This is a genomic window from Aquirufa echingensis, assembly GCF_042714525.1.
Classification (GTDB): domain Bacteria; phylum Bacteroidota; class Bacteroidia; order Cytophagales; family Spirosomataceae; genus Aquirufa; species Aquirufa echingensis.
The window spans coordinates 230,686-597,916 of the sequence record NZ_JBBKYA010000002.1; the positions used below are offsets into that span (position 1 = coordinate 230,686).

312 protein-coding genes, 3 tRNA genes, 2 rRNA genes, 1 pseudogene and 1 riboswitch (2 of these 319 running past the window's edge) are annotated in these 367,231 nt (G+C 41.0%); of the genes and pseudogenes, 130 read left to right on the forward strand and 188 right to left on the reverse strand.

What is annotated here, in order from left to right; all coding sequences use genetic code 11:
* The 9 genes from SKC38_RS03680 to SKC38_RS03720 form a co-directional block, all read right to left on the reverse strand.
* Positions 1-832, reverse strand: partial view of a RagB/SusD family nutrient uptake outer membrane protein gene (locus tag SKC38_RS03680; protein ID WP_377975195.1) — the 5' portion only. It extends 614 nt beyond the left edge of the window; only the first 832 of its 1,446 coding nucleotides appear in the window; its start codon is at positions 830-832; the stop codon falls past the left edge of the window.
* A gap of 18 nt (positions 833-850) precedes the next feature.
* Complete coding sequence (locus SKC38_RS03685) at positions 851-4,000, reverse strand: SusC/RagA family TonB-linked outer membrane protein (RefSeq protein WP_377975197.1); 3,150 nt, start codon at positions 3,998-4,000, stop codon at positions 851-853.
* 161 nt (positions 4,001-4,161) lie between these two features.
* Entirely contained in the window at positions 4,162-5,595 is a 1,434-nt protein-coding gene (locus SKC38_RS03690) for a SusD/RagB family nutrient-binding outer membrane lipoprotein (protein WP_377975198.1), read from the reverse strand.
* 21 nt (positions 5,596-5,616) lie between these two features.
* A complete protein-coding gene (locus SKC38_RS03695) occupies positions 5,617-8,820 on the reverse strand; it encodes a SusC/RagA family TonB-linked outer membrane protein (protein WP_377975200.1) in 3,204 nt (1,067 codons plus the stop codon).
* Positions 8,821-8,958: 138 nt separating this feature from the next.
* Positions 8,959-10,590, reverse strand: coding sequence for a RagB/SusD family nutrient uptake outer membrane protein (locus tag SKC38_RS03700; RefSeq protein WP_377975202.1), 1,632 nt, complete (start codon positions 10,588-10,590; stop codon positions 8,959-8,961).
* 39 nt (positions 10,591-10,629) lie between these two features.
* Positions 10,630-13,791 carry a SusC/RagA family TonB-linked outer membrane protein gene (locus SKC38_RS03705; protein ID WP_377975204.1) on the reverse strand — a complete coding sequence of 1,054 codons (3,162 nt, stop codon included), beginning with the start codon at positions 13,789-13,791 and terminating at the stop codon, positions 10,630-10,632.
* Positions 13,792-14,055: 264 nt separating this feature from the next.
* A complete protein-coding gene (locus SKC38_RS03710) occupies positions 14,056-15,369 on the reverse strand; it encodes a gluconate:H+ symporter (protein WP_377975206.1) in 1,314 nt (437 codons plus the stop codon).
* Between the two features lie 120 nt (positions 15,370-15,489).
* On the reverse strand, positions 15,490-16,359 hold the full coding sequence (locus SKC38_RS03715) for a sugar phosphate nucleotidyltransferase (RefSeq protein ID WP_377975208.1): 870 nt from the start codon (positions 16,357-16,359) through the stop codon (positions 15,490-15,492).
* A 3-nt stretch (positions 16,360-16,362) separates the two neighbouring features.
* On the reverse strand, positions 16,363-17,439 hold the full coding sequence (locus tag SKC38_RS03720; RefSeq protein ID WP_377975210.1) for a mevalonate kinase family protein: 1,077 nt from the start codon (positions 17,437-17,439) through the stop codon (positions 16,363-16,365).
* A 77-nt stretch (positions 17,440-17,516) separates the two neighbouring features.
* On the opposite strand from SKC38_RS03720, the gene SKC38_RS03725 reads away from it, so the two are divergent.
* On the forward strand, positions 17,517-18,602 hold the full coding sequence (locus SKC38_RS03725) for a DUF5009 domain-containing protein (protein WP_377975211.1): 1,086 nt from the start codon (positions 17,517-17,519) through the stop codon (positions 18,600-18,602).
* A 223-nt stretch (positions 18,603-18,825) separates the two neighbouring features.
* On the opposite strand, the gene SKC38_RS03730 is transcribed toward SKC38_RS03725, so the two are convergent.
* From SKC38_RS03730 to SKC38_RS03740, 3 genes are all read right to left on the reverse strand, one after another.
* Positions 18,826-19,203 (reverse strand): group III truncated hemoglobin, encoded by a 378-nt coding sequence (locus SKC38_RS03730; protein WP_377975213.1) that lies wholly within the window; start codon positions 19,201-19,203, stop codon positions 18,826-18,828.
* Positions 19,203-20,522 carry a vanadium-dependent haloperoxidase gene (locus tag SKC38_RS03735; RefSeq protein WP_377975215.1) on the reverse strand — a complete coding sequence of 440 codons (1,320 nt, stop codon included), beginning with the start codon at positions 20,520-20,522 and terminating at the stop codon, positions 19,203-19,205. The genes SKC38_RS03730 and SKC38_RS03735 overlap by 1 nt, the downstream gene beginning before the upstream one ends.
* Positions 20,523-20,584: 62 nt before the next feature.
* The gene (locus tag SKC38_RS03740) at positions 20,585-21,778 is read right to left on the reverse strand and encodes a protoporphyrinogen/coproporphyrinogen oxidase (RefSeq protein WP_377975216.1); all 1,194 of its coding nucleotides are present in this window, start codon (positions 21,776-21,778) and stop codon (positions 20,585-20,587) included.
* Positions 21,779-21,865: 87 nt separating this feature from the next.
* Here SKC38_RS03740 and SKC38_RS03745 point away from each other — a divergent pair, with 87 nt between their 5' ends.
* From SKC38_RS03745 to SKC38_RS03755, 3 genes are read left to right on the forward strand one after another with little or no spacing between them, the layout of a single operon-like run.
* Positions 21,866-22,627: an alpha/beta fold hydrolase gene (locus SKC38_RS03745; protein WP_377975731.1), complete on the forward strand. Its 762-nt coding sequence runs from the start codon at positions 21,866-21,868 to the stop codon at positions 22,625-22,627.
* A gap of 1 nt (position 22,628) precedes the next feature.
* Complete coding sequence (locus SKC38_RS03750) at positions 22,629-23,297, forward strand: hypothetical protein (protein WP_377975218.1); 669 nt, start codon at positions 22,629-22,631, stop codon at positions 23,295-23,297.
* Between the two features lie 3 nt (positions 23,298-23,300).
* Positions 23,301-24,185 carry an NAD kinase gene (locus SKC38_RS03755; RefSeq protein ID WP_377975220.1) on the forward strand — a complete coding sequence of 295 codons (885 nt, stop codon included), beginning with the start codon at positions 23,301-23,303 and terminating at the stop codon, positions 24,183-24,185.
* Between the two features lie 116 nt (positions 24,186-24,301).
* On the opposite strand, the gene mutS is transcribed toward SKC38_RS03755, so the two are convergent.
* Positions 24,302-26,932, reverse strand: a complete 2,631-nt coding sequence (gene mutS, locus SKC38_RS03760; RefSeq protein ID WP_377975733.1) for a DNA mismatch repair protein MutS — start codon at positions 26,930-26,932, stop codon at positions 24,302-24,304.
* Positions 26,933-27,008: 76 nt separating this feature from the next.
* On the opposite strand from mutS, the gene SKC38_RS03765 reads away from it, so the two are divergent.
* The 3 genes from SKC38_RS03765 to pgeF are packed head-to-tail and all read left to right on the forward strand — an operon-like array spanning position 27,009 to position 30,116.
* Positions 27,009-28,766: a GMC family oxidoreductase gene (locus SKC38_RS03765; protein ID WP_377975221.1), complete on the forward strand. Its 1,758-nt coding sequence runs from the start codon at positions 27,009-27,011 to the stop codon at positions 28,764-28,766.
* The gene (locus SKC38_RS03770) at positions 28,766-29,389 is read left to right on the forward strand and encodes a gluconate 2-dehydrogenase subunit 3 family protein (RefSeq protein ID WP_377975223.1); all 624 of its coding nucleotides are present in this window, start codon (positions 28,766-28,768) and stop codon (positions 29,387-29,389) included. Before SKC38_RS03765 ends, SKC38_RS03770 begins: the two co-directional genes overlap by 1 nt.
* Positions 29,379-30,116 (forward strand): peptidoglycan editing factor PgeF, encoded by a 738-nt coding sequence (gene pgeF / locus SKC38_RS03775; RefSeq protein ID WP_377975225.1) that lies wholly within the window; start codon positions 29,379-29,381, stop codon positions 30,114-30,116. The genes SKC38_RS03770 and pgeF overlap by 11 nt, the downstream gene beginning before the upstream one ends.
* A 162-nt stretch (positions 30,117-30,278) precedes the next feature.
* On the opposite strand, the gene SKC38_RS03780 is transcribed toward pgeF, so the two are convergent.
* From SKC38_RS03780 to SKC38_RS03795, 4 genes are read right to left on the reverse strand one after another with little or no spacing between them, the layout of a single operon-like run.
* Positions 30,279-30,992, reverse strand: a complete 714-nt coding sequence (locus SKC38_RS03780) for a peptidase associated/transthyretin-like domain-containing protein (protein ID WP_377975227.1) — start codon at positions 30,990-30,992, stop codon at positions 30,279-30,281.
* 55 nt (positions 30,993-31,047) lie between these two features.
* Positions 31,048-31,881 carry a phosphatidate cytidylyltransferase gene (locus SKC38_RS03785; RefSeq protein ID WP_377975229.1) on the reverse strand — a complete coding sequence of 278 codons (834 nt, stop codon included), beginning with the start codon at positions 31,879-31,881 and terminating at the stop codon, positions 31,048-31,050.
* Between the two features lie 2 nt (positions 31,882-31,883).
* On the reverse strand, positions 31,884-32,078 hold the full coding sequence (locus SKC38_RS03790; protein WP_377975231.1) for a putative signal transducing protein: 195 nt from the start codon (positions 32,076-32,078) through the stop codon (positions 31,884-31,886).
* Positions 32,079-33,029, reverse strand: coding sequence for a CPBP family intramembrane glutamic endopeptidase (locus SKC38_RS03795; protein WP_377975233.1), 951 nt, complete (start codon positions 33,027-33,029; stop codon positions 32,079-32,081).
* Positions 33,030-33,062: 33 nt separating this feature from the next.
* Here SKC38_RS03795 and dusB point away from each other — a divergent pair, with 33 nt between their 5' ends.
* The 3 genes from dusB to SKC38_RS03810 all read left to right on the forward strand — a co-directional run bounded on the left by dusB (position 33,063) and on the right by SKC38_RS03810 (position 36,260).
* Entirely contained in the window at positions 33,063-34,046 is a 984-nt protein-coding gene (dusB, locus tag SKC38_RS03800) for a tRNA dihydrouridine synthase DusB (protein WP_377975235.1), read from the forward strand.
* Positions 34,033-34,914 (forward strand): DMT family transporter, encoded by an 882-nt coding sequence (locus tag SKC38_RS03805; RefSeq protein WP_377975237.1) that lies wholly within the window; start codon positions 34,033-34,035, stop codon positions 34,912-34,914. The genes dusB and SKC38_RS03805 overlap by 14 nt, the downstream gene beginning before the upstream one ends.
* A 77-nt stretch (positions 34,915-34,991) precedes the next feature.
* Complete coding sequence (locus SKC38_RS03810) at positions 34,992-36,260, forward strand: DUF2851 family protein (protein WP_377975239.1); 1,269 nt, start codon at positions 34,992-34,994, stop codon at positions 36,258-36,260.
* Here the strand turns inward: SKC38_RS03810 and SKC38_RS03815 are convergent.
* Complete coding sequence (locus SKC38_RS03815) at positions 36,247-37,989, reverse strand: family 43 glycosylhydrolase (protein WP_377975241.1); 1,743 nt, start codon at positions 37,987-37,989, stop codon at positions 36,247-36,249. The two genes, SKC38_RS03810 and SKC38_RS03815, sit on opposite strands and share 14 nt — an antisense overlap.
* Positions 37,990-38,028: 39 nt before the next feature.
* Between SKC38_RS03815 and SKC38_RS03820 the strand changes: the two genes are divergently transcribed.
* Genes SKC38_RS03820 through frr form a run of 3 tightly spaced genes read left to right on the forward strand, consistent with a single transcriptional unit; the run spans position 38,029 to position 40,057 of the window.
* On the forward strand, positions 38,029-38,727 hold the full coding sequence (locus SKC38_RS03820; protein ID WP_377975243.1) for a fatty acid desaturase: 699 nt from the start codon (positions 38,029-38,031) through the stop codon (positions 38,725-38,727).
* Between the two features lie 52 nt (positions 38,728-38,779).
* Positions 38,780-39,490 (forward strand): UMP kinase, encoded by a 711-nt coding sequence (pyrH, locus tag SKC38_RS03825; protein ID WP_377975245.1) that lies wholly within the window; start codon positions 38,780-38,782, stop codon positions 39,488-39,490.
* A 6-nt stretch (positions 39,491-39,496) separates the two neighbouring features.
* The gene (frr, locus tag SKC38_RS03830) at positions 39,497-40,057 is read left to right on the forward strand and encodes a ribosome recycling factor (RefSeq protein WP_377975247.1); all 561 of its coding nucleotides are present in this window, start codon (positions 39,497-39,499) and stop codon (positions 40,055-40,057) included.
* Positions 40,058-40,085: 28 nt separating this feature from the next.
* On the opposite strand, the gene SKC38_RS03835 is transcribed toward frr, so the two are convergent.
* A complete protein-coding gene (locus tag SKC38_RS03835; RefSeq protein WP_377975249.1) occupies positions 40,086-41,015 on the reverse strand; it encodes a patatin-like phospholipase family protein in 930 nt (309 codons plus the stop codon).
* Between the two features lie 100 nt (positions 41,016-41,115).
* On the opposite strand from SKC38_RS03835, the gene SKC38_RS03840 reads away from it, so the two are divergent.
* The gene (locus SKC38_RS03840; protein WP_377975251.1) at positions 41,116-42,090 is read left to right on the forward strand and encodes a polyprenyl synthetase family protein; all 975 of its coding nucleotides are present in this window, start codon (positions 41,116-41,118) and stop codon (positions 42,088-42,090) included.
* A 53-nt stretch (positions 42,091-42,143) separates the two neighbouring features.
* On the opposite strand, the gene SKC38_RS03845 is transcribed toward SKC38_RS03840, so the two are convergent.
* Entirely contained in the window at positions 42,144-44,747 is a 2,604-nt protein-coding gene (locus SKC38_RS03845) for a TonB-dependent receptor domain-containing protein (protein ID WP_377975253.1), read from the reverse strand.
* Positions 44,748-44,846: 99 nt separating this feature from the next.
* On the opposite strand from SKC38_RS03845, the gene SKC38_RS03850 reads away from it, so the two are divergent.
* The 5 genes from SKC38_RS03850 to argH all read left to right on the forward strand — a co-directional run bounded on the left by SKC38_RS03850 (position 44,847) and on the right by argH (position 49,636).
* Positions 44,847-45,395, forward strand: a complete 549-nt coding sequence (locus SKC38_RS03850; protein ID WP_377975255.1) for a GNAT family N-acetyltransferase — start codon at positions 44,847-44,849, stop codon at positions 45,393-45,395.
* Positions 45,396-45,468: 73 nt separating this feature from the next.
* The gene (locus tag SKC38_RS03855) at positions 45,469-46,443 is read left to right on the forward strand and encodes an N-acetylornithine carbamoyltransferase (protein ID WP_377975257.1); all 975 of its coding nucleotides are present in this window, start codon (positions 45,469-45,471) and stop codon (positions 46,441-46,443) included.
* Positions 46,443-47,222 (forward strand): acetylglutamate kinase, encoded by a 780-nt coding sequence (argB, locus tag SKC38_RS03860; RefSeq protein WP_377975259.1) that lies wholly within the window; start codon positions 46,443-46,445, stop codon positions 47,220-47,222. Before SKC38_RS03855 ends, argB begins: the two co-directional genes overlap by 1 nt.
* 1 nt (position 47,223) lies before the next feature.
* Positions 47,224-48,288 (forward strand): M20/M25/M40 family metallo-hydrolase, encoded by a 1,065-nt coding sequence (locus SKC38_RS03865; RefSeq protein WP_377975260.1) that lies wholly within the window; start codon positions 47,224-47,226, stop codon positions 48,286-48,288.
* Positions 48,289-48,295: 7 nt separating this feature from the next.
* Positions 48,296-49,636, forward strand: a complete 1,341-nt coding sequence (gene argH / locus SKC38_RS03870) for an argininosuccinate lyase (protein WP_377975262.1) — start codon at positions 48,296-48,298, stop codon at positions 49,634-49,636.
* Here the strand turns inward: argH and SKC38_RS03875 are convergent.
* Positions 49,625-50,215, reverse strand: a complete 591-nt coding sequence (locus tag SKC38_RS03875; protein WP_377975264.1) for a riboflavin synthase — start codon at positions 50,213-50,215, stop codon at positions 49,625-49,627. The genes argH and SKC38_RS03875 overlap by 12 nt on opposite strands.
* 46 nt (positions 50,216-50,261) lie before the next feature.
* Between SKC38_RS03875 and SKC38_RS03880 the strand changes: the two genes are divergently transcribed.
* Positions 50,262-50,870 (forward strand): DUF1684 domain-containing protein, encoded by a 609-nt coding sequence (locus SKC38_RS03880; protein ID WP_377975266.1) that lies wholly within the window; start codon positions 50,262-50,264, stop codon positions 50,868-50,870.
* On the opposite strand, the gene SKC38_RS03885 is transcribed toward SKC38_RS03880, so the two are convergent.
* The 3 genes from SKC38_RS03885 to SKC38_RS03895 form a co-directional block, all read right to left on the reverse strand.
* Positions 50,867-51,589 carry a head GIN domain-containing protein gene (locus tag SKC38_RS03885; RefSeq protein WP_377975268.1) on the reverse strand — a complete coding sequence of 241 codons (723 nt, stop codon included), beginning with the start codon at positions 51,587-51,589 and terminating at the stop codon, positions 50,867-50,869. The genes SKC38_RS03880 and SKC38_RS03885 overlap by 4 nt on opposite strands.
* Positions 51,590-51,655: 66 nt before the next feature.
* Positions 51,656-54,109, reverse strand: coding sequence for a PspC domain-containing protein (locus tag SKC38_RS03890; RefSeq protein WP_377975270.1), 2,454 nt, complete (start codon positions 54,107-54,109; stop codon positions 51,656-51,658).
* Positions 54,110-54,119: 10 nt separating this feature from the next.
* Complete coding sequence (locus SKC38_RS03895) at positions 54,120-54,461, reverse strand: PadR family transcriptional regulator (RefSeq protein WP_377975272.1); 342 nt, start codon at positions 54,459-54,461, stop codon at positions 54,120-54,122.
* Between the two features lie 137 nt (positions 54,462-54,598).
* Between SKC38_RS03895 and SKC38_RS03900 the strand changes: the two genes are divergently transcribed.
* The 4 genes from SKC38_RS03900 to porT all read left to right on the forward strand — a co-directional run bounded on the left by SKC38_RS03900 (position 54,599) and on the right by porT (position 58,227).
* Complete coding sequence (locus SKC38_RS03900; protein ID WP_377975274.1) at positions 54,599-55,822, forward strand: sensor histidine kinase; 1,224 nt, start codon at positions 54,599-54,601, stop codon at positions 55,820-55,822.
* On the forward strand, positions 55,819-56,745 hold the full coding sequence (locus tag SKC38_RS03905; protein WP_377975275.1) for an AEC family transporter: 927 nt from the start codon (positions 55,819-55,821) through the stop codon (positions 56,743-56,745). The genes SKC38_RS03900 and SKC38_RS03905 overlap by 4 nt, the downstream gene beginning before the upstream one ends.
* A 76-nt stretch (positions 56,746-56,821) precedes the next feature.
* Positions 56,822-57,547, forward strand: coding sequence for a bifunctional demethylmenaquinone methyltransferase/2-methoxy-6-polyprenyl-1,4-benzoquinol methylase UbiE (gene ubiE, locus SKC38_RS03910; RefSeq protein ID WP_377975277.1), 726 nt, complete (start codon positions 56,822-56,824; stop codon positions 57,545-57,547).
* Positions 57,548-57,549: 2 nt separating this feature from the next.
* Complete coding sequence (porT, locus tag SKC38_RS03915; RefSeq protein ID WP_377975279.1) at positions 57,550-58,227, forward strand: type IX secretion/gliding motility protein PorT/SprT; 678 nt, start codon at positions 57,550-57,552, stop codon at positions 58,225-58,227.
* A 1-nt stretch (position 58,228) separates the two neighbouring features.
* Here the strand turns inward: porT and SKC38_RS03920 are convergent, their stop codons facing one another.
* Together SKC38_RS03920 and SKC38_RS03925 are read right to left on the reverse strand one after the other, a co-directional pair.
* Entirely contained in the window at positions 58,229-59,134 is a 906-nt protein-coding gene (locus SKC38_RS03920) for a DUF4249 domain-containing protein (protein ID WP_377975281.1), read from the reverse strand.
* Between the two features lies 1 nt (position 59,135).
* A complete protein-coding gene (locus tag SKC38_RS03925; RefSeq protein ID WP_377975283.1) occupies positions 59,136-61,511 on the reverse strand; it encodes a TonB-dependent receptor in 2,376 nt (791 codons plus the stop codon).
* A 165-nt stretch (positions 61,512-61,676) separates the two neighbouring features.
* Between SKC38_RS03925 and SKC38_RS03930 the strand changes: the two genes are divergently transcribed.
* Together SKC38_RS03930 and nagB are read left to right on the forward strand one after the other, a co-directional pair.
* Positions 61,677-61,886, forward strand: a complete 210-nt coding sequence (locus SKC38_RS03930) for a helix-turn-helix transcriptional regulator (protein WP_377975285.1) — start codon at positions 61,677-61,679, stop codon at positions 61,884-61,886.
* Positions 61,887-61,897: 11 nt separating this feature from the next.
* Positions 61,898-63,799 carry a glucosamine-6-phosphate deaminase gene (gene nagB, locus SKC38_RS03935; RefSeq protein WP_377975286.1) on the forward strand — a complete coding sequence of 634 codons (1,902 nt, stop codon included), beginning with the start codon at positions 61,898-61,900 and terminating at the stop codon, positions 63,797-63,799.
* Here nagB and SKC38_RS03940 read toward each other — a convergent pair.
* The 4 genes from SKC38_RS03940 to SKC38_RS03955 form a co-directional block, all read right to left on the reverse strand.
* Complete coding sequence (locus SKC38_RS03940; protein ID WP_377975288.1) at positions 63,796-66,705, reverse strand: FAD-binding and (Fe-S)-binding domain-containing protein; 2,910 nt, start codon at positions 66,703-66,705, stop codon at positions 63,796-63,798. The genes nagB and SKC38_RS03940 overlap by 4 nt on opposite strands.
* A 10-nt stretch (positions 66,706-66,715) precedes the next feature.
* Complete coding sequence (locus SKC38_RS03945; protein WP_377975290.1) at positions 66,716-67,348, reverse strand: lysoplasmalogenase; 633 nt, start codon at positions 67,346-67,348, stop codon at positions 66,716-66,718.
* Between the two features lie 7 nt (positions 67,349-67,355).
* Positions 67,356-68,948 carry a glycosyltransferase family 39 protein gene (locus tag SKC38_RS03950; RefSeq protein ID WP_377975292.1) on the reverse strand — a complete coding sequence of 531 codons (1,593 nt, stop codon included), beginning with the start codon at positions 68,946-68,948 and terminating at the stop codon, positions 67,356-67,358.
* Positions 68,949-69,023: 75 nt separating this feature from the next.
* Positions 69,024-71,477, reverse strand: a complete 2,454-nt coding sequence (locus tag SKC38_RS03955) for a ribonucleoside-diphosphate reductase subunit alpha (RefSeq protein ID WP_377975293.1) — start codon at positions 71,475-71,477, stop codon at positions 69,024-69,026.
* 520 nt (positions 71,478-71,997) lie between these two features.
* Here SKC38_RS03955 and SKC38_RS03960 point away from each other — a divergent pair.
* The 5 genes from SKC38_RS03960 (at position 71,998) to SKC38_RS03980 (ending at position 76,397) form a co-directional block, all read left to right on the forward strand.
* Complete coding sequence (locus SKC38_RS03960) at positions 71,998-72,240, forward strand: type B 50S ribosomal protein L31 (protein WP_315576023.1); 243 nt, start codon at positions 71,998-72,000, stop codon at positions 72,238-72,240.
* A 70-nt stretch (positions 72,241-72,310) separates the two neighbouring features.
* A complete protein-coding gene (locus SKC38_RS03965) occupies positions 72,311-73,423 on the forward strand; it encodes a putative sugar nucleotidyl transferase (RefSeq protein ID WP_377975295.1) in 1,113 nt (370 codons plus the stop codon).
* 25 nt (positions 73,424-73,448) lie between these two features.
* Entirely contained in the window at positions 73,449-74,576 is a 1,128-nt protein-coding gene (locus SKC38_RS03970; RefSeq protein WP_377975297.1) for a DNA polymerase III subunit, read from the forward strand.
* Positions 74,563-75,498, forward strand: coding sequence for a hydroxymethylbilane synthase (hemC, locus tag SKC38_RS03975; RefSeq protein ID WP_377975299.1), 936 nt, complete (start codon positions 74,563-74,565; stop codon positions 75,496-75,498). The genes SKC38_RS03970 and hemC overlap by 14 nt, the downstream gene beginning before the upstream one ends.
* Complete coding sequence (locus tag SKC38_RS03980; protein ID WP_377975301.1) at positions 75,495-76,397, forward strand: SDR family oxidoreductase; 903 nt, start codon at positions 75,495-75,497, stop codon at positions 76,395-76,397. The genes hemC and SKC38_RS03980 overlap by 4 nt, the downstream gene beginning before the upstream one ends.
* A gap of 50 nt (positions 76,398-76,447) precedes the next feature.
* On the opposite strand, the gene obgE is transcribed toward SKC38_RS03980, so the two are convergent.
* Positions 76,448-77,530 (reverse strand): GTPase ObgE, encoded by a 1,083-nt coding sequence (gene obgE / locus SKC38_RS03985; RefSeq protein ID WP_377975735.1) that lies wholly within the window; start codon positions 77,528-77,530, stop codon positions 76,448-76,450.
* Positions 77,531-77,656: 126 nt separating this feature from the next.
* The gene (locus tag SKC38_RS03990) at positions 77,657-78,229 is read right to left on the reverse strand and encodes an adenylate kinase (RefSeq protein WP_377975303.1); all 573 of its coding nucleotides are present in this window, start codon (positions 78,227-78,229) and stop codon (positions 77,657-77,659) included.
* A 235-nt stretch (positions 78,230-78,464) separates the two neighbouring features.
* Here SKC38_RS03990 and SKC38_RS03995 point away from each other — a divergent pair, with 235 nt between their 5' ends.
* From SKC38_RS03995 to SKC38_RS04005, 3 genes are all read left to right on the forward strand, one after another.
* Positions 78,465-81,719 (forward strand): SusC/RagA family TonB-linked outer membrane protein, encoded by a 3,255-nt coding sequence (locus tag SKC38_RS03995; RefSeq protein WP_377975304.1) that lies wholly within the window; start codon positions 78,465-78,467, stop codon positions 81,717-81,719.
* A 35-nt stretch (positions 81,720-81,754) separates the two neighbouring features.
* The gene (locus SKC38_RS04000; RefSeq protein ID WP_377975306.1) at positions 81,755-83,554 is read left to right on the forward strand and encodes a RagB/SusD family nutrient uptake outer membrane protein; all 1,800 of its coding nucleotides are present in this window, start codon (positions 81,755-81,757) and stop codon (positions 83,552-83,554) included.
* A 99-nt stretch (positions 83,555-83,653) separates the two neighbouring features.
* Entirely contained in the window at positions 83,654-84,379 is a 726-nt protein-coding gene (locus SKC38_RS04005; RefSeq protein ID WP_377975308.1) for a nitroreductase family protein, read from the forward strand.
* Here the strand turns inward: SKC38_RS04005 and priA are convergent.
* From priA to sucD, 12 genes are all read right to left on the reverse strand, one after another.
* Positions 84,376-86,877 carry a replication restart helicase PriA gene (gene priA, locus SKC38_RS04010; protein WP_377975310.1) on the reverse strand — a complete coding sequence of 834 codons (2,502 nt, stop codon included), beginning with the start codon at positions 86,875-86,877 and terminating at the stop codon, positions 84,376-84,378. The two genes, SKC38_RS04005 and priA, sit on opposite strands and share 4 nt — an antisense overlap.
* 44 nt (positions 86,878-86,921) lie before the next feature.
* A complete protein-coding gene (gene gldD, locus SKC38_RS04015; RefSeq protein WP_377975312.1) occupies positions 86,922-87,527 on the reverse strand; it encodes a gliding motility lipoprotein GldD in 606 nt (201 codons plus the stop codon).
* A gap of 2 nt (positions 87,528-87,529) precedes the next feature.
* Entirely contained in the window at positions 87,530-88,300 is a 771-nt protein-coding gene (locus SKC38_RS04020) for a lysophospholipid acyltransferase family protein (RefSeq protein WP_377975314.1), read from the reverse strand.
* Between the two features lie 16 nt (positions 88,301-88,316).
* Positions 88,317-89,786 carry a pyruvate kinase gene (gene pyk, locus SKC38_RS04025; protein WP_377975316.1) on the reverse strand — a complete coding sequence of 490 codons (1,470 nt, stop codon included), beginning with the start codon at positions 89,784-89,786 and terminating at the stop codon, positions 88,317-88,319.
* A 211-nt stretch (positions 89,787-89,997) separates the two neighbouring features.
* A complete protein-coding gene (gene porN, locus SKC38_RS04030) occupies positions 89,998-90,900 on the reverse strand; it encodes a type IX secretion system ring subunit PorN/GldN (protein WP_377975317.1) in 903 nt (300 codons plus the stop codon).
* A gap of 10 nt (positions 90,901-90,910) precedes the next feature.
* The gene (porM, locus tag SKC38_RS04035) at positions 90,911-92,500 is read right to left on the reverse strand and encodes a type IX secretion system motor protein PorM/GldM (protein WP_377975319.1); all 1,590 of its coding nucleotides are present in this window, start codon (positions 92,498-92,500) and stop codon (positions 90,911-90,913) included.
* Between the two features lie 28 nt (positions 92,501-92,528).
* Positions 92,529-93,287 carry a type IX secretion system motor protein PorL/GldL gene (porL, locus tag SKC38_RS04040; protein WP_377975321.1) on the reverse strand — a complete coding sequence of 253 codons (759 nt, stop codon included), beginning with the start codon at positions 93,285-93,287 and terminating at the stop codon, positions 92,529-92,531.
* Positions 93,288-93,315: 28 nt separating this feature from the next.
* Positions 93,316-94,443 carry a T9SS ring complex lipoprotein PorK/GldK gene (gene porK, locus SKC38_RS04045; RefSeq protein ID WP_377975323.1) on the reverse strand — a complete coding sequence of 376 codons (1,128 nt, stop codon included), beginning with the start codon at positions 94,441-94,443 and terminating at the stop codon, positions 93,316-93,318.
* Positions 94,444-94,607: 164 nt separating this feature from the next.
* Positions 94,608-95,576 carry a PorP/SprF family type IX secretion system membrane protein gene (locus SKC38_RS04050; RefSeq protein ID WP_377975325.1) on the reverse strand — a complete coding sequence of 323 codons (969 nt, stop codon included), beginning with the start codon at positions 95,574-95,576 and terminating at the stop codon, positions 94,608-94,610.
* Positions 95,577-95,670: 94 nt separating this feature from the next.
* Positions 95,671-96,462 (reverse strand): uroporphyrinogen-III synthase, encoded by a 792-nt coding sequence (locus SKC38_RS04055; protein WP_377975326.1) that lies wholly within the window; start codon positions 96,460-96,462, stop codon positions 95,671-95,673.
* Positions 96,463-96,553: 91 nt separating this feature from the next.
* Complete coding sequence (locus SKC38_RS04060) at positions 96,554-97,678, reverse strand: DUF4271 domain-containing protein (protein WP_377975328.1); 1,125 nt, start codon at positions 97,676-97,678, stop codon at positions 96,554-96,556.
* Positions 97,679-97,754: 76 nt separating this feature from the next.
* Positions 97,755-98,633, reverse strand: coding sequence for a succinate--CoA ligase subunit alpha (sucD, locus tag SKC38_RS04065; RefSeq protein ID WP_377975330.1), 879 nt, complete (start codon positions 98,631-98,633; stop codon positions 97,755-97,757).
* A gap of 141 nt (positions 98,634-98,774) precedes the next feature.
* Between sucD and recN the strand changes: the two genes are divergently transcribed.
* From recN to SKC38_RS04085, 4 genes are read left to right on the forward strand one after another with little or no spacing between them, the layout of a single operon-like run.
* On the forward strand, positions 98,775-100,442 hold the full coding sequence (gene recN / locus SKC38_RS04070) for a DNA repair protein RecN (RefSeq protein WP_377975331.1): 1,668 nt from the start codon (positions 98,775-98,777) through the stop codon (positions 100,440-100,442).
* Positions 100,432-100,821, forward strand: coding sequence for a hypothetical protein (locus SKC38_RS04075; protein WP_377975333.1), 390 nt, complete (start codon positions 100,432-100,434; stop codon positions 100,819-100,821). The genes recN and SKC38_RS04075 overlap by 11 nt, the downstream gene beginning before the upstream one ends.
* Positions 100,796-101,425 (forward strand): SCO family protein, encoded by a 630-nt coding sequence (locus tag SKC38_RS04080; protein ID WP_377975335.1) that lies wholly within the window; start codon positions 100,796-100,798, stop codon positions 101,423-101,425. The genes SKC38_RS04075 and SKC38_RS04080 overlap by 26 nt, the downstream gene beginning before the upstream one ends.
* Positions 101,425-101,832 (forward strand): c-type cytochrome, encoded by a 408-nt coding sequence (locus tag SKC38_RS04085; protein WP_377975336.1) that lies wholly within the window; start codon positions 101,425-101,427, stop codon positions 101,830-101,832. The genes SKC38_RS04080 and SKC38_RS04085 overlap by 1 nt, the downstream gene beginning before the upstream one ends.
* On the opposite strand, the gene lptC is transcribed toward SKC38_RS04085, so the two are convergent.
* Entirely contained in the window at positions 101,829-102,362 is a 534-nt protein-coding gene (lptC, locus tag SKC38_RS04090) for an LPS export ABC transporter periplasmic protein LptC (RefSeq protein WP_377975338.1), read from the reverse strand. The genes SKC38_RS04085 and lptC overlap by 4 nt on opposite strands.
* Before the next feature lie 16 nt (positions 102,363-102,378).
* A complete protein-coding gene (locus SKC38_RS04095; RefSeq protein ID WP_377975340.1) occupies positions 102,379-103,752 on the reverse strand; it encodes a hypothetical protein in 1,374 nt (457 codons plus the stop codon).
* Between the two features lie 50 nt (positions 103,753-103,802).
* On the opposite strand from SKC38_RS04095, the gene SKC38_RS04100 reads away from it, so the two are divergent.
* Both SKC38_RS04100 and SKC38_RS04105 read left to right on the forward strand, forming a co-directional pair.
* Complete coding sequence (locus SKC38_RS04100) at positions 103,803-104,876, forward strand: mechanosensitive ion channel family protein (RefSeq protein ID WP_377975342.1); 1,074 nt, start codon at positions 103,803-103,805, stop codon at positions 104,874-104,876.
* On the forward strand, positions 104,873-106,336 hold the full coding sequence (locus tag SKC38_RS04105; RefSeq protein WP_377975343.1) for a hypothetical protein: 1,464 nt from the start codon (positions 104,873-104,875) through the stop codon (positions 106,334-106,336). The genes SKC38_RS04100 and SKC38_RS04105 overlap by 4 nt, the downstream gene beginning before the upstream one ends.
* A 7-nt stretch (positions 106,337-106,343) precedes the next feature.
* Here the strand turns inward: SKC38_RS04105 and SKC38_RS04110 are convergent, their stop codons facing one another.
* The 8 genes from SKC38_RS04110 to lhgO form a co-directional block, all read right to left on the reverse strand.
* On the reverse strand, positions 106,344-107,483 hold the full coding sequence (locus SKC38_RS04110) for a 2-isopropylmalate synthase (protein WP_377975345.1): 1,140 nt from the start codon (positions 107,481-107,483) through the stop codon (positions 106,344-106,346).
* A 213-nt stretch (positions 107,484-107,696) separates the two neighbouring features.
* The gene (ilvA, locus tag SKC38_RS04115; protein ID WP_377975347.1) at positions 107,697-108,695 is read right to left on the reverse strand and encodes a threonine ammonia-lyase IlvA; all 999 of its coding nucleotides are present in this window, start codon (positions 108,693-108,695) and stop codon (positions 107,697-107,699) included.
* An 88-nt stretch (positions 108,696-108,783) separates the two neighbouring features.
* A complete protein-coding gene (ilvC, locus tag SKC38_RS04120) occupies positions 108,784-109,827 on the reverse strand; it encodes a ketol-acid reductoisomerase (RefSeq protein ID WP_377975349.1) in 1,044 nt (347 codons plus the stop codon).
* 37 nt (positions 109,828-109,864) lie between these two features.
* On the reverse strand, positions 109,865-110,395 hold the full coding sequence (gene ilvN / locus SKC38_RS04125; RefSeq protein WP_377975737.1) for an acetolactate synthase small subunit: 531 nt from the start codon (positions 110,393-110,395) through the stop codon (positions 109,865-109,867).
* 4 nt (positions 110,396-110,399) lie between these two features.
* Positions 110,400-112,142: a biosynthetic-type acetolactate synthase large subunit gene (gene ilvB, locus SKC38_RS04130; protein WP_377975351.1), complete on the reverse strand. Its 1,743-nt coding sequence runs from the start codon at positions 112,140-112,142 to the stop codon at positions 110,400-110,402.
* 85 nt (positions 112,143-112,227) lie between these two features.
* On the reverse strand, positions 112,228-113,904 hold the full coding sequence (gene ilvD, locus SKC38_RS04135; RefSeq protein ID WP_377975353.1) for a dihydroxy-acid dehydratase: 1,677 nt from the start codon (positions 113,902-113,904) through the stop codon (positions 112,228-112,230).
* A gap of 100 nt (positions 113,905-114,004) precedes the next feature.
* A complete protein-coding gene (locus SKC38_RS04140; RefSeq protein ID WP_377975355.1) occupies positions 114,005-115,753 on the reverse strand; it encodes an ABC transporter ATP-binding protein in 1,749 nt (582 codons plus the stop codon).
* 130 nt (positions 115,754-115,883) lie between these two features.
* Entirely contained in the window at positions 115,884-117,086 is a 1,203-nt protein-coding gene (lhgO, locus tag SKC38_RS04145; RefSeq protein ID WP_377975357.1) for an L-2-hydroxyglutarate oxidase, read from the reverse strand.
* Positions 117,087-117,165: 79 nt separating this feature from the next.
* Here lhgO and SKC38_RS04150 point away from each other — a divergent pair, with 79 nt between their 5' ends.
* From SKC38_RS04150 to SKC38_RS04160, 3 genes are all read left to right on the forward strand, one after another.
* Positions 117,166-118,455, forward strand: coding sequence for an anhydro-N-acetylmuramic acid kinase (locus SKC38_RS04150; RefSeq protein ID WP_377975359.1), 1,290 nt, complete (start codon positions 117,166-117,168; stop codon positions 118,453-118,455).
* Positions 118,456-118,631: 176 nt separating this feature from the next.
* Positions 118,632-119,348: an RluA family pseudouridine synthase gene (locus SKC38_RS04155; protein WP_377975361.1), complete on the forward strand. Its 717-nt coding sequence runs from the start codon at positions 118,632-118,634 to the stop codon at positions 119,346-119,348.
* 12 nt (positions 119,349-119,360) lie between these two features.
* Positions 119,361-119,432: transfer RNA gene (locus tag SKC38_RS04160), tRNA-Arg, on the forward strand.
* A gap of 106 nt (positions 119,433-119,538) precedes the next feature.
* Here SKC38_RS04160 and SKC38_RS04165 read toward each other — a convergent pair.
* The 7 genes from SKC38_RS04165 to SKC38_RS04195 all read right to left on the reverse strand — a co-directional run bounded on the left by SKC38_RS04165 (position 119,539) and on the right by SKC38_RS04195 (position 125,963).
* Positions 119,539-121,065 carry a tyrosine-type recombinase/integrase gene (locus SKC38_RS04165; RefSeq protein WP_377975362.1) on the reverse strand — a complete coding sequence of 509 codons (1,527 nt, stop codon included), beginning with the start codon at positions 121,063-121,065 and terminating at the stop codon, positions 119,539-119,541.
* Between the two features lie 5 nt (positions 121,066-121,070).
* A complete protein-coding gene (locus SKC38_RS04170) occupies positions 121,071-121,439 on the reverse strand; it encodes a hypothetical protein (protein WP_377975364.1) in 369 nt (122 codons plus the stop codon).
* A gap of 149 nt (positions 121,440-121,588) precedes the next feature.
* Complete coding sequence (locus SKC38_RS04175; protein ID WP_223143239.1) at positions 121,589-121,846, reverse strand: hypothetical protein; 258 nt, start codon at positions 121,844-121,846, stop codon at positions 121,589-121,591.
* A gap of 77 nt (positions 121,847-121,923) precedes the next feature.
* Positions 121,924-122,151 carry a hypothetical protein gene (locus tag SKC38_RS04180; RefSeq protein ID WP_223143238.1) on the reverse strand — a complete coding sequence of 76 codons (228 nt, stop codon included), beginning with the start codon at positions 122,149-122,151 and terminating at the stop codon, positions 121,924-121,926.
* A gap of 63 nt (positions 122,152-122,214) precedes the next feature.
* The gene (locus tag SKC38_RS04185) at positions 122,215-123,738 is read right to left on the reverse strand and encodes a DNA methyltransferase (protein WP_223143237.1); all 1,524 of its coding nucleotides are present in this window, start codon (positions 123,736-123,738) and stop codon (positions 122,215-122,217) included.
* 104 nt (positions 123,739-123,842) lie between these two features.
* On the reverse strand, positions 123,843-124,592 hold the full coding sequence (locus tag SKC38_RS04190) for a hypothetical protein (protein WP_223143236.1): 750 nt from the start codon (positions 124,590-124,592) through the stop codon (positions 123,843-123,845).
* Between the two features lie 102 nt (positions 124,593-124,694).
* Positions 124,695-125,963, reverse strand: coding sequence for a BT4734/BF3469 family protein (locus SKC38_RS04195; RefSeq protein WP_223143235.1), 1,269 nt, complete (start codon positions 125,961-125,963; stop codon positions 124,695-124,697).
* A gap of 376 nt (positions 125,964-126,339) precedes the next feature.
* On the opposite strand from SKC38_RS04195, the gene SKC38_RS04200 reads away from it, so the two are divergent.
* The 3 genes from SKC38_RS04200 to SKC38_RS04210 all read left to right on the forward strand — a co-directional run bounded on the left by SKC38_RS04200 (position 126,340) and on the right by SKC38_RS04210 (position 128,134).
* On the forward strand, positions 126,340-126,555 hold the full coding sequence (locus SKC38_RS04200; protein WP_377975367.1) for a hypothetical protein: 216 nt from the start codon (positions 126,340-126,342) through the stop codon (positions 126,553-126,555).
* 115 nt (positions 126,556-126,670) lie between these two features.
* Positions 126,671-127,288 (forward strand): recombinase family protein, encoded by a 618-nt coding sequence (locus SKC38_RS04205; protein WP_377975369.1) that lies wholly within the window; start codon positions 126,671-126,673, stop codon positions 127,286-127,288.
* A 432-nt stretch (positions 127,289-127,720) separates the two neighbouring features.
* The gene (locus SKC38_RS04210; protein WP_109323737.1) at positions 127,721-128,134 is read left to right on the forward strand and encodes a hypothetical protein; all 414 of its coding nucleotides are present in this window, start codon (positions 127,721-127,723) and stop codon (positions 128,132-128,134) included.
* Positions 128,135-128,152: 18 nt separating this feature from the next.
* Here the strand turns inward: SKC38_RS04210 and SKC38_RS04215 are convergent, their stop codons facing one another.
* The 10 genes from SKC38_RS04215 to SKC38_RS04260 form a co-directional block, all read right to left on the reverse strand.
* On the reverse strand, positions 128,153-130,186 hold the full coding sequence (locus tag SKC38_RS04215; RefSeq protein WP_377975371.1) for a heavy metal translocating P-type ATPase: 2,034 nt from the start codon (positions 130,184-130,186) through the stop codon (positions 128,153-128,155).
* A 311-nt stretch (positions 130,187-130,497) separates the two neighbouring features.
* Positions 130,498-131,739 (reverse strand): efflux RND transporter periplasmic adaptor subunit, encoded by a 1,242-nt coding sequence (locus SKC38_RS04220; protein WP_377975373.1) that lies wholly within the window; start codon positions 131,737-131,739, stop codon positions 130,498-130,500.
* Position 131,740: 1 nt separating this feature from the next.
* Entirely contained in the window at positions 131,741-136,138 is a 4,398-nt protein-coding gene (locus SKC38_RS04225; RefSeq protein WP_109323756.1) for a CusA/CzcA family heavy metal efflux RND transporter, read from the reverse strand.
* Between the two features lie 233 nt (positions 136,139-136,371).
* Complete coding sequence (locus SKC38_RS04230) at positions 136,372-136,689, reverse strand: DUF6660 family protein (protein WP_377975375.1); 318 nt, start codon at positions 136,687-136,689, stop codon at positions 136,372-136,374.
* 112 nt (positions 136,690-136,801) lie between these two features.
* Positions 136,802-137,362, reverse strand: a complete 561-nt coding sequence (locus SKC38_RS04235) for a DUF2911 domain-containing protein (RefSeq protein WP_109323757.1) — start codon at positions 137,360-137,362, stop codon at positions 136,802-136,804.
* Positions 137,363-137,426: 64 nt separating this feature from the next.
* Positions 137,427-139,682 carry a multicopper oxidase domain-containing protein gene (locus SKC38_RS04240; protein ID WP_377975377.1) on the reverse strand — a complete coding sequence of 752 codons (2,256 nt, stop codon included), beginning with the start codon at positions 139,680-139,682 and terminating at the stop codon, positions 137,427-137,429.
* Positions 139,683-139,684: 2 nt separating this feature from the next.
* Positions 139,685-140,398 carry a heavy-metal-associated domain-containing protein gene (locus tag SKC38_RS04245; protein WP_223143229.1) on the reverse strand — a complete coding sequence of 238 codons (714 nt, stop codon included), beginning with the start codon at positions 140,396-140,398 and terminating at the stop codon, positions 139,685-139,687.
* Positions 140,399-140,467: 69 nt separating this feature from the next.
* A complete protein-coding gene (locus SKC38_RS04250) occupies positions 140,468-140,905 on the reverse strand; it encodes a hypothetical protein (protein ID WP_223143228.1) in 438 nt (145 codons plus the stop codon).
* A 109-nt stretch (positions 140,906-141,014) separates the two neighbouring features.
* Positions 141,015-141,578, reverse strand: coding sequence for a helix-turn-helix domain-containing protein (locus tag SKC38_RS04255; RefSeq protein ID WP_127804766.1), 564 nt, complete (start codon positions 141,576-141,578; stop codon positions 141,015-141,017).
* On the reverse strand, positions 141,575-142,174 hold the full coding sequence (locus tag SKC38_RS04260) for a DUF3347 domain-containing protein (protein ID WP_109323765.1): 600 nt from the start codon (positions 142,172-142,174) through the stop codon (positions 141,575-141,577). The genes SKC38_RS04255 and SKC38_RS04260 overlap by 4 nt, the downstream gene beginning before the upstream one ends.
* Positions 142,175-143,199: 1,025 nt before the next feature.
* Here SKC38_RS04260 and SKC38_RS04265 point away from each other — a divergent pair.
* From SKC38_RS04265 to SKC38_RS04275, 3 genes are read left to right on the forward strand one after another with little or no spacing between them, the layout of a single operon-like run.
* The gene (locus tag SKC38_RS04265) at positions 143,200-143,574 is read left to right on the forward strand and encodes an ArsR/SmtB family transcription factor (RefSeq protein ID WP_223143227.1); all 375 of its coding nucleotides are present in this window, start codon (positions 143,200-143,202) and stop codon (positions 143,572-143,574) included.
* Positions 143,571-144,170 (forward strand): mercuric transport protein MerTP, encoded by a 600-nt coding sequence (merTP, locus tag SKC38_RS04270; protein WP_223143226.1) that lies wholly within the window; start codon positions 143,571-143,573, stop codon positions 144,168-144,170. The genes SKC38_RS04265 and merTP overlap by 4 nt, the downstream gene beginning before the upstream one ends.
* Before the next feature lie 2 nt (positions 144,171-144,172).
* Positions 144,173-144,379, forward strand: coding sequence for a GDCCVxC domain-containing (seleno)protein (locus SKC38_RS04275; RefSeq protein WP_262899966.1), 207 nt, complete (start codon positions 144,173-144,175; stop codon positions 144,377-144,379).
* A 562-nt stretch (positions 144,380-144,941) separates the two neighbouring features.
* On the opposite strand, the gene SKC38_RS04280 is transcribed toward SKC38_RS04275, so the two are convergent.
* The 6 genes from SKC38_RS04280 to SKC38_RS04305 form a co-directional block, all read right to left on the reverse strand.
* Positions 144,942-145,547: a response regulator transcription factor gene (locus SKC38_RS04280; protein ID WP_377975381.1), complete on the reverse strand. Its 606-nt coding sequence runs from the start codon at positions 145,545-145,547 to the stop codon at positions 144,942-144,944.
* 2 nt (positions 145,548-145,549) lie between these two features.
* Positions 145,550-147,472, reverse strand: a complete 1,923-nt coding sequence (locus tag SKC38_RS04285; RefSeq protein WP_377975383.1) for a sensor histidine kinase — start codon at positions 147,470-147,472, stop codon at positions 145,550-145,552.
* A gap of 88 nt (positions 147,473-147,560) precedes the next feature.
* Positions 147,561-148,571, reverse strand: coding sequence for a LamG domain-containing protein (locus tag SKC38_RS04290; protein ID WP_377975384.1), 1,011 nt, complete (start codon positions 148,569-148,571; stop codon positions 147,561-147,563).
* A gap of 3 nt (positions 148,572-148,574) precedes the next feature.
* Entirely contained in the window at positions 148,575-149,561 is a 987-nt protein-coding gene (locus SKC38_RS04295) for a hypothetical protein (protein ID WP_377975386.1), read from the reverse strand.
* Positions 149,562-149,572: 11 nt separating this feature from the next.
* A complete protein-coding gene (locus tag SKC38_RS04300; RefSeq protein ID WP_377975387.1) occupies positions 149,573-150,259 on the reverse strand; it encodes a hypothetical protein in 687 nt (228 codons plus the stop codon).
* 87 nt (positions 150,260-150,346) lie between these two features.
* On the reverse strand, positions 150,347-152,191 hold the full coding sequence (locus SKC38_RS04305) for a glycoside hydrolase family 13 protein (protein WP_377975389.1): 1,845 nt from the start codon (positions 152,189-152,191) through the stop codon (positions 150,347-150,349).
* Positions 152,192-152,459: 268 nt separating this feature from the next.
* Here SKC38_RS04305 and glmS point away from each other — a divergent pair, with 268 nt between their 5' ends.
* Entirely contained in the window at positions 152,460-154,295 is a 1,836-nt protein-coding gene (gene glmS / locus SKC38_RS04310; protein WP_377975391.1) for a glutamine--fructose-6-phosphate transaminase (isomerizing), read from the forward strand.
* Position 154,296: 1 nt separating this feature from the next.
* Positions 154,297-156,348 (forward strand): glycosyltransferase family 39 protein, encoded by a 2,052-nt coding sequence (locus SKC38_RS04315; protein WP_377975393.1) that lies wholly within the window; start codon positions 154,297-154,299, stop codon positions 156,346-156,348.
* Between the two features lie 47 nt (positions 156,349-156,395).
* On the opposite strand, the gene SKC38_RS04320 is transcribed toward SKC38_RS04315, so the two are convergent.
* From SKC38_RS04320 to SKC38_RS04505, 38 genes are all read right to left on the reverse strand, one after another.
* On the reverse strand, positions 156,396-157,250 hold the full coding sequence (locus SKC38_RS04320; RefSeq protein WP_377975395.1) for a nucleotidyl transferase AbiEii/AbiGii toxin family protein: 855 nt from the start codon (positions 157,248-157,250) through the stop codon (positions 156,396-156,398).
* On the reverse strand, positions 157,247-157,885 hold the full coding sequence (locus tag SKC38_RS04325; protein ID WP_377975396.1) for a type IV toxin-antitoxin system AbiEi family antitoxin domain-containing protein: 639 nt from the start codon (positions 157,883-157,885) through the stop codon (positions 157,247-157,249). The genes SKC38_RS04320 and SKC38_RS04325 overlap by 4 nt, the downstream gene beginning before the upstream one ends.
* A 259-nt stretch (positions 157,886-158,144) precedes the next feature.
* Complete coding sequence (locus SKC38_RS04330) at positions 158,145-158,456, reverse strand: helix-turn-helix domain-containing protein (RefSeq protein WP_377975398.1); 312 nt, start codon at positions 158,454-158,456, stop codon at positions 158,145-158,147.
* Between the two features lie 142 nt (positions 158,457-158,598).
* Positions 158,599-159,519: a glycosyltransferase family 2 protein gene (locus tag SKC38_RS04335; RefSeq protein WP_377975400.1), complete on the reverse strand. Its 921-nt coding sequence runs from the start codon at positions 159,517-159,519 to the stop codon at positions 158,599-158,601.
* 340 nt (positions 159,520-159,859) lie between these two features.
* Positions 159,860-160,771: a nucleotidyl transferase AbiEii/AbiGii toxin family protein gene (locus SKC38_RS04340; protein WP_377975402.1), complete on the reverse strand. Its 912-nt coding sequence runs from the start codon at positions 160,769-160,771 to the stop codon at positions 159,860-159,862.
* Positions 160,771-161,532 carry a type IV toxin-antitoxin system AbiEi family antitoxin gene (locus SKC38_RS04345; RefSeq protein ID WP_377975404.1) on the reverse strand — a complete coding sequence of 254 codons (762 nt, stop codon included), beginning with the start codon at positions 161,530-161,532 and terminating at the stop codon, positions 160,771-160,773. The genes SKC38_RS04340 and SKC38_RS04345 overlap by 1 nt, the downstream gene beginning before the upstream one ends.
* Positions 161,533-161,865: 333 nt before the next feature.
* Complete coding sequence (locus SKC38_RS04350; RefSeq protein ID WP_377975405.1) at positions 161,866-162,879, reverse strand: nucleotidyl transferase AbiEii/AbiGii toxin family protein; 1,014 nt, start codon at positions 162,877-162,879, stop codon at positions 161,866-161,868.
* Positions 162,876-163,487, reverse strand: a complete 612-nt coding sequence (locus SKC38_RS04355; RefSeq protein ID WP_377975407.1) for a DUF6088 family protein — start codon at positions 163,485-163,487, stop codon at positions 162,876-162,878. Before SKC38_RS04355 ends, SKC38_RS04350 begins: the two co-directional genes overlap by 4 nt.
* Positions 163,488-163,576: 89 nt before the next feature.
* Positions 163,577-164,263: a hypothetical protein gene (locus SKC38_RS04360; protein WP_377975409.1), complete on the reverse strand. Its 687-nt coding sequence runs from the start codon at positions 164,261-164,263 to the stop codon at positions 163,577-163,579.
* Between the two features lie 162 nt (positions 164,264-164,425).
* A complete protein-coding gene (locus tag SKC38_RS04365; RefSeq protein ID WP_377975411.1) occupies positions 164,426-165,322 on the reverse strand; it encodes an NAD-dependent epimerase/dehydratase family protein in 897 nt (298 codons plus the stop codon).
* On the reverse strand, positions 165,322-166,497 hold the full coding sequence (locus SKC38_RS04370; protein ID WP_377975413.1) for a glycosyltransferase: 1,176 nt from the start codon (positions 166,495-166,497) through the stop codon (positions 165,322-165,324). The genes SKC38_RS04365 and SKC38_RS04370 overlap by 1 nt, the downstream gene beginning before the upstream one ends.
* Before the next feature lie 9 nt (positions 166,498-166,506).
* Entirely contained in the window at positions 166,507-167,553 is a 1,047-nt protein-coding gene (locus SKC38_RS04375) for a glycosyltransferase family 4 protein (protein ID WP_377975415.1), read from the reverse strand.
* A gap of 33 nt (positions 167,554-167,586) precedes the next feature.
* Entirely contained in the window at positions 167,587-168,435 is an 849-nt protein-coding gene (locus SKC38_RS04380) for a hypothetical protein (protein ID WP_377975416.1), read from the reverse strand.
* A 440-nt stretch (positions 168,436-168,875) separates the two neighbouring features.
* The gene (locus tag SKC38_RS04385; RefSeq protein WP_377975418.1) at positions 168,876-169,820 is read right to left on the reverse strand and encodes a class I SAM-dependent methyltransferase; all 945 of its coding nucleotides are present in this window, start codon (positions 169,818-169,820) and stop codon (positions 168,876-168,878) included.
* A gap of 41 nt (positions 169,821-169,861) precedes the next feature.
* Positions 169,862-170,743 (reverse strand): glycosyltransferase family 2 protein, encoded by an 882-nt coding sequence (locus tag SKC38_RS04390; protein WP_377975420.1) that lies wholly within the window; start codon positions 170,741-170,743, stop codon positions 169,862-169,864.
* The gene (locus SKC38_RS04395; RefSeq protein ID WP_377975422.1) at positions 170,734-171,189 is read right to left on the reverse strand and encodes a dTDP-4-dehydrorhamnose 3,5-epimerase family protein; all 456 of its coding nucleotides are present in this window, start codon (positions 171,187-171,189) and stop codon (positions 170,734-170,736) included. The genes SKC38_RS04390 and SKC38_RS04395 overlap by 10 nt, the downstream gene beginning before the upstream one ends.
* On the reverse strand, positions 171,182-172,282 hold the full coding sequence (gene rfbG, locus SKC38_RS04400; protein ID WP_377975424.1) for a CDP-glucose 4,6-dehydratase: 1,101 nt from the start codon (positions 172,280-172,282) through the stop codon (positions 171,182-171,184). Before rfbG ends, SKC38_RS04395 begins: the two co-directional genes overlap by 8 nt.
* A gap of 3 nt (positions 172,283-172,285) precedes the next feature.
* Positions 172,286-173,059 (reverse strand): glucose-1-phosphate cytidylyltransferase, encoded by a 774-nt coding sequence (gene rfbF, locus SKC38_RS04405; RefSeq protein WP_377975426.1) that lies wholly within the window; start codon positions 173,057-173,059, stop codon positions 172,286-172,288.
* 1 nt (position 173,060) lies between these two features.
* Complete coding sequence (locus SKC38_RS04410; protein WP_377975428.1) at positions 173,061-174,179, reverse strand: DegT/DnrJ/EryC1/StrS family aminotransferase; 1,119 nt, start codon at positions 174,177-174,179, stop codon at positions 173,061-173,063.
* Positions 174,180-174,185: 6 nt separating this feature from the next.
* Entirely contained in the window at positions 174,186-175,439 is a 1,254-nt protein-coding gene (locus SKC38_RS04415) for a glycosyltransferase (protein WP_377975429.1), read from the reverse strand.
* Between the two features lie 7 nt (positions 175,440-175,446).
* Positions 175,447-176,484: a hypothetical protein gene (locus SKC38_RS04420; protein WP_377975431.1), complete on the reverse strand. Its 1,038-nt coding sequence runs from the start codon at positions 176,482-176,484 to the stop codon at positions 175,447-175,449.
* A 9-nt stretch (positions 176,485-176,493) separates the two neighbouring features.
* Positions 176,494-177,483: a class I SAM-dependent methyltransferase gene (locus SKC38_RS04425; RefSeq protein ID WP_377975433.1), complete on the reverse strand. Its 990-nt coding sequence runs from the start codon at positions 177,481-177,483 to the stop codon at positions 176,494-176,496.
* Between the two features lie 9 nt (positions 177,484-177,492).
* The gene (locus tag SKC38_RS04430; RefSeq protein ID WP_377975435.1) at positions 177,493-178,125 is read right to left on the reverse strand and encodes a cyclase family protein; all 633 of its coding nucleotides are present in this window, start codon (positions 178,123-178,125) and stop codon (positions 177,493-177,495) included.
* The gene (locus SKC38_RS04435; protein ID WP_377975437.1) at positions 178,125-179,216 is read right to left on the reverse strand and encodes an AroB-related putative sugar phosphate phospholyase (cyclizing); all 1,092 of its coding nucleotides are present in this window, start codon (positions 179,214-179,216) and stop codon (positions 178,125-178,127) included. Before SKC38_RS04435 ends, SKC38_RS04430 begins: the two co-directional genes overlap by 1 nt.
* Positions 179,194-179,943 (reverse strand): SDR family NAD(P)-dependent oxidoreductase, encoded by a 750-nt coding sequence (locus SKC38_RS04440; protein WP_377975439.1) that lies wholly within the window; start codon positions 179,941-179,943, stop codon positions 179,194-179,196. Before SKC38_RS04440 ends, SKC38_RS04435 begins: the two co-directional genes overlap by 23 nt.
* A 12-nt stretch (positions 179,944-179,955) precedes the next feature.
* Positions 179,956-180,987: a Gfo/Idh/MocA family protein gene (locus tag SKC38_RS04445; RefSeq protein ID WP_377975441.1), complete on the reverse strand. Its 1,032-nt coding sequence runs from the start codon at positions 180,985-180,987 to the stop codon at positions 179,956-179,958.
* A gap of 36 nt (positions 180,988-181,023) precedes the next feature.
* Entirely contained in the window at positions 181,024-181,947 is a 924-nt protein-coding gene (locus SKC38_RS04450) for a phosphoglycerate dehydrogenase (protein ID WP_377975443.1), read from the reverse strand.
* On the reverse strand, positions 181,944-182,717 hold the full coding sequence (kdsB, locus tag SKC38_RS04455) for a 3-deoxy-manno-octulosonate cytidylyltransferase (protein ID WP_377975444.1): 774 nt from the start codon (positions 182,715-182,717) through the stop codon (positions 181,944-181,946). Before kdsB ends, SKC38_RS04450 begins: the two co-directional genes overlap by 4 nt.
* 4 nt (positions 182,718-182,721) lie before the next feature.
* On the reverse strand, positions 182,722-183,456 hold the full coding sequence (locus SKC38_RS04460; RefSeq protein ID WP_377975446.1) for an HpcH/HpaI aldolase family protein: 735 nt from the start codon (positions 183,454-183,456) through the stop codon (positions 182,722-182,724).
* Positions 183,457-183,458: 2 nt separating this feature from the next.
* A complete protein-coding gene (locus SKC38_RS04465) occupies positions 183,459-183,959 on the reverse strand; it encodes an acyltransferase (protein ID WP_377975448.1) in 501 nt (166 codons plus the stop codon).
* 12 nt (positions 183,960-183,971) lie between these two features.
* The gene (locus tag SKC38_RS04470) at positions 183,972-185,441 is read right to left on the reverse strand and encodes a lipopolysaccharide biosynthesis protein (protein WP_377975449.1); all 1,470 of its coding nucleotides are present in this window, start codon (positions 185,439-185,441) and stop codon (positions 183,972-183,974) included.
* On the reverse strand, positions 185,442-186,545 hold the full coding sequence (locus SKC38_RS04475) for a DegT/DnrJ/EryC1/StrS family aminotransferase (protein WP_377975451.1): 1,104 nt from the start codon (positions 186,543-186,545) through the stop codon (positions 185,442-185,444). It abuts the gene before it with no gap.
* Positions 186,542-187,747: a formyltransferase family protein gene (locus SKC38_RS04480; RefSeq protein ID WP_377975453.1), complete on the reverse strand. Its 1,206-nt coding sequence runs from the start codon at positions 187,745-187,747 to the stop codon at positions 186,542-186,544. The genes SKC38_RS04475 and SKC38_RS04480 overlap by 4 nt, the downstream gene beginning before the upstream one ends.
* The gene (locus tag SKC38_RS04485) at positions 187,737-188,150 is read right to left on the reverse strand and encodes a sugar 3,4-ketoisomerase (protein ID WP_377975455.1); all 414 of its coding nucleotides are present in this window, start codon (positions 188,148-188,150) and stop codon (positions 187,737-187,739) included. Before SKC38_RS04485 ends, SKC38_RS04480 begins: the two co-directional genes overlap by 11 nt.
* On the reverse strand, positions 188,151-188,543 hold the full coding sequence (locus tag SKC38_RS04490) for a sugar 3,4-ketoisomerase (RefSeq protein WP_377975456.1): 393 nt from the start codon (positions 188,541-188,543) through the stop codon (positions 188,151-188,153). It abuts the gene before it with no gap.
* A gap of 2 nt (positions 188,544-188,545) precedes the next feature.
* Positions 188,546-189,172 (reverse strand): SIS domain-containing protein, encoded by a 627-nt coding sequence (locus SKC38_RS04495; RefSeq protein WP_377975458.1) that lies wholly within the window; start codon positions 189,170-189,172, stop codon positions 188,546-188,548.
* Positions 189,173-189,225: 53 nt separating this feature from the next.
* The gene (locus SKC38_RS04500; protein WP_377975460.1) at positions 189,226-189,897 is read right to left on the reverse strand and encodes a hypothetical protein; all 672 of its coding nucleotides are present in this window, start codon (positions 189,895-189,897) and stop codon (positions 189,226-189,228) included.
* A gap of 10 nt (positions 189,898-189,907) precedes the next feature.
* Positions 189,908-191,752 carry a hypothetical protein gene (locus SKC38_RS04505; protein ID WP_377975461.1) on the reverse strand — a complete coding sequence of 615 codons (1,845 nt, stop codon included), beginning with the start codon at positions 191,750-191,752 and terminating at the stop codon, positions 189,908-189,910.
* 96 nt (positions 191,753-191,848) lie between these two features.
* Here SKC38_RS04505 and SKC38_RS04510 point away from each other — a divergent pair, with 96 nt between their 5' ends.
* Genes SKC38_RS04510 through SKC38_RS04520 form a run of 3 tightly spaced genes read left to right on the forward strand, consistent with a single transcriptional unit; the run spans position 191,849 to position 194,249 of the window.
* Positions 191,849-192,766, forward strand: coding sequence for an ABC transporter ATP-binding protein (locus tag SKC38_RS04510; protein ID WP_377975463.1), 918 nt, complete (start codon positions 191,849-191,851; stop codon positions 192,764-192,766).
* The gene (locus SKC38_RS04515) at positions 192,763-193,608 is read left to right on the forward strand and encodes an ABC transporter permease (protein ID WP_377975465.1); all 846 of its coding nucleotides are present in this window, start codon (positions 192,763-192,765) and stop codon (positions 193,606-193,608) included. Before SKC38_RS04510 ends, SKC38_RS04515 begins: the two co-directional genes overlap by 4 nt.
* The gene (locus tag SKC38_RS04520) at positions 193,608-194,249 is read left to right on the forward strand and encodes a hypothetical protein (protein WP_377975467.1); all 642 of its coding nucleotides are present in this window, start codon (positions 193,608-193,610) and stop codon (positions 194,247-194,249) included. Before SKC38_RS04515 ends, SKC38_RS04520 begins: the two co-directional genes overlap by 1 nt.
* A 324-nt stretch (positions 194,250-194,573) precedes the next feature.
* Here the strand turns inward: SKC38_RS04520 and SKC38_RS04525 are convergent, their stop codons facing one another.
* Positions 194,574-195,485, reverse strand: a complete 912-nt coding sequence (locus SKC38_RS04525; protein ID WP_377975468.1) for a sugar phosphate isomerase/epimerase family protein — start codon at positions 195,483-195,485, stop codon at positions 194,574-194,576.
* Between the two features lie 78 nt (positions 195,486-195,563).
* On the opposite strand from SKC38_RS04525, the gene SKC38_RS04530 reads away from it, so the two are divergent.
* The 4 genes from SKC38_RS04530 to SKC38_RS04545 all read left to right on the forward strand — a co-directional run bounded on the left by SKC38_RS04530 (position 195,564) and on the right by SKC38_RS04545 (position 200,951).
* Positions 195,564-195,854, forward strand: a complete 291-nt coding sequence (locus SKC38_RS04530; RefSeq protein WP_377975470.1) for an MmcQ/YjbR family DNA-binding protein — start codon at positions 195,564-195,566, stop codon at positions 195,852-195,854.
* Positions 195,855-196,571: 717 nt separating this feature from the next.
* Positions 196,572-197,990, forward strand: a complete 1,419-nt coding sequence (locus SKC38_RS04535; protein WP_377975472.1) for a glycoside hydrolase family 130 protein — start codon at positions 196,572-196,574, stop codon at positions 197,988-197,990.
* A 433-nt stretch (positions 197,991-198,423) separates the two neighbouring features.
* Positions 198,424-198,807, forward strand: a complete 384-nt coding sequence (gene gloA2, locus SKC38_RS04540; protein WP_377975474.1) for an SMU1112c/YaeR family gloxylase I-like metalloprotein — start codon at positions 198,424-198,426, stop codon at positions 198,805-198,807.
* Complete coding sequence (locus SKC38_RS04545) at positions 198,804-200,951, forward strand: DUF4954 family protein (protein WP_377975476.1); 2,148 nt, start codon at positions 198,804-198,806, stop codon at positions 200,949-200,951. The genes gloA2 and SKC38_RS04545 overlap by 4 nt, the downstream gene beginning before the upstream one ends.
* Positions 200,952-201,303: 352 nt before the next feature.
* Here the strand turns inward: SKC38_RS04545 and SKC38_RS04550 are convergent, their stop codons facing one another.
* Positions 201,304-202,902, reverse strand: a complete 1,599-nt coding sequence (locus SKC38_RS04550) for a M28 family peptidase (protein ID WP_377975478.1) — start codon at positions 202,900-202,902, stop codon at positions 201,304-201,306.
* A 105-nt stretch (positions 202,903-203,007) separates the two neighbouring features.
* Between SKC38_RS04550 and gcvP the strand changes: the two genes are divergently transcribed.
* The 4 genes from gcvP (at position 203,008) to rocD (ending at position 211,017) form a co-directional block, all read left to right on the forward strand.
* A complete protein-coding gene (gene gcvP, locus SKC38_RS04555; RefSeq protein WP_377975480.1) occupies positions 203,008-205,884 on the forward strand; it encodes an aminomethyl-transferring glycine dehydrogenase in 2,877 nt (958 codons plus the stop codon).
* 179 nt (positions 205,885-206,063) lie between these two features.
* Positions 206,064-208,466, forward strand: a complete 2,403-nt coding sequence (locus SKC38_RS04560; RefSeq protein WP_377975482.1) for a 3-hydroxyacyl-CoA dehydrogenase/enoyl-CoA hydratase family protein — start codon at positions 206,064-206,066, stop codon at positions 208,464-208,466.
* Between the two features lie 2 nt (positions 208,467-208,468).
* A complete protein-coding gene (locus SKC38_RS04565; RefSeq protein WP_377975483.1) occupies positions 208,469-209,644 on the forward strand; it encodes an acetyl-CoA C-acyltransferase in 1,176 nt (391 codons plus the stop codon).
* A 155-nt stretch (positions 209,645-209,799) separates the two neighbouring features.
* Positions 209,800-211,017: an ornithine--oxo-acid transaminase gene (gene rocD, locus SKC38_RS04570; protein ID WP_377975485.1), complete on the forward strand. Its 1,218-nt coding sequence runs from the start codon at positions 209,800-209,802 to the stop codon at positions 211,015-211,017.
* Here rocD and ygiD read toward each other — a convergent pair.
* Together ygiD and rho are read right to left on the reverse strand one after the other, a co-directional pair.
* Positions 211,014-211,823: a 4,5-DOPA-extradiol-dioxygenase gene (gene ygiD / locus SKC38_RS04575; RefSeq protein WP_377975487.1), complete on the reverse strand. Its 810-nt coding sequence runs from the start codon at positions 211,821-211,823 to the stop codon at positions 211,014-211,016. The two genes, rocD and ygiD, sit on opposite strands and share 4 nt — an antisense overlap.
* 2 nt (positions 211,824-211,825) lie before the next feature.
* On the reverse strand, positions 211,826-213,349 hold the full coding sequence (rho, locus tag SKC38_RS04580; protein WP_377975489.1) for a transcription termination factor Rho: 1,524 nt from the start codon (positions 213,347-213,349) through the stop codon (positions 211,826-211,828).
* Positions 213,350-213,372: 23 nt separating this feature from the next.
* Between rho and SKC38_RS04585 the strand changes: the two genes are divergently transcribed.
* From SKC38_RS04585 to bioA, 4 genes are read left to right on the forward strand one after another with little or no spacing between them, the layout of a single operon-like run.
* The gene (locus SKC38_RS04585) at positions 213,373-213,576 is read left to right on the forward strand and encodes a hypothetical protein (protein WP_377975491.1); all 204 of its coding nucleotides are present in this window, start codon (positions 213,373-213,375) and stop codon (positions 213,574-213,576) included.
* A 60-nt stretch (positions 213,577-213,636) separates the two neighbouring features.
* A complete protein-coding gene (locus SKC38_RS04590; protein ID WP_377975492.1) occupies positions 213,637-214,791 on the forward strand; it encodes an aminotransferase class I/II-fold pyridoxal phosphate-dependent enzyme in 1,155 nt (384 codons plus the stop codon).
* A complete protein-coding gene (gene bioD / locus SKC38_RS04595) occupies positions 214,784-215,389 on the forward strand; it encodes a dethiobiotin synthase (RefSeq protein ID WP_377975494.1) in 606 nt (201 codons plus the stop codon). The genes SKC38_RS04590 and bioD overlap by 8 nt, the downstream gene beginning before the upstream one ends.
* Positions 215,367-216,662, forward strand: a complete 1,296-nt coding sequence (gene bioA, locus SKC38_RS04600; RefSeq protein ID WP_377975496.1) for an adenosylmethionine--8-amino-7-oxononanoate transaminase — start codon at positions 215,367-215,369, stop codon at positions 216,660-216,662. Before bioD ends, bioA begins: the two co-directional genes overlap by 23 nt.
* Here the strand turns inward: bioA and SKC38_RS04605 are convergent.
* Complete coding sequence (locus SKC38_RS04605) at positions 216,651-217,085, reverse strand: nuclear transport factor 2 family protein (RefSeq protein ID WP_377975498.1); 435 nt, start codon at positions 217,083-217,085, stop codon at positions 216,651-216,653. The two genes, bioA and SKC38_RS04605, sit on opposite strands and share 12 nt — an antisense overlap.
* A gap of 91 nt (positions 217,086-217,176) precedes the next feature.
* On the opposite strand from SKC38_RS04605, the gene SKC38_RS04610 reads away from it, so the two are divergent.
* The gene (locus SKC38_RS04610) at positions 217,177-217,755 is read left to right on the forward strand and encodes a HupE/UreJ family protein (protein WP_377975500.1); all 579 of its coding nucleotides are present in this window, start codon (positions 217,177-217,179) and stop codon (positions 217,753-217,755) included.
* 47 nt (positions 217,756-217,802) lie between these two features.
* Here SKC38_RS04610 and SKC38_RS04615 read toward each other — a convergent pair whose 3' ends face one another.
* Positions 217,803-218,783 (reverse strand): ribonucleoside-diphosphate reductase small subunit, encoded by a 981-nt coding sequence (locus SKC38_RS04615; protein WP_377975502.1) that lies wholly within the window; start codon positions 218,781-218,783, stop codon positions 217,803-217,805.
* Positions 218,784-218,874: 91 nt separating this feature from the next.
* Positions 218,875-219,447, reverse strand: coding sequence for a hypothetical protein (locus tag SKC38_RS04620; protein WP_377975504.1), 573 nt, complete (start codon positions 219,445-219,447; stop codon positions 218,875-218,877).
* A gap of 118 nt (positions 219,448-219,565) precedes the next feature.
* Between SKC38_RS04620 and uvrA the strand changes: the two genes are divergently transcribed.
* From uvrA to SKC38_RS04635, 3 genes are all read left to right on the forward strand, one after another.
* Positions 219,566-222,391, forward strand: a complete 2,826-nt coding sequence (gene uvrA / locus SKC38_RS04625; RefSeq protein WP_377975506.1) for an excinuclease ABC subunit UvrA — start codon at positions 219,566-219,568, stop codon at positions 222,389-222,391.
* A gap of 4 nt (positions 222,392-222,395) precedes the next feature.
* The gene (locus SKC38_RS04630; RefSeq protein ID WP_377975508.1) at positions 222,396-223,871 is read left to right on the forward strand and encodes an NADH-quinone oxidoreductase subunit N; all 1,476 of its coding nucleotides are present in this window, start codon (positions 222,396-222,398) and stop codon (positions 223,869-223,871) included.
* An 83-nt stretch (positions 223,872-223,954) separates the two neighbouring features.
* The gene (locus SKC38_RS04635) at positions 223,955-225,871 is read left to right on the forward strand and encodes an amidophosphoribosyltransferase (protein ID WP_377975510.1); all 1,917 of its coding nucleotides are present in this window, start codon (positions 223,955-223,957) and stop codon (positions 225,869-225,871) included.
* Here the strand turns inward: SKC38_RS04635 and SKC38_RS04640 are convergent.
* Entirely contained in the window at positions 225,868-228,669 is a 2,802-nt protein-coding gene (locus tag SKC38_RS04640; RefSeq protein ID WP_377975511.1) for a T9SS type B sorting domain-containing protein, read from the reverse strand. The genes SKC38_RS04635 and SKC38_RS04640 overlap by 4 nt on opposite strands.
* 86 nt (positions 228,670-228,755) lie before the next feature.
* Here SKC38_RS04640 and SKC38_RS04645 point away from each other — a divergent pair, with 86 nt between their 5' ends.
* From SKC38_RS04645 to SKC38_RS04655, 3 genes are read left to right on the forward strand one after another with little or no spacing between them, the layout of a single operon-like run.
* Positions 228,756-229,811 carry a PorP/SprF family type IX secretion system membrane protein gene (locus SKC38_RS04645; RefSeq protein WP_377975513.1) on the forward strand — a complete coding sequence of 352 codons (1,056 nt, stop codon included), beginning with the start codon at positions 228,756-228,758 and terminating at the stop codon, positions 229,809-229,811.
* A gap of 51 nt (positions 229,812-229,862) precedes the next feature.
* The gene (locus SKC38_RS04650) at positions 229,863-232,364 is read left to right on the forward strand and encodes an SLBB domain-containing protein (protein WP_377975515.1); all 2,502 of its coding nucleotides are present in this window, start codon (positions 229,863-229,865) and stop codon (positions 232,362-232,364) included.
* 5 nt (positions 232,365-232,369) lie between these two features.
* Positions 232,370-233,470, forward strand: coding sequence for a GNVR domain-containing protein (locus SKC38_RS04655; protein WP_377975517.1), 1,101 nt, complete (start codon positions 232,370-232,372; stop codon positions 233,468-233,470).
* 59 nt (positions 233,471-233,529) lie between these two features.
* Here the strand turns inward: SKC38_RS04655 and infB are convergent, their stop codons facing one another.
* Genes infB through SKC38_RS04670 form a run of 3 tightly spaced genes read right to left on the reverse strand, consistent with a single transcriptional unit; the run spans position 233,530 to position 238,133 of the window.
* A complete protein-coding gene (infB, locus tag SKC38_RS04660; protein ID WP_377975519.1) occupies positions 233,530-236,268 on the reverse strand; it encodes a translation initiation factor IF-2 in 2,739 nt (912 codons plus the stop codon).
* Between the two features lie 59 nt (positions 236,269-236,327).
* Positions 236,328-237,575, reverse strand: coding sequence for a transcription termination factor NusA (nusA, locus tag SKC38_RS04665; RefSeq protein WP_377975521.1), 1,248 nt, complete (start codon positions 237,573-237,575; stop codon positions 236,328-236,330).
* An 18-nt stretch (positions 237,576-237,593) separates the two neighbouring features.
* Positions 237,594-238,133 (reverse strand): ribosome maturation factor RimP, encoded by a 540-nt coding sequence (locus SKC38_RS04670; protein ID WP_377975522.1) that lies wholly within the window; start codon positions 238,131-238,133, stop codon positions 237,594-237,596.
* 148 nt (positions 238,134-238,281) lie between these two features.
* Here SKC38_RS04670 and SKC38_RS04675 point away from each other — a divergent pair, with 148 nt between their 5' ends.
* Positions 238,282-238,815, forward strand: a complete 534-nt coding sequence (locus SKC38_RS04675; RefSeq protein ID WP_377975524.1) for a DUF4833 domain-containing protein — start codon at positions 238,282-238,284, stop codon at positions 238,813-238,815.
* 30 nt (positions 238,816-238,845) lie between these two features.
* Here SKC38_RS04675 and SKC38_RS04680 read toward each other — a convergent pair whose 3' ends face one another.
* Positions 238,846-240,786, reverse strand: a complete 1,941-nt coding sequence (locus SKC38_RS04680; protein WP_377975526.1) for a TonB-dependent receptor plug domain-containing protein — start codon at positions 240,784-240,786, stop codon at positions 238,846-238,848.
* A 75-nt stretch (positions 240,787-240,861) separates the two neighbouring features.
* Positions 240,862-241,055, reverse strand: a riboswitch (cobalamin riboswitch).
* Positions 241,056-241,183: 128 nt separating this feature from the next.
* Here SKC38_RS04680 and SKC38_RS04685 point away from each other — a divergent pair.
* The 3 genes from SKC38_RS04685 to SKC38_RS04695 are packed head-to-tail and all read left to right on the forward strand — an operon-like array spanning position 241,184 to position 243,027.
* Entirely contained in the window at positions 241,184-241,747 is a 564-nt protein-coding gene (locus SKC38_RS04685) for a DNA-3-methyladenine glycosylase I (protein WP_377975528.1), read from the forward strand.
* A 3-nt stretch (positions 241,748-241,750) separates the two neighbouring features.
* On the forward strand, positions 241,751-242,485 hold the full coding sequence (locus tag SKC38_RS04690) for a polyprenol monophosphomannose synthase (protein ID WP_377975529.1): 735 nt from the start codon (positions 241,751-241,753) through the stop codon (positions 242,483-242,485).
* Entirely contained in the window at positions 242,485-243,027 is a 543-nt protein-coding gene (locus SKC38_RS04695) for a CopD family protein (RefSeq protein ID WP_377975531.1), read from the forward strand. The genes SKC38_RS04690 and SKC38_RS04695 overlap by 1 nt, the downstream gene beginning before the upstream one ends.
* On the opposite strand, the gene smpB is transcribed toward SKC38_RS04695, so the two are convergent.
* The 4 genes from smpB to SKC38_RS04715 form a co-directional block, all read right to left on the reverse strand.
* The gene (smpB, locus tag SKC38_RS04700; protein ID WP_377975533.1) at positions 243,017-243,478 is read right to left on the reverse strand and encodes an SsrA-binding protein SmpB; all 462 of its coding nucleotides are present in this window, start codon (positions 243,476-243,478) and stop codon (positions 243,017-243,019) included. The two genes, SKC38_RS04695 and smpB, sit on opposite strands and share 11 nt — an antisense overlap.
* Before the next feature lie 58 nt (positions 243,479-243,536).
* Positions 243,537-244,127, reverse strand: a complete 591-nt coding sequence (locus tag SKC38_RS04705) for an OmpH/Skp family outer membrane protein (RefSeq protein ID WP_377975535.1) — start codon at positions 244,125-244,127, stop codon at positions 243,537-243,539.
* A 78-nt stretch (positions 244,128-244,205) separates the two neighbouring features.
* Positions 244,206-244,544 (reverse strand): hypothetical protein, encoded by a 339-nt coding sequence (locus SKC38_RS04710; RefSeq protein ID WP_377975537.1) that lies wholly within the window; start codon positions 244,542-244,544, stop codon positions 244,206-244,208.
* Between the two features lie 5 nt (positions 244,545-244,549).
* Positions 244,550-246,976 carry a penicillin acylase family protein gene (locus tag SKC38_RS04715; protein WP_377975538.1) on the reverse strand — a complete coding sequence of 809 codons (2,427 nt, stop codon included), beginning with the start codon at positions 246,974-246,976 and terminating at the stop codon, positions 244,550-244,552.
* Between the two features lie 129 nt (positions 246,977-247,105).
* Between SKC38_RS04715 and SKC38_RS04720 the strand changes: the two genes are divergently transcribed.
* Positions 247,106-248,035: a N(4)-(beta-N-acetylglucosaminyl)-L-asparaginase gene (locus SKC38_RS04720; protein ID WP_377975540.1), complete on the forward strand. Its 930-nt coding sequence runs from the start codon at positions 247,106-247,108 to the stop codon at positions 248,033-248,035.
* Positions 248,036-248,038: 3 nt separating this feature from the next.
* Entirely contained in the window at positions 248,039-249,850 is a 1,812-nt protein-coding gene (locus SKC38_RS04725) for a glycosyltransferase (RefSeq protein WP_377975542.1), read from the forward strand.
* Between the two features lie 75 nt (positions 249,851-249,925).
* On the opposite strand, the gene SKC38_RS04730 is transcribed toward SKC38_RS04725, so the two are convergent.
* The 3 genes from SKC38_RS04730 to xylA are packed head-to-tail and all read right to left on the reverse strand — an operon-like array spanning position 249,926 to position 254,589.
* Positions 249,926-250,585, reverse strand: a complete 660-nt coding sequence (locus SKC38_RS04730) for a DNA alkylation repair protein (protein WP_377975544.1) — start codon at positions 250,583-250,585, stop codon at positions 249,926-249,928.
* On the reverse strand, positions 250,585-253,242 hold the full coding sequence (locus SKC38_RS04735; protein WP_377975546.1) for a glycosyl hydrolase: 2,658 nt from the start codon (positions 253,240-253,242) through the stop codon (positions 250,585-250,587). Before SKC38_RS04735 ends, SKC38_RS04730 begins: the two co-directional genes overlap by 1 nt.
* A gap of 18 nt (positions 253,243-253,260) precedes the next feature.
* Positions 253,261-254,589: a xylose isomerase gene (gene xylA / locus SKC38_RS04740; protein WP_377975547.1), complete on the reverse strand. Its 1,329-nt coding sequence runs from the start codon at positions 254,587-254,589 to the stop codon at positions 253,261-253,263.
* 173 nt (positions 254,590-254,762) lie between these two features.
* Here xylA and SKC38_RS04745 point away from each other — a divergent pair, with 173 nt between their 5' ends.
* Positions 254,763-257,102: a M1 family metallopeptidase gene (locus SKC38_RS04745; RefSeq protein ID WP_377975549.1), complete on the forward strand. Its 2,340-nt coding sequence runs from the start codon at positions 254,763-254,765 to the stop codon at positions 257,100-257,102.
* A gap of 153 nt (positions 257,103-257,255) precedes the next feature.
* Here the strand turns inward: SKC38_RS04745 and SKC38_RS04750 are convergent, their stop codons facing one another.
* From SKC38_RS04750 to SKC38_RS04770, 5 genes are all read right to left on the reverse strand, one after another.
* Positions 257,256-258,167, reverse strand: a complete 912-nt coding sequence (locus SKC38_RS04750; protein WP_377975551.1) for an ion channel — start codon at positions 258,165-258,167, stop codon at positions 257,256-257,258.
* Positions 258,168-258,887, reverse strand: coding sequence for a sulfite exporter TauE/SafE family protein (locus tag SKC38_RS04755; protein WP_377975553.1), 720 nt, complete (start codon positions 258,885-258,887; stop codon positions 258,168-258,170).
* Complete coding sequence (locus SKC38_RS04760) at positions 258,887-259,693, reverse strand: phytoene/squalene synthase family protein (RefSeq protein ID WP_377975555.1); 807 nt, start codon at positions 259,691-259,693, stop codon at positions 258,887-258,889. Before SKC38_RS04760 ends, SKC38_RS04755 begins: the two co-directional genes overlap by 1 nt.
* A 7-nt stretch (positions 259,694-259,700) precedes the next feature.
* Entirely contained in the window at positions 259,701-261,173 is a 1,473-nt protein-coding gene (locus SKC38_RS04765) for a phytoene desaturase family protein (protein WP_377975557.1), read from the reverse strand.
* Positions 261,174-261,291: 118 nt separating this feature from the next.
* Positions 261,292-261,795 (reverse strand): RNA polymerase sigma factor, encoded by a 504-nt coding sequence (locus tag SKC38_RS04770; protein WP_377975559.1) that lies wholly within the window; start codon positions 261,793-261,795, stop codon positions 261,292-261,294.
* 197 nt (positions 261,796-261,992) lie between these two features.
* Between SKC38_RS04770 and SKC38_RS04775 the strand changes: the two genes are divergently transcribed.
* Positions 261,993-264,329, forward strand: coding sequence for a TonB-dependent receptor (locus SKC38_RS04775; protein WP_377975561.1), 2,337 nt, complete (start codon positions 261,993-261,995; stop codon positions 264,327-264,329).
* Here the strand turns inward: SKC38_RS04775 and SKC38_RS04780 are convergent.
* From SKC38_RS04780 to ileS, 6 genes are read right to left on the reverse strand one after another with little or no spacing between them, the layout of a single operon-like run.
* Entirely contained in the window at positions 264,326-265,738 is a 1,413-nt protein-coding gene (locus SKC38_RS04780; protein WP_377975563.1) for a murein hydrolase activator EnvC family protein, read from the reverse strand. The two genes, SKC38_RS04775 and SKC38_RS04780, sit on opposite strands and share 4 nt — an antisense overlap.
* A complete protein-coding gene (gene lolB1, locus SKC38_RS04785) occupies positions 265,738-266,565 on the reverse strand; it encodes a lipoprotein insertase outer membrane protein LolB1 (RefSeq protein ID WP_377975564.1) in 828 nt (275 codons plus the stop codon). Before lolB1 ends, SKC38_RS04780 begins: the two co-directional genes overlap by 1 nt.
* A gap of 25 nt (positions 266,566-266,590) precedes the next feature.
* Positions 266,591-268,318 (reverse strand): tetratricopeptide repeat protein, encoded by a 1,728-nt coding sequence (locus SKC38_RS04790; protein ID WP_377975566.1) that lies wholly within the window; start codon positions 268,316-268,318, stop codon positions 266,591-266,593.
* A gap of 8 nt (positions 268,319-268,326) precedes the next feature.
* Positions 268,327-269,376, reverse strand: coding sequence for an alginate O-acetyltransferase AlgX-related protein (locus tag SKC38_RS04795; protein WP_377975568.1), 1,050 nt, complete (start codon positions 269,374-269,376; stop codon positions 268,327-268,329).
* Positions 269,376-270,782, reverse strand: coding sequence for an MBOAT family O-acyltransferase (locus SKC38_RS04800; protein WP_377975570.1), 1,407 nt, complete (start codon positions 270,780-270,782; stop codon positions 269,376-269,378). The genes SKC38_RS04795 and SKC38_RS04800 overlap by 1 nt, the downstream gene beginning before the upstream one ends.
* 6 nt (positions 270,783-270,788) lie before the next feature.
* Positions 270,789-274,193, reverse strand: a complete 3,405-nt coding sequence (gene ileS, locus SKC38_RS04805) for an isoleucine--tRNA ligase (protein WP_377975571.1) — start codon at positions 274,191-274,193, stop codon at positions 270,789-270,791.
* An 80-nt stretch (positions 274,194-274,273) separates the two neighbouring features.
* Between ileS and SKC38_RS04810 the strand changes: the two genes are divergently transcribed.
* Genes SKC38_RS04810 through SKC38_RS04825 form a run of 4 tightly spaced genes read left to right on the forward strand, consistent with a single transcriptional unit; the run spans position 274,274 to position 277,183 of the window.
* Positions 274,274-274,885 carry a 5-formyltetrahydrofolate cyclo-ligase gene (locus SKC38_RS04810; protein WP_377975573.1) on the forward strand — a complete coding sequence of 204 codons (612 nt, stop codon included), beginning with the start codon at positions 274,274-274,276 and terminating at the stop codon, positions 274,883-274,885.
* A 35-nt stretch (positions 274,886-274,920) separates the two neighbouring features.
* Entirely contained in the window at positions 274,921-275,427 is a 507-nt protein-coding gene (locus tag SKC38_RS04815) for a hypothetical protein (protein WP_377975575.1), read from the forward strand.
* 11 nt (positions 275,428-275,438) lie between these two features.
* A complete protein-coding gene (locus SKC38_RS04820) occupies positions 275,439-276,431 on the forward strand; it encodes an aspartate-semialdehyde dehydrogenase (RefSeq protein ID WP_377975577.1) in 993 nt (330 codons plus the stop codon).
* Positions 276,432-276,466: 35 nt separating this feature from the next.
* Positions 276,467-277,183, forward strand: coding sequence for a pyridoxine 5'-phosphate synthase (locus SKC38_RS04825; RefSeq protein ID WP_377975579.1), 717 nt, complete (start codon positions 276,467-276,469; stop codon positions 277,181-277,183).
* Between the two features lie 37 nt (positions 277,184-277,220).
* Here SKC38_RS04825 and SKC38_RS04830 read toward each other — a convergent pair whose 3' ends face one another.
* Positions 277,221-277,823, reverse strand: coding sequence for a hypothetical protein (locus tag SKC38_RS04830; RefSeq protein ID WP_377975581.1), 603 nt, complete (start codon positions 277,821-277,823; stop codon positions 277,221-277,223).
* Positions 277,824-278,067: 244 nt separating this feature from the next.
* On the opposite strand from SKC38_RS04830, the gene SKC38_RS04835 reads away from it, so the two are divergent.
* From SKC38_RS04835 to SKC38_RS04865, 7 genes are all read left to right on the forward strand, one after another.
* A complete protein-coding gene (locus tag SKC38_RS04835; RefSeq protein WP_377975582.1) occupies positions 278,068-278,667 on the forward strand; it encodes an RNA polymerase sigma factor in 600 nt (199 codons plus the stop codon).
* Between the two features lie 13 nt (positions 278,668-278,680).
* Positions 278,681-278,854: a hypothetical protein gene (locus tag SKC38_RS04840; protein ID WP_377975584.1), complete on the forward strand. Its 174-nt coding sequence runs from the start codon at positions 278,681-278,683 to the stop codon at positions 278,852-278,854.
* Positions 278,855-278,893: 39 nt separating this feature from the next.
* Positions 278,894-279,541 (forward strand): endonuclease III, encoded by a 648-nt coding sequence (gene nth / locus SKC38_RS04845; RefSeq protein ID WP_377975586.1) that lies wholly within the window; start codon positions 278,894-278,896, stop codon positions 279,539-279,541.
* Positions 279,538-280,086 (forward strand): nicotinamide riboside transporter PnuC, encoded by a 549-nt coding sequence (gene pnuC / locus SKC38_RS04850; protein ID WP_377975588.1) that lies wholly within the window; start codon positions 279,538-279,540, stop codon positions 280,084-280,086. The genes nth and pnuC overlap by 4 nt, the downstream gene beginning before the upstream one ends.
* A 154-nt stretch (positions 280,087-280,240) precedes the next feature.
* Positions 280,241-280,624 carry a TraR/DksA family transcriptional regulator gene (locus tag SKC38_RS04855; protein WP_377975590.1) on the forward strand — a complete coding sequence of 128 codons (384 nt, stop codon included), beginning with the start codon at positions 280,241-280,243 and terminating at the stop codon, positions 280,622-280,624.
* On the forward strand, positions 280,625-280,972 hold the full coding sequence (locus tag SKC38_RS04860) for a phage holin family protein (RefSeq protein ID WP_377975592.1): 348 nt from the start codon (positions 280,625-280,627) through the stop codon (positions 280,970-280,972). It abuts the gene before it with no gap.
* A complete protein-coding gene (locus tag SKC38_RS04865) occupies positions 280,953-281,279 on the forward strand; it encodes a hypothetical protein (RefSeq protein WP_377975593.1) in 327 nt (108 codons plus the stop codon). The genes SKC38_RS04860 and SKC38_RS04865 overlap by 20 nt, the downstream gene beginning before the upstream one ends.
* Before the next feature lie 90 nt (positions 281,280-281,369).
* Here SKC38_RS04865 and prfB read toward each other — a convergent pair.
* Positions 281,370-282,444, reverse strand: a protein-coding gene (prfB, locus tag SKC38_RS04870) for a peptide chain release factor 2 (RefSeq protein WP_377975595.1) whose coding sequence is annotated in 2 segments (ribosomal slippage) — positions 281,370-282,392 and positions 282,394-282,444 — 1,074 coding nt in all. Because the reading frame shifts where the segments join, the coding sequence is not laid out codon by codon here.
* An 81-nt stretch (positions 282,445-282,525) separates the two neighbouring features.
* On the opposite strand from prfB, the gene lpdA reads away from it, so the two are divergent.
* A complete protein-coding gene (gene lpdA, locus SKC38_RS04875; RefSeq protein WP_377975597.1) occupies positions 282,526-283,920 on the forward strand; it encodes a dihydrolipoyl dehydrogenase in 1,395 nt (464 codons plus the stop codon).
* 30 nt (positions 283,921-283,950) lie between these two features.
* Here the strand turns inward: lpdA and SKC38_RS04880 are convergent, their stop codons facing one another.
* From SKC38_RS04880 to SKC38_RS04920, 9 genes are all read right to left on the reverse strand, one after another.
* Entirely contained in the window at positions 283,951-284,223 is a 273-nt protein-coding gene (locus tag SKC38_RS04880; RefSeq protein WP_377975599.1) for a rhodanese-like domain-containing protein, read from the reverse strand.
* A gap of 51 nt (positions 284,224-284,274) precedes the next feature.
* Entirely contained in the window at positions 284,275-284,865 is a 591-nt protein-coding gene (locus SKC38_RS04885; protein WP_377975600.1) for a 3-keto-disaccharide hydrolase, read from the reverse strand.
* Positions 284,866-284,906: 41 nt separating this feature from the next.
* The gene (locus SKC38_RS04890) at positions 284,907-285,242 is read right to left on the reverse strand and encodes a type II toxin-antitoxin system PemK/MazF family toxin (RefSeq protein ID WP_377975602.1); all 336 of its coding nucleotides are present in this window, start codon (positions 285,240-285,242) and stop codon (positions 284,907-284,909) included.
* Positions 285,232-285,462 (reverse strand): hypothetical protein, encoded by a 231-nt coding sequence (locus SKC38_RS04895; RefSeq protein WP_377975604.1) that lies wholly within the window; start codon positions 285,460-285,462, stop codon positions 285,232-285,234. Before SKC38_RS04895 ends, SKC38_RS04890 begins: the two co-directional genes overlap by 11 nt.
* Positions 285,463-285,771: 309 nt before the next feature.
* Positions 285,772-286,515, reverse strand: coding sequence for a glycoside hydrolase family 25 protein (locus SKC38_RS04900; RefSeq protein ID WP_377975605.1), 744 nt, complete (start codon positions 286,513-286,515; stop codon positions 285,772-285,774).
* Position 286,516: 1 nt separating this feature from the next.
* A complete protein-coding gene (locus SKC38_RS04905; protein ID WP_377975607.1) occupies positions 286,517-287,104 on the reverse strand; it encodes a mobile mystery protein B in 588 nt (195 codons plus the stop codon).
* The gene (locus tag SKC38_RS04910) at positions 287,095-287,547 is read right to left on the reverse strand and encodes a helix-turn-helix domain-containing protein (protein ID WP_377975609.1); all 453 of its coding nucleotides are present in this window, start codon (positions 287,545-287,547) and stop codon (positions 287,095-287,097) included. The genes SKC38_RS04905 and SKC38_RS04910 overlap by 10 nt, the downstream gene beginning before the upstream one ends.
* A gap of 220 nt (positions 287,548-287,767) precedes the next feature.
* Positions 287,768-287,855: transfer RNA gene (locus tag SKC38_RS04915), tRNA-Ser, on the reverse strand.
* A 23-nt stretch (positions 287,856-287,878) separates the two neighbouring features.
* Entirely contained in the window at positions 287,879-289,351 is a 1,473-nt protein-coding gene (locus SKC38_RS04920; protein ID WP_377975611.1) for a S10 family peptidase, read from the reverse strand.
* Between the two features lie 116 nt (positions 289,352-289,467).
* On the opposite strand from SKC38_RS04920, the gene SKC38_RS04925 reads away from it, so the two are divergent.
* The 3 genes from SKC38_RS04925 (at position 289,468) to SKC38_RS04935 (ending at position 292,938) form a co-directional block, all read left to right on the forward strand.
* The gene (locus SKC38_RS04925) at positions 289,468-291,552 is read left to right on the forward strand and encodes a nitrite reductase (protein WP_377975612.1); all 2,085 of its coding nucleotides are present in this window, start codon (positions 289,468-289,470) and stop codon (positions 291,550-291,552) included.
* On the forward strand, positions 291,549-292,334 hold the full coding sequence (gene cobA, locus SKC38_RS04930; protein WP_377975614.1) for a uroporphyrinogen-III C-methyltransferase: 786 nt from the start codon (positions 291,549-291,551) through the stop codon (positions 292,332-292,334). Before SKC38_RS04925 ends, cobA begins: the two co-directional genes overlap by 4 nt.
* Positions 292,335-292,551: 217 nt before the next feature.
* Positions 292,552-292,938, forward strand: coding sequence for a RidA family protein (locus SKC38_RS04935; RefSeq protein ID WP_377975616.1), 387 nt, complete (start codon positions 292,552-292,554; stop codon positions 292,936-292,938).
* Positions 292,939-293,145: 207 nt separating this feature from the next.
* Here the strand turns inward: SKC38_RS04935 and tnpA are convergent.
* The 3 genes and pseudogenes from tnpA to moaA all read right to left on the reverse strand — a co-directional run bounded on the left by tnpA (position 293,146) and on the right by moaA (position 295,720).
* Positions 293,146-293,553, reverse strand: a pseudogene (tnpA, locus tag SKC38_RS04940) (IS200/IS605 family transposase).
* Between the two features lie 187 nt (positions 293,554-293,740).
* Positions 293,741-294,721 (reverse strand): bifunctional heptose 7-phosphate kinase/heptose 1-phosphate adenyltransferase, encoded by a 981-nt coding sequence (locus tag SKC38_RS04945; protein ID WP_377975617.1) that lies wholly within the window; start codon positions 294,719-294,721, stop codon positions 293,741-293,743.
* Between the two features lie 3 nt (positions 294,722-294,724).
* Positions 294,725-295,720 carry a GTP 3',8-cyclase MoaA gene (gene moaA / locus SKC38_RS04950; RefSeq protein WP_377975619.1) on the reverse strand — a complete coding sequence of 332 codons (996 nt, stop codon included), beginning with the start codon at positions 295,718-295,720 and terminating at the stop codon, positions 294,725-294,727.
* Positions 295,721-295,743: 23 nt separating this feature from the next.
* On the opposite strand from moaA, the gene SKC38_RS04955 reads away from it, so the two are divergent.
* The 7 genes from SKC38_RS04955 to SKC38_RS04985 all read left to right on the forward strand — a co-directional run bounded on the left by SKC38_RS04955 (position 295,744) and on the right by SKC38_RS04985 (position 304,382).
* The gene (locus SKC38_RS04955; protein WP_377975621.1) at positions 295,744-295,989 is read left to right on the forward strand and encodes a MoaD/ThiS family protein; all 246 of its coding nucleotides are present in this window, start codon (positions 295,744-295,746) and stop codon (positions 295,987-295,989) included.
* 61 nt (positions 295,990-296,050) lie between these two features.
* Entirely contained in the window at positions 296,051-297,910 is a 1,860-nt protein-coding gene (locus SKC38_RS04960) for an NADH-quinone oxidoreductase subunit 5 family protein (protein ID WP_377975623.1), read from the forward strand.
* Positions 297,910-299,568 (forward strand): complex I subunit 4 family protein, encoded by a 1,659-nt coding sequence (locus tag SKC38_RS04965; RefSeq protein WP_377975625.1) that lies wholly within the window; start codon positions 297,910-297,912, stop codon positions 299,566-299,568. Before SKC38_RS04960 ends, SKC38_RS04965 begins: the two co-directional genes overlap by 1 nt.
* Entirely contained in the window at positions 299,568-299,924 is a 357-nt protein-coding gene (locus SKC38_RS04970; protein WP_377975627.1) for a TM2 domain-containing protein, read from the forward strand. Before SKC38_RS04965 ends, SKC38_RS04970 begins: the two co-directional genes overlap by 1 nt.
* A gap of 18 nt (positions 299,925-299,942) precedes the next feature.
* On the forward strand, positions 299,943-300,839 hold the full coding sequence (locus tag SKC38_RS04975) for a hydroxypyruvate isomerase family protein (protein ID WP_377975628.1): 897 nt from the start codon (positions 299,943-299,945) through the stop codon (positions 300,837-300,839).
* A gap of 545 nt (positions 300,840-301,384) precedes the next feature.
* Positions 301,385-304,270, forward strand: a complete 2,886-nt coding sequence (locus SKC38_RS04980) for an Ig-like domain-containing protein (protein ID WP_377975630.1) — start codon at positions 301,385-301,387, stop codon at positions 304,268-304,270.
* 35 nt (positions 304,271-304,305) lie between these two features.
* Positions 304,306-304,382 (forward strand) — tRNA-Pro (locus SKC38_RS04985).
* Positions 304,383-304,415: 33 nt separating this feature from the next.
* Here SKC38_RS04985 and SKC38_RS04990 read toward each other — a convergent pair.
* The 8 genes from SKC38_RS04990 to SKC38_RS05025 form a co-directional block, all read right to left on the reverse strand.
* The gene (locus SKC38_RS04990; RefSeq protein ID WP_377975632.1) at positions 304,416-305,189 is read right to left on the reverse strand and encodes an SDR family NAD(P)-dependent oxidoreductase; all 774 of its coding nucleotides are present in this window, start codon (positions 305,187-305,189) and stop codon (positions 304,416-304,418) included.
* A gap of 50 nt (positions 305,190-305,239) precedes the next feature.
* Positions 305,240-306,940, reverse strand: a complete 1,701-nt coding sequence (locus SKC38_RS04995; protein ID WP_377975633.1) for a tetratricopeptide repeat protein — start codon at positions 306,938-306,940, stop codon at positions 305,240-305,242.
* Between the two features lie 160 nt (positions 306,941-307,100).
* Positions 307,101-308,033: a PstS family phosphate ABC transporter substrate-binding protein gene (locus SKC38_RS05000; RefSeq protein WP_377975635.1), complete on the reverse strand. Its 933-nt coding sequence runs from the start codon at positions 308,031-308,033 to the stop codon at positions 307,101-307,103.
* On the reverse strand, positions 308,023-308,268 hold the full coding sequence (locus SKC38_RS05005) for a hypothetical protein (RefSeq protein WP_377975637.1): 246 nt from the start codon (positions 308,266-308,268) through the stop codon (positions 308,023-308,025). Before SKC38_RS05005 ends, SKC38_RS05000 begins: the two co-directional genes overlap by 11 nt.
* A 69-nt stretch (positions 308,269-308,337) precedes the next feature.
* Complete coding sequence (locus SKC38_RS05010; protein ID WP_377975639.1) at positions 308,338-309,156, reverse strand: energy transducer TonB; 819 nt, start codon at positions 309,154-309,156, stop codon at positions 308,338-308,340.
* 34 nt (positions 309,157-309,190) lie between these two features.
* Entirely contained in the window at positions 309,191-309,706 is a 516-nt protein-coding gene (locus SKC38_RS05015) for an ExbD/TolR family protein (protein ID WP_377975641.1), read from the reverse strand.
* A 26-nt stretch (positions 309,707-309,732) separates the two neighbouring features.
* Entirely contained in the window at positions 309,733-310,332 is a 600-nt protein-coding gene (locus tag SKC38_RS05020) for an ExbD/TolR family protein (RefSeq protein ID WP_315577389.1), read from the reverse strand.
* 68 nt (positions 310,333-310,400) lie between these two features.
* Complete coding sequence (locus tag SKC38_RS05025) at positions 310,401-311,237, reverse strand: MotA/TolQ/ExbB proton channel family protein (protein ID WP_377975643.1); 837 nt, start codon at positions 311,235-311,237, stop codon at positions 310,401-310,403.
* 349 nt (positions 311,238-311,586) lie between these two features.
* On the opposite strand from SKC38_RS05025, the gene SKC38_RS05030 reads away from it, so the two are divergent.
* Complete coding sequence (locus tag SKC38_RS05030; protein ID WP_377975645.1) at positions 311,587-311,916, forward strand: DciA family protein; 330 nt, start codon at positions 311,587-311,589, stop codon at positions 311,914-311,916.
* On the opposite strand, the gene SKC38_RS05035 is transcribed toward SKC38_RS05030, so the two are convergent.
* Genes SKC38_RS05035 through SKC38_RS05045 form a run of 3 tightly spaced genes read right to left on the reverse strand, consistent with a single transcriptional unit; the run spans position 311,913 to position 314,572 of the window.
* Positions 311,913-313,082 carry a glycosyltransferase family 87 protein gene (locus SKC38_RS05035; protein ID WP_377975647.1) on the reverse strand — a complete coding sequence of 390 codons (1,170 nt, stop codon included), beginning with the start codon at positions 313,080-313,082 and terminating at the stop codon, positions 311,913-311,915. The two genes, SKC38_RS05030 and SKC38_RS05035, sit on opposite strands and share 4 nt — an antisense overlap.
* On the reverse strand, positions 313,057-313,839 hold the full coding sequence (locus tag SKC38_RS05040) for a polysaccharide deacetylase family protein (RefSeq protein WP_377975649.1): 783 nt from the start codon (positions 313,837-313,839) through the stop codon (positions 313,057-313,059). The genes SKC38_RS05035 and SKC38_RS05040 overlap by 26 nt, the downstream gene beginning before the upstream one ends.
* A gap of 4 nt (positions 313,840-313,843) precedes the next feature.
* Complete coding sequence (locus tag SKC38_RS05045; protein ID WP_377975651.1) at positions 313,844-314,572, reverse strand: glycosyltransferase family 2 protein; 729 nt, start codon at positions 314,570-314,572, stop codon at positions 313,844-313,846.
* 88 nt (positions 314,573-314,660) lie between these two features.
* On the opposite strand from SKC38_RS05045, the gene SKC38_RS05050 reads away from it, so the two are divergent.
* The 5 genes from SKC38_RS05050 to ftsZ all read left to right on the forward strand — a co-directional run bounded on the left by SKC38_RS05050 (position 314,661) and on the right by ftsZ (position 321,053).
* Entirely contained in the window at positions 314,661-315,563 is a 903-nt protein-coding gene (locus tag SKC38_RS05050; RefSeq protein WP_377975653.1) for a S66 peptidase family protein, read from the forward strand.
* A 44-nt stretch (positions 315,564-315,607) separates the two neighbouring features.
* Positions 315,608-317,137: a YifB family Mg chelatase-like AAA ATPase gene (locus SKC38_RS05055; RefSeq protein ID WP_377975655.1), complete on the forward strand. Its 1,530-nt coding sequence runs from the start codon at positions 315,608-315,610 to the stop codon at positions 317,135-317,137.
* 25 nt (positions 317,138-317,162) lie between these two features.
* The gene (locus SKC38_RS05060) at positions 317,163-318,167 is read left to right on the forward strand and encodes a thioredoxin family protein (RefSeq protein ID WP_377975657.1); all 1,005 of its coding nucleotides are present in this window, start codon (positions 317,163-317,165) and stop codon (positions 318,165-318,167) included.
* Positions 318,168-318,235: 68 nt separating this feature from the next.
* Positions 318,236-319,723 (forward strand): M20/M25/M40 family metallo-hydrolase, encoded by a 1,488-nt coding sequence (locus SKC38_RS05065; protein WP_377975658.1) that lies wholly within the window; start codon positions 318,236-318,238, stop codon positions 319,721-319,723.
* A gap of 52 nt (positions 319,724-319,775) precedes the next feature.
* A complete protein-coding gene (ftsZ, locus tag SKC38_RS05070) occupies positions 319,776-321,053 on the forward strand; it encodes a cell division protein FtsZ (protein WP_377975660.1) in 1,278 nt (425 codons plus the stop codon).
* Here ftsZ and SKC38_RS05075 read toward each other — a convergent pair.
* Positions 321,050-321,805, reverse strand: coding sequence for a copper homeostasis protein CutC (locus SKC38_RS05075; RefSeq protein WP_377975662.1), 756 nt, complete (start codon positions 321,803-321,805; stop codon positions 321,050-321,052). The genes ftsZ and SKC38_RS05075 overlap by 4 nt on opposite strands.
* A 135-nt stretch (positions 321,806-321,940) precedes the next feature.
* Here SKC38_RS05075 and SKC38_RS05080 point away from each other — a divergent pair, with 135 nt between their 5' ends.
* Positions 321,941-322,162 carry a DUF2795 domain-containing protein gene (locus SKC38_RS05080; protein ID WP_130895915.1) on the forward strand — a complete coding sequence of 74 codons (222 nt, stop codon included), beginning with the start codon at positions 321,941-321,943 and terminating at the stop codon, positions 322,160-322,162.
* Here the strand turns inward: SKC38_RS05080 and SKC38_RS05085 are convergent, their stop codons facing one another.
* Positions 322,163-323,707, reverse strand: a complete 1,545-nt coding sequence (locus SKC38_RS05085; RefSeq protein WP_377975664.1) for a glycerol-3-phosphate dehydrogenase/oxidase — start codon at positions 323,705-323,707, stop codon at positions 322,163-322,165.
* Positions 323,708-323,881: 174 nt separating this feature from the next.
* Between SKC38_RS05085 and SKC38_RS05090 the strand changes: the two genes are divergently transcribed.
* The 4 genes from SKC38_RS05090 to serS all read left to right on the forward strand — a co-directional run bounded on the left by SKC38_RS05090 (position 323,882) and on the right by serS (position 327,726).
* Positions 323,882-324,562, forward strand: a complete 681-nt coding sequence (locus tag SKC38_RS05090) for a tetratricopeptide repeat protein (RefSeq protein WP_377975666.1) — start codon at positions 323,882-323,884, stop codon at positions 324,560-324,562.
* Between the two features lie 72 nt (positions 324,563-324,634).
* The gene (gene ribH / locus SKC38_RS05095; protein ID WP_377975668.1) at positions 324,635-325,114 is read left to right on the forward strand and encodes a 6,7-dimethyl-8-ribityllumazine synthase; all 480 of its coding nucleotides are present in this window, start codon (positions 324,635-324,637) and stop codon (positions 325,112-325,114) included.
* A gap of 11 nt (positions 325,115-325,125) precedes the next feature.
* Positions 325,126-326,445, forward strand: coding sequence for an aspartate kinase (locus tag SKC38_RS05100; protein ID WP_377975669.1), 1,320 nt, complete (start codon positions 325,126-325,128; stop codon positions 326,443-326,445).
* A 9-nt stretch (positions 326,446-326,454) separates the two neighbouring features.
* A complete protein-coding gene (serS, locus tag SKC38_RS05105; protein WP_377975671.1) occupies positions 326,455-327,726 on the forward strand; it encodes a serine--tRNA ligase in 1,272 nt (423 codons plus the stop codon).
* Here serS and SKC38_RS05110 read toward each other — a convergent pair.
* Together SKC38_RS05110 and SKC38_RS05115 are read right to left on the reverse strand one after the other, a co-directional pair.
* Entirely contained in the window at positions 327,723-328,418 is a 696-nt protein-coding gene (locus SKC38_RS05110) for a response regulator transcription factor (protein ID WP_377975673.1), read from the reverse strand. The two genes, serS and SKC38_RS05110, sit on opposite strands and share 4 nt — an antisense overlap.
* Positions 328,408-330,171 (reverse strand): sensor histidine kinase, encoded by a 1,764-nt coding sequence (locus tag SKC38_RS05115; protein ID WP_377975675.1) that lies wholly within the window; start codon positions 330,169-330,171, stop codon positions 328,408-328,410. The genes SKC38_RS05110 and SKC38_RS05115 overlap by 11 nt, the downstream gene beginning before the upstream one ends.
* 126 nt (positions 330,172-330,297) lie before the next feature.
* Between SKC38_RS05115 and SKC38_RS05120 the strand changes: the two genes are divergently transcribed.
* On the forward strand, positions 330,298-331,023 hold the full coding sequence (locus SKC38_RS05120; RefSeq protein ID WP_377975677.1) for a T9SS type A sorting domain-containing protein: 726 nt from the start codon (positions 330,298-330,300) through the stop codon (positions 331,021-331,023).
* Positions 331,024-331,089: 66 nt separating this feature from the next.
* Here the strand turns inward: SKC38_RS05120 and SKC38_RS05125 are convergent, their stop codons facing one another.
* Genes SKC38_RS05125 through ruvB form a run of 3 tightly spaced genes read right to left on the reverse strand, consistent with a single transcriptional unit; the run spans position 331,090 to position 335,392 of the window.
* Positions 331,090-333,189: a prolyl oligopeptidase family serine peptidase gene (locus tag SKC38_RS05125; RefSeq protein WP_377975679.1), complete on the reverse strand. Its 2,100-nt coding sequence runs from the start codon at positions 333,187-333,189 to the stop codon at positions 331,090-331,092.
* Between the two features lie 2 nt (positions 333,190-333,191).
* Positions 333,192-334,367, reverse strand: a complete 1,176-nt coding sequence (locus SKC38_RS05130; RefSeq protein ID WP_377975680.1) for an FAD-dependent oxidoreductase — start codon at positions 334,365-334,367, stop codon at positions 333,192-333,194.
* On the reverse strand, positions 334,367-335,392 hold the full coding sequence (ruvB, locus tag SKC38_RS05135; protein WP_377975739.1) for a Holliday junction branch migration DNA helicase RuvB: 1,026 nt from the start codon (positions 335,390-335,392) through the stop codon (positions 334,367-334,369). Before ruvB ends, SKC38_RS05130 begins: the two co-directional genes overlap by 1 nt.
* A 92-nt stretch (positions 335,393-335,484) precedes the next feature.
* Between ruvB and SKC38_RS05140 the strand changes: the two genes are divergently transcribed.
* Positions 335,485-336,186, forward strand: a complete 702-nt coding sequence (locus SKC38_RS05140; protein ID WP_377975682.1) for an MIP/aquaporin family protein — start codon at positions 335,485-335,487, stop codon at positions 336,184-336,186.
* A gap of 7 nt (positions 336,187-336,193) precedes the next feature.
* A complete protein-coding gene (glpK, locus tag SKC38_RS05145; RefSeq protein WP_377975684.1) occupies positions 336,194-337,687 on the forward strand; it encodes a glycerol kinase GlpK in 1,494 nt (497 codons plus the stop codon).
* Here the strand turns inward: glpK and SKC38_RS05150 are convergent.
* On the reverse strand, positions 337,684-337,806 hold the full coding sequence (locus SKC38_RS05150) for a hypothetical protein (RefSeq protein WP_377975686.1): 123 nt from the start codon (positions 337,804-337,806) through the stop codon (positions 337,684-337,686). The genes glpK and SKC38_RS05150 overlap by 4 nt on opposite strands.
* Before the next feature lie 11 nt (positions 337,807-337,817).
* Complete coding sequence (locus SKC38_RS05155) at positions 337,818-339,293, reverse strand: type III PLP-dependent enzyme domain-containing protein (protein WP_377975687.1); 1,476 nt, start codon at positions 339,291-339,293, stop codon at positions 337,818-337,820.
* 103 nt (positions 339,294-339,396) lie between these two features.
* Between SKC38_RS05155 and SKC38_RS05160 the strand changes: the two genes are divergently transcribed.
* Entirely contained in the window at positions 339,397-340,767 is a 1,371-nt protein-coding gene (locus tag SKC38_RS05160) for a UDP-N-acetylmuramate--L-alanine ligase (protein WP_377975689.1), read from the forward strand.
* On the opposite strand, the gene SKC38_RS05165 is transcribed toward SKC38_RS05160, so the two are convergent.
* Positions 340,756-342,030 carry a DUF349 domain-containing protein gene (locus SKC38_RS05165; RefSeq protein WP_377975691.1) on the reverse strand — a complete coding sequence of 425 codons (1,275 nt, stop codon included), beginning with the start codon at positions 342,028-342,030 and terminating at the stop codon, positions 340,756-340,758. The two genes, SKC38_RS05160 and SKC38_RS05165, sit on opposite strands and share 12 nt — an antisense overlap.
* A gap of 192 nt (positions 342,031-342,222) precedes the next feature.
* Here SKC38_RS05165 and ettA point away from each other — a divergent pair, with 192 nt between their 5' ends.
* From ettA to SKC38_RS05185, 4 genes are read left to right on the forward strand one after another with little or no spacing between them, the layout of a single operon-like run.
* Positions 342,223-343,887 carry an energy-dependent translational throttle protein EttA gene (gene ettA / locus SKC38_RS05170; RefSeq protein WP_377975693.1) on the forward strand — a complete coding sequence of 555 codons (1,665 nt, stop codon included), beginning with the start codon at positions 342,223-342,225 and terminating at the stop codon, positions 343,885-343,887.
* A complete protein-coding gene (locus tag SKC38_RS05175; protein WP_377975694.1) occupies positions 343,888-344,259 on the forward strand; it encodes a DMT family protein in 372 nt (123 codons plus the stop codon).
* 1 nt (position 344,260) lies between these two features.
* Positions 344,261-345,220: an AAA family ATPase gene (locus SKC38_RS05180; RefSeq protein ID WP_377975696.1), complete on the forward strand. Its 960-nt coding sequence runs from the start codon at positions 344,261-344,263 to the stop codon at positions 345,218-345,220.
* Positions 345,221-345,272: 52 nt separating this feature from the next.
* Positions 345,273-347,459 (forward strand): glycosyl hydrolase family 28 protein, encoded by a 2,187-nt coding sequence (locus SKC38_RS05185; RefSeq protein WP_377975698.1) that lies wholly within the window; start codon positions 345,273-345,275, stop codon positions 347,457-347,459.
* Positions 347,460-347,535: 76 nt separating this feature from the next.
* Here SKC38_RS05185 and SKC38_RS05190 read toward each other — a convergent pair whose 3' ends face one another.
* Positions 347,536-350,232 carry a glycoside hydrolase family 2 protein gene (locus SKC38_RS05190; RefSeq protein WP_377975700.1) on the reverse strand — a complete coding sequence of 899 codons (2,697 nt, stop codon included), beginning with the start codon at positions 350,230-350,232 and terminating at the stop codon, positions 347,536-347,538.
* A gap of 102 nt (positions 350,233-350,334) precedes the next feature.
* Here SKC38_RS05190 and SKC38_RS05195 point away from each other — a divergent pair, with 102 nt between their 5' ends.
* Positions 350,335-351,360, forward strand: coding sequence for an NAD(P)H-dependent glycerol-3-phosphate dehydrogenase (locus SKC38_RS05195; protein ID WP_315577421.1), 1,026 nt, complete (start codon positions 350,335-350,337; stop codon positions 351,358-351,360).
* Here the strand turns inward: SKC38_RS05195 and SKC38_RS05200 are convergent.
* The 4 genes from SKC38_RS05200 to SKC38_RS05215 all read right to left on the reverse strand — a co-directional run bounded on the left by SKC38_RS05200 (position 351,352) and on the right by SKC38_RS05215 (position 355,969).
* Positions 351,352-351,747 carry an HIT family protein gene (locus SKC38_RS05200; protein ID WP_377975702.1) on the reverse strand — a complete coding sequence of 132 codons (396 nt, stop codon included), beginning with the start codon at positions 351,745-351,747 and terminating at the stop codon, positions 351,352-351,354. The genes SKC38_RS05195 and SKC38_RS05200 overlap by 9 nt on opposite strands.
* A 1-nt stretch (position 351,748) precedes the next feature.
* Positions 351,749-353,722, reverse strand: a complete 1,974-nt coding sequence (locus SKC38_RS05205; RefSeq protein ID WP_377975703.1) for a KUP/HAK/KT family potassium transporter — start codon at positions 353,720-353,722, stop codon at positions 351,749-351,751.
* 190 nt (positions 353,723-353,912) lie between these two features.
* Entirely contained in the window at positions 353,913-355,277 is a 1,365-nt protein-coding gene (locus SKC38_RS05210) for a hypothetical protein (protein WP_377975705.1), read from the reverse strand.
* Positions 355,274-355,969 (reverse strand): AlbA family DNA-binding domain-containing protein, encoded by a 696-nt coding sequence (locus SKC38_RS05215; protein ID WP_377975706.1) that lies wholly within the window; start codon positions 355,967-355,969, stop codon positions 355,274-355,276. Before SKC38_RS05215 ends, SKC38_RS05210 begins: the two co-directional genes overlap by 4 nt.
* A gap of 110 nt (positions 355,970-356,079) precedes the next feature.
* On the opposite strand from SKC38_RS05215, the gene SKC38_RS05220 reads away from it, so the two are divergent.
* From SKC38_RS05220 to SKC38_RS05230, 3 genes are read left to right on the forward strand one after another with little or no spacing between them, the layout of a single operon-like run.
* Entirely contained in the window at positions 356,080-356,772 is a 693-nt protein-coding gene (locus SKC38_RS05220) for a phosphoadenylyl-sulfate reductase (RefSeq protein ID WP_377975708.1), read from the forward strand.
* Positions 356,773-356,781: 9 nt separating this feature from the next.
* Complete coding sequence (gene cysD, locus SKC38_RS05225; RefSeq protein ID WP_377975710.1) at positions 356,782-357,696, forward strand: sulfate adenylyltransferase subunit CysD; 915 nt, start codon at positions 356,782-356,784, stop codon at positions 357,694-357,696.
* A gap of 17 nt (positions 357,697-357,713) precedes the next feature.
* Positions 357,714-358,964, forward strand: a complete 1,251-nt coding sequence (locus SKC38_RS05230; RefSeq protein ID WP_377975712.1) for a sulfate adenylyltransferase subunit 1 — start codon at positions 357,714-357,716, stop codon at positions 358,962-358,964.
* 2 nt (positions 358,965-358,966) lie between these two features.
* Here SKC38_RS05230 and SKC38_RS05235 read toward each other — a convergent pair whose 3' ends face one another.
* Positions 358,967-359,398, reverse strand: a complete 432-nt coding sequence (locus SKC38_RS05235; RefSeq protein ID WP_377975714.1) for a sterol desaturase family protein — start codon at positions 359,396-359,398, stop codon at positions 358,967-358,969.
* Positions 359,399-359,509: 111 nt separating this feature from the next.
* On the opposite strand from SKC38_RS05235, the gene SKC38_RS05240 reads away from it, so the two are divergent.
* The 4 genes from SKC38_RS05240 to SKC38_RS05255 are packed head-to-tail and all read left to right on the forward strand — an operon-like array spanning position 359,510 to position 365,389.
* Positions 359,510-362,134 (forward strand): valine--tRNA ligase, encoded by a 2,625-nt coding sequence (locus SKC38_RS05240; RefSeq protein WP_377975716.1) that lies wholly within the window; start codon positions 359,510-359,512, stop codon positions 362,132-362,134.
* The gene (locus tag SKC38_RS05245; protein ID WP_377975718.1) at positions 362,134-363,144 is read left to right on the forward strand and encodes a gliding motility protein GldB-related protein; all 1,011 of its coding nucleotides are present in this window, start codon (positions 362,134-362,136) and stop codon (positions 363,142-363,144) included. The genes SKC38_RS05240 and SKC38_RS05245 overlap by 1 nt, the downstream gene beginning before the upstream one ends.
* Positions 363,145-363,149: 5 nt before the next feature.
* The gene (locus SKC38_RS05250) at positions 363,150-364,958 is read left to right on the forward strand and encodes an ABC transporter ATP-binding protein (RefSeq protein WP_377975720.1); all 1,809 of its coding nucleotides are present in this window, start codon (positions 363,150-363,152) and stop codon (positions 364,956-364,958) included.
* Between the two features lie 2 nt (positions 364,959-364,960).
* Positions 364,961-365,389 carry a Fur family transcriptional regulator gene (locus SKC38_RS05255; protein ID WP_377975722.1) on the forward strand — a complete coding sequence of 143 codons (429 nt, stop codon included), beginning with the start codon at positions 364,961-364,963 and terminating at the stop codon, positions 365,387-365,389.
* Positions 365,390-365,976: 587 nt separating this feature from the next.
* On the opposite strand, the gene rrf is transcribed toward SKC38_RS05255, so the two are convergent.
* Positions 365,977-366,088, reverse strand: a 5S ribosomal RNA gene (gene rrf, locus SKC38_RS05260).
* Positions 366,089-366,155: 67 nt separating this feature from the next.
* A 23S ribosomal RNA gene (locus tag SKC38_RS12515) occupies positions 366,156-367,231 on the reverse strand; it runs 1,791 nt beyond the window's last position.

Below are 367,231 nucleotides of genomic sequence, written 5' to 3' on the forward strand. Positions count from 1 at the left end.
CAGCAGAAACATCTGATTGCAATGCATGAGCCACACGTGCTGAAGATTTGAATGGAGCCGTAGCAGAAACGATTTTGTTCGCATCAGCAATCACACCTGCATAATCACCCATCGCTAATTTAACACGCGTTTTCAATGCGATTGCCGAATTTTTGTGTGCACGTGTTGTATTCAACAAAGCTGTACCGTATGAATCTGGCAACTCCGTTTCCGCATCATTCAAATCTTGTAAGATCTGCGCATAAACTTGAGCAACCGTACTACGAGGCATGTCATTATCTGCTGAAGATACAGAGCCCTTCAAACGCAATGGCAAACCAGCAGAAGCACCTTTATCCAAGATGTAAGGTTTTGCAAAGTATTGAACTAAAGAGAAATAGGTCAATGCACGCAAGAATTTTGCTTCTCCACGGTAGTTCGCAGCTAATGTAGACGAAACTGCATTGGGATTAGCTGCTAAACCTTCTAAGAATAAATTAGCTCGGTTAATTGTCAAATATCCTTGAATCCAGAAACCTGCCAAATACGAATCTGACGGATCTTGGTTTCCTTGATAAGTTGAATAACCCGTTACCGAGTTCGTTGTACGATTAACCCAATCTTCTCCACGAATATCGTTGTAGATTAAATAACGACCACCAAACAAACTACCATTTTTGGCAGAACCATATAAACCATTTACTTGGGAAAGGACACGAGCAGGCGTATTAAATACCGTTGCATCAGACAAATCCAATTCCGGAACCGCACTAAGGAATTCCTTATTGCAAGAGGAAACAGTCATCGCAAGTGCGATCGACAAGATTCCCATTTTATTTGTGAATAATTTCATTTTCTTTATCTGTTAAAATTACAAACCAATGTTAATACCAAATGTGAATGAACGTCCTTGTGGAATTGAGTTACGCTCAATACCTGAAGCAAGGTTTGAATCACCATTTGACGAGATCTCAGGGTCAACACCCGTATATGCTGTCAATAACCATAAGTTATTCGCTTGTGCATAAACACGGATGTTAGAGATTCCAATCGACGTTAAGTTCGTAGGAATTTTATAACCTAATGTTGCTGTTTGCAAACGCAAGAAATCACCCTTTTGAACATTGGCATCAATTAAGAAAGATGAACCATTTGATACGTTATCACCATAAACAGCTTTTGGAATTTCGGTTACTTGACCCGGAGTCTTCCAAGAGTTCAATACGTCAACCGAGTTATTCCAAACACGTTGGTCACGCAAACCTGCTTGGGAACCATTGTAGATGTAGTTACCTCCTGAGAATGTAAAATTCACTCCTAAATCAAAACCTTTGTAACGGAATGTATTATTAAAACCTCCATAGAAAGTAGGTAATGTATTTCCCAAAATTTGTTGCTCAGAAGAAGGAGACGTTGTAGCCTTACCATCCAATGTCGTCCAAGCTAACGCTCCACCTAAGTGTTGATATTGAACTTTTGTTCCATCACGCTTGATGTAGATACGTCGACCATTTTCTGGGTTAACTCCTGCTGTTTTTACACCGTAAATCTGTGCTGCTGAATAACCTACTTTCGTAATGGAAGTAACTTCTAAACCCGAGGTAGCTGTTAAGATTGGTGTGTTTGCGTCAACTAACGATGTAACCATGTTTTCGTTCGTAGCAAAGTTCAAGTTCGTTGTCCAAACAAATCCATTATTGTTAATAGGAGTTGCAGTAACGGCTAATTCGTATCCTTTGTTATACATGGAACCTACGTTAGCTAGAATTGAGTTACCAGGAATACCTTTAGATGGTGCTTGTGGTACGTTCAAAATCAAGTTGTTGATATCCTTGTAGTAATAGTTCGCTTCCACTTGAATACGATCATTTAAGAAACTAATGTCTAAACCTACGTTGGTTTGTGCCGAAGTCTCCCATTTCAAATCCTTGTTACCTGCTTGGTTAAATGATAAGGTTGGCGCCGCGCCATAAAGTCCTGAAGCAAAAGTTGAATAAGAACCATATGCATTAGGGACGTTACCATTACCCACTTTACCATAACTAGCCTTCAAACGTAGGTTAGTAATTTTATTACCCAAGTTTAAGTTCTTGAAGAATTTTTCTTCGGATACAGTCCATCCCAAAGATGCTCCACCAAAATCACCCCAACGGTTTTCTGAAGATAAAGCCGAGTTACCATCGCGACGGTAGTTGGCACTCAAGAAATACTTACCCGCATAATTATACGAGAAGCTTCCCAAATACGCTTCATAAGCTACTTGGTAGATACCATTACCTGCAGCTAAGTTCGTACCAAAGTTACCTTGGAAGTCTGTGAAGAAGTAATCAGCTAATGTTTGACGTTGCGCTCCCCAGTTCAATACACGTGTTTTTTGCACATCAGAACCTGCAATCACAGAGAAATTATGTTTTTCTGCCAAAGTCAAGTTATACTGTAAGGTATTGATCCAGTTCCAGTTATCCGAACGAGCGGTGTTGTTATAAGCATCACCACCTGCTGACCAACCGTCACCATTGTATGGGTTGAAGAAACGAATGTTCTCCGTGTTACGACGATCCCAAGAATAGCTTGTCTTCGCAGTTAAGCCTTCCATTAAACGGAATTCAGCCCCTAAGTTGGCAATTAAACGTGTGTTTTCAGATGTAATTTTATCCAAATCACGAACAACTGCTGGATTAGGAAATTGAGCCGGCAATAAGTTATTCAAACGACCCAATGTATTGTTCTCTAAGTTATAAGAACCATCTGGCAAGTAAGCTGGCAAGTTGGGAACTTGTGCCACAGCGATACGACCTAAACCAGATGTATTAAATGCACCACCCGAGTTTGAGCCCGACATAGGTGCTTTGTTAAACGTGTTCGAATAGTTAAAATTAGCCGTTAATTTCAACCATTTCGTTGCTTGGTGATCCATATTGAAACGACCAGAACGACGTTGGAAGCTATTGCTACGCAAGAAACCATCTTGATCAGAATAGCCTGCAGAGAAGTAGTAATTCGTCTTATCTGTTCCGCCGTTGATCGTCAAGTTGTGATTCTGTGAAACCGCAGTTTGGTATACTTCTTTGTACCAATCTGTATCGATTAACGAACCATCTGCATTGTAAGCAGGCAAGAAAGATTTATTTTCTGCATTACGTTGTGAAGCGCTAATGGCATTTGGGTTCATTGCCAAAGCATTCGCAATCGCACCGTTTTTGTGGTCCATGTATTGTTGTGCGTTCAGGACATCCGGTAAACGAACTGCCTCAGAGATACCCGCCCAAGAATCAATGGAAACTTTTGCTTTACCTGATTTACCACGTTTCGTCGTAATTAACAAAACCCCTGCACCCGCACGAGAACCGTAAATAGCCGCAGAAGCAGCATCTTTCAATACGTCGATCGACTCAATATCGGAAGGGTTAATATCCGCCAATGGATTATTCGTAGTCGAGTTGGCCGATACGTTATCCGTAGAAATAGGAATACCATCAATTACGACCAAAGGAAATGAGCTTAGCGAAAGTGAGCTCAAACCACGCACACGAATCACTGGAGGGTTGTTCAACAAACCATTGGGTTGCGTGATGTTAACACCGGCAGCTTGACCCGTTAAACCTTGTGAGAAAGATTGAACAGGACGTTCTGCGATGGTAGCGGCTTTTACGGAAGAAGCTGCACCCGTAAATTCTTGGCGCTTCTTGGTACCGTAACCTACGACAACTACCTCTGATAATTGTTGGTTATCCGCTTGTAATTGCACGTCAATCACACTACGTGAACCCACAGCAACTGTTTGAGAATTAAAACCGACAAAAGAGAATACAAGGCTTACACCATCTGCAACCGCAATTTTATAGGTTCCGTCAGCCGCTGTGCTAGTTCCTTTTGCGGAACCTTTCGCGCTGACACTTACGCCTGGCATGCCACTTCCATCTTCCGAGGATGTGACTTTACCAGTAACTTGCCTTGTTTGGGCAAACAATGAGCTGACAACAGCCATCATCAACACCCAGGATAGTACTAGTTTTTTCATGTTGTTTAGTTTAATGAATGAAAACAAAAATAATATTTCTAACCCCAAACTCCTTAAAATGTTTATAAAAATTCGTTATTAATATTATAAATCAATAGAATATTTGGCAAACAAAAAGGGCGACCACGTGGTCGCCCTTTTCAAAATCAATAAAATATTGATTAGTTCTTATCCCAGAACAATTTAGTCGTGTACAAGTCACCACCTACTGCAGATGCAGCAGCTGTGTAGTTTGCACCGTTCAATGTTTGCTCAAATGAAGGATATGAGAAACGTGTTGGGAAGCTAGTCAACTTTGCATTTACTGGGGCAGCAATTTTTGGTTGATCCAAACGACGAATCTCTACCCAACCTTCGTAAGGACGATTGTAAAGAGCGATCCATTTTTGAGTACCAATTTTTTGCTTCCAATCTCCAGCAGCAGTCGAATAAGCTACATCTGGTTGAGCTAAGTAAGCAGCCGCATCAGCAGCTGTTCCACCCCAATACAAGATCGATGCAGTAATTGCATTGTTGTAATGAGTTTCAGCCGTTCCTGCTACTGAGAATCCTCTTTCTTTTGCTTCAGCACGTAAGAATTCAGTTTCTACATAATCAGCAAACACGTAAGGTGCAGCAGCATCGATAACTTTCGCGCCAGCACGAGAGAAATCAACGAAAGTATTTGCTTTACCTACGATACCTCCAGCATAAGCACCTGAGTTATTCTTCGAGAAGAATGCAGATGTGCGAGGGTCATTCCATCCTAACAATTTGTCCATTAAGTCTTTCGCAGCGATGTAATCTTGACGACCACCTGTTACGATATCAACGAATAATGGATTTTGGTTAGGAGATGCTGAAAGGAATGTAAACAATCCATTGTCAGCAGCAGCCGAGATAGCACCAGCATCAGAAGATTCAGCAGCTGTTTTTGCTGTTGAAGCATCTACATCTGCTAATACCATACCTAATTTGAAACGCAATGTGTTTGCAAATTTAACCCACTTAGCAGCAGATCCTTTGTAAACTAAATCCTCACCAGCAGCAAATGAAGATGCTGAAGGATTAATTGCGGTGATATCCTTGTTCAAACGAGCCATCAAATCAGCCGTAACTGTTTTTGCATCATCATACTTTGGAAACAAAATAGATGCATTAATTGACTCAGAATAAGGAATATTACCATATGTATTAACCAAAATACTATACGTGTAAACTTCCATGATATCCAAGATCGCCAATTTGTTTGCTTTCTCAGCAGGCGCTAAAGAAGCATCCGCGTTGATCAAACGAGCTGACTCACGTAAATCCGCGATAACATCACGGTACATTGTTGTCCACCAGCCATTTGGAATCGCACGTGTATTGAAATCATATTGTGCTTCATCTTGGTATACAGCCATCGCCCAATGCGAAACTGTAAAACGGAATACGTTCGTATTCACACTCGCAGATGCCAAAGTACCAGCAAGGGTCTTAACGGCATTCGAAAACAAGGTTGGTGCAGGAACTGCAGCAGGCCTTTTTGTCTCAATGTTCAATTGAGAGATGTCACTTGTACAAGCTGCAAATAAAACCAACAGCGGTACAAAAACGATTAATATTCTTTTCATCATTATATAATTTTAGGATGATTAAAATAACAACTTAACGTTAAATCCGATAGAACGAGTTGTTGGATAAGCACCAGATTGGTATCCTTGAATGTTACCTGAAGATAAGTTTTCTTCTGGATCCGCATAAGGAACAAATTTCTGAATGATCCAAAGGTTTCTACCGAATAACGATAAATCAACTCCTTTAACACCACCTAATTTACGAACGATTGAGCTTGGCACCGAGTAAACGATGTTAGCCTCACGTAATTTAATGTAGCTCGCATCATAAACAAATGCTGCAGCTGGATTGTAAGCGTAACCATAAGTTCCGTATTCGTTTTCTACACGGATATCATTTTTCGAACCATCAGCTTTAACACCTGGCATAATCACACCACCACCATCTGCGATTGAGTTACGAGAAGGATTTCCTTTATCGTTCAATCCAGCAGACTCAGCTAACACACCTGTTGCCGCTCCGTAGTATTGATCTAAAGAGAATACATTACCACCTTGTTTGATATCGATCAAGAAGTTGAACGTCAAGTTTTTGTAACGGAATGAGTTATTTACACCACCAATCCAATCAGGATTCACGTTACCAATGTTATTGGTTGTTGTTGTTGTGATGTCATAACGTCCATTCGTCTTAACCAATTTCTCGCCATTTAAGAATTTCCAAGTTTTTCCTTGGATGATACCGTATGGTTGACCAACAGTCGCATTGAAACTCACACCACCTTGGAAAGTAGCGATTTGCAAGTTTTGGCTACCGTTGTACAAGCTTAATACCAATGAATTGTTTTTCGTGAAGTTCACGTTAACATTCCAAGAGAAATCAGCTGTCTTGATTGGGTTAGCAAACAAGCTTAATTCAACACCTTTGTTCTCAATGTTACCCGCATTTACATACGTAGAAGAGAAACCTGTTGCTGTAGAAACAGATGCTGGCATGATTTGATCCAAGGTATTTGTTTGATAGTATGTCAAATCAAATCCTAAACGGTTTTGCATAAACGCCATTTCCAAACCGATCTCACGTGATTGTGTTTGCTCTGGTTTCAAGAATGGGTTGTTTTGCGTACTTGGAGCAGAGAACAAGATTGTTGAACCAAACGGAGCTGGTTGATCATATACGTTCTTGATTGCACCCCAAGGAGCATCATTACCTACTGTTGCGTAGTTAACACGTAATTTTCCTGAAGTTAACCAAGGTAAATCCTTGAAGTGCTCAGAGAAATTCCAGCTAGCAGCACCTGAATAATACAAGTATGCATTGTTAGCCACTGGCAATGTAGACGACTTGTCTTGACGGATAGTTCCATCTAAAGTCAAGAAGTTCTTGTAAGACAAAGTCAAACCACCAAATAAACCAAATACTTCACGTGGAGTATAAGATTCTGATGGAGCAGCAACTGTACCTTTTGAGTTAGCTACTGAATATAAACCTGGAACGATCAAACCACCGTTTGTCGAAGCAGAGATTGAACGAGAATACGATTTACGTAAGTTCAAACCAGCAAGCGCTTTTACGTTAATGTCTTTCGTTACGTTTTTATCGAAATTAGCTAATAAATCATAGTTAGTTTCGTTAAACGTACGATCATAACGGCTGTAACCAGCTGCTGCTTGAGAACCTACAGCAGTACGCTCCTCTTGGAATTCATTGTATGTATCCAAAGTTACACGACCCATCAAATTCAAGTAATCTGTAGCCTTGTAGTTCAACATTGCGTTTCCGAAAATACGAGAACGAGTATCGTTCTGGTAGTTTTGGTAACGAGTCCAATAGTAGTTATCTGTATAGATTGGTTTCAAACCTGCAGGAGTTGAAGGATCACCCCAGTTCCATGTAACGTTTTGGTTGTTACGGAAATAAGCAGTTTTTTGATCTTGAATATCAACGTTAGTTTGATACCATTGACGGAAGTTTTGGTTCACGTTCAATCCACTGTATCCAGAACCATAACGACCTAAACCATCTACTGTAGAGAAGTTAGCTGTTGCTGATGCTGTTAACTTGTTATTAATATTATACGAACCACCCAAGTTGATAATATTTTTAGAAACTAATGAGTTTGGCAAAGTACCACGCTCTTCGTTACGCGTAAATCCTAATTTGAAAGTACCTTTATCGTTAGCACCGTCTAATTGAATCGCTGTGTTGTTAGAAATAGCTGTTTCATAGAAAGAAACTGGCGTATTTTTAGCAGCTGCCCAAGGGCTAGTCTTCATGTAGTTTGGACCTGCTGGATCAAATGAATCCCAAGTATAAACTGGACGATTATCAAATTTCACACCATAAGAAGCATCTTCTGCCGTAGGAACAACGTAATCTTTTACGCCATCACCATTCGCATCAAAATACAAGAAACCATCTTTTTGGTATGGATCAGAATAACCCGCACCATATTGGTTTTGGTATGTTGGGAATGTAGTCTTATCAATCGTACCTACTGTTAAACCAGCATTGATTGACAATCCTAATCCTTTTTTCGCTTTCTTCGTTTGGATCATGATCACACCATTTGATGCACGTGAACCGTAAAGAGCAGTTGCAGCAGCACCTTTCAATACCGTCATTGACTCGATATCATCTGGGTTAATATCTGAAGCAGCATTACCGTAATCGTAACCACCACGACCAGTTACCTGGTTAGATGAGTTCTTGTTCGAGTTATCGATAGGTACACCATCCACAACGAATAACGCTTGGTTATTACCTGTTAATGATTTGTTACCACGAATAACCACGTTAGTAGAACCACCCACTGCATTACCTTGTGTAATTTGCAAACCTGCTACTTTACCAGAAAGTGCTTGGAATGCATTACCAGTACGCACACGAGTTAATTCATCTCCTTTTACTTGCTGAGCAGCATAAGGTAACGAGTTTTTCGTACGAGTCAAACCTAAGGCAGTTACCACAACTTCATTTAACTCAGATGCATCTGAAGCTAAAACTACGTTGATCGCCGACTGGCTTGCGACTGAAATCGTTTGTTGTTTGTATCCAACAAAAGAGTATACCAAAACGGCTCCATCTCCTACAGAGATTTTGTATGAACCATCGGCACCTGTTGTTGTACCACGAGAGGTACCTTTTAGGCTGACACTAACTCCGGGTAGAGCAGAACCATCCTCTGAAGAAGTAACCTTACCAGTTACTTGCCTTGTTTGAGCTAATAATGAACTGAAAACAGTCATTGTTAAAACCCAAATGAGTAAGAGTTTTTTCATGTTGATTAGTTTAATTAATGAAAAAATAAAACATTTAGTCCGGCAAATTAGGAATTTTCCGTTAAAGCCCAAAGGAAATTCCAAAAAAATAGGGGTTCCCTATTCGGAAACCCCTATAAATCAGCTTTAGACAGAATCTTATTTTGGATTCTTTAAAGGCGCACTGCCTGCTCCTGCTGGATTGTTTGCCAATTCATTGTCTGGTACATCCCAATAATCTAAGTAGCTATACTTGATTGTTGCGTTTTTCGAGATCGAAGATCCGTCTTTCGAAATAACAACAGCTCCTGTACGACCATTTTCCAATACACCCCAACGGCGTGCATCGTAGAATGATAAACCACGGAAAGCTAACGCCACACGACGCTCTTTACGTAATTCTTCTTTTACCGTTGCAGCGTCTGTCGACGTGATTGCCGCGATACCAGCTCCTTGATAAGCACGAACTGCATTGATGCTTGCAGCTGCACCAGCTACATCACCTGTCCACAATTTCGCTTCCGCTTTCATCAATTCGTTTTCTTCGTAGCTACTAGCTAAATAAAGCACACCTGCTCCTGCTGTACGGTTTGAATAAACCATCACACCTGCTAAGCCTGCTCCTTTATCTACAATCGCCCAACGTGTATTGAATGCATTACCACGGTCAGCATTACCAATCCAGATTGGATATTGCTTGAAGTTATTCGCTAAACGTTGGTCACCTGCATTAAAATCTTGAATCAAACGTTCCGAGATTTTGTACGTGTTACCTGATGCGTTCGAACCTACAGCACGTGCTGCCACGTTGTAGTTGGATGGCGAGAAAATATCGCCATTCGCATTTGTTGTTCCAGCAAATACCGGATCAGATGCACCTACACCCGCGTTCGCTAAAGTCAAAATTTGACCCCATTGCGCAGCTGTCATCGTAGCCGTCGTGTTATTTACCAAAATATTACGTGCCTTCAATGTGTTAATGTTTTTAACCCATTGTGCTCCTGAAGGAACAGCACCTTTGTCATTTTGGAAGAAATCAGGAATCAAACCTGTTAATACCGATTGAAAATCCGCATTTGAACCCGAAGCCGTTGCCGCAGCAGCTGCCTTATCAAAGTTTGAATTCGCTTCATCAATGATCTTTTCTTTCGAAACATACGTATTGTTTGTTACAGACGCAGTGTTAACGATCAAACCAGCATAGTACAATGAACCAATACGTGAATAAGCAATTCCTTTCCAGAAATACGCCCAAGCTTTGATCGCATTTTTCTTTGCCGCTGCATCTCCTGTGAAAGTAGTCTTATCTACCGCCTCAAGAATCGTATTACAAGCATTGTTCAATTGATACATCATTGCCCACTCATGAAAACCAGGATTTTGTCCTTGTTGAGCATTTGAGTTTACAGAACGCAACAATACTTTTTGTTGAGCAGGGTTATTAGGATTTGGAACTTGTGCTCCATTGTCTAAGATAACCATGTCAGGTGCCGACAAGTTATTCATGTAGGTATTGGCTGCCTCAGCAGTAACAATATCTCCCATTAATTCATGAATACCCACAACACCGTTGTAGAATGCTCCTACAACACCATCATAATACTTATTACCAGCAGAAGTAAATCCGTTTTTATAAACAGACCCTTGCGCTAACGCCACAATACCTGCTTCTGAAGAAGCCGTAGCTGGGGTTGGTTGGTTTGGATTTTGAATATCCAATTGATCCTTACACGACATCACCGTTCCACCTAAAAGCAGAAAGGAAAGCGCGGTTATTTTTATATTTTTCATGTTCTTCAAATTTAAATAATACCTTTTTCTATTCTGAAATTAGAAACCAATGTTCAACTGTACTTGGTATGAACGTAAGTTTGGCATTGTGTTGTGATCCACACCACGATCCCAAGCCGAGTTACTACCACCAGAAGAAATTTCAGGATCCATACCTGTGTAGTTTGTCAATGTGTACAAATTACGTCCAGAAGCTACTAATTGTAACTTACGGAATCCTTTAACACCTAAAGCTTTTACTAAATCCACACCGATAGAAAGGTTACGCAAACGAGCAAATGAAGCATCTTCGTAGAAGTAGTTCTTCGTACCGTTACGAGATACCTCAGCATATACTCCACGGTAGAATGCAGACCATGCACCCGTTTGTCCGTTGATTGTAATTGGCTCTTGGTAATCAGAGTGAATACCATCACGGTACATCCATTCTTTTGTTTGGTTGTACAAATGAGCTCCTTGAACTAAATCAACTTGTAAGTTGAATGTTACAATTCCTTTGTATGACAACTCATTGATAAACGATGCATTGAATGCAGGGTTTGGATCTCCAAAGCTGAACATTTTCGTAGAGAAATATGGCGCCTTGGTTGATTTGTTAACCACCCAGCCATTACTTGCTACCTCATAAGCTGAGCGCTTATCAGCTGCAATTGCATCTGTTCCATCTGGCAATTTAGCATCTAAGCTATGAACTCCCATGAAACCATACAATTGACCGATTTTCTCACCTGCACGTAAAACATAACCAGATGAACCTGCAGCAGATAATACAACAACCTCTGCATTACCACGAACCGCTGTAATTTCAGAAGTTTGCTTACCAAAGTTTGTTGTAAAATTCCAAGTCCAATCCGCATCCTTGTAGATTTGTGCATTTAAGCTCGCTTGGATACCTGAAGATGCTAATGAAAATGCATTATCTTTTACTGTACCGATACCTGTAGAAGGTGCTGCATCTACGTTAAAGATCGCATTATCAGTAGAACGCTTCCAGTAAGATCCAGAGAAATTCAATGAATTCAACCAAGCAGAAGACTTACCTAAATTCAAACCGATATCTGTACCAATCTCTAATTCTTTCGAAATCTCAACGTTCAAATTAGGGTTTGATTGAGTTAATGGGAAATAGAAAGCATTACCTGAACCAATAACACCCGTGTTCAACGTGATGTAACGGTCAAACGCATTGGGCTGAATACCTGCCTCACCATAAGCTGCACGAATTTTGAAATCTTCTAATGTAGTTGAGATTTTAGAATTCTTGAAGAAGCCTAATTCAGAGATACGTAAGTAAGCATCTCCACGAGGGAATGTTTGTGGCGTAGATGCCGCACCAAACGCAGATGAGAAGTCAGTACGGAAACCACCTGAAATACCTCCCAATGTTCCATAATCGAAACGTTGTGTCGCTAAGTAACCATACGTAATGAATGGCTCACGGTAATCACGCGCTACATACGTTGCAGCTGCTTGCGAAGTATTGAATGGTGTGTAGTTTGGCAAACCGATACCATAAGATACATACTCCTTGTTTTCACGGTTACGGTAGTCAAATGCTACTTGAGTCGTCGTGCGCAATGGAATGTTCAAACCAAAATCATTCTCTAAGTCTGTCTTGATGTAAGCAGAAGCCAAGAAGTTTTGGAAAGATTTCGTGTATTCATATTTATTTAACTCACCTGTTGCATCATTTCCATTCCAATTATAGATCCAATATTGTTGGTCCATAATGTTCTTATTACCTGTTTGATTCAAGTAAGTATAAACACGATTATCTGTTTGGTAGTTGATTCCATATTTCGCATCCAATGTCAAGAACTTGTTTACTTCATAATTCAAGTTCAAGCTTTGATTGATATCAATACGCTTCGAATCTGTCGTAGAATAATTGTTAACCGCATTAGGGTTATAACCGTTCACACCTACTGCATCACCAAAATACGCTGGATAATTTCCATCAGCATCTTTGAAATCGTAGTTTGCAAATGGACGCGAGTTGAATACCGAATAAATGATTGAACGACCCGTTCCATCATTGATTGTATTCTTCGTATATACTAATTGAGTAATTGAACGCAATTTCAAACCTTTCGCTAACTCAAAACCTAAGTTGGCCGTCAAGTTCGTACGATTCAAACCACCCACATTTTTGAATGGACCTGCGTTATCTGCATTTGACAATGTCAAGCTATAATCACTTTTATCAGCACCACCTGAAATAGCCACTGAGTTTGTATAGTTCGTTGTAGGAACAAAGAACATATTGAAGTGATCATAATATTTCAAGTTCTTGTCATATGGCTTGTTGATCAAGACCGTAGGATCCGTACTTGCAAAAATTACGTTTTCTGAATAAGAACCATACGTAGGATCTAATGCCAAAGGATTTCCTGAACCACCAATAACCTCGTTATTAGCATTTGTCTTGAAACCGTGCATCGTTGCTTTATGTAAACCACCCACATTCAAAGGAGTAGAAGTAATGACCGACGAATTAATGTCAATGTTTACTTTACCTGCTTTACCTTTCTTCGAGAACAATTGGATAACCCCATTTGCTCCTTGTGCACCGTAAATCGTTGCAGCCGCAGCTCCTTGGATAACCTCCACACGCTCAATGATGTTTAAGTCGATTGAACCAAAGTCAGTTGAACCTAATTCAACTCCATCCAATAAGATCATCGGCGAAGTTCCACGGTTAATCGTGTTAATACCACGCAAAACGATGTTTACCGGTTGGCCTGGCATACCGTTCGTCGCAGAAATCTGCGCACCGGCGATTTTACCTACCAAAGCTTGGTCAATCGAAGCCGACGGAACCGATGGTAAACTTTTCGCTGTAATTGCCTGTACATCAATCGCCGTCGAACGCTTGTCGATCGCCGTACCTGTACCTGTTACAACTACCTCAGATAATTGGCGTGCATCTGTCGTCAACTTCACGTTGATAACCGATTGACTTCCTACCTGAATACTTTGAGCATTTAATCCTACAAAAGAGAAAACTAATGTAGAACCATTGGGAACTGCAACGGTATATTCTCCGTCTACGTTGGTTTGTGTTCCTCTTCCAGTTCCTTTGATCGAAACTGTTACACCGGGTAAACCTGAGCCGTCCTCAGCCGAGGTCACCTTTCCTGTTACCTTTCTATCCTGCGCTACTAAACTCGTAAGCGAGAAGAAAGCCAACAAAAAAGTCATGAGTAAATTTTTTTTTCATGTACTTGTTTAGTTAGGGTTGAAAAATTTGTTGATAAATAATCAATCTGATTGAAAATTAGAGAAATATTAATAAACTGTCAAATTTTAACCAAATTATTAATGGCAAAATTGACTAATCTCAGAATATTCAAAGGAAAATAGCCCAAAATGCACCCCATTTGATCTATCCTACAAAAAATAGTTTCACTATTCGCAGAAAACAAAAAGAATGCATTTGGGAATAAATTAAATTATTCCAAGAAATCAGAGAATTTGATTTAAAACAAGAACCCCTAAGAGTCCCGTGATCGAAACGATTGTCTCCATCAAAGACCAAGATCGTATGGTTTCTTTGACAGATAAATTAAAATATTCTTTAAACATCCAAAAGCCGGTATCATTCACATGCGAGAACATCAAACTTCCTGCGCCAATACTCAATACCATTAAGTTGGGATTCACACCACCCGCACTCACAATAGGCAAAATCATTCCCGCTGCCGTTAAGCCAGCAATCGTTGCAGAGCCAATACACACGCGAATGATGGCGGCCATCAACCAACCAAGCACTAGAGGAGGAATGGGTAAATTCCCTAAATGACCCGCAATTTCTTTACTTACACCTGATGCTAATAAAACCTCCTTAAATGTCCCCGCTCCAGCAATAATCAATAAAATCATCGCCACATCTTTCACCGCATCCCCATAAATAGACATGACTGATTCCATCGATTTCCCTAGTCGGAGCCCTAAGGTATACGTCGCAAAACAAATTGCAATCAGCATCACCATGGCTGGATCCGCGATTAAATGTAAAATCGGAGACGCTGGCGAATCCTTTCCTAATTGTATATCCAAGGCTGTTGTACATACTAAAAGGAATACGGGCAACAAAGCAGTTAAAAAACTAGATGTCATACTCGGCAATTCATCCGCTGGAATTTCTTGCGTCACAAAAGATTTTGAGGCCTTTGGCTGAATATGACCTAAGGTTTTCGCGAAAAGTGGCCCTGCTAAAATAATCGCAGGAATCGACACCAATATACCATAACTCAAAGTCAAGCCCATATTGGCACCAAATTGTGCCACCAATGCCGCTGGAGATGGATGTGGAGGCAAATACCCATGCGCTACCGATAATGAAGCCATCATAGGAACGCCCGCCATTAAGGGATTTAATTTGTAGCGTTGAACAAGAGCAAATATCAATGGAATCATTAATACGAATCCTACATTATAGAATAGGGGAATTCCAATCACGAAACCGGTGACCATGAGGCCCCAACTAATATGCTTCTCCCCAAAAAATTTAATTAAGGAACCGGAAATTTGCTGGGCCGCACCACTCGATGCCACTAATTTTCCAAGCATCGCTCCCAACACGATGATGGTCACCAAGGAACCTAGGGTATCTCCTAAACCTTTTTGAATCGATTTGGCTAAATCTGGCAAGGGCAAACCTAGCAGTATCCCGCTGAAAATACTGACCAATAAAAAAGCGATAAATGAATTTACCTTTAAATAGGTAATCAAAAAGACCAAGAGTCCTATGGACAGTATTACAAATGCAATCGACATCTTATTAAATAGGTTTTGCACCAAAGTACAAATAATTCCTAGATAACAAAAAAAAGAAACCCCAGGTTAAAACCTGGGGCTAAAAAATAACCCCAGACTTCAGTCTGGGGAATAAATATGTTAAAAATCCCCGTAGGTCTCTTCCAAATATTGTTGCATCACCATGATATCCTCTTTCGAAGTCAAATCAGGCACATTCTCCGCCAAAGGTATCGCGTAAAAACCACGCCCCTCACCTTCGCCAAACATCACAACCGAAGTAGGCAACTCCTTCTCATTACGAACAGGGTGAAATGGCGTCTTCGCTAAATAAGGCAAGAAAGTCGATGCCTCAAACACAAAGACATTCATACTTACTCCTAAACGACCAATCTTAGCCATCAATTCTGCCGCCTGCTCCGCCGTTGGCTTTTCAATGATCTCCAATAAATAACCCGCCTCATCCGTACGTATCAAAGCAAATGCTGAAATACGTTCTGCTGGATACAATAAACTATCTCGATGATACGAAATTAATGCATTGGGTTCAGGAGAATTCCACAATGTTTTTAATGCATTCACGCTATATAAATTATCCGAGTTACATACAATAACGCGTCCTTTTTGCCAGTCGGCATGTTGCATCAAAGCTTGATATACCGCATCCGCTGTACCCGCTGGTTTCTCGCGATCTGCTGCGATTTGTTGGCGCGCAAATACAATCTTCATACCCCAACAAGCATCTTTGGCCATTAATTCCTCACAATATTCTTGCGAAACGGTATCTGTAGGATGCAACAAAAGCATCACTTCCTCAATCCCAGCCAAATGCGCATTGTATAATTGATAATCAATTAAAGTTTTTCCATTTTTCCCTACTTGAATCATTCCCTTCGTCACCGAATTCGCCTGTGCTACCAAAGTAGGATCTAGATCACTCGCTCCTTCAGCCATCGCTTTCTTCATCCGCGATGCCATTCCGCCCGCCAAAATCAATAATCTCTTTTTCATATCTTAATAAAATAAACTTGCTTTTTCTTGTTGGGTCCCCACATCCACTCGGATAATATATGCTTTCCCTCCTTCTTTTTCAATAGCCTTCACGACTGCCTCCGGATTTATTGGCGCATAAGCAAACATACACCCTCCACCCCCAGAACCATTAATTTTAGCTCCTAAAGCACCAGCAGCTAAAGCCGCCGTGATCATGCGATCGATTTTAGGTGTAGAAATTTGCTTATGTTCACGCAGATTTTCCTGATGTTCATTTAACAATTTCCCTAAGCGAACATCATCCCATGCTTCTTCTCCTTCAAACATTTTCTTCGCTGCCAAAAGTATATCCCGATCCGATATATTAGCGGTTAACAATATCCATTCATCTTCGCTTAATTGACTACGATATTGCTCACAAAAAGCTACATTTGTTGTTGCTAAATCAAATGAGGGATCAATCGCCTTAATCTTTTGAATTCCTCCCAAGGTCCCGAATTTAACTCGCGATAAAATCCCCAAAGTATCTTTGGGTTCTCCTGAATCTCCTAAGACAAATGTTCCCAAAGCTTGTTGGTAAGTCGTAATCGATATTTCTGGATGGCTCGCTAAATAAATCACATTCCCCACTGCCGTTGAATATTGATCCATCATACCGCCTGGCTCCGTAAATTCCAGAACCTCCGCTTCGTAAGTAATCTCCCCTACCTCTTTTTGCGAATAACCTAATTGGTACATTTCATTCAACAATTCTACCCATGATACGAGTAATGCCGATGAACTTGAAGTACCTGAATTGATGGGGATATTTCCGCGAACCTCTATCTCCAAACCCTTATCAAACACATGCCCTTTCCGTGCAAGCACATTCAAGACACTTTTGAAATAATCACGCTCTTTGGTATATACAAGCGGAAAATCCAGGCTAAATGTTTCTGATTTTTGAATATCAGGCAATTCAAAATGAACCATCCGATCTGGTCGGAAAGCACCCTTCAATTGAATACGTTTTGATATCGCAGCCGCAATGACAGGCAAACCCAAATAATCTTGATGTTCACCAAACAAGCAAATCCGACCCGGAGTAGATACAATCATAATTTTTTGTTCGTAAACAAAAGTACAAAATTGAATTTAAAAAAATAGTTTACCTTTGAACGTCATAAGCTAAACCCATGATCAAAAAACGCTTCCCCGCCGTTGATTATTTCCGAGGTTTCATTCTCGTTCTCCTTGCCGCCGAAAGTTCAGGCGTGTACAGTAAATTGGAAGATTTATTCCCCCATTCCTTCGTAATCCAACAATTTTTTCATGCTACTTGGGAAGGATTACATTTCTTGGATTTATTCCAACCTGGCTTCATGATGATAGCAGGTTCAGCCTTGTATTTTTCTACCTACAAACGCATGGATGAAGGGGCATCATATGCAGAATTATGGCCCAAAGTACTGAAACGATCATTTCTATTACTTTTCTTCGGGATTGTTTTGATTTGTGTTCACCGGGGCGAAATGGTTTTTGAACTATGGAATGTGTTGTGCCAACTCGCCTTCACGACGATTATCACTTTTGCATTATTGCGATTTTCCATCCCATTACAACTTGCGGCGTCTTTGTTTTTATTGTTATTATCACATTCATTATACGTCTTTACCGACATCCCCGGTTACGATCAGGCATACACACCCGACAAAAATTTTGGCTCCTATATCGACATGATTTTAATGGGTAAATTGAGCCAAGGGCATTGGATAGCCATGAATGCTATTCCTACAGCAGCACATACGATCTGGGGAGCGTTAATCGGCCGATTGATACATCGCACTTCGCCACCCAAAACAGTATTAAGAACATTAATTGGCCTAGGTTTATTAGGCATATTAGTAGGTTATGGTCTCGATTTAGCTGGTTTACCTATTATTAAACGCACGGCAACACTTTCCTTTACGGTGGCTTCCGCAGGTTGGGTTACACTCATGATGGCTTTATTTTATGCCAATTGGATCAACGAAAAACCACGTTTCCAATTACCAAACTATTTGAATTCGATGGGAAATAACTCGATATTCATTTACCTCTTTTTTGAAACCTTAGTTCCGCAATGGCTGACGAAAACGACCTATGTATTTGTAGGATTTATTGCACAAATCAGCCATATCCCGTCGGATTGGGCTCAGGTTATTAATGCGTTTGTAGCATTAGCCATTGTAATCAAATTGGCAAGCTTTCTGGATAGCAAGAAGATTTATTGGAAATTGTAGATTGGACGTTGGACTTTAGACGTTGGACGTCGGAGAATAATGTAGAGACGCGACACCTCGCGTCTTCCCTTACACTAAAATCTGCGACAAAAATCATAACCTCAGGTTTTAACCTGGGGAATCCATTGGCTGAAGCCTATGGCTATAAAACCAATCCTCATCAAATATTAATAACCCCAGGTTTTAACCTGGGGAAATAAAAAAGACGCGAAGTATCGCGTCTCTACTGATTTATCAACTTAAATTTATACGCCCACGTCTGCGCAATGTTCCACGCTTTCGTTTTGGCCTCCTCGGTTTTAGGACCCGCAAAATGTGCATCTAAAGTAGCGGAAAACAATTCGAACCAACGGTCAAAATGTGCCATTGTTAAAGGTTCTTTTTGGTTTACTTCCATGTGAGGACGCATCGGTGCACCTTTGTAATTTGTCCCATCGAGCAACAGCATTTCCCAAAAATCATACATTTTAGGCAAATGATGCGACCAATCTACTTGCATCAAATCAAGGAAAATATGCCCCACCAGATCATCCGATTTCATGCCGCCGTAAAAAGCATCCACAAAAACCTTGATGTCATCCCGAGAGGCTATATCATGCATTATTTGCGTGTTTTAACTTTGGCTAATAAATATTGTCCCACTTTTGAGCCTTGTTTCGCACCTTCATCTAATGCAGGACGGAAGTGAATTCCCCCATATAAGCGACTGATAGATGCCTCATCTGCAGCCTGAATAAATGATGTGAATTTACGTGGTGGCAAACCATATGGAACCTCCGTTGAATCATTAAATGCAACATTATCACCATACACTTTAGTCAATACTTCTGCTGCCGCACGCGAAATCGTACTATGACCAGAGGTATATTCAGGGAATGGAGGCGTCTGTAAAACCGGAATCCAAGATTTATCAATCGAAGCATTAATAATCGTTTCTGGACGGATACGAATCGAACGATATTTTTCATCCCAACAAGAAATAAAGCCATCGAAAATGGCAATCGACGTTAAAGCTAAAGCCTCGGCGGTTTCCGTATATCCTTTCTTGTATTGACGCGAAATTTGCGCAACAATGCCCAACCAGTGACCACCTGGCGACATTTTTTTCGTCGCAAACATCGCATGTCCAGTGATATTCATTTTAAAAGGATTACAATCCCAGAAATTCGCAATATCACGTTGTTCATTTGTCAAATTCTTCACAGTCAAATAGGAATCCATTACTTCCTTGTAATATGGACTCCCTTTCGTTAAATCAAACTTCGAAGGCACTGGAGCACGAAATTGGCTGGCTGTGTCCAACATCGCAGGGCGAACTTTGTTCCAATAGGGCTCCACTGCATCCATATACGCTGGAGGAGTTGGTGTCCATGTTCCTGGCAAATTTGTTACCGTAAAACGGAAACCACGCGTTTGCTTATAATGATCTTTCGCGGCCCATCTCATCACCGAAGCTGCAATGGAATCCCCCAAAGCAACGGAACGTTCATACACATCATCCGGCATACCTGTCTTGCGAAAATCTTCCTCGATTTGCTTATCAAACTCCACGTATAATTCTTGTGCGAAAGTCAATTTCTTGCCTACCGATAAAAATGCACGCGTAGATGCTAAAGGGAAACAATATTCTAAGCCAGGCTCTGGTTTCGCTACTGATTCGAATCCATTTAATTGACCAACCAATGATTTAAATTTAGGATCCCCCAAAATCGCAGCCTCATACCCCGCCACACTTGAGTACATATAAATACGAGATGAAACCGGAGGTGCAAAAATATCATGAATGATACTTTCGGTTAACATGTTCTCCGCACGCTCTAAAAAACGTGGATTGGCAGCTTCTTTTTGATAGTCTGGGTTAGTTTTTTTACACGATGCAGCTACAAAAACAAGTGCCAGAAGGACGAATAGTTTCTTCATAAGGGTCAATTTACGGGACAAATATACGTGAATTATCCCAAAAAATCCCTGATGAAAATCAGTTAAATAAGGCTTTGAACGGCTGCCTTTTGACCGGATACTAAAGCTCCATGCAAAGACGGCATTTCACAATAATCGCCTGCTAATATAATTCCCTTCGCTTGAGCGGCATGTTTAAGTGCTTCAAATGAGTCCATCTTAACTAGTGATCGCGGAATTTCATAAGCTCGTAAAAAGGTATATCCTGTTACATCTTCATATTCAGCTAACAAGTTGAGTACCTCATCTTCATTCAATAATACATCCAAGCTTGTTACCTGCAATAACTCCTTCCCTTCGGGTGCGTAAGTGGGCGCAATTTGCGATAAGAAGCAATAATGCAGCAATTTTGAGTCACCCGGAATAAGATGCAATAGTTTATCTTTTTCCTTTCGCAATGGTACTGAAAAATAGAACGTTTTAGCACCTAAATGCACAGAATCAGGCAAGTCGACATGCAATAATCTTGAAGCTGCATGTGGATCAATTGCCAAAATCAATCGTTCAAATTCGATTTTTTCTCCGCTTTTTAATTCCACAAAATCATCGCCTAAGTGTACTACCTCGGTACCTAAACGAACAGAACCCCTTGGCAAAGAAGCCAACAGTTGGCTCACTAATTCTCCCATTCCTTTCGCAGGTAATGCAGCTTGCCCTTCCAAAAACTGTCGCATGTAAAAGAAAAACAAAGAGGCTGGCTGCTGTAAATGTTGATCTAGTAAAATACCTCGAAAAAAAGGTCGAATAAACTTGGATTGAAACGTATCAGAAAAACCCCAACGATCTAACATAGCTGCGGTGGTTTCACCTGAATCTACATGTTCGTTTGCCGACCATTGCAATTTGAACCACATGCGAATCAGTAGAAATACATCCTTGAACGAAATGAGATGCGGAACTAAATCCAACAGTTTCAAACCCGACCGCAAAGGATTCAAAAATGAAACCCATTGACCTCCATACCACAATTTTGAACCGGAATCGAATACATAAAGATTCAAGGCTGGCAAGTCAAATGATCGCTGAACACTCGGATAATTTGTCTGTAGCACTTGAAACCCGTGATCCAAAATATATCCATCCACATAATCTGAACGGACACGCCCTCCAGCATGATCAGCTTGTTCCAACAATACAAATGGCACCTTCATTTGATGCAAATGGGAGGCGGCCTGCAATCCAGCAATTCCAGCCCCGATAATAACAATTGGCTTCATATCTTGTTTAATATCTAACAAACTAAAAAAAGGATGAAAAGTTTGAATCCTTTTTTATTACTTTGCAAATTAAATAGTCCCTACGGAATGAATTATACGATTAAGGAGGAGAACAATTACCAATACATTGACGAAGGACAAGGAGAAATCCTACTTCTCTTGCATGGTTTGTTTGGTGCGTTGAGTAATTGGCAGGGGGTTATCAATCATTTTTCAAAAAAATACCGCGTCATCATTCCCTTAATGCCTATTCACGACATGCCCATCAAAGAGGCAGGATGTGAAGGCTTAACAACCTTCATTGAAGGCTTTGTAGAATTCAAAAAACTTGACAAATTCAGCGTTATTGGAAACTCATTAGGTGGACATGTCGCTTTAATTTATACCCTTAAACACCCTGAAAAGATTCAGCGACTTATCTTGACTGGGTCATCGGGATTGTTTGAAAACTCCATGGGTGGATCCTATCCGAAACGTGGCAATTACGAATACATCAAAGAACGCGTTGAATACACGTTTTATGACCCCAAAACGGCAAGTAAGGAATTGGTTGACGAGGTATTTGAAATTACCAATAGTATTCCAAAAGTGATGCGCATCATTGCGATTGCAAAATCAGCTCAACGGAACAATATGGCGAAAGATATTGTTCGCATTGACAAGCCGACTTTGTTGATTTGGGGATTAAATGACACCATTACGCCACCGCACGTAGGCCATGAATTCAATGCCCTGATTCCAGGATCTGAATTGCAATTCATTGACCGCTGTTGCCATGCTCCCATGATGGAAAGACCAGAAGAATTCAACGAGATTTTACAGCATTGGCTCGATAAAAACCCCTTATAGGATGTTGGCCCTCACCTACCTTTCCTACGACTACCCGACACTTTCCTTACAGGACTCCATCCAAAAGGGATTAAAAATCTTGCATCAATCCAAGCAAGAAAGTCTAGCCGTACTGGATGGAAAAAAATTAATCGGAAATGTGAGCGAAAGGATGTTGGCACAAGCTCTTCATCCCGATGGCAAAATCGACCAATTACGTGAAAACCTATCCCATTATAACCTAGAGTCTGAAGAAGATTTATTCGCAAGTCTCCCATGGTTTGAGGCAAGTGGATATTCCATCTTGCCGGTAACCGATGAGGAAGGAAAATTTCAGGGATATTTAGAGGCCAAAATGGTGGCAAGCGTCCTCATGAATAATGGCTTTAATGCTACTAATGGTGGTATTATTTACATCCCTTTTCATAGCCAACGGGATTCATTCAGCTTGATTGCCCGCCTCATTGAGGAAAACAATGGCCTGATTACACGCTCGCTCATGATTCAAAATCCGAAGGATCCTATGGGTTTACCTGAATTGATTTTACAGATTCAAACGGAACAATTTTCTGCGATCGTACAAAGTTTGGAACGCCACAACATTCACATCGAAAAAGCCTTCCATTTTGGCAAAAATGAAAAGGTGGATACGGGCCGCTTTGACTTGCTTTTAAAATACTTAAACCCATAATTTGTGCCTTTACGCATCGCCATACATGGAAAATCTTTTTCGGCCGAAAATCGTCCGCTGATGGAAAATCTATGGGATATCTTATGTAAAAAAGACTGCCAAATTGTGTTATCCGCATTTTTTAAGAATCATCTAGCAGAACATAATTTTCAAGTTGGCGACATTGAATCCTACGCAGAACTTAGCGGCACACCCGCAGATGTTCAAATGGCTTGGAGTATCGGTGGCGATGGGACCTTATTGGAAACGCTTACACACATTGGCAACAAAGAATTGCCCATTTTGGGGATTAATACAGGCCGACTGGGCTTTTTGGCGACCTTATCACCACAAGATGTAAGTGTAGCTGTGGACCAATTAATTGCCGGAAATTATCGGATTGAAGATCGGACACTCGTTTCGGTACATTCCGAAATCGACTTGTTTGATGGAAAACAATTCGGCTTAAATGAAGTGGGAATCATGAAGACAGATACGTCATCGATGATTGTCATCAAAGCTTTCGTAGATGGAAATTATTTGAATACATACTGGGCAGATGGACTAATTGTTTCAACGGCTACTGGTTCAACGGGCTATTCGTTGTCGGTAGGCGGCCCTTTAGTCATGCCAAGTTCAGATATTTTGATCATTGCACCCATGAGTCCTCACAACTTAAATGTGCGACCTTTAGTGGTTTCGAGTGATGCCAAATTGAAATTTGAAATAAGCAGTCGGAGCCAAAATTTCCTTATCTCCATCGATTCTCGCTCCCGCGTCATCGATAGCAAATTTAGCATTGAGGTTCAAAAAGCCCCTTTTACAGCCAAAATCGTTAAGATTCCTGGCGATGATTTCTTGCAAACCTTGAGGAATAAATTGAATTGGGGATTGGATGTGCGTAATTAATTCCTGCGAAAAATAAAATGTAGAGACGCGATACTTCGCGTCTTTTTTGTTTTAGACGCGAGGGTATCGCGTCTCTAGAATGACCGTTTGAAAAATAGACGCGAGGTATCGCGTCTCTACAACAACCGCTTCAACTCATTCAATTTCAACAGCGCCTCAATCGGTGAAAGTGTATTCACATCTAACGACCCCAATTGCTCTTCGATTTTCTTCAAGCCCTCCGGAATCTCTGCACCAAATAAATTCAATTGATAGTTGTTTTTCGGCATTTCTTTCAACTTCTCGACATTGTCTTCCAATACATGATCTTTCTCCAAATTCTGTAAAATTTCATGCGCCCTCAAAACTAAAGATGTAGGCATACCGGCCATTTGGGCCACATGAATACCAAAACTATGTGCAGAACCGCCTGGAACCAATTTACGCAAGAAGATAATCTTGTTTCCCACCTCTTTCACAGAAACGTGGAAATTCTTGATGCGCGGAAAATCTTCCGTTAATTCATTCAACTCGTGGTAGTGGGTTGCAAATAAGGTTTTCGCCCGACTCTTCGGATGATTATGCAGATGCTCCGCAATTGCCCAAGCCATGGAAACACCGTCATAGGTTGACGTTCCCCGACCGATTTCATCCAATAAAACCAAGGATTTATTCGACAAATTATTCAAAATCGCAGCCGTTTCGGTCATTTCCACCATAAAGGTCGACTCGCCTTTGGATAAATTATCCGACGCGCCTACACGGGTGAATACTTTATCCACAAGTCCAATTGAAGCTGCAGATGCGGGAACGAAAGACCCCATTTGAGCCATCAGAACAATCAAAGCCGTTTGGCGTAACAATGCCGACTTACCAGCCATGTTGGGCCCTGTAATCATGACGATTTGTTGGGTTTCATTATCCAAATACACATCGTTCGGAACATATAGCTCCCCTAAAGGCAATTGTTGTTCAATAACCGGATGGCGACCCGCTTCAATTTGAATCGAATCCCCCGTATGCAAATCCGGTTGGACATATTGATTGCGTTTCGCTACCTGGGCAAAGCTAGTCAACACATCCAAGGTTGCGATTCCGAGCGCATCCAATTGAATCAGTTCCAAATATTCCAAAGCCTCTCGCACCAATTCTTGAAAAATCCCGAATTCAATTGTCGATATTTTATCCTCCGCACTTAAAATTTTCTCTTCATAACCCTTCAATTCCTCCGTGATGTAGCGTTCCGCATTCACAAGGGTCTGCTTGCGAATCCATTCGGGCGGTACGCGATCCTTATGTGCATTTGTAACCTCTAAATAATAGCCGAAAACTTTATTATAAGCGACTTTTAAGGAAGTAATTCCCGTTCGTTCAATCTCCCGTTTCTGCATGGCAGCCAGGTAATCCTTGCCGTTTGTTGACAAAAGATGAAGCTCATCCAACTCCGGCAAATAACCCGTTTTGATGATACCACCTTGATGAACGAGCATCGGTGCATCGTCGCGCAAAGCTGATTCGATTTTCTGCACCAAATGCAAACATGGGTTCAATTGATCTGCCCATTTCTGTAAAATTGGCGCAGGATGTGTAGCTAGTAATTCCTTAATTGCAGGAACTTGTTGGAGCGCGCGCTTCAGCTGCACCAACTCCCGCGGATTAATTCGCCCAGCCGCTACTTTGGAAATCAAACGTTCCAAATCGCCAATGGGCTTCAAGAGCGAAATGAGCAAATCCATCGTCTCATCTACCTCCAATAAACCCGCAACACCCGCTTGACGTTCTTGAATCGCTGCTAACTCTTTCAGAGGCAAAACCATCCATTTACGTAACAAACGCGCACCCATGGGCGTCATCGTTTGGTCCATCAAATCAATCAAAGGCACCCCACCCTCTTGTACTGAGTAGACTAATTCCAGGTTTCGTATCGTAAAACGATCTAACCAAACGAATTTATCTTCCTCAATTCGCTGAATCGTGGCAATATGCCCCACCTGCTTATGTTCCGTTTCAGCTAAATAATGTAAAATAACCCCCGCTGCTATGATTCCAAGCGGCATCGTTTCAATCCCAAAGCCCTTCAGGTTTTTGGTCTTGAAATGCTCCGTCAAAAGCGGATACGTAAATTCATGTGAAAAAATCCACTCTTCCATGGAGAAAGAATGATATTGATCTCCGAAATTTTCTTGGTAGACAGCTCTGTATTTTTTGGGGAACAAAATTTCAGATGGCATGAAACTTTGAATCAGTTTTTGCACATAGGCCAAAGGCCCTTGTGAACACATGAATTCACCGGTGGATATATCCAAAAATGCCACCCCAAATTGTGCATCTTTTTCTTGATAGCTAATCGATGCTACATAGTTATTCCGCTTATTATCAAGCACTTGATCATTAAACGAAACGCCGGGTGTTACTAATTCCGTTACGCCACGCTTCACAATTCCTTTCGCTTCTGCTGGATTTTCTAATTGATCACAAATCGCAACGCGTTGGCCGGCACGAACCAATTTGGGTAAATAAGTATCCAAGGAATGATGCGGAAATCCCGCCAAATGATCATCAGCATTCCCATTATTGCGGCGCGTTAGGGTAATTCCTAAAATCTTGGATGCTTTCACCGCGTCTTCCCCAAACGTCTCATAAAAGTCACCTACCCGGAATAGCAAAATGGCTCCCGGATACTTGGCTTTAATCTGATTAAACTGTCTGGAAAGTGGGGTCTCCCCTTTTTTCAAGGGCTCTTGCCCATCGGGTGTTTTTTTGGCCAAAATTTTTATCGCTAATGAAGACAAAAATAAGTCAAAATTTATACATTTACCATTCTTTAAACCGATACCTCAAACTATGATTAATTCGTCTATTTACATTCAATCCCAACAAGAAGTTTTCGATGTGGTGATTGTCGGTTCTGGAGCCGGCGGTGGAATGGCTGCGCATACATTAACGAAGGCGGGAGCCAAAGTTTGTGTGCTAGAAGCGGGCCAACCCTTTGATCCGGCAGACCCGAAAGATATGACCCAACTCAAATGGCCCTACGAATCACTTCGCCGCGGTGCAAGCAGTTCATTGCGTAATTTCGGCGATTTCGATGCAGCCTATGGTGGTTGGGACATTGAAGGGGAACCTTACACAAGAAAAGATGGCACAAAATTCGACTGGTTCCGTTCTCGGATGGTCGGCGGACGTACAAACCACTGGGGACGTATTTCCTTGCGTTTTGGTCCAGATGATTTTAAACGAAAAAGTATTGACGGATTAGGTGACGACTGGCCAATCGGCTATGACGATGTCAAACCTTATTACGACAAAGTTGATAAAATGATTGGTGTTTTTGGCACCAATGAAGGCTTGCGAAACAATCCAGATGGATTTTTCTTACCTCCCCCAAAACCCCGTTTACATGAGTTGATGATCAAAAAGGCGAACAAAGCCTTAGGTATCCCAACTTATCCTTCGCGGATGTCGATGTTGACCAAACCGATCAACAACGAACGTGGGCAATGTTTTTATTGCGGACAGTGTAATCGAGGATGTTCAGCTTATGCCGATTTCTCATCATCGTCTGTGTTAATTAAACCTGCAGCAGCGACTGGTAATCTAACAATGTTACCATTTGCGATGGCGCGTGAAGTATTGACAGATCCAGCTACTGGTTTGGCAACGGGTGTGTCGTATATTCACACGGGTACGATGCAGGAATATACTGTAAAAGGAAAGATTGTTGTATTGGCTGCCAGCGCTGGAGAAACAGCACGTTTACTCTTGAATTCTAAAAGCTCCCGCTTCCCGAATGGCTTAGCCAATTCGAGCGGTGTGGTAGGAAAATACTTAAATGACTCCACGGGTGCGTCGCGTTCAGCGATTATCCCTTCCTTGTTCAACCGTAAGCGGTACAATGAAGATGGTGTGGGTGGTATGCACATTTACACCCCATGGTGGTTGGATAACGCAAAATTAGATTTCCCACGCGGATACCACATCGAATACGGTGGAGGTATGGGTATGCCAAACTACGGTTTCGGTTGGGGAATAGAAGGATTGAATGGTCGGGAGAACTTCACGCGCGATGGCTTGAAAAAAGCAGCGGGTGGTTATGGAGCGACCTTGAAAGAAGATTACCGTCGTTTCTATGGATCGTATGTGAGCTTCGCGGGTCGCGGTGAACCTGTTGTTCGCGAGGACAACTACTGCGAAATCGACCCGAATGTGGTAGACAAATATGGCATTCCGGTATTACGCTTCAATTACAAGTGGAGCGATTACGAGGTGAAGCAGGCGAAGCACATGCAGGAGACTTTTGAGGAAATCATTCATGCGATGGGTGGTGAGCCGATGGGTAAGAAGCCAGGCGCGGATAGCAATTATGGTTTGGCAGATCCAGGACGTATTATTCACGAAGTAGGAACAGCACGTATGGGTGACAACAAGAATACTTCGGTGTTAAATTCGAATTGCCAAGCACATGATGTGAAGAATTTATTCGTAGCAGATGCTGCACCATTTGTGTCACAAGGCGATAAAAATGCCACGTGGACGATTTTGGCATTATCACTTCGGACATCTGAGTACATTATTGATCAACGTAAAAAAGGCAACCTATAATGAAAAGAAGAGACTATTTAAAAAATATGGGCTTGAGTTCGTTGGGCTTAGCCGTTTTCAATCCGGATGAAAAGGCGATTGAGAATTTAGAATCCGCGAAAGTTCCTGTCAAAAGACCAAATGGTCGGACGCAAGAAGAGGCTGAAATGGAAGCCCGATTACAAGCGGAGGTATTTTTGAACAAACACGAACTGGATACAATCACAATTTTGTCGGACATCATCATTCCGGCCGATGGAAAATCGGGAAGCGCCTCTCAATCGGGCGTAACTGCATTTATTGAATTTATCGTGAAAGATAAACCGGAATTCAAGACACCGATGCGCGGAGGATTACGTTGGTTGGATTCTGAGTCCAACAAGCGTTTTGGTAAGAAATTTATTGAAATCACGGCAGCTCAACGCATTAATATTGTGGATGACATTGCCTATCCAGGAACTGCGCCTAAGCATTTATCGCAAGGGGTAAGTTTTTTCACCTTGATGCGTAATTTAACGGCAACGGGATTTTTCTCATCCAAGATGGGAATTGCAGATTTAGAGTATAAAGGCAATACACCAAATCAATGGAACGGCGTTCCAGATGATGTATTGAAGCAATATGGATTAAGTTATGACGCATAATCGAGTCATTCGACCCGACATATTTTCAAACATTCCTCAGCTCGTGGCGGGTATTTCTACTCGCCACGGCGGAGTGAGTACTCAAGCCTATCAATCCTTAAATTTAGGGGTACATACCGACGATGATCCATCGGCGATTTCGTCAAATCTAAAACTTTTTTGCGCCGATTTAGGTATTTCGCCGGACGCATTAGCGCGTTCCTATCAGGTGCATGGGTCTGAAATCTGGACTTCGGTTTCGCCGGGTTATGAAAGTGGTTATGATGCGATTATGGCCCCAGAGCCAGGTGTTTTCGCGGGCGTGGGTATAGCGGATTGTTGTCCTATTTTACTCGCCGATCCTAAGCGTGAAGTTGCTGCTGCGATTCATGCCGGTTGGAAGGGAACTGTCGCTCAAATCGTTCATAAAACAGCTTCTTCCATGATTAAAGGCGGCTCAAATCCCGCAAACATCTTAGCTTACATAGGCCCGTGCATCAGCATCGAACATTTTGAAGTTGGCGATGAGGTGGCGGAGAAATTTGAATTCAAGGAAAAGCGCGGTGCGCGCTGGCACGTGGACTTGAAAGCCACCAATGCAGCACAATTGCAAGCTTTAGGTATATCACAAATTGAAATTTCGGATTATTGCACGGTGGCGAATAACGATGCGTTCTATTCACATCGAAAGGAACAAGGGATAACGGGAAGGATGCTGGCGGTGATTGGATTTCAGCGAAGAGGGTAAACGCTGCCGGGGTCTGCGACCCCGGCAGCGTTACCGCTCAAAGCTACAAAAAGGCGAACGGAAACAGTTCCAAAAACCTGATAAAATTCCCCTTAAATCTAGATAAAACGCCAATTCTAGCAAATAAGCTATCAAGAACCTGATAAACTGACTATCCCCTGCTTAGCGACGCAGATCTTGCATAAATTGCTGTGGTGATACCACTTGTTTCGGCTGTAATTTATAAGCCTCCTTCCAATCCTTCCGTTTCAAATCCCCATTCTTAATCGACTTAATGAAACTCATCCAAGCAAATGGATTCGTTAAACTCAGCAAAGGACTCGACACAAAGGATTTATTCGCTTGACCCGAAATCATCATATCCGAAAAATTTCGAAAATTTGAATTGGCCCCCAAACCCGCTTGCAAGGCAAAAACATTCAATTTAGACTGCTCCAAATTCCTTGCTAAAATATCCCGCTGTTTTTCATCCCGCAATCGTAAATTCAAAAATGCCTTCTTGAACTCTTCCTCGCTCGCGTGTGGAAAAACTTTGACCTCCGACAACATCCGCGCATCCTCATTCATCTCAATAATCGCCTGATGCACCTGCCCCGTTGTCCGCGGAATAATGTAATACTGCGGCTTGTAACCCACATAAGTCACCACCACACTATCCCCCGGAAATACATACAAATCCACTGCACCAAAATTATCACTTAACGCTCCCCGACCAGCCTGTGGAATATAAACATAGGCCAAAGGCAGATATTCCGAATTCGTCGCCGAGATAATCCGAGCATTGAATAAAACCGTCTTGTCTTGCCCCTGTGCGAACAGAGATGCACTTGCAAACAAGCACAATAAAATCACAACAAGTAGGCGTTTTTGAAACATGACGCAAGTAAACAAAAAATTGAATGGCTATTTCTTAATATTCGTTAACGTCGAACTAGGGAAATAATTTTACAAAAGGGATAATAAACGGTATCGACAACAACAAGCCATCAAATCGATCCAAAAATCCACCGTGACCCGGAATGGTATCCGCCGAATCTTTAATGTTAATACTACGCTTAAACAATGATTCCACCAAATCTCCATAGGTACCCGCAACCACAATAATTACTCCTATCGCATACCATTGAAAAGCCGAATAATTTGTAAAATACCGCGATATAATCGTAGCAACGACCATCGCGGTTATCATCCCACCAATACTCCCCTCCCAGGATTTCTTCGGCGAAACGCGCTCAAATAATTTGGTCTTCCCAAATTTCGTACCCGCAAAATAGGCTCCCGAATCACTCGCCCACAATAAAAACAAACAACCCAAAACGATATTCGAGTCATAGGTATCATTTTTGATGTAAGCTAAAACGGTCAAAAGCGTAAAAGGCAATGCAACATAAATGATACCTAAAAAGGTGTAAGCAATGTTTTTAAACGGCTTTTCGTCCTTGGATTTATATAATTTGATGAAGAATATCAGCGTCAATAAGGGTGATAAGATGTAATAATTTTGATAAGCCAAATCTCCCTTTTCAATAAAAAAAGTTAACACATGCATCACAGCACCACAAAAAGTACCGTAAAATGTCAAAGGTAAATTGTCACTAATGCTACCAACCAATTTGTAAAACTCCAACTGTGCCAATGCTCCAATCACTAAAAAAAGCACTAAAAAAGTATAATCGCTATATAAAACACAAAACAACAAAAACGGAACGGCAATAATCGCTGCTAAAACGCGCTGCTGCAAATTCGATAAATTTCGTAATCCCATAATTAAGCTTTTAATATGTTGAGCGCCTCCTCCTCATCGTCTTGGTGCACATAGAGTTCCCAATTTCCCAAGTCGTAAGCACTTAATTTCTTATTCATCACCACCGCACGAATCTCAGCCCGCTCCCACAACAATGCCTTCTGCATCTCCAAATCTATGCCAGTCCGCGATTGTCCAATTAATTTCCAACCTTCCATTTAAGATTCAGTCCGAAAGGTATGCAATCTACGAATATAAAAGCCAACTAAAACCACAGACAAGACCGCAGACCACCAGGGTATCTCCTTAACCATGTCCATCGGATCAATGGCTATGTTTTTTTGTTGGTATAAGTAATGCATCAACAACGTCCAGCCATTATTAAAAAAGTGCGCTGCAATAGGTACCCAAATACTCCGGAACCAAACATATAAATAACCGAAAAATGCTCCTAAAAACATTCTTGGGAAAAATCCATAAAATTGAAAATGAATAAAACTAAATATCGCTGCAGCAAGCCAAATCGCGACATGTTTATTCCCAATGTAGCGCTCAAACATGCTTTGCAACACCCCTCTAAAGAAAATCTCTTCTCCCAAAGCTGCCATACCAGCAATCACCATAACGGCTAATGCAAAATCCATATCCGAATGAAAATTCAACAAAAATTTAGTCAACTCCGCCATGCTTTTCTCAGAGGATTGCATCGCTTTTTCTAAAGCCTCATAACCTGCTGGCAGTTGAATATGCTCATTCCATTCGATCAAATATTCCATGGCAGGCATCCCAACCAACACCGTCAATATAGCCCAAGAAAACACCTGAAAACCAGGCGCCTCCGCACGATTCAAATCAATAATCGAACGCTTTTCAATGAACCTTAAATAAGCCCAAGCCCCTAGAACAAAGGTGAATAGTGCCGAAAACCACTGCAATGCCATCATCGCATGAAAGGCCCCTTCGTATTTTTGGGGATGTGCAATAAAATCCAAGATTTGGGTTTGAAAGGCCTCAATATTTTGTGTCGGGAATTCCATCAATGCTACGACGGCCAACAAACCAAAAAACTGACCTAAAAAGCTGCCAACCAAGAAAAATCCCAATAGACTTAGGAGGTTTGAACTTAGACCCAACCAACGAGTTGGCCCCTGATAATAGTTTTCTTCCATAATGCTCGTAAATTTACGCAATTTTTAATCAGAATGGTAAAAATAGGAAACATCGAATTAGGGGACTTCCCTTTGTTATTAGCACCCATGGAGGACGTGTCTGATCCACCCTTTCGTGCAGTTTGCAAAGCGAATGGTGCCGACTTGATGTATACCGAATTTATCTCTTCCGAAGGCTTAATTCGTGATGCGGCGAAAAGCGTACAAAAACTCGATATTTTCGAATACGAACGACCGATTGGCATCCAGCTTTTCGGCAGTTCCATCGAAACAATGGCTTCTTGTACCGAAATCGCAACAAAAGCTGGCCCCGATTTAATTGACATCAATTACGGTTGCCCAGTCAAACAAGTAGCTTGTCGGGGTGCCGGTGCAGCTTTATTGCAAGATATCCCTAAAATGGTGGCCATGACAGAAGCCGTTGTCAAAGCAACGCATCTGCCTGTGACCGTAAAAACCCGATTAGGTTGGGACGATTCCACAAAAAATATTGAGGATGTCGCGGAACGCCTCCAGGATATTGGTATTCAAGGTTTGACCATTCACGGTCGGACGCGCGTGCAGATGTATAAGGGCGAGGCCGACTGGCGTTTAATCTCCAAAGTCAAAGAAAACCCGCGTATTAAAATTCCAATTTTTGGTAATGGCGACATTGATTCGCCACAAAAAGCGTTGGAATACCGCGATAAATACGGTGTTGATGGAATTATGATTGGTCGGGCATCCATCGGATATCCATGGATTTTCAACGAGATCAAACATTATTTGGCAACAGGAAATATTCAAGCACCACCTACGATTGCAGAGCGAATTGCCGTTTGTGAATCTCACCTAGACTTTTCAATCCGTTGGAAAGGGAACCACGGTGGTATCGTTGAAATGCGTCGCCATTATTCCAATTACTTCCGCGGCATGGATCATTTCAAACCCTACCGCATGAAGCTCGTAACGAGTTTTTCACTCGAAGAAATCAAAGAAACCTTAAACGAAATTGCCATCCATTATGCAGGAGAATAAAAAACCGAGTATCATCATTTTCCTTGCCATCTTAGGACTCGCACTCATTTGGGGAAGTTCATTCATCTTAGTTAAAAAAAGCCTAGCGCATTACTCCGCATTGCAAGTTGGGGCACTACGCATCTGCTCTGCTAGCTTATTCTTTTTACCAATATTTCTCAAACGCTTCAAATACATGGAGCGCAAGCACAGCCTTTCTTTTCTGTCAGCAGGACTAACTGGAAATCTAATTCCCGCGATCTTATTTGCGATTGCAGGCCAACACCTTTCTAGTGCATTATCCGGAATGCTAAATGCCTTTACTCCTTTATTTACCTTAATCATTGGCATCCTGTTTTTTGCACAACCTTTTCTTTGGAAACAAATGACAGGGATTCTCGTTGGGCTTCTTGGCTGCCTAGGTCTACTTTTTGCAGGCCAAGGTTTCAACATCGACTTCAATGTTCACGCCTTATGGGTGGTTTTAGCAACCTTTCTCTATGGCATTAACATGCATATTGTCAAAACGAAACTAAGCGATCTACATCCCTTAACTTCCACGGCAGGTATTTTCATGATGATTGGGCCATTGGCACTCGGCCTTTTGTATTCCACAGGCTTTTTCGAAATCCCCTTGGACAACGAACATCTTTGGGCATTTATCTCAGCGATAGCATTAGGGCTTTTTGGCTCAGCGATCGGAATGCTGGCCTTCAACCAAATAATCAAGTGGACAAGTGCGATCGTAGCGAGTTCCGTTACTTACATGATTCCGATCGTAGCTTTGGGTTGGGGATTCGTGGATGGTGAGGCAATCTACTTCTCTCAAGTCCTTTTCATGTTCGTTTTATTAGCCGGCATTTATTTGGTCAATAAATCAAAAGCTTGATAATTTGTAGCGCTTCGTCGTTTTACCAAATTACTTATAGCTGAGCTCCTTACCTTCATTCATCGAACCGAAACAAGATGAATGAACTCAACATGGCCGTTATTTGGAAGAATCGACGCCTCCAGCAAAATCCCCAACTCACATCGGGGGAATCTATTCAAATCATTTCTCCGGGAATTGAGAACAGCCATGCGGGAGCGGATTTCCAGCATGCGCGCATCCGCATCAATGAACTCGAATGGATCGGTGCGGTGGAATTACATGTCAAGTCCTCCGACTGGCTTCTGCACCGACACGATGCAGACAAAAGCTACGAAAATGTCATTTTGCATGTCGTTTGGGAAGATAATCAGATCATCCAATATGAAGCGGGGAAGCCAATCCCCACACTTTGTCTTTCAAAATGGGTAAAAAAAGATGAAGTCGAAATCAGCCCCGCAAGTCAACATCCTTTGGCATGTCATGCAATTTTCGAATCGGTTTCATTGGATATCAAAACGGACATGATTAGCCAAATGATTCAAGCGCGCATGCATGGGAAATACAATGACATGCGTAAAATTTTGATTGAAAATAAAGGCGATTGGGAGGAGGCCTTTTACATTTCGTTAGCCAAAAGTTTTGGATTTTCGCTCAACGCTGAACCCATGCTCCGACTGGCAAGAAGCTTGCCTTTGAAACTCATCTTGCTCTACCGCGATCGACATGTTGGGATTGAAGCAGCGCTGTTTGGAATTGCCGGATTACTGGAAGAACCCATTCAAGATGAATACCAATTCGAACTCAGACGCGAATACATCCATCTAAAGAAAAAACATGCTTGGCCCGAAAGCCACTTGCAAAAATCGGATTGGAAAATGCTAAGGCTCCGACCGGCCAATTTTCCGCAGATTCGTTTGGCGCAATTCGCAGAAATTATTCGAGCAAATTGTGCCCTAATTTCGCTGTTGCTCGAAATGCAGGAATTGAAAACGATCCAACAACTTTTTGAAATCCCATTAGAAGGGTATTGGGGCAACCATGTCCAATTTGGCAAAAAAAGTGCGCCGCATCATACGCGTTTGGGAGCTAGCGCCGTTCAATCCATTTGCATTAATACGCTCATTCCCATGTTAATTTGTTACAGCCGCGAACGAAATCAGCCGCAATACGAGCAAAAGGCTTGGCGCTGGTTGGCAGAACTACATGGCGAAAACAATCAAATAACGCGCTATTTCAGCTCCCTCGGACTTCCCATCAAAACCGCACGCGAATCACAAGCCTGCATTCACTGGTATCGCCATTACTGTGAAAAGAAAAAATGCTTACAATGCACCGTGGGGCAGGCGATTCTTACTCCGACTTAATAACCGGTCCACGAACACCTATGCCATTTTCATTGAAAGCCTCGATTTGAAAATAATAGGTTCGGTCTTTATCCATGGATTTGAAATAATATTCATTCGACCCAAATACCTGCACAGAAGTATATAATTTATCTGGCGAAATACCCGAATAAACCACATAACCTGTGGCATTACTGATATGTCCCCATTTCAACCAAGCACTTCGTTTGTCATGATCCCCTCGCAAAACAATTAAACCCTTCACTACGCCAGGTTTTTCCCCATGCCCTAAACCAAAAACACGCAAACCGCTAATTGCAAATTTCCCCGCAGCCATGTGTTTATTCGTCAACCGAATGAACCGAGCTTCGATGGGTTTGGCTAACTCCACATAGTCGTGCGGAACATCCGTTTTATTTGCTGACTTATCTACGGCAACCGACCAGCGTTTTCCATCCAAACTAGACTCAATGACATATTGATGATAGATACCTGGAATCTTACCTAGAAAGGATGAATCGACATCCTGATCTGCATAATTTACTTGAATCGCACGAACCGTTGAAACCTCTCCTAAATCGGATTCGATAAATTCGCCGGCTTTGGCAGATTTCGCCGACCAATATGTCTTCATTTGTTCGTCTACCGCATAATTAGCACCGTAACCTGGAAGACTCGATGACACACGGACAGGTTTATTGTAATTCAACAACATCCATCCGGTGAATAAATCGCGTGGATTTTCCACTCGGGCCGTTGGCATCCGATGCGGATAATCTCCATAAGCCGTGTTCGTGTACAAAATACCATCGGCATCAAAAGCGGTGGGCCACAAACCCAACCGACGTTCAAAACTATTTTTCACGGCAATGGTAATCGTGGAAACATGCCACCAATTCCCGTATTGACCTTCAAAAGTTGCCCCATGGCCTGCACCGCGGGTAAATCCGCCCGGCTTAAATGAAAATGGATTGTGTGCCTGATAAGTAAATGGTCCAAATGGCTTGTCCGAGGTATAAACCCCATCCCCATAAGAAGAAAATTCCGTCCCAGGAGCTCCATATTGCAAGTAATATTTCCCCTTGTATTTATTCATCCACGCCCCTTCCATGAATGGCTTGAGAAAGGTATTATCTTGGTATTCGCCAAAGCGCTCCCAGCCATGAATATCATCATGCAAACGAATTAATTCATGCCGCTCGCCTATCGGCTGTAAGGTTTTTCGATCGATTTCTTGGCCGTACATCGGAAAAGTATTGCTTGACCCATGATATAAATAAACTCGTTTATCATCATCCTCAAAAAAGGCAGGATCCCATGCCCCAGCCGTAAAGGCATGAACCGCTTCCTTCCAGTTATCTGTTTGCGGATGCTGACTATACCACAAAGTAAAATTCTTTTCATAGGTAGAACCGATGACCAAAAGGCTATCCCCTAGCGTCAAAGTTGCAGGCGCACAAAGTTCATCATACACTTTGTGATAAGGCTGTAAAAATTTACGAGGAATAAACTTCCAATCGACTAGGTCATTACTCACCCAATAGCCCCATTGATTGGTCGAAAACAGGTAATATTGATTTTTAAAAAAGGAGATCACGGGATCTGCCGTCGCTCTATGCCTACCTTGCTCAGAAAAATTAGGAATGGGGGTAAAACCATAATCCAAATTCATGGGATTGCAATAGGTTTTTTGGCCCAACGACATAAATGAAATTCCGCAAAGGAATATCACGACGAAAACATTTTTCATAGTTAATTAGTATTAATTTTGACCATCAGTCAAAAACAGGTGAACAAAGTAAACAATTTTACGGGATTATTTTGGGCATTTGCCCTCCTGACGCTTTGGTCGGCACATTTGACCTATATGCTCTTGCATCCCATGGATTTTCAATCGCCCTGGACTTATGTGCATGTATTGATTCAAACACATTTATATACCGGCTTATTTATTACTTCACATGATGCAATACATGGGGTAGTTTCCCCCGATTATCCGAAATTGAATCACGCGATTGGTTGGGTTTGTGCGACGCTTTTTGCCTTCAATAATTACGCAGTATTGCGCAAGAAGCATCATTGGCACCATGATTATGTCAACACCGAACAAGACCCGGATGTGCACCAGGGAAACTTTTTCATTTGGTGGTTTAAATTCATGTGGCAATATGTCACCTGGCAACAAATTTTAGCCATGGCGATTGCATATAATGTGTTGAAACTTTGGTTACCCATGGAAAACCTGATTGTTTATTGGGAAGTACCTGCGATTTTAAGTACACTCCAATTATTCTTTTTCGGCACCTATTTACCACACCGTGGGGAGCATGCACCTGAAAACAAAACGCAATCAAGAAGTCAAAAGCGCAATCACATCTGGGCCTTTATTTCCTGTTACTTTTTTGGTTATCATTATGAGCATCATGCACATCCCTATTTAGCTTGGTGGAAATTGCCTGAAGCCAAAGATTATAAGCCCTCAAGGTAAACAAGAAGCCAATTTATTTTCTAAATTTGCACCGCATAAATCTCAACAACACATGAAAGAAACCAAATACAAACGTATCCTTTTAAAACTTTCAGGTGAGGCATTATCGACCAAAGACGAGGTAATTGACCCTGTCATTTTAGGCCAATATGCTGCCGAAATCAAAAAAGTACATGATTTAGGTGTTGAGGTTGCTATTGTAATCGGCGGAGGAAATATTTTCCGAGGTGCGAGTGCAGCAAAAGCAGGCATCGACCGCGTGCAAGGTGATTACATGGGAATGCTTGCCACGGTTATCAACGGCATGGCGGTTCAAGCAGCACTAGAAAAACAAGGATTGTACACGCGCATGATGACGGCTTTAAAAGTGGAAGCGGTTTGCGAACCTTTTATTCGTCGGAGAGCCATTCGTCACCTCGAAAAAGGACGTATTGTCATCTTTGGTGCAGGAACGGGTAACCCCTATTTCACAACAGACTCAACTGCCTCGTTGCGGGCGATTGAAGTAGAAGCAGATGTGGTATTAAAAGGAACACGTGTGGATGGTGTTTATACGGCAGATCCGGAAAAAGATCCAACGGCAACACGCTTTACCCAATTGAGCTTTTCAGATGCGATTCAAAAAGGCTTAAAAATCATGGATACAACGGCATTTACCTTATGCCAAGAAAATAATTTACCGATTATCGTTTTTGATATGAACAAAGAAGGCAATTTGGCCGACTTAGTTTCGGGAGAAGATGTAGGAACATTAATTAGCTAATACCCAATGGAAGAAATTGAATTTTATATTGATGCGACCCAAGAAACCATGGAGGGCGCCATTAAACACTTAAATATTGAATTATCAAAGATTCGTGCTGGTAAAGCAAGTACGTCAATGTTGGACGGTTTAATGATTGACTATTATGGCATGGCGACACCGATTTCAGGTGCTGCATCCATCACCACACCCGATGCGCGTACGATTGCCATCAAACCATTCGAAAAAGGAATTTTCGGTGAGATTGAAAAAGCGATTCGTAATTCAAACTTGGGATTAAATCCCATGAACGACGGGGAAATGATTCGTTTGGCGATTCCACCGTTGACGGAAGAGCGTCGCCGTGATTTAGTAAAACGTGTAAAGCAAGAAATTGAAGTTTCGAAAATCAATATTCGCAATGCCCGTCAAGACGGAAACAACAGCATCAAGAAATTAAAAGGCGATGGTGTATCGGAAGATGCGATTAAAGCTGCCGAGGATAAAATCCAAAAAATTACGGACGGTTTCGTTTCCAAAATCGATCAGATATTTGTCGAAAAAGAAAAAGATATCATGGTGGTCTAATCACCCTTCTAAAAGCCTGGTGGAAACATCAGGCTTTTTTTATGCGGCCAACTTCATAGCCAACCTCCAACATGCGTCGGATATCCAATTTGGTAAAATGCTGAATATCAATCGTAATAGGCTGCTCAGGACGAATTGACTCAATCTTAACGCGTTGATAGCCTTGATATGGGCCCTCCTGAACTACTGAACCATCCGCAGGTAATGAATCATTGATCAAAATGGTTTCACGAAGATCTGCATTAAGAATTTCATTGACAGCAATGTCCATTACGCGATCAACCAAGGCAAGTAAATCACCCGAATCGAAATAGCCCCCCTCAATGGCTTCTGGATGACAACTAATACAGATGATGTTTTTCCCGCCGTCGTCTAATGCCCGACGAATCGGCGTAACATCCCGCAATCCTCCATCCAAGTAGCTCCTGCGATCTTCGCCGTTAATCTTTACGACTGGCATCAAAATAGGTACAGCAGAAGAAGCCATTAAATATTCCATGAATTCTGGGGTGCTCGGATCTACATAATGTATACGTCCCTCCATAATATTCACCGCTCCTATTTTTAAACCCACTGGACTTGCGTGTAGATTACGATCCGAAATAACCTCGTACATAAGGTCTCGCAAAGGCTGCGTAGAAACCAAGCCCTTGAATTTTTTCGTTAATGCAGTCCATCCCAATTCAAAAATCGACAAGGGCTTCGATAGGCAGTCGGGACGTGTAATCCGCGTTTCCCAAAAATCCCATAAATCATCCGCAGCTTGCTTGAAGGAAATAGCCTGACCCGCTAATTGCTGTTGGCCTAAGGAATTAACTAAAAAAGCAGCATTTAAACTGCCCGCAGAAATACCATAAATAACATCCGGCTGAAAACCATTTTCTGCCAATGCTTTGATGACACCCGCCTGAAATGCTCCTTTTACGGAACCTCCAGCTAAGACCAACATGTTACTCATAAATTTCGCATTATTTAATTCTCAGGACTAATTTATCCCAAAATGTGATTAAATTTACACAATTTCCAAACGTGCCAAACAAGCACTCAAACTAATTTCTATGTCCATTTCGCTTTCATCCATTCAGGCGCCCATCGAGGAACCCATGAAGGCATTTGAAGGGAAATTCAGGCAGTTCATGAAGACGAAAGTCATGCTGCTGGACACAATCATGAATTACATCGTCCAACGCAAGGGCAAGCAAATGCGCCCCATGTTCGTTTTTCTAACAGCGGGATGCGTAGGCGAAATTACCGAAAAAACATACCGCGGAGCAGCGCTCATCGAATTGCTTCACACGGCAACCTTAGTCCATGATGACGTCGTAGATGAATCGGATTACCGTCGGGGATTTTTCTCCATCAATGCCGTTTGGAAAAATAAAATTGCCGTACTCGTAGGCGATTACCTATTATCCAAAGGACTTCTGCTTTCTGTCGACCACAAGGATTTTGATTTATTAACTTCAGTATCCACTGCCGTTCGTGAAATGGCCGAAGGGGAATTACTTCAAATTGAAAAAGCACGCAAATTAGATATCACTGAAGATGTCTATTTTGATATTATCCGTAAGAAAACAGCCACGCTAATTGCAGCATGCTGCGCAGTGGGTGTGCAATCGACTGATGCCGACGAAAAATATGTTGACATGGCGCATCAATTCGGGGAAAAGGTGGGTATTGCTTTTCAGATCAAAGATGACTTGTTTGATTATGGCGATGCCGAGATTGGAAAACCGCTAGGGATTGATATCAAGGAGAAGAAAATGACCTTACCATTGATCTATGCGCTTCAAAACACAACGCGATCGCTTCGGAAACAGATGATTAAAACCATCAAGAATGATTCAGACAATCCGGTTAAAGTGAAGGAAGTCATCGACTTTGTTAAATCAACCGGAGGAATTGCTTATGCAACACAACGAATGCAGGAATTTGCACAAGAAGCCCGTGAGATACTCTTACAGTTCCCAGATTCTACATACAGAACGTCGCTAGGAAATCTACTCAATTACACAATCGAACGCAATAAATAAAAAAAGGAAGCCTTTACAGCTTCCTTTTTTATTTTGAACTAGAAATCCCCAGTTTATCTTGGGCCACCGAAGCCTCCGCCTCCACCACCCATGCGCATGCCTGGCATACCCATTGGTTGTTGAGGAGCTGCCGGAGCTGCATCGCCTTCACCACCTTTGGTATCATCGTTATTAACCGATTTCTTTTTCTTCGTCGGACCGAAACTCATTTTACCTATTCGATACGACAAATTGATTTTAAAGTTCATGTTGCGCATCGTATTTTCAGATATCTGATTGATCGACGCAGTCTTTGTTTCGTTGCGAATCACGAAGCCATTTGGCGTTAAGAAGTTCTCAGCACCAAAACCAATACTTCCTTTTTTGTTTTTGAAATCCTTTTTGAAACTCAAACTATACATACCAAATCCACCTTGTGAACCTTGCAATTGAACTTGGTTAACACGATAGAAAGAGAATACTTGCGCACCCCAGCCGTTACCAAAGTTATAATTACCAAAAATTCTGAAGTTTGATTGTAAGCCTTGGTTCTTAGCTGAAAGCAATGGATCCGCAACGTTGTTGGCCAAAACCATATAAGCCAAATCACCGCCACCACCAAGCATCAATTTATTAGACACATTCACATTTAAGTTAATGTTCATCCCATAAGCATCTTCATTACCAATGTTCTGAGATGTCGTCTTAACTGTATCCCCTCGCACCTCGCGAATACGATTGATTGCACCCGTCGTATTACGCATGAAAATGGCCGTTGAAATATACGTTTGCTTCACAAACTTGCTGTAAGAAACCTCAAAGTTATTCGTGTATTCAGGTGCCAAATTTGGATTACCTGTCGAGATGTTCAACGGATTTGACGCATTCACATTTGGATTCAAGTTCTCGATACCTGGACGTTGAATACGACGATTGTAACTGAATCTCCAAGTTCCTGATTTAAATGTCTTCGACATATTGAAACTAGGCACTAACACTCCGTAAGGAGGAATGACCGTATTTTGACCTTCTTTTTTCAAGAAACTTGCCGAGATATCCGTATGCTCATAACGCGCACCCGCCTTGATGCTCCACTTGTTTTTAGTGGTTAAAGTATATGATCCATAAGTACTCCAAATGTTCTGGTTATAATCAAATACGTTACTTGGCAAGGTTGCTAAATTCACTTGTGAATAAATACCATCTGCTCCAGCTGTGTATGATTTATAATCAGATGTCACATTACGTGTGATAGCTTTCGCACCAAACTCAACCATCGACATCTTGTTGATCGGCGTTTGATAATCCATTTGAATCGTCGCCTCTTCATTGAAAGCATCATTCGCATTTTTAATCGAACTCATGATTTCACTCATCGTCGATTTCGTATTCATAATCAAGTTGTAGAAATCATTTGTACGATTGTTCCGACTATACATCGATAGAACCGAGAATTCTTTCTGAGCTTTTTCAAATGTTTTCGTGTAATCCACGTTGATGTCCACATTCGCAGATTCATCTAAGGAATTTGTATTACGCAAACTCGTTAATGCTCCATTACGAATTTGCTTCAAACCATCTTGCCAGTTGTTACCGTTTCTTAAACCAAAACGCACGTTGGACGTAACCGAGTTATATTTGTTGATATCCCAATCAAATCCCAACTGATAATTACCAAAAATTCCTTCGCGGCGCGTTTCTGCCGACTGCAAATTGGTCGTTTGCACACCGTTATTCGATGTAATTTGTGTACTTTCAAACTTTCCATTGACGTTGTATTCCGTCCGACCAAAGCCTCCCAAGGAAAGTCCCCAGTTCTTATTACGGAAGTTACCATTCAAGGCTAAGTTAGATCCACGAACACCTGCACTAGTATCAAAATTCAAGGTCAAACCTTGTAAAGTATTTTTCTTCGTAACAATGTTGATGATCCCCGCTGAACCCTCTGCATCATATTTCGCTGATGGCGATGTAATCACCTCAACGGTCTTAATCATATCTGCTGGAATTTGCTTCAAGGCATCTGCAATGCTGGATGCCATAATCGTAGAAGGCTTGTTGTTGATCAACACCTTCACGTTAGAAGATCCACGCAATGATGGATTACCATCTAAATCCACGGATAACATCGGTACTTTTTTCAAAACATCCGTTGCATCCCCACCTTTATTGGTTGCATCTTTTTCCGCATTGTAAACCGTACGGTCCACGCGCTCTTCAATCATAGCACGTTGGCCTTCAACAGTTACTTCTGCCAACATCTTCGTACTCGAAGGCAATTTGATAACACCTAAATCATGGTCATCATTCTTTGCATTGATTGATACAAACAAAGTCTTGCTTTCATAACCGATGAATGAAATCACCAATTTATAATCGCCTTGAGCAACTTTATTCAACACGAATTTACCTACTTGATCAGCAGATGCGCCGTCGACAGGGCGATTTGTAGCTTTGTTAATTAACGCAACTGAGGCAAACTCAACGGGCTTTGTATCCGTAGAGTCCAAGATATATCCGATGATTTTAGCAGAACCTTTAGGTGCAGCTTGAGCTGTTCCTGGAATGACTGCTTCTTTCTTAGGCGCCGCACCGAAACCACCCATTCCACCCGGAATCTGTGACACAGCTGAAAACGAAAGGCTCATCAGTGCGAATAGCGTAATAATTTGTTTCATTGTTTGTTGTTTAAAATCGTATTTAACGGATGCAAAATTGCTTTATAAATACTAAAGGTCTTTTATTTTGCGACCAAAATGGATAATTTGTTGCCCAATATGAAGATTCAAGTTCAAACTCCCCGATTAACCCTGATTCCACTGACGCATAATCAATTGCGAATTTGGAAGCAATTTGGGCGAGAAGAACTTGCGAAATCACTCGAGATAAAACATAACCCCTGGGAAATGGGATTGTTTTATGAACAAGAAATGCTTCAAGCATTAAGCGACTTTTGGATTCCACAAACCGCGAAATTCCCATTAGACTATTATTGGTACACAAATTGGGAAATTATTCTCAAGGATGCGTCCTGCTCTGTAGGGGGAATTGGCTTAGCTGGATTGCCCGACAATGACGGAACAACCGAAATTGGCTACGCTATTGATCAAAAATTCGAAGGACAGGGCATTGCTTCCGAAGCTGTTGAAGCATTATCGAAATGGGTGTTTGAAGACAAGGATATGCAAATTTTGAGAGCGGAAACTCCGATTGAAAACATCGCATCCCAACGCGTTTTGATGAAAAATAATTTCCAGAAAACGGGCGAAAAAACACTGGAGCTTGAAATCCCGATGGAAGTTTTCACCTGGGAACGCCATCGATAAATTTCATTTATCTCGTAAAAATGGTAATTTTACCAAATTGCCAATATCCTAAGGTCTTTGGACCACCACTTTTATGCAGCATTTTACTTCCGTTAAAGACGCGTACAACATCGATAAACTTGTCAATGAAGCTTTGTTGATGAAAAAGATGCCCTATGCCGACAAGCATTTGGGAAAGAATAAAACCATGGGGTTGTTGTTCTTTAATTCCAGTTTACGTACGCGATTATCGACGCAAAAAGCGGCACAAAACTTAGGAATGGATGTAATGGTCATGAATGTGGGTGCGGATTCCTGGCAATTGGAAATGAATGAAGGAGTCATCATGAATGGTGATAAGGCTGAACACGTATCAGAAGCAGCAGCGGTCATTGGCCAATATTGCGATATTGTTGGCGTTAGAAGCTTTCCTGGGCTGGTAGACCGGGAATACGATTATTCGGAATTGGTATTGAAGCAATTCATGAAGTTTACCGGAAAACCCATTGTGAGCTTGGAATCAGCTACGCGTCATCCTTTACAATCCCTAACCGACTTAATTACCATTACAGAATATAAAACCGTTAAACGCCCAAAAGTAGTTTTGACTTGGGCGCCACACGTGAAGGCTTTGCCTCAATGTGTACCGAATTCATTTGCAGAATGGATGAACCAAGCAGATGTAGATTTCACCATCGCGCATCCAAAAGGATATGAATTAGCTCCTGAGTTTTCAGGAAATGCGAAGATATGCTACGATCCGAAAGAAGCCTTTGAGGGGGCTGATTTTATCTATGCCAAAAACTGGTCTTCCTATGAGGATTATGGAAAAATTATTTCCTCTGATCCCGCTTGGACCGTGAGCATGGAAAAAATGAAATTTACGAATAATGCCAAATTCATGCATTGCCTTCCGGTTCGTCGGAATGTAGTTGTGGATGATGCCGTGCTCGATTCGGATCATTCGATTGTAATCCAACAAGCAGGCAACCGGGTTTGGGCGGCACAAACGGTATTAAAAGAAATATTATTAACCCAAATGCGGGTAGAAAGTCCATACTTATTCTAATGACGAAGCAAGCCTTACATATTGTCAAAATTGGCGGGAACATCATCGATGCTCCGGAGGCTTTGGCTTCCTTTTTAGCCAACTTTGCAGCGATTCAAGGACCCAAATTACTTGTGCATGGGGGTGGAAAAATCGCTACATCCATGGCAGCTGATTTAGGGATTGTAAGTCAAATGATTGACGGTCGGCGGGTAACGGATGCCGAAAGCCTACGCATCGTGACCATGGTTTATGCAGGATGGATCAATAAGTCAATTGTGGCATCCTTGCAAGCTTTGAAATGCAATTCGATTGGATTAACGGGACCAGATGGCGCTTTTGTTGTGTCGAAAAAAAGAAACTCTGAGCCCTTTGACTATGGCTTTGTGGGCGACATCGAACACGTCAAGGCAAAGGATTTAGCCGGTTTAATTACTGCGGGATTTAGTCCCGTTTTCGCGCCGATTACGGCGGATGTCACAGGCCAACTCCTTAACACCAATGCTGATACGATGGCACAAGCATTAGCGATTGCCTTGAGTGAATATTTTGAAACGACATTAACATACTGTTTTGAAAAGCAAGGGGTTTTGATGGATCCCAACGATGACAATTCGGTGATTTCACAGATTAATCCCGCGAATTTTGCTCAATTAAAAGCAGATGGCATCGTGTCAGCGGGCATGATCCCTAAACTTGAAAATGCATTAAAGGCAATTTCAAAGGGAGTTCAAGCCGTTCGGCTCTGCCATCCAGATTTTGTTTCACAGCCTGATAAAGGCACTAGGATTCAGGCATAAGATGTATACGGACCAACAATTTCTGGATGCTCAAAACCTACTTGCCCAACTAGTAGCATGCCCGTCGTTGAGTCGGGAAGAGCAAGGAACCGCTGCCATCATTCAGGATTTTTTGGCTGCTAGAAATATTGCGTATCATACGCTTGGAAATAATGTTTGGGCGACCAACAAACTGTTTGATGCCAGCAAGCCAAGCATCTTACTAAACTCACACCACGATACGGTGAAAGCGAATGCCTCTTGGACCTATGAACCCTTTGCGGCGACCATCGAAGATGGTAAAATGATTGGCTTAGGAGTGAATGATGCGGGAGCTAGCTTAGTTGCTCTGATAACGACATTTTGTGCTTTTTACGAGCAAAGCTTACCTTTCAATTTAGTGTTAGCCGCCACATCCGAAGAAGAAATTTCAGGTACTGGTGGTATTGAATCTGTTTTAAAATCATCGGAATTCCCTGAAATTGCTTGGGCGATTGTGGGGGAGCCGACGGATTGCCAATTAGCAATAGCAGAAAAAGGATTAATGGTGGTGGATGCAGAAGTGAAGGGAATTGCAGGACATTCAGCGCGTAATGAAGGAGTCAATGCGATATACTTAGCTTTGGATGACATCAATAAAATCAAGTCCTTTGAGTTTCCAGAAATTTCACCCGTTTTAGGACCAGTGAAATGCACCGTTACGGTAATTAATGCGGGAAAACAACATAATGTCGTTCCTGACCTATGTCACTATACAATAGATTGTCGGGTCAATGAATGTTACACGCTGGAACAAGTGCTCGAAACATTAAAAAGCTTGGTTCAAGCTGAATTGAAACCGCGCAGCATTCGCTTGCAATCGAGTAAAATTCCGGATGGACATCCGGTGTTAGCAGCGGCGGCGTCATTGGGAATTACAACCTTTGGTTCACCTACCCTTTCGGATCAAGCATTAATGCATTTCCCATCGGTTAAGATTGGCCCAGGACATTCTGGAAGAAGTCATACGGCGGATGAATTTATTTATTTAGAAGAACTGAAACAGGGAATCCAAACCTATCAGAATATATTATCACAATTAATCTAATACGATCGTGGCAAAACTTTGGCAAAAAGAAAATCAAGTAACAGACGCAATCATTGAGCAATTCACGATTGGGAACGACCCTGTATATGATTTGCAATTGGCGCGCTACGACGTCATGGGATCCCTCGCGCACATTACGATGCTTGAGCATGTGGGCCTTTTGCCTTCCGAGGAATTAGAGCCACTTTGTGTCGAGTTGAAAAACATCTTGGATACCATCGAAGACGGGACTTTTGTCATCGAAGAAGGTATGGAAGATGTTCATTCCCAAATTGAATATTTGCTAACGAAGAAACTCGGTGATTTAGGTAAAAAAATCCATGCGGGACGTTCTCGGAATGACCAAGTTTTGGTGGATTTGAAACTATTCATGCGCGCTGAAATCATGGAAATCGCGGATGCGGTAGAGGATTTATTTGATCTATTATTAACCAAAAGCGAAGCACATAAAAACGATTTATTGCCAGGTTATACGCATTTGCAAATTGCCATGCCATCATCTTTTGGATTATGGTTCGGCGCTTATGCGGAATGCTTGGTGGAAGATGCGGAATTATTGGAAGCTGCCTTTCGTTTGGCCAATAAAAACCCCTTAGGTTCAGGAGCTGGCTATGGTTCTTCTTTTCCTTTGGACCGTAAATTAACAACAATTTTATTGGGCTTCGAAGCGCCGCACGTGAACGTTGTGAACGCCCAAATGTCCCGTGGAAAAACTGAATTTTATGTATTAAACGCCATCAGTCAAATCGCAACGACCTTGAGTCGCTTGGCCATGGATGTTTGTTTATACAATTCACAAAACTTTGGCTTCATCGAATTACCGAGCGCCTTAACAACCGGCAGTTCGATCATGCCGCATAAAAAGAATCCGGATGTAGCCGAATTATTACGTGGCAAATCGAATAAATTAAAGGCGGTTCCTAACCAAATGCAATTGCTCATGAGCAACTTGCCTTCGGGTTATCACCGGGAATTCCAGCTGACCAAGGAGCTTTTGATGCCTGCCATCGACGAAATCAAAGATTGTCTGGAAATCACGCACTACATGGTTTCTCACATGAAGGTGAAAGCTGATCTCTTGAAAGATGCTAAATATGATTTATTATTCTCTGTAGAAGAGGTGAATAAATTAGTCGTTGGGGGCATGCCTTTCCGGGAAGCCTATGTGCAAGTGGGCAAAATGATTGAAGCGGGTGAATTTAACGGAAGCTCACGCGAAATCAATCACTCACATTTAGGTAGTATCGGCAATTTAGGATTAAGCGAAATTCAAGCCCAAAAAGATACCGTTTGGAGCCGCTTTGGTTTTGAAAAAGTGGAAGACGCCATCGACGATTTATTGAGCTAATTGGCGCGCCAATAATTTCTGCATATACTTACCTAAGATATCAAATTCTAAATTCACGCGATCACCCACCTTCATTTGGTGAAAAATTGTGTGTTCATAGGTATAGGGAATAATCGCAACCGAAAAGGTATCCAATCCCGATTCCACCACGGTCAAACTCGTCCCATTTACACAGATTGAACCTTTCTCCACAGTAACATGTCCGGCAGGATATTGGAAATGGTATTCCCAAGAACCGTCATGCGTTACAATGGAAGTACAAACGCCTGTTAAATCCACGTGCCCTTGTACAATATGCCCATCAAAGCGTCCGTTGGCAGGCATGCAACGCTCGAGATTGACTTTTTGACCAACAGCCAAATCGCCTAAATTCGTCTTTTGCAGAGTCTCTTGAATCGCTGTGACGCGGTATTGCGGGGATTTAATTTCAACGACTGTTAAGCAAACTCCGTTATGGGCTAGTGACTGATCAATTTTCAATTCATCTGTAAAGTTTGAAGAAAACCAAAAATCAACATTCGTTCCATGCGCTTGTTTGCTTTCCAAAACGCCCATTGATTCCACAATACCTGTAAACATGTGATTAATTTTATATTTTTACGAACTCAAATTTACACCCATTCCTATGAAATTCAATCGTTGGATTCTGATTCTACTTGTGATTGTTGGCGGACTGATCTACTTCAGCCTTCCTAAGCAATCCCAAGTACCCTCAAAATCATCCGCAGATTCCCTACAAATCGCAGAAAAACGCGCGGCCAAAGATGTGCAATTCAAAACAGGGGATGAGTCTCCAATACCAGACAAGACAAATTTCAAAGGTTTGACTTATTATCCATATGATGCAACCTGGATAATTCCATTCGAGATTACACGAAGTGCAAAGGTGACGCGCATCAGCCTGCAGATGACAGATGGCTCTGTTGATTCCTTATTGGTATTTGGTAAAGCTCATGCAGATTTGGCAGGTATGCACGTCGACCTGATTGTTTACCAACATGATTCTGGGGATTTTTTCATCCCATTTAAAGACAAAACCGCCCCCACAGAAACCTATGGAGGCGGTCGATATTTGGAGTTACCCCTAACTAAATTAAAAGACAATCAATTAACCATTGACTTCAACGAAGCCTTTTTCCCCTATTGTGCGTATAACAAGACCTTTGCTTGTCCCATACCACCCAAGGAAAATCAGCTAAATATTCGAATTCCTGCTGGAGAAAAAAATCCTTAATCCGCGCGGCGAACCGTAGAAGCACCACTCACATCCTTTGAGAGATTCATCGGATTTCCTTTATATTCAATTTTCGAAGCACCAGAAGCCTCCACTTGTAAAGACTTCTGAATATTTACTTGTGCATGACTTGCTCCACTCGCCTCGATATCAGCATCACGCGCCAATAATGCATCCGCATTCAAGTGACTCGCACCAGAAAGTTCTACATCCAGTTTGGCAATTCGACCGCTTATTTTGGCGTGTGAGGCACCCGATAATTCGAGCACTAATTTATCTGCTTGAACGGATTCTCCATCAAAATGCGATGCGCCGCTAACTGTGATATTCATTTGCTCCTCATCGTTAAATCCGCGCAAATTCACATGACTTGCGCCTGAGAATTCAGCCGATTTAATTCGTGGCAATGTTATCAACAACTTAATTTTTTTATGGTTTTTATTATATCCCATCCAAGACCAAGATGCATCAATATCGAATTTCAAGATATTCCCTTCCACCTGTACATCTAATTTTTCCAAATCATCCGCACGACCGGATGCCGTAATGCTGCAAACATTTCCTTTGATGATTTGAACATCAAAATCGTGTCCAATTTCAAGGCTTTGAAAATTCCCAACTCGGATTTTTTTAGTTTGACTTTCGGGTGCGAATGCAAGAGCTTGCAATGAAATACCCAAAACGAATAGACAAATAATGGAACGTACGATATTTTTCATAAGGTTGATTATAAGATAATGGGAACAAGATGCAATGCCCAACAGCTTCGTTGCATGCCTGCGGAATTATTTATTTTTCGCGAAAGAAACTTGTAGTTTCGGATAGGACTTATAGGTCAAATCCGCGCGTTCAGCTTTCTTTCCTTTGATGCTTTTTTTAACATTCAAATCCATCTTTGCTTGATTACCAACCGAAATACGGGCGATACTCGTTTCCCAATTGCTCGCTAATAATTCTGACGAATCAAATGCCGCTGCCGCCAGTTCATTTGAATGACCCGACAAAGTCAAACTGTGAAAATCACGCAAAATAACATCCAAAGAAGGGACATCAAATCCTTTGATTTCCGTCCGACCATTACCTCCTAAATCGACTTTATTCAACGAAGGTGTTTCAATCGTAACGGTCATTCCATTCGGAATATCATTCAATACCAAAGTACGATTGCTTACAGTTGTCAGTCGACCGAAGTCGGCAGATGCTTCTGCCGACTGGTACGAAATTTTAAATTCTTTACCTTTTACGATATTGATCGATGCAGAACCACTATGCTTTAATTCAATTGCACTGAAAGGTTCAAGCGTTTTGGAGATAGAAAAATTCGATGGAGCCGCTGGAGCTATAGGGGCTTCAGGAGCTGCATCAAACGAATCCTCATCAGAATTTGAAGAATCGAAATTCGAATCATCCGATTGCTTTGGATTACGATTTAGGCAAATCAAGCCTTTTTCCATGGAGAAAGCCCATTTTGAACCGATAAACTGGTCACCGTTATCTTCATTGAAATAGCCGCTGTCAAGCACATTGTCGATGAAATACCCAAATTCACGCGTCATGCTAAACGTTACACCGTAAGGAATCAAGATTTTCACTCGCATACGTTGGTTCCGAAATTTTAGATTTTTTAGACCAAAATGACTATCTAAAACCAATTGATTTCCCTTCACGGCATACTGATATTGAACGGCCTTGGCATTTTGCTCAGCTTCAGCCCGCGTCCGACCATTCGATTTGGCGAATTCAATAATCTGAATGGTTTTCCCATCGTAACCTTCGAGCGTAATTTGCGCACGGGAGAAACCTCCGCGATTAAAATCATGTTGCTCATCCTCATCCAACAATTCGTCTGTGATAACATTATTCCCGAGCAACTTCTCCCAGATTGTTTCATTTGATTCGCGGTTGACGTCCAATACATACGTTGAATCAGCAGTAATTTCTTTCATTTGATTCACCGATGCCGTCCGTTGGAAATTACGCCCCACAAAACTAAAGGCAGCAAACAAGCCGACCCAACCTACAATCGCCATGGTTGTAGAAATGTATTTATAAGTTGAGTTTGTCAATTTACGATTCAATAATAAAGACAATCCACCGATTCCAATTCCAACAATCATCGGAATTACGGCAGCATAAGCCGCCCAAATAGACCATGCCGGTAGATCTTGAGCCAACAAATAAATCGGAATCACCTCACCAAATGCTAGGCCAATCTGACCATGATCAAATCCTGAAATACCAGCCGTAGTGAGTACAACTAAGGAAACGGCAAATGCGATTGCGATAATTAATAAAACGACACCTACGAGGTATTGAACAAACCATTTAACACCCATCAAAACAGGCTTGAGCGCCGTAAAAATAGTTGCTAAAGTCCTGAAAGGGAAAAGCAATAAACGCGTCAAGGGTTTTTCCTCCACTGAATCCGGCTGAAACGTTTCCTTGATATTCTTTTCAATATTCTCCAAAGTAATGGGCTCCCCCGTCATCGCCATTTTATCGGTAACCGATTTGGCCTCAGGCGTGATTGCCATGATAATCAGATAAGCTGCCGCGCCGGTACCGAAAAAGAATAAGGAAATAACGGCTAAGACACGCAATAAGCCTACATCCCAACCGGTATAAGCGGATATTCCGGCCATCACACCGCCAACCACTTTGTTCTCCGGATCGCGATAAAACTTACGATAAGACTTATCCGTTTCCACCGTTACCTCACCTGGGATAGCAATCCAGCATGCTACATAAACCCAGAATACAAGATTAGCCGCATGTAATAAGGGAAAAAGTCCAAAGAACGAAACGATTAAAATCAAACGAACCCAGATAGGATCAATCTCAAAATAGTTAGCCGCACCAGATGCGACACCACCCAATTTCTTGTTGGTCAAATCCCGACGAAAAACCTTCTTAGCACCTGAATCCTGTTTAGCATCCGTTTTATGCTGTTCCGTTTTCCCTTCTTCGGTTTCAATTTCTTTAAAATCTGCTACCGTTCCTAAAGAAGCAATTAACGCATCTACATGAACTTGTGTAATGGCCTCCGTTTTCTCTGACTCTCGAATATTCCAAAACTTCTCTGCAACACTTGCTTCAATGTCATCAATGATTTCTTTCGAGCCTTCAAAGTTTTGGAAATATGCATGGATGGATTTCAAATAAGCATCCAGCGTAGCAAATGCATCTTCCTCAATATGGAAAACGATGCCAGCGATATTAATTGATAAGGTCTTTTTCATAAACGTATAATTATGCTTGGGAAGTTTGAGGATGAATGATTTGAGAAACTGAGCTTTGCAAATCATCCCAGGTTCCATGTAATTCCGATAAAAAGGTCTCCCCTTTTTCGGTTAATACATAATATTTTCTCGGCGGACCTGATGCCGACTCGACCCATTTGTAATCGAGAAATCCGGCATTCTTTAGACGGGTCAACAAAGGATATAAGGTTCCTTCGACAACCATGATTTTCGCTGAGGTTAATTCCGTCAGCATGGTAGAGGCATAAACCTCACCCCTTGAAATAATCTGCAGAATACAGAATTCTAAAATCCCTTTCCGCATCTGCACCTTGGCATTTTCAATATCCATCGGTTTGTGTTTGTTTATTTAATAGGTCAAAGGTATAAAAGGTACTATGTAATACAAAGTACCTTAGAAAAAATATTTTTGATTTATGGATAAACGGTGAGTAATTTGTGAGGAATGGCTTAAATGCATCAGTTCTCATGAAAATATTAACCAAAGAAGTTGCTTTACCGCTTGCTTTCTACAACCGAGACACCTGGTTGAAGGTAGCCTTCTTTGCCGTCTGTGTATTTATGGCGGGGTTTTCCTTGTATTTCACGGATGGTTTGGTGAACAAACTAGAGGAGCGCGAGAAGCAACAGATCGAATTATATGCGGAAACCATTCGCTATGTAATGACGAGTGATGAGAATGCCGACATCAATTTTTTCTTTGAGCGAATCAAAAAGATCAATGAAAACAACACGATTCCGGTAATTTGGAAAGATGGTAGCGGACACTTAAACTCAATAAATATCGCCATGCCAGACGCGATTGACATTGAGCAAAAGCAGGTTTTATTGCAAGCCAAACTCAAGGAAATTATAGCAGAAAACAACAAACCCATTGAAATGGACATGGGTTTTCAAAAGGAATACATCTATTATGGGAATTCCAAGCTTCTAAAACTTTTACGCTACTACCCGCTATCTCAATTACTAGTCGTTTTGATTGTGGGCTTCTTGGGCTATATTTTCTTCTCATATTCAAGACGTGCAGAACAGAATCGCGTCTGGGTAGGTTTGGCCAAAGAAACAGCCCATCAATTGGGTACGCCCCTTTCCTCCTTGACCGCGTGGGTTGAAATCCTACGGAATGAACCAAACATCAATCCGGAAATAGTCGTCGAACTTGGAAAAGATATCCAACGCCTCGAGACGATTACGACTCGTTTCTCGAATATTGGATCGACCCCAATCTTGAAGGAAGAGGATTTAGAGGAGTTGATTTCCAGCTTCATCAATTACCTGAAAATTCGAATTTCGACGAAAGTATACATTGAAATTAAATCGTCATTGGTACCGGGTCAATTAGCGAATGTCAATAAATATTTGTTTGAATGGGTCATTGAAAACATCTGTAAAAATGCAGTAGATGCGATGAGCGGAACGGGCGATATGTTGATTTACCTGCACGAAGGGAAAAACAACATGATTCATATCGACATTTCTGACACCGGGAAAGGAATTATCCCGGCGAATATGTCCAAAATATTCAACCCAGGTTACAGTACCAAAAAACGTGGATGGGGCCTTGGCCTGACACTTGCGAAACGTATCGTGGAAAATTACCATCAAGGCAAACTAACTTTAAAATCAACCGAAATCAATAAAGGAAGTACATTCCGGATTTCACTCCCTAAACCACCGAATAAGGACGCATGAACACGACCAACTTGGTCTTCGGATCCGCATTAATCATCATTGGAATTGGCTATCTGTTGAAAAGCCTCAAATTCATTGAACCCCAAGATGCGAAATCCATTTCCAAATTCTTAATGCACACAACCTTTCCGGCATTGGTCTTTACAACCATGTTGAAGGTCAAACTGTCCGCTGCTTTAGGTTGGCTCCCCTTAATCGCCATGTTATTTGGCTTTCTTTCTTCCTATATAGGATTTCTATTTTTCAAGAAAGAAGCACCCACGCATCGTGGAATTTTAACGATGGGATCAGCCGGTTGGAACCTCGGATTATTCGCCTACCCACTTATTGAAGGCATTTGGGGATGGGAAGGATTGACTTATGCGATCATGTTTGATTTGGGGAATTCTGTTATCAACTTCATGGTGAATTACGGCATGGGCACCTATTTGGCAGGGAATCATGGCACAAAAAACCCTTACAAGCATGTATTAAAAAAGATATTTACGCTCCCGCCGTTTCAAGCGATGCTGATCGGATTAGCTTTCAATATTTTCAAAATACCTGTTCTACCGCTTGCGTCAGATATCATTGACACCATTGCTAAAGGCAACAAACCCATGGTCTTGTTGCTCATGGGTATCTACTTCAGTGTTCGATTGCCTAAAACAGCCTATACCAAAGTTTTCCAGGTCTTAGGTTTACGATATGTTTTAGGACTCAGCATCGGTTTATTACTTTACTATACCGTCCCATTCGAATTTCAATACCGCAACATGTTGCTCATCTGCTTGATCCTTCCCGCAGGCATGACACTCATCACCTATTCAGATGAACTAAATTTCGACACGGGAATCGCGGCAGCCATCGTCAATTTCTCAATGCTAATTAGCTTTGTCATCATGTGGACCCTAGTGGGTATTTTCAGCATGGCGCCCCATTAAACCAAATAAAATTGGTATTTTTGTGTAAACAATTTGCCGAACATCAACGTTAGGACTAGGCAAATCAATCAATGCTATGGTCGTTCCCTACAAAAATCAAAACAAAGGTAAAAAAGAACAAGTCGCTGACATGTTCAATTCCATTTCACATAAATACGACTTCCTAAACCATTTATTAAGTGGGGGGATCGATATTATTTGGAGACGAAAAGCGATCAAATTACTTAAGAACAAAGGCATCAAGAAAGTATTGGATATCGCCACGGGTACCGGCGACTTCGCAATCGAGGCATTAAAAATCAACCCTGAAAAAATAGTAGGAGTCGATATCTCAGAAGGCATGTTGGCCTTTGGAAAAGAGAAAATCAAGAAAATGGGATTGGAAGATAAAATCACCTTGCAATTAGGCGATTCAGAAAAACTTCCATTTTCCGACAATAGTTTCGATGCGATCACCGTTAGTTTTGGTGTACGTAATTATGAAACCTTGGAAAAAGGACTAAAAGACATGTTTCGGGTGTTAAAACCGGGAGGCTATTGCCTCATCTTAGAATTTTCGAATCCGAGACATTTCCCAATGAAGCAACTTTATAATTTCTATTCGAAATATTGTCTACCGCTATTGGGCAAGCTTATTTCCAAAGATCCTGCGGCATATACTTACCTGCCTGAGTCAGTTCAAGCGTTTCCAGACGGCCCTGATTTCATTAAGATTTATGAATCTTGTGGATTTTCAAAAACGCAATGGATTCCCATGACTGGAGGAATTTGTTCCATTTATTTAGGCCAAAAAGCAAAATAATCGTGCGCATCATTCGAAATATAGGAGCATGTTGCTTGTTATTGCTAACCTTCCAATCTTGGGGACAGCATACCAAATACACGCGTATATTTCACGAATATTACGATGAGAAACCGATTCACTTTGGTTTCTTGTTTGGCTTTGCGTCTTCGAATTATTTCATGCAGGCAGACCAAAACATCTTAGGTACAATCGATTCCGTTCGATCCCCACGTAATTTTGGATTTCAAATTGGGGGACTTGTGAATTATGCATTCGACAAACATTGGGAGCTAAAATCGGGCATTAATATCGCACTTTATGAGCGTGAAATCCAATTCAAAAGTGAAGCCAACAACCCGTTGTGGAGAGAATCGACTTGGCTAGAAGTACCCGTATTATTGAAATTGCGGTCGCTAAGAAGGAAAAATCACCGCATGTATGTTATGGGTGGACTCAAGTTAGGTATCGAAGCCAATGTCAAGAAAAAAAGTACGGCTTTAAGCGCGAATACCGTAGACCTATCGCTCGAATATGGATTTGGCCTTGAACAATATTTTCAGTTTTTCAAATTCACCCCTGAGATTCGGTTTTCGCATGGGCTAATGAATCTGTATGTTCCTCCATCCGTAAACGGCCCATACGGTAGATTAAATGATATTCGTTCACATACCGTGACGCTTGTCATCAACTTCGAATAAATTAAGGCAAATTCTTTCTCGCTTTGCTAGGGTCAATACTTGTCTCTAAAGAACTAACTGCAGACACCCCGAACCAACCCGCACCTTGTAAACTCGAGTTGCTATTCGTATTCTTGATGTTGCTTGGAATATTCGCGGCAGGTCGTGAAAATAAACCTGCATTGTTTAATTCCAATCGGGCTTGCGAGTAGAAACTAAATTGGTCCAGTGATATCGAAAATAACTCTACTTTCACTTTATCATTAGCTACATATAGTTCAGGATTAATCGCCGCCCGAATCGGTAGATTGAACATCAATCCATCCGTTCCTGATACTTTCTGCAAGGCAGAATCATAAAACACCACAATGTTGGATGCCGCATTAAACAATTTGCCATTCTTATAAAATTTCAATCGGTAGCAACTGCCCTCTCCTTTAAGATCGTTGGCAAACCAACGCGCCTCAAAACCTTCTTTGGGTTTTCCATCCCCTGACTGACGGGGGTTGGCCGTTGCGGTTTTGTAAGCGATCGAGTCGATCGGTGGAACGGGATTCATGGTTGCGGAAGCAATGAAGGTGTCATTTCCAGATTTCACCGATAATTGATAGGTTCTACCTACTTGGCCGAATTGCGGCGAGGAAGCAGATGGCGCCCAAACATAGACACCTGGATTTTCTGCACTTTCCACAAAGCGAAATGTATTGGAAGCATCATCTTTAACCACAACCTCTGCTCCTTTTATCCCAGGCGCATTACTATTGTCAAAATAATCTTGAGATTGTGTCAAGATGATTTTCTGAGGACCTGGCAAATTTGTCAAGGTAGATTCCACCACCAAATAATGATTGGACTTAGGACTATCCAAGGTAACAACTTCTTCACATGAAAATAAAAAAATCGAAAATATTAGGATGAAATAGCGCATCTTAAAAAGTAAAATTATAAGTGACAGCAGGTACAAAAGATCCAATAATTGACAATTGAACCGCTTCCGTTTTTAATGTATTCGTATCATTTGCTTGCGTGTAGATTGAGAATGGATTCTTCCGATTGTACACATTGTAAACCGAGAATACCCATTCAGAAGACCCTTTACCAAACAAAGCTTTCTTATTTTTCTTCGTTGCCGAAATATCAAGACGATTGTAATCCGGAACACGGATGTTTCCACGAGTTCCTACAGCTGTCTGAGGATAAGCGATTCCCTCATAGATATATTTCTGTGATGGAATCGAATAAGGAACACCAGTGATGTAGGCGAAATTGGCACCCAATGACCATTTGGCCGACAAAGCATATTGGCCTACAACATTCAACGTATGTGTCCGGTCATAACGATTCAAATACCAATCATTGTTGTTCAAACCCTCGATTAATCGTTCAGTTCTGGCAAGTGTATAGCTCAACCAGCCCGTTAATTTTCCTACATTCTTTTTTACAAAAAACTCAACACCGTATGCACGACCTTTTCCGAAAAGCAAATCCTTTTCAAACAATGGGTTCAAAAATAAATTCGCCCGATCTGCATAATCAATTTGATTTTGCATTTCCTTGTAATATACTTCGACCGAAGTCTCATAATCGTTGCCGCTTTCACCCAAGTTTTTAAACAAGCCCAAAGCGACTTGATCTGCAATCTGAGGTTTGATGATGTTGGTAGATGAAGTCCAAACATCTAAAGGTGTAGAAGCAGCCGTATTCGACATCAAATGAACATATTGCGCCAAACGATTGTAAGATGCTTTTAGGGATGTGTTTTCCCCTACTTTTAAGTTGGCCGCAAACCGCGGTTCCCAATTCCCATAATTCGCCACCGATTTCTTAGGTGAAACTTGAACCAATTTCAACGTATAACCTGTTGGGTTTTCAATCGACACAGGCACAGGAACGCGTTCGTAATATTCCCCATTATCACTCTTGTAATCATAATTCGAATACCTTACTCCGTATTGAATGGAAATACGCGGACTAATTTTCCATTCATCACCGATGTAGGCTGAAAGTTCAACGCCGCTCTTGTCTACCTGACCAAACTCTCGTTTGTCACCATTGGAAGAAGCTGATGCTTTACCTGGAGAGAATTGATAACTCAATACTTGCGCACCAAAAGTCAATGTATTATCCGGACTAACATAATAGGTAAAATCTGGCTTAAAACTTAAGTTCTTAATGTTTGATGTCCACCGAAATGCATCCGATGGTCTTTTGTTTTTCAAATCAGAATCCAACAAATAATCGTAATTACTATAGAAAGTCGTGGCGTTCATGAATAACTTATTAGAAAACACGTGATTCCACCGAGCTGAAATCGTGCTATTTCCCCAATTAAACCCAAACCCATTCCCGAAGACATCACGACCAAAATATCCCGACAAGAAAACAGTATTCTTCGTATTGATATTATAATTCACTTTGGCAGTCAAATCATAAAAATTAAATGCGGCATCGGCATTGTTCCCCGTCAAAAATGGCTGAGCTAAAACATCAATATATGACCGACGAGCCGCAACAATAAAAGAAGCCTTATCCTTGATTAATGGAGCTTCTATGGAAAGCCTAGAAAATATTACTCCGATACCTCCATTAACTTCCAGTTTTTTGGCATTCCCCTCCTTCATCTTCACATCCAAAATCGATGAAACACGCCCACCATACTGCGATGGAATACCACCTTTAAATAACTTAACGTCCTTGACCGCATCCGGATTAAAGACCGAAAAGAAGCCAAATAAATGCGAAGAATTGTAAACCGGTGCATCGTCAAGCAAAACTAAGTTTTGATCAACTCCACCACCACGCACATTGAAACCCGATGCTCCTTCTCCCACCGTAGATACGCCTGGCAACAACTGAATCGCTCGAACTAAATCAACCTCACCTAATAAGGCTGGAATTTTTCGTATTGTTTTAATATCAATTTTATTCACCGACATTTCAATACCGCGCACATTTTCATCAACCGCCTTAGCCAAGACTTTCACCTCCGCTAATTCATTCGACTCAGGCTGCATTTCAATGTTTAAGGTCTGACTTTTACCCGAAAATGTCACCTTGCGCTCCTGTTTCGCAAATCCTGATGAGGAAAATACTAAAGTAAATTCACCCGGCTGCACAGACAAACTATAAAAGCCATACGTGTTTGTCACATTTCCTACCTTCAGTTCTTTGATGTAAATACTTGCACCGATCAAACCTTCCCCATTCGAAGCATCCTTCACATAACCACTCAATGTAGCTTTCTGAGCTATTAAACTCAAGGGCAAGAAACTCAAAAAACACAAAACTATTTTTCTAATAATCATATCGCTCAATTCAAAACACAAATATAACTGCCACTAGGCCTAAAAGTTTTACCGACTATCACATTATCACAATTAATTGAATTTAACAAAATCAATGGTAACATATTACCGAAAAAAAAATAAAACAAATACTTTTATTACATTTGCCCTACACGAATCAAAAAAATGGATTTAACAATTTTTGGTCAGATCATTCGCGAAAAAAGAAATGCCCTGCGCTTAAAACAGGAAGACCTTAGTATGCAAAGCGGGGTAGCCGTAAAAACCATTCATTCCATTGAATTAGGAAAAGGCAATCCTGCCATAAAAACTATATTACGCTTATTTGAAACACTAGAACTCGACTTCATTGTCGTATCAGCCAAATCCCTCTAAACGGAACCATTATGGAACAAGCCATCAGTTTTGAACGTATCCCAACGCGTATTTTTGACGATTCAGAAAAAGCCTCAAAAGCCGTTGCACACGAGATCGCAGCACTTATTAGACAAAAAAACAAAGAGGGAAAGCCTACAATTTTAGGCTTAGCGACTGGATCATCCCCTAAAAAAGTGTACCAAGAGCTCATCCGCATGCACAAGGAAGAAGGCCTGAGCTTCAAAAATGTCATCACCTTCAATTTGGACGAATATCATCCGATGGAACCGGATTCAATACAAAGTTATGTTCGATTTATGCGCGAACAACTCTTTGATCACATTGATATACCGGTAACAAATTACCATATTCCGGATGGAACATTAACAATTGAAAAAATCCCAGAATTCTGTCGGGACTACGAAGCCAAAATTGAAAAACTAGGTGGTTTCGACTTTTACTTGCTTGGAATCGGCCGCAATGGACACATTGGTTTCAACGAACCTGGTTCGGTCATCAACTCCAAAACACGTTTGATGACACTTGACATCACAACGAAGATTGATGCAGCTATTGATTTTGGCGGATTAGAAAAAGTACCTAAGCGTGCAATCACACTGGGAATTGATAAAATCATGCAAGCCAAACGCATCGTTTTATTAGCCTGGGGAGAGCACAAAGCACAAAGTGTCGCCAAAGCCGTAGAAGGTCCTATCACATCTGACATCCCTGCCACTTATTTACAGCAACATCCGAACACACTTTTCATTCTCGATGAAACGGCTGCATCCCTATTGACGCGCATCAAAACTCCTTGGTTGGTCGATTCAGTTACTTGGGACCGCAACATGATTAAAAAGGCGGTAACCCACCTTTCCCTTCATTTAGGGAAACCCGTATTAAAGTTGACGAGTAAAGATTACAACGAACATGGTATGTCGGACTTGCTTTCTTTGTACGGACAAGCCTACGACATCAACATTGAAGTATTCAACTACTTACAACATACAATTACAGGCTGGCCAGGCGGAAAACCGAATGCGGATGACACACACAGGCCTGAACGCGCTTTCCCTGCCAAGAAAAAAGTCATCATTTTTAGCCCCCATCCGGATGATGACATCATCTCCATGGGAGGAACTTTCCAGCGTTTGCATGACCAAGGGCACGACGTGCATGTAGTCTATCAAACATCTGGAAACATCGCCGTTGCTGATGATGAAGCTTTACGATTCGCGGAATTTGTCGTCGACTTCAATGAAAAATTCGAAAGCTCGAACGCCAAGGCCAACAAAATCTACAAGGAGGCTGTTAAGTTCTTAAAAAACAAGAAAGATTCTGAATTAGATATTCCAGCCGTTCGCGAAATTAAAGGCCTTATCCGACAAGGCGAAGCAAAAAATACCTGTCGGTTCGTGGGCATCAAAAAGGAGAATGCACACTTCTTGCACATGCCTTTCTATGAAACAGGAACTATTCGCAAGAAACCCATCGGAGAAGAAGATATCCAATTAATTATGGATATCATCGAAGAAATCCAACCGCATCAAATCTATGCAGCAGGCGATTTAGCGGATCCACATGGTACACATAAAGTTTGCCTAGATGCCATTTTTGAGGCAATCCAACGCTTAAAACATCGTGAATACATGAAAAATTGCTGGGTTTGGTTGTACAAAGGCGCATGGGCTGAGTGGGATATCGACCAAATCGAAATGGCAGTTCCCATGTCTCCCGACCAAGTGTTTAAAAAACGTATGGGTATTTTCAAACACCAATCACAAAAAGACGGTGTCGTTTTCCAAGGGGAAGATTCACGTGAATTCTGGCAACGTGCAGAAGAAAGAAACCGAGGCACTGCTCAAATTTACAATGCACTCGGTTTAGCTGAATATGAGGCCATGGAAGCCTTTGTTCGTTGGAAATTCTAAGCCAAAGCCTCAAATAACACCTCGGCGGTATGCTTCGCATGGCGTTGCGTACCGTCGTGGATTTGATGTCGGCAGCTCGTACCCGAAGCCACAATCTCCACTTCGGCAGGCTGAGAACGCACCGTAGGGAACAACACTAATTCCCCAATCTGCATGGATAAATCATAGTGCTCTTTTTCATATCCAAAAGAACCCGCCATCCCACAACATCCTGAAGGAATCAATTGAACCTCAAAATTGGCCGGCAAAGACAAAGCCTTTTTAGCGGCTACCAAAGAACTCATGGATTTTTGTTGGCAATGCCCATGCAACTTCAATAATTTCTTTTCGCTTGAAAAAGCCTTGGCATCAATTCGTTTGGCATCCGCCTCCCGCGCAATAAACTCTTCTAATAACAATACATTTTTACTTAAAGCTTGCGCCTTCTCTAACCACGCATCCGACACTAAATCCGGATATTCATCGCGGAAAGTCAAAATAGCGGAAGGCTCAATCCCTACCAAAGGGGTCTCAGCAGTAGCTAAGCCCGACCATAACTCAACATTTTTCTGAGCTAAATTACGTGCCTCATCCAGCATTCCCTTAGACAAGAATGAACGCCCAGAAATCGGATGCTGCAAGGTACGCACCTCATATCCTAAGGCTTCAAGTAATAACACGGCCTTACGTCCCACTTCAGCATCATTGAAATTCGTGAATTCATCCACAAATAGATAAACAGCTTTGGCAGATTGAATCGATTTACGACCTTTCAACCATGACCATAAAGTTTGTTTAGCCATTAATGGCATCGTACGTTCCGGATGAAATCCGACCATACGGTTAGAAATCCGACGTAAGAAAGGCGTTCCCATCACCAAATTATAGAGGAAAGGTACACGTGATGCATAAGAAGATACGGAAGCAAAATGACCCACAAGCCAACTGCGTAATGGTGTACCATTTTCCTTTTGGTATTGGTACAAGAATTCCATCTTCAATTTAGCCACATCAACATTGGAAGGGCATTCTGCCTTACAACCCTTACAAGCTAAACACAAATCCATCACCTCCTTAATTTCTTTGTGATTAAAGCGATTTGCTTGCGTTGAGCGTGTTAAAAATTCCCGAAGAATATTGGCACGTGCACGTGTTGTTTCTTTTTCATTTCGTGTTGCCATAAACGACGGACACATCGTACCGCCGGAAACAGGCGTTTTCCGACAATCCCCCGAACCATTACATTGCTCGGCATGTTGCAAAACATCTTGATCTTGATAACGGAAGGCAGTCTTAAATTCAGGAGTTTGTTGGCCTGCCTCATAACGCAAAAACGTATCCATCGGAGGCGTATCGACAATCTTATTCGGATTAAAAATCCCCTTCGGATCCCACCAAGATTTCAGCTCCCGCATCAATTGGTAATTGGCCTCTCCTACCATCCAAGGAATAAATTCACCACGTAAACGGCCATCACCATGCTCGCCAGATAAAGACCCTTGGTATTTCTTCACTAAATGAGCAATCTCCTCTGCAATGTGTCGGAATTGCTTATGGCCTTCTGCTGTCTTTAAATTAATAATCGGTCGAAGATGCAATTCCCCAGAACCCGCGTGGGCATAGTGTACACAATACAAATTATTTTCGGAGAGGATCTCATTAAACTCGGCAATAAACGCAGGCAAGTCATTCACGTCGACCGCCGTATCCTCAATTACCGCAACGGCTTTTTCGTCACCTGGCAAATTTGACAAGAGACCAAGACCCGCTTTTCTCAAATCCCAAACCTTTTTCACATCTCCACCCGTCACGAATGGGAAATGATAGCCGAGGTTTTCGGCCAACATCGCTTCTTCCACGGCTTTCGCCTGAATAGCTAAATCATCGGCATTATCAGAACGAAGTTCCACAACCAGAATCGCACCTGGATCGCCATCCACGAAAAAGCGATTTTGACTCTGTTCCGCATTCGCTTTGGTACACTCTAAAATATAATGGTCCATCAACTCGGAAGCAGATGGATTAAATCGCAAGGCAATCAAATTTGCGCGTAAGGCCTCATCAATGTTATTGAAATGCGCACAAACTAATCCCAAATGGGCCGGTGGCAAAGGGTCAACATGAACTTTGATACGTGTCACAAAACACAAAGTTCCTTCTGAACCCGCTAAAAGTGCACAAAAATTGAAAGCTGGCGTATCAGCCACAAAAGCATCTGTATTTAACAACATATCCACCGCATACCCCGTATTTCTACGCTTAATACTTGGCTTCGGAAACTCGTCGTTGATATTTTTTTGATTTTTCGGATTCGAAAGGGCAGCCAATGTCTGCGCATAAATATTATGCAAACGAGAACCCGGCTGCAATGTTTGTACCGTTTGATGCGGATCTTCGGCTTTAAAATGAACGAAAGTTCCGTCCGACAAATAGCCCTCAACTTCCAAGATATGATCGCGCGTAGAGCCGTAAACGACGGAATTCGAACCACAAGAGTTATTCCCAAGCATACCGCCAATCATCGCACGATTTGCCGTTGAAGTTTCAGGACCGAAAAACAATCCATGTTTTTTCAATTCCACATTCAACACATCACGTACAACACCTGGCTCAACCCATGCATAGGATTCTGCGGAATTTACTTCTAGGATTCGATTGAAGTGTTTGGAAACGTCTACGACTAATCCACTTCCCACAACTTGACCGGCTAATGAAGTACCAGCGGTACGCGGGATCAACGGAATTTGATGTTGGTCAGCAAATTGAATCAAGGTCTCAATGTCCTGAATCGTTTCGGGAATCGCAACGCCCAAAGGCATCTCCCGATAGGCGGATGCATCTGTGGCATACAATGTTCGCATCACGTTATCCGTGTGCAAAGCACCTTGTAATTGACTTGCTAATTGATTAAGAACTTGAGCATCCATGTACGTGTAATTATCGCTGAAGATGCAATTTACACAAAGCGCGGATTAGTAGCAATTGAGCTAGAATATAAGTGGACATGACCGCAAAGGAATTCCACGGATATTCAAAATAAAACTTACCAAAAGCTAATAAGCTATCAGAAACTACGAATAAAAAAGCGCCACAACGGAGTTTGATATTAGGAATTTGAAAAGCAAAATACAGCATGGAGCCCAAAGCCAAGGCATAGACAACGACAGGTGGCACCAAGGCTGCAGGAAGATTTGGAAATAAAAAGCCTAAAAATCCGATGACATAAATCAAAACAGGAATCAAAAAATAGGACCAACGTAGTGCACCAAGCTTGACAAACTGTCGAATATAGGCAATTTGCATAACCAAGAAAGATCCTAAGCCTAATTGGAAATATAACGCAGAATCACCCGGAATTAAGAGAAAAACATCCCCTAACCAAGCAAAAAGCAAGGTAAACAGGAGGCCATTGCGTGATGCGGATTTTAAATTATACGCATAGACATAAATACCTAGCAAAATCATCAACAAGGGCTTAGTCGCATAGCGAATAGAAGATGAAATAAGCGGGGAAAGCAATTCCAACGCTCCGATTACAAAATAAGCCATCAATATCTTTTTCTGCTTCATTTTTATACTAATACCTATGAGGATTTTTACTAAAATCAAATAATAAAACGACCTTACCATTTGGCCTTTTTATTAATATCGAATCTTGATTATTTATTTCGATTTTTTGAAGATAGCTCGCATTTTCCGGCAAGTACAAATTAACTAATTGAGCATCAGCTGTATTATAAACTCGTATTAACGTATCATTTTGAGAAAATGCCACACGCTGTACTGATGGATAAATTACCGTATCACCCGGTTGATATAAATCGATAATTTTTGATGCAATCCGAGGATAAGGATTTGAAGCACGATTATTTGAAAACGTATACTTCTGAGGAGAATCGCTATACAATGCCCTAAAAATTTCGACTTGGAAATACATTTGAATAAAGATATAGAGACTCGCTAAAACGCGAATCCAAATTGTTTGATTGAACAAATGTTTTAAATATCCAACTGATACAAAAATTCCTAATGGCAATGCAAAACTAGCATATCGAATAAAAAAGCCTGTAGTTGTTCCCGCGTTTATCGCAGCAGCGATTAACACAATGATTGGTAAAAAAATTTGAATCAAGCAGAAAAGATAGAAATTGACCAATTGTTTTCCCTCAACATTCAACCATCGATAAACACCATAGCTAAAAAGTAGTAGCGCAACACCACCGAAGCGATATCCTTTTTTCAGGTAAATATCATTTGTCCAAAGAAACTGATCACTCACGATTGAGATGGTTCGCTTTGTCAAATTTCCTAGTGTACTTGGTTCGATCCAACCAGCTATAGGACCATTTTCTTGAATATATAGCAAATATTTAGCCGCTGCATCTGCTTGATAACCTAAAAAATGCTTCCCAGGCCCTATCAATATCCACAACAACATGGGTAAAGCAGCGATTATACCCCCAAAAAGCATTGTGAAAAATACTTTTTTTGTTGGGAAACGCATGCATAAATAAAGCCCTTGACCCACGAGTACAAGTGCAGTCAAATAGGTTGAAAACAAAGCGCATGTGGAGGCAAGGATCCACCCTATTACGTATTTTCTGCGATTAGCTGGTCCATTTTGTTTCATCACGAGTACCCAGAAAAAATAGTTGGATAGCGTTGAGAAAAAAATAGAAGTCGTATAATTACGCGCCTGTTGGCTATATATTACAAAAAAGGGCTCGATTACAGCCAGTACTAAGACAAGCAATTGCCAGCGCGATTGGCCGGCAAACATTTTACGATACCAATAAAAAAGCAACCAAACGGTTAGCAGATTAAAAAAAACAGAGACTCCTCTAAACACGGCGTCAGAACGGCCAAATAGATTGGCAAATACTTTAAGCATCATATCATGCACTAAACTATTTCCACTTACATCTCCGCGAGCATCTGCATCCAACCAAGAAGATATACCACGGTCTGCCCAGAAATCACTCGGGGTAAAAGTTTTACCCTCCTTGAGCACATTAGACATTCCACTGATGTTTGTATTTGCAACGCCAATCAATACACTTTGTTTTTCATCACCAAAGAGACTAAATCGGTCGATACTATGCACCCGAATAAAACAGGCTAAAATCATTAACGCGGCAAAGGCAATGAAGATGTATAGTTTGTTCTGCATTATACCAATTAGTTAAAATGAAAAATCACCTAATCCGGGAATTAGGTGATTTTCATTAGCTAGTTAAAAACATTTTTATGATCCACAAGCCTCACATGCTTCGGGATTGTCCAAAGAACATGTCATGTCAGCGCGGTTTTGAGCATCATCTGTTTGGAACGAGGCTGCCGCAGCTGCTTGTGCTGCATGTGCAGCATATTGCAGTTCTGTTTCGTGCACATCATTCGATTGCTCGATTGCCACCTCTGCTTGTTTCTCGATTGTAAACTTAATCGCGTCTGCTGCAGCTTTCGTACGTAAGTAATACATACCAGTCTTCAAACCTAACTTCCAAGCGTGGAAGTGCATCGACGTTAATTTACCAAAGTTCACATCTTGAATGTGGATATTTAAACTTTGAGATTGACAGATATAAGCGCCACGATCTGCGGCCATTTCTAAGATGGTTTTTTGCTTAATCTCCCAAACAGTCTTGTAAAGATCTTTCAAGTTTTGTGGAATCTCTGGGATGTTTTGAACCGATCCGTTGGCAGAGATCAACTTATTTTTCATTGTTTCATTCCACAAGTTCAATTTGATCAAGTCCTTCAACAAGTGCTTATTCACAACAGCGAACTCACCAGACAACACACGACGTGCGTAGATATTCGATGTATATGGCTCAAAACATTCGTTATTACCCAAGATTTGGCTTGTAGAAGCCGTCGGCATTGGAGCAACTAACAAGGAGTTACGTACACCGTGCTCCACAACTTGTTGGCGTAATTTTTCCCAATCCCAGTTTCCTGAAGATGGAGTTACATTCCACATATCAAATTGGAAAATACCTTTCGAGATTGGAGAACCTTCCCATGTTGAGTAAGGACCTTCTACCTTCGCAAGCTCCATCGAAGCTTCCATCGCAGCGAAATAAATCGTCTCAAAAATATCTTTGTTCAATTGTTGTGCTTCTGCCGATTCGAATGGCATACGCAACATAATGAACACATCCGCTAAACCTTGTACTCCTAAACCGATAGGACGGTGACGTAAGTTTGAATTACGCGCTTCAGGAACTGGGTAGTAGTTAACATCAATAATCTTGTTCAAGTTGACCGTTGCAGCCTTCGTTACTTCATACAATTTCGCGTGATCAAACTCAGACACCCCTTGCTCGTTCGTACGAACATACTTAGGCAAGGCCAAAGAAGCAAGATTACATACAGCTACCTCATCTTTCGATGTATACTCCATGATTTCAGTACACAAGTTCGAAGACTTGATTGTACCTAAATTCTTCTGATTTGATTTATTGTTCGCATGGTCTTTGTATAACATGTAAGGTGTACCTGTTTCCGTTTGCGACTCTAGTACTTTAAACCAAAGCTCTTGCGCCTTCACGGTAGCACGTGCTTTGCCTTCTAATTCGTACTTGTGATACAATGCCTCAAATTCCTCACCGTAAGCATCAGAAAGACCTGGACACTCATGTGGACAGAACAATGACCACTCTTCATTGCTTTCTACACGCTTCATGAACAAATCTGGAATCCACAAGGCATAGAATAAGTCACGCGCACGCATTTCTTCTTTTCCGTGGTTTTTCTTCAATTCCAAGAAATCGAACACATCCGCATGCCATGGCTCTAAATAAATCGCAAACGATCCTTTACGCTTTCCACCCCCTTGATCCACATAACGTGCTGTATCATTGAATACACGTAACATAGGAATAATACCATTCGATGTACCATTCGTCCCTTTGATATATGAACCTGTAGCACGCACGTTGTGAATGCTCAAACCGATACCTCCTGCCGACTGTGAAATCTTAGCCGTTTGCTTCAAGGTATCATAGATTCCTTCAATTGAATCATCTTGCATTGCTAGCAAGAAACATGACGACATTTGAGGCTTCGGAGTACCTGCGTTAAACAAGGTTGGCGTTGCGTGTGTGAACCAACGCTCCGACAATAAATTATAAGTATGAATTGCTGCTGCGATGTCAGCTCCGTGAATACCTACAGCCACACGCATCAACATGTGTTGTGGGCGCTCTGCGATCGCTCCATCCAACTTCAATAAATAAGACTTCTCTAATGTTTTGAAACCGAAGTAATCATAACCGAAATCCCGGTCATAGATAATCGCTTCATCTAATTCTACTGCATTCTTCTTAATGATGTCAAAAACCTCCTTAGAAAGCAATGCCGCATTTTGACCCGTCTTCGGATCAATGTATGTGTAAAGGCGCTTCATTGTTGCAGAAAACGACTTTAACGTGTTTTTGTGGAGGTTTGAGATGGCGATACGCGCAGCTAGTGTTGCGTAATCTGGGTGCTTTGTTGTCAAAGAAGCCGCAGTTTCCGCTGCTAAATTATCCAATTCAGTCGTCTTAACCCCATCATATAAACCCGAAATAACCTTTCTTGCCACCTCTAAAGGTTGAACAAAAAATGGATCCAAGCTGTAACACAACTTCTCTATACGAGCTGTGATTTTGTCAAATTTGACAGATTCGCGACGACCGTCTCTTTTAATTACGTACATGTGTTTCTATAAAATATAAATTAGAATAATCAATTTGTTACAAGCTAAACTAAACACAATAATAAGCCACCTAAGAATTTGCTTTTTCTTAATTTTATCAGACCCTTTTATGGCTAAAATTAGTCTGTTGGCGGTTTTGTTTTATTGCTTTTCGTAAGCTGAAAATTGAAGCACTTTCAGCGGCTTGGGCACTATGTAAAATTAGAAAAAAATGAGAGGCCATGCAAACATTTTTCTAAGCTAAAAAGGATGAAAATAAATGCATATTTAAAATACACTATGACATAGCGCCATAGGAAAATCCAATGGCAGTATCCCTCTTAGAAAAGTACCATAAAATATTTTTGAAAAAAAATTTCGAGGCATCAAGGCTTTGATTTTATTGAAAATTATATACGCGCATGATTTGTATTTATGTAGATAATAATTAATTTTGCAACCCGAATAAACGAAGTCCATTCCCAGGGATTTTCCATTAATTTAAAAACAGACGGCAGGGAATCGTCATTATACAAACACAATGAAAAAAGATATCCATCCAGAATACAAAGAAGTAGTATTTCACGATTTATCAGCTGATTACAAATTCTTAACTCGTTCTTGCGTTCAAACAACTGAAACAACTGAATTCGAAGGAGCAACTTACCCAGTTTACAAACTTGAGGTTTCTTCTCAATCACACCCTTTTTACACAGGTAAAAATGTATTGTTAGATACAACAGGTCGTGTTGACAAATTCAACAAGCGTTACGCGAAGAACTAGTATTCTTTACAGTATACAAAAAAAGCCTCCACATGTCTTCATGTTGAGGCTTTTTCCGTTTATTTGCAAGATGTGGAAGACAAGCCAACTCCTTGATGATGTACAAATAAGCATACAAATGCGTCCGCTGACTTATACAAGAAAGTTAAGCGAGCTATGGGTAGGACTTAGTACGATCGAAGCCAAATGGAAATCTTTTGAAAATACCCTTTCGTCAGATACCTATATACTAGGTTCTGTATTGCCGGGCGAAGATCTCATCCAACAAATCCTTCAATTACCCTCGGACTCAGCCCTATATTGGGAAAGTCAATGGATCGCTTTTCGAGCTTCGAGTCCACAAAGCGAACATAAACAACTTATATACCTCAAGGACCGACCCGCATTCATTCAATTCCCGGAAGATTTGCTCGAAAACAATAGTCAAGCATTAGTCAACGAAATCAAACCGAACATATTTGACCTTAACAATTTTGCTGAACGCGGCAATACATGTATCAATTCCAAAAACTGCTACATTGACCCTAGCTCATCCATTACCGGATCAATATTAGATGCAAGCCAAGGACCTATCTACATCGGAAAAAACGTAACATTACAAATAGGAACCTACATCCAAGGACCAGCAGCCATCTTGCAGGATAGCATGACAAATCTAGGTGCTAAAATTCGACCCTTTACAACCATCGGCCTAGGCTGCAAAGTAGGCGGTGAAATCAGTGCAAGTATCTTTTTCCCTTACAGTAATAAATCACACGAAGGTTTTATCGGCAATTCTGTCATCGGCTCATTCTGTAACTTAGGCGCATTGACTACCTGTTCTAATGTGCGCAATGATTTAAAATCAGTTCATCTTTACAATTACGCCACAAACAACCAACGCGACACGGGACGAAAATCCTTTGGCATACTGCTCGGTGATTACGTAACAACAGGCATTCATACCAAATTTAACACCGGAACGGTCGTAGGAAACCATTGCAACATCAGTGGCACGCAATTTTTACCCAAATTCATCCCTTCCTTAACCTGGGGCGAGTATCCAAACTTTACACCCTACCGGACGGATCGTGCAGCAGAAAATGCCACGGCATGGATTCATGCCAAAAAACAAGAAATCCCTGAAAATCTGCACAGCAGCATCGAACAAATTTGGAAAGAGGAAGCAAATGCCCGAAATTAGCTTTTTCATTTTTTAGGGAAACCGCATGCGCTTTCAAGACATCCCCGGATTACAACAAACCAAGAAACAATTGAGCCAATCTGTTCTCAACGAACACATTGCCCATGCCCAATTATTTCATGGTCCTATGGGTGGTGCTCAATTAGCCATGGCAATGGCATTTACGTCCTTTTTATTCTGTACAAACCGACAAGGCGAGGATTCTTGTGGAACTTGCCCAAGTTGTCAAAAAGTACATAAAGGAATTCATCCAGACATTGTTTACCTATTCCCTAGTGTTACAACTAAAAAGATCAAAGAGGCAGAATCCGATGTCTTCCTACCTGAATGGCGTAATTTTATCACAGGAGGTCTCTTTCGCGTATTACCCGAATGGCTAGCAGCCATGGGCGCCGAAGGAAACAAACAAGGCAATATTCCGGTCGAAGAAACCCGAAAACTCTTAGGCAAAATAAGCCTTAAACCTTTCGAGGCTCCTTTCAAAGTGGTCATTATTTGGAACCCTGAATCGCTGAATTTGTCTTCCGGAAACGCTCTACTTAAAACTTTAGAGGAGCCACCCAGTGACACCCTATTTTTATTAGTTTGTTCGGATGCCCAAAAGCTGTTGACTACTATCTTATCTAGAACGCAACGCATTGCGATTCAGGCTGTCGACGAAGCATCTCTGGCTGAATTTTTAGTCAAAGAAACGGGAACGAACCTCGAAAATGCGCAAAATTTAGCGATCAGCTGCGAAGGAAATATCGCCTGGGCTTTGGACAAGGCGAAGTCGGAGAATTTAAGCACTTCTACCTGGTTTGCCGACTGGATGCGTGCCGTATATCAAAAGAATCTAAGTAAGCTAGTTGGCCTCGCCGACCAATTCGATGGCCTCGCAAAAGAGGACCAAAAAAGCTTATTGGAATACGCATTGCACATTTTCAGACAATGTTTATATCAAATTTCGGAAGCCCCAACGTTAATTAAAGCATTGGAAAAAGAGAAGGCTTTTATCGCCAATTTTTCCAAAACGTTGAACCGTCAATCCATTGAAAAAATAAGCGAAAAAGTATCCACAGCACATTATCATTTAGAAAGAAATGGTCGGGCAAAAATGATCCATTTGGATTTATCTTTACAAATAATTCGAATAGCTAATGCCAACAAATAAACTCATCCGAATTGGAACGCGAAATTCAGCACTTGCCATGTGGCAAGCGAGGCATATCGCAAGTTTGTTGGAAAATGCAGGCTACACGGTAGAAATCGTTGATATTGTTACCATCGGAGATAAAATTTTGGATCGTTCGCTTTCCAAAATAGGTGCCAAAGGCGTATTTACCGAGGAATTAGAGACCATGTTGCGAAATGGGGAAATAGATATTGCCCAACATTCCGCAAAAGACCTTCCGTCTACTTTGGCTGCAGATTTGCCATTAATCGCTTTTACAAAACGGGAAGCCGCGCATGATGTGGTTCTTAGTCTAAATCCAGATTTCCGTTTAGCTTCGAATAAAGGAGCTGTTGTTGGAACTTCAAGCACACGCCGACGCGCGATGATGGCGAAAGAATTTCCCCAACATAGCTTGGTGGAAATGCGAGGTAACCTCCAAACAAGATTGGAAAAATTAAAGAGTGGGACTAGCGATGCAATGATTTTGGCTTTTGCCGGCGTACATCGCATGGGAATGGAATCTTATATTGTTGAACATTTACCCATCGAAACATTTACACCTGCTGTAGGACAAGGATCAGTTGCTATTCAAAGCTCTAGCCGATTAGATCCTGCATTATCAGCATCTATACGAAAACTTTGCAATGATGACGCAACGGAAGCCTGTTTGTTGGCTGAACGACATTTATTAGCGCAATTAGACGGAGGTTGTAGTGTTCCGGTATATGGACATGCACAACAACATAAGGACGGACTATATTTACGAGGTGGGGTCCTTGGCTTAAAAGGAGAAGTTGAAATGGTAGCATCTGCCACAGGATCTAACCCAGAACAGCTAGGAAAAGCAGTAGCTCAAAATTTAATTGGACAAGGTGCACAAACTCTTTTACAAGATATCAGGAAACAATTAGCATCATGAAAAAAACCATTCTCATAACGGGATCAAATGGCCTATTGGGGCAAAAATTAGTTGACCTACTTAGCAAAGAGTCGGCCGTTAATTTGATCGCAACAGCACGAGGAGAAAACCGTTTGCCTAATCGAGATGGATATACCTATCATTCACTTGACATCACGGACCCACAAGCCGTAGAGAATGTTTTTGCTACCTTCAAACCTGAAATTGTCATACATACAGCGGCAATGACGAATGTAGACATCTGCGAAAGTGATTTAGTTGGATGCGAAGCACTGAATGTCAAAGCGGTGGAATACATCGTAGCAGCTTGCTCAAAATACGACACATTTCTCTGCCATTTATCAACCGACTTCATTTTCGATGGAGAGGCAGGACCCTATGATGAAGAAGCTGTTCCAAATCCAATCTCTGTTTATGGCGAAAGTAAATTAAGAGCAGAACAAATTGTTCAAGCATCCTCCATCCGATGGGCTATTGCGCGGACCGTATTGGTTTTTGGAATCGTCCCGGATATGAGTCGGACGAATATTATTCTTTGGGTCAAAAAATCCCTAGAAGAAGGCAAGCAAATCAATGTGGTTACCGATCAATTCAGAACCCCTACCCTAGCGGAGGACCTCGCGATTGGCTGTTGGCTAATCGCCCAGAAAGAAGCTGAAGGTATTTTCAATATTTCAGGAGAGGAGCTATTAACACCCTATGAAATGGCGATTAAAACGGCGGAATTCTTTCATTTACCTACGAATTTAATCCAGCAAGCTGATTCGTCGACCTTTTCTCAACCAGCTAAAAGACCTCCAAGAACAGGTTTTATATTAACGAAAGCCAAATCGGTTTTAGGCTATAAACCGAGAACTTTTAGCGAGGGAATTGCCTTGATGGCAACCCAGATACAATAAAAAAAGGTCGTCCAATTGGGCGACCTTTTTTATGCATTATAAAGATTAAACTATTCCAATTCTTCTTCAGTATCATTTTCGATGGGCGCTTGTGGTAGAATTTCGATTGAGCTTTCCACTTGTTTGGCAACCTCTTTATTTTCCTCTTGCAAAGTTTCCCAAAGTAAGTCTTTCAACTCTTGAATTCCAGTATTCGTAACAGATGAAATGAATACCAAAGGAAGGTCTTTTGGAAGACTTTCACGCATCTCCTCTTCCATTTCGGGAATGGATAAATCCATTTTAGAAACAACGAGCACGCGACGTTTATGCAATAATTCGGGGTTATATTTTTCTAACTCTCCCACTAAAATCTTGTATTCATCGCCCCAGTTTTCTGCATCAGAAGGAATTAAAAAGCAGAGGATTGAATTCCGCTCGATGTGACGCAAAAAGCGTAAACCAAGTCCTTTCCCTTCTGCGGCTCCTTCGATAATTCCTGGAATATCGGCAACGACAAATGATTTATAATCACGGTAAGCTACAACGCCTAGGTTGGGAACTAAGGTCGTAAAAGGGTAATCGGCGATTTCTGGCTTAGCAGCTGAGAGAACTGATAAAAGTGTGGATTTCCCAGCATTCGGGAATCCAACTAAACCGACATCGGCTAAGACTTTTAATTCCATAACCACCCAACGCTCCAAACCCGCTTCACCCGGTTGGGCATGACGTGGGGATTGATTGGTAGAAGATTTAAAGTGCGTGTTTCCTAAACCGCCACGACCACCTGGTAATAACAAGACTTTTTGGCCTTCTTCTGTTACTTCAGCTAAAAACTCGTTGGTTTCTGCATCTTTAACAATCGTTCCTAAAGGAACTTCAATGAAAATATCTTCACCTTCCATTCCTGAACGACGACCACCTTCGCCACCTTTGCCATTATCGGCAATGATGTGTTTTTGAAATTTCAAATGCAGTAAAGTCCAGTGTTGACTATTTCCTACAATATAGACATGACCTCCCCGACCACCATCACCTCCATCTGGGCCACCTTTGGGAACGTGCTTTTCTCTTCTAAAGTGAGATGAACCACTTCCACCGCGTCCAGAACGCAAGTTAATTTTAACGTAATCAATGAAATTTGATGTCATAATTTAGTCATTAGTCGCTAGTCACTAGCAAATCTTTTTCGAGTATTGAAGATAAGGGCCGAAATCACTAGTCACTAGTCACTAGTCACTAGCCCACAGTCATATCCAACACCTCTTACCTCTTAATTCTTACTTCTCTTCAATAATGGAAACAATTTGAGCGAAAATTTGCTCAATTTCTCCTACTCCATTGATGCCTGTAAATTTACCTTGGTTGGCATAAAAATCAGTTACAGGGGCTGTTTTCTCGGTATATTCTTGTACGCGCTTACGAATTAAATCTTCGTTTTGGTCATCAGGTCTTCCTGAAGTTTTACCACGCTCCAAAAGACGTTGCGTTAATTCTTCATCCGCTACCTCTAAGGCAATCATTTGAGAAATCCCTACGCCATGTTGGGTTAATAATTCATCCAATGCAGCAGCTTGAGCCACAGTACGCGGAAAGCCGTCAAAGATAAAGCCGGCTGCGGATTTATTTTCGTTCAACTTATTATCGATCATGCCAATAACCACAGCATCCGGAACTAATATCCCTTGATCCATTAATTTTTTGGCTTCTAAGCCCAAGGTCGTGCCTGCAGCAATTTCAGCACGCAACAAATCGCCCGTAGACAAATGAATTAATCCATATTTCTCAATCAATTTCGCCGATTGAGTTCCTTTTCCGGCACCTGGAGGGCCAAACAAAACCAAGTTTAACATAAGCTTTTCTTTATAATATAAACGAAAGACAAAGTTACGCAAAGCATTGAGATTTACCTATGAAGAATATGCTAATTACCTGATTATTAAGAAACCATAACCTTTCCATAAATTTTATAACAATTTCAAAAAATAATTACAAAACAGTATAGCATGGGTTAATTTGTTTTATATATTGCTAGACAACGTCGACGTGATTGGTATTACATCGACTATCACTCAAACCTTATATTTTATGAAAAACAATTTCTACGTAAGCAGAGTGGTCTTTCTAATGGCCTTCATGTTAACCCTATCATGGGTGGCCTTTGGACAAGACCGAAAAGTTACCGGTAGTATCCAAGATGCCAAGGGCGGAGGAATACCAGGTGTTTCTGTTGCTGTCAAAGGTACAACTACCGGAACAACAACAGATGGTAATGGAGCTTTCTCCATTAATGTGAAAAGCGGAAACGCTGAATTAGTCATTACTTCGGTTGGCTATGTTTCCAAAAGTGTTGCCGTTGGCAATCGTACAAGCATCACAGTTAAACTGGATGAAGACGTTAGTCAATTGAGCGAAGTAGTCGTAACAGGTTACTCATCCCAACGTAAAAAAGATATTACGGGAGCGGTAACTGTTGTAGGTACTAAGGAACTTAATGCAGTTCCTGCAGCATCTGTAACGCAAATGTTACAAGGTCGTGCTTCCGGTGTAACTGTTGGTAATGATAATTCACCGGGTGGAGGAACGATGGTTCGTATCCGTGGATTTGGTTCAATCAACAACAACTCTCCTTTGTATGTTATTGATGGTGTTCCTACTCAAGGTACATTGAACCAGATTAACCCAGCAGATATCGAATCGATGCAGGTATTGAAGGATGCATCTGCAGCTTCAATCTATGGTGCACGTGCAGCAAATGGGGTTGTGATTATCACGACAAAACGTGGTTCTGAAGGTGAGCCTAAAATCAATTTTGATATGTATACAGGAACACAAGATGTGGGAAAAACACTTGATTTGTTGAATACAAAAGAATTAGGACAATACTATTATGAGTCTGAAATTGGTGCAGGAAAGCCAGCAGGAACTTCTCCTTCAGCGCAGTATCGTTTCGGCGCAGATGGTTCTCAAACGATTTCAGATTATATCTATCCAAACGTTTTTGGTGAGCTTCCAGCTAACTACACTTACACAAATAATATTGCTGATCCTAACTTAGGAAAAACAGCATTCAATATTTCAAAATCAAACAAAGAAGGTACGGATTGGCAGCATGCGATTTTTGGCCCAGCTAAAATCTCCAACTACCAATTAAGTGCTACAGGTGGCACTAAAGGTGGTAAATATGCTATTTCAGCAAGTTACTTCAATCAGGATGGTATCTTAAAGTATACGGGATATTCTCGTTATTCTGTTCGTGCAAATACAGAATTCAAAAAAGGGAAATTAACTTTTGGTGAAAACTTTACTGTAACATATGATGAGAAAATTGGTGTTCCATCAGGAAACAACAACGAATCCAATCCGATCATGTTTGCGATTCGTATTCAGCCAATCATTCCTGTATTTGATATCACGGGTGGCCCTCGTGGCTTAGGTGGCACAAATACATCTGACTTAAACGGATTTGCGGGTTCTAGAGGTTCTAATTTAGGAAATGCTCCTAACCCATTAGCACGCCAATGGAGAGAGAAAGATAACCCAACAAAAGGTTCTCACATCTTTGGAAACGTTTTTGCTGAAGTTGAAATCATCAAAGATTTGAAAGCTCGTACAAGTTTAGGTTTCGAATATAACAACTCGAATCAATCGGTTTATTTAAACCGTGATATTGAAGCAGCTGAACCACGTTCTTCAAACAGCTTAACGGTTTATAACAACTATGATCGCGCGGTAACTTGGTTTAACACCTTGAATTACAACAAAACTTTAGGGGATCATACAGTGAATGTATTAGTAGGTACGGAATCTGTTTCTACCTATGCATTTGGATTTAATGCAGCACGTTCAAATTTTGCATTTGATGATTTATCCTATCGTTATTTAAATAACGGTTCGGCAGCAGGTTTATCTAATGCTGGATCTGGTGCAACTATTACAGCCTTATTCTCACAATTCGGAAAAGTAAACTATGCTTACAAAGATTTATTGTTAGCCGACTTTACATTGCGTCGTGATGGTTCATCTCGTTTTGCTGCTGATTATCGTTATGGTGTGTTCCCTGCGTTTTCTTTAGGAGCTCGTTTAACAGAATTAGCATTCATGAAGGATTTAACTTTTGTGAACGAATTGAAAGTTCGTGGTGGTTGGGGTAAAACGGGTAATCAGTTGATTCCAAACGTATATAACGCATATACATTATTTACTCCCGATCCTAACAACAATGCATACGATATTTCAGGTTCAGGTAACTCAATTGCTACCGGTTTTGATGTCGCGCAATTTGGAAACACAAACGGCCGTTGGGAGACAAATACATCTACAAACATTGGGGTTGATGCAAGCTTCTGGAATAATAAATTAGACGTAAATTTAGATTGGTACACACGTACAACGTCTGACATGTTAACGCAAGTACCTATTCCAAAAACAGCAGGTTCAGCAACCATTCCATATGTGAATATTGGAGAAGTAAACAACACAGGTATTGACATTAACGTAACTTACCGTGATCAAATTGGAGATTTACGTTACAGTATCTCTGGTCAATTCAGTCAATACAAAAACAAAGTGGTAAAATTGAATGATGACCCGAATGCAACAGTATTTGGATACTCTACGCGTCTTCCAGCTATCTCAGTTACAAAGGCAGGATTACCACTTGCTAGTTTCTATGGCTATATTGTGGATGGTGTAATCAAGGATGATGCAGAAGCAGCAGCAGCTCCTAAGTTTGGAACTTACACGCGTGCCGGTGTTTTCAAATTCCGTGATGTGAATGGCGATGGTGTAATCACAGCTGCAGATAAAACGATTATTGGTAATCCGCATCCAGATTTCACATATGGATTAAACTTAAATCTAGGGTATAAAAACTGGGATTTAACGGTATTTGCTCAAGGTGTTCAAGGAAATGAATTGTTCAACTACTTGAAATATTGGACTGACTTCAACACATTCCAAGGTAACCGTTCAAAAGATATGTTATACAACTCGTGGAAAAAGCAAGGGGATGTAGCACTTCTTCCTCGCTTAAACTCACAAGACGGAACAAGTCAACAAATCTCGACTTATTTTGTAGAGGATGGATCATACATGCGCATCAAGAATATCCAATTAACATATAATGTTCCGAAGGTATTCTTAAGCAAAATCAAATTGAGCTCTTTACAAGTGTATGTTCAAGGTCAAAACTTGTTCACGTTCACGAAATACAAAGGCTTAGATCCAGACATCAACTTGAGAACTTCAGGTAATGACAATCAAGATATTCACATGGGTATTGATGAAGGTGCATTCCCTGTTGCTAAATCATACAATGTTGGTTTAAGAGTAGGATTTTAATTAGATATATCATTTGAAAATAAATCAGATATAAAATGAAAAAGTTAATCATAATCGCTTCATTAGTCGCGACAGTAGGTGTCAACTTTTCTTGTTCAGATAGTTTCTTCGCAATTGAACCACAAGGTGCCGCGTCGTTGACTTCATTGAGTAATAAGAATGGTGTAAACGCCTTATTAATTGGAGCCTACTCCCTTATGGATGGTGTAGGTGCTGGAAATACAGGACGTCAGTCCACAATTTCAAATTACGTTTTTGGCGGTATTACTTCCGGTGATGCTGTAAAAGGAACGGATATTGGTGACCAGCCAGAGCAAGAGTACATCGAGCAATTCAACTGGCTTTCAGATAACACGTACTTCTTAGGTAAATGGCAACATTCATATGATGGTGTTGCTCGTGCAAACGAAGCATTGATGTTGGCCAAAAGTGCTGATGTAAAAGACATGACAGATGCTGAAAAAACACAAGTTGTTGCAGAAGCTCGTTTCTTACGTGGTCACTACCATTTTGAAGCAAAGAAAATGTGGAACATGGTTCCCTACATTGATGAGAATGTATATAAACGCGATGATCCAAACTCAACTAAAATTCCAAATGACAAGGACATTTGGGCGAACATTGAGGCGGACTTCAAATTTGCAGCAGATAACCTTCCAGCTACTCAAGCACAAAAAGGTCGTGCAACAAAGTGGGCAGCTAAGACGTATTTAGCTAAGGCTATGATGTTCCAAGCATCTAAGAATCCTGCAAAATATGCTGAGGCGAAAACATTGTTATTAGATGTCTACAATAATTCTGGTAAAAAATTAATGCCAAATTACCATGACAACTACCGTAACATTACGAACAACAATGCAGAATCTATTTTCGAAGTGGAATTCTCTGTGAATGATGGTTCTACTGGTAATAATGGTAACGCTGGTGATAACTTGAACTGGCCATATTCAGCCAACTCACCAGGTCGTGGATGTTGTGGTTTCTATTTGCCATCACAAAACTTAGTGAATGCATTCAAAACGGATGCAGATGGCTTACCGATGATTGGTTCGAAAGCAGATGGTACAGCTGACAGTTATAATGCTGTTGATTTACCTAACGATCAAGGCTTGAAATCAAACCAAGCTTTCGATTTGAAGAAAGATGTACCGGTAGATCCTCGCTTGGATTGGACAGTAGGTCGTCGTGGTGTAAACTTCCTAGACTGGGGTAAAATGCCAGGCTATGATTGGATCCGTAACCAAAACTATTCAGGTCCTTACATCGGTAAAAAATGGATGTATTATTTAGCAGACGAAGGAAGCTCTACTCACTCAACAAGTAAACGTGCGGTTAACAACAATTACCGCTTGTTGAAAATGTCATCCGTTATTCTTTGGTTAGCGGAATGTGAAGTTGAATTGGGTAATTTAGGTGAAGCTGAAAAATATGTCAACTTGATTCGTAACCGTGCAAAAACGGGATCTGTTCAAGATGCAAGTGTGAATTATGTAGTGAACCCTTATCCTACAGGTACATTCGCTTCAAAAGGCAAAGAGTATGCACAAAATGCCGTTCGCATGGAGAGCCGTTTAGAGTTTGCTATGGAAGGTCACCGCTTCTTCGACTTAGTTCGTTGGGGTATCGCTCAGCCATATCTTCAAAAATACATCGAAGAAGAGTCTAAAAATGGCACGGACTTAACAGGTAGAACCTATAACAAAAGAGGTTATTTAGCAGGTAAAAAAGATAACTTCAAAGTAGGAAGAAATGAATATTTCCCATTGCCAAACGATGAGATTCTAAATTCACAAAAAGCAGGTGCAGCTACCTTGAAGCAAAATCCTGGATATTAATTCGTTTTTTGTTTTGTTTAAAAGTCAGGACTTCGGTCCTGACTTTTTTTATTTAATCTCGACAAGAATTAACCTATATTTGAATAAATTATACCCTCTATGCTAGCTGAACAATTTGAGCAAATCATCCAAAAAAGAAGATCAAATCGCCTCTTTGACGTAAATATCCCTGTAGACGATTCCGTTATTCAGCGCAGTTTAGAACGTGCCATATTATCTCCCAACAGTAGCAATATGCAATTATGGGAATTTCATTGGATTCACAGTCCTGAGAAAAAAGCTGAATTCCATGCCCTATGTTTAGGACAATCAGCGGCTAAAAATCCCGCTCACTTAGTTGTATTCGTCACACGTCAAGATCATTGGAAACAACATGCCCAATGGAATCTTGATCAAATAAAAAATAGCCTTCAAGGCAAAGAACCTGGTAAAAGAGAAAAAAGAGGCTTGCAGTATTATGGCCAATTGATGCCCTTGCTTTACCGACAAGATATCTTCGGAATATTCACGCTCATCCGGAAATCCATGTGTTTCTTCATGGGTATACGTAAACCATTCATGCGTTTTGGGGGAAAAGCAGACCAACGCGTCATGGTGCACAAATCGTGTGCTTTAGCCGCACAAACGTTCATGTTATCGATTGCCGCCGAGGGTTTTGACTCTTGCCCTATGGAAGGGTTTGATGCCGTTCGTGTTAAAAAGGCATTAAATTTGCCTTCAGGAGCAGAAATCAACATGATTATTTCGGTGGGGAAAGGTATGCAAGAAGGTGTTTGGGGAGAACGTTTCCGTTTACCTTACAACGATGTCGTGATTAAATACTAAAGGCAATCCACATCGGGTATCACCTGCACGCCTTTGAAAATAGGTTTGCTTGGTAACTCATCAAGAACTAAGCGAAGATCCACTTTAAATTGGGCTAAGGATACTCCCTTTTCCAATTTGATTAGAATTTCCATGACGAATTGATTCCGTATACGTTCAATTAAGGGACGCTCCGGACCCAAAATCCGTCCATGACCATATTTAGCCTTTAGTATCGCACCTAATTCATGTGCGGCTTTCTCTACCTGATTGGATTCCATGTGGCGAAGCGTCAACTTAATTAAGCGAACAAAGGGCGGATAATGATATCCCTCCCGCTCCACAATCTCATCCGCATACAAGGCAGCATAATCTCCCGATTGAATGAATTGGAACAATCGGTGAGATGGTTGATTCGTTTGAATAAACACCTGGCCTTGCTCATCTCGCCGACCGGCTCGCCCGGCCACCTGCGTGATTAATTGAAACGCGCGCTCATGCGCCCTGAAATCCGGAAAATTGATAATACGATCCGCATCAAAAATGGCTACAGTAGAAAGGCCATCAAAATCAAGCCCTTTAGCCACCATTTGGGTACCTACTAAAATATCGATATTTCCCGACTGAATCTCAGCCAATAAACTATTAAAAGCCGTTTTGGAGCGCGTGGTATCCAAGTCCATCCGACCAATACGCGCATCAGGAATAAGCAATTGAAGCTCTTCTTCTAACTTTTCGGTCCCATAGCCCATCGTTTTTAGATTCGTCCCCCCACATGCCCCACAGCGACGTAATAAACCCTCGCGATAGCCGCAATAATGACAGCGCAATTCTTGATCTTTGGCGTGATATGTCAAACTCACATCACATTGATTGCATTCTGCAATCCAATCACAATCTTGACATTGAATATAAGGGGAATAGCCTCTTCGATTTTGGAATAAAAGGCTTTGTTTTCCTTTCTGAAAATTCTCATCCAACATCGTAACCAAATCCACCGAAAATCCGCCCTTCATCTGCTTCATTTTGGTCGCATATTTGGTATCAATCAAGGTCATTTCGGGCAATGTGGCCTTTCCAAAGCGTTCCGTCAATGTAACCAAACCATATTTCCCCTGCTTTGCTTGGTAATAGGATTCTATGGATGGAGTAGCTGAACCTAAGAGCACTTTGGCTTTTTGTTGGCCCGCTAGCACCATCGCCACATCACGCGCATGGTAACGCGGTGCTGGATCGACTTGTTTAAACGAAGACTCATGTTCCTCATCCACAATGATCAAGCCCAAACGCGAAAATGGTAAAAACACGGATGAACGAACACCCACCACAAATGGATATTTTCCTTCTACAATGGATTTCCAAACCTCCACGCGTTCATTATCCGAGAATTTCGAATGGTAAATCCCCACCTGCTCCCCAAATATTTTTTTCAATCGGGCAACAATTTGAGTAGTTAAAGCAATCTCAGGCAACAGATACAGCACCTGATCGCCATTGGCCAAGGCTTCTTGTATTAATCGGATATATATCTCCGTTTTGCCACTTCCTGTGATACCATGCAATAACACAGTCTCCTTTTCTTGAAACTGTTGGAGTATCGACTGATATGCTTTCTCCTGTGGAGCATTTAAATCAAAACTCGCAGGAATAAAATCATCGGAATCACTCCCAAACCGAGAAACGATGGTCTCAAATGATTCAAAAATCCCATGTTTTATGAGTGTTTGCAAAGCACTTTCCGACAAGCCTGCTTGGGTGAAACTCGATTTCTCGAGTCCACGTTGGTTCGTTTCCGCATCTCGCATGACAGGTATGTACTGCAGATAATGCAAGAGAATACTGATTTGCTTGGTCTTGGATTCTAATTCACCTATCAGCGTCGTAATAGCACCTTTATTCGCATAATTTTGAGCGAGTCGAATACGCCGTTGAACCTTTGGCGTATATCGGTCTTTTAATTCATCAAAAATCAAAATTGCCCCCTTACCCACCATCGCTTTGATGTGATGATAAGGACTTTTTACTTCCGCGACCCGCGCAACCTCATCGTAGGAAAGGGATCCTTTTTCTTGAATCGCTTGAAATATAATCGTTTCCTTTTCCGTTAATTCATGAATTGCTTGAAATTCGGGATGTATTTGTACTTTCGATTGACTCGAAATTTTGAGTCCTGCTGGCAAAGCTACTTGGAATACCTCACCTGGGTAACACATGTAATAATTAGCCACCCATTGAAATAAGGCAATTTGAGATGCCGTAACCAACGGGGATTCATCCAGAATCTCTAAAATGTATTTCGCTTGGTATTGTTTCGGAGGCTGGTGATGAACACTGACAATAACGGCCGTCAACACTTTGGTACTTCCAAAGGGAACTACGATACGGAGGCCCGCCTCAACCCAGGTAGCCCATTGTCGGGGAACGCGATAGGTAAAATAGCGTGGAATAGGCAATGGGAGTAATGCATCAACAAAAACTGTTGATTCTTCCGACTCAAAAAGCACCTTAGATTCCCCCATAATAAGCTACAAATAAACAGAAAGTTCAGGAACCGAACAAGTTACTATTTCCAAGAAAGTGTTTGAATTAAATGAAGCGCATCTTGCTTCAGAAAACGGATTATCGGGGCTAAGGAATCGTTTTGGGTTGCTGTTTTTACATAGATTGCTCCACGTAAAAAATGTTTGGTGCTATCCGTGGTAAAAAACTGCAAGGAAGTCGCTACTTCCCCATTTAATTCAATCAATCCCGCTTTTCTACCATCTGAGGTAGTCATGACATAATCATGAATTCCGGCAGCCTTTCCCTGATGCTTATATGCTAAGGCAAATGCATCATTGATCAGCGCCTTCATTTTTTGTTTATCTCCTCCCAGTGGTTTATAGGTAATTTGAATAAAAGCATCCCAGCTTGGATAGTACAAATAAATCCAATGTGGTTCGGCTTTAAAGACTTCTTTTTTATTCCCGATTGTAACGGTGTCTGGAATCACTTGAGCGAATTTTGAAACCTCAAATTGATAGGGATGGCCTGCTTCTAAAGAAACGTATTGGGCCTTAGGAAGATCAATCCGATTGTAACCTTTGGGACGGGGAACATCACCTACTTGCTCTTGATTACAAGCAAATAAACTAATAACTAGTCCGAGCAAACAAAGGTATTTCGTCATAACTATTGAGGCATATCGACTCCGTGGTAATCCAAAATAGGCTTTTGGATTGCTTGAAAAACCTGCTCACGTAAAACAGGTAAATCTTCTTGTGTCATTCCTTTCGTATCAATGGGCGCATGAATACGCACACGAACAACACCTGGTTTCAGAACGAATTTCGCGTCGTCCAGTAATTGATAATTATTCAAAAAGGAAATCGGCAATACGGGAACCTGTTGCTGAATCGCCATCGCAAATGCCCCATCCTTTAATGGAGTCGACATAAAAGGAAAACTTTTTGACGTAATCCCTCCCTCTGGGAAAATAATAATGCTTCTTTTGGATTGCAGCGCGCGAATAGATTTGGCTAAAGTTGCGGTCCGACTACCCCGATCATTACGATCTACTAGGATATTTAATCTTGCGTATAAATAGCCAAACAAAGGCACTTTTTGGATCGAACTCTTCCCAACAAATGAAAAATAGTTGGGCAAAATCTTCACAAAAGCAGGAATATCTAAATAGGAAAAATGGTTCGCACAGAAAACATAGACTTGTTTGGGATCTAATTTTTGTTCAGATATTACCTCAAAACGCAAAAATCCAAAGGCAAAAAATAAACGTGACCAAACACGAACCAATTTGTGTGCATAGCGCTTGGTATCCTTATGCTGCAAACAGATTACCATGAATGGATAAAGGGCAAGAAACCAGCCAATAAACCAAAAACCGGTCCATACAGAGTATAGACCGATTAGCGGATTTGATAAATAAGGATTTTTTTTCTTCATGGGTAAACCCTGAAATTTATTCTACGATACCTAATTGAACCGTATTGGTTTTCTTTGTCGTATGCGCAGGAATGGAAAGCGTTGTTACAAAAACGTCGCCAACCGATAATAATTGTTCTTTTTTCAAGCGATCAACCATTCCTTGAACAGTTTTCTCAGCGCTTTCAGATGCAGCATCGTAATAGAATACTTTCACACCCCATAACAAGCCCATTGTTGACATCAACTGCTTATTGTTTGTAAATACATACAAATCAGCTTTTGGACGGTGTGCAGATAATTTAAACGCAGTTTGTCCTGAATTTGTAATGCAAAGGATTGCTTTTGCTTTCGAGTCACGCGCCAAACGACATGCTCCCGAGATCAAACGATCTGTTAACGTTACGTTAGGTGTATTTGCCAAAGCGTGATTTTTGAAATAAATCGCAGCCTCGTCTCCACGAACGATTTCGATCGCGTTTTGTTGTTCCTCTACAACTTCATGAATGTGAGCCATTGTCTCAACAGCCTTGATAGGATATGCTCCAGAAGCAGATTCACCTGATAACATCGTTGCCGATGCACCTTGTAATACGGCATTCGCAACGTCAGATGTCTCAGCACGTGTAGGAACTGGGTTTGTAATCATGGACTCCAACATCTGAGTAGCCACAATAACAGGCTTACCAGCTGCCGTACATTTCTCAACCATTACTTTTTGAAGGTAAGGAACAACAGCACCGTCCATTTCAACACCTAGGTCACCACGAGCAACCATGATTGCATCCGTAGCCTCAATAATTTCATCTAAATTATCGATCGCCTCTGGCTTCTCGATTTTAGCAATAACTTTCGCCGTTTTACCGTAAGCTTTGATTTTATCTTTGATATCCCAAATATCAGATGCCTTGCGTACAAATGATAATGCGATCCAATCAACACCATGATCTAAACCAAAATATAAATCGGCCGTATCTTTTTCAGTCAAACATGGCAACGAAACTTTCGTTCCAGGAAGGTTAATACCTTTCTTCGACTTCAAAATTCCGCCATAAATAACTTCGGTTACAACTTCTTTTTTCTCTTTATCAATTGAAAGTACTTTAACTTCTAAGTTACCATCATCCATCAAAATACGCTCACCTACGTTTACGTCTAAATACATGGAAGTGTAAGTCGTTCCAACCTTTTCAGATGTTCCCAAAAGGTTTTCATCCATCGCAAAGATCAATTGCTTTCCTGCCTCTAAAGGCACGCCATTGTTCTCCACTAATTGCGTACGAATTTTTGGACCTTGTAAGTCTTGTAAAACGGTTAGATTCAAACCTAACTCATCGCTGATCGAACGAATAGTCTGTAAACGTGCTAAATGATCTTCATGCGTTCCATGAGAAAAATTTAGACGGAAAATATTCACTCCTGCTTGAGCTAATTGGATTAAAGCTTCTCTTGTTTCAGATGCTGGGCCTACAGTGGCAACAATTTTTGTTTTGCGTTGGTACGACATAGATTAGTTTAGTCAAATTACTTTGCAATTTACATTTAAGTCGGCAAAAAATGGAATTAAATCAAGATAATAAACCCGATTTTTTGTAAAAATTTAAGAATTCAATGCCATATCACTCCTTGCATCTAATTTTTTACTCGTTTTATCCTATGCAACAAGAAGCATAAAAAAAGGAGCTCAATTGAGCTCCTTTCATTTGTAATTCTTACGATTAGTTTTCCCACATGTCATGCTCCATTTCAAGTAACTTATACTCGAGCAATTGAGACATCATCAAACCTTCTTTTTCTCCTCCATAAAGGTCTGTCAAAAACTTGTTCTCGACATTTCCTTTCTTGATGATACGCGCTTGGAACATACGTAAGTCGAAAGCATCTGCCATGTTTTTGTGCTGCGTTTCATTCTCTGAATTGTACCAAATACAATTCGGATTCGAACGGAACAATTTATATAAATCCTTATAACGGAATGACGCAACCGCTTTATCAAAACCCGCTTTCGTTTTTGATGCTGGTATAATCAAGCTGATGGATTGAATATCGAAATATAAACGAGAGCGACGACGATCAATAATCGCATCCTCACGAATTTCTAAAATCGACAATTCCTTAGGGAAATAGTACGATACTGCTGCAACAGCTGGCTTTTGTTCAAAAGCATCTTTAGCTGGTGCTCCTGCAGGTTTTGCAGCTCCACCCCAGCCATCATCAGTTCCTGCAGTCTTTGGCGCAGCACCCTCAGCACCAAAACCTGCCGCTTTTTCAGCATCAGATAATGCAGCCTGCTCCGATTGCTCCTCCATTTTCAAGTTATCTTGAAATTGCTCTGGCGTTAATTTCGTCAACAAAGAATCGTTTGCATAAGGAGTTAAAACACCCGCTTTTACCCAATCCAAAATAAACTTTGAGATCTCATTATTAACCGAGAAAAAAGGTTGGTTAATTTTCTCGTTCAAATCCATGCGACGCCACAAACGCGCTTTGTAATGAATGCTTGATTCATCAATAGGACGAACAGAATTTTGATTTGGTGGCAAAGGCTTTTCTTGTGCTTGAGCGACAAAACCCAAAACAGTCAATACCAATAACAACAAACACTTATTTACTAATTTCATACGATTCATGTTAATTCAAAGGAATGTTTTTCGCCATGGTAAATGGAATGGTTTCAACAGCTCCTTTAAAATTCTTCCGTTGAACTCCTTTAATTTCAATGTAATAGCGGTCACCTGCTTGCGCCTGTGCTGCTAATTTAGCAATCGACCCAGAACCTTGTAAGGTAATGTCATCAATTTTCCGTTGGCCACGTGCTAAAGCTACATACAATTCCGAAACACGGAAATTTGCATCTTCCGGATTCGTCGACTTGAACGATTCATCCGCGATTGCACGCGCATCAATGCTCCTTAATCCCGATGCACTTGCACCACGCTTCTCGTCTAACTCTCCCCCATTTCCAAAAACACGAACTTCAGGTCTTGGCACACGACGCACACGGAATGTTTCTTTACCCAACAAGGTTCCCCCGTTTGCAATATTCAACGTTATTGTTGCAGCAGACGGTACAATTGTTACTTTGCCACGATTTTGACCTCCGATCGCCTCTCCACCTTCCGCAGAGAATGATGGATTCCATAATGCGCCCAAACCAGGACTCGCAACACTTAAACGATTCGCACAGCCTAAATAAAGTGCTGGCAATGTTGCGGTTTCAATGTTATAGGTTGGCTTTAATACGAAATATTCTTTCTGAATTGTTTCTGTCTTAGGCCCTAGTGGACTCATGTAAGAAACTGAAGCCGTATAGGTCTTCTTCGACAAACCATTCGCATCGAATCCACCACCTGAGGTCTTGAATTTGATTTGACCACGGCCGTCAATGACTGGAATGGATGATCCATTGAAGCTCATGCGAGGAGTAAAACCACTCGATGTTGCCGCAATAAACACTTCAGCTTGGTATTCCATCCCCGCTACTACTGTATTGGCATTCGCAGACACTTGCGCAAATACTTTATCAAACTTAATCTCCTTCGCTCCTACTTTCGCAGCTAATTGCGCTAAGACATCACTTTCATAACGACGAACTTCCGCTTGCTTCTGTGAAATCGTTGCCATGGCAGCTGGCACAGGAGTTTGAGCAAAATTTAATTCAGCAAAATCCTTATTCGCTTGATTCGCATCTTTGCTAGCAATAGGATCAGATTTTGCATCATTAGCTAAGGAAGGGAATTTCGTTCCTGGATCTGCTAATTTTTCCAAATCCTGCACATATTTTGAAAACATGGCTTCCAACTTATAGGCCTCTCCCGATTTATTTGCTCCTACCATTAAGGTAAATACTTTCTCCTCTTCTTTTGGGTTTTTGATATTACCCGTTTCAGGATCAATACCGCCACCTGCTTCTAGAATTTGGCTCTTCAAAGCGTCCAAATGATTCACTAATGCATCAGCTAAGCGACGAACTTCATTCGCACGTTTAACCACATCCGCATAAGCACCTGGATTAGGTAAATCTTTGATTCGCTCCTCAATTCCCTGAACCATTCCTTTATTTTTGGATGTTGCCGATTGGTTGGCAATCTCCAAACTGGAATTCAGAATCGTAAATTTTTGTAATAATGCATCTGATACTTGTAAGGCAAGTAATGCCGTCAGTACTAAATACATCATCCCGATCATTTTCTGCCGGGGTGTTTCTTTTAAACTAGCCATATTATCTAAGCTGTAATAAAATCAATAATTATCCTTTCATAGCAGTCAACATGCTGCCATACACTTGATTTAATGCCTGTATGTTGGCATTCAACTTAGCTAATTCTGCTTTGAATTGCTCTGCATCTTTCGAAGTCGAAGCAATTTGCTCAACCGTTGTATTCACGTTTCCGTAATATCCATTAATCGCTTTCAAATGCTTGCTAGACTCTTGGATTTCTGTCTCGTAAATCGCATTCAATGCAGCTAATTGATCTCCTGCCTTCGCGTATTGTTGGGCATATTTCGCAGCTTCTGTCGAAGAAATCGAAATGGACCCCAATGAAGCGTTCGCATCAGAAACTGTTTTGTTCAATGAACCTAATGAAGCAGACGATGCATTTAATGATTGTACAAAATCATTTGCAGCACCTGTTGCTTTTGTAATTTCTTGTAAGCTGTTAGCTGTCTCAGTCAAGCCTTTCAAGCTCTTCGTCAAGTTTTCAACAACATCCGCTCCTAAACCTGTTTGGTTAGCTAAGTTCGCTAAACCATTTCCAGCAGGACGAGGGATAGCTTCGCCACCTACTAATTCTGGGTAAACATTTTCCCAGTTATATTCTTTTTCCGGTTTCGCTTGAATGTATAACACACCAAACAAAATAAAAATAGCAGCTTCCGTGAACATACCCACCATCAACATCTCGTTGGCACCTTCCCAGTGAACAATTTTAAACAAAGCACCAATAATTACTACAGCAGCACCAAAACTCGCCACCACATTGATTGATTTTTCTAATCCTTTCATTTGATTAATCTTTAATATCTTTTATTAATTATTTCTTTAAAGCTGGACGGCCTAGGTAACGCATCATCGATCTAAATCCGATATACGAACGCTTCTTGTTTTGCAACTCATAAGCACGTGTACCTGTTTCCAAATAATAGGCAATATCCTTCCAAGATCCTCCACGAACCACTTTACGTGGCTCATCAGCATCTTTATTCACCGTGTTCAAATCCCAAGTAACCGCAGATGCATTATCTGAATAGGCATCTTCACACCATTCAGCTACGTTCCCCGACATATTATATAAGCCAAAGTCATTCGGATCATAGGCATTTGCTGGTGCCGTATACGCATAACCATCCGCATCGTAGTTACCACGATGTGGTTTGAAGTTGGCCATCAAACAACCTTTTGCGTTCGCCACATAAGGATTTCCCCAAGGGTATTTTGCAGATGCGCGACCACCACGTGCTGCCCATTCCCATTCTGATTCAGAAGGCAACTCAAAACGTGGCAAAATGTACATCCCTTGTTTCTTGCGATATTCGTTCATCATTTTTGAACGCCACAAACAGAAATATTTGGCAGCTTCCCAACTAACCCCTACCACAGGATATTGGTCAAAAGCGGGACTTGAGAAATAATATTCCAACATCGGATCACCGTTGTGGTATGTAAAATCGCTCTTCCAAACCGTTGTATCCGGATAGAATTCAGCCATGATTTTATCCTCTCCTAATACAGAGACAGAGTCTTTCAATAAAGAATTTGTGAATTGACGATACTCGTGATTCGTGATTTCTGTATCATCCATATAAAATGCCGCTACCGTCACACGCTTATTAAAGCTGATTCCGGAACGAGAAACATCTTCATCCGCTTGGCCCATCATATAACTTCCAGAAGGCACAAGCACCATGCCATAAGGCGTAGGCTGACTCCATCCTTTACGGGCTCCTGCGACAATTTCTCCATTTTCGATACCTGGAGCATCTTTAGCAGACTTTCCAAATTTCAATCCACCCTTTTTCGAAGATGAACTTCCTTTTGAACTACTAAGAGTCTTAGAACTACTTGAGCCTCCTTTTGAACCACCACAACCCGCAAGGATTGCTGTCAAGGCAAGGGCTGACAACATGAGTGTCAAAGGCTTTCCAACAAATTTAAAATTCATAAAGACGAATTATTATATCTTTTTTGTAAACGAGATCAATCTCAAAAAATTGTGCTGAACTTATTCAGCGTACACAATTAAATCAAATTCCTCAAAATTAAGGGAATTTCTAATAATTCATTGCAATTCCCCCCCTTTTTTTTGCGACATTTTTCAAGATATGCCTAATTAAATCGAGGGGTCTTGATCGGTACAAAACGAGATGCTGTTTGAAAACTTGGCAAAACAAATCGCAACATCACTTCATGCGATATATTTGACTTTACCGCCGAATTAATCATGGACAAATCCAATGCATATGCCAAATCAAGTCGATTATTCATCAGCGACACCCCTGCCATCGCAGTAGCTGCATCATCCCAACGATACCCCGCACCCACCCAAAACTGTTGATGGTATATAACCTTCACCCCCACCTGAGACGAAACAATTCCATTGTAGTAGTTGACCTGCGCGAAAGGACTCCATTCAAATCGATCGTTTATCGAAAGATTCGCCCGAACATGCGCATTCGCAGCTAATTCATTGGCCAATTTCAGACTAGGATTACCAAAATCATATGCTGATTGATTCAGATGCGAAATACCAATACCTAATTCCAATAAATCTGTTGTGTACATAACCCCTGCATTAAAATCGGGCAATGCTTGAGAAACTTGTTTACCAGACAATTCAACTGCCAGTGGATCATTCGAATCCCGCACACGAAAAACGCGCCCATCAAATGATTTAGTCTGCATACCAAATCCCAAACCCATAGAGAATGCTGCCCCATTCGCCAAAGGCAAATGATAAGCTACTTGTAACCGTACGACTTGTTGGCCCACACCCGACGGTGTTTTATCATTCATCACAATCAAACCCATTCCTAGATGTTGGAAATTCAACGGCAACGACAACCCAACAATACTTGTTCCTAAATTACCATTTCCGTCTAGTGATGTTTCATAAGAAGTCCATTGATTTCGGTATTGCATTTGGACGTAGGCATCGCGACCAGCGCCCGCGGCGGCTGGATTAAAATACAGGGAATTGAGATGATATAGACTTAAGCCCGGGTTTTGTTGTGCGAAGACTCCTGAGCTGATGCAGCAAAGTAGTAATAAGCCCAATACGAATTTAAATCCCTGCATGGTTATGATTTGGCAAAAGCTGAGCTAAAAATAAACAAAATTAGCTTAGTGGGATAGTATCTAACAAAAAAAAGCTCCGAATGGAGCTTTTCAATTATTTATTGGCTTGCTTGATGTAATGTTCCAAAGCACCCGTCATCGAAGGAGCATTGGGCATAGGAGCCTGAATATCTAACAGGAGACCTGCGTCATGCACTGCTTGCGCAGTCGTAGGTCCAAAAGCAGCTAACCGCGTATTATTTTGCTTAAAATCAGGGAAATTTTCAAACAAAGACGTAATTCCAGAAGGACTAAAAAATGCAATAACATCATAAAAGACGTTCTCCAAGTCGGAAAGATCCGCCGAAACTGTTTCATACATCACAGCCTCTGTTAATTGGAAATCATTGGTCCCCATGTAATCAGGTAAATCTTTTTGACGCTTATTTGAGCAAGGAAACATAAACTTCTCCGTCTTATGCTTTTTGATAACCTCTAATAAATCTAAGGCAGTCTTCGTTCCTGTAAAAATCTTACGCTTACGAATAACAATGTATTTATGTAGATAATTAGCTGTTTGCTCCGTAATACAGAAGTATTTCATGTCGGCAGGCACCTCAATCTTCGCCTCTTTACAGATGCGGAAGAAATGGTCAATCGCATTCCGACTAGTAAAAATGATTGCTGTATGCGATAAAATATCGATTTTTTGCTTTCTGAAATCCTTGTATGAAATCCCTTTGACATCGATAAATGAACGAAAATCCACTTTAACGTTGTATTTACGCTCAATCTCTGAATAAGGAGATTTTGCCGCATCTGCTGGCGCAGCTTGGGTAACAAGGATACTTTTTACTTTTTTCAACCGTTTAACATCAGGTTGAGCAACATTAGCAACTACACTCATATTAAAATATTCTAATTAAGCATTCTTGTTTGGCCTTAAACTGAAAATGCCTGCAAATATACGACAAATTTTATCAATTAAGTATCTGCCATTACATGTATTCCGGAAAAATCAATTCTCGTAATCCAAATACCATTACCTGCCCTTCCATCAAGATCAAATAGGCCAATAAGGATAATTGATTCACTGGATAGGTCTTACGAAATACCTGAAAAAAGTATACAGCCCGCAACACAAAATAAGCCGTTATCACGTAAGAGATGTATGTTAAATTAACCGGATACATGGGCCCCATATACACCGAGAATAAACTCAACAAGCTAAACAATACAATAAAAAACTGCAAGTTCGCCTGAACCGATTTAAAAAAATGGGCCTCCGCGATATGTGGTAAACGAAATAGGTTAGTAAATAACTTATACATAAAATACCTACTCACAAATAAAGCCAAGCCAAGCAATGTTCTAGACAAAATAAACCCGATCGCAGGAAGGAATCGTTGCAAATTTTCTTGGGTTTCAAAAAAAGCATCATTGGATTGATTCAGCAAGCCATTATAAAATGAAAAGCAGGCTGTAATTAAACTCAACAATCCGATTACCAATAAATGAGGAAATGCGAAGGTGTTTTTCAACAATACTTCTTCTTTGATCTCCCAATGTATCCAATCGGAGAACCGAAAATAGGCAGCAAAATATCGTGGGAAAGCCGCGTACAAAACCCCTAAGAAAAACAAAATCAAGAGAAAGGCAGAACCAAAAAACTGATTAAATAAATAAGCATTCCGTTGGCGTAAATTCAGCATATCTGAAAACGTCGCATTATCCTCCTCCACTTTTCGTTCCAACAAAACGGTTTGAGGAAGTCCAGCCATTTTGGCCTGGTAAAAACTAAAATACAGCGGATTGGCGTTTGGATATAGTTTTTGCAAGCTGTCTACGGACCAATGGTAATGTTTGCCTTTTGTTAAATGACTATGAAAGGTACCTTGCAGAAACAACACATAATCGTCATCCAAATCCATGCGGAAATAGGTATGCGGAAATTCTTGGAGCGGGATAGCCAGCGATTTCGACTTGAAACTGTAGTGTTTCCCGGAGATATAGGGCAGGAAGGTTTTTAAATTTGGTTGATAGACAAGCCAAGCTTTGTCAAGCGGTTGCACTAGCTGCCATTTAGCTGCAGGCACTTCCGTAGAAAGCAATAATAGTAACAATAAAAAAAATCTGCTAATCTTCCCCAAGGGAAAATGACTAGCAGATTTTGAACTAAAAGGAATCATCCTTATTGAATTATTTTCCAGCTAATGCTTTGATCATCGTTTCGCCGATATCCGCTGGAGAGTAAACTACGTGAATACCACACTCTTGCATGATCTTCATTTTCGCTTCTGCTGTATCATCTGCACCACCAATGATAGCACCAGCATGACCCATACGACGACCTTTCGGTGCTGTTTGGCCTGCGATGAAACCTACAACAGGTTTACGATTTCCGTCTGCTTTGATCCAACGAGCTGCTTCAGCTTCCATGCCGCCACCAATCTCACCGATCATCACGATACCTTCAGTTTCTGGATCGTTCATCAACAATTCAACCGCTTCTTTTGTTGTTGTTCCAATGATTGGATCACCACCAATACCGATTGCAGTTGTTTGACCTAAACCTGCTTTTGTTAATTGATCTACTGCTTCGTAAGTCAAAGTTCCCGACTTAGAAACAATACCCACACGACCTTTTTGGAAGATAAAGCCTGGCATGATACCTACTTTACATTCGTCAGCCGTCATAACACCTGGACAGTTTGGCCCGATTAAACGACAGTCATGGTTAGCAATATATTCCTTCGCTACAATCATATCTTTCGTTGGAATACCTTCCGTGATACAAATAATCACTTTGATGCCAGCATCCGCAGCTTCCATGATCGCATCCGCAGCAAATGCGGGTGGAACAAAAATAATCGATGTATCAGCACCTGTTTTTGCAACAGCCTCAGCAACTGTATTAAAAATAGGGCGTTCTAAGTGAGATCCTCCTCCTTTTCCTGGGGTCACCCCTCCTACCACTTGCGTACCGTATGCAATCATTTGCTCTGCATGAAAGGTACCTTCTGTTCCTGTAAAACCTTGTACTATAATTTTCGAATTCTTGTTAACTAAAACACTCATTTCGTAGGGGTTAAATAAACGTAGGCGTAAAATTTTTCCAAAGGTACAAATTATTGATAATATTCATCAAAAACCTTTAATCGGATGAAATAAAAATTCGAACAGATTTTTTTATGTAAATTCGAATTCCAAAATATTCGCATGCTCAAACAATTACACATACAGAACTATGCCCTCATTGACTCCGTCAATTTGAGCCTTTCTGATGGCTTGAGCGTCATTACCGGAGAAACCGGCGCCGGAAAATCCATCCTATTAGGCGCCATTGCCTTGCTGATGGGTGCCCGTGCCGACGGGAAATCGCTGTACGATCCCGAAAAAAAATGCATCATCGAAGGGACATTTGCTTTGTCAAACTACCCACATATACGCCAACTATTCGAAACGGAGGGTTTGGACTTCGAAGATCCTTGCATCATTCGTCGGGAAATCAATCCTCAAGGAAAATCACGCACCTTCGTAAATGACAGCCCGGTGACCTTGGATTCCTTGCGGAAAATCGGCCAGGAATTAATCGATGTGCATTCACAGCAAGATACGTGGTGGATGGCGCACCCCGACTTTAGCCTCGAAATAGTTGACAGTTTTGCCCAAAACCAATCGCTTAAAAATTCCTATACACTCACATTTCAAGCGTTTATTCAAGCCCAAGAGCACGTTGATAATTTAGTCAAACAAGCTGCTTCCGGCATACAGGGACTTGATTTTATGCAATTCCAATTTCAAGAACTAGACACGGCCCAATTACGCATTGATGAATATGAGGGTTTAGAGGTTGCCGTTGAAAAAGGTGAAAATGCGGAACAAATCCATGAAAAACTAGCTGGATTGGCCAATCTGTTGAGTTTGGATGAAATATCCATGGGCCAACAAATGCGTATGGCACTTCAACATACGCAGGCATTGAGTAAATGGGATCCAACCTATGAGGATTGGAAGGCTCGTTTAGATAGCATCTGGATCGAACTCAAAGATCTAAGTAATGAGGTTGAACGCGAAGCGGAGGATTTCCAATCCGACCCAGCGAGCTTACAACGTCAACAGCAGCGTTTGGATCTACTCAATCGACTTTTGCAAAAATATCAAGTTACTGATATTGCCTCACTAATCGAATTGCGCAATCAATTGGATGACCAAATTGCGAGCTTTGCCAATATGGATGAATCGATCGCAAAGGCAAAAGAAAGTTTAGCAAATGCACAAGCACAGGCTGAAAAAGCGGCAGCGCAATTGAGTAAAAGCAGGAATGAAGTATTAGAAAATATCGTAAGCCAACTAAGGGATTCGCTGTCATCCCTTGGCATTCCTAATGCAACGCTGGCATGGGAAAATACGCAACGCGAGATGCGAGCGAATGGAATCGACAAAATTCAATTGTTGTTTTCAGCCAACAAAGGATTGAGCCCTAAGCCATTTAAGCAGGTCGCTTCTGGAGGTGAATTAAGCCGTTTGATGCTTTCCATTAAACATTTATTAGCCCAGAAACGAGCATTGCCAACCTTAATTTTAGATGAGATCGACACAGGTGTTTCGGGGGAAATTGCCATTAAAATAGGTCAGATGTTGACCCAAATGAGTCAAGGACACCAGCTCATTGCGATCACGCATTTACCTCAAATTGCCGCAGCGGGCAGCTCGCATTGGTATGTTTACAAAGATCATGCGGGGGAGAAGACGGTTTCAAGCCTGCGAGAATTGAAAGGGGAAGAGCGTGTGGATGAGATTGCCAAGATGATTGGTGGCCAACAAGGCTATGTCGAACTGAAAGATAATGTCAGAAAATTAATCCAAGCAAATCATGTTGAATAAGCTAATCATATTTGGAATCTTATTTAGTCTTGTTTCCTGTTCACAGGCTGAAGAAAAAATAAGTGAGGAATTGCAGGGAAAAGTATTGGGCTTACATGACGAATTGATGCCCAAGACAGAGGAAATTGTTTCGTTACAGGCACAATTGGATAGCCTTTCAACGGGCAAGGATTCCGTCCATGTCAATAAGCTGAAACGCGCATTAGCAAAATCCGATCAAGCCATGATGGATTGGATGCATCAATTTTCGATGGATAGCTTGAGTAAGATGGATGTTAAATCTAAAGTCGAATACTTAGGCAAGCAATACACACAATTAAAGGATTTACAAAAACTCACTGATTCTACCTTACATGCAGCTAAAGCCTATCGCCCTTAGTATTTTATTGGCCTTAAGCTTGTTCATAGCAAGTTGCCAAGAAAAGAAAACGTTACCTTTTTTAGGCCCCAAAGACACACATCTTGTTGGTGGAAAAGTGGATACAATCTTTCATCAAATTCCACCGTTCCGGTTTTTGAATCAAGATTCAACTTGGGTTAGCGAAAAGGATATGGCAGGTAAAATTTACATAGCCGATTTCTTTTTTACGTCCTGCCCAACCATTTGCCCAAAAATGAAAACGCAGCTTTTGCGTATTTATGAACGTTATGCCGCAAATGATCATATTCGCATCCTGTCTCATAGCATTGACCCAGCTTTTGATACACCTAGTGTCTTGAAACAATACGCTGAACGATTACAAGTTAAGGCTCCCCGTTGGAATATGTTGACAGGCGATAAAGCAGCTATTTATAAGTTGGGTGAAAAATCATACATGGTAACTGCCCAAGAAGACAAAAATGAAGCAGGAGGTTTTGTGCATAGTGGAGCCTTTATTTTGGTAGACAAAAACCGACATGTTCGCGGTATTTATGACGGCACACAAGAAACAGAAGTCAATCATTTGATTGAAGACATTGAAATCCTTTTACAAGAAAAATAATGAAGCATATTCTATTTATCAGCCTAGTTGCATTGTTCGCATCTTGCCAAAGCAAAGAGGAAATCATGTACCAACAATACGTTGTGGAGGGAAGGTCAATCTATGAAAAAAACTGCGCGAATTGTCACCAAAGCGATGGAAGCGGATTGCGCGATTTATATCCGGCATTAGCCAAAACGGATCTTTGGAAAAGAGTAAATGCACAACAACTCGTTTGCATCATCAAGCAAGGACAAAAGGGCGAAATCAAAGTAAACGGAAAGTCGTATTCAGGTTATATGCCTGCGAACACAAAATTAGAAGCGATCGATATGGCTGAACTTGTTACGTTTATGAAAGACAGCTGGGGAGACAAAAAAATCTATTCTTTTGATGAGGCACGAGCGGCCTTGAAAAATTGCCCTTAATTCGCAGGCAATTCATCCACCGTTAAAATCGAATTACTAACTCGACGTAGCGAATATGTCGAAAAATCCTGTGCTGCATCAAATCCCACACCATGGACGATGTCGGTACGAGTTTTAATCGACACAGGTTTTGTCGTAAAGATCCGTTTTTCATCGGGCAACCAAGTAAACTCATCCGTTTTCATGACCTCCCCTTTCAGCACATTGTTGATGACTACGTGCCCCATCAATTTATATGAATTATCTGTGCGGAAGAAATGCGCGGAATCCCCACGAATTTGAGAGCTTACATTTCCTAATTTATCATAAAACCAGAGTTTCATTTCTTTGGGATAGATTCGATCTTCAGTGGGGGATGTTATTTGTTGGTCCGTAATCATGTGCACCACCGTCCTTCCGGAATCAGAATAAACCATATCAATGCCCAAGAGCTCTGATTTAGGACCGCGATAGACGCGTTTATCCTCAGCTTGTTCTTTTTGACAAGACCAAATCAATAGAGAAATCACTACCAATAGCAGGAATCTCAAACGACTAAGCATGGGATTAATCAATTTTGACTTTACGGAACCAAATATCACCTAAGGTTAAACCAATCACCAAACGTTGATATTGTTCTTCCAACATATTATCAGCAAGTGAACCGCGTTTACCTAATTGGTAAGAAACGTTGATATAATTCAAGAAATTACGCAAAGGCAAGGCAACGCCAAAGGAAACGCTTTGGTCTTTTGCATACTTCCCGTTCCCAACAAAATCATAAGGAGTTGTTGTTTGAGACACCCCTACTCGATAGGTAACACGCTTGAAGAAATTCGAAATCGATTCAAAATCGGGTGTATATTCAGCACCGATTGAAATTTGTTGGCTTACAGGCAAAGTCGTACTTCGACCTAAATTGTTGTCAACTTTCGACCAATCAGTCCGTACATAATCCACGCCCACCATCCAGTGTGCTAAGCGTTCAACACTAAAACCAATTCGGCTTGAAACGGGTAATTGCTGGGTAAAGGATTGTGCTTTCGCCAGTGTATCCGAGTTGATCACATTTAATCCACCTAGATCATACGTAACAAAACGTTTTAAAACTTTAGAATTCAAAGTAGGACTTAAGTCCATCGTAGCACCTAAGTTTAAAACCACATCATCCTTGAGAACCTTACGCCAAGCGGCCCCAGCCTTGAAAGTAATGTCGTTGTATTGGGATTGATTTTCTAATTGAATCTTATAATACTGACCGTCAGACAGGTTTTGAGTTCCTACATTGCGGTTAACTACGCCGAACAAAAAGCCCATTTCTAGACCTACATAAAGTTCTTTTCCGATACGAACACCATTCGAAATGCTGAGCTTACTAACTCCACCATCACCTTTGTAGGTGTATAATAAACTATCTACGCCTAACACATTTAGTCGGCGATATGAACGTGTTTCGTAATTCACTGATGAATAAGGACGAACGCCAAAAGACATCGTCCAGCGGTTTGGAATGACAGGAACGGTAAGATTCACCGACTGGTAATTGCCCCCTAAAACTTGTTGGCGCTGGCGGTAATCTTGCATGTCTTTCAATTCGACATTAACACCTGCTTCGAACATGGTGTAATGGTTACGAACTAATAATGCAGGGTTGATTTGGTTGGAATAAATACCATTGGAATTGGAAACGCCGATTCCTCCCATCATGGAATTCGAAGGCGTTTCAGGCGTATATAATTCACCCATTCCGATGTAAGAAAGCGGGGAATTGACAATAGTTTGTGCGTTTGTACTCGGTAAGCATGTGGCAATTAATATGAGCATAAGCCCTAAAGATGCCAAAACCTTATTATTTAATTGAGTCAATTGATTGTAAATCATGCGGTTAAAATTCCTCCCTTTTATATCTTTCAAGTCTGCAAAGGTCGTAATTTTTTTCATAATCGAGTAAGATATTAGCTATATTTGAAATCATAATTTGAGAATCCCGCATGGAGCGCTTAAGCAATTGGTATTTTTTAGAAAACTCAGCGATTGATTTCATCCTATTCGTTGCAATTATATTAGTAGGTTTAATCTTACGTCGTTTTTTTTCAAATACGTTTTCCAAAATCGTCTTGCGCTTTTTCCCGCATTCGTCCATCAGCATTCAAGATTGTGTGCATTTGTTACGCAAGCCTTTTGAATTGTTGATTTTTTGGATCTTCCTTTATTTAGCGGCACAAAACTTACACATTCCGGACACCTGGCATTGGGTATCCATCGAAAATTTTGGGATTCGATTCTTGATTTCCAAAGCGTTTGAAACCGCATTAATCTTAACGATTACTTGGATTATTATCCGCTTAATGAAAGTGGGGATACTCGTTGCCCAAGTCAAATGGCAAGGTATCGAGCAAAAATCCAAGCAGCAATTCATTCCATTTTTAAACGACCTTTCACTCGTTTTTATTATTGCGGGTGCGGGCTTTGTTTTATTGGGCCGTGTTTTTGAGGTGGATGTGGTGGCTTTAATCACGGGATTGGGACTTGGGGGATTGGCTTTGGCATTAGCTGCCCGGGAAACACTTGAAAATTTATTCGCCTCATTTACGATATTTTTAGACCTTCCATTTGTAGTGGGCGACAGTATTCAGGTAGGTGCCATATCAGGCGATATTGAGAAAATTGGTTTTCGTAGCACCCGATTACGAGGAAATGATGGAAATCTCATCGTTATTCCCAATCGATTGCTGACATCGCAATCTTTGGAAAACCTGACTGAGCGAGATTATCGCAGAGCCAAATTCAACATTACTTGTGACTTAAAAACGACTCCAGCGCAAATCAATGCTGCTATTGAATCGATCACAGCAGGCATCTTGCACGAAAACTTATGTAAGAAAAAAGAACCCAAGGTTGTCTTTGAGGGCTTTGGACCTTATTCGCTAGACATTTCTGTGATATTTTTTGTGGAGACAAAGGATTTGTCGGTGTACCAACAAACCAAGCAGCGAATCAACATGCGCATTTTAGAGATACTCGAACAAGAAAAAATTACTTTAGCGAGTAGTGTGAGCGCATGAAAAACCTACAAAAAGGCTTGATTTGGGCGGCATGTAGCTTCGTCATTTTAGCCCATTTCTACAGACTTTCTACCTATTTAATCAACTTTCCGAATTGGGGGGATGATTTCATGTATTTTCGATATGTTGTCGACTTACCCTTATTATCATGGACGGACATCTGGCATCGAAGCTTTGAATTCCATGGAAACATTCATCGCATACCTTTGTCTAGAATTATTTCTGCTGCTTACTTCTATGTCGGTCATGAATTTAATTTTAAGACATTAACGATTTTAGCAAATGGCTTTATGGTCATTTTGATTTATCCTTTGTATCAATTTATCAAAAAATCTCAACTGGGATACTGGCAATTAATTCCAATAATTGGCCTACTCTTTGCTCCAAATGGAAATTTGGACAACTATGCATTGATCGGCGTTTTAACGCATACAGCATCCATGGCATTCTTATTAGTTGTTTGTTATTGGATTTCACAAGCTCAAACTAGAAATCTAGGGATCTGGATTTCTTTAGCCTATCCACTCGTAATTACGGATGGATTAACATTTTTACTGCTAGTATTACTGCTACTCATCTATCAAAAAGACAGCAAATTTTGGATTTACGGGATTTTTACGGGAATCATATTTACCTTATATTTCCAAGGATACCAATCGGCACACGCATCTGGTATTTCATTCAATCAACTTTTTTTTATTCTCCAAGGAGCTATCATTTTCATAGGGGGAGCAGTTCGGCATCATTACTGGACTAGCCTTTTGTTTGGTTCACTTATGTTGATTCAAACTCTTATCCTCTTATATAAGTACCATGTAAGCAAAGACGGTCATTATCTTTTCATCTCACTAGCAGCTTTTCAAATCATGGCTGTGGGAGCATTGATTACGATTGGAAGAGGGGATGCTGATGCCGGCGATATTGGGGTTTTATTTGCTGAGCGCTTTTTAATCTATGGAACCGTATTCATTGTTTTAATCTATTTGGGCCTATTACAGCTAGGTCAACAATACTTTTCCAAACAAACCGCCTATTTAGCTGTCCCTGCACTTCTATGGATCGTTGTATCTTGGAATGCCGCAATACCTAAGCTTGAAAATTTACATCAAAGATTGATTGTCGATGCGAGCAATGCACTCGTTTTCAACCTGAATACGATGTATGAGTTCAAAGACCGAGAAGTTAATTCGTTAAAACATGCTGGTGCATATCAATTTCCAAACAATCTTTTAAAAATTCAATCAACAGATAAATTGTCAGAAAATGTAGTCTTGACCGCTATGCCAAATTTCGAAAAAGGAATAAAAGAGTTTGAAGTAAATGGGGAGGGTACGCTACTTGTGACTCAAAATAACAAAGCATTTTGCTTTTTGCATATTAACTCGTTGAGCCATAGCGTGAAAATGAAAGAAGATCTTCCGATAAACATCGAAAAATCTTCTTTTTCACTCATTCGCTAAAAATTTTCTAGCCAATTAATTCTTTTAGATCCGCATCATGGATCATTTTTCGCGCATCGGCCATCAAAAGGAAACGCGTGTAAATCTTATCTAATTCCGGTTTCTCAAAATCAAATCCTAATAGACTTAAGCGGTGGCGTAAAGCTGCACGACCTGAACGAGATGTCAAGACGATAGCAGATGAAGGCACACCTACATCTTCCGGATTCATGATTTCATAATTTTGCGCATGCTTCAAGAATCCGTCTTGGTGAATTCCAGAAGAGTGTGCAAAAGCATTTGCTCCTACAACTGCCTTATTAGCCTGCACGGGCATTCCCATTAAATTCGAAACAAGGCAACTTGTTGGGTATAGATACTTTGGATTAATTCCTGTCGAATAACCTAAATCCTTGTGTACATTTAAAATCATAGCAACCTCTTCCAAGGAAGTATTACCCGCACGCTCACCGATACCATTGATGGTAACCTCCACTTGACGAGCTCCTGCCTGAATACCTGCAATGGTATTTGCTGTCGCTAAGCCTAAATCATTGTGATTGTGCATGGAAATCGTAGCCTGATGTATGTTATCAACATGCTCGTATAAATACGAAATGCGATCATACATTTGATTAGGCAATAAGTAACCCGTTGTATCTGGCAAGTTCACAACCGTGGCACCTGCTTTAATCACTTCGGATGTTAATTTAGCTAAGAAGGGTAAATCTGCCCGACCGGCATCTTCTGCAAAGAATTCGACATCCTCCACGAAAGATTTAGCATATTTAACAGCCCAAACGCCTCGTTCAATAATTTCCTCCCGTGTAGAGTTGAATTTATGTTTAATGTGAACATCCGATGCACCGATTCCCGTATGAATACGTGGGTGACGTGCAGGCTTTAAAGCTTCTACAGCCGCATCGATATCTTCTTTTTTAGCACGCGTCAGTGCACAAACCGTCGGTTCTTTAACAGCTTCTGCAATCGCTTTAACAGATGCAAAATCACCTGGAGATGAGATAGGGAAACCCGCTTCGATGATATCGACGCCCAACTTCTCGAGCTCTAATGCTACTTCAACTTTTTCCTCGCGGTTTAATTGACAGCCGGGAACTTGTTCCCCATCACGTAACGTAGTATCAAAGATTTGAATGCGGTTGCTCATATTGTTTTGTTTGCTAAATCGATTACAAAACTAGCTTTAATTATAGTATGAAGCAATATTTTGCAAGCAATTACCTAATCGAAATTAGACTAAAAAACTACAACCAATTGATAGTAACAGATAAATAATATTAATAATCTATAAAATTTCAATATACAAGATAAATAATCCTTTCTATTTCAAAACGAAAGTTTAATATTTTTCTTAAAATAATCAAGATTTTGCCCAATTGGCAATTTCCGGAAAACGTTTCGTATCAAAATTGCCCCCTGAAATAACACACACAACCGTTTTACCTTGAATTTCAGCACGAATTTGTTCGAGCGCGGCGACCGAAAGCGCGCCTGCAGGTTCCACAATCATGCCATAATACTGATACAAATCAAGCATTGTTTGGCAGAGAATATTTTTTTCCACGACGAGCATTCGATCCAAGGATTCCTCACAAATCTCAAAAGTCTTCGCTCCTACTCGCTTCACCGATGCGCCGTCCACAAAAGAATCAATGGATTCTAAGGTGACCACCTGATGGGCTGCGAGACTCTCCGACATCGATGGTGCTAGTGCGGGCTCCACACCGATTAATTTAGTTTGAGGAGAAAGAGCCTTCAAAACCAAACCCGAACCTGCGGCGAGACCGCCTCCACCGATAGCTACAAGCATAAAATCGGCTGGATGAGGAAGTTGATCAACCATTTCTAAAGCAACCGTCGCTTGCCCTGCAATGATATCGTAATCATCAAAAGGGGGAATAAATATGGCCTGATTTAGTTGGCAAAATGTCTGCGCAGCCGCGAAAGCTTCATCATAAGTATTCCCAATTAATTTAATTCTCACTTGCTCCTTGCCATGAAATCGAACCGCTTCCACTTTTTGCAAAGGTGTCGTTTTAGGCATGAAAATATAGGCTTGAATTCCGAGCAAAGCACAAGATAGCGCGACTCCTTGCGCATGATTTCCGGCCGAAGCAGCCACTACTCCACGGGAACGAAGGTCCACAGGAATATTGGCGATTTTATGATATGCGCCACGAATTTTATACGACCGAACCCCTTGAAGGTCCTCTCGTTTCAAGAAAATCTTGGCACCAAAGCTTTCAGACAATCGAGGAGCATACATCAATGGAGATTTCAGGACGACGTCCTGAATCTGATGTGCGGCTTGTTTGATTTGATGAAGGCTTGGAACGTCTGTTAATTTGTTGAATTCCATGCCCTACAAATGTACAAAAAAGTGAATGGGAGGCAATAAAAAAGTCGCCCAGGTTAGACCCAGGCGACTCAATCAAAACTAAAAAAAATTAGTTGTTTTCAGGACGTAAGCTACGTACAGCAGCTCCCGCTCTCCACATTTCTGAATCACGCATTTCTTGCAATTCAGCTTCTAATTTCACACGGTAATCCGGTTGTGAGTTCAAATCAATTGAACGAGCCGCCTCCGCTTGTGTTTTTACTGAGTTATATAATTTCTCGAATACTGGTTTCGAAGCATCACGGAATGGCTTCCACCAATCCAAAGCACCACGTTGCGCTGTTGTAGAGCAGTTGGCATACATCCAATCCATTCCATTCTCAGCAACTAATGGCATCAATGACTGCGTCAATTCTTCTACCGTTTCGTTGAATGCTTCTGAAGGTGAGTGGCCATTCTCACGCAATACTTCGTATTGTGCTGCGAAGATACCTTGGATAGCACCCATCAAAGTTCCACGCTCACCTGTTAAGTCAGATGTAACTTCTTTGTAGAAATCTGTTTCGAACAAATATCCTGAACCTACACCGATTGCCATTGCAATACATTTCTCACGTGCTTTTCCAGTTGCATCTTGGTAGATAGCAAATGAAGAGTTCAAGCCTTTTCCAGCTACGAACAAACGACGTAATGAAGTACCTGAACCTTTTGGAGCAGCTAAGAATACATCCACATCTGCTGGAGGAACGATTCCTGTCTTCTCTTTGTATGTAATTCCGAATCCGTGAGAGAAATACAATGATTTCCCTGGAGTCAAATATTTCTTAACTGTTGGCCACAATTCGATTTGTGCCGCATCCGACAACAAATAGCAAATGATTGTTCCTTTTTCTAAAGCTTCTTCGATTTCGAACAAAGTAACACCTGGAACCCAGCCATCAGCTACTGCCTTATCATACGTTTTACCTTTACGTTGACCTACAATCACATTCAGACCATTGTCTTTCATGTTCAATGCTTGGCCTGGACCTTGCACGCCGTAACCAATTACTGCGATCGTTTGATCTGCCAATACTTGTCTAGCTTTCTCTAATGGAAACTCTTCTCTTGTTACTACGTCCTCTACAACTCCTCCGAAATTAATCTTTGCCATGTTTTGTTGTTGTTTAATTTATTTGCTTACGTTTATATTATACGATTTCCCAATTACCCTCGGGAAGAAATTCAACCAAACCTTTTTCGGTTTTACCTACGGCAATCCGACCGGATTTGATGTACTCTAAAATTTCCCACTTTTTCAAGTAGTTATAAAATTCTCCTAATTCTTCTTCGGTTCCATTTTTCTCAACCACAACATACTCCAAACCCCAATGAACCACTTTTGCATTCCAATCTAAATTGATCGTTTTCACGTCAATCGGCTCGCCACCAAGGGGGGTTGCCAACTTAAACAAGGCCACTTCATTGAAAATAATTTCATCATCCAAATAGCCATATACCGCTAAAACGTCCGTCACCTTACGGATTTGACGCACTAACTTTTCCACGACATCCCTATTTTCGCTACGAATCACAATCGTGAAGCGCGAAACGCCACGACGCTCCGTTTCCGAAACCGTCAAACTCTCAATATTCAAGCGACGACGCGTGAAGATGATTGTGATTCGATTTAACAAACCGACCGTATTGGTAGTAAATACCGAAAGTGTATAATTTATCAACATATTACTCGAGCCTTACGTTGGTTACAGTACTGCCCGCAGGCACCATCGGGAATACATTCCCTTCTTTTTCACAAACAATTTCCAATAAATAAGGGGTCTCTGAATTCAATAAGGTATCCAAAGACTCACTCAATAAATTACGATCAGATACCGTATGGCCTGGAATTCCAAAACCTTTGGCAATCGTAATAAAATCTGGATTTTCTAATTCAACAAATGAATAACGACGCGCATGGAATAGCTCTTGCCACTGGCGAACCATACCTAAGAAGTTATTATTCAAAATGATAATCTTAACAGGAAGTTTACTTTGGGCAATGGTTCCTAATTCCTGTAAAGTCATTTGGAATCCACCATCACCAATCACCGCCACAACTTCACGTTCTGGCACGGCAACTTTCGCACCGAATGCCGCTGGCAAGGCAAAGCCCATGGTTCCTGCGCCACCTGAAGTGACAATCGAATTTCTTTTCTTAAATCGATAATAACGGTTCGTCACCATCTGATGTTGGCCTACATCCGTCACCACAACCGCTTCTCCTTTGGTTTTGTCGGACATCATCGCAATCGCCTCACCCATTTTAATTTGATCTCCTTCATGGAAAACATCTTTCAGGGTAATTTTCTCATGCTCTTCTTTGAAGTAATAATCAAACTCCGCACGCCATTCCAAGTGCTCAGCTGGCTTAATTAAAGGCAACAAAGCTTGTAAAGCTGCTTTGGCATCACCCACAACAGGGGCATCCGCTTTTACGTTTTTATCTACTTCCGCAGGATCAATCTCTATATGAACTACTTTCGCTTGCTTTGCATAAGTCGCTAAATCTCCCGTAATACGGTCATCAAAACGCATTCCAATCGCAATCAATACGTCACAAGAATTCGTCAATACATTGGCACCGTAATTTCCGTGCATGCCTGGCCAGCCTACATACATAGGATGATCAGCATCCATCGCCGACATGCCCAAAAGGGTCGTTGCGACTGGGATACCCGCCTTATCAACTAAGGCATTTAGTTCCGCCTCCGCGCCGGCAATTAACACACCGTGACCCGCTAAAATATACGGTTTCTTGGCTGCATTAATCAATTTGGCAGCGGCCTCCACGTGTTCTTGTTTCGGCTCCACGCGTGGTTTGTACGAAATAATCGATGTACATGGTTTATATTCAAACGGTTCAGTCATTAATTCCGACTGTGCCGTACGCGTAATATCAATTAATACAGGACCTGGTCGGCCAGATTCCGCAATGTAAAATGCTTTTGCAATGATTTCAGGAATCTCATTCGGATCCATCACCTGGTAATTCCATTTGGTTACCGGCATGGAAATACCAATCAAATCACATTCTTGAAAAGCATCCGTTCCTAATAAATTTCCTTTTACTTGGCCTACGATACATACCAAAGGTGTTGAATCCAACATCGCATCGGCAATCGGCGTAATTAAATTGGTTGCACCCGGACCTGAAGTCACCATGCAAACACCCGCCTTATTGAGCATACGAGCATAGCCTTGGGCAGCATGTCCTGCACCTTGTTCATGGCGCACCAAAATATGCTTTAAACGATCTTGATAATCATATAAAGCATCGTAGGTAGGCATAATAGCCCCACCTGGGTATCCGAAAATAGTTGTAACCCCTTGCGCGACCAGCGACTCCATAATAGCCTGTGCCCCGGTCAAGAATTTCTTCTGCTCGGGTTGTTTTGAATCAGCGGGTTGGGTTTGGGTTTGTCCCATGGTCTTTTACTATTTTGTCTCAATTCTAAAACGAATAGCTAATTTAAGCCTTCATGCTTTAGAAAAAAATTGAATTGTTGATTTTTTACAAATCTGTTACACAACCTTGGCTGGCTGAGGCAACATTCTTAATATACTTACGCAAAACTCCTGATGTATGCGGAGAAACACGTGGTTTCCAAGCTTTCCGGCGTTCTGCTAATTCTTCATCGGATACATGCAAGATAATTTTGTTATCAACCGCATCGATAGTAATCTTGTCACCATCTTTTACCAAACCGATATTTCCACCTTCTTGTGCTTCCGGCGTAACGTGGCCTACCACAAATCCATGGGTACCACCAGAGAAACGACCATCTGTGATCATTGCTACTGAATTACCTAATCCAGCTCCCATCAAAGCAGAAGTTGGCTTCAACATTTCTGGCATTCCTGGCCCCCCTTTCGGGCCTTCGTTACGAATAACGACAACATGACCCGCTTTAATTTCTCCTTTTGACAAGAATTCCATCACCTCTTCCTCGCGTTCACAAACTTTGGCAATTCCCTCAAAACGCTCACCCTCTTTTCCTGTAATCTTAGCTACTGCTCCTTCTGTGGCCAAATTGCCATACAAAATTTGCAAGTGGCCCGTTGGCTTCATCGGATTCGAAATCGGGTACACAATTTTTTGTGTCTCAAAATTCAAATCCGGCGCATCAGCTAAATTCTCAGCCATCGTCTTTCCAGTCACCGTCATGCAATCACCATGCAAGAAGCCTTCCTGTAAAAGGTATTTCAAAATGGCTGGCATTCCTCCAATCGCCAACACATCTTCCATGTAGTATTTTCCAGACGGTTTCAAATCTGCCAACAAAGGCGTACGATCTGAAATCGCTTGAATATCATTCAGTGTAAATTCAACACCAGCAGAATGCGCAATCGCTAAATAATGCAAAACAGCATTTGTACTTCCGCCTAAGGCCATCACGACAGTCATCGCATTTTCGAATGATTTGCGCGTCATGATGTCACGTGGGCAAATGTTTTTCTCCAATAACACCTTCATCGCTGCACCAATTGCCAAACACTCGGCTTTTTTTCCTTCGTGCGTCGCTGGATACGTAGATGAATTTGGCAAAACCAAACCCATAGCCTCCATGGAAGAAGCCATCGTATTCGCTGTGTACATACCGCCACAAGCCCCAGGACCTGGAATCGAATTACGAATTACACCTTCGTAATCTTCGTCGGAAATGTTTCCTGCATATTTCTTTCCTAAAGCTTCAAAAGCAGAAACGATGTCTAATTTTTCTCCTTTATAAGAACCGGAACGAATGGTTCCGCCGTAAACCAACATACCTGGTCGGTTCACACGTGCCAAAGCCATCATAGCTCCAGGCATATTTTTGTCACAACCTACAACAGCAATCACGCCATCATACCATTGCGCACCCACAACATTTTCAATGGAATCTGCGATAATATCACGTGAAGGCAGGGAATAACTCATTCCATCGTTCCCGTTTGTCATACCATCCGAAACGCCAATGGTGTGAAAAATCAAGCCCACCATGCCATTCTCTTGAATCCCTTTCTTCACATGAACAGATAAACCATTCAGGTGCATATTACACGGATTACCCTCATAACCTGTACTTGCGATACCGATTTGAGCTTTGTTCATATCCTCTGGAGTCAATCCAATGCCATAAAGCATCGCTTTCGCCGCCGGATTTGTCACTTCTTGTGTAAGTGTTCTTGAGAATTTATTTAATGACATACGAGTAAATTTTTACAAACAACAAATATACGCAATCCTATTTGTTCAAGCCAAAGGATTGCCAAACAATATATGGCCAATCAAGGAATTACAAAATAAATTATTTGTTTTCCCCTACTTGCTGACGCCACATGGCATAGTATAAACCTTTGTCGGCCAGCAAACTATCATGATTCCCCGATTCGACCACCTTACCTTTTTCCAACACATAAATACGTGTTGCATGCATGATGGTAGATAAACGGTGCGCAATCAAGATAGTCAAATGTTCTGATGCTTGCGAAACCGCTCGAATTGTCTCCGAAATCTCTTCTTCCGTTAAGGAATCCAAGGCAGAAGTCGCTTCGTCGAAAACAAGCAAATTGGGATCGCGCAAAAGAGCACGTGCAATACTCAAACGTTGCTTTTCGCCACCCGATACTTTTACCCCTCCTTCACCAATTAATGAATCTAAGCCCTTGTCGGCACGGGCTAATAAACTTTGGCATGCTGCTTTTTCCAACACCTCCATGCATTGCGCATCAGTCGCATTGGGATTGACGAACAATAAATTTTCACGAATAGAGCCTGAAAACAATTGTGTATCCTGGGTTACAAAGCCAATTTTCTTGCGCAATTGATCAAAATCAATCGCATCGCCCGCTTCGCCATTGTAGAAGACCTGTCCTTTTTTAGGTCGGTAAAGGCCTACCAACAATTTCACTAAGGTCGATTTACCTGCACCCGAAGGTCCCACAAAAGCAATCGTCTCTCCACCTTTGACTTGGAAAGAGATATCAGATAATGCTTCTTGGGTCGCGGATTGATGTTGGAAGGACACATGATCAAATGTCAAATCCTGAATGTGTGTAATTGCCTTTGGATTTTCCGGCTTCTTCTCACCAGGAATCGACAAGATGGTTTCAAAATTCTGAAGCGACACCTCAGCTTCGCGGAAGGTATTTACCACATTCCCAATTTCCTGTAAAGGATTGAATAGGAAGAACGAATAGATGTTCAACGAATAAAATTGACCGATGGTGATTTGGCCCTTGTATATTAAATAAATCAAGACAACCACCATGAGCATGCGAAGCAAGTTAACACATGTTCCTTGCACAAAAGCCATGGAGCGCACGTAACGTACTTTTTTCAGCTCCAACTTAAGAATTTTCTCTGTGGTTGCATTCAAATGGGCAATTTCTTGCTCGGCCAAACCAAGTGATTTCACCAATTCGATATTGCGCAAAGATTCAGTTGTAGAACCCGCTAAACCAGTCGATTCCTTAACAATTTCAATTTGAATGACTTTGATTTTCTTACTTAATACAGAAGAAACCCAGGCAATCAAAGGACCTGTCACGAGGAACAAGGGCATCACCATCCAGTGAACAGAAAAGGCATAAACGGAGATAAACACCAAGGCGATAACCGATTGAAAAAGGATGTTGATACCTAAGGTGATCAATTTCTCAACGTCGATACGTACCTTTTGCAATTTCCCTAAAGTTTCACCGGAACGTTGGTCTTCAAAAGTTTCGTAAGGCAATTCCAAGGAATGTCGGATTCCATCTGAATACAGATTCGCACCTACCTTTTGGGTTACGGTATTGATCATGTAATCTTGGAAGTTTTTCGCCACCCGACTCACGAAGGCAACGCCCACGGAAGCTAAGGCTAAAGGCCAAATCGCATCCACGAATTGGGACATCGTATGCGTTTCTGCGTGATAGACGGCCGCTACATCATCAATGATTTTCCGGAAGATGTAGGGATCCATCAAAGAGAAAATCTGATTGGTAGCTGCAAGACCTAAAGCAGCGAAAACGCGCCAGCGGTATTGAGAGAGGTATTTTAGTAATAGTTTCATGATGTAAAATCCCCAGGCTAAAGCCTGGGGTTATAAGTTATTTAAGCCTAGAATACAGTCTAGGAAAACCAAAGAATCATACTTCATAAAAACCGCAGACTTCAGTCTGGGGAAACCCAAGTGGGCGCGTTTATTCAAACCGTCCCAAAGCCATTTCTGCCACCGTTTTGCCTATCGACAAGGACGAAGTAGCCGCAGGACTTGGTGCATTTAATATATTGATCACTTTTTCGTCTTGCACGATGGAGAAATCATCGAGCAAACCGCCATTGCGATCACAAGCTTGAGCACGAACACCTGCACCTCCTTCAACTAAATCGTCGATTTGAATTTCTGGAATTAGCCCTTGAAGTGCTTTGGTAAACGCTTCTTTGGAGAAGCTTCTGTACATTTCTCCGAGGCCAGTTTCCCAATATTTAGCAGCTACTTTTTGGAAGCCAGGCCACGTTAGGGTATCCCAAAGTTCTTTGGCATTGATCCCTAATTTCTTGTATCCTTCTTTTTTAAAGGCCAAAACGGCATTCGGTCCAGCCTCTACCCCACCACGCATCATGCGGGTAAAATGAACGCCCAAGAATGGAAAATTCGGATCAGGTACCGGGTAAATCAAGTTCTTCACCAAGTACTCTTTATCTTTTCTCAATTTGAAATATTCGCCACGAAACGGCACAATGCGAACATCCAAAGGTTCTTTTTGTGTCCATTGAGCCACTTGATCCGAATACAAACCGGCGCAATTGATGATCAATTTTGCCTCGTAAACAGCCTTATCCGTTTCCACGATGGAATAGCTAAGCCCTTTGGTAATATCTGTTACTTTTTCTCCTAGGTGTAGTTCGCAACCTTTCGCTTGAATGCCTTGCGCTAATTTGGCAGCTACCGCACGGTAATCTACGATTCCTGTTTGAGGCACCCACATCCCCTCAACTCCGATGACATGCGGTTCATGCTCGCGCATTTCTTCTAGACTTAACTTTTTCAAGCCATCCAATCCATTTTGTTGGCCTCTTTGAAACAAATTCTCCAATTGAACTCGTTGGTCTTGCGTGCTAGCCACAACAATTTTCCCGGTCAATTCGAAAGGAATTTCTTCTTTTTGGCAATAATCGATTAATTGATGATAACCTTCTATACAATTTTTGGCCTTCAAAGAACCCGGTTTGTAATATAAACCCGAGTGGATAACGCCGGAATTATTTCCAGTTTGATGCATGGAAACCATTGGCTCTTTTTCGAAAAGGGCGATTTTCAATGCGGGATTTGATTCCAATAAGCGGTGTGCTGTCGCGAGGCCCACGATGCCTCCGCCGACGATAATTACATCTAATGCCATAAAGTGGATGAGTGAAATAACTAAGCCTCAAAGATACGAAATCGAGGCGGGGAATTATCAATTAATTATCAGGTACTTGATGAATTTTCGAAATAGCTTGGGTGATTTTTTTGTAGCTTTGTGCTCCCTCTTTTCTAGCTTCGCCAAACCTTCAAGGATTGGCGAAGTTGAGGGGATAAGCACAAAAGCCTTGAATCCACAGATTGAACAATTGTATCGCATGGCGCAAAAGCCATCCCGAATTATTTTGGGATTGATGTCGGGGACCTCCCTCGACGGCTTAGACATGGCTTTATGTCGTTTCAGCGGACAAGGCTTACAGACTCAATGCGAGGTATTGCATTTTGACTCGGTTCCGTTCGAAGAAGATTTCAAAGTGTCCATTCGAGCAGTATTTGCGAAGGAAAACATTCATTTCCCTAGTTTATGCACCTTGAACGCGCAAATCGCGCGGACACATGCAAACATTATTTTGCAAACATTGCAACGCTGGGGAATTCAGCCCTCGGATGTAGATGCTTTGGCCTCACATGGCCAAACCGTGATGCACCGACCGGACCGCTCGGGCCATTTCCCGCATTCAACTTTGCAAATTGGGGATGGGGATCATTTGGCGCATTTGACAGGAATTATAACACTTTCCGATTTTCGCCAAAAACATATTGCGGCGGGAGGCGAAGGAGCTCCTTTGGCAATGTTTGGGGATTATTTTTTATTTACCAAAGCCGGAGAAGATCGGATTTTATTGAACATGGGTGGCATTGGAAACTTCACCTATTTGCCAGCCAATCAAGACTCCAAAGGCATATTAGTAACAGATACAGGTCCAGGAAACACCCTAATTGATGCATGGGTGCGGGCACATTATCCGGGAAAAAGTTTTGATGAAGATGCGCAGATAGCACGATCGGGAAAAGTAAATACGGAATTCTTAAGAGCATTGATGGATTTATCTTTTTTCAAAGAAGCCTTTCCAAAGAGTACGGGGCCAGAATATTTTAATTTAGCACAAGTGAAATCATTGGCGCCGGCAGGTATTTCTTCGGAAGACGTTATGGCGACATTAACTCGGTTTACGGCAGAAAGCATTGCATTGGCCATTCAAACCTATACGAAAATTACGACTGGCAGCATATTTGCAAGTGGTGGTGGGGCAAGAAATCCCTTAATCATGGAACATTTGCGCGCATTATTACCCGGTTTTATTGTACAAGATTCCGCGGCTTTGGGAATTGAATCCGCGGCCAAAGAGGCGGTTTTATTTGCTTTGTTGGCCAATGAAACCTTGCTAGATCCGGGTGTTGCTCGCGACCGACGTTTGGGGGATTCGCCTTGGATGACGATGGGGAAGATTAGTTTACCCAATTGAGTTAAGAGTTAAGAGTTAAGAGTGAAGAGTGAAGTGGTAAAATTATCCTCCGGACTTAGGACTAGCGACTAGTGACTGACGACTGTTTAATAAATTATCCTCAGGACTATAGACTTCGGACTAAAGACTAGCGACTGTTTTCTGACCACTGACAACTGACTACTGACAACTGATATATGAAATACAAATTACAAGATTACATCCTTTTTGAAAACGAGGACTTCATCGTCATCAACAAACCCTCAGGCATTGCGACCTTGGATGAGCGGAAGGATGATTATGCACCGAGTATCCTGCGCATGGCGAAAGTCTATTCAGAAGATGCTCAGGTGGGACACCGCTTGGATAAGGAAACAACAGGCGCTTTGGTCATTGCGAAAAACCCGGAAGCTTACCGACATATTTCCATGCAATTTGAGCATCGTGAAACGGCGAAACGTTATCATGCCGTGGTGGAAGGCATGCATGACTGGGATGGCATGTTGGTAAATTTACCCATCCTCCCACTCAAAGACGGGAAAGTAATTATCGCAAGATCTAACGGCAAGCACGCGGAAACTTGGTTTCGAAGTTTGAAAGTATACAAAGGATACACCTTGGTTGAATGCATGCCCATCACGGGACGTATGCACCAAATCCGAATTCACCTAACTTGTTTACATGCGCCCATCGTGGCGGATGAAATGTATGGAGGGAAAGATGTTTATCTATCGGATTTAAAACGAAATTTTCATTTGAAAAAAGATACGGAAGAACGCCCATTGATGCGTCGCGTGGCCTTGCATGCACATAGTTTGAGCTTCAATTTAATGGATGGGAGCCCGATCACGGTGGAGGCGCCCTATCCAAAAGATTTCAATGTCTTGGTAAGACAATTGGAGAAGTATTCGTAAATTTGCAACCCTGGCTCCGTAGTTCAATGGATAGAATGTAGGTTTCCGGTACCTAAGATGCAGGTTCGATTCCTGCCGGGGCTACAAAATGACCTCAGGTCAACAAAAAAGGACATTTCGCAATGAGATGTCCTTTTGTATTTTAGGTAAAAAGGGAACTTGTGTAGCAGATTTGTGTAGCAAGTGTGAATTATAATTCAAAGCTGTCCTCGAAAACCTTGATTGCCTTATCAGCGAATTTCTGCGGGAATTGCTTCAAATACCCTTGTGTTTGTTGAACCGTTGCATGACCAAGGGCAAAAGAAATCTCCTCAATTGATGCACCACTCTCTAACATGTGGTAAGCAAATGAATGACGACTAACATGACTTGAAAGTTCCTTGATACCCAAATCTCTTCCGATTCTTCGCAATTTTGAGTTATATCGGGAACGACCTCTTGTAAGTAGTTTTATTTGGTCACGGTTCAACCTTTTCTTGTCAAAAATCTTCAAATCCTTAAAATCCTCATATGGGAGATAGTCAAAGACATGTCCCGGTTCTTTCTCCCCCATGATTTCACACATTGAGTAGGCAACCATTGACTCCATTCTACGGATTAAACCATCGATAATCACAACCTCCTCGCTATAATCATCAAACTTGTTTCTTTTAAGATGGTTGTTAAGGTTGACAACGTCCAATACCGTCAAGGAACCGAAATCCTTCTCGGTATGGATATTAAGTAATGTTTCCAATTCTCTAACGCTTAGATTTAACTGACCAATTGGATTTAATTCCAAGGCTCGTTGAAATTCCATTGAATAAAAGTAAGACAGTAGTTTCGCAGATTTGAAGGAGAAAGGAACAGATAACAAATCATCGTTCTTTTGAATAATCAACTCAAGTCTTCCATCTACGAAGTGTTTAAAGTTCATTAGCAGAATATCAGATACACGAAGACCTGAGGTAAAAAATTGAAATAGGAACTGATACTTCCCTTCCATTGTCTTGATTCTCTTTTTACCATCCATCTCCTGATAGTTGATAATCTTATCTATTTCATCCTTCTTCAACATGCGAGACTTTATCTTCTCCAGGTTCTTTTTTGGTACTTGGATAATGTAATGGTCCGTCTTTATCGTCTCAAGGTGCGGATGATGTTGATTAAACTTCCTGACAAGAGTTTGGATTACCACAATGTAGTTGAACCTCGTGTTGTTTTTCTTTGTAGCGGTTGGGTCCTTAATTCGATTGGTTTGCTTTGCAATGAATATTGCATACTCATAGATAAAGTCAAACCGACGCAAAATTTCAATTGGAAGTCTATCTAAGTTGTAGCGGTCCTTGATGAAGAGAACCATAGAATTGACGATGGTGGTGTACTTATTTTGGGTTGCAATAGAATCGTAATCCTTGACCAATATCTCCCTGCAGAACTCAATAAAACATATCTCTTTCTCAGCAACAAACGTAGGTGTTTGGTAGTCAAATTTCTTCTGCGTTTTGGTCTTTTGACTGAATTGGTTTTTTAACATTTGAATCCTACTGTTGATTAGAATGTAATCCACATCTTCGTTCACCTTTACTTTTTCATTGTTTCCATCCCAAAGTTTAACCGGTATTTTATAACCAATTGACTTTCTTGATATAGGAGTTCTATCATCGAATATACTTTCAATGATAGTTCCTGTGTTCTTGTCTTTTTGAGACTTTCTTAATGAAAAAAACTGGTACATGACTCTTACTTAATTATTTTAAATCCTTCACCTATGAACTCCTCGATGAACACTTTACTTCCTTTAACTTGAACGAAGCTGTACTTCAACCTTATGTAGGCAAAGTATCGTTTTACCCCATCTACAATCAGGTTATTTTGATTAACTTCAATTGGTTCTAATACTTCTCCATTTTCAATTTTTTGACAGAAAAAAAGAATGTCATTTAGCTTGCAGTGGTATCCTTTTTTAACGTGTAACTCTTTAATAGAAATTCTTGTAGTACCTTGATTGTAACCATGGTTTGAGTTGAGACCACCTGATTGGATGACCTCCTTCAAATCCACTAAAACTTCATTATTTGTTTTCACTTTATGTCCTTTAATTGGAGGCAATATTTAATACAAAAAGGACATTCAATGCAATGATAAGCCTTTTCTGTATTTTCAACTGCATTGGCTTTTACCAGCTTTTCTTAATTAAAACTCAATAAATAACTATTACATTCCAAGTCCCTTTAATTTCATATTGGTACTTCAAATTGTCATTTAACATTTTTGTGATGTACCATTTTGGGAGATTTTTTGATAACATAGTACAAAGGGTGATTTCTGTATTCAAGTACCATCCTATCATATAATTTCATTTGTTTCTCCCAATCTTCATCACTAAAGAATCGACCTCGTTTCTCCAAAAATCCTCTATTTGTTTCTAAAAAGATTTTTAACTTAAAATCAAATCCTCTCTTCTCAAGTTGTTCTTTGACTAATCGTTTGTCTTTGTTAAAATTTTGTGATTTCATATACTATTTTTTGAAACTTTAATGAGAGATTAAACACCTGTAAATCCCAATTTTTCTCTTTTATCTGCCGTTAATAATTAGTCCACGGAGACATCATACCACATATCAAAAGTCAAATCATTAATAGATTCATGTGCTTTCACTTGAGGCTCAGGAATAAGTTCATCAAATCTTACACCCAAAAGAGACTCCAATTCATCAATTCTCTCAGAGGGGTCAGAAGATTCAAACTCAAAATCATCCGATACATCAACTTGTGTGTAACAAAAAATGGAAAATGAGCACACAGCGGTAACTTTTTTCATAATTTAAAATTTAAATTGTTTAGCGGAGTTTGAAATTTATACACTCCAAGGTTGGCACTATCTTTATGCGGCAATCGATAATTCGATTTTCGCTTGTTCTCTTTCTTCAAGACGCTTTGTAAGACGTTTATTACAAAAATCAATTGACTCATGGTCAACGTCCCAGCCGAACCCATTTCTACCATTTAAAATTGCCGATTCCAGTCCCGAACCACTGCCTACGAATAAATCCCCTACATTTTCACCCGGATTACTATACCCAAGGATGAATTTCTCATAAATGTTAACAGATGTTGGGGCCTGGTGATAAAATTCATCTTCCACATCCGCGTATTCTGACTTTTGAAATACAGACTCAATAAAGACATTAGTAATTGATGACTCAGGAGAAGCCATTGAATAACCTTTACCTCCCGTAGTTCTTGAAGAACCAGGAATCACTTTGAATTCTCCGATTGAAGAGGGTCTTGTAACGTCATTGAATAGCGTTTCATTTGCAGGTTTTAAACCTGCTACGATGATGGTTTCTTTTGAATTCAGAAATCTTGCCACGTGAGGTGTAGCCTTTTGATTTGTCTTCACAAATGTGTTTACATCATGGATATACCACCCATCCTCAGCAAGTGCAGTTTCTAATTTGGTACAAACACCTTGATAACCATCTCTGTAAGTCTCACCAATGATAATCACAATCACTCCATTTGGAAGCAACTTTCTTTTAGCTCCTTGATAAAACTTAACCTCGTTCTTAATGTAATCAGCCAAGGTTTCTTCCTGACCATGGATAAAATAATCAGGTTGATTTCTGTATTCACGAAGCTGAAAATATGGTGGTGATTGGATGAACATTCTCATACTTCCATCAGGGATATTTGATAGGTCAAATGACGAAGTGTTGAACAAATGAAAGCTGACGTCATTTACTTTTCCTTCATAGTCTCTACGTTTTCTCTCCTCGATTTTAGATTCTTTCTTAATCTTATCTTCAAGTAAATCATGTGCTTTTGAGATGGTAAATAGTCCATTTTCCAATCCAGCCATTATTCCTACCTTATTCCCTGGATTCTCATCTTCAAACCATTTGATTTCCATTAACTTTCTTAATGTTGATGCACAAATTGAAAGGTCTAGCAAGTGGCAAACCAACTCCCATCTCCCTTTACCAATAAGTCCATAATGTTCATCCTTGTCGATAAAATCAAAACCCATTAAATCTCTTTTCTTACCTTGAGATTTCCCGATAAGTCCTAACATATGCTCTCCATAATGCATCATCTCACTGTATGACATTTTGGTTCGCTGATTACTGGTTAATCTGATTTTTACCACATCCTCATCAGGAATGTTAATGTGCAGACATTGCAAAGTTTTCAATCCTAAGGATTTCGCAACTTCCAATCTGACGATTCCGTCTGTAACATAAAAGGTATCTCCAACAAGATTACCAAGTAGTGGTGTAAACTGACCCAATCGATTCATGGTGTATTCGATGTGGTCCTTCTTTTTTGGTTTCACAAATTGCTCAAGCAAAGGGTGAATTTTGATATTATCGACTTCGATAACTTCAACATTAATTACATTTTTCATGCGTTAAAATTTAATTGTTAATAAATCTGATTAAAAGTTGGTAAAATATTTTGTCAACCATATTTGGGTCTTAAAAAACGGACTTTCATCCGTCTCGTTTTTTTTTAATTCTTTCCTGTGTTAAGATATGTTTGATAGTAGTTATCCCACAACTCAAACCTTAACGCTGTTTTGATGAACTCGTTCTTGTCACTAAGTTTGAACTCAAAAACCCACGTCTTACCATCAATTGATGCAACATGGTCAGCTCTAACTGCTCTGGCAAACTTTTGTAATTGTTTCCAATCCGTTACTTGTTCAGCTTCAGTCATAAAGTAGTCTTTAAGTACTTTTTTCATGGAAAACTCTAAACCCAATTTTCCTTTCAGGCCAAATGTCTTCGAGACCTTGATGAACTTGTTACCGTCATCATCAATCCAGTTTAGTTTAACCAAGTCATATTCATCACCGTTAGCCTTTTTGGTAATCGTTTGATAGCAATCAGGTTTAAGAACCATTGTTAGTCGTCTTACGCGAATCTTCTTTTCTTCAATTACTTGAAATATTTCTTCCGGTGACATCGAAGACTCAGCATCCTTGAATTCAAGTTTCGATGTGTAAAAATTCAAAACATCTTGAACCAGTCTATCACGTTCAGCAAACACCTTCTTTCTGAACCCATCTAAAATATTAGCGGAGAACTTACCTGACTCGTATGCAGAAATCATTTGAGGTAATGTCATACCTTCAATTTCATCAGCGGGAAATGCCATGAATGACTTCCCATTAATGAAGTCTAATGTTGCCAAATCCTCTGTCAACATCTTAAGGTTTTTATTCTTTAGCTCCTTATTATCCGAATCCTTATTTTTCATTCCCTTGTAATTTTTTACAAATGTATATGAAGTTTTATTTTCATACAAATTATTTTGTCAACTTTTTTCTTCTTGTAATTTAAACGAAGGCCAAATGTGCCACTATTCAATTGAATCGTTGATTTCGTCTATAATTTTTTTTATGTCATGAAGGTCCGTATCCATGTGTTTTATGATAGTTCCCCGGTGAATTCCTGAATATTTGGATATACTTGACTTGGAAATGGGGATACCTTTGGCTTCCATCTCCTCAATTGTGGCCCTAATTTTCAGCTTGCTTTCGTTCTCTTTTAGGATACCTCGAATCTTACCAGAAACCTTACGTTTGTTAAATGTCGCATCGCAATCCTTGTTGTAATGGATACGTTTTAAGACCGGCTTGACCTTTGAGTTTCCAAGGAATGTTGCACCATTAAATACGGTATCAAATAAACCCATCAGTTCACGCAGCTCCATCTTCTTATTACCGGTATATTCCTCATTCACATGATATAGATATGACAAGAGCAAATGTTTATCGGCAACTGGGTTAAGGAATAGTAGCTTGTGAATCATACTGGTAAACGTCTTATGTTTTAAAGTATCTTTAATTAGATATTGAAAACGTATCTCAACGTAATTAACTTCATTATAATCTACTACTGGATTCTTTACATTTACTGGTGTTTCCAGTATCAATTGCTCTAAAACTTCCTTGATTGGAATAGGTATAAATGGTTCTTGAGGTGCACAATGGATACGTATCATTGTAGTTTTAGGTTTTTTTTCTTCCAACCGGCACTTATCTTCCTTATTCCTGCCCTTTTTAAATAATTCCACCGGTATGTCTAATTCATTCTCATAGTTATAGAATAAATCAGGGTCTGAAGATATAAACATAGCACGTGCAATACCGCCAGCATTGGTATCTATCTTCTCATTAACCAATATGTTATCAATTATGTATTGTCGAGCAATAAGGAAGTCATTCTCGTTTTTGAGAATATTGGTCACCTTGAAGAAGATAGAAATCCCACCTCCACTACATGATATACAAATAAGAGAAGCGATATGACCATATTCTTCAATGAACCGGTCTTTAAGTTTTTGAGAATTGGGATAATCATCAATATCAAAGTAGATATATGATGATGGTGCAATTAGATTATAGTCCGATTCTTTTAGATTCCGAATCCTTACCAAACAATTGGGTGTAATGTAAGGTAAATAACTCTTAGGGGTTGAATAATCCATTCCGGTCCTTCTAAGTTCTCGAACCTTTTCGATTTTAAGTTTCTCAGGATTATTCTTTATCAATCTTACCAGTGTAGGTAAGTCGATGTGTCTTTTTGGGTAAATGTTTTTAATACCACCATTGAAATAAGAAAACATGTAAATAAAAATCCCCCATTATTTCACCGGTAGTGGACGGTTACTTTAATGAGGGGGAGTACTCTAAATCTTTATGGTATCAATCAGCTCCACTACAAACTAATTCTTACCGTTTTAATAAATATATCGAAAATGGATAAAAAAGGGAAGGCTTCAATGCTAAGGAATTGCTAAGAAATCTAACCCCACTTCCTGTAATTTAAAGGAGGTTTTTGTCGTACAGGATGTAGGTGTAACTTCTAATAGACAAAAAATATAATACTTGGGATATTTGTATCATCATCCACAATTTTAGTACACTAAAAGAAAGGATTTCACCGTAAATTGGCTAGGTGGGAATTGACCCATGTTCGAAGCTCAATCCATTTTAAAAAAAATGACAAAAAATGACATTTCCTCAGATGAATATTCACCGGCAAAAGGTACAATTACTTCATTATCCCAACTAACCAAAGAGCAGTTTCATGAATTGATGACAAGCAAACATCCATCGGCAAAGAAATACCGGGATTATGCAAAGAAGGAGTTCGATTACATGATGAAGTCTTACCAATCCCTTAACGACTTCTTCAATCATAACTCAAAAACATAATATTAGAGTATACCTTGAAATGTGAAGCTCTCACATGTAGAAATTGAACAAAAAATGCAGCATTCTAGCGTATTAAGGCATAATTTTAGGGTTATAACACCATAAGTCTAATATTATGAAAAAACTAAGTATTCTATATGTTCGTACCAGTTCGATTGACCAAAACTTAGATAGACAACGAGTTCAAGAGGCCAACTACCATAAGGTAATAGAGGACAAAATCTCAGGAGCGGTTGCATTATTTGAAAGACCCGGTGGAAAGGAACTATTCAAACTAATCTCAATGGATTTGGTAGGTTCTGTATCCTTTTGGCAAATCGACCGCTGCGGTCGTGACCTGAAGGGAATTGTTGATTTTCTTCATTTTATGGTCGAGAGGAAAATACCAGTTCATTTTATTGAGCAAGGTCTATCAACTCTTAACCATGATGGAACTGAGAATCCAATTTCAAAGATGTGTATTGCCATGATGTCTGTAATAGCGGAAATGAATCGTAACATGATTAAGTCGGCACAGAAAGAAGGAATTGAATTGGCAAAACTGAAAGGCAACGTATTTTTAGGAAGAAAACATGGTACCAGCGAAGACCCGCTAAAATTCTTATCCAAGTCAAAAAATAGACGTGCAATGGAATTACTTAAGAAGAACTACAAATCTGTTGAAATATCAAAGATTACTGGTCTTCATATCAATACGATTACAAAGGTCAAAAAATTGATGTTGGTAATGTAAATGAAATGAATCATATGTGGTGTGGTTGCCGAGACCCAAAGGATATTTGTACCTATCCTGGTAACATGAACTATAAAAGGGGTGCCCATACGGAGTCCCTGCTGGAGGTCCTGGAGGAAGTCCCTAAACCGGCCCTCCCTTATATATGAAATACCTTCGTTTTTAGACCCCGGTCAATTCCCCGTTTAAAATCCGGCCCAAATTTTAGTGGAAATTGGAAATGTCTACCCGCTAAAACCTTACAAACACCTTTTAAGGTGAAAACCCATTTTAAAAATTTTGGCATTTTTTCCGGTATTTATAGTAAAGAACATTTATGAAAAATACCATCAAGAATAAGACTATTTCGAAGAAAATCATTCTCTCAGAATCCCAATTTGAGCGTTTATCTCAGAACATAATAAACGAATTGAAAGTAAAGAATACACGAAAATGAGATTACAAGGATTTACTCAGATAGAAGACAATTTTGATAGCGAGAATTTGTCAAAATTAAAGGTCTTGAATATAACATTTACTAACCCTGATGCCTCGCATACAATTGGAAACCTTGGACTTCTAAAGGAGGTTAAGTTCTATGAAGCGTTATTCTACAAAGTATTGGAAGAACTAAAACTGGAAGAAAATGACTTGGTAGCAATTACAAGTACCTCGTTGAAAGAACTTATTTTTAATCTATCGATAATTTCAGCAATCCAAAATCAACACATTGAATTTGTTAATGAAAACATGTTCTATACCGGTCCACTCAGAAGGAATATTCATTTAAGTGATGAAGACTTCGAATTCAATCTCGAGGACTACGACTTAGACAATTTGGATGAAAGTCGACACTTGAATAGGTAAATTAATTTGTGCTTTAATTCAGTAAAACTTCATTCTTTGAATTCTAACTGCATTTAGTATTGCCAATAGTGCAACTCCAACATCAGCAAATACTGCCTCCCACATAGTAGCTAAACCACCTGCGCCAAGTGACATTACAATAATTTTTACAGCAAATGCCAATACAATATTCTGAATAACAATACGATGGGTTGCTCTTCCTATTTTTATAGCAGTTACAATTTTTGAAGGCTGATCTGTCTGTATTACTACATTTGCTGTTTCTATTGCTGCATCACTTCCCATTGCCCCCATTGAAATACCAACATCACTTAATGCTAAAACAGGGGCATCATTAATCCCATCACCAACGAAGGCAATTATTTTGGATTTGTCTTGTTTTAATTCTTCTACCTTTTGTACTTTGCTTTCGGGCAATAAATCACCAAAGGCAGACTCTATACCTATGTGCTTTGCTACTTTTTGCGTAATAGAATTTTTGTCGCCACTAAGCATTACAATTTGAGTAATACCATTTTGGTGCAATTGCTTAATGGCTTCCTGTGCATCTTCTTTTACTTCATCGGCAATGAGCACATAACCTGTATATTGATTATTTATGGCGACTACCACTATGCTTTCTATAATTTCATCCAATTTCGTATCGTACCTAATACCGAATTTATTTAACAGCCTGGTATTGCCGGCCAACACATCGTTGCCATTTACTTTTCCTTTTAAACCATGCCCGGGAATTTCTACTACCTCCTCTGCCTGATACATCTTTGTTTGGTTCTTTTCATATTCGGCTATGGCTTTGGCAATAGGGTGTGTTGATTTTGCTTCCAATGCTGCCAATGTTTTGATGAACTCACTTTTGTCCACTCCATTGGTTACAATTTCCTGTACTTTAAAAACACCTGCTGTTAATGTTCCTGTTTTATCCATCACCACGGTATTTAGTTTGGTTATAAGCTCCAGGTAATTTGAGCCTTTGAAAAGAATACCGTTTTTGCTGGCTGCACCAATGCCGCCAAAATAGCCTAAAGGAATGGAAATGACCAAGGCACAAGGACAACTGATAACCAAGAAAATTAATGCCCTGTACAGCCATTGTGCAAATACATAATCGCTTACAACGAAGTAGGGAATTACAACCAACGCAACGGCTAAAAAGAATACAATGGGTGTATAGATTTTTGCAAACTTTCTTATCAATAATTCTGTTTTTGCTTTGCGGGCTGTTGCATTTTGCACCATGTCTAAAATGCGTGCCAGTGAACTGTCGGCAAATTTTTTGGTTACTTTTAGTTCAATTACTTTATCAAGGTTTAGCATACCCGCCAATACCGGGCCTCCTTTGTAAATTGATTTTGGTTTGCTTTCGCCTGTAAGGGCTGCTGTATTGAAGCTACTGCCATCACTTAGCATTTCGCCATCCAGCGGCACTTTTTCACCCGCCTTTATTTGAATAGTTTCGTTTATTTGAACTTCTTCGGGTTTTACATCTTCGTACCTATTATTTCTAAAAACACTGGCAGAGGATGGACGAACATCCAATAAGGCTTTAATGTTATTCTTTGCTTTACTGACTGCTGCACTTTGAAACAATTCTCCTATGGCATAGAATAACATCACGGCTACGCCTTCAGGATATTGCCCTATGGCAAAGGCCCCTGAAGTTGCCAAAACCATTAATGTGAACTCTGTAAAGAACTCCTTTTTAAGAATAGCTTCCCAACCTTCTTTTATTACAGGAAAGCCAACTGGCAGGTAGGCCATTGCATACCATGCAAAGCGAATATATTGTGTAAAAAAAGCAGGCTTAAAATAATTATCTGCGGCAATGCCAATAAGCAGCATACTAAAACTGATGATAGCCGGAAGATATTGTTTGAGTATACTACTTTCAGCTATTTCCGTTTTTTGAACAGGCTTACTGTCATTTGCTTTTATGTCATGTAGCAAATTATCTGCACCAGCTTTACCGTACACTCTATCTTCTAAAGTACAGCAACTAATCTTTCCTTCTGCATCGTAGGTATGAACGTGATTTGGATCTGTATTTATCATTTTTTTCCGTTTAATTTATTATGCGAGGAAATGTAATCCTTAAGTTGTTCCTTCAGGGTTTTAAGGTATTCTTCTAAATATAAGATACAGATTTCATTTTTATTGGTTTCACAAATCTTGAAGGGAGTTTCATCCAAATATTTGTATAGTTCAGGATAATCTGATTCAATCGTTGAAGAGATTGAGATTATTTCTTGCATAAGTTGATTTACATTTTTCATTGATTTTTATTTTTTCATGTTTAAAACTTCATTTTTCGGTATTCTTTGAACATCGGAGAATTGTGTTGTGTTTGTCATAATATACTTTTATTATTCTTCTTCGCCCCCTGCTGCTTTTGATAGAACATAGAAAGCACCTTTGGTAACTATCATCGCATCTTTAGGCATTTCTTCAAGCGGTGTTATTTCTACATAGCCTAATTCTGTTACGCCTGTAATTACTTCAACCTTTTTAAACCGGATACTTTTTTCAGGATTGGCACCGATAGCTTTTTCACTCTTTTCTTTAGGCCCTTTTTCTTCTGTGTTTTCTTCCTCCCCACTTACTATAAAAATGAACGTTTTCCCTTCTGCATTTACGACTGCATCAACAGGAACAGCCTGCACCGTTTGATTGCCTACATTAATCAATGCAGATACATACATACCAGGCAATAACCTGATGCTACCTGTATTGTTTATTTTGGCATGAACAATTACGGATTTGTTTTCATTTTCGAAGGACTGATTGATGCCGAAAATTGTACCAGTGATTTGCTTATTGTTTTGATTGGTAAGAATGAACACCACTTTTTGCCCGCTCTTCACCTTGAACAAATCTTTCTCGTACACCTGCAAATCGCAATGCACCTGCGAATTATCTACAATATCCATCAGGGATGTTTGCATATCTAAATAGCTGCCGGTCTTAATTCGTATATGCCCTATGACACCGCTGATGGGTGCAATAATTGGAATTTGGCTTACAAATTTACCATTGGCTACGGATGCAGGGCTGATATTTAACTGCTGTAATTGTGTTTCCATTCCCTGCATCCTTGCTTTATCTGTTTCGTATTTTGCTGCTGCTTGTTGAAATATCTTGCCCGTTCCTGCACTTTCGGTATTGAGTTCCTTTTGTCGTTGGTACTCCTGGCCGGTATAAACTAATTCCTTTTTGAGCATCAGGTAATCCTGCTGCAGCTTCACTATGTCTGTATTTTCTAAAATCGCTACTGTTTGGCCCTGGTGAACAAAACTGCCTTCTAATACCAGCACTTTTTTAATAATGCCGGAAACCAGTGAATTTACATCGGCTTTGTTTTGAGGGGGAACTTCCAGCTGACCGCTTGATTTTACCACACTGTTGAGGTTTTTCATTTCTATTGTACCTAACTCAATGCCCACGGCCTTCATTTGTTCTGCGGACACTTCTATTGCTGCTGTATTTTCTTCTTTTGCTTTAGGCACTTCTTTTGTTTCCGTTTTATTGCTTTGCTTGCAGGAAGAAAAAATAATTGCACTTGCAAAAAATGTAATTGCAGCGATTGACTTTATATTAATTGACTTCATTTTATTTGTTCCCTTTTAAATAGTTTAACAATATAATGGACTGATTGAACTGGTTTACTGCATCGGTATATTGCAGTTTTGTATTGATAGCGGTTTGCAGATTTTGGATATACTCCATGTAACCAATTTCACCTTTGGTATATGCCGTGTTTGAAATACGGATAATATCATCCGCCTGTTTTAAACCTGTGGTTTCGTAGTATTGTAAACCTTCCTTTGCTTTCAGGTATTCGTTGTACTGAAGAAGATAACTGCTTTGCAGAAATAGCAGTGTTTGCTGCTTCTCTGTTTCAATTAAAGTAGTATTTATTTGAGCAGCCTTAATTTTTGCTTTTTGTGAGCCGAAAAATAAAGGAATACCTATGCCTACCTGTAAACCTGCTATCCTTGTGCCAGGGAAATAATTACGGTTAGTTTTTGCAGGATCAAAACCACTAACAACCATTTGATGGTAGTAGCCTGCATTCAAATCCGGTAACAATTTGCTTTTTTCAACCTTTACCTGTGCTGTATTTACATTCAACTTTTGATTGTAATACTGAATTAATGGGTTTGATTGTATAGATGCAGTATCAGCCATAAAAATATCGGGCAATTTTGCCAACTCATTTTCTTTTGGCATAATTGGCTCGGCTGAGTTCAACCACTTTTGCAAAGCCAACTGATAACTGCTTACAGTAGTATTTGCCTGTTTCAATTGTAAAAGGTTTTCTTTGTATTTGCTTTCGGCTTGCATTTTCTCCAACTGATTAGTTTCACCTGTATTATAACGAAGGGTAGCCCTTTTTAGAAAATTGCTGTATATGCTATCCTGCTGCTGCAAAAGTTTTACTCTTTGCAAGCCATACAACAAATTGTAATAGGCTGTGGTTACTTCTTTGATAATTTCATTTTGCGATAGCAGCTTTGATTTTTGAGCCAGCATAGTTTCCTGTTTCAATAGTTTATTTTGATTGGCATACACTGTTGGAAAAGAAAACGTTTGAGTAATACCAATACTGTTATCAATATTTCCGCCACTGGTAGGGTCCTGGGTGAGTTGTATGTTTGTTTTATCAGGACTAAAGCCGGTCTTTTGCATTACCTGCGATTGCTGAATGTTTAAGTCTGCTACTTTCAGTTGCAGATTATTTTTAAGTGCTATATCAATGCACTCCTGCAACGTTTTTTGATTGCTTTGTGCATAAGTTTTTCCTGCAAATAAACCGATAAATGTAAACAGCACTAACACAACCGTAGTATTGACAGGTGGCTTTGCTTTATTCATTTTATTTGGTTTGAAATTGATTTTAGTGTTGAATAAAATATAAAGTGCCGGAAGCACCAGCAGGGTTAATATGGTAGCGGTAATTAAACCACCGATCACAACGGTTGCTAATGGTTTTTGTACTTCACCACCTGCACCTGTAGAAAGTGCCATTGGCAGAAAACCTAATGATGCTACCATAGCTGTCATTATTACGGGTCTTAATCTTACTGCTGTTCCTTTTCTAACTCTCTCATATATGTCGGTAATGCCTTCGTCTTTTAACTGGTTGAAATAACCTATCAATACAATACCATTTAATACTGCTACACCAAACAAGGCAATGAAACCTACACCTGCCGAAATGCTGAATGGCATACCTCTTAACCATAATGCGATGATGCCTCCAATGGCTGATAACGGTACGGCAGTAAATATGAGAAAGGATTGTTTTAGACTTTTGAAGGTGATGTAAAGCAATATTATAATGAGCAATAACGCTACAGGAACTGCAATTCCTAATCTTGCCTTTGCTTCTTGAAGGTTTTGAAACTGACCGCCATAGGTGTAATAATAACCAGCCGGAAGTTTAAGATTTGCATCTAAAATGGGTTGTATTTCTTCCACCGTGCTTTCCACATCACGACCATGCACATTAAAGCCTACAAAAATTCTGCGTTGGCCATCTTCATGACTAATTTGTGCGGGTGCTGTTTTAAATGAAATATCCGCTACCTGGTTAATAGGCACCTTATTTCCAGATGGTAATGGCACATATAGATTTTCAATGTTACTGAAATCTTTACGCAAATCTTTTTGTAACCGCACCACCATGTCAAACCGTTTATCCCCTTCAAACACCACACCTGCAACATTACCTGCAAAAGCAGTTTTCAGCACCATGTTTACGTCACTGATGGTTAACCCGTATTGGGCAATTTTATCACGGTTGTATACCACCTGTATTTGAGGCAGTCCACTTACTTTTTCTACGAAGGGCTCACTTACTCCTTTTACATTTTTGATAAGCTCTGCCACTTTATTTGCCTGTGCATTCAGGATTTCCAAATCGGAACCATAAATTTTTATTGCCACATCCTGTTTGATGCCTGTAATGAGTTCATTAAACCGCATCTGCATGGGTTGTGTAATTTCAAAACTTACACCGGGTAAAATACTTAGTGCCTCTTCCATTTTTTCCATCATGGCTTCACGGGTATTTGCCGATGTCCATTCTTCTTTCGGCTTCATGGAAAGCATCATATCGCCTCTTTCGATGGGCATAGGGTCGGTAGGTATTTCAGCACTGCCTATTCTTGTTACCGCCTGTCTTATTTCGGGGAATTTATCTTTTAATATTTTTTCTGCCTTGCTGAATGTTTCTACCACCTGTGTTAATGATGTGCCTTGTTCCATCCTTATTTCAACTGTGAGGTCGCCTTCTTCCAGTGTAGGGATAAACTCACCACCTAAGCTGTTGAACAATATTATGCTGCCAGTAAACAATACTGCCATTGTAAACACAACGGTTTTTTTCCAGCGTAAAGCCCAACTCAGTATAGGTTCATAAAGTTTTTGACAAAAGCCAATTATTCTATCGGAAATATTCTTTTTATGCGTAGTTTTTTTACTTAGAAAAAGAGCACTCATCATTGGCACATAGGTTAATGAAAGTATGAAGGCACCCAATATTGCAAAAGCCACAGTTTGAGCCATTGGCTTAAACATTTTCCCCTCGATGCCTACTAACGCAAAAAGCGGCAGGTAAACAATTAAGATGATGATTTCGCCAAATGCTGCACTGCTCCTGATTTTTGACGCAGCTTGAAACACTTCATCATCCATTTGTGATTGTGAAAGTTTATTCAAACCAATATGATGATGCTTGCTCATGTAAATTCTGTGTACAATTGCTTCTACTATGATTACCGCACCATCTACAATAAGCCCGAAGTCAATAGCTCCTAAACTCATCAGGTTGCCGCTTACGCCAAACAGGTTCATCAGTATTATGGCGAAGAGCATCGCTAAAGGAATTACAGAAGCTACAATAAGACCCGCCCTTAAATTACCTAAGAGCAAAACCAATAGGAATATTACAATTAAACCACCTTCAATTAGATTTTTTTCTACTGTACCCATTGCCCTGTTCACTAATTCGGTTCTATCAATGAATGGTTCTATTACTACACCTTCAGGCAATGATTTTTGTATTTGTACCATTCGCTGTTTAACGTTGGCGATTACCTGTGCAAAGTTTTCACCTTTGAGCATGAGTGTAATTCCTGCCACTACTTCGCCCTCACCGTTTCTTGTAACTGCTCCGTAACGGGTGGCAGTACCAAACTGTACTGTTGCTACATCACGGATTAAAACGGGTATTCCGTTTATAGTCTTCACAATAATTTTTTCAATATCACTCAACGATTTTACTAAGCCTAAACCACGAATAAAGTAGGAATTGCTTCGTTGCTCTATATAGCTGCCTCCGGTGTTTTCGTTGTTGCTTTCTAAGGCTTTATAAATTTCAGGAATGGTAATATTCATTGCATTGAGCTTTTCGTTATCCAAAGCAATTTCATACTGCTTTACATAGCCACCCCAGCCGCTCACTTCTGCTAAACCCTCTGTACCAGCTAACTGCCTGCGGACAATCCAATCCTGCATAGTACGCAAATCGGTAGCAGTATATTTGTTTTCATAACCTTTTTTAGCATGAATGATATATTGATAAATCTCGCCTAAACCTGTTGTGATGGGTGCTAAGGTGGGTTCACCCAATCCCTGTGGAATTTGTGCTTCTGCTTCTTTGAGGCGTTCGCTTATCTGCTGTCTTGCCCAATAGATGTCGGCATTGTCTTTAAACACAATAGTGATTACCGAAATACCACTACGACTAATACTCCGCTTTTCAATTACATTGGGAATGTTGGCCATCGCGAGCTCAATAGGAGTAGTTATGAACTGTTCTACTTCCTCTGCGCCTAATGTTGGGGCTTGTGTAATTATCTGTACCTGATTATTTGTGATGTCAGGCACAGCATCAATTGGCAACAGCATAGCGGATATAACGCCCCAAATAATGAGTACCAACGTGAATGCACCAATTATAAGTTTGTTCTTTATTGAAAACTGAATTATATTTTGAAACATTTTTTTCTATTTAGTAATATGACTGTATTTATGCATACTCCTTTTGGCAAAAGCTGCTAAAAAAATGATACAATAAAAGGGTTATAAAATTGTACTTAAATACTCTTAAACCCAACGACCGTTTTGCCTATTGGATTTTTTTCTTTTTGCCATTATATAATGGAAAAAGATTAATTAAAAATGCCATACATGACATTTCTATGGCTATTCTACAATTTCAATAAAAGGAGTAATTAAGCTAATTTAGGCGGTTGCCAAATTGAATAGAAAACCTCTATATGAAAAGAGGAATTGTAAATAGGGTATTTTACCGACTGAAATGATATTATAACCCAATTGAAGTGCTGTATGGGTTGATAAAATGCCGATGACGGGCAGCATGAACAGTTACAAAATGGCGTACATGCCTCTGAATTTTGTTCATTATGGTTATGATTATTTTCCGCACTCACTACCTGAAAACTACTATAAAAAGACAGATTTAACTCGTTGCATGCGAAACATGACAACGTCAATAGATAAAAACTTAATGCTAATGTAGAAATTTTCATTATGGCAATATTAAACTTTTAAATGGAAAAACCAACAATATCATAATAGTTAAGAAAGTATTTTTAATGACGAAAACATTTAAATTTTCGTCATTTTTTTCCATAAATTCAATTACCTATTCTTAAACGGAAACTCAACGCTCAAAAACTCCCAGCTCAATTTTATCTTGCCTTCGTTTGCCATGGTCGGCAATACTTCATACATAAGTGCTTCAACTAACTTATCGCTTTTGATGGGTTTTACCTTAATTCGAATGATGTCATTTTCTTGTTTATAATCATCAGCCAGATGCATATCCCATGCTTTACTCAAAATCAAAGTCCACGTTTCTTTATCAGGAATAGTAAAAAATCCATATTTGCCTTTTGGAATAACTTTACCTTCAACCATTATATCCTGACCAAAATCTATCCATGTAGCTTTGTGTGCTCCCGATGACCACACTTGATTGTAGGCAACTAATCCATTCCAAATATTCCGTCCTCTCACACTCGGTGAACCATATTCTATATGTATGTGATTTGTCCCAATCATAGCCATTGCTGTCATTTTAGGACTTTTGGGTTTTACTGCTGTCATACTGGTATCGACTTTGGGTTGGTGGTTTTCGTGTTGGGCAAAAACACCCGTTGGTAGTGCCCCCAAAAGCGTTAAAACGATGATTTTTTTCATGATTTTGTTTTTCGTTTAATTTAAACTTTCATTTTGAATTCTCTCAACAGACTTTTAATAAATTTTAGTAAGAAAAAGTTATTCCAGCACCAAATCCCATATCGCTATCATAATGAGATGAAATGCCCATGTTTTTGTTTACGATGTAACGAAATCCTGCCATGTATTCCTTATCTGTGTTAAGCATAAAACTCATTCTAAGTCGTTTCGTAATAGGCATATCTTCCCTCATAAGTTGAAAACGAACATTTCCATCTTGATAGATTTCAGCTTGACCAATTATAAGCAATGGCAGAGTGTAATTCACACCGACAGTAAAAAGACTTCTTTGGTCCTTACTATTTGACTGACCAAATAGATTTGTTTCTTGTTCATCAATTCCAAACTTTCTATAACGCCAATCAAAACCAATAAATGGCATTAACCATTGCATTTTACCAATGTATCGACCGATATGTGTTTCTACTTCGTATCCATGAAAATCATGATAGCCTAATCGCCATTCTGACCCAATACTCCAACGAGTACTTTGTAACATTGCCATTCCATCATTCCCACTGGTGGCAACATCATTTTCTACCATAAAATGAAATTTACGGTCGTCTGCGAATAATTTACGTTGGGCAAGTTTAGGATTGGGAATCAAAGGATTTGGCTTTTGATTTTCATAACTTAATACTCTTCCCATTCCGCTCATCATGTGATATAAGATATGACAATGGAAAAACCAATCTCCTTCAACATTGGCATTAAATTCTAATGTATCTGTCTCCATGGGCATTACATCTACGATGTTTTTCAAAGGAGCATTTTCTCCTTGACCATTGAGCAATCTAAAGTCATGACCATGTAGGTGCATTGGATGGCGCATCATTGAGCCATTGTAGAGAATAATTCTAACATTTTCTCCTTTTTTAATTAAGATTTTATCTGCTTCTGAAACGACTTTATTATCTATACTCCAAACATATCGATTCATATTACCTGAGAGTTTGAAGAACAATTCTTTGACTGGAGCTTCCTTGGGTAAAGCTGTGATAATCGGAGACTTCAACATCGCATAATTCAATGTAATAATATCTCCTAGCGCATTAGCATTATAACGATTTGGGTTATTATCATCTTGTTTAGCATCAGCATCACCTGTTATTTCGGGATACATCACCACATTCATATCCATTTGATTTAAACTCATAGCCATACCCATATCATCAAGTTCGCCATTCATCTTCATCATGTCATTCATCATCTTCATACCTTCAAAATATTTTAATCGAGGTAAAGGTGATTTTAATTGTTTTACTCCGTTCCCAATAAAAATAGAAGCAGAATTTGTGCGGTCTTCAGTAGTTGCTAAAAACTCAAAAGCTTTGTTTTCTGAAGGAATATCGACCAAAATGTCATACGTTTCAGAAACTGCAATAATCAATCTGTCGACCTCTACAGGTTCTACATCGTTGCCATCGTTTGCGACAACTGTAATTTTGCCACCGGCATAAGTCAGCCAAAAATAGGATGATGCGCCCCCATTTGAAATCCTTAACCTAACCTTATCTCCTGCTTTTAATTCTTTTCCTGAGATACTTTTAAGTTCAGAACTTGGTTGACCATTCATGAATATTTTTTCATAATAGACGTCACTCACGTCCATCGCTAACATCCGCTTCCATTCATTTTGCAACTTGGTCTTAAAATGTCCAGCGGAGATAGCTTCGCCATAACTTTGAACGGAATTTTTTTTCAATGCAGGATAATCGTTTGCATTATGTAGCATCCTGTGAATGTTCTCGGGTTTGAGATTGGTCCACTCACTCAAAACAATTGGCAGGGTAGGTAAATCGTCTATCCCTTTTCTAAACGTTGGGTCATTCGGTCTTTTTAACATGACAAAATTGCCATACATTCCTATTTGTTCCTGTAATCCTGAATGCGAATGGTACCAATGTGTGCCATTTTGGATAATTGGAAAACGATAGATATGAGTTGTATTAGGCCGAATGGGCATTTGTGTAAGATTGGGAACTCCATCTTCCTTATTTGGTAAAAAAAGCCCGTGCCAGTGCAATGAGGTTTCCTCCTTAAGTAGGTTATGAACGTGTATTTCAGCCGTATCACCTTCGGTAAATGTTAAAGTAGGCATTGGTATTTGACCATTAACTGCAATCGCTCTTTTTTCTTTACCTGCAAAATTGACTAACGTGTCTTTTACGTATAGGTCGTAGCGAACCGTTTTTTGAGAATAAAGATTTAATGAAAATAAAAGTAATATGATAACTATTGAATTCGATTTATAAAAAACGAATAATGGGTTCCATTTCATGTTTAAAATATATTAATAATTATGTAGCCACTCATGACTATCATCAATGCATCCTCGATTATTGTAATTGTACTCATTGGCAGATTAAAAACTGCTCCCAAACAAGCACATTGTATTTTCCTTTTATTAAAAACTGACTGCAAAACTCCAATGATACTTAAACTCATCACAGTAAAGGTGAATATGTTAGTCACTAGCGGATTAAAATTAATTAGATAAGCCATCCCTAAACTAACTTCTATAAAAGCATACAAATAAGCCCAAATTGGTATTCGCTTTGCTAATACATCGTACATCACATAACTTTCTGCGAATCCTTTAAGATTCAAAAATTTAAAGAACGAGAAAACCAAAAAGAAGCCTGCCATGAAATATTGCATAGCCATCATAATATTAAATCGTTCACTATTAATTTGTACCAATACAACAACCAAACTTATATAAAAGAAAATCAACAAAATAGGTTTATAGGTCTCAAACCATGATTTTGCTAGTTCCTCTGTTTCATTAAATTGAATGGCAGAAATCGTATACTTGGGGTCTAATGCTTGCTGTAAATCTGATAATGGAATGTGTTTATTCATCGTAATTGTGGCTGAATTATCAGCCTTAGTAACTACTACCTCAGTCACATTTTCAATCATTTGAAGCGCTGATTTCACTTTAGTTTCACAACTACTACAGGTCATACCTGTTATTTGATATGTGTGTTTCATTATTTAAAAAATTGAAATAAGCGTAACCGAAAATGGTTACGCTCATTTAATAGACATGCATCAAAAAAATTATTTATGCTTATGCTCGGCATCCGAAGGCATACAATGATTTTCATGTAAACAATGTATCGCACACGCGACTTGTTGTTTATAATTATTGTGTAGAAGCATAACTGTTTGCCCATCACTATTTTTTACTTCACACATGCCATTATGAGAAGGCTTGCCGATTGTATACTTTTCGGTTTTATCATTAAAATAATACACAAATGAACTACCTTTAGCCAGTTTGCCAAGCTGTTTTCCATTTGAATCGATAATCTCTCCATTACCATTAACTTTCGTAACAACCTTTCCATTATTATCAAGGCTGCCCTCTTTTGTTAAATTACCAATTTGTTTATTTTGATAATAAATATGCCCCTTGTAATCAACATAAGGCACTTTAGTTTGTGCTAAGGAACAAAACGAAGTAAATAGCATCAAGGCAATTAATAAATTTTTCAACTTTATATTGTTTAAATAGTTTAACTGAATTATTTGTAATGGAAAGTTCTACTTTAAAAACCATTATCGTATTACTTTATTTTAAGGAAAAATTGTAAAATTTTGGATTTCAAATCCTATCTATCCCATTCCGTTTAATTGTTTTTAATCTTTTAAAGTTTGAGGGTGTAAAACCCGTTTCCTTTTTAAATTGATTGCTTAAATATGCGACACTACTGTAATTAAGTTGGTCGGCAATTTGACTTAATGTCATTTCTTCGTACATCAACAATTCTTTCACTTTTTCTATTTTCTGTTTTATAAAAAAATGCTCAATTGTTATTTGCTCAAAAGAAGAAAAAAGACTACTTAATGAATTGTAATCATGCTTTAGATTTTGAGATAGGTAACTTGAAAGATTGATATGTAGGTCATTGTTTTTCTGATGAATCAAATCAATTATTAGGGTCTTAACCCGTTCAATTAATCGACTATTTTTGTCATCAATTAACTCAAAGCCAAATGAATTTAAAACTGCATTTAATTCATTTTTTAGATATTTTATATTGTCTTCTTCCAACTCCACTTCTCCCAAATTTACCGAAAGAGGGTGTAGCCCAAGCTTCTCCAGCTCAGACTTCACCACTATTTCACAGCGTCGACAAACCATATTTTTAATATATAGCTTCATCATTTAATTGTTTCAACCGTTTTACCGCATCCTAACATTTTAGCTCCATAATATGGATTCTTAACTGAGCTTTCCTTACTTAACCAATTTGCACCCTTTCCTTTATTCGCCATTGGGCAAAATTGATAATATACCGGTTCTTCCTGTTTAGTAACCTTTGCTATAGAGTACATGTTTTTAGAGAGACTAATAAAATGGTCCCTTTGATGTCCTGCATCCTTAGTTTCTGAAATATGCTCAGCATCAAATGCTAATTCTTTCATAACCTTTATCCATTCATCATATTCGTTTTTTGCTAATGATTCCTTGTTAATGGAGTTAATAGCTTTTAGCAATGCTTCAGCTTTTAGGGATGCCGTGTTTCCATCGGTTTTAACCAATGCATCTTTTAATTCAAAATAATTGTCAAGAAGGGCTTTGAGTTGTGACACTTCACTTGATTTATCAATTAGCGATGACATCTCCTGATAAACCAATTGCGGAGACCCAACATTGATAAACGAATTAAATTCAGGTAGTCTAACATTTCCTATTTTCGCATAACACGATGTGATAGACAGCAATAATGACATTGCCATCAATAATTTTATTGATTTCATTTTTCAAAAATTTAGATTTTAAAAATACTTTACAATTAAGCAAGGATTGCTTTCGATGGGACATACCTATCCCTACAAAGTATTGAATTATACTATATTGGGAGGAATCCAAATGTAGCCGAAACCCGAAGAACTATAGGTTTCATTGTAATAAGATTTTAATCTATTAATCTCAGAGAATCTGTTTTCTCTATTTAATTCAACCCTATTCTGTAAGGCAAAGAGGCCAATTGAAGTTGGACAACTACATTTTGGATTATTACAGTTTCCGCCACAACTTTTATCTTTACTTTCTCTTGTCATTTTATGACTTTCACAACAATTATTTTTCTTACTATTGTTTGATTTATCCTGAATACAGCAAGATTTATCCGTTTTTTTTGAATTAGTTCCACATGCATACCCATTTTTAGGTGCCATAAGACACACGAAAAATGAAATCATTAGCAATATGTACACTTTACTTGTCATAAAATTAAAAACACTTAAAAGTACGAATTTGTTTAATTATTCAATATTATTTTGATTCAATCGTCAAATTATTACAGATTTGGATTTCCTATTAATTAGTAATATTTATGAAAGAAGAGAAGGATTGTGGTATCCGACTCAGATTTACTCAAACTTAATGATAATTTAATTACGGTTTTGACCACACAATGTCATAGAGTTCTTTGCGGGATAAATTGTTAATTTTCATCGTTGGAAGGGGTCATAAACTTCCTCCAATTTACGGAATTACACAAATTTCAACCCTTCAATTTCCTGATTGTCACATACTCAATCATCGCATTACAGTTGCATCTTTCGTATCTAAGGGGAGCAAACAGAAAAGTCATCAGAAATGGTGACTTATTTTTTTTAAAATCCACCTCTATTTCATCTATTCATCGATTTTTTTGTTTCAAGTCAAGTAGCAGGTTTAGTGATTTGTTTAACCACTTTCAATAAGAATTTTTATTTCAGACCTATTTTTGCTTATTTTAGCAATTACTTAAATAAGAAATGTTCACTATATTCGCATTATGGATAAACCTTCTTGTATAAGACAACAAGCAGACATTAGACAAATTCTTCGCTGTAAAGAACGTGTTTCAGAACTCCAAGGGTCGTTTGATTATTTGTCCAACGGACTTGAATTGGCTGGGAATAGTGTAAGATTTAAAATCTTGTTTCTACTTTATGAAGAAAATCGACTTTGTGTATGTGATTTAAGTGATATTTTAGGGATGACTATTTCGGCAGTTTCTCAACACTTGCGAAAACTCAAAGACAAGAATCTTATTAAAACCGAAAGAGAAGCACAAACGATTTATTACTCAATGACTAAAGAATATGACCTTTTCTTTAAACCATTTTTTAAAATAATCTACGATAACAAAATTTTAGAAACAATATGAAAACCGACAAAAAACTAATTGGTACAGGTCTTTTGACAGCGTTTGCGGCTTCATTATGTTGTATCACCCCTGTATTGGCTCTCATCGCAGGAACTAGCGGACTAGCTTCAACCTTTTCTTGGGTTGAACCATTTAGACCATATTTAATTGGTTTAACAATTTTTGTGTTAGGATTTGCTTGGTATCAAAAACTAAAACCGAAAAAGCAAATTGATTGTAAATGTGAAATAGACGAAAAACAAAATTTTATGCAAACAAAATCATTTTTAGGAATTGTTTCAGTTATTGCAATTCTGCTCTTATCATTTCCAATTTATGCTAGTGTTTTTTTCCCAAAAGTTAATAATAGTTCAATTATTACACAGGAGTATAAAACTCAAAAAGTTGAGTTTACAATTAAAGGGATGACTTGTTCAAGTTGCGAACATCATGTCAAAACAGAGATTAGTAAACTAAAAGGAATTGCTGAAGTTTTGGTTTCCTATGAGAACGGCAACGCAATTGTTAAGTTTGACAATAAACAAACGAGTATAACAGAAATCGAAAAAGCTATCAATTCCACAGGGTATAAATCACTAAAAAGTAAAATTAAATAATAATGGATATTAAATTACAATCAGTAATAACTTGCCCAAACTGTGGACACCAAAAAGAGGAAACAATGCCAACAGATGCATGTCAGTATTTTTATGAATGTGAAAGCTGTAAAACAAAATTAAAACCTTTACAAGGTGATTGTTGTGTTTATTGTAGTTATGGAAGCGTACCATGTCCACCAATACAACAGGACAAAAAATGTTGCTAATCGAATCCAATTAAGAAAAATTAGAAAATGGTTAATTTTTCAAAAAGTGTTATCTTTGTATTGAGACTTAAACGTAACTCATTAGTTTTCTAATGGTTATGAACTTATAAAGTTCCCCGAAGCTGCATCTTTCGTCTGTAAGGGGAGCACAAATCAAAAAGAGGTAATAGTTTACTTCCTTCAATTTAAACGAAGTTTTAAACTTTAATATTTGTGCAGCTCTTGTGCAGCAAAACAAATAAAAACTACCATTTTGCTGCACAAAAAGACCCAAATATGGTCTTTAAACCCAATAAAGACCCATTTTATGATAATGTAGGTTTCCGGTACCTAAGATGCAGGTTCGATTCCTTCCGGGGCTACACAAAGTAGCAAAGCAAAAAAAAGGACATTTCGAAAGAGATGTCCTTTTTTTCTGTTCAAAAATAAAGCCCCCCACTATTCCTAGCAGAGGGCTTCGCATAAATTTAACGTATTAGGGTTAGGTAATCGCGTGTTGTATTAGAACTAGAATCATTTACAATACAAAGGAACATCGTTCCTGCGATTCCCACAATGAGGCCTAGGCCTCATTTTTATACCCAAAATGACTTAAGGCAAATGCCAATAAACTGTTGTTTTCCGTCGACAGATTTAATTTCTTACTAATGTGATAGCGATGATTTTTCACCGTCTTTTCCGATATAAAAAGGATGTCGGCAATCTCCTTGCTCTTTTTATTCTGCGCAATCAATTCGAGAATTTTTAATTCGGATTGTGTGAGGTCCCCCAGCTTTTGGCTTTGTTGGGCTACAGAAAATATTTGATCAAATGCCATTTCCACCGAAACCCGAATTTGGTGATCACTCCACGGCTTTAAGATGTAATTGACGGGATGCGTTTTACCGGCTAATTCCACAATTTTCCGATCACTAAATGCGGTCAAATAGATAATGGCTAGCTGAGGCTTCAACTGCAATGCTTGTTTCACAAAATCAATTCCACTTGGTCCTTCGCCAATATTTATGTCACATATAGCTAATTGGGGGTTAAATGTATCAAGGGCCTGCAAAGCCAAATGAAAGTCATGAAATACTTGACAAGCATAGCCCAATTCTTCCAAAATCTCCTTGATATCCAAGGCCACAATAATCTCGTCCTCCAAGATTATAATTCGCTTTTGATCCATAATTAAATTGTAAAAGTTAATAAATGCTTGATGCCTTGGCTTTGATGCAGGGTATAGGTCGCCCCCATTTGCTCACTCAATATGCGAATGAGCCGCATCCCTAAATTCGAATTTTGATTAATCTCTTCCACCCGTCCCGGACCGTTGTCCTCGATGGATAAAATAACTTGTGTGTCTTTTTGCTCTATTTCAATTGTTAGTACGCCAGCAGAATCCCCCACAAAGGCATATTTAAATGCATTTGACACAATTTCATTGATAATCAAACCCAATGTCCCTATACGCTCAAAGCGTAATCTGATTGAATCTTGCATCTTAAAATCGATCGTGACGGGGTTCAACTCGTCTTGCGCATACATCTGCTGCAAATGCTCCACCAAGGTCCGCACATAACTATCCAAGGCTACATATTCCATTTCATCTGTTTGAAATAGATTATTATGCACCAAAGCAATGGTCTGAATTCGATTTTGAAGCGCTGTAATCAGGTCAATCGATTCTTCGTTTTTAGTCCGACGCTTCTGAAGATTCAACAAACTATAAATCACTTGTAAATTATTCTTCACGCGATGATGCAATTCCTTGAGCAACACAGCATTCCGTTCATGTTCTAAATCCAATTGAATTCGATTTTGCGTCAGCAAACCTTTTTGGCGAAAATTGACATACAACAAAATAGAACCAAATAGGATTGTTCCAAGGATAATGCTCAACAACTTAATTTTAAAGTCCTGCAATTTTGACGCCTCGGAATACACTTCTACCTGATGCAGACTTTTCATCGACTCCGCGCGGTGTTTTACGAGTTCTAATTGGCCCAAAAGCAAAATAGATTTGTTCCGATTAATGTGTGCATTCACCGTGTCTTGATATGCTTGCAAGGCCCGATTGAAATAATAGGCCGAGTCATAGCGATTGAGCGTAGCATAGTAATCCGCATAAGCACCCAGCATCATAAGCTTTACTGGAGGAATCACCTTCTCGGCCATTAATATACGGGCATGATCCATGTAATATTTGGCAGACTCCATGCGACCGATGTGGAGATAGGCCCGAGCCAAGGATATTTCTTTCCCGATTTGATTGTCGGGATTATCGATACTCGCGCGGATATCAAACTGCAGCATAGGGATCACTTGGCTATAATTTCCCATCTCCATGTCGCATTGCGCCATCAGCCCTTTAAATAAGCCCTCCCAATAGCGCAATTCCCGTGGCAGGTAAACCGCCTTCGCAGCCTTACGTACTTCAGCCACTTCATTATACCCTTGCGCATAGGTCTCGCGTGCCTTTTTGTAATTCTTCAAGTCGGTATATATCCAACCCAAGCGCTGCAAATAAAACAAACGACGATAATCTCCCCGGGGAGGAACCGTTTGAAATTGCTTAAAATCTCGTAAGGCATCCTCAAAGAGCCCGCACTCCCGGTAAATTTCCCAAAAGGTCTTGATATAGCCTAGTTTGATCCGTAATCGCCGAATGGGAATAGCCTTTTCAATTTCGTTTTTTCCGCGGTACTCTTCCTCCAATTTAATGAGGATATGCCGCCAATAATACGCGGGTACTTGCTTTTGATGTTTAAATAGAAACTCAAAAAATGGCAAGCCATGGGAAAATTTGGCCTGATTATGATAGACCATCGACAGGGGAATCGCGGCTTTAATCATTAAATCCAAGTTCTGCTGTTGAACAGCACGGGACCATTGTGACTCAAGAATTCGCTCTAAATCCGTGACATTGCTATTTGAAAAAAAACTCCCATCTACACGAAAAATACGATCCCATGTCTTCCACATAAATTGCGGATTTTGATAACGGAGATCGCGTTTAAATTTATCCGAATTATAGGAATCATCAGACCAGCTTCGGAAAGAAACGAGCAGCAATAGACATAATAAGGCCTTATAAAGGCAACTTAATTTCATTCGATTTCAATTAGAACTAGGGCCTTTTCAGGGCTTTCAAGCAAACAAGATAAGGGCTTCTAGTTGAAAATCAAATGCCTGCAAAAAATTATAAGGTATTTAACGCGGAAACTTCAGCGGCACTTAATGCCCGATTGTAAATACGTAATTCGTCGATCGAGCCACTGAAATACTCTCGAATATCATTTGTGGATGCATTAACTACGCGAGCACCAATGGATAAGACAGATGGATTGATAAATAAGGGGCTAGTTAGATGTGGCCACGTATGTATCAATTGACCATTTAAATAGTATCGCTCTGTTCCTCCATCATAGGTTACAACAATGTGCGTCCATAAATTCGCAAATGTACCTGAACTAAAAGTACGGTCAAAACTCCAATGATTATGCATTAATCCTTGATTTGTGAGTGTTTTGACATAATTACAAGCCGCCGGAATATTCGCTGGACCATAGCCCGCAATGACCATATCTCTACTCCAAATACTCGCTTTAAACCACATTGACATCGAATATGCCGCGTTGTTGGAAGGCAGGTTTTTCGGATTCAACAATGTCAAAAACTGATTCGAGCCATTAAAACTATAAGCCGTATTATTCACCCCTCTACGCCCAGCTGTTTTCGTCGCCCCACTGCTTAACGCATTCCCGGAGCTAGAATAATCCCGGGTATCTCCATTCAGTGGATAAAACGCAACCAAGCCATTATTCAATCCTGAATTAGCCAGCGTCGTCATAAATTCGCGCTGATTCCCATAGGTATAAATCCCATTAATCTTCGCATAGGAACGTACAAAGTACTTTTGACCGGGAATCAAATCTGTTAACGTAAAGCTTGCATTATTCGCACTCGCTGGGTAATAAAAATCAGATACAGTGGGGCTATCCAAGAATCCCCAACAAACTCCGCGTTCCTGAACCGCATATTGCGTGGATAAATTTGCAATCGCTATCCCTGTCGTCGCACGGGAATCTTGAATATTACTTAATGCCAATGTTTGAACATCAACAAAATTCCCCTTCCCTTCCGGAATAACAGGATCCTTCTCACATGAAAAAAGTAAACAAATAAAGATGATTAATAAGCCCTGCTTCATGTTTTAAAAGTTTAAACCAAATCCAATCCACAAATCAGAAAAAGCTTTGGAATCTGCCGACTTAAACAGACCTAAATAATTAATTCCACCAGCCACGTGAATCCGCTTGAAAACTAAATTCAAGCCCCCTTCTACCTCTACACCGGATTGGCTTGCAAACGAATTTTGCGCCCAAATCGCCCCTGTTTTTGTACCGGAGAAATTATATTCATCGGCCGACCAATACAATGACCGAGCCCCGTAGCCAACACCCGCGCGTAAGTAAACGTGTTCATTCAGGCCAAACAAAAAGGCAGGAACGACAGATAATCGAGTTGTTTTAACTTCTTTGGTAAATTTATAAATCGAGGTAGTAGCCGTATAATTGGTAATCGCTTCATTCGAGGCGGTATACCCCGTTGATGGCGAACCCGCCAAACCGTAATGAAGCGTCATTGCATAGCCATACCAACCGCGAATGACACCAAACTGCCCCGCTAATGTTAAATTAGATTGCTCGCCCCCTAAGGCTATAGGACTAATCCCAACATTCATGAAACGAAACGATTGATCAATCGGTTGAATGATGGGCTTTTTGATAACTGGCTTTTCGACTACCTTAACTTGCGTGGTATCAGGGACTTTGAATTCCCCTTTTTCGTCTAATTTCGACGGCGTTATTTGAAAAACATATTCAGATGGGGGCAAATTCAAGCCTTTGGCATCTATCTGAAAATAGTAATTAAAGCCCGGTGAAACACTAGATAAATTCAAGCCATGAATCGCAGATGCGTCCACTTGTTTGCGCGCACCATTCGGATATTCTTGCACATACACACGCAGATCATACGTCTTTTGTTGCTTACTATCTAGATCGAAGAATACCTCAAAACGCTTGATTTCGGGCACATAACCAATCTGCACATTGGAAATTTCCTGTGCTTGTCCGGCAAAAACACATCCTAGTATCAAAGATGCGCTTCCTAAAAAATATTGAAGACGCTTGAGCATGGGACCTGAACTTAAGGTTTTGGAACCACAACGCGTTCGGTGCGGATGCGGGATCCCAATACATTCGCTTTCACATTTGCTTCTGTCTTCCAAAATCCACGTTGGTTCGTAATATTATACTTAGGATTAGAAAACACATCAATGTCTGGATTTTGATGAACTAGCTGGTAGTTCATTTCGTGCATTGCGTTAGAGACTGCAATGTTCGGGAAAGCTTGGTTATTGATGGCTCCTGCCAGAGGCAGAGCTAAAACGGAAGCAATTGCCCAATGAACATTGGGACTATTTTTATCTTCGACCGAAATCGTTTGATTTCCATATCCTTGATATGTTATTTTTTTATACCCAAATGTAGGTTCTAAATTTACTCCCATCCAAACGGTCGTACCTAACAAGGATAATATGGGAAGAATCGCTGGCGTCCGAAACATCGACACCCCATTAAAACGAAAGATGAAGCCCGACTTATTTTTGGACTCCTTATTCTTCATATAAGGAATTCCCCAAAATGAATTGCCCACAACTTCCACTTCCTTTAAGCGCTTGATATCATACTCAGACGAATTTCGATTTAACGAAACATCCGAATAACCTCCACTACCTGAAATTACTTGATTGGAACAACTCGAAATAAATAATGAAAAAATAAGCAATGTGGCTAATATTGCCGCATGCAATGCTTTACGAGCGTGTAACATACCTGTCTATTTTTGAGAACTAAGAATTCACCAAAAGTAGACAGGCATATCAGCTTCTAAAAACAAAAATTATTAAGCGGTCAGAAATTATCGTACCTCAAACACCAACGCCGTTTTCGCCGGAACGTCTAAACTCGCTCCTAATACCTGCGTCTTGTCATTCAACACATCCGTCAATTTGGCACCTGGCTTAATTAATTCCGCAAAATTTCCCATGCTGAGTGTCTTCGCCGTGGCGTTCTTATTCATCACGACCATCACCTTGCCTTTTTCCGAATAACGGAAATAAACATAGACCCCATTTTCTGGGCCAAAATGCGTCAATTTCCCAGTATGAATGACTTCAGCATGCTTCCGCCAATTCAACAATTTCTTAAAGAAATCTTGCGTGCTCTTCTCATCTGCCGTAAAGCCGCGTTGGGTTACCGCATCTTTGATATCTCCGGGCCAACCGCCATAAAAATCCCCACGGATTTCACCATGTTCATTGCTTTTGGGATTCGACATCAAGATTTCTGTTCCGTAAAAAATCTGCGGAATGCCCCGTGTTGTCAACAAATATGTCATTCCCATTCGGAATAAAGCTTGGTCATGTTTGACCTGTGAATAGAAACGTGACATGTCATGGTTGTCGCCAAACACCACCAAATTATCCGGATTCGCATAGACCAAATCATTCGAAATCACCGAATAAATCTTGTTCAAGCCCTTGCCCCAATCTTGATCATTCTCATTCATCGCCTCCGAAATGGCGTTTTGCAAAGGAAAATCCATCAAGGCTGGTAAAGATGATTTGAAACCATCGCGGTTGATTTTACCTTTCTGCCAGTAGGACGTAATAATCGGATTTGATGACCACTCCTCGCCTACCATGTTCAAATTTGGATATTCCGCGAGTACCGCGTCCGACCAGCGTGCCTCGAAATGCTTTTCAGAATAGGGGTACGTATCAATGCGAATACCGCCCAAATGCGCATATTCAATCCACCAAATCGTGTTTTGAATCAAATAATTCGCCATAAATGGATTCTTTTGATTCAAATCCGGCATGGCAGGAACGAACCAACCTTCTGTCTGCATTTTGGCATCGTATTGTGATACATGGGGATCTTGAACCGTTTCTCTACGATGGGTTGTCGAAACGAACTTGCCATCAAAATTGATCCAATCTTTAAACGGAAAATCCTTCATCCACCAGTGGCCATCACCACAGTGATTCAACACGACATCCATCACGAGCTTAATGCCCTTTTGGCCTGCCTTCTCCGCCAATTCCTTGTATTGTGCATTCGTCCCAAAACGCGGATCAATCAAATAATGATCCGTGATCGCATAACCGTGGTAACTTTCTTTCGCCTGATCATTTGCCAAAACCGGCATGTTCCAAATCGCCGTAAATCCCATGTCATGGATATAAGGCAAACGGTCAATGATGCCTTTTAGGTCACCCCCATGCCGACCGTACATTTCATTACGTGCAGGATTTGGTTCGCGGTAAGTTGGAGCAGCATCGTTGCTCGGGTCGCCATTCGCAAAACGATCAGGTGTGATTAGGTAGATAACATCCTTGGTAGAATACGACGGACGATTCGCGGAATTAGGTGTGCGGGAATCGAGTTTGTAGTCGATGTGGTGGAGTATTTTGTTATCTTTTTTGATATCAATCGGATATGACCCCGCCAGCGCGTTTTTCGATATTTCACAATCCACGAAGAGGTAATTTGGGCTGTCGGCTGTATGTACTTTCACGATCTTTAAACCCGGTTTTTTAGCGATGACCTCTGCACCTTTTAAGTCCTTTCCATGGATCAGGAGCTGTAATTTGGGGTTTTTCATACCCACCCACCAGTTGAGCGGCTCGATGCGTAATTCTTGTGCTTGTAGCGTTTGCAGGCTAAGGGCTGCTAATAGGAATAATATAAGTTTCTTCATGAATCTAAAGGGTTTTGTTCAGGTTGTCAGGGTCAGGACCCTAACAACCTGCGGATTAAAATTAGCTGAAAAGGCTCAAAAAAGCGCATAAAATGACCTAAAAATGTGAAAATTATCATGTTTTAGGTAGTGAAACTGGCGAAAAAGTGGTTGTTTGCGTAACGCTGCCGGGGTCAGAGACCCCGGCAGCGTTTACCCCCCGGCATCTTGCATTTCAACGTAGATTTCGAGATATTTGTACTAATTAAAGCCCTAAAACAAACATCCTATGTGTGGAATCGTCGCCTACATCGGCTCTCAAGCCGCTTATCCCATCATTTTAAAAGGTCTTAAGCGTTTAGAATACCGCGGCTACGACAGCGCTGGAATTGCACTTTACGGCAAAAACATCACCAATTTCAAGAAAAAAGGACGCGTTGCTGAGCTGGAATCGTGGACAGACGAAATCACCCTGACGGCGTCAGTGGGGATAGGGCATACGCGCTGGGCGACGCACGGCGAACCGTCCGATGTGAATGCACACCCGCACAAATCAAATTCGGGGAAATTGACTTTGGTCCATAACGGAATCATTGAAAACTATGCATCCTTAAAACAAGAGCTAGTTCAAAAGGGCTATACGTTTGAGAGTGCGACGGATACGGAGGTTTTGGTGAATTTTATTGAGGAAATCCAACAGAGCAACAATTATTCTTTGGAAGAGGCGATGCGCATCGCATTAAAGCGCGTGGTGGGCGCTTATGTTATTATTGTAATGGAAGAAGGATTCCCAGACCGACTGATCGCCGCGCGCAAAGGAAGTCCATTGGTGATTGGTGTGGGCGATGGCGAACACTTTTTGGCATCCGATGCCTCGCCGATTATCGAATACACGAAGAAAGTAATTTACGTGAATGACTATGAATTGGCCATTATTTCACAAGATGAAATCATCTTGAAGAATTTGGGAAATGAGCCGATTACCCCATACATCCAGCAATTAGACATGGAATTAGCCCAAATCGAAAAGGGCGGCTATGACCATTTCATGTTAAAGGAAATTTTTGACCAACCGGATTCTTTGACGGATTGTTTGCGCGGCCGTTTGGATAGCGAAAACATGACGTTGACTTTGGCGGGTGTAGAACAACATTTATCTGTTTTTTCTCAGGCCAAAAGAATCGTGATCGTAGCCTGCGGAACGAGTTGGCATGCCGGTTTAGTCGCCGAATACATGATTGAGACCCTTTGCCGCATTCCGGTGGAGGTAGAATATGCCTCGGAATTCCGTTACCGCAATCCGGTGATTGGTCCGGGCGATATCATTATTGCGATTTCCCAAAGTGGAGAAACAGCAGATACCTTGGTCGCCATCGAACGCGCGAAAGAACAAGGAGCCTTTATTTTTGGGGTGGTAAATGCCGTGGGATCTTCCATCGCACGTATTTCACACGCGGGTGCCTATACGCACGCCGGTCCGGAAATTGGCGTAGCAAGTACGAAAGCCTTTACTGCCCAATTGACTGTTCTAGCCATGATGGCGATGAAGATTGGTAAGGCCAAAGGCACCCTAGCCTCAGCCGAATACGATCGTTTGATTGCAGAATTAGCCTTGATTCCTGAAAAGGTCAAAACGACTTTGGCGACACATGAAGCCATTAAAGAAGTTGCCAAACATTACGCAGATGCGCGTGATTTCTTATTCTTAGGTCGTGGATACAACTTCCCGGTTGCTTTGGAAGGCGCCTTAAAATTGAAAGAGATTTCCTACATCCATGCGGAAGGATATCCGGCTGCGGAGATGAAGCATGGTCCGATCGCTTTGGTGGATGAAAACTTACCGGTCTTGTTCATCGCAACCAAAGATGCCTATTACGAGAAGATTGTGAGTAACATTCAGGAAATCAAGGCTCGCAAAGGTATGGTGATTGCGGTGATTTCCGAGGGAGATACGCTGATTCGCGATATGGCTGACCATGTGATGGTTGTGCCGGAGGTGGATGAGTTGTTGGCCCCACTCATTAGCGTCTTGCCTACGCAATTATTGTCTTATTACATTGGGGTATTACGCGGATTGGATGTGGATAAACCACGAAATTTAGCGAAATCTGTAACGGTGGAATAACGTGATCTTATTCATCCTTGGTTTTCTGCTCAGCATTTCCCTTTGGATTCCCAAAGGAAACATCAGCCATTGGACAATCGTTTTCGATGCTTTCATCAAAGCATGCCTAGCTTTCAGTACAGCGGTTTATGTCGGCACCGAAATCCTATCACTGTTTAATGCCCTTAATACCCAAAACCTTTGGATTGCCTATGGGCTAGCTTGCCTATTGATGGGCAGGAGGGCTTGGACGACACACCAACAAACCCAATTTCCTCCACTTCCCAAGCTACCAAAACTGGGTGTAGGCCTGTTGGTTTTGCTAAGTATTCTTCTTGCTGAGGCACTTTATTTCCCGCCCAACAATTACGATTCCATGTCTTACCACATGGCGCGTGTGGCGCATTGGGCCCAAAACGGGAACGTAGACTTTTACCCGACGGGGATCGCGCGCCAACTGTTCTCCTCTCCCCTCGCGGAATACCTTATTTTACACAGCTATCTCTTGCAAGGCAGCGACCTGTGGGCAAACAGTTTCCAATGGGCAGCACTCGTCATCAATTTGCTTTTGATTGTGCGAATCATTGGCCACATGGGTGGACATCGCATCCAACAGGGATTAGGGGTATTGGTTTACCTATTGAATCCGATGGTCATTTTTCAGTCGACGACAACACAGAACGACCTAATCGCTGGCTTTTTTGTCTTGGCGAGTTTTTATTTCCTGCTGGAGCATAAGAACAAAAACAATACGCTTTGGCTCGCTTTGGCAATCAGTTTAGGAGCTTTGGTCAAATTTACTAGCCTGTTATTTGTCCTACCCTTATTGCTTTTTCACCTAAGCTATCTGCGCAAAAATATCGTGCCCAAAGTCCTGATTAGCCTCCCCATTGCCCTGCTGATTTTGGGACCTTTTTTAGGACGCAACCAACAGACCTTCGGACATGTATTAGGGCCCAAACCTGAGAGTCCCATGCACATCGCCGTGACGAATGGGAAATTAAGCCCTGCGATTACTTATTCCAATACGCTGCGCACTTGGGCCACCGACTGGGCTTTACCCTTGGGACCATGGAACCGAGCTGTGAACGATGCCGTACATCAATTACACGCTGTATGGGGTTTGCCAGATAATCCGGTGGAGGGAACCTATGATGCTTATGTTTTCAACTCGATGTTTGGCTATACGGAAGATACGGCGGGTAATATAGTAGGTAGTCTATTGTTCCTACTGGCCATAGCTTACGGAATCAAGCACCGAAAAAGCATTCCTCATGTAGGCTTTTTGCTGGGCATTTCGCTACTGGGTTTTGTGCTATTTTGCAGTTTTATCCGCTATAATCCGATGTTGGCCCGTTTACTCGTAGGACTTTATGGAATTCAAGCCATCAGCATCGGCTATATCCTAGGAAAATTCATTCCTAGCGCCAAAGCGAAATACCTCATCGTCTTATTTATTTTACCTTGGCCCTGGCTGTTCATCAACAAGTCAAAACCGATCTTGGTGGCCGAGAACCTGATTCGCCGTTGGCAGCATGTGCCACAGCAGCAGCTCTCGAAAACTGATTGGCAGAAAATCCAGAATAGCCCATGGTACCCCGAGTTAACTACTTATTATGAAAAGCAGGGAGATCAATACCGGATCAAAGCCGATTTATCCGAGTCGCAGCGTGCTCGGATTGTGGACATCCTGTTAGATTCTGTGCAATTGCAGGCACGTCCGGCGGCTTGGCAATTAACGCGCGAGGCCAATTATTTTCAGAACAAATTAGTGAATCGCGGACCTTATGCGGAAATACGCAAAAGGATTCAGGCCAAAGGCTATACGCGCATCGGGATGGCTTGGGGCTATGACGGCATGGAATATCCTTGGTGGGTGATGATGCCAGGGAAGCATTTGGTTGATGTACATGCAGATCCAAGCTTAGCACATACGCGCAATGCACGAACGGAGTGGGTGGAATGTGTGATTAGTGATTTCCCCATTTTGGGACCTGGCTGGGGAACGTATCAGGTAGAGGCCATTGGGCCGATGTATTTCATTGAGTTTCCGAAAGCGGTGCAGGTGCCTTAGAAACCGGCCAAATCGTACTTGTTTATTATCAAAAAATAGAATAAACATTATTCTTCAAATTCAAGATTTACGATAAGTTTGTTGAAATATTCTTTAGACCAAATCGTTAATTCTTCCGGATTTTGGACAAAACGAATCACATCTTCTTTCACATTTTCAATTTTAGTTGAATCGATTTTCATGACTAACAATTCCAATAATTGGTTCTTATTAATTGATTCCTGAGACCAATCGCCACTTTCAATGGCTCTTTGGCAAAAATGACTTAAGTTCAACTTGACTCCATTTCTGATATACCATTCCATATCATACCAATCTCTTCCCTTAACTCTATTTTTCCATTTACGAAAAAGCATCGCATGCATTTTCCCGGCAAACAAATTTGGCAAGGTAAGACAATTCACATAGAAGGAAAAAGGTTTAGTAAGTAATAGATGCTCTGTGTTAAAATGAAGCGGCGGATTTGTGTCTATCTCAATTTTAATTTTTATGCTAGGCTTTACAGTAAGCTTAATTTGAGGTATCGTACTTTCAAATATTAACTCGCTCCAGCACGTTTCAGACTTTAAAAATGCAGAATCAATATTCGATATATTTAACTTCGTTTTCTGATTTAATGAAACTTGCATACCCATTGCATTAAATTCTTCAAGCACATAGGGGAAAAAAGGCTCAAATTCAAAATCAGGATTCTTTTCCAAAAGAGAAAAATCCAAATCCTCCGAAAATCGATTTAGCCCATGAAATATTCGCAGAGCCGTTCCTCCGTAGAAGGCAGCATGTTTATAAAAACTTGCCCTGTATAGACCAGCAAGTGTGATTTCTTGCATGATTTCTCGCAAAGCTTGTTCTGTTTCTTGAATATTTTTTGGCTTATATGAATCAATCCAATCCTTTATCATAATCCTGCTATTGCTTCAATGATTAATTTAATACTACGACTTTTAGGGCAAACGGGTAACCAGGTTAACATGGTCCTTAAATCGAACTCACGAAGTTGATCCTTTTCAATTCGTAAATCATCCACCAAAAAAGCAAGTGCTTGTTGCTTACTGCGCAAATTGACTCCTGCCGTTGTAATCACTTTATCACAAAGTGCTTTTTCTGGGCCCGCAATTAACACGGTCTGCTTTTCATGTATCGTTAAGGATTTAATTCCCAAAGGGTAATAGGCCAAAGGCAAGTGAGTGAAACTATAAACAACTTGTTGCGACGTATATCGCTTGGAAATTTTTGGAGTCATGCTACAAATCTCAAAAACCCGCTCAGGAATTAATCCCCAATGAAACAAGGCTGAATCAAGTGATACATAGCTTGGGCCATATAAATGATTGGCTATCAGAAAAGGTTCAGGAGTGTTTGTACTGACCAAAGAACTCGTAACATAAAGCCCCCTTCTTAATTGATAAATAACACCTTGCTTAAGCAACTCCATTATCTTGTCATAGGGTCGACTATACCCTTTTAGCAAGCCGAGAAGAACTTGTGTACTTATCGGTTGATCACTATACGAAGACAATTCCCTAATTACATTCATATGTCAAATATATAAACACAATTCGGATATTTTCCGAATTAACTATTAATTTTTTACAAAATTTGTAAAATTTTATCAATCTTTTCGGAAATTATTGGCTTGTAGTTCTTACAAAGAATTACCCCTGAGATCCACTGTAGTAAAAGTGTAAGCACCATTAAGACTGTTTAGAATTGAGGATAAAACCTTTAATTTTCAATTGTCTATGAAAAAGACCCTATTTACAGAAACGTAAATTATTCCATTTGCCCCCTTCATATCATTTTATTTTAGGTGCACGTTTCATCAATTTAATACCCGCATCTTGCAATTTTCGTCCCAGCAAATCATTAGCTGCAACTTCCAATAAATCCTTTTCAAACCCCAAGACAAACAAAACTTGCAAATAGTGCCCCATCGCGACGGTGGCAACTCCATGTTCAATGTTGTATAACGTTTTCCGACTGATGCCCGCGCGTTCTGCCAACTGGCTCGCCGACATTTTGCGACGTAAACGAGCAAATTGAATATTTTCGCCCATCACCTGGATAATTTGTGTAAGTTTCGGCAAAAGCAAAGGTGCATTTTTCATATAATGAGTCATATAATAAACAAATATAATTAAAATTGACATTTATATGACACATTAAAAAGATTCAGTATACAAAAAAAATGTTTCCACAAGTTGGGAAACATCTTTGAAAGAAAAGTAAATAAAACTGATAAAATGCAATTTACACCTCGTCGTAATTCTTCGACGTTTGCAGCATGATTTTTTTGATGGATAGGAGAATCAATCCGAGGATCACGGTGGACACGATCACGAGGAGCGAGATGAACAAGCTGCCGGCGACGCCTGAAGTCCAACCGGAGATGGCGGTAAAAGCGATGTATTTGGAATAGATCACATAACAAGCTACGCCAAAGAGTGCGAAGATAAACAGCACAAACAGCTTCATGAGGGAGTAAAGAATCTCTTCTGAATACTCGATCATGGAATAAAGCCCGTGAAAGACGAGGCTTTGAAAATTCATTTTGGGGTTATTATCGATGCGGGCGGCGCGGTCAAAGGTAAAATAGGAAATACCCATTTTTTGTTTGGTCAAAAAGCTGCCGTAGTGGATAAAGGGTTGGTGAACAATTTTTGCCAAAACGCGATCGCTAATCATGGAGAAATTTCCATGGGAAATGTTGCGACCGGTAATGATCTGAAAAATAATGCGGTAGAAGAAATAACCCACTTTGAAGCGGAAACTTTCTTGTCGGCTCCCCCGATTCACCAGCATGATGTCACTTGTTCCGGCTCCTTGAATGAAGTTCAAAATCGCGGCGGGATCATCTTCGCCGTCTGAATCCATCACAATGTAACCCGCGGCATTTGTTTGCAGACTATGTGCATAATGCAGGCCGTGGCGAATTGCTTCTTGGTGGCCGGAATTGTGGCGCAGTTGGATGATTTGTAATTCGTACAGCGGGGATTGGAATTGAAACGCTTTGGCGATGGCCACGGTGTCGTCGGTGGATCCGTCATCGACAAGGATGATGCGGAAAGCGTAGGAGCTTTGGACGGTTTTGGCTTCGATATCCCTGAGGAGCTGTGCGATGACACCACTTTCATTAAAGCAGGGAAGGATGATGCAAAACGATTTTTCCATGAGCAAGCGACGCGCGACGATTCAATTCGAGCGTAAAGCTATTGATAAATCAAGAAATTGCAAGGAGTGAAATAACAAAATCAGGTGCCAAGTGGGGAAATGTGAATCTCGGATGGGATAAAGCCCCCAATTTACATAGTTACAAATTTGCCGATTATGCATCAAGAGACAATTGCCTCACAACCATTTTATCGAGATTATCTACCCATGAATTATAATTAGCCTATAAATCATCGTAGGCTGGAATCTATACATTTAAGCAAGTTTTGCATTAAATTTCATTCATTAAACAATAAATACAAGTCCAATGCATGATATTTCACACAAAAATTATCATTCATTAAGCTTGTAAGTTGATTCTTGATAAAGCTTCTAATTGCTCATAAAACTTGGACTTATTGTTCTTTTCTAGTTCGACCAAGTTTTTAAGTTTCCAACTAATCCCCGGATAATTGCTCCAATCTCCATATATCCAATCCGGCTTATTCGTGGCTACAGACCTCAAAAAATTTAAGTGCTGCCTATTTAGTGACTTTAATATAGCTTCCAGTAATCTTTTTCTTTGTTGCTCATAAACGCCATAAGTAAAATCCACATCTGTCATTCCATGAAACTGAGTATTCATAGCACTTTGCTGGTCTTTGAACACAGGTGCTAAAATCTCATGCATGGGTTTACTTGATGACAACAAACAAAATAAAAAGCCCTTGATCATTTCTTCATCAAGAGGCTCTTTATCCAAAAGCCTCATTGTATCAAATATATCTCTTGGATGTTGACGATCTAACGCTGCAATAATTTTTCCTCCAAAAAGTTGATTCTTGGGGACCGTTTTCATTTCAAAGAACTGGTCAAACTTTTCCTGTGCCCTAGCACATAAGCTTCGAGTCTCAACATCTCCAATAACCCCACGATTAATTGTATTGACTTCCATTTTAATTTGTACGCCCTTCAAATTACAGAAAAGCTTAAACTCCCCCATCACATGGTTAGGATTAGTCACTTGAATGCCAGGAACTACTCTTATAAGTTCAGAAGCAATTTTTTCCAAATTTGCCTTTATTTCCATCAAATCACTTTCCCGATTTTCAATAGGCAAATAGGTTAGGTCAATATCTACAGATAATCTTGGCATTTCATCATGAAATAGATTGATTGCAGTTCCTCCATGGAGTGCGAAAACGCCCATTTCGTTGATATATGGTAATACTCTGAGCAACAATTCCGTTTGACGTATATAAATTAACTCCATCAGTTTATTCTTTGGGGTACTGTTATCTTATACTTTTCATTGTATGAACCGTCTTTTACAATCGACCGTTTCCCTGAGCCCAAATTGATTTTATCAACATCTAAATAGTTAAACCATGTATGGTTAGAGACTTCTGCAAAATACAAAAACAACCTTTTCACTTTGATAGAAGTACAAGCCTCAAGCAATTTTTGAACTTCACTAGGTTTTAAACTCGTTAGACCCTCCATGATCAAATACACTTCTGCTAAATCAAACTTCTTAGGTGCTATTTCGAGGCATTCCAGTATCGCCCTTGCGGGGGTTGAAATTTTTATTTTAAAATTACCTAGATCATACTCCATTATACCCAACTGCGCAGGCAAAAAGCTTGAACAAAACAATCGATGCGCCTTCCAGTCCCGATTATTTTTAAACCATTTCGGAAATTTATATCCTGGATGAGCGAAAAATGAAAGCGATGTATCATTCATTTCAATATTGTGGGCAAAACCCAACAAGCTCAATGCTGATTTCCCTCCTATGTGAATATTCTTCCCTTTTTGTTGCTGCAAAGCATATAAGGCCCCGAAAACTGCTAGTTCATCATTTTTCCTTTTAAATGCACCACTGCCGATCGTCTCAAGCCAATGGCTCTTTAAATAGCGATGCTGAAGGGAATGCGAATACCCTTGAGACAACAACCAAGAAGACAGAATAACTGTCCCTTTGGGGATATCTTGCAATAATTTGTTTAATTTATTGTCCAAATTTATACTCATAGTACAAATATAAGATTTTATTTAAACCAAAATGCATAAACTAGCTTTAATTTATCCTTTATATCAGTGAATTACGGTATAGTCACACGTGTGCAAATTCAAATTTGATAGTTTATTTTATACCCTAATAATTATACCATTAGTATAATTTTAGGCACAATTTCAAACTTAAATGTATGTGACCTGCTCCCCGTGGACCACACGAATCTAAACCGCAGATTACGCTGATTTTACTGATTTTGAAGGATTTCTAAATAAACTGCGCACCGGAATGTGCACTATATAAGTAGTAATAAATAAACTTTAATGCTCTTTTTATTACCTATCAAAAGGTCATAATTTTTGATTGAAAGAATCCTGAATATTTCTAGCCATAATAATCAAATCATTAAATGAAGGGATATCTCCATACATCATTTCTTTAGCCATTTCTTCATAGTCATTTTTTAATTTCATTAATTTTTCGTCAGAAGGAATGATAGAAATTTGACCTATACATAGGGTACTTTGATCGAAATGTTTTATTGGGGAATATGATTTTCGATGCTTAATAATGTCTTCAATAAATTGAATATCTACCAAAGTATGAGAATAATTTTCATTTAATCGATATAAATCATAATAATGACGAGACATTCTAAATGTCTTCATTTTGCTCTCATCTTCTCGATTGTATTCCTCATGTAATAATAAAATTTTCTCAATCAGTGTTCTACCAGGTTGAATAGTAGTAACCGGGAACGCAAATTCTCCATAAATGTCATTCGGGAAATAATAATTTAATAAAGATTGCATATGACGGCAATCGTTGGGCTCATTATGGGAACGAACACTAAACTCAACTTTTACCTTTTCTGGCAAATATGGATTAGGGTCATACAAGGATTTATAGTTTATATATATTGTTTGAGGATCGGTGTCTGGCATATCAGCTTGAATTTCCTGCACCTCTATGGAATACAACTCCTTACGAATTTGAAGTTTTTCAAAGGATTCTCTTAACTCATTAGCAATTTCATTACTTGTAAATAAACAACCCTTTCTCCTAAGTTGTTCAACAAATGATTTAGATGGATTGTCTTTATAATTTAATCCAAACACTTCAGCATTTAGAGCAATATCAATATCTTCAGAAAATCGATCAATAATTCCCCAACCTTTACTCAATGAGGTCCCTCCTTTGAATGCAAAATACGGTTCATACCTTGATGTGAATAAAATTTTCAAAACAAGTGTTACCCACCAATCTTTTTCAACTGCTTTTGGAGATATTCCCGACTTCAATGATGCTTGATTTAAAGAGATTTTTCGTGAGACATCATCGAGATTTTCAAGCCATCCAATCATACAGTTTGATTTAAATAGTTTTTAACTACAAAATCACTAATTTTTGCAGAAGCGAGTTTCAAATCATGCTTCAATTTTTTCTCATCTTCTTTTTCGAGTAATTTTTTTACTTTTTCTATTTCTGATTTGGACAATTGTTTTAAGTCCAATTCCTCTAAACCTAACAACACTAAGCTAGAAATTGAACCAATCATAGCTAATTTTTTGGCAGTTGTAGGTTGAAATACAATCGATCCTTTACCGATATTAATATTTTTCTTTGTACCATTAGTCAGGTAAACCAACTTCATAGAAACTTGCGTAGAAAGCCCAATTTTATTCAAAGCATATTGTCCTGAAGGCATAATTTTCACGCGCTCTTTTTTTGCTAAAGATGTTGCTATTTCTTCTATGGAAGGAAGCACCTCTCCAAACACCTTATCATGCATAGCTGTCACATAAATTCCTTGACCCATACGAACCAAAACTTTCTGCTCAACCAAACGAGAGAGCGCTTTCCTGATTGCTGTAGAAGTCCCCAAATCCTTAAAATCTGAAGGCAAAAAAATACAACCAGGCTTCGCCCGCTTAACTCTTGCTTCAATTTGACTATTAATAGACTTGCTCATGTCACAAATATACAAATAATTGTGACACGATTACAAAAAATAAATAATGAATTCAACAAGGAAAATAAGGGAATAAACCACAAAATGATCTAAAATATTCGTTTCGAACTATTGAATTGACAAGCATCAATAAACTTCCTTCCAAAAGAAGAATAAACATAATGGAATTTTAAATTTGTCTCATTGGGCACTCTTTTATTAGAGTTTTGATTATCAATAATGTGAAATGTTAATAGTCCTAAAGACAGAAGTGCATGATTGATATTGGATCTTTCATAAATTTCATCGTAAGTAAAGATTAATTTATTTTCGATGAAATCTTTTAAATCATTGAAATATAAAGATTGAATGATGTTAAATGACCTTTGAAAAAATGATTCATCGATTTTCCCTATCATTAAATTCGAAAATAAATTAGCAATGATTTTCATTTTATCTAAATGATCTACGCGATCAATTGCTACTAATAAAGCAGAATAAAATCCTTCCATATCTTCAGGATTCGACAAATATTTAGCTTCAAATTCACGAAACTCGCCCTCATTTATATCGGAAAGACCATTAACAAATTTAAAAATTTTATCAACTAAAAATTTTGTCCTTACTTTGTCAACTACAGTTACAGTTTTGGAAATCCAACCTAAAATTGGAATTTCTTTTAAGATTTCGTTTGAAATTTTTGAATCTAAAATTGCTTCTCCGATATCTATTAATGGGTCTTTTAAACTTATTGAATTGATAATTGATTCCCTTAAATCCGAATTGACATTTTCCATCTATATTACTTCATTAAGTAGTAAATTTAACTTTTAATTATAATACGATTGACCTGTGACCTGCTCCTGGCAGGCATGCAAACAATGAAGTAAAAATGAGTAAATCTAGAAAGTTGAAAGGGGGGCTGGGGCTAAATCGCCTGGGGAGGGGGGAAATAAGATTTACTGAGCTTTCGATTGAAAACTCTGCAAAGTTGACCGTAGTCCTTCTTTTGCCGCGACTGGTAATTCCTTGCCTAAAGCTTGAATTAGCTTGGCGTTAGATACGACATAACTTTCAGTCAACTTTTGAAGGCGTTCCGAATTTAATGGAAGATGAAACAAGTCGCCTAAGTTGGCCACCAGTTTAATTAGGGGTTTGGAAACATGCCAAAGACTTACCCGCTTACCCATCGATTCACCAATCAACTCAATTACTTGATTCGTTGAAAGAGCTTCATCATCTGACATATTGTAAATCCCAGAAGGAATATCTTCACGCTCTAGCAATTCTTTGATAACGAAGCATATGTTTTCGACACTACAAAATGAACGTTTATTTTCAAATGCTGCCAAAGGCCATGGAAGTCCTTTTTTAATGACTTGATATAGCAAATTAAGATTCCCTTTATTACCAGGTCCATGGATCATGCACGGCCTTAAAATATAGACTCGCTTGCCAACAGGAATTTGTTTTGAATTAATATAAAATTCTGCTAGCAATTTACTTTTACCATAATGCGTTTGAGGATTAGGTTCAGCTTGCTCAGTCAAAATTTCGTTAGTACTGTCGGCGACAGCCTTCACAGAACTAATTGTGATGAAGACTTCTGCATCTGATGAAAGGAAGGCATCAAAAAGGCGATTGCTAAAATCTGTATTAACTTGGTAATAGCTACTAGAATCAGCAACAGATTTTAAGTCGTGCGCTAGTCCAGTGAGGTTGATTACGCCTTGGGATCTACTAATTGAGATTTCACTTCGTTTCAGTAAATCGAATCGATTAGGAGTTAAATAATGAATCAAATTTTTACCTAAGAACCCTGAAGAACCTGAAATGGTAATTGATTTCTCTTTCATTAATTCTGTTCGTGGAAACTTTTGTAGTCTTGAAGACTTTCGTTAATAAAATTTTGTCTTGAATACTTAAAGCGATCTTTCAATGCATTATTCTTTAATAGACTATTAAGAGATTTATCATTCACAATAGCTTCAATTTGATTGACAAATTCATTCACTTCCACACTAGGATTATTATCGGGAACTATAAGTTTACCATTATAATCATTTACTACTATTTCATTACTTCCTCTTGTGTCGAAAGTAATTACAGGTACTCCCATGGCTAACGATTCTATTATACAAACAGGAAGACCTTCTTTCTTACTTGGAAACAAGAATAAATCAGTAAGTGCTAAATAATTATGGACATCGGATATAAATCCCACATTTATAATATCAGAACTTGTTTCAAGGAAAACATTCTCATCAGGAGTTAAACCTGTTGAGTGAATTAAATCCTCACCTCCAATTAAAATTAATTTGTATTTTCCGGGGTACTTTAATATTAGCTTTTTGAAAATTCGGATAACTAAATCGAATCCTTTAAATGAAACAAACCTTCCAGTATATGTTATTATTGTATGAGTGTCAGAAATTGAGTGAGCGTTTTGAAAATTCTCAATAAAAGCCTGTCCACTTTTAAATGGGTCAAATTTTTCAATATTGCAACCTACACCTAAACTTTTGAGTTTAACGACCTTCGATTTCAAAAAGCTAAATGAATCCACAAGATTAAAATCAACTGAATTTAATACAAATATTTTATCAGACTTAATGAAACAAAACATTTCAACAATAGAAAAAATCAAGCTTTTCATACCTGCAGTTGAATTCATTCCTAAACCGTGAAATGTTGACCAATAAGTAACTTTGGAAGATTTAAAAAGCAAAGTCGGGAAGGCAGATGTTGTAAAATGAATATGTACTAAATCAGGGTTCACTCTGTTTATAATTTTCCTTATTTTATATGATGCATTAACAAGCTTTATAAAACTAAATCCACGCGGAATATCTACAAAATGAAAAAACACGTTTTGTTTAAATGAATAATTGTTACCCCCTACATTAATTACCTTATCTTTTGAGCAAATCACATGCAACTCATTTTCCGTATTTTCGGAAAATGATAAAGCGAGCTCAATTAGGAAATTATTAAAACTACCTAAATCAGTAATTACAAATAGTAACTTCATGGATTTGCATTATTTCTTCTGATTTAAAATACTTTCAATTGTATTTCTCATTGACTCTTGATAAGACAGCTTATCTGAAAAGCTTTGAAATGCTGATTGGGATAATTTATCATAAAGTACAGGGTCACCAATTGCTAACTTAATTTTAGCGATAAAATCATTAATACCATTTTCTGTACCTTGATGTAAATGGATAGCGGAAATCATATCCTGAGAATAATTGGCAATTTCCCCACAAGGAGTAACCAAGCAAACTAAGCCATTTTGCATGGCTTGTACAACACTCATCGCCATCCCTTCTACTGCGCTTGTTTGAAGATAAAAATTGTAATTTTTCATTAAATCATTAATCTCATTTGGCGCGACTATCCCCTTAAATGAAACATTATTATGTATATCTAATTCATTTATTTTCATTTGCAACTCATCCATATTCATCTCAATCGGACCAAAAATATCAAACGAAACAGAATATCCTTCTTTTTTAAGGCCTGAAATAACTCGAAAAGCTAATTCTAAATTTTTCTGTTTTGCAATTCTGCCAATGTAAATAAATGAAACTTCTTCTAAACTTATTGACTTTGCAGTTTTAGAAAAGCCTCCATTTGAAAGCAGATATGATATGACAAAACTTGGCTTTGAGGAATATTTTACTAAAAAATCCTTTGTAGATTGGGAATCCGCAAAAACATAATCACATTTTACTGAACCAATTTTATTGAAAAAATGATCAAGAAAATGAAAGAATTTGGTATTGTGAACAAAGTGTACCCATGTAATCTTTTCTTTAAAAATCAGCTTGAGTGGCAATCCAACTAGCACCGATAACCAAAGCGAAGTAATCAATATATCAGGAGTTTTTATAAAAATGCTTTTAATTGCATTTAAAACTCCTTTAATTCTGCCAAAGAGTGAATTTTGGGTTTCATAATTAAAAATATAAGCAAGTTTAAAGTCAAAAAAATCATCTAGATAGTTTAATGACGATAATGCAGCCAATTCTACGCCTCCAATCTTGTGTGTAGGTAAAACATGAAGAACTTTAATTTCTTTCAAGCTATATTTTATTAATTATGGTTAAAAATCACTTCAATTAAAGACTTCATTCATTTTGCCTTTGAAAGAGTATTGTGCAAAATCTTCATGGTTATATTTCGATTGTAAACCAATAGCAAAAAAAAGGGTTAAAATATCGCTTATTACCCTGGTAAAAATTGTGTCCAACTTAAAATTTGCAATAAATACAATCAAAAATATACAGCCGATAGTGTATTTTTTAAAAGTAGGCTTTAATCTGTAAGTAGATTTAAAAAAATAATAAAAATACAAGCAAATGGTTATGATTAGATAAATTACACCTCCTCCATATAATGGAATCTGAAAACCATCATCCACATTCAAATTATAATCATTAGTCATGTATTTACCATTTCCTAATAACCATGTTGACGTTTTAAGCGGCAGCATATAACTTTCTATAGATGCATCAGTACTTAACGTGTTGAAAGATTTACTTTCTGAATAATTCAAAAATATTTCAAATGAATGCGTAAAGGTATCTTCCGGGAGCATATTTATGATATAGGTAATTAAACTTATTCCAATGCCAATAAATAGAATAATTCCAGATAGTGCTTTCTTACTTTTAAACCCCCGCATAAAAAAAGTTACAAAAGGGACAATTGCCAACAACAATGCAGTTCTAGACGTAACAATCAAAGAAAGCGTTAAAAAACTAAAAAGAATGACAAACATAAGCCTATTGATTCTCCTATTAAAATAAATTAAACATTGAAGTGCAATAAGACTTAATATACCTGCATGTGGATAACCTGACATTAATCCCGGTTTTCTAAAGGGTGCGTCAACTTCTTCATTAAATGAAGATGGAAGCATAAAGCCCGAAATGCTAAAATAATTATGCCCTACTAATTGCATTGCAATAATTATACAATTAATCAAAGCTGCAATTATAATCACTTTAAAAACATGTTCAACTTTAAGTTGAAGCCTATCTATTATTATTAGTATAAGAGATAATAATACAATTTGCCTACACGGTTTTAAAATAAACTGAAAGTCTATTCTACCGAAAAAGATATATGATGTAAGAGTGAATGTCAATAAGATTAACCAAACAACTAATATAAAGTAATAATTGGGGGGGAAACTGTGAATCTTTCTCGATTTAATCATCGAAAAACAACACAACAAAAATAAAGTTAAAATTGAAAAATCAATTCCACTTATTTTAGGTGCTATTATAGAACAGGCCAAAAATGTATGAAGTAAATTACTACTTCTACTTCGCTGTATTGTCATTTATTCACTTAAATAAAAAACAAAATCAATAATTCTAACAAAAAATAAACACAAAGTCATTGAGCCCCTTTATAATCTTGAAGATACTCCCAAGGCTGCAATTCAATAATATTATCTTGTTTGATACCTATAAAATAACTGCCGCACGCTCCATCAATATTATATTTTTCTGGAATCAATTTCTCAAGCCACCGAATCCAAATAAATATGGCTTTGAAGAATTTCCCAATAAGCACACTTCTAAATAGACCTCTAAAAAAATATTCAATTGACCATAACAGGGAAACTCCAGCGCCACCAATAACTCCTGTTTCAGTCGCTAAGAACTTTTTGAATAAAATTCGATGTCCTAAAACTGAATAACGCGTAAAATCGTATGCTCCTTCATGTACACCTTGTAAAAAGGGGGTTTCTGCATATATAACACCGTCACTTTTTAAAACACGATAACATTCATCAACAACTTCCGTTGGATTAAACACATGTTCCAGAACTGCTTGAATTATTATTAAATCAATCGAATTTGATTTCAATGGGATGGAATGCGCATCTGCTATAAAATCAACATTTATTGAATTATATACATCAAAAGAGATTATTGAGTCTTTATAATTTGAATAAAATTCATCGAGGCCTTCTCCTATTGTACCTCCTCCAATAATCAATATCCTTAAGGTATGATCAAGCTTGACAACTGATAACGCTTTTTGAAAGTTACATTTGGAGATATTGGGAGAACCGTTCAAAACCCTTCTTAGTGCTTTTCTTACAGTATTAGAAGTTTGATTTCTCTGAACAAGTTCTAAATTAACATCTTCAGAAATCGAACTAGATTTCAGAATTGATTTATTAAAATCAACCAAAACAAATTTGTTTTGGAATTTAGAGAAAGGCAATTTATGATGTCGACATGTCTCATTTGAACAAAAGGCATTATCATTATTAATTTTCAAATCATACTTGCAATTTGGACAGGCAAGTAAATTATGTAATTTTTCCATTCTAAATTCTTAGCGAAAGATTGTATACAAATCCAATTTCATTATTTTGAAAAGCTGGCTTTGGAGTAACGAAATATTAATATTAATAACTCAGAAAACGAACCAAATTTCCAAAAATACAAAATAGATACCTTGTTAATTTTCAACCTTTTAATTGAAAAGAGGAAATACAATGAGGACCAAAATCTCAATCCCTCAATAGCTCGTTTATCTGGCAAAAATGACATTAAAATTTCAATTGACTCAGTATAACAAAGGTCTTTTTGGAACGCGGAAAGGTTATTTGCATGGATTCTGTATTTCGAAACGAGACCATCTACTGCAACAGCATTAAATTGATGAGAAATTTTAACAAATAAATCATAATCTTCTGCTTGTCGAAAGAATGAATTAATCCCACCGACTTTCCAATACCGATCAATTCTAACTAGTGCAGAACTGACAGGAATAAAATTATCTTTTGCAAGCTCGCCAAAAATATCCCCATTAGGTAAATTATTCTTTGTCAAAATATGGTAAGTCAAACCATTATCTGAAAAGTTAAGTACTTGCCCATATACCAATGCCAATTTTTCATCTTTGGAATCATTAATTAACTCAACCTGATTTTCAAGTTTGCTACTTATCCAAATATCATCACAATCTAAAAATCCCAGCCAACTGCCTTTCGCATTTATTGCGGCGAGATTCCTCGCCTCACCCAAAGGTGTATGTGAGGGTGCATAAAAATACTTTAGGCGCGCATCCTTATAACTTTTAAATATTGAAGCACTTTCATCTGTTGATTGATTATCCCAAAAGATTAATTCCCAATTAGAGTAGGATTGGTTAATTACAGAATCAATTGCCTCACGAAGAAATTCAGAACTATTATAGCAGTTCATGATTACGCTCACAAATGGAGCTCCGTCTTCTATTTCCACAAATAGTTTATTTTTTTAGTTTCTAATGGCAATACTTCAGACTCATTGGGGTCATGAGGTGTATCAATTATATTTGCCAATAATGCAAAACTTTCTGAAATACACTTGAAGCTGTACCATAATCCAGGCGGAATACTTAAGCGTACATAATTATCAAGTTCATCTAAAATGATTTCATTAAAATGTCCATTAGTTGGAGAGTTTTCACGATTATCAAAAATAACTATTTTTACCGCTCCAACAGGTACGCAAAAATGCTGATGAACAAGGTTATGTTTTTTCCACCCTTTGATAATACCAGGATTAACTTTAGAATAATAGGCTTCTCCAAAGCCTTTAAATGTGGAATCACTTGATTTTAAATAATGAAATACTGCTCCACGTTCATCAACGATTTGCTTTAGTGGAAACTTTTCTAAACCCGAAATCATCATTTCCTTACTCATCAATCGCCCATTTAATCCCTTTCTTTTTAGCTTTCTCTGTATACAGACCAATTTGATTTTGGGTAAATTCAAATATAGCTTTCTCTTCAAAATAAAAATGCGAATACCACTTCATGGTAAAATCAATCGTTTCATTGAAATCCATTACCGGATACCAAGCCAGATGTATATTTGCTTTATCACATGAAAGCTTCAATAAATTGGCCTCTTTTTTTTCATCGCTAATTTGTTTGTTTTGCCAACCAGGTGAATCTGCCCACAAAATTTTCATTTCGTCAATTAACTCACCAACATTTTTATTGACATTTGAATCTGGACCAAAGTTATAGGCTTGATTTTTATGAGTTGAATGCTCTTCATATAATTCTGCACCAACACATAAATAGCCACTTAAAGGCTCCAAAACATGTTGCCAAGGTCTTGTACTATTTGGATTTCGAATCTCAACAGATTTATTATGAGACCATGACCTAACAATATCTGGCACAATTCGATCTTTTGCCCAATCCCCCCCACCTATAACATTTCCTGCTCTAGTTGTACAAACATTGGGATAACCATTGGTGAAAAATGATTTCATATAGGACTTAGCTACCAGCTCAGCAGCTCCTTTTGAGCCACTATATGGGTCCTCACCTCCTAATTTGTCATCTTCACGATATCCATAAACCCATTCTACATTATCATAACATTTATCACTTGTAATAATTACACCTACTTTAATTACGTCATTTAATTGTCGAATAACGTCTAAAACATTTAACGTTCCAAGCATATTTACTTCAAACGTCTCCTTAGGGTTTTCATATGAATACCGAACTAATGGTTGTGCCGCCAAATGAAATATAAATTCGGGTTTAAACTCTTCGCAAACACGAAGTAAGTGTGCATAATCCCGTATATCCCCTAAAAAGTGTTGAATTCTATTTTCTAAACCCAACTCTTCGAAGTGAGATGGTGTAGTTGGGATGCTAATTGAATATCCTGCAACCTCTGCCCCTAAATTCAATAACCAAGTAGTTAGCCATGATCCTTTAAAACCTGTATGACCAGTAACTAAAACCCGTTTATTCTTATAAATATTTTTAAACATATCTTACCATTTTTGCCATGGGGCCTTATTGGTTGCCCATAACTCATTTAAATTATCTCTATCGCGAATCGTATCCATACAATGCCAAAAACCATCATGTTTATAGGCAACAAGTTCATTGTCTTTTGCTAAATTTTCAAGTGGCTCTCTTTCTAAAATAGTTGACTCATCTTTTAAATAATTAAAGACATCGTAATTAAAGACAAAGTACCCTCCATTTATCCACCCCTCTCCTAATTGTGGCTTTTCCTTAAATTCAGAGATAGCACCAGCTTGAGTCATTTCAATTGAACCAAAACGAGCTGGTGGACGAACAGCGGTTAATGTCGCAATTTTTCCATGTGATTTATGAAAAGCAACTAGTTTATTTATATCAATATCAGCTACTCCGTCTCCATATGTCAGCATAAAGGTGTCTCCAGGCTTAAAAAGCCTTTTTAAATTATACAACCTACCGCCAGTTAGACTTGTTAATCCTGTCTCATGTAACGCAACTGTCCAATCTTCAGAGGAATCGTTCTCAAACTTCACATTTCCTGATTTCAAATTCACAATTAAGTCACTTTTATGAAGCTTGTAGTTTAAAAAGAAGTTTTTAATTACATCGCCTTTATAACCTAGAGCAACCACAAAATCAGAAAATCCATGGCTAGAATAAGTCTTCATAATATGCCATAAAATAGGCATTCCTCCAATTTCAACCATAGGTTTAGGCTTAACAACGGTCTCTTCACTGAGTCGTGTCCCAAGTCCACCAGCTAATAATATTGTTTTCATTCTAGTGCAGTAAATTGTTAATAAGTTCACAAATCTTTTCAACTTCTGAAAAAGTAATTTCAGGGTGAAGCGGTAATGTGAGAAGTTGAGAATATACCATTTCAGTAACAGGCAGTGAAGTTTTCCCTCCACCGTAATAACTTAGTAAATGATTCGGTTTATAGTGAATACCAGTTGGTATACCAGCCTTTTCCAGTTCAAATTTTAAAAAATCCCTTTCCCCATTCAACACTCTTATCGGCATTATATGTGGAACGATATCAACATCATTTTCAACTGTTTGGAATTTCACGTATTTGTTGGAGTTTAATAACTCAAAATACTTTTTAGCAAGAGCTTTTCGTTTGGGGGCAAATTCTAATTCAAATTTTGACAATTGAACTCTACCGATAGCCGCAAAAATATTACTCATATGATATCGATACCCTTGCCTATACACATCAAAATCCCAACTTCTCTGACCAACATATCTTTTATCTGAATCTTTCTCTATTGCTAACAACCGAGAATCCTTAACGATTGACAAAACATTCGTATCACTTGTAATAATTGCCCCGCCCTCACCAGAGGTTATATTTTTTATCCCATCAAATGAGAAACAAACTATATCGCCAATAGAGCCTATTTTCTTTTGATCTTTCGAGCAACCAAATGCATGTGCCGCATCTTCAATAACTCGCAAACCATGCAAATTAGCAAAGGAATATAATTCAATTAGGCAAGCGGGATTACTTGCATAATGAACACACATGATTGCCTTTGTTTTAGATGAAATTCGATTTACAGCATCCTTTAAATCAATTGAAAGTGTCTCCTCATTGACTTCACATGAAATAGGAACTACACCAGCAGCTGAAATTGCCTGAAAAGAGGACAAAAAAGTTAAAGATGGGACCAATATTTCTTCTCCTGGTTTTAATATAGAGTCAACAGCCAAATGAAGCGCTGCAGTTCCTGAGTTTACACAGACAACATTTGATGAAGGGATTTTTAAATAATTAGCAATGTCCTCTTCAAATTTTCCGACTTCCGCACCCATTCCTAAATATCCATCCTCCAATAGAACTCTAGTAACAGCTTCGGCCTCTAAGTGATTAAGTACTGATTTTGATAACCTCATCCTATTTTAAGATTTTAATCCTCTAACTAAATTATAAATTTCCAACAATTTAGGCTTCTCAAAAAAATCAGCTCTCAACTTTGAATAAGTGAGTGTTGTATTGTCAATTTTTTCCAAAAAAGTATCTTTCACTTTTTCCAAATGGTGATTTGACATAAAATAGGTTAATACATCATTTGAAACAGTCTCATAATTTTGGAAAATATTAACCAATAAATCATTCAATGAAGTGTTATTTTGAATAAAATCTTTATTTGAAATAAAGTGCCCTAAGTCGTATTCTTCAGTATCTTGAAGCATTCTAAAGACATAATCATCATTAACCTTTTTCAATATTGGATCTAACAAAATTGTAGGTATACCTAATTTTGCTCCTTCCAATGCAGAAGTCCCCATGGCAAATAAAATATCCACATCCTTCAAAAAATTATCGATTTGTTTATGTGGTAAGTAACCATGGTAAACAATTTCAATTGAATCGCATTTTGAAACCTCTCTCTTAATGTAGGATTCCATTGGACCTGACCCTACGATATGAAATTGAAATTTTCTATCTTCAAAATTTGATGCAATTTTATTCAGACACTGGATTGCATAAATTAGGATATGGCTTTTGAAATCACAAAGTCGACCTATCCAACCAAATTTGATACTTTCATTGAGTTGTGTTTTACCTTTATAATTTACTTCCTTGCTTACAAAGTCTGCTGGCACAGGAAGAAATTGCCTATTTGTAATGTTCAAATACAAATACTTCTCTGTAAGCTCTAAATTAGACTTATCCATAAAATAAAGCCCATTATTGGATAAAAGGACTTCTACAAACTGCTTAAGCTTGCGAAGTAATTTAGGATAAAGCTTAGCGACAATTTTATAAAAATCAAAATTGCTCATTACCAAATCTCTTAATATAGGTAATGGCAAAAGAGATGGAATAAGATTATGAGGATGTAAATTCCAAAAAAATAATCGTTGATCAGGTTTAATTATAAGTTCTTTGGGCCAATAATATGGTACAAGAGATTGCATAATCAATACACTACCATAAGGTGGAGAAACAGGCTCATTAACCTCAAACTTTACTTTATTAATGTTCGGCAAATCAATCAAATTTCGCCACATTGACCCGTTTTCAAAATCTATTACTGAAACTTGAATATCAGGATTGGAAGCAGCAATAGCATTAGCCAATCGATAAAATAAAACAGGAACACCAGAATCCTCATAATAAGGGAAAAAAAAACAAATAGACTCTTTCATGAATTAACTATAATTGATAGCAATATTCCGCTAATTCTTTTTCAATTTTGGCAATTTCAGGCAAATCACGATATTTTTTCCAAATACCTATATTTAACTTTGAATCATCTTGATTAAAAAATACCTTACTTTTTTTATTAAAATTGGTTATACCTAAAAAAGAAAATATTATAGTTTTAGAAACTTCATGATTTAAAACAAAATCTTCATAACGAATTCTTAATAACCTGTCATGAGAAATATTTTCAACGTTACCTTTAATGGTTTTATATCGCAAAATAAATTCATCTACGTCATTTGATCCTACAATCATTTTTTTTAATTCAAAAAAGTTATTTTCAATTTCAAACTCTGGAATGAACCCTATTGCGCTATTTAATAAACTTGCATAAATGTCTCTAGGATCTCGATCAACTACAATTGAGTAGGAGTTTTCAACCATATTTAAACATACACTTGGATTAAAAGGGTCAAATGCATTATTCAATACGATATTTGAAGCATTGTTGTCACAAACATTATTAAATAATTTATGAACATAATTTGATGTTTTTATCAAAAAATCATTTCTATTCGTGTATAAAACAGTTTGAGTGGATAATTTATTAAATAATTTACTTTTGACTTTTCCCAATAATAAAACGAATGATGATTGATATAGTCTAGCATATGGCCAAAAAGTATCTTGTTTAAACAAAATAATATCATTAATATATTCTAATGATAGCGAAATGAAAGAATTTCCAAAAAAATTATTGTAACCATGACCAGAAGATCGCCACATTGTTGAAATTCTACTATAGTTCTGAATTTCTCCGATCCTTTTAACTAACTTTTCAAATGCATGTATACTTTCATTGGATCGAATTAAATTCCAGTTATGGTAAATAGAATAATATAAATCAACTAGCCCACCTCGAACTCTAAATAGTTCAAATTCAACATTAATGGGAAATGAAAAAAAAACTTCATGATCCGCTAAAAATTCAGAAACAGCAGACTTTCCTGAATGACCAAAACCCGAAACGTCTACAATTTTCTTCATATTTAAATATTAAGGCTTAAAACAAGTTACCATCATATGAGAACTTAATCCAAGTTCCACAATTTTATCTTGTACCAAATTCATCTCTTCTTCATCTAGATATGTAATTAAATTTCGCCAATATGGATCATCAATGAATTCAATATTTTTACTTATAATATCCATATCTAATTTACCAGGCGTTAAAGCACTTATTACTTTGAATCCATTTTTCAGTAATAGATTAGTAACAGACTTAGGATTAAAAAAATTCAAATGATGTGGAGGAGATAGGGCCTTAGAATTTTCTCCAAGTAATTGAATATCAATCCCCATTCCACTTAAAGTGGTAAATACAAAAACATCATCTGAATTCATATTTTGAAAAACAGTTTGCAGAAAAAAGTTTGGGTCGTGTAAGTGCTCAAAAAGCTCAAAGCTTACAAAGCATTTTCTTCCATTTGGCAAATCCCCAAATACTATTTCCTCCATAAATTTTTCAACAACAGCAAGGCCTTTATTTCTACATATTTCAGCTAAATGAACAGATGGCTCAATAACAATCGCATCAATATCCATTATGGTTTTAATTTCTTCATCAAAAACACCATATCCTCCGCCTATATCAATAATATATTTGAATTTATTCGAATTCTCTAATGACAAAATCGTATCCTTAACCATTTGAGCTTTAGGTTTCCAAAGCTTTTCTCTTCGTGCTTTTTCAGTTACTCTATAAAATGTTGTAGCCCAAAATTTTGTAGAAGGGGCATCTTTGTAATAGGCATTAAATGAAACCATTTCAGGGCGTGGGCTGACATAGATAGTTTTACAATCAGGACATAGCTTATAATTGAAACCATACTTTGTAACCCAATCATTTCCTTTTCCTTCACATGATGGACAATCGATTTCAACTTTCACAGCATTTGAAAAATAGGTTATTGTATCTTCGGCAGTGAGCTTTAGATACTCATTAAAAACGACTTCTGGTCTAATTTCTTCCTCAGTTACTTTCATATAAAATGGTTAAAAGGCGATAACATTACAAGGTACCCCGTCTGCAGCATTAATTTGCAAAGGTGACACAATCACCGTCTTAGGGATTTTATTGACATTCTCAAGGTTCATGTCTTCCAACACTAAAATATCATTATTAATTAAAAAATTGATATGCGCCAATTTCCCCTCTTCTCTATCTAATTTACTTGTAAGAGATATAAGGTCAAATCCAAAAATTCTAAGCTTGGAGAATTTGTTTTTAAAGATAGTTGCAAATCGTGATGGTATAACAGGTTGGCTTGACCAATATATCTCATCATTCCTATAGGCTCCATATCCAGTCTTCAATATCAAAATTTCAATATCTGAGGGAAGGACATCAAGGTTGGCCTCCACCAGGTCAATTGTACAATTTAAAAAACCTATCTTATCAAAAATCCAGAATGACGGCGGGTAGTCATTACATTTTTTCCCATCATTGGAAAAATGATATGGGAAATCTATATGGGTACCAATATGAGCAGGAAATTTTAAAAGGAGATTATTTGAGGTATCCCCCTTATCAATGGAACGAATTTGTTCTATATTAATTTCACCACTAGCTCCACCATAAATGGGTGTTGCAGAATCAATAAAATGTGATAGATAAACTGGTTGCATTATACTAATTTATACAAATCTGAATAGGCAAGTATAGTATGACGTAACCATTCATCATTATCGATAAATATTTTTTCAATTTTTCCCGGCCCTTTAGTCAAAATACATCCTATTTTATTTGCCTTATTTTTCTTATCCTTTGACAATGCAATCAAGTAATCAGATATATTCTCACTTGTAAATTCAAAAGATGGAATGTTCTTTATTAAAATAGAGTGCATCCTTTCAAATTGAAATAAATCTAAAATTCCAAGTTGCAAAGAAATATAATTAGCTAAATCCATGCCTAATGTTACAGCTTGACCATGTGGAATTTCGTAATTTATAATAGTTTCTAGAGCATGGCCAAAAGTATGCCCATAATTAAAAATATGCCTAATTGAGTGATCAAATTCATCTATTTCAATTATTTCTTTTTTAATCCTTAAGCTGTTTTTTATAAAATATTCAAGTTTTGATCTATCCAGTAAAAGTTCGTTAATTTGACTTGTTATTTCATCAGCAAGTTCAATTCCTTCCGAAAAAAAATAATGTAACATTTCACCAATTCCTGACCTGATTTCGGATTCAGTTAAAGTTTGCAAAAAACCTTTGTAAATATAAATAGTGGCTGGGGGATTAAAAGTTCCTAACAAATTCTTAAAACTATCGAAATTAATAGAGCTTTTACTTCCTATACAGCTATCACATTGTGCTAATAAAGTAGTTGGTATAAATTCCCATTTTACCCCTCTAAAAAGAATTGTAGAAATAAATGCAACAATGTCCTGAGTTATTCCTCCCCCAATAGCCAACAATCGATCATCTTTTCGAACATCTAATTTTACTAATTCTCTTATAATTTCCTGACAATAATTAATTGATTTATTTTGTTCACTACTTTCAATTGTTACAAACCTTGCTGATGGCAAAACCAATTCAAAACTTTTGCTAAAAAGCAGAAGTATTTTTTTATCAATAATGAATATAATATTGGGGTTTTCTGCTATTGAAAGCAACTTCCCATTTAAATTGTCGATAAATTCAACTGAATAGTTTCCAACAATTTTAGAAGTTATATTAAAATTATTACACATTTGTATATCCTCCATCAACTACAATATTTTGACCTGTTAGGTAATGATTCAAGTTGCTTAATAGAAAAACAACCACGTTTGAAATATCTTTAGTTTCAGCCATCCTTTTAATAGGAATAATCTCAGATAGAGTAGCCATTTCTGTTTTTGTCAAATTTTTCTTGGTAAGGTCAGTTAAAACAAAGCCTGGCGAAACCGTGTTTACCAAAACATTATACCTTGCTAAATCATTTGAACAGCCAACTGTTAATCCATGAATACCGAATTTTGTAGCAGAATAAACCGACCTTTTTTCCTTGCTGATAACCCCAAATATAGACGATATGTTAACAATTCGACCATATCCATTTTGAATCATAATAGGAGAAATTGCATTTAACAATAAAAATGGGGACGTCAAATTAACATTCAACATATCATCCCAATCTGAAACCTGGGCATTTTGAATCGGATTTAAGCGATTAATACCTGCATTATTTACAAGCCCGTCTATTCTATTATATTTTTTTACCTCTTTAAGAAATTGATTAACACTCTCAGGTTTAAGAAAATCAACGGCAAAGTATATTTTTTTTTTGCTACCTTTCTCAGCTGCCTCATTTAATGTTTTTACTTCTTTTGGGTTTGTACCCGTAATCAAAACAGTAGCACCTAAAGAATACAAATCATCAGCAACTTGCTTTCCTATACCTCTAGTTCCTCCAGTGATTAAAATAATCTTATTTCTAAAATCGAATTGCATACAGTTTACAAATTATGGCTTGGGTATATTATATTTTACTCTCCATTCCTCATCACTGAAATAAATTTCAAATACAAGCTTCATAGTTTCTAGAGCATCAGAACTATTCCCAGACTGAATTTTGGAGTCGTTCAAAATAGCATCAGCAAATTCAAAGATTTCATCTTTCCAAGAATTGTCCTGCAAAAACTTTATTGTTTTTGATTCCATTTGTCCATTATCAGACCTCTCATCCCTTTTACCGAAAATAATTGTCTCTTCTCCATAGCTTTTTGAACCAGATAAAATTCCAGAAAGTTCTATATATCCTTGAGACAAAGAAATTTCTAAACTGAATTTATGCTGCCATTGTGTTGCAGAAGAATTTAGCATTGCAACACGACCAAATTTATCTTTTAATAATACGTATGCATTGTCTTCTACATCATGATTCCAATAATCATTAGATACATAACTTTTTACATCAATAAATTCACCACAAAACAACCGCATCAAATCTAACATATGAATACCTTGATCCAAAAGAATCCCTCCTCCCGCAAGTTCTCGTTTCGATCTCCATCCACCTGAGAAAGGTATAACACGACTTTTGCCATATACTCCTCTTAGATTTACAATTGTCCCCAGTTCTCCAGATTTTATTATCTGTATAGTTTTTCTAATACTGTCATGATACCTGTGATTAAAGCCATATTTCAACTTCAATTTAGGATTTGCTTTTTCAACAACAATTACATTTTCAATATCTTTTACACTCATTCCAGGGGGCTTTTCACAAAAAACATGTAATCCCCTTTTTAATCCCGACATTGTAACCTCTGCTGCTACATTATTTGTTAAACAAACGAATAATATATCTAAATCAGTAGAAAGCAATTCTTGAGTATTCGAAAAATATTCTATGCCATTTTGGGAATAATTCGACTCAGTAAAATTTTGATCGCAAACTGCAACAACCTTAAGATTTGGATGCTGATCAATATAAATATGTCTACGACGACCAACAATACCATAACCAGCAATTCCAACTTTAAACTTTTTCATTAATTCAATCTTTATAAGATTTACTAATTATAAATATTAATTGTAAGAATTTTTAAATTTTAAAAGGTGTTCTATTGCTGAGTTACCCATAGCTAATACCGCCTCTAATGCATTACCACCCGTATGGGGGGTCGTAATTAAATTCTCCAACCTAAGTAATTCTAAATCTTGGGGAGGTTCTGTTTCATATACATCCAATGCAGCTCCTGCGATAATACCTTGTTCAAGGGCAATTTTCAAGTCTAATTCATTTATAATCCCTCCCCTGGCAGTATTAATTAAAAAAGCGGTTCTTTTCATTTTCTTTAATGCCTCTAAGTCAATTAAATTATTAGTTTCAGTTGTAAGTGGAGTATGAAGCGTAATAAAATCAGATTCCTTAAATAAAGTTTCCTTATCAACAAATGTTAAGTTGGAACCATCTAATTCTTTGTTTTCTACTATGTCATTAAGTAAGAAATTACATTGAAATCCACTCAGAAGTGAAATAAGTTCTTTACCAATATTTCCAACTCCAATAATTCCAATAGTTTTACCGGTCAAATGACTCCCTCCATTTTTATTCCAAATTCCTGATTTTAGTTGATTAGAAGTACTGTAAAGATTCCTGCACAAAGCAAGCATGAATCCTAGGGTCATTTCAGCAACGGATCTTTTGTTCACCCCTCCAGTCCATCCAACAGAAACATTTCTTGCATAACACGCTTCTAAATTTATATTATCTAATCCAACCCCGTATTTAGCAATTATTTTTAAATTTGGAAGTCTATCCAGCAATTCAGGAGTTATTTTTTCGAGTCCTACAATTATAGCATCGGCATCTTTATAAAAACTAGCCAATTCACTCTCCGGAATTCGCACACCTTTCTCATTTATTTCAACATCTTGAAAATGTCTTTTCAACTCTTTCACTAAAAGCTGATTTGTAGAAAATGCTACAGTAGATACCTTAACTTTCATAAATTAGATTTATATTTTTGAAATAGCGAATCCTTTTTCATTTTAGCAATTACTACTGCCAAATCTTCAATAGTATCTACCGAGTCAGCCTCGAATTCCGTTATACTCATTTGAATAGAAACTTGATTTTCAAGAAAGCGATTCATATCAACAGATTCAATAATTTCCAGCCTTGTGGGCGGCAAATTAATAAATTCTAGAATTGCCTCTCTTGTAAATGCAATTAAACCTAACTGCCTGAAATAGTCAATTGTATTATTATATTTGGATGGAGAAGGAATTGCCTCTCTAGATAAATAAAGTGCTTCCCCTTGATTATTTGTAACTACTTTTACAAAATTTGGATTTCTTGCTTCATCCAAATCTTTTAGTTTTGACATTAAATTTGAAACTTGGATATTACCACTCAAAAGTGGCTTGACTGATTCATTTATCATTTCAGGGAAAACTAATGGTTCATCCCCTTGAATCATAACCACAATATCAAATTTTTGATTAGTCTCTTTTTCAATGGTAATTAACGCTTCTGCTGACCTTTCTGTAGCTCTCTCATGTACATTTGAAGTCATAACCGCTTTCCCTCCAATTTGGCTTATGTAATCAAAAATCACTTCATCACAAGTAGCTACATACAAATCATCCAATACCTCGGACAACCTACTTCTTATGAAACAATGACCAATCATTGGCATTCCTTCTATTAATGCCATTGGTTTATTTGGAAAACGAGAAGCAGCCATTCTAGCTGGAATTATACCGAGTACCTTCATAGAATTATTTTTTTAACATCTTTAATTGATTTCTAACCATTGTCCCTAAAAAAATCGCATCAAATCCAAAGGCGATAAAGTTGTAACCATTTTGGATTTTTTCTTCGACTAATTTATAGTCCGGCTGAACAACGTGAAAGCCAATTAATTTGGAATATTTTTTTGCAGTTTCCTCATATTTTTTAATGGCATCTTTTACCTCAGGCTCATCCCATTCTCCTGGTTTTCCCATAGAACCCGATAAATCATATGGCCCAATAAACGACCCGTCAACTCCTTCGGTTTGAATTATAGCATCCAACTCATTAATTGCATCAATATGTTCTATTTGAACAATTAATTTTATCTCCTTCGATTTAATATCTCGGTAATTTTCAAAACCAAAGCCATAAGATTGAGCTCGAGCGAGCCCAACACCTCTCTTGCCTAAAGGAGGATACTTGATTGATTCGACGGCTTTTTGCGCGTCTAGAGCCGAATTTACTAATGGAACAATAATGCCATCTGCACCAGCGTCTAATACTCTCTTGATAATTAATGAATTATTTTCTCCAACTCTAACAAAAGCCTTTATGCCTTTACTCTGAATTGCAAGGATAAGTTGTTGAGTTTCGGCAAAATCAGTTACAGTGTGTTCTAAATCTATGCAAAGCCAGTCAAAACCCGAATCTGCCATTATTTCTGCTACACTATAATTACTTAAAGTCAACCAAGAACCAATTGATGTTTCAATATTCATTTCTAAAATGTTAATTTTTTTACGGTTTTTGCAGGAACACCTCCGACCATTAAATAAGAATCGACATCTTTTGTTACCACAGCTCCAGCTCCAATGACTGCAAAATCACCAATTTTAACTGGTCCAATAATTATTGCCCCACTACCTATGTAACAATTATCTCCTATCACTATATCCCTACCACTCAAAGGTACTTGATGTAAATCTTCAATATTTTCAACATTAGACAGATAGTTGTGTTTTCCAGTCAGTACCATCACATTTTCTCCAAAAACAGTATTGGAACCAATTGATATTTGTCCAGAACGAGTATTGAAATAAACAGATTTAGGTATATTATTAGATATGTCTTTTACACTATCCTTGAACAATAATTGGTTTTGACCAATTGCCAATCTAGGGTAGTAAAGTACTAAATCTGCTTCTTCAGCAATAAATCTTATTAGTGGCTTGATAAATCGTATTAAATGTCTTGCAAATTTTAAAAATATTAATTTTATCATTTGTGCTATTAATTAAAAGTATTTAACCCACATTCTAAATTTTCCACCTACATATATTCGCTCATTTTCATTTAACCAATATTTGTACAAATAATATAAACTAATTAAGCCAATTAGAGATTTCAAAATGATATTATTGAATCCTAAATAGCTAATCAGGCCAAAAACAATTGGTGGATATATCAAAGCTACAACTACCCTGTAGGGTTCAATTTTAATTCTAAAATAACTATTTGATATAAAGTAAATTAATAAAGATGTAGTTATATATGTAACTAATGTAACGTAAGCTGCAGCTAAGTATCCATATAGAGGGATAAGCCAATAATTCAAAATGACATTTATACATATACCGAAAATAGAAATAAGTATATAGAAGTAAACTTTTTTGTGCAGATAAATACCAAAATCAACGATGTTTTGATAACCATAAAAAAATAAAGAGAACATTATAATTGGAAAAACATCATACGCAGCCGTGTAGCTTTTATTTTTAAATATAAGTTGTAAAATATCTGGACCAAATAAAATAGAGAATACAACAATCATTACACCTACTATAGTATAGTATGAAACCACTTTACTTGAAAAATCATTTAATTGCTTTGAAGCCAAATTCTGCATCCTCATTGGGCCCCAAACCAAGTTTAACGGCATAATTAATAACACATTCATAATAGATCCTAGTCGGTATCCTAAAGAATATATTCCAACATCATTTAGATTTAATAAATCTTTAATTATCAATCTATCTACCCATTCTAGAACATAAAATAGCAAGCCAGCCAATGAGGATTGAATGCCAAAATTTAAAACAACTTTAATAAGTTTAACATCAACTTTCTTGGTCAACAAATTTATTCTAGTAAACAGGATAACAGAAAAGCAAATAATATTAGAAAAAAGCGAACTGTATATAGGTGCCAATAAGCCCAAGTTTAATTTAGATAATAAAAAATAAGTTGAAATGAAATTTAATAGAACACCTAATATAATAATGAGAAAAAAATGAAAAGATTTTTTCTCATATCTTAGAAGCAAGGTCATTAAATTTAAAAGAAAACTAAATGCTGTTGCAATTAAAATAAATAAAATAGGCTTTGAATAAACAATAGACCGAAAAAGATATAAAGAGAGGCTATTTGATATTACAAATCCAGTAGAAATTAGCATTCCAGCTCCAAATGTTGTTACAATCAGAGCTGAAGTAATAATTTTTTTTCTGAATAAATCTGAATCTTCATCAAAATAAAATCGCCCCAAAGCAGAAGATGCACCTAGGTAAAAGATAGAACTAGTAAGTGAACTTAAAAGTAATAATATACTATAAACCCCAAATATCTCAGGAGTAAAGTAATTCGTTAGTAAGGGTAACATAATGAACCCAAGTACATTTTGTAACGAAGATGTCAAACCATAAACTATACCATGTTTAAACAATTCTTCGATTTTATGTTTTATGTAACTAGGATTATTACTCATTTAGTTTGAGTATTTATTTATGACATCAATTACATGATCAACTTGATACATACTCATAACAGGACTTATTGGTAAACTTAATACTTCATTATGTATCTTTTCGGAAATAGGAAATGTCATTTTTGACATTTCAGAATAAGCTTGTTGCCGATGTGGAGGAATAGGATAATGTATTACAGTTTGAATACCGTTTTGATTCAAATAATCTTGAAGATGATCTCTATTAGATGTTCGAATAACAAACACATGCCATACATGTTTGTTTGCTTTTGCTTGAACAGGCAATGTTATCAATGGATTCTTTATCTCGTTTAAATAACGATTTGCAATCTCACTTCTACTCTGATTTGAATTATCCAAATCTTTCAATTTTACAGTTAAAAACGCAGCTTGAATATCATCTAATCTACTGTTAAATCCTTTATATATATTTTCATATTTCTTATGAGAACCATAATTCCTCAAAGCCAAAACAACATTAGCTAGATCATCATTATTAGTTGTTATTGCCCCTCCGTCGCCCAAAGCACCCAAATTTTTCCCTGGGTAAAAACTATGACCTGAAGCATCGGCTATTCCGCCCGAGATTAAATCGTGATGTCTTGCACCTTGAGATTGAGCAGCATCTTCAATTACTTTCAAAGAATGTTTTTTTGCAATTCTAATTATTTCTGTAAAATCTGGCGTTTGTCCATATAGGCTTACAGCTAAAACCCCTCTAGTTTTTGATGTAATATTTTCCTCAATCAAAGCAACATCAATTGTGTATGTTGCAAGATCGGGCTCTACTAAAATTGGAACTAAATTATTATCTGAAATAGCAAGAATACTAGCAATATAAGTGTTTGAAGGCACAATTATTTCATCTCCATTTTCCAATACCCCCAACTCCTTATACGCACGAAGAATCAACTTAAGAGCATCTAACCCATTTGCAACTCCTATACAATGTTTACTTTGGCAATATTTCGCATATTCTTTTTCAAATTTTACTAAATTTTGCCCTAATATATACCATCCTTCGTTTAAAATTTGATTTAAAACATCTTTAAAAGATGACTCATATTGTAAATTAATCTTTTTTAAATCTAAAAATGGTATCATTTTCTGATGCTCAATAGTTCACAAAAAAAAGTTTCATCATATAACTTAGCATAATGGAAAATATCTAAATTTTTATTATCAACTAAGTATAAATTTGCTCCTTTTTCGATTAAATAATTCATAATTGATTTATCTCCTGAATTAAAGGCATAAGTCATTGCATACATTATAACACTGGTACCTTTATAATTCTGAGAGTTAATATCTACGATTTTATTGTCAATAATCCACTTTACGAGTTTAAATTTTCCATTAAAAGATGCAATAATTAAGATATCCCAACCATTTTCGTCTTTTAAAGTAATATCAAATCCTAAATTTTGAATGATTATAACCTTATTTATTTCTCCATTCTTAGCAGCTGTAAGAACTTCATCTAAGAGATCCTTTAGCAACTTGATGTCATAGTCAATAGTTGAAACAATTAGAGAATCAAAATCATTTCTTAAAATAGTCCCTGGCTTTGACATTGATTTTGAATCAAGTGTAATCGCTTTATAAATTAAGTATCCATAAACCATGGGCAATTGATATTCTCTGAACGAAAAAGCTCTAATTTGATTTAAAATTTGATCTGCGGTACTGTTTAAATCAATTTTCAAATTATTAAAATCAATTGATTTTTTTGAAAAATATGAACTATTTAATGTCGGTTGTCTTTTGGTATTAAAACTATTGTTCAACAAATTATCGATATTTTCAATTACCAAATTTTTGCCTTGAGATAAATATTCAACATATAAATCTCTACAATTAAAATCCTTATTAATTGAAAATGATTTTTGTGCAATAATATCACCTGTATCTATTCCATTGTCTATTAAATGCAATGTAACTCCTGTCTCTTGCATATTATGAAGTATTGGTAAAGCTGAGGTAAACATCCCTTTATACGCTGGCAGGTAAGAAAAATGAATATTGAATAGATTTTTAGTTTTAAATTTTTTAACATCAATTAACTTATCAAATTCTAATGAAATAAAATATAGATTTTCTATTTCATAAATATTTTCAAGTTTTACTATTTCGATACTTTTATCTTTACAATGTTTAGCAAATGATAACTGCCAATTATTTTTAAAATTATCTGTTCGGTTAATACATGCAATGATTCTGCAATTAGAATATTTATTTAAAACATAATCAAGAATATGAATTGCTATTGAATTTTTACCTGCTATACATATTACCTTATTTGACATAATTAATATATTTTGAATAATCCCTGATATAATCAAGTTCTTCATACACATTGGAAGCCATAACTAAGCAAATTGCTCCACTCGAAAAATTATTTTCAGATGCCCAAATTCCCGGAGGAATATGTAAGCCTACATTAGGTTTATTTAATTGAACAATTCTCTGATCATATCCATCATCTAACAATACCTCAAATGAACCACTTGTAGCAACCAAGAACTGATGACACTCAATATGTGCATGAGCACCTCTTGAAGCTCCACCAGGAATATCATATAGAAAAAATACTCTTTTTATTTTAAAAGGGATTTCAATTTCGTTATTAATAGCTGTTATACTTCCTTGCCTATCGCCCGATTGTGGCAATTTAATTAATCTGCAATCTTCAACTGACAATTTATTCATTTACAACCTTAGATAATCATTTATATCTCTCACATAATCATTAGGATCATATAGAGAACTTGAAAGATGTAATGCTAGTGAATTAGTCGAAAAATTCTCCATTTGTCTCCAAGTTGAAGGAGGAAGATATAATCCAAAATAAGATCTATTCAATGAAAACGTTGACTTTTCACCACTTTCATTAAAAACAACTACATCAAAACTCCCACTCAATGCGATAATAACTTCATGTTGAGTCTTAAAAGAATGCCCGCCACGTTTTTCTCCACCTGGAACATCATAAGTCCAAAATACCCTTTCTATTTGAAAAGGAATTTGTTCAGGATTCTGCAAAAATGTTAAATTACCTCTCGGATCAACAATCTTAGGAAATTGAATCAGTCTATAACTCATAGCTATAAATTAAACTCTTTTGAACTCATATTTTGAAATCCACTCCTATTCCACTCAAAAATTTGCATTGATTCATCTAAAATTGAGTGAAGAAATACTTGATGGATGCACTCTACCATCCCGTATGTTTTCATGGGAACATAAACCGCATATTTAGACAATGAAATTGATTTGTTAGTTTCTTTCAGGCCAGAAAATGAAAAGGTTGAAATATTATTGTTTTTACAAAATTCTAAAACATTTAAAACATTTTGACTATTTCCACTTGAGCTGATAGTTATAACCAAATCATTTTCACTAACACCTTCTATTTTCAAATACTCTACCATTGCTTCTTCAAAGGAATAATCATTTGATAATGCAGTCAAAAAAGCACTATCACTTAAACTTCTAGATAAGATTTTGCCATTTTTCGAAAAGTCTAAAGCCATATGATTAGCAAAAGCTGCACTTGCTCCATTTCCGAAAAAATATATTTTATTCCTATTTTCTCTTATACCAGTGATCAACTCATTGATTTCTTCAAAAAAATATTCTCCATTAACTTGGGAATTCATTTTAAAAAATTGAGACTTATTAAGTCCTTCATTAATTGAATTAATGAAATTTATGTAATAAGGCGTTTTCATTTAAAATATTTTAAAGTGAGTCTATTAATTTATCTGAACTAAATTCAATTCCATCATTCCATCATTCTCATCCACTTCCCACTCCCCACCATCAAACCCTCCTGAAACTCATCCTTCCCAAACACCCCCACCCGCACTTTCTTCTGAATCAAGGGTTCTACTTTTTCGATTAATTGGTACAAATAAGGACGGTCGATATTCCCTACAAGCACGAGGTCCACAAAGGGTGAATTTTTACCCTCTGCCAGCTCCCCGGTCAAATATACCTGATCCACATTGCCCAGCTTCTTGATGATCTGATCCACAATTTGGTCTAGACCTACGAATTGCAGGATAATCCCGCGCAAGGTTTGAAACATCGGATGCGCCTGGTTGACCCGGTAATGCTTCACTTTGGCATTTTCCTCTTCCTCCTGCGCCTGAATCAAATGCATTTCCTGCAATTTGTTTAATTCCAAGCGCACGGTATTACTGCTCACGCCCAAATCGCGCTCCAAGCCACGTAAATACACTTTACTAACTGGATTCAATAGCAATTTGGTTAGCAAAGCTACCCGAATCTTTCCCGAAAACAAGTTATCTAATACCAAATCACCAAGGCCTGAAACGGCTTCGCCCTCCTGAGTCACATGAACCCTGGGCGAACTGATACAATTTTGAGTAACAAAAATACTGATTTTTGCTAAAGCATATTCAAAAATGAACGAGAATTTATGCAACGGCACATGAGCTGTTTTATTGCCAGGCCCAGGGCATCGGAGATTCCAAAACAAGCTGCTCCGAAGCTACATTGCCGCGCCCCGCCGTTAAAAAAAAGGTCCGCAATTCCGCCTGCGTTTCCACACGCGCTCCCACCCAAATACCCGCTTTCAACACCGGCGGTATCACCCGAAAACGGCGTTCCTGCCCATCGGCATACCGCACCTTCGCATACAAATAAGGTGGCTGCGCGAATAATCGCATCAGTTGGCCCCATACATTCAAGCGCGCATCCACCTGCAAACGCACCAAACCTCCCTTCGGAATCGTGATCACCTGACCCAAGCGCATGGTGGGTACCTGTATCTCCTGAACCTTTGGCCTAAATAGACCGCCTCCACGTTTGAATAATTGCAGCGTATCTCCATGCACATACACGGGAGCTTGTAATTGATAGCGCTTCAATAATTCCAAGGTCACCTCGGAATCCATCCAAAAGGGATTTTGATTCCGGAAAGGCTCCAGTTTATAAAAAACCCAGTCGGGGGCTTGAATAGACCGATAATGCGCCCCGTTCATCCGAATCAATTCCGGCGTATAGGCAGAATAGGATTGAATCACCGGCCGTGCGCGGTAAGCCAGGCGATTAAAAAACACATAGCCTAAATCATGCTGCAAGAAATCCACTGATGCATTTCCTAAACGCCTCCGCAGCGAATCCGGCAAATCCAAGGCGTGCTGATCAAAGTTTTTGGCATAATCATACCACGTATAAGGCACCGCGTAATAGCTCAGATTCATGTGAGGCTCCGGACGCGAACGCACATAATTCCTCCAGGAACGATCCGACAAGCCATAGCCCGTATAGGCCATGCTCAGGAGGTAAATGGCCAACATCCCTCCCGCGATGCGGAGGTCTTTGCGATCCCAAAGCTTGGGTACAAAAAGCACATAGAGGCAAACAATCAAGGGGGCGATTTGGAAGAAATTACGAAATCCAGCAAAGCCTATTCCGACATGGCTCTGTTTGAAGGCGAGCGCCAACAATAAAAGCGAGGTGAACAACACGACAAATGTTTCCCGCCAAGATTTCCAGCTCCGCCAAAGCAACAGCACAAAGCCCAAGCCAAACAATATTTCAAGCATGGCTAGAATGAAAAACTCCTTGGGGAACAAGGAAAATGACGACATCGCGTCTATGTAGCCGTCGGTCAAAGCAATGCTATTTCGGATATATCCCCATAAATCGACCTGTAAAATGGCCGCTAAGCCACACAAGGAAAGCACATAAATTACCGCCAAAACACCTAGTTTGACGGGTGAAAAAATCCGTTTCCAGCCTGCATAAACCAGCATAAGCATAAAATAAGGCCCAGCGATAAAAAGTACATTGACCTTGATAAAAAACAAGAGCAGCGCAATAGCTGTCGCGAGAATTAATGCCCAAAAGCGGCGTTCCTGCAGCGCATAGAGCAAAAATGCGAACTCATAAAAGAGCAGCGAAAAAACACGGTCGGCAAATAAGCCTTCCGGATAGATGACCATGACGGCCAGAATTGCCACGAGGTAGGCGTATTTCCCTGCCTGTCGCATCGCGTAAGCGACGGAAGCGGTAGCCATGCCCACGAGCGCCAAATCAAAAGCAAAAAACCAATAAATGGAATAGCCTTCCGGCATGATGCGGTAATTCAGAAATCCGAGGGGGCCGTAGGTAAAGGCGACATCCTTTCCAAAATTCGCCCCTTGCTGAATCAGCAGATTGATGGCCAAATTCCAACTGGGATCGAGACCCAAAGACGCATAGCCATACGGGACAGTCATCGTCAGTGCATACACTGCAAAAAGGACTAAAAAAATCGATGAACCGTAACGCATTAACATAAGCCACAAAAATAGTTTGAGGGATAGGACAAAAACCAAGGAAACTTATTTATCGGTCAACAGAAAACAATTTGAGGGCTACTGCGTTTCGTTTCTATGTCAAATGCAATTGTTTCAATCCGTCAGCTTTCGAAGCGTTTTGGTCCCTTTCAGGCCTTGAAGGAGATAAATCTTCAGGTGGAGCAGGGTGACATCTATGGTTTTTTAGGCCAAAATGGCGCGGGGAAAAGTACGACCATGCGTTGCATGCTGTCTTTGATTCGTCCGGATGCGGGGGAGATTGAGCTGTTTGGTCAATCGCTGACCACGAATCGCGAGGCGATTTTGAGTCGGGTCGGCTGTTTGATTGAGAAGCCCGACTTTTATAAATACCTCTCCGCATTCAAAAATCTCGAATTATTTTCCCGTATTTCAGGCAAGCCATCTAGTCGGGCTGAAATTATGGATATGTTGGAATTTGTGGGTTTGGCGGGCCGCGAAAAAGATTTGGTAGGTGGTTTTTCCCATGGCATGCGGCAGCGGCTGGGCATTGCCCAAACCCTTTTGCATGACCCGGATCTCATCGTTCTCGATGAACCTACCACAGGATTGGACCCGCAAGGGATTATCGATATGCGGAATTTGATCCTTCGCTTGAAAACGGAGAAGAACAAGACGATTATTTTATCCTCGCACAATTTGCATGAGGTGGAGTTGATCTGTAATCGGATGGTGATTATTCACAAAGGGGAAAGTCTGGTGGAGGGACGCGTGGATGCTCTATTACAAGAAGAAGACCAAATCATTCGGATTCAGTCGACAGTCGCAGGACAGGCGCAAGCCATACAGGTGCTTGCTGCGCAATTCCCGGGTTTAAGCTATCAAATATTGGGCTTGGACAGCCTGGAAATCGTATTGGCCAAAGACCTGATCCCTAGTCTGAATGCCGCATTGGTGCAGTCGGGGATTCCGGTATTTGCCATGGAGGCGAAACGAAAATTAGAGGACTATTTTATCAATTTGGTGAGCGCATGATCTTTTTATACAGTACCTACAATGAGTTAATCAAAATTGCGCTGAAGCCTCGGAGCTACCTGGGTTTGGCAGCCATCACGGGTCTTGTGGGCATTATTTTATTTGCGTTGCATGCGGATGGGATGTCGATGATTTCCTTCGTGACAGCGTCTTTTGAACAGACCTTGCGATTTGAGGGAGAAGTGCTCAATGGCAATTTAGTAGCGTTTATCATTTTACAGATGTTGATCGTCCACATTCCTTTACTCGTGGCCCTCGTGACCGGCGATTTGATCTCGGGTGAAGCTGCGATGGGAACCTTGAGGATGTTGGCTACCAAACCCATCTCCCGTAGACAATTGCTCGGCTCCAAATTCCTTGCCGGAGGTATCTATACGTTGTTGATTGTGATTTGGCTAGGCATATTAGCTGTGCTGGTTGGCCGGTGGATTTTTGGTCCCGGCGATCTCATGGTCTTAAATTCAGATGGTTTGGTGATCATCCAAGAGAATGATGTGCTATGGCGTTATGCAGGGGCATTTTGCGTGGCCTTTTTTGCTTTGTTGACGATCAGCAATTTATCCATTTGTTTATCTTGTTTTTCGGATAATTCGATCGGCCCCATTGTATCCACGATGGCGATTATCCTATTGTTTACGATTATAGGAACGTTGGATGTACCTGTTTTTGATCCGATACGACCCTTTTTATTCACGACACACATGGCGGCATGGCGGTCCTTTTTCGAGGATCCGATGCCCTGGGATTCGATACGAAACTCTTTGTGGGTGATGACCCTGCACCATGTGGTGTTTATCGCTGTAGCGATGTTTAGTTTTAACCGAAAAGATATTACCGTCTAATGAAGTATTTATTTTTTTTATGTTTGCCGTTTTTGGCAGGAGCTCAGCAGGCAGATGCGCTGTTTGGCCAGTTGGTCCAAAAATTCAAGAAAGTACATCACTACGAAGTTTTGGCCCAAATAAAGCCAAACATTCCCATGATTCGCATCTTGCCTGTGCGGGCCAACATCCAATTTCAGTATCCGAATAGCTATAAAATCCAATCGGCCGGCATCTCCATCCTACCCAAAAACGGGTTCTCGGAATTGCCGCAATTGTTCAGTAAGCCCAATCAATTTACGGTGATTGCTTCGGGGCAGGAGACCCTAGACGGCGTGAATACAAGCATTTTGACCTTGTTACCGCTGGATAATGAAGGGGATTTGATCCTCGCAAAGATTTGGGTGGATGCCACATCGCTGCTTGTCATGAAGTCGCTGATTACTAGCAAAACCAATGGCAGCATTACGAGTACTTTTCAGTACGCGGGCGAAAAATCCTGGGGTTTACCCGCACGGATGACTTTTTCCATGGATGTGAAAAAATTCAAAATTCCGAAAGGCTTGGCGACGGATATTAACCGGACGAGCAGGCAGGTGGACGCACCCCAACAAAAAGGGCGCATTGAGATTACGTTTTCGAAGTATAAGGTCAATGGGTAGGTGATGGCTTTCATCCTTATTTTAGCCCCAGGTTTTAACCTGGGGTTTAGGATATACCCTTTCAGCCTTCGGCAGTCCCTAGGCTGAAGCCTAGGGTTATTTCAGCCTATCCCTTCAGCCTGCGGCTGTCCCTAGGCTAAAGCCTAGGGTTATGATTTACACCCCTTTATAGCCCCAGGTTTTAACCTGGGGTTTAGGATATACCCCTCAGCCTGCGGCTGTCCCTAGGCTAAGCCTAGGGTTATGATTTACACCCTTAATAGCCCCAGGTTTTAACCTGGGGTTTGGAATATACCCTTTCAGCCTTTGTCTAGTATCGCGTCTCTACAAATACTTCCTCAACAACTCCACGCTCTTCTTCACCCCAACCTCCCCAGGCTCCTTGCCCTCGAACTCGATGGAGATGTAGCCATGGTAGTTGGCCTGCTTCAGCATCTTCACTATCCGCTCATAATCCAAATCTAGGCTATACCATTCGCCACCGCCGTAATAGGTTTTGGCCTGTACAAAACTGGTTTTGGAAACTATTTTCTCCAATTTCTCGTAGGGATTTTCCAGGAAATTTCCCGTGTCCATCAGAAGTCCCAACCAAGGCGAATTCACCGTATCGTGGATGCGGAGCATGCCTTCTGGGGTAGAACCTAGGCCCCAATGGTTTTCGAGCGCGAGCAAAACGCCACATTCCTCGGCCTTTTGCAAGCATTGTTGGATTCCATCCACACACCATTTATATCCGTCGTCTTCGGTATATCCCGGCAAAATGGGCTCAATACCCCGATTCGCCATCAACTCGTCGAAGCTTTTGATCGTATTCCAACGACCCGTATTCAGACGGAGGGCGGGAATTCCCATTTTATATGCGAGTTCGATACAGTGATTCGTATGATCCACGTGCTTTTTCAGTTCCGCTTTATCGGGCGTAACGAAGCCTTGATGGATGGACAAACAGGTCATAGCAATTCCATTGAGGAAAGCGTGCTTTTTGAGTTTTTGGAGGTAGGCATTGTCCTCACTTTCCATTTGTCGGTGCAAGACATCGATGCCGTCCAAACCTAATTTGGCAGCTTCATCGATCACCTTTTCAATGGGGAATTTATCCCCTTTGAAATGCCAATAAGAATACGAGGAGACACTTAATTTGATTTTGGGCTGAAGCTTAGGCGCAGCACTTGTGAGCTGTATCGCTGGGGCGGCGGAAGCCAAAGCTGCCGCGGAGATAAAATTTCGTCTGTTCATAGGTTTAAGGTTTTCATTGCTAACTTACAGAATATTATACATTTGTGTATGTACTTAGATGAAATTTGCGATTACTGTATGTCTCTGCCCTTAGCGGAGGAGACGCAGCCTTTTGGTCCCGACCACATCGTGTATAAGGTCAAAGGAAAGATGTTTTTGCTTGTGGGAATCGAGGAAACTCCCATTCGATTTAATGTCAAATGCAACCCGGAACGCGCCATTCAATTGCGTGAAGAGTTTCCACATGCCGTGCTACCGGGCTATCACATGAATAAAAAACATTGGAACACAATCGTGATGGGCGAAGGGCTTAGTCGGGCGCAATGCGAGGAGATGATCCGCGATTCTTATGCGTTGGTGGCGAAATAACCATGATTTATAACCCCAGGTTTTAACCTGGGGCTCTACAGACTTTAGTCTGGGGCTCTACAGGTTTTTAACCTAGGGTTTAGGATATACTCCTTTAGCCTTCGGCTGTTCCCTAGGCTGAAGCCTAGGGTTATGAACTAGACCTAGTATTTTATATCCCCAGACTTTAGTCTGGGGCTCTACAGGTTTTTAACCTAGGGTTTAGGATATACGCCTTCAGCCTTCGGCTGTTCCCTAGGCTGAAGCCTAGGGTTATGAACTAGACCTAGTATTTTATATCCCCAGACTTTAGTCTGGGGCTCTACAGGTTTTAACCTAGGGTTTAGGATATACGCCTTCAGCCTTCGGCTGTTCCCTAGGCTAAAGCCTAGGGTTATGAACTAGACCTAGTATTTTATATCCCCAGGTTTTAACCTGGGGTTTAGGATATACGCCTCCAGCCCTCGGCTGTTCCCTAGGCTGAAGCCTAGGGTTATGAACTAGACCTAGTATTTTATATCCCCAGACTTTAGTCTGGGGCTCTACAGGTTTTAACCTGGGGTTTAGAATATCGCCTTCAGCCTTTGGCTGTTCCCTAGGCTAAAGCCTAGGGTTATCACATTTCTGATAATTTCTCCCTAGCCCCTAAAAACCCTTGCAAATTCGCACCCACCGCGCTAGCTTTGGCAAACCTCAAAGGAATGCCAAAGCTGAGACAAAGCTCAGAGACCGAGACACATGAAAAAAATACTACTGATCTGTTTATTGATTCCATTTTTGAGCAATGCCCAACAACCTGCTCAAACGATCCAACACTTTTTTGACGCCCTTTCTGTAGGAGACCAGGCAGGAATGAAACAAGCAATTACGCCGGATTTCAAGCTCGTAGAAAACGGTGAAATTTGGACTATTGATACACTCGTTAATCGGATGGCAAAAGTCAGACCTGCCGACTTCTCCCGCATCAATCAATTAGAAATCCTAAAGACCGACTTCGACAAACACAGCGCACATGTATTCTATAAAAATCAAGCGTTGATACATGCGGCAGGCAGGAACCGTCAGGTAAATTGGCTTGAGACCGCTTATTTCATCAAGCAAGGTGGACAATGGAAAATGTCCAATATGCATTCTTCTGTCGATGCCTCCTTTCAAACAACCTGGGAATTAAGCGGCTTCAAAAAGGCTGATGCGGAAAACCCCATCATGAAACCTGATGTGCGCGCAAGCTTTTACTGCCCGATACAAAAGAAATTGGTGGGATGGGAAAATAAGAATGTCTTGAATCCTACCGCATTGGTCTATCAAGGCAAAATTCATTTACTCTACCGCGCTCAAGATTCCTTGGGAACTTCGCGCATTGGTATGGCAATTTCCGAAGATGGAATTCATTTTACCAAACAAGCAAAACCTATTTTGGCACCAGCCGACGATGCTTTTAAGGCCTACGAATGGCCCGGTGGCATTGAAGACCCGCGCGTCATCGAGACCGAAGATGGTCAATTTTTACTCACCTACACATCGTATGATGGCAAAACCGCTCGGCTCTGTTCCGCGATTTCAAAAGACTTGCAACATTGGGAAAAATTAGGCCCCATGCTCGCAAGCCCCAAATACATCAACCTTTGGTCCAAATCAGGTGCGATTGTAGGAAAAGAAACGAACAGTCGGGTCATCGCCCAAAAAATCGATGGTTTCTATTGGATGTATTTTGGCGACACCGATTTATTCATGGCCAAATCCTCCGATTTACGACATTGGGAAGTCTGTGAGAATGCAGAAAATCAAGTCAAAATATCTGTCTTACAACCGCGCAGTGGCTATTTTGATTCAAGACTAGTAGAACCCGGCCCATACGCGCTCATTCGCCCAGAAGGAATTCTTTTAATCTATAACAGCAGCAATGCCGCGAATTTTAATGACCCTAAATTTCCCAAATTCACCTATGCGGCTGGGCAAGCACTTTTTGATGCAAATAAGCCCTACCGACTGATCAACCGCAGTAAACAAGCTTTTATTTGGCCCGACAAAGATTACGAACGCGTGGGGGAAGTCAATGAAGTTTGTTTCGTGGAAGGCCTTGTGCATTTCAAAGGCAAATGGTTCATGTATTACGGCACAGCTGATTCCAAAATCGCGGTGGCAATTGGACGTTAGACATTAGACGTTAGACGTTTGGCGTATTTATAGCCCCAGGTTTTAACCTGGGGTTTAGGATATACCTCTTCAGCCTTCGGCTATTCCCTAGGCTAAAGCCTAGGGTTATGAAGTCTAGCCTTTTTATAACCCCAGAGTTTAGTCTGTGGCTCTACAGGTTTTAACCTGGGGTTTAGAATATACCTCTTCTGCCTTCGGCTATTCCCTAGGCTAAAGCCTAGGGTTATGAATTCGACCTTGTTTATAGCCCCAGGTTTTAACCTGGGGTTTAGGGTATACCCCATCAGCCCTCGGCTATTCCCTAGGCTAAAGCCTAGGGTTATCAGAGTTCTGATAATTTCTTTCCACTGCTCAATTACCTCTTGCATATCCAATCCCACAACCCTAGCTTTGCCAAACCTTGGAGGATTGGCAAAGCTGAGGGGGAAATATCATGATAACAGGAATACACCACATCGCAATAATCTGCTCAAACTACGAAGTATCCAAACATTTCTACACGGAAAAACTTGGCTTCAAAATCGTTCGCGAAGTTTATCGGGAAGCGCGCGACTCCTATAAATTAGACCTAGAGGTCAATGGTTTATATCAAATCGAACTCTTTTCGTTTCCGAATCCCCCTGCTAGAACTTCCCGACCAGAAGCTGCGGGGCTACGCCATTTGGCATTTTCTGTCAACGATTTAGACGCGATGGTCGAGGAATTAAATCGGCAAAATATTGCATCCGAACCCATTCGAATCGATGAATTTACAGGAAAACGCTTTACTTTTATAGCAGATCCCGATGATCTACCCATTGAATTTTACGAGAAATGAATCGAATCGATAAGAAACCCCTTGCAGATTTAGGCTATGGCTTTGTCACGGCAAACTACCTGCAAAAGGATTCCAATGAATACCTATACCGCAATAAAAACATCACACAAGCCGATTATCGCCAGCTTTCCGCACGCGAAATCAGCATCATGGAAGCGAATCTTAACGAAGCAGAGAACTGGAAAGACATCTGGGTCAAAGACGGATTCAACCCCTACCTCGTCAAAAACTGCCGCTTTTTTGGATTGATTCGCATCGGTATCTTGGAATCTTGCTACCTCGAATTCAAAAACCTACGAATGCCCGTAGGACTATACAATTCGACCATTATTTCCAGTGATTTTGGGGACAATGTAGCCATCGACCGTGTCAATCTCCTCTCCCATTTTCAAATTGGAAACGAGGTCATGATCCTGCAAGTCAATGAATTAGCTACCACCCCGACAGCCAAATTTGGGAATGGAATCGTGAAAGATGGTGAAGAAGAACGCATTCGAATTTGGTTAGAATTAGGCAATGAAAATGGTGGCAGAAAGGTTATTCCGTTCATCGGCATGCGTCCTGCAGATGCTTATCTATGGACGCAGGATCGGGATGATAAGGCACTCCAAGAAGGTTATTTTAACCTGACCCAACAAGAATTTTCGACACACCGAGGCTATTATGGTCAAATCGGGGATCGTACCGTCATAAAAAATACGGGCATCATCAAAGATGTCAACATGGGTTCGGACACCTACATCAAGGGTGCGAACAAATTGAAAAACCTAACCATTATTTCCTATCCACATGCCTCCACGCAAATAGGGGAAGGATGTGAAATTGTGAATGGAATTATCCATGAAGGTTGTCGGATATTTTATGGCGTCAAAGCCGTGCGTTTTATTTTGGCAGCACATAGTCAATTGAAATATGGAGCGCGTTTGATCAACTCCTTTTTGGGGAGTAATTCGACCATTTCATGTTGCGAAGTTTTGAATGCCCTGATTTTCCCGGCGCACGAACAACATCACAACAATTCCTTTTTGTGTGCGGCGATGATACAAGGCCAAAGTAATATGGCTGCCGGCGCGACGCTCGGATCGAATCACAATTCCCGTGGGGCCGATGGCGAGTTGCAGGCAGGAAGAGGTTTTTGGCCAGGACTATCTGTGGCACTCAAACATAATTCGAAGTTTGCGGCCTTCAATTTGATTTCCAAAGGAAATTATCCGGCCGAAATTCATAATCCCATTCCCTTTTCCCTATTAGGGAATGACGACGAATCAGGCGGCTTGTTGATTATTGCCGGCTATTGGTTCCAATATAATATGTATGCCATTGCTCGGAATGCCTGGAAATTTGCGGCACGTGATCAACGTGTAGAGAAAAACATGCTCTTGGAATTCGATTATTTGGCACCTGATACGGTTAGCGAGATGCTGAAGGCACGTGACTTATTCTGCCAGTGGGTAGGTGATGCACTTGAAAAAGACAGCCAAGCCGGGAAGGCATGGTTGGAAAACCCAACGAATGCTCAAAACAATTTAGCCGTTTGGGCGACCGGAATCGAGAACTCGAAACGCAAGACACGCGTGGCTAAAATTCACCGCGCTTATCAGATTTTTGGGGATTTATTGCAGTACCATGCTGCCAAAGAATGGGTTGCGACATGCCAACGAAATCCTAATCAAAAGCCCATTGAGCTATTGAACAAAACCTTAGCAAATGCCACAGCAATTCAGACTTGGGACAATTTAGGAGGCCAATTGATTCCTTCGGGTGCCGTGGCTGACATGAAAAATAAAATTAAATCGGGCAACATCAAGGCCTGGTCGGAGGTACACGAATTCTACGAAAAACAGGCTGTATTATATCCAGACCAAAAATTCGAAAATGCATTAAATGGCCTATTAAAGGTAAATCCAAACGCCATCGAAAACATTCCTGCCTGGCTAAATAAGGCCGTTGAAACCTCGCGTTTCTTAACCGAGGGCATCGAAAAATCACGTGCCAAAGATTATCAAGACCCATTCCGTTTAGCGATGTTTGGCAATGCCCAAGAACTTGAAGCGGTGATTGGGGATTTGGATGATAACGAGTTCATTCAGCAGTCGAAGGTGAATCAACAGGTGTTCGAAGAGAAAATAAAAAGCTTAGCGTAAGTCCTTTGGCAATCCCCAGGTTAAAACCTGGGGTTATAAGTTTCTTTGGCAAACCTTAGAGTTTATAACCCCAGACTTTAGTCTGGGGATTAGGACCTCCTTTCAGCCTGCGGCTATTCCCTAGGCTGAAGCCTAGGGTTAGATACATCATTTATAACCCCAGACTTTAGTCTGGGGATTAGGACCACCTTTCAGCCTGCGGCTGTTCCCTAGGCTGAAGCCTAGGGTTAGATACATCATTTATAACCCCAGGTTTTAACCTGGGGCTCTACAGACTTTAGTCTGGGGATTCCCAAGCATCGCTTGGGGCCTCCAACGTCCAACGTCTAATGTCCAAAGACTAACGTCTAATTTACGGTTTATTCGAATCCACCTTCAATCTTTCCTCGCGATTCGAAATCTCCCAAGCCATGTAGAAAACTAAACGGCCAACTTTCTGTACTTGGTCAAATTCGATTTTCTCCACATCATCGCCCGGTTGGTGATAATCCTCATGCACACCATTAAAGAAGAATGCTACGGGAATACCGTGTTTGGCAAAATTATAGTGGTCGGAACGGTAGTAGAAACGGTTCGGATCGTTCGGATCATTGAAACGAAAATCCAATTCCAAGCCTACATGCTTCTTGTTTTGCTCCACCAACACCTCGCGTAAAGACGATGATAATTTGTCGGAACCAATTTCATAAATATAATCCGGCTTGCCCATGTGCTCCTCATCGTAACGACCCGTCATGTCTGTATTGATATCACAAACGGTATTCGCCAAAGGAAACAAGGGATGGTTTGAATACCACTCAGAGCCCAATAGGCCTTTTTCTTCCCCAGTTACCGTCATAAACAAAATACTCCGACGAGGTCTCTTTCCTTCCGCTGCAGCCTTACCAAACGCCTCCGCTAATTCCATCACCGTCACCGTTCCAGAACCATCATCATTCGCTCCGTTATTAATCTTTCCATCAAACGAAATACCAATGTGATCATAATGCGCTGTCAAAATCACGACCTCATCTTTCTTGTCTGTCCCTTCCAAATAACCCACTACATTATACGTATCGACGGGTTTCTCGGTACGTTCGATCGTCAGGCTAATTGGCGAAGTTTTGAATTTAGCAGGTACCGACTTTTTCGCAGCGGCTACCGTGGCTTTATAAGCCAACAAATCTGCTTCCGTCGTACCTAAAATTTCAGCCGCCATCGCAGATGAAATCAATAAGACAGGTGCTTCATTTGGAGAAGCCGCAACATCAGCAAAAACCATGCGCTCATTTCCAAAACGCTGCATCATCACTTGGCGCTGGCGTAATTGATTTCCGAAATCTTTCTCCGATTTTTCCGAAATCAAAATCAAGCCCTTCGCGCCCAAGGCCTGCGAACGCTTTAATTTCTCTTTCCAGCCATCGCCTTTTCCGAAAGCCGAAGGATCTTTGGTCCCAGATAACACATAATTTCCTTGCGCATCTTTGGCCTCTCCTTCGAACGCCAAAACGTATTTTCCTTTGGCAGCTAATTTGTCATAATCCGCAAATCCAGCTTGTTGGACCCCATATCCCGCAAACACAACAGGCAATTTTGAATTAGCGACAACGGGTGCCAAAGCATTAGCCATAAATTGGCCTAAATAATCATACGATTTTCCTTTTATAGACAGACCCACTTTCGTCCAAGAACGATTCACCAAATCCACTTTTTGGAAATATGAGCCATTCACAGGCGCTAAGCCCGATTTCTTAAAATGATCTGCGATGTAATTCGCTGCCACTTTCTGCTCCGCTGAACCCGTATTACGGCCTTTCAAGCTATCAGAAGCAATAAAAGTGAGGTGTTTTTTCAAATCCTCCGCCTTAATCGTATAGGCATACGGGACGGGATTTGACTGAGCCAAAGCTCCAAAAGGAATAATTTTAGCGAGTAAAATCAGCGCTAAAACATAGATTGTTGATTTTTTCATTGATTAAAACAAATTTAAAGAAAGCGAAGTTAAGGAATCAAAAATAAATCGCTAAAAAAAGCTTACTTTTGTGGCGATTTTTCAATCCAAATTCAGACGAATTTTATGACCCCAAATTTCAAATACCGGGAAGATTTTGCATTGCGTCATAACAATGTTGAACCTGCCGATGTATCCGCCATGTTGAAGGAAATCGGCGTAGCTGATTTAAATACACTCATCAATCAAACTGTACCTGAAAAAATTCGTTTGGCACAAGGCCTTCGCCTACCTGCACCGAAAACGGAATTTGAATTCCTTCGTGATTTCAAACAAGTAATGGGTCAAAACAAAATCTTCAAAAGCCATATCGGTTTAGGGTATTTTGATACGTTTACACCGAATGTGATTTTGCGTAATATTTTGGAAAATCCATCTTGGTACACGGCCTATACGCCTTACCAAGCTGAAATCGCGCAAGGTCGTTTGGAAATGTTATTGAACTACCAAACGATGATCATCGACCTTACAGGCATGGAATTAGCAAATGCTTCTCTTTTAGATGAGGGAACGGCAGCTGCTGAAGCCATGACGATGTTATACGGCCAACGTCCTGCAGAGCGCGCAAATGCGGAAACTCTTTTCGTTTCTTCCCTTTGCTTGCCACAAACCATCGATTTATTGATGACGCGTGCAGAGCCAATCGGTATCGAAATTGAAGTAGGTGATCATACGAAAATCGACTTAACAGATCCGAAATATTACGGAATCGTTTTACAATATCCGGCAGCAAACGGCGAGGTATTTGATTATGCAGCATTTGTTGGCGCAGCCAAAGAACAAAATCTACAAATCGTTGTCGCGGCAGATTTATTAGCCTTGACTTTGTTAACGCCTCCAGGCGAATGGGGCGCGGATGTCGTGGTAGGAAGCTCGCAACGTTTTGGTGTACCAATGGGATTCGGTGGACCACACGCAGCCTTCTTTGCGACGAAAGAAAAATACAAGCGTAGCATCCCAGGTCGTATCATCGGGGTATCCGTGGACGCTGAAGGAAACCGTGCTTTACGTATGGCGCTTCAAACACGCGAGCAACACATTCGTAGGGAAAAAGCAACGTCCAACATCTGTACGGCACAAGTATTGTTGTCGATCATGGCTGCGGCTTACGCAATCTACCACGGACCGGAAGGATTGAAAAAAATCGCTTCACGCGTGTACGGCCTCACAGAATTATTGGCCGCTGGTTTGAAAAAACTGGGTTATAGCTTAGAAAACACACAACACTTTGACACTTTAACGGTTCTTACGGGTACTCAAACCGAAGAAATTCGTGAATATGCGGAGGAGTCGGAGCGCAATTTTAGATACTACAAAAACGATGCAACGAAATTAAGCATCGCTTTAGATGAGACAACTTCGGAAGACGATGTGATTGAGATTTTGGCATTTTTCCAAAGAGCTCAAGGCCAACGCATCTTAGGAGATGAGTTGACCGTTGCTTGGAATCTTCCTAGCACTTTGACACGTACGTCCAACTTCATGTCGCATGACGTATTCAACCGTTATCACTCTGAGCACGGCATGTTGCGTTATTTGAAGTCTTTGGAATCCAAAGATTTATCCATGGTTCACTCGATGATTTCGTTGGGATCATGTACGATGAAATTGAATGCAACGACGGAAATGATTCCGGTGACTTGGCCAGAAATGGGCAAAATGCACCCATTTGCGCCGGCGTTCCAGACACGTGGGTACCAACAAATGATTACGGAATTAAGTGCTTGGTTATGTGAAATCACAGGCTTTGCGGCGATGTCGATGCAACCAAATTCGGGAGCTCAAGGCGAATATGCGGGTTTGATGGTGATTCGTGCTTACCATGCTTCGCGAGGAAATTCACATCGTAACATCGCTTTAATCCCTTCATCTGCGCATGGTACAAACCCTGCATCAGCAGTGATGGCAGGTATGAAAGTTATTGTGACTCCATGTGACGAAAATGGAAATATCGATGTAGCAGCATTACGTGCTAAAGCCGAGGAGCATAAAGATGATTTGGCTTGTTTAATGGTGACGTATCCAAGTACACACGGCGTGTTTGAGGAGAGCATCATCGATATATGTGCGATGATTCATGAATTTGGTGGACAAGTTTACATGGATGGTGCCAATATGAATGCGCAAGTGGGATTAACTTCGCCGGCACGCATTGGCGCCGACGTATGTCACTTGAACCTGCATAAAACCTTCTGTATTCCACACGGAGGCGGAGGCCCAGGCATGGGACCGATCGGTGTAGCACCACAACTAGTACCTTTCTTACCTGGTCACGTGATTACGGACTCAGTTGAAGCACCTGCACACGGAGCGGTTTCGGCTGCCCCGGTAGGTTCAGCTTCGATCTTAGCTATCTCTTACGCATACATCGCGATGATGGGTGGAGAAGGCTTAACATTGGCTACCCAAACAGCCATCTTAAATGCGAATTACATCAAAGCGCGTTTGGAAAAAGAATTCCCAATCTTGTACACAGGTTCACAAGGACGTTGTGCGCACGAAATGATTGTGGATTGTCGGCCGTTCAAAATCTCCGCTGCCGTAGAAGCAGAGGATATCGCGAAACGATTGATGGACTACGGTTTCCACGCACCTACCCTATCGTTCCCGGTAGCTGGAACCTTGATGATCGAGCCGACCGAATCAGAAAACAAAGAAGAATTGGATCGTTTCTGTGATGCTTTGTTGAGCATTCGTGCCGAGATTCGCGCGATCGAAGAAGGCCGCGTGGAGAAGACCAATAACTTATTGAAGAACGCACCACACACACAAACTCGTGTGATGGTTGCCGACTGGGATAAGGCATACACACGAGAAGAGGCAGTTTTCCCACTTCCGTATGTAAAAGCCAATAAATTCTGGCCTACGGTTTCACGTATAGATTCGGCATATGGTGACCGAAACTTGGTTTGCGCATGCGAACCGACATCGAGTTACGCCTAAATTTTATCAAGTACTTGATTATTTTAATCCCCCTGGAAAACCCCAGGGGGATTTTTACTGATAATTTATATTGTATGCTTGCATAACATTTTGTTTTTTCGGTATATTTACTGCGGTAGACGCTGACAGGGTCAGAGACCCTGTCAGCGTCACCAAAAAACCATCTCAATCTTTTTAACATGAATCGTTCCATTAAACGCGTAGCCATCCTTGGCTCTGGAATTATGGGCTCTCGCATCGCCTGTCATTTCGCAAACATTGGCGTTCAGGTATTGCTTTTGGACATTGCTCCCAAAGAACTGAATGCAGAGGAACAAGCAAAAGGCCTTAGCCTGGAGCACCCATCCGTGAAAAATCGGATCGTTAATACGGCATTTCAACAAACTATACAGGCAAAGCCCGCGTCGCTTTACAGCAGCAGCTTTGCCAAAAACATTAAACTGGGCAACTTCGACGATAATCTACCGGAGATTGCACAGGCCGACTGGATCATGGAGGTCGTCGTGGAAAATTTAGCGATTAAAAAATCGTTGTACGACCGAGTCGAGCAATTCCGTAAACCCGGCACCTTAATTACTTCGAACACCTCTGGCATTCCTATCCATTTGATGGCCGAGGGACGTTCAGAAGATTTCCAACAACATTTCTGCGGCACGCACTTTTTCAATCCGCCTAGGTATTTGCGTTTATTGGAGATTATTCCAACCGCCAAAACTGACCCTAACATCATTGATTTTCTTTTGCAATTCGGCGAAACCCAATTGGGCAAAACGACCGTATTGTGTAAAGACACGCCGGCGTTCATCGCGAACCGCATTGGTGTTTATTCGATGATGCAAACGATGAAAGTCGTGGAAGAATTGGGATTGACAGTAGAGCAAGTAGATAAGTTGACCTCGAAAGTCGTAGGCCGACCGAAATCCGGAACCTTCCGTTTGTCGGATGTCGTGGGTTTAGATACCACGGTTCACGTAGCGAATAATCTGAAGCAAGCATTGACTAATGATGAAAGCAAGTCGATTTTTGATTTGCCCAACATGCTTCAAAAATTAATGGACAACAAATGGCTCGGCGATAAAACCGGCCAAGGATTTTACAAGAAAACCAAAGAGGCTGGCAAAACAGTCATCTTGAGTTTAGACTTACAAACATTTGAATACCGCCCGGCGCAGAAGGTTTCTTTTGAGACCTTGGAGCGTACAAAGGCCATCGACAAATTAGCGGATCGCTTTGCAGTCTTATTGGCCGGCAAAGATTTAGCAGGAGAATTTTACCGCAAAACCATCTTAGACGGCTTCCGTTATGCCTCCATGCGCGTACCCGAAATCGCGGATGATTTTGTCAAAATTGACCAAGCCATCTGTGCAGGATTCGGTTGGGAAATGGGCATTTTCGAAACCTGGGACGCGATTGGAGTGCAAGTTGGAATCGAGCTCATGGCTGCAGAAGGCATTCAACCCGCAGCGTGGGTAACGGAAATGCTGAAAGCGGGAAATACAAGCTTCTACCGAGTTCAAAACGGCGAGCGTCAATATTATGACATTCATAGCAAGTCCTATCAAACCATTCCTGGTTCGAATAAGCAGATCAATTTACAAATTCTAAAACCGACCAAAACTGTTTACAAAAACGACGATGCGAGCATCATCGATATCGGCGACGGCATCATCAACTTGGAATTCCATTCGAAGATGAATACGATGGGTCAAGGCGTTTTGGAAGGTGTTCAAAAAGCGATTGATCTAGCGGAAAAAGATTACCGAGGATTGGTCATTGGAAATGAAGGCGTTGAAGCGTTCTCGGCGGGAGCAAATTTAGGGATGCTGTTTATGTATGCGGCCCAACAGGAATTTGATGAAGTCAATCAGATGATTGCCATCTTCCAAAAAACCATGATGCGCGTGCGTTATTCATCCATTCCGGTGGTGGTCGCTCCGCATACCTTAGCACTAGGGGGAGGAACGGAGATCAACTTGCATGCCGACAAAATTGTTGCTCATGCGGAATTGTACATGGGATTGGTGGAAGTAGGTGTAGGTCTAATTCCAGCCGGTGGGGGGACAAAAGAAATGGCCTTGCGTATGGGCGATGCCCGTCGGAAAGGTGACGTAGAACTCAACCGTTTGCAAGAAGCCTTCATGAACATAGCTACCGCGCGCGTGAGCACATCAGCGCATGAGGCATTGGAAATGAATTATTTACGCAAGGAAGATCGCATTGTGTTGAACAGAAGCCAACTCATTTCGGAAGCGAAAAAAGAAGCAATCGCATTGGCAGATGCGGGCTATGTGCAGCAGCAACAAAGAAGCGATGTTTGGGTAGAAGGAAAACAAGGTTTGGCCTTGTTTAAAGCGGGAATTCAAGGCATGTTGATGGGTAAATACATCTCCGAACACGATGCTTTAATCGCAAATAAACTAGCTTATGCAATTTGTGGTGGCGATTTAGATGCGCCTCAAATGGTCACAGAAGAATATTTACTCGACTTAGAGCGCGAGGCATTCTTATCGCTTTCGGGCGAACGCAAAACGTTGGAACGAATCAGTAGCTTATTAAATGGAGGTAAACCTTTAAGAAATTAATCATGAACGCATATATCATAGCAGGTTACCGCACAGCGGTAGCAAAAGCAAACAAAGGTGGATTTAGAACCATGCGACCAGATAATTTGGCGGCAGAGGTGATCAAACATTTAATGGCGCAAGTTCCTTCCGTGGACCCGGTGCTCGTGGAAGATTTAATCGTGGGTAACGCGATTCCAGAAGCCGAGCAAGGCATGCAGATGGCACGGTATATTTCCTTATTATCACTGCCAAAGAGCGTACCTGGATTCATCATCAACCGCTATTGCGGGTCAGGATTAGAGGCCATTGCCTTAGCATCTTCCAAAATTGCGGCTGGCATCGCGGATTGCATCATTGCCGGTGGAACAGAATCCATGAGCATGTTGCCCATGATGGGACATAAAACCGTTTTGAATTACAACATTGCCTCCGAGCATCCCGATTATTACATCGGCATGGGCCTAACGGCGGAAGAGGTGGCAAAAAAATATGAAATCACGCGTGATGAGCAAGATGCTTTTGCATTCGCCTCACATCAAAAAGCGCTAGCCGCACAAGCAGCTGGTCATTTTGATGCATCGATCGTACCCATCAACGTATCTGAAAATTATTTCGATGCGGCATCAGGCAAGAAAAAAACAAGAATCTGGACTGTTTCCAAAGATGAAGGTCCTCGGGCTGATACAACTATTGAAGCACTCGGAAAGTTGAAACCCGTATTCGCCATGGGTGGAACGGTGACCGCCGGAAATGCGTCCCAGACTTCTGATGGAGCAGCTTTTGTTTTAGTTGTTTCCGAAGCATTTGTAAAGCAACATAAATTAGAGCCAATCGCACGCATGGTGACTTATGCGACAGCCGGTGTCGAACCAAGCTTAATGGGTATCGGTCCGGTGGAAGCGATTCCACTGGCTTTGAAAAAAGCTGGACTTTGTTTGCAAGACATCCAACAAATTGAATTGAATGAGGCTTTTGCAGCTCAATCATTAGCAGTCATTAAGACCTTGGGCATTGACCCGAGCATCGTGAATGTAAATGGGGGTGCGATTGCTTTGGGGCATCCACTGGGATGTTCTGGCGCTAAATTGTCTATTCAATTAATCGATGAAATGAAACGCCGCAACCAGAAATACGGCATGGTAACCGCCTGTGTAGGTGGTGGCCAGGGGGTCGCGGGGATTTATGAGCGACTTTAAGTCCCTAGGCTAAAGCCTAGGGTTATCTAAATTTTATAACCCCAGACTTTAGTCTGGGGCTCTACAGACTTAGTCTGGGGCACATCAACAAACTTTTTAAAACCCCAGACTTTAGTCTGGGGCTCTACAGACTTAGTCTGGGAAATTCACTAACAATGACATCAACCGATTACATCCGCCTAGAATCTGAATACGGTGCCCATAATTACCATCCCATTCCCGTCGTCCTGACCAAAGGCCTCGGCGTACATGTTTGGGATGTAGAAGGCAAACAATACTTTGACTTTTTGTCGGCTTACAGCGCCGTCAATCAAGGGCATTGTCATCCGCGCTTAATACAAGCTATCACGGATCAAGCCCAAAAACTCACCTTGAGTTCGCGTGCCTTTCACAATGACCAATTAGGCTTAACCGAAAAAAAACTCGCTGAGAAATTCGGTTATGAGAAGGTATTGTTGATGAATACGGGCGTAGAAGCTGGAGAATCCGCAATCAAATTAGCCCGTAAATGGGGGTATGAAGTAAAAGGCATTCCAGCTAATCATGCCCAAATCATCGTCGCCGAAGGGAATTTTTGGGGCAGGACCATTGCGGCGATTTCGTCCTCAACGGATCCTAGTAGCTATCACAACTTTGGTCCATACGCACCTGGATTTATCAAAATCCCTTACAATAACCTAGCGGCACTCGAAGAAAAACTAAAGGATCCAAACGTCGCGGCCTACATGGTCGAACCCATTCAAGGGGAAGCTGGGGTTCTTTTACCCGATGCAGGTTACTTGAAAAAAGCCGCCGACCTATGCAAAAAACATAAGGTTTTATTCATCGCCGATGAAATTCAAACGGGCCTCGGTCGGACCGGCGCCTGGTTAGCCTGCCACCACGAATTCGTTCATCCCGATATTCTATTGTTGGGCAAAGCTTTATCGGGTGGATTCATGCCCGTTTCTGCCGTATTATGTAGCGATGAAATCATGTTGACAATTAAGCCCGGCGAACATGGGTCAACTTTTGGAGGAAATCCATTGGCATGTGCGGTAGCGAATGCAGCCATCGACATTTTGGAAGATGAGGATTTAATTGAGAACGCGGAAAAACGAGGAAACCAGTTGATGCAATTCCTACAAACTTTACAGGCCAAAACGGCTTTAATCCGTGAAGTGCGAGGCAAAGGTTTATTGTGTGCAATCGAAATCAATACCGACGAAGATAGTCCGGTCGCATGGGAAATATGCATGGATTTTATGCGGGCAGGGCTTTTGGCAAAACCAACCCACGGCAATAAAATCCGGTTAGCACCGCCTTTGACCATTTCCAAAACCGAGATGGATCAAGCCTGCGATATCATTGAAAAAGTCTTCTTGGGTTATTAACGAATCTCGAAACAACGCATCGAAATTCCTCCATAAACGAGCTGCTCGTAAGTCGTATAGACTTGCTCGTCTTTACGTGCCAGCGCCAAACTGTACAACAAGGGAATGTAATGATCTGGTGTAGGAACAGAATAACGTCCTCCCGGTGCGCGTTCGTAATCGAGTAATCCTTTGACGTTTTTGTCGGCAATTAATTTCGCCGACCACACATCAAATTCCTGTGCCCATTCGTAGCCAAAGTTTTCTTGACCTGAACTCAAATTAGGTACGCTCGCTTGTAAATTGTGTACAATATTACCACTTCCTAATATAAGCACCCCTTTTTCACGCAAAAACTGAAGTTCACGGGCAAGTGAAATATGGTAAGCTAATGGCCGCGAATAGTCGATCGACAACTCGAAACAAGGAATATTATGTTGGGGAAACAAATGACATAACACCGTCCACGCGCCATGGTCTAAACCCCACTCAGTCGTAGGCTGTACCGATTTCACCTCATCCGCTAAGGCAGAAGCAAAAAATGGACTGCCAGGAGCAGGATATTGGTATTGATGTAATTCGCGCGGAAATCCACCGAAATCGTGAATCGTTTCCGGCTGAGGGGAGGCTTGCACAAAGGTTCCTCCGCGGGTCAACCAGTGCGCTGAAACAACCAATACAGCCTGTGGTGGCGCGATAGACGCACCTAACTGATTCAAAGATTGCGTAAATGGATTGTCCATTAACGCATTCATCGGACTGCCATGCCCGATAAACCAAACGGGCTGACGATCCGATGAACGTAATTCAATGGGTAAAATCGACATGATTAGCGATTCATAGAAACCAAAAACTCTTCGTTATTACGCGTACCTTTCATTTGCTGTTGCAAGAATTCCATAGCCTCTACTGAGTTCATGTCCGACATGTGCTTGCGCAAAATCCAAACGCGTTGTAATACTGCTGGATCCATCAATAGATCCTCGCGACGCGTACCAGAAGCCGTTACATCAATTGAAGGATAAATACGGCGGTTGGCCAATTTACGATCCAATTGCAATTCCATGTTACCTGTACCTTTGAATTCCTCAAAGATTACCTCATCCATTTTCGAACCGGTTTCAATTAAGGCTGTTGCGATGATGGTCAATGAACCGCCATTCTCCACATTACGTGCCGCTCCAAAGAAACGTTTTGGTTTATGTAAAGCATTGGCATCCACACCTCCAGATAAAATCTTACCCGATGATGGAACAACCGTATTATATGCACGCGCTAAACGCGTGATTGAATCTAATAAAATCACCACATCATGACCACATTCCACCATGCGTTTTGCTTTTTCCAAAACCAGGTTAGCCACTTTCACGTGACGCTCAGCTTGCTCATCAAACGTAGATGAAATCACTTCTGCACGTACTGAACGTTGCATATCGGTTACCTCCTCTGGACGCTCATCGATCAATAAAATGATCAAATAAACCTCTGGGTGATTGCGCGAAATCGCATTAGCAATGTCCTTTAATAAAACCGTTTTACCCGTTTTCGGTTGGGCCACGATCATTCCACGCTGTCCTTTACCGATCGGAGCAAACAAGTCCAAAATACGCGTCGAATAATTATCTGGCGTCGAAGACAAGTTTAATTTTTCCTCCGGGAACAAAGGCGTTAGGTATTCAAAATTGATCCGATCACGAATCTCATCCGTCGTCTTTCCATTCACGGATTCCACTTTTAATAAAGCGAAATATTTCTCTCCTTCTTTCGGCGGACGAATCTTCCCTAAAATGGTATCACCTGTCTTTAAACCAAACATTTTGATTTGAGATGGCGACACATAAATATCATCTGGTGATGCCAAATAGTTATAATCCGAAGAACGCATGAAGCCGTATCCGCCTTCTTGCATGATTTCCAACACCCCTTCATTGTCAATTAAGCCATCCAATTCTTTGATGACTTGATTGTAATTATTGCGGTGTTGACGATGTTGATGCTGTGGCTGTTGAGCCGGCGCATCCTCTTTTGGTAAGGTATTTAAATCAACCGGTGCATCCGTTGGCGAAACTTTATCCGCTGCCAAAGGCGCATCACTTGTCACGAATGACGTATCTACTTCTTCAGGTTCGATGATTCCTTCTACTTCGATAGGGGCCTCATCTGATTGATTAGGCTTCCCTTTCCGTGGGCGAATGTTCTTCGCTGGTCTCGCAGGAGCAGCCGACTCAGTTACTTCTGGAGTGGATTCTACGGCAGGAGCCTCTCCCATCGGTAATAAGGGAGCTTGATCTTCGGTTGGTTTTGAAATTCGTTGGCGCTTAGGACGGTTGGTTGAATCGGATTTATTATCCATAAAAGGGAAATATTTGATATTTTTTGATTGAACAATTCCCAAAACTTAACAAAAAAATCTCCTTAAAACATGAGGCAGAATCCGGAGGATTAGCAGCACAAACAGAGAATGTATTGGGTGAATTGTTAACAGAAACGTTTGCGACATTGAAACGTTGTGCAATACTACATCAGAGTTCGCGGATTGTCAAGCATTATTTCCGCTTTTTCATCCAAATTATCAATTAACGCATTTTTTCAGCACATTACTCACAGAATTGCCCCTTGTTTCGTAGTTTTACACACAAGATGTCAAATACAAATTCAGCTAACAATCTTCTGATCAATGCCTTAAGCGAACGAAAAGACGCGGGGCTGTTGCGTGCGCTGGTGGATGTGGATCAACTGACCGACTTCTGTTCGAATGATTACTTGGGACTCGCGAAAGACCGTGCATTAGCTAAGCAAATATCCGATGAATTTAGAACATGGGAATCTGTGCAAAATCCAGAAACTCCGATAAACGGCTCCACAGGTTCGCGCTTAATTTCAGGGAATCATAGCTACATAGAAGCATTTGAAAAATCATGTGCACAAATGCATCATGCTGAGGCAGCACTTCTATTTAGCTCAGGGTTTGAAGCAAACTTGGGGCTTATCGCTTCCTTGGCTCAAAAAGAACATGTTATCTTCTGCGATAAATTATTGCATGCGAGTTTAATTGATGGCCTCCGTTTGGCACCGGCGGAACGACGCATCTTTAAACATAATGACCTAAAGGATTTAATTCATTTATTGGAGCAATATCCCAAAGAAACCATCAAATGGGTGGTCGTCGAATCAATCTATTCCATGGATGGCGATATCGCTCCACTGAAAGAATTAGTCGAACTCAAATCAACATATAACTTCGAAATAGTCGTCGACGAAGCCCACGCGGGCGGAGTTTATGGACCACAAGGTGCAGGTTTATGTGCAGAATTAGGCATTCAGGATTCCATTTTTGCCCGGGTGCTAACCTTTGGCAAAGCCTGGGGAAATGCTGGCGCGGTCGTGCTGGGTTCAGAGGTGCTTCGCTCCTACTTGATCAATTTCGCCCGACCGTTTATCTATTCAACCGCTCCTTCGCCGCATCATGTGTTGAGTTTAAATACCGCGATGGATTATGTTGCGCAATCAGATGAGCAACGAAAAGCGCTATACGACAACATCATTTACTTTAAAAGTTTACAAACCTCGGAACATTGGGGCGACGGCTCTACGGCCATTCAAACCTTTTTTGTCACAGGCAATGAAGCGGTGCGTGCGAAAGCTGCCAAAGCTCAAGCCGCAGGTTTTGCCGTAAAACCCATCGTTTTCCCTACGGTCCCGAAAGGAAAGGAACGCATTCGAATAACTCTAACGGCGATTACTTCTCGTACCGAGATGCAAAAACTCATTCAAACACTTGAATCCAATGCCTAAGAAATACATCATCGCCGGAATTGGCACAGAAATTGGCAAAACCGTCTGCTCAGCAATCGTCACAAAAGCCTTGCAAGCGGATTATTGGAAACCCGTGCAAGCAGGTAATCTGACCGATGGAGATGCGTATTGGGTCCAACAATGGGTACCGGGGACGCATGTTTTTGCGTCTACTTATGAACTTCAAAATCCCCTTTCACCACATACCGCGGCAGAATTGGATGGAATTCGTATTGAATTAAATGCCTTTCATGTACCAGAGACAGAACAAAATTTAGTAATCGAATTAGCCGGCGGAATCATGGTGCCGCTAAACGACCAACAAACGAATCTTGACTTAATTCAGCATTTAGGACTTCCCGTTATTTTAGTGAGTAAAAACTATTTGGGAAGCATCAATCATACGCTGTTGACCTACGAAATTTTAAAATCCCGAAACATTCCGATGGCCGGAATTATCTTCAATGGCCAAACAAATGCTTCTGGTGAAGCGTTTATTGAGAAACATACAGGCTTGCCTGTGTTGTTACGTGTCAACGAAGAAAAAGAAATTAACCCAAGTATTATTGCGCATTATGCCGAATCATTCCAACGCTAATTTATCCCAACGAGATGCCGCGGTTATTTGGCATCCCTTTACCCAGCATCAAATCGAACCCATTTCGATTCCGATAACGCATGGCGAAGGAGTCAATCTCTATGATGCGGAAGGGAAAAAATACATCGATGCGATTTCGTCCTGGTGGGTGAATATTCATGGGCATGGGCATCCGTATTTGGCACAAAAAATATACGAACAGGCGCTCAAACTAGAGCAAGTGATTTTTGCAGGCTTCACGCACGAACCAGCAATTCAATTATCCGAGCGATTATTGGGTCATTTGCCTGATAATTTCCAAAAGGTTTTTTTCTCGGACAATGGTAGCACGGCCGTGGAGGTGGGGATTAAAATGGCCCTGCAATTTTTCCATAATCAAGGCCAAACGCAAAAGCGCAAAATCATTGCCTTCGAAGACGCCTATCATGGGGATACTTTTGGAGCCATGAGTCTAGGCTCACCCAGTGCCTTCAATGCGCCTTTTCAGGACATGTTGTTCGAGGTCGAATTTCTACCGAGCCCTTGTGACGCGGATGCTTGCATTGCCGCGATGCGCGAGAAAATGAATCACGCGGATGAATATGCGGCCTTCATTTTTGAACCCTTAATTCAAGGGGCTGGCGGCATGAAAATGTATGCTCCCGAAACATTGGATGCATTGATTTCGATTGCGCATGAAAACCAAATGCTTTGCATTGCTGATGAAATCATGACGGGTTTCGGTCGGACGGGAAAATGGTTCGCCATGGACTATTTGACCCATAAACCGGATATTGCTTGTTTCTCCAAAGGCCTTACGGGCGGCATGATGGCCATGGGAATCACCACATGTTCGAACGAATTATTTGATACCTTTTTGTCTGACGACCGGAAGAAAACACTTTTCCATAGCCATTCTTTTACGGCGAATCCCATGGCTTGTGCGGCAGCGTTGGCCAGCATGGATTTAATGGAGCAAGCGGAAACCTGGGAAAATATTGCTCGAATTGAGGCGAGTCACCGCGCTTGGAAATTAACCCAAGTAGGCCATTCTGTTATTCAACATATTCGCATCCAAGGAACAATCATCGCTTTTGAACTTGCGGTAGGGGAATCCAATGGATATATGCATTCCATTCGGGATCGCGCGTATCAGTATTTCATCAAAAAAGGGGTCCTCATGAGACCCCTCGGTAATACCTTATACATCCTAGCTCCTTACTGTATTAGCAATGAAGAGCTTAACATGATTTATTCGGAAATCGAAAATTTTGTAGCGGAATTAGTTGGCTAATTTCGTGGATTGCCACGAGACCATTTGCCATCTCCCCGCCTCAAAAACGAAAACATCAGTAAAACGCAATTTGACTGGTGTCTCTTTCCCATCGGCTGATAAGTTTACCAAATTAATTATCCCCGTATTAATTCCCGTTTTGCCATAAACGCGCGTTTGCATTTCAGCAGCTTGAATGGAAACATAGCTCGACTTACCCGAGAAAATGGAAGCGATGTAAGATTCTTTGTTGTCGGCATTTCCACCTGAATGAAAATAAACCAAATCGTTGTGCAATACGGCTTCTAGGCCAGCACGGTCTTTGGCAATCATCACTTTAAATCGGCCTAATTCGGCATCTTTTAGTGATTCAACTGTTGGCTTTTGCGCAAAAACGAAGAGAGAAAGGCAAACTAATACCAGGGTTAAGATGCTATTTTTCATGTGCTAAATTTTAAATTAAAGTCATAATAATCAGCCAACTACTCAAAATTTTATGAACAATTAAATAAATTGCACGAACTAAACCTCAACCATGTCTATCTTCCAAACGTATCTACAACTTGGATTTCAGCATATTCTTAATTGGCAAGCCTTCGATCATTTATTGTTTATCTTAGCAATCACCTGCATATTCACCTGGTCTGATATCAAAAATGTTTTGTGGCTCGTGACGGCTTTCACCCTTGGACATTCCATAACGCTGGCACTCGCTACGATCGGATGGATTACAATAAACCCTACTTGGATCGAATTCCTCATTCCTTGCACGATTTTCCTTTCAGCCATCCAAAATCTAAACTTCAAGGATCAGAGGAAAACCAACTCATCTAAAATCCCTTATTATACCGTCTTGTTTTTCGGACTTATCCACGGACTAGGATTCTCTAATTACCTGCAAAGTCTATTAGGAAAAGAATCATCCATTTTCACTCCCCTTTTGGCTTTTAATCTGGGATTAGAATGTGGTCAATTAATTGTGGTTGCGATCATCCTTTTCTTCATGACAGCCTTGACGAGTTTTACCCGCTTCAAACGGATACACATGGTCTATGTCATTTCAGGCATCATTATTGGACTGGTCGTACCGATGTTGGTAGAGCGAATCCCATAAAAAAAGCCCAACATCTCTGCTGGGCTTTTCCTTGTATCCTATTAAGACTAGAAATCTTCGTCCATGGAGAAGGACATCGAATCTTTATCAGCCATAACACCTGATTTTTGATATTCTGCCACACGCTTTTCGAAGAAATTGGTCTTTCCTTGCAAGGAGATCATCTCCATGAAATCAAATGGATTGGTTGCGTTGTAATTCTTTTGGCAACCTAAAGAAACCAATAAACGGTCAGCCACAAATTCAATGTATTGACACATCAATTCTGCGTTCATACCAATCAATGAAACTGGCAAAGCTACGGTTACGAATTCTTTCTCAATTTCTACCGCATTTAGGATAATCTCGTAAATACGCTCTTGGGAAATTTTATTTTTGATGTGATCCGCATACAATAAACAAGCGAAATCACAGTGTAATCCTTCGTCACGCGAAATCAACTCGTTTGAGAATGATAAGCCTGGCATCAAACCACGTTTCTTCAACCAGAAAATCGAACAGAATGAACCTGAGAAGAAAATACCTTCAACCGCTGCGAATGCAATCAAACGCTCAACGAAGCTATCGCTCTCAATCCACTTCAAAGCCCAATCCGCTTTTTTCTTCACACAATCAATCGTCTCGATGGCACGCAACAAACGATCTTTTTCCTTAGGCTCTTGGATGTACGTATCAATCAAAAGTGAATACGTTTCCGAGTGAATGTTTTCCATCATGATTTGGAAACCATAGAAACATTTCGCCTCTGCGTATTGAACCTCTTTCAAAAAATTATTGGCCAAATTCTCATTTACAATGCCATCAGAGGCTGCAAAAAAGGCTAAAACATGTGAAATAAAATGACGCTCGCCATCATTCAATTTCTTCCAATCTGATAAATCTTGTTGCAAATCAATCTCTTCAGCCGTCCAAAAAGAGGCTTGTGATTGCTTGTAAAACTTCCAGATATCATCGTGCTTGATCGGGAATAAAACGAAACGATTTGGGTCCTCAACTAAAAGAGGTTCAGGTAAAAGTGCTTTTGACATGTGAATAATAAATGAATTCGAAATTAAGAATTTCTTGTTGATAATCGTCGAATACTAAGACAATATTTTAGGCCAAATTGTTTTAAAAAATTTAAAAGAAAAATCCACCTACTTGGACAACCAAAGCAGAGCCATATGGAGACGCTTTTGTAGCAGAATAATTCAAATCATACATCACATTTAAATTGATTCCAATCTTAGATCCAATCCCGATTCCCACCAAAACCGGATTAGAATATGCATAGCTAGGATTTGTTATATCGCTGAAATTTTCCACTTGCGCCGTAAGAAAACTTTGGCCTAAAAGTGCCGACAAAGCAGGAACGTATTGACGAACAAAAATCCGCTCCCCGATTAAATTAGATGCCGCATAACCACGATAAGCAAAATACTGATAGGTCATTCCCACCCCTATAATTGTTGTATTCGTGGCCATGTAACCAGCCATGGGTGAAATACCGATACTCGTAGGATTTCCAAAACTCAGACCCGAAATTCCACCGCCAAAATGCAAACGCTCCCGAAAACTTAATTCACTTACATCCGGCTCCACATCCAGATCGCCTTTCGCGCCTTCTTCAGCAATGACAACCGGGTCTTGCGCAAGGCAATTAAAACTTAATGAGCAGAATAAAATGGCAAAAAATAAGTAAGTCGATTTCATATTATCAAGTTGTTGGAACGCAAAAAAAAACATTCCCGCTAACTTAGCTTTGGCAAACCTTCAAGGATTGCCAAAGCTAGGGGTTGGGTTTGTCAAAATTAAAGGATAATTTTGAGATATGAGTTCTCCCGCACCCCAAGATTTTGCAAATTTAGACCCCAAAACACACATCATTATCAAAGGTGCCCGCGTACACAATTTAAAAAATGTGGACGTTGCCATTCCGAGAAATAAATTGGTCGTCGTGACGGGCCTATCGGGTTCAGGAAAATCATCACTTGCCTTTGATACGCTTTTTGCAGAAGGCCAACGAATGTATGTCGAAAGTCTAAATTCATATGCGCGCCAATTCTTAGGTCGTATGGAAAAGCCAGCCGTGGATTACATTCGAGGGGTCGCACCTGCGATTGCAATTGAACAAAAAGTCAATACCAAAAATCCCCGGTCAACCGTAGGGACTACGACCGAAATTTACGACTACCTCAAATTACTCTTCGCCCGCATTGGGAAAACAATTTCACCCGTTTCTGGCCAGGAAGTAAAAAAGGATTCTGTCTCGACAATTGTAGATTGGATCATTTCGCATGATCAAAAAAAGGTTCTGATTTTAGCCCCTTTATTAAATCACCCAGAAAGATCACTTTTGGAGGAATGCCAATTACTCATTCAAAAAGGATATACCCGACTGAAATTTGAATCTGAAATTTTGGATTTGGAGGAGCTCGTGGAAGATGAGGCAAGCTTAAAAAAGCTAACAAAAAAACGAAACGAAATCGCCATTCTTATTGATCGCTTGATTGCCAACAACGAAGAAGAGACCATTTTCCGACTAGGCGATTCGGTACAAACGGCCTATTTCGAAGGTGATGGTGTTTGTTGGGTCGAAATCCAAGACCAAAAACGCAAAAGCTTTTCCAATAAATTCGAATTAGATGGCATGGCCTTTGAAGAGCCTAGTCTGAATTTGTTCTCGTTCAACAATCCTTACGGGGCTTGTCGGAACTGCGAAGGCTACGGAAAAGTATTAGGCCTAGATCCCGATTTAGTCATTCCAGATCACGATTTATCCGTTTATGAAGGCGCTATTGCCCCTTGGCGAAGCGAGCGCATGAGTGATTGGCTACATCCTTTGTTGCGAAATGGCATACATTTCGACTTCCCGATTCACCGCCCTTACAAGGATTTAACGGAAAAGGAGAAGCAATTGCTTTGGAAAGGGAATAAATACTTTGCGGGTTTAACCCAGTTTTTCGATCACCTCGAAAAAGAAACTTATAAAATTCAATACCGCGTTCTACTTTCACGTTACCGTGGCAAAACCAATTGCCCGGAATGTCAAGGTTCCCGTTTACGCGGCGATGCTGGTTATGTCAAAATTGATGGCGCGTCCATCATCGACATGGTGCTTTGGCCCATTTCAAAGGTCAAAGATTTCTTCGACAAATTAACCTTGAGCGAAACCGATACGGCCGTTGCGAAACGTATCCTCATCGAAATCAAAAATCGATTGGATTACATGAATCGCGTAGGATTGGGCTATTTGACCTTGAACCGTTTGACTTCTACCCTATCCGGTGGTGAATTCCAACGTATCAAATTGGCAACTTCCTTAGGTAGTGCCTTGGTAGGCTCGATGTACATCCTCGATGAACCAAGTATCGGTTTACACCCGCGCGACACTGAAAGATTGATTTCTGTCTTAGAAATGCTCAAATCGATGGGCAATACCGTCATTGTCGTCGAACATGAAGAAGACATCATGCGTGCGGCAGATCAGATAATTGACATCGGTCCTGATGCGGGAAGACATGGTGGCCAACTGAGTTTTCAGGGAAATTTAGAAGAAGCACTTCAAGACACAACGACCGACAGCCACACCTTGCGGTTTTTACAAGGCAAAGACACGATACAAGTTCCGAGTTTCCGTAGAAAGCCTTTGGCCCATATAGAAATCAAAGGAGCGAGTGAAAATAACTTAAAAAATATCGACGTCAAGATTCCTTTGGGCATCATGACAGCGGTAACAGGTGTTTCCGGTTCCGGAAAATCGACCCTAATTCGTAAAATCTTATATCCGGCATTGTTGCGGAACTTGCAATTAGGAACCGAGGAAACGGGACGATTCCGCGAATTAGGCGGCAGTACCAATAAAATTGCGAGCATTGAAATGGTGGACCAACAGCCCATCGGGAAATCATCGCGTTCCAATCCGATTACCTACATCAAGGCTTATGACGCGATTCGCGCCTTGTTTTCGGAATTACCTTTAGCCAAAACCCGTGGATACAAACCCGCTCATTTTTCATTCAATGTGGAAGGTGGTCGATGCGAAACTTGCCAAGGCGAAGGGGAAATCACCATCGAGATGCAATTCATGGCTGATATTAAATTGACCTGCGAGTCATGCAACGGCCAACGATTTAAGCAAGAAATCTTGGACATCAAATTTCAAGACAAACACATCGCGGATATTTTGGACATGACGGTAGAGGAAAGCATCCCCTATTTCCAAGAAAAAGCGCCCAAGATTGCCGAGAAAATTGACCCGCTCTTTCAAGTGGGATTAGGCTATATCAAACTAGGTCAATCATCGAATTCCTTGTCAGGCGGGGAAGCCCAACGAGTTAAATTAGCTAGCTTTTTAGGCAAAGGAAATGGAAACAAAGGCAAAACGCTTTTTATCTTTGATGAACCTACCACAGGATTGCACTTTCATGACATCAAAAAATTATTGAAAGCGATGAACGATTTAGTGGAGCAAGGCGACACGGTCATCATCATCGAACATAATATGGAAGTCGTAAAATGTGCCGACCACATCATTGACCTAGGTCCAGAAGGCGGCGAAAACGGCGGACATTTAAGTTTCGAAGGAACACCTGAGGCGATGTGTGCCTTGAAGGACAATAACCCGACAGCACATTATTTAAAACAAAAAATGTAATTCCATGATTGCAGACGGACTTATGCAAGCATTACCTAACCAATTGCAAAGAATTTTGCAAGGGTATGAGCATATCCTACCCGAATTAGTGATTGCCGCTTGGATTCTAGTGAGCATCGTGGGCGATTTATTTTTGGTTGGGGGAAATGAAAAAAGCGCGCGTTCATGGCGCTATTTGATTGCACAAGGGGGACTTATTTTGGCATTATTACTTGCTTACCAACGGATGAAGCACGGAACAGAGGGCTTTGTTGCCTTTCGCATGTTGTGGGTGAATCCGGGTGCGAATGCCATTAATTGCTTGATTTTGGCGATCGGTTTCGTCATTATAGGTATGAACCAATACCAACAAAAATCCTTCTCATTTGAAGAAAAAATCGGCTTTTTCTCCATTTTATTGGGATCACTACTGACAAGTTTAAGCATTCATTTTCTGAGTATTTTCTTAAGCATCGAACTCATGTCCTTGGGGACCTATCTATTGGTTGGTTTGCGAAAAGACAAAGAAGGCGTCCGGGCTTCATTGCCTTACGTGTTGTTCGGCATGGGAACATCGGCCATGTTATTGTATGGACTTTCACTGATTTATGGCCTGACGGGAACGATGTTAATTTTGGACTCGGCATTCAGCAGGGGCTTGGCTACAGCCGATCCCTATTTAGCAGGCATGGCCTTAGCACTGGTGGGAACTGGAATTTTATTCAAAATGTCTTGGGTACCTTTTCACCCTTGGAGTCCCGATGTGCTGGAAAGTTTACCTGCCAGTTGGATGAGTTGGATTTCTACAGCACCTAAAATCACAGTAGCTTGGTTGGGCATCCGGCTCGTCCATTTTGTGCCTGTTTCCATGCAAGATGTCATTGCACTATTGGCTATCGGCACATTGCTCGTTGGAAATTTAGGTGCACTGAGTCAATACAATGCCAAACGTTTGGTTGCCTATTCCAGCATTGCACACGGCGGATTCTTGGCCATGGCCTGGTTGATGCCTGCTGAACAAGGTGTCGATAATTTATTGTTTTACAGTTTGGTTTATAGCGCGAGTACAATTTTAGTATTCTACATTTTAGATGAGCTAGAAACAACGCAATACCAAATCGATGACATGAGTAATTGGGCGGGCTTTGGACAAGCCTATCCCGTACGCGCTTTGGCATTATTTATAGGATTCATTGCTTTGATTGGTTTGCCGCCAGCAGGCACCTTTCTAGCTAAGGTCAACTATTTCAGTCAATTATGGGAAAAGTACCAAATGACACAAAGCAATCCTATCTTGGCCTTATTGCTTATCGCCATTTTAATGACGGCCGTTTCCATCTATTATTATTTGCGCATTCCTTACTTCATGTACTTTAAAAAAGGGGAAGCAATTCATCCGGCAGACAGCTTCAAAAACAACTGGATTTATTTGTTATTGGGAGGTGGAATTATTGCGTGTATGCTATTTCCAACGCTTATTTACAGCATTTGGAAGGTCTAGATTAAAAAAACAAAAAATAACATTTGTAGCTCATAATATTTAGCTAATTTTGGGCTGATTTTTAGCCAAAACCCACACCCCCAATGTCTGAATCCATCAAACACGAATGCGGAATTGCACTGATCCGATTGCGAAAACCTTTTCAGCATTACTTGGACAAGTACAATACGCCGATGTATGGCTTAAACAAGCTTTACCTCATGATGGAAAAGCAAGTAAACCGGGGACAAGATGGAGCAGGGGTCGCTAATATCAAGATAAACGTCAAACCGGGAAGTCGCTATATCAGCCGCTACCGTTCCGTAGAACCTCAAGCTGTGGCAGACATCTTCGGAAAAATCAACAAGAAATTCAGAAAAGCACAAAAACTGGCGAAAGAAACGAAGCGTGAAACGGGCATTGATGCCGTGCATGACGCGGCGTGGTGGCAAGACAATGTGGCTTTCACAGGAGAAGTATTATTAGGCCATTTGCGTTATGGAACGCATGGTCAAAACGAAATCGAAAACTGCCATCCGATGCTACGCCAAAACAACTGGCGCAGTAGAAACTTGGTGATGGCGGGTAATTTCAACATGACCAATGTGGACGATTTGTTCGACAAATTGGTTTCCTTAGGCCAGCATCCAAAAGAAAAGGTGGATACGGTAACCGTGATGGAAAAAATTGGTCACTTCTTGGATGAAGAAAATCAACGCCAATTTGGAAAGTTTAAAGACCAATACGAAAATCCAGAATTATCGGATGTTTTAGCTGCCAACATAGACCTAAAGCGTGTTTTAGAGCGCTCTTGCAAAGATTTTGATGGCGGCTATGCCATGGTGGGAATGACCGGATACGGGGCTTCTTTTGTGGCGCGTGACCCAGCGGGAATTCGCCCAGCCTATTATTACATGGATGAAGAAGTCGTTGTGGTGGCTTCCGAAAAGCAAGCGATTAAAACTTCATTCAATTGTGCATACGATCAAATTCAAGAAATTACACCGGGTCACGCATTGATTATTGCGATGGACGGATCGGTACAAGAAGTTCCATTTATCGACCGCATTGAACAAAAATCCTGTTCGTTTGAACGTATTTATTTCTCGCGCGGATCTGATCCGGATATCTACCGTGAGCGTAAAAAATTAGGCCGATTATTGATCCCCCAAATTCTAAATGAGGTTCAACAGGACTTAAAACACACCGTTTTCTCATACATTCCAAACACCGCTGAAAGTGCCTTTTTAGGCATGATTGATGGTTTAGAAGATCATTTAGCCAAAGAACGCAAGCAAGCGATCATGGAAGGGATTCTGTTTGAAGACCAACTGGAAGAATTGCTTACTTTCCGACCGCGTGTAGAGAAATTGATATCCAAGGATGTCAAAGTTCGTACGTTCATTGCGAGCGATGCGATGCGGGATGATATGGTTTCTCACGTGTATGATACGACTTACGAGGTAATCGAGAAGAACGTAGATTCTGTCGTTTTAATTGACGATTCCATTGTGCGTGGCACGACCTTGGAAAAGAGTATTTTAAGTCTTTTGGATAAATTATCTCCGAAGAAAATCGTAATCGTTTCTTCTGCACCACAGATTCGTTACCCGGATTGCTATGGTATCGACATGTCCAAAATGAAGGAATTTGTTGCTTTCCGCGCCGCTTTGGCCTTATTAAAGGAGCGCAATTTGGAGCATATCTTGGATGAAGTCAACTTGAAATGTTTGTTGGCCCTTGAAAACGGAACAGCATCTCAAGAAAACTTTGTGAAGGCGATATATGCGCCATTTACCGACCAAGAAATCTCGGATAAAATTGCGGAGATCGTAAAACCCAAAAATCTGAAAGCGGAACTATCGATTGTCTACCAAACGGTAGCGAATCTAAATATCGCATGTCCGAACCACTTAGGGGATTGGTATTTTACGGGTAATTTCCCAACTCCAGGAGGAAATCAGGTTGTGAATAAATCATTCGTGAATTTCATGAAAGGCATCGAGGTTCGAGCATATTAGTAAACCACTAATACGCCACCTCTTGCAGTTAAAGTTCCCCGTTCTGGATAATCCAAGGATTCGTATTGGAGTTGCCAAACGTAGGACTCTTGCGGCACGCGCGAACCATTCACTTTACCATCCCACGAAAACTCGGGTCCTTTGCTCGTAAAAAGTAATTCTCCCCAGCGATTGAAAATTTGCAGGCCTAAGATTCTCGCACGTTTGGTGCTTTTAGGCTGCGGAGTAAATAAATCATTTTTCCCATCCCCATTCGGTGTGAAGACATTGGGCGTTAATAAGACAGGCTCACATTTGTCGCTTACTTCAAACGTATGATTGATGCTGCAATTATCTATATCGGTAATTCTTACCGTGTAATTCCCAGCTTCAGTCACACGAACTTTGTTTTGGGTGCTGAGTATCGTGCTACCAAATTTCCATTCAAATGTTAAACTGTCCACACGACCATTCAATTGCAAATTGTAGGGCTTTGGATCATCCATACAAATCGAATAGGCAGTTGTTGGGATAAAGTATGGATTCTCTAGAAAATTCACTTCCGTGTTCAATTTAACAGAACACCCTGTGGCAGTATCCGACAACATCAAGCTTACCTTACCCCCGGGAGCTGGAACATTGATAGTTGGCGTCCGTGCACCCGTACTCCACAGATATTGCAAATTGGAACTAGCTGGCAATTTAGTTGGTGTAATACTCGCACTCGTTTTACAAATTCGATTATATACTGGCGTCAATTTCGTAGGCTTTAACACGACGATATCAAACTCTTGGGCATCCAAAGGAAAGTTCTTGATACAACTATTACTAATCGCTGCAGTAATGACATATTTTCCCGAAACAGGAAAATCAAAATTCAGCGTTGAGCCCGTGTAACTGTACAGTAATTTAGTTGAATCTAAAGGAACCGTGAGACCAATTTTATTCGGGAATGGACTCAATACGGTTTGATATATTTTCCAATCGATTCGATCATTATTCAATGGATCGCATAACTTTTGATCAATCGTAAACTTAAACGATGTTCCTTCACAAATTGGCTTGGAAATACTTGGTGGGCTACTCGGGTCCTGCGGACTAGGTATGGAAGGAGGCAAACCTAGTCGGCTTGTCACCCCTGGCGTTGAAAATGTAACTGCATTCCGCACAAAACTTGCCTTCGTAATCGTCGTATCCGTGGAGCCTAATAATCCATTGGGATTTGTAATTTTCGCTAAGGTATTGCTACCATCAATGGCGACAAAAATAACGGTGTTGAATACAGGGTCAATCTGCAAAGCTCCAATCTGCTCCATGCTGGAATAGAGTTCCGCTTTTGATTTGGCTACTTTGGCTGAATCTTTAGAAGACAAGTCAAATTGTAAAATTTTCGAAGATATGCTATTCCCATCCCCTTTCAAACTCACATACAGCACATCCTTATTAGGCGAATACTCTAAACCGTAAACAACCGGAGGACTTGGACCTAAGTCGACACTCATTTTGTAAGTTGGCTTCCCAGTTTGTGGATCAAAATCATAGAGATCCACTTTATTCCGAGGAGGGCCCGGGACCGCGACAGCCATCTTAGTCCAGTCAACTGAAATTTTAGTCGTGGATCCATTTCCCGTGGTACTCGTCATTTGTGTTCCTCCTTGACTGTTTTGCGGAGCAGAAATACCCACATTGGAAATCTTATAGGTCCTTGTATTACTTGAATTCATGTCCTGAACTACTAACCAGTAAAAACCTTGCCCTCCTTCTGATGCTAACAAACGTGAAGTTGCGGGCACCGGACTGACCAATTGATTAAGAACAGAAATCCCACCCTTCCCTTTATTCAACTTCATATCCACGATACTGTAATAGAGCAGATTTTCTCCTTTGGAATTTTTAGACAAGGTAAAAACGTAGTATTCAGCCTGACAACCTTTACATGAAGTTTTTGGAATAACGGTAACGCCTTGCGCGTTTGTCAGATCTCCATTCAACCGTTTGGTCGTATCACCTACCGCATAAATAGGATTGTTATTCCGGTCAAAAATCTTTTGTCCATCGGTATAAAATATCAGACTATTAGTCGGGTCCGTCATTTTCGCAACTCCTTCAGGAACGACCAAACCACCCGTTGTATCTTTCGGATTATCTGCCGATCCATTAAACAGCACACCTGCGCCATTTCCAAAATACCAAGCGTCAACATATTTATTGATATTGGCATTCGGATCGCGATCGCCGCAGATTTTCACCTGCATTTTAGCTTCTACCGTACATCCTGAAGTAGGCTCTGTCACTTGTACGGAATAACAACCAGACGAATCCGCAGTGATTTGATCTGTCGTTTCTCCGTGAGGGAACCAGGCAACTTGCACAGGAAAATTGGGTTTACTTACCTTTCCAAAAGCATTTAAAGGCACTTTTTGACCTTTACAAATCGTAATCGTAGAATCTTTTTCGTCTTTACCTAAGTAGATGAAGGGCAATTTACCAATCTGAACTACTTGTGTATATTTAGTTGTCGTGGCCCCAAATTGAATAGTCAACGTAACGGTCTTGGGACCAGCTTCACAATATTGATGAATACCTGTTCGGTTTGTTGAAGTGTTTAAAGGGGATCCACTATCCCCAAAATCCCACGCATACTTGGCAGATTTAGGCAGATCTTCCGAAAATTCAAAGACAGTTGCCATGTCGCTGGAAGCCGAAGCACTACAATCAGCACATTGAGTCAAACAATTATTCCGATAAACGATGCGCTGCCCCCAAGTGAAAAAATTCACCCCGATCAATAAACAAAAAATGAACACGTACCGAAGCATGGATTTTGGGTCAGGTTGTACAAATTAACGCATTTTATTGGTTTTTGTAAAGCGAAGACCTAAATTGCGGGGCTGTAATGAGCGGTATGAAAAAAAGCTTAGCCATTTTCGTGTTTCGCCTAATCTGTGTTTGCCTTCCATTCTTGGGACAAGCACAAGATCCACAATTGTCGCAATTCTACTCGGCCCCACTTTTGATATCACCTGCCTTTGCTGGGATTAATAGCACCTCCAAAGTCAATTTCAATTATAGGAACCAATGGCCTAATTTGGAGGCCAACTACCAATTCACGTCCATTTCGGCCGATTTAAGTATTGGGAGTATTAACAGCGGAGTGGGGATTATCGCGACGACCGACAAGCAATTTGCCAACTTAAAAACGACGAGTTTAGGACTTCAATACGCCTATCACATCGATTTAAGCCCTGATCAAACGCTTTCGCTGGGGATGCAGGGGACGTATGTGAATCGAGGATTAGATATGAGCAATTTGATTAGTGGAGATCAAATCAGCAATTTATTAACAAGTGGAAGTTTGGGTGCTAGCAATGACCCTTTACTTTCCGAAATGACTAGACAACGGTCATTCGTGGACCTAAGCGTAGGCGGATTATTAAATACTCGAAACTATTGGATTGGATTCTCCGCGCATCACCTGAATCAACCAAATAAGTCACTTATTGCTTCTTCTGAAGAGCTTTTGGCAACAAAATTCAGTATGCAAGTAGGGACCAAAATCATCCTGCAAGAGAACTTTTACGAGGCGGATTCCTATGAGGACCGTAATAACGAGAAGAGTATTAGCCCGGTCATCCATTATAAACAACAGGGGGATTTCCAACAATTGGACATGGGGGCCTATTTGACCTGGTCACCGATGGTTTTGGGGCTGTGGTATCGCGGAATTCCGATAGCCAAATCCAAAATCGGAACGCCTAATCGAGAATCCATCGTTGCATTGCTAGGATATAAACAAGATAATTTCTCGATCGGCTATTCGTATGACTTAACCTTATCGCAATTAGGACCCGCTGCTGGCGGAGCCCATGAATTATCCATTGCCTATTTATTTGATTTCGATTTCGCATTGAAAAAACCGTTTGTCAAATGGAAACGAAATCTCTCCTGTCCAAAGTTTTAAATTTGAAAGGGTAGATTTAAAATTTTACCTTTACAGAAATATTGAAAGTACATGAATAAGATTACCCAACAAATAAAATCATCTAGTGTCTTACTCATAAGCATCATTTGCTTATTAATAGGTCAAACAGCTCAAGCGCAATTTACATTGAGCACCCAAAAGAGAAATGTAGATGACTTATCAGATGCGGAAGTAAGCATGTTCATGGAAAAAGCGCAGGCTAGCGGAATGTCGGAAAGTGAAATTGAAAAAGCCGCATTAACACAAGGGTATACCGCAGCAGATATTGCCAAAATGCGCGAAAGAGTTGCTAATATGCAACTTATCCCAGCAACTGTGGATCCCTTTCAAAAAAACAACGCCTTAGATAAAGGAAACTTACAACAGGATATTCGAAGTAATAAACCAACTTATTATTCACCTCGTGTCAATACCCCAGTCTTACAAGAGAGTATCTTTAATATTGAAGAGCGAAAATTATTAGCTAAGCCATTAAATATTTACAATGATAGTTTAGTTACGGAATACAATAAATTACAGGAACGTGCATCAAACTCATTAAACAAAAAGATTTTCGGAGCAAGCCTATTTCAAAATGACAAGCTCACTTTTGAGCCCGATATGCGCATTGCAACGCCTAAAAACTACCAATTAGGTCCAGACGATGAATTAAACATTCACATTTTCGGAGATGTATTGGATAATTTCAAAGTAACGGTAAGCCCAGAAGGAACCGTGAAAATTTTAAATCTGAGTCCAATCTATGTCAATGGACTATCCATGGATGCAGCAAGCGAACGAATTATCAGCCGATTGCGCCAACTATACCAAGGATTAAATAAACCAGGAAGCGGATCTTCTGCGCAAGTTACCTTAGCTGGCGTTCGTAGCATCAAAGTAACCTTGACGGGTGAAGTTAATTCCCCGGGGTCCTATACGGTTTCGTCATTAGCAACTGTTTTTAATGCCTTGTACCTAGCTGGAGGACCAAATCGGAATGGATCATTTAGAAATATCCGTGTCATTCGCGGCAATAAAGTGGTTCGAACGCTCGATCTATATGATTTCCTTTTACGTGCAGATCAAAAAGACAACATTCATTTAAATGACCAAGATATTATTCGCGTAGGCGATTACGAAAACCGCGTTGAATTGATGGGTGAAGTAAAACGACCTTATATTTACGAATTAGTGAAGGGTGAAAGTTTCAAAGACCTCTTACGCTACTCCGGAGGATTTACTGAAAAAGCATACACGTATACGATTAATGTACGCAGAAACACATCAAGAGAAATAAAATTATTGAACATCAGCCAAGAAGAAGTTGAAACTTTCTTACCTAATAACGGCGATGTTTACACGGTAGGTACCATCATTGAACGCTACGAAAACCGTGTTGAAATCCAAGGTGCTGTCTTCCGACCAGGAAATTATGCGATTGAACCAGGGTTAAATACCGTCAAAGAATTAATTAAGAAGTCGGAAGGCTTGCGGGAAGATGCCTTTTTAAATCGGGCAACCCTGACTCGTCGGAAAGAAAATTATGACCCCGAAGTATTATCGATTGATTTAGGGAAAATTTTACGTGGAGAGGCAGCCGACATTTCTTTGCAACGCGAAGATGTGTTACAGGTTTATTCGATTAACAACTTACGTGAAAAACGCTTTGTCAATATCGTTGGCGAAGTAAATGCTCCCGGCGAGTTTGAATTCAAAGAAGGGATGAAAGTGGGTGATTTAATATTACTTGCCAAAGGTCTCAAAGAATCCGCTAGTTATGCGAATCTAGAATTAGCTCGACGTATTATCACACATGGGACAGCTGACCCAAAAGCAGCCAAGATTGAAATTATTAGTTTTGCGATTGACGGAAGTCACAAAATAGCCAACGAAGGTAATCAGATCACCTTGCAACCCTTTGACATCATTTCGATTCGTCGGGCACCTAATTACGAGGAACAAAGGTCTGTGAAAATTCTAGGTATGGTGAATTTCCCAGGGTCGTACGCGATCGAGAATAACCAACAACGCATCTCGGATTTGATTAAACGTGCTGGAGGTTTACGCGTAGAAGGATATTTAGAAGGTGGTAAATTGATTCGTGGGACAACGACAGTAGGAGTTAATTTGAAGGAAATCCTAAATAATCCATCATCACAAGAAAACCTACAATTGATGGCAGGCGATGAATTAACGATTCCGCGTTTATTGCAAACAATCAAATTGACAGGAGCCGTACAGAATCCATTGGCGGTCAGCTATAAAGAAGATTTCACCTTGAAAGAATACATTGCAGAGGCAGGTGGCTACACGGTAAATGCGAATAAGAAAAAAATGTATGTTACTTACGCGAATGGTGTTTCCAATCAAATTCGCAAGTTTTTTATCTTCAAGAAAAATCCACGCATTGAACCGGGTTCTGAAATAGTTATTCCAGCATTTCCTGAGAATCGTAAGAAAGGATTATCTGCTGCTGAGGCCATCGGATTAACTTCAAGTCTCGTATCAGTATCCATCGCCATCATCACATTGATTAACAATATTCCGAAGTAATAGCCATGAACGAATCCAACGTAACACAGCCTACCAATTCGGATGAAATTGCAATCAATTTTTCGGAAATTTGGCAAGCAATCGTCAAGTACAGACTAAGTATATTACTTGTAACCTTCCTTTTTACGGCCTTAGGAGCTTTATTCTCCTTAACATTAAATAGCCAATATGAATCTGAAGTCAAGCTACTTCCTGAAGTAGATTCAAAAATGAGTGGTTCAGGAGGTAGTTTAGGTGGTCTATCATCCCTGGCTGGATTAGCAGGCATTAACCTATCTGGAGCCATGGGAGGTTCAGATGCAATTCAACCCGCCATGTACCCTGAAATCGTTCAAAGCATGCCATTCTTGCAAGAACTAAGCCAATCCAATGTCTACAATTTGAAACTTAAAAAGTATCAAAAATTGGCCGACTACCTCAAACAAGATAATTCCAATGCGCCCATCGGAATATTCAAAACGGACAAAAATAAAGCTTCGAGTGATTTAGAAAATGTAACAATTCCCCGTGGCGTCCTTAGCTCCGATTTGATCAACATTAGCAAACAAGAATCCGCCATTTTTAAAGAGTTGAGGGAATCTATCGTTGTAGAAATAGACAAAAAAAGTAATTTGATTAAAATTGCAGTTACTAGCCTAGACCCTGTCGTATCAGCTAATTTAGCAAATTTGGTCTTAATTCAACTCCGTAAATACATCATCCATTACCGGACTGAAAAGGCTCGCAAGGAATTAAACTTTTTAATTGACCGACAAGCAGAGGCACGCAAACGTTACGACCAAGCGCTTTTTACCTTATCAAACTACAAGGATCAAAACAGAAATGTATTCTTGAATGTGGCCAAAGACCAAGGCAAAAAATTGCAGTATGAAGTTGATTTAGCTTTTAGTGTCTATTCAAATCTAACAAGCCAAACAACCGAAGCCAAAATCAAACTACAAAAAGAAACACCTGTCTTCAAAGTTCTTGAACCCGCTCAGATTCCTCTGAAACGATCAAGTCCTAAACGTAGCTTAATCACTGCTGGAGCATTATTCCTGGGCCTATTCTCAGCCCTCATCTTCGTCTTCTTCAAGTCGGTGAACATGAAAGAACTATTAGCCTAAACAACAAAAAAGCCTTCCGTCAATCGACGGAAGGCTTTTCATTTAATCACGTTACCTAATTATTTCAAGGTACGTTTCACTTCTTTCATTTCGTAGCACTCTAAGTTATCGCCTACCTCTAGATCATTGAATCCTTTGATCGACATACCACATTCGTAGCCAAACTTCACCTCAGCCACATCGTCTTTAAAACGCTTCAAGGCTGAAATCTCTCCGTCGTGAATCACAACGAAATCACGAATGACACGAATCTTATGTGCACGCTTCACCGTTCCGTCCAAGACATAACATCCTGCAACCGTACCGATTTTCGAAATCTTAAATACATCACGCACTTCGATGTTTGCCGTAACAACTTCTTCAAACGAAGGAGCCAACATACCCTCCATCGCCGCCTTGATTTCATCAATCGCCTGGTAGATAATCGAATAGTTACGAATCTCAATCTGCTCTGCATCCGCCATACGACGTGCATTTTGCGAAGGACGAACTTGGAACGCGATAATCACCGCATCCGAAGTTGAAGCTAAAGCCACATCCGACTCAGATACCTGACCTACACCTTTGTGAATAATACGAACTTGAACTTCTTCGGTCGATAATTTTAATAGTGAATCCGAAAGGGCCTCCACCGAACCATCCACGTCACCTTTCACAATCACGTTCAATTCACGGAAAGTACCAATCGCCTTCCGACGACCAATTTCCTCCAAAGTAATATGCTTACGCGTACGTAAAGACTGCTCACGCAAGATTTGCTCACGCTTGTTGGCAATCTCACGCGCCTCACGCTCGTTCTCCAAACAGATCAACTTATCTCCAGCTTGTGGAGCACCATTTAAACCAAGTACTTGTACTGGCGTAGATGGACCTGCTTTCTTAATTTTATTTCCGTGGTGATCAAACATGGCTTTCACACGACCATAGTTGTCGCCCGCTAACATCATGTCACCTACGCTCAGTGTTCCGTCTTGAACCATCATCGTGGTAACGTATCCACGACCTTTATCCAATTCAGCTTCAATCACTGAACCAATTGCTTTCTTTTTAGGATTAGCCTTCAATTCAAGCATTTCAGCTTCTAACAATACTTTTTCAAGTAAGTCATTGATACCTAAACCTGATTTAGATGAAATTTCTTGGCATTGGTATTTACCACCCCAATCTTCCACCAACATATTCATGGTTGCTAATTCCTCACGTACTTTATCCGTGTTGGCGCCATCTTTATCCACTTTCGAGAATGCAAAAACAATTGGAGCACCCGCAACCATCGCGTGGTTAATAGCCTCCTTCGTTTGTGGCATGACCGAGTCATCCGCTGCAATCACGATAATAACAATATCCGTTACTTTCGCACCACGTGCACGCATCGCCGTAAAGGCTTCGTGACCCGGTGTATCTAAGAACGTGATTTTCTTTCCTGATTCAGTTTCAACAGAATACGCACCAATGTGCTGCGTGATTCCACCTGCCTCACCTGCAGTTACTTTTGACTTACGGATGTAATCCAATAAGGATGTTTTACCATGGTCAACGTGACCCATGATGGTAACAATCGGAGCACGAGGAACTAAATCTGCTGGATCATCTTCTACTTCTTCCTCAACGGTGTCAATTTCTTCTTCCGCGGAAATGAAGTTTACTTCATACCCAAACTCATCTGCAATGATCGTAATCGCCTCCGCATCCAAACGCTGGTTGATCGAAACGAACATACCCAAACTCATACAAGTTGAGATAACTTCATTCACCGAAACATCCATCAATGAAGCCAAGTCACTCGCAGAAACGAATTCCGTTACCTTCAATACTTTTGCTTCTTCATCTTCAGCCATTTGACGTGCCTCTTCTGCATCCGCACGTTCACGACGTTTTACACGACGCTTATCTGCACCAAAACTTTGCTTATTTGTCGCACCTTGTAAACGCGCCATCGTAGCCTTAATCTGCTCTTGAATATCCTTGTCAGAAAGTTCCTCACGAGGTCCTCCTGGCTTAGCTCCTGGAGCTGGCTTTTTACCAAAATCTTTTTTGTTATTATTCGCCGCATTCGGATTATTAGGACGTTGTTCATTCACAACGGGCTTTTTCTCCTCCTTAACAATACGCTTACGCTTATGCTTGTTATGGCTATCACGTCCGCTATCTACCGGCAATTCAATTTTACCTAAAACCGTTAAGCCCTTTAAGGTCTCCCCTTTTGCTTCGATCAACTGAATGTCTTCCACAACTGGTGCCTCTGGTGCTGCTGCAACAGGTGCAACGGGCGCTTCAACAGCCTCAACGGGAGCAGCAGGAGTTTCCACTACAGGTTTTTCTTCCACAACAGGCACTGGAGCTTTCTCCACAACAGGTTCTGGCTTAGGTGCTGGTTTTGGAGGGACAGGGTTACCCTTTTTGTCCAAATCAATTTTACCTAAAACCTTCAGGCCAACTTGCTTTTCAGCAACAGGTTCAGGTGCTTCTTCTTTCACCTCAGGTACTACCGGAGCTGCTTTTTTCACAGGCTCTGGAGCAACTTCTACCACAGCAACCGGCTCAGGCTTTTTCTCCTCAACAACTGGAGCTGGAACGACAGGCTCCTCAACAGGCTTCTTAGGAGCCTCCTCTGTTGCCAACAAATGGTTTGCACCATATTCTGCTGCCAACAAACTCAATTGCTCATAATTAAGCTTTGCATTCGGGTTATTATCGACTTTATGTCCTTTAGCAGAAAGAAACTGTAGGATCGTAGACGTTCCTATGTTTATTTGCTTTGCTACAAGACTTAATCGCATTGTCTTCTCTTCTGCCATATAAATTACTAAATACTTATGCTTTCAATTTAAAAATCTTACTCGATACAGCGCGTGCCTTATTCAAACTCAGAACGTAAAATAGACAAGATCTCCTCAATGGTTCCCTCTTCTAATTCCGTTCTACGCTCTAATTCTTCTTTAGATAAAGCCAAAACTTGCTTCGCTGTATCCAATCCAATCTTGTGAAGCTCATCCAAAATCCAAGCCTCAATCTCATTGGAGAATTCTGTCAATTCTACATCCTCATCATCCATCTCCTCTTTCGGTACATCACGGAATACATCAATCTCGTATCCAACTAATTTACCTGCCAATTTAATGTTTTGACCTCCACGACCAATCGCCATAGAAACCTGATCTGAATTCAAATAAACCGAAATACGACGACGCTCTTTGTCAATGGCCATCGAATTTAACTTCGCTGGGCTCAAGGTACGCGCCACCAATAATTCTAAATTATCTGTGTAATTAATTACGTCAATGTTTTCATTCTGCAATTCGCGAACAATGCCGTGAATACGAGAACCTTTCATCCCCACACAAGCTCCTACTGGATCAATGCGATCATCAAAGGACTCAACAGCCACTTTCGCACGCTCACCTGGTTCACGAACAATCTTACGAATCGAAATCGTTCCATCATAAATTTCTGGAATTTCTTGCTCGAATAAACGCTCTAAGAATACCGGAGAAACACGTGATAAAATGATACGAGGCGTACCATTCGACATTTCAACTTTATGAATGACTGCACGAATCGTCTCACCTTTCTTGAAACGATCTTTTGGAATCATTTCACCTTTTGGTAACACTAATTCATTGTCTTCGTTATCTAACAAGATCAACTCGCGACCTAAAATTTGATATACTTCAGAAGTCACTAACTCCCCTACCAAATCCTTGTACTTGTCATGCAAGCCTTCTTTCTCAATATCTTTGATACGTTGAATCAAGGTTTGACGAGCAGTTTGAACCACACGACGACCGAAGTCTTCCAATTTGATTAATTCCGCTACCTCTTCACCAATCTCAAAATCCGGCTCGATCAACTTAGCTTCCGCCAAAGGTATTTTATCAAAATCCCAAATATCTTCTGAGTTATCGTCCACGATTTCGCGCGTACGCCACATCTCTAAGTCACCACTTTCGGGGTTGATAATGACATTGAAATTTTCATCGGAACCGAATTTCTTGCGAATCATCGTACGAAAAACCTCTTCCAAAACCGAAATCATTGTCGGCTTGTCAATGTTCTTCTCCCGAGCAAAATCTGAAAATGACGAAATTAATTCAACACTGTTCATTGCTATCCTTACGTTTTTTTATTGAAATGAAACTTGTACTCTTATTTTATCTATCGCTGTTAAACCAAACATAGTTGGCTCCTTCGCTACCACTTTACGATGCTTTAACGTCTTTTCCGTCAACACCTGAATCGAATCCGCCGTATGCCCTTGCAAGGTCCCCATAACGGTTTCCCCATCCTTCAACCACACTTTCACCGTCCGACCCGCATTCTTTTCAAACTGCCAACCCTGCGTCAAAGGGAAATCCAATCCTGGCGATGAAACTTCTAAATTATAAGCTTCCTCAATCCAAAGATTTTCCTCGATGTGATGGGCCAACTTCCGGCTCATCAATGCGCAAGCATCAATGGTAATCCCTTCCATGGTATCCACAAGAATCGTCACCAACGAGCGCTTGAGTCCCTTGCTTATCGACAAATCCACTAAAAATATAGGACCATCACCGATATACTCTTGAATCCAACCGTTAATCTTCGTTTTTAAATCTTCCATCAATACCTTGAAAACAAAAAGAGGGATTAAAAACCCCTCTTCTTTCTTAAATTTCCTTGGCAAAGGTAGGCAAATTTTTCCAAAATCCAACATATCAGCATAAAGTCGCTTATATCAGAACAAACAAATGCTCATTTTGTCCAAAATATTTCACTAATTTCGAAGCTACATTTTAGCTATTTCAAATAAGAACCTACCCACAACCTAGTACATGAATCGCATCTACCTACTTGTGCTTTTTACCTGCACCTTGCTTGCTTCCCAAGCAAACCCGGCAGATCGATTCCCTACCCCACCCGATTCCCCCATTCGCCTGTTTTACATCCAACGAAGCTCCAATGCGAATACGGTTGTTTACGATGCCAATTTACTGACCAATAAATCGCTAAATGCGAAAGATCCCGTGCACACCTATTGGATTCGCTATGGCGAAAAAGGGCAAAAAGAAGAACTAAGCACCATCCAACGGACATTGGCCTATGGCCTTTATACCGATGCGATCAAATCTGATGCCAATGCTTTTGAAGGCTATTTTCTAGCATATCGTAAACGTAAATTCGTCGTCAAACTAGACTCACGAGGCGCGCCCATCGCCCTATTCCCCATAAATGGGAAATTACAAATCCTCAAGCGCGTTTTTGTTAGCGTCGACGAAAGCCACATGATGCCTTCTGTTAACTACATCGAACTCTTTGGTAAAGATCCAATCTCCGGAAAAGACGTATACGAACGCTTTAAACCCTAAAAAAATAGCCCCTTTCGGAGCTATTTTCAATTAAAAAGTACCTAATAAACTTAGCTGCAAATTACGCGGCTGCCCTGAATACCCATACATTTCTGTCGGCAAATGATTCAATACATTTTTCAATATTGCCTGTACTCGCCAGCGCTTATTCAATGAATATGTCGATTGCAATTCCGTCCATACATAGCCCGGCAAATTCACGCTCTGCGTTTGATAAGTCGCATCATCGTAATAATAGTCGGTACGTTCACCCACATATTGAGTATACACACTCGCCGACCACCTTTTAGTCAATTGCTGATTTACTCGTAAAGAAAGCTGATGTTTAGGTCTACGTATCAGCGCAGAATAGGTTGTATCCTTTCCATCAATCTGATTGTGCATCTCGCCATCCAAATATGTATAGCCTAATTCCGTAGCGAATCCTTTCCAGGCGTAACGCGCCTCTAACTCAATTCCACTCGTGTTCTGCTTGGACACATTGGCATAACGTCCATAAGGCTCAACAGCAATCGACTGAAACACAATTCCATCCTGAACATCTTGTTGGAACCCTACCAAACGAACATAAAGCGCCCCCATATTCTGCTCAAAACCCGCTTCAAACGTTTTGCCTTGTTCCGCTTTCAGGTCTTTATTTCCATAAGGTGAATAAAGCTGATATAAGGAAGGTGCTTTAAAACTGCTATAATAATTCGCAAACAATTTCCCCTTTGGCCAAAGGTATAAATACGGATTTACATGGTAGGTCAAATTATTCCCATACAACGAATGATTACTTAAACGGCCACCTAACTCCAAACCCCAAACATCTTCCTGATGCTTTTCAAAAGTCACATAAGTCCCCAATAATTGAATATTTGCCAAAGAAGCTGCTAAAGTAGGAGAATCATAGCGACCATACGCACTAATCGAATAATCGCTTTGAGCTGTCGACTGATTCCGAAACTCGACTCCGGCCACTGTTTGAATTCCGGCAGGCAAATGCCATTTCACATAGCCTTCAGCTCCTTGATTCAAACCTACATAGGCCGATTCGCTGTAATTTGACCAAGCATTCGCGGGAATGTCTGTCGAATCATTTCTGAAAAAGCGATGCGTAATATCTTGAAACAGGCGAACAAATAAATCCCCTTGCACAAATTGCTGATGAAATTGACCACGAAAGGCATGATTCGAAGCATTCGCCGTATAATCTCGCTCATCCATGAAAGGACCACCATCCAAACTCGCCTGGTAAAATTCACTTTGATAATACAAATCCCAGTCGGCATGCTTACCTATCGTACTCCCCAGATTCAACCGAATGTTTTGTTGGCCCATCCCATCTTTCTCCAACTGATTTGCTGCGGCAGAAAAACCTTGGGTTTGAAAGTTTTTCAGGGCAAGACCCATGCGCAAACTTTTGATTGTTTTCTGAATTTGAAAAGCCTCAGCATGCGTCCCTAAGCCACCTGCTTGTAGGCTGAGAGATGAGCCTGATTTTCGGGTAATTAAATTAATCACACCGGCCATTGCATCCGAACCATACAGCGTAGATTGTCCGCCCTTCATGATTTCGATTCGTTCCAAACTTCCCAAATCAATCAAATTCCAATCCAACACCGAGGAGATGTGTGAAGGGTCATTGGCCGGAAAGCCATCGATCAACAACAGGACATTGCCTGTATTCGAACCGCGGACGTAAACTTCCTGATTACTTCCGGGTGCACTGCGGGCGCCTACAATGGAGACCCCAACGCGCTCTTGCAATAATTCGCCAAGATTTTTCCCCAGACTTTGTTGGATTTGTTCTTGACTAATGATGGAAACTACTTTTCCAGTTTGGCTTAATTTAGCCGGATACTTGGAGGCTTTCACTTGAACTTCCGTTAATAAGGAATCCGGGCGAATAGCCGTTTTCGCTGCATACACGGTAGGTAGGCATGCGAATGAGAACGCTGTCAAAAGCGTCAATCGAATGTTGAACATGTTTTTTTGCCCTTTCGGGCGATCAAATAAAAAGGTAATCGAACGCTCAACCCCATCGCATCCTCCGTGATACAAGGTTAAGAATCATCTAAGGCAGGTCTCCTGACTCAATTCCGTTTCTTTTCTGCCTTCCCAGCCGAAGCCAGTGACCTGAAATGAAAAGCATTATGGAATTTCACAGTTGCGGGGACAGTTTAAGTATTACACTAAATTCCCTATTAAGTAACCTACGCAGAAACGCAGGCAACACCCTAAACTGTTGCAAAATAACGATAAACTGATAATAATACCTAACCATGCCGCAATGAATAAAAATTTAGCAATTTTTGTGAAAGACTATTAAGCCAATATAACCCCAGGTTTTAACCTGGGGATTTACCCCAAACCTAATCACCACATGACCACTCCCACACGCTGCACCTGGCCCGGAAATGACCCACTCTACATCGCTTACCACGACCAAGAATGGGGCAAACCGCTACATGATGACCAACAATTATTCGAACTCCTCGTATTGGAAGGATTCCAGTCGGGCCTATCCTGGATCACCATCTTGCGAAAGCGCGAAAATTTCCGTGAGGCATTCGCTCAGTTTAATCTAACAATTTTAAGCAATTGGTCAGATGCGGAATTATCGAATTGCCTTCAAAACCCAGGAATCATCCGAAATCGGTTAAAAATCGAAGCCGTTCGGACGAATGCACGCGCTTTTATCCAAATTCAGGAAAAATTTGGTAGCTTTGACCGATTTATATGGGATTATGTAGAGCAGCATCCCATCACGAATCAGTTTACCGAGCATAAGGATTTACCCGCTCAAACAGACTTGTCTGTTCGCATCAGTAAAGATCTCAAGAAATTAGGTTTCAAGTTTGTGGGCCCTACCATTTGTTACTCTTTCATGCAAGCCGCAGGCCTAGTAAACGACCATATTACAAGCTGTTACTGTTACAAGAAATAACCTATGAATACGCGGATCGTCATCATTCCGACTTACAATGAAATTGAAAACATTCAAGCCATCATCGAGAAGGTATTGAGCTTAGAGCCTGTTTTCGACCTTTTGATTGTGGATGATGGTTCCCCGGATGGTACGGCGGCATGTGTGAAAACACTCCAACAAGCACATCCGGATCGCATTCACTTACTCGAACGCAATGGAAAATTAGGCCTTGGAACTGCCTATATCGCGGGTTTCAAATATGCCTTAGAAAAATACTACGAATATATTTTCGAAATGGATGCCGACTTCTCGCACAATCCCGATGATTTAGTGCGATTATACGATGCTTGTGCAAATCAAGGAGCATTTATGTCGATAGGCTCACGATACATCAATGGGGTGAACGTGGTCAATTGGCCCATTGGACGTGTTTTAATGTCTTACTTTGCTGGATTTTATGTGCGTTTCATTACAGGCATGCCTATTCAAGACGCTACAGCGGGATTCGTTTGTTACCGAAGAATGGTATTAGAAACTATCCCTTTGGATCAAATTAAGTTCATCGGATATGCTTTCCAAGTAGAGATGAAATTCACCACGTGGAAATACGGATTCAAGATGATTGAAGTCCCTATCATCTTTACAGATCGTACCAAAGGCGAAAGCAAGATGTCGGCAAATATCTTCAAAGAGGCAATTTTTGGGGTGATTCAGTTAAAAGTTAACAGTCTATTCAAACGCTATCAAGCTAACTAATGGATTATAATTTCCTAAAATCATTGCACATTATTTTTGTCGTGAGCTGGTTCGCAGGATTATTCTATTTGCCACGCTTATTGGTTTACCATGTGGAAGCGCAAGATAAAGACGTACAAGCCAAAGAAATTTTATCGAAGCAATTCGAGAAAATGGAAAAACTACTTTTCAACGCCATCATGATTCCTGCGATGTGGCTTACTTGGTTGACGGGCCTTTCCATGATCTACCTAACCTGGTGGGATAATTTTCATGCGCATGGTTGGCTTCATTTAAAATTAGCCTTTGTCGTTTGCATTACCATCTACCACTTTGTCTGCAGACACCTCATTTGCAAATTCCGAGCAGCCGAATTCATTTTAACAAGTGGCCAATTGCGTCTATTCAATGAAATTGCAACCATCCTATTAGTCGCGGTCGTATTCTTAGTCATTGCTAAAAATACCTTTGATATGGTTGTGGGAATCGGGGGATTTATTGCCTTTGCCATTGTGATTATGGCGGCCGTGACGATCGTGAAGAAAATTCGATCTAACGCATAGAACGGTCCATTTCACGCTTGATATCTTTTTCTTTGATATCATCTCGCTTATCAAACGTCTTCTTTCCTTTCGCTAATGCGATGTTCAATTTGGCATAACCTTTATCAGAAATAAAGAGTCTTGTAGGAATAATCGTCAAACCCACATTTTTCAACTCTTTCTGCAATTTTGTCAGTTCTCTTTTAGATAGTAATAGCTTGCGGTCGCGCAAGGGATCATGATTGAAATGTGTGCCTTCGTCATACATGGAAATATGCATGTTACGCACAAACAACTCATCCTGAAAGAATATGCAATAGGCATCAGTTAAATTCGCTTTGCCCTGACGAATGGATTTTATTTCAGTACCGGTCAAAACAAGTCCAGCCGTGAAGGTATCCAAGAATGCATATTCGAAGGATGCCCGACGGTTTTTAATCTCAACTTGCTTTTGGATTTTATCCTTTGCCATACCGAAATAAAAAAGCCACACAGCTACGAGGCTGCGTGGCTCCTTAAAAATTTAAAATCTATTTCTCAGCTTTCTTCGCTGCGTATTCTTTGTTCAAACCGTCAACTAACTTCTGAGTTACATCAACAGATGGATCTGCGAACAAGATACCACCACCAATTTTAGAATAACCTAAAACGAATTCGTATTTGTTTTCTTTGTTCACCTTTGCGATATAGTCACGAATGTTGTTGTATAACTCTTCGTTTTTCTTCGCTTGCTCTTGACCTAATTCAGCCTGCTTTTGCTGTGAATATTGTTGCAATTCAGAACCTTTTTTCTTCAAGGTCATATCTGCAGCTTGCAATTGTGCTTGTGTCATCGCAGCCGCACGTTGTTGGATCGCTTGAAGCTCCGCTTGCAATGCACGCTCTTTTTGACCTAAGTCTACTTGTAAACGATATCCTTTATTTTCAAACTCTTTTTGAGCGTCTTTGTAAAATTGGTAATTCGTCAACAATGAATCTGAATTAACAAACACGATGCGCTTGCCTTCAGCAGTTACGCCTGCTCCTGCAGAACCAGCACCTGTCGTAGGCTTGAAGAATGAATAAGCGACAGCAAGTGTTAAAACTGCTAACCAAACGTAAGAGATACTTGAATTTTTCACGGGTTTAATTTTAATTATAAATGGATTTAATGGTAAATATACAATCTATGCTTTGATTGTCCTAAATTTTTAAAAATTCTATCGCAATCGCGCGCCTGCCCAAGCCCAAAAGCCCAAAAAGATTCCTCCAATGAGCCCTGTAACCAAATAAAGTAAACTGACACTTCCCTGTAGCGGCAACAAAGTAGCCATCCGCACCGGCAAGGCACTTGGATTCGAATAATTCAACCACCAAGCGGAACCGCCCCAGAGCAAAAGCCCCGAAAGAAAGCCAACTGTAAAGGCACTTTTAACAGGAAATTTCAACAAATAGGCCAAAACGCCCGCCTGAATTCCCATGGCATACCAAGGCAAATATAGGCCTGCGAGTGCGCCTACAATGATTAATATGATGATACGTAACGTATTGCTCTGCATGATGATTATTTTGATAAAGTGATTGTCTTGCGAATGCGACTTGATGATTGATTCGGGTTTTCTAAGAATAACAAGGGACGAAGTTCGCCTTTGGCCCAAGTATCAATTAAATCATCGTAATGCACACTGCCTGGATTTCCCGATTGGCCCCCTGGGTAAACACCATAAGCTTTTGGATTACCTGTTTTCGATAATTCAACGATGAATCGCCAAGATGGACCCATCTTTGTCGTTGCTGCGTTCACAATGGAACCGCCCCCACCGATGGGAATATTTAAACGACTTAAGGCATCCATACCCGGAATTAAGTGGCGAACACCCGTTTGTTTGTGTTTGTACCAAGCCCACGCTGGCCCCATCGGACCATGGTGTTTCACCAAGGTATCTACCGTTGCCTGGAAAGAAGTGGAAATAATCTGATCCATCGTCTCCTTCTGACCTTTTGTTTTAACATTATCCCACCAACGTGCATTGGCTTCATGTTCAATTAAATGAATCGTACGATCTATCGCCGGCCGATTCATCGGAACCTTTTCGTCGGCAGAAAATTCATCATCCCATAATGCCGCTTGTAAATTGAGCACCCATGTTTCAAAAATTGTTGCGCCAATCGACTCCGGCGCATTCTGCAAATTCCAACCTTTTAATACCCCTAAAGCCTGATTATTTGATTTCACAGAACGCATCAACAAAGGCAATAATTTTCTTGCCCGAATATTGAAGTTATCATTTTGCAATCCGCGCAAGGAGTCAATGGTCACTTTTTGCATTGCCGCCAAGCGTTCATTGATTCTTCGGCCACGCTCGGATGGCGCATATTGCCAACCTAAATAATACGGATAACTCGGATCTGTTGAGAATTGATTCGCAGAACTAACGAATCCTCGAGCTGGATTTTTGACATGTGGATTATGCGCCTGTGGAATAAATCCTTTCCAGTCGGCCGCTGCATCCGTCCCATCCATCAAATACTTTCCTTGCAATTTCGACTTCAACGGAAACTTTCCATTCACCCAAAGCGCAATGTCACCTTCGTTACTCGCAAAAACAAAGTTTTGAGCAGGAGCTGAAAAATAGCGCAATGCCTCCGCGTAATCCGTGTAATTTTTAGCACGGTTCAAACGATAGAAAGTGGTTAGCTCTTGTGATTTCTCATGAGCAATCCAGCGTAAAGCGTGTCCCACGGGGATGTTGGGTTTAAACGCCTTTTCATGACTTAAATAAACGACGGGACCATGGTGAGTAAAAAACACGGTGTCGACAAAATCTTTTTTGCCTTTAATTTTAAAGGTTTCAATCCGCAATTTGGTTTTTTTCCACTGACCATCATGCCAATATTCCAATTTAGATGCGTCCTTAAATTTCACTTGATACCAATCCAATACATCGGAACCAACGTTCGTCACGCCCCAAGCAATATTTTTATTGAAACCCGTAATCACGTTGGGCGTACCCGGCATCGTAGACCCATACACATTGACACCCGGCGCAACCAATTGCACTTGGTACCAAATAGAAGGCAAAGACAAGGTTAAATGGGGGTCATTTGCCAAAATAGGCATCCCCGAAACCGTCTTATTTCCAGAAACTGCCCAGTTATTTGAGCCGATATTCGGATCCTTTTCAGGTGTTTGCATCGCACTTCCTAAGCCGATAAAATCTTTAGGAGCCGCTGGAATGGGTACAGGTTTAAAATCTACCGGCGTTCCAGAAGGAATAATCGGACTCTCTTCAAATGGATAATTCGGAAATAAATCTTCTGCCACTTCCCGACCGTATTGTCGGAGGATATTCGTCATTTTCAAATCATCCGTGCCAGAGGCTAATACGAAAGACATATTTTTCAAAAACAAAGCACTTTTGATCGGTGTCCAAGGCTCTGGTTTATAATTCAAAAGTTTATATTCCAAAGGCAACTCACGCTCAGAAAGTGAAGCGATGTAAGCATTAATCCCATCCGAATAAGCCTCCAATGCTACCTTAGCTTGCGGGTCTTGTTTCATTCCTTCAAAGGATTGTTCGGCACCATAAACGGAGCCCATGCGACGTTGGAATTGATCCGAAGCCAAACCTTTTTCGCCCACAATTTCAGAAATTCGACCACCGGCAAAATGCGTTTGAAACTCCATTTGCCACAAACGATCTTTGGCAGTTACATATCCTTGCGCTAAAAATAAATCGTGGTCATTTTCGGCAAAAATATGTGGGATTGCCATCTCGTCATATACAATCTTCACGGGCTTCAATAAGCCAGGAATATTCAATTCTTCTTCACTCATTTCCTCAGATCCAGCCATTTCAGCATTAATCCAAAATCCATGATAAGGGCTTAAAAGTTTACCAAATGGTGGAATTGTCCCCCATGAATTGTCCCATCCAATCGTAACCAAAATAGCTAAAATCAGAGGAATAATAGATTTAATGAATTTCATTTGCGGATATAAATAGGAGAATAATAATTTTTCGAAGAATTTTTTCTATTTTAGAAAGACAATTTTACGCAATAGTTATACAATCAACAAATAAATTATCTTTAAATAAAATTCGTTAAATCAACATCCATGAGAAGAAGATCATTTTTACAAACGGCAGGTTTACTCGGTGTTGTTAGCAAAGTAGACATCAAAAATCCCGAACCTGTCATCATCGCAACTTGGAAAAATGAAGCAGGGACGAAAGCAGGATATGACAAAATATTACAAACAGGCAAAGCACTTGACGGCGTAGAAGCTGGGGCTTGGGTCCCTGAAGCTGACCCTAATGAAACGACCGTGGGCTATGGGGGTTACCCCGATCGAGACGGCCATGTAACCTTGGATGCTTGCATCATGGATCATTTGGGCAATGCGGGTTCGGTGACCTTTTTGGAAGGCATCATGCACCCCATTTCGGTGGCGCGGGCTGTTATGGAAAAAACGCCTCACGTCATGCTTTCCGGCGAAGGAGCCTTGCAATTTGCACTTTCACAAGGTTTCAAAAAACAAGATTTATTAACCGAAAAATCCCGCAAAGCCTGGGAGGAATGGAAAAAAGTGGCCAAATATGAGCCCAAAGTGAATATTGAACGCCATGATACAATTGGCCTGCTAGCCTTAGGAAAAGCAGGGGAAATCGCTGGAGCCTGCTCAACAAGCGGGATGGCATTTAAAATGCACGGTCGGGTGGGTGATTCGCCCATCATTGGTGGCGCTGTATTTTGCGACGATGAAGTGGGTGGTGCCTGCGCGACAGGTTTAGGCGAATTTGTCATGAAAACCTTAGGGTCCTTTTTAATCGTCGAATTCATGCGCCAGGGCATGACACCCCAACAGGCTTGTGAAGCAGCGATTATGCGGATTGTGAAGCGCTATAAATACCAAGAATTCCAAGTGGGATATTTGGCGATCAACAAAAAAGGGGATGTAGGCGCCTATGCTATCCAAAAAGGATTTAATTATACGATTACTAAAAACGGCATGACCCAAGTCATTGAAAGTGCCTCATACATCTAGCTTATGGAGAAGAAAGTTGCCGAAAAGAAGAAGTTTTTAGTTGAAGTTGCTTGGGAAACTTGCAACCAAGTGGGTGGAATTTATACCGTGATTCGGACCAAGGTCCCTTCCATGGTCGAGAAATGGGGGGATGATTATTTGTTATTAGGTCCTTATTTCCCACAAACGGCTGCGGCTGAATTTGAGGCCCTGCCAGTAACCGATGAAACACCCATCGGGCGTGCAATTTTATCCATGCGGGCCCTGGGTTTGCAGGTACACTATGGAAACTGGTTAATTACAGGTAAACCCAAAATTGTCCTTTTCGATATTGCCTCGATGTATGAGCAAGTGGATGTCATCAAGGGGAAAATCTGGGAGAACCACAAAATTTCGACCTTGGGTGTAGAGGAATTAGTGAACCAAACCATCGCGCTCGGTGAACTCATTCGCATTTTCCTGACCCAATTTGCCGCAGAAAACAAATCCAAAAAAGACATCGTTGTGCATTTCCATGAGTGGATGGCCTCGACCTGCCTGCCGGATTTGAAGAAGGACAAGGTTAAAATCTCAACGGTATTTACCACGCATGCAACTATGTTGGGCCGCTACCTCGCAGGGAATGTGCCTAATTTCTACGATGTTTTAGACAAATTTGATTGGCATAAAGAAGCCGTGCATTATGGCATTGAGGCGCAAGCTTCTTTTGAGCGGGCTGCGGCACAAAAAGCCGATGTTTTAACAACTGTGTCTGACATTACAGCGAAAGAATGTGTTGCATTTTTAGGTCGGATTCCGGAATTAATTCTTCCGAATGGCTTAAATATCCAACGATTTGCAGCGATGCACGAGCATCAAAATCTACACTCGCTCTACAAAAAGCGAATTTCAGATTTTGTTATGGGGCATTTCTTCCAAAATCAAGCGTTTGATTTAGACCAAACGCTTTACTTATTTACATCGGGCCGATTTGAATACTCCAACAAAGGTTATGACATCACGCTCGATGCCTTGGAAATACTGAACAGAAAGATGAAGGAAGCAGGATCGAAAAAAACGGTCATCATGTTCTTCATTACGAAGCAACCTTACCATTCCATAGACCCGGAAGTCTTGCACTCCCGTGCAGTCTTGGATGAGATTCGCGAGAATTGTCAAGCGATTCAAAAGGAAGTTGGCGATAAATTATTCGAAGCTGCTGCTTCATCGAACGATTTACAATTGCCAGATTTAAATCAATTCGTGGATGAATATTGGCGTCTAAGGCTTCGTCGGACGGTACAAACCTGGAAAACAAATGCCCGACCGAAAGTCGTTACGCACTTGTTAAAACAAGAGGATGACATCATTCGCAATTTGCATCGTACGCAATTACTCAATAACCCTGATGATAAAGTCAAGATAGTTTATCACCCCGATTTTATTGTTTCGACGAATCCTTTATTCGGCTTGGATTATGGCCAATTCGTTCGTGGTTGTCATTTAGGTGTCTTCCCTTCGTACTATGAACCTTGGGGGTATACGCCATTGGAATGTATGGCGCGCGGGGTACCTACGGTTACTTCCGATCTTTCGGGTTTTGGTGATTACATGATGCAAATTATGCGCGACTATGAGCAATGGGGCGTGAGTGTCGTGAACCGTAAAACACAGAACTACAAAGAATCTGCAGAGCAATTAGCCAATATGCTTTTCAAGTTCACGCAGCAAACCCAACGGGATCGTATCACACAACGTAACCGCGTGGAGAGCATTGCGGATACATTTGACTGGTCAAATTTGCGGGGATATTACGACACAGCACATGAATTAGCCGTGTTAAAAAAGCGAAAATAGATTATCAGTTTTAGCTCCTCGAATGAGCCCAGAACTCCTTACCTTTGGCAATCCTCCAAGGTTTGCCAAAGGTAGTTAGGAGATGTGTTTCAAAGCCTCCCTTTTCGACAAAGGCATCAAGGCATTTTCTGCTACAAATTCCCTTACCCAATCCGCATCCGTACGGGCATATTGTCGCAAGGCCCAGCCAATCGCTTTTTGAATAAAAAATTCTTTGGACGTATTTAAAGACAGAATCACTTGACTCAACAGCTCCAAATCTGTTTTGCTTTTATAATTCAATTGGAATAGGATACAAAGTCGTTGATGCCAGAAAATGGGCGATTGCATCCAACGAGCCAGCCAAATATCTCGTTGATCTGGAAACTTAATGAAGTATTCACTTAAGACTTTGGGTGCTAATACATCCACAACATCCCACCACGTTTTCGCATCCACCCAGCGATCGATTAACTCCGGAACACGCGCATCCCAAGATTTCTTCGCCTTCAACAAATATTCCATGGCGGCATATTGAAATTCGCGCTCCGGCAAAGCAAACAACTCCGAACAAACTTCGAACCAATCTTCCGCTTGCCCACATTGTTTATAAATATCCTTGAATACAAGCGCGCGCTCAGGCTTTTTAATCCCGATAAATGGATATTGATCCCGCATGTACCAGCGCATCCAATGCGCATTTTCGGGATTTTCTAAGGCATAAAATGCCTCTTTGATAGCAGATACAAAACCCATTAATTACTAAAATATAATTCTCCCTCAATCCCACTCGGCGTAACAACCCAAGTTGATGCATCAAAAGGTCTGTATTGAATATCTACAAAATTGATCTCATAGAAATTCTTCCAATTGAATTTCTCCCGATCCAGCTTCCGAACACGGTTTGCCGAGACATTCATCACTTCTAATTCGATGTGATTTTTTACTTGTAATAGACCAACGGGAATATTGATTTGATAAGGTAAAGACCAAACAAGCCCTAGCTCTTTTCCATTAATTTTTACACGAACCCAATCCCGGATTTTATCAAAATGTAAGACCTTCGCTTGTGGTATTTGCTCTGCTGACAAATCAAAATCAAAAGAATAAGTGCCCTTCCCCCAATAATCATGGGTGGATGAATCTTGAGTCCAAAATTGTAAGGATTCCATGGATTGCGCCGGCAAAACCTGTTGGGGAAAATTCAATTGGATTTTAGCCACAGGAACCAAAGGCGTAAAAACCTTAGCCACTGCTTCGGAAGGCATGGATTTCTTAACAGCAGGAATCGAGCGTACCAATAAACTCTGACCGGGTGCTAATTGTAGATAGAATTGCTTATCCTTTCGCAAGTTGGCTTTCTTAATTTCGCCTGTCATCGGATCCTCTAATTCAACACCGCCAGAAATTTTGGCAAATTGCACCATTCCATCGGAAAACTTATTCGAAAGGTTGGCGACAAAATACTGCGCGCCCGTTCCCGTTTTCTTTCGAATAAAGGAAATACCATAATCGGCAATACCTTCTCTAGTAACCTTGTAACGCTCGAGAATATTGATTGGATCCGAAACCCAATGCATCAATAATGTTTCCTTAGCTGCAGCCCAACGAGCTTTCTCATCCGCAGTCAAACCAAACGAATTAACCTGCAAAGGAAGGTGTTCCAGAAAATAAACTGGCAAGCCTTGCTTCACCCATTTGGCCCATAATTCCATTGTTTCAAGAGAAACAAAATGCGCGGCAGGAATTAACAAAACCTTGTATTCTAAACCGGATTTCGTTTTCCAAGTACGCTTGGGTGTCAACTGCAACCCAGCCATTAATTGGTCTGAAATATAATCTACCTGATAGCCTTTTTCTTGCATGTGCTCCGACCAGCGACCAAACGACGTATTCTTCATCCAATCACGGCTGTTTGCATGCAAATCCAAGGCATGCATTTTCCCTGTGCCATTTCGTTCATGCCAAATATCCTCCATCGGAAAATACATCAGCACATCCGAATCCGTCTGATGCGATTGCAACATTTTTTGACACGTTTCGATGTAGCGATTCAGCGCAGGCAAAGCTTCCCAAAAATGACTCTGCGGATTAAAATTTGTACTCGCATAAAACAACCAACCTGGCCACGCAACTTCCGGTGGCGAATAGGTTGCTCCATGAAAAAATAGGTGATTCACACCACCGATGAATACCTGATCCACCACGGGTTTTACCTGAGCTAGTGAAACTTTAAAGTGATTCCCGAGCCAAGTAGTTGTTTCGGATGATACCAATTTCTTGCCCGTCAAATTTGCAGCTGAGGAGGCTAATTTTAAATTCCGAACATCGGGTATACCAAACCGAATCGTATCATAATCCGGATCTACTTGATAACCTGGAATATCGAATGCTTTACTGCCAAAAAATTCTGTTTCGGGAATATCGACAGCCGCATATAAATCCAATAGATTCCCGGGGGATCCATGCGCCTGATCCCGACTCACAAAGCCCATTTGTTTGATCCATCCTGCGAAAGGCTGGGTAAATTCGGTCAATAACAAAGAAGAAAAAGTCCGATGGTAATCCGCCCAAATGGCATTTTCATCCTCCGATTCTGCTTTGGGTTTGGCTAAGACATCCAGATGTTTCCGTAAATCGTAGTGATTCAATTGCTCAAATGCTTCAAACAATTTTGGGGTATAATTTGCCCCATAAACTTCATACGAATCATTATACAAAGCACGCAAAGGAGCATGCGCTTGCTTCAGTAAAGGAATGAATTCAGACCGATAATGCTCAAAAGCGCTTTTGGAAAAATGGTCCATAACCAAGCCCTCCCCTCCCGGTGCTGCCCGTTTAACTTGTTGGCCCGTCCCCTTCTGCACCAACACATAAATCGTTGCACCTTTGGGCCCAGCAATGTATTGACTCAAATGTGCACTGATTAATTCTTGCTCAAAATTTCCATCCACGAACACCGAGGCCGCTTGTACGTCGGCATCAGGTAATTTATAGCTTTGATTTGCAACAATTTGAATGGATTCAATTTGGTAGCGTTTCGCGGCATCAGCGGCATTTATCGTAGGTCCACCAAGCGGCCAACCAGTTCCTAAAGTCATGTCGATCCCTAGGTGTAAGCGCTTTGCTTCTTTAAGTACGAAAGCAAATTTCTGTTTCCAGGCAGGGCCTAAGAAAGATAAAAATGCCGACTCGTAGCCTTTGGAACCATAAATAGGAATGATGTGAAGACCACCAAAACCCGCTTTGGCGAAAGACTCTAAATTATGTGTAATCCCTTTCTCGCTGACTGCGCTACCTGGCCACCACCAGTAAGCCCAAGGCTTAGAAGTAGAAAAAGCAGCAGGATCAGATGCTCCCGCTGCTTTTGTTAAAATCAATAAACATATAATTAGGTATGCGAATTTTCTCATAACCCGAATGTCGTTTTTTTAGACAAAACGACCTAACAAATTCTCTAAATATTCTTGTTTACCAGAGATCATGGCAGGCTCGCCAATCTCAACAGCAATTTGATATAAATCTTCTAATTTAAGCTTTCCAGCCTCAAAATCAGCACCTTTACCCGAGTTGAAGCTTGCGTAACGTGCCGCTTTTAAGCGATCCATTTCACCATGTTTCGCTAATTTATCCGCGATGATCAAAGAACGAGCAATTGTATCCATTCCACCAATGTGCGCATAGAATAAATCGGCAGCATCCGTTGAATTACGACGACGTTTCGCATCAAAATTGATACCGCCACCGGCTAATCCGCCTTGCTTCAAGATGATTGACATTGCTTCTGCCCACTCGTAAATATCCGTTGGGAACTGATCCGTATCCCATCCATTTTGATAATCACCTTTATTTGCGTCAATCGAAGCTAACATCCCTGCATCCGAAGCCACTTGGCATTCATGAGCAAATGTATGACCCGCCAAAGTCGCGTGGTTCACTTCTAGGTTTAATCCAAATTCAGATAACAAATCAAATTCGCGCAAGAAACCGATAACGGTTGCAGCATCGTAATCATATTGATGTTTGGTAGGCTCACAAGGCTTAGGCTCAATAAAGAATTTTCCTTTGAAACCATTGCGACGTGCATATTCCACGCAGGTATGCAACATACGAGCAAAATGTTCCCGCTCACGCTTCATGTCTGTATTTAACAAAGACATATAACCTTCACGACCTCCCCAGAACACATAACCATCACCGCCTAATTTGATTGTTGCATCAATGGCTCCTTTTAATTGAGCGCCTGCATGTGCGACAACTTCAAAGTTCGGATTTGTAGACGCACCGTTCATGTAACGCTCATTGGAGAACAAATTAGCCGTTCCCCACAATAATTTCACGCCACTTTCTGCTTGTTTTTTCTCAAAAATATCTGAAATGAATTTCACACGATCTGTAAATTCTTTTGGATCATTATGCCCTTCAATCGCATCCACATCGTGGAAACAATAAAATGGTGCACCAATTTTCGTAATGAATTCGAATGCAGCATCTGCTTTATCAGCGGCACGTTGGCGTTCATCCGAAGCGACATCCCAAGGATAATGATGCGTACCTGGACCAAAAGGATCTGCGCCATCTCCACAAAAAGAATGCCAATAAGCAATGGCAAAACGTAAATGTTCTTTCATGGATTTTCCAGCAATGATTCGGTTCTCGTCATAGTACCGAAATGCTAATGGGTTATCCGATTCTGGGCCTTCAAATTTAATTTGATCGATGCCTTTGAAATATTCTTTTTGTCCAATTAATACGCTCATGTGATTCGCTAAAAAGTATTGTAATTTGCTTGATAAGGCTCAAAACTACGAATTCTCCGCATGATTCCAAACGCTTTGAAATATTTTTTTAGCATAGTATAGCACAGCTAAGTATATACTAATGATACGATTCTAAATTGTTTTTTCTATTTTTGGAAAACATTACTTCATTTATGTATAAACTTATCAAACTTAGTTTGTTGATAATCATCGCATTACCAACATTTGCTCAAACGGCATTCAATGCCAACGGTCGTTTCGAACAATTGGAATCGACCTTACCTACTCCTAATTCGTATCGTACTGCGAGTGGTTCACCCGGAAAAGATTATTGGCAGCAACGTGCTGATTACGATATCAAGGTAGAATTAGATGACATCAATAAAAAAATCACGGGTACGGAGACGATTACGTATTTCAATAATTCTCCAGATGAGTTGCCCTATTTGTGGATTCAATTAGACCAAAACTTATTCGAGAAGAACGCAGCCCGCAAAACGGCGGCAACGGGAGAAATTAAGAATGGCATCAGTGCAGCTACATTCAAAGAATTGACAGATCCAAAGGAATATGGTTATAAGATTACAGCGGTAAAGGACATCAAAGGGAATCCTTTGCGTCATACGATCAACCAGACGATGATGCGCATCGATTTGCCTACACTGGTAAAATCAGGCGGATCGGTTAGCTTCAACATCGACTGGAATTATTTGATTACGGAATATTATGGTCGTTCAGGCTATGAGTTTTTTGCCAAAGATGGCAATGCAAATTATTTCATCGCGCATTGGTTCCCACGCATGGCAGTTTACAATGATGTGTATGGCTGGCAGCACAAGCAATTCATGGGTCAAGGAGAATTCACCTTGAACTTTGGTAATTATAAAGTAGCCATTACGGCACCAAACGATATCGTTGTAGGGGCTGGGGGTGAATTATTAAACCCGAATCAGGTGATGTCGGCAACGCAATTAAAGCGTTGGGAAAAGGCCAAAACTGCCACGCGCCCTGTGGAGATTGTGACGCAAGCAGAAGCTGAGGCGGCAGAAAAAGGAAAGCCAACGGGCAAAAAGACTTGGATTTTTAAGGCCGACAATGTGCGGGATTTTGCATTCACAGCTTCGCGTAAATTCATTTGGGATGCACTGCAAGTAGAAGTAGAAGGAAAGAAAGTGTGGGCGATGTCCTATTACTCGAAAGAGGGAAATCCACTTTGGGGAAAATATTCAACCATGGTGGTAGCGCATACTTTGCGTTCATATTCGAAAAGAACAGTTGCCTATCCATATCCGGTAGCGATTTCATGCCACGCGACCTTAGGTGGCGGGATGGAATATCCGATGATCTCCTTTAATGGCGGTCGGCCAGAAGCGGATGGGACCTACACGGAAAACGTGAAAAACGGCATGATCGGTGTTATTATTCATGAAGTAGGACATAACTTCTTCCCGATGATCATCAACTCGGATGAGCGTCAATGGTCTTGGATGGATGAAGGTTTGAATACTTTTTGCCAATATTTAGCAGAGCAAGAATGGGATCGTAATTTCCCAGCACGCCGTGGAGAACCACAAAACATAGTGCCTTACATGCGTTTGGATTCGAAGAATCAAGTACCCATTATGGCCAACTCGGAGAACATCATGGACTTCGGGAATAATGCCTACGCAAAACCGGCAACGGCGTTGAATATCTTGCGCGAAACGGTGATGGGACGTGAATTATTTGATTATGCGTTTAAAGAATATGCGCGTCGTTGGGCTTTTAAACAACCGTATCCGGCCGACTTTTTCCGTACTTTGGAGGATGCATCGGGTGTGGATTTAGATTGGTTCTGGCGTGGATGGTTCTATGGCACAGAGCCGGTGAATCAATCGATTGAAACGGTTGAATGGTTTGGTGTAGACACCATGGATCCAGTTGCTAAAAAGGCGACAGAGCGCGCAACGGCTGATGCTAAGCGTCAAACAATGTCTAATATTCGCAACAAGACTGACATCAAATCAACTGTTGTGGAGGAAAACCCCGATTTAACGGATTTCTACAACACTTACGATCGTTTTGCAACAACAGATGCGGAGAAGAAAAAATACCAAGAATATTTAAGCGGCTTGTCGGAAGACGAACGCAAATTAGTCGCGGAAGGGAAAAACTTCTACGTGGTTAATTTCAAGAATAAAGGGGGGTTACCGATGCCCGTGATTGTGAAATTGAGCTATGATGATGGGACAGATGAGGTGTTGCGTTTCCCAGCGGAAGTTTGGCGATTGAATGATGTGCAGGCGAAGAAAATCATACCTACTTCGAAGAAGGTGGTAAAGTGGACACTTGATCCATTCTATGAAATTGCCGACATCGATACGGATGACAACTCGTATCCTCGTGAGCCGGCACAACCAACACGTGTTCAGCTTTTCAAAGCACAGCCGCGCAGCTACGGCGGAGGCCAAAATCCTATGCAGGAGGCTCAAAACGCAAAAAAATCAGGAGCTGTTACTGGTTCAAAGAACTAGCGAGGGGGTAAACGCTGACGGGGTTAAAAACCCCGTCAGCGTTAGGCAAATTTGTCTAAATTTCTCGAAAATCGAATAAGAAAAACTGATAATCCTTATCAGTAACCTGATAAAAAAAAGCCCGATTAGCGATCTAATCGGGCTTTTTGCTTCTTATTCCGATTCCACAAAATCCAATAAACTTAAATCTAATTTTGTATTCGATTTTCCTCTAAAGTACATCGGGGCAAATCGGTAACCAAAAATAAGGTCTGATAAAGCATAGGAATTCCGTGCCATGACTGTTGACGAATACACCTCATCGAAACCGATTAGCAATGCACTAACCTCGGGTTGCAAAGCTTGAATATCTTCCTGAGATAAGCCCCAGAAAGGACTTTTTTCATTGATCGGATGGACAATCGTCCAGTTTAAGACCAAGCTATCAACATGCGAACGCTCCAATTCCAAATTGTAAAACCGGTAATTTCCCTCCGGACTAAACAAACGTGCACTTACCTTGATTTCAACATTGGTCAAAATATGATCATCCTTAAAGCCCACTAGTCGAAACATCAAAGCCTTCCCACCCTCGTAATTAGTCAACAACATTTTCTCCGAAAATCGCACAAAGGAACGTGGTCGAGAAAAGCGACCATAGAGTAAACCGGCTGCAATGGCGAAAGACAAAAAGCCAATCAACGATTCAATCGCGGCAATCCAGTTGGTCAATTCCCCCACGGGATTCACGCGACCGTAGCCAACCGTCGTAAAAGTCTGCGTACTAAAAAAGAATAATTCCTTTATACGCGAAAAACTATGTTCACTATCCACCCCTTCTAAACCCGATGGACCAGCAAGCCAGTACAAGAGCGTGAAAAAGCAATTCATCACGAAATAGGCATTAAAAATTACCAAAATAAATCGCCAGCGAGGCATCGTCAGCATGCTATGGTAACTACTCACGCGCGTAAAAAATGGGATACCTAGGCGCTGAATATTAAAGGTCCCATCCCGGTTGACCATTCGACCACCCATTTGGGAAGCCTTATCCCCGAATCCCGTATCTTGATTATTTTGACTCATTTATATGACGATTAATTTCACAGAAGCTATCAACAAAACCAAAGCTAGTATCCAACGAACTGACTGATTTGAGGCGATCTGAGCACCCCAGCGAGCACCTAGCATACCGCCAAACAAAGCACTTGCAATCCAATAGATCAAGGAATCATCCAAAGCAATCCAATGCTTAATTCCCGCTAATCCTGCGACTGAATTAACAAAAATAAACAAGGCTGACACAGCAGCCGCTTCCTTTAAGCTCGACCATCGCATCAACAATAACACGGGACTTAAAATAATTCCACCCCCAATGCCAATCATCCCGGACAACAATCCAATCCCCGCGCCGAATGCCAACGCGATGGGAATCGACAAAGAACGATTTGTTACATCCTTAAAATTGGCCATCATTCGAATAATCGCAATCAACAGACAAGCACCTAAAATTCGTTTATAATTCGCATCGCTTAGCACAAACTGAGCCCCTAAGTAGGACATCGGAATGGACGTCAGCGCAAACGGCCAAAATAATTCAAATCGAAAATATCCTTTTTTATAAAACTGATAAAAGGCGAGCAAGGAAACGCCTAAATTCAAAATCAACGCTGTTTGCTTCATCACAGCAGGAGCCACTGCAAAAATGGCTAGAACTGCCAAATATCCAGATGCCCCTCCGTGCCCCACAGAGGCATACAAAAAGGCCATCACACCCAGTAACGCCAATAATATCCAAAAGTCCATTAAACGCGTAAATAAATTAATAATTTCTCCCAATCTGGTACACGAATCCGCTCCGATTTTAAGCGCGCTACCGGAACTTGCTTAATCTTTTCAAACAATCGAATGTAATATTCAAAGGCCAACAAGACCCCCTTTTTCGCTTTAATAGGCAAATTTTCTATACCGCGTAAACCCGCATCAAAATCTGCCTGAATGTCGGCTTCAATTTCTTTTTTCTGCAAATCCGTGAATTGTTCGTAATCAATACCCGGAAAATATACCCGACCACGATCTTCAAAATCCGATTTAATATCACGAAGAAAGTTAATCTTTTGGAAAGCCGAACCTAAGGCACATGCATCAGGCTTCAGCCGCTCATATTCGGATAAATCGCCCGCACAAAAAACCCGCAAACACATCAAACCAACGACCTCCGCTGAACCATAAATATACTGTTTGTATAGCGCCTCATCATAATCCCGATCCGACAAATCCATCTCCATCGAATACAAAAAGGCATCGATCAACTCGCGTTCCATGTGATACGTATTCACAGCCCACTGAAATGAATGAAGTATGGGATTGAGACTAATCTTCTCCTCTATCGCCTGGTAAGTATCTTGTCGGAAGCGCGTTAAGAGCGAAGCCTGATCTTGTCCGTAAAAAGTATCCACAATCTCATCTGCCAAACGCACAAATCCATAAATCGCATAAATCGCCTCATGATACTCCTTGTCCAATGTTCGAATTCCCGACGAAAAAGAAGTGGAATAGGCTTGCGTCAATCGCTTACTCGCATCCAATGAAACCTGTAAATATAAATCCATGCTGCGTTTAGTTCAATAATTTATCTACTTCCTTCGCGACCACAATACCCGAAATTAATGATGGCGGAACTCCTGGGCCAGGAACAGTCAATTGGCCCGTATAAAACATATTTTTCAAATGCTTATTTTTCAAACTTGGCTTTAAAATAGCCGTCTGCATTAAGGTATTCGCAAGTCCGTAGGCATTCCCCTTAAATGCATGGTAATCACCCATAAAATCTTGGTGTGCATAAGAACGTTTATAAACAATTGAATCCCGAATCGATACACCACAAAATTGCTCCAAACGATCCATCAATTGATCAAAATACTGTTCTCGAACTTCCTGGGTATCTTCCAAATTAGGGGCAACGGGAATCAACAAAAATAAATTTTCACAACCTTCAGGTGCAATAGAAGGATCCGTCACAGATGGCGCAGACGCATAAAACAAGGGATCAGATGGCCACATCGGATCCGTGTAAATTTCATGGGAATGAACCGAGAAATCGCGATCAAAAAACAAATTATGATGCTTTAAGCGAGGCAAACGCTTATTAATACCTAAATAAAACAACAGCGATGAGGGTGCCATGACACGCTTATCCCAATAAGCCTCGTCATAATTGCGATGGGCATCGCCCAACAAAGTCTCGACATGGTGATAATCGGCACTTGCGACAACAGCATCAGCAGTTAGAATTCCTCCAGCAACCTTTACCCCCTTCACCTGACCAGCCTCGATCGCAAATCCTGTTACTTCTGAGTTATATTGAATGTTAACACCCTTGGAAATGGCTAAATCTACCATTCCTTGGACAATTTTATGCATCCCTCCCATGGGATACCAAGTACCCAATTTGATTTCCGCATAATTCATTAAGCTATACATCGCCGGCGTATTTTGCGAAATGGCCCCCAAAAATAAAATGGGAAATTCCATCAATTTCAACAAGGTCTCCGACTTGAAAAATTTGCGTACATGCGAATAAAAGGAAGAAAACACATCCATCCGCAGGGCATCCACGAGAATGCGCAAACTTAAAAATTCCGTTATTTTCACGGAAGGCTTCCAGACAAATTCCTGAATACCCACCTTATACTTATAGGCCGCTTGATCCAAAAACCGATCCAAAGCGTTTGCCGCACCCGGCTCTATCGATTCGAATAATTCGCGCAATGCACCATAATCAGCTGGCATATCGACAACCTCTTTATCAGAAAGTATCACACTATATGAGGGATCTAAGCGCTTTAGCGTGTAATAATCGGCAGTTTTCTTACCAAAACGAGCAAAATAATTGTCGAAAATATCAGGCATCCAATACCAACTTGGTCCCATGTCGAAGGTAAAACCCTTTTCCTGAAACACCCGCGCACGACCTCCTGCCTGTTCATTCTTCTCTACGATTGTTACCTCGTAACCTTTGTTGGCAAGCTCCGTTGCCGTAGACAAGCCCGAGAATCCCGCACCTATTACAATGACTTTTTTATTCTTCATGCTAAACAAATATACTAAAAACTGATAAGCTTTTGGCAAAAGAAAAAGTCAGATAAAATCTGACTTTTTGCTCCATCTTCTGTTAACCAAAAAACTAATTATTACAATATGAATTCACTTAGGCATACATGCTTAAATGACTTTTTAAAGTCTTTCGAGCAATGTGGATCCGATTTTTTACCGTACCGATTGGCAAATTCAACTCTTCCGCAATCTCATGGTATTTAAACCCTTCGAAATACATCAAAAAAGGAACTCGGTACATTTCTTCCGTATGACGTAAGGCTAAGGAAATATCTTCGTTCATAAAAGAGCGTTCCGCACCATTTAATTGGATGGAATCTGATGAGTTGATGTAGTGTAAATTATCTGTTGTGTCGATGAACGTATTCCGACGAACCATTCGCTGGTATTGCGTGATGAATGTGTTCTTCATGATCGTAAACAACCAGGCTTTCAAATTTGTCCCGTCTGAATATTTCTCACGATTTGTAAATGCTTTTACTAAGGTGTCTTGAACTAGGTCGTTGGCGTCATCCCCATCGCGTGTTAAGCGCAATGCAAAGGGCTTCAAAAACTTCGAAAAAGTACCTACCTGATATGAAAACTCTAAAGCTGTCATGTTTTTTTGCTTTTTGTGTTTAACAAATTTACCAAAAGATTAAACAAAACAAATAATTGTTTAATATTTTTCAAAATAAATTAAACAAAATTTCATCGACATGCATTTGCTGTTCGTCGGCTATTTCGTTGCATTAGTCAACCATGGCATGTATATATGTGATTTTGGAGCTATATTTAACCTTTTGAACATAATTAATGCTTCGTAGAATTTTCTTCTTGTTAACGTTTATGACTTGGGCTCATTGTGCATGGGCACAAAGTAATTGTTCATGTACATTAGAAGGAAATGTCACTTCAAAAGAGAATAAAGAATCCATTCCTGGCGCAAATGTCTACTTAAAAGGAACAAATAAATACGCGATATCAGACAAAAAAGGCTTTTTCCGAATCACAGCCCTCTGCCCCGGCAATTATATCCTTATCTGCCAAATGAGTAGTTTTGATGCAATCGAAATTCCCATTTCAATCAATGATGAAGTACGTCACCAAGAGAATTTCCGATTAGAAAGCCATGATGAACACCTGCAAGAAGTAGTTGTCAGCGGGAAAAAAACAGAAACTAGCGCACAATTACGGGGAAATCTCAGCAAAGAGGAACGCGCTGAACGCGATGGACTCAGCCTTGGCGAAATGATGCGCGGCATCAGCGGTGTTCAAAGTTTACAAACAGGAAGCACCATATCAAAACCCGTCATCCATGGCATGCACTCTTCACGTGTCATCATACTAAATCAAGGGATAAGACAAGAAGGCCAACAATGGGGAAGTGAACATGCTCCGGAAATTGACCCATTCGTATCCAAAAATATTCAAGTAATTAAAGGTCCAGGTGGCTTACGCTATGGTGGAGATGCGATCGGAGGAATTGTCATGATGGAACCCGATGCCCTACCAGATACGGCGGGAATTAAAGGGGAAATTCAATCCATTTACTTTTCAAATGGCCGACAAGGCGTTATTTCGGGCTCTTTACAAGGGGGCATCACAGCTAACAAAGGCTGGGGATGGCGCATTCAAGGTACATTGAAAGATGGAGGAAATATTCAAACAGCCAATTACTACCTCGCAAACACAGGTGTGCAGGAGCAAAATTTTTCCGCGGCTGTTGGCTTCAAGAAGAACAAATGGTCGAGCGATCTATTTTTCAGTCATTTCCATTCCGTAATCGGCATCTATCTAGGTTCACACATCGGCAATGTCAATGACCTTGAAAATTCCATTGCACGTACCCGACCATTTCAGGCATTTACCCCCTTACAATTTAGTCGGGAAATTGACCGCCCCAACCAAGATATCACCCATAGTTTAGGGAAATTAAAGACACAATATCAATTGACGAATGGGCGAGCTATTCGATCGACATTGGCATTACAAAACGATGAAAGACTAGAATTGGATGTCTTACGAGCAGGGAAAAATATCAATAACCTGCAATTCTTATTGCGGACATTCAATGGTGAAATACTACTCGATGAATCGAATGCTAACCAATTATGGAAGGGGCAATTTGGGATAAACTTCCAGCTCCAAGGAAATGTCACGTCCGGAAAAGATGTAGCAAACCCAACCCTTACGACGAGTCTTTTACCTAATTATTTCCAAAACGCTTTTGGCCTGTTTGCTATCGAACGTTTAGTGAAAGAAAAATACGAATTGGAATTAGGCCTACGCGTCGATGAAAAAACGATTGATGTTCACCGACCTAAATCGAACTATTCGAATATCATTTATCGCAATGCCAACCACTACTTGGGACTTTCAGGAAGTCTAGGACTGAAATATCATTGGACTGAAAAATTAGAAAATCACCTCATCCTCGCGCGAGCATTCCGAGCGCCTGGAGTCAATGAACTCTTTTCGTATGGTGTTCACCACGGAGCGGCGGCATTTGAAATAGGCGATCCTGGACTCAAGGGAGAAACCGCTTACAACCTGAGCTTAAATACAATTTATGCGCCCAAAAATCTTCAAATTGAGCTCGGCCTATACAACAATTACATTCAAAACTTCATTTACCTGAGACCCTTAGTTAACAATGGAGAAGCCGTCTATTTCACCACCGTGCGAGGAGCATTTCCGGCTTTCGCCTACGAACAAATTAACGCCATTTTTCAAGGAGTTGACGCACAAGTGAATTACCAAATCAGCCCTAAATTGTCATTCCAACAGAAATCAAGCATTGTACATGCTTTTGACGTAAGCCACAATTTCACTTATCTGGTTAATATCCCTGCTAATCGATTTGAATACACCCTTAGCTATCGCTGGATGCAAGAAAAGCAATATGTAAGTGTGGGCCTTGTTCAAGTAAGCGAACAAACACGTGTGGAACCCGGATCCGATTATGCTGTACCTCCGAAAGGCTACCAATTGGTTCAGGCCAATTGGGGAATCAGTTTAAAGAAATTCGACATTGGATTACGCATCAGCAATGCATTCAATACAGCATACCGCGATTACTTAAACCGCTTCCGTTATTTTGCGGATGACCAAGGTCGGAATATAAGTTTACGCGTGCTATATAAAATCTAACGTCGCAACCAGCTTTCTGGATTTTGATGTTGGGTATTTTTCCACACTTGGAAATTGATTTCAGAAGTTCCATCCTCATCTGAAGCAACAGACCCAATTCGTTGGCCCGTTTTCACCTTTTGTCCAGCACTGACAGATACATTAGCCAATTTACTGTACACTGTGAAATACTCCCCATGCTGAATGGCAACCACCATGTTAATCCCGGGAATATTTTGAACCGTAGCAACCACGCCATCATAAACCGAATGAACTGGAGATCCAGCCGATGTCTGAATATCAATTCCATTGTTATTCACCATAACCCCTTTCAAAACAGGATGTTTATGCACGCCAAAATGATCTGAAATAAATCCCGAAGGCACAGGAAAAGGCATCCGACCACGTAAGGCGGCAAATGAACTCGCTAATCTTGCCTCATCCGCATTCATGTAATAGGTATTCGAATTCAGGGCAGGTTCCTCCACTTTCGCTACAGGAGCAGCCTCCTCTTTTTTCGGTTTTGCTACTTCTTTTTTCTCAACACGCGCTTCCAATTTCGCCTCTTCTTTCGACTCCCCAGCTGTCGGCTTTTCATATTTCTTCACCATCCCCTCCTCTAATTTCGGTTTCGGCAAAGCAGGCTTATTCACTTCTAATTTACGCGCTTGAGCCGCCATACGTAATTTACGCTCACGTTCCATCGACTTCTGAATCTCCCGCTGAACAATGCCTGCGATCAAATTATCCAATTTCCGAATCGCTAATTTCTTACGCTCTAATTCCGTACGAAGCTTCTTTTCTTGTTGGGTCAAAACCGTCACCACCTTCGTCTCTTTTGTTTTTAACACTTCGAGTGTTGCTTTCTCCTTCTCCTTCTCAACTAAGACCTTTTTCTCTTCATTCTTTTTGAAAACCACTTGCTGCTTCTTCGTCATCAAATCCTGACGCGTTTCAAAAATTTTATGGGCTTGTTGTTTCCGGTTCGTCGTAAAATGACGCAAGTAATCAAAGCGACGTGTAAACTCACCCAAGTCCTGGGATAATAACAAGAAACTGATTTTATTTGAAACAGTCGAAACCTTTTGCGCCTCATACAACATAAGTGCATAGTTTTTCTTCAAGCGCTCCAACTTCGCAGCTAACACATCACTTTCGTGCGTTAATTTGGACGCCTCGGCGGCCAAAAGCTCTTGGTTTTCATTCAATACATTGATCTGTTTTTTCTGAACAACAATCTGCTCTTTCAAGACATTCAACTTTCCAATCGATACATTTTTCTTTTTCGATGTACGGGAAATAATCGAATTCAACTCCTTGATTTTTGCCAAGTTGTCCTTCTTTTGCTGCTCCAATTGCGTCTTCTTATCCACTTGTCCCCAAGCCACAAAAACACCTAACAAACAAATAATTAAACTGATATAGCGCATTACTTTTTCAAAAATTTAGCCGGAAGTCGAAATGGAAATTCAAGTGGTGTTTCCAGCAACTCCACTTTCGAATATTTAATTTGAATGACCGTTGTCACTCGCTTGTCTTCCTTGTTCTTCACATCCAAAGTTATTTGGCTTGAAAAAGGGAAAATAACTTGATTCAAATTCGTAAACTCCTCAAAATCTAAAGTTAATTTATTACTCGATGGTTCATCACGAACCAATAATTTCTTCAATTTCCTATTCGGTCCCACCATGTTATCAATCTTGATTCTACCCGAATCTTGCTTGATAATGATATTCTCATTTTCCCGAATAACCCTTGAATTATTCTTCTTAAATGGCTGATTCCCGACGATCAAGGACTGCAACATCCGATAATCAATTCGAAAACCCATCACAGTACTTAGGCTATCATAGGTCAAATTATAATACTCGCCACTGATCTTTTGGTAAAACTGCACACGATCTTGACTAAACAAACCCGTCGCGCCCGTCAAGCCGGCCTGCGAAATATTCACCCAAATGATGCTGTCTTTCTTAACGCGAATATCTACGGAATAATTGTCTGTGTTATTTCCAGATTTCCATGCGACCCGAGATTTCGCCTTTAAATAGGTAAAAGCCAAATCCTCCACCGATTCTTTGGAATCTTGCTCTTCTGTGGCAACAATCGGCTCTGGAATCAATTGCGGAACGCTATCTGGCAAAGAAACTACCCGAACGGTATCTACTTGATTTTCTTGTGCAACCTGAACGACAGAACTCGATTTACAAGCCTGCACGAACACAAAAACCATAAAGAGTAGAACGAAACGCGTCATAATTAATTTGATATACAAAATTATCTCAATTTTCGACAATTTGCTTCATCTTGATTTTTTTATCAAGTAATTGGTTGGCATTTGGCAAAGCAACGGCCTTCTTCCAACTCTCCACGGCTTCTTTTATTCTCCCTAGCCGGAACATGGCATCACCATGATGCTCCCAGACCGCTGAACTTTGGGATTTTTCATCCGCGACTGCCAAACTTAAATAATGTAAAGCCTCCTCGTATTTTCCTTGCTGATACAACACCCAAGCATAGGTATCCAAATATGTACCCTCGGCAGGAAACTTTTCAACCAATTGCTTTGACATCATAGCCGCTTTTTCCAATCGCTCCTTCCGCAATGACAGGTAATAACTATAATTGTTCAACACATGCTCATCGGTCGGATTCAAAGCCAATACCTTATCAAATGCGACATCTGAATCTTTAGGTCTACCAACTGCATGATACACATCGCCCAACATGGAAAACAACTGTACATTCCAATTATCGGTTGGCTTAATAATGCCCCGGGCAATTTCCAAATACCGCAAAGCATCGGGGTTATTCCCTTGTAAATAGCGTGCGAAGCCCAACTGGAAGTTCAAAAATCCTTGCAATGGAAAAGCCTTCAATGCCTCCGCAGCATGTGTGGCAGCACTATCCACCGCATTTAATTCAAAATCTAACTGAATAATCCTAGCCCAAACTTCATATTTAGGTTCCCCCATGCGCGCGGCGCGCAAATAAAATTTTTGACCTTCTTCAAGTTTGGAAGCACTCACATAAAGGTCACCCTGAATAGCTAAAAAGCGAGGTTCATCGGGATAAATTGCCAACCAATGCGTCGCCATCTGATTGGCCTGTTCCCATTTGATTGGATCATCGATCAATTCAAAAACTTTCATGGTGACTTGAGCTACCATTGAAGGCAACACTTCATGATCTTCGGCCGCTCTGCGCAGTTGGACGAGTGATGAGTCAAAATTCTTTTGGTGTAGATATCCGTTCGTAAGCAACAAAGCCAATTGACCTTGTGAAGGATATTGCATTTGCAAAGCAAGTAAATTAGTCCGGACTGAATCCACTTGGCTCAAATCCCAGGCAACGTCCATTTGATCCCAAGTTAAAATCTGCTCTTCATCATCCATGTCGATGAGTCGCTTGCCCGCCAGTAAGGCCTTCATCAATTGATTTTGTTTCAAGTAAATAAATTCCTTCGTTCGAATGATGGCAGGATATTCGCCCACATAATGATCCGCGCGATCCAAGGCTTGCAGGGCAAGATCACCCTGTTCAGACCAAACGTATGCCTGAGCAAGTAACAAATTTACTTCAGGCTGTGACTCATCATATTGACCTAATTTTGTCAAGCATGCAATCGCTTCCGAAATCTGCTTATCGGCAAGCAATTGTTCAGCAAAAAACAACCCATAATCAAGGGAATATGGCGACAATTCATGCGCTTTTCGGGCGTGTACCAAAGCACTTTTCGGATTCTTTTCTGCGAGGTAAGCTTTGGCGAGGTAAAATGAGAGCGCAGGTTCATTTGAAATAACCGTTGCCAAACTCTCCCAAACCAATATTGCTTCGGAATAATCCTCTTTGATATAATGACGCATCCCCTCCTGAAAAAGCGCTTCCTGGCCCGTTTTCGATTGAATTAACTTTTTGCCTTGGGCTAAAGCAGGGCTTAAACCAACCAATGCTGTCATAGCAAAACCGACGATCACTCGACAAAGATATTTTGCTGTTTGACCAGACATTATTCTTTTTATTTAGGTAGGGATAGAAGTTGTTTGTTCAATAAATCTAGCCAAATTTTAGCTCCTCGTTGATTCCAGTGCGAATCAGATTTAAAGAAGTTCTGTTTCGCTTGTTGCTTTAATTCATCCGTTGGATTAACAAAATGGATACTACCCACTTTATTTTCCAGACGAGGTATAAATTGATTGTATGATTTATCTTCGGTAGCTAAAACAGAAACAGGATTAGGAATAAATGAAAAGATCACTTCATCAAACCCCATTTTTTTAGCATAATCCTCAATTTGACGCATGTTTTGAACCAATTCGGCTAAACGCATCTCAGAAACAACCTGAAAAGAACTTCCATCAGCAACAGAATCAACTGTTTGATCTAAATAAAGGAAGTCCTTCGACTTTGCCAATTTCACACCGGCTGGCTCACGACCAAATAAACTTAAATTCAATTCAGCTTTCAACTCTTTGAATTTAGAGAACAAAGCCAAATCAAAAAGGGCAAACGATAAATTTTCCTCTAAGGTAGGATGATAAAGGATTTGCTTGATCGATCTATTAATTTGGGCAAATACCGACTTATTTTGAATAACCTCAGGCTTTTCAAAAATGGCAGCAACACGCTCTTTATACATTAAGTTTAACACATTCCGCTCGACGGACTCAACCAACAAAACTCGTTTTGTTCGTGCTTGGGTGAATTTAAATGTTACTTCAGGCGAATGGTCCCATTTAAAAAACTGAATAGAATTTACACGCTCAAAATAAGCTGGAATAATTTCGAAAGAGCTGTAGAAATAACTGTCCCCAATCACATACAATGAAATATCTTTTTGCTTTGAAATTAACTCATCAGGACGAACAGCTGACACATCTTTTATGTACTTGAAATTTGACAAATAAGATATTCCATACAAATCGCCATAAAGATACTTGTCGGAGCCCAACAAACTATTCGGTTGATACCGAGCATGTGTTAACCACGACATTCCGCTTTGGGAGCTGCTAACCATTAGCAATCCGGCACATAAAACAAACACCAAAACAGCGAGTAATTTTTTCATCAAAACTGAAAATAAATAAACTGTTTCAAACTAAATACACCGAAAAAGTAAATGATCGCGACTAAAAAAGGGAGTAGAAATACAAAATATTGAGAGCGAATATTCCGTAGAGCCAAGCCTTTAAAATCCCAATAATATAACCCAAAAACTAATAAAATACTGAACAAAACCTCATTTGAATTCATACCCAACAAACTGTTTGAAGGTAAGTCAAAAATAAGTTGCTTGAAATACGCTTTAATTTCCGAGAAATGAACTAAGCGAAAAAATACCCAAGCTAGACTAACCAAACTAAATGTTAATACCCGATAGAAAATCCCACGAATTAAACCATCCGCGTAATTTGCTGCTAATTGAGGAAAAAACCGATTAAGCGTGAATCCAATTAATTGAAAAATACCATGCAAGAAGCCCCAAATGATAAAATTCCAACTCGCGCCATGCCACAAACCTGAAACTATAAAAACAAGCATGATATTAAAATACCATTTGGGCACGGAAACACGATTCCCACCTAAACTAAAGTAAACATAATCTTTGAACCAAGTTGATAGCGAAATGTGCCAGCGACGCCAAAAATCAGGAATAGACTTAGCGGCATAGGGTGCATTAAAATTATCCATCAACTTAAATCCCATCACGCGAGCCGCTCCAATCGCTATATCAGAGTACCCAGAAAAATCGCAGTAGATCTGGAAAGAATAAAAAAATGACGCCAATAACAGTTGACCGCGGGAGTGTGTCCCAACTGAAGCGTAAACCGAATCCACGAGAATCGCTAATCGGTCGGCAATGACCACTTTTTTAATCAAGCCTTCCATCATCTGCATAATACCCGCTCTCACTCGGACACTATCCCAAACATGTCGCTCATAAAATTGATGTAATAAATTCTGTGGTCGTTCAATAGGTCCAGCGACTAATTGCGGATAGAACATGACGTATAGACTATAAATGCCAAAATTCCGCTCAGCTTTTTGGTTGCCACGATATACCTCAATCGTATAGCTCATCGCTTGGAAGGTATGGAAGGACAAACCAATCGGCAATAAGATGGATAGGCTTGGTAAGTGAACTTCCCTACCAAACAAATAGGCTAAATGATAAACATTATTCGCAATAAACCCATAGTATTTGAATATTGCTAACACGCCTACGTTCGCAATCAAGCTAAACGCTAAAAATAGTTTTTTAGCGCGCCCTTCAAACTTTTCCAAATAAATCCCCGCCCAATAATCAATGATAATTGTCACCAATAAAATAACCAAATAGATTGGAACAAATGCCATATAAAAATAGCAAGATGCCGCAAGCAATAAAATCCAACGGAAACGGTGCGCCAATAAAAAATAGGCGGACGTAACAATTCCAAAAAACACCAAAAACTGCAAGGAATTGAATACCATTAGCTATTAGTTGATTTTCTGAATTTGGGCAAATAATGTGGCATCATCCATCACAAGCTCAGATTTTTCACCCGCTAATGCCGGCGAAATCGTAATACTTAAAGCCTGAACTTCTTGTTGAATATACGCTCCAAAAACCTGAATGCTTTCCATCCACGCTGCAGGACCTTCTTCCACATGAATCGCGATCTTATCTACGACATCAAAACCTGAATCCTTCCGCAAATTCTGAATACGATTCACAAATTCCCGGGCCATTCCCTCCTGAACCAATTCCGGAGTTAAGGTATTATCCAAGGCAATGGTCAAGCCACCTTCCGATGCGGTTAAGTAGCCTGGCATATCTTCTGTTACGATTTCGATGTCAGCTAAAGCAATCTCAAAACCGTGCAAGTTCGCCGAACCGGAAGTTTCAATCTGCGCCAAATCACCTGAACTCATTCCTGTAATAACTTCAGCAACAGCCTTCATATCTTTCCCAAATTTCGGACCCAAGGCCTTGAAATTAGGTTTTACTTTCTTGCTTAATACGCCGGATGCGTCGTCGAGGTAATTCACCAACTTCACATTCACCTCCGACTTAATCAAATCCTCTACCTTACGAATTTGCTCACGGGCAGATTCTTGTAGAACAGGAACTAAGACCTGTGCTAGTGGTTGGCGTACTTTCAATTTATGCACCTTACGGATCGAGTGAACCAAAGAACAAATGCGTTGTGCCATGTCCATGGATGCTTCTAAATCAGCATTTTGCCAAGAAGGATTTACTTTTACAAAATCCGTTAAATGTACCGAGGTAGCTCCCGTTAAATTCTTGTACAACCAATCTCCATAGAAAGGAGCGATCGGTGACATCAATTGTGCCACTGTCGTCAGACAAGTATGCAAAGTCTGATATGCAGCAGCTTTATCTGCTGAAATCCCTTGGTTCGTATCCTCCGGATTCCAGAAACGTCGGCGTGACAAACGAACATACCAGTTGGACAAATGATCACATACAAAATCCTGCACCGCACGGCCGGCTTTAGTTGGCTCATAGGTCGCATAAGCCTCGTCAACCTCAGCGATTAGACTGCTTAATTTCGACAGGACCCAACGGTCTAATTCCGTTAAATCGGCCATATTAACACCCTTCGAATCCGGCGTAAATCCGTCCAAATTCGCATACATGGCAAAGAAATTATAGGTATTTGTTAGCGTACCAAAGAACTTATTACGCACTTCCGTAATTCCCGCTAAATCAAATTTCAAGTTATCCCAAGGTTGCGCATTGGTAATCATGTACCAGCGCGTAGGATCCGCTCCGTATTTAGAAAGCGTATCAAATGGATCAATCGCATTGCCCAAACGTTTGGACATTTTATTGCCATTTTTATCCAAGACTAAACCAGTCGAAACCACATTTTTAAATGCCACCGATTCTTCCACCATCGCCGAAATCGCATGGAGCGTAAAGAACCATCCACGCGTTTGGTCCACCCCTTCTGAGATGAAATCTGCCGGATAAGACTGTTTGAAAATTTCTTGATTCTCGAATGGATAATGCCATTGTGCGAAAGGCATCGCACCCGAATCGAACCACACGTCGATCAAATCTGCCTCACGTGCCATGACAACACCTGAAGGGCTTAACACAAAGATATTATCCACATAGGGACGATGTAAATCTGCCTCTCCAGCTTTTGCAGCAGCAATAAATGCTTCATTGCCTTTTTGCTGTTCAGCGGATAATTTTCCTGATTGGATAGCCTTTTCTAATGCTTGCACTAAGTCCTCCACTGAACCAAAACACAATTCTTCCGAACCATCTTCGGCACGCCATATAGGCAAAGGCGTTCCCCAATAACGAGAACGAGACAAGTTCCAGTCAACCAGGTTCTCCAACCAGTTTCCGAAACGACCTGTACCCGTCGACTCCGGTTTCCAGTTGATCGTATTATTCAACTCGATCAATTTATCCTTCACCGCCGTGGTCTTGATAAACCAAGAATCCAATGGATAGTACAATACCGGTTTGTCCGTACGCCAGCAATGTGGATACGGGTGATCAAATTTCTGAACGTTAAATGCCTTGTTTTCCGTTTTTAATTGAATCGCAATGCGCTCATCAACAGATAAATATTTATCGCGGCCTTGTTTGATTTTGGCCGCTTCTTTTTCCTCTTCACTTAGATATGCCTCTTTTACGGGCTCTAATGCATAATCAGTCACCTCTTGAACGAAACAACCTTGTCGGTTCACCAAAGGCACATCCTTTCCATTGGCATCTTGAACAAAAATGGCAGGAATGTTATTTTGTTGGGCTACCCGAAAGTCATCCGCACCGAAAGTAGGCGCCGTATGCACGATTCCTGTACCATCTTCCGTCGTCACGAAGTCTCCCAAGATCACACGGAAAGCTGGACTTGCAGGCTGCACATAAGGCATCAATTGGGCATATTCTACACCTTCGATATCGGAGCCTTTGAACGTATCAACAATCACATACGGAATAGCACTAGGCTTTTTCTCCGCTGCAACATAGGCATCAAAATCGCCATTTTCTGCCGCAGCCTGGAAATAATTCTTTACCAAATCCTTCGCTAATACCACATGAACTGGTAAATAGGTATAAGGATTAAAGGTCTTCACCAAGACATAAGCAATATTCTTCCCAGCGGTTAACGCGGAATTGGACGGTAATGTCCAAGGAGTCGTCGTCCAGGCCAATAAATACACAGGAGCTCCGCCTGATTTTTCAAACAAAAAGGCAGATTTCGCTGTATTTTTTGCCTCGAATTGAGCTGTCAATGAGGTGTCTTTCACATCGCGGTAACAACCCGGCTGGTTTAATTCGTGCGATGACAAACCTGTACCTGCCGCAGGAGAATAAGGTTGAATCGTATATCCTTTGTATAAAAGTCCTTTGTCGTACAGGCGCTTTAATAGATTCCAAACACTCTCAATGTAAGGAATTTGGTAAGTCACGTAAGGATTCTCTAAATCCACCCAGTAACCCATTTTTTCAGTCAAATCATTCCACTGATCCGTGAATTTCATGACCGTTTCGCGGCATTTTTGATTGTATTCTTCGACCGAAATCGATTTGCCGATGTCTTCTTTGGTGATACCTAATTCTTTCTCAACTTGCAATTCCACGGGTAGGCCGTGTGTGTCCCAACCACCCTTACGTTTCACTTGTTTGCCCTTTAAGGTCTGGTAGCGACAGAAAATGTCCTTAATCGTACGTGCCATCACGTGGTGAATACCCGGCGTACCATTCGCAGAAGGCGGACCTTCAAAAAAAGTAAAAGTCGGATTCCCCTCGCGAGAAGAAATCGATTGTTCGAAAATTTGATTCTCTCTCCAGAAATTTAGTACCTCGTCTGCTACAGCAGCATAATCTAAATTTTTGTATTCCTTAAAGGCCACAGTCTTGTTGTTTTTTATGAAATAATCGGCAAAATTGAAGCAAAAATAAGAAAAAATACCGAAAAATTAAGGCCAAAGCCATGAACAAATCTCGCCTCCGACAGCTCGCTCTTGCCCGACGCAAAAATGTGTCAGAGCGAATATTTGTCTTGTTGAATGAGGAGCTCCAACAAGAATTCATGGATTTCATTACGAGCTTTCAGCAGCCTCGGGTGATCATGAGTTTTCAACCGATTGTTGAACGCAAAGAAGTTGAGATGGAGGCGATTCATGATACATTATGGAAACTGGGTCACCAACTCTGTTTTCCGCGCGTTGAAGGTGAAGATTCGATGTTGGCTTACTTCATGAACAAAAAGGACACTTTCATTACATCAGACTGGGGAATTCAGGAACCCAATCCGCTAACAAATACAAAAACACCTTCGGAAGCCATTGACCTCATGATAATTCCTTTACTAGCCTTTGATGCACATGGCAACCGGATAGGTTATGGCAAAGGATTTTATGATCGTTTTTTAATGGATTGTCGGCCCGACGCGCTGAAAATTGGCGTATGTTTGGATGAAGCGGTTCAACGCATTGATGATGTGGAAACACATGATATACCTTTGGACCTTTGCATTACGCCTACGGGCATCCACCTTTTTGATGGATTTTATCAAAAAAATCCTTTTGATTCAGAATATTAGCCCTAATTTTGCAGGCTAATAAACCCTTTTGCTTTGTGAAAATCAGGCAATTACTCTTGATGGTAATCTGTTGCGCATCCATTTCTATGATGGGCCAACAAGCCGCTCGTGAGCCGTTGTTTCCGATTGAACAAATCCAACAAGGATTTACGAATAAGTTCGTTTACAAAAGGCAAATAATAGACAATCCTTTGGCACTTCAAATACCTTTATTAGAGGCCAAAGATCCTGAAATCAGCCTTGAATTCAACAAATTCAAGCAACAGCGGAAACTCATGAACTGGATTTCCAGTGTTGGCCTAGGTGTTTCAGCCTATTCATTACTGAAACCCGGTCAAGTGACAGATGGATTTTATTTGTCGACAATAGGTGCTGCCGCATTAGTGAATGTATATGTAGGAACGGTCAGTATGCGACACTTAAAACGTGCTTTAACAAAGTACAATAGCTTAGTTGGTGAAGAGCCCAAAATAAGCTTTGAAATAAAATCACATGGTGCACAAGGAGCATCGTTGGCATTAAATTGGAAGTATAATTTTTAATTGATATAAACATGAAAGTTGCTGTTGTAGGCGCCACAGGATTGGTTGGCGGCGAAATCTTGAAAGTATTAGCGGAAAGAAATTTTCCTGTCACAGAAATTATCCCGGTAGCGTCAGAGCGCTCAATCGGTAAAAAGATTACTTTCAAAGGAAAGGAATTCGAAGTGGTAGGTTATGAAACAGCAATCTCAATGAAACCCAACGTGGCGATTTTCTCCGCGGGCGGAAGTTCATCCTTAGAAATGGCTCCTAAGTTTGCCGCAGCTGGAATTACCGTTGTCGATAACTCTTCAGCATGGCGCATGGACCCTACTAAAAAATTAGTAGTTCCTGAAATCAATGCAAGCACATTGACACCAGAGGATAAAATCATTGCAAATCCAAATTGCTCAACCATCCAAATGGTGGTTGTCATGAATCCATTGCACAAAAAATACAAAATCAAGCGTGTGGTAGTTTCTACGTATCAGTCGGTGACTGGAACTGGGAAAGCAGCGGTTGATCAATTGTTCGATGAGCGTGCTGGGAAAACTGATTACAACAAAGTATATCCACATAAAATTGACTTGAACGTATTGCCTCATATCGATGTGTTCTTGGATAATGGCTACACGAAAGAAGAGATGAAGATGATCTTGGAAACGAAAAAGATCATGATGGATGATTCGATTCAGGTGACTGCGACAACGGTTCGTATTCCGACTATCGGAGGGCACTCGGAATCTGTGAATATTGAATTCGAAAATGATTTCGATTTAGCTGAGGTTCGTGCCATTTTGGAAAAAGAAGAAGGCATCATCGTACAAGACGATCCAAAGAACTTTTTATACCCAATGCCAATCACGGCACACGGAAAAGATGAAGTATTCGTGGGACGTATTCGTCGGGATGAGACCCAAAAGAATACCTTGAACTTGTGGATTGTAGCGGACAACTTACGTAAAGGGGCCGCAACCAATGCAGTTCAAATCGCGGAATACCTCGCGGCACATCACTTAATTTAATGAGAAGGCCGGTGATACCGGCCTTTTTTTTTGACATGACAAGACTTAGTGTAAATATCAACAAGATTGCCACCTTGCGCAATTCACGCGGGGGGAATAATCCCGATGTCATTCAGGTAGCTTTGGATTGCGAGCGTTTTGGGGCGGAAGGAATTACGGTTCATCCGAGACCCGATGAGCGACATATCCGCTATGCAGATGTGCGTGCGCTGAAGGAAGTTGTAACGACCGAATTTAACATCGAGGGAAATCCGATGGAACCATCATTCATCGAATTGGTGATGGAAGTACGACCCGAACAGGTAACTTTGGTTCCTGATGCACTGGGTCAAATTACCTCGAATCACGGTTGGGACACCATCCAACACCAAGGATTATTGCAAGCACTTATCGCACAATTCAAAGAAGCCGGCATTCGTACGTCAATCTTCGTAGATCCTGTGCTTGAGATGGTAGAAGCAGCCGCAACAACGGGAACAGATCGTATTGAATTATATACTGAACCCTATGCGGAACAGTTTTTTGAGAATCCAACGCAGGCCGTTTCGGCATATCGGAAAGCAGCGTTTCGTGCCAGCCAACTCGGCTTAGGCATTAATGCGGGACATGATTTGAGTTTGGAAAATTTGGCATTTTTTAAGGCGAATGTTGCCCCCTTGGATGAAGTATCGATTGGGCATGCCTTGATTTGTGATGCCTTGTATTATGGATTAGAGAATACTATCCAATTGTATAAACGCGCATTGAAATAATAGCTAGGCCGTTTCGAAGCGGCCTAGCTATTTAAAATTATTCGCGATCGCCGGTCAAAACCACTTGACCACCTGCAACAGATAATTTGATTGATTTCACTTTACCATCAGCACGTGAAAAAATCACGTCGGCATCATATCCTTGAATCGTTGCAGAAAACGTATCTTTCGCATTGCTTGCTTTCAAGACAGCACCTTCTGCAGGGTTTGCATCTGAGCTAAGTGCTAATTGGCCATCCTTCATCGCAATGACAATTTTCTTCACGTATTCATTTTCGGCCATTTTAAACGACGCAACATAATCACCTAAGGTAGCACCTTCTTTTTGACCCGTTAATACTTGGCCTTGTGCTTCAATTTTAACACCTTTCACGGCACCAGCCTCACGTGTAAAAACCACAGTACCACCCATGCTTTCTAAGGCAAATTCATCTGCATTTTTACCTGGGGCTAATTCTGCATCGGGAAAACCTTCTGCAGCCATGATCACTTTGCTGTCTTTAACAGAGATGGTGATTGACTTTACATAAGGGTTTTCAGACAATTTGAACGTTCCTGCATAATCAGCAGGATTGGATTGTGCAAGCAATTGAACGGCAGAAACGCAGATAACAAATGCTAAGGAGAATAATTTTTTCATAAGGAATAATTCGTTTAAAGATGAAACAAAGCTAAGCAATTTGACAAAGTCCCCTTTGATAAATACCAAAAAAGATGAAATATTTACCAAAATTTTGTCGCTCAATTATTTAAAACGATTTTGATTTAAAAAAGTTTTGGCTACATTTGAAACGTCATCAAGACAAAATTTAATCAATTCGCCCAGTAAATCGATAGGAGACACAATATGAGATAAACCTCTACGTTAACAATTTTGAAGTTTTATGATTAAAATTCAGGTTAGCGATGCGGCTTTATTATCAGCGTACATCCAAGGGGACGATAAAGCGTTTGAGACATTAGTCAAACGTAGTAAATCCAAAGTTTATACAACTATTTACTTGATCGTTAAGGACCGCTACATTGCGGAAGACTTAATGCAAGAAGCATATATTAAGGCCATTGACGTGATTAAGTCGGGCCGCTACAACGAAGAAGGGAAATTTTTACCCTGGATTCTGCGTATTTCGCACAACATGGCGATTGATCATTTTCGGAAGGATAAACGTTATCCGACGATCGTAATGGAAGATGGCTCGAAGGTTTTCAACAGCTTTGATTTTGCGGAGGACTCGGTAGAGGAACAGCAAATGAAGGCGGATCAAGTGGAGAACATTCGGGAAATGATTAAAAAATTACCTGATGAGCAACGTGAGGTATTGGTGATGCGGCATTATGAAGACTTGAGTTTTCAGGAAATTGCAGACCAAACCGGCGTTAGCATCAATACTGCCTTGGGAAGAATGCGTTATGCGCTCATCAACCTGAGGAAAATGCTAAACAAACAAGAGATTGCCTATGACGCAAAGTTTTACCCCAAATGACCTTATTAAAAACTTGTACGAGCCCCAAGCAGGCATCAACGAATTAACAAATGAAGGAATACGCTCGGAGTTAGCGGCATTCCAACAGGTCCAAAACGCCTTAGACCAGGCTTACATAGCCCCATCTGAAGCTGTGATTAATCGTATCTTGGATTATTCCAAACACAAAGAGTCGATTCAATCTTAATCTTGAAATTGTTTCTTATTTTGCATCAAATTCAACGCGATGCTTAAGAAGGAACGATTTCAAGCTTTTATTTCCCATTTTGAATCCTCATTCCCTGAGGCTGAAACGGAATTGCATTACAGCAATCCTTACGAATTGTTGGTGGCTGTCGTGTTATCTGCGCAATGCACCGACAAGCGTATCAATCAAGTTACCCCTGCCCTATTCAAGCGTTTTCCAGATCCGCAAGCATTGGCTGAATCAAGCGTTGAAGAGATTTTCAGTTATATCCGATCCGTATCCTATCCAAATAACAAGGCAAAGCATTTGTTAGGTTTGGGCCAAAGGCTGGTTGATCAATTCGCCGGCGAAGTACCTGAAACCCTGGAAGATTTACAGACTTTACCCGGCGTGGGTCGGAAAACGGCGAATGTCATCGCATCTGTTATATACAATCAGCCAGCCATGGCGGTAGACACCCATGTGTTTCGAGTTTCTAGAAGATTGGGCTTAGTTCCACAAACTGCTCGGACACCCTTATTGGTCGAAAAAGCCTTAATTCGCCATTTGCCTAATGAAATCATTCCGCGCGCGCACCATTGGTTGATTTTACATGGTCGTTACATTTGTTTGGCACGAACCCCCAAATGCAAGGAATGTTCAATCACCCATTTTTGTGCCTATTTTGCTAAAAATCAGGAAAAATGATTGAAGCAGCAGGAATTGTAACATCATTATTGGGTGTCTATTTTTCAAGCCAACGAAAAGCTTCGGCTTGGCTTTGGAACATGTTGGCATCAGGCATTTATATGTATGTATTTTATGAGGCAGGATTATATTCCGACATGGAATTACAGGGCATATTTATATTGATGGCCCTGTATGGCTTATATCAATGGAAGCAAGTGGATGAGGCATGGAAGCCATCGAAAAACAGTTGGGGTCAGACCATCATCGGAATCGCAATAGCAGGTTGCTACGGAATTATAGCAGGTTATTTACACAATCGATTTTCAACGCAGGTCAAATCAGCGTATTGGGATGCAACGCTCACGGGCTTGAGCATGTTGGGGACCTATTGGGCAGCCCAACGAAAAATCGAAAATTGGATTTTATGGATTTGTGTCGACCTTGCCTACGTCGGAATGTATTTAGTTAACGGTTTGTGGGGGACTGCAGCCTTGTATCTCGTGTTTGTTTTCATGGCGATTTACGGCTGGATTTCCTGGCACAACAAACTCAAAATCAAGTGATTAAAAATTTGTCAGAGATTTTATTCGATTCAGCACACAAAATTGTTCAATAAAATTATCTTTGTAAGACAGAACGCGGCATGTTCAGTAAGGTGCTGAAATTCAAATAATTATACTTTTTCGTGTTCGAGTAAAATTAAAAGAGTTATTATTTATGGCGACGGAAGAGAAGAATCGTTATTCTGCTGAAGAATTAAAAGAGTTCGAAGCAATCATTCAAAGTAAATTAGCGGAAACCAATGCGGAGTTGAAGTATTTACGTGAAGCATTAAGCAAAAAAAATGACCCAGGAACTGATGATACATCAGGTAACTCGAAGGTCATGGAAGATGGAGCGGATACGCAAGAGAAGGAAAGCATGAATCAATTGGCGGTACGCCAACAAAAATTTGCTAAAAGCTTAGAAAATGCGTTGATGCGCATTAAAAATGGCACATACGGCGTTTGTATTGATTCCGGAAAATTAATTTCCAAAGAGCGTTTGCGTTTGGTTCCACATACACAGCATTCGATTGAGGCCAAATTAAAACAACGCTAGATGGGATTTTTCGACAATAATGGTTTGGTAGATTTATTGAAAAACTACTTGAAAACGCAATTTGAACTCGTTAAACTCGACATTCAAGAGCGTTTGGAAGCCTTATTGGAACGCATATTCAAATTCATCATCTTGGCGTTTGCTTTAGGAATAGGAGTATTATTCCTGCTACATGGCATTGCCAACATGATCAATGCCTATTTAGGCAGCCAATTCTGGGGACATTTAATTGTTTCTGGAGCCTGTTTTATTGTGGGCGCAATTATGGTGGCTAGCTTTCGCAAGCCACAGGAAAACGAAGATTTAGCGGAAGAAGAAATTACAGCAGATGAGTCAGATAACGAATAAGAAAGCAAAATTAGAAGCTGAGGCAGCTAATTACGAAGAAAAAATCGGGGAGTCGATCGCCGACATAAAACAAGTTGCCAAAGAAAAAGGCACCCAAATCTTAGTAGCAGGCGCTGTCGTGGCTGGGGCTTATTTGTTATACTCACTATTGTCAGGAAGTGATAAATCTGAAAAAAAATCAGAGAAAAAAGAGTCTTCTTTTTTAGGTAACGCCATTACATCGTATGCGGTAGGGATTGCGTTGTCGCTGGCAAAAGACCAACTAGTTGATTATTTGAGGAAGCTCGAGGAAGATTCGGTTAAATAAGCCTACCATTGGCTCGAAAACCCTTACCTTTGGCAATCCTCAAAACAGGTTTGCCAAAGGTGAGGTTTTGAGGATTGCCAAAGGTTAAGGCTAGTTTTCCATCAAGTAGGCCTTGATGAATTCATTGATTTCACCATCCAACACCGCATCCGTATTAGAGGTTTGGTAATTTGTCCGGTGATCTTTTACTCGTCGATCGTCTAGTACATAAGATCGAATCTGCGAACCCCATTCAATTTTCTTTTTACCCGCTTCTACTTCCGCACGCGCAGCATTGCGCTTGTCGATTTCGATTTGGTATAATTTTGATTTCAAGAGGCGTAATGCAACTTCCTTATTTTGCAATTGCGAACGCTCCTGCTGACAGGCGATAATAATCCCCGAAGGTTTGTGGGTTAATCTCACCGCCGTTTCTACCTTGTTGACATTCTGTCCTCCAGCTCCACCGGAACGGAAAGTATCCCAATCGATGTCGGCAGGATTGATATCAATCTCAATGGAATCATCGGCCAACGGGCATATATATACGGAAGCAAAGGACGTATGTCTGCGGGCATTCGAGTCAAACGGAGAAATACGGACTAGACGATGTACACCGTTCTCCGACTTCAAATTACCATAGGCAAATTCGCCGTCCACCTCGATAGTTACGGATTTGATTCCGGCCACATCTCCTACGTTTTCATCAACTAAGCGAACTTTGAAGCCATTTTTTTCAGCCCACATGTGATACATGCGAAGCAACATGGAGGCCCAATCTTGGGATTCTGTACCACCCGCACCGGCGTTAATTTCGAGAACGGCGCTCATGTTGTCGCCTTCCTCCGACATCATTTTGCGGAATTCGAGGGATTCGAGCAGAGATTCGAGTTTGGCACCTTCGGCATCCACTTCGGGTTCCGCGGCTTCACCCATCTCGTAAAACTCCCAAATCGTCTCTAAATCGTCTTGTGCGCGGGATAATTGGTCGAAACCATCCGTCCAAAATTTAAGTCCACGCATTTCGCGCATGGTACTTTCGGCCTTTTCGGGATTGTTCCAAAACTCGGGATCGAGTGTGACGGTCTCCAGTTCGGATATTAAATATTTCTTATGATCGTAGTCAAAGATACCTCCTTAAAGCCTCTATTCTGGCTTTCAGGTCATTGAACCTGTCTCTTGTCATGTGGATTTCTGCTAAATAAAGTACAAATATACCCGATTTTGTGCTAAATTGCGGCCTCATTCATTTAAATCAAGCAATAAAATGGCGCAACAATACGATTTGATCGTGGTAGGCTCAGGCCCAGGGGGTTATGTAGCAGCTATCCGAGCTTCTCAATTAGGTTTAAAATGTGCAGTCGTGGAGAAAGAATCTTTGGGAGGTATCTGCCTAAACTGGGGATGTATCCCAACCAAAGCCTTGTTAAAATCTGCGAATGTATTTGAATACATCAAGCATGCATCGGACTACGGAATTACCGTGAAAGGAGCAGAAGCTGATTTCTCAGCGGTAATCGCGCGTTCACGTGGGGTTGCTGATAGCATGAGCAAAGGCGTTCAGTTTTTGATGAAGAAAAACAAGATCGATGTGATCATGGGTTACGGAAAAATCCAACCGGGTAAAAAGGTGGAGGTTACGGATGCCGATGGAAAAGCGAATATCTACGAAGGAAAAAATATCATGATTGCGACGGGTGCGCGTGCTCGTGCGTTACCGAATATCCCAATCGATGGCGAAAAAGTAATCGAATACCGCAAGGCGATGAGCTTAGCTAAACGTCCAGATTCGATGGTTATCATCGGTTCAGGTGCGATTGGCGTGGAGTTTGCGTATGTATACGCGGCCATGGGAACGAAAGTAACCATTGTTGAATTTATGCCAAACATCGTTCCGGTAGAGGATGAAGATGTATCGAAAGAATTGGCGAAGCAATACAAGAAAATGGGTATTGACATCTTGACTTCATCGAGTGTGGAGTCGGTTGATACCAAAGGAAAAGGCTGCAAGGTAAGTGTGAAAACACCTACGGGCAATCAAGATATCCAATGTGACATCGTCCTTTCTGCGGCGGGTGTGATTTGCAATTTGGAAAACATTGGTTTGGAAGAAGTAGGTATCATTGTGGACAAAGGACGTATTCCGGTGAACGCATGGTATGAGACAAATATGCCAGGATATTTTGCGATTGGTGATGTGACGCCAGGTCCAGCTTTGGCACACGTAGCATCAGCAGAAGGTATCATTTGTGTGGAGAAAATCGCAGGCCACAAGACAGAGGCCTTAGATTATTCGAACATTCCAGGTTGTACGTATTGCTCACCAGAAATTTCTTCTGTGGGAATGACGGAGAAGAAGGCACGTGAGGCAGGATATGATATAAAAGTAGGTAAATTCCCATTCGTGGCTTCGGGTAAAGCAACGGCTGCTGGAGCGCGTGATGGTTTTGTGAAAGTTATCTACGATGCCAAATACGGCGAATTATTAGGCGCACACATGATCGGTTACAACGTAACGGAGCTTATCGCGGAAGCTGTTGTGGTTCGTAAATTAGAAAGCACGGCTTATGAGATTATGAAATCGATTCACCCACACCCAACCATTTCGGAAGCGTTCAAGGGCGCGACGGAAGCGGCATACGGCGAGGCAGTCGATTTATAATAAGGAAAGAGGAGCTTAGCTCCTCTTTTTTTATTGTCCAAAATAGGCTTCGGTTCCCCCCTCAAGCCAGTCGGCACCCGGAATCATCGCTGCCGCCTCCGCTGACCGACCGCCCCCTTTTCCACATACAGTGATGACAGGTTTGTCCGTCGGGAGTTCATGCAATCTATGAGCGAGTTCTTTAAGCGGAATATGTTTCGCCCACGGAATGTGGCCGTCTTCAAATTCGTTTTTATTGCGCACATCGAGTACAAATACTTTCCCGTGTTTAAGTAGCGGTTTGAAATCGGCTTGTGTCATCATGTCCTAAAGGTCGGCAAAGATGCCAAGCAATTTTTATACAAATGTTAAAAATTATAGCTCTCGGATTTGAATGGTTTGATAGGCCACTTTGCTTTTCGGGTCGTGGGCTTGAATGGCAATTGTTCCCCATTGAATTTTACGCGGATCGGTGCCGTTGGTACGATCAGCCGGTTCCGTATAATCGATCACAGTTTTGCCATTGATTTTTGTGGTAATGTGGTTTCCTTGTACGATAACATTCAGGTCAAACCATTCCTCATCTTTGACATAGGTATCTTTGGTATCGACAATTCCGTAAACTGAAGCCGTACGACGCCAGTCGGTATGCGAATTATTCACCTGAATCTCATAGCCTTGTTTGGGCCAATCGTTTTCTAAGAATTTGGTACAAACATAGAGCCCTGAATTAGCGCCAGGATAGGTTTTTACGCGGGCATGCACTTCAAAATTCTTGGGCGTATAGCCATTGTAAAAGAGGTGACCGCGGTTTCCTTCGATGATGAGTTCGCCATTTTCGACACGAAAGGAGCTGGGATTTTCGCTGATTTTCCAGTTATCGATGTCTTTGCCATTGAATAGGTCGATCCATTGGGCATTTGAGGTGAAGCTTGCGAGGAGAAAGAGGAATAGGAGGTTTTTCATGGGATAGGTTTAAATTATTTGTGTAAGATTCAAATGTCTGCTTATAAATCAAGCATAATTCTCAAATTAGTTTTCAGTTTCACTTGCTGGTTTTGTGTCAAACGCCCCAATCTTTTAATAAGTCGAGTATTATCGATAGCACGAACTTGATCAACGAGCACATCACTTAATTCATCTAATTGACCCTTGGTCAAATGAACCCTCAAATATTCTAATTTCGGTTGGACATTTGTCGTAACAGGACAAATCAACGTGGACAAATGCATCGTATTTAGCAAGTCTGTTTGAACAATAATAACTGGCCTGGTTTTGCCAGCCTCCGTTCCTTTACTAGGGTTCAGGTTGGCTAACCAAATATCAAATTGCTTAATCTCCATCGATCAACATGTCAAATTCCCGCAAAATATCCATGGAATCGGCGGAAGTTAAAACGGATTCTTTAGCTAACGCTTTTTTCAACAATCTGCGTTTTTGCACCAAATTATACATGTTAACGGCTTCATTGATGTAACGGTTACGCGCCAAATGCAACTGTGCAGTTATTGCCTCCGTCTCATCAAAAATATGATCATCTAATTTGAGCGATAAGGTTTTCATCTTTTTGTTTTTCTTAAAAGTATATACTTTTGGTGTATTCTCAAAACTTAATCAACAGATTATCAATTGATTGATAATAAAAAGAAAATCAAATGCTTCAAATTCCATATTTATCTATAAAATGATATTCAGCTTCAGAAATCTTGTGTACTTTTACATCGTAATGGTTGGTAAAGCCTCTTTCCCTTAAAGGGTAACGTAACCAATCAAAAGATTTTCATAAAAAAAAAACCTCTGATTTGCTAGAGGTTTTTTTTATACCCGAAAGTATTGATTAAAACTAGGGACTCCAAGGCCAATCCAAATTTATCAATTCATTGATATCACATAAGGCTTATGCTCCGCCAGGTATTCATCCCACTCTTCCCGACTCCCCCGAAAGACATTCAGATCAGCGCGATGCGTAATGGCCATCAAATCCGCGTCGATATTGAATTGCCAAAAGGTACAATCCATCATCGTAGGCCTCCAAGCATTCGTGGAGCTCAGCCATAGCGTATGATTTCCAAAATCCTCTTCGATAAAATCCCGATAGCCATCCCCGTTTGTGTAGATGATTGGTTGGTGTTTGGTATGTTTTTTCAGTTCCTTCATGAACGCACGCAGGCGATTTTTAACCTTTTCTTGGGCTACGGAAATGTTGCCATGTTGCTCCACGTCGATGACTAAGGGCAATTGCAAATGCCGACCGTCCAACTGTTTCAAAAAGTGTTGGGCTTGCTCCTTTCCTTCCACATCGAAACGAAAAAAGTGGTAGGCCCCAACGGGAATATCCCGTTCAAGAAAGGCCTCGTAATGTTGCTCGAAGGTATCATCCACTCGGTCGTCTCCTTCACTGACTTTTAAAAAGACAAAATCCAAGGAATCTAAGCCATCATAGATAACCCGACCATTCCAGTGGGAAAGATCTAAGCCACGCACCTCATAGCTTTTGGCTAATTCCCAGGGATCACCAGGTTTGACATGGCGTTTTACACTAGGTCGGAAATAGAATACAAGAGCTCCCAAGAGGCCAATGAATAGGAAGAAGAGAAATAGCACGGTTTTGGTCATATTAATTTTGGGCAAAATCAATCAAGGGTACAAAATTGCCTTCAGCGGCTTGCTGAATGGCTGATAAATAAAGCTTGCGCACATCGCCTTTTGAATGGGCGCCCCAAGAAAAGCGCTGCAACCCAAAACGGTATTGCATCAATAAATCGGCCATGAGCCTTGCGTGCCGACCATTTCCATTGGGGAAACAATGAATGGACACCAGGCGAAATTTAAAACGAATGGCAATTTCCACGGGTGAAAAAGTTTGATGAAGAATCCAATATTGGACATCCGCAAGCAAAACGTTCAACTCCGTAGGAATCGTATACCAAGGCACACCAATATTGGTTTCAACTTTACGAAAAGTCCCTGCCCATTTCCAAACATGTCCGAACATTCGGCGATGCAAGAGGCAGATAAATTCAGTCGTCAACAAAGTAGGCAATGTCCGCTTACGCATCAGCCAGCGCAAAGCCTCATTGATATTCGCTTGTTCGTATGCATTAATCTGGGCATGCGTATGCAACATTGTAATCTTCAGACCGGATAATTGGTCTGGATCAATAGGTGTTTGTCCAAATTCTGATGCATCTAAGCCTATCCCCATAAACTACTTAATTTCTGTTGCCTAATTTCGGAAATTAAGCGTTTCAATTCACGGGCACGGTTTTGATTATCAAGCACTTGATTTTCGAGCAGCATCGCCTGATTAGAAAACTGCATTAATTCAAGCGCCTTTTGCTCAATTCGGGCATCCATCATGGCCTCTAATGTACCTGACTTAGGCTTCAAATAATACACCAAATCCATGTCCATCGCCGCAGCGACTTTCCGTAAACTTGCCAAACTAATCGCTTCGGCCTGTTCCCGTTGTTCAAATTTTTTAACGGCGGGTACCGATAAACCCAGTCGGGAAGCCAATTGCTGCAAAGTCATCCCAATCGAGGTTCTCGTGGCATGAATCCAGCCCGTAGGGATACGATCCTGCCGTTGGCCATTGACAAAGGCGTGGATTTGATCGTCGAGCTGGTGATAGGATAGATTTTTCATTTTAACCTTTGAGTTAATATTTTAATCGTAAATATAAATCTTTAAGTTAAAAAAACACAAATACTAATAATTTAAACTTGACAACTCTATTAGAAGGCATAGTAATGAATTCAAACTTAGTTAGAATAAAATCCCCAAATTTTCTCCAAAAATTATCCCGATATGTAGACAAAAAACCTAAATCAAAAAAGGAGCCCATCTCTGGACTCCTTTTCTCTTGTAGAGGGGAAGGGATTCGAACCCTCGGTAAGCTTGAGACCTACACACGCTTTCCAAGCGTGCTCCTTAAACCACTCGGACACCCCTCTGAATGGACTGCAAAACTAGCAAATTATTTCGACGAATCGAAAAAGCCATCCATATCCTTTTTGAATTGAATCAAAGACGGTTTGTGGATGTAGTACATGTGGCCCGACTCATACATTTTGATATCCACCCGACTCCGTTGCTCCGGACGTAAAAACATGTGCTCAATGTCATACAATGCCGTAAAATACGGCGTCGCAAAGTCATAATACCCACAGCCCAAATACACCTTCAAAGCCGGATTCTTCGCCATCGCATCCCGCAAACTCTCCGCCACATTCAAATACTTATTCTGCACATTCTTGTACGACCACGGATACACATCCCCAAACACATTATAGCCCTTCTCCTCCTTAAACTTCAATTCCTTCTGCATATATGCATTGATCGTCGACGTAAACGGCCCATCGATGTTGGCAAATGACGGATCAAAATCCACGTACTCGCCAGCATCGTCTAGGTCCCGACCGGTAAAGCGTGCATCCAGCCGACCAACAGACAATCCATCTGCCCGACGTAACGATTTATAAAAACGATTCTCGTCTACGCGTAAGTTGGCCTGCAAACACAACTCTTTAGAAAGCCCCGTATAATAAGCCAATTTACCTGCAATGGCATCTTTCTCAGCGGCCGACATCCATCCGCCCTTAATCAAAGCTGATGCATATTCACCAATAGACCAAGCTTCTGATTCTTTCAAGATATCCGCCAAAGGTCTTGCCTGCAAGGCTGGACTTAATTTCTTATGATACCACGCCGCCGCCGTGTAAGATGGAACATACAAAGCGCGTGGTAAATCATTCCCAATCGCATAATCATTGGTCCCAAAATTCAAGACCGCCGAAATCAAGATCACCCCATTGATGTATATCCGATGGCGATCCTGTAAATGCTTCGCCAATCCCGCCGCGCGCGTCGTTCCATAACTCTCACCCGCTAAGAATTTGGGCGATGCCCAGCGCTCATACCGACTCAAAAAGTTGCGCACAAAAGCACCAATCGACTCAATATCCTCCACATAGCCATGGTATTTACTCGCATCCTGCCCGACAGCACGCGAATAACCCGTGGAAACGGGATCGATAAACACCAAATCCGTTTTGTCCAACCAGCCATATTCATTGTCCACATAGGTATACGGCGGAACAGTTGCCGTCCCATCATCTTTCAAAACGACACGCTTCGGGCCCACGCCACCCATGTGCAACCACAAGGACGCAGAACCGGGTCCGCCATTAAACGTAAAAGTCAAGGGACGTTTGCCCGCATCCTCACCATCTTTTTGATAATAGGTAAAAAATATTTTGGCCAAAACCTTCCCCGTATCCGCCTTCATGTGCATGTAACCCGTATAAGCCGTGTAATTCAAAGGCTTCCCAGCTAGGTTCAACACATGCGACGTCTTCACCACTTCCACCCCCTGAATGTCCATCACAGGCTTTTGCGCAAATAGCCCAAAGAAGCCCAAACAAATAATTCCCGTTAAAATTGATTTCATGTTAAAAAATTTAGAAACGAATATAAAAATTCTTTGGCAATAAAAGTCTTTTGCCTTACTTTTGCCTACTACTCTATATAACATATAGACTTTATAATTTTATTAAGAAAAAATTTATGCAAAGTTTCCGCTCTGAGATAGAAAACCCGATCGTTGAAAAAGACATCCTGGATTTGGCCAAAAAGATTGCCCAATTCAAGGCTGGCGAGATTCACGAGGAGAAATTCCGTAGCCTTCGTTTGGCTCGTGGGGTGTATGGACAGCGCCAACAAGGCGTTCAGATGATCCGAATCAAATTGCCTTATGGCAAGATTCAATTCCATCAATGGAAGCGTATCGCGGATATTTCCGACGAATATTCCACTGGAAACTTGCATTTAACTACTCGTCAAGACATTCAAATTCACTTCGTTTCTTTGGACCGCACGCCGGAACTTTGGGCGAAATTGGAACAAGACGATATCACCTTGCGCGAAGCTTGTGGAAATACGGTGCGTAACATCACTGCCTCCTCTACTTCAGGCATTGACCCGAAAGAACTTTTTGACGTAAGTCCGCACGCAGACGCGGCTTTCCGTTATTTCCTACGCAATCCCATCTGCCAAGAAATGGGGCGTAAAATCAAAATGTCTTTCTCCAACACCGAAGAAGATACATCACTCGCATATCTACATGACCTAGGCTTTATTCCCAAAATCCAAAACGGAACGCGCGGATTTAAAGTCGTAGTAGGGGGTGGTTTGGGGGCCCAACCGATGTTGGCACATACTGCCTACGAATTCCTAGCGGAAGACCAGGTCATCCCATTCATCGAATCGGTGCTTCGCGTTTTCGATCGCCACGGCGAACGTAATTCACGCCACAAGGCCCGCATGAAGTTCTTAATCCAAAAAATTGGCTTCGAGGAATTCATGAATTTGGTGAATGCAGAAACCAAAGCCTTGAAAAATCACAGCTTCGCGATTGCAGATGCATCGGCATGGGAGGTAGCTGAACCAACGTTACTAGCGGACATCGCGGCACCAGAAACGGCTGAATACCAAACCTGGATAGACACGAATACTTTTGAACAAAAACAAGCAGGATTCCATGCCGTATATGTGCGCATCCTGAATGGAAATATTTCAAGCGATACCTCACGTTCTTTAATCGAGGCGCTGAAAGGCTACATCGGGGATGATATCCGGATAACGATCAACCAAGGATTGATGTTGAAGTTTGTGCCTACGGCCAATTTGCCTTATGTCTTCCAAGTATTGAACGCACATGGCCTTGCAGCCCCTGGTGCAAATTCCATCGCGAACATCACAGCATGCCCGGGAACGGATACTTGTAATTTGGCGATTTCTGATTCGACGAATATTACGTCGAAATTGGAGCAAGTAATCAACGAAGAATTCCCAGCTTTGATTCATGATTCTGCGATGAAAATCAAGATTTCCGGTTGTATGAATGCTTGTGGCCAACACAGCATGGCGTCCATCGGATTCCACGGATCTTCTTTGAAGGCGGCAGATAAACGCGTTTTACCAGCTTTGCAGGTATTAATTGGCGGAGCAACTTTAGGAAATGGAGACGGACGAATCGCGGATAAAGTGATCAAAGTTCCTTCCAAAAGAGGTCCCGAGGTGTTACGCGTATTATTGAACAACTTCGAAGAAAATGCCCAAGACGGTGAATACTTTCACGAATATTACGATCGACAAGGCGAGAAATATTTCTATAATCTATTGAAACCGATTGCAGATTTGACAACATTAGTAGATTCAGACTTCATCGATTGGGGTGCGACGGATACGTTCGCAACGGAAATTGGCGTAGGTGAATGTGCGGGTGTGATGATTGATTTGGTCGCAACCCTATTGTTTGAATCGGAAGAAAAATACGAATGGACAGCGGCGGCTTTGGAAGACAAGCGCTATGCAGATGCGATCTACCATGCCTATTCGGTCTTTATTTCAGCTGCCAAAGCCTTGTTATTGGACAAGTCGGTGACCGTAGCCAATCAAAACGCGGTGATCAACAAGTTTGAAGAACATTTTGTAGCGACAGGTGAATTTGCGATTGAGGCTGCGACTTTCCCTGAATTGGTCTTGCAGATCAACCAAAACGAACCATCGGAGGCCTTTGCGCGTCAATTTGCTGCGCAAGCCAAAAACTTTTTAACAGCTGCCACTTCTTTCCGCCAAGCCATCGCATGAAAAATTTAGCACATTTCAGAAAATTAGAACCACAACCCCGCCTCACGGTGGTGGGTGCGGGCCCTGGTGATCCGGAATTGATCACCTTGAAAGCGATAAAAGCGATTGCCTCGGCACAAGCCGTGTTATACGATGCTTTGGTAGACCCCATTTTATTGGAGCATTGCTCGCCAACATGCGAACAAATTTACGTGGGTAAAAAGCCTGGCGAGAGCCATTCGCAGGCAGCCATCAACGAATTAATCGTGGAAAAAGCGTATGCGTTGGGACATGTCGTGCGCTTGAAAGGCGGTGACCCTTTTGTCTTCGGCAGAGGCCAGGAAGAAATCGAATTCGCGAAATCCTACGGACTTATCACAGGCTATATTCCCGGCATCAGTTCATCTTATGCGGCAGCTGGCGCAGCAGATATTCCGTTGACCGTTCGCGGAGTGAATGAAAGTTTTTGGGTGATGACAGGTACCAAATCGGACGGATCTTTATCTGAAGATTTGAAACTCGGTTTGCAATCCACAGCGACTTTGGTCATTTTAATGGGAATGAATAAATTAAGTGAAATAGCTACTTTATGCCAACAATACGGCAAAGGGGAAATATCAGCTGCCATAATCCAAAACGGCACGATGGCGAATCAGCGAATCGGAATTTCTACGGCAGCGGAGCTTGAAAATTTGGCAAAAAAAGAAGACCTTCGTAACCCTGCCATCATCGTTATCGGCGAAGTGGTTCGCCACGCGAAGCCAGAGATGTGGGAGAAAATTGTAAAACAATCAAACTTATAACCCCAGGTTTTAACCTGGGGCTCTACAGACTTTAGTCTGGGGCTCTACAGGTTTTAACCTAGGGCTCTTCAGACCTTAGTCTGGTGATTCAGACGAAGTCTGACAGAAAACATACTTATATCCCCAGACTTTAGTCTGGGGATTCGGACGAAGAAAGACAGGAAACATACTTATAACCCCAGACTTTAGTCTGGGGATTTCACAAAACCCCACCACCATGTCACAAAGACTCAACATCTCCTCAGGATCCCCATTTGAAGATACATTCGGCTATTGCCGCGCGGTAAAAACAGGAAACTTATTAGAAATATCAGGTACGGTGGCCATCATCGATGCGGAAAAAGTAACCGCAGATGATTTCTACGCACAAACCTATAACATCATCGAGCGTATCGCCGTAGTCTTAGAAGAAGCAGGATCATCCATCAAAGATGTTGTTCGTACACGCATTTTCACAACCGATATTTCCCAAAATTTGGAAATCGCCCGTGCCCATGCACATTTCTTTGGCGATGTAAAACCAACGACGGGTATCTACGAAATCTCTGCCTTGATCGCACCACAATACAAAGTGGAAATCGAATTCACGGCGTGGGTGGGGTAATAGTTTATAACCCCAGGTTTTAACCTGGGGCTCTACAGGTTTTAACCTGGGGACTTAAGACTTCGTCTGAATATCATCTCCACCGGCCTCCGGCCGGAATCCCTAGGCTAAAGCCTAGGGTTATTTATAACCCCAGGTTTTAACCTGGGGATCTACAGACTTAGTCTGTGGAATCCAGACTTCGTCTGAACACAGGTCTCTGACGACCTACATCTTCACCCCAAAAGCCTTAATCACTCGATCAAAATTCTGATGCTTTTGTTCCTGAGCATAAATATATAACGCAATTTCAGGAACGATAGATTCACTAACAGACACGGCATAATATTCTTTTGCCCAAGCAAACGCGTGACTAAAATAGTTTTGCTTATTAATCCAAAATGCCGATTCTCCTTTCAAGATTTGAATCGATTGACTTAACGAAAAGTCAGGAGGCAACGTGAACAATCAATGAATATGATCAAGATATCCATCGATTGAATGAATTTGAATCCCCTTCGAATGAGCATGAATTCGAATATGTTGGCATATCAAAAATCGAATTTCTTTGATTAAAAGTGGTTTACGAAATTTGGTAGCCCAAACTGCATGTACTTTGATATTTGTATGCGACATGAGAAAAAGAGTTTTTTCTCAAAAATGAAATCGTTCCGATCTTAGTGAAAGTAAAAACCTGATATTTCTGAACGATTATCAATTGATTTATAACCCCAGGTTTTAACCTGGGGCCTTCAGACGAAGTCTGAAAATCATCACCACCGGCCTGCGGCCGGAATCCCTAGGCTAAAGCCTAGGGTTATCATTATAGAAGGCTTGAGGCCTCTCTTTTTAGTAAATTCACCTCAATCGGCACCACGCCTAAAAACTCACACACCAAACCTCCGCCTAGGTTCGCGAGTTCAGCGATTTGTGATGGACTAGCTCCCGCTGCCAAAGCACATGCAGCAATCGAAATCACCGTATCGCCCGCACCCGAGACATCCGCAATTTGACGAATGTGTGCTGGAATGGCTACCTGCTCCGACCGAAAATCCATATATACACCACGCTCGGAAAGCGTCACAAAAAGCCCCTCAAATCCTTGCGATTCTTTAAATTTTTTCACCGTTGCCGGCAAGGCTAAAGCACTCAAATCCGAAGAATCCAAGCCCAAACCATCTCGCAATTCATGTAAATTCGGCTTAAATAAGCTAGCTCCGCGATATGCAAAGAAGTTCTTTTTCTTCGGATCAACGACGGTAGGAATTCCCGCCTCACGAGCCAATCCCATCACTTCCTGAATCAAGCCTTCGCTCAAAACTCCCTTGTCGTAATCTTCGAAAATAATCACATCAACGTCCTTAATAGACGCCCGAATCGCCGAAACCAATGCAACGGTTGAGGCCGATGAAATAGCTTGCTCTGTCTCCGAATCCACGCGGATTAATTGTTGGGACCCCGCAATCACACGCTCTTTGATAGTTGTAAGCCGACCGGCCTCTTGGATGATTCCATCCACCGACAAGCCTGCATCAACTAAAATTTGCTTCAAGGCATCACCCGTCGCATCATCCCCGATCACGGAAAAAACCAAAGGTTTGGCACCTAAACTTGCGACATTCAACACCACATTGCCCGCACCACCCAATCGAGATTCACGCTTCACCACATTCACCACAGGCACGGGTGCCTCCGGCGAAATACGCGTCACTTTGCCCCAGGTATAAGCATCCACCATGAGATCCCCGATCACCATGACCCGCAGCTTCGAAAAGCCATCAATAATATTCGCTAATGCGCTCATAAATTATCCTCCTATCGTCGTCATCGATTCATTGATAACGCCCTTTCTATTATTTTCCGCCTCAAAACCATCCAATGGCCTTTTGGCATATAGTTCTAAAAACACTTGTCGGAGCTCCTCATCCGTCACACCCTTGCGAATATACGCTTTCAAATCAAAAACGCCATCATCATATAAACAGGTTTTCACCTGCCCTTTGGCAGTCAATCGAACCCGATTACAAGTCCCACAAAAGGTTCTCGTAAAAGCAGCAATAATCCCCACGTCCCCCAAATGCCCCGGAATCTCATAGCGATTCGCCGTTTCGCCTCCCTGCATCAATATGGGCCTAAGCAAAGGATACACCGTTTTCAACTCATTCAAAATCCGTTCATGGTTCCAAAACAAGGTTCCTTCCACTAAACCCGAACCATTAAATGGCATCTCCTCAATATACCGCACCGAAACGGGCAGGTCTTTGGTCAAAGCTGCCAAAGCCAAAATATCTTGCTCATTCTGCCCTTTCATCACCACGGCATTGATTTTCACCTCAAATCCTTCAGCCACCAAGCGCAATAAATTTTGGAAGACAATTTCATAATCATCCCGACGGGTTATCTGCTTAAAACGATCGCGATCCAAGGCATCCAAACTCAAATTCACGGAGCGAATACCCAAGGCCTTCAATTGGTCTATATAATCGCCAATCAACACCCCATTGCTCGTCAAACAAATCTCTAAACCTTCCAAAGCCGAAATTTCCGTCAGAAAATCCATCAGACCATTTCGCACAAAAGGCTCTCCGCCCGTAATCCGAACCTTGTTAATTCCCATGCCATGCATCACCCGCACCACCCGCGACATTTCTGCCCAGGTCAACAATTCCCGCTCCGGCATGTAGACAATTCCCTCCGCAGGCATGCAATACGAACAACGTAAATTGCATCGATCCGTCACCGCCAGACGTAAATACGTCATCGGCCGACCGTGATTATCCAAGAGTTGATTATCTTTATACATTCGACCTGCAAATTACAAAATTAATGGCCACCTATACCTTACTCCTCTTCGGCATTTGTCGAGATTTATTAAAAAAAGATGAAATATCCATTGTGACAGAGCAGCTGGTGGATGCACAAACACTTTTGAGCATCGTTAAAAACGCGCACCCTGAACTTCAGAATCTACCTTCGTTGCGCCTTGCCGCCGACCAGCATTTTCCAAAACCCGATTTCATCATCGAAGAACGCATGGAAATCGCCTTAATTCCCCCTGTTTCTGGTGGATAATTAGCCTTGATTCCCTACAAAATCAGTAGATTATTTTATCTTTGCTTCCTTAAATACTTTTATGCCGATACAAACGATTATTTTAGCGCTACTCATCCTGCCTTGGCTTTCCGCCGGCTTGATTGCGTTGCTCCCTAAAAAAGTCCAAGTCAATGCATCCATCCTACTCGCGGGTCTATTTACCTACCTCGCTTTCCAAGTAGGGCACATGCCAGAAAATATCACGAGTAACCCTTGGTTCAACCTAGGGGGCAAGGAAATTACAGCGAGTTTTTGGGTCACAAAATCCGCCCAATTATTGCTTTTATTGGTCAGCATCGCCGCATTTTTTGTACAGATTTTTTCCAAATCCTACCTCGCGGAAGACCCCAACATCGGTCGTTATTACAGCTATTTACATCTGTTCATCGGGTCGATGACTTTGCTTGTTCTCACAGACCAGATCTACATTTTTTACGGTGCTTGGGAATTGGTGGGAGCCTGCTCTTATTTGCTGATTAGCTTTTGGCATCAAAAAGAAGCCGCCATCAAAGCTGCCAAAAAAGCTTTCTTATTGAACCGAATCGGGGATATTGCATTGCTCTTTGGTCTTGTAGGCCTGAGCCAATACTTTGGAACAAGTGTTTTTTCAGGTATGCACGGAAGTGCTCCCGCAATAATTGGGATTGCCGTAATTCTCGGGGGTATCGGTAAATCTGCCCAATTCCCCTTGATGTCCTGGCTACCAGACGCCATGGAAGGACCTACGCCCGCTTCAGCTTTAATTCACGCGGCAACCATGGTCGCGGCTGGCGTATTTGTTGGCATCCGTGTTTTCCCGTTCATCGGGGAGGAAGCGCATTTATTCATGGGTGTGATTGGTGCGATTTCGCTCGTATCAGGTGCATTTTTTGCCCTATTTCAAAACGACATCAAAAAGGCTTTGGCCTATTCGACCATTTCACAACTAGGTTTAATGTGGCTGGGCATGGGATCTAGCGCCTCGCTATTCCACCTTTACGCACACGGCATTTTCAAGGCAGGACTTTTCCTAACAGCGGGTTCGGTGATTCATTATTTGCACCATCAAAAAGCGACACATCATGCCGATGCACAAAGTCTTCACAACATGGGAGGCTTGCGGAAACAATTGCCGCTGAGTTTTATTGCCTACCTGATTTTTGGCGCGGGGATGTTGGGTATTCCCTTCACGAATGGCTTTTACAGCAAGGAAAACATCGCAGGTTTCTTGTGGGATTCGGCGCAGCATAGCGCCTATGCGAATTATTACTATGTGCTTTTAGGCGCATTGGCATTGGGAATGGGCTTAACGGCGACCTATATGTGCCGACAAATTTATTTGATTTTCTTAGGCCAAAACCGTGGTGGTCATAGTCTTGAAAAATCACAAAACGAATGGTTGCAAGTCATTCCAATCAGTTTACTGATATTGTTGAGTTTATTTTGCTGGATTTCCATGAATCCGATGGACGCGCATCATTCCGTATTTCTAGCTTTCTTCCACATTGAAAATTATCATATTCCTGGATTTTGGTTGGGCATTACCGCTGGTTCATGGATTGTTGGCTTAGGCATCACTATCCTGACACGCCGCTGGGTTCCTTCCAAAAATTATCAATTTCTTGGATTTATTTGGCCTTCAACTTATCGATTGGCATGGTACATCGGCCAACAAATGCAGCGATTCGATGCGCGTATCGTTGATAGAATCGTCGTTAAATTCACAGAATTACAAGTTATCATCGCCCACCTAAGCGCATGGACCGACCGTCATTTGGTTGATGGTTCTGTGAGCCTAATTGCTTCCACAAGTCGCGCTTTGGGCGCTCGATTACAAACATGGCAGTCGGCGCAATTGCACCGCTACTGGTTTTGGGTATTCTTCACATTGGTTTTCATCCTAATTTACCTTTTGTATTAATGGGAAACTTATCATACATCATTCTATTGCCGCTAATTGCCTCCCTCGTGGTTGGGTTTGGAAAATTAGGCGCAAGCTATGCAAGGCTAATAGCCATTGCGGTGGCAGGCATTCAGCTTTTAATTTTGGCCAAAATCGCCTTGGTTTTTGACCCTGCGCAGGCTGGATTTCAATCAACAGAATCCTTCGACTGGATCCACCTAAACCTCGGAAGTCTAGGACATTTTGTCTCCCATTATTCCTTGGGTGTGGATGGATTAAGTATCGGATTGATCTTGTTGACCGGATTAGTGAGTTTTGTTGCCTTGTGGAACTCCCAAGACATACACGAAAAAATCGAGGGATATTATGCCTTGGTGTTGCTATTGAACGCTTCCCTAATGGGCTGTTTTTTAGCGCGGGACATGTTCTTGTTCTACGTCTTCTTTGAATTCATGTTATTGCCAATGTATTTCTTAATCGGAATTTGGGGAGGACCGCGTCGGAATTATGCATCGTTGAAATTCTTCATCTACACCTTAGTAGGTTCATTGTTTATCCTAATTGTGATGTTGGGAATTGCTTTGGCATATATGGACCCTTATGAAACCGCATTATCCTTACAGAAATTAGGCATTAATCAAGGCTTTGGCATCGAGGCTTTGCAATCCATGCAAACTGCATTAGCAGCACATGAAATTGCTCCAAATCAAATCGTACATAGCTTTGATTTACAGGTATTAAGTGATCCTAAAAACTGCCAACCCAACAACTTATTCAGTCCACAATCGGGATTCCTATTAGGCGGATTATCGGGACGTGCCTGGGGATTCTGGTTATTGTTTATTGGCTTTGCGATCAAATTGCCTTTGGTTCCTTTGCATACTTGGTTACCCGATGCACACGTGGAAGCACCTACGCCTATTTCGGTTTTATTGGCCGGTGTCTTATTGAAAATAGGGGCTTATGGCTGGTTGCGCATGGCGATTCCGTTCTTCCCGACGGAGGCCGTTGACGCGGCAGGTATCATGGCCGGATTAGGAGTCTTGTCCATTATTTACGGGGCATACAATGCCTTAGCCATGACGGATTTGAAGAAATTAGTCGCTTATTCATCCGTATCACACATGGGCTTTGTGTTGGTCGGAATCGCATCCTTCACCCCAGAAGGCTGGCAGGGTGCCATCTTCCAATTATTATCCCATGGAATTTTATCATCCTTATTATTCTTGATGGTAGGCGTGTTGTACAGTCGGACAGGCAATCGCCAAATCGACAATTTCTCAGGCTTAGCAAGTAAAATGCCTTGGTTCACGGTCGTATCCGGCATAGCGATTTTCGCTTCATTGGGCTTACCAGGATTCTCTGGGTTTATCGGTGAATTTTTCAGTTTAATGGGAGCCTTTACGAGCACGCATTTAACACCCATTTATGCTATCCTAGGTGGATTGGGCATCTTATTGGGCGCAGGCTATTTATTATGGACCTTCCAAAAGATATATTTAGGCAATTATTATGTGCGTGAAAGCACTTGGGAATTACCTGACTTGAACTTACTCGAGAAGTTCAGTCTTTTTGGATTAGGCATCCTAAGTATCATTTTCGGAATTTTCCCGGGAATCATTTTTGAGCTAAGTGAAATTTTCGTAACTAACAGCTTGAATCTAATTTTTCACTGATGAACTCGAACATCCTTCCCCAATTGGCTAGTTTAGATTTGGCAGAAGCCAATGGCCTCACGCCAATTTTACAGGGGATGTCGGAGGAGCAACAATCACAATTCATGTCGATTTACCTGAGCAAGCGCCGCGATCCGGTCTTGATTTTGATATGTACGTTGGCCGGATTTGTGTGTTTTGCAGGACTTCAACGCTTCATTACGGATCGAATCGGTTTGGGATTGCTCTATTTTTTTACGGGTGGATTTTTATTGATTGGTACCATCATTGATCTCTTTCGTTACAAATCCATCGCACGCGCATACAATGAAAAAATTGCTCACCAAACGGCGAGCATGCTTGCAAATTTCAATTAAACCTATCAAACAAAGACTATGAAAAACAATTTGAGTCGGAGAGAAATCCTAAAAAGCTCGGCAGGATTAGCCGGTTTGGGATTATTCGGTTCGTCCATGGAGGACCGTTTCAAGAAAGCGGATATCGCCGTGGGTGCAGACCTTAAAGGCAAAGTACAGCATTCGGCTTGTCGCTGGTGTTATGATAAAATTCCGTTTGAAGAATTAATCGTGAATGCCAAACGCATCGGCTTAACCTCCATCGAATTAACGGGTCCTGAGGAATGGGACATCTTGAAAAAATACGACATGACCGCGGCAATCGGTTGGGGTAAATACCCAGCGGGCATGAACATCCCGAACTTCTTTAATAAGGTCAAAAACCACGATGCTTTGGTAGGTTTCTACGAAGATATCATACCAAAAGCTGCGAAAGCCGGCGTAAAAAACATCATTACTTTCTCGGGAAACCGCGATGGCATGAGCGATGAAGATGGATTGATCAATTGCAAAAAAGGCTTACAACGCATCATGAAAACGGCGGAACGTTACGATGTGACGATTTCGATGGAATTATTGAACTCCAAAGTGAACCACAAAGATTACCAAGCTGATACAACCGAATGGGGCGCAGCACTTTGTGAGATGGTGGGTTCGGATAAATTCAAATTGCTGTACGACATCTACCACATGCAAATCATGGAAGGGGACGTAATTGCGACAATTAAGAAATACTATCCGTACATCTCCCACTACCATACCGGTGGTGTTCCAGGACGTAATGAGATTGATGATACGCAGGAATTAAATTACCGCGCGATCATCAAAGCGATTTACGACACAGGATATAAAGGATACATTGGCCAGGAATTCATTCCGGCTCGCGAAGATAAAATGGCTTCTCTTGCACAGGCCGTTGGCATCTGCGATATCTAAAATTATCATCTTATTGATTTTCCTGCCAGCCTCCGATGATCGGGGGCTGGCTTTTTTTTATCGTTAAGTTGATAATCTGCGATGGGATTCATATTGGGAATGAGATGCCATGAGCATTCGGTTTATTTTCACGTAGAAATCCTCAGACTAAAGTCTGAGGTTATAAATAGCTTATGACCCCAGACCTTATTCTGGGGCAGCCAAAGGCAAACCAAACTTATAACCCCAGACTTTAGTCTGGGGGTCCCAAGGCCAAGGCCTAGAGAGCGCCGAAGGCGAACAAACCTGATAATCCTAGGCTTTAGCCTAGGGATGCCGAAGGCGAACATAACCTAGATAACCCTAGGCTTTAGCCTAGGGATGCCAAAGGCGAAGTAAACCTAGATAACCCTAGGCTTTAGCCTAGGGAGCACCGAAGGCGAACAAAACCTATATATAACCCTAGGCTTTAGCCTAGGGAAACGCCGAAGGCGAATAACACCCAACCCTAGAATCCGGACTTCGGACTTTTTAAGTCTGGGGCTATAAAACCTAACCCTAATAAAATGAAACTTCTCCTCCTCCTCCTCCCCTTCCTCGCATTTCCCCAATGCCCCACCATAACCCAACAACCCCAGTCGCAGGCCGACTGCGATGGTAACTCGATTCGGATGATCGTGGGGAGTAATGGGACAACTTTCCAATGGGAGAAGAAAAGACCTCAGGATGCGAATTTCTCAGCAATTACAGGGGCAACACAAGCGAATTACCAAATCATGCCCACCGGAAATACAGCTAATCCAACAGGGACGCAATACAGGGTGAAAGTGGGTATCGGGAGCTGCTTCGTTTATTCAAATCCTGCAAGCATACAACTACGCAAAATCAATTCCATCCTGAATCCGGCGATTTGCGAGCGAGGAAATGGTGTTTTGGAGTCCGTCCAAACCGAAGGGGCAACCCAATTCCAGTGGATGCGCTCAGTTAATGGTGGGGCATTCAGCGATTTGGTAGATGATAATCAATTTCAAGGGAGCCAACAAAATCAATTACGCATCACACGGGCCAGCGCGAATCTCGATGGACAGAAATTCAAAATACGCATTGACTTTACGGTCAGCCCGAATAACGATAATGAAGGCTCAACGAGTAATCAGAATCAAACCGCAACATGTCCACGTACTTCATCTGAAATCACCATACAAATCAAACTCAGCCCCATACCCCGACATGCCGCAAACACTTATTCAGGGTGTATCAATCAGGCCTTTTCCGTCAATGCTTCGGGCTGTTCACCCTATACAACACAATGGTATGATGCCCAGCGAAACCCCATCGGATCAGGCGCGCGCTTACTTGTAACGCATACTGACGAAAATCCGCGAACATACTTCGCCGCTTGCAACAACGCCGGATGCGAAAGTCCCCTATCTGCTGGGACGCAAGCTCAAGCGTTTCCAAAACCAGCACCGCCCGAAAATGCTGGAACTGTAACAGAAATTTGCCCAGGTCTTACGATTACTTTTAAAGCAAGTGGAGGGGTTAATAATATTTGGTATCAGAATGCCACAAGTACTAGCCCATTGAGTACAGCAACGACCTATTCCTCAACCGCAAATCCTGAAAATAGCACCTTGACCCGCTATGTATCTCAAAAAATCAATGGATGCGAAAGTGATCGAACTGCTATAGCTGTCCGAATTCGTTCGGCCGCTGCATGCAACCCCGTAGATAGTACAAATTCAAATCCACCACCTATTGTTAACCCGCCCCCCATTGTGAATCCACCTCCCGGTGACACAACATCAAAGCCATTACCTCGCGTCCAATTAAGTTACCAACTCCGACAAAACTGCGGTTCGGCGACATATGGTTTGCATGTAAGCGGCTGCCCCATGAGTACGCAAATCACCATAAACCGACAAACAACCTTCGTAAGCAATGATTTCGAATCCTACATTCCCGATAACACGGAACTACATATCACCTGTCCTGAGAGCATCAGCGAACCGCTAACTATTTTCCTTCCCGGGCTTAATCCACCTGAAATAAACATACAGACCAACTACAATAATTTCGTTTGTGAGGGCGATAAAACAAGCCTAGGCATTCAATTGCCGAACGGCGCCAACATGGTCGGCTGGGAATATAATGGCCATCTTTTTACACAGCAAAACTATCTCAACGAAGTCCTAGCACCGGGTAATTACCAAGCCATCATTCAGCGAAATGCCTGCACTTATCGAAGTGAATCCATATATATTGAAGTCCATCCCAAACCTGCACCGCCAACACTCGTCAGTACTGCAAGGCATATTTGTGTTGGGGATTCCGCTCTGGTCCGTACGATTAATTCACATCCCTTCTATTTATGGAATGCACTTGATACTGATTCAACATTCATCATATTTGGCAAACAAGCCAGCAATATTTTGGTTCAAGCGCAAGTTTCAGACGATAGAACTTGTTGGTCAGTCCCGAGCAAAACACTAAGTATCCAAGTGAACCCAACACCCGAGAAACCAAGGATCCTTTTACTAAAAAACGGAGGATTTTGTCGGGGGGACTCGACAAAATTGACCCTAAATAAAACCGGCATCAATTACCGTTGGTCCACAGGAGAAACGCAGAACATTATTTACTCCGTCCGTCCTGCCTCCTACGAAGTAGCTTGGCAGGATTCAATGGGTTGTTGGTCTCCACTTAGCGAATCCATGACAACATTCCACTTCCCAGACGAACAGCAGCCAAACATCCAAGCAAGCAATCGGCAATTTTGTTTAGGGGAATACATCATTATTCATGCATCACCGGCATTCGAGTACCATTGGAGTACCGGTGCAAAAAGCGATTCAATTATAGTCGCAACGAGTGATGTCATCTACTTAAAAACACAAAACGAATATGGTTGTTGGTCCCCACCCAGCCTCCCCATCCGAGTAATCGCCCAAGAAAACCCCTGGATGCCCAAACTTATTCGATCAGGGATTTACTTTATTGTTGCCTCCAACCAAGAACCCATCTCTAAATATGAATGGATACTAAATAAGAATCGCTTAAAGGACACGACAGCACAAATCAAAATGCGACAATCCGGATTATTTCAGGTGAGAGCCATTCGAAAATATGAAATGGCCGATGCCAAACCCATTCAATGTTATTCTCCCTTTCAAGTAGCAAGTTTCGGTATTCCCCCAGACGACCCAGGCGTACATGTATATCCGAATCCAAACAAAGGAGAAAAAATGCAAATCGAAATACAGGAATCCCTTGAAAACATTGAAGTCATTTTGTATAACCTTCAAGGAATAAGTATAAAACATTGGCAAATGAGAGACTCCATGCAAATTCAACGCATTGAACTCGCTGATGTCCTTTCTGGCACGTATATGTTGTCCATGTTTACGGAAAAATGGTCAAGCGTCAATCGAATATTCATCGTTTCAGATTGACAAAAAAGCGTCCGATATATACCTTTGCAGAAAATCGGGATGTAGCGCAGTCCGGTAGCGTACACGTCTGGGGGGCGTGTGGTCGCAGGTTCAAATCCTGTCATCCCGACCAACAAAAAAGGCCAGCTTTCGCTGGCCCTTTGGCTTATTCATAAATCCCTTTGGCGACTTTTTCGCTAATGGCTTTGGGAGCAACCCAGGCTAGGAATGCCCCTAATTTATTGACCATTCCCGTAATCACCTCGATCTTCTTCGCAAACATCCCGTCCACCGCTAATTTGGCTACCGCAGCAGGTGTCATCGTCACCTTTTCTGCTGCCTTGCGTGCCTTATCTTGTAAGTTTGCACGATCATTGAAGTTGGTCGTTGTAGCCCCCGGACTAACAACCGTAACCGAAATACCTTTCTCTTTCCACTCGTGGAATAAACCACGAGAGAAGTTCAACACAAATACTTTCGTTGCGGCATACAAGCTCATGTTTGGAATTGCCTGATAGGCAGTCGAACTCGCGATATTCAAGACATAGGCCTGACCTTTCCCAACCAAATAGGGATAAAACTTTTGGCACATCTCTACCAATGCTTGCATATTAACCTGCATCATTTTTTGATTCTCTTCGAAGGTATATTTTTCGAATTGTCCTACCAAGCCATAACCTGCGTTATTGACCAAGACGCGCAAATCAACTTGCTTTTCTTCGACCCAAGCAACGATACGATCAACAGAACCAACTTCCGATAAATCGGCGACTAGGTAGTCCACCTTCAAGCCGTACTTCTTCTCAAATTCCTCCTTGACCATTTGAAGTTCATAGGAATTGCGAGCGATGAGCAATAAATCATAGCCTTTGATTGCTAGCTCATTCGCGATCTCTTTCCCGATTCCTTTACTAGCTCCTGTTATTAATGCGTATGCCATAATATCTATTCGTTAAAAAAAAGAAGCCCATTGCTGGGCTTCTTAAAATCTTATTTTTTAGGTGCAACAGGTGCACCCGCTGGGGTCGGATTAAAGTACGCCTTTATATCGACATCATCAGGTTTGATTTCTTGTGCTTTCGTGAATAATTCCTTCACTTTGGCTTCATCCTTCGTCACCGATAAATGATAACCACCTAAGAATTTATACGCTTCGAACAATTGGTTTTTATCCTCTTTGTATTGTCCTTTTTCTGCACGTTGTGTTTCCACCGCAGCTAAGAATTTCTCATAATAAGGAGCACCTAACCATTTCGTACCTGTGTAGTCAATTAAGTTATTCGCACGCGCACGGTTGATGTAGAATGGAGGCCATTTGTCATTGATTTCAATCGCCTTCGCAAACATAGAATCAGCACGCATTGCCATCGCTGGACGAGCAATCGTATCCGCCTTATTGATAAATGCAGATGTCAAGTAATAATCCATGGCAACTTTGAAGTAATCACCAGAACCAACTGTCTGTGACTTTTTCACTTTCCATTGAATCGCATTCATTCCAGCCGCTGCAGCATCCGCATAACGCTTTTGCTTGTAACGCACATCGTGAATGATTGAATAAACGTTATTGTTTGTGTCCAAAGGAGCCGCACGCTCTAAGTAAAGCAAAGCCAAAGAATCTTTTCCCAATCCTTGGTATCCTTTACCAAAATACAAATCATCCATGAAATAAGGTTTAACACCTCGCTTCACCATACCGTCTAAGTTGTCGATACCTTGTTGGAAGTTACCCATCTCCACATTAGAATATCCACGCATACGGTAGATGTCATTGTCTTGAACACCTTTCTTATCAGCCTCATCCGTGAATTTCATCGCTCCGTCATAATCTTTCGACAAGAACAATAATTTTGCGGTTTCTAAAGTAACCTGAGGAGTAGCCTCAGCTTTCTCCAAATAGCGACGGAAATAACGTGACGCATTTTTGTATTGGCTACCTACGATTAAATACTCACCGTATTTACGCAATGCAGGTGCATAGTTCGAATCCAAATCAATCGCTTCCTTGTAACGAACTTGCGTTTCTTTGTAGTTCTTACCACGTAAGTATACCGTACCGATTTTCACTTTGGCCTTGATGTTACGAGGCTCTTGCGCAATCGCATTTTCGTATGCAGTTACCGCATTACCACCATCATTCTTGATCAAATAAGCATCTCCTTTTACAATGTAATGCTCAGCAGTAGGTAATTTCTTGTCCTTCATCATACGATCCTGAATCAAATCGATCAAACGAATTGCCTCAGCTGGATCATTGTTATTCGCATTGAATGAATCCTCTTTGCCCAAAATGTAATACATCGAATATGCTTCCGCGATACGGTACATCACATCAATGTTTTTATTTTTTGTCTCCGCTAAAATACGATCAAACTCAACTTTCGCATCGTTCACCTTATTTTGACCTACCAAAATCGAAGCCAAACCTACTTGATTCAAATAGTTCTTAGGATCTGCCGCCTTACCAGCTTCGAATGCCTTACGTGCATTATCCCAATCACGTTGATTCAAGAAATAATATCCCAAATAAAAATAATTTTCTCCTGTAGGCTGAGCAGCAACTAAACCCTCAAAAACCTGTTTCGCACGGCTCGGTTGATGGCGATCCATCATATGCAAACCATCCTGAATTGTTTGCCCGAAAGCCAAATTGGTCAACAACAAACCAACTCCCAAAAGCCACGATTTCATTTTCATCATTGTTAATTAAAATTTTGTTTAAATAGTATTTTTCTTAGGCGTGAACATTAAAATAGTTCAACAAATTACTTTAAAAGTTTAATAAATTTAGAATCACAAATATACTAATATTTCTCCTAAAAATTCAAAATTAAACCCTACAAATTAGCCTTTATTGGCTGATTTGATACTGCCGAATCGTGATAGGTCGGGTCAAAGGAATTAAGCCCGACTTCAAAACAATCAGTTGCCCCATGTCACCACAGACATAATTGACAAATCCTGTCCCTAATCCCAAATACGATTCCTTTAAAATAATCTTCACTTCGCGACGCAAAGGATATTTCTTTAATGCCAAATTATAGCCAAAGGGCTGATAAAATTCAGCCTTTGGCAACGAAGATTCTTTCGCGACCGACATCACATTAACCGAACGAATAAATCCAAGGGAAGTTGGATTATCCCCATCACTAATCCAATTGGATCCGATGATTCCCATCGCATTTGGATGCGATTTAACGTATTCGATTACCTCTTTGTTGGAACCCGCAGCAGATACAGACAATCCGCTATTCCCTAATCCAAACAGGTCAACTAAAAACTTAATGTTACTCGAATTCGCCTTATCCACGACCAATTCAACATCCCCACCGCGAGAAGAACCAATGGATTTCCATGATTTTTCCCGGCCTGAAAGCAATGCCTTCAACTGATCTAGACCTATTAACGTGTCTTTATTGGAAGGATGTACCAATAAAGCAATTCCATCCGCCGCGAACTTGAAACTCCGATAAGTAATTTTCTCACGAGTAAATACAGCCTTCTCAGCATCGGTCAATTCCCGCGTAACAACAGCGCCCCGAACCTTGTCATTGAGTAAATCGGCAATCGCCTCATTCTCAGGCTTGAACTGCAAATTGATATTCGCGAAATGGTAGTTGTCACGAAATGCAACCTTTTCCGCTTCGACAACTCGTTGGAAAGATTCATCTACCCCAAGACTTATCGTCCCGGTTGTTGGCCCATCTTTCACTTCATTTTTTTTCGTACCACAGCTCATCATGACAATTGCAGTCAGTAAGCCGGCCATTAATTTAGTCTTCATATTCAGCATAATTAGATGATTCATCAGCTTCTCGAAAATACAAATAAGCGCGCCAAATCCGAAACAATCCGTACAACATAAATAGGATTCCTAAGAAAAGGGTAATCGGGGCGCCAGCCCATTCACCTAAATCGAATGAAGACCAGAAGGCTACGTATGCACCGAGTAAGGTGTATGCTAAAGCAACAAAAACACGAAAAGAAATATTAACCCAAATGGCCATGGAACGTTTCATAATGGAATTTAAACAATCAGACCTGCCAAATAACATTTAGCAGGTCTGACATGAATCTTCAAATAAAAATTACTCAGATAACACGAACGTGATCGGCTGTGTAAAGCGAGAGCGCACTGGGCGACCCGATTGCTTACCAGGAGTCCATCTTGGTACCGATTTAATTACACGTACGGCTTCTTCGTCGCAACCGAAACCTACAGATTTCAAAACTTGAACGTCTTGGATTGTACCGTCTGTGTTCACAACGAACTGAACGTATACTTTACCTCCCACGTTTGCACGTTGTGCAGCAGATGGGTAACGTAAGTTTTTCTGCAAGAAGGATCCGAATGCACGGGGTCCTCCAGGGAATTCTGCTTGCTGCTCAACCGCTGTAAAGATTTCATCTTCAGCTGGTTTTGGCGGCTCAACTGGCTCAGCGCCTTTTGCATCTGGATCCACTGGTGGCTCATACGTTTCCGTTTCACCTTTCACTGTTTCCGATGCCGTGTTACCACGAACTTCTTCAGGTGGCGGCTCAGGCTTCGTTACTTCCTCATCATGCTTGATTTCTGGAGGTAAGAATTTCGTCGTAGTCACCTTAGGAATTTCTTTGGGTGGTGGCGGCGGCGGCGGTGGAGGCAACTCAACCTTCTTGGTAGGAGCTGGCTTATCCAGTTTCATTACTTCAGCAGTCACCTCAGTCTTTTCTTCTGATTCTGCAGTCAACTGTTTCCAGAAAGCTGCGATTAAAAGAGCACCGACAAAGAGTGCAGAGCCTAGTAATACCGACCGCTTCATTACTTTGGGATACGTCTTGCGAAGAACAAAAGCACCGAATTCACGGTTTTTGTCTTTGAAGATAATATCGTCCAAAGTAGCATTTTGGCTTATTACTTGTGACATAATATTCGTTTAATTTAAAATTAATTTAATAGGTCTATTTACCTGATCGTTTAATCAAAGCTTCCGTATCCGGATCAATCTCCAACAAAGCATAACGCTTATTGTTGGTAATCGCACACTCATCAAGCATATCAATCATATTGCGATATTTTGCTTTTTTCGTAGGCTTAATTACGATGGTAAAATTAGAACCAACCTTCGCCTTAAGATCCGCAATCACTTTGCGAATGCCTGTCTCAGAATAGTTGGTCACCTGCATTACTGTACCTGCTTCAGTAGGAATACCTTGGTAGTAATACACCTTGTCAACATCTGGACACACGGTAAGTGTTTCCGACAATTTAACAGGTGAAGTTTCCTTCGTATCCGTTTTATCAGGCATGTTTAATTGCATGGTAACGGGTTTTGCTAACGTAGTCGTTAACATAAAGAAAGTAATCAACAAGAAGCCTAAGTCCACCATAGGTGTCATGTCGATTTTGGTCGACATCTTTTTACTACGCTTCTTCCCGCCTTTCTTCCCGCCGCCGGAGCTATCTATTTCTGCCATTTCTGTTTGTAATTAAAAATGAAAACTTATTTCGGTTTATTTTCCGGACCAGTTACCAATTGGAAGATATTGATGTTCTGAGCTTGCAAAGTACCGATGATATCAGCAAACACTTTGTAATTAGACTCTTTATCTCCTTTAATAGCAACCTTTAACTCTGGATTAGACAATTTCGCATAACCCACCCAATAAGATAACTCGTTATTTGATGAATCAATTGGAATTCCCTTGCTTAGCTTTTTAGCTTCTGAAGGTTTCATATTCAACACCTGACGCATAGCTCCAAGAGGATAGCCTACAATTTCCGAAGCCATAAAGTTCTTCTTCATTTCAGCCGTTACAGCGATACCATAGCGATTAGCCATACGCTCTAACATAAACTCTCTTGCCATTTGATCATCAGTTGCCAAATAAACGCCTCCTTCTGGTGAAACACTAACCATAAGCATACCATCTTTCGTATTCAAAGGTTTCTCTGAGATAGATGATGGTGGCGTGATTGTAACTGCCTCTTCTGGACGGAACTTCGCGGTTAACATGAAGAACGTCAAAAGAAGGAAAGCCACATCACACATCGCTGTCATGTCGAGTGAGACACTATGTCGTTTAGCTTTAACTTTTGGCATAACAATTATTTTTTTGAACAGTGAATAAAATTGAATGAAAGGGCAAAGCCCCTAAATCAGTTCAAATATTAATTGTGATGTGTAGCGTAGTTTTGGTTAACACTTAAGCCGATTTCATCAATGCTGTAGGTTAACTCATCAATTTTCGCTGTAAATACGTTGTATGCAATGATACAGATCGCTGAAGTACCAATACCTAACGCTGTGTTGATAAGGGCCTCAGAGATACCATTTGCTAACGCTGATGAATCTGTAGATCCACCTGAGTTACCTAATGAAGCAAAGGCCTTGATCATACCAACTACCGTTCCTAATAGACCGATCAAAGTAGATACTGATGCCAATGTTGCAATGATTGTCAAGTTTTTCTCTAACATTGGTAATTCCAATGAAGTAGCTTCTTCAACTTCTTTGCTCAACGCAGCTAATTTTTGCTCCTTATCTAAAGAAGTCTCAGTAATTAACGCTTTGTATTTTTTGATAGCAGATAAAGTAACGTTACCTACTGAACCTTTTTGCTTATCACAAGCTTTCAAAGCTCCTTCAACATCGTCTTTGTCTAAAGCCGCTTGTACTGAACGTACGAATGCGTTAACATCACCAGTACCTTTTGCTTTACCGATTGTGAATAAACGCTCAATTGAAAATGTTAATGCAGTTAAGAAACAAGTCATCAAAACTGGCACAATTACTCCACCTTTGTAAACGACACCAAAGTAATCGCCTGGTAGTGGGTGTCCTTCTGTAGTACCTCCTTCAAAGTGAGAAGGATCTCCCATTACAAAGTTGTAAATAGCTAATGCAATGGCAAAAAGAACAATTAGAATTAAACCGGCAGAAATTCCACCTGATTTTTTTTCAGTTGCAGCTGGCTTAGCAGCTGGCTTTGGTTGTTGTGTACTCATTAGTTTGGTAATTTGGGGTTAAAGAATTATTTTTTTGTTAATAAAACTTGTTGAAAAATGCGGGAGTAGTTTTCATAGGTTTTGCCTCCACAGCTTTTTTCGGTAAAGGCAAAAGTAATAGAATTCTCAATTAATTTGCACACCTGCATTTATCCTCCCTTGCCAAAATACCCACCCAACCCACATCGCTATTGTATTATCTTGATATTTTAACCAAAAATCCCCCCATTATTAGGTACTTTTTTGAGAATTATTTTTTTAAAAAATTTTCAAAAAAAATTAATTTAAACCTATTTACACGCCATAAAGTACCAAAATACTGTACATTTGTCTTCCCAAATTTGTTTCCATGGACTCGCCATTTAGCCCCAAAGGACCCCGTGCTGCAACGCGTAAAAACGATAGCCAACCGCTGAAAGACGCGATCGACGCTCTTCTACGTGTCTATAAACTCCAAAACCAATTCGACGAAACCTCGATCGAAGCTAATTGGGCCGAAATCATGGGCAAACCCATCGCCGCCAGAACCACCAAAGTCTACGCGAAAAACCAGAAATTATACCTGCAAATCGACTCAGCCCCCCTGAAAAAGGAACTTGTCATGGCGAAACAAAAAATGATTGAATTAATAAATAAACATGCCGGCAAAACCGTCATCCAAGAAGTAATCTTCCTCTAATCCTCCCGCGTAGGCTTGCGCAAATCCCACAACAAGCTCAGCCACACGACAAATAGAGGCAATATCATCAACGCATAGCGATTCACATAGGCCTCACGCAAAAACCTCGGGAACAAATCTGTCGGAGAAAAACTCGAAATCAACAGAGTTAATACAAACAAGACCCAGCGCCCACGCGATTTTTCGCCCAAAACAAACCAAAGCCCTACACCCGGGAAGGCCATAATTAAGGTTGGAGATTCTGTACCCGTACTGGCCAACATTAAATAAATCAACACCAAGGCCATCAAGCGCAACTGAAAATCCACATGAAACCATTTCTTCGGCTGAAAATATACCCAAGCCGATAGCAGCAGGGATGGAATCAGAAACCACATATTCGACAATGTGCCATCCCCAGTAATTCGTCGGAACATCCCCATCACACATACATCCGTCCGTAAATTACGAATATCTACATTCAAGGTATTTTTGTGCGACAAGACCTCCATCCACTCGTGGTAACATTGCCAGGTATAATCCCAACCGCCAAATAGAAACGGAAAAAGAAATACCGCCACAAACCAAAACAGCAAATAGGCCGCATAGCGAAAACGCTCTTTGGTGAAAAAGAAAAATACTAAACCTACAATGCCATAAAACTTAATGAATACGCCCAAGGCTATCAATAAGGCCGACCAGCCTAATTTACCCCTTTGCATGAGGATATAACTCCACAAGATCATTGCCACACACAAAGCATGAAACTGCGTATTCAACAGCGCCGTAATAGTTGAATTAAGAATAATCCATAAAATCCAGGAACGCTGTTTTTGGCCTAAAGGCAAATTCCAAACCGCCCAAAACAACATACCCGCATTCAACGCATTCCACACCACCACACTCCAGCCTAAAGGCAAATAAGCATAGGGTGCCATCAAAATCGCAAAGGCGGGACCATATAAATACAGATCAAAATACTCTTTGGGATATAAGGGATACAAATGCATGCCTTGAACAAAATGCCCAAAACTCGACCGGAAAATCTGAAAATTATTGATGTGCGAGTTTATCTCCGAAAGCGAATACTGCTTCCAACCTGTAAAGATTCCCGCTCCTACCCAAATGAAGAGTAAGACATAGAATCGCGCATACCAAGGATTACGATTTGCTGATTTGACCGACATAAGTATCCATTGTTATAAAATCCCCTAAGTCCTCCGACTTCAACCAGCGTAAATATCGCTCCATTTTTTCCAACAATCCACCCTCATGACCACGCTTTACATGACCCGGTAAAGGATAAGCATCCAAATTAGTGAATTCCCAAGGATGGAAATACAAATTCAAAAAACCATTTCGCAAGGAAGCGCGCGTGAAGTACTTATATAGAAAGAGTGGGAAGTTCTTGAAGGCTAACCAAAACAAGGGTATCCGGAAACGTGGCGTGACCGATGCCGGCACCTGCCAAAGCTCCTTTTCAAAAAAAGCTTTCATCGGCTTATCGCGGTGATCATAACGACCTGGAATCCAAGTCGGATTCAAGGAAGAATGATAGGTATAACCAGCCTTCACAATTTCTTCCTCAGGAACATATTGCATGCGCGCCATTCGAAAGCCGTAAATAGGCTTTCCGCTGAGCTTTTCCAACAAATCTTTGGACGATTTTAAATCCGTCTTCTGGTCAAAATGCCCATGGTAATATCCATGTGAAGCTAAGGCGTGCCGGGGATGCAATGCCTTAATCCAATCCGCATTCGCCTCGGCATAAACGCCCGTACAAAATATCGTCACGGGGATTTCATGGCGATCCATCAAATTCATGAATGCTTCCACCCCTTTGCGGGAAACCGACAATTGTTCCTCCAAAGGCAAATCATAGCCATACTCCGTGGGAATATCGCACTCCTCTACATCTAAGGTAATCATGATTTGCGGACGCATAGACTTAGATTAATCGGCGAATTAAGATCGATGTAAAATTAAATAACTCGGTCAAAATCGTCTTGAATTTCATACTCGAAAATTGAATTCCATCTCGCAACTGTACATAAATCCATTCAAAACGAATGTCTTTGGAACGGCTGACCAAAACCAAGAATTCCATATCAAACAGAAAAGCGGAGATTTGGGTCTTCAAAAACAATTCCTTTCCACGCTGATTAAAGCCTTTTAAACCAGATTGAGTATCCTTAACTTTCAAGCGAGGGAAAAACAGGTAGTTCATCAACTTCAAACTCAAGGAAAAAATCTTCCTACGAAGCGGTAACGAATCATAATATTGCTCGTCACGTACGCCCACCACAACATCCACATTTCCCGAAGCTAAGCGACGGTACATTTCGAGCGCGTTTTCCATTTTATAGGGATAATCCGCATCCGTATAAATGATCAAATCGCCTGTTGTTTGTTTCACAGCCTCACGCAATGCGGCGCCTTTACCTACATTTTTAGGTAAATCGATGAAGTGAAACGAAGCGATGCCTGCCTCAAGCAAGGATAAATCGGATGCTTGAATTCCGTGCGAACTCCCATCATTAACGAGATACACGGATACCTGCAAATCTGCAGGCAGTTGATCACGAAATTGCTGAAAATAATGTAGCAAATCCTCCGCCCAGCCCTTATGCGGGTTGTAACAAGGATGTACTAAATCTAAAGATCTTGAGGAAGCCAAGCCGTTTTTTTTACAATAATACGAAATTTCAGGCTTTCCTTTGACGAAAAAAAAGGACATATTTGTAGCTCAACCCAATAAACCCCACATGCAAATTCCCGCGCTTTTAAAAAAAGGTGACCGCGTAGCCATCGTTTCACCCGCTTCTCCGCCTAGCTCCAACCAATGGAAAAAGGGAATTGAAGTATTGGAATCGTGGGGCTTGGAGGTCGTCTTCGCGGAAAATTTTTTAGCTAAACACTTTGGCCTGGCGGGTACCGACGAGCAACGTCGGGCCGACATGCAACAGGCCATAGATGACCCTAGTATCAAAGCCATTTTTCCCTTGCGTGGAGGCTATGGCAGCAGTCGATTTTTGGACGCTTTGAACTTTTCTCGTTTTGTAGAATCGCCCAAATGGATGGTCGGCTTTTCAGACATCACGGCTTTATTATGCCACTTAGACCACTTGCATATTGCGGGTATTCACGGCCCCATGCCAAATAATTTCTGCCAAAAAGGGGGCGATGAGGTCCTAGAATCCTTACAACAACTCCTATTTACCGGGAAAACGGATATTCAAATTCCTTCCCATGAATCCAATCGGGCGGGAGAAACAACATCCACGCTTGTCGGAGGAAATCTATCTTTATTGGCCCACCTCATCGGTTCGGAAAGTTTCCCAAATCCTGAAGGTAAAATTTTATTTATTGAGGAAGTCGGAGAACGCTTATATCACATAGACAGGATGTTGGTCCAACTGAAACGTGCCGGCTACTTTGCTAAGCTAAAAGGTTTGATTATCGGAGGATTTACCGATTGCGATGAGGCCAAATTGGAAATAGGAAAAACTGTGGAAGAACTTGTCCTAGAACATTGCGCAGGGACCGATTATCCCATCGCATTTGATTTCCCTGCAGGTCATATCCCCAACAATTTCGCCTTGCCGTTTGGCACAAAAATCAAGTTCTTGGTAAATAATGAAAATGTCCAAGTTCTTGGACAGATTTAAGCCTTTTCAATATTGAAATCAGCTAGTTTTGGTCAAAAAAAACCATGCTAGCAAAAACCTTTGGCTGTTCCGTTTTTGGCGTAAACGCGGCGCTCATTACGATTGAAACCCATGTAGGACAAGGAAGTAAATGCCATTTAGTTGGCCTCCCCGACTCCACCATCAAAGAAGCCATTTTGCGTGTGGAATCTTCCATGAAACAAATGGGCTGTTTCTTCCCGCGCCGAAAAGTCGTCATCAATCTGGCACCCGCCAATGTGCGAAAAGAAGGCTCATCCTATGACGTAGCCATTGCGCTGTCCATTATCCAAGCATCTGAGCAAATCTACCTTCCCGATTTAGATCAATATGTCATCATGGGTGAATTGGCCTTGGATGGAATCATTCGACCGATCAAGGGAGCCTTGCCGATCGCGATGGAAGCCCGTAAAAATGGAATACGTAAAATAATCTTGCCTTTGGAAAATGCGCATGAAGCCGCCTATGTGGAGGACATGGAGGTTTTTGGAATGGAAACCCTGCAAGAAACCGTCCAATTTTTGCGCGGAAAATCCTTTCACAAACCCATACAAGTAAAACAACACGTGCGAGAATCAAGTGTCCACAAGCTCGATTTTGCCCAGGTTCAAGGACAAGATATGGCCAAAAGGGCGCTTGAAATCGCTGCCGCAGGAGGACATAACCTGATTCTGATTGGTCCACCAGGTGCCGGGAAAACGATGCTTGCGAAGCGTATACCCAGTATTCTACCTCCACTAAGTCTTCAAGAAGCCATGGAAAGCACAATCATACATTCCATCGCAGGGAAACTAGGAGTCCAACAATCCTTAATAAACCAGCGCCCTTTTCGCGCGCCACACCATACAATTTCATCCACGGCCTTAATCGGCGGCGGATCGAATCCGCAACCCGGCGAAATTACCTTAGCGCATCATGGCGTACTATTCCTCGACGAACTCCCTGAATTTTCCAAACATGCCTTGGAAGTGATGCGCCAACCTTTAGAAGACCGCATTGTACACATTTCACGAGCGCGCTATGCCGTTGAGTTCCCAGCTAATTTTATGCTCATGGCTAGCATGAACCCTTGTCCTTGCGGTTACTACAATCACCCATCGAAAGATTGTACTTGCGGGCCTGAAGTAGTCCAACGCTATTTAAATAAAATTTCAGGACCCTTACTCGACCGCATTGACCTTCATATCGAAATTCTTCCGATCCAATTTGAAGAAATGCGCAAACAGAACACGAATGAAACAAGCCAACACATCTATGAACGAGTAATTCAAGCGCGAAAAATTCAAGAAAATCGCTTTGCGAAATTCCCGATGGTCCGAACAAATGCCATGATGGATGGAGGCATGATTCGAGAAATGTGCCCGTTGGATGTGCATTCAGAAATACGTTTAAAATCCGCTATGAATAAATTATCCCTTTCAGCGCGCGCTTATGACCGCATCATCAAAGTTGCCCGAACCATTGCAGATTTAGCGGAAAGTGACAATATAGCGTTGGAACATTTAAGTGAGGCCATCGCCTATCGAAGTTTAGATAGGGAAAATTGGGGAGGATAATGTATTTTTGAAAAAAAGAACCTGTATGAGAATTTTATTCGCCTTTGTATTAAGCACATTCATTGCTTTTTTTGCTAATGCACAGAACCCTTCATTTAAAACGTTGGAAAGTTTTGATGCCATTTTTGCCCGTGCGAAAAAAGAAAACAAACCCATATTCTTCGAGGCCTATCTACCCAATTGCTCCCATTGCATGGCTTATGATGTGACCTTGAAAAACCCAAAAATCAAACAATTTCTTGACAAGAACGTCTTGGCTTACCAACTAGATATCAGCAAGCGTGAAAATGGAATGTTCCTGCGCAAACAAAAAGTGTATGTTCCCTCAACGCCAAGCTTCATTGTGCTTGGGCCAGATGGAAAACCCTGGGATATTCAAAACATGGGCGATGAATTAAATTCAGTCAATGGAATTCTTGCCACATTACAAAAGGCGATAGATCCTCAAAAAAGAGATGAGGCAACTTTAAAAAAATACCTACAAGGTGCACGCGAATTTAATGAGATGATTGGGCTGGCCAATTTCACTCGCATGACCTTGGACACCGTTCAAAACATTGAAATCGTTCAACAACTCGCAGAGGCTTTACCCAAAGACAAATACGAAACCGAACTAGGATTTTTATTAATTCGGAAAGTGATGCTGGACAATAACAATCCCTTGTTTGATCATTTTATCAACAACTTGGCCAATTACCGAAAGTCCAATGACTCGGTTACGGTCAGACAAGCCGCCGAAAACACCCTCATGTCGACTTTGTTTTCTAGTCGGGCCCGAAAATTCAGCCCAGATCGCATCGCGGGAATCAAATATGGCTTACAAAAAATCGGTTTGACAGATGCGCAGATTGCGAATCGTTCCATTGTCTTAGAAGTTCTCATCGACTTAGACAAAGACCAATTGGATGTTGCGACGAATCGAATCAAATCCTATTACCAGGGCAAAGAAATTCCAGCAAAAGAAAAGGAATTTTGGTGCAAATGGTTAAGCCGAAAGTCGGACCCCAAAAATCCTTGTCCGCTTCCTTAATACTTCTTGTTTAATTCTGTAAAATCGAGTAATTTTCAGAATAAGATATGCCTCACAAACCATCAACAATGAAAAAAACTTTACTATTCTGTTTAACTGCTTTAATGCTTGTTGGATTTACAAACGCCATCCCATTGGTGGGAGAAGAATCGTTAGAATCCGTCTTCAAGCGAATCAAAGAAGAAGTAGATGCTAACTCACAGGCATATTCAAGTTTGGGTACGGCATGCTCAACCATAGGTCACCGCTTAACCGGTAGCGAAAATGGCAAAAAAGCAGAAGAATTCGCATTTCAATTATTCAAAAAATATGGTTTTCGTGATACTAAATACCAGGGTTTTCAAGTAGAAGCTTGGGCACGTGATACGGTAACTTTATCGGTGGCACCACCCAAATCGGATGACTTCCGTGAAATCCCTGTCGTTTCACTCGCGTTAACGCCCGTGGAATCGAAAATTCAAGGCCAAATTGTGGATTGCGGCAATGGATTAGATGCAGATTTCGCTGCGAAAAAAGAATTGGTCAAAGGTAAAATTGCCCTAGCGAATATTGGATTAATCGATGCACCCGCTGGAAGCAAAAACTTACATCGTTCCGAAAAAACAGCTTTAGCTATTAAATATGGAGCGGCTGGCGTTATTTTCGTCAATACGGTAAAAGGCCAAGTTTTATTAACCGGAACTGCATCGGTGACGGGAAATTTAATTTCCATTCCTGCGGTTTGTATCTCTTTGGAAAGTGGTACCGAAATCAGAAAATGGCTCGTTGACCAACCTGGCTTATTGAGCATGATTGAAATGCATAATGTAAGCCAACCGATCAAAGCGCGCAATGTAGTTGCAACCCTGAAAGGAGAAAGCAGACATTTACGTCATGAGAAAATTATCATCGGTGGTCACTTAGATTCTTGGGATTTAGCGACGGGGGCGATCGACAATGGAATCGGATCGTTTTCAGTGATTGATATTGCCCGCACATTCAAAGCCTTGGGACTAAAGAGCAAGCGCACAATCGAATTTGTGGCATTCATGGGTGAAGAAGAAGGACTTTTAGGTTCGAAAGCCTATATCGAACGTGCGAAAAAAACGGGCGAAATCGATGAGATTGTTTACATGATCAATTTGGACATGGCAAATAATGTACATGGATTTAATGGAGGAGGTCGCGATGAGATGATGCCTTTATTAAAAGAGATTGGTGATAAAATCAAATCCATCGATCCAAGTTTCGCGAATGATTTACACAATGCAGCAGGTTTGCACTCAGACAATCAAGCCTTTTTGATGGAAGGAATTCCAGCGGCGGATCCGATGGGAAAATTAAGTAAGTCGGTACTTGATTGTTACCATGCGAACTGCGACGTGTTTAGTTTGGTGAACAAAAAAGAAATGGAAAATAATGTCAAATATACATCCATGCTCTTGTATGCCTTAGGGAATGCAAACGCAATTCCGGCGAAGAAATTAGACTTTTATTCGACACGCGATTTCTTTATCAAACAAAACCTGCGCCACGAGTTAGAGCTCGGAAATGAATGGCGCTGGGGAAATAATTAAATTCTCAGCATTTTGATTATTTTTGCAACAAATTGATTTTTTCTATACCCTTATGAATACGACTAATCCTTCTTTTTACGACCACGACATGGAAATGATTCCCGAAAACACCTTCAAATCAATTATCAAAGTCGTAGGTATCGGTGGCGGCGGATCCAATGCGGTGAAGCACATGCAGGAGATGGATATTAAAGGTGCCGACTTGGTTATCTGCAATACCGATTCACAAGCTTTGGCTTCGAATCCGGTGCAGACGAAGATTAAGTTAGGCCAACAAGGATTAGGAGCGGGTACAGACCCAGAAGTAGGCCGTTTGGCAGCGATGGAAAGTCGGGAAAAAATCCAACACATGTTGTCGAATGAAACCCAAATGGTTTTCATCACAGCCGGTATGGGTGGAGGAACAGGAACGGGAGCAGCGCCAGTTATTGCTGAAATTGCAAGAGAACGTAATTTGTTAACCGTTGCCGTTGTAACAGCACCTTACAATTGGGAAGGACGCGATAAAATCCAATATGCCCTGAACGGCGTAGAATCACTGAAAAAATATTGTGACACGGTCATCGTGGTCATGAATGATAAATTAGCTGAGCATTACGAAAACTTGCCAATGTCAGAAGCTTTCTCAAAAGCAGACGATGTTTTGGCCAAAGCGGTTAAATCCGTTGTGGACGTAATTGCGAAACCTGGCGATATCAATACGGACTTCATGGACGTGAAGAAAGTCTTGACGAATGCCGGTCGGGCAATGATGAGTTCCGCATACGGAATCGGCGACAATCGCGCATTTGATGCCATCGCGGAAGCTTTGACATCACCATTATTGAACTCACAACAGATCAATGGCGCAAAACGCATCTTGGTAACGGTTTCTACGGGAAGTGGCAATCCGTTGAAGATGAAGGAACAAAACATCATTATCAATTACCTAAACGAACGTATCAAATTACAAGCAGATATGGTCAAATTCGGATTCTCAACCGATGAAGAATTAGGGGATAGCTTGTACTTAACAGTTATCGCAGCAGGATTTGAACATGAAGGAGATGAGTTCAGTACTTATTTCGAAGGCGCTGAAGTGAATTATGAAACAGCGGATGATTCAGGTCAACGCGAGTTTACACCAGGCAGCACGATTACCTTGGATGCTGAGTCAGCGAATAACCCGATGAATGAGGAGGAGCGTTTCAGCTACATGGTGGATGTTTACGCAAACGGAGGCCTGAGCGAAACGGAATTCGAAGTTCCTACCTACCGCCGTAATTCTGTCAAGTTATATGCGTTGAATAGACTTCCCGAGGAAGAGTGGGTAACAACTGATTTGTACTAATCCAATCGAACTTGTTGTATTGTTTCGCGAATTAATGCTTCGCTAGCGTACGCTATTTCAAATTCGGACACTTCTGTCAAACCGCCCATCGAAATACCCGGTCTGCGATAATCCATCGCGGAATCCCGCACGGTTCGCGCACTGGTGTGCACGGCATCAACTCCTATGTCGATAAATTGTTGGCAATTCTGTGGATTGACACCACTTCCCGCCATAATTTCAATTCGACCAGCAGCCTTTGCAACTAATTGGGCAATGTTTTCAATTCCCTCAAGCGCCTTGTTCTTTTGTCCAGAAGTCAATATGCGTTGGAATTTTAATTCGATCAATTGCTCCAAAACCACCTCTGGCTCCCGACTTACATCGATTGCCCGGTGGCAAGTCAAGGGAAAATCCCCTACCCTGTTTCGTACGTCCTGAAGAAACTCAACATCCAAATCGCCATTAGGCAGAAGAGCCCCAACGACCAATCCATGTACACCTGAACGAATTAGCTCATCAGCCTCCTCAAGCATTGTTTGCTTCTCGTAAGCATCATAACAAAAATCGCCTCCGCGCGGACGTAACATCGCATGAACCTCTAAACTCGTTCTAGCTAAAACTGCTCTAACAAGCCCCGCCGACGGCGTACATCCACCGTCATGTGGCGATGCACATAACTCAACACGGTCCGCACCTGCACGATCAGCCGCCAAACAAGATTCCAATGAATAAGCACAAACTTCTACCGCGAGCCTCGAATTTCTTTCCATAAAAATAGGCCTAAATAGGCCGTTAAATAGCTTTTTTGATAATTAACGAAAATTTAAGAAATAAATCTTTTATAAATATTTTTTTATTTTACTTTTGCACACAGATCAAAATGAAATAATAAAATTACTTAAAATATGTATTGGACATTAGAACTTGCCTCCTACCTAGAAGATGCGCCTTGGCCAGCTTCCAAAGATGAATTAATCGACTTCGCGATCCGTACCGGATCTCCTTTAGAAGTTGTTGAAAACTTACAAGAATTAGAAGACGATGGTCAACCCTTCGAAAGCATCGAAGAAATTTGGCCAGATTATCCGACAAAGGATGACTTCTTCTTCAACGAAGACGAATATTAATTAAGAGGCGAAAGCCTCTTTTTTTATGGCCTTAATTTCCTCACTTAGGCCCTGGTTACGTAAAGCAATCCCCCAGCGACGAAGCAAGACATCGTCCCAACAAGTCACCATTTCATGTTGCTTCAAATAATCAATTTCAGATTGAATATAAGGCAAGTCAGGATGCAACAATTGGGTATCCCCTTGAAGCAAAGCAAAACTGTTTGAGCCATAGGTTTCCCATAAATGTTGTTGTGTAGATTCTGATAATGTAGAGGCATCTTGCAAAAATTGTTCGCGCAAAGATTCGTTACCTCCCGACAAAACATGATTGGCCGTCAAACAAGGTTGGGGAACTTGGTTCAATACCTCTCGTTCTAAGACGTCCATCGTATCAGCAGCCATCACCCGGTAAGTGGTCCATTTACCACCCATGATGCTGACCAATTTACTCCGGCCATCCACTTCAACTTCGTGATCACGTACCAATGATTTGGTATCAGACGCCATAGCAGCATCTAAGGCAGCTTGTAGCAAAGGCCTTTGGCCCACAAACGTAGAAGTCACATCCGATCGAGAGGCTTTTCCCGAAGCGTAGCGATTAAAATAATCGAGCAGGTAATCGATTTCCTCCGACAAAATTGGCGGGTTTTCACGTAAGGTATCAGGCTCGTCGGTGGTTCCCACCAACACATAGTTTCGCCATGGAATCACAAAAATCACCCGACCATCATCTGTTTTTGGAATCAATAAGGCTGTTTTACCAGGCCAAAAAGTTGCCGGTAACACAATATGTGCACCCCGACTCACCTTCATGCGAGGTTTTAATTTCGGATTCGCCATGGCACGAATCGCATCCGTAAAGGGCCCAGTTGCATTGACAACGGCCTTCACAGCTATTTGATAAGCTTCCCCAGAAATGACATCCTGAAAACAAACCTCCTTGACTTTTAAACTTTTGGGAGAATGCACAAAACTTGTAAGTTCCGCATAGTTCAACACACAAGCGCCTGCCGCTTCCGCAGATTGGAGAATTGCCAGTGCATAACGTGCATCGTTCAATTGGCCGTCATAATACAATACACCTCCACGCACATGCTCCAACGAAATGGCAGGACTTAATTCGCGCATTTGTTTTGGGCCTAAACCTCGACTGGGTTCTAAATTTGTGTGACCTGCAATTTGATCATATAACCACATACCAATGCGGTAATAAACTCGATCAAACCAAGTATAACAAGGCGTCAATAAAGCTAATGGATGGGCCAAAAAGGGCGCATTTTGCAATAAAATTTTACGCTCATGCAAGGCTTTGTAAACCATTTTGAATTGTTGCCAATCCAATTTTTTGACAGCTTGTTCTAGATAACGAACGCCGCCATGTACCAACTTCGTTGATTTGGAGGAAGTTTGCGATGCAAAATCACCTTTTTCGATTAATAGCACTCGGTAACCGCGCAATGTAGCATCCAATGCCACACCAGCACCCGTCGCGCCACCTCCGATGATACACAAATCAAAAGGCTCTGATAATTTCTTTATTTGGTCCGCGCGATTAAAGGCCATCCGTATAAATTAGGTTTACAAAGGTTAAAGTACGATTTACTTCAATTTACTCAACAAATTCTAAAATAAAACGCAAAAGATTCATTTAAAATTGATAAAAATAGAAGAGATTTTATAATTTTGCAGTCCTTTGGCTAGCAACATATAGTCAAAGTATCAAAGCATTATAATTTTATGGCAAAGAAGAAAGACGTTAACGAATCCATTGAAATCATTGAAAGCCCGGAGGCACTTCAACACGAATTAGAAAAAGTCACTGGATTTTTCGATCAAAATAAATCAACTATTATTGGTGCTGCAGTGCTTGTCGTTGCGATCATCGTGGGATACTTTGGTTTCCACTGGTACCAAAACACACAAGATGCTGAAGGTGAGAAGAAATTATACAAAGCGGTTTACGCATTTGAATCAGATTCATTAGCAGCTGCATCGAAAGATTTAGCGAAAGTTTCGGATGAATTTGGTGGCAACACACAAAATTTAGCTGACTTGTATTTGGGTATTACTTTGTTGAAACAAGGTAAATACGATAACGCAATCGAGAAATTGAAAAATTTCAGCAGCGGCGATTTATTAGTTCAAGCGCGTGCGTATTCGTTAATTGGTGATGCATATTCTGAAAAGAAATCCTATGCTGAGGCAATCGAATATTATACAAAAGCAGCTGATTACAAATCAAACAAGTTCTTTTCGCCAGGTTATTTGTTGAAACTTGCTAACGCATACGAAGCAAATAAACAATCGAAAGAGGCATTGGATACATACACAGCAATCACGGAAAAATATCCAGAAGCTGCTGAAGCAATTCCAGCGAAGAAATATAAAGCGCTATTAGAAAGCTCTATCTCTGAATAATAAAGTTTACGAAATTGTCATGAGGGGATAAGAGCATCAGCTTTTATCCCCTCTTGATTTAGCCCCATCACCATGTCAACTGCCTTAAAAAACTTAAGTGATTTTAGTACTGCCAACTTGCCGGATGTTTCCCAAAAGCGATTCGCGATTGTAGTCGCAGAATGGAACACAGAAGTCACGGGCGCCTTATATACAGGAGCTTATGATACACTATTGAAATACGGCGCTCAAGAATCAAACATCGTCAGCGTTCAAGTTCCAGGCAGTTTTGAATTAAGCTTAGGAGCACAAAAGATGGCTGTGAAAGCAGACATCGATGCGGTGATTTGTTTAGGCTGTGTCATTCAAGGCGAAACACGTCACTTTGATTTCATTTGCCAAGCCGTAGCTGATGGCATTACAAATGTGAGTTTGAAATACAATAAACCGGTTATTTTTGGCGTATTAACACCAAATAACCAAGAACAAGCCATGGATCGCGCAGGCGGCAAACATGGCAACAAAGGAGATGAGGCAGCGATTACTGCCATTAAAATGTTAGCAATAAATTAAGATATACTATTATGCAAGTTTGGAAATTTGGCGGCACATCCGTAGGAAAGCCAGAAAGAATGCAATCGATTCGTCAACTTATCACAGAAGACGGAAAACCTAAAATTGTTGTTTTATCTGCATTATCAGGTAGCACGAACGCATTGTTATCCATTTCAGAATCATTAATCGCACAAAATCAAACGGAGGCGAAAACCAAAGCGTCTGATTTACGTGCGCATTACGATGCCTTTTTAACCGAGCTTTACCAAACGCCTGCGGGTCTTGCGAAAGGTCAAGCAATCGTTACGAAGGAATTTACGTTCATCGACAACCTGATCGCTACGGTACCTTATACCGTTAAACAAGAGAAGGAAATGGTCGCTTTGGGCGAATTGTTATCGACGCAAATTTTCGAAGCCTATTTGCAAGAAGAAGGAGTAAATTCAACATTATTACCTGCTTTGGATTTTATGGTTATCGATGAAGACAATGAGCCAATCATGGCTGAAATCGAAACGAAATTAGCGGCAACCTTAGCTCCTGTCAAAGACAAGCAAATCTTCATCACACAAGGTTTCATTTGCCGCAATCCAGCAGGCGAAGTTGACAACTTGAAACGTGGAGGTTCCGATTACACCGCTTCGTTAATTGGAGGTGCCATTCAAGCCGAAGAAATCCAAATCTGGACGGACATCGACGGAATGCACAACAATGACCCGCGCATCGTGAAAAACACCTTCCCGATTCGGGAATTATCATTCGCAGAGGCAGCCGAATTAGCCTACTTTGGCGCAAAGATTTTGCACCCAAGCACAATTACGCCTGCTAAAATCAAAGGTGTTCCTGTTCGTTTGAAAAACACCATGGAGCCAAGCGCCTTTGGAACCTTGATTTCGGAAAAATCGACAGATGTAGAAATCAAAGCCATCGCAGCCAAAGACAATATCACGGCTATTTACATTCACTCGACTCGGATGTTGAATGCCTATGGATTCTTGAAGCGTGTGTTTGAGATTTTCGAAAAATACAAAACACCCGTGGACATGATCACAACATCCGAAGTTTCAGTTTCGGTAACGATTGATCAAACCGCGAATTTGGATGCCATCATGCGTGAACTGCGTGAATTTGCCGAGTTAGAAGATCCAGATAAAGACCAAGTAATTATCTGCATCGTGGGTAATTTCTGGGCTGACAAAGAAGGAATTGCGATCAAAGTGTTGGATGCCATCAAAAACATCCCGATTCGCATGATATCCTACGGAGCTTCTGAGCATAACATCTCACTTTTGGTTGATGCCAAACATAAAAATGATGCATTAAACGCATTGAACGAAGGACTTTTCTAAACGAACGCCATGTTAACGATTCCATTTATCCGTACATATACGGAACTTACGATTGCCGGTTTAACAAAAAAACACGTAGCTAATGCTGCTGAAATTGTGAACCAACTCATCGCGATGGACGACAAACGGAAGTCCTTGCTCCAACAAGCAGAGCAGGCTTTGGAAAAATCCAATGCTGCTGCCAAGGAAATTGGGGCGCTTATGCAATCTGGACAGAAGGAGTTAGCCGAAGGAAAGCGTGCAGAAACAGCCGCACTAAAAGGTGATATCAAAGTCATGGAAGAAGCGGCACGTGTCGCGGAGAAAGAATTAACCGACTTGCTCGTTACGCTTCCGAACCTTCCCCACAGTTCTGTTCCGGAAGGAAAAGTTGCGGAAGACAATGAAGTCGTTTTAAACTGGGGGACTATCCCAACCTTAAACGAAGGAGCCAAACCCCACTGGGATTTGATTAAAGATTATGACATCATCGACTTTGATTTAGGTAATAAAATTACGGGTGCTGGATTTCCGGTATATAAAGGAAAAGGAGCTCGTTTGCAGCGTGCATTGATCAACTTCTTCTTGGATGAAGCAATCAAGGCTGGCTATTATGAGATCCAACCTCCTATCTTGATCAACGAAGATTCAGGATTTGGTACGGGACAATTGCCTGACAAGGAAGGTCAAATGTATGTAACCCAAGCAGAAGGATTGTATTTAATCCCAACGGCTGAGGTACCTATTACCAACTTGTACCGTGACGTGATTGTCAACGAGAAAGAATTACCCATCAAAAACGTAGGCCATACGCCATGTTTCCGTCGGGAAGCGGGCTCTTGGGGCGCACACGTACGTGGCTTGAATCGCTTACATCAATTCGACAAAATCGAAATTGTACAGATTCAAAAACCGGAAAATTCATACGCTGCCTTAGAAGAAATGTCCTTGCATGTGCAAAGCATTCTACAAAAATTAGAATTGCCTTACCGTGTCTTAAGACTATGTGGTGGAGATATGGGCTTTACATCTGCGTTGACCTACGACATGGAGGTATGGTCGGCGGCACAAGGAAGATGGCTGGAAGTGAGTTCGGTTTCCAACTTTGAAACGTACCAAGCAAATCGCTTGAAATTGCGTACGAAGATCGAGGGAAAATCAATTCTATGTCATACCTTGAACGGATCAGCATTAGCATTGCCTCGTATCGTGGCTGCTATTTTGGAAAATAACCAAGGACGAGATGGCATTAAGATTCCAGCTGTTTTGGTTCCTTATACGGGCTATACGCACATCAACTAGTCCACACTCAATCGGAAACCCTCGCCGTGCAAATTCAATAATTGTACGCGAGGGTCTTCTTTTAACAACTTGCGTAGCTTTGTCATGTATACATCCATGCTGCGCGCATTGAAATAGGTATCATCTCCCCAAATCAATTTCAGTGCATAGGACCTACTAACCGGTCGGCCTAAGTTCTCACACAATAACTTCATGAGCTCGTTTTCCTTTGGGGTAAACTTTTGTTCGTTCCCTTGAAAAACCAGGCGCATTTTCGCCGGATAGTATGTAAAATCGCCTAATTGAATTTCATCTGCCAAAGCCGGTAAAGATTTATCCGAATGGGCCCGACGCAGAATGGCTTCCATGCGCGCAACGAGTACGTCCATAGAAAATGGTTTGGTTAGGTAATCATCCGCCCCCACTTTAAACCCTTGCAAGGTATCTTCTTCCATGGATTTGGCCGTCAAAAAAATAATGGGCACATCTAAATGAGTCGCGCGAATATCTTTGGCCAAAGAGAATCCGTCTTTCTTGGGCATCATGACATCAAAAACGCATAGATCAAAAGTCCCCTTAACGAAAAAGTCCAAGGCCTGATCTCCATCATGCGCCCAAACTACTTCATAGCCCTTTTTCTTTAAAAATTCGCTCAACAATAGCCCCAAATTAGGGTCATCTTCTGCCAATAAAATTTGTGGATTAATTGCCATAAGGTATCGTAATTTCAAATGTACTTCCTTTTCCTAATTGACTTTTCACTTGGACATTCCCTCCATGTGCTTCAACAATTTTCTTCACATAACTCAATCCCAAGCCAAAGCCTTTGACATTATGCACATTACCTGTGGGAACCCGGTAAAAGGGCTCAAACACCTGGGTTAACACATCTTTTTGCATCCCGATTCCCTTGTCAGTAACTAAGATCGTAAATGTCGAATCAATGACTTTCGTTTCAATCGTAATCTCGGGAGCATCAGCACTGTATTTAACCGCATTGTCGATCAGATTGTTTATCACATTACTCATGTGAACTTCATCAATCAATAATTCTGCAGGATGGTCCGAAAATGCGGTATGAATCACCCCATTTTTGGCCATCAACATCGGCTGATTCATCTCAATAACCTGCAGAATCAGTTCATGCATATTAACCTTTTTCTTTTTCAACACAATTTCTTCCCGTTCCATTTGAGCCGTTTGCAAAACGCGCTCTACTTGTTGGCCTAAACGCACATTCTCATCCTTAATTATCCCCAAATAGCGTTGAATACTTGCATTTTCATGTACACTGGCATCTTCCTGAATCAGCTGGGTAGCTAGGGAAATGGTTGAAATGGGCGTTTTGAATTCATGGGTCATGTTATTGATGAAATCATTTTTGATTTCGGCCAATTTCTTTTGCTTGAGGATAGTCATCATGGCGATGTAAAAACAGCCGACCATGATGAAAAGCAAGATCGCGGAGCCTAATAAATTCAAGCCCATCGTTTGCCAAATGAAGCCCATCGAGTCAGGGAAGTACACATGCAAGAATTGACCCGAGGCATGCAGGTCATTCGGGAAAAGTGCCGCCATGAATTGTGGCGTATGTTTTTTGATGCTTGAATTGGAAGTAAAAATCCAATCTTTCGCTTGCTTGGGTGCTTGCGGAGCAATACCAAAGGCATAATTTAATTGAATATGTTTCGCGGCTAATTCTTTGCGTAACATACTATCGATGTAATGCGGTTCAACGCGTTGCGGAATCGGGCGCTCTTTGAACAAAAAATCCGAAAAAACCTCTCTCGCTAAAGCAGTTTTTTGGATCACTTTGTCAACTTCTTTGGGAGCAACATCAGCTACGGACGGCTTCAAAGGCAATTGCTCCTTTTTAACACGCGTTTTCGTATCTTTTTTGATAAACTGGCGATGTCGCATTGCCCGCTGGCGTTTTTGAACTCGGGGCGCTAACAAATCAGCAATCTGCTGGTCTTCTTGCAAGCGCCGTTGGATATCTTGTTCCGGATCCACATCAACTTGATACTCCTCCGTAATTTCAGCAATCTGTCCATTGGGAAGCAAAAATGATTTTCGAACATACATGATGTCGGATCGCACTTCATTATGAATCGCACCTCGTTGGTTATTTGAAATACCTTCAGGACCAATAAAATTCTCCGCAATCGGGGAATCTGCAGGCGTTGGCGCAACCGGGCGTTTCGGTTTAAGGCTAGCTAATTTAGTAGACAAATCCTTTATTTTTTGTTGGTGCGCCTCATAGGTTTTATGGCGTTCTGCAAGCATCACGAGTTCTTGCTTTTCCAATTTTCGAACCACCTGTGCCAACCCATCTTGTACGTCGGATGCGAATTGCTCCTTCTTGGTCTCCAACATAAACCCCAGCCAATATGCCTGAAAAGCAATAAGCCCCAGCAATGCGAGGGTCATCAAGCCAATAATCAAGCGTATTTTCTTTTGAGTCATTTTATTATAAAAATCGAAAGCACAAATTTATCAAAATGCAGGGAGGATAAAAGAGCTCTTAACACTTCTTAACAAACAAGATTCAAAGGCATTTCGTAAGTTTGCTCCGCATTAAAAAAATAACGTATGAAATATTTTATTCTAACGGCCGCTTTGGCCTTCGCGAGTACAACAGCTTGGGCTCAAGAAAAACAAGAAGCAACGATCAAAATTGTTGTTGATGACAACGGTAAGCAAAAAGTTATTGAGCGTCACTTTTCCGACATCAGCAAGGCGGAAGGCGAAATCAAAAAGCTATCTGACTCGCTTGATTTAGAAGTGAAAATCTCCGGAGACAGAAAGAAAATTATTCGCATGGATGTGAATAAAAAAGAACTAAAAGGCGGCGATGTTGTCATTGAACGCCATGCCGGTTCACCCACTCCTGGTCAAGAAAAACGTGTCATGATTATTCGCAAAGGCGATAAAGACGGCAACATCATATCTGAGGATATCCAAGGTCCTCGTGAATTTAAATTCGAATTTGATGGCCCAGGTGATCGCATGAAAGCATTCCGTAAAATCCATAAAGACGTTCTAGGTGAAGGCTCCAAAACCATTCATGGCTTAAAAGCTACGCCCAACAAACCTTTCAATGGAAAAATTAGCGTAAAGTTTAACGCCCCCGAAAAAGGAAATGTATCGATTTCAATCCTTGATGTCAACGGCAAAGAATTAGCCAATGAGCAAATCAAAGATTTCCAAGGAGATTACTTGGGACAAATCGATATCAAGAAAGCAGGTGCTGGTGTCTATTTCATCCGTGTTAGCCAAGGCGCCGACGGAGCTGTCAGACGAGTTAAGGTTGATTAGTTATAATCTTTCCTGAGCAATTGCCCAGAAAAGATTGAAAAGTCCCAGACGCTGTCTGGGACTTTTTTATTTACCCATATTCGCCCAAGCAAAGGCATACATATCCGCAGTCAATTCAATCAATTTCGCCGTATTACTCGAACCATGTCCACTGTTTGTATCAATCCGAATAATCACCGGATTCTTACTTGTATTCTTCGCTTGCAAAGTTGCCGCATACTTAAATGAGTGCGCAGGAACCACACGATCATCATGATCCGCTGTGGTTATCAAAGTCGCAGGATAAGCTTTTGCTTCGATGTTATGCAAAGGCGAATAGCTATACAACACCTTAAATTCTTCCGCATTATCACTTGAGCCGTAATCTGCGATCCAGTTCCAACCGATTGTGAATTTTTGGAAACGTAGCATATCCATTACCCCAACACCTGGCAATGCCACGCCAAATAATTCAGGATGTTGGTTGATAACCGCCCCCACAAGCAATCCTCCATTCGACCGACCTGAAGCGGCTAAATACGACGCAGAAGTATATTTTTGTTTGATTAAATACTTCGCTGCATAAATAAAATCATCAAAGACATTTTGCTTATTAAGCTTCATACCTGCCTGATGCCATTTCTCCCCATACTCACTCCCGCCGCGTAAATTTGCCAATACATAGACTCCACCTTTTTCCAACCAAGCCATTAAACTTGCGGTGAAAGTGGGCGTAGAACTAATGTTAAACCCGCCATATCCGTGCAAAATCGTTGGGTTTTTGCCATTCAATACCAAGCCTTTTTTACTCACAATGAACATCGGAACACGCGTCCCATCTTTGCTCGTATAGAACTTTTGAATCACTTGAAAATCTTCGGGCTTGAAGGCCAAATGAGGCTTTTGGAATATTTTACTCGTGTTTTGAGCAATTTCATATTTGTAAACCGTTGGCGGAAAGTTGAATGACGAATAAGTAAAGAAACTATACTTATCCTCCTTCTCGCCATGGAAACCGCTTACATTACCTAGACCAGGTAATTTCACAGATCCGATGCCTACTCCGTTGTAATTGTAAATCAAAGTACGCGAAGTAACATCTTTTAAATACGTCAAATACAGTCGGTGACCCGCACTCGTAACAGCCTGCAATGGCTCCGAACGTTCAGGTACCAAAGGTTTCCAATTTGCCTTTTCCGGCTTTGCCAAGGTCAACTCCATCAATTTCCCATTGGGAGCGCTATCGTTTGTTTCTAAAATTAGGCGATCCCCTTCATTGTCAACGACCGAGTAATGAAAGGCACCCGGTTCGCGGACGATCGGTCGGAAGACATCACCAACAACATCCGTACGAATAAACCACAATGCATTGCCATCCAAGCCTTTGCCGCGATCGCTAATCGTCAAATAGGCTAAGGTTTCATCTTCCGATGTGCTCATCGTATGAAAGCGCTGCGGGTTTTTCTTGTCTTCGTAGACCAATCGATCTTGACTTTGTGAGGTACCTACTTGGTGAAACCAAACTTGATGATTTTCATTTTTCGTACTTAGTTCTTTGCCTTCTGCGGGCGCCGGATAGCGCGAATAATAAAAGCCATCCCCTTTCCAGGCAACGCCACTTACCTTCACCCAATTCAATTGATCCGGCAAATCTTGACCCGTTTCCATATCCCTTACGCCAAAAACCTGCCAGTCGCTCCCGCCTTTACTCAATCCAATACAAGCATAGCGACCATTTTTACTCAGGCTAAAAACAGTCAAACGCGTCGTAGCATCCGAAGATAATTTGTTGGGATCCAATACCTCTTCTGGAGTACCTGTTAAACCTTTTTGGCGATACAAGACCGATTGATTTTGCAAGCCCGAGTTCTTGTAAAAATAAAACCAATCGCCTCGCTTGAACGGCGCAGAAATTTTCTCGTAATCACTCAATTGCTCGATGCGCTTCTTGAAAGTTTCGCGTAAGGGTAAGGTTTCCAAGTAACCAAAACTAACTTTGTTTTGGGCCTTCACCCATTCCTTTGTTTCGGCACTGTTATCATCCTCCAACCAGCGGTAGGGATCTGCCACGGTGACACCATGATAGACATCCGTATGTTCCACCTGGCGGGTTTTCGGATAAACCAATTGTGACCATGCGGCCGAATTTACAAGCATTCCCATGAGTAAAATCAATAACTTTTTCATACTTATTTATTTTTTGGTAACCATAAAATGGCATCTGCAGTAAGAAGGCCATTGGCCCCACGCTGTGATACCAATACATCGCCTGTTGTATTGTCTTCAAAATGATAGGTCCCCACCGGAACCCAAGTTTCCGTTGTGTTTGGTGCTAAACGAAGCGTCGCCACATGGCGAACTTTGGCAACATACACCTCTAAATTAATCACGGTAGTTCCTCCTCGTACGGCAGGAATGTAATAATAAAGTTGGTAATCACCTTTCAACGGTGTTTTAGAGGTAAATCGTACGCGAGAACCCAAATCATCCAAAGGATTTGTTTGCAAATATGTTCCGCCAAATGTACCTGGCTGATTTTTGATTTTATTCCAATGCCCGATGATCTCCATATTCGCCGCCTCCGCATCATCGACGATTAACTCCGGACGAGAGCCATCCATCCAAGGATTGAATTTATAATAACGATCGACTTCCTCGGTGCTTATTTTGCCAACAGGAATATCGCGCAAAATAGACTCCACGGCTTTGATGGCCGCCGACTGCCCCAATTGCATGTTGATTACATCGACCCCTTTCCCGGCAATCAAAACAGGCGCTTGCAAATTTGCCCAAGTAGGTTCAGCATAAATCAACCGAGTAGTTGACCCGCCCATCCCATCTTCTTCCAATTCCTTGGTGGCTTGATATCCCGTTTTCAACAACATATCTCCGTTGTAGGAACAATCAATATAAGATTTGGCTTTCACTAATTTTACCCCTTCCTCAGCTTGCAAACTCAATTGTTTGACCTCATTTCCTTCAACCAAACTTGCTATTACCTGATGCCCTGGCCAAACAACGATTTTAGCGTCATCCAAATAAGCCTGTAAAACCTCATATCCCATGGAGGACTCAAATTCAAAGGCTTGAAACTTTCCCAATTTCCCACCTACTTTACGAAAAAAGTCGCGAGGTAATCCATGAATTTGGGCAGGATTCAAATCAAATTTCATCCCAAAGCCTTGTTGGGCATAGGGTAACGTTGTTGAAGCATCAATCAGCAAAGTCTTTTTCCCTGCCGCTTTTGCTGCATAAGCTGCCATCACACCAGCTGGTGTAGCGCCATAGACGATGACATCAAAAGATTGCACCTTTTGGCCAAAACAGGTGGAGGCCAACAATAAAAAACAGATAAGATAACGCATTAAAATAAAGATCCGGTTTGAGCTTTGGGTTCAATACCTACGTGACGATAGGCTTTTTCGGTCGCTTCACGTCCACGTGAAGTACGTTTTAAAAATCCTTCTTGAATCAAAAAGGGCTCATAAACTTCCTCAATCGTTTCTGCTTCCTCACCACAAGCCGTGGCAATAGTCGTTAGTCCCACAGGCCCACCTTTGAACTTCTCGATAATCGTCATCAAAATCCGATTATCCATTTCATCCAAGCCATTTTGGTCTACATCCAAGGCATCCAAAGCAATTTGTGCGATGCGCACATCAATTTCTCCATTGCCTTTTACTTGGGCAAAATCACGCGTCCGACGCAGTAAATTATTGGCAATACGCGGAGTTCCTCGGCTCCGGCGCGCAATTTCAAATGCCCCCGACTCTTCGATAGGCATCTTCAAAATTTGTGCGGAACGCTTAACGATACCCGTTAATAATTTGGCATCGTAATATTCCAAACGGGCATTAATCCCAAACCGAGCACGTAATGGCGAAGTCAAAAGGCCCGCACGTGTGGTAGCACCGATTAAGGTAAAAGGATTCAAACTAATCTGGATACTCCGGGCATTCGGGCCAGAATCCAACATAATATCAATCTTATAATCCTCCATGGCCGAATATAAATACTCTTCCACGATAGGATTCAAGCGATGAATTTCATCTATAAATAACACATCAAAAGGTTGCAAATTCGTCAACAATCCGGCTAAATCAGACGGCTTATCCAAGACAGGACCTGAGGTGATTTTCAAGGTAGAGCCTAACTCATTTGCAATAATATGCGAAAGTGTCGTTTTACCTAATCCTGGAGGGCCGTGCAACAAGACATGATCCAAGGCTTCCTCGCGGGCTTTAGCAGCACCTACGAAAATTTTGAGATTATCAACGATTTTTCCCTGACCGGTAAAATCGAAAAAACTCAACGGACGTAAGGCTTTATCGATCTCACGTTCCTGTGGATTCAATGCTTCCGCATCCCCTGTTAAATAATCTTCCCGCATAGGACTCTGTTGATTCAAAATTGAACTCAAAGATAATTTTTTTATTGCGAAGATTTTATAGTTTTGATAAACCAACAAGAATATCTAAACCTATGAGCTCCATTTTTATCGGCGAGTTAGCCGGAACAGCTACCTTATTATACCTCGGAAATGGCGTTGTTGCCAATGTCCTCTTAAAAAATACCAAAGGAAACGGAACCGGATTATTAGCCATCGCAGCTGCTTGGGCCTTTGCCGTAACGGTTGCCATCTTTGTTTCCACTTATTTCGGAAGTTCAGGAGCTCATTTAAATCCGATTGTTACGATTGCTGGTTGCGTCAAATCAGGCGATTGGAGTTTGTTCCCGACCTTCATTGGGGCACAATTATTGGGAGCTATGCTTGGGCAATTATTAGTTTGGCTACATTACAAACCACATTACGATATCACAGAAGATGCAGGTGCAATAAAAGCTTCGTTTTGTACGGATCCTGCTATTCGAAATAGTCCATTCAATTTTCTATCTGAAGCCTTTGCTTCTGCTGTGGCAGTACTAGCATTAGGAACATTCAGCACCATCGAAACAGGCTTAGGACCATTTATGGTTGGAATTTTAGTATGGGTCGTTGGCCTAGGATTAGGCGGAACAACTGGCTACGCGATTAATCCTGCCCGTGATTTAGGTCCTCGCATCATGCATGCCATTTTACCCATTAAGCACAAAGGCGATTCCGATTGGGGATATGCCTGGATTCCAGTCTTAGGACCAGCTGCTGGTGCTGTTTTAGGTGCATATTTGTTGACCTTAAATTAATACGAACATGTACATCGGATCGATTGACCAAGGAACCACCAGTTCGCGTTTTATTATTTTCAACAAAGGCGGTGAAATTATTTCCGTAGGCCAAAAAGAGCATAAACAAATTTATCCGCAAGCCGGTTGGGTCGAACATGATCCCGCTGAAATCTGGAAAAACACGCAAGAAGTGATTGGTTTAGCCTTAGGGAAGGCCAACCTTTCAGCGAAAGATATTGCTGCGGTGGGAATTACCAACCAACGGGAAACAACCGTTGCCTGGAACAAACACACAGGAAAAGCGTATTACAATGCTTTGGTTTGGCAAGATACGCGGGTAGGAAACGAATTAGCTGAGCTTGCCAAAGATGGTGGCATGGATCGTTTTCGTGCTAAAACAGGTTTACCATTGGCCACATATTTTAGTGGTTTAAAATTACGCTGGTTACTCAATAACATCGAAGGCCTCCGTGCAGATGCTGAAAAAGGCGATGCTCTTTTTGGCAACATGGATACCTTCATTGCATGGCACCTAACAGGGGGGACAGCAGGGGGAATTCACATCACGGATGTGACCAATGCCAGCAGAACCCAATTGATGGATTTAGCCACGTGCCAATGGGACGACGAAATCCTAGAAGTCCTGAATATCCCCAAAAAGATGCTTCCTGAAATCAAATCGAGTTCCATGGTCTATGGTTATGCGAAAGGTGTTTTGGGAGGTGTGCCTTTGGCGGGGATTTTGGGGGACCAACAAGCCGCGTTGGTAGGTCAGACTTGTTTTAATCCTGGCCAAGGGAAGAATACCTATGGAACAGGATGTTTCTTGTTGATGAATACGGGTTTAAAACCGGTTCCTTCCCAACATGGACTTCTGACCACTGTTGCTTACCAATTAGGCAACGAACCGGTGCATTATGCACTAGAAGGATCTGTTGCAATTACCGGAGCACTCGTGCAGTGGCTGCGCGATAATTTGGGAATCATTAAAAACAGTCCCGATATCGAGAAACTCGCGAAACTCGTAGATGATAATGGAGGTTGCTATTTTGTCCCAGCATTTTCGGGCCTATATGCACCCTATTGGAAATCAGATGCGCGTGGTGTCCTTGTGGGATTAACACGTTACATCAATAAGTCACATATCGCACGTGCAGCGCTCGAAGCGACCGCTTTCCAAACCTGGGAGGTATTAGAAGCCATGGAAAAAGATGCAGGAATTGCAATTAGTTCCTTGCGCGTAGATGGAGGCATGGTGGTCAACCAATTATTGATGCAATTTCAATCGGATATTTTAGGCGAAGAAGTTATTTGCCCGAAAATCATTGAAACGACAGCCTTAGGGGCTGCGTACGCTGCTGGTCTAGCCGTGGGCTATTGGGAAAACTTGGATGACTTGCGGAAAAACTGGGCGATTGCCCATACCTGGAAGCCAAACATGCCAGCCGAAAGCAGAGAAAAGCTTCGGAAGCAATGGAAAAAAGCTGTTACAAAAAGTTTCGACTGGGCGGAGGACTAAGCTCTTTTTACCTTTGGAGCATCCGCACGTGTCGTTCCATAAGCTGGGCAGTTGGCTTGTTGAGAGCATGAGCTCAAAATCATACCAGCCAAAACACTCATTGCGATAATTTTTTTCATGATATATTGAGTTAAACAGAAGCTAATTTCTTTGTATTTCCTTTTGGCACTTCATTGCTGGCGTCTGCAACAACCGTGTTATCAGCCGGATTATTGTAACCTAAAATATGCAACATCGAACCGCTCGCTTGCTCCTCTTGGAATAAACGCGTAGTAATCGTCCCATCTTCCAATCGGTCTACGATAACGTGTTTAGGCGCAGGAATCAAACAATGTTGAATTCCACCATAACCTCCTAATGATTCTTGATAAGCTCCGGTGTGGAAAAAACCTACATATTGACGCTCTTGATCCTCTTCGAAAATCGGCAAGTATAAATCGGAACTATGCGCTTCCGTATTATAAAAATCCATCGAATCACAAGTCAATCCCCCCAAATTCACCTTTTGATAAGGTGAGCTCCAGTTATTAACCGGTAACATAATGTATTTTTGGTTCATGCCCCATGAATCAGGCAATTGCGTAATGAAAGAACCATCGATCATGTACCACAACTCTTTATCATTTTGCAATTTTTGGTCAATGATTTCATATAAAACCGCGCCACTCTCCCCTACGGTATAAGAACCGAATTCCGTGAAGATATTCGGTACGGGCACATTGTTTTTATTGCAAATCCATGAGATAGATTCCACAATTTCATCCACCATCGCTTGATAATCATAGTTGAACTGAAGCGACGTTTGGATAGGTAAACCACCACCCAAATCAATGGAATCCAGTTCAGGGCAAACCTTCTTTAATTCACAGTATTTGTAAATGAAGCGGCTTAGCTCCGACCAATAATAGGCTGAATCCTTGATACCTGTGTTGATGAAGAAGTGTAACATCTTCAAGTTGAACTTCGGATTCGGCTTAATTTTATCCTCATATAAAGAGATCACATCTGAATAACGAACGCCTAAACGCGAGGTATAGAAAGCAAAATCAGGTTCCTCATCTGTCGCAATGCGAATAGCTAGATTGGCTTTTTCGGCAGTTACCGACTTCTCGTAAAAATCGATTTCTTTCAAATTATCAAGGATAGGAATGCAATTGAATCCATCATTGATTAATTCCGAAATGTATTGCGTGTACAAAGGTTGCTTGTAACCATTGCAAAGAATATAAGTCGACTTTGAGATTTTTCCCTGGTTGTACATATCCCGGATAATCGGAATATCAAATGCGCTGGATGTCTCTAAATGCACATGTTGCTTCAAAACTTCCTCTAAAATAAAGGAGAAATGCGAAGATTTTGTGCAGTAGCAATAGGTATAATTACCCTTGTAATTATATTTCTTAATAGCGTTACGAAAAAGCAATTTGGCATTTTCGATGTGCTCTGAGATCTTAGGTAAATAGGAAACTTTTAACGGCGTACCATATTGTTTGATGATTTCCATCAAGGGGACGTTGTTAAACAACAACTCATTATTCTCATTGATATTGAATTCACGCGTTGGAAATTCAATGGTTTGATCAATTAGATCGACGTAATTTTTCATTCAGTCAGATGAATTGTACTCAAGCGTACTTGAGTTTGTGGAAAAACGTGCAAAACTGCAATAAAAGTATGTACTTTGCAAACGAATTACAGATTAAGTTATTATGCCCAAAATACATTTTATCGCAATCGGCGGCGCTGCCATGCACAATTTAGCATTAGCATTGAAAACAAAAGGCTACGAAATTAGTGGCTCCGACGATGAGATTTATGAACCTTCCAAAAGTTTATTAGCCCAACACGGCATCTTACCTGAGGAATTTGGTTGGTTCCCAGAAAAAATAACGACAGATTTGGAGGCGGTCATCGTGGGCATGCACGCGCGTCCTGACAATCCAGAATTACTGAAAGCCCAGGAATTAGGTATTCCCGTAGAATCCTATCCATCCTTTTTATATAAGCAAAGCCTTAACAAGCAACGCATCGTCATTGCAGGAAGTCACGGCAAAACGAGCATTACCTCCATGGTTTTGCATGTACTTAAAACCTTAGGACGGAAGTTTGACTATTTAGTTGGCGCCCGTATCGAAGGCTTTGAACTCATGGCTTCCCTATCCGATGCTCCGATCATCATCATCGAAGGGGATGAATACCTCGCATCTCCGATTGACCGTCGGGCGAAATTTCTTTTATACCAGCCGCATATTTGCTTGATTTCAGGAATAGCCTGGGATCATATCAATGTCTATCCAACCTTTGAATCCTACACAGACTCCTTCAAAACTTTGATCGCGGGATTACCCAAAGCAGGTAGTTTATTCTTTGACCAAACAGATTCGGTACTAAATCATTTAACGGCCGACTGCCCTGAACATTGCGAAAAAACGGGATATGAGGCACATCCAGCGAAAATTGACAATGGCCAGACTATTCTGAAAGGGGAAGATGGCAAGTCGTATCCGATTCAAGTTTTCGGGGAACATAGCTTGAAAAACTTGAATGGTGCACGCTTAATCTGCGAGCAAATTGGCGTAAATCAAAGCGATTTTTATGAGGCGATTGCCACATTCAAAGGTGCAGCGAAGCGTTTGGAATTAGTAGCTTCATCGGAAACAAGCTTATTGTATAAGGATTTTGCACATGCACCATCGAAAGTGAAAGCAACGACGCAGGCTTTAAAGAATCAATTTCCAAGCCGTAAACTTGTGGCCTGTTTAGAGCTACATACATTCAGCAGTTTAAATCCGGCATTCTTACCTGAATATGCGGAAACTTTGAATCTAGCGGATGAAGCGATTGTGTATTTAAGCGAACATGCGCGCGAAATCAAACGCATGGATCGTATGGAAGAATCCGTTGTGAAAACCTATTTCAAACATCCGAATCTGAAAGTCATCCGTGATGCGGAAACACTGAAACAGGTAATTTTGGCCCAAACCTGGTCAAATGCGAATCTCCTGATGATGTCATCCGGAACATTTGATGGTTTAGACCTTCCTGCACTAGGAAATGAGATGGGCTTATTAAGCGTTTAATAAAGCGTCAAGTTCTGTTTTAAAGCCGGTCAAAAGCAATTCCTTCATGCTAATCTTACGCTTCTGCGTATTGATTTTACTGATGACAGGCTTCTCTTCCATTTGACGGTCACTTTCTGCTTGCGCAATGAAATCCTCTAACTCGCCTCGCTCCTTTTTGGTCATGTAATCCATTTGATTAATCATGATCTTCAACTGCTCGATGCGCGGTTTTTCATTCAAAGCAGGATGGCGATAGGAAATCACACGTAATAGATAATTCATCTCAAATATCTTATCACAGACATTCCGGAATCGTTCAGCCATTTGGCGGTCAACCGATTTAATTTGTGCCGTGATTTCTTTCCATTTGACTAAATAAGCCTTAGCCAAATCAGCCGTGGAAACGATATTTACTTGGTCATGTAATTTCAATTCCAATTCACCTGTCATGGAAGTCAACTCTTGAATACGAGGATCTACCCGAGGTTTGTATTCAATCCCTTTGACGCGGTTATATTTTTCAAAGAACATGTCATTAGCCTTCTTGAAATTCTTCCATAACATGGATTGTTTCTTTGGAGGCAAGCCTACGACATTCTTCCATTCTTTTTGCAATTCTTTTACTTTGATAATTGAGTCATCCAAATCTTCCGCTTTACGCAATTGGTGAACAGAATCGATGAAGCCCTGTAACAGCGCAATCTTTTCATCAATCTGGCGATTTTTCTCTTCGAAATACGCCCGACGACGCAAGAAGAAATCATCCATCACCGCTTGAAAACTTTCCGTTAAGCTATCTTGAAACTGCTTGTCAACTGGACCTGTCTTCACCCATTTGGCTTTCAATTCCATCAAATCTTCCGTCGCTTGCAAGACATCTTCTTGACCCGCAATCGCTTTCGCATCCTCAATAAGGGCACGTTTGATTTCGAGGTTTTTAATTTGATTATTTTGGATCAAATCGCGCAAGAATACCTCTAATGAATCCAGCTGCTTAAATAGTGGCACAAAATCACCCAAGCCATCAAATTCAGCCAAATAGGCTTTCATCTGAACGACTTTGGTCAAATAAGATCCTTTGTTTTGAACATCATTGATTTCGGATGCTAGCTGAATAACTTTGGTTTTAGCTAATTCAAAGCGATTGACAAAGTAGTCTAAAGCTTCTTGTTCAGTATTGCGAACAAATCCAATTTCACGTTGAGGGAAGTTTAAATAGGCATTGATGTACACTTTGCCATCTTGGCAAAATCCGTACTCATTTTTTACGAGGTGGTTCATAGAGTTTTTAAAATAAAGAGCTTCGAGCAAACGCGCTAACTCAAGGACTTAACATTGGATTTATTCAAATAAAATCCAGACACAATTTATCTATTTTTTTATGAATAAATAAAGAATTCCACCCCCGAAATTCATTTTTTTACACAAATTTCACATTCTTTGCAGGTTCTTTTCAAATTTTAAGCAAATAACATGAGTAACGAGACGATTATCTTTTCGATGGAACGGGTTTCCAAAGTCATCCCACCACAGAAAACGATTATTAAAAACATCTATCTTTCCTTCTTTTACGGGGCTAAAATCGGGGTATTAGGTCTCAATGGATCTGGTAAGTCGACCTTACTTCGTATCATCGCGGGACTAGATAAATCCTACACGGGTGATGTTGTTTGGTCTCCCGGCTACAGTGTTGGCTTGCTTGAACAAGAACCACAATTAGATCCCAATAAAACGGTTCTGGAAGTTGTGGAAGAAGCTGTGGTGGAAATCAAAAACTTGTTAAAAGAGTTTGATGAAATCAATGAGGCTTTTGCAGATCCGGATGCCGATTTCGATAAATTATTAGCCCGCCAAGGGGAAGTACAAGAAAAACTTGACCATTGCAACGCGTGGGAATTAGATACACGCTTGGAAAAAGCCATGGACGCCTTGCGTTGTCCGGATTCTGATGCACTTGTTAGCACGCTCTCAGGAGGAGAAAAACGTCGCGTGGCACTTTGCCGCTTGTTGTTACAGGAGCCAGATGTTTTATTGCTTGATGAGCCGACCAACCACTTGGATGCGGAATCTGTGGATTGGTTAGAACAACATTTACGCCAATACAAAGGAACAGTTATTGCTGTAACTCACGATCGTTATTTCTTGGATAACGTGGCAGGATGGATTTTAGAATTAGATCGTGGCGAGGGAATTCCTTGGAAAGGAAATTACTCATCTTGGTTAGAGCAAAAACAAAATCGTTTAGCACAAGAAGAGAAGACAGAATCACGTCGTCAAAAAACCTTACAACGCGAGTTGGAATGGGTTCGTATGGCTCCCAAAGCACGCCAAGCCAAGTCCAAAGCACGTATCGGCGCTTACGAGAAATTATTATCCGAAGAGAATCGCCAGAAAGAAGACAAATTAGAATTATTCATACCGGCAGGTCCTCGTTTGGGAAATAAGGTAATCGAAGTTCAAGGTGTTTCTAAATCCTTTGGCGATAAATTATTGTATGAAAACGTAAGCTTTTCATTACCTCCAGCAGGTATCGTAGGAATCATTGGGCCAAACGGTGCCGGTAAAACAACGATGTTTAAATTAATTACGGGCCAATTACAGCCGGATTCTGGCAGTTTTGAGGTGGGTGAAACGGTGAAGTTGGCCTATGTAGATCAGGAGCACAATCAATTAATTGCGGAGAAGTCGGTCTACGAAACCATTGCCGAAGGGAACGATTGGATCATGTTAGGAGGTAAGCAATCGAATGCACGCGCTTATGTGAGTAAATTCAACTTCAACGGAGCAGATCAAGAGAAGAAAATTGGCAATTTATCTGGAGGGGAGCGTAACCGCGTTCACTTAGCGATGATGCTGAAGGAAGGTGCGAATGTGTTGTTGCTGGATGAGCCAACCAATGACTTGGATGTTAATACATTGCGAGCATTAGAAGAAGGACTTGAAAATTTTGCGGGATGTGCTGTGGTTATTTCCCACGACAGATGGTTCTTGGATCGTATTGCTACGCATATTTTGGCATTTGAAGGCGATTCGCAGGTGACTTATTTTGAAGGAAACTATTCAGAATACGAGGAAGCACGTAAAAAACGTTTAGGCGACGCGACACCGAAACGTATTCGTTACAAGAAATTACAATAGATGAGAGGATTGATTACGATCATCTTATTGGCCCTTTCGAACTTGTTTATGACCATCGCTTGGTATGGTCATTTGCAATGGAAGGAAACATCGTGGCTGAAACATGCAGGGATTTGGAGTATCATATTTTTCAGTTGGGGACTTGCGTTCTTTGAATATGTCTTGCAAGTACCCGCCAATAAATTAGGATTTAAAGCAAACGGAGGTCCGTTTACTTTCTTTGAATTGAAAACGATTCAAGAAGCATTATCCCTGATAGTGTTCACACTTTTTCTTATTTTCGTCGTTAAGTCCGAAAAATTAGCTTGGAATCACTTCGTCGGCTTTGGATTAATTATCCTGGCGGTCATCGTGATTTTTAAAAAATGGTAATATGAATTCGAGAGAAAAAATTCAAGCAGTCATTGATGAAATGGGCAAGGTGGTGGTTGGTCAAGAACGCCTCATCAACCGTTTGCTTGTTGGCCTTTTTACCGGAGGGCACGTCCTATTAGAAGGTGTTCCAGGTTTAGCCAAAACATTGACAATCAATACACTTGCCAAAATCTTGGATTTGCATTTCCAACGGATTCAATTTACACCGGATTTACTTCCTTCCGACTTGGTGGGAACGATGATTTACAATCCCTTAAAAAACGAATTTGAAGTAAAAAAAGGGCCTATTTTCGCACAAATTATTTTGGCGGATGAGATTAACCGTGCCCCGGCAAAAGTGCAATCGGCTTTGTTGGAGGCCATGGCTGAAAAACAAGTGACGATCGGCGAAACAACCTATCCTTTGGACAAGCCATTTTTGGTATTGGCGACACAAAATCCGGTGGAGCAAGAAGGAACATTTCCATTGCCGGAAGCACAAGTAGACCGCTTTATGCTGAAGGTTTTCTTAAATTACTTAGATAAAGAACAAGAGCTTGAGGTGATGCGTAAGATGTCGAATATGGACTTCAACTATGTGCCAAAGGCCATTTTGAGTTTGAAGGACATTCAGGCGATTCGCAAAGAGATTAATGAAATCACGATTTCGGAAACCTTGGAACGCTACATCATTGAATTGATTTTTGCGACGCGTAATCCAGCGGACTATGGCTTAACGAAGGAAGCGGATTACATTCAATTTGGAGCATCACCACGCGCAAGTATTCATTTAAATCTAGCGGCCAAAGTAATGGCTTACTTAGCGGGCCGTGATTATGTTTTGCCAGAAGACATCAAAGAAATGACTCCGGATGTGTTAAACCACCGGATTATTTTGACTTATGAGGCTGAGGCAGATAACATCACGAGTTTGCAAATCATTCAGACGATTTTGAGTTCGGTGGCGATTAATCGCTAAATCTTCAGTAAATCAGGCGAATTAATTGCTTTTAAGGTCAAATTATGACCTTATGAGACTTCGTTTTGCGCTGATCATCAGCACATTTTTACTCTTCAGCTTCTCGGCTACCGAACCACTTCGCGTATTTTTAATTGGCGATTCTACGATGGCCGACAAAATCCCCGCAGATTTTCCTGAAACCGGTTGGGGTATGCCATTTGCCAAATTGTTCAATGAGGCAGTCGAGGTTCAAAACCATGCATATAATGGTCGGAGCACCAAAAGTTTCCGCCGCGAAGGTCGCTGGGCGAAGGTGCAATCCCAATTAAAAAAAGGGGATTATGTATTTATTCAATTTGGCCATAACGATGCCAAAGCAAGTGATACATCTCGCTTTGCACCCGCTCAAACGGATTTCCGTGCAAACTTGATTCGTTATGTGAAAGAGACGCGTGCGGCTGGGGCAACGCCTATTTTATTAACCCCAACACAGCGTCGTAAATTTGATTCGACGGGCGTGTTTGTGGATCAGCATGCCGACTACCCTAATGTCGTTCGCGAAGTAGCTGCACAGGAAAAGGTGATGTTGATCGATGTCGAAAAAGCGAGCAAAGCGATCATTCAACAGGAGGGCCCCGAAGGAGCTAAAAAACTATTCCTTCATTATCCCGTTGGCATTTTTAAGAAATTCATGAAAGGCGTAGCTGATGATACGCATTTCTCGCCTTATGGGGCAACACGCATGGCTAATTTGGTGGCTGATGCACTAAATAACTCGACGGAGCATTTAAAAAGCTTTCTGAAAAAATCCGATTTTACACAAAAATACGCCTTTGAATTACCGAATGTGGCAGGTACGGCATTTAAAAAAGACACGTTTAATATCGTACAATATGGCGCTAAAAGTTCTATTGGACTTTTGAATACAAGTGCGATCCAACAAGCCATTCAAGTTGCGAATGAGCAAGGTGGCGGCGTGGTACTAATCCCGGCAGGATTTTGGATTAGCGGACCCGTGCGAATTTTGTCCCATGTGAATTTACATTTGGCTCAAGGTGCGGTTTTGCAATTCAGTAATAATCCGAAAGATTACCCCTTGATTCGGACGAATTGGGAAGGCGTAGATGCCATTCGTGCACAATCGCCCATTTCAGCTTTGGGTGCGCGTAATATTGCCATTACGGGACAAGGCATCATTGATGGCGCTGGGGAAGCTTGGCGTCCGGTTAAAAAAGGAAAATTAACTGCGGGTGAATGGGAGAAACTAGTTCGTTCAGGGGGCGTTTTAGATCCGAAAAAAGAGACATGGTATCCATCGGCAGGTGCATTGAAAGCTTCCACCTTGGACCAACCAGGGGTGGTCGCTGCCGGATTTACGGAGTTGAATACAGAAGAAATCAAGGAATTTGTTCGTCCGAACATGATCAGTTTACGGGAATGTGAACAGGTTTTATTGGAAGGCGTTACCTTTCAAAATTCCCCAGCATGGAATATTCATCCTTTACTTTGCAAGCATTTAACGGTTGAAAACATCACGGTAAAAAATCCATGGTTTGCCCAAAATGGGGATGGCATTGATATCGAATCTTGTGAATTTGTTTCGGTACGCAATTCGCGTTTCGATGTGGGAGATGATGGAATTTGCATCAAATCTGGGAAAGATGCGGAAGGTCGGAAACGAGGAAGACCCAGTGCACATATTTTAATTGAAAACTGTGTCGTATTTCATGGACATGGGGGTGTTGTTGTGGGAAGTGAAATGTCGGGCGGCGTACATGACTTATTTGTCCGTAATTGCCAGTTTCTAGGGACGGATGTGGGTCTACGATTTAAGACAGCCCGCGGTCGGGGTGGAATCGTGGAAAACATATTCATCCGTGATATTTCCATGAAAAACATTGCTGGGGAGGCGATTCTCTACGACATGTATTACCAAGGCAAGGATCCGGTGGCGACGTTTGGAAATGGCGGAGAAACACCCAAAATCGAATTATTGCCGGTGAATGAGGGCACACCACAGTTTAAAAACATTTTTGTCGATAATGTGGTAGCGAAAGGGGCTGAAACAGGTTTATTAATCCGCGGCTTACCCGAAATGCCGATTCACCATATTCAGTTGAGTAATTTGGATATCGAAAGTATGCAAGGATATCGCGTGATTGAAGCGAAAGACATTACGATTAATCAAGCTAAATTCACGGAGACAGGAACGAAAAAATCGGAATTGTATCACGTGAAGAACTGGAAGTTAAATTAAATCCTCTCCCTCACCTTTGCCAATCCTCCAAGGTTTGGCAAAGGTAGTGGGAAAAAAGTTCAAGAAATTGATAATCTTACTTACGCAGAATCAAGATACTCGGATCTGTTACGTAACGCCCCGATTGATCCCCATAAAGCGCCAAGCCACCCCGAGTCGATTCAAAACGAAGCACCAATTTTCCTGTTTTTAAAGCAGCCTGCCATGCAGCTGGAGGAATTAGGCCTTGCACTAAATAGCCATAGGTTCCCGCTTCATCCAATTTATTATTTCGTGCTTGATAATGCCATGATAAGATTCCTTGGTGATCTGCAGGGTCATCCGCCAGCACTGTTTCGAATGCATTTACACCATTAACGGAAATACGTAAATTTGCCGGAGAAGCATAAGCATCCGTTTGCGGATAAGCATTCGGATTCACGCCCGGATCAAAAGTACCTTTGCCAAGCATATAATCCCCATCCATTTTCCCTGCATCTGAACGATCTTTACCTAAAATAGGTTTGGCAGACGCCTCCACCATAAAACGAACCTCGGCTATATCAGCCCCTGAAATAGGAAATTCATATTCAAAATAACCTGCTCCTGCCCCATTCACTTTATGCCCTAAAACCCCTGACCATTGCTTCTCTGGAAATTGCGCGGAGCTAAAGCGCTCTACGGGAACCGAAACAAATTCCAATTTAGGATTCGATGGTTTCAAATTTCCTTCTTCCACGATGATATGCGCAAAGTTACGGTGGAGCACCTTACCTGCCGCATTCGTTAAGACAAAAGTCAGGGTATTCACCGACTTATCTTTGGGCAGAACCACAGCCAAAGAATCCAAGGCTTTCACATCCCAAGGCGCAAATTTTAATGGCAATTCTTTGGTCCAATGCGCTTGCTTTTCACCCCATGCCGTAATACCAGCAAATGAAATTTTTAAGCGTAAATCACCCGACAAATCGGTCATGGAAGACAAATGCAAAGGTATTTTTACCGTTTGACCCGCTTTCCCAGCCCAAGTAATTTCTTGCCCAGTAGACACATAATAAGGTCCATGCAAATCCTTCAAGGTCATACCAGGAACAATAGCACTTAAACCCGTTTCTTTCTCCGTACGGTCAAACTTATAATATCCATTCCACTCATTAATCACATCGTGATGCTCCGTGTACAACCATCCCGCCATCTTCGGATGATTTCGAAATGAATTCATCGCCTTGTGATAATCAAACGTATAATCTACATCGCCCGTGCTTCCTTGATATCCCCAAACATTCCCAAATTCCGAATTAATCATCGGTTGGGCCCCTTGCACATATCCTTTTTCAAAATTCCATTGGCTTCCTGGAAATAAATTTTTCGACTGATCATCCATCAATTTATCCCACTCATACCCCGCCTGATACGCATGCCATGACTGAATATCCGTCTCCGTATGCCCACGGCCGCAGCAAACTGAATTATCTTCTACCAAACGCGTTGGATCCAACGATTTGGCCAAACGATAAACCGATGCCACCCACTTTTGAGTTTCAGGTGTATAAACCGACTTCTTATCAATATGCGTAAACAAACCCCAGGTCTCATTAAAGGTTATCCAAGAAAAAATCGCTGGGTGATTGAAATCACGCTTCAACATCTCTCGCAAGGTATATTCCGACTCCCGCTGCATATCTGCATCTGGCTCTCCCCAAGAATTTGGTAAATCCGACATGACCAATAATCCCAATTTGTCAGCCCAATACAATTTACGTGGAATATCCACTTTGATGTGTGTACGAATCCCATTCAAACCAATTCGCTTACTCCGAATGATCTCATCCTTCATAAATGCATCGGAAGGAAAAGTATAAAATCCATCCGGATGATAACTTTGATCCAGGGCTAATTGCACATAAATGGGCTTATTATTCAAGGCGATGTAGGGAATTTTTGATCTAGGAAGTGGCGTCACCGAAATCTTCCGCATCCCAAAATAGCCATGCACTTCATCCGACCCTAATCCTAACGTCAAATCATACAAATAAGGATCTTCCAAAGACCATAAATGTGCTTTATTCAATTGTAATGAGAGTTCCGCAACAGACGAACCCTTTTTCACAAGTGCAGCAGCTGATTGTCCATTCGAAAGCTTGAGACTCACCCGCGTATCTTTCGAGGCCTCACTCCCCAAATAAGCTTTGATAAGAACCGAACCCTTATCTATATCGGGATAAACAGCATAATGATCGATGTAATCTGAACCACGTGCATCTAAATAAACGGTCTGCCAAAGTCCACGCGCATTTCCATAGCCTTGTTTTCCATATAAAGTAAACATCCGACGTTTATCATCGACACGAATATCCACTCGCTGAGCTTGACCTGGCTTCATAAATGTAGTCACATCGAAATCAAACGGGGTATATCCGCCCTTATGTTCCCCCACAAATTGACCATTCACATATACCGAAGTATGCCAATCTGATGCACCGATATTTAAGAATACACGTTTTGCCCCCCAAGTAGCCGGCACTTGAAATGTCCGGTGATACCAAGCCACATCGGCTTCGTCCTTCACACCAGAAAGTTTAGAACCCCATGGAAATGGAACTTGAATTTTATAAGCGAATTTGGAAGGAATAGTAAACGTAGAATCAAACGTAAAATCCCAAGATCCATTTAAATTCAACCATTGGGTCCGCATTAAATCGGGCCGGGGATGTTCAGGAAGCGCTTGATTTGATTTTTGAGCATAGCTAAGAAAGCTAGCTCCTAATAGTAGGATAGCAAATAGTTTTTTCATAGGTTTAGATTTTTGCATGGGCATTAACCAATGCGAAAACAAATTCGGCAAAATTTCTGATTGTTTCAGCTAATTTTTAATTTAATAGGTAATTTTACGGCTATGAGTCAATTAGAAGAATTAAAAAAGAAGATTCCCACACAGGTTGCCGTGATTGGTGGAGGTAGCTGGGCAACAGCACTTGTTAAAATTTTATCCGAAAATCAGGTAAAAATCAAGTGGTGGATTCGCCGGAAATCAGACGTTGACTTCATACGTAAATACAATCACAATCCTAGTTACTTAACGGATGTGGCCATCAATCCCCGCAAAGTAAAGACCTATAGCAAGATGTCAGAGGCCCTATCCGGCGTCGAATACATCATCTTAGCCGTACCGGCAGCATTTATTCCTGAGACATTGAAGGACCTCAACAGTAAACATTTTGAGGGAAAGAAAATCGTTTCAGCGATTAAGGGGATGATTCCGGAGGAGAATTTATTGGTCACCGACTGGATGGAAAAAGCATTTAATGTACCCATCAGCCAGACCTGTGTAATTGCAGGACCTTGCCATGCGGAAGAAGTTGCATTAGAAAAACAATCCTATTTGACTATCGCATCTCCATCTTTGGCGGTTGCGCAATCCTTCTCAAACTTATTAAACAGCCGTTTCTTGCAAGCGCATGCGATAGAAGATTTATATGGCGTAGAGTATTGCGCTGTTATCAAAAACATCATCGCCATGGCTTGTGGTATTACACGCGGCTTGGGTTTTGGAGATAACTTCCAGGCTGTATTGGTGAGCAATGCCATGCAAGAAATCAAAATCTTCCTTGATGCGGTTTATCCAGAAACGAATCGTGACTTGAACAGTTCGGGTTATTTAGGCGATTTACTTGTAACAGCCTATTCGCAATTCTCTCGGAATAGAACCTTCGGAAATATGATTGGTCGGGGATATTCCGTCAAATCTGCTCAAATCGAAATGAATATGATTGCGGAAGGTTATTATGCCGTACGAAGTATTTATTCGATTTCGCGCCAACACAATATTCACCTTCCGATTATCGAAGCTGTTTACAACATCGTTTATCAGAAGGCGAATCCACAAGTGGAAATGAATAAACTCAAAGGTTTCTTAAAGTAAATAAGACCGAATTTTCTCAGCCGTAGCGGCCAAAGATTCTTGACTTGGCTTCAGTTTTTCTTGCGAAAAATTGATGTCCAACATGCGGTTCATCGGCACTAAATGCACATGTGCATGGGGTACTTCCAATCCAATCACGGCAACACCCACCCGCTTACAAGGAATAGCTTTTTTGATGGCGGGTGCGACCTTTTGGGCAAACTTCATCAAGTCCCCCAATAATTCAGGTTCCAAATCGAAAATGTAATCAACCTCTTGTTTGGGTATTACTAACACATGACCCTCCACAAGCGGCATAACATCCAAGAATGCCATGAAACGATCGTCTTCTGCGATTAAGTGACAAGGAATCTCGCGATTCACAATTTTGGTAAATATCGTAGCCATATTAGTCGATACGTCTAAGCGTACATTTAGTAATCGGTTTGATAATTAAAGGCACTTTTTCCAATTTAACTGCATCACTATCTAGGCCAAAATACTTGTCCTCAGAATGGGTAAACTGCTTCACAAAGAAGTGAGCTTTCATCACCAAACGATCCAATAATGGCATTTCATTATCATAAGACAAGAATTTCTCCAAAACGACGAATCGGAAATCACCAATCACATTTTGCTCATTCAATGACTTATAACGAGAGGTAATATCCACTTCTCCGCGTGCTACCATTTCTTCTACAACCTTACGGAAATACAAGTTGATGCGTTGCTCCACTCGGAATCCCAATTTGAAATTCACCTTGATGATATCATCCGGCTCAATCACAGTCACCTTATAATCCATGGTATAGGGATCATCCATCGTATCCACATGCACGAACCAATAGATATCTGCCTTCTTCGGACGGCGTTGGAAAATGGAATAAATAATCTTCGATTCAATATCCGTCACGCGTGCAGCATTCGACATAAATACCAAATGGGTCGCATATTTCGGAATCGTTTCATCCTTACTCAACTCCTTCAATGGCTCAATGTAATCAGCCAATTTCTCATACTCCGTTAATTTCTTTTTGATACGCGTCGCACGGAACCAAACCCACATCAACAGTACAATGACACCCGCAATAAAGAGTGACACATAACCTCCATGCCAGAATTTCTGCAAGTTGGCGACTAAAAACGCCCCCTCTAACGAAACATAAACGACTAGGAAGAGTAAAATCCACCACATATCGATTTTCTTGATATGTAAATAATAAGCCATTAATGATGTAGTCATCAACATGGTCATCGTAATGGCTAAACCATAGGCTGCTTCCATGTTCGCTGATTCACGGAACCACAAAACGACGCCAACACAACCCATCCAAAGCAATAGATTAATGGAAGGAACGTACAACTGACCTTTTTGATCCGAAGGATAAATCAAGCGAACGCGTGGCCAAAAGTTCAAGCGGATTGCTTCCGAAATCAAAGTAAAGGAACCTGAAATCAAGGCTTGCGAAGCAATAACGGCTGCCAAGGTTGCAAGCATAATGCCTGAGAATAAAAACTGAACACCTAATTCAGATTTCAACAATTCAAAAATAGGTTTTTTAACGCCTAACAATGCCCCATTTTGCGACAACAACCAAGCCCCTTGGCCAAAATATTGCAGCAACAATGCGACTTTGACAAACATCCAGGATACGCGAATATTCTCGCGGCCGCAATGACCTAAATCTGAATACAAAGCTTCAGCTCCAGTCGTACAAAGGAAAACAGCTCCTAAACTCCAGAATCCGGCGGTTCCAGCTTGATGCGTCGTTAACAAATCCCATGCATACGTCGGATTGACAGCACGTAAAATCGTCCAATCATTTTCGATGCCTAACAAGCCTGTTAAAGCCAACATAGAAAACCAAGCTAACATGACTGGGCCAAAAAACTTTCCTACAATCTTAGTACCCAAGATTTGAAACAAAAACAGACCCGTTAAAATCATGATCACCAAAGGAACTGTATCCGTAACAAACGGTCGGCCATCTGAATGATGCAACATGCGAAGCCCTTCTACAGCTGAGGAAACAGAGATAGGTGGTGTAATAATTCCATCGGCCAACAAGGTTGCGCCACCGATAATTGCGGGTAGGGTTAACCATTTGGCATGCCGACGAACTAAAGCAAAAAGGGCAAAGATTCCTCCTTCACCCTTGTTATCAGCTCGTAAAATTAAAATAACGTATTTCAAGGTTGTTTGAAGTGTCAATGTCCAGAAAATACAGGACAAGCCACCTAATACCGTTAATTCATTAATGGGATTGTCGCCAATGATGGCTTGCATCACGTATAGCGGAGAAGTTCCGATATCCCCGTAAATGATTCCCATGGCTACCAAAAGGCCGGCAGCCGTCATTTTATTCTTGTGTTTGTGTTCCATTATAACCTAGGGGAGTAAAAATCTATCCAAGCAGAATCGTTTATGGTTAGAATGCAAAAATTGCAGAAAATTGTACTATTTTGGTGTAATTTCTTGAAATATTTCAAGAAGTGGAGGCAAATATAATTCAATGTTTTAGATATCAAATAGCTTTCGAAAACTTTTCACCAAAAGCCTGAAACCATGTGAATTAACGCTCATAATAATAGCCAAAAATGATATCCATTTCGTCCTCGGAAGTAAGGCCAAAACCTAGGTCTTTATTTGTATCATTCACATATGTGGCAACGGAAGTAAGCCCTTCGCCCGCTTGCAATAAAATAGGGGTATCGTAATTGATAACCTTCGGATGAGCCCAATCTGCATTTTCGTAGATAACCTCGCCATCGCGCGCACCGCCTTTAATCTTAATCTGGAATAATTTACCTCTGGCGTGGTAATGTGAGGTTAAGGAAACAATCGCAACGGCTTTATCAAATTTAAAATCACGCGTTATCGTAGTTGTTTGATTCGCAGGCAACGTAAAACTCGTCACATTGAAATCAATCATTTTGACAATCTGCTTAACCTGGTCGGCAGGAACCGTATACAAATTCACATAATTTTCGCCATACAAATTATCCGTCGTTTTATTAAAGTAATGTGGATTCAAATCTATCGAGGCATTTGCAGGTAATTGCAAAGCCATTCCCGCCGGAAAACTATAGTCGGAATTAGGATCCGTACCGCCACCCAAAAATATGTGATTAGACATCTGAATTACCGTAGCAATATTTAAAGAGTTGTCTAAATTTCTTAAATCACGAACTTCATCTGTGTTGGGCAACAAGGTTTTTGATCGAAAATCGTACAATACCATGTGATGGCTGTTGGCCCGTGATTTCAATTTGATCCGAGCGACATAAACGGGTGCGGTATTGTTCAGTGGCCGACGAACAAACAATTCGCGTTCGAAATTGGGGGGAACCACAAATCTGTCCACTTTTAATTGAATGCCAGATTTCCCTTCTTCTGCAGGACTAGGTAAAGGAATGAAATTCGCCGACTCAACGAAACTTGGGGTGGTATCATCTAATAGACTTGCATCTGCGACTGTTCCCACAGATGGAGCACCGGCGTCAATCCATTTCTGAACAAAGGCTAATTGACCTTTTGAAATCGGCTTCCCGCCTAAAGGCATTGGGGCGCCGTAACTCACCAACCCATGATGACTTAAATCCCAATTGAGCTTATGAAACAACAAACTCTCACTAGAAGCAAATTTCCGAACGCGGATGACCGAATTTTTCAACGCAACAGGATTGACTGAGGCAACACCTACCAAGTTTGCATAAGCGTTCCCTTTCGTTAAGACCAAACCATGTTGGGCAAAACTCACATCGTTCATTGACAAATGACAACCGGAACTCGCACAACTGGGCGTCAACAATTTATCCTGCAATAAGTCAAAGGAAGATACTGTAGCCGCTTGCGGTGTTGGAGTAACACCGGGATCGTTCGCAACTTTGGAGCAGCCAAAAGGAATAATCGCTAAAAATAAAAGCCATTTTTTCATCGTAAGGAATAATGATCCTGATTTTCGCCAGGCTCTATTTTTAAGACTCGACTTAACACAAGTAATACCAATTTCCGAGAGGCCAACCACGAAGGTAACTGGCATTTCAGCGCAAAGTCGGCCAAAGTAATCTGCTCATTTGACCGAAGATATTCCATCAACCAGCGCTCCGCATCTCCATAGGCAAAGGAAAGTCCTTCTTCGTTTTCCCGACGCAATATTTGCTTCATCTCTTTGCTTGCCTTAATCGTTCGGTCTTTGACACGAACATAACAAACCGGAATCGGATCCGTTTCCAATTGGACAAAATGCGGTTTATCGATGCTCTCAAATACCCGATAAACTAATACAGACCGCCCATTTTCTAATGCAATTCGATAAACGTGATAGGTAAATGCAGGAAAACAATACTGAGATATAGCCTTTTCTAACAAAAATTCATCTTCATCCACAAACTTTGATCCTTCAATCTGCCCATCATCTGAGACACCCACGAACAGATGCCCGCCATCTGAATTTGCAAAGGCGACCAACTCCTTGATAATCTTTTCAGGAAATTTGACTTTCATTTTAAACTCCAGCCGTTGGCCTTCCCCATGACGTACCAAATGCTTTAGATTTCGCAAATCCAACTGCATTTCTTCCTCGTCACCGGTGGCTTGATCCAACAAAATTTCGTTTCCTGTACGCATAGCTTATAAACCCCAACTAAATTAAAAAGTTTTCAAACAAATCCGTTTATTTTTTTACTTAGTATAGCAATTCAATAGACTTTATATATCTTTGTGAAAATTTCGTCAAAATGATTCCAGAAAATTTCGAAAAATCGCTTGAGACGCTTTCCTTATTGGAACGCATGCAGCAAATTACAACGCTTTTTGCGGGCAAAAAAATAGTCTTCTCTACCTCATTTGGGCAAGAAGACCAAGCCATCACCCATGCGATTGCATCCCAAAAACTGGCAATCGAAATTTTCACTTTGGATACAGGCCGACAATTTCAGGAGTCCTACGAACTCATCGATTTAACCGTAAAGAAGTTGGGCTTCAATCTGAAAACCTACTTTCCACAAACTTCAGCTGTTGAAAAACTTGTTGAAACGAAAGGCTTTAATTCCTTTTACAGTTCAGTAGAAAATCGGAAAGAATGTTGCTTTATCCGGAAGATCGAGCCCTTGAATCGTGCATTACAAGGAGCGGATGTTTGGATTACGGGATTACGTGCTGAGCAATCAGATAATCGCGCTGACATGCCGATAATCGAATGGGATGCTCAGAAGAACTTATATAAGATCAATCCATTAATTGATTGGTCGTTTGAGACCTTAGAAAATTATTTAGCTGAATATAAAGTACCCCAGAACCCTTTACATAAAAAAGGCTTCATTTCCATTGGTTGCGCCCCTTGTACGCGTGCAATCGCGGAAGGAGAACATCCCCGTGCGGGCCGTTGGTGGTGGGAAAATTCACAAAAAGAATGCGGTTTACACGCCTAATACCAGAATATGAATAAGTTAAACGATAAAATCGGACATTTTCCTCGCCAGTTGGAGGACGAATCCATTTACATCATGCGCGAAGTGGCGGCTCAATTCGAGCGTCCAGCTTTGTTATTTTCCGGTGGAAAAGATTCCATTACCTTAGTACGTTTGGCCCAAAAAGCCTTCTATCCAGGTAAAATCCCTTTCCCACTCGTGCACATTGATACGGGACATAATTTCCCGGAGACCATTGAGTTTAGAGATAGGTTAGCCAAAGAAACTGGTGCAGAATTAATCGTTCGTTATGTCCAAGATTCGATTGATCAGGGGAAAGCGAAAGAGGAATCCGGTAAATATGCTTCTCGCAATGTCTTGCAAACCGTGACTTTGTTAGACACGATCGAGGAATTTAAATTCGATGCCTGCATCGGAGGGGCTCGTCGGGATGAGGAAAAAGCCCGTGCCAAAGAGCGTATCTTCTCGGTTCGTGATGACTTTGGTCAATGGGATGCGAAACGCCAACGCCCAGAATTATTTGATATGTTGAACGGCCGCATTGCCGTAGGCGAAAATGTCCGTGTTTTCCCTATTTCCAATTGGACAGAATTAGACGTTTGGAACTACATCAAAGAGGAAAACATGGAAATTCCATCCATCTATTTCTCGCACAAACGCCAAGTTATTGAGCGTGATGGCATGCTTTGGGCGGATTCAGAACACTTGAACAAAGAGGCTGATGAAATACCATTTGAGGCAACTGTCCGTTTCCGCACGGTGGGTGACATGACATGTACAGCTGCTGTTGCATCCGAAGCGACGGAAATCGATGTAATCATCGAAGAGATTTTATCCGCAGAAATTTCGGAACGGGGTGCGCGTATCGACGATAAACGCTCCGAAGCTGCCATGGAAAAACGGAAACAACAAGGGTATTTTTAATCAAGCGAAGAAAGACAATGGATATATTACGCATAGCAACAGCCGGTTCCGTAGATGACGGAAAAAGTACCTTGATCGGTCGCTTATTATACGAGACAAATTCGATTACCAAAGATAAAATTGAAGCACTTGAAACAGCTTCGAAACGCAAAGGATTGGACTTCCTAGACCTATCCCTTTTGACTGATGGCCTTATCGCAGAACGTGAACAAGGAATTACCATCGACGTTGCCCACATCTATTTTTCTACCCCTAGCCGCAAATACATCATTGCGGATACCCCAGGTCACGTAGAATACACCCGAAACATGGTTACAGGCGCATCCAATGCGAAAGTTTCCTTGATTTTAGTGGATGCTCGCCAAGGAATGGTCGAACAAACGGCTCGTCACTTATCGATCGCAGCCATGTTGCGCATTCCCAAAGTGATCATTTGTGTCAACAAAATGGACTTGGTTCAATACCAAGAATCTACTTTTGAAGAAATCAAAGCGAGCCTGACGGAACTCGTTAAACAAACAACTTTTGAAGGACAAGAAATTAGCTTCTTACCTATCTCGTCACTTTATGGGCAAAACATCACAAAGAAAGCAGAGCAAATGCCTTGGTTTACAGGCAATACCCTGCTAGGTGAATTGGAAGCTTTTGAATATGCGGAGACATTGGCACACGCTCCCGCTCGATTCCCAGTTCAATTTGTCGTACGTCCCATGACGGAGGCCTATCATGATTTCCGTGGTTATGCAGGTAAAATAAGTTCAGGGACTTTCCGTGTGGGTGATGCGATTCGAGTATTGCCAACAGGCCAAGAAAGTACGATAGCGACGATCGAAAAGTTCGAAGATAAATTATCGGAAGCAAAAGCTGGAGATTCGGTGGTGATTACCTTGTCTACCGACATAGACATTTCACGCGGCAACACGATTGTGCTTGCGTCGGAAGCGAACGCTCCGCAGTTAAAAGATTTTTCCGCGCAGGTTTGTTGGCTTGATCACCAAGCCCTTACTCCTGGAAAAACCTATTTGTTGCAACACGGCATCAACATCACCAAAGCGAAGATTTCTCAAATTACCGAGCGCTTAGATGTCGTTGCACAAACAGCCACAGAAGGTGTCGATTCCTTGAAACTAAACGAAATCGGTCGTATTGCCTTACGTACTGCGCAGCCGATTAGTGCTGATGTGTACGCCAACAATCCTTCGAACGGAGCATTTATTTTAATTGATGAATTCTCTAACTCGACAGTCGGCGTAGGTTTCGTTCAATAGAACTATTGATATTTTTTAGGGGCGTAGAGGAAACCAAAAGCCTCTGCGCCTTTTTTTGTATGTACCTCATGATGCACATAATGTGCCTTCATGATACGTTTCATGTAAGCCGATCCCGCTTTGTATTTGATTTTAATTCGTCGGTGCACAATAATGTCGTGAAAGATGAAATAAAATATTCCATACGTCGCAATGCCGAGGCCGATGTAAAACAAGGGCCAGTATTCCGGGATTTCTGCGCCCACAATGATAGTTAGCGTGGAGGAAATCCCAAAAACCACGGAGAACAAATCATTTTTTTCCAAGGCATTTTTGTGATGCACATGATGGGATTCGTGCCAGTTCCACATAATTCCATGCATGATGTATTTGTGCGTAAACCAAGCGACGCCTTCCATTCCTAAAAATGTCCCCAACCAAAGTAGAATTCCCATTATTTGCATTTTGGATTTTAACCAAAATTACAGCGAATTGTTTTAATAATCCACCCGCTCCTTTGACTGAAATCAATTATCTTTGTAGGCTATAAATACTCATACGCTTTTATGATTGACAAGAATTACGCCCCGCAGGAAATTGAACAGAAATGGTACGCCTATTGGTTAGAGCAAAAGGTCTTTGCTTCTAAACCAAATCCCAACAAGGAGGCTTATTCCATCGTCATCCCTCCACCCAATGTGACGGGCGTATTGCACATGGGCCACATGCTCAACAATACCATCCAAGACGTGCTGATTCGTAAAGCTCGCATGGAGGGGAAAGAGGCGTGCTGGGTTCCGGGTACTGACCACGCTTCAATCGCTACAGAAGCGAAAGTAGTAGCGATGTTGAAGGAAAAAGGCATTGAGAAAAAAGACATTACACGCGAGGAATTCCTGAAACATGCCTTCGAATGGAAGGACAAATACGGCGGAATTATTCTCGATCAATTAAAGAAATTAGGTGCTTCATGTGATTGGGATCGTACTCGTTTCACGATGGAACCTTCCTTATATCAAGCGGTGATTGACACCTTTGTTCGTTTGTACAACAAAGGATTAATTTATCGCGGTGTGCGCATGGTGAACTGGGATCCGCAAGGAAAAACAGCTTTGTCGGACGAAGAAGTAATCTACAAAGATGTTCAGGCCAAATTATTCCACATCCAATATCCACTCGTAGATGGTTCTGGATTTGTGACTATCGCCACGACCCGACCGGAAACGATCATGGCTGATGCAGCGATTTGCGTGAATCCTGCGGATGAGCGCTATCTACATTTACATGGAAAAAAGGTTCGTATACCTTTGATTGACCGTGAAATCAGCATCATCCCTGATGAATATGTGACCTTGGATTTTGGAACAGGTTGTTTAAAAGTAACACCTGCTCACGATTTAAATGACTACGAATTAGGCTTAAAACACAAATTGCCGGTGATCGACATTTTAAATGACGATGGCACCTTGAATGAAAAAGCCATTTTATTTGTAGGCGTTGATCGTTTTGAAGCGCGTAAACGCATTGTGAAGCAATTAACCGAGGAAGGTTATTTAGTCAAAACAGATGAATACAAATCGACCGTTGGTACTTCTGAGCGAACAGGTGCGGTGATCGAACCGAAATTGTCATTGCAATGGTTCATGAAAATGGAAGAGTTGGCCAAGCCTGCTTTAGACAATGTCATGAATGATACTATTCAATTGCACCCGGCTAAGTTTAAGAATACCTATCGTTCTTGGATGGAAAATGTTCGCGACTGGTGTATTTCGCGTCAGTTGTGGTGGGGCCAACAAATCCCAGCGTTCTACATGGAAGATGGCACGGTAATTGTGGCGAGAGATAAGCAAGAAGCCTTGCGAATTGCACGCGATAAGTATCAGTTATTTGCCTTGGTGGAAGATGATTTAACACAAGATCCGGATGTATTGGATACGTGGTTCTCGTCTTGGTTATGGCCTATTTCGGTATTTGATGGCATTGAAAATCCGGATAATGAGGAAATTAATTATTATTACCCAACCAATGATTTAGTTACGGGACCCGATATTTTATTCTTCTGGGTAGCACGTATGATCATGGCTGGATATGAGTGGCGTGATGAATTGCCATTTAAGAATGTGTATTTGACCGGAATTGTACGTGATAAGCAAGGTCGTAAGATGTCCAAATCATTGGGGAACTCTCCTGATCCATTGGAATTAATTGAGCGATTTGGCGCAGATGGTGTACGTTCGGGATTATTATTTTCAGCACCAGCTGGCAATGACTTATTATTTGATGATAAGTTATGTGAACAAGGACGTAATTTCTCAAACAAAATTTGGAATGCGTTCCGCTTGTTAAAAGGTTTAGAAGTAGTTCCTGGAACATCATTACCAGAACATGTGTTAGCAACAGTTTGGTTTGAATCTAAATTAAACCAGACCATCACAGAAGTTCAAGATCACTTTAGCAAGTTCCGAATTTCAGATGCCTTGTTGAGCATTTATAATTTGGTTTGGGATGATTTCTGTGGCAAATACTTGGAAATTATTAAGCCGGCTTATCAAAGTCCGATTCATGCGGATACCTTAGATGCGGCCTTGGGATTGTTCGATTCCTTGATGCGCTTGATGCATCCATATATGCCATTTATCACAGAAGAAATTTGGCAGGCAATTGATACGCGTGCTGAAAAAGCTACAATTTGTACGGCTGAATTTCCAAAAGCTGGCGCTGTCAATGACGCATTAATTGCGCAATTTGATGCGATGTTCGAGGTAGTGACAAAGGTACGTGAGATTCGTAACTCGAAACAATTGTCCCCAAAGTTAGCTTTGCCACTTTGCATTAAGTCGGATCAACCAACAGCCTATACAGCAGTGGAGGCGATCATGCAGAAATTAGCGAATTTAGAATCAATCACGTTTATAAACGAACCGATCGTAGACGCTCAAACCTTTGTGGTGAAGTCGGACCAATTCTTTGTTCCAATGGCAAACGATGAAGATCCAGAGGTCCTTAAAGCGGAATCAGCGAAGGAATTGGAATATCTATTAGGTTTCAAAAAGTCGGTAGAGGCCAAATTAGCAAATGAAAAATTCGTCCAAAATGCGAAGGCGGATTTAGTGGAGCGAGAGCGCCAAAAGCTTTCAGATGCGGAAAATAAAATCAAATCCTTGCAGGAATTATTAGCTCGATTGGGATAATGAAAAGGGTACTAATCGTCTTCTTGGCTTTGTTTTTTTGGCAGTGTAGTAAATCTGACAAAGAAAAAAGCGCACCCAAAATCAAATGGGACATGCAACGATTGGACCGGACATTAGCGGAGGCCAACTCCGCTGAGGCAATTGATTCCATCCTGAAGAAGCATCCGGAAATTGGGATAGGCTACTTCAGTTGTCCGCCCGAAAAGACTCCATTTTTAGCGCGCGACTTATACCAATTGTATCAAAACCCCTCCTTAAAGGCTTTTTACAAGCAGAGCCAAGATTCGGCATTTTTCGGGGGAGATCGTTTAGAGAAAGAATTACGTTTGGCATTTGAGCGCATTCAGCAGGAATTCCCAGGATTAAAAACCCCTAAAATTCGTACGGTATTCTCGGGTTTTGGAGGCGTTGGGGGTGAATTCACGGCCCAACATTTACAAGTTTCCGACAGCTTAATCGTCATCGGTCTAGATTTTTTCATGGGCAAAAAAGGTTTATACCTTCCTCCAGGCGTATATGATTATCAATTACGCCGCTTGGAACCTCAGGCATTGGTTGGACAAGTAATCTTACAATATTCGGCCTTTGTCAATCGTCAAAACGAGGAAGACCATACCTTGTTAAGTGATATGATTTGGTATGGAAAGGGTTTCGTGTTTACGAAGAAGATATTGCCTGAATTAGCTGATTCGTTATTATTTGGCTATACGACACAAGAATTAGCTGAGACAAATGCATTCCAAAAGGAAGTTTGGGAACATTTCATCGACAAAAAACTGTTGTTCAATCAAGAAGAATTAACAAAAAATAAATACTTGGGAGAGCGTCCCAAAACCCCTGAAATAGGTCCGGCTTGTCCAGGATCCATTGGCAGATGGTTAGGATGGCGCATTGTAGACCAATATTGGAAACAAAATCCTAAAGTAACGCTTACTAAGTTAATGACAGACCCCGACTATAACTCTTTATTTCTAAAGTCGGGCTATCGAGGTGAGCCGGACAAAGAATAAAACCAATGGCAAAAAGACATGAGAGTTTTGGTTCAGGGCCTGAACCAAAGGATAAGGTAAAAGTGGACAAGCAAGGTTTGAAAAAAGCTTTGAAAATTTTCCAATTTGTCATTCCATACAAGTGGACCTTCATTACGGGGATGGTGTTTTTATTGTTGTCAAACTTGACGACGATGAGTTTTCCCTTATTAATTGGCCAAATGACAAAGGTCATTGAGGGTAAATCGAATTACCACATCAATGAAGTCACGCTATTCTTTTTCGCGGTATTAATCATTCAAGCGATTTTATCCTTTTTACGTATTTACACTTTTGCGCAGGTATCTGAAAAAGCCATGCGGGATGTGCGCAAAACATTATATGCCAAAATTATCACGATGCCTATTTTTCATTTTGAAAAACGGCGCGTGGGGGAATTGATGAGTCGGATCACGTCTGACATTACGCAACTACAGGATGTCTTATCGATTACATTGGCAGAGTTCTTCCGACAAGTATTTACACTCGTAGGAGGAATTGCGTTGATCACATATTTATCTTGGAAGTTGACGTTATTTATGTTGGCCACTTTCCCGTTACTCGTAGTGGCGGCGATTGTATTTGGGAAGTTCATCCGGAAAATATCAAAGAAATCGCAAGATGAATTGGCGGCGACGAATATCATTGTAGAGGAAACGTTTCAATCGATTCAGGCGGTTAAATCATTCACAAATGAATCCTATGAAGTCAATCGCTATACGAGCTCGTTAAATCGCGTGATTGAGGCCGCATTAAAGGCCGCAACGATGCGAGGAGCCTTTGTGAGCTTTGTCATTTTTGCCTTGTTTGGAGGGATTGTGGGAGTTGTATGGTATGGTGCGGCATTGGTGGCGCAGGGCGATATGATATTGGCAGATTTATTGACCTTTATCTTTTACACGGCTTTCATAGGTGGGTCAGTTGGAGGTTTGGGTGATATCTATGCACAATTACAGAAGACGATTGGATCGTCGGATCGAATTTTGGAGATTTTGCAAGATCCGTCTGAGATTGATTTAGTTAGCCAAACGTCTTCTAAGGCGATTGAATTTGGTAAGATTAGCATCGAAGATCTGCACTTTTCATATCCTAGCAGGCCAACCGTGGAAATCTTGAAAGGCATTTCAATTGATATTGAGCCTGGCCAAAAGATTGCGATTGTAGGTACATCAGGTACGGGTAAATCCACCTTGGCCCAATTGATGATGCGTTTTTATGAACCCAATGCAGGACAGATCAAATTAAACGGTCGGAACATTCAGGAATATTCCGTAAGCGACTGGAGGGACATGTTGGCCTTAGTACCCCAAGAAGTCTTGTTGTTTGGAGGAACTATTCGTGAGAACATAACATATGGCAAGCCGGGAGCAAGTCAAGAAGAAATTGAATTTGCAGCAGAGCAGGCATTTGCCAAAGAATTTATTGAGTCATTCCCGGAGAAGTGGGATACGATGGTCGGAGAACGCGGAGTAAAATTATCGGGAGGCCAGCGCCAACGAATAGCAATTGCAAGAGCGATATTACGTGATCCGAAGTTTTTAATATTAGATGAGGCGACAAGTGCGTTGGATTCGGAATCAGAAAAATGGGTGCAATCGGCCTTGGAGGAATTGATGAAGAATCGGACGAGTTTGATTATTGCGCACCGATTATCGACGATTCGTTCGGCAGATCAAATCATTGTGATGGAAGAAGGAAAGATATTAGAGCAGGGGAATCATGAAACTTTGATGAAGATCAAAAATGGTGTTTACCGGAATATGGTAACATTACAAACAGAACATTTGCAGGCATAGCTATGGCAGCAAAACCAGAAATAAAATTGGATCAATTTGGGTTGCGGTCGACGGGCAGTCGGCAAGCCGTACTCGCTGCATTCCAACAAGCAGGTTATGCCTTGAGTCAAGGAGATATTGAGCAGGCCTTATCGAGTCAATTTGATCGAGTTACTATCTATAGAACGCTCAAATCATTTTTAGCAAGTGGATTATTGCATAAAGTATTAGATGACCAAGGCGGCATAAAATATGCATTGTGCCAGGAAACTTGTCATCATGATTCCAATCATCATCATCAACATGATCATGTACACTTCAAGTGTACCCAATGTGGGCAGACGACATGTTTAGAAACTGTTCATATTCCTCAGATTATTTTACCGGAACATTTCATTAAGCAGGAGAGTAATTTATTGATTCAAGGGGTTTGTAGGGGGTGTAATAGGTAGGAAGTTTAGAGGTAAGAATTAAGAGTGAAGAAATTAGACATTGGACATTAGACATTAGACGTTAGACGTTGGACATTAGACGTTAGACATTGGACCTTGACTATAGAGACACGATACTTCGAATATGAGGTAAGAACTAAGAGTTAAGTTGTTGGATATTTAAATGTAGAGACGCGATACTTCGCGTCTTTTTTCATTACTACTAAAAAGTAGTTAAAGGAAGTTGAATTACTTAGAACGATAGATAGAAAGATAAGAACTAAGAGTGAAGAATTAAGAGTGAAGAACTAAGAGGTAAACTATCTAGACAAATTGCTAGCGACTGACGACTAGTGACTGGTTTAGAACTAAGAGTAAAGAATTAAGAGGTAAGAGGTAAGAGTTTATCCTCTAGATTATCTTCTGCGACTAGTGACTAGCGACTAATCACTGACCACTGACGACTAGTGACAGTTTTCCCTTCGGACTCCGGACTATTTCCCTCCGGACTGCCGACTGCCGACTAGCGACTAGTGACTGATGACTAGTGACTGATGACTATAGGTCAAAAAAAAACCGCTCTCTTACGAGGCGGTCTTTTGATAATAACTTGGAGCTTACTTACTTTCCCGGGTTTGATCCCAGTATCATCAGCGGTGCGGGGCTTAACTTCTCTGTTCGAGATGGGAAGAGGTGAACACCCGTCCTATCGGCTCCATACTTTTTACAAGGTCATAGCCTTTTTCCATATTGTGAGATAAAATAAACAGCAGGGTGTAAATTAATAAAAGGTAAGCTTTCGGGTAATTAGTACTACTCGACTTTGACATTACTGTCTTTACATCTGTAGCCTATCGACCGTGTCGTCTACACGGGCCCTTCATGGAATACTCATCTTCAGGTCAGTTTCGCACTTAGATGCTTTCAGCGCTTATCTGGTCCCGACGTGGCTACTCAGCTATGCCCTTGGCAGAACAACTGATATACCAGCGGTCAGTCCAACTCGGTCCTCTCGTACTAAAGTCAGAACCTGTCAATATTCCTACGCCCACAACAGATAGGGACCGAACTGTCTCACGACGTTCTGAACCCAGCTCGCGTGCCACTTTAATCGGCGAACAGCCGAACCCTTGGGACCTTCTCCAGCCCCAGGATGTGACGAGCCGACATCGAGGTGCCAAACCTCCCCGTCGATGTGAGCTCTTGGGGGAGATCAGCCTGTTATCCCCAGAGTACCTTTTATCCTTTGAGCGATGGCTGTTCCATACTAAACCACCGGATCACTATATCCTACTTTCGTACCTGATCGACTTGTCGGTCTCACAGTCAAGCTCCCTTTTGCTATTGCACTCTACGCACGGTTACCAAGCGTGCTGAGGGAACCTTTGAAAGCCTCCGTTACTCTTTTGGAGGCGACCACCCCAGTCAAACTACCCACCAAGCAATGTCTCCCCTTTGGGGATTAGAATTCCAGTACAAGAAGGGTGGTATTTCAACGTTGGCTCCCCGATGCCTAGCGACACCGGCTCACAGCCTCCCACCTATCCTACACATCCAGTACCAAAACTCAATGCTAAGCTATAGTAAAGGTTCATGGGGTCTTTCCGTCCCGTTGCGGGTAAACGGCATCTTCACCGTTACTACAATTTCACCGAGCTCACGGCTGAGACAGTGCCCAGATCGTTACACCATTCGTGCAGGTCGGAACTTACCCGACAAGGAATTTCGCTACCTTAGGACCGTTATAGTTACGGCCGCCGTTTACTGGGGCTTCAGTTCAATGCTTCGCCTTGCGGCTAACATCCCCCCTTAACCTTCCAGCACCGGGCAGGTGTCAGGCCTTATACGTCATCTTTCGATTTA

Bases quoted from the DNA above. Each gene is read 5' to 3' on its own strand.
- lpdA (WP_377975597.1), top strand. From the start codon at position 282,526: ATGGCGCAACAATACGATTTGATCGTGGTAGGCTCAGGCCCAGGGGGT.
- SKC38_RS04175 (WP_223143239.1), bottom strand. From the start codon at position 121,846: ATGAAATCACAAAATTTTAACAAAGACAAACGATTAGTCAAAGAACAA.
- SKC38_RS05065 (WP_377975658.1), top strand. From the start codon at position 318,236: ATGAAAAAAACTTTACTATTCTGTTTAACTGCTTTAATGCTTGTTGGA.
- SKC38_RS04225 (WP_109323756.1), bottom strand. From the start codon at position 136,138: ATGTTTCAAAATATAATTCAGTTTTCAATAAAGAACAAACTTATAATT.
- SKC38_RS04350 (WP_377975405.1), bottom strand. From the start codon at position 162,879: ATGATTGGATGGCTTGAAAATCTCGATGATGTCTCACGAAAAATCTCT.
- SKC38_RS04345 (WP_377975404.1), bottom strand. From the start codon at position 161,532: ATGAGTATAAATTTGGACAATAAATTAAACAAATTATTGCAAGATATC.
- SKC38_RS04535 (WP_377975472.1), top strand. From the start codon at position 196,572: ATGAAAAAAATACTACTGATCTGTTTATTGATTCCATTTTTGAGCAAT.
- SKC38_RS05255 (WP_377975722.1), top strand. From the start codon at position 364,961: ATGGCAGCAAAACCAGAAATAAAATTGGATCAATTTGGGTTGCGGTCG.
- argB (WP_377975259.1), top strand. From the start codon at position 46,443: ATGACGAAGCAAGCCTTACATATTGTCAAAATTGGCGGGAACATCATC.
- SKC38_RS03850 (WP_377975255.1), top strand. From the start codon at position 44,847: ATGAAGATTCAAGTTCAAACTCCCCGATTAACCCTGATTCCACTGACG.
- frr (WP_377975247.1), top strand. From the start codon at position 39,497: ATGGAAGAAATTGAATTTTATATTGATGCGACCCAAGAAACCATGGAG.
- SKC38_RS04210 (WP_109323737.1), top strand. From the start codon at position 127,721: ATGAGATTACAAGGATTTACTCAGATAGAAGACAATTTTGATAGCGAG.
- SKC38_RS05035 (WP_377975647.1), bottom strand. From the start codon at position 313,082: ATGTCGGTCAAATCAGCAAATCGTAATCCTTGGTATGCGCGATTCTAT.
- SKC38_RS03815 (WP_377975241.1), bottom strand. From the start codon at position 37,989: ATGAAAAATGTTTTCGTCGTGATATTCCTTTGCGGAATTTCATTTATG.
- SKC38_RS05085 (WP_377975664.1), bottom strand. From the start codon at position 323,707: ATGGCCTTTAATCGCGCGGACCAAATAAAGAAATTATCAGAGCCTTTT.
- pyk (WP_377975316.1), bottom strand. From the start codon at position 89,786: ATGTCGTACCAACGCAAAACAAAAATTGTTGCCACTGTAGGCCCAGCA.
- SKC38_RS04510 (WP_377975463.1), top strand. From the start codon at position 191,849: ATGTCAAATGCAATTGTTTCAATCCGTCAGCTTTCGAAGCGTTTTGGT.
- SKC38_RS04415 (WP_377975429.1), bottom strand. From the start codon at position 175,439: ATGAAAGAGTCTATTTGTTTTTTTTTCCCTTATTATGAGGATTCTGGT.
- SKC38_RS04255 (WP_127804766.1), bottom strand. From the start codon at position 141,578: ATGATGAAGCTATATATTAAAAATATGGTTTGTCGACGCTGTGAAATA.
- SKC38_RS03900 (WP_377975274.1), top strand. From the start codon at position 54,599: ATGAAAATATTAACCAAAGAAGTTGCTTTACCGCTTGCTTTCTACAAC.
- SKC38_RS05235 (WP_377975714.1), bottom strand. From the start codon at position 359,398: ATGGGAATTCTACTTTGGTTGGGGACATTTTTAGGAATGGAAGGCGTC.
- ribH (WP_377975668.1), top strand. From the start codon at position 324,635: ATGTCAACTGCCTTAAAAAACTTAAGTGATTTTAGTACTGCCAACTTG.
- SKC38_RS04920 (WP_377975611.1), bottom strand. From the start codon at position 289,351: ATGAAATCAATTTTAACGGGAATTATTTGTTTGGGCTTCTTTGGGCTA.
- SKC38_RS03955 (WP_377975293.1), bottom strand. From the start codon at position 71,477: ATGTACGTAATTAAAAGAGACGGTCGTCGCGAATCTGTCAAATTTGAC.
- SKC38_RS04385 (WP_377975418.1), bottom strand. From the start codon at position 169,820: ATGGAAAAATTACATAATTTACTTGCCTGTCCAAATTGCAAGTATGAT.
- SKC38_RS04190 (WP_223143236.1), bottom strand. From the start codon at position 124,592: ATGAAAAATAAGGATTCGGATAATAAGGAGCTAAAGAATAAAAACCTT.
- priA (WP_377975310.1), bottom strand. From the start codon at position 86,877: ATGGGGGAATCTAAGGTGCTTTTTGAGTCGGAAGAATCAACAGTTTTT.
- SKC38_RS04435 (WP_377975437.1), bottom strand. From the start codon at position 179,216: ATGGAGGATATACAAATGTGTAATAATTTTAATATAACTTCTAAAATT.
- SKC38_RS04360 (WP_377975409.1), bottom strand. From the start codon at position 164,263: ATGGAAAATGTCAATTCGGATTTAAGGGAATCAATTATCAATTCAATA.
- SKC38_RS04465 (WP_377975448.1), bottom strand. From the start codon at position 183,959: ATGATAAAATTAATATTTTTAAAATTTGCAAGACATTTAATACGATTT.
- SKC38_RS04695 (WP_377975531.1), top strand. From the start codon at position 242,485: ATGGATTATAATTTCCTAAAATCATTGCACATTATTTTTGTCGTGAGC.
- SKC38_RS04260 (WP_109323765.1), bottom strand. From the start codon at position 142,174: ATGAAATCAATAAAATTATTGATGGCAATGTCATTATTGCTGTCTATC.
- SKC38_RS05155 (WP_377975687.1), bottom strand. From the start codon at position 339,293: ATGAAAAATTACGTCGATCTAATTGATCAAACCATTGAATTTCCAACG.
- SKC38_RS04005 (WP_377975308.1), top strand. From the start codon at position 83,654: ATGCTAGCTGAACAATTTGAGCAAATCATCCAAAAAAGAAGATCAAAT.
- SKC38_RS03845 (WP_377975253.1), bottom strand. From the start codon at position 44,747: ATGAAACAAATTATTACGCTATTCGCACTGATGAGCCTTTCGTTTTCA.
- SKC38_RS03940 (WP_377975288.1), bottom strand. From the start codon at position 66,705: ATGGATGCTCAAGTTCTTAATCAATTAGCAAGTCAATTACAAGGTGCT.
- SKC38_RS04505 (WP_377975461.1), bottom strand. From the start codon at position 191,752: ATGTTAATGCGTTACGGTTCATCGATTTTTTTAGTCCTTTTTGCAGTG.
- ruvB (WP_377975739.1), bottom strand. From the start codon at position 335,392: ATGCGGGAAGATTATTTAACAGGGGATGCGGAAGCATTGAATCCACAG.
- SKC38_RS04765 (WP_377975557.1), bottom strand. From the start codon at position 261,173: ATGAAGAATAAAAAAGTCATTGTAATAGGTGCGGGATTCTCGGGCTTG.
- SKC38_RS04965 (WP_377975625.1), top strand. From the start codon at position 297,910: ATGGGAAACTTATCATACATCATTCTATTGCCGCTAATTGCCTCCCTC.
- SKC38_RS04485 (WP_377975455.1), bottom strand. From the start codon at position 188,150: ATGAATAAATTGTCAGTTGAAGATTGCAGATTAATTAAATTGCCACAA.
- SKC38_RS04105 (WP_377975343.1), top strand. From the start codon at position 104,873: ATGAAAAACCTACAAAAAGGCTTGATTTGGGCGGCATGTAGCTTCGTC.
- SKC38_RS04895 (WP_377975604.1), bottom strand. From the start codon at position 285,462: ATGAAAACCTTATCGCTCAAATTAGATGATCATATTTTTGATGAGACG.
- SKC38_RS05030 (WP_377975645.1), top strand. From the start codon at position 311,587: ATGGACTCGCCATTTAGCCCCAAAGGACCCCGTGCTGCAACGCGTAAA.
- SKC38_RS04835 (WP_377975582.1), top strand. From the start codon at position 278,068: ATGATTAAAATTCAGGTTAGCGATGCGGCTTTATTATCAGCGTACATC.
- SKC38_RS04890 (WP_377975602.1), bottom strand. From the start codon at position 285,242: ATGGAGATTAAGCAATTTGATATTTGGTTAGCCAACCTGAACCCTAGT.
- SKC38_RS05090 (WP_377975666.1), top strand. From the start codon at position 323,882: ATGGCAAAGAAGAAAGACGTTAACGAATCCATTGAAATCATTGAAAGC.
- SKC38_RS03745 (WP_377975731.1), top strand. From the start codon at position 21,866: ATGAATTATACGATTAAGGAGGAGAACAATTACCAATACATTGACGAA.
- SKC38_RS04355 (WP_377975407.1), bottom strand. From the start codon at position 163,487: ATGAGCAAGTCTATTAATAGTCAAATTGAAGCAAGAGTTAAGCGGGCG.
- bioA (WP_377975496.1), top strand. From the start codon at position 215,367: ATGCCGAATCATTCCAACGCTAATTTATCCCAACGAGATGCCGCGGTT.
- SKC38_RS04085 (WP_377975336.1), top strand. From the start codon at position 101,425: ATGAAGCATATTCTATTTATCAGCCTAGTTGCATTGTTCGCATCTTGC.
- SKC38_RS04320 (WP_377975395.1), bottom strand. From the start codon at position 157,250: ATGATAAAGGATTGGATTGATTCATATAAGCCAAAAAATATTCAAGAA.
- SKC38_RS03805 (WP_377975237.1), top strand. From the start codon at position 34,033: ATGCAGGAGAATAAAAAACCGAGTATCATCATTTTCCTTGCCATCTTA.
- SKC38_RS05240 (WP_377975716.1), top strand. From the start codon at position 359,510: ATGATTGACAAGAATTACGCCCCGCAGGAAATTGAACAGAAATGGTAC.
- SKC38_RS05150 (WP_377975686.1), bottom strand. From the start codon at position 337,806: ATGAAAAAAATTATCGCAATGAGTGTTTTGGCTGGTATGATTTTGAGC.
- SKC38_RS04710 (WP_377975537.1), bottom strand. From the start codon at position 244,544: ATGCAGAGCAATACGTTACGTATCATCATATTAATCATTGTAGGCGCA.
- SKC38_RS04335 (WP_377975400.1), bottom strand. From the start codon at position 159,519: ATGGAAAAATCGTTTTGCATCATCCTTCCCTGCTTTAATGAAAGTGGT.
- SKC38_RS04285 (WP_377975383.1), bottom strand. From the start codon at position 147,472: ATGAAATTAAGTTGCCTTTATAAGGCCTTATTATGTCTATTGCTGCTC.
- pnuC (WP_377975588.1), top strand. From the start codon at position 279,538: ATGATTGAAGCAGCAGGAATTGTAACATCATTATTGGGTGTCTATTTT.
- nagB (WP_377975286.1), top strand. From the start codon at position 61,898: ATGGAACAAGCCATCAGTTTTGAACGTATCCCAACGCGTATTTTTGAC.
- SKC38_RS04365 (WP_377975411.1), bottom strand. From the start codon at position 165,322: ATGAAAGAGAAATCAATTACCATTTCAGGTTCTTCAGGGTTCTTAGGT.
- SKC38_RS04975 (WP_377975628.1), top strand. From the start codon at position 299,943: ATGAAAAACAATTTGAGTCGGAGAGAAATCCTAAAAAGCTCGGCAGGA.
- SKC38_RS04545 (WP_377975476.1), top strand. From the start codon at position 198,804: ATGAATCGAATCGATAAGAAACCCCTTGCAGATTTAGGCTATGGCTTT.
- SKC38_RS05185 (WP_377975698.1), top strand. From the start codon at position 345,273: ATGAGACTTCGTTTTGCGCTGATCATCAGCACATTTTTACTCTTCAGC.
- SKC38_RS03855 (WP_377975257.1), top strand. From the start codon at position 45,469: ATGCAGCATTTTACTTCCGTTAAAGACGCGTACAACATCGATAAACTT.
- SKC38_RS03720 (WP_377975210.1), bottom strand. From the start codon at position 17,439: ATGATTGTATCTACTCCGGGTCGGATTTGCTTGTTTGGTGAACATCAA.
- serS (WP_377975671.1), top strand. From the start codon at position 326,455: ATGTTAACGATTCCATTTATCCGTACATATACGGAACTTACGATTGCC.
- SKC38_RS04425 (WP_377975433.1), bottom strand. From the start codon at position 177,483: ATGAAAGTAACTGAGGAAGAAATTAGACCAGAAGTCGTTTTTAATGAG.
- SKC38_RS03925 (WP_377975283.1), bottom strand. From the start codon at position 61,511: ATGATTATTAGAAAAATAGTTTTGTGTTTTTTGAGTTTCTTGCCCTTG.
- SKC38_RS04440 (WP_377975439.1), bottom strand. From the start codon at position 179,943: ATGCAATTCGATTTTAGAAATAAGATTATTTTAATCACTGGAGGAACT.
- SKC38_RS05220 (WP_377975708.1), top strand. From the start codon at position 356,080: ATGATTCCAGAAAATTTCGAAAAATCGCTTGAGACGCTTTCCTTATTG.
- SKC38_RS03715 (WP_377975208.1), bottom strand. From the start codon at position 16,359: ATGAAAAAGAGATTATTGATTTTGGCGGGCGGAATGGCATCGCGGATG.
- SKC38_RS04860 (WP_377975592.1), top strand. From the start codon at position 280,625: ATGGGATTTTTCGACAATAATGGTTTGGTAGATTTATTGAAAAACTAC.
- SKC38_RS03905 (WP_377975275.1), top strand. From the start codon at position 55,819: ATGAACACGACCAACTTGGTCTTCGGATCCGCATTAATCATCATTGGA.
- SKC38_RS04800 (WP_377975570.1), bottom strand. From the start codon at position 270,782: ATGGTATTCAATTCCTTGCAGTTTTTGGTGTTTTTTGGAATTGTTACG.
- SKC38_RS05110 (WP_377975673.1), bottom strand. From the start codon at position 328,418: ATGGCAATTAATCCACAAATTTTATTGGCAGAAGATGACCCTAATTTG.
- SKC38_RS03835 (WP_377975249.1), bottom strand. From the start codon at position 41,015: ATGAGTAACATGTTGGTCTTAGCTGGAGGTTCCGTAAAAGGAGCATTT.
- SKC38_RS05165 (WP_377975691.1), bottom strand. From the start codon at position 342,030: ATGAACCACCTCGTAAAAAATGAGTACGGATTTTGCCAAGATGGCAAA.
- SKC38_RS05005 (WP_377975637.1), bottom strand. From the start codon at position 308,268: ATGAAACGTTCCATGGCCATTTGGGTTAATATTTCTTTTCGTGTTTTT.
- SKC38_RS04750 (WP_377975551.1), bottom strand. From the start codon at position 258,167: ATGAGTCAAAATAATCAAGATACGGGATTCGGGGATAAGGCTTCCCAA.
- SKC38_RS03995 (WP_377975304.1), top strand. From the start codon at position 78,465: ATGAAAAACAATTTCTACGTAAGCAGAGTGGTCTTTCTAATGGCCTTC.
- SKC38_RS05020 (WP_315577389.1), bottom strand. From the start codon at position 310,332: ATGCCAAAAGTTAAAGCTAAACGACATAGTGTCTCACTCGACATGACA.
- cysD (WP_377975710.1), top strand. From the start codon at position 356,782: ATGAATAAGTTAAACGATAAAATCGGACATTTTCCTCGCCAGTTGGAG.
- SKC38_RS05175 (WP_377975694.1), top strand. From the start codon at position 343,888: ATGAGAGGATTGATTACGATCATCTTATTGGCCCTTTCGAACTTGTTT.
- SKC38_RS04490 (WP_377975456.1), bottom strand. From the start codon at position 188,543: ATGAGTTATAGACTGATTCAATTTCCTAAGATTGTTGATCCGAGAGGT.
- SKC38_RS05125 (WP_377975679.1), bottom strand. From the start codon at position 333,189: ATGAAAAAGTTATTGATTTTACTCATGGGAATGCTTGTAAATTCGGCC.
- SKC38_RS04380 (WP_377975416.1), bottom strand. From the start codon at position 168,435: ATGCAATTAGTAGGGCATAATTATTTTAGCATTTCGGGCTTTATGCTT.
- SKC38_RS04880 (WP_377975599.1), bottom strand. From the start codon at position 284,223: ATGATGACACAAGCCGATTTCAAACCGCTACTTAAACACGGGAAAGTA.
- SKC38_RS04340 (WP_377975402.1), bottom strand. From the start codon at position 160,771: ATGGAGTTAATTTATATACGTCAAACGGAATTGTTGCTCAGAGTATTA.
- ygiD (WP_377975487.1), bottom strand. From the start codon at position 211,823: ATGTCGATTTTACCCATTGAATTACGTTCATCGGATCGTCAGCCCGTT.
- SKC38_RS04830 (WP_377975581.1), bottom strand. From the start codon at position 277,823: ATGAAAAAATTATTCTCCTTAGCATTTGTTATCTGCGTTTCTGCCGTT.
- ilvC (WP_377975349.1), bottom strand. From the start codon at position 109,827: ATGGCAAAGATTAATTTCGGAGGAGTTGTAGAGGACGTAGTAACAAGA.
- SKC38_RS04215 (WP_377975371.1), bottom strand. From the start codon at position 130,186: ATGATAAATACAGATCCAAATCACGTTCATACCTACGATGCAGAAGGA.
- SKC38_RS03865 (WP_377975260.1), top strand. From the start codon at position 47,224: ATGTATACGGACCAACAATTTCTGGATGCTCAAAACCTACTTGCCCAA.
- SKC38_RS04525 (WP_377975468.1), bottom strand. From the start codon at position 195,485: ATGAACAGACGAAATTTTATCTCCGCGGCAGCTTTGGCTTCCGCCGCC.
- SKC38_RS04245 (WP_223143229.1), bottom strand. From the start codon at position 140,398: ATGAAACACACATATCAAATAACAGGTATGACCTGTAGTAGTTGTGAA.
- SKC38_RS04155 (WP_377975361.1), top strand. From the start codon at position 118,632: ATGAAATACAAATTACAAGATTACATCCTTTTTGAAAACGAGGACTTC.
- SKC38_RS04790 (WP_377975566.1), bottom strand. From the start codon at position 268,318: ATGTCTGGTCAAACAGCAAAATATCTTTGTCGAGTGATCGTCGGTTTT.
- SKC38_RS04305 (WP_377975389.1), bottom strand. From the start codon at position 152,191: ATGAAGAAACTTATATTATTCCTATTAGCAGCCCTTAGCCTGCAAACG.
- dusB (WP_377975235.1), top strand. From the start codon at position 33,063: ATGGTAAAAATAGGAAACATCGAATTAGGGGACTTCCCTTTGTTATTA.
- SKC38_RS04620 (WP_377975504.1), bottom strand. From the start codon at position 219,447: ATGAAATCGACTTACTTATTTTTTGCCATTTTATTCTGCTCATTAAGT.
- SKC38_RS05215 (WP_377975706.1), bottom strand. From the start codon at position 355,969: ATGCGTACAGGAAACGAAATTTTGTTGGATCAAGCCACCGGTGACGAG.
- SKC38_RS05025 (WP_377975643.1), bottom strand. From the start codon at position 311,237: ATGAGTACACAACAACCAAAGCCAGCTGCTAAGCCAGCTGCAACTGAA.
- SKC38_RS05230 (WP_377975712.1), top strand. From the start codon at position 357,714: ATGGATATATTACGCATAGCAACAGCCGGTTCCGTAGATGACGGAAAA.
- SKC38_RS03710 (WP_377975206.1), bottom strand. From the start codon at position 15,369: ATGTCGATTGCATTTGTAATACTGTCCATAGGACTCTTGGTCTTTTTG.
- SKC38_RS04590 (WP_377975492.1), top strand. From the start codon at position 213,637: ATGTCAAATACAAATTCAGCTAACAATCTTCTGATCAATGCCTTAAGC.
- SKC38_RS04635 (WP_377975510.1), top strand. From the start codon at position 223,955: ATGTCTGAATCCATCAAACACGAATGCGGAATTGCACTGATCCGATTG.
- SKC38_RS03840 (WP_377975251.1), top strand. From the start codon at position 41,116: ATGTCCATTTCGCTTTCATCCATTCAGGCGCCCATCGAGGAACCCATG.
- SKC38_RS04330 (WP_377975398.1), bottom strand. From the start codon at position 158,456: ATGAAAAATGCACCTTTGCTTTTGCCGAAACTTACACAAATTATCCAG.
- SKC38_RS05130 (WP_377975680.1), bottom strand. From the start codon at position 334,367: ATGCGTTATCTTATCTGTTTTTTATTGTTGGCCTCCACCTGTTTTGGC.
- SKC38_RS04460 (WP_377975446.1), bottom strand. From the start codon at position 183,456: ATGAATATTGAAACATCAATTGGTTCTTGGTTGACTTTAAGTAATTAT.
- SKC38_RS05050 (WP_377975653.1), top strand. From the start codon at position 314,661: ATGCAAATTCCCGCGCTTTTAAAAAAAGGTGACCGCGTAGCCATCGTT.
- glmS (WP_377975391.1), top strand. From the start codon at position 152,460: ATGTGTGGAATCGTCGCCTACATCGGCTCTCAAGCCGCTTATCCCATC.
- SKC38_RS04280 (WP_377975381.1), bottom strand. From the start codon at position 145,547: ATGGATCAAAAGCGAATTATAATCTTGGAGGACGAGATTATTGTGGCC.
- rocD (WP_377975485.1), top strand. From the start codon at position 209,800: ATGACATCAACCGATTACATCCGCCTAGAATCTGAATACGGTGCCCAT.
- SKC38_RS03890 (WP_377975270.1), bottom strand. From the start codon at position 54,109: ATGAAAAAGACCTTATCAATTAATATCGCTGGCATCGTTTTCCATATT.
- SKC38_RS04990 (WP_377975632.1), bottom strand. From the start codon at position 305,189: ATGGCATACGCATTAATAACAGGAGCTAGTAAAGGAATCGGGAAAGAG.
- SKC38_RS03810 (WP_377975239.1), top strand. From the start codon at position 34,992: ATGAATGAACTCAACATGGCCGTTATTTGGAAGAATCGACGCCTCCAG.
- infB (WP_377975519.1), bottom strand. From the start codon at position 236,268: ATGGCAGAAGAGAAGACAATGCGATTAAGTCTTGTAGCAAAGCAAATA.
- SKC38_RS04100 (WP_377975342.1), top strand. From the start codon at position 103,803: ATGGAGCGCTTAAGCAATTGGTATTTTTTAGAAAACTCAGCGATTGAT.
- SKC38_RS03735 (WP_377975215.1), bottom strand. From the start codon at position 20,522: ATGAAGAAACTATTCGTCCTTCTGGCACTTGTTTTTGTAGCTGCATCG.
- SKC38_RS05075 (WP_377975662.1), bottom strand. From the start codon at position 321,805: ATGGAAAGAAATTCGAGGCTCGCGGTAGAAGTTTGTGCTTATTCATTG.
- SKC38_RS04520 (WP_377975467.1), top strand. From the start codon at position 193,608: ATGAAGTATTTATTTTTTTTATGTTTGCCGTTTTTGGCAGGAGCTCAG.
- SKC38_RS05250 (WP_377975720.1), top strand. From the start codon at position 363,150: ATGGCAAAAAGACATGAGAGTTTTGGTTCAGGGCCTGAACCAAAGGAT.
- SKC38_RS05115 (WP_377975675.1), bottom strand. From the start codon at position 330,171: ATGACTCAAAAGAAAATACGCTTGATTATTGGCTTGATGACCCTCGCA.
- SKC38_RS05180 (WP_377975696.1), top strand. From the start codon at position 344,261: ATGAATTCGAGAGAAAAAATTCAAGCAGTCATTGATGAAATGGGCAAG.
- SKC38_RS04275 (WP_262899966.1), top strand. From the start codon at position 144,173: ATGGATATTAAATTACAATCAGTAATAACTTGCCCAAACTGTGGACAC.
- SKC38_RS05210 (WP_377975705.1), bottom strand. From the start codon at position 355,277: ATGAAAAAATGGCTTTTATTTTTAGCGATTATTCCTTTTGGCTGCTCC.
- SKC38_RS03930 (WP_377975285.1), top strand. From the start codon at position 61,677: ATGGATTTAACAATTTTTGGTCAGATCATTCGCGAAAAAAGAAATGCC.
- SKC38_RS03960 (WP_315576023.1), top strand. From the start codon at position 71,998: ATGAAAAAAGATATCCATCCAGAATACAAAGAAGTAGTATTTCACGAT.
- SKC38_RS04910 (WP_377975609.1), bottom strand. From the start codon at position 287,547: ATGAAAAATCTATCCTATCACCAGCTCGACGATCAAATCCACGCCTTT.
- SKC38_RS04675 (WP_377975524.1), top strand. From the start codon at position 238,282: ATGAATCGCATCTACCTACTTGTGCTTTTTACCTGCACCTTGCTTGCT.
- hemC (WP_377975299.1), top strand. From the start codon at position 74,563: ATGCCAACAAATAAACTCATCCGAATTGGAACGCGAAATTCAGCACTT.
- SKC38_RS05015 (WP_377975641.1), bottom strand. From the start codon at position 309,706: ATGGCAGAAATAGATAGCTCCGGCGGCGGGAAGAAAGGCGGGAAGAAG.
- nusA (WP_377975521.1), bottom strand. From the start codon at position 237,575: ATGAACAGTGTTGAATTAATTTCGTCATTTTCAGATTTTGCTCGGGAG.
- SKC38_RS05190 (WP_377975700.1), bottom strand. From the start codon at position 350,232: ATGAAAAAACTATTTGCTATCCTACTATTAGGAGCTAGCTTTCTTAGC.
- SKC38_RS03690 (WP_377975198.1), bottom strand. From the start codon at position 5,595: ATGAAAAGAATATTAATCGTTTTTGTACCGCTGTTGGTTTTATTTGCA.
- SKC38_RS04220 (WP_377975373.1), bottom strand. From the start codon at position 131,739: ATGAAGTCAATTAATATAAAGTCAATCGCTGCAATTACATTTTTTGCA.
- recN (WP_377975331.1), top strand. From the start codon at position 98,775: ATGCTCAAACAATTACACATACAGAACTATGCCCTCATTGACTCCGTC.
- SKC38_RS05195 (WP_315577421.1), top strand. From the start codon at position 350,335: ATGAGTCAATTAGAAGAATTAAAAAAGAAGATTCCCACACAGGTTGCC.
- SKC38_RS04550 (WP_377975478.1), bottom strand. From the start codon at position 202,902: ATGAAAAAATCAACAATCTATGTTTTAGCGCTGATTTTACTCGCTAAA.
- SKC38_RS04655 (WP_377975517.1), top strand. From the start codon at position 232,370: ATGAACGAATCCAACGTAACACAGCCTACCAATTCGGATGAAATTGCA.
- SKC38_RS04725 (WP_377975542.1), top strand. From the start codon at position 248,039: ATGGAGAAGAAAGTTGCCGAAAAGAAGAAGTTTTTAGTTGAAGTTGCT.
- SKC38_RS03895 (WP_377975272.1), bottom strand. From the start codon at position 54,461: ATGGATATTGAAAATGCCAAGGTGCAGATGCGGAAAGGGATTTTAGAA.
- SKC38_RS04605 (WP_377975498.1), bottom strand. From the start codon at position 217,085: ATGAAAAATAGCATCTTAACCCTGGTATTAGTTTGCCTTTCTCTCTTC.
- SKC38_RS04395 (WP_377975422.1), bottom strand. From the start codon at position 171,189: ATGAGTAAGGAAATGATGATTTCGGGTTTAGAAAAGTTTCCACTAAAG.
- SKC38_RS04855 (WP_377975590.1), top strand. From the start codon at position 280,241: ATGGCGACGGAAGAGAAGAATCGTTATTCTGCTGAAGAATTAAAAGAG.
- SKC38_RS03785 (WP_377975229.1), bottom strand. From the start codon at position 31,881: ATGGGATTACGAAATTTATCGAATTTGCAGCAGCGCGTTTTAGCAGCG.
- porM (WP_377975319.1), bottom strand. From the start codon at position 92,500: ATGGCTAGTTTAAAAGAAACACCCCGGCAGAAAATGATCGGGATGATG.
- SKC38_RS05160 (WP_377975689.1), top strand. From the start codon at position 339,397: ATGCCCAAAATACATTTTATCGCAATCGGCGGCGCTGCCATGCACAAT.
- SKC38_RS04820 (WP_377975577.1), top strand. From the start codon at position 275,439: ATGAAAGTTGCTGTTGTAGGCGCCACAGGATTGGTTGGCGGCGAAATC.
- SKC38_RS04905 (WP_377975607.1), bottom strand. From the start codon at position 287,104: ATGGGGATAGGCTTAGATGCATCAGAATTTGGACAAACACCTATTGAT.
- SKC38_RS04290 (WP_377975384.1), bottom strand. From the start codon at position 148,571: ATGAAGCAGGGCTTATTAATCATCTTTATTTGTTTACTTTTTTCATGT.
- SKC38_RS04495 (WP_377975458.1), bottom strand. From the start codon at position 189,172: ATGAAAACGCCTTATTACATAAATTTCATTAATTCAATTAATGAAGGA.
- SKC38_RS04615 (WP_377975502.1), bottom strand. From the start codon at position 218,783: ATGTCAAAAGCACTTTTACCTGAACCTCTTTTAGTTGAGGACCCAAAT.
- SKC38_RS04150 (WP_377975359.1), top strand. From the start codon at position 117,166: ATGAATTTTCGAAATAGCTTGGGTGATTTTTTTGTAGCTTTGTGCTCC.
- SKC38_RS05100 (WP_377975669.1), top strand. From the start codon at position 325,126: ATGCAAGTTTGGAAATTTGGCGGCACATCCGTAGGAAAGCCAGAAAGA.
- SKC38_RS04770 (WP_377975559.1), bottom strand. From the start codon at position 261,795: ATGACAGCTTTAGAGTTTTCATATCAGGTAGGTACTTTTTCGAAGTTT.
- SKC38_RS04730 (WP_377975544.1), bottom strand. From the start codon at position 250,585: ATGGGTTTTGTATCTGCTATCAAAGAGGCATTTTATGCCTTAGAAAAT.
- gcvP (WP_377975480.1), top strand. From the start codon at position 203,008: ATGACCCCAAATTTCAAATACCGGGAAGATTTTGCATTGCGTCATAAC.
- SKC38_RS04925 (WP_377975612.1), top strand. From the start codon at position 289,468: ATGCAAAGTTTCCGCTCTGAGATAGAAAACCCGATCGTTGAAAAAGAC.
- SKC38_RS04325 (WP_377975396.1), bottom strand. From the start codon at position 157,885: ATGAATGTAATTAGGGAATTGTCTTCGTATAGTGATCAACCGATAAGT.
- SKC38_RS03790 (WP_377975231.1), bottom strand. From the start codon at position 32,078: ATGGAAGGTTGGAAATTAATTGGACAATCGCGGACTGGCATAGATTTG.
- smpB (WP_377975533.1), bottom strand. From the start codon at position 243,478: ATGGCAAAGGATAAAATCCAAAAGCAAGTTGAGATTAAAAACCGTCGG.
- SKC38_RS04450 (WP_377975443.1), bottom strand. From the start codon at position 181,947: ATGAAAGTTAAGGTATCTACTGTAGCATTTTCTACAAATCAGCTTTTA.
- SKC38_RS04885 (WP_377975600.1), bottom strand. From the start codon at position 284,865: ATGAAAAACCTCCTATTCCTCTTTCTCCTCGCAAGCTTCACCTCAAAT.
- SKC38_RS04735 (WP_377975546.1), bottom strand. From the start codon at position 253,242: ATGAGAAAATTCGCATACCTAATTATATGTTTATTGATTTTAACAAAA.
- SKC38_RS05205 (WP_377975703.1), bottom strand. From the start codon at position 353,722: ATGGAACACAAACACAAGAATAAAATGACGGCTGCCGGCCTTTTGGTA.
- SKC38_RS04970 (WP_377975627.1), top strand. From the start codon at position 299,568: ATGAACTCGAACATCCTTCCCCAATTGGCTAGTTTAGATTTGGCAGAA.
- SKC38_RS05080 (WP_130895915.1), top strand. From the start codon at position 321,941: ATGTATTGGACATTAGAACTTGCCTCCTACCTAGAAGATGCGCCTTGG.
- SKC38_RS05040 (WP_377975649.1), bottom strand. From the start codon at position 313,839: ATGCGTCCGCAAATCATGATTACCTTAGATGTAGAGGAGTGCGATATT.
- porL (WP_377975321.1), bottom strand. From the start codon at position 93,287: ATGAAAGGATTAGAAAAATCAATCAATGTGGTGGCGAGTTTTGGTGCT.
- SKC38_RS04680 (WP_377975526.1), bottom strand. From the start codon at position 240,786: ATGTTCAACATTCGATTGACGCTTTTGACAGCGTTCTCATTCGCATGC.
- SKC38_RS03780 (WP_377975227.1), bottom strand. From the start codon at position 30,992: ATGTTTCAAAAACGCCTACTTGTTGTGATTTTATTGTGCTTGTTTGCA.
- SKC38_RS04200 (WP_377975367.1), top strand. From the start codon at position 126,340: ATGACAAAAAATGACATTTCCTCAGATGAATATTCACCGGCAAAAGGT.
- gldD (WP_377975312.1), bottom strand. From the start codon at position 87,527: ATGACGAAATACCTTTGTTTGCTCGGACTAGTTATTAGTTTATTTGCT.
- SKC38_RS04865 (WP_377975593.1), top strand. From the start codon at position 280,953: ATGAGTCAGATAACGAATAAGAAAGCAAAATTAGAAGCTGAGGCAGCT.
- SKC38_RS04995 (WP_377975633.1), bottom strand. From the start codon at position 306,940: ATGAAATCGTGGCTTTTGGGAGTTGGTTTGTTGTTGACCAATTTGGCT.
- SKC38_RS04560 (WP_377975482.1), top strand. From the start codon at position 206,064: ATGAATCGTTCCATTAAACGCGTAGCCATCCTTGGCTCTGGAATTATG.
- SKC38_RS03770 (WP_377975223.1), top strand. From the start codon at position 28,766: ATGAAAAGAAGAGACTATTTAAAAAATATGGGCTTGAGTTCGTTGGGC.
- SKC38_RS03980 (WP_377975301.1), top strand. From the start codon at position 75,495: ATGAAAAAAACCATTCTCATAACGGGATCAAATGGCCTATTGGGGCAA.
- pgeF (WP_377975225.1), top strand. From the start codon at position 29,379: ATGACGCATAATCGAGTCATTCGACCCGACATATTTTCAAACATTCCT.
- SKC38_RS04715 (WP_377975538.1), bottom strand. From the start codon at position 246,976: ATGAAATTCATTAAATCTATTATTCCTCTGATTTTAGCTATTTTGGTT.
- SKC38_RS03950 (WP_377975292.1), bottom strand. From the start codon at position 68,948: ATGCAGAACAAACTATACATCTTCATTGCCTTTGCCGCGTTAATGATT.
- bioD (WP_377975494.1), top strand. From the start codon at position 214,784: ATGCCTAAGAAATACATCATCGCCGGAATTGGCACAGAAATTGGCAAA.
- SKC38_RS04515 (WP_377975465.1), top strand. From the start codon at position 192,763: ATGATCTTTTTATACAGTACCTACAATGAGTTAATCAAAATTGCGCTG.
- SKC38_RS04685 (WP_377975528.1), top strand. From the start codon at position 241,184: ATGACCACTCCCACACGCTGCACCTGGCCCGGAAATGACCCACTCTAC.
- SKC38_RS03920 (WP_377975281.1), bottom strand. From the start codon at position 59,134: ATGCGCTATTTCATCCTAATATTTTCGATTTTTTTATTTTCATGTGAA.
- moaA (WP_377975619.1), bottom strand. From the start codon at position 295,720: ATGTATAAAGATAATCAACTCTTGGATAATCACGGTCGGCCGATGACG.
- cobA (WP_377975614.1), top strand. From the start codon at position 291,549: ATGAAAAATTTAGCACATTTCAGAAAATTAGAACCACAACCCCGCCTC.
- SKC38_RS05060 (WP_377975657.1), top strand. From the start codon at position 317,163: ATGAGAATTTTATTCGCCTTTGTATTAAGCACATTCATTGCTTTTTTT.
- SKC38_RS04235 (WP_109323757.1), bottom strand. From the start codon at position 137,362: ATGAAAAAAATCATCGTTTTAACGCTTTTGGGGGCACTACCAACGGGT.
- SKC38_RS04780 (WP_377975563.1), bottom strand. From the start codon at position 265,738: ATGCGCTATATCAGTTTAATTATTTGTTTGTTAGGTGTTTTTGTGGCT.
- SKC38_RS05010 (WP_377975639.1), bottom strand. From the start codon at position 309,156: ATGTCACAAGTAATAAGCCAAAATGCTACTTTGGACGATATTATCTTC.
- SKC38_RS04445 (WP_377975441.1), bottom strand. From the start codon at position 180,987: ATGAAAAAGTTTAAAGTTGGAATTGCTGGTTATGGTATTGTTGGTCGT.
- SKC38_RS03970 (WP_377975297.1), top strand. From the start codon at position 73,449: ATGCGCTTTCAAGACATCCCCGGATTACAACAAACCAAGAAACAATTG.
- SKC38_RS04630 (WP_377975508.1), top strand. From the start codon at position 222,396: ATGATTGCAGACGGACTTATGCAAGCATTACCTAACCAATTGCAAAGA.
- SKC38_RS04185 (WP_223143237.1), bottom strand. From the start codon at position 123,738: ATGAAAAATGTAATTAATGTTGAAGTTATCGAAGTCGATAATATCAAA.
- lhgO (WP_377975357.1), bottom strand. From the start codon at position 117,086: ATGGCATTAGATGTAATTATCGTCGGCGGAGGCATCGTGGGCCTCGCG.
- ubiE (WP_377975277.1), top strand. From the start codon at position 56,822: ATGGTCGTTCCCTACAAAAATCAAAACAAAGGTAAAAAAGAACAAGTC.
- SKC38_RS04140 (WP_377975355.1), bottom strand. From the start codon at position 115,753: ATGAAACTATTACTAAAATACCTCTCTCAATACCGCTGGCGCGTTTTC.
- SKC38_RS03750 (WP_377975218.1), top strand. From the start codon at position 22,629: ATGTTGGCCCTCACCTACCTTTCCTACGACTACCCGACACTTTCCTTA.
- SKC38_RS04050 (WP_377975325.1), bottom strand. From the start codon at position 95,576: ATGCAGGGATTTAAATTCGTATTGGGCTTATTACTACTTTGCTGCATC.
- ettA (WP_377975693.1), top strand. From the start codon at position 342,223: ATGAGTAACGAGACGATTATCTTTTCGATGGAACGGGTTTCCAAAGTC.
- SKC38_RS05140 (WP_377975682.1), top strand. From the start codon at position 335,485: ATGAGCTCCATTTTTATCGGCGAGTTAGCCGGAACAGCTACCTTATTA.
- kdsB (WP_377975444.1), bottom strand. From the start codon at position 182,717: ATGAAGGTACTCGGTATAATTCCAGCTAGAATGGCTGCTTCTCGTTTT.
- SKC38_RS03685 (WP_377975197.1), bottom strand. From the start codon at position 4,000: ATGAAAAAACTAGTACTATCCTGGGTGTTGATGATGGCTGTTGTCAGC.
- SKC38_RS04475 (WP_377975451.1), bottom strand. From the start codon at position 186,545: ATGATACCATTTTTAGATTTAAAAAAGATTAATTTACAATATGAGTCA.
- pyrH (WP_377975245.1), top strand. From the start codon at position 38,780: ATGAAAGAAACCAAATACAAACGTATCCTTTTAAAACTTTCAGGTGAG.
- rho (WP_377975489.1), bottom strand. From the start codon at position 213,349: ATGGATAATAAATCCGATTCAACCAACCGTCCTAAGCGCCAACGAATT.
- SKC38_RS04295 (WP_377975386.1), bottom strand. From the start codon at position 149,561: ATGCTCAAGCGTCTTCAATATTTTTTAGGAAGCGCATCTTTGATACTA.
- SKC38_RS04795 (WP_377975568.1), bottom strand. From the start codon at position 269,376: ATGAAAAAATTACTCGCTGTTTTGGTGTTTGTTTTATGTGCCGGATTG.
- nth (WP_377975586.1), top strand. From the start codon at position 278,894: ATGCTTAAGAAGGAACGATTTCAAGCTTTTATTTCCCATTTTGAATCC.
- SKC38_RS04610 (WP_377975500.1), top strand. From the start codon at position 217,177: ATGTCTATCTTCCAAACGTATCTACAACTTGGATTTCAGCATATTCTT.
- SKC38_RS04420 (WP_377975431.1), bottom strand. From the start codon at position 176,484: ATGAAGAAAATTGTAGACGTTTCGGGTTTTGGTCATTCAGGAAAGTCT.
- SKC38_RS04720 (WP_377975540.1), top strand. From the start codon at position 247,106: ATGAGAAGAAGATCATTTTTACAAACGGCAGGTTTACTCGGTGTTGTT.
- SKC38_RS03880 (WP_377975266.1), top strand. From the start codon at position 50,262: ATGAAATTCAATCGTTGGATTCTGATTCTACTTGTGATTGTTGGCGGA.
- merTP (WP_223143226.1), top strand. From the start codon at position 143,571: ATGAAAACCGACAAAAAACTAATTGGTACAGGTCTTTTGACAGCGTTT.
- ilvA (WP_377975347.1), bottom strand. From the start codon at position 108,695: ATGGAATTCAACAAATTAACAGACGTTCCAAGCCTTCATCAAATCAAA.
- SKC38_RS05120 (WP_377975677.1), top strand. From the start codon at position 330,298: ATGAAATATTTTATTCTAACGGCCGCTTTGGCCTTCGCGAGTACAACA.
- SKC38_RS03990 (WP_377975303.1), bottom strand. From the start codon at position 78,229: ATGTTAAACTTGGTTTTGTTTGGCCCTCCAGGTGCCGGAAAAGGAACT.
- SKC38_RS03740 (WP_377975216.1), bottom strand. From the start codon at position 21,778: ATGAAGCCAATTGTTATTATCGGGGCTGGAATTGCTGGATTGCAGGCC.
- SKC38_RS04410 (WP_377975428.1), bottom strand. From the start codon at position 174,179: ATGAGGTTATCAAAATCAGTACTTAATCACTTAGAGGCCGAAGCTGTT.
- SKC38_RS03885 (WP_377975268.1), bottom strand. From the start codon at position 51,589: ATGAAAAATATCGTACGTTCCATTATTTGTCTATTCGTTTTGGGTATT.
- ilvB (WP_377975351.1), bottom strand. From the start codon at position 112,142: ATGGGACAAACCCAAACCCAACCCGCTGATTCAAAACAACCCGAGCAG.
- rfbG (WP_377975424.1), bottom strand. From the start codon at position 172,282: ATGTTTAAAAATATTTATAAGAATAAACGGGTTTTAGTTACTGGTCAT.
- SKC38_RS04470 (WP_377975449.1), bottom strand. From the start codon at position 185,441: ATGAGTAATAATCCTAGTTACATAAAACATAAAATCGAAGAATTGTTT.
- SKC38_RS04080 (WP_377975335.1), top strand. From the start codon at position 100,796: ATGCAGCTAAAGCCTATCGCCCTTAGTATTTTATTGGCCTTAAGCTTG.
- lolB1 (WP_377975564.1), bottom strand. From the start codon at position 266,565: ATGACGCGTTTCGTTCTACTCTTTATGGTTTTTGTGTTCGTGCAGGCT.
- SKC38_RS05000 (WP_377975635.1), bottom strand. From the start codon at position 308,033: ATGAAGACTAAATTAATGGCCGGCTTACTGACTGCAATTGTCATGATG.
- SKC38_RS03700 (WP_377975202.1), bottom strand. From the start codon at position 10,590: ATGAAAAATATAAAAATAACCGCGCTTTCCTTTCTGCTTTTAGGTGGA.
- porK (WP_377975323.1), bottom strand. From the start codon at position 94,443: ATGAATTTTAAATTTGTTGGAAAGCCTTTGACACTCATGTTGTCAGCC.
- SKC38_RS03875 (WP_377975264.1), bottom strand. From the start codon at position 50,215: ATGTTTACAGGTATTGTGGAATCAATGGGCGTTTTGGAAAGCAAACAA.
- gloA2 (WP_377975474.1), top strand. From the start codon at position 198,424: ATGATAACAGGAATACACCACATCGCAATAATCTGCTCAAACTACGAA.
- sucD (WP_377975330.1), bottom strand. From the start codon at position 98,633: ATGAGTGTTTTAGTTAACAAGAATTCGAAAATTATAGTACAAGGTTTT.
- SKC38_RS04825 (WP_377975579.1), top strand. From the start codon at position 276,467: ATGACAAGACTTAGTGTAAATATCAACAAGATTGCCACCTTGCGCAAT.
- SKC38_RS04645 (WP_377975513.1), top strand. From the start codon at position 228,756: ATGAAAAAAAGCTTAGCCATTTTCGTGTTTCGCCTAATCTGTGTTTGC.
- SKC38_RS03695 (WP_377975200.1), bottom strand. From the start codon at position 8,820: ATGAAAAAACTCTTACTCATTTGGGTTTTAACAATGACTGTTTTCAGT.
- porN (WP_377975317.1), bottom strand. From the start codon at position 90,900: ATGAAATTAGTAAATAAGTGTTTGTTGTTATTGGTATTGACTGTTTTG.
- SKC38_RS04690 (WP_377975529.1), top strand. From the start codon at position 241,751: ATGAATACGCGGATCGTCATCATTCCGACTTACAATGAAATTGAAAAC.
- SKC38_RS03965 (WP_377975295.1), top strand. From the start codon at position 72,311: ATGTGGAAGACAAGCCAACTCCTTGATGATGTACAAATAAGCATACAA.
- SKC38_RS04755 (WP_377975553.1), bottom strand. From the start codon at position 258,887: ATGGACTTTTGGATATTATTGGCGTTACTGGGTGTGATGGCCTTTTTG.
- ilvD (WP_377975353.1), bottom strand. From the start codon at position 113,904: ATGTCATTAAATAAATTCTCAAGAACACTTACACAAGAAGTGACAAAT.
- SKC38_RS04480 (WP_377975453.1), bottom strand. From the start codon at position 187,747: ATGTCAAATAAGGTAATATGTATAGCAGGTAAAAATTCAATAGCAATT.
- SKC38_RS04230 (WP_377975375.1), bottom strand. From the start codon at position 136,689: ATGAAAATTTCTACATTAGCATTAAGTTTTTATCTATTGACGTTGTCA.
- SKC38_RS04165 (WP_377975362.1), bottom strand. From the start codon at position 121,065: ATGTACCAGTTTTTTTCATTAAGAAAGTCTCAAAAAGACAAGAACACA.
- SKC38_RS04810 (WP_377975573.1), top strand. From the start codon at position 274,274: ATGAACAAATCTCGCCTCCGACAGCTCGCTCTTGCCCGACGCAAAAAT.
- SKC38_RS04265 (WP_223143227.1), top strand. From the start codon at position 143,200: ATGGATAAACCTTCTTGTATAAGACAACAAGCAGACATTAGACAAATT.
- SKC38_RS04020 (WP_377975314.1), bottom strand. From the start codon at position 88,300: ATGAAGAAAAAAAATCCTTATTTATCAAATCCGCTAATCGGTCTATAC.
- SKC38_RS04650 (WP_377975515.1), top strand. From the start codon at position 229,863: ATGAATAAGATTACCCAACAAATAAAATCATCTAGTGTCTTACTCATA.
- SKC38_RS04530 (WP_377975470.1), top strand. From the start codon at position 195,564: ATGTCTCTGCCCTTAGCGGAGGAGACGCAGCCTTTTGGTCCCGACCAC.
- SKC38_RS05245 (WP_377975718.1), top strand. From the start codon at position 362,134: ATGAAAAGGGTACTAATCGTCTTCTTGGCTTTGTTTTTTTGGCAGTGT.
- SKC38_RS04205 (WP_377975369.1), top strand. From the start codon at position 126,671: ATGAAAAAACTAAGTATTCTATATGTTCGTACCAGTTCGATTGACCAA.
- SKC38_RS04195 (WP_223143235.1), bottom strand. From the start codon at position 125,963: ATGTTTTCTTATTTCAATGGTGGTATTAAAAACATTTACCCAAAAAGA.
- SKC38_RS04980 (WP_377975630.1), top strand. From the start codon at position 301,385: ATGAAACTTCTCCTCCTCCTCCTCCCCTTCCTCGCATTTCCCCAATGC.
- SKC38_RS04055 (WP_377975326.1), bottom strand. From the start codon at position 96,462: ATGAGTGTAGTTGCTAATGTTGCTCAACCTGATGTTAAACGGTTGAAA.
- SKC38_RS04000 (WP_377975306.1), top strand. From the start codon at position 81,755: ATGAAAAAGTTAATCATAATCGCTTCATTAGTCGCGACAGTAGGTGTC.
- SKC38_RS04775 (WP_377975561.1), top strand. From the start codon at position 261,993: ATGCTTCGTAGAATTTTCTTCTTGTTAACGTTTATGACTTGGGCTCAT.
- SKC38_RS04960 (WP_377975623.1), top strand. From the start codon at position 296,051: ATGCCGATACAAACGATTATTTTAGCGCTACTCATCCTGCCTTGGCTT.
- SKC38_RS03725 (WP_377975211.1), top strand. From the start codon at position 17,517: ATGATCAAAAAACGCTTCCCCGCCGTTGATTATTTCCGAGGTTTCATT.
- SKC38_RS04935 (WP_377975616.1), top strand. From the start codon at position 292,552: ATGTCACAAAGACTCAACATCTCCTCAGGATCCCCATTTGAAGATACA.
- SKC38_RS04745 (WP_377975549.1), top strand. From the start codon at position 254,763: ATGTATAAACTTATCAAACTTAGTTTGTTGATAATCATCGCATTACCA.
- SKC38_RS04565 (WP_377975483.1), top strand. From the start codon at position 208,469: ATGAACGCATATATCATAGCAGGTTACCGCACAGCGGTAGCAAAAGCA.
- SKC38_RS04095 (WP_377975340.1), bottom strand. From the start codon at position 103,752: ATGAAAAAAATTACGACCTTTGCAGACTTGAAAGATATAAAAGGGAGG.
- ftsZ (WP_377975660.1), top strand. From the start codon at position 319,776: ATGAATACGACTAATCCTTCTTTTTACGACCACGACATGGAAATGATT.
- SKC38_RS04300 (WP_377975387.1), bottom strand. From the start codon at position 150,259: ATGTTACACGCTCGTAAAGCATTGCATGCGGCAATATTAGCCACATTG.
- glpK (WP_377975684.1), top strand. From the start codon at position 336,194: ATGTACATCGGATCGATTGACCAAGGAACCACCAGTTCGCGTTTTATT.
- uvrA (WP_377975506.1), top strand. From the start codon at position 219,566: ATGAGTTCTCCCGCACCCCAAGATTTTGCAAATTTAGACCCCAAAACA.
- SKC38_RS04110 (WP_377975345.1), bottom strand. From the start codon at position 107,483: ATGAGCAACCGCATTCAAATCTTTGATACTACGTTACGTGATGGGGAA.
- SKC38_RS04640 (WP_377975511.1), bottom strand. From the start codon at position 228,669: ATGCTTCGGTACGTGTTCATTTTTTGTTTATTGATCGGGGTGAATTTT.
- SKC38_RS05200 (WP_377975702.1), bottom strand. From the start codon at position 351,747: ATGGCTACGATATTTACCAAAATTGTGAATCGCGAGATTCCTTGTCAC.
- SKC38_RS03795 (WP_377975233.1), bottom strand. From the start codon at position 33,029: ATGGAAGAAAACTATTATCAGGGGCCAACTCGTTGGTTGGGTCTAAGT.
- SKC38_RS04430 (WP_377975435.1), bottom strand. From the start codon at position 178,125: ATGCAACCAGTTTATCTATCACATTTTATTGATTCTGCAACACCCATT.
- SKC38_RS04945 (WP_377975617.1), bottom strand. From the start codon at position 294,721: ATGAGCGCATTAGCGAATATTATTGATGGCTTTTCGAAGCTGCGGGTC.
- SKC38_RS04900 (WP_377975605.1), bottom strand. From the start codon at position 286,515: ATGACCAAAACCGTGCTATTTCTCTTCTTCCTATTCATTGGCCTCTTG.
- SKC38_RS04180 (WP_223143238.1), bottom strand. From the start codon at position 122,151: ATGAAAAAAGTTACCGCTGTGTGCTCATTTTCCATTTTTTGTTACACA.
- xylA (WP_377975547.1), bottom strand. From the start codon at position 254,589: ATGAGCGTATTAATTGGACAAAAAGAATATTTCAAAGGCATCGATCAA.
- SKC38_RS04240 (WP_377975377.1), bottom strand. From the start codon at position 139,682: ATGAAATGGAACCCATTATTCGTTTTTTATAAATCGAATTCAATAGTT.
- SKC38_RS03705 (WP_377975204.1), bottom strand. From the start codon at position 13,791: ATGACTTTTTTGTTGGCTTTCTTCTCGCTTACGAGTTTAGTAGCGCAG.
- SKC38_RS03765 (WP_377975221.1), top strand. From the start codon at position 27,009: ATGATTAATTCGTCTATTTACATTCAATCCCAACAAGAAGTTTTCGAT.
- SKC38_RS03730 (WP_377975213.1), bottom strand. From the start codon at position 19,203: ATGCATGATATAGCCTCTCGGGATGACATCAAGGTTTTTGTGGATGCT.
- rfbF (WP_377975426.1), bottom strand. From the start codon at position 173,059: ATGAAAACAATATTATTAGCTGGTGGACTTGGGACACGACTCAGTGAA.
- SKC38_RS04370 (WP_377975413.1), bottom strand. From the start codon at position 166,497: ATGAAGTTACTATTTGTAATTACTGATTTAGGTAGTTTTAATAATTTC.
- SKC38_RS05055 (WP_377975655.1), top strand. From the start codon at position 315,608: ATGCTAGCAAAAACCTTTGGCTGTTCCGTTTTTGGCGTAAACGCGGCG.
- SKC38_RS03945 (WP_377975290.1), bottom strand. From the start codon at position 67,348: ATGAAGCAGAAAAAGATATTGATGGCTTATTTTGTAATCGGAGCGTTG.
- SKC38_RS04075 (WP_377975333.1), top strand. From the start codon at position 100,432: ATGTTGAATAAGCTAATCATATTTGGAATCTTATTTAGTCTTGTTTCC.
- SKC38_RS04760 (WP_377975555.1), bottom strand. From the start codon at position 259,693: ATGGATTTATATTTACAGGTTTCATTGGATGCGAGTAAGCGATTGACG.
- SKC38_RS04955 (WP_377975621.1), top strand. From the start codon at position 295,744: ATGGCCACCTATACCTTACTCCTCTTCGGCATTTGTCGAGATTTATTA.